This is a genomic window from Pseudomonas sp. AK181 (genome assembly GCF_051122975.1).
GTDB classification, from domain to species: domain Bacteria; phylum Pseudomonadota; class Gammaproteobacteria; order Pseudomonadales; family Pseudomonadaceae; genus Aquipseudomonas; species Aquipseudomonas lactis.
Map to the genome: position 1 here is coordinate 6,005,366 of NZ_CP146348.1, position 461,373 is coordinate 6,466,738.

369 protein-coding genes, 5 tRNA genes, 4 rRNA genes and 8 pseudogenes (2 of these 386 only partly in view) are annotated in these 461,373 nt (G+C 59.9%); 183 read left to right on the top strand and 203 right to left on the bottom strand.

Annotated elements, in window-relative coordinates; genetic code table 11:
• The 4 genes from V8689_RS27410 to glnE form a co-directional block, all read right to left on the bottom strand.
• Positions 1-421 carry the beginning of a glycosyltransferase family 4 protein gene (locus V8689_RS27410; protein ID WP_044270872.1) on the bottom strand. It extends 704 nt beyond the left edge of the window, so only the first 421 of its 1,125 coding nucleotides appear in the window; the start codon lies at positions 419-421; the stop codon falls past the left edge of the window.
• Positions 421-1,482, bottom strand: a complete 1,062-nt coding sequence (gene waaC, locus V8689_RS27415) for a lipopolysaccharide heptosyltransferase I (RefSeq protein WP_056782723.1) — start codon at positions 1,480-1,482, stop codon at positions 421-423. The genes V8689_RS27410 and waaC overlap by 1 nt, the downstream gene beginning before the upstream one ends.
• 1 nt (position 1,483) lies before the next feature.
• Positions 1,484-2,518, bottom strand: coding sequence for a lipopolysaccharide heptosyltransferase II (waaF, locus tag V8689_RS27420; protein ID WP_056782722.1), 1,035 nt, complete (start codon positions 2,516-2,518; stop codon positions 1,484-1,486).
• A 221-nt stretch (positions 2,519-2,739) separates the two neighbouring features.
• Positions 2,740-5,679: a bifunctional [glutamate--ammonia ligase]-adenylyl-L-tyrosine phosphorylase/[glutamate--ammonia-ligase] adenylyltransferase gene (gene glnE / locus V8689_RS27425; protein ID WP_056782721.1), complete on the bottom strand. Its 2,940-nt coding sequence runs from the start codon at positions 5,677-5,679 to the stop codon at positions 2,740-2,742.
• Positions 5,680-6,062: 383 nt separating this feature from the next.
• Here glnE and aceE point away from each other — a divergent pair, with 383 nt between their 5' ends.
• The 4 genes from aceE (at position 6,063) to msrA (ending at position 14,175) form a co-directional block, all read left to right on the top strand.
• On the top strand, positions 6,063-8,708 hold the full coding sequence (aceE, locus tag V8689_RS27430; RefSeq protein ID WP_003187985.1) for a pyruvate dehydrogenase (acetyl-transferring), homodimeric type: 2,646 nt from the start codon (positions 6,063-6,065) through the stop codon (positions 8,706-8,708).
• A gap of 11 nt (positions 8,709-8,719) precedes the next feature.
• Positions 8,720-10,366: a dihydrolipoyllysine-residue acetyltransferase gene (aceF, locus tag V8689_RS27435; protein WP_056782720.1), complete on the top strand. Its 1,647-nt coding sequence runs from the start codon at positions 8,720-8,722 to the stop codon at positions 10,364-10,366.
• A 395-nt stretch (positions 10,367-10,761) separates the two neighbouring features.
• Positions 10,762-13,455, top strand: coding sequence for a putative bifunctional diguanylate cyclase/phosphodiesterase (locus tag V8689_RS27440; RefSeq protein WP_434520656.1), 2,694 nt, complete (start codon positions 10,762-10,764; stop codon positions 13,453-13,455).
• Positions 13,456-13,527: 72 nt separating this feature from the next.
• Positions 13,528-14,175, top strand: a complete 648-nt coding sequence (gene msrA, locus V8689_RS27445) for a peptide-methionine (S)-S-oxide reductase MsrA (protein ID WP_014716620.1) — start codon at positions 13,528-13,530, stop codon at positions 14,173-14,175.
• A gap of 127 nt (positions 14,176-14,302) precedes the next feature.
• Here the strand turns inward: msrA and V8689_RS27450 are convergent, their stop codons facing one another.
• The 3 genes from V8689_RS27450 to V8689_RS27460 all read right to left on the bottom strand — a co-directional run bounded on the left by V8689_RS27450 (position 14,303) and on the right by V8689_RS27460 (position 17,982).
• Positions 14,303-15,139, bottom strand: coding sequence for a 23S rRNA (adenine(2030)-N(6))-methyltransferase RlmJ (locus V8689_RS27450; RefSeq protein ID WP_032893901.1), 837 nt, complete (start codon positions 15,137-15,139; stop codon positions 14,303-14,305).
• Positions 15,140-15,235: 96 nt separating this feature from the next.
• Positions 15,236-15,961 (bottom strand): DUF4123 domain-containing protein, encoded by a 726-nt coding sequence (locus V8689_RS27455; protein ID WP_056782718.1) that lies wholly within the window; start codon positions 15,959-15,961, stop codon positions 15,236-15,238.
• A complete protein-coding gene (locus V8689_RS27460; RefSeq protein WP_056782717.1) occupies positions 15,961-17,982 on the bottom strand; it encodes a type VI secretion system tip protein VgrG in 2,022 nt (673 codons plus the stop codon). Before V8689_RS27460 ends, V8689_RS27455 begins: the two co-directional genes overlap by 1 nt.
• A 347-nt stretch (positions 17,983-18,329) precedes the next feature.
• Here V8689_RS27460 and V8689_RS27465 point away from each other — a divergent pair, with 347 nt between their 5' ends.
• Entirely contained in the window at positions 18,330-19,277 is a 948-nt protein-coding gene (locus V8689_RS27465) for a hypothetical protein (RefSeq protein WP_056782888.1), read from the top strand.
• 440 nt (positions 19,278-19,717) lie between these two features.
• Here V8689_RS27465 and putP read toward each other — a convergent pair whose 3' ends face one another.
• A complete protein-coding gene (putP, locus tag V8689_RS27470) occupies positions 19,718-21,202 on the bottom strand; it encodes a sodium/proline symporter PutP (RefSeq protein WP_014716616.1) in 1,485 nt (494 codons plus the stop codon).
• Between the two features lie 461 nt (positions 21,203-21,663).
• On the opposite strand from putP, the gene putA reads away from it, so the two are divergent.
• A complete protein-coding gene (putA, locus tag V8689_RS27475) occupies positions 21,664-25,617 on the top strand; it encodes a trifunctional transcriptional regulator/proline dehydrogenase/L-glutamate gamma-semialdehyde dehydrogenase (RefSeq protein ID WP_032893907.1) in 3,954 nt (1,317 codons plus the stop codon).
• 331 nt (positions 25,618-25,948) lie between these two features.
• On the top strand, positions 25,949-27,751 hold the full coding sequence (locus tag V8689_RS27480; RefSeq protein WP_056782715.1) for an acyl-CoA dehydrogenase: 1,803 nt from the start codon (positions 25,949-25,951) through the stop codon (positions 27,749-27,751).
• Between the two features lie 3 nt (positions 27,752-27,754).
• Here the strand turns inward: V8689_RS27480 and V8689_RS27485 are convergent, their stop codons facing one another.
• Together V8689_RS27485 and V8689_RS27490 are read right to left on the bottom strand one after the other, a co-directional pair.
• Positions 27,755-28,048, bottom strand: coding sequence for a cell division protein ZapA (locus V8689_RS27485; protein ID WP_003187971.1), 294 nt, complete (start codon positions 28,046-28,048; stop codon positions 27,755-27,757).
• The gene (locus V8689_RS27490; RefSeq protein WP_044270846.1) at positions 28,045-28,275 is read right to left on the bottom strand and encodes a hypothetical protein; all 231 of its coding nucleotides are present in this window, start codon (positions 28,273-28,275) and stop codon (positions 28,045-28,047) included. The genes V8689_RS27485 and V8689_RS27490 overlap by 4 nt, the downstream gene beginning before the upstream one ends.
• Positions 28,276-28,618: 343 nt before the next feature.
• Here V8689_RS27490 and V8689_RS27495 point away from each other — a divergent pair.
• The 6 genes and pseudogenes from V8689_RS27495 to trxC form a co-directional block, all read left to right on the top strand.
• Positions 28,619-29,275: pseudogene (locus V8689_RS27495) on the top strand (MCP four helix bundle domain-containing protein); the annotation flags it as partial.
• 303 nt (positions 29,276-29,578) lie between these two features.
• Positions 29,579-30,178, top strand: a pseudogene (locus V8689_RS27500) (methyl-accepting chemotaxis protein); the annotation flags it as partial.
• 346 nt (positions 30,179-30,524) lie between these two features.
• Positions 30,525-32,267, top strand: a complete 1,743-nt coding sequence (locus V8689_RS27505; protein WP_003187967.1) for a potassium/proton antiporter — start codon at positions 30,525-30,527, stop codon at positions 32,265-32,267.
• Positions 32,268-32,316: 49 nt separating this feature from the next.
• Positions 32,317-35,700, top strand: coding sequence for a mechanosensitive channel MscK (gene mscK, locus V8689_RS27510; protein WP_282389262.1), 3,384 nt, complete (start codon positions 32,317-32,319; stop codon positions 35,698-35,700).
• Positions 35,701-35,748: 48 nt separating this feature from the next.
• Positions 35,749-37,212, top strand: a complete 1,464-nt coding sequence (gene selO / locus V8689_RS27515) for a protein adenylyltransferase SelO (protein WP_056782712.1) — start codon at positions 35,749-35,751, stop codon at positions 37,210-37,212.
• A 36-nt stretch (positions 37,213-37,248) separates the two neighbouring features.
• The gene (gene trxC / locus V8689_RS27520; RefSeq protein WP_056782711.1) at positions 37,249-37,683 is read left to right on the top strand and encodes a thioredoxin TrxC; all 435 of its coding nucleotides are present in this window, start codon (positions 37,249-37,251) and stop codon (positions 37,681-37,683) included.
• Between the two features lie 130 nt (positions 37,684-37,813).
• Here trxC and V8689_RS27525 read toward each other — a convergent pair whose 3' ends face one another.
• Together V8689_RS27525 and V8689_RS27530 are read right to left on the bottom strand one after the other, a co-directional pair.
• Entirely contained in the window at positions 37,814-38,029 is a 216-nt protein-coding gene (locus tag V8689_RS27525) for a DUF6124 family protein (protein WP_047712416.1), read from the bottom strand.
• 386 nt (positions 38,030-38,415) lie between these two features.
• Positions 38,416-39,186 carry a ParA family protein gene (locus V8689_RS27530; RefSeq protein WP_034125599.1) on the bottom strand — a complete coding sequence of 257 codons (771 nt, stop codon included), beginning with the start codon at positions 39,184-39,186 and terminating at the stop codon, positions 38,416-38,418.
• A gap of 337 nt (positions 39,187-39,523) precedes the next feature.
• Here V8689_RS27530 and V8689_RS27535 point away from each other — a divergent pair, with 337 nt between their 5' ends.
• The 20 genes and pseudogenes from V8689_RS27535 (at position 39,524) to V8689_RS27630 (ending at position 56,991) form a co-directional block, all read left to right on the top strand.
• Positions 39,524-40,243 carry a beta-ketoacyl synthase chain length factor gene (locus tag V8689_RS27535; RefSeq protein ID WP_056782710.1) on the top strand — a complete coding sequence of 240 codons (720 nt, stop codon included), beginning with the start codon at positions 39,524-39,526 and terminating at the stop codon, positions 40,241-40,243.
• Positions 40,219-41,031: a lysophospholipid acyltransferase family protein gene (locus tag V8689_RS27540; protein WP_056782709.1), complete on the top strand. Its 813-nt coding sequence runs from the start codon at positions 40,219-40,221 to the stop codon at positions 41,029-41,031. The genes V8689_RS27535 and V8689_RS27540 overlap by 25 nt, the downstream gene beginning before the upstream one ends.
• On the top strand, positions 41,009-41,278 hold the full coding sequence (locus tag V8689_RS27545; RefSeq protein WP_010563239.1) for a phosphopantetheine-binding protein: 270 nt from the start codon (positions 41,009-41,011) through the stop codon (positions 41,276-41,278). The genes V8689_RS27540 and V8689_RS27545 overlap by 23 nt, the downstream gene beginning before the upstream one ends.
• Positions 41,279-41,287: 9 nt before the next feature.
• Positions 41,288-41,542 carry an acyl carrier protein gene (locus V8689_RS27550; RefSeq protein ID WP_003187949.1) on the top strand — a complete coding sequence of 85 codons (255 nt, stop codon included), beginning with the start codon at positions 41,288-41,290 and terminating at the stop codon, positions 41,540-41,542.
• Complete coding sequence (locus V8689_RS27555) at positions 41,539-42,084, top strand: membrane protein (protein ID WP_003187947.1); 546 nt, start codon at positions 41,539-41,541, stop codon at positions 42,082-42,084. Before V8689_RS27550 ends, V8689_RS27555 begins: the two co-directional genes overlap by 4 nt.
• Positions 42,081-43,751 carry an ApeI family dehydratase gene (locus V8689_RS27560; protein ID WP_056782708.1) on the top strand — a complete coding sequence of 557 codons (1,671 nt, stop codon included), beginning with the start codon at positions 42,081-42,083 and terminating at the stop codon, positions 43,749-43,751. The genes V8689_RS27555 and V8689_RS27560 overlap by 4 nt, the downstream gene beginning before the upstream one ends.
• A gap of 149 nt (positions 43,752-43,900) precedes the next feature.
• Positions 43,901-44,635, top strand: coding sequence for a glycosyltransferase family 2 protein (locus V8689_RS27565; protein ID WP_019818323.1), 735 nt, complete (start codon positions 43,901-43,903; stop codon positions 44,633-44,635).
• Complete coding sequence (locus V8689_RS27570) at positions 44,632-45,567, top strand: glycosyl transferase (protein ID WP_056782707.1); 936 nt, start codon at positions 44,632-44,634, stop codon at positions 45,565-45,567. Before V8689_RS27565 ends, V8689_RS27570 begins: the two co-directional genes overlap by 4 nt.
• Positions 45,551-47,092 carry an HAL/PAL/TAL family ammonia-lyase gene (locus V8689_RS27575; protein ID WP_056782706.1) on the top strand — a complete coding sequence of 514 codons (1,542 nt, stop codon included), beginning with the start codon at positions 45,551-45,553 and terminating at the stop codon, positions 47,090-47,092. Before V8689_RS27570 ends, V8689_RS27575 begins: the two co-directional genes overlap by 17 nt.
• The gene (locus tag V8689_RS27580) at positions 47,085-47,510 is read left to right on the top strand and encodes an acyl-CoA thioesterase (protein ID WP_434520657.1); all 426 of its coding nucleotides are present in this window, start codon (positions 47,085-47,087) and stop codon (positions 47,508-47,510) included. The genes V8689_RS27575 and V8689_RS27580 overlap by 8 nt, the downstream gene beginning before the upstream one ends.
• Positions 47,507-48,190 (top strand): outer membrane lipoprotein carrier protein LolA, encoded by a 684-nt coding sequence (locus V8689_RS27585; protein ID WP_056782704.1) that lies wholly within the window; start codon positions 47,507-47,509, stop codon positions 48,188-48,190. Before V8689_RS27580 ends, V8689_RS27585 begins: the two co-directional genes overlap by 4 nt.
• Positions 48,162-50,491: pseudogene (locus tag V8689_RS27590) on the top strand (MMPL family transporter). Before V8689_RS27585 ends, V8689_RS27590 begins: the two are co-directional and overlap by 29 nt.
• A gap of 33 nt (positions 50,492-50,524) precedes the next feature.
• Positions 50,525-51,772 carry an NAD(P)/FAD-dependent oxidoreductase gene (locus V8689_RS27595; protein WP_082587700.1) on the top strand — a complete coding sequence of 416 codons (1,248 nt, stop codon included), beginning with the start codon at positions 50,525-50,527 and terminating at the stop codon, positions 51,770-51,772.
• Positions 51,769-52,518: a class I SAM-dependent methyltransferase gene (locus tag V8689_RS27600; protein WP_056782701.1), complete on the top strand. Its 750-nt coding sequence runs from the start codon at positions 51,769-51,771 to the stop codon at positions 52,516-52,518. Before V8689_RS27595 ends, V8689_RS27600 begins: the two co-directional genes overlap by 4 nt.
• The gene (locus V8689_RS27605; RefSeq protein ID WP_056782700.1) at positions 52,515-52,997 is read left to right on the top strand and encodes a hypothetical protein; all 483 of its coding nucleotides are present in this window, start codon (positions 52,515-52,517) and stop codon (positions 52,995-52,997) included. The genes V8689_RS27600 and V8689_RS27605 overlap by 4 nt, the downstream gene beginning before the upstream one ends.
• The gene (locus V8689_RS27610; protein WP_434520658.1) at positions 52,994-54,160 is read left to right on the top strand and encodes a beta-ketoacyl-[acyl-carrier-protein] synthase family protein; all 1,167 of its coding nucleotides are present in this window, start codon (positions 52,994-52,996) and stop codon (positions 54,158-54,160) included. The genes V8689_RS27605 and V8689_RS27610 overlap by 4 nt, the downstream gene beginning before the upstream one ends.
• The gene (locus tag V8689_RS27615) at positions 54,157-54,618 is read left to right on the top strand and encodes a hotdog family protein (protein WP_003187930.1); all 462 of its coding nucleotides are present in this window, start codon (positions 54,157-54,159) and stop codon (positions 54,616-54,618) included. Before V8689_RS27610 ends, V8689_RS27615 begins: the two co-directional genes overlap by 4 nt.
• The gene (gene fabG, locus V8689_RS27620) at positions 54,615-55,343 is read left to right on the top strand and encodes a 3-oxoacyl-ACP reductase FabG (protein ID WP_032893932.1); all 729 of its coding nucleotides are present in this window, start codon (positions 54,615-54,617) and stop codon (positions 55,341-55,343) included. The genes V8689_RS27615 and fabG overlap by 4 nt, the downstream gene beginning before the upstream one ends.
• Positions 55,343-56,569, top strand: a complete 1,227-nt coding sequence (locus V8689_RS27625) for a beta-ketoacyl-ACP synthase (protein ID WP_014716588.1) — start codon at positions 55,343-55,345, stop codon at positions 56,567-56,569. Before fabG ends, V8689_RS27625 begins: the two co-directional genes overlap by 1 nt.
• 26 nt (positions 56,570-56,595) lie before the next feature.
• Positions 56,596-56,991, top strand: coding sequence for a hypothetical protein (locus V8689_RS27630; protein ID WP_056782698.1), 396 nt, complete (start codon positions 56,596-56,598; stop codon positions 56,989-56,991).
• A gap of 202 nt (positions 56,992-57,193) precedes the next feature.
• Here the strand turns inward: V8689_RS27630 and V8689_RS27635 are convergent, their stop codons facing one another.
• Complete coding sequence (locus tag V8689_RS27635) at positions 57,194-57,580, bottom strand: type II toxin-antitoxin system PemK/MazF family toxin (protein WP_032893936.1); 387 nt, start codon at positions 57,578-57,580, stop codon at positions 57,194-57,196.
• 87 nt (positions 57,581-57,667) lie between these two features.
• Positions 57,668-58,561, bottom strand: coding sequence for a LysR family transcriptional regulator (locus V8689_RS27640; protein ID WP_056782697.1), 894 nt, complete (start codon positions 58,559-58,561; stop codon positions 57,668-57,670).
• A 181-nt stretch (positions 58,562-58,742) separates the two neighbouring features.
• Here V8689_RS27640 and V8689_RS27645 point away from each other — a divergent pair, with 181 nt between their 5' ends.
• Positions 58,743-59,960, top strand: coding sequence for an MFS transporter (locus tag V8689_RS27645; protein WP_397388870.1), 1,218 nt, complete (start codon positions 58,743-58,745; stop codon positions 59,958-59,960).
• Positions 59,961-60,428: 468 nt separating this feature from the next.
• Here V8689_RS27645 and hemE read toward each other — a convergent pair whose 3' ends face one another.
• The 10 genes and pseudogenes from hemE to pilM form a co-directional block, all read right to left on the bottom strand.
• Positions 60,429-61,496 (bottom strand): uroporphyrinogen decarboxylase, encoded by a 1,068-nt coding sequence (gene hemE / locus V8689_RS27650; protein ID WP_032893941.1) that lies wholly within the window; start codon positions 61,494-61,496, stop codon positions 60,429-60,431.
• 223 nt (positions 61,497-61,719) lie between these two features.
• Positions 61,720-63,138 carry an FAD-dependent oxidoreductase gene (locus V8689_RS27655; protein WP_056782696.1) on the bottom strand — a complete coding sequence of 473 codons (1,419 nt, stop codon included), beginning with the start codon at positions 63,136-63,138 and terminating at the stop codon, positions 61,720-61,722.
• A 32-nt stretch (positions 63,139-63,170) separates the two neighbouring features.
• The gene (gene gltB / locus V8689_RS27660) at positions 63,171-67,616 is read right to left on the bottom strand and encodes a glutamate synthase large subunit (protein ID WP_047712401.1); all 4,446 of its coding nucleotides are present in this window, start codon (positions 67,614-67,616) and stop codon (positions 63,171-63,173) included.
• Between the two features lie 352 nt (positions 67,617-67,968).
• Entirely contained in the window at positions 67,969-69,546 is a 1,578-nt protein-coding gene (locus tag V8689_RS27665) for an SPOR domain-containing protein (RefSeq protein WP_044270731.1), read from the bottom strand.
• Between the two features lie 9 nt (positions 69,547-69,555).
• A complete protein-coding gene (gene aroB, locus V8689_RS27670) occupies positions 69,556-70,656 on the bottom strand; it encodes a 3-dehydroquinate synthase (RefSeq protein WP_056782695.1) in 1,101 nt (366 codons plus the stop codon).
• Between the two features lie 126 nt (positions 70,657-70,782).
• Positions 70,783-71,301, bottom strand: a complete 519-nt coding sequence (gene aroK, locus V8689_RS27675) for a shikimate kinase AroK (RefSeq protein WP_003187914.1) — start codon at positions 71,299-71,301, stop codon at positions 70,783-70,785.
• Between the two features lie 4 nt (positions 71,302-71,305).
• Positions 71,306-72,562, bottom strand: a pseudogene (locus V8689_RS27680) (type IV pilus secretin PilQ); the annotation flags it as partial.
• Positions 72,563-72,700: 138 nt separating this feature from the next.
• Positions 72,701-73,672: a pilus assembly protein PilP gene (locus V8689_RS27685; protein ID WP_056782693.1), complete on the bottom strand. Its 972-nt coding sequence runs from the start codon at positions 73,670-73,672 to the stop codon at positions 72,701-72,703.
• On the bottom strand, positions 73,669-74,220 hold the full coding sequence (locus V8689_RS27690; protein WP_056782692.1) for a PilN domain-containing protein: 552 nt from the start codon (positions 74,218-74,220) through the stop codon (positions 73,669-73,671). The genes V8689_RS27685 and V8689_RS27690 overlap by 4 nt, the downstream gene beginning before the upstream one ends.
• Complete coding sequence (pilM, locus tag V8689_RS27695; protein ID WP_056782691.1) at positions 74,217-74,873, bottom strand: type IV pilus assembly protein PilM; 657 nt, start codon at positions 74,871-74,873, stop codon at positions 74,217-74,219. The genes V8689_RS27690 and pilM overlap by 4 nt, the downstream gene beginning before the upstream one ends.
• A 233-nt stretch (positions 74,874-75,106) precedes the next feature.
• Between pilM and V8689_RS27700 the strand changes: the two genes are divergently transcribed.
• Positions 75,107-77,569 carry a penicillin-binding protein 1A gene (locus V8689_RS27700; protein WP_397388140.1) on the top strand — a complete coding sequence of 821 codons (2,463 nt, stop codon included), beginning with the start codon at positions 75,107-75,109 and terminating at the stop codon, positions 77,567-77,569.
• 181 nt (positions 77,570-77,750) lie between these two features.
• Here V8689_RS27700 and V8689_RS27705 read toward each other — a convergent pair whose 3' ends face one another.
• The 3 genes from V8689_RS27705 to rpmE all read right to left on the bottom strand — a co-directional run bounded on the left by V8689_RS27705 (position 77,751) and on the right by rpmE (position 80,253).
• A complete protein-coding gene (locus V8689_RS27705) occupies positions 77,751-79,019 on the bottom strand; it encodes a malic enzyme-like NAD(P)-binding protein (RefSeq protein ID WP_003187906.1) in 1,269 nt (422 codons plus the stop codon).
• Between the two features lie 182 nt (positions 79,020-79,201).
• Positions 79,202-80,008, bottom strand: a complete 807-nt coding sequence (locus tag V8689_RS27710; protein ID WP_056782689.1) for a thermonuclease family protein — start codon at positions 80,006-80,008, stop codon at positions 79,202-79,204.
• A 14-nt stretch (positions 80,009-80,022) separates the two neighbouring features.
• Entirely contained in the window at positions 80,023-80,253 is a 231-nt protein-coding gene (rpmE, locus tag V8689_RS27715; protein ID WP_003187904.1) for a 50S ribosomal protein L31, read from the bottom strand.
• Positions 80,254-80,676: 423 nt separating this feature from the next.
• Here rpmE and V8689_RS27720 point away from each other — a divergent pair, with 423 nt between their 5' ends.
• Positions 80,677-82,896 (top strand): primosomal protein N', encoded by a 2,220-nt coding sequence (locus V8689_RS27720; RefSeq protein WP_056782688.1) that lies wholly within the window; start codon positions 80,677-80,679, stop codon positions 82,894-82,896.
• A gap of 54 nt (positions 82,897-82,950) precedes the next feature.
• Here the strand turns inward: V8689_RS27720 and V8689_RS27725 are convergent, their stop codons facing one another.
• Positions 82,951-83,148, bottom strand: coding sequence for a hypothetical protein (locus tag V8689_RS27725; protein ID WP_125969396.1), 198 nt, complete (start codon positions 83,146-83,148; stop codon positions 82,951-82,953).
• On the opposite strand from V8689_RS27725, the gene argS reads away from it, so the two are divergent.
• The 9 genes from argS (at position 83,119) to V8689_RS27770 (ending at position 93,591) form a co-directional block, all read left to right on the top strand.
• Positions 83,119-84,855: an arginine--tRNA ligase gene (gene argS / locus V8689_RS27730; protein WP_056782687.1), complete on the top strand. Its 1,737-nt coding sequence runs from the start codon at positions 83,119-83,121 to the stop codon at positions 84,853-84,855. The two genes, V8689_RS27725 and argS, sit on opposite strands and share 30 nt — an antisense overlap.
• 1 nt (position 84,856) lies before the next feature.
• The gene (locus tag V8689_RS27735; protein ID WP_003187899.1) at positions 84,857-85,558 is read left to right on the top strand and encodes an SPOR domain-containing protein; all 702 of its coding nucleotides are present in this window, start codon (positions 84,857-84,859) and stop codon (positions 85,556-85,558) included.
• A gap of 226 nt (positions 85,559-85,784) precedes the next feature.
• On the top strand, positions 85,785-86,315 hold the full coding sequence (gene hslV / locus V8689_RS27740) for an ATP-dependent protease subunit HslV (RefSeq protein WP_003171209.1): 531 nt from the start codon (positions 85,785-85,787) through the stop codon (positions 86,313-86,315).
• Between the two features lie 37 nt (positions 86,316-86,352).
• Complete coding sequence (gene hslU, locus V8689_RS27745; RefSeq protein WP_003187898.1) at positions 86,353-87,690, top strand: ATP-dependent protease ATPase subunit HslU; 1,338 nt, start codon at positions 86,353-86,355, stop codon at positions 87,688-87,690.
• Positions 87,691-87,850: 160 nt separating this feature from the next.
• Positions 87,851-88,228, top strand: coding sequence for a gamma-butyrobetaine hydroxylase-like domain-containing protein (locus V8689_RS27750; RefSeq protein WP_034125568.1), 378 nt, complete (start codon positions 87,851-87,853; stop codon positions 88,226-88,228).
• A gap of 249 nt (positions 88,229-88,477) precedes the next feature.
• Positions 88,478-90,157, top strand: a complete 1,680-nt coding sequence (phaC, locus tag V8689_RS27755) for a class II poly(R)-hydroxyalkanoic acid synthase (protein WP_056782686.1) — start codon at positions 88,478-88,480, stop codon at positions 90,155-90,157.
• Between the two features lie 166 nt (positions 90,158-90,323).
• A complete protein-coding gene (gene phaZ / locus V8689_RS27760) occupies positions 90,324-91,169 on the top strand; it encodes a poly(3-hydroxyalkanoate) depolymerase (RefSeq protein ID WP_056782685.1) in 846 nt (281 codons plus the stop codon).
• Positions 91,170-91,259: 90 nt separating this feature from the next.
• Positions 91,260-92,942 carry a class II poly(R)-hydroxyalkanoic acid synthase gene (gene phaC / locus V8689_RS27765; protein ID WP_056782684.1) on the top strand — a complete coding sequence of 561 codons (1,683 nt, stop codon included), beginning with the start codon at positions 91,260-91,262 and terminating at the stop codon, positions 92,940-92,942.
• 28 nt (positions 92,943-92,970) lie between these two features.
• Positions 92,971-93,591 (top strand): TetR/AcrR family transcriptional regulator, encoded by a 621-nt coding sequence (locus V8689_RS27770; protein WP_056782683.1) that lies wholly within the window; start codon positions 92,971-92,973, stop codon positions 93,589-93,591.
• Positions 93,592-93,778: 187 nt separating this feature from the next.
• On the opposite strand, the gene V8689_RS27775 is transcribed toward V8689_RS27770, so the two are convergent.
• From V8689_RS27775 to V8689_RS27785, 3 genes are all read right to left on the bottom strand, one after another.
• Entirely contained in the window at positions 93,779-94,714 is a 936-nt protein-coding gene (locus V8689_RS27775) for a phasin family protein (RefSeq protein ID WP_056782682.1), read from the bottom strand.
• A gap of 12 nt (positions 94,715-94,726) precedes the next feature.
• A complete protein-coding gene (locus V8689_RS27780) occupies positions 94,727-95,149 on the bottom strand; it encodes a phasin family protein (RefSeq protein WP_056782681.1) in 423 nt (140 codons plus the stop codon).
• A 104-nt stretch (positions 95,150-95,253) separates the two neighbouring features.
• Entirely contained in the window at positions 95,254-95,529 is a 276-nt protein-coding gene (locus V8689_RS27785; protein WP_056782680.1) for a polyhydroxyalkanoic acid system family protein, read from the bottom strand.
• Positions 95,530-95,674: 145 nt separating this feature from the next.
• On the opposite strand from V8689_RS27785, the gene ubiE reads away from it, so the two are divergent.
• The 12 genes and pseudogenes from ubiE (at position 95,675) to V8689_RS27845 (ending at position 105,810) form a co-directional block, all read left to right on the top strand.
• Positions 95,675-96,445, top strand: a complete 771-nt coding sequence (gene ubiE, locus V8689_RS27790; RefSeq protein ID WP_003171186.1) for a bifunctional demethylmenaquinone methyltransferase/2-methoxy-6-polyprenyl-1,4-benzoquinol methylase UbiE — start codon at positions 95,675-95,677, stop codon at positions 96,443-96,445.
• Positions 96,445-97,068, top strand: coding sequence for a ubiquinone biosynthesis accessory factor UbiJ (locus V8689_RS27795; protein WP_019820017.1), 624 nt, complete (start codon positions 96,445-96,447; stop codon positions 97,066-97,068). The genes ubiE and V8689_RS27795 overlap by 1 nt, the downstream gene beginning before the upstream one ends.
• Complete coding sequence (ubiB, locus tag V8689_RS27800) at positions 97,065-98,669, top strand: ubiquinone biosynthesis regulatory protein kinase UbiB (RefSeq protein ID WP_003187885.1); 1,605 nt, start codon at positions 97,065-97,067, stop codon at positions 98,667-98,669. The genes V8689_RS27795 and ubiB overlap by 4 nt, the downstream gene beginning before the upstream one ends.
• Positions 98,670-98,710: 41 nt before the next feature.
• Positions 98,711-99,103, top strand: coding sequence for a phosphoribosyl-AMP cyclohydrolase (hisI, locus tag V8689_RS27805; RefSeq protein WP_003187884.1), 393 nt, complete (start codon positions 98,711-98,713; stop codon positions 99,101-99,103).
• A gap of 2 nt (positions 99,104-99,105) precedes the next feature.
• The gene (locus V8689_RS27810; RefSeq protein ID WP_003187881.1) at positions 99,106-99,438 is read left to right on the top strand and encodes a phosphoribosyl-ATP diphosphatase; all 333 of its coding nucleotides are present in this window, start codon (positions 99,106-99,108) and stop codon (positions 99,436-99,438) included.
• Positions 99,439-99,464: 26 nt separating this feature from the next.
• Positions 99,465-99,743 (top strand): twin-arginine translocase TatA/TatE family subunit, encoded by a 279-nt coding sequence (locus tag V8689_RS27815; protein ID WP_056782679.1) that lies wholly within the window; start codon positions 99,465-99,467, stop codon positions 99,741-99,743.
• A gap of 10 nt (positions 99,744-99,753) precedes the next feature.
• Entirely contained in the window at positions 99,754-100,161 is a 408-nt protein-coding gene (gene tatB / locus V8689_RS27820; RefSeq protein WP_003187876.1) for a Sec-independent protein translocase protein TatB, read from the top strand.
• Positions 100,158-100,949 carry a twin-arginine translocase subunit TatC gene (gene tatC, locus V8689_RS27825; RefSeq protein ID WP_034125559.1) on the top strand — a complete coding sequence of 264 codons (792 nt, stop codon included), beginning with the start codon at positions 100,158-100,160 and terminating at the stop codon, positions 100,947-100,949. Before tatB ends, tatC begins: the two co-directional genes overlap by 4 nt.
• Positions 100,946-101,653, top strand: a complete 708-nt coding sequence (locus V8689_RS27830) for a 16S rRNA (uracil(1498)-N(3))-methyltransferase (RefSeq protein ID WP_056782678.1) — start codon at positions 100,946-100,948, stop codon at positions 101,651-101,653. The genes tatC and V8689_RS27830 overlap by 4 nt, the downstream gene beginning before the upstream one ends.
• Before the next feature lie 197 nt (positions 101,654-101,850).
• Positions 101,851-102,861, top strand: a pseudogene (locus V8689_RS27835) (methyl-accepting chemotaxis protein); the annotation flags it as partial.
• A 201-nt stretch (positions 102,862-103,062) separates the two neighbouring features.
• The gene (locus tag V8689_RS27840) at positions 103,063-103,767 is read left to right on the top strand and encodes a methyl-accepting chemotaxis protein (protein WP_371861811.1); all 705 of its coding nucleotides are present in this window, start codon (positions 103,063-103,065) and stop codon (positions 103,765-103,767) included.
• A 135-nt stretch (positions 103,768-103,902) separates the two neighbouring features.
• Positions 103,903-105,810 (top strand): methyl-accepting chemotaxis protein, encoded by a 1,908-nt coding sequence (locus V8689_RS27845; RefSeq protein ID WP_056782676.1) that lies wholly within the window; start codon positions 103,903-103,905, stop codon positions 105,808-105,810.
• Positions 105,811-105,923: 113 nt separating this feature from the next.
• Here the strand turns inward: V8689_RS27845 and V8689_RS27850 are convergent, their stop codons facing one another.
• The 21 genes and pseudogenes from V8689_RS27850 to hutC all read right to left on the bottom strand — a co-directional run bounded on the left by V8689_RS27850 (position 105,924) and on the right by hutC (position 130,618).
• Positions 105,924-106,658: an amino acid ABC transporter ATP-binding protein gene (locus tag V8689_RS27850; protein ID WP_056782675.1), complete on the bottom strand. Its 735-nt coding sequence runs from the start codon at positions 106,656-106,658 to the stop codon at positions 105,924-105,926.
• Positions 106,651-107,610, bottom strand: coding sequence for an amino acid ABC transporter permease (locus tag V8689_RS27855; protein WP_034134699.1), 960 nt, complete (start codon positions 107,608-107,610; stop codon positions 106,651-106,653). The genes V8689_RS27850 and V8689_RS27855 overlap by 8 nt, the downstream gene beginning before the upstream one ends.
• A gap of 130 nt (positions 107,611-107,740) precedes the next feature.
• Positions 107,741-108,538, bottom strand: a complete 798-nt coding sequence (locus V8689_RS27860) for a transporter substrate-binding domain-containing protein (protein WP_032893985.1) — start codon at positions 108,536-108,538, stop codon at positions 107,741-107,743.
• Positions 108,539-108,757: 219 nt separating this feature from the next.
• Positions 108,758-109,558, bottom strand: a complete 801-nt coding sequence (locus V8689_RS27865; RefSeq protein ID WP_056782674.1) for a transporter substrate-binding domain-containing protein — start codon at positions 109,556-109,558, stop codon at positions 108,758-108,760.
• A gap of 179 nt (positions 109,559-109,737) precedes the next feature.
• A pseudogene (mdoH, locus tag V8689_RS27870) lies at positions 109,738-112,316 on the bottom strand (glucans biosynthesis glucosyltransferase MdoH); the annotation flags it as partial.
• Positions 112,309-114,045, bottom strand: coding sequence for a glucan biosynthesis protein G (locus V8689_RS27875; RefSeq protein ID WP_032897635.1), 1,737 nt, complete (start codon positions 114,043-114,045; stop codon positions 112,309-112,311). The pseudogene mdoH and the gene V8689_RS27875, both read right to left, overlap by 8 nt.
• A gap of 267 nt (positions 114,046-114,312) precedes the next feature.
• A complete protein-coding gene (dtd, locus tag V8689_RS27880) occupies positions 114,313-114,750 on the bottom strand; it encodes a D-aminoacyl-tRNA deacylase (protein ID WP_003187854.1) in 438 nt (145 codons plus the stop codon).
• Positions 114,747-115,718: a prolyl aminopeptidase gene (gene pip / locus V8689_RS27885; RefSeq protein WP_014716544.1), complete on the bottom strand. Its 972-nt coding sequence runs from the start codon at positions 115,716-115,718 to the stop codon at positions 114,747-114,749. The genes dtd and pip overlap by 4 nt, the downstream gene beginning before the upstream one ends.
• A gap of 103 nt (positions 115,719-115,821) precedes the next feature.
• Positions 115,822-115,941: pseudogene (locus V8689_RS27890) on the bottom strand (alpha/beta hydrolase); the annotation flags it as partial.
• A 146-nt stretch (positions 115,942-116,087) separates the two neighbouring features.
• Entirely contained in the window at positions 116,088-116,888 is an 801-nt protein-coding gene (hutG, locus tag V8689_RS27895) for an N-formylglutamate deformylase (RefSeq protein WP_056782671.1), read from the bottom strand.
• Positions 116,889-116,900: 12 nt separating this feature from the next.
• The gene (gene hutI / locus V8689_RS27900; protein WP_056782670.1) at positions 116,901-118,106 is read right to left on the bottom strand and encodes an imidazolonepropionase; all 1,206 of its coding nucleotides are present in this window, start codon (positions 118,104-118,106) and stop codon (positions 116,901-116,903) included.
• A gap of 15 nt (positions 118,107-118,121) precedes the next feature.
• Entirely contained in the window at positions 118,122-119,531 is a 1,410-nt protein-coding gene (locus V8689_RS27905) for an amino acid permease (protein WP_014716540.1), read from the bottom strand.
• 164 nt (positions 119,532-119,695) lie between these two features.
• Positions 119,696-121,234 carry a histidine ammonia-lyase gene (hutH, locus tag V8689_RS27910; RefSeq protein WP_156408301.1) on the bottom strand — a complete coding sequence of 513 codons (1,539 nt, stop codon included), beginning with the start codon at positions 121,232-121,234 and terminating at the stop codon, positions 119,696-119,698.
• Positions 121,235-121,260: 26 nt separating this feature from the next.
• Positions 121,261-122,769: a histidine ammonia-lyase gene (gene hutH / locus V8689_RS27915; RefSeq protein WP_056782669.1), complete on the bottom strand. Its 1,509-nt coding sequence runs from the start codon at positions 122,767-122,769 to the stop codon at positions 121,261-121,263.
• 148 nt (positions 122,770-122,917) lie between these two features.
• Complete coding sequence (locus V8689_RS27920) at positions 122,918-123,742, bottom strand: quaternary amine ABC transporter ATP-binding protein (protein ID WP_003187840.1); 825 nt, start codon at positions 123,740-123,742, stop codon at positions 122,918-122,920.
• The gene (locus V8689_RS27925; RefSeq protein WP_003187838.1) at positions 123,739-124,590 is read right to left on the bottom strand and encodes an ABC transporter permease; all 852 of its coding nucleotides are present in this window, start codon (positions 124,588-124,590) and stop codon (positions 123,739-123,741) included. The genes V8689_RS27920 and V8689_RS27925 overlap by 4 nt, the downstream gene beginning before the upstream one ends.
• A gap of 71 nt (positions 124,591-124,661) precedes the next feature.
• Positions 124,662-125,627, bottom strand: coding sequence for an ABC transporter substrate-binding protein (locus tag V8689_RS27930; RefSeq protein WP_056782668.1), 966 nt, complete (start codon positions 125,625-125,627; stop codon positions 124,662-124,664).
• A 69-nt stretch (positions 125,628-125,696) separates the two neighbouring features.
• Positions 125,697-127,142 (bottom strand): purine-cytosine permease family protein, encoded by a 1,446-nt coding sequence (locus tag V8689_RS27935; RefSeq protein WP_056782667.1) that lies wholly within the window; start codon positions 127,140-127,142, stop codon positions 125,697-125,699.
• Between the two features lie 148 nt (positions 127,143-127,290).
• Entirely contained in the window at positions 127,291-128,961 is a 1,671-nt protein-coding gene (hutU, locus tag V8689_RS27940) for a urocanate hydratase (RefSeq protein ID WP_014716533.1), read from the bottom strand.
• A gap of 389 nt (positions 128,962-129,350) precedes the next feature.
• Positions 129,351-129,911 carry a HutD/Ves family protein gene (locus tag V8689_RS27945; protein ID WP_056782666.1) on the bottom strand — a complete coding sequence of 187 codons (561 nt, stop codon included), beginning with the start codon at positions 129,909-129,911 and terminating at the stop codon, positions 129,351-129,353.
• Positions 129,908-130,618 (bottom strand): histidine utilization repressor, encoded by a 711-nt coding sequence (gene hutC / locus V8689_RS27950; protein ID WP_224796965.1) that lies wholly within the window; start codon positions 130,616-130,618, stop codon positions 129,908-129,910. The genes V8689_RS27945 and hutC overlap by 4 nt, the downstream gene beginning before the upstream one ends.
• A 147-nt stretch (positions 130,619-130,765) precedes the next feature.
• Here hutC and V8689_RS27955 point away from each other — a divergent pair, with 147 nt between their 5' ends.
• Complete coding sequence (locus V8689_RS27955; protein ID WP_056782665.1) at positions 130,766-132,130, top strand: formimidoylglutamate deiminase; 1,365 nt, start codon at positions 130,766-130,768, stop codon at positions 132,128-132,130.
• A 126-nt stretch (positions 132,131-132,256) separates the two neighbouring features.
• Here V8689_RS27955 and V8689_RS27960 read toward each other — a convergent pair whose 3' ends face one another.
• The 4 genes from V8689_RS27960 to V8689_RS27975 all read right to left on the bottom strand — a co-directional run bounded on the left by V8689_RS27960 (position 132,257) and on the right by V8689_RS27975 (position 136,978).
• The gene (locus V8689_RS27960) at positions 132,257-132,826 is read right to left on the bottom strand and encodes a lipocalin family protein (RefSeq protein WP_014716529.1); all 570 of its coding nucleotides are present in this window, start codon (positions 132,824-132,826) and stop codon (positions 132,257-132,259) included.
• Between the two features lie 30 nt (positions 132,827-132,856).
• Complete coding sequence (locus V8689_RS27965; RefSeq protein ID WP_003187823.1) at positions 132,857-133,111, bottom strand: hypothetical protein; 255 nt, start codon at positions 133,109-133,111, stop codon at positions 132,857-132,859.
• A gap of 176 nt (positions 133,112-133,287) precedes the next feature.
• Positions 133,288-134,298, bottom strand: a complete 1,011-nt coding sequence (locus V8689_RS27970) for a class 1 fructose-bisphosphatase (RefSeq protein WP_003187818.1) — start codon at positions 134,296-134,298, stop codon at positions 133,288-133,290.
• 229 nt (positions 134,299-134,527) lie between these two features.
• On the bottom strand, positions 134,528-136,978 hold the full coding sequence (locus V8689_RS27975; protein WP_056782664.1) for a glycogen/starch/alpha-glucan phosphorylase: 2,451 nt from the start codon (positions 136,976-136,978) through the stop codon (positions 134,528-134,530).
• Positions 136,979-137,215: 237 nt separating this feature from the next.
• Between V8689_RS27975 and V8689_RS27980 the strand changes: the two genes are divergently transcribed.
• Positions 137,216-137,650 carry a YkgJ family cysteine cluster protein gene (locus tag V8689_RS27980; protein ID WP_003187815.1) on the top strand — a complete coding sequence of 145 codons (435 nt, stop codon included), beginning with the start codon at positions 137,216-137,218 and terminating at the stop codon, positions 137,648-137,650.
• Positions 137,651-137,826: 176 nt separating this feature from the next.
• Here V8689_RS27980 and typA read toward each other — a convergent pair whose 3' ends face one another.
• Positions 137,827-139,647 (bottom strand): translational GTPase TypA, encoded by a 1,821-nt coding sequence (gene typA / locus V8689_RS27985; protein ID WP_003187814.1) that lies wholly within the window; start codon positions 139,645-139,647, stop codon positions 137,827-137,829.
• 139 nt (positions 139,648-139,786) lie between these two features.
• Positions 139,787-141,241: a tRNA uracil 4-sulfurtransferase ThiI gene (gene thiI, locus V8689_RS27990; RefSeq protein WP_056782663.1), complete on the bottom strand. Its 1,455-nt coding sequence runs from the start codon at positions 141,239-141,241 to the stop codon at positions 139,787-139,789.
• 336 nt (positions 141,242-141,577) lie between these two features.
• Here thiI and glnA point away from each other — a divergent pair, with 336 nt between their 5' ends.
• From glnA to ntrC, 4 genes are all read left to right on the top strand, one after another.
• Positions 141,578-142,984: a type I glutamate--ammonia ligase gene (gene glnA, locus V8689_RS27995; protein ID WP_003187811.1), complete on the top strand. Its 1,407-nt coding sequence runs from the start codon at positions 141,578-141,580 to the stop codon at positions 142,982-142,984.
• 204 nt (positions 142,985-143,188) lie between these two features.
• Positions 143,189-143,731 carry a chorismate mutase gene (locus tag V8689_RS28000; protein WP_056782662.1) on the top strand — a complete coding sequence of 181 codons (543 nt, stop codon included), beginning with the start codon at positions 143,189-143,191 and terminating at the stop codon, positions 143,729-143,731.
• 363 nt (positions 143,732-144,094) lie between these two features.
• Complete coding sequence (gene glnL / locus V8689_RS28005; RefSeq protein WP_014716523.1) at positions 144,095-145,180, top strand: nitrogen regulation protein NR(II); 1,086 nt, start codon at positions 144,095-144,097, stop codon at positions 145,178-145,180.
• Positions 145,177-146,613, top strand: coding sequence for a nitrogen regulation protein NR(I) (ntrC, locus tag V8689_RS28010; protein WP_003187806.1), 1,437 nt, complete (start codon positions 145,177-145,179; stop codon positions 146,611-146,613). The genes glnL and ntrC overlap by 4 nt, the downstream gene beginning before the upstream one ends.
• A gap of 452 nt (positions 146,614-147,065) precedes the next feature.
• On the opposite strand, the gene V8689_RS28015 is transcribed toward ntrC, so the two are convergent.
• Positions 147,066-147,506 (bottom strand): hypothetical protein, encoded by a 441-nt coding sequence (locus V8689_RS28015; protein ID WP_056782661.1) that lies wholly within the window; start codon positions 147,504-147,506, stop codon positions 147,066-147,068.
• On the opposite strand from V8689_RS28015, the gene V8689_RS28020 reads away from it, so the two are divergent.
• A complete protein-coding gene (locus tag V8689_RS28020; RefSeq protein ID WP_003171120.1) occupies positions 147,505-147,960 on the top strand; it encodes a tRNA (cytidine(34)-2'-O)-methyltransferase in 456 nt (151 codons plus the stop codon). The two genes, V8689_RS28015 and V8689_RS28020, sit on opposite strands and share 2 nt — an antisense overlap.
• A 159-nt stretch (positions 147,961-148,119) precedes the next feature.
• Here the strand turns inward: V8689_RS28020 and secB are convergent, their stop codons facing one another.
• From secB to V8689_RS28035, 3 genes are read right to left on the bottom strand one after another with little or no spacing between them, the layout of a single operon-like run.
• Positions 148,120-148,599: a protein-export chaperone SecB gene (gene secB, locus V8689_RS28025; protein ID WP_032894017.1), complete on the bottom strand. Its 480-nt coding sequence runs from the start codon at positions 148,597-148,599 to the stop codon at positions 148,120-148,122.
• 34 nt (positions 148,600-148,633) lie between these two features.
• A complete protein-coding gene (gene grxC, locus V8689_RS28030) occupies positions 148,634-148,888 on the bottom strand; it encodes a glutaredoxin 3 (protein ID WP_003171118.1) in 255 nt (84 codons plus the stop codon).
• Between the two features lies 1 nt (position 148,889).
• Entirely contained in the window at positions 148,890-149,303 is a 414-nt protein-coding gene (locus V8689_RS28035) for a rhodanese-like domain-containing protein (protein ID WP_032894019.1), read from the bottom strand.
• Between the two features lie 151 nt (positions 149,304-149,454).
• Between V8689_RS28035 and gpmI the strand changes: the two genes are divergently transcribed.
• The 4 genes from gpmI (at position 149,455) to V8689_RS28055 (ending at position 154,655) form a co-directional block, all read left to right on the top strand.
• Complete coding sequence (gene gpmI, locus V8689_RS28040; RefSeq protein ID WP_056782660.1) at positions 149,455-150,981, top strand: 2,3-bisphosphoglycerate-independent phosphoglycerate mutase; 1,527 nt, start codon at positions 149,455-149,457, stop codon at positions 150,979-150,981.
• 258 nt (positions 150,982-151,239) lie between these two features.
• A complete protein-coding gene (locus tag V8689_RS28045; RefSeq protein WP_056782659.1) occupies positions 151,240-152,535 on the top strand; it encodes a murein hydrolase activator EnvC family protein in 1,296 nt (431 codons plus the stop codon).
• 30 nt (positions 152,536-152,565) lie between these two features.
• Positions 152,566-153,879 (top strand): S41 family peptidase, encoded by a 1,314-nt coding sequence (locus V8689_RS28050; protein ID WP_003187790.1) that lies wholly within the window; start codon positions 152,566-152,568, stop codon positions 153,877-153,879.
• 2 nt (positions 153,880-153,881) lie between these two features.
• Positions 153,882-154,655 carry a divergent polysaccharide deacetylase family protein gene (locus V8689_RS28055; RefSeq protein ID WP_056782658.1) on the top strand — a complete coding sequence of 258 codons (774 nt, stop codon included), beginning with the start codon at positions 153,882-153,884 and terminating at the stop codon, positions 154,653-154,655.
• Positions 154,656-154,792: 137 nt separating this feature from the next.
• On the opposite strand, the gene V8689_RS28060 is transcribed toward V8689_RS28055, so the two are convergent.
• The 7 genes from V8689_RS28060 to V8689_RS28090 all read right to left on the bottom strand — a co-directional run bounded on the left by V8689_RS28060 (position 154,793) and on the right by V8689_RS28090 (position 160,619).
• Positions 154,793-155,548, bottom strand: coding sequence for a substrate-binding periplasmic protein (locus tag V8689_RS28060; RefSeq protein WP_056782657.1), 756 nt, complete (start codon positions 155,546-155,548; stop codon positions 154,793-154,795).
• A gap of 66 nt (positions 155,549-155,614) precedes the next feature.
• Positions 155,615-156,385, bottom strand: coding sequence for an imidazole glycerol phosphate synthase subunit HisF (gene hisF, locus V8689_RS28065; RefSeq protein ID WP_003187786.1), 771 nt, complete (start codon positions 156,383-156,385; stop codon positions 155,615-155,617).
• A 9-nt stretch (positions 156,386-156,394) separates the two neighbouring features.
• Positions 156,395-157,132: a 1-(5-phosphoribosyl)-5-[(5-phosphoribosylamino)methylideneamino]imidazole-4-carboxamide isomerase gene (gene hisA, locus V8689_RS28070; protein WP_032894030.1), complete on the bottom strand. Its 738-nt coding sequence runs from the start codon at positions 157,130-157,132 to the stop codon at positions 156,395-156,397.
• A 39-nt stretch (positions 157,133-157,171) separates the two neighbouring features.
• Positions 157,172-157,429: a DUF2164 domain-containing protein gene (locus V8689_RS28075; protein WP_032900357.1), complete on the bottom strand. Its 258-nt coding sequence runs from the start codon at positions 157,427-157,429 to the stop codon at positions 157,172-157,174.
• On the bottom strand, positions 157,430-158,068 hold the full coding sequence (gene hisH, locus V8689_RS28080; RefSeq protein WP_054897551.1) for an imidazole glycerol phosphate synthase subunit HisH: 639 nt from the start codon (positions 158,066-158,068) through the stop codon (positions 157,430-157,432).
• On the bottom strand, positions 158,068-158,664 hold the full coding sequence (hisB, locus tag V8689_RS28085; RefSeq protein ID WP_003187781.1) for an imidazoleglycerol-phosphate dehydratase HisB: 597 nt from the start codon (positions 158,662-158,664) through the stop codon (positions 158,068-158,070). Before hisB ends, hisH begins: the two co-directional genes overlap by 1 nt.
• Before the next feature lie 293 nt (positions 158,665-158,957).
• Positions 158,958-160,619: an OFA family MFS transporter gene (locus tag V8689_RS28090; protein ID WP_434520659.1), complete on the bottom strand. Its 1,662-nt coding sequence runs from the start codon at positions 160,617-160,619 to the stop codon at positions 158,958-158,960.
• A 325-nt stretch (positions 160,620-160,944) separates the two neighbouring features.
• On the opposite strand from V8689_RS28090, the gene V8689_RS28095 reads away from it, so the two are divergent.
• The 4 genes from V8689_RS28095 to V8689_RS28110 all read left to right on the top strand — a co-directional run bounded on the left by V8689_RS28095 (position 160,945) and on the right by V8689_RS28110 (position 164,673).
• The gene (locus V8689_RS28095; protein ID WP_056782656.1) at positions 160,945-163,161 is read left to right on the top strand and encodes an AsmA family protein; all 2,217 of its coding nucleotides are present in this window, start codon (positions 160,945-160,947) and stop codon (positions 163,159-163,161) included.
• Positions 163,158-164,225, top strand: coding sequence for an A/G-specific adenine glycosylase (gene mutY, locus V8689_RS28100; RefSeq protein WP_056782655.1), 1,068 nt, complete (start codon positions 163,158-163,160; stop codon positions 164,223-164,225). The genes V8689_RS28095 and mutY overlap by 4 nt, the downstream gene beginning before the upstream one ends.
• The gene (locus tag V8689_RS28105) at positions 164,222-164,494 is read left to right on the top strand and encodes an oxidative damage protection protein (RefSeq protein WP_056782654.1); all 273 of its coding nucleotides are present in this window, start codon (positions 164,222-164,224) and stop codon (positions 164,492-164,494) included. Before mutY ends, V8689_RS28105 begins: the two co-directional genes overlap by 4 nt.
• Positions 164,495-164,597: 103 nt before the next feature.
• Positions 164,598-164,673: transfer RNA gene (locus V8689_RS28110), tRNA-Phe, on the top strand.
• A 128-nt stretch (positions 164,674-164,801) separates the two neighbouring features.
• Here the strand turns inward: V8689_RS28110 and V8689_RS28115 are convergent.
• From V8689_RS28115 to V8689_RS28130, 4 genes are read right to left on the bottom strand one after another with little or no spacing between them, the layout of a single operon-like run.
• Positions 164,802-166,529, bottom strand: a complete 1,728-nt coding sequence (locus V8689_RS28115; protein WP_056782653.1) for an FAD/NAD(P)-binding protein — start codon at positions 166,527-166,529, stop codon at positions 164,802-164,804.
• Between the two features lie 56 nt (positions 166,530-166,585).
• Complete coding sequence (locus V8689_RS28120; RefSeq protein WP_082587697.1) at positions 166,586-168,244, bottom strand: acyl CoA:acetate/3-ketoacid CoA transferase; 1,659 nt, start codon at positions 168,242-168,244, stop codon at positions 166,586-166,588.
• Complete coding sequence (locus V8689_RS28125) at positions 168,241-168,624, bottom strand: cupin domain-containing protein (RefSeq protein ID WP_056782652.1); 384 nt, start codon at positions 168,622-168,624, stop codon at positions 168,241-168,243. The genes V8689_RS28120 and V8689_RS28125 overlap by 4 nt, the downstream gene beginning before the upstream one ends.
• A 58-nt stretch (positions 168,625-168,682) precedes the next feature.
• A complete protein-coding gene (locus tag V8689_RS28130; RefSeq protein ID WP_032894039.1) occupies positions 168,683-169,579 on the bottom strand; it encodes a DMT family transporter in 897 nt (298 codons plus the stop codon).
• A 101-nt stretch (positions 169,580-169,680) separates the two neighbouring features.
• Here V8689_RS28130 and V8689_RS28135 point away from each other — a divergent pair, with 101 nt between their 5' ends.
• On the top strand, positions 169,681-170,619 hold the full coding sequence (locus V8689_RS28135) for a LysR family transcriptional regulator (protein ID WP_056782651.1): 939 nt from the start codon (positions 169,681-169,683) through the stop codon (positions 170,617-170,619).
• A gap of 163 nt (positions 170,620-170,782) precedes the next feature.
• Complete coding sequence (locus V8689_RS28140) at positions 170,783-171,454, top strand: hypothetical protein (protein WP_056782650.1); 672 nt, start codon at positions 170,783-170,785, stop codon at positions 171,452-171,454.
• A 36-nt stretch (positions 171,455-171,490) separates the two neighbouring features.
• Here the strand turns inward: V8689_RS28140 and V8689_RS28145 are convergent, their stop codons facing one another.
• Complete coding sequence (locus tag V8689_RS28145) at positions 171,491-173,098, bottom strand: ArnT family glycosyltransferase (protein WP_056782649.1); 1,608 nt, start codon at positions 173,096-173,098, stop codon at positions 171,491-171,493.
• Positions 173,099-173,185: 87 nt separating this feature from the next.
• The gene (locus V8689_RS28150; protein WP_056782648.1) at positions 173,186-174,151 is read right to left on the bottom strand and encodes an arsenic resistance protein; all 966 of its coding nucleotides are present in this window, start codon (positions 174,149-174,151) and stop codon (positions 173,186-173,188) included.
• Between the two features lie 158 nt (positions 174,152-174,309).
• On the opposite strand from V8689_RS28150, the gene V8689_RS28155 reads away from it, so the two are divergent.
• Positions 174,310-174,723, top strand: a complete 414-nt coding sequence (locus tag V8689_RS28155; RefSeq protein WP_047712362.1) for a hypothetical protein — start codon at positions 174,310-174,312, stop codon at positions 174,721-174,723.
• Positions 174,724-174,859: 136 nt separating this feature from the next.
• Here the strand turns inward: V8689_RS28155 and gabP are convergent, their stop codons facing one another.
• Positions 174,860-176,251, bottom strand: coding sequence for a GABA permease (gene gabP, locus V8689_RS28160; RefSeq protein WP_003187762.1), 1,392 nt, complete (start codon positions 176,249-176,251; stop codon positions 174,860-174,862).
• 555 nt (positions 176,252-176,806) lie between these two features.
• Between gabP and V8689_RS28165 the strand changes: the two genes are divergently transcribed.
• From V8689_RS28165 to V8689_RS28235, 15 genes are all read left to right on the top strand, one after another.
• On the top strand, positions 176,807-177,580 hold the full coding sequence (locus tag V8689_RS28165) for an ABC transporter ATP-binding protein (protein ID WP_010213906.1): 774 nt from the start codon (positions 176,807-176,809) through the stop codon (positions 177,578-177,580).
• 13 nt (positions 177,581-177,593) lie between these two features.
• Positions 177,594-178,346: an ABC transporter substrate-binding protein gene (locus tag V8689_RS28170; protein WP_003187758.1), complete on the top strand. Its 753-nt coding sequence runs from the start codon at positions 177,594-177,596 to the stop codon at positions 178,344-178,346.
• A 75-nt stretch (positions 178,347-178,421) separates the two neighbouring features.
• On the top strand, positions 178,422-179,117 hold the full coding sequence (locus tag V8689_RS28175) for an ABC transporter permease (RefSeq protein ID WP_005783890.1): 696 nt from the start codon (positions 178,422-178,424) through the stop codon (positions 179,115-179,117).
• Positions 179,118-179,155: 38 nt separating this feature from the next.
• Positions 179,156-179,845 (top strand): ABC transporter permease, encoded by a 690-nt coding sequence (locus V8689_RS28180; RefSeq protein WP_056782880.1) that lies wholly within the window; start codon positions 179,156-179,158, stop codon positions 179,843-179,845.
• Complete coding sequence (locus V8689_RS28185) at positions 179,826-181,013, top strand: methyltransferase (RefSeq protein ID WP_056782647.1); 1,188 nt, start codon at positions 179,826-179,828, stop codon at positions 181,011-181,013. Before V8689_RS28180 ends, V8689_RS28185 begins: the two co-directional genes overlap by 20 nt.
• A gap of 489 nt (positions 181,014-181,502) precedes the next feature.
• Positions 181,503-181,578: transfer RNA gene (locus V8689_RS28190), tRNA-Thr, on the top strand.
• A 365-nt stretch (positions 181,579-181,943) separates the two neighbouring features.
• Positions 181,944-182,864: a LysR family transcriptional regulator gene (locus V8689_RS28195; protein ID WP_150073137.1), complete on the top strand. Its 921-nt coding sequence runs from the start codon at positions 181,944-181,946 to the stop codon at positions 182,862-182,864.
• Between the two features lie 286 nt (positions 182,865-183,150).
• Positions 183,151-184,176: a nucleoid-structuring protein H-NS gene (locus V8689_RS28200; protein WP_056782646.1), complete on the top strand. Its 1,026-nt coding sequence runs from the start codon at positions 183,151-183,153 to the stop codon at positions 184,174-184,176.
• Positions 184,173-185,363: an isocitrate/isopropylmalate dehydrogenase family protein gene (locus V8689_RS28205; RefSeq protein ID WP_056782645.1), complete on the top strand. Its 1,191-nt coding sequence runs from the start codon at positions 184,173-184,175 to the stop codon at positions 185,361-185,363. Before V8689_RS28200 ends, V8689_RS28205 begins: the two co-directional genes overlap by 4 nt.
• The gene (locus V8689_RS28210; RefSeq protein WP_003187741.1) at positions 185,347-186,060 is read left to right on the top strand and encodes an RraA family protein; all 714 of its coding nucleotides are present in this window, start codon (positions 185,347-185,349) and stop codon (positions 186,058-186,060) included. The genes V8689_RS28205 and V8689_RS28210 overlap by 17 nt, the downstream gene beginning before the upstream one ends.
• On the top strand, positions 186,057-186,620 hold the full coding sequence (locus tag V8689_RS28215) for a flavin reductase family protein (RefSeq protein WP_003187740.1): 564 nt from the start codon (positions 186,057-186,059) through the stop codon (positions 186,618-186,620). The genes V8689_RS28210 and V8689_RS28215 overlap by 4 nt, the downstream gene beginning before the upstream one ends.
• A 30-nt stretch (positions 186,621-186,650) precedes the next feature.
• Positions 186,651-187,013 (top strand): hypothetical protein, encoded by a 363-nt coding sequence (locus tag V8689_RS28220; RefSeq protein WP_003187739.1) that lies wholly within the window; start codon positions 186,651-186,653, stop codon positions 187,011-187,013.
• Between the two features lie 73 nt (positions 187,014-187,086).
• A complete protein-coding gene (locus tag V8689_RS28225) occupies positions 187,087-188,058 on the top strand; it encodes an NAD(P)H-dependent flavin oxidoreductase (protein ID WP_003187738.1) in 972 nt (323 codons plus the stop codon).
• Positions 188,059-188,126: 68 nt separating this feature from the next.
• On the top strand, positions 188,127-188,900 hold the full coding sequence (locus V8689_RS28230) for a hypothetical protein (protein ID WP_056782644.1): 774 nt from the start codon (positions 188,127-188,129) through the stop codon (positions 188,898-188,900).
• Entirely contained in the window at positions 188,897-189,766 is an 870-nt protein-coding gene (locus V8689_RS28235) for a DUF6282 family protein (protein WP_044270579.1), read from the top strand. The genes V8689_RS28230 and V8689_RS28235 overlap by 4 nt, the downstream gene beginning before the upstream one ends.
• A gap of 43 nt (positions 189,767-189,809) precedes the next feature.
• On the opposite strand, the gene V8689_RS28240 is transcribed toward V8689_RS28235, so the two are convergent.
• Genes V8689_RS28240 through V8689_RS28255 form a run of 4 tightly spaced genes read right to left on the bottom strand, consistent with a single transcriptional unit; the run spans position 189,810 to position 194,791 of the window.
• Entirely contained in the window at positions 189,810-191,000 is a 1,191-nt protein-coding gene (locus tag V8689_RS28240) for an LLM class flavin-dependent oxidoreductase (protein ID WP_150073135.1), read from the bottom strand.
• Between the two features lie 17 nt (positions 191,001-191,017).
• On the bottom strand, positions 191,018-192,256 hold the full coding sequence (locus V8689_RS28245; RefSeq protein ID WP_223816912.1) for an MFS transporter: 1,239 nt from the start codon (positions 192,254-192,256) through the stop codon (positions 191,018-191,020).
• Positions 192,249-193,223 carry an LLM class oxidoreductase gene (locus tag V8689_RS28250; RefSeq protein ID WP_223816911.1) on the bottom strand — a complete coding sequence of 325 codons (975 nt, stop codon included), beginning with the start codon at positions 193,221-193,223 and terminating at the stop codon, positions 192,249-192,251. Before V8689_RS28250 ends, V8689_RS28245 begins: the two co-directional genes overlap by 8 nt.
• Positions 193,224-193,231: 8 nt before the next feature.
• A complete protein-coding gene (locus V8689_RS28255; protein ID WP_056782641.1) occupies positions 193,232-194,791 on the bottom strand; it encodes an MFS transporter in 1,560 nt (519 codons plus the stop codon).
• A gap of 159 nt (positions 194,792-194,950) precedes the next feature.
• Here V8689_RS28255 and V8689_RS28260 point away from each other — a divergent pair, with 159 nt between their 5' ends.
• Positions 194,951-195,850, top strand: a complete 900-nt coding sequence (locus tag V8689_RS28260; RefSeq protein WP_003187729.1) for a LysR substrate-binding domain-containing protein — start codon at positions 194,951-194,953, stop codon at positions 195,848-195,850.
• A 114-nt stretch (positions 195,851-195,964) separates the two neighbouring features.
• On the opposite strand, the gene V8689_RS28265 is transcribed toward V8689_RS28260, so the two are convergent.
• Entirely contained in the window at positions 195,965-197,281 is a 1,317-nt protein-coding gene (locus V8689_RS28265; RefSeq protein WP_014716498.1) for an OprD family porin, read from the bottom strand.
• Between the two features lie 408 nt (positions 197,282-197,689).
• Between V8689_RS28265 and V8689_RS28270 the strand changes: the two genes are divergently transcribed.
• A complete protein-coding gene (locus V8689_RS28270) occupies positions 197,690-199,765 on the top strand; it encodes a TonB-dependent receptor (protein WP_056782640.1) in 2,076 nt (691 codons plus the stop codon).
• Between the two features lie 132 nt (positions 199,766-199,897).
• On the opposite strand, the gene V8689_RS28275 is transcribed toward V8689_RS28270, so the two are convergent.
• The 3 genes from V8689_RS28275 to V8689_RS28285 all read right to left on the bottom strand — a co-directional run bounded on the left by V8689_RS28275 (position 199,898) and on the right by V8689_RS28285 (position 204,486).
• Positions 199,898-200,113, bottom strand: coding sequence for a hypothetical protein (locus tag V8689_RS28275; RefSeq protein ID WP_056782639.1), 216 nt, complete (start codon positions 200,111-200,113; stop codon positions 199,898-199,900).
• 235 nt (positions 200,114-200,348) lie between these two features.
• Complete coding sequence (gene aguA / locus V8689_RS28280) at positions 200,349-201,455, bottom strand: agmatine deiminase (protein ID WP_056782638.1); 1,107 nt, start codon at positions 201,453-201,455, stop codon at positions 200,349-200,351.
• Between the two features lie 121 nt (positions 201,456-201,576).
• Positions 201,577-204,486 (bottom strand): aminotransferase, encoded by a 2,910-nt coding sequence (locus V8689_RS28285; protein WP_056782637.1) that lies wholly within the window; start codon positions 204,484-204,486, stop codon positions 201,577-201,579.
• A 153-nt stretch (positions 204,487-204,639) separates the two neighbouring features.
• Between V8689_RS28285 and rfbB the strand changes: the two genes are divergently transcribed.
• From rfbB to V8689_RS28320, 7 genes are read left to right on the top strand one after another with little or no spacing between them, the layout of a single operon-like run.
• Positions 204,640-205,722 (top strand): dTDP-glucose 4,6-dehydratase, encoded by a 1,083-nt coding sequence (gene rfbB / locus V8689_RS28290; RefSeq protein WP_056782636.1) that lies wholly within the window; start codon positions 204,640-204,642, stop codon positions 205,720-205,722.
• Positions 205,719-206,594, top strand: coding sequence for a glucose-1-phosphate thymidylyltransferase RfbA (gene rfbA, locus V8689_RS28295; protein WP_056782635.1), 876 nt, complete (start codon positions 205,719-205,721; stop codon positions 206,592-206,594). The genes rfbB and rfbA overlap by 4 nt, the downstream gene beginning before the upstream one ends.
• Positions 206,591-207,136, top strand: a complete 546-nt coding sequence (gene rfbC, locus V8689_RS28300) for a dTDP-4-dehydrorhamnose 3,5-epimerase (RefSeq protein ID WP_056782634.1) — start codon at positions 206,591-206,593, stop codon at positions 207,134-207,136. The genes rfbA and rfbC overlap by 4 nt, the downstream gene beginning before the upstream one ends.
• Complete coding sequence (gene rfbD, locus V8689_RS28305) at positions 207,133-208,002, top strand: dTDP-4-dehydrorhamnose reductase (protein WP_056782633.1); 870 nt, start codon at positions 207,133-207,135, stop codon at positions 208,000-208,002. The genes rfbC and rfbD overlap by 4 nt, the downstream gene beginning before the upstream one ends.
• Positions 208,003-208,036: 34 nt before the next feature.
• Positions 208,037-209,845 (top strand): sensor histidine kinase, encoded by a 1,809-nt coding sequence (locus tag V8689_RS28310; protein ID WP_056782632.1) that lies wholly within the window; start codon positions 208,037-208,039, stop codon positions 209,843-209,845.
• Complete coding sequence (locus V8689_RS28315; protein WP_056782631.1) at positions 209,842-211,224, top strand: sigma-54-dependent transcriptional regulator; 1,383 nt, start codon at positions 209,842-209,844, stop codon at positions 211,222-211,224. Before V8689_RS28310 ends, V8689_RS28315 begins: the two co-directional genes overlap by 4 nt.
• A 26-nt stretch (positions 211,225-211,250) precedes the next feature.
• Positions 211,251-211,706, top strand: a complete 456-nt coding sequence (locus V8689_RS28320) for a thioesterase domain-containing protein (protein ID WP_056782630.1) — start codon at positions 211,251-211,253, stop codon at positions 211,704-211,706.
• 126 nt (positions 211,707-211,832) lie between these two features.
• Here the strand turns inward: V8689_RS28320 and cysQ are convergent, their stop codons facing one another.
• A complete protein-coding gene (gene cysQ, locus V8689_RS28325) occupies positions 211,833-212,669 on the bottom strand; it encodes a 3'(2'),5'-bisphosphate nucleotidase CysQ (RefSeq protein WP_056782629.1) in 837 nt (278 codons plus the stop codon).
• A complete protein-coding gene (gene nudE, locus V8689_RS28330) occupies positions 212,666-213,232 on the bottom strand; it encodes an ADP compounds hydrolase NudE (protein WP_056782628.1) in 567 nt (188 codons plus the stop codon). The genes cysQ and nudE overlap by 4 nt, the downstream gene beginning before the upstream one ends.
• A gap of 87 nt (positions 213,233-213,319) precedes the next feature.
• Here nudE and yrfG point away from each other — a divergent pair, with 87 nt between their 5' ends.
• Positions 213,320-213,985 (top strand): GMP/IMP nucleotidase, encoded by a 666-nt coding sequence (gene yrfG / locus V8689_RS28335; protein WP_056782627.1) that lies wholly within the window; start codon positions 213,320-213,322, stop codon positions 213,983-213,985.
• A 127-nt stretch (positions 213,986-214,112) separates the two neighbouring features.
• Here the strand turns inward: yrfG and lysM are convergent, their stop codons facing one another.
• Positions 214,113-214,553, bottom strand: coding sequence for a peptidoglycan-binding protein LysM (gene lysM, locus V8689_RS28340; RefSeq protein WP_056782626.1), 441 nt, complete (start codon positions 214,551-214,553; stop codon positions 214,113-214,115).
• A gap of 242 nt (positions 214,554-214,795) precedes the next feature.
• Between lysM and fdhD the strand changes: the two genes are divergently transcribed.
• The 3 genes and pseudogenes from fdhD (at position 214,796) to V8689_RS28355 (ending at position 218,802) form a co-directional block, all read left to right on the top strand.
• Positions 214,796-215,635 (top strand): formate dehydrogenase accessory sulfurtransferase FdhD, encoded by an 840-nt coding sequence (gene fdhD / locus V8689_RS28345; protein WP_056782625.1) that lies wholly within the window; start codon positions 214,796-214,798, stop codon positions 215,633-215,635.
• A complete protein-coding gene (locus tag V8689_RS28350) occupies positions 215,632-217,980 on the top strand; it encodes an FdhF/YdeP family oxidoreductase (RefSeq protein ID WP_056782624.1) in 2,349 nt (782 codons plus the stop codon). Before fdhD ends, V8689_RS28350 begins: the two co-directional genes overlap by 4 nt.
• A gap of 349 nt (positions 217,981-218,329) precedes the next feature.
• A pseudogene (locus V8689_RS28355) lies at positions 218,330-218,802 on the top strand (glycine zipper domain-containing protein).
• Positions 218,803-218,948: 146 nt separating this feature from the next.
• On the opposite strand, the gene V8689_RS28360 reads toward V8689_RS28355, so the two are convergent.
• From V8689_RS28360 to V8689_RS28370, 3 genes are all read right to left on the bottom strand, one after another.
• Positions 218,949-219,380: an acyl-CoA thioesterase gene (locus V8689_RS28360; protein ID WP_032894109.1), complete on the bottom strand. Its 432-nt coding sequence runs from the start codon at positions 219,378-219,380 to the stop codon at positions 218,949-218,951.
• 12 nt (positions 219,381-219,392) lie between these two features.
• Entirely contained in the window at positions 219,393-221,330 is a 1,938-nt protein-coding gene (locus V8689_RS28365; protein ID WP_056782623.1) for a RecQ family ATP-dependent DNA helicase, read from the bottom strand.
• 226 nt (positions 221,331-221,556) lie between these two features.
• Positions 221,557-222,732 carry a tetratricopeptide repeat protein gene (locus V8689_RS28370; protein ID WP_056782622.1) on the bottom strand — a complete coding sequence of 392 codons (1,176 nt, stop codon included), beginning with the start codon at positions 222,730-222,732 and terminating at the stop codon, positions 221,557-221,559.
• Positions 222,733-222,907: 175 nt separating this feature from the next.
• On the opposite strand from V8689_RS28370, the gene V8689_RS28375 reads away from it, so the two are divergent.
• The 6 genes from V8689_RS28375 to V8689_RS28400 all read left to right on the top strand — a co-directional run bounded on the left by V8689_RS28375 (position 222,908) and on the right by V8689_RS28400 (position 227,388).
• Positions 222,908-223,078, top strand: coding sequence for a YhfG family protein (locus V8689_RS28375; protein WP_150073543.1), 171 nt, complete (start codon positions 222,908-222,910; stop codon positions 223,076-223,078).
• Complete coding sequence (locus tag V8689_RS28380; RefSeq protein ID WP_056782621.1) at positions 223,078-223,677, top strand: putative adenosine monophosphate-protein transferase Fic; 600 nt, start codon at positions 223,078-223,080, stop codon at positions 223,675-223,677. The genes V8689_RS28375 and V8689_RS28380 overlap by 1 nt, the downstream gene beginning before the upstream one ends.
• A gap of 170 nt (positions 223,678-223,847) precedes the next feature.
• Positions 223,848-224,171, top strand: coding sequence for a hypothetical protein (locus V8689_RS28385; protein WP_056782620.1), 324 nt, complete (start codon positions 223,848-223,850; stop codon positions 224,169-224,171).
• Between the two features lie 785 nt (positions 224,172-224,956).
• Entirely contained in the window at positions 224,957-225,313 is a 357-nt protein-coding gene (locus V8689_RS28390) for a DUF1493 family protein (protein ID WP_282390263.1), read from the top strand.
• A 695-nt stretch (positions 225,314-226,008) separates the two neighbouring features.
• Positions 226,009-226,365, top strand: coding sequence for a DUF1493 family protein (locus V8689_RS28395; RefSeq protein ID WP_056782619.1), 357 nt, complete (start codon positions 226,009-226,011; stop codon positions 226,363-226,365).
• A gap of 159 nt (positions 226,366-226,524) precedes the next feature.
• Positions 226,525-227,388, top strand: coding sequence for a DMT family transporter (locus V8689_RS28400; protein WP_223816939.1), 864 nt, complete (start codon positions 226,525-226,527; stop codon positions 227,386-227,388).
• Between the two features lie 59 nt (positions 227,389-227,447).
• On the opposite strand, the gene V8689_RS28405 is transcribed toward V8689_RS28400, so the two are convergent.
• Together V8689_RS28405 and hslO are read right to left on the bottom strand one after the other, a co-directional pair.
• Positions 227,448-228,989 (bottom strand): phosphoenolpyruvate carboxykinase, encoded by a 1,542-nt coding sequence (locus tag V8689_RS28405; protein ID WP_056782617.1) that lies wholly within the window; start codon positions 228,987-228,989, stop codon positions 227,448-227,450.
• Positions 228,990-229,168: 179 nt separating this feature from the next.
• On the bottom strand, positions 229,169-230,071 hold the full coding sequence (gene hslO, locus V8689_RS28410; protein WP_003187686.1) for an Hsp33 family molecular chaperone HslO: 903 nt from the start codon (positions 230,069-230,071) through the stop codon (positions 229,169-229,171).
• Between the two features lie 124 nt (positions 230,072-230,195).
• On the opposite strand from hslO, the gene V8689_RS28415 reads away from it, so the two are divergent.
• Positions 230,196-230,999: a phosphatase PAP2 family protein gene (locus V8689_RS28415; RefSeq protein WP_056782616.1), complete on the top strand. Its 804-nt coding sequence runs from the start codon at positions 230,196-230,198 to the stop codon at positions 230,997-230,999.
• A 213-nt stretch (positions 231,000-231,212) separates the two neighbouring features.
• Here V8689_RS28415 and V8689_RS28420 read toward each other — a convergent pair whose 3' ends face one another.
• A complete protein-coding gene (locus V8689_RS28420) occupies positions 231,213-231,620 on the bottom strand; it encodes an RNA-binding S4 domain-containing protein (protein ID WP_056782615.1) in 408 nt (135 codons plus the stop codon).
• A gap of 116 nt (positions 231,621-231,736) precedes the next feature.
• Between V8689_RS28420 and V8689_RS28425 the strand changes: the two genes are divergently transcribed.
• From V8689_RS28425 to rimK, 3 genes are all read left to right on the top strand, one after another.
• Positions 231,737-232,516 carry an EAL domain-containing protein gene (locus V8689_RS28425; RefSeq protein WP_056782614.1) on the top strand — a complete coding sequence of 260 codons (780 nt, stop codon included), beginning with the start codon at positions 231,737-231,739 and terminating at the stop codon, positions 232,514-232,516.
• 79 nt (positions 232,517-232,595) lie between these two features.
• Complete coding sequence (locus V8689_RS28430) at positions 232,596-233,012, top strand: ATP-dependent zinc protease family protein (protein ID WP_229999889.1); 417 nt, start codon at positions 232,596-232,598, stop codon at positions 233,010-233,012.
• Entirely contained in the window at positions 233,009-233,914 is a 906-nt protein-coding gene (rimK, locus tag V8689_RS28435; RefSeq protein WP_003187674.1) for a 30S ribosomal protein S6--L-glutamate ligase, read from the top strand. Before V8689_RS28430 ends, rimK begins: the two co-directional genes overlap by 4 nt.
• A 606-nt stretch (positions 233,915-234,520) precedes the next feature.
• Here the strand turns inward: rimK and V8689_RS28440 are convergent.
• On the bottom strand, positions 234,521-235,834 hold the full coding sequence (locus V8689_RS28440) for an ATP-binding protein (RefSeq protein WP_003187671.1): 1,314 nt from the start codon (positions 235,832-235,834) through the stop codon (positions 234,521-234,523).
• 117 nt (positions 235,835-235,951) lie between these two features.
• On the bottom strand, positions 235,952-236,692 hold the full coding sequence (gene ompR / locus V8689_RS28445) for an osmolarity response regulator transcription factor OmpR (RefSeq protein ID WP_003187669.1): 741 nt from the start codon (positions 236,690-236,692) through the stop codon (positions 235,952-235,954).
• Between the two features lie 356 nt (positions 236,693-237,048).
• Between ompR and V8689_RS28450 the strand changes: the two genes are divergently transcribed.
• The 7 genes from V8689_RS28450 to tauD all read left to right on the top strand — a co-directional run bounded on the left by V8689_RS28450 (position 237,049) and on the right by tauD (position 245,222).
• Positions 237,049-239,373 (top strand): Tex family protein, encoded by a 2,325-nt coding sequence (locus V8689_RS28450; protein ID WP_056782613.1) that lies wholly within the window; start codon positions 237,049-237,051, stop codon positions 239,371-239,373.
• Entirely contained in the window at positions 239,373-239,756 is a 384-nt protein-coding gene (locus tag V8689_RS28455; protein WP_056782612.1) for a PaaI family thioesterase, read from the top strand. Before V8689_RS28450 ends, V8689_RS28455 begins: the two co-directional genes overlap by 1 nt.
• A gap of 214 nt (positions 239,757-239,970) precedes the next feature.
• Positions 239,971-241,554, top strand: a complete 1,584-nt coding sequence (gene gshA / locus V8689_RS28460) for a glutamate--cysteine ligase (RefSeq protein ID WP_056782611.1) — start codon at positions 239,971-239,973, stop codon at positions 241,552-241,554.
• A 209-nt stretch (positions 241,555-241,763) separates the two neighbouring features.
• Positions 241,764-242,741 (top strand): taurine ABC transporter substrate-binding protein, encoded by a 978-nt coding sequence (gene tauA / locus V8689_RS28465; RefSeq protein WP_056782610.1) that lies wholly within the window; start codon positions 241,764-241,766, stop codon positions 242,739-242,741.
• 17 nt (positions 242,742-242,758) lie between these two features.
• A complete protein-coding gene (tauB, locus tag V8689_RS28470) occupies positions 242,759-243,538 on the top strand; it encodes a taurine ABC transporter ATP-binding subunit (RefSeq protein ID WP_032894125.1) in 780 nt (259 codons plus the stop codon).
• The gene (gene tauC, locus V8689_RS28475; protein ID WP_056782609.1) at positions 243,535-244,371 is read left to right on the top strand and encodes a taurine ABC transporter permease TauC; all 837 of its coding nucleotides are present in this window, start codon (positions 243,535-243,537) and stop codon (positions 244,369-244,371) included. Before tauB ends, tauC begins: the two co-directional genes overlap by 4 nt.
• A gap of 14 nt (positions 244,372-244,385) precedes the next feature.
• Positions 244,386-245,222, top strand: coding sequence for a taurine dioxygenase (gene tauD, locus V8689_RS28480; RefSeq protein ID WP_056782608.1), 837 nt, complete (start codon positions 244,386-244,388; stop codon positions 245,220-245,222).
• Positions 245,223-245,362: 140 nt separating this feature from the next.
• On the opposite strand, the gene mgrA is transcribed toward tauD, so the two are convergent.
• The 3 genes from mgrA to epsC all read right to left on the bottom strand — a co-directional run bounded on the left by mgrA (position 245,363) and on the right by epsC (position 249,815).
• Positions 245,363-246,400 (bottom strand): L-glyceraldehyde 3-phosphate reductase, encoded by a 1,038-nt coding sequence (mgrA, locus tag V8689_RS28485; RefSeq protein ID WP_032894128.1) that lies wholly within the window; start codon positions 246,398-246,400, stop codon positions 245,363-245,365.
• A gap of 127 nt (positions 246,401-246,527) precedes the next feature.
• A complete protein-coding gene (betT, locus tag V8689_RS28490; RefSeq protein ID WP_177342983.1) occupies positions 246,528-248,489 on the bottom strand; it encodes a choline transporter BetT in 1,962 nt (653 codons plus the stop codon).
• Positions 248,490-248,888: 399 nt separating this feature from the next.
• Positions 248,889-249,815: a serine O-acetyltransferase EpsC gene (gene epsC, locus V8689_RS28495; protein WP_056782606.1), complete on the bottom strand. Its 927-nt coding sequence runs from the start codon at positions 249,813-249,815 to the stop codon at positions 248,889-248,891.
• 166 nt (positions 249,816-249,981) lie between these two features.
• On the opposite strand from epsC, the gene V8689_RS28500 reads away from it, so the two are divergent.
• The 11 genes from V8689_RS28500 to V8689_RS28550 all read left to right on the top strand — a co-directional run bounded on the left by V8689_RS28500 (position 249,982) and on the right by V8689_RS28550 (position 261,360).
• The gene (locus V8689_RS28500; protein ID WP_056782605.1) at positions 249,982-250,977 is read left to right on the top strand and encodes a D-cysteine desulfhydrase; all 996 of its coding nucleotides are present in this window, start codon (positions 249,982-249,984) and stop codon (positions 250,975-250,977) included.
• A gap of 272 nt (positions 250,978-251,249) precedes the next feature.
• Positions 251,250-252,044, top strand: a complete 795-nt coding sequence (tcyJ, locus tag V8689_RS28505; RefSeq protein ID WP_014716462.1) for a cystine ABC transporter substrate-binding protein — start codon at positions 251,250-251,252, stop codon at positions 252,042-252,044.
• Positions 252,044-252,709 (top strand): cystine ABC transporter permease, encoded by a 666-nt coding sequence (tcyL, locus tag V8689_RS28510; RefSeq protein WP_003187646.1) that lies wholly within the window; start codon positions 252,044-252,046, stop codon positions 252,707-252,709. Before tcyJ ends, tcyL begins: the two co-directional genes overlap by 1 nt.
• Before the next feature lie 3 nt (positions 252,710-252,712).
• Positions 252,713-253,459, top strand: coding sequence for an L-cystine ABC transporter ATP-binding protein TcyN (gene tcyN, locus V8689_RS28515; RefSeq protein WP_056782604.1), 747 nt, complete (start codon positions 252,713-252,715; stop codon positions 253,457-253,459).
• Between the two features lie 394 nt (positions 253,460-253,853).
• Positions 253,854-254,642, top strand: coding sequence for a hypothetical protein (locus tag V8689_RS28520; RefSeq protein ID WP_434520660.1), 789 nt, complete (start codon positions 253,854-253,856; stop codon positions 254,640-254,642).
• Between the two features lie 185 nt (positions 254,643-254,827).
• The gene (locus V8689_RS28525) at positions 254,828-256,069 is read left to right on the top strand and encodes an SfnB family sulfur acquisition oxidoreductase (RefSeq protein WP_056782602.1); all 1,242 of its coding nucleotides are present in this window, start codon (positions 254,828-254,830) and stop codon (positions 256,067-256,069) included.
• A gap of 39 nt (positions 256,070-256,108) precedes the next feature.
• Positions 256,109-257,302, top strand: a complete 1,194-nt coding sequence (locus tag V8689_RS28530) for an SfnB family sulfur acquisition oxidoreductase (RefSeq protein WP_056782601.1) — start codon at positions 256,109-256,111, stop codon at positions 257,300-257,302.
• Complete coding sequence (locus tag V8689_RS28535) at positions 257,302-258,660, top strand: LLM class flavin-dependent oxidoreductase (RefSeq protein ID WP_056782600.1); 1,359 nt, start codon at positions 257,302-257,304, stop codon at positions 258,658-258,660. Before V8689_RS28530 ends, V8689_RS28535 begins: the two co-directional genes overlap by 1 nt.
• Positions 258,661-258,798: 138 nt before the next feature.
• On the top strand, positions 258,799-259,614 hold the full coding sequence (locus tag V8689_RS28540) for a MetQ/NlpA family ABC transporter substrate-binding protein (RefSeq protein ID WP_056782599.1): 816 nt from the start codon (positions 258,799-258,801) through the stop codon (positions 259,612-259,614).
• A complete protein-coding gene (locus V8689_RS28545; RefSeq protein ID WP_056782598.1) occupies positions 259,611-260,726 on the top strand; it encodes a methionine ABC transporter ATP-binding protein in 1,116 nt (371 codons plus the stop codon). Before V8689_RS28540 ends, V8689_RS28545 begins: the two co-directional genes overlap by 4 nt.
• Complete coding sequence (locus tag V8689_RS28550; protein ID WP_003187635.1) at positions 260,716-261,360, top strand: methionine ABC transporter permease; 645 nt, start codon at positions 260,716-260,718, stop codon at positions 261,358-261,360. Before V8689_RS28545 ends, V8689_RS28550 begins: the two co-directional genes overlap by 11 nt.
• Positions 261,361-261,362: 2 nt before the next feature.
• Here the strand turns inward: V8689_RS28550 and V8689_RS28555 are convergent, their stop codons facing one another.
• Positions 261,363-262,466, bottom strand: a complete 1,104-nt coding sequence (locus V8689_RS28555) for a hypothetical protein (protein ID WP_056782597.1) — start codon at positions 262,464-262,466, stop codon at positions 261,363-261,365.
• A 176-nt stretch (positions 262,467-262,642) separates the two neighbouring features.
• On the opposite strand from V8689_RS28555, the gene V8689_RS28560 reads away from it, so the two are divergent.
• Complete coding sequence (locus V8689_RS28560; protein ID WP_056782596.1) at positions 262,643-263,269, top strand: class I SAM-dependent methyltransferase; 627 nt, start codon at positions 262,643-262,645, stop codon at positions 263,267-263,269.
• 109 nt (positions 263,270-263,378) lie between these two features.
• Here V8689_RS28560 and V8689_RS28565 read toward each other — a convergent pair whose 3' ends face one another.
• The 4 genes from V8689_RS28565 to V8689_RS28580 all read right to left on the bottom strand — a co-directional run bounded on the left by V8689_RS28565 (position 263,379) and on the right by V8689_RS28580 (position 270,998).
• Complete coding sequence (locus tag V8689_RS28565; protein ID WP_056782595.1) at positions 263,379-265,568, bottom strand: glycoside hydrolase; 2,190 nt, start codon at positions 265,566-265,568, stop codon at positions 263,379-263,381.
• A 218-nt stretch (positions 265,569-265,786) separates the two neighbouring features.
• A complete protein-coding gene (locus tag V8689_RS28570) occupies positions 265,787-268,852 on the bottom strand; it encodes an efflux RND transporter permease subunit (RefSeq protein ID WP_032894148.1) in 3,066 nt (1,021 codons plus the stop codon).
• A complete protein-coding gene (locus tag V8689_RS28575) occupies positions 268,849-269,919 on the bottom strand; it encodes an efflux RND transporter periplasmic adaptor subunit (RefSeq protein ID WP_056782594.1) in 1,071 nt (356 codons plus the stop codon). The genes V8689_RS28570 and V8689_RS28575 overlap by 4 nt, the downstream gene beginning before the upstream one ends.
• Positions 269,916-270,998: an efflux RND transporter periplasmic adaptor subunit gene (locus V8689_RS28580; protein ID WP_034125475.1), complete on the bottom strand. Its 1,083-nt coding sequence runs from the start codon at positions 270,996-270,998 to the stop codon at positions 269,916-269,918. The genes V8689_RS28575 and V8689_RS28580 overlap by 4 nt, the downstream gene beginning before the upstream one ends.
• A gap of 121 nt (positions 270,999-271,119) precedes the next feature.
• Between V8689_RS28580 and V8689_RS28585 the strand changes: the two genes are divergently transcribed.
• Entirely contained in the window at positions 271,120-272,283 is a 1,164-nt protein-coding gene (locus V8689_RS28585; protein ID WP_056782593.1) for an AAA family ATPase, read from the top strand.
• A 112-nt stretch (positions 272,284-272,395) separates the two neighbouring features.
• Here V8689_RS28585 and V8689_RS28590 read toward each other — a convergent pair whose 3' ends face one another.
• The 12 genes from V8689_RS28590 to V8689_RS28645 all read right to left on the bottom strand — a co-directional run bounded on the left by V8689_RS28590 (position 272,396) and on the right by V8689_RS28645 (position 284,494).
• Positions 272,396-273,244, bottom strand: a complete 849-nt coding sequence (locus tag V8689_RS28590; RefSeq protein ID WP_003187618.1) for a transporter substrate-binding domain-containing protein — start codon at positions 273,242-273,244, stop codon at positions 272,396-272,398.
• Positions 273,241-274,017: an amino acid ABC transporter ATP-binding protein gene (locus V8689_RS28595; protein ID WP_056782592.1), complete on the bottom strand. Its 777-nt coding sequence runs from the start codon at positions 274,015-274,017 to the stop codon at positions 273,241-273,243. Before V8689_RS28595 ends, V8689_RS28590 begins: the two co-directional genes overlap by 4 nt.
• Positions 274,014-274,673: an amino acid ABC transporter permease gene (locus V8689_RS28600; RefSeq protein ID WP_056782591.1), complete on the bottom strand. Its 660-nt coding sequence runs from the start codon at positions 274,671-274,673 to the stop codon at positions 274,014-274,016. The genes V8689_RS28595 and V8689_RS28600 overlap by 4 nt, the downstream gene beginning before the upstream one ends.
• Positions 274,654-275,319, bottom strand: coding sequence for an amino acid ABC transporter permease (locus V8689_RS28605; RefSeq protein WP_003187615.1), 666 nt, complete (start codon positions 275,317-275,319; stop codon positions 274,654-274,656). Before V8689_RS28605 ends, V8689_RS28600 begins: the two co-directional genes overlap by 20 nt.
• A 337-nt stretch (positions 275,320-275,656) precedes the next feature.
• Positions 275,657-276,439 (bottom strand): MetQ/NlpA family ABC transporter substrate-binding protein, encoded by a 783-nt coding sequence (locus V8689_RS28610; RefSeq protein WP_032894159.1) that lies wholly within the window; start codon positions 276,437-276,439, stop codon positions 275,657-275,659.
• Positions 276,440-276,545: 106 nt separating this feature from the next.
• The gene (locus tag V8689_RS28615; protein ID WP_056782590.1) at positions 276,546-277,472 is read right to left on the bottom strand and encodes a sigma 54-interacting transcriptional regulator; all 927 of its coding nucleotides are present in this window, start codon (positions 277,470-277,472) and stop codon (positions 276,546-276,548) included.
• Positions 277,473-277,520: 48 nt separating this feature from the next.
• A complete protein-coding gene (locus tag V8689_RS28620; protein ID WP_434520661.1) occupies positions 277,521-278,102 on the bottom strand; it encodes an alpha/beta hydrolase in 582 nt (193 codons plus the stop codon).
• 240 nt (positions 278,103-278,342) lie between these two features.
• Positions 278,343-281,270, bottom strand: a complete 2,928-nt coding sequence (locus V8689_RS28625) for a glycosyltransferase family 32 protein (RefSeq protein WP_434520662.1) — start codon at positions 281,268-281,270, stop codon at positions 278,343-278,345.
• Between the two features lie 185 nt (positions 281,271-281,455).
• Positions 281,456-281,857 carry an ExbD/TolR family protein gene (locus V8689_RS28630; RefSeq protein WP_003187607.1) on the bottom strand — a complete coding sequence of 134 codons (402 nt, stop codon included), beginning with the start codon at positions 281,855-281,857 and terminating at the stop codon, positions 281,456-281,458.
• Positions 281,858-282,580, bottom strand: a complete 723-nt coding sequence (locus V8689_RS28635) for a MotA/TolQ/ExbB proton channel family protein (RefSeq protein WP_150073379.1) — start codon at positions 282,578-282,580, stop codon at positions 281,858-281,860.
• Positions 282,581-282,605: 25 nt separating this feature from the next.
• Positions 282,606-283,409 (bottom strand): energy transducer TonB, encoded by an 804-nt coding sequence (locus V8689_RS28640; RefSeq protein ID WP_056782587.1) that lies wholly within the window; start codon positions 283,407-283,409, stop codon positions 282,606-282,608.
• A 233-nt stretch (positions 283,410-283,642) separates the two neighbouring features.
• Positions 283,643-284,494, bottom strand: a complete 852-nt coding sequence (locus tag V8689_RS28645) for a LysR family transcriptional regulator (protein ID WP_056782872.1) — start codon at positions 284,492-284,494, stop codon at positions 283,643-283,645.
• A gap of 110 nt (positions 284,495-284,604) precedes the next feature.
• Between V8689_RS28645 and V8689_RS28650 the strand changes: the two genes are divergently transcribed.
• On the top strand, positions 284,605-285,804 hold the full coding sequence (locus tag V8689_RS28650) for a CynX/NimT family MFS transporter (protein ID WP_056782586.1): 1,200 nt from the start codon (positions 284,605-284,607) through the stop codon (positions 285,802-285,804).
• Here V8689_RS28650 and V8689_RS28655 read toward each other — a convergent pair.
• The gene (locus tag V8689_RS28655; protein ID WP_397388750.1) at positions 285,775-288,060 is read right to left on the bottom strand and encodes a TonB-dependent receptor; all 2,286 of its coding nucleotides are present in this window, start codon (positions 288,058-288,060) and stop codon (positions 285,775-285,777) included. The two genes, V8689_RS28650 and V8689_RS28655, sit on opposite strands and share 30 nt — an antisense overlap.
• A 185-nt stretch (positions 288,061-288,245) precedes the next feature.
• Here V8689_RS28655 and V8689_RS28660 point away from each other — a divergent pair, with 185 nt between their 5' ends.
• The 4 genes from V8689_RS28660 to V8689_RS28675 all read left to right on the top strand — a co-directional run bounded on the left by V8689_RS28660 (position 288,246) and on the right by V8689_RS28675 (position 292,396).
• Positions 288,246-289,190: a LysR family transcriptional regulator gene (locus tag V8689_RS28660; protein ID WP_056782584.1), complete on the top strand. Its 945-nt coding sequence runs from the start codon at positions 288,246-288,248 to the stop codon at positions 289,188-289,190.
• A gap of 100 nt (positions 289,191-289,290) precedes the next feature.
• A complete protein-coding gene (locus V8689_RS28665) occupies positions 289,291-289,752 on the top strand; it encodes an HIT family protein (RefSeq protein WP_056782583.1) in 462 nt (153 codons plus the stop codon).
• Between the two features lie 400 nt (positions 289,753-290,152).
• The gene (locus tag V8689_RS28670; RefSeq protein WP_434520663.1) at positions 290,153-290,674 is read left to right on the top strand and encodes a right-handed parallel beta-helix repeat-containing protein; all 522 of its coding nucleotides are present in this window, start codon (positions 290,153-290,155) and stop codon (positions 290,672-290,674) included.
• A gap of 114 nt (positions 290,675-290,788) precedes the next feature.
• On the top strand, positions 290,789-292,396 hold the full coding sequence (locus V8689_RS28675; RefSeq protein WP_056782581.1) for an alkaline phosphatase family protein: 1,608 nt from the start codon (positions 290,789-290,791) through the stop codon (positions 292,394-292,396).
• 124 nt (positions 292,397-292,520) lie between these two features.
• Here the strand turns inward: V8689_RS28675 and V8689_RS28680 are convergent, their stop codons facing one another.
• Positions 292,521-293,426, bottom strand: coding sequence for a TauD/TfdA dioxygenase family protein (locus tag V8689_RS28680; RefSeq protein ID WP_056782580.1), 906 nt, complete (start codon positions 293,424-293,426; stop codon positions 292,521-292,523).
• A gap of 184 nt (positions 293,427-293,610) precedes the next feature.
• On the opposite strand from V8689_RS28680, the gene V8689_RS28685 reads away from it, so the two are divergent.
• Positions 293,611-294,531, top strand: a complete 921-nt coding sequence (locus V8689_RS28685) for a LysR family transcriptional regulator (RefSeq protein WP_434520664.1) — start codon at positions 293,611-293,613, stop codon at positions 294,529-294,531.
• Positions 294,532-294,635: 104 nt separating this feature from the next.
• Here V8689_RS28685 and V8689_RS28690 read toward each other — a convergent pair whose 3' ends face one another.
• Entirely contained in the window at positions 294,636-295,637 is a 1,002-nt protein-coding gene (locus V8689_RS28690) for an ABC transporter substrate-binding protein (protein WP_056782578.1), read from the bottom strand.
• A gap of 279 nt (positions 295,638-295,916) precedes the next feature.
• On the opposite strand from V8689_RS28690, the gene V8689_RS28695 reads away from it, so the two are divergent.
• The 3 genes from V8689_RS28695 (at position 295,917) to V8689_RS28705 (ending at position 298,780) form a co-directional block, all read left to right on the top strand.
• A complete protein-coding gene (locus tag V8689_RS28695) occupies positions 295,917-297,515 on the top strand; it encodes an ABC transporter permease (protein ID WP_056782577.1) in 1,599 nt (532 codons plus the stop codon).
• Positions 297,512-298,327, top strand: coding sequence for an ABC transporter ATP-binding protein (locus V8689_RS28700; RefSeq protein WP_056782576.1), 816 nt, complete (start codon positions 297,512-297,514; stop codon positions 298,325-298,327). Before V8689_RS28695 ends, V8689_RS28700 begins: the two co-directional genes overlap by 4 nt.
• A 138-nt stretch (positions 298,328-298,465) precedes the next feature.
• Positions 298,466-298,780, top strand: coding sequence for a hypothetical protein (locus V8689_RS28705; protein ID WP_056782575.1), 315 nt, complete (start codon positions 298,466-298,468; stop codon positions 298,778-298,780).
• A 3-nt stretch (positions 298,781-298,783) separates the two neighbouring features.
• Here V8689_RS28705 and V8689_RS28710 read toward each other — a convergent pair whose 3' ends face one another.
• A complete protein-coding gene (locus tag V8689_RS28710) occupies positions 298,784-299,857 on the bottom strand; it encodes a fatty acid desaturase (RefSeq protein ID WP_056782574.1) in 1,074 nt (357 codons plus the stop codon).
• A 101-nt stretch (positions 299,858-299,958) separates the two neighbouring features.
• Between V8689_RS28710 and V8689_RS28715 the strand changes: the two genes are divergently transcribed.
• From V8689_RS28715 to uraH, 3 genes are all read left to right on the top strand, one after another.
• Positions 299,959-300,963 (top strand): AraC family transcriptional regulator, encoded by a 1,005-nt coding sequence (locus V8689_RS28715; protein WP_056782573.1) that lies wholly within the window; start codon positions 299,959-299,961, stop codon positions 300,961-300,963.
• A gap of 715 nt (positions 300,964-301,678) precedes the next feature.
• Positions 301,679-302,152: a GlcG/HbpS family heme-binding protein gene (locus V8689_RS28720; RefSeq protein WP_056782572.1), complete on the top strand. Its 474-nt coding sequence runs from the start codon at positions 301,679-301,681 to the stop codon at positions 302,150-302,152.
• Between the two features lie 27 nt (positions 302,153-302,179).
• Positions 302,180-302,590 carry a hydroxyisourate hydrolase gene (gene uraH / locus V8689_RS28725; RefSeq protein ID WP_056782571.1) on the top strand — a complete coding sequence of 137 codons (411 nt, stop codon included), beginning with the start codon at positions 302,180-302,182 and terminating at the stop codon, positions 302,588-302,590.
• Here uraH and V8689_RS28730 read toward each other — a convergent pair.
• Positions 302,585-303,271, bottom strand: coding sequence for a Crp/Fnr family transcriptional regulator (locus tag V8689_RS28730; RefSeq protein WP_056782570.1), 687 nt, complete (start codon positions 303,269-303,271; stop codon positions 302,585-302,587). The two genes, uraH and V8689_RS28730, sit on opposite strands and share 6 nt — an antisense overlap.
• Before the next feature lie 83 nt (positions 303,272-303,354).
• Here V8689_RS28730 and V8689_RS28735 point away from each other — a divergent pair, with 83 nt between their 5' ends.
• A complete protein-coding gene (locus V8689_RS28735; protein ID WP_056782569.1) occupies positions 303,355-303,879 on the top strand; it encodes a DUF962 domain-containing protein in 525 nt (174 codons plus the stop codon).
• Positions 303,880-304,006: 127 nt separating this feature from the next.
• On the opposite strand, the gene V8689_RS28740 is transcribed toward V8689_RS28735, so the two are convergent.
• From V8689_RS28740 to dibA, 6 genes are all read right to left on the bottom strand, one after another.
• Complete coding sequence (locus tag V8689_RS28740) at positions 304,007-304,987, bottom strand: sulfate/molybdate ABC transporter ATP-binding protein (RefSeq protein ID WP_056782568.1); 981 nt, start codon at positions 304,985-304,987, stop codon at positions 304,007-304,009.
• Positions 304,988-304,990: 3 nt separating this feature from the next.
• Positions 304,991-305,863: a sulfate ABC transporter permease subunit CysW gene (gene cysW / locus V8689_RS28745; RefSeq protein WP_003187565.1), complete on the bottom strand. Its 873-nt coding sequence runs from the start codon at positions 305,861-305,863 to the stop codon at positions 304,991-304,993.
• Positions 305,864-305,876: 13 nt separating this feature from the next.
• Positions 305,877-306,695, bottom strand: a complete 819-nt coding sequence (cysT, locus tag V8689_RS28750; protein ID WP_032894195.1) for a sulfate ABC transporter permease subunit CysT — start codon at positions 306,693-306,695, stop codon at positions 305,877-305,879.
• Positions 306,696-306,873: 178 nt separating this feature from the next.
• On the bottom strand, positions 306,874-307,884 hold the full coding sequence (locus V8689_RS28755; protein WP_003187562.1) for a sulfate ABC transporter substrate-binding protein: 1,011 nt from the start codon (positions 307,882-307,884) through the stop codon (positions 306,874-306,876).
• Between the two features lie 148 nt (positions 307,885-308,032).
• Positions 308,033-308,215, bottom strand: a complete 183-nt coding sequence (gene oscA, locus V8689_RS28760; protein ID WP_010565387.1) for a sulfur starvation response protein OscA — start codon at positions 308,213-308,215, stop codon at positions 308,033-308,035.
• 296 nt (positions 308,216-308,511) lie between these two features.
• Positions 308,512-310,428 (bottom strand): phosphodiesterase DibA, encoded by a 1,917-nt coding sequence (gene dibA, locus V8689_RS28765; RefSeq protein ID WP_056782567.1) that lies wholly within the window; start codon positions 310,426-310,428, stop codon positions 308,512-308,514.
• 166 nt (positions 310,429-310,594) lie between these two features.
• On the opposite strand from dibA, the gene desA reads away from it, so the two are divergent.
• Together desA and V8689_RS28775 are read left to right on the top strand one after the other, a co-directional pair.
• Positions 310,595-311,779 (top strand): delta-9 fatty acid desaturase DesA, encoded by a 1,185-nt coding sequence (desA, locus tag V8689_RS28770; RefSeq protein WP_056782566.1) that lies wholly within the window; start codon positions 310,595-310,597, stop codon positions 311,777-311,779.
• Positions 311,780-311,966: 187 nt separating this feature from the next.
• Positions 311,967-312,968, top strand: coding sequence for a GGDEF domain-containing protein (locus V8689_RS28775; protein WP_032894198.1), 1,002 nt, complete (start codon positions 311,967-311,969; stop codon positions 312,966-312,968).
• A 127-nt stretch (positions 312,969-313,095) separates the two neighbouring features.
• Here V8689_RS28775 and V8689_RS28780 read toward each other — a convergent pair whose 3' ends face one another.
• The 11 genes from V8689_RS28780 to V8689_RS28830 form a co-directional block, all read right to left on the bottom strand.
• Positions 313,096-314,298: an HDOD domain-containing protein gene (locus V8689_RS28780; protein ID WP_044271329.1), complete on the bottom strand. Its 1,203-nt coding sequence runs from the start codon at positions 314,296-314,298 to the stop codon at positions 313,096-313,098.
• A gap of 215 nt (positions 314,299-314,513) precedes the next feature.
• Positions 314,514-315,791, bottom strand: coding sequence for a 4-aminobutyrate--2-oxoglutarate transaminase (gabT, locus tag V8689_RS28785; RefSeq protein ID WP_434520665.1), 1,278 nt, complete (start codon positions 315,789-315,791; stop codon positions 314,514-314,516).
• A gap of 177 nt (positions 315,792-315,968) precedes the next feature.
• Entirely contained in the window at positions 315,969-317,411 is a 1,443-nt protein-coding gene (gene gabD / locus V8689_RS28790) for an NADP-dependent succinate-semialdehyde dehydrogenase (RefSeq protein ID WP_056782564.1), read from the bottom strand.
• Positions 317,412-317,831: 420 nt separating this feature from the next.
• Positions 317,832-318,146, bottom strand: coding sequence for a RebB family R body protein (locus V8689_RS28795; protein WP_003187551.1), 315 nt, complete (start codon positions 318,144-318,146; stop codon positions 317,832-317,834).
• A 50-nt stretch (positions 318,147-318,196) separates the two neighbouring features.
• Complete coding sequence (locus V8689_RS28800; RefSeq protein ID WP_003187550.1) at positions 318,197-318,511, bottom strand: RebB family R body protein; 315 nt, start codon at positions 318,509-318,511, stop codon at positions 318,197-318,199.
• Between the two features lie 79 nt (positions 318,512-318,590).
• Positions 318,591-318,902 (bottom strand): hypothetical protein, encoded by a 312-nt coding sequence (locus V8689_RS28805; protein ID WP_056782563.1) that lies wholly within the window; start codon positions 318,900-318,902, stop codon positions 318,591-318,593.
• Positions 318,903-318,942: 40 nt separating this feature from the next.
• Entirely contained in the window at positions 318,943-319,569 is a 627-nt protein-coding gene (locus V8689_RS28810) for a hypothetical protein (protein WP_003187547.1), read from the bottom strand.
• Positions 319,570-319,651: 82 nt separating this feature from the next.
• A complete protein-coding gene (locus V8689_RS28815) occupies positions 319,652-320,224 on the bottom strand; it encodes a hypothetical protein (protein ID WP_056782562.1) in 573 nt (190 codons plus the stop codon).
• Between the two features lie 18 nt (positions 320,225-320,242).
• The gene (locus V8689_RS28820) at positions 320,243-320,470 is read right to left on the bottom strand and encodes a RebB family R body protein (RefSeq protein ID WP_003187543.1); all 228 of its coding nucleotides are present in this window, start codon (positions 320,468-320,470) and stop codon (positions 320,243-320,245) included.
• A 103-nt stretch (positions 320,471-320,573) separates the two neighbouring features.
• Entirely contained in the window at positions 320,574-321,116 is a 543-nt protein-coding gene (locus V8689_RS28825; RefSeq protein ID WP_177342979.1) for an RNA polymerase sigma factor, read from the bottom strand.
• A gap of 87 nt (positions 321,117-321,203) precedes the next feature.
• The gene (locus V8689_RS28830; protein WP_056782560.1) at positions 321,204-321,920 is read right to left on the bottom strand and encodes a Crp/Fnr family transcriptional regulator; all 717 of its coding nucleotides are present in this window, start codon (positions 321,918-321,920) and stop codon (positions 321,204-321,206) included.
• A 195-nt stretch (positions 321,921-322,115) separates the two neighbouring features.
• Here V8689_RS28830 and V8689_RS28835 point away from each other — a divergent pair.
• A tRNA-Arg gene (locus V8689_RS28835) sits at positions 322,116-322,192 on the top strand.
• Positions 322,193-322,457: 265 nt separating this feature from the next.
• Complete coding sequence (locus V8689_RS28840; RefSeq protein WP_056782559.1) at positions 322,458-323,837, top strand: HEPN domain-containing protein; 1,380 nt, start codon at positions 322,458-322,460, stop codon at positions 323,835-323,837.
• Positions 323,838-323,886: 49 nt separating this feature from the next.
• Here V8689_RS28840 and V8689_RS28845 read toward each other — a convergent pair whose 3' ends face one another.
• Both V8689_RS28845 and V8689_RS28850 read right to left on the bottom strand, forming a co-directional pair.
• Positions 323,887-325,371, bottom strand: coding sequence for a hypothetical protein (locus V8689_RS28845; RefSeq protein WP_056782558.1), 1,485 nt, complete (start codon positions 325,369-325,371; stop codon positions 323,887-323,889).
• 52 nt (positions 325,372-325,423) lie between these two features.
• Positions 325,424-326,065, bottom strand: a complete 642-nt coding sequence (locus tag V8689_RS28850; RefSeq protein WP_056782557.1) for a GIY-YIG nuclease family protein — start codon at positions 326,063-326,065, stop codon at positions 325,424-325,426.
• 423 nt (positions 326,066-326,488) lie between these two features.
• On the opposite strand from V8689_RS28850, the gene V8689_RS28855 reads away from it, so the two are divergent.
• Entirely contained in the window at positions 326,489-326,782 is a 294-nt protein-coding gene (locus V8689_RS28855) for a DUF3077 domain-containing protein (protein ID WP_056782556.1), read from the top strand.
• Between the two features lie 228 nt (positions 326,783-327,010).
• Entirely contained in the window at positions 327,011-327,763 is a 753-nt protein-coding gene (locus tag V8689_RS28860; protein ID WP_056782555.1) for a hypothetical protein, read from the top strand.
• A gap of 235 nt (positions 327,764-327,998) precedes the next feature.
• Here V8689_RS28860 and V8689_RS28865 read toward each other — a convergent pair whose 3' ends face one another.
• Positions 327,999-328,898, bottom strand: a complete 900-nt coding sequence (locus tag V8689_RS28865; protein WP_056782554.1) for a LysR family transcriptional regulator — start codon at positions 328,896-328,898, stop codon at positions 327,999-328,001.
• Positions 328,899-329,014: 116 nt separating this feature from the next.
• Here V8689_RS28865 and V8689_RS28870 point away from each other — a divergent pair, with 116 nt between their 5' ends.
• Positions 329,015-330,046, top strand: a complete 1,032-nt coding sequence (locus tag V8689_RS28870; protein ID WP_056782553.1) for an SDR family oxidoreductase — start codon at positions 329,015-329,017, stop codon at positions 330,044-330,046.
• Between the two features lie 49 nt (positions 330,047-330,095).
• Here V8689_RS28870 and V8689_RS28875 read toward each other — a convergent pair whose 3' ends face one another.
• The 7 genes from V8689_RS28875 to V8689_RS28905 all read right to left on the bottom strand — a co-directional run bounded on the left by V8689_RS28875 (position 330,096) and on the right by V8689_RS28905 (position 336,041).
• Entirely contained in the window at positions 330,096-330,683 is a 588-nt protein-coding gene (locus tag V8689_RS28875) for a hypothetical protein (protein ID WP_056782552.1), read from the bottom strand.
• Positions 330,680-331,252 (bottom strand): RNA polymerase sigma factor, encoded by a 573-nt coding sequence (locus V8689_RS28880; protein ID WP_056782551.1) that lies wholly within the window; start codon positions 331,250-331,252, stop codon positions 330,680-330,682. The genes V8689_RS28875 and V8689_RS28880 overlap by 4 nt, the downstream gene beginning before the upstream one ends.
• Before the next feature lie 194 nt (positions 331,253-331,446).
• Positions 331,447-333,069, bottom strand: coding sequence for a vWA domain-containing protein (locus V8689_RS28885; protein ID WP_056782550.1), 1,623 nt, complete (start codon positions 333,067-333,069; stop codon positions 331,447-331,449).
• 200 nt (positions 333,070-333,269) lie between these two features.
• Positions 333,270-333,920, bottom strand: a complete 651-nt coding sequence (locus V8689_RS28890) for a DUF799 domain-containing protein (protein ID WP_056782549.1) — start codon at positions 333,918-333,920, stop codon at positions 333,270-333,272.
• A complete protein-coding gene (locus V8689_RS28895; RefSeq protein WP_032894211.1) occupies positions 333,917-334,279 on the bottom strand; it encodes a DUF4810 domain-containing protein in 363 nt (120 codons plus the stop codon). The genes V8689_RS28890 and V8689_RS28895 overlap by 4 nt, the downstream gene beginning before the upstream one ends.
• A 29-nt stretch (positions 334,280-334,308) precedes the next feature.
• Positions 334,309-334,989 carry a CsgG/HfaB family protein gene (locus V8689_RS28900; RefSeq protein ID WP_005783620.1) on the bottom strand — a complete coding sequence of 227 codons (681 nt, stop codon included), beginning with the start codon at positions 334,987-334,989 and terminating at the stop codon, positions 334,309-334,311.
• A 359-nt stretch (positions 334,990-335,348) separates the two neighbouring features.
• Positions 335,349-336,041, bottom strand: a complete 693-nt coding sequence (locus V8689_RS28905; protein WP_056782548.1) for a hypothetical protein — start codon at positions 336,039-336,041, stop codon at positions 335,349-335,351.
• A gap of 255 nt (positions 336,042-336,296) precedes the next feature.
• Here V8689_RS28905 and V8689_RS28910 point away from each other — a divergent pair, with 255 nt between their 5' ends.
• The gene (locus tag V8689_RS28910; protein ID WP_005783616.1) at positions 336,297-336,554 is read left to right on the top strand and encodes a hypothetical protein; all 258 of its coding nucleotides are present in this window, start codon (positions 336,297-336,299) and stop codon (positions 336,552-336,554) included.
• Between the two features lie 106 nt (positions 336,555-336,660).
• Here the strand turns inward: V8689_RS28910 and V8689_RS28915 are convergent, their stop codons facing one another.
• From V8689_RS28915 to V8689_RS29045, 27 genes are all read right to left on the bottom strand, one after another.
• Positions 336,661-337,062 (bottom strand): hypothetical protein, encoded by a 402-nt coding sequence (locus V8689_RS28915; RefSeq protein WP_223816901.1) that lies wholly within the window; start codon positions 337,060-337,062, stop codon positions 336,661-336,663.
• A 483-nt stretch (positions 337,063-337,545) separates the two neighbouring features.
• Positions 337,546-337,938, bottom strand: coding sequence for an SMI1/KNR4 family protein (locus V8689_RS28920; RefSeq protein WP_124411307.1), 393 nt, complete (start codon positions 337,936-337,938; stop codon positions 337,546-337,548).
• 372 nt (positions 337,939-338,310) lie between these two features.
• On the bottom strand, positions 338,311-338,712 hold the full coding sequence (locus tag V8689_RS28925; protein WP_054896839.1) for a DUF6911 family protein: 402 nt from the start codon (positions 338,710-338,712) through the stop codon (positions 338,311-338,313).
• Positions 338,709-339,341: a cytidine deaminase-like fold-containing protein gene (locus tag V8689_RS28930; protein ID WP_082587692.1), complete on the bottom strand. Its 633-nt coding sequence runs from the start codon at positions 339,339-339,341 to the stop codon at positions 338,709-338,711. Before V8689_RS28930 ends, V8689_RS28925 begins: the two co-directional genes overlap by 4 nt.
• 1,084 nt (positions 339,342-340,425) lie before the next feature.
• A complete protein-coding gene (locus tag V8689_RS28935; RefSeq protein ID WP_056782546.1) occupies positions 340,426-341,091 on the bottom strand; it encodes a hypothetical protein in 666 nt (221 codons plus the stop codon).
• 132 nt (positions 341,092-341,223) lie between these two features.
• Entirely contained in the window at positions 341,224-341,580 is a 357-nt protein-coding gene (locus tag V8689_RS28940) for a hypothetical protein (protein ID WP_003187492.1), read from the bottom strand.
• Positions 341,577-341,960 carry a cysteine peptidase family C39 domain-containing protein gene (locus V8689_RS28945; protein WP_236710105.1) on the bottom strand — a complete coding sequence of 128 codons (384 nt, stop codon included), beginning with the start codon at positions 341,958-341,960 and terminating at the stop codon, positions 341,577-341,579. Before V8689_RS28945 ends, V8689_RS28940 begins: the two co-directional genes overlap by 4 nt.
• A 186-nt stretch (positions 341,961-342,146) precedes the next feature.
• Positions 342,147-342,476: a hypothetical protein gene (locus tag V8689_RS28950; protein ID WP_056782545.1), complete on the bottom strand. Its 330-nt coding sequence runs from the start codon at positions 342,474-342,476 to the stop codon at positions 342,147-342,149.
• Positions 342,477-342,587: 111 nt separating this feature from the next.
• Positions 342,588-343,283 (bottom strand): hypothetical protein, encoded by a 696-nt coding sequence (locus V8689_RS28955; protein ID WP_056782544.1) that lies wholly within the window; start codon positions 343,281-343,283, stop codon positions 342,588-342,590.
• A gap of 166 nt (positions 343,284-343,449) precedes the next feature.
• Entirely contained in the window at positions 343,450-344,046 is a 597-nt protein-coding gene (locus V8689_RS28960; RefSeq protein ID WP_034134582.1) for a hypothetical protein, read from the bottom strand.
• Positions 344,043-352,301, bottom strand: coding sequence for a DUF637 domain-containing protein (locus tag V8689_RS28965; protein ID WP_236710104.1), 8,259 nt, complete (start codon positions 352,299-352,301; stop codon positions 344,043-344,045). Before V8689_RS28965 ends, V8689_RS28960 begins: the two co-directional genes overlap by 4 nt.
• Positions 352,302-352,331: 30 nt before the next feature.
• On the bottom strand, positions 352,332-354,053 hold the full coding sequence (locus V8689_RS28970) for a ShlB/FhaC/HecB family hemolysin secretion/activation protein (RefSeq protein WP_056782543.1): 1,722 nt from the start codon (positions 354,051-354,053) through the stop codon (positions 352,332-352,334).
• A 472-nt stretch (positions 354,054-354,525) separates the two neighbouring features.
• Positions 354,526-355,002 carry a poly-beta-1,6-N-acetyl-D-glucosamine biosynthesis protein PgaD gene (gene pgaD / locus V8689_RS28975; RefSeq protein WP_003187480.1) on the bottom strand — a complete coding sequence of 159 codons (477 nt, stop codon included), beginning with the start codon at positions 355,000-355,002 and terminating at the stop codon, positions 354,526-354,528.
• Between the two features lie 2 nt (positions 355,003-355,004).
• The gene (pgaC, locus tag V8689_RS28980) at positions 355,005-356,345 is read right to left on the bottom strand and encodes a poly-beta-1,6-N-acetyl-D-glucosamine synthase (protein ID WP_014716391.1); all 1,341 of its coding nucleotides are present in this window, start codon (positions 356,343-356,345) and stop codon (positions 355,005-355,007) included.
• Positions 356,346-356,347: 2 nt separating this feature from the next.
• A complete protein-coding gene (gene pgaB / locus V8689_RS28985) occupies positions 356,348-358,345 on the bottom strand; it encodes a poly-beta-1,6-N-acetyl-D-glucosamine N-deacetylase PgaB (RefSeq protein ID WP_047712293.1) in 1,998 nt (665 codons plus the stop codon).
• A 12-nt stretch (positions 358,346-358,357) separates the two neighbouring features.
• Positions 358,358-360,838 (bottom strand): poly-beta-1,6 N-acetyl-D-glucosamine export porin PgaA, encoded by a 2,481-nt coding sequence (gene pgaA, locus V8689_RS28990; protein ID WP_056782542.1) that lies wholly within the window; start codon positions 360,836-360,838, stop codon positions 358,358-358,360.
• Between the two features lie 336 nt (positions 360,839-361,174).
• Positions 361,175-362,671 (bottom strand): YdgA family protein, encoded by a 1,497-nt coding sequence (locus tag V8689_RS28995; RefSeq protein ID WP_056782541.1) that lies wholly within the window; start codon positions 362,669-362,671, stop codon positions 361,175-361,177.
• Positions 362,672-362,923: 252 nt separating this feature from the next.
• Entirely contained in the window at positions 362,924-363,556 is a 633-nt protein-coding gene (locus V8689_RS29000; protein WP_019819550.1) for a hypothetical protein, read from the bottom strand.
• Between the two features lie 81 nt (positions 363,557-363,637).
• Positions 363,638-365,080: an efflux transporter outer membrane subunit gene (locus V8689_RS29005; protein WP_056782540.1), complete on the bottom strand. Its 1,443-nt coding sequence runs from the start codon at positions 365,078-365,080 to the stop codon at positions 363,638-363,640.
• Positions 365,077-365,967, bottom strand: a complete 891-nt coding sequence (locus tag V8689_RS29010; protein ID WP_032894228.1) for an efflux RND transporter periplasmic adaptor subunit — start codon at positions 365,965-365,967, stop codon at positions 365,077-365,079. Before V8689_RS29010 ends, V8689_RS29005 begins: the two co-directional genes overlap by 4 nt.
• On the bottom strand, positions 365,964-366,173 hold the full coding sequence (locus V8689_RS29015; RefSeq protein ID WP_003187469.1) for a DUF1656 domain-containing protein: 210 nt from the start codon (positions 366,171-366,173) through the stop codon (positions 365,964-365,966). Before V8689_RS29015 ends, V8689_RS29010 begins: the two co-directional genes overlap by 4 nt.
• Positions 366,170-368,248: an FUSC family protein gene (locus tag V8689_RS29020; protein ID WP_056782539.1), complete on the bottom strand. Its 2,079-nt coding sequence runs from the start codon at positions 368,246-368,248 to the stop codon at positions 366,170-366,172. The genes V8689_RS29015 and V8689_RS29020 overlap by 4 nt, the downstream gene beginning before the upstream one ends.
• Complete coding sequence (locus tag V8689_RS29025; protein ID WP_003187465.1) at positions 368,245-368,664, bottom strand: MarR family winged helix-turn-helix transcriptional regulator; 420 nt, start codon at positions 368,662-368,664, stop codon at positions 368,245-368,247. The genes V8689_RS29020 and V8689_RS29025 overlap by 4 nt, the downstream gene beginning before the upstream one ends.
• 296 nt (positions 368,665-368,960) lie before the next feature.
• Complete coding sequence (locus V8689_RS29030) at positions 368,961-369,377, bottom strand: hypothetical protein (RefSeq protein ID WP_056782538.1); 417 nt, start codon at positions 369,375-369,377, stop codon at positions 368,961-368,963.
• Positions 369,374-370,195: a hypothetical protein gene (locus V8689_RS29035; RefSeq protein ID WP_150073294.1), complete on the bottom strand. Its 822-nt coding sequence runs from the start codon at positions 370,193-370,195 to the stop codon at positions 369,374-369,376. Before V8689_RS29035 ends, V8689_RS29030 begins: the two co-directional genes overlap by 4 nt.
• Positions 370,196-370,255: 60 nt before the next feature.
• Positions 370,256-370,501, bottom strand: a complete 246-nt coding sequence (locus V8689_RS29040; RefSeq protein ID WP_056782536.1) for a DUF2789 domain-containing protein — start codon at positions 370,499-370,501, stop codon at positions 370,256-370,258.
• A gap of 33 nt (positions 370,502-370,534) precedes the next feature.
• On the bottom strand, positions 370,535-372,115 hold the full coding sequence (locus tag V8689_RS29045) for a glycosyltransferase family 39 protein (RefSeq protein ID WP_056782535.1): 1,581 nt from the start codon (positions 372,113-372,115) through the stop codon (positions 370,535-370,537).
• Between the two features lie 193 nt (positions 372,116-372,308).
• Here V8689_RS29045 and V8689_RS29050 point away from each other — a divergent pair, with 193 nt between their 5' ends.
• Together V8689_RS29050 and V8689_RS29055 are read left to right on the top strand one after the other, a co-directional pair.
• Complete coding sequence (locus V8689_RS29050; protein ID WP_056782534.1) at positions 372,309-374,471, top strand: hypothetical protein; 2,163 nt, start codon at positions 372,309-372,311, stop codon at positions 374,469-374,471.
• Positions 374,468-375,172: a DUF3142 domain-containing protein gene (locus V8689_RS29055; RefSeq protein ID WP_056782533.1), complete on the top strand. Its 705-nt coding sequence runs from the start codon at positions 374,468-374,470 to the stop codon at positions 375,170-375,172. Before V8689_RS29050 ends, V8689_RS29055 begins: the two co-directional genes overlap by 4 nt.
• 132 nt (positions 375,173-375,304) lie before the next feature.
• On the opposite strand, the gene V8689_RS29060 is transcribed toward V8689_RS29055, so the two are convergent.
• The 11 genes from V8689_RS29060 to V8689_RS29110 all read right to left on the bottom strand — a co-directional run bounded on the left by V8689_RS29060 (position 375,305) and on the right by V8689_RS29110 (position 390,658).
• Complete coding sequence (locus V8689_RS29060) at positions 375,305-377,758, bottom strand: TonB-dependent siderophore receptor (RefSeq protein ID WP_056782532.1); 2,454 nt, start codon at positions 377,756-377,758, stop codon at positions 375,305-375,307.
• Between the two features lie 92 nt (positions 377,759-377,850).
• The gene (locus V8689_RS29065) at positions 377,851-378,801 is read right to left on the bottom strand and encodes a FecR domain-containing protein (RefSeq protein WP_056782531.1); all 951 of its coding nucleotides are present in this window, start codon (positions 378,799-378,801) and stop codon (positions 377,851-377,853) included.
• Complete coding sequence (locus tag V8689_RS29070) at positions 378,798-379,307, bottom strand: sigma-70 family RNA polymerase sigma factor (RefSeq protein ID WP_003187450.1); 510 nt, start codon at positions 379,305-379,307, stop codon at positions 378,798-378,800. Before V8689_RS29070 ends, V8689_RS29065 begins: the two co-directional genes overlap by 4 nt.
• 74 nt (positions 379,308-379,381) lie before the next feature.
• Positions 379,382-380,827, bottom strand: coding sequence for an efflux transporter outer membrane subunit (locus V8689_RS29075; RefSeq protein WP_056782530.1), 1,446 nt, complete (start codon positions 380,825-380,827; stop codon positions 379,382-379,384).
• Complete coding sequence (locus V8689_RS29080; RefSeq protein ID WP_014716373.1) at positions 380,824-381,882, bottom strand: HlyD family secretion protein; 1,059 nt, start codon at positions 381,880-381,882, stop codon at positions 380,824-380,826. Before V8689_RS29080 ends, V8689_RS29075 begins: the two co-directional genes overlap by 4 nt.
• 15 nt (positions 381,883-381,897) lie before the next feature.
• The gene (locus V8689_RS29085; protein WP_056782529.1) at positions 381,898-383,433 is read right to left on the bottom strand and encodes an MFS transporter; all 1,536 of its coding nucleotides are present in this window, start codon (positions 383,431-383,433) and stop codon (positions 381,898-381,900) included.
• 248 nt (positions 383,434-383,681) lie between these two features.
• Entirely contained in the window at positions 383,682-384,602 is a 921-nt protein-coding gene (locus tag V8689_RS29090; protein WP_056782528.1) for a LysR family transcriptional regulator, read from the bottom strand.
• Between the two features lie 60 nt (positions 384,603-384,662).
• Complete coding sequence (locus tag V8689_RS29095; RefSeq protein ID WP_236710103.1) at positions 384,663-385,544, bottom strand: TauD/TfdA dioxygenase family protein; 882 nt, start codon at positions 385,542-385,544, stop codon at positions 384,663-384,665.
• Positions 385,545-385,750: 206 nt separating this feature from the next.
• Complete coding sequence (locus tag V8689_RS29100) at positions 385,751-387,115, bottom strand: HlyD family type I secretion periplasmic adaptor subunit (protein WP_032894247.1); 1,365 nt, start codon at positions 387,113-387,115, stop codon at positions 385,751-385,753.
• Entirely contained in the window at positions 387,105-389,261 is a 2,157-nt protein-coding gene (locus V8689_RS29105) for a type I secretion system permease/ATPase (protein WP_056782867.1), read from the bottom strand. The genes V8689_RS29100 and V8689_RS29105 overlap by 11 nt, the downstream gene beginning before the upstream one ends.
• Before the next feature lie 41 nt (positions 389,262-389,302).
• On the bottom strand, positions 389,303-390,658 hold the full coding sequence (locus V8689_RS29110; protein ID WP_032894249.1) for a TolC family outer membrane protein: 1,356 nt from the start codon (positions 390,656-390,658) through the stop codon (positions 389,303-389,305).
• Positions 390,659-390,994: 336 nt separating this feature from the next.
• Here V8689_RS29110 and V8689_RS29115 point away from each other — a divergent pair, with 336 nt between their 5' ends.
• Both V8689_RS29115 and V8689_RS29120 read left to right on the top strand, forming a co-directional pair.
• Positions 390,995-410,908, top strand: a complete 19,914-nt coding sequence (locus tag V8689_RS29115) for a retention module-containing protein (RefSeq protein ID WP_434520666.1) — start codon at positions 390,995-390,997, stop codon at positions 410,906-410,908.
• A 151-nt stretch (positions 410,909-411,059) separates the two neighbouring features.
• Positions 411,060-411,398, top strand: a complete 339-nt coding sequence (locus tag V8689_RS29120) for a hypothetical protein (RefSeq protein WP_014716366.1) — start codon at positions 411,060-411,062, stop codon at positions 411,396-411,398.
• 124 nt (positions 411,399-411,522) lie between these two features.
• Here V8689_RS29120 and lapD read toward each other — a convergent pair whose 3' ends face one another.
• The gene (gene lapD, locus V8689_RS29125; protein ID WP_056789472.1) at positions 411,523-413,469 is read right to left on the bottom strand and encodes a cyclic di-GMP receptor LapD; all 1,947 of its coding nucleotides are present in this window, start codon (positions 413,467-413,469) and stop codon (positions 411,523-411,525) included.
• Positions 413,470-413,483: 14 nt separating this feature from the next.
• Positions 413,484-414,107 carry a cysteine protease LapG gene (gene lapG / locus V8689_RS29130; protein WP_019819857.1) on the bottom strand — a complete coding sequence of 208 codons (624 nt, stop codon included), beginning with the start codon at positions 414,105-414,107 and terminating at the stop codon, positions 413,484-413,486.
• Positions 414,108-414,426: 319 nt separating this feature from the next.
• Between lapG and V8689_RS29135 the strand changes: the two genes are divergently transcribed.
• From V8689_RS29135 to V8689_RS29150, 4 genes are all read left to right on the top strand, one after another.
• On the top strand, positions 414,427-415,134 hold the full coding sequence (locus V8689_RS29135; RefSeq protein ID WP_056789475.1) for a GntR family transcriptional regulator: 708 nt from the start codon (positions 414,427-414,429) through the stop codon (positions 415,132-415,134).
• A gap of 381 nt (positions 415,135-415,515) precedes the next feature.
• A complete protein-coding gene (locus tag V8689_RS29140) occupies positions 415,516-416,274 on the top strand; it encodes a DUF3050 domain-containing protein (RefSeq protein ID WP_056789476.1) in 759 nt (252 codons plus the stop codon).
• Complete coding sequence (locus V8689_RS29145) at positions 416,271-417,218, top strand: diiron oxygenase (protein ID WP_056789479.1); 948 nt, start codon at positions 416,271-416,273, stop codon at positions 417,216-417,218. Before V8689_RS29140 ends, V8689_RS29145 begins: the two co-directional genes overlap by 4 nt.
• Positions 417,215-420,592: an amino acid adenylation domain-containing protein gene (locus V8689_RS29150; RefSeq protein ID WP_056789482.1), complete on the top strand. Its 3,378-nt coding sequence runs from the start codon at positions 417,215-417,217 to the stop codon at positions 420,590-420,592. The genes V8689_RS29145 and V8689_RS29150 overlap by 4 nt, the downstream gene beginning before the upstream one ends.
• Positions 420,593-420,655: 63 nt before the next feature.
• On the opposite strand, the gene V8689_RS29155 is transcribed toward V8689_RS29150, so the two are convergent.
• The 9 genes from V8689_RS29155 to V8689_RS29195 form a co-directional block, all read right to left on the bottom strand.
• Complete coding sequence (locus V8689_RS29155; RefSeq protein WP_056789486.1) at positions 420,656-422,536, bottom strand: methyl-accepting chemotaxis protein; 1,881 nt, start codon at positions 422,534-422,536, stop codon at positions 420,656-420,658.
• 274 nt (positions 422,537-422,810) lie between these two features.
• Positions 422,811-422,926 (bottom strand): 5S ribosomal RNA (rrf, locus tag V8689_RS29160).
• A gap of 109 nt (positions 422,927-423,035) precedes the next feature.
• Positions 423,036-423,151: ribosomal RNA gene (rrf, locus tag V8689_RS29165) — 5S ribosomal RNA — on the bottom strand.
• A gap of 158 nt (positions 423,152-423,309) precedes the next feature.
• Positions 423,310-426,201, bottom strand: a 23S ribosomal RNA gene (locus V8689_RS29170).
• A gap of 247 nt (positions 426,202-426,448) precedes the next feature.
• Positions 426,449-426,524: transfer RNA gene (locus V8689_RS29175), tRNA-Ala, on the bottom strand.
• A 30-nt stretch (positions 426,525-426,554) separates the two neighbouring features.
• Positions 426,555-426,631 (bottom strand) — tRNA-Ile (locus tag V8689_RS29180).
• A gap of 82 nt (positions 426,632-426,713) precedes the next feature.
• Positions 426,714-428,250, bottom strand: a 16S ribosomal RNA gene (locus V8689_RS29185).
• Together the 16S, 23S and 5S rRNA genes with 2 tRNA genes alongside form the textbook arrangement of a ribosomal RNA operon.
• A 565-nt stretch (positions 428,251-428,815) precedes the next feature.
• Positions 428,816-430,036: a CaiB/BaiF CoA transferase family protein gene (locus V8689_RS29190; RefSeq protein ID WP_056790570.1), complete on the bottom strand. Its 1,221-nt coding sequence runs from the start codon at positions 430,034-430,036 to the stop codon at positions 428,816-428,818.
• Positions 430,037-430,049: 13 nt separating this feature from the next.
• Positions 430,050-431,231: an acyl-CoA dehydrogenase gene (locus V8689_RS29195; RefSeq protein ID WP_056790573.1), complete on the bottom strand. Its 1,182-nt coding sequence runs from the start codon at positions 431,229-431,231 to the stop codon at positions 430,050-430,052.
• Between the two features lie 157 nt (positions 431,232-431,388).
• Between V8689_RS29195 and V8689_RS29200 the strand changes: the two genes are divergently transcribed.
• The 19 genes from V8689_RS29200 to V8689_RS29290 all read left to right on the top strand — a co-directional run bounded on the left by V8689_RS29200 (position 431,389) and on the right by V8689_RS29290 (position 451,843).
• Positions 431,389-432,288 carry a LysR family transcriptional regulator gene (locus V8689_RS29200; protein WP_056790575.1) on the top strand — a complete coding sequence of 300 codons (900 nt, stop codon included), beginning with the start codon at positions 431,389-431,391 and terminating at the stop codon, positions 432,286-432,288.
• Between the two features lie 452 nt (positions 432,289-432,740).
• Positions 432,741-433,862 carry a Re/Si-specific NAD(P)(+) transhydrogenase subunit alpha gene (locus tag V8689_RS29205; RefSeq protein ID WP_056790578.1) on the top strand — a complete coding sequence of 374 codons (1,122 nt, stop codon included), beginning with the start codon at positions 432,741-432,743 and terminating at the stop codon, positions 433,860-433,862.
• A 15-nt stretch (positions 433,863-433,877) separates the two neighbouring features.
• Positions 433,878-434,198, top strand: a complete 321-nt coding sequence (locus V8689_RS29210) for an NAD(P) transhydrogenase subunit alpha (protein WP_003187417.1) — start codon at positions 433,878-433,880, stop codon at positions 434,196-434,198.
• Entirely contained in the window at positions 434,198-435,634 is a 1,437-nt protein-coding gene (locus V8689_RS29215; protein ID WP_021491387.1) for an NAD(P)(+) transhydrogenase (Re/Si-specific) subunit beta, read from the top strand. Before V8689_RS29210 ends, V8689_RS29215 begins: the two co-directional genes overlap by 1 nt.
• Before the next feature lie 235 nt (positions 435,635-435,869).
• Positions 435,870-437,363: an acetyl-CoA hydrolase/transferase family protein gene (locus V8689_RS29220; protein ID WP_003187414.1), complete on the top strand. Its 1,494-nt coding sequence runs from the start codon at positions 435,870-435,872 to the stop codon at positions 437,361-437,363.
• Positions 437,364-437,681: 318 nt separating this feature from the next.
• The gene (locus V8689_RS29225; RefSeq protein WP_003187413.1) at positions 437,682-437,897 is read left to right on the top strand and encodes a DUF1127 domain-containing protein; all 216 of its coding nucleotides are present in this window, start codon (positions 437,682-437,684) and stop codon (positions 437,895-437,897) included.
• 330 nt (positions 437,898-438,227) lie between these two features.
• On the top strand, positions 438,228-438,548 hold the full coding sequence (locus tag V8689_RS29230) for a DUF2388 domain-containing protein (protein ID WP_056790582.1): 321 nt from the start codon (positions 438,228-438,230) through the stop codon (positions 438,546-438,548).
• A gap of 106 nt (positions 438,549-438,654) precedes the next feature.
• A complete protein-coding gene (locus V8689_RS29235) occupies positions 438,655-438,963 on the top strand; it encodes a DUF2388 domain-containing protein (protein WP_056790585.1) in 309 nt (102 codons plus the stop codon).
• A gap of 39 nt (positions 438,964-439,002) precedes the next feature.
• Positions 439,003-439,323 carry a DUF2388 domain-containing protein gene (locus V8689_RS29240; RefSeq protein WP_056790589.1) on the top strand — a complete coding sequence of 107 codons (321 nt, stop codon included), beginning with the start codon at positions 439,003-439,005 and terminating at the stop codon, positions 439,321-439,323.
• Positions 439,320-441,281: a DUF4105 domain-containing protein gene (locus tag V8689_RS29245; RefSeq protein ID WP_434520667.1), complete on the top strand. Its 1,962-nt coding sequence runs from the start codon at positions 439,320-439,322 to the stop codon at positions 441,279-441,281. Before V8689_RS29240 ends, V8689_RS29245 begins: the two co-directional genes overlap by 4 nt.
• A 396-nt stretch (positions 441,282-441,677) precedes the next feature.
• Positions 441,678-442,985 carry a CitMHS family transporter gene (locus tag V8689_RS29250; RefSeq protein ID WP_003187405.1) on the top strand — a complete coding sequence of 436 codons (1,308 nt, stop codon included), beginning with the start codon at positions 441,678-441,680 and terminating at the stop codon, positions 442,983-442,985.
• Positions 442,986-443,052: 67 nt separating this feature from the next.
• Positions 443,053-443,820: a TerC family protein gene (locus V8689_RS29255; protein ID WP_003187403.1), complete on the top strand. Its 768-nt coding sequence runs from the start codon at positions 443,053-443,055 to the stop codon at positions 443,818-443,820.
• 272 nt (positions 443,821-444,092) lie between these two features.
• Positions 444,093-445,751 (top strand): Na/Pi cotransporter family protein, encoded by a 1,659-nt coding sequence (locus V8689_RS29260; protein ID WP_003187402.1) that lies wholly within the window; start codon positions 444,093-444,095, stop codon positions 445,749-445,751.
• 58 nt (positions 445,752-445,809) lie between these two features.
• Complete coding sequence (locus tag V8689_RS29265) at positions 445,810-447,192, top strand: M16 family metallopeptidase (protein ID WP_056790595.1); 1,383 nt, start codon at positions 445,810-445,812, stop codon at positions 447,190-447,192.
• A gap of 68 nt (positions 447,193-447,260) precedes the next feature.
• Positions 447,261-448,292 carry a DUF5924 family protein gene (locus V8689_RS29270; protein ID WP_056790598.1) on the top strand — a complete coding sequence of 344 codons (1,032 nt, stop codon included), beginning with the start codon at positions 447,261-447,263 and terminating at the stop codon, positions 448,290-448,292.
• A gap of 54 nt (positions 448,293-448,346) precedes the next feature.
• Positions 448,347-449,495, top strand: a complete 1,149-nt coding sequence (locus tag V8689_RS29275; protein WP_034129245.1) for an ABC transporter permease — start codon at positions 448,347-448,349, stop codon at positions 449,493-449,495.
• The gene (locus tag V8689_RS29280) at positions 449,492-450,295 is read left to right on the top strand and encodes an ABC transporter ATP-binding protein (RefSeq protein WP_056790599.1); all 804 of its coding nucleotides are present in this window, start codon (positions 449,492-449,494) and stop codon (positions 450,293-450,295) included. The genes V8689_RS29275 and V8689_RS29280 overlap by 4 nt, the downstream gene beginning before the upstream one ends.
• Before the next feature lies 1 nt (position 450,296).
• Positions 450,297-451,235, top strand: coding sequence for an MlaD family protein (locus V8689_RS29285; protein ID WP_056790601.1), 939 nt, complete (start codon positions 450,297-450,299; stop codon positions 451,233-451,235).
• A complete protein-coding gene (locus tag V8689_RS29290; RefSeq protein WP_056790603.1) occupies positions 451,232-451,843 on the top strand; it encodes an ABC-type transport auxiliary lipoprotein family protein in 612 nt (203 codons plus the stop codon). The genes V8689_RS29285 and V8689_RS29290 overlap by 4 nt, the downstream gene beginning before the upstream one ends.
• Before the next feature lie 92 nt (positions 451,844-451,935).
• Here the strand turns inward: V8689_RS29290 and V8689_RS29295 are convergent, their stop codons facing one another.
• The 5 genes from V8689_RS29295 to V8689_RS29315 all read right to left on the bottom strand — a co-directional run bounded on the left by V8689_RS29295 (position 451,936) and on the right by V8689_RS29315 (position 456,303).
• The gene (locus V8689_RS29295) at positions 451,936-453,165 is read right to left on the bottom strand and encodes a nucleoside recognition domain-containing protein (RefSeq protein WP_056790605.1); all 1,230 of its coding nucleotides are present in this window, start codon (positions 453,163-453,165) and stop codon (positions 451,936-451,938) included.
• Positions 453,166-453,262: 97 nt separating this feature from the next.
• Positions 453,263-454,594: a glutamate/aspartate:proton symporter GltP gene (gene gltP, locus V8689_RS29300; RefSeq protein WP_003187390.1), complete on the bottom strand. Its 1,332-nt coding sequence runs from the start codon at positions 454,592-454,594 to the stop codon at positions 453,263-453,265.
• Positions 454,595-455,306: 712 nt separating this feature from the next.
• The gene (locus tag V8689_RS29305; protein ID WP_056790608.1) at positions 455,307-455,774 is read right to left on the bottom strand and encodes an inhibitor of vertebrate lysozyme family protein; all 468 of its coding nucleotides are present in this window, start codon (positions 455,772-455,774) and stop codon (positions 455,307-455,309) included.
• A 2-nt stretch (positions 455,775-455,776) separates the two neighbouring features.
• A complete protein-coding gene (locus V8689_RS29310) occupies positions 455,777-455,941 on the bottom strand; it encodes a DUF1328 domain-containing protein (RefSeq protein ID WP_003187386.1) in 165 nt (54 codons plus the stop codon).
• 77 nt (positions 455,942-456,018) lie between these two features.
• A complete protein-coding gene (locus V8689_RS29315; protein WP_056790616.1) occupies positions 456,019-456,303 on the bottom strand; it encodes a hypothetical protein in 285 nt (94 codons plus the stop codon).
• Between the two features lie 389 nt (positions 456,304-456,692).
• Between V8689_RS29315 and algB the strand changes: the two genes are divergently transcribed.
• Both algB and V8689_RS29325 read left to right on the top strand, forming a co-directional pair.
• Positions 456,693-458,039, top strand: a complete 1,347-nt coding sequence (gene algB / locus V8689_RS29320; protein WP_003187383.1) for a sigma-54-dependent response regulator transcription factor AlgB — start codon at positions 456,693-456,695, stop codon at positions 458,037-458,039.
• 10 nt (positions 458,040-458,049) lie between these two features.
• Positions 458,050-459,837 carry a KinB sensor domain-containing domain gene (locus tag V8689_RS29325; protein WP_056790620.1) on the top strand — a complete coding sequence of 596 codons (1,788 nt, stop codon included), beginning with the start codon at positions 458,050-458,052 and terminating at the stop codon, positions 459,835-459,837.
• A gap of 113 nt (positions 459,838-459,950) precedes the next feature.
• Here V8689_RS29325 and V8689_RS29330 read toward each other — a convergent pair whose 3' ends face one another.
• Together V8689_RS29330 and V8689_RS29335 are read right to left on the bottom strand one after the other, a co-directional pair.
• On the bottom strand, positions 459,951-460,727 hold the full coding sequence (locus tag V8689_RS29330) for an N-acetylmuramoyl-L-alanine amidase (RefSeq protein ID WP_434520668.1): 777 nt from the start codon (positions 460,725-460,727) through the stop codon (positions 459,951-459,953).
• Between the two features lie 89 nt (positions 460,728-460,816).
• Positions 460,817-461,373 carry the 3' end of a GGDEF domain-containing protein gene (locus V8689_RS29335; protein ID WP_056790623.1) on the bottom strand. The gene runs 1,489 nt beyond the window's last position, so the window shows 557 of its 2,046 coding nt (coding positions 1,490-2,046); the start codon falls outside the window, past its right edge — the gene reads right to left on this strand; it ends in the stop codon at positions 460,817-460,819.

Sequence of the window (461,373 nt, forward strand, 5' to 3'; positions counted from 1 at the left end):
TGATCTGCGTCTTGGCGTTCTTATCGAACACGGCACGCTCGTATTCGGCAAAGTGCTTGTAACGCCCGAACCAACGATACATCGGGTTGCGCAGGGTCTGGGCCTTGTCCTCGAACACACCGTCGGCGGCAAAGTACAGGTCCAGCCCCGGCATCTTGTTGAACCCCACCACACGGTCCACCGGGCGCTTGGCCAGGTCGGCCTGGATCCAGGCGTAGAGCTTTTCGTTGCGGCGGTGGTTGACCAAGGCCTTGACCGGCGCCACCAACACCTCAAAGCCTGGCGGGATATCGCCTTCCCAGATCAGGGTGTACACCCGAATCTTGTGGCCGCGCTGCTGGCATTCCAGGGCGATGCGCATGAAGTCGCGCTGCAGGCCACCGAAAGGAAAGTACTTGTACAGAACAAAAGCCAGTTGCATCAGTGCTGCTCCTCGGCCAGTAACAACGTGCTCAGCCGGCTTGCGACACGCTCAGGATTCAAGCGCGTGAAGCACAGGGGCGACTCGCGCGCGATGTCGAACCGCCGCAGGTCGTCGGCAGTGGGTTGATAAGTGCACTGTTTTTGCAGGCAAGGCGCACACGGCCAGTCGCTGGCCAAGTGGATCTGGCCTTTGCCGTAGGCGCCGGTGAGGCCTGGGTTGGTGGGGCCGAACAGGGAAATGGTCGGCACGTCCAGCGCCGCCGCCAAGTGGCCGAGGCCGGTGTCGACGGCCACGCAGGCACGGGCGCTCGCCAATATACGGGCCACGCCCGCCAGGTTGAGCTTGGGCAACACTTCGGCGTTGGGCAGGCCCAGGGCCAGGCGTTCGGCCCGCGCCTTTTCGGCGGCGTTGCCCCACGGCAGCTTTACATCCACGCCCAGACGGCCCATGCGTTCGGCCAGCTCGCGCCAATAGGCTTCGGGCCAGTGCTTGGTGTCCCAGGTGGTGCCGTGCAGCAGCAATACGAACGGTTTTTTCGGCGGCAGGCCGAGCAGCTTTTCAACGCTCAGGCCGTAGTCGCCCAGGCGTTGGGGCAGGTCGTAGCCCAGCGCCACGGCGAACAGCTGGCGCAAGCGCTCCACCGCATGCTGCCCACGGGCCACGGCCAGGCGCCGGGAATAAAAGCGCGCAGCCAGAGGTTCTCGCGCAGAGTCTTTGTCGAAGCCGGCGATGGGCGCCCGCACATAGCGGGTCAGCCAGGCGCTTTTGAGCAAGCCCTGGGCATCGATCACCAGGTCATATTTGGTCGACTGCACCGCCTGCTTGAAGCGCCGCCATTCGCCGCTCCTGACGGTTTGCCAGAGGTTCTTGCGCCAGCGGCGAATCGCCACCGGGATGACCTTGTCGACCGCCGGGTGCCAAGTGGGGATTTCGGCAAAGCCTTCTTCCACCACCCAGTCGAACCGAATGCCGGGAATCGCCCGCGCTGCGTCGGTGAGCGCCGGCAAGGCATGGATCACGTCGCCCAGGGATGAGGTCTTGATTACCAGAACCCGCAACTCAATGAACCTCGACCACGTCGCCCTGCAAACGCTGCAAGGCATCGGTGACCGGCTGGGGCAGCAACTGGCGCAGGCAGTTGTAGTGGCCGAAACGGCAGGTACGCTCAAAGCACGGGCTGCAATCCAGGCCCAGGCGCACCACTTCGACCTTGTCGGCCAACGGCGGAGTGAAGCCTGGGGAGGTCGAACCGTACACGGCCACCAGCGGACGGTTCAGCGCCGCCGCCACATGCATCAGGCCGGAGTCGTTGGACACCACCGAGTCGGCGCACGACAACAGGTCGATGGCCTCGGCCAGGGACGTGTCGCCACTGAGGTTAACCGCCTCTTCACGCAGGCCGGGAATCAGGCGCTGGCGAATGTCCTCACCCACCGAATGATCGTTCTTGGAACCGAACAGCCACACTTGCCAGCCTTCACGGATCTTCGTCTCGGCAACTTTGGCGTAATGCTCCGACGGCCAGCGCTTGGACTCGCCAAACTCGGCGCCCGGGCACAAGGCCAATACGGGCCGGTCCAGGGCGAGGCCAAACTTGGCCAGCGCCGCGTCGCGGGTCACCGGGTCGATCTGCAAGCTGGGGCGCGGGTACGGCTTGGGCAGTTCAGCGCCCGGCTCGTAGGCCAAAGCCATAAAGCGTTCGATCATCAACGGGTAGCGGGCTTTATCCAGGGTGCGTACGTCATTGAGCAGCACATAGCGGAACTCGCCGCGCCAGCCGGTGCGCTTGGGGATACCGGCAAAATACGGCACCAGCGCCGACTTCAGCGAGTTAGGCAGCATGATCGCCTGGTCGTACTGGCCGGTCATGGATTTGCCGATGCGTCGGCGGGTCGCCAGTTCCAGGGCGCCGTGGCCGAGCGGGAAGCTCAAGGCCTTGCGCACCTCTGGCATACGCTCAAGGATCGGCCGGCTCCACTCAGGGGCGAGCACGTCGATCTGGCAGTCTGGATAGCGCAGACGCAGGCACTGAAACAGTGTCTGTGCCATCACCATGTCACCGACCCAACTGGGCCCAACGATCAGAATATTCATGTAGTTTCCACAAACGATGCGGGGAGGCCTATGCCTCCCCGCCTCGATAATGACTGTAGATCGCGGTGCGCCAGGGAGCATCTTTATGTGGGAGCTGGCTTGCCTGCGATTGCATCACCTCGGTATCACTGATAAACCGAGGCGCCTGCATCGCGGGCAAGCCCGGCTCCCACATTAATCCGCATCCCATATAAAAATTGGCGTCGCCAATCAGTCGAGTTTCAGTTTAAGCCCAGCGCTTGCCAGATTCGCATCACCTGTCGCCGCTCATCGGCGAACTGGTCCCCGGCGACCGTGCCGGCCTCGTTCTGCAAAGCCTGGCGATGCGCGGCTGAGCGGTAGGCCTTGTACACCTCACGCAGCAAATGGGCATCGGCGGCGGGCATCAGCCCGACCTGCTCCAGGCCCTCCAGAATGCGGATATTGTCGGTGTAGCGCAGCAACGATGGATGTTGCGCAGACCACGCCAAAGCCGCGTATTGCACCATAAATTCAATATCGACGATACCTCCGGCGTCCTGCTTGAGGTCGAACAGCGCCGTGGCCTCGAAGGCATTGGCGCCCCTGCCGGCCGTCGTGGCCTTGGTGCCCAGGTTGTCACGCATCTTGGCACGCATCTCGCTGACCTCCTGGCGCAGCCTCTCCAAGTCCCGTTCACGCCCCAACACGTTAGCCCGTACCTGCTCGAACGCCTGGCCCACATCCTGGCTGCCCACCAGCACCCGTGCGCGGATCAGGGCCTGATGTTCCCAGGTCCAGGCTTCATTTTGTTGATAGCGGTCAAACGCGCCCAAGGAACTCACCAACAAGCCGGATGCGCCGGAAGGTCGCAGGCGCATGTCCACTTCATACAGCTGGCCGGAGTTGGTCTGGGTGGTCAGCAGGTGAATGATGCGCTGGCCCAGGCGTGTAAAGAATTGCGCGCCATCGATCGGCTTGGCACCGTCCGTTTCGGCCTGGGGGTCGCCGTCATGGATAAACACCAGGTCCAGGTCCGAACCATGCCCCAGTTCGATGCCGCCGACTTTCCCATAACCGACAATGATGAACCCAGGATCGCACAGGGTGCCGTCCAGGCGCTGCGGCGAGCCGTGACGAGCAACCGTCTGGCGCCAGGCCAGGGCCAGCACTTGTTCAAGAATGGCTTCGGCCAGCCAGGTGAGGTAGTCGCTGACCTTCATCAACGGCAGGCTGCCGGCGATTTCCGAGGCGGCTACCCGCAAGCGGTGCGCCAGTTTGAAATGGCGCAAGGCTTCCATCTGTTGCTCAAGGTCATCTTCGGGAATACGCGTGAGGCGCTCGCGCAACTCCGCAGCCAGTTCCGGCGCCAGCGGCGGCTTGAACAGGCGGCCTTCGTTGAGCAATTCATCCAGCAACAGCGGGAAACGGGTGATCTGCTCGGCGATCCACGGGCTGGCTGCGCACAAGGTCAACAGGCGACGCAGGGCGTCGGGGTTCTCGGTCAGCAGCACCAGGTAGGCCGAACGTCGGGCCACGGCCTCCACCAGCGGCAACACACGCTCCAGCACCAGGTCCGGGTTGGCATGCTCGACGGCCTGGGCCAGTAGGCGCGGGATAAACGCATCCAGGCGCTCACGCCCCAGGCGCTGCATGGCGCGCAACTGCGGGCTGGCGCGCAGGCTGGCCAAGGCCTTGAGGGCCTTGGGGGCATCGGTGAAACCGCCTTCACTCAATTGGCGACACGCGGCGTCGTCGTCCTGGGATTCCTCCCACAGCGGCAACCATTCACCACCGACCACCAATTCGCTTTCTTCGCCCTCCTCTTCATCAGGGTCGGCAATCACTTGGCGAAAGTGCCAGTCCACACGGCCACGCCAGTACATCAGGCGCTCGTGGAACGCCGCCCAGTCAGTAAAGCCCAACATAAAGGCAATGCGCGCCTGGTCTTCGGGGCTGTCCGGCAGCATTTGCGTCTGGCGGTCGGCAATCGCCTGGATCGCATGTTCGGTGTAACGCAAAAACTCGTAACCGCTGCGCAGCTCGCTGATCACCGCCGCGGGCAAATAACCCTGGCCTTCCAGGGTGCCCAGCACGTTCAACAGCGGGCGTTGCTGCAGGCTGAGGTCGCGGCCGCCATGGATCAACTGGAAGGCCTGGGCGATAAATTCCACCTCACGAATGCCGCCCGCACCCAGCTTGATATTGTCGGCCATGCCCTTGCGCCGCACTTCCTGCTGGATCAGTTGCTTCATGGTGCGCAGCGCTTCGATGGCCGAGAAGTCCAGATAACGGCGATAGACAAACGGGCGCAGCATGTCGAGCAGTTGCGCGCCAGCCACCTGGTCGCCGGCCACCACCCGTGCCTTGATCATGGCGTAGCGCTCCCAGTCCCGGCCCTGGTCCTGGTAGTACTGCTCCAGCGCGTTGAAGCTGAGCACCAGGGCGCCGGCCGAACCGTAGGGACGCAGGCGCATGTCGACGCGGAAGACAAAACCGTCGACGGTCATCGGGTCCAGGGCCTTGATCAGCTTTTGACCCAGGCGAATAAAGAACTCCTGATTATCCAGGGCACGCTTCACGCCCACCGTTTCACCACCTTCGGGGTAGGCGAAGATCAGGTCGATATCGGACGACAGGTTCAGCTCCACCGCACCGAGCTTGCCCATGCCAAGGATGACCATGTGCTGCGCCTCGCCGCTGCGTGCGCCGGTCGGCGTGCCGAATTGGGCGCAGTGGCGCTGGTACAGCCATTGATAGGCCTGGTCGATGCAGGCGTCGGCCATGTCGGACAAATCGCGACAGGTTTGCACCAGGTCGGCCTGGCGCGTGAGGTCGCGCCAGATGATGCGCACCTGCTGGCGCGTGCGCTGGCGGCGCAGCACGCGGCCCAGCTCGTCTTCTGTTTCGGCCTGTTGCACGGCACCGGCTATCTGGCTGCACAGCTCGCCGGGCGCAAACCCGCGGTCCAGCTCGCCCCAGGCCGCTAGCTCCAGCAACATCAAAGGGTCACGAACACTCTGTTCAATGACAAAATCACTGGCGGCGCATACGCGGGCAAAGTCGGCCCACCGTTGCGGCGTCCACGCAGAAAGGCCATGATCGTCATCCAGCGCGGCCACCGCGTCACGAAATGACTGCTCGGCCCGGTTGGCGTAAGGCAACAGAATGGCCGGCAGTTCGGCCAGCGTTGGAAGGCTCATGGTCTATCCTTGATCGGCGTGTAAATGGCGTGTAGTTGTGAAGGCAAGAGCCATGCTCGGTGAAGGACTGTCGAACAAAGGTTAGAAATAGCTGAAATTAAATTAATCGTGGCAGGCAACATCAAAGTTTCACCTTTTCTTGTTCGCAATAGACCAACAATAACGATTATGCTCACCAGCAAGACCGAGCCATACGCTCAGTCTTGTGTAGTTTTACTACTCGTATATACATTCGAAAGGCTGAAATGGCCGACGATTTGTAGTAAAACTACAGGACGCCGAAGCAACCTTCGGCCATCCAAGAATTTATGTCGTCTGCCCACAAGGCCAGTCGCAAACTTCAGGCAACCGATTCTGGTAGCCTTTCCGCCCTGGAGCAAGCCATGCAAGACCTCGATCCCGTCGAAACCCAGGAATGGCTGGACGCCCTGGAATCGGTTCTCGACAAAGAAGGCGAAGACCGTGCTCACTACCTGATGACCCGTATGGGCGAACTCGCGACCCGCAGCGGCTCGCAACTGCCTTACGCCATCACTACGCCATATCGCAACACCATCCCCGTTACCCACGAAGCACGCATGCCTGGCGACCTGTTCATGGAACGCCGCATTCGCTCGCTGGTACGTTGGAACGCCATGGCGATGGTAATGCGCACGAACTTGAAAGATTCGGACCTGGGCGGTCACATCTCCAGCTTCGCTTCCAGCGCAACCCTGTATGACATCGGCTTCAACTACTTCTTCCAGGCCCCGACCGACGAACACGGCGGCGACCTGATCTACTTCCAGGGCCACACCTCGCCAGGCGTCTACGCCCGTGCGTTCATGGAAGGTCGCATCAGCGAAGAACAAATGAACAACTTCCGCCAGGAAGTCGACGGTCAGGGCCTGTCGTCCTACCCGCACCCTTGGCTGATGCCTGATTTCTGGCAGTTCCCGACCGTTTCCATGGGTCTGGGCCCGATCCAGGCGATCTACCAGGCACGCTTCATGAAGTACCTGGAAGCCCGTGGCTTCATCCCCGAAGGCAAGCAGAAAGTCTGGTGCTTCCTGGGCGACGGCGAGTGCGACGAGCCGGAATCCCTGGGCGCCATCTCCCTGGCCGGCCGCGAGAAGCTCGACAACCTGATCTTCGTCATCAACTGCAACCTGCAGCGCCTCGACGGCCCGGTTCGCGGCAACGGCAAGATCATCCAGGAACTCGAAGGCGTGTTCCGCGGTGCTCAGTGGAACGTGACCAAAGTCATCTGGGGCCGCTTCTGGGACCCACTGCTGGCCAAGGACGTCGACGGTATCCTGCAACGTCGCATGGACGAAGTCATCGACGGCGAGTACCAGAACTACAAAGCCAAAGACGGCGCGTTCGTTCGCGAGCACTTCTTCAACACGCCTGAACTCAAGGCGATGGTTGCCGACCTGTCCGACGACGAGATCTGGAAGCTCAACCGTGGCGGCCACGACCCGTACAAGGTCTACGCGGCGTACCACGAAGCGGTCAACCACAAAGAACAACCCACCGTCATCCTGGCCAAGACCATCAAGGGTTATGGCACCGGTGCCGGCGAAGCGAAGAACACCGCGCACAACACCAAGAAAGTCGATGTCGACAGCCTGAAGTTGTTCCGCGACCGCTTCGACATTCCGGTCAAGGACGAAGAGCTGGAGAACCTGCCGTTCTTCAAGCCGGAGCCAAACAGCGCCGAAGCCCGCTACCTGAGCGAGCGTCGCAGCGCACTGGGCGGTTTCGTGCCACAGCGCCGCGCCAACAGCTTCAGCGTACCGACGCCAGACCTGAGCACCCTCAAGGCTATCCTTGACGGCTCGGGCGACCGTGAAATCTCCACCACCATGGCCTTCGTGCGTATTCTGGCGCAGCTGGTCAAGGACAAGGACATCGGCCCACGCATCGTTCCGATCATCCCGGACGAAGCCCGTACCTTCGGTATGGAAGGCATGTTCCGTCAGTTGGGCATCTACTCCTCCGTCGGCCAGCTCTACGAGCCAGTCGATAAAGACCAGGTGATGTTCTACAAGGAAGACAAGAAGGGCCAGATCCTCGAAGAAGGCATCAACGAAGCGGGCGCCATGAGCTCCTTCATCGCTGCCGGTACTTCGTACTCCAGCCACAACCAGCCAATGCTGCCGTTCTACATCTTCTACTCGATGTTCGGCTTCCAGCGTATCGGCGACCTGGCCTGGGCCGCTGGCGACAGCCGCACCCGTGGTTTCCTGATCGGCGGTACCGCCGGCCGTACCACGCTGAACGGCGAAGGCCTGCAACACGAAGACGGTCACAGCCACATCCTGGCTGCCACCATCCCGAACTGCCGCACCTTTGATCCAACCTACGGCTATGAGCTGGCGGTGATCATCCAGGACGGCATGAAGAAAATGACCGAAGAGCAGCAGGACGTTTTCTACTACATCACCGTGATGAACGAGTCCTACCAGCAGCCAGCCATGCCGGCCGGTGTGGAAGAAGGCATCATCAAGGGCATGTACCTGCTCGAAGAAGACACCAAGGAAGCGGCGCACCACGTACAGCTGATGGGCTCCGGCACCATCCTGCGCGAAGTGCGTGAAGCGGCGAAGATCCTGCGTGACGAGTTCAACGTCGGTGCCGACGTGTGGAGCGTGACCAGCTTCAACGAACTGCGCCGTGACGGCCTGGCCGTGGAGCGCAGCAACCGCCTGCACCCTGGTCAGAAGCCAGCCAAGAGCTACGTCGAAGAGTGCCTGGCCGGCCGTAAGGGTCCAGTCATTGCCTCTACCGACTACATGAAACTGTTTGCTGAACAAATTCGCCAGTGGGTCCCGTCCAAGGAATTCAAAGTCCTGGGCACCGATGGTTTCGGCCGCAGTGACAGCCGCAAGAAGCTGCGTCACTTCTTCGAAGTCGACCGTCACTTCGTGGTGTTGGCAGCCCTGGAAGCCTTGGCTGACCGTGGTGAGATCGAACCTAAGGTGGTGGCTGACGCTATCGTCAAGTTCGGGATCAACCCGGAAAAACGCAACCCACTGGACTGCTGAGGAGATTTTTTGTGAGCGAACTCATTCGCGTACCTGACATCGGCAGCGGTGAAGGTGAAGTAATCGAGCTGTTTGTGAAGGTCGGCGACACCGTCGAAGCCGACCAGAGCATCCTGACCCTGGAGTCGGACAAGGCGAGCATGGAAATCCCTGCTCCCAAGGCCGGCGTGGTCAAGAGCCTGAAAGTGAAGCTGGGCGACCGCCTGAAAGAAGGCGACGAACTGCTGGAACTGGAAATCGAAGGTGCTGCTGATGCAGCCCCTGCGGCCGCGGCTCCGGCCGCCGCTGCGCCTGCACCTGCTGCTGAAAAACCTGCCGCTGCCGAGGCTGCTCCAGCCCCGGCCGCTGCACCTGCCGCCGCGACCGTCCAGGACATTCACGTCCCGGACATCGGCTCGTCGGGCAAGGCCAAGATCATCGAGCTGCTGGTCAAGGTCGGCGATACCGTCGAAGCCGACCAGTCGCTGATCACCCTGGAGTCCGACAAGGCCTCCATGGAGATCCCATCGCCGGCTGCCGGCGTGGTGGAAAGCATTGCGGTCAAGCTGGAAGACGAAGTCGGCACCGGTGACTTCATCCTCAAGCTCAAAGTACAAGGCGCTGCGCCAGCCGCCGCACCAGCACCGGCTGCTGCTCCGGCGGCCAAGGCTGAAGCGGCACCTGCCGCTGCTGCCCCTGCGCCGGCCGCAAAAGCCGAAGCTGCGCCAGCCCCTGCGGCGGCTGCACCTGCGCCAAGCGGTGCCAAGGTTCATGCCGGCCCAGCCGTGCGTCAGCTGGCCCGTGAATTCGGCGTCGAGCTGAGCGCTGTTGCAGCCAGCGGCCCTCACGGCCGTGTGCTGAAGGAAGACGTGCAGGTTTACGTCAAAGCCATGATGCAAAAAGCCAAGGAAGCTCCGGCTGCCGGCGGCGCTACCGGTGGTTCGGGCATTCCGCCGATCCGTACCGTGGATTTCAGCCGTTTCGGCGAAATCGAAGAAGTGCCGATGACCCGCCTGATGCAAATCGGCGCGGCAGGCCTGCACGCCAGCTGGCTGAACATCCCGCACGTGACCCAATTCGACCAGGCCGATATCACCGACCTGGAAGCGTTCCGCGTTGCGCAGAAAGCCGTGGCCGAGAAGGCCGGCGTGAAGCTGACCGTGCTGCCACTGCTGCTCAAGGCCTGTGCACACCTGCTCAAGGAACTGCCGGACTTCAACAGCTCGCTGGCGCCAAGCGGCAAGGCGATCATTCGCAAGAAGTACGTGAACATCGGCTTTGCGGTCGACACCCCGGATGGCCTGCTGGTACCGGTCATCAAGAACGTCGACCAGAAGAGCCTGCTGCAACTGGCTGGCGAAGCGGCTGCGCTGGCTGCCAAGGCCCGCGACAAGAAGCTCACCCCGGACGACATGCAGGGCGCCTGCTTCACCATCTCCAGCCTCGGCCACATTGGCGGCACTGGCTTCACGCCAATCGTCAACGCGCCGGAAGTGGCGATCCTGGGTGTGTCCAAGGCCACCATCCAGCCTGTGTGGGACGGTAAAGCGTTCCAACCCAAGCTGATGCTGCCACTGTCGCTGTCCTACGATCACCGCGTGATCAACGGCGCCGCGGCTGCGCGCTTCACCCAGCGCCTGAGCCAGCTGCTGAACGACATCCGCACCATCCTGCTGTAAGTCGCAGGGCCTTCCTGTTACCGGGAAGGCCCTTGCCACACCGATTTCCGAGCGCCACGCTCGTACCTCAACCCCGCCACTTGGCGGGGCTTTTTTTTTGCCTGTTTTTTGTAGGAGCGAGCTCGCTCGCGAAGATCGTCAACGATAACGCAGGTATTCTGGATAAAGGCGGTGCCTTGGCGTTTTTCGCGAGCAAGCTCGCTCCTACACAAGACAGGCGTGAGCCACCGATCACCCCAATTACAGAAATCACCCGCGCGGCCGATAACAGGCTTATAGCACTTAGCCTTCATCCTCTCTTGTCACTGCGTGCTGCATGATGCAACCTTGCCGCAGTCGACAGTCAAGAGGGCGTGAGCCCAGCGCAGTGCGCATTTTCCCAAGCGAGTTTCCCCATGAAAAGCCAACCCGATGTCGCCCGTATGGCGGCCGAGGTAGTGACGCAATTACCGGTGCCTTCGCGCCTCGGTATGCTGCGTTTCGAGCGGCTTAATGAGGCAAGCTGGGCCCTGCTCTACCTCGACCCCAATTGCGAGCGCCAGTTTGGCCTGCCAGCGGTTGAACTCTGCGCCTTGATCGGCACGCCCTACGCCAGCCTGATGGAACCCCAGGCGCGCTACCAGTTGCACGATGCGATCCAGCAACAACTGGCCCACAGCCCTCATTATCTGGTGCGCTACACCCTGCACACCCATGACGGCCCGCTAAGCGTTTTGGAAATGGGCGAAGCCTACAAACAACATAACCGCCACCTGGTGCGCGGCTACCTGATGGTGGTCGAGGGGCTGTTCAGCGAGACCAGCACGCCCGCCCCGACCGTCGACCTGGAAAACCAGAACAGCCGCCTGCAAATCGCCCTGGAGCTCAACCAGCGAGCGCAGCAGGAACAGTTGCAGCACCTGGAGCGAGTACGTGCCCAGCAGGAGTTGATCCTGCTGCTGGCGCGCCAACGCTACACCACGCCCAACTCCCTGCAAGAAGCCGCTGAACTGATCACGCGCAGCGCCTGCGACATCTACCAGATCGACTGCGCCAGCATCTGGAACCTCGAAGGCCATCACCTGGTACCGATCTCCGCCTATCACCGCGCCGATCAACAACACCATCTGCCTGAAGCCATCGACGCCAGTGGCTTCCCGGATTACCTGGAAGCCCTGCATTCGAGCCGCGCCATCGATGCCACCCACGCCCTGCGCGACCCACGCACCCGGGAAATGGCCGAAAGCCTGCGCGCCAAGGATATCCACGCGATGCTCGACGCCAGCATCCGCGTCGACGGCCAGGTCGTCGGCGTGCTGTGCCTGGAGCAAGGCGGCAGCCCGCGCGCCTGGCAGTCCGATGAGATCGCGTTTGCCGGCGAGCTGGCAGACCAGTTCGCCCAGGTCATCAACAACCACAACCGCCGCACCGCCACCAGCGCCCTGCACCTGTTCCAGCGCGCCGTGGAGCAAAGCGCCAACGCGTTTTTGCTGGTCAATTGCGATGGCGTGGTGGAGTACGTCAACCCCAGCTTCACCGCGATCACCCAGTACAGCGCCGAAGAAGTCCACGGCCATCGCCTGGCCCAACTGCCGGCCCTGGAAAACCTCAGCGAATTGCTGTTCGACGCGCCCTCGGCCCTGGCCAAAAGCAACAGCTGGCAAGGTGAGTTCAAGAGCCGTCGCAAGAACCTGGAGCCCTACTGGGGCCAGCTGTCGATTTCCAAGGTGTATGGCGACAACCGCGAGCTGACCCACTACATCGGCATCTACGAAGACATCACCCAGACCAAGCTGGCGCAACAGCGCATCGAACGCTTGGCCTACACCGATAACTTGACCAACCTGGGCAATCGCCCGGCGTTCATTCGCAACCTCGACGAACGCTTTGCCCGCGACAGCGACAGCCCGATCAGCCTGCTGTTGGTGGACATCGACAACTTCAAGCGCATCAACGACAGCCTCGGCCATCAGACTGGCGACAAGCTGCTGATCAGCCTGGCGCGCCGCCTGCGCAACAGCTTGAGCAGCGGCGGCAGCCTGGCACGCTTTGCCAGTAACGAATTCGCGGTGCTGCTGGACGATGCCGACCTTGAGTCCGGCCAGCAGGTGGCCAGCCAGTTGCTGACCACCCTCGACAAGCCGATGTTCGTCGACAACCAGTTGATCAGCGTCACCGGCTCCGTGGGCCTGGCCTGCGCGCCGCTGCATGGTCGCGACCCACAGACCCTGATGCGCAACGCCGGCCTGGCCCTGCACAAGGCCAAGGCCAACGGTAAACACCAGGTGCAGGTGTTTACCGAAGCCCTGAACGCCGAGGCCAGCTACAAGCTGTTCGTGGAAAACAACCTGCGCCGTGCCCTGACCCAGAACGAGCTGGACGTGTTCTACCAGCCCAAGCTGTGCCTGCGCAGCGGTCGCCTGCTGGGCATGGAAGCACTGTTGCGCTGGAATCACCCGGAAAAAGGCATGATCCGCCCCGACCAGTTCATCAGCGTGGCTGAAGAAACCGGGCTAATCATTCCCATCGGCAAATGGATCGCACGCCAGGCTTGCCGCATGAGCCGGCAATTGACGGCCGCAGGCCTGGGCAACTTGCAGGTGGCCATCAACCTGTCGCCCAAGCAATTCTCCGACCCGGACCTGGTGGCCTCGATTGCCACCATCCTCAAGGAGGAACAGCTGCCGGCCAACCTGCTGGAACTGGAGCTCACCGAAGGCTTGCTGCTGGAAGCCACCGAAGATACGCGCCTGCAACTGGACCAGCTCAAGAGCTTTGGCCTGACCCTGGCGATGGACGACTTCGGCACCGGTTATTCGTCGCTGAGCTACTTGAAAAAATTCCCCATCGACATCATTAAGATTGATCGCAGCTTTATCCACGAAATCCCGGACAACCAGGACGACATGGAAATCACCTCGGCGGTGATCGCCATGGCCCACAACCTCAAGCTCAAGGTGGTGGCCGAAGGCATCGAGACCGCCGAGCAGTTGGCGTTCCTGCGCCGGCACCGTTGCGACGTGGGCCAGGGCTATCTGTTCGACCGCCCGATCCCGGGTGCCGAGCTGATGCAGAAGCTTAAACGCTACCCGCGCGGGCCAATCGCCTGACAGCGCTGTAACACTCGGGCACACTGGCTGTCTGACAATTTACTGTTACTCAACCTGACGAGAGGACTGATCATGGTCTTGCGCTCGGAAATTCTGGTGAACAAAAACGTGCTGCCTACTCAAGAACAAGCTCTGCCTGGCCGTGAAACCCCGATGAAGTTGCCCGAAACGCACTTCGTCAACGGCAACCCACTGCTGGGCCCGTTCCTGGATGACGTCGGCTTTGCAATCTTCGGCCTGGGCTGTTTCTGGGGCGCGGAACGCAAGTTCTGGCAGCGCGACGGCGTGGTCAGCACCGTGGTCGGTTACGCCGGCGGCTTTACGCCCAACCCGACTTATGAAGAAGTCTGCTCGGGCCTCACCGGCCATAGCGAAGTGGTGCTGGTGGTGTATGACCAGGCCAAGGTGAAATACGAAGACCTGCTGAAGATGTTCTGGGAACTGCACAACCCGACCCAGGGCATGCGCCAAGGCAACGACATCGGCAGCCAATACCGTTCGGTGATCTACGCCACCACGCCTGAGCAACTGGCGGCGGCCAAGGCCAGTGCCGAGGCGTATCAGCAAGAGCTGAGCAAGGCCGGCCTGGGTGAGATCACCACGGAAATCGAAGAGGCCCCGACGGTTTACTTCGCCGAGGCGTATCACCAGCAGTACCTGGCGAAGAATCCCCAGGGTTACTGCGGGATCGGCGGCACTGGCGTGACCTGCCCGATCTAAGCCTAGTGCCATGATCGTTCCCACGCTCCGCGTGGGAATGCCGCCCTGGGCGCTCCGCGCCCGCTTTTAACATCGTAACGCGGAGCGTCACAGGCTGCTTTCCCACGCGGAGCGCGGGAACGATCGGTTATTCGGCGATAAGCCAATCCATCTGCCAGCCACCCTGGGTCTGGCCCAGCTGCTTGGACAACCACGGCAACAACTCCCGCAGCTCCTCTTCCAAACCCCACGGCGGGTTGGCAATCGCCAGGCCCGAGCCAGTGAGGGTATTGGGCGTGTCCAGCGGATGCACCAGCAACTCCACACGCAGCAGCTTCGGCGCGCCAGTGCCGGCCAGGTCCTGGTAGAAACGGCGCAACATGCGCTGGTCTTTCACCGGGTACCAGATCGCCGCCACCGTCTGGCGCATACGGCTGACGGCTTCCTTGAGGGATGCCGCGCAACGCTGCATTTCGTCGAGTTTTTCAAACGGCGGGTCGATCAGCATCAGCGCGCGCTTTTCCGGCACCGGCAGCAAGGCCCGTGGCACATGCCAGCCTTCGCCCAAGTGCACTTTGACGCGGCGATCACCCTTCATGTTGTCCTTGAGCAGCACGCCATCTTCCGGGTGCTTCTCATTGAGCAGCACGCGGTCCTGGGGCCGCGTGAGGCGACGCGCCAGTTCCGGTGAGCCGGGGTAGTAGCGCAACTGGCCATCCGGGTTCATCTCGTGCAGCACGCGCATGTAGTCGGCGGTGAGCGGCGGCAGATCGCTTGCGCCCCACAGGCGGGCGATGCCTTCCAGGTACTCACCAGTGCGGTTGGCCTGGTCGCCCTGCAGGTCGTACAAGCCAATGCCGGCGTGAGTGTCGAGGTAGGCGAACGGCTGTTCCTTGCGCGACATCAGGGCGATGAGGCGGGTCAAGGTCAGGTGTTTGAAGACATCGGCATGGTTGCCGGCGTGAAAGGCGTGACGATAATTCATGGTTGCTCCTGCGCAGGGGGCGAAGTTTACCTTCTACCGACGCAAAGGTGCAGGGCCGCACGGCAGGCGGCGCAGATGTCACATGATCGCCAGGGCTTAGCTTAGTTGCGAGGCAAGGTAATCAGCCAATGCGCCATGGCTGATTTGCGGCCTGCGTGCGAAGTAGGCGACCTTGTGCTGCAAGGTGGCTGGCGTAAACGCGGTGTAGAGGTCAGGACGCTGCTCCTGGAGCCATTGCAGCAGGTTGTCGACCAGCACCTGCGGTGAATGCTGGGCCATAGGCGTCAGCAACGATGCCGGTACCTGCCACCAGGGGCTGGCTGGGGCCGCCGTGACGGATTTGGGCGCCACCGACAGCGGCTGGCCGTTGACCAGATAGCGCTGGAACACCGGCAACACGCGCGCCGCCTCGTCGCCTAATGACTGCAACATCGGCAAAAGGTGCGCGCCGTCCCAGAAACGCAAAAACACCGGCTGGCTTTGCGGCAGGTACACCTGGGTCAAGCCCTGCAAATGCGCGATCACCACCTCCAGCGGGCTGGATGAGACCGCCAGCCAGCCCCAATCCGTCGCTTGGGTGGTGGCTATCCAATCGAGAAAGGCACTGCCCGGTTCAACGATGCCCACGTAGGGCATGACCTCATCCCAGTCGGCGTAGGCCGTGCCCGCCCAGATCGGTCGTGGCATCTTTGCCGCGACCGTGGCTTGCCAGGCGGCGAACGGCTTGGCGTCGCTGGCATTGCCCAGCACGGCGTACAGCTGTTCATCTGGCTGCAAAGGGTATTGCGCCAGCCAGGCACTGGGCGTCAAGGGTGCAGGCATCAGGACGCACTCCGCACATGGGCGCCGATGTCACACTGGCCGTTTTTGCAGCGCTCGCATTCTTCACAGAACGGCGCGCTGCGTTTGAGGCTGACCACTTGCGCACGGCTTAACGGCGCAGGCACCACCGCCAATAAAGTCTCGTTCAATCCAGGCATCAACGGCGCCGGTGTCGGGGCAGGCGCGCTGCCGAGCTGAATCGGCACGCTGCTGAATATCCCACCCGCCGATAACGTGATCGACTGCCCGCCCGCCTGGATCGTCACGCTGGCACCCGCATCAATGATGATGCTTTGCCCGGCGCCCAGCGCAATGGTCTGCCCGGCCCGCATATGCTGCGAACCGCCGACCACCACATGGTCATCCTGCTTGAGTTCCGTCAAACGGTTGCCGTGGGTGATGCGCTGCTCCTGGCCCTGCAACTCATGGCGCGACTCGCCGCCCACCTGCACGCGACGCTCGTTATCGACCTGTACCTGTTGGTCATGCAGCACATGCTGGGTCCAGTCCCGCTGGGCGCGCAGGTAGATCTCTTCGGCGCCCTTGCGGTCCTCGATACGCAGTTCGTTATAGCCTCCACCGCCCGGGCTGCTCTGGCTACGCCAGAGACTGCGGGTCTTGTCCGCTGGCAGGTCGAGGGGCACTGGCGTGGCGGCGTTGGGCAGGCACCCCACCACCAGCGGCATGTCCATGTCGCCATTGACGAACCCCACCAGCACTTCCATGCCCACCCGGGGGATCAGCACCACACCATAACGGTCATGGGCCCAGCCACTGGCTACCCGCAGCCAGCAACTGGAATGGTCGTTGTGCTCGCCGGAACGATCCCAGGCCAGTTGCACCTTGACCCGGCCGTATTCGTCACAGTGGATTTCACTGTCGACCGGGCCGGTGACCACCGCGCTTTGATACCCCGATACCGTTGGGCGCGGCTGCTCCGGCAAAGGCGGACGAAACACCGCATCCCATGGCGCGGCGACAAATGCGTTGCGATAGCCCTGGCGCAGTTCCCCTCCGTCCTCCTCGGTGACCGCCTCCTCCAGCACCTGGGGCTGCTTGCCTTCATGGCGCACCTGCGTCACCAGCCACAAGTCATTCCAGTCCTCGCGGGGGTGCTCACGCAACTGCAAAAACCGGCCACTGGCCAACGCCGGCTCATCGCCCTGGCCGTGGGCACTGCGATAGTCGCTGCGGTGCCGCTCCAGGCCACGCTGGGCGAGATATTTGCCATGGGTGCGGTCGGAAAAGTTACCGGGGTAGTGCTGCGCTTCAAGCTTGGGCAATGACTCGTCGACAGCCGTGCCCTCCAGCTCGACATGGGGTTTTCGAAAGTCGTAATCGCGCAGGTTCAGCGCCGTGGTCCGGGTCGCCAATTGCAAGGTGAAGCGCTTGATCGCGGGGGTATCGGCCACCATTCCCGAACCTGGCCGGTAAGGCGTGGGCTGATCCATCTGGGCAAACACCGTCTGGTCATCGCCAAACACCAGCAGGTGCCCGTCGGGGGAATGCTGGAAGTGATAGTGAATCCCCAACTCGGCACACAGGCGCTGAATGAACGCCAGGTCGCTCTCGCCGAACTGCACGCAATATTCACGCTCCGGGTAATCACCGCTCAACCGGAACTCGAAGCGATCACTGTGAATCCCCTGCCCAGCCAACACCTGAGCAACAATCTGCGGCACCGTCTTATGCTGAAAAATGCGCTGGTGGCTGCTGTGCGCCAGGTACGCCAGATGCGGCGCAAGACTGAGCTGGTAACGCGTCAGGCGCCGGCCCGAGTCGCCCTGAGCAACCCGATACACCAGACCATGAACGCCATGCCCCTGCTCATCGAAGCCCAAGTACACCTGGCGATGCAGCAAGCCCTCCAGGTCGATATCCGGCTGCTCGCAGACCAGCTCAAGTTCAAACCGATAAGGCTGGCTGATGGCCTCGGTGCCATCGAACGCGAACACCTTGAAGTCACTGGGCGCCCCATCCAGGGCCAGGGTAAATGCAGGTTGGTTGGCAGGAGCGAACATCCGGTGTTTCTCTGCGAAGGGTGGGCGGCCGATTCTGCACCAGCTTACGGCCGGCCTGGGCTCATACCGGGTAAATCAGTAAGGTCCTACCGCCGTCTTCATTTGGTGGGGGTAGCCGCGTGCTGAAGCACCATTGCGGTAAAAAAAGCACACGTCTGACAGAATATTACGGCAGCCCAGTAGCCTGTTTCCCAAACGTAAAAACACCACCCCGAAAAGCCCCTTCATAACCACGACACCCTCTCATCACCTGTTTAAATTGCGCAGCCATGTTCATTCAAAAGGAATGTTTTCATGGCAGGCAATCGCCACTCTTCGAGCCGATCACAATTGCTGGGGAATCTGTAATGTCCCAGCCCTATGCGTTTATCAATGACCAGCAACAGACCTCTGTGGAACTCAAGGCCACATTACGCTTAGGAAAACACGCCGAAGCCAAGTTCGACGCGCTCAACGCGCACATTCGCAATGTGGTGGTGCTACCGGGGCAACTCGTCATTATCGGCGACGACACCACCGCAGCCTGTACCCTGGAAGAGTCACGCTTGATGCGAGCCGCCTGGGATATTCGCCACAGCGTGATGGCCGAAGGCGGGGATGCCTTTGCACTGCACAACTATGATTTGCTGCAAAAGCTGCTGGGGTATACCTCACTGGGTATAGGCACGGCAGGTGATGCCTGGAGCAAGCATTTGCAAGACATTGCAAAAACCCTGGAAGAAATTGATGCCCTGCATAAACAGTCACTACGCCGGGGCGGTGGTGCCGCCAGAGAGGAGTTTCTCGCACGACGCCGAACACTGTTTGCAAGGCTTGACGCTCAACTGCGCGGTTTTGCGCGTTATGGCACGGGGCTGCGCAATGACGGCTCGATCAAGAAAATGCTAGGTGTCTCGACCAGAAGCTATTTGCATACGGGGGAGATAAGCCGGTATCAAGAGACCATCGCACGGGTTTCGAAGACGGCGAAGCTGCTTAAAAACGGGACGCCGTTGGGGATAGCATTGAGTACGACGGTGACGGCGCTGGAGATAAAAGAGGCGTGTTCGACCGGGAGAGAGGAGCAGTGCAGGAAAGCCAGATATGTAGAGCTGGGAAAACTGAGCGCAGGCGTTAGTGGAGGGTTAGCAGGGGGTTTTGGCGGGACAGCACTGTGTATTTTTTTATTGGCTCCTAGTACTGGCCCAGGGGCTCTAGCCTGTATGTTAGTTGCGGGGGGCCTCGGCGGCGCAGCAGGAGGGCATTTTGGCGGCGCGGCTGGCGAAAAGGTAGGTGAGTTTTTGTATGAGTATTGAAGCGTTCATAAATTGGCCTCCAATCATATTGGTCGCCATTAGCTCAATATCTGCAGCAATCATCTCAAACATACTCATGTTCTTTTTGTGCTACCGAAAACTTGAGACCATGGAAGCGCTCCTGGACAGATGTCGCCTGGTCGCCGTCCACAGCAGTTACTTGAGAAGTTCACCCAGGGAAAGGATAGCGAGGCTTTGCGCAGTATATTGCGTCATTGCGCTACCTCGATTTAATGCTTGGCGAGGCGTCGCTGACTTGGAGCAGGCGCAGGCCTTTCCACGTCAAACCAAGCTTCTGCTTCATCTAACGTTCCTTCTCTGCACGCTTGGCTTGTCAGGGATGGTCGCCATCTCCTTTATTGATCCACTAAAGTAAAAAGGCCCGCGATCATAGTACGCGGGCCTTTTGTTCATCCTCTAAGCGCTCAGCGCCCAGCGAATTACTTGTTCAAGTTGTAATCTTTTTCCGCAGCATCAAAACGCTCGACCATCCCCACCGTCGGTGCGCCCATCTTGCTCACGAAGTAGATCGCCAAGCTGGCGAAGATGAAGCCTGGGATGATTTCGTACAGGCCCAGCAATTCGAAGTGTTTCCAAACGATCACGGTGATTGCGCCGACCAGGATGCCGGCCAGTGCGCCGTTGCGGGTCATGTGTTTCCAGATTACCGAGATCAGTACCACAGGGCCGAAGGCTGCACCGAAACCGGCCCAGGCGTAGCTGACCAGGCCCAGTACGCGGTTTTCCGGGTTGGCGGCCATGGCGATGGCGATCAAGGCCACGACCAGCACCATCAGGCGACCGACCCATACCAGTTCACGCTGGGACGCGCCCTTGCGCAGGAAAGCCTTGTAGAAGTCTTCGGTCAGGGCGCTGGAGCACACCAGCAGTTGGCAGCTCAGGGTGCTCATCACCGCCGCCAGAATGGCCGACAGCAACACACCGGCAACCCATGGGTTGAACAGGATCTTGGCCAGTTCGATAAACACACGCTCCGGGTTTTCAGTCACCGGGCCTGCCACTTCCGGGTGCGCCGAGAAGTAAGCGATACCGAAGAAGCCCACTGCCACGGTGCCGCCCAGGCACAGGATCATCCAGGTCATGGAAATACGACGCGCCTTGGCGATCGACTTCACCGAGTCCGCCGCCATGAAACGCGCGAGGATGTGCGGTTGGCCGAAGTAGCCCAGGCCCCAGCCCATCAGCGAAATAACGCCGATGAAGGTGGTGTTTTTCAGCATGTCGAAGCTGGTCGGGTCCTTGGCTTCAATGGCCAGGAAGGTGGTGTCTACGCCGCCGGTGGCCAGCAGCACGATGATCGGCGTGAGGATCAGCGCGAAGATCATCAGCGTGGCTTGTACGGTATCGGTCCAGCTGACGGCCAGGAAACCACCGATGAAGGTGTAGGCAATGGTCGCTGCAGCACCGGCCCACAGCGCAGTCTCGTAGGACATGCCGAAGGTGCTTTCGAACAGGCGGGCGCCGGCAACGATGCCGGAGGCGCAGTAGATGGTGAAGAACACCAGGATCACCACGGCGGAGATGATCCGCAGCAGGCCGCTCTTATCTTCGAAGCGGCTGGAGAAGTAATCCGGCAGGGTCAGGGCGTCGCCGTTGTGTTCGGTCTGCACCCGCAGGCGGCCGGCCACGAACAACCAGTTGAGGTAAGCACCGACGATCAGGCCGATGGCAATCCAGCTTTCCGACAGACCCGACATGTAGATCGCGCCCGGCAAGCCCATCAACAGCCAGCCGCTCATGTCGGAAGCACCGGCGGACAGAGCTGTCACCACGCTACCGAGGCTGCGACCGCCCAGGATGTAATCGGAAAGGTTGTTGGTGGAGCGATAGGCCATCAGGCCGATCAGCACCATTGCTGCGATGTAGATCACGAACGTGATCAGGGTTGGATTACTAACGCTCATAGGAGTGACGCCCTGGCTTTGTTTTTATGTAGCGACGGTCATTGGGACGGCCACCCGTGGATAACCGGATAGACGAACCTGCATGCCGCGCATTTATGACTGGCGTTTCCCCAGGAAAGCCGCCAGCCGATGAACCCACCCACAGGGTTGGTTGCACCTTGGTGCGCGAATGCTATTCAACAAAGCAAATAAGGTGCAACCAGTTTCTGCCGATTAAGTTGCACCCAAGTATGTTTTAGGACAAACGCGCTTTTTTTGCTCCTTTTCGGAGCAAGAACAGCCGATCTCAGAAGCAAATGCACCAGCGCGGAGCGGATTCCGTCGTGTGTTTATTTTTTTCCGATCAAGCGTCGAACATTTAACCAACAAAAGGGTTGCACCCGGTTGCACCTCGGGATGGGCAAAGCTAATCTTGCCGCCAGCAGATGCCACTCGGTAGTGGCACCCATGAGGATAAAAAAATGGCAACGACCACCCTTGGGGTCAAACTCGACGACCCGACCCGCGAACGCCTGAAGGCCGCCGCGACCTCCATTGATCGCACGCCGCACTGGCTGATCAAGCAGGCGATTTTCAATTACCTGGAGAAACTCGAGGGTGGTGCAACCCTGTCCGAGCTCAATGGCTTGAGCAGCAAGGAGGCCGATGATGCTGGCGAGGTCCAGGCCGACCACGCCCACCAGTGCTTCCTTGAGTTCGCCGAGAGCATCCTGCCGCAATCGGTATTGCGTGCCGCGATCACCGCCGCGTACCGCCGCCCCGAGCCGGAAGTGGTGCCGATGCTGATCGAACAGGCGCGCCTGCCGGCACCGATGGCCGAAGCCACCAACAAGCTGGCCGCGAGCATTGCCGAAAAACTGCGCAATCAGAAGAGTGCCGGCGGCCGTGCCGGTATTGTTCAGGGCCTGTTGCAAGAATTCTCCCTGTCGTCCCAGGAAGGCGTGGCGCTGATGTGCCTGGCCGAAGCGCTGCTGCGCATCCCGGACAAAGGCACCCGCGATGCGCTGATCCGCGACAAGATCAGCACCGGCAACTGGCAGCCGCACCTGGGCAACAGCCCATCGCTGTTCGTCAACGCCGCCACCTGGGGCCTGCTGCTGACTGGCAAGCTGGTGTCGACCCACAACGAAGCAGGCCTGACCTCATCCCTGAGCCGCATCATCGGCAAGAGCGGCGAGCCGATGATCCGCAAGGGTGTCGACATGGCCATGCGCCTGATGGGCGAGCAGTTCGTTACCGGCGAAACCATCGCCGAAGCCCTGGCCAATGCGAGCAAGTTCGAAGCCAAGGGCTTCCGCTATTCCTACGACATGCTCGGTGAAGCCGCCCTCACCGAACACGACGCCCAGAAGTACCTGGCCTCGTACGAACAAGCCATTCACTCCATCGGCAAAGCTTCCCATGGCCGTGGGATCTATGAAGGCCCGGGCATCTCCATCAAGCTCTCCGCCCTGCACCCGCGCTACAGCCGTGCGCAGTACGAGCGTGTGATGGATGAGCTGTACCCGCGCCTGCTGTCGCTGACCTTGCTGGCCAAGCAGTACGACATCGGCCTGAACATCGACGCCGAAGAAGCCGACCGCCTGGAGCTGTCCCTGGATCTGCTCGAGCGCCTGTGCTTCGAGCCGCAACTGACCGGCTGGAACGGTATCGGTTTTGTGATCCAGGCGTACCAGAAGCGCTGCCCGTATGTAATTGACTACGTCATCGACCTGGCCCGCCGCAGCCGCCATCGCCTGATGATCCGCCTGGTGAAAGGCGCGTACTGGGACAGCGAAATCAAGCGCGCCCAGGTCGAAGGCCTGGAAGGCTACCCGGTGTACACCCGCAAGGTGTACACCGACGTTTCCTACATTGCCTGCGCACGCAAACTGCTGTCGGTGCCGGAAGTCATCTACCCGCAGTTCGCCACGCACAACGCCCACACCCTGTCGGCTATCTACCACATCGCCGGTCAGAACTATTACCCCGGCCAGTATGAGTTCCAGTGCCTGCACGGCATGGGTGAGCCACTGTACGAACAGGTTGTAGGCAAGGTTTCCGAAGGCAAGCTGAACCGTCCGTGCCGTGTTTACGCTCCGGTGGGTACCCACGAAACACTGCTGGCCTATCTGGTACGCCGCCTGCTGGAAAACGGCGCCAACACCTCGTTCGTCAACCGTATCGCTGACCAGTCCATCTCGATCCAGGAATTGGTAGCCGACCCGGTGGCCAGCATCGAGCAAATGGCAACCCAGGAAGGCGGTTTCGGCCTGCCGCACCCGCGCATTCCGTTGCCGCGCGACCTGTACGGCAGCGACCGCGCCAACTCGGCCGGTATCGACCTGGCCAACGAACATCGCCTCGCCTCGCTGTCCTGCGCCCTGCTGGCCACCGCTCACAACAACTGGAAGGCCGCACCGATGCTCGGTTGCGCCGCCAGCAATGAAGCGGCCCAACCGGTGCTGAACCCGTCCGACCTGCGTGACGTGGTCGGCCAGGTACAGGAAGCCACCGTCGAAGACGTCGACAACGCCATCCAGTGCGCCATCAGCGCCGCGCCGATCTGGCAGGCCACCCCGCCCGCCGAACGCGCTGCCATCCTGGAGCGCGCCGCCGACCTGATGGAAGGCGAGATCCAGCCGCTGATGGGCCTGCTGGCCCGTGAAGCCGGCAAGACCTTCGCCAACGCCATCGCCGAAGTGCGTGAAGCCGTGGACTTCCTGCGTTACTACGCGGTACAGGCGCGCAACGACTTCACCAACGACGCCCACCGCCCATTGGGCCCAGTGGTGTGCATCAGCCCGTGGAACTTCCCGCTCGCCATCTTCAGTGGCCAAGTAGCTGCTGCACTGGCTGCCGGTAACCCGGTGCTGGCCAAGCCTGCCGAGCAGACGCCGCTGGTGGCTGCCCAGGCCGTACGTATCCTGCTTGAAGCCGGTATTCCGGAAGGCGTGCTGCAACTGCTGCCAGGCCAGGGCGAAAGCGTCGGTGCCCGCCTGGTGGGTGATGATCGCGTCAAAGGCGTGATGTTCACCGGTTCCACCGAGGTGGCGCGCCTGCTACAACGCAATGTCGCCGGTCGCCTGGATGCCCAGGGTCGCCCGATTCCGCTGATCGCCGAAACCGGTGGCCAGAACGCGATGATCGTGGACTCCTCGGCCCTGACCGAACAAGTCGTGATCGACGTCGTCTCGTCGGCCTTCGACAGCGCCGGTCAACGTTGCTCGGCCCTGCGCGTGCTGTGCCTGCAGGAAGATTCGGCAGACCGTGTAGTCGAAATGCTCAAGGGCGCCATGGCTGAATGCCGCCTGGGTAACCCGGAACGCCTGTCGGTGGACATCGGCCCGGTGATCGATGCCGAAGCCAAGGCTGGTATCGAGAAACATATCCAGGCCATGCGCGACAAAGGCCGCAATGTTTACCAAGTGGCGATTGCCGACGGTGAAGAGATCAAGCGCGGCACCTTCGTGATGCCAACCCTGATCGAGCTGGAAAGCTTCGACGAACTGCAACGCGAGATCTTCGGCCCGGTACTGCACGTAGTGCGCTACAAGCGCAAAGAGATCGACCAGCTCATCGGCCAGATCAACGCTTCCGGCTACGGCCTGACTCTGGGCGTGCACACCCGCATCGACGAGACCATCGCCAAGGTGATCGACAACGTCAACGCCGGTAACGTCTACGTCAACCGCAACATTGTGGGTGCCGTGGTCGGCGTGCAACCGTTCGGCGGCGAAGGCCTGTCGGGTACTGGCCCGAAAGCCGGTGGCCCGCTGTACCTGTACCGTTTGCTGTCGACTCGTCCTACCGATGCGATCGAGCAATCCTTCGTACGCGGCGACAAGTTGGCCGCGCCGGACGTGCGCCTGCGTGATGCCATGAGCCAATCGCTGACCGCCCTGAAAACCTGGGCCGACGGCAATAAGTTCAGTGAACTGAGCGCCCTGTGCACGCAGTTCGCCGCCCAATCGCAAAGCGGTATCACCCGCCAACTGGCCGGCCCGACCGGCGAGCGCAACAGCTACGCCATCCTGCCGCGCGAGCACGTGCTGTGCCTGGCCGAAGTGGAAGGCGACCTGCTGACCCAACTGGCGGCGGTATTGGCCGTCGGTGGTTCGGCGGTATGGCCGGAAACCGAGCTGACCAAGGCCTTGTTCCCACGCCTGCCGAAAGAGATTCAGGCGAAGATCAAGCGCGTGGCCGACTGGACCAAGGACGACGTGGTGTTTGACGCCGTGCTGCATCACGGTGATTCCGACCAACTGCGTGCGGTGTGCCAGCAAGTGGCGCAGCGCGGTGGGGCGATTGTTGGGGTGCATGGCATGTCGCAAGGCGAAACGGCGATTGCGCTGGAGCGTCTGGTGATCGAGCGTGCGTTGAGCGTAAACACCGCTGCAGCGGGTGGTAACGCCAGCCTGATGACCATCGGCTAGTGACCACTGATCGTTCCCAAGCTCCGCGTGGGAATGCAGCTCAAGGACGCTCTGCGTCCAGAAGCGTGACGCGGAGCGTCAAAAGAGGCGTTCCCACGCAGAGCGTGGGAACGATCTCGAAAGTGTGAGAGCGGGCTTGCTCGCGAATGCGGAGTGTCAGTTTTAGATGTACTGACTGATCTACCGCATTCGCGAGCAAGCCCGCTCCTACATTGACCGCGTTCGCAACGCCCTTATCTCGTTCTGCCCCTGTATCACTTAAATCAATCTTGCTATCCACCCTCCATTCGCGCACTTAGACTCAGGCCAATTCCTTCAAAGGTACGCCGCCATGTCCGAGACGCTGCTCAGTTCCCGCAATCTGGCTTTCGAGCTGTATGAAGTCCTCGATGCCGAGGGCCTGACCCAGCGCGAGCGGTTTGCCGAGCACAACCGCGAAACCTTCGATGCCGCAATCAGCACGGCCCGCACCATCGCAGAAAAATACTTCGCCCCGCACAACCGCAAGAACGACGAAAACGAACCTCGCTATGAGAACGGCCAGGCGATCCTGATTCCAGAGGTCAAGCCGGCGGTGGACGCCTTCCTTGAAGCCGGCTTCCTCAACGCAGCACGCAGTTTTGAAGCAGGCGGTATGCAGCTGCCGACGCTATTGTCCCAGGCCTGCTTCGCGCACTTCCAATCGGCCAACGCCGCGTCGACGTCCTACCCGTTCCTGACCATGGGCGCCGCCAACCTCATTGAGAGCTTCGGCACTGAGGAGCAGAAACAGCGCTTCCTGCAGCCGATGATCGACGGGCGCTTCTTTGGCACCATGGCCCTGACCGAGCCCCATGCCGGTTCGTCCTTGTCGGATATTCGTACCCGTGCAGAACCAGCGGCTGACGGCAGTTATCGGCTCAAGGGCAACAAGATCTTTATCTCCGGTGGCGACCACTCGCTGTCGGAAAACATCGTGCACATGGTGCTGGCCAAATTGCCGGACGCTCCCGCAGGCGTGAAGGGCATTTCGCTGTTTATCGTGCCCAAGTTTCTGGTCAACGATGACGGCAGCCTCGGCGCTCGCAACGATGTGCTGCTGGCGGGGCTGTTCCATAAAATGGGCTGGCGCGGCACCACGTCCACGGCGCTTAACTTCGGCGATAACGGCAACTGCGTCGGCTACTTGGTGGGCAAGCCGCACCAGGGGTTGAGCTGCATGTTCCAGATGATGAACGAGGCACGCATCGGCGTGGGCATGGGTGCGGTGATGCTCGGTTACGCCGGCTACCTTTACTCCCTGAACTACGCCCGCGAACGGCCCCAGGGGCGCCTGCCCGATAGCAAAGACCCAAGCACCGCACCGGTGGCGATCATCCAGCACGCCGACATCAAGCGCATGCTGCTGACCCAAAAAGCTTATGTGGAAGGCGCCTTTGACCTCGGCCTCTACGCGGCGCGGCTATTCGATGACACCACCACCCTGGCCACCGACACCGAGCGCAAGCACGCCCACGAACTGCTCGACCTGCTCACCCCCATCGTCAAATCCTGGCCGTCGGAGTTCTGCCTCAAGGCCAACGAACTGGCGATCCAGATTCTCGGCGGCCACGGCTACACCCGCGAATACCCGGTGGAGCAGTACTACCGCGACAACCGCCTGAACCCCATCCATGAGGGCACCCACGGCATCCAGTCCCTGGACCTGCTCGGGCGCAAATTGGCGCAGAACGGCGGTGCCGGCCTGAAACAGTTGATTCGCTTGATCGCCGAGACCGGGGCCCGTGCGCAAAAGCACGCCTCACTCACGGCACTGCGAGAGCCCCTGGAGCAACTGGTAAACCGGCTGCAAAGCGTCACGATTGGCCTACTCACCGATCTTGCCCAAGGCAAGGTCAACAGCAGCCTGGCGAACTCGGCGCTGTACTTGAAAGTGTTCGGGCACACGGTGATTGGCTGGCGCTGGCTGGAACAGGCGATCCGCGCCGAAGAAGGGCTGGCCAAGGGTGACGCGGCCGATGCGGCCTTCTACAAAGGCAAGCTCCAGGCTGCCCGGTACTTCCTGACCTGGGAAGTACCGAGCTGCCATCATGAACTGGCGATTCTGGAGGCACGCGACGATACGTGCCTGGGCATGCAAGACGAATGGTTCTAGCCCTCAGGGCTGACCGATCACCTTGGAGATCACATCGACCGTGGCGCTGACTTGCTCTTGGTAACGGTCGAGTTCCTGCTGGTGCGCCTGTTGCATTTCAATCTGCTCGGCGCACAGGTTCAGCGCGGCCAATACCAATAGCTTGTCACCGATCAGGGTCGGGTACTTTTTCTTGGTAACAGCCAGGGAGGCCTTGAGCATGGTCACGGCATGCATCAGGGTCTGATCTTCGCCGGCCGGTGCCTTGATCGAGTAATCCTCTCCGAGAATCGAAACGACCTTTATGCCCTCACTCATGCGCTGACAGGCCCTGCACTCACACGCTCAACCAGCGCCTGGATGCGGGCGGCGGTGGCGCCGTGCTTTTCTTCCTGTTCCATCAGGTTCAGTTGCAGGCTTTCGTTTTCGTCCTTGGCGCGAGCCAGCTCGGCCTTGAGGGATTCGTTGCTGCCCAGCAGTTCTTGATTCTGCTGTACGAGGTCGCTGACCAGTTGTTCCAATTGGCTGAGGGATGCTTCTAACATTTTGATTTCTCGGGCGTTTAAAAAGGGCGGTGACGATAAAGAAAATTCACCTCGGATGCCAGGGTTATCCCTGGCCGCGCAGCCCGATGTTGCAAGGCCGGGCCGCACTTTCGAGCCTTAGTGACTGCATTTACCCGATCTGGTTCCTGAACTCACCCAACCCCTGGTCCGATGCGACAAAAGCGCGCGCCCCCTTAAGACTTTAGTCGCAGGGCCGATAAGGCGGGCACACCTCGTCTCATGGCCGCATGGATAGCGCCTCCCCCAGGACTCCAGCATGTCTCTTCGTAATATGAATATCGCCCCGAGAGCCTTCCTCGGCTTCGCGTTTATTGGCGCTTTGATGTTGTTGCTCGGTGTGTTCGCCCTGAACCAGATGAGCAAAATTCGTGCAGCCACCGAAGACATCACCTCGGCCAGCGTGCCCAGCATTCGCGCCCTGGATGAATTCACCCAACTGACCCTGCGCCTGCGCGTGCTGTCGTACCGCTTGCTGACCAACCGCGAGCCGGACGTACAACAAAAGACCTTGGAAGCCTTTGAACTGCGCAATCAGCAGATTCGTACAGCCCAAGGCATCTATGAAAAACTGATCTCCAGCACCGAAGAGCGCAACGCCTACAACGAGTACGTGCGCTTGTTGGGCCAGTACCGTCAGATTGAAGAGCGCATGAAGAGCTTGTCTCGCGCCAACCAGGTCAACGAGCTGCGCACCCTGCTCAACACCGAGTTGCTGGAAAACTCCGAGCAGGTCAACGCCGTGTTGACCCGCTTGTTGGACATCAATAACAACGACGCCAACGCCACCAACCAGCGCGCCAAAGACCAATACGACATGGCCTTTGACCTGGTGGTAGGCCTGCTGGTGGTTGCCACGGCGCTGACCTTGCTGTTCGCCTGGTTGCTGACCCGCAGCATCACCCTGCCCATCGCCCAGGCGCTGGAAGCCGCCGAAGAAGTGGCCGAAGGCAACCTGACGCGCCCGATCACCGTGGACGGCAACGACGAAGCCGGGCGCCTGCTCGCGGCCATGGCCAAGATGCAGCACAAACTGCGCGACACCCTGCAACGTATCGCCGGCTCCGCCACCCAGCTGGCGTCCGCCGCTGAAGAGCTCAATGCGGTGACCGACGAAAGCGCCCGTGGCCTGACCCAGCAGAACAACGAAATCGAACAGGCCGCCACGGCCGTCAACGAGATGACCAGCGCGGTGGAAGAAGTCGCACGCAATGCGGTGAGCACCTCCGAAGCCTCGCGCAACGCCACCACGTCTGCCGGTGACGGCCGCGACCTGGTGCAGGAAACCGTCAGCGCCATCGAACGCATGAGTACCGATGTGCAGGCCACCGCGTCCCTGATTGGCGACCTGGCCAATGAGTCGCGGGATATCGGCAAAGTGCTGGACGTGATCCGTGGCCTGGCCGACCAGACCAACCTGCTGGCCCTGAACGCGGCGATCGAAGCCGCCCGAGCTGGGGAAGCCGGGCGTGGTTTCGCCGTGGTGGCTGATGAAGTGCGCGCGTTGGCCCATCGCACCCAGCAGTCCACCAGCGAAATCGAGCGCATGATCGGCAGCATCCAGACAGGCACCGAACACGCGGTGGACTCGATGCGCAACAGCACCGAGCGCGCCGAATCGACACTCAACATCGCCCGCGGCGCGGGCCTATCGCTGGACACCATCAACACGGCAATTGTGGAGATCAACGAGCGCAACCTGGTGATCGCCAGCGCGGCGGAAGAACAGGCCCAGGTGGCACGGGAAGTGGACCGCAACCTGGTGAACATCCGTGACCTGTCGGTGCAATCGGCCACCGGTGCCAGCCAGACCAGTGCGGCGAGCGGTGAGTTGTCGCGGTTGGCGGTGGACTTGAATGGAATGGTCGGAAGATTCCGCCTCTAACCCTAAAACCCGCCCCACCCTTGTAGGAGCGAGCTTGCTCGCGAAAAAACGCCAACGATAACGCGCGCTACCGGAATGAACGTGGCGCCTGGGAGTTTTTCGCGAGCAAGCTCGCTCCTACAGAGGCAAGCCCTCTGCCACACCTGATCATTCCCACGCTCCGCGTGGGAATGCAGCCCAGGACGCTCCGCGTCCCGAACCGTAACGCAGAGCGTCACAAGAGGCATTCCACGCAGAGCGTGGGAACGATCTTTTGACAGCGCAGCAATTCAACAGGTTAGAATCCCTGGCACGCAGACTGCATGGTCAGTTTGCGTCCTGCCTTCCCCTGCCTGGAGTACTGCCTTTGAATGCGACGACCATCAACAGCCTGTTCTTGATCGGCGCGTTGCTGGTGACCGCGAGCATTCTGGTTAGTTCGCTTTCGTCACGCCTGGGTATCCCCATTCTGGTGATTATCCTGGCCGTGGGCATGACCGCCGGGGTCGATGGCGGCGGCATCATTTTCGATAACTACCCCACCGCCTATCTGGTGGGCAACCTCGCCCTCGCCGTGATCCTGCTCGACGGCGGTTTGCGCACCCGGGTGGCGAGTTTCCGTGTGGCGCTGTGGCCGGCCTTGTCTCTGGCCACGGTGGGGGTGTTGATTACCACCGGCCTCACGGGCATGGCCGCGGCCTGGCTGTTTAACCTCAACATCATCCAAGGCTTGCTGATCGGCGCCATCGTCGGCTCCACGGACGCCGCGGCGGTGTTCTCGCTGCTGGGCGGCAAGGGTCTCAACGAGCGGGTCAGCGCCAGCCTGGAAATCGAATCCGGCAGCAACGACCCGATGGCGGTGTTCCTCACCGTCACCTTGATCGACATGCTCGCCAGCGGCCAGACCGGCCTGCACTGGAGCCTGCTCACGCACCTGATCCGCGAATTCGGCATCGGCGGCCTGGTAGGCCTGGGCGGCGGCTGGCTGATGCTGCAACTGGTCAACCGCATCAACCTGGCCAACGGCCTGTATCCGATCCTGGTGATCGCCGGTGGCCTGTTCGTATTCGCCCTGACCAACGCCTTGCACGGCAGCGGCTTCCTCGCCGTGTACCTGTGCGGGCTGGTGATCGGCAACCGCCCGGTGCGCAGCCGCCATGGCATTTTGCATATGCTCGACGGCATGGCCTGGCTGGCGCAGATCGGGATGTTCTTGGTGCTGGGCCTGCTGGTCACGCCCCATGACCTGCTACCCATCGCCGTGCCCGCCCTGGGCCTGGCGCTGTGGATGATCCTGTTCGCACGGCCACTGTCGGTGATGGTAGGCCTGCTGCCATTCAAGGCGTTCCACGGGCGCGAAAAGGCCTTTATCGCCTGGGTCGGCCTGCGCGGCGCGGTACCGATCATCCTCGCGGTGTTCCCGCTGATGGCCGGCCTGCCCCATGCACAGCTGTACTTCAACCTGGCGTTCTTTATCGTGCTGGTCTCGCTGTTGGTGCAGGGCACCAGCCTGCCGTGGGTGGCCAAGCTGCTCAAAGTCACCGTACCGCCAGACCCGGCGCCGATCTCCCGAGCGGCACTGGAAGTGCACGTTACCAGCGAGTGGGAGTTGTTCGTCTACCGCCTGGGCGCAGAAAAATGGTGCATCGGCGCGGCCCTGCGCGAGCTGAAAATGCCCGAAGGCACGCGCATCGCGGCGCTGTTTCGTGGCCAGCAACTGCTCCATCCGTCGGGTAGTACGGTGCTGGAAGTCGGCGATTTGCTCTGTGTGATCGGCCACGAACACAACCTGCCGGCCCTGGGCAAACTGTTCAGCCAGGCGCCGCAACGGGGCCTCGATTTGCGCTTCTTCGGCGACTTCGTACTCGAAGGCGACGCCCAGCTGGGCGCGGTTTCCGCCTTGTACGGGCTCAAGCTTGAGGGTATCGACCCGGACATGCCATTGAGCCGCTTCATTACCCAAAAGGTTGGCGGTGCACCGGTAGTCGGCGACCAGGTGGAATGGAACAACACCATCTGGACCGTCGCCGTCATGGACGGGAACAAGATTGGCAAAGTCGGCGTCAGATTCCCCGAAGGAAGTCGCCCGGGCCCCGGACTCTTCCTCTAAACTGCGGGACAACGACGCCCCGATTCTTCACTCTGCAAGACCGGTCTCTATGCCAACCCTGCGTACTTTTCTCGCCACTGCCCTGCTGGGCCTGACCCTTTGTGCTGGCAGCGTATACGCCGCCGACCCGCCCAGCGCCGAAGCCGTCCAGCAAAGCCTGGATAAACTGCCCGACCGCAAGCTGCCTGACGCCGACATGAAGGCGCTGCAGGCGACCCTGCAACAAACCCTGACCTACTTGGGCAATCAGCAGGATTACGAGCAGCGCCTGGCCGACCTCAAGCGCCAGCTGGAAGAGGCCCCGCGCCAGACCAATGAGAACCAGCGTGAGCTGGCGCGCCTGAAGGCCACCAAAATCATCCCGGTGGCCCAACGCTACGCCAGCCTGCCGGTGCCGCAGCTTGAGCAATTGCTGGTGCAACGCAGCACCCAGCAAGGCGACCTGCAAAAAGAGCTGGCCGACGCCAACAGCCTGACCATCGCCGCCCAGACCCGCCCCGAGCGTGCCCAGACCGAAATCAGCAGCAGCCAGACGCGCATCCAGCAAATCAACGCGACGCTCAAGCTCGGCAAAGACAACGGCAAGCCCCTCAGCAGCGATCAGCGCAACCAGCTCAACGCCGAACTGGCGGCCCTGAATGCCTTGATTCCCCTGCGCCGCCAGGAATTGGCCGGCAACAGCCAGTTGCAAGACCTGGGCAACAGCCAGCATGACCTGATCCAGGAAAAAACCGCGCGCCTGGAACAAGAAATCCAAGACTTGCAAACCCTGATCAACCAGAAACGCCTGGCCCAGTCCCAGCAGACGGTGACCCAACAGTCCATCGAAGCGCAGAAAGCCGGCGGCAGCAGCATCCTGGCCAAGGAAAGCGCAGACAACCTCAAGCTGTCCGACTACCTGCTCAAAAGCACCGACCGCCTCAACGACCTGACCCAGAAAAACCTGCAAACCAAGCAGCAACTGGACACCGTCACCCAAAGCGACTCGGCCCTGGACGAGCAGATCAACGTGCTCAAGGGCAGCCTGCTGCTGTCCAAGATCCTCTATAAACAAAAGCAGGCCCTGCCGCGCCTCACCGTGGACAAAGACCTGGCCGACGACATCGCCAACATTCGCCTGTACCAGTTCGAGGTCAACCAACAGCGTGAGCTGATCACCTCCCCCAGCGCCTATGTAGACAACCTGCTGGCCAACCAGCCGCCAGATGAAGTCACCCCGCAACTGCGCCGCACCCTGCTGGAAGTGGCGATCACCCGCAGCGACCTGCTGGAACGCCTGAGCCGCGAACTGAGCGCACTGCTCAACGAATCCATCACCCTGCAACTGAACCAGAAACAACTGCTCAGCACCGCCAGCACCCTGCGCGCCACGCTCGACGAGCAAATGTTCTGGATCCCCAGCAACAAGCCGCTGGACACCGAATGGCTGGAAACCGTACCGGCGCACTTGAGCAAACAGGTCACCACCCTGCCCTGGGCGTCCAGCGTCAGCGAGTTGTATGACGGCCTGACCCAACGCCCGCTGCTGTTCCTGCCGTTGCTGCTGCTGATCGGCGCGCTGTTGTGGCGGCGCAATGCGCTGTATGTGCGCCTGAAAAAGGTTCACCAGGACATCGGCCACTTCAAGCGCGACAGCCAGTGGCATACGCCGCAGGCCATCCTGATCAACATCCTTTTGGCAATGCCCGTGGCCCTGGGCCTGGCGCTGTGTGGCTATGCGTTGCAGATCGACGCCCGCGGGCAAAACGCCAACCTGGGTGCGGCCTTGTTGCAGATCGCCCAGGCCTGGCTGGTGTTCTACACCGCCTACCGCATCCTCGCGCCGGGCGGCGTGGCGGAGCTGCACTTTCGCTGGGAAAGGCCCCAGGTCGAATTCCTGCAAGGCTGGATACGCAAGCTTGGCCTGGTGGTACTGGCGTTGGTGGCCGTGGTCGCGATTGCCGAACATCAACCGGCGGCGCTGGCTGACGACGTACTGGGCATCGCCGTGGTACTGACCTGCTACGGGCTGATGGCCTGGCTGCTGGGCCGCCTGCTGCTGAACAGCCCAACCCACGAAAAAGCCTCACTGTTTCGCAAAGCGATCGGCGTGGTGTTCACCGCCCTGCCCATCGCGCTGTTTATTGCCGTGTGCTTTGGCTATTACTACACCGCGCTGAAACTCAGTGACCGGCTGATCAACACCCTGTACCTGCTGATGTTCTGGCTGGTGATCGAAGCCACCTTCGTGCGCGGCCTGGGTGTTGCCGCACGGCGCCTGGCCTATGCCCGCGCCCTGGCCAAACGCCAGGCCGCCAAGGAAGCCGGTGACGGCGAAGCGGTGATCGAAGAGCCGACCCTGGACATCGAGCAGGTCAACGAACAGTCCATGCGCCTGATCCGCCTGGCCCTGCTCGGCGGCTTTATCGCGGCGCTGTACTGGGTGTGGTCGGACCTGATCTCGGTGTTTTCGTACCTGGATAACGTCACCCTGTACGAATACACCAGCGGCACGGGCACGAATATCAGCATGGTGCCGATCAGCATCGGCGACCTGCTGGGCGCGTCGATCATCATCGGCATCACCTTCGCCCTGGCGCGCAACCTGCCCGGCCTGCTGGAAGTCCTGGTGCTGTCCAAGCTCGACCTGGCCCAAGGCAGCGCCTACGCCACCACCACTTTGCTGTCTTACATCATTGCCGGCGTGGGCTTTGTCACCACGCTCTCCACCCTGGGCGTGAGCTGGGACAAACTGCAATGGCTGGTCGCCGCGCTGTCGGTGGGCCTGGGTTTCGGCATGCAGGAGATCTTCGCCAACTTCATCTCCGGCATCATGATTTTGTTCGAACGCCCGGTGCGCATTGGCGACACCATCACCATCGGCAACCTGTCGGGTACGGTGAGCAAGATCCGCATTCGCGCCACCACCATCACCGACTTCGACAACAAGGACATCATCGTCCCCAACAAGACCTTCATCACCGGGCAACTGATCAACTGGTCGCTGACCGACACCATCACCCGCGTCACCCTGAAACTGGGCGTGGACTACGGCTCCGATCTGGACCTGGTGAAGGAATTGCTCCTCAAGGCGGCGCGAGAAAACCCACGGGTACTCAAAGAGCCGGAACCCCACGTGTACTTCCTCAACTTCGGCGAAAGCACCCTCGACCACGAACTGCGTATGCATGTTCGCGACCTGGGCGACCGCAACCCGGTGCTGGACGAGGTCAACCGCTACATCAATCGTGAGTTCAAGAAACAGCACATCAACATCTCGTTCCGGCAGATGGAGATCTACCTGAAGAATCTTCACGGCCAGGAATACAAATTGGTGCCGGCCGAAGACGAGCGCAAGACCATTGCCGAGCCCCTCGACAAGCCCGACGCCCCCGAGCCACCTGCTGGCAAAGTGGTGGATGCGCCGGAGCCGCCACCCAGCAAACTCGACTAAACGCCCTATCCCCAGCAGAATGCTCGGACATTCTGCTGGAGATGGCCGGTGAAAGCCCTCGACGAACTGACCTTCGACAACCGCTTCGCACGCCTGGGCGACGCATTCTCGACCCACGTATTGCCCGAGCCCCTCGACGAGCCGCGTTTGGTCGTCGCGAGCAAAGCGGCCATGGCCCTGCTTGACCTCGACCCGGCCGTGGCCCAAACGCCGGTATTTGCCGAGCTGTTCGGTGGCCATAAGCTGTGGGCCGAGGCAGAACCACGGGCGATGGTGTATTCCGGGCATCAATTCGGCGGCTATACCCCGCAGTTGGGCGATGGCCGCGGGTTACTGCTGGGCGAGGTCTATAACGAAGCCGGCGAGCATTGGGATTTGCACCTCAAGGGCGCCGGGATGACGCCTTACTCGCGCATGGGCGACGGCCGGGCGGTGTTGCGCTCTTCGATTCGTGAATTCCTCGCCTCCGAAGCCCTGCATGCGCTGGGCATCCCCACCAGCCGCGCCCTGTGCGTGATCGGCTCCAGCACGCCGGTATGGCGGGAGAAACAGGAACGCGGCGCCATGGTTTTGCGCCTGGCCCACAGCCACATCCGCTTCGGGCACTTCGAATATTTCTATTACACCAAAAAACCCGAGCAGCAGGCCGAGCTCGCCGAGCACGTGCTGAACCTGCACTACCCCGAGTGCCGCGAGCAACCCGAGCCCTACCTGGCGATGTTCCGCGAAATCGTCGAGCGCAACGCCGAAATGATCGCCAAGTGGCAGGCCTATGGCTTTTGCCACGGCGTGATGAACACCGACAACATGTCGATCCTGGGCATTACCTTCGACTTCGGGCCCTTCGCGTTTCTCGATGATTTTGACGCGCACTTCATCTGCAACCATTCCGACCATGAAGGCCGCTACTCCTTCAGCAACCAGGTGCCTATCGGGCAGTGGAACCTCAGCGCCTTGGCCCAAGCGCTCACGCCGTTCATCAGCGTTGACGCACTCAAAGAAGCCCTCGGCCTGTACCTGCCGCTGTACCAGGCGCACTACCTGGACCTGATGCGCCGCCGCCTGGGACTGACCACCGCCGAAGACGACGACCAGCAGTTGGTGGAGCGCTTGCTCAAGCTGATGCAGAACAGCGGCGTGGACTACACACTGTTCTTCCGACGCCTGGGCGATGAATCCGCGGCGCTGGCCGTGACGCGTTTACGTGACGACTTTGTGGACATCGCCGGGTTCGACGCCTGGGCCGAGCAGTACAAGGCACGCGCTGCGCGGGATGGGGATTACACCCAGGAACAGCGCCGTGAGCGCATGCACGCGGTCAACCCGCTCTACATCCTGCGCAACTACCTGGCCCAAAACGCCATCGCCGCCGCTGAATCAGGCGACTACAGCGAAGTGCGGCGGCTGCATGAAGTGCTGACCAGGCCGTTTGAGGAACAAGCGGGGATGGAGCAGTACGCGCAACGGCCGCCGGATTGGGGTAAGCATTTGGAGATTAGTTGTTCGTCATAAGCCCTGAAACCCATAGCCGCCCCCAAGGAGCCCCCGATGTCCGAACCTCTTGTCATCCCCTGCCCACATTGCAACGGCCTCAACCGCATCCCCGGCGAACGCCTGGGTGACGCGCCCAAGTGTGGGCGTTGCAAGCAGCCGGTGTTGCTGAGCAAACCCTTTGATTTGAAACAGGGCGACTATGCCAGCCAGATCAAGGGCGACCTGCCGCTCTTGGTAGATGTGTGGGCCGACTGGTGCGGACCGTGCAAGTCGTTTGCGCCGGTATTCGAACAGGCCGCCGGGCAGTTGGAAGGCAAGTGCCGGCTGGCGAAGTTGGACAGTGAGGCTAACCAGCAGCTGTCGGCGCAGTTGGGGATTCGCTCGATTCCCAGTTTGATCCTGTTCAAGAACGGCCGCGAAGTAGCGCGCCAGAGTGGGGCATTCCCGTTGCCGCAGTTGATGAGTTGGTTGCGTAGCCAGGGGGTGTAAACATCCCCCGCCATCAACTCGGTCAATGTGGGAGCTGGCTTGCCTGCGATGCAGGCGACTCGGTCTGCCTGGTACACCGATGTGATGCCATCGCAGGCAAGCCAGCTCCCACATTGAATGCATTTGAGCTTCAGGTCAGCGGGGCTTCGCGGTCCATCATCTGGCTGACCAGCATGACGCCCAATTCGCTTAACTGATGGATGGCCAGCGCTACGTCGCGGTGTTCGCCGGTGAGGTCGTTGGACAGGTTGAGCAGCAAGGTGCGCACCGAGGAGAAGGTTTCGTAGCTGTTGAGCACGAGGGTTTCGGTGGGGAGGTTGGGTGAAACGGTATAGAGGTTAGCCATGGATCGTCTCCGGGTTGAGGAGCCGCAACCAGCCCGCTACTAAACGGAGGGTGGCAGCTGTACGCAGGTTAGTAGACCGGGGAGACGCAACCGGCGCGCTCGAAAGCGCCCTCCGTACAGCCACCATCGAATTCAGGAAGATCCTGATCGACGATTTGCCGTACGTCTCACCACGGGCTACTAAACCCGATCACTGAACATTCAGCGACCGGCAAACCTTAGAGACGCCCATCCAGACGCACAAGCCGGCGGATTCTGGCGTAGCTGTAGGCAAGGTTACAAGGCACAAGCCCAATTGCCAGACCCGTCCTACAGACCCTGTGGGACAAATCCAACTCACCTGCCGTAATGCAATCCAAACTGTGGGAGCTGGCTTGCCTGTGGAATCAGGCGTTTTCCAGCAGGTTGTGCAGGTCCACGAACTGCTGCGTCAGCTTATGCCGTGGGTCCAGATGAATCAGCGGCTTGCTCTCCTGGTGCGACTCGCGCATACGCACGGAGCTGGCCAGGTACACCGGCAGTACCGGCAGCCCTTCGGCAATCAACTCATCGAGAATCTGTTGCGGCAGGCTCGCCCGGGCCTGGAACTGGTTGACCACAATGCCTTCCACTTCTAGGCCTTCGTTATGGTCGTCCTTCAATTCTTCGATCTCGGCCAGCAAGCCATACAAAGCCTGGCGCGAGAAGCTGTCGCAATCGAAGGGGATCAGTACGCGATCGGCGGCAATCAACGCCGAAACCGCATAAAAATTCAGCGCTGGTGGCGTATCCAGGTAAATCCGGTCGTAATCCTCACTCAATTCATCCAACAGCTTTCGCAGCTTGTTGATCTTGTGCTTGGCCTCAAGCTTGGGCTGCAGGTCGGCCAGTTCCGGGGTGGCGGTGATCACGTGCAGGTTGTCGAAGGGGGTTTCGTAGATATCCACCCGGTTTTTCTTCGAAAACGGCCCCGTAGACAGGGTTTGCTTGAAAAAATCCGCGATCCCCATAGGGATGTCGTCACCCGTCAGCCCGGTGAGGTACTGAGTGGAGTTGGCCTGTGCATCGAGGTCCACCAACAGGGTTCGGTAACCTTCGCTGGCGCTGACCGCCGCCAGGTTGCAGGCGATGCTGGACTTGCCCACACCGCCTTTTTGATTGAACACCACGCGCCGCATGGAAAAACCTCCGTGTATCAATGAATGCCCGAGTGTAGAGCGCAAAAGCGCCCATTAGCTACCTCGTTCATCCATGCGCGGCTGCATAAGTACACATCCCCCGCATCTGGCTCACAAATGAATAAGAAAGGTCCGTCAACCCGACTCGGCTCCTGATCACCGACAATCGGTAAACCCTGCCTCTTGATTTGTGATCAATAGTGAACAAATTTTTACCAATATTTGCTAGAAGCCAACGGCACCGGGATAATGCGCGCCATTCGGCCATTGCTCCCTGTCCCGGAATCCGGGGCCATTGGCCGCACATGGAAGCCCGCAGGGGCGGGATAACTTCTCAGTGATCAACTTCAACATCGCCCAATGGCGCGCCTGGGCTCCTGGCCTTGAGAGTGCGGACGACTGGCACGCCTGGTGCCGGGACCCGGTGTTGCTGCCTGCCAGCGAAGCGTCCCCCGATGTGTCATTTTTGCCAGCTATGCAGCGCCGCCGCCTGAGCCGGCTGGCGCGCATGGCGTTCAGCGTCGGCTGGCCGCTGGCCGAGGGCCTTGATGACCTGCCGCTGGTGTTCATTTCCCGCCACGGCGAAACCCCGCGCACCCTGGACATCCTCAGCGACCTGGCCAACGAGCAGCCGCTGTCACCCACTCAGTTCAGCCTGTCGGTGCATAACGCGGTGATCGGCCTGTGGTCGATCCTGCGCAATGAAACCAGCGAGATGACCGCCCTCGCCGCCGCCGGCGATGGCCTCGAACACGGCCTGCTCGAAGCCGCCGCGTTGCTCAACGAAGGCGCCCCCGCCGTGTTGCTGGTGATCACCGAAGAACAGCCGCCCCAAGCCTATGCCAGCTGGATTACAGATGTGCCCTTCCCTTATGCCCTCGGCCTGTTGCTGACGCCGGGCGACGAGTGGCAACTGGAACTCACCACCGGCACTGTCCAACTCACTCAAACCCAGTGGCCCCACGCCCTGAACCTGCTGCGCACCCTGCTGACCGAACAGGGCGCCTGCCAACATGCCTGGAAGAACCGAGTATGGAACTGGCAACGCAAGCCCTGACCCACAAGCCACGGCAGGCCTATTACTGGCGCCTGTTCGCCACGGCCCTCAGCTTTTGCCTGTTTGGCATCGGCGGGCTGTGCCTGCGTTTGCTGGTGTTTCCGCTGCTCAGTTGCCTGCCTGGCGATGCCAACCAGCACCAACGGCGCGCACGCCACACCATCAGTTGCCTGTTCTGGTTTTTCATTCGCTTGATGAAGGGCCTGGGCATTCTCACCTACAGCGTCGAGGGTGCCGAAAAGCTTGGCCGCCCTGGCCAGATGATCGTCGCCAACCACCCGTCGCTGATCGACGTGGTGTTCCTGATCGGCCTGATGCGCCAGACCAACTGCGTGGTCAAGCAGAGCCTGTTCCAGAACCCGTTCACCCGCAGCCCGGTGCGCGATGCCGGCTACATCAGCAACGACGGCAGCGCCGACATGCTCGATGCCGCAGCCGACGCCCTGCGCGCCGGCCAAACGCTGATCATCTTTCCCGAAGGCACCCGCACCACGCCCGGCGCGGCGCCGGCCTTTCATCGCGGCGGCGCGGCCATTGCCCTGCGCGGTGCGACCGTCATCACCCCGGTGGTGATCAAGGTCAGCCCCACCACCTTGACCAAGGCCGAACCCTGGTATCGCATCCCCCACCGTCGATTTCACTTCAGTTTGCGCGTGGGCGCCGATATAGAGCCACAAGCGTTTGCCGCCGTCGGGCCCGCGCCCCAGGCTTCACGCAAGCTCAACGATCACCTGCATCACTATTTCATTAAGGAGCTCGCCGAAGATGAGCGACCAACACCGCCTTGAGCACGACATAAAGACGCTGATCATCGAGGCCCTGGGCCTGGAAGACATCAGCGCCGACGATATTGGCAGCGACCAGACCCTGTTTGGCGAAGGCCTGGGCCTGGATTCGGTCGATGCGTTGGAATTGGGCCTGGCGATCCAGAAAAAATACGGTATCAAGATCGATGCCGACGCCAAGGACACCCGCAATCACTTCACCAACGTGGCCAGCCTTGCGGCGTTCGTCACAGCCCGACAGGCAGCTTGAGACCGTACCATGCAAACTCGTGACGATATCTTCAACACCCTGCGCGACGCCTTGGTGGAACTGTTTGAACTGCCCCCGGAACGCGTCACCCTGGACGCCAACCTGTACCAGGACCTGGAAATCGACAGCATCGACGCGGTGGACCTGATCGACCACATCAAGCGCCAGACCGGCAAGAAGATCGCCGCCGAAGAGTTCAAGGCGGTACGCACCGTGAACGACGTGGTAGAGGCGGTGTACCGTCTGGTCCAGCCCGCCGCATGAGCCGGCTGATCGGCCTTGGCCTGTTATTGGCGGGGCTGCTGTACCCCTTCGCGGTGTATTACGGCACCGAGCACTTTGCCCCCTGGCAGTTTGGCTTATTGCTGGGCAGCCTGTGGCTGTTGCGCGCGCTCACCGCTGCGCAGCGGCCGGGCAGCCGATGGATGGCGGTGGTGGTGATCGTGTTTTGCCTGGCGCTGGCCTGGTTCGATAACCCGCAGTGGCTGCGCTGGTACCCGAGCCTGGTCAGCGGGTTCATGCTGGCGTTGTTCGGCCTGAGCCTGAAATACGGCCCGCCGATGGTCGAGCGCCTGGCGCGCATGACCGACCCGCACCTGCCGCCCCACGCGGTGGTGTATACCCGCCGGGTCACCCTGGTGTGGAGTGTGTTTTTTCTCTGTAATGGCCTGCTCGCCGCCGCGCTCACCCTTTGGGCGCCGCTGAGCTGGTGGACGTTGTACAACGGCCTGATCGCCTACGGGTTGATGGGCCTGTTGTTTGCCGTGGAATGGCTGGTACGACAAAGGGTTCGAGGCCGCGTATGAAAGGGTTGAAACTTGAGCACTTGCTGCTTGAGCCACTGCAGGATCGCGGGGTAACCACCGAGCCCGCCATGAATCACGCGCAACTGTGCGAGCGCTCCCTGAGCCTCGCCGCAGGCTTGCAGGCCCGGGGTATCCGGCGCCTGGCCGTGCACCTGGAAGACGCCGGGCTGCTGGCGATTGCGCTGCTGGGCGCCTGGCGGGCCGGTGCGAGCGTGCTGCTGCCCGCCGACCTGCAACCCCAGACGCAACAACGCTGGGCCGCTGCCGTGGATGCCTGGCTGGTCGACGCCAGCGACCTGGACGCGCTGTATCAAGCGCCCTTGAGCGCCGCCGCTCTCGACCTGGACAACTGCCAACTGAGCCTGTGTACCTCCGGCTCCAGCGGCGAGCCCAAGCGCATCGACAAGTCCCTGCGCCAGTTGGCCAATGAAGTAGAGGCCCTGGAAGCGCTGTGGGGCGATGATCTCAAAGGCGCCTGCATCATCGGCAGCGTCGCCACCCAGCACATCTACGGCTTGCTGTTTCGCGTGTTGTGGCCGCTGTGCGCCGGTCGCACCTTTGTGCGCAAGCAACTGGCGTTCCCCGAAGACATGCAGCGCGCCAGCCGTGAGCACTCACAATTTGCCTGGGTGGCCAGCCCGGCGCTGCTCAAGCGCATGGGCGACAACCTCGACTGGCCGGCACTGAGCCAGGTGGCACGGGTATTCTCCTCCGGTGGCGCGCTGCCGGTTGATGCGGCCGGCAGCCTCTACGACCGCTTGCAGCAATGGCCCACAGAAATTCTCGGCAGCTCGGAAACCGGCGGCATCGCCTGGCGCCAGGGCGCGCAACCCTGGCAGCCGTTTGCCGATGTGCAATTGAGCCAGGATGCCGAAGGAGCACTGCGCATCGCCTCGCCATACCTGCCCGCAGGGCATATCGAACAAACCGCCGACGCCGCACGCATCCATGCCGATGGCCGGTTTGAACTGCTGGGCCGCCTGGACCGTATCGTCAAGCTGGAAGAAAAACGCATTTCCCTGCCGATGTTGGAGCAAGCGCTGATCGCCCATGACTGGGTGGCCGACACCCGCCTGGGCGTGGTGCAGGAAAACCGCGCCTCCCTGGGCGCCGTGGTGGTGCTCAGCGACGCAGGGCTGCATGCCCTGCGCAACCAGGGGCGCCGCGCGCTCACCCAAACCCTGCGCCAGCACCTGAGCCAACATTGCGAAGCCCTGGCCTTGCCGCGCCGCTGGCGTGTGCTGCGCCAATTGCCGCTGAACAGCCAGGGCAAGCTGCCCCAGGCCGATATCGAAGCCTTGTTGCTGGCGCCGCGCCCCAAAAGCCCGGAGGTGTTGGCGCAAGTCGAAACCGAAGGTGAATGGACCTTGCAACTAAGCATTCCACCAGACCTGGCCTATTTCAGCGGGCACTTCCCGGCCACCCCGATTTTGCCGGGGGTGGTACAGGTGGAATGGGCGTTCAACCTGGGCCAACAACTGCTTGACCTGCCAACCCGGTTCGCCGGCATGGAAGTGCTCAAGTTCCAGCAACTGGTGCGCCCCGGCGATCAGATCGAACTGCACCTGCGCTTTGATCGGGAGCGTAGCAAGCTGTACTTCGCCTATCGCAATGGGGTTGCGGCGTGCTCAAGCGGCCGGATAGTGCTGGAGGCCGCGCATGCATAGGCCGGGTGAGCACTTCGTGCTCAATCGCGGGCAAGCCCGCTCCCACACTGGATCAGTGTCGGCCAAAAATCTTGCGTGCACAGCAAGTCCAATGTGGGAGCTGGCTTGCCTGCGATGCAGGCGGCCCGGTGTATCAGGTGCCCCCCATCATGCATAACCCCTGCGCTTTAATCCCGGTGTACAACCACGAAGCCGCCGTGCCAGCCGTGGTCCACAGTGTGCTGAAAAGCGGCCTGCCCTGCCTCTTGGTCGACGATGGCAGCAGCGCCGCCTGCGCAGCAGTGCTGGCGCACCTGGCGACGTTGGACAACGTCACCCTGCTGACCCTGCCCAGCAACCAGGGCAAGGGCGGTGCCGTGATGGCCGGTTTCCGCGAGGCAGCACGCCTGGGCTACACCCACGCCCTGCAAGTGGACGCCGACGGCCAGCACGACCTGCGCGAAGTCGAGACCTTTATCCACACCTCGCGCCAGCACCCCGACGCCGTCATCTGCGGCTACCCCGAATACGACGACAGCGTGCCCAAGGGTCGCCTGTACGCACGTTACCTGACCCACGTGTGGGTGTGGATCAACACCCTGTCGCTTGAGATTCGCGACTCGATGTGCGGCTTTCGCGTGTACCCGCTGGCGCCGACCCTGGCGCTGATGGACTCGGCCTACATCGGCACCCACATGGATTTCGACTCGGACATCCTGGTGCGCCTGGCCTGGCGCAACCAGCCCATGCGCTGGCTGCCCACCCAGGTGCACTACCCCGCCGATGGCCTGTCGCACTTTCGCTTGTTGCGCGACAACCTGCGCATCAGCGCCATGCACACGCGGTTGTTCTTCGGCATGCTGGTGCGCGCGCCGATGATCCTGTGGCGACGGTGGCAAGCATGAACGACAGCACCAAGCATTGGGCCGACCGCGAGGAACGCGGCAGCTTCTGGCTGATGAAATTCACGGCGGTCGCGGTCAAAGTCCTCGGCCGTCGCCTGTTGAGTCCGTTGCTCTACAGCATCGTGTTTTACTTCTTCCTGTTCGGCCGCACCGCACGCCACAGCGCCTGGCAATACCAGCAGCGCCTGGCGCAGTGGAGCGGGCGCGATGACTTGCTGCCGAGCCACCGCACCGTCTTTGCCCAGTTCATGGCCTTTGCCGATTCACTGCTAGACAAGCTCGACGTGTGGAACGGCAAGCTGCGCCTGGAGCAAATCGAGATCAACGACCCGGCGCAGTTGCGCGGCCAACTGCGTGGCGAGCGTGGGCAGATGCTGGTGGGCGCGCACCTGGGCAACCTGGAAGTGTGCCGCGCCCTGGCGGAGATTGGTGAACAGGTCACCATGAATGTACTGGTGCACACCAAGCACGCCGAGCGTTTCAACCGCCTGCTGGGCGAGGCCGGCGCGACCCATTTGCGCCTGATCCAGGTCAGCGAACTGGACCCGGCCACCATGCTGCTGCTCAGCCAGCGCCTGGACGACGGCGAGTGGCTGGCGATTGCCGGCGACCGCATCCCGCTGCACGGCGGGCGCACGGTGCGCGTGGACTTCCTCGGCCATACGGCGGCATTCCCCCAAGGCCCATGGCTGCTGGCAGGGTTGCTCAAGTGCCCGGTCAATCTGCTGATGTGCCTCAAGCACCAGGGTCGCTATCGCCTGACTATCGAGCCCTTTGCCGATTTGATCGAATGGAAGCGCAGCACCCGCGAGCAGGTCATCGCCCTGTGGACCGCCCGCTACGCCGCACGCCTGGGCCAGTTCTGCCTGCAAGCGCCCCAACAATGGTTCAACTTTTACCCTTTCTGGAAGACCGATGACCACGCCTCTTGAGCCCATCACCTTTGGTGAACGCCCCCTGCGCATCGAAGACGTGCTGGCCCTGGCCAACCGCCAGGTGCCCACTCGCCTGCAAGACGATGCCGCGTACCGCCAGCGCATCGCCAAGGGCGCGCAGTTCCTCGACTCGCTGCTGGACAAGGAAGGCGTTATCTACGGCGTGACCACCGGCTACGGCGACTCCTGCGTAGTGGCGGTGCCGCTGGAGCACGTCGAAGCGTTGCCGCGTCACCTGTACACCTTTCACGGTTGCGGCCTGGGCAAATTGCTTGATGCCCAGGCTACTCGCGCCGTACTGGCGGCGCGTTTGCAGTCGCTGTGCCATGGCGTGTCCGGGGTGCGTGTGGAACTGCTGGAACGCCTGCACGCCTTCCTCGAAAACGATGTGCTGCCACTGATCCCGGAAGAAGGCTCGGTGGGCGCCAGCGGTGATCTGACGCCGCTGTCTTATGTGGCTGCGACCTTGTCCGGCGAACGTGAAGTGCTGTTCCGTGGCGAACGCCGCCAGGCCGCCGACGTGCACCGCGAGCTGGGCTGGGAGCCGCTGGTATTGCGGCCCAAGGAAGCCCTGGCACTGATGAACGGCACCGCCGTGATGACTGGCCTCGCCTGCCTGGCTTTTGCCCGCGCCGACTACCTGTTGCAACTGGCCACGCGCATCACCGCCCTCAATGTGGTGGCGCTGCAAGGCAACCCGGAACACTTCGACGAGCGCCTGTTCGCTGCCAAACCGCACCCAGGGCAGATGCAAGTGGCCGCGTGGCTGCGCAAGGACCTGGCCATCGACGCGCCCACCGCCCCCCTGCATCGCCTGCAAGACCGCTATTCGCTGCGCTGCGCGCCCCATGTGCTCGGCGTATTGGCAGACAGCCTGAACTGGCTGCGCTCGTTCATCGAGATCGAACTGAACAGCGCCAACGACAACCCGATCATTGATGCCGAAGAAGAACGTGTGCTGCATGGCGGGCACTTCTACGGCGGGCATATCGCCTTCGCCATGGACAGCCTCAAGACCCTGGTCGCCAACGTGGCCGACCTGCTCGACCGCCAACTCGCACTGCTGGTGGACGTGCGCTACAACCATGGCCTGCCGAGCAACCTCTCGGGCGCCCCGGCTGACCGCGCGATGATCAACCACGGCTTCAAGGCCGTGCAGATCGGCACTAGCGCCTGGACCGCCGAAGCGCTGAAAAACACCATGCCGGCCAGCGTGTTCTCGCGCTCCACCGAGTGCCACAACCAGGACAAAGTGAGCATGGGCACCATCGCCGCCCGCGATGCGATCCGCGTGCTGGAGCTGACCGAACAGGTCGCCGCCGCGACCCTGCTCGCCGCCAACCAAGGCGTGTGGCTGCGCGCCCAGGCCGAGGATGCCCGTCCACTGCCACCAGCACTGGCCGCGATGCATGCAGAGCTGGCCCGGGACTTTGCGCCGGTCATCGAAGACCGCGCCCTGGAAGGCGAACTGCGCCTGTGCCTGCAACGCATCGCAGCGCAACACTGGAGGCTGCATGCGTAGCCCCGGCGTGTTGCACAGCGACACTGAAATCCTCGTACCGTTTTTCGACATCGACACCATGAACGTGGTGTGGCACGGGCATTACGTGAAGTACCTGGAAGTGGCGCGCTGCGCGTTGCTGGACAAGATCGGCCATAACTACACGGCGATGCTGGAAGCCGGCTACGCGTGGCCGGTGATCGACATGCAGCTACGCTATCTGCGCGGCGCGACCTTCGGCCAGACCATCAACGTGCGCGCCAGCCTGGTGGAATGGGAGAACCGTTTGAAGGTGAACTACCTGATTACCGACCGGGCCAGCGGCGAGCGCTTGACCCGCGCCAGCACCGTGCAAGTGGCGGTGGAAATCGCCAGCCGCGAAATGCAGCTGGCCTCGCCCAAAGTCTTCACCGACGCCGTCGAAAGGGCCCTGAAATGAAATCCCCTGTAGGAGCGAGCTTGCTCGCGAAGATCGCCAACGATAACGCGGGGTACCTGACAGCCCGTGGCGCCCTCAGGTTTTTCGCGAGCAAGCTCGCTCCTACAGTGGCGGCGTTGTTGCTGAGCTTCAGCGCCTACGCCTTCGACCTGCAACAGTTGAGCGATCAGCTTGCCAAACCCTCCGTGATCCACGGCCACTTCTCCCAGGAAAAACACCTGCGTGCCCTGCCCCAGCCGTTGGTGAGCAAAGGCACCTTCGTGCTCGCCAAGGATCACGGCCTGCTGTGGCTGTTGAAAACCCCGCTGCAACAGGACTACCGCATCACCTCCCAAGGCATTGCCCGTCGCGATGCCAATGGCTGGCAGTTGCTGCCAAACAAGAGTGCCGGCGCCGAACAGAATCGTTTGTTCCTGGCGGTACTGCAGGGCGACAGCAGTGGCCTGCAGCGTGACTTCGACCTGCAACTGCAAGGCGAGGCCCAACAGTGGAAGCTGACCCTGACCCCGCGTTCGCTGCTGCTCAAGCAAGTGTTCACCCAGATCAACATCGACGGCGGCGCGCTGGTGCACAGCATTGAACTGCTGGAAACCCAAGGCGACAGCACGCTGCTGCGCATGCAGGACAGCACCGCCGACCAGCCCCTGAGCGATGCGGAGCAACACGACTTTGCCCAGTGAGCGCCTGCTGCCGCGCCTGTTCCTGACCCTGCTGGTGGCCGTGCTGGCCCTGGCCGGCTGGCAGTGGCGTGATGGCGCGCCGTTGTCGGCCAACCTGATGGAGCTGGTGCCCGGCAGCACGCCGGACGCCCTGGAGCTGCAAGCCGAACAGCGCATGCAAGAGCCGCTCAACCGCGAAATGCGGTGCTGGTGGGGCATGCCGACCGCCAGCAAGCGGTAGCCGTGGCGCAGCAACTGGGTGAGCGCTGGCAGGCCAGTGGCCTGTTTGAAAAGGTGCAGTGGAACCTGCAAGCCGATTTGCCAGCGTTACGCGAACAACTGCTGCGTGGGCGTTTGTCGATGCTCTCGGCCAAGGACCGCGAACAACTGATCCAACAGCCGGACGCGTTCATCCAGCAACGCGTGCAATCGCTATTCGACCCCTTCACCGGCTTCAGCCTGGTGCCCAGCCAGGACGATTGGCTCGGCCTCACCGGGCGCATCCAGAACAGCCAACCGCAACACGGCGCCGTGCAAATGGACATCGGCAGCGGCGCCTTGATCGCCGATGCCGACGGCAAGAGCTGGGTGCTGCTGCGGGCGCGCACTACCGGCAACGCCTTCGACATGAAGTTGCCGCTGCAAGTGGCGGACTTGCTAAAGGCCAGCCGCGAGCAAGCCGGCGCACACGGCGCACAACTGCTCGCCGCCAGCGGCTTGCTCTACGCGGCCAACGGGCAACAGCAGGCCACGCGGGAAATGACCTGGGTCGGCGGCGGCGCCACCCTGGGCATCCTGTTGTTGCTGCTGCTGGCGTTCCGACGCTGGCGGGTGTTGCTGGCGTTCGTGCCGGTGCTGGTGGGCATGCTGTTTGGCGCCGTGGCGTGCGTGGCGTTGTTTGGGCATATGCATGTGATGACCCTGGTGCTGGGTTCCAGCCTGATCGGCGTGGCAGTGGATTACCCGCTGCATTACCTGTCCAAAAGCTGGAGCCTGCAGCCGTGGCGCAGTTGGCCGGCATTGCGCCTGACCCTGCCGGGGCTGAGCCTGAGCCTGGCCACCAGCGCTATCGGTTACCTGGCGCTGGCCTGGACGCCGTTCCCGGCGCTGACCCAAATTGCGGTGTTCTCCGCCGCCGGCCTGGTCGGTGCCTATTTGTGCGCCGTGTGCCTGTTGCCCGCGCTGCTCAAGGGCGTGGAACTGCGCCCGGCGCAATGGCCGCTGCGTATTGCACAAGGCCTTTGGCAGCTGCGTACGGCCCTGCTCAAACGTGTGCCCAGTTCGGTACTGCTGGTGTGGGTGCTGCTGTTCTGCGCGGCGGGCCTGTGGCAACTGAACACTAAAAACGATATCCGCCAATGGATCGGTGCGCCGCCGCAGTTGCTGCAGGAAGCCCAGGCCGTGGCGCGCATCACCGGGTTCCAGCCCACCAGCCAGTTTTTCCTGGTGCGGGCGAGCAATCAGCAGCAGTTGCTGGAGCGCCAGGCCGCCCTGGGTAAACGCTTGGACCAGTTGGTGCAGATGGACAAGCTCCAGGGCTACCTGGCGCTCAATCAACTGGTCAACCTCCCCGACGAGCAACAGCAACTGCGCGAGGCGCTGAACAACCTGGCGCCACACTGGCAACCGCTACTGGACCTCGGCGTGCCCCTCAGCGCCCTGCAAGCCGAAGTGGCGCAGTTGCAAGCGTTGCCTACCGCAGACATCGACGCCGCCTTGCAAGGCCCGCTGGCCGAGCCCTGGCGCACGCTGTGGCTCGGCCCGGTGGACGGCGGCGTGGCGGCCATGGTCAGCCTGCAAGGCTTGAACAACCCGGCGTTGCTGCGGGTGCAGGCGCTGGACTTGCCCGGCGTGCAGTTGGTGGATCGCCTGGGTGACTTGAACCGGGTGTTTGCCGACACGCAGATCAGCGCTGCCGAATTGAAGTTGCTGTCGTGCGTGCTGATCGTGCTATTGCTGATTGCACCCTTCGGCTTTGGCGGCGCCCTGCGTATCGTCGCCCTGCCGCTGCTGGCCGCGCTGTGCAGCCTGGCCAGCCTCGGTTGGCTGGGCCAGCCGTTGACCTTGTTCAGCCTGTTTGGCCTGTTGCTGGTCACGGCCATCAGCGTCGACTATGCGATTTTGATGCGCGAGCAGATCGGCGGCCCCGCCGTCAGCCTGTTGGGAACACTGCTGGCGGCGCTGACGACCTGGTTGTCGTTCGGCCTGCTGGCGGTCTCCAGTACACCGGCCGTGAGCAATTTCGGCTTGTCGGTCAGCCTGGGCCTGGCGTTCAGCTTTATGCTGGCGCCCTGGGCCGGCAGGCAGAAACACGCCTTATGAATGTGATTAGCGCCCATGCGGCAAGGAGCCCTCGTGCCCACAGTTGAAATGGAACGTCGCCAGGTGGTGGTGATCGGTGCCGGGCCTTCCGGTGCCATCGCGGCCGCGCTGTTAAAGCGCAAAGGGCATGATGTATTGATCATCGAGCGCGAGCATTTCCCGCGCTTCTCGATTGGCGAAAGCCTGCTGTCGCACTGCATCGACTTTATCGAAGAAGCCGGCATGCTCGACGCTGTGCAAGCGGCAGGCTTCCAGGTCAAAACCGGCGCGGCCTTCGCCTGGGGCGAGCGCTACAGTGCCTTTGATTTCAGCGACACCTTCAGCAACGGCAAGCCCACCACCTTCCAGGTGCAGCGCGGCGAGTTCGACAAGTTGCTGGCCGACCAGGCCGCGTTGCAAGGCGTGGAAATCCGCTACGGCCAAACCATCGTCGGCGTGGATTTCTCTGCCGAGAGCCGGTATCTGCATGTGCGCCGCGAGAATGGCAGCGAGTACCACCTCAAGGCCAGGTTCGTGCTCGATGCCAGCGGCTACGGCCGTGTGTTGCCACGCCTGCTGGACCTGGAAGCACCGTCGAATTTCCCGCAGCGCCAGGCCGTATTCACCCACGTCGAAGACCGTATCGAACACCCAGGCTTTGACCGCAGCAAAATCCTGGTGACCACTCACCCGACCCAGCGCGACATCTGGTTCTGGACCATCCCGTTCAGTAACGGTCGTTGCTCGGTGGGCGTGGTCGCGGCCAAGGAGCATTTCGAGGCCACGGGCAGCAACCTCGACGCCTGCCTGCGTGGCTTTATCGAGCAAACCCCAAGCCTGTCCGGCGTGCTGCAAAATGCCGTCTGGGACACCCCCGCGCGCACCATCGGCGGCTACTCGGCCAACGTCAAAACCCTGCACGGCCCAGGCTTTGCGCTGTTGGGCAATGCGGCGGAGTTCCTCGACCCGGTGTTCTCCTCCGGCGTGACCATTGCCATGCGTTCAGCGAGCATGGCCGCAGGGGTGCTGCACCGCCAATTGAGCGGCGAAACGGTGGACTGGCAAACCGAGTTTGCCGAACCGCTCAAGCGCGGTGTCGATACCTTCCGTTGCTACGTCGAGGGCTGGTATGCGGGCACGTTCCAGGACGTGATTTTCCATCCTGGCAGCTCCGCGGAGATTCGCCGCATGATCAGCTCGATCCTGGCCGGTTACGCCTGGGATGAACGCAACCCGTTTGTCAGCGAGCCCAAGCGGCGCTTGCGGATGCTGTCTGAAATTTGTGCGAGTGAGCCGGTATGAGCAGCCCAGGCGTTGAAAAAAATTACCTGAGCCAAAACTACGTCGAAGAAACCAAGTTCGGCTTCTGGTTCCTGCGCAGCCATACCTGGCAGCATCACGTGTTGCGCGTGGCGATCAATGACCTGCGCAGCCTGTTCAGCGAGCCGCTGCCGGTGGCGCCGGTGTTGTTGGATGCCGGTTGCGGCCAGGGCAAATCCTTCCAGTTGCTGCATCAGGTGTTCGCGCCTTCGCGCCTGATCGGCCTGGATGCCGACCCCCACAGCTTGGCACTGAGCCGCGAAGAAGCTGCGCGCCTGGGGCTGGACGTCGAGCTGATCGGCAGCGACTGCGCGACCCTCAACGTGCCGGATGCCAGTGTGGATATCCTGTTCTGCCACCAGACCTTCCATCATCTGGTGGAGCAACATCGCGCACTCAAGGAGTTCTATCGGGTGCTCAAGCCGGGCGGCTATTTGCTGTTTGCCGAATCCACCGAAGCCTACATCGACACCTGGGTGATTCGCTGGCTGTTCCGCCACCCGATGCATGTGCAAAAGAGCGCCGAAGAGTACTTGGAGATGCTGCGCGAGCAGGGCTTTGAATTCGACTCGCAGAATGTCTCGTACCCCTATCTGTGGTGGAGCCGTTCCAGTGACTTCGGCCTGCTGGAACGTTGGGGCCTGCGCAAGGCGCCGCCGGTGGGCCAGCGCGAGGAAACCCTGGTCAACTGCGTAGCGCGTAAACCTGTGGAGAATGCGGCCCCATGATGCGCCTGCTGTTGATAAGTTGCCTGTTGCTGCTCGGCGCCTGCGCCAGCCAGGCACCGCTGCCGGAGAAAATGCCGGCCCTGGCCTTGCCGATGCAATTGCATGTGCAGCGCCTGGCGGACGGCCAGAGCCAGGACTGGCTGCTGGTGATCCAGCGCGAAGGCCAAGCGCTTCGCTGGTCGATGATGGACCCGCTGGGCATTCCCCTGGCCCGGCAAAAACTGCTCGATGGGCAGTGGCAGGCAGACGGCTTGCTGCCGCCCAACCCCCAGGCGCGCACGCTGTTTGCCGCGCTGCTGTTTGCCCTGACCGCCCCCGGTGACGTACCGGCGTTGTATCCCACTGCCCAGGCGATGGACCTGACACGCACGCTGCCGGGCCATTGGCAGATCGTCTATCAGTCTTCCGAGGTGTTCAGCGTGAACATGGCCGACCCGCCGTTGAGTTACCGCATCACCCCGCTGGGTGTGAGCCGATGACCACCTACCTCAATGCCCTTGGCATAATCTGCGCCCTGGGCCGTGGCCAGGCGCAAGTCAGCCGCAACCTGTTTGCCGGCGACTGCTCGGGCATGCGCGCCGAAAGCGGCTGGGTGCCGGAGCGCGCAGTGCCGGTGGCCGCCGTACACGGTGAACTGGCGAGTCTGCCTGCGGAGCTGGCCGAGCAAAGCAGCCGCAATAACCAGTTGCTGCTGGAAGCGGCGTTGCAGATTGAAGATCAGATCCGTGAGGCGATTCAAATCTACGGTCCTGATCGGGTCGGGGTTGTACTCGGCACCAGCACCTCGGGTATCGACGAAGCCAGCCGTGGCATTGCCCATTACCTGCAAAACACGCAGTTCCCCGCTGGCTACGACTACCAGCAACAGGAACTCAGCGCCCCGGCCAACTTCCTCGCCGACTGGCTGAACGTGAGCGGCCCGGCCTATGTGATTTCCACCGCCTGCACCTCCAGCGCCCGAGCGTTGATGAGCGCCCAGCGCCTGTTGGACCTGGGGGTGTGCGATGCGGTGATCTGCGGCGGCGTGGACAGCCTGTGCAAACTTACCCTGAATGGGTTTACCGCGCTGGAAGCGGTGTCTGCCGAGCGCTGTAATCCGTTCTCGGTGAACCGCAACGGCATCAATATCGGTGAAGCGGCGGTGCTGTTCCTGATGAGCCGCGCGCCCGCGCCCATCGCCTTGCTGGGCAGCGGCGCCAGTTGCGACGCACACCATATCTCCGCGCCCGAGCCCAGCGGCAAGGGCGCGTTGCTGGCCATGCGCAAGGCCCTGGCCAGTGCAAAACTTTCGCCCGAGCAGATCGGCTACCTGAACCTGCACGGCACCGCGACCCAACACAACGACGCCATGGAAAGCCTGGCGGTCGCCAGCCTGTTTCCCGGCGGCGTCGCTTGCTCATCGACCAAGCCCATGACCGGCCACACCCTCGGCGCGGCCGGGGCCCTGGAAGCCGCGTTCTGCTGGCTGAGCCTGACCCATCGCCTGCTGCCACCCCACGTATGGGACGGCCACCCCGACCCGGCGCTGCCCGCGCTGCAATGGGTACGCAGTGGCGACAGCTTGAAAAAACCCTGCCTGATGAGCAACTCGTTTGCCTTCGGCGGTAACAATGTCAGCCTGATAATCGCAGAGGCCCCATGATCGATTGGCCACTTGCCGAACTGCTGCCCCATGCGGGCGACATGATCCTGATCGACCAGGTGCTGTCGTTCGATGAAGAGCAGATTCACACCCGCGTCACCGTCAAGCCCGGCGGCCTGTTCAACCGCGCCGACGGCAGCCTGCCGGCCTGGGTCGGCATCGAGCTGATGGCGCAAAGCGTCGCCGCCTATGCCGGTTGCCATGCACGCCAGCAAGGCAAGGCCGTGGAGCTGGGTTTCCTGTTGGGCACGCGTAAGTTCGAGTGCAACGTGGAGCACTTTGCGGCCGGCGCCGAACTGAACATCCACGGCCTGCGCTCCCTGGAAGACGACAACGGCATGGGTGTGTTCGAATGCCACCTCACCGGCGACGGCATCCAGGCCAGCGCGCGCTTGAACGTATTTCGACCGCCCCAGGCGGCCAACTATTTAGCTGAATCGAAGGACGAAACGCCATGACTGAATCCGTACTGGTCACCGGCTCCAGCCGTGGCATCGGCCGCGCCATTGCCCTGCGCCTGGCCCAGGCCGGCCATGACATCGTGCTGCATTGCCGCAGCGGCCGTGCCGAAGCCGACGCGGTACAGCTCGAGGTCCAAGCCCTGGGGCGCAAGGCGCGGGTGCTGCAATTCGACGTGGCGGATCGCGCTGCGTGCAAAGAGATTCTTGAGGCCGATGTGGAGCAACATGGCGCCTATTACGGCGTGGTGCTCAATGCCGGCCTGACCCGCGACGGCGCCTTTCCTGCCCTGTCGGAAGACGATTGGGATGTGGTGATGCGCACCAACCTGGATGGTTTCTACAACGTGCTGCACCCGGTGATGATGCCGATGATTCGGCGTCGCGCCGCCGGGCGTATCGTGTGCATCACCTCGGTGTCCGGGCTGATCGGCAACCGCGGCCAGGTCAACTACAGCGCGTCCAAAGCCGGCTTGATCGGCGCAGCCAAGGCGCTGGCCATCGAGCTGGGCAAGCGCAAGATCACCGTCAACTGCGTGGCGCCGGGCCTGATCGACACCGCGATGCTGGATGAAAACGTGCCGGTAGAAGAACTGATGAAAATGATCCCGGCCCAACGCATGGGCACGCCGGAAGAAGTCGCTGGCGCAGTGAACTTCCTGATGTCCGCCGAAGCCGGCTATATCACGCGCCAGGTGCTGGCCGTGAACGGGGGCCTGTGCTGATGAAGCGCGTTGTCGTCACCGGCATGGCCGGCGTGACCTCCCTGGGCAGCGACTGGGACACCATCGCCGCGAACTTTCGCGCCAACCGCAGCGGCATCCGGCGCATGGACGAGTGGGACCGTTTCACCGAGCTGAACACGCGCCTGGCTGGCCCTATCGACGATTTCGTCGTGCCCGCGCACTGGACGCGCAAGCAACTGCGCAGCATGGGCCGCGTCTCGCGCCTGGCCGTGTGGGCGGCGGAGCAGGCCTTGCGGGACGCCGGCCTGCTGGGTGACGAGTCGATCAAGGACGGGCGCATGGGCGTGGCCTGTGGCTCGTCCACCGGCAGCACCGATGAGATCAAGGCGTTCGGCAATATGCTGCTCAACTCGGTGGCCGAGGGGCTCAATGCCAACTCCTATGTGCGCATGATGCCCCACACCACGGCGGCGAATATCAGCATCTTCTTTGGCCTCACGGGCCGGCTGATTCCCACCTCCAGCGCCTGCACCAGCGGCAGCCAGGGCATTGGCTACGCCTATGAGGCGATCAAGTTCGGGCGCCTGCCGTTGATGCTCGCAGGCGGCGCAGAAGAACTGTGCCCCACCGAAGCCATGGTGTTCGATGCGCTGTACGCCACCAGCCTGAAAAACGATGCGCCGCAAACCAGCCCGCGCCCCTACGACAGCGGCCGCGATGGCCTGGTGATCGGTGAAGGTGGCGGCATGTTGGTGCTGGAAGAATTGGAGCACGCGTTGGCGCGGGGCGCGCATATTCACGCCGAACTGGTTGGCTTCGGCAGCAATGCCGACGGCCAGCACACCACCCGCCCGGAACAGAAAACCATGCGCCGCGCCATGGAGCTGGCCCTGGAAGACGCAGGTCTTGAACCGTCCGCCATCGGCTACGTGAACGGCCACGGCACGGCTACCGATCAGGGCGACATCGCCGAAACCCTGGCCACCAGCAGCCTGTTTGGCAGCCGCATGCCGATCAGTTCGCAGAAGAGTTTCCTGGGGCACACCCTGGGTGCGTGCGGGGCGTTGGAGTCGTGGTTCAGCATCGAGATGATGAACCGCGACCAGTACGTGCACACCTTCAACCTGGACGCGGTCGACCCGCAATGCGGCGAGCTGGACTACCTGCAGGGTGGCTTTCGCCAGATGCACAACGACTACGTGATGAACAACAACTTTGCCTTCGGCGGCGTCAACACCTCGTTGATCTTCCGCCGCTGGGCCTGACTTTTTAATCGACTGGAGAAAACGGAATGTCTTCCCTGCTACGCGCTACCCTGATCACCCTGGCCCTGCTGACCACGGCTGGCTGCACCAGCAAACCCGTGCTCAACACCCAGCACGAATTGCCGGCCACCAGCCAGGTCAGCGAAGAAAAAATGAAACAGGTGATCGTCGCCGCCCTGCAAAAACGCGAGTGGACGGTACAACGCCTGAGCCCGCAACTGGTGCAGGCCGAGATCACCGTACGCGGCCAGTTCTACGCCGCCATCGACATCCGCTACACCCGCAACAGCTACGCCATCACCTACCGCGACAGCCGCGACCTGGGCTACAAGGACGGCAAGATCCATCGCAACTACAACCGTTGGGTGAGCATGCTGGATCGGGATATTCTGGCGGGGTTGCGCTCGGCCGGAATACAGTAAGGCCAGAAACGACAAAGGGCGCCTTTCGGCGCCCTCTTCACAAACAGGTTGGCTTGTCATCGCCGCTTCCTGCCTGGCTCTGCGATGGCTGGTTACCCAGGATCCTCAGAGTCTCACAAGCCCCTTTCGGGAACTCGGGCAGTATGCCTGAAAACGGATTACCTGCAATCAGTGGCAAAACGCCGCCCATTCGTATCCCGCTTTATCGCAACCCAAGCGCACTGCGCACCGCCGCTTTTATCGCCGAAAACTGGTCATGGGTAAGTTCGGCGATTTTGTAAGTTCGTTTGCCATGACGATCTTTACTTTTGATTCGGTCTAATCGGCCCAAACTGACTGTCGCGACAATATCGCATTTAGCCCAGCAGATCGGGTTCGCTCCGTGAAGGTGGCTATCAAGCTGCAAATGATGCTCCAACACCTGCTGTGGAGCAGTAGTACTCAGGGGTACCACCGTTACGAGCAGCTTATTGGTTCGGTGTTTGCGTATCACAATAACGGGCCGAATCTTGATAATTTCCGGAACCTCATAGCCACGAAAATCACAAATCAACACGCTGCCCTCCTTGGGCTGATAGAGAAGTGCCATCCATATCCACTCGCCTGAAAAAAGCGATTTTGCGCAAATTTCTGGCAAATAACTAAGCTGGTTGCGTTACCTGATATGTGACCCGGCCTACACCGACGCCCTACGCGTCAACAACTCCACAAACCCCTTCGCCATCGGTGTTTGCGCGCCCTTGCGCTGCACCAGCCACACCGCCGTCACTGCCTGCGGGTCGAGCAAGGTGCGATAGACCACGCCATCGATGCGGATGCGCTGGTAAGACGCCGGCAGCACCGATACCCCCAACCCCGCCGCCACCAGGCCGATGATGGTCATCGCTTCCCCCGCTTCCTGGGCAAAGTGCGGGCTGAACCCGGCGTCGCGGGCCAGGTTGAGCAATTGCGCGTACAGGCCGCTGCCGTAACTGCGCGGGAAGAACACGAAAGGCTCCTCGGCCAATTGCTCCAGATGCAAGCCGCGCTCGCTGCCTTGGGCCAACGGGTGGCCGGCGCTCAGTACCGCGACCAATGGCTCGCGCATCAACTCGATCACGTTCAGTGAGTCGGGCAAGGGCAAAGGCCGCATCAGCCCCACCTGAATCGACTCATCCACCAGCGACTCGGCCACTTGGGTGCTGCTCATTTCTTGCAGGTTCAGATGCACCGCCGGGAATGCCTGGCGGAAGGCAAAGATCGCCTGGGGAATGCTGGCGTTGAACGGCGCAGACGAGGTGAAGCCGATCTTCAACTCACCCAGCTCGCCCAACTGCGCACGCCGCGCCACATCTGCCGCCTTGTCGACCTGGGCCAGCACCAGCCTGGCCTCTTGCAAGAACAAGCGCCCTGCCTCGCTCAGCTCGACCCGACGATTGGTACGCTCGAACAAGCGTGCGCCCAGCTCGTGTTCCAGCGCCTGGATCTGCTGGCTCAGGGGTGGCTGCGAGATGCCCAGCACCTGCGCGGCGCGGCCGAAGTGCAGTTCTTCGGCAACGGCGATGAAGTAGCGCAAATGGCGAAATTCCATACAAGCCTCATTAGGTCGTAAAAGCTATCAAACAGGTCGAACAATATATTGGAAAGAATCATTAGCCAGCTATATTCTTTTTTGCATTGTCAGTCCTGGCAGACTTTCCTCCCCGAGGTCCCCCGTGAATCCTGCTGTTGCTCCACTTGCCCAACACACCCCGCCCTCAGCCCTCGATGAGGTGGTGGCGCAGCTCAACGACGCGTACATCGAAAAAGGCACGCCGATGTTCATGCGCACCGTGCTAGCGCTGTTCTCCGGTGGCTTTGCTACTTTTGCCTTGTTGTATTGCGTGCAGCCGATGATGCCGGCGCTGTCCCACGAGTTTTCCATCAATGCCGCGCAAAGCAGCCTGATTCTTTCCGTTGCGACGGCAATGCTCGCCTGCGGCCTGCTGATCACCGGGCCGATCTCCGACAGGCTGGGGCGCAAGCCGGTGATGGTTGCTGCGTTGTTCTGTGCGGCGCTGGCCACCATCGCCAGCGGCTTGATGCCGAGCTGGGAAGGCATTCTGTTGATGCGTGCGCTGGTGGGCCTGTCCCTGAGTGGCCTGGCCGCCGTGGCCATGACCTACCTCAGCGAAGAGATCCACCCGCAGCACATCGGCCTGGCCATGGGCCTGTACATCGGCGGCAACGCGATTGGCGGCATGAGCGGGCGCCTGATCATCGGCGTGTTGATCGACTTCGTCAGCTGGCACACTGCAATGCTGATCATCGGCGCCCTGGCGTTGATCGCGGCCACGGTGTTCTGGAAGATCCTCCCCGAATCGCGCAACTTCCGCGCCAGCAGCCTCAAGCCGCGCAGCCTGGTGGACGGCTTCGTCATGCACTTCAAAGACGCCGGCCTACCGTGGCTGTTTCTCGAAGCCTTCCTGCTGATGGGCGCCTTCGTGACGATGTTCAACTACATCGGCTATCGCCTGCTGGCCTCACCCTATGAGCTGAGCCAGGCGGTGGTTGGCCTGTTGTCAGTGGTGTACCTGTCGGGCATCTACAGCTCGGCCAAGATCGGCTCCCTGGCCGACCGCCTCGGCCGCCGCCGAGTGCTGTGGGGCACCATCGTGCTGATGCTCGCCGGCATGGCCCTGACGCTGTTCACCCCGCTGTGGTTGGTGGTGCCAGGCATGCTGGTTTTCACCTTCGGGTTCTTCGGCGCCCACTCGGTCGCCAGCAGCTGGATCGGCCGCCGCGCAGTGAAAGCCAAGGGGCAGGCGTCTTCGCTGTATCTGTTCTGCTACTACGTGGGGTCGAGTATTGCCGGGACGGCAGGTGGGTTCTTCTGGCACTTTGCCGGGTGGAACGGGATTGGCGGGTTTATCGTCGCGCTGCTGATTGGGGCGTTGCTGGTGGCGTTGAAGCTGGCGAAGTTGCCGCCGCTCGGGAATATGCAGACCTGACGCAACTTGCTTTATGTGGGAGCTGGCTTGCCTGCGATAGCGGCCTGACAGTCAACACATCTGGATTGTGTACATATCCATTCCTGCGGTAACGGCTACTTAGGGTTCCGCCCTGACGGCGGCTCACTTTTGAAAAGCGCAAAAGTAAGCAAAACGCTCTTGCCCCACCACTCGGCACCTCGCTTAGGCTCGGTGTGCCCGAACACAGGCTTGAATTCGTGGGCCGCCGCCACGCGCCATCCATGGCGCGGGGCGGCTAACCCGGCGTCCTGCCGGGTTACCCACGAATTCAAGCCTGCGTTCGGCCAGCGTGGTTTAACGGGGCGCCTAAGATCAAAAGCAGATCAAGAGCAAGATCAAGAGCGACTCGCTTCGCATCGGGTTACCGTCTGCTGTTACAACCCAAAAAGTTGTGTAGATACCTATGGCTATCGCAGGCAAGCCAGCTCCCACATTTTGTTTTGCGTTTTATTCGTGGTACTGCGCCGACAGTTCGTGCACTGCGCGCAGGAACGCACCGGCATGCTCCGGGTTCACTTCCGGGGTGATGCCATGGCCGAGGTTGAACACGTGCCCGGTGCCCTTGCCATAGCTGGCCAGGATGCGACCTACCTCGGTACGGATCGCTTCTGGCTTGGCGTACAGCACGGTCGGATCCATATTGCCCTGCAAGGCAACCTGGTTACCGACGCGACGGCGCGCTTCACCGAGGTCGCAGGTCCAGTCCAGGCCCAATGCATCGGCGCCCGCGTCTGCGATGCTTTCCAGCCACAGGCCACCGCCCTTGGTGAACATGATCACCGGCACCTTGCGGCCTTCGTGTTCACGGATCAGGCCGCTGACGATCTTGCGCATGTAGGCCAGGGAGAATTCCTGGTACGCCGCCGCCGACAGGTTGCCGCCCCAGGTGTCGAAAATCTGTACCGCTTGGGCACCCGCCATGATCTGGCCGTTGAGGTAGGACGTGACAGACTGCGCCAGCTTGTCCAGCAACAGGTGCATGGCCTGCGGGTTGTCGTAGAGCATGGCTTTGGTCTTGCGGAAGTCTTTCGACGAGCCGCCTTCGACCATGTAGGTGGCCAGGGTCCATGGGCTGCCGGAGAAGCCGATCAGCGGCACGCGGCCGTTGAGCTCGCGGCGGATGGTGCTCACAGCATCCATCACGTAGCCCAGGTCTTTGTGTGGATCAGGGATCGGCAGGGCTTCGATATCGGCCAGGGTGCTGACGACTTTCTTGAAGCGCGGGCCTTCGCCGGTTTCGAAGTACAGGCCTTGGCCCATGGCGTCGGGGATGGTGAGGATATCGGAGAAGAGGATGGCCGCATCCAGTTGTGGGTAGCGGTCCAGCGGCTGCATCGTGACTTCGCAGGCGAACTCCGGATTCATGCACAGGCTCATGAAATCGCCGGCGTTGGCGCGACTGGCGCGGTATTCCGGCAGGTAGCGACCGGCTTGACGCATCATCCACACCGGGGTGACGTCTACGGGTTGCTTGAGCAGGGCACGAAGGAAACGGTCGTTCTTGAGGGCAGTCATGTCGGCATCCGCAAAAAAAGTGCGGGCATTTTCTCAGAGCGCGACGCAAAAGGCACGGAATGCACGGTGCCTTTTGTCTATCGGGTCAATTTGTCGCGGTAATGCCGCCACAGGATCGTTCCCACGCTCCGCGTGGTAACGCCTGCGGTGACGCTCCGCGTCATGCCGTTCGGGACGCGGAGCGTCCCTGGTTGCATTCCCACGCAGAGCGTGGGAACGATCATCAGACTTGGAGGTAGTCCAGGATACCTTCGGCGGCGTTACGGCCTTCGAAGATCGCGGTTACTACCAGGTCAGACCCGCGCACCATGTCGCCACCGGCGAAGATCTTCGGGTTGCTGGTCTGGTGCTTGTACTGGCCTTGTTCCGGGGCTACAACGCGGCCCTGGCTGTCGGTCTGGATTTCGAACTGCTCGAACCACGGCGCCGGGCTTGGGCGGAAGCCGAAGGCGATGACCACGGCGTCGGCCGGGATGATCTCTTCGGAACCCGGGATCGGCTCGGGGCTGCGACGCCCACGGGCATCCGGTTCGCCAAGGCGGGTTTCGACCACCTTCACACCTTCCACGCGGTCTTCACCGACAATGGCAATCGGCTGGCGGTTGTAGAGGAATTTCACGCCCTCTTCCTTGGCGTTCTTCACCTCTTTGCGCGAGCCGGGCATGTTGGCTTCGTCACGGCGATAAGCGCAGGTCACCGACTTGGCGCCCTGGCGGATCGAGGTGCGGTTGCAGTCCATCGCGGTGTCGCCACCGCCCAGCACCACGACCTTCTTGCCTTTCATGTCGACGAAATCTTCCGGCGACTTTTCAAAGCCCAGGTTGCGGTTGACGTTGGCGATCAGGAAGTCGAGCGCGTCATATACTCCGGGCAAGTCCTCACCGGCAAAGCCGCCCTTCATGTAGGTGTAGGTGCCCATGCCCATGAACACCGCATCGTATTCGGCGAGCAGTTGCTCCATGGTGATGTCTTTGCCGACTTCGGTATTGAGGCGGAACTCGATACCCATGCCGGTGAACACTTCACGACGGTGGCTCAGTACGGTTTTTTCCAGCTTGAACTCGGGGATACCGAAGGTCAGCAGGCCACCGATTTCCGGGTTCTTGTCGAACACCACCGGGGTCACGCCGCCACGCACCAACACGTCGGCACACCCAAGGCCTGCCGGGCCCGCGCCGATGATCGCGACGCGCTTGCCGGTCGGCTTAACCTTGGACATGTCCGGGCGCCAGCCCATGGCGAACGCGGTGTCGGTAATGTACTTCTCCACCGAACCGATGGTTACCGCGCCAAAACCGTCGTTGAGGGTGCAGGCCCCTTCACACAAACGGTCTTGCGGGCACACCCGGCCGCAGACTTCCGGCAGGGTGTTGGTCTGGTGCGACAGCTCGGCGGCGGCGAGGATGTTGCCCTCGGCCACCAGTTTGAGCCAGTTGGGAATGAAGTTGTGCACCGGGCACTTCCATTCGCAATACGGGTTACCGCACCCCAGGCAGCGGTGGGCCTGGTCGGCCGAGTGCTGGGGTTTGAAGGGCTCGTAGATCTCCACGAACTCTTTCTTGCGTTGACGCAACAGTTTCTTCTTCGGATCTTTGCGCCCGACATCGATGAACTGGAAGTCGTTATTCAGACGTTCAGCCATGTTAAAACCTCATCAAACTGTTCAGGCGCATATCACTGCGGGTTGGCACGGATGCTGGAAAGCAACGACTTCAGGTTGGCAGCCTTGGGCTTGACCAGCCAGAAACGGCGCAGGTAATCATCGAGGTTTTCGGCGAGGTTACGACCCCATTCGCTGCCAGTTTCCTCGACGTACTCGTCCAGCACGTGCTGCAAGTGGTTCCGGTAGGATTCCATGGCTTCGCCGCTGATGCGCTGGATCTCGACCAACTCGTGGTTGACCTTGTCGACGAAGGTGTTGTCCTGGTCGAGCACGTAGGCGAAACCGCCGGTCATGCCCGAACCGAAGTTGTAACCGGTCTTGCCCAGTACCGCGACAAAGCCTCCGGTCATGTACTCGCAGCAGTGATCGCCAGTGCCTTCCACCACGGTGTGGGCACCGGAGTTACGCACGGCGAAACGCTCACCGGCAGTACCCGCGGCAAACAGCTTGCCACCGGTGGCGCCGTACAGGCAGGTGTTGCCGATGATGGCGCTGTCCTGGGTCTTGTACACGCTGCCAGCCGGCGGAACGATGACCAGCTTGCCGCCGGTCATGCCCTTGCCCACGTAGTCGTTGGCGTCGCCTTCCAGGTACATGTGCAGGCCACCGGCGTTCCACACGCCGAAGCTCTGGCCCGCAGTGCCCTTGAAGCGGAAGGTGATCGGCGCTTTCGCCATGCCCTGGTTGCCGTGCTTGCGCGCGATTTCGCCGGAGATGCGTGCGCCGATGGAACGGTCGCAGTTGCAGATATCCAGGGCGAATTCGCCACCGCTGGCGTCGTTGATCGAGGAGCCGGCCATTTCGACCATCTTCTCGGCCAGCAGGCCTTTGTCGAACGGTGGGTTGCGGTCCACCTGGCAGAATTGTGGCTTGTCTGCCGGAATGTGATCGCTGCCCAACAGCGGCGTGAGGTCCAGATGTTGTTGCTTGGCAGTCTGGCCTTCGAGGATGTCCAACAGGTCGGTGCGACCGATCAGCTCTTCCAGCGAGCGCACGCCCAGCTTGGCCAGCCACTCACGGGTCTCTTCGGCGACGTAGGTGAAGAAATTCACCACCATGTCGACGGTGCCGATGTAGTGATCCTTGCGCAGTTTTTCGTTCTGAGTCGCCACGCCGGTGGCGCAGTTGTTCAGGTGGCAGATGCGCAGGTATTTGCAGCCCAGGGCGATCATGGGCGCAGTGCCGAAGCCGAAGCTTTCGGCGCCGAGGATTGCGGCCTTGATCACGTCGAGGCCGGTTTTCAGGCCGCCGTCGGTCTGTACCCGCACCTTGCCGCGCAGGTCGTTGCCGCGCAGAGTCTGGTGGGTTTCGGCCAGGCCGAGCTCCCACGGTGCGCCAGCGTACTTGATCGAGGTCAGCGGCGAAGCGCCGGTGCCGCCATCGTAGCCGGAGATGGTGATCAGGTCGGCGTAGGCCTTGGCCACACCGGCGGCGATGGTGCCGACGCCGGCTTCCGCCACCAGTTTCACCGAGACCAGAGCCTGCGGGTTGACTTGTTTGAGGTCGAAGATCAGCTGCGACAAGTCTTCAATCGAGTAGATGTCGTGGTGCGGCGGTGGCGAAATCAGGGTCACGCCCGGTACGGCGTAACGCAACTTGGCGATCAGGCCGTTGACCTTGCCGCCTGGCAGTTGCCCACCCTCACCCGGCTTGGCGCCTTGGGCAACCTTGATCTGCAGCACTTCGGCGTTGACCAGGTACTCCGGGGTCACACCGAAACGGCCGGTGGCCACTTGCTTGATCTTCGAGCTTTTGAGCGTGCCGTAGCGCGCAGGGTCTTCGCCGCCTTCGCCGGAGTTGGAACGCGCACCTAGGCGGTTCATGGCTTCGGCCAGGGCCTCGTGAGCTTCCGGCGACAAGGCGCCCAGGGAAATACCGGCGGAGTCAAAGCGCTTGAGGATCGACTCCAGCGGCTCGACCTGGCTGATGTCCATCGGCGTGTCCAGGGTCTTCACCTTGAACAGGTCACGGATCATCGACACCGGGCGGTTATCCACCAGGCTCGTGTATTCCTTGAACTTGGCGTAGTCGCCCTGCTGCACAGCGGCTTGCAGGGTGTTGACCACGTCCGGGTTGTAGGCGTGGTATTCGCCACCGTGCACGAACTTGAGCAGGCCACCTTGCTGGATCGGCTTGCGCGCGCTCCAGGCCTCCAAGGCCAGGGCTTTCTGCTCGGCTTCGATGTCGACGAAACGCGCACCCTTGATGCGGCTTGGCACGCCACGGAAGCTCAGCTCGCAGACTTCTTCGGACAGGCCGATGGCTTCGAACAACTGAGCACCACGGTACGAGGTGACGGTGGAGATGCCCATCTTCGACAGGATCTTCAGCAGGCCCTTGGTGATGCCCTTGCGGTAGTTCTTGAAGACCTCGTAGAGGTCGCCCAGCACTTCACCGGTACGGATCAGGTCACCCAGCACTTCGTACGCGAGGAACGGGTACACCGCCGAAGCGCCGAAACCGATCAGTACCGCAAAGTGATGCGGGTCGCGGGCGGTGGCGGTTTCCACGAGGATGTTGGAGTCGCAGCGCAGGCCTTTTTCGGTCAAGCGGTGGTGCACCGCGCCGGTCGCCAGGGACGCGTGGATCGGCAACTTGCCAGGCGCGATGTGGCGGTCGGTCAGTACGATCTGGGTACGACCGGCACGCACAGCTTCTTCAGCCTGGTCAGCAACGTTACGCACCGCGGCTTCAAGGCCCAGGCTCTCGTCGTAGTTCAGGTCGATGATCTGGCGGTCGAAGCCCGGACGCTCCAGGGTCATCAGCGAACGCCATTTGGCCGGGGAAATGACCGGCGAGCTGAGGATCACGCGGGAGGCATGCTCAGGCGATTCCTGGAAGATGTTGCGCTCGGCACCGAGGCACACTTCCAGGGACATCACGATGGCTTCACGCAGCGGGTCGATCGGCGGGTTGGTCACCTGGGCGAACTGCTGGCGGAAATAGTCGTACGGCGTGCGCACGCGCTGGGACAGCACGGCCATTGGCGTGTCGTCGCCCATGGAGCCGACGGCCTCGTAGCCTTGCTCACCGAGCGGGCGCAGCACCTGGTCACGCTCCTCGAACGTGACCTGGTACATCTTCATGTATTGCTTGAGCTGGTCGACATCGTAGAAAGCCGAACCGTGGTCGTTGTCTTCCATGGTCGCCTGGATGCGCAGGGCGTTCTTGCGCAGCCATTGCTTGTACGGGTGACGGGACTTCAAACGGTTGTCGATGGCGTCGGTGTCGAGGATCTGCCCGGTTTCGGTGTCCACGGCCAGGATCTGGCCAGGGCCGACACGGCCTTTGGCGATCACGTCTTCTGGCTTGTAGTCCCACACGCCGATTTCCGAGGCGAGGGTGATGAAACCGTTGGTGGTGGTCACCCAACGCGCCGGGCGCAGGCCGTTACGGTCGAGCAGGCACACCGCGTAGCGGCCGTCGGTCATCACCACGCCAGCCGGGCCGTCCCACGGCTCCATGTGCATCGAGTTGTACTCGTAGAACGCACGCAGGTCCGGGTCCATGGTCTCAACGTTCTGCCACGCAGGCGGAATGATCATGCGCACGCCACGGAACAGGTCGATGCCGCCGGTAACCATCAGCTCGAGCATGTTGTCCATGCTGGAGGAGTCGGAACCCACGCGATTGACCAGCGGGCCGAGCTCCTCGAGGTCCATCAAATCGTTGGCGAACTTGGTGCGCCGGGCCTGGGCCCAGTTGCGGTTGCCGGTGATGGTGTTGATCTCGCCGTTGTGGGCGAGGAAGCGGAATGGCTGGGCCAGCGGCCATTTCGGCAGGGTGTTGGTGGAGAAGCGCTGGTGGAACACGCAGATCGCGGTTTGCAGGCGCTCATCGCTCAGGTCTGGATAGAAGGCGGTGAGGTCCGCCGGCATCATCAGGCCTTTATAAATGATGGTCTTGTGGGAAAAGCTGCAGATGTAGTGGTCGGTGTCGGCGGCGTTGAGCACCGACGAACGACGACGGGACGTGAACAGCTTGATCGCCATGTCCTGGTCGCTCAGGCCATCGCCTGCGATGAACACTTGTTCGATCTGCGGCAGGCGCTCCAGGGCCAGGCGGCCGAGCACGCTGGTGTCGATGGGCACTTTGCGCCAGCCGACGATGTGCAGGCCGGCGGCGGCGATCTCGCGGTTCATGTTCTCGCGAGCGGCTTCGGCTTTTACCGGATCCTGGTTGAAAAACACCATGCCCACGGCGTACTGCTTGGGCAGTTCGACCGCAAATTGCTCTTGGGCGACAGCGCGCAGGAACTGGTCGGGCTTTTGAATCAGCAAGCCACAGCCGTCACCGGTCTTGCCGTCGGCGTTGATCCCACCGCGGTGGGTCATGCAGGTCAGGGCCTCGATGGCCGTTTGCAAAAGGGTATGACTGGGTTCGCCCTGCATGTGGGCTATCAGGCCGAAACCGCAGTTATCCTTGAATTCATCGGGTTGGTACAGACCTGCTTTCATAGACACTTTCTCACCAGGCTGCCTCTTTTACCGAGGCAAATTTCTTTTCAATTCAACCGGTTACCTTCCACGCCGAACGTACGCCGGCTTAGCGGGGGCAAAAGGGAGGTCATTGTACACACCGACACAGACGCTCACAAATTTAGCGACGAAATGTCGCAAATCTATGTCGCATTTATGAAAGGTTTAAAGCGATATGCTGTGCTAGTCAAAACTTTTTTAATTCTGACCGCTACGACTCAAAAGCTACTGTGACGCAGACACCACAAAGCGCGCGGTCTCGGGAGACTGCACGCACTTGCGGATTTTTTTGAGGTGCCGGGAGGGCGGCCTGGGTAAGGCCGCCGGATCTTCAGCGAGTTGCTGCCAGTTCTTGTTGAACGCTGGCAACAGTGCGAGGCCAAGGTTTACCAGCCTGAACCTTCGCTGGCAAGGCTTTGATGGCAGAATCGGCTGCGGCGCGGCTTGGGAAGCTGCCGTAGGTGATCACGTAGAGAGGCTTGCCGTTGAGCACTTTCTTGAAATAACGGTACTGGCCGCCCTGCTCTTTGACGAACGCCTGGGCGTTGGCTTCGGAGCTGGTGCCGAGGATCTGTACCACAAAGTTGCCGGTAGGCTGGCTGCTGTACCAGCTGCTGCCAGCAGCGCCGGCCTTGGCAACGGTGGCGGCTGGTTTTTCCGCTGGCTTGGCGGCTGGCGCTGGTTTGGCGGCCGGCGCAGGCGCGACAGGCTTGGCCACCGGAGCAGGCTTGGCGGTGGCGACGGTCGGCGCCGGCGTCGGGGCAGGCTTGGCGACCGGAGCAACCGGCGTCGCTGGCACACCAGCCGGTACGCCCGCAGGTGGCGCGGTGGTGGTCACGGTCGGCGGCGTAGCGCTGGAGCCTTCCACCGGCACACCGTCGTCGCCTTCGGAGATGCCACCGGCTTCTTCGGCCAGAGGGCCGCGCATCACAGGTTGGCCGACCATCGGCAGGTTGGTCGGTTGGCCGGAGTTGGCAAATTCGACGTTTGGCGTGGGCTTGCCCAGTGGCAACTGCGCCTGTTCGGTTGGCGCGCCGGTGGTTGTCGGTGCTTTGTTGCGGCCCGGGATCAACCAGGCGGCGGCAACAGCGACCACGACAACGGCGGAAATAGCCAATACGTGCTTCTTAGGCATAGTGAACCCCATCTTTGGACGCTTGACCGCAGAGCGGCTGGCAATCATGGCTTCGATCATGGCATCGCGGGCAACCTGGTTGATGTTTCCAGGCCAGCCATCGGAGCTTTCGTGAATATCAGAGATCTGCGCAGCGGTGAAAAGTTCGATACCTGCCCCGGCGCCTTCAAGGCGTTGTGCCAGGTATTCGCGGGTTTCTTCCTCTTCGTACGGCTGCAACTCGATGACGTGGAACAGCTCCTGTTCACCACTGATCTGCTCCAGATCGGCGATCAGCGACGACTCACCGAACAGGAACACATGCGGGCGACCTTCCGGGGTACCCGCCGCCAGCGCCAGCAGGGCTTCCAGGGCGGACTCGTCGAGCTGCTCGGCGTCGTCTACCAGCAGGTAGACTTCCTGGCCGGTCAGGCCCAACTGCACCACTTGCTTGAGAATCGCGTTCGGCTCGGCGTTGGAGACGTCCAACGCTTGCGCTACCTGGCGCAGTACGCCGGCCGCATCACCGGCACCGCGGGCCGATACCACCACGCTCTGCACCGACTGTTTGTTGGTGCTGGCCACCAGCGCCTGGCGCAGCAAGGTCTTGCCGCTGCCCAGAGGGCCGGTGACCACCAGCAGCAACTGGCTGTAGCGCGCGAGGTGATGCAACTGCCCAAGCACCGGCTTGCGCTGGGCGGGGAAGAATTTGAAACCCGGCACCCGTGGAGCAAAGGGGTCGTGGCTCAAGTGGTAATGGCCGAGGAACGCCTCGTCGGCATGCAAACTAGTCATCGGGTCTTATTAACCTTTGAGCTGGGCCAGGGCGCGGTAATCCGCTCCCAGCGTGGCCTGTAGAATCTCTTTTGGATAATCGTCGGTCACCACGGCTTCGCCCATGTGGCGCAGCAGTACCAGTCGAAGTCGACCGTCGATCACTTTCTTGTCTATCGCCATATGTTCAAGGAAATCCGCCTCGGTCATCTCTTCAGGCGGAACAACCGGCAAACCGGCACGTTGGAACAGGCGGATACCGCGATCACGCTCTTGGGCGCTGATCCAGCCCAGGCGCTGCGACATCTCCAATGCCATCACGGTGCCAGCCGCTACGGCTTCCCCATGCAACCACACACCATAGCCCATGTGCGTTTCGATCGCATGGCCGAAGGTGTGGCCCAGGTTCAGCGTGGCCCGCACGCCGGACTCACGCTCGTCGGCGTTGACCACCAGCGCCTTGGCCGCGCAAGAGCGGGAAATCGCTTCGGTGAGCGCCACCTGGTCGAGGCCGCGCAAGGCGTCCATGTGCTCTTCCAGCCAGGTCAGGAACGGCTCATCGCAGATCAGCCCGTACTTGATGACTTCCGCCAGGCCCGCCGACAGCTCGCGCGGTGGCAGGGTGTTGAGGGTAGCGGTGTCGATCAGCACAGCCTGAGGCTGGTAGAACGCGCCGACCATGTTCTTGCCCAGCGGGTGGTTGATACCGGTCTTGCCGCCCACCGACGAGTCGACCTGGGACAGCAAGGTGGTCGGCACCTGGATAAAATCCACGCCGCGCTGGTAGCAGGCCGCAGCAAAACCGGCCATATCGCCAATCACACCGCCGCCCAGGGCGACCACGGTGGTTCGACGGTCATGGCGCGCGGTCAGCAGGCCATCAAAGATCAGTTGCAGGGTTTCCCAGTTTTTGTGGGCTTCGCCGTCAGGCAACACCACGGAGATCACCGAGTACGCCGCCAGGCTGCGGCTCAAACGCTCAAGATACAGCGGCGCGACCGTTTCGTTGGAGATGATCGCCACCTGCCGGCCGGCAATATGCGGCGCAAGCAGTTCGGGCTGGTCCAACAGACCTGCGCCAATGTGGATCGGGTAGCTGCGCTCGCCTAGATCGACCTTAAGTGTCTGCATGTGTCCCCGCGTTGAAGATGGAGTGACGACCGGCACTGTCGATATCTCGACACCGCCTGGTGGCTCTACGCCATACCTTACAAGGTGATGGCGCGCCGCCGAGAATAGCGCATTTCGGGCCAGGCTTTAACGGGGTGGCAACCGTTGCAGGCGCTCAAGGATGTCGAGTACGACCATTCGAGGTGGCCGCTCATCGGTTTCTACCACCAGATCGGCGATTTCCCGATATAGCGGATCGCGCAGCGCCAGCAGGTCCCGAAGAGTTTTGGCCGGGTCGGCAGTGCGTAGCAACGGGCGATTGCGATCACGGGCGGTACGGCCCACCTGCTGTTCGACCGATGCGTGCAAATACACCACGCGACCACCCGCATGCAGCGCCCGACGGTTTTCATCGCGCATGACGGCGCCACCGCCGGTTGCCAATACCACGCCATCGCAGCCGCACAGCTCGGCAATCATCGCCTGCTCGCGGTCACGAAAGCCCAGCTCGCCTTCTTTATCGAAGATCCATGGGATATTGGCACCCGTGCGCAATTCAATTTCCTTGTCGGAATCTTTGAACGGCAGGCGCAGCTCTTTGGCCAGCAAACGGCCGATGGTGCTTTTTCCAGCCCCCATCGGCCCTACAAGAATCAAATTTCGCACAGAATCAACGACTCACAGCAATCGCCTGGTTATTCATGATACGCGGAGTCAGGAATACCAGCAGCTCGGATTTTTTCTCCGCCAGCACATCGCGCCGGAAAAGGCGGCCAAGATACGGCACATCGCCCAAAAATGGCACTTTATCTACCACTTTGCTTTGGGTGTTGGAGAAAACCCCGCCAATGACGATGGTCTCGCCATCCCTGACCAGAACCTTGGCGTTGACCTCGTTTTTCTTGATCGGCGGCACATCATTGAGGCGGTTCAGGTAATCGGGCTCATCCTTGGTGACCTTGACCGCCATGATCACATGGTCGTCGGGGGTGATTTGCGGCGTGACCTCCAGCGACAGCGAAGCCTCTTTGAACGACACCGAGGTGGCGCCCTGGGAGGTGGATTCCTGGTAAGGAATCTCGGTGCCCTTGAGGATGCGTGCGGTCTCTTTGTCGGAGGTGACGACCTTGGGTTGCGAGACGATTTCACCGTTGCCGGTTTTTTCCATGGCGGTCAGTTCAAGGTCAAGCAACAGGTTGTCGGTGATGTAGGCGATCCCCAGGCCGGAGGTTCCGGCCAGCGACCCCAAGTCGACAAAGGGTGAACTGGGCGGGTTTTGCGGCGGCTCGGCGCCGTCTGCCTGCGGCTTGGCAATACCGCCAACACCGCCGCCGCCACGGGTGAGCCGCCCACCCCAGCGCACACCCAGGCTTTTATCGTAGTCGACATTGGCCTCCACAATCCGCGCCTCGATCATGACCTGGCGTACCGGGATATCCAGTTGCGCCACGATGCGCCGCAGCTCTTCGAGCCGTTCGCCGGTCTGGTAGGCGATGATGTTGTTGGTGCGATCATCCACCGCCACCGAACCGCGCTCATCGGTGGCGCCCTCAAAGCCGGTCACCGACTGAAACAACTTGGCCAGGTCGGCGGCCTTGGCGTAATTGACCTGCAGCAGCTCCCGCCGCAAGGGCGCGAGCTCAGCCATTTGCTTGCGCGACTCCAGCATCAACAGCTCCCGAGCAGCCAACTCATCGGCGGGCGCCACCAGCAACACGCCTGCCATGACTCGCTTGTCCAAGCCCTTGGTTTGCAGCACCAGGTCCAGCGCCTGGTCCCAGGGTACATCCTTGAGCCGCAGAGTGATCGAGCCCTGTACCTCATCGCTGGTCACCAGGTTGAGCCCGGCAACATCGGCGATTTGCTGCAATACCGCGCGCAGGTCGATGTCCTGGAAGTTCAGAGTCAGTTTGGCGCCTGTATAGCTGACCGACGAGGCACTGTCGGGCGGCGGAAGTTGGATCAGCTCCAGGCGATTGGGCACAGCAGCAGCCATCGGTGCCGTGAACGCTATCCATAGCGCCACACCGAAGGACGAGAAGGTCCTTTTCATTGTTTGATTCCGTTATGAGTTGACGTTCAGCACAAGGGTTCGCGGGCGTTGCAACCAAGCGCCCTGTCCATCGGGAAACAGCTCGACCAGCTCGACAGCCGCATCTTGGATGGCCGTGACCTGGCCATGATCCGGCCCCAGGTAATCACCCACCGCCAGTCGATACACCCTGGCTCCAGCGCGCAGCAAGGCGAAAGCCTGCATACCCCTGGACAGCGTGCCGACCATTTCGAACTGTTCCAGGCGCATACCCTCCAACAGCCCCCGTGGCCGAGTGAAATCCGGTGCTAGGGCCGGGCGGCCCGGCAGGTGGGCTGCCTGCAAGGCAGGCGGCTTGAACGGGTCGCGCAAGGACGACGGCTCGTAGACAAATAACGGCCCTGGGTCGAGTACCTGACGGGCGTTGCCGTTTTGCAGGGTGCCGCGATAGGTCTTGGCGAGCATGTTCAGACGCAGCAACGCGCCCTGATGCCCAAGCGCAACGTCTTGCACGGTGACTACCCGAGGCAACCCACCCAAGGCACTGACAAACGTCGCCAGATCGTGGTAAGCCCCGGAGGCGCTTATCTGCATGGGTTGTTCGATATAAAGCTGCCGAGGTATTTCATCCAGCACACTGATGCCTTCAACCCACACCCCATGGGCAGCCGCCAGCCGGGCGAGGTCTTCCAGCACGGCAGGCACCTCGGACTCGCCGGGCAATTGCCCGAGGAGACTGGCCACCTGCTCTTCCATGCTCCGCACCTGCTGGCTGCGCAGCTCAAGGCTGGCGGCCAACCCGGTCTTCTCTGTGAGTTGCTGCTGCAGCGTCTGCTCCCGCGCCTCAAGCCCGTGCAATCGCTCCCGCTGCGGCCCCCCATGCGAAACTTCACCTATCGCCAGCACCAGGCCGGCCAGCGCACAGCCAAGCAGCACCTTGCCCGGCAGGGACCATTTAGCAGCGTTGTCAGAGAGCGTGGAAAAATCGAGCCTGGGCAGGCTCATGGTTGCGCCTCGCTGGATTCCCCCTGGCGCACCATCAGCTGGAATTCACTTTCACCGCGCGCACCTTCGGCCTGCACGCGCTGCAGACGGGTCGAACTGGAGCCCTGGGCTGGCTTGAGCTGCTGCATCAAACGGGCGATATCCTGGTTGCTTTCAGCTGTGCCGCGAATGCTGATGGTGTCGCCGTTTGCAACCACCTCATGCAAATGGACACCTTCGGGCACCGCACGAGCCAATTGCTCAAACAATCGTGCCCCGGAAGAGCGGGCATCGTGCAGGTCCTGGACCACCTTCATGCGTTCAGCCAGTTGCTGGCTTCGCTCCTGAAGATCGTCGATAGTCTTGATGCGCGAGTCCTGGGTGGCGATGTGCTCCTCCAGGCGGCTGTTGCGGCTGACCTGCCGGTCTATCGCCTGGTCGATCACTTGATCAGCCAACCACAATGCCGCGAGCGCCACGCAGGCAAACGCCAGCAATAGCACCAACAGGTATTTGCGCCTTCGCTCCGCCAGCGCCTGGCGCCAAGGCAAAAGATTGATTCGTGTCATCCAGCGAAACTCCTCAGGGCCAGCCCGCAAGCTACTCCCATCCCTTGGGCATCCAAGGCCCATTGTGCACCATCGACTCTATGACCCGGCGTGAAGCTGGCAAAATCCTGAAGGCAAGCGCGCTGCAATGCAAACCCTTCTACATCGACCACTCGCGGCACCAGCCCCGCCATGGCCAAAACCGCCTCGCGCGCTTCGACCTGCTCGCGCAGGCACGCCGCCAGCATCACCTCTACCCATTGCGGGCCTTGAGCCGATGGCCCTTGAACCTGAAAGTCGATGGCCACTTCATCCAGTGGATAAGGGATGAACTGGTCGGCTTCCATCTGGATCTTCCAGGCCATTTCCTCATCACTGAGGCCGGCGTCCATCTCGATCAGCCGGGTAATTACCGACGGGCCTGCAACCGCCACGGCGGCGTATCGGGCCGAGGTCCCCAAGATCGACAGCGCCTGTTGCAGCACCCGCACCACGGTTTCAAGGTCCAGCAGGGTGCCATCGACCACCGCGTGGGGTGGCAGCACTTGCGTGACGTAGCCCTGGACGCTGAAACCGCCGGATGAACGGCCCAGTTCGATCAGCTTGATACCGCTGTCATTGATATCGACCCCCAACACCGGGTCGACTTTTCGCCTGAAAAATCCCTTTCCCATAAAACTCCCCAAAACTTTCCCTGTCATACCGGCTGTCATCTCACCTGATTGCTGCCAGGCACCTTGCATTCGGTCGGCTTGTTCAAGGCTCGCGAATGACGCCCCAAGCCGAAAAATGCTTTAATGCCCAGCGTTTTTTCCCGCTTTTTATCTGCTGCCCGGGTCGATCCATCGTTTGCCATGCATGCCCCGACGCGTAACTCTTTCTTTTCTCTGGAAATCCAAAAGCCTTGATTCGTCTGCTGAAGTTTTTCGGGTACTCCATTGTCGCCATCGTCTGCGGGCTGCTGCTCGTGTTCAGCGGGGCCTACCTCTACCTTAGTCCGGGTTTGCCCTCCGTAGAGGCCCTCAGAAGTATCCAGTTGCAGATTCCTTTGCGGGTCTACAGCAGCGATGACAAGTTGATCGCGGAGTTCGGCGAAATGCGCCGCACACCGATCCGTTTTGCCGACATTCCCCCCAATTTCATCAGCGCGTTGCTGTCCGCCGAAGACGATAATTTCGCCAACCACTACGGCGTAGACCCCAGCAGCCTGGTGCGTGCAGCCACGCAGTTGGTAAAAAGCGGACACATTCAATCGGGCGGCAGCACCATCACCATGCAGGTGGCGAAGAACTTCTTCCTTACCAGCGAGCGCAGCTTTTCCCGCAAGGCCACTGAAATCCTCCTGGCGCTGCAGATCGAACGCCAGCTGACCAAGGATGAAATCCTCGAGCTGTACGTCAACAAGATCTACCTGGGCAACCGCGCTTACGGCATCGAGGCCGCGTCCCAGGTCTACTACGGCAAGTCAATTCGTGACGCCAGCCTGGCGCAAATGGCAATGATTGCTGGCCTGCCCAAGGCGCCGTCGCGCTTCAACCCGCTGGCCAACCCGGCGCGCAGTAAAGAACGCCGCGACTGGATCCTGGGGCGCATGTACAAGCTGGGCAAGATCGACCAGGCCGCTTATGAAAGCGCGGTGGCCGAGCCATTGAACGCCAGCTATCACGTGCCAACACCGGAAGTGAATGCACCCTATATCGCCGAAATGGCCCGCGCCGAGATGGTGGGCCGTTATGGCAGCGAGGCCTACACCGAGGGTTTCCGCGTCACCACGACGGTGCCGAGCAACTTGCAGGAAATCGCCAACCATTCGGTACATGAAGGCCTGATCACTTACGACCAGCGTCACGGCTACCGCGGCCCCGAGTCGCGCCTGCCGGGCAAGACCCTGAGTGCCTGGACCACCGAATTGGGCAAACAGCGTTCGATCAGCGGCCTGGACCCGGCCATCGTTACCCAGGTATCGAAAGACGGCATCCAAGTGCTGACCCGCTCGGGCGAAGCCCATGTAGCCTGGGACAGCATGAAGTGGGCGCGTCCGTTCCTGAACACCAACAGCATGGGCCCGATGCCCAAGCAGCCTTCCGACGTGGCCCAGGTGGGCGATTTGATCCGCGTGCAACGCCAGAAGGATGACAGCCTCAAATTCAGCCAGGTGCCGCTCGCCCAGGGCGCGCTGGTGTCCCTGGACCCGCAGAACGGTGCGATCCGCGCGCTGGTCGGCGGTTTTGCCTTCGAGCAGAGCAACTACAACCGCGCTACCCAGGCCAAGCGCCAGCCGGGCTCCAGCTTCAAGCCGTTCGTCTACAGTGCCGCGCTGGACAACGGCTACACCGCCGCCAGCCTGGTCAACGACGCGCCAATCGTGTTTGTCGATGAATACCTGGACAAGGTGTGGCGCCCGAAGAACGACACCAACACTTTCCTTGGCCCGATCCGTATCCGCGAGGCGCTGTACAAGTCGCGCAACCTGGTATCGATTCGCCTGTTGCAGGCGATGGGCGTAGGCAAGACCATCGACTACATGACGCGCTTTGGCTTTGCCAAGTCGGACCTGCCGCCGAACCTGTCCCTGGCCCTGGGTACCGCGACCCTCACGCCGATGGAAATCGCCACCGGCTGGAGCACCTTTGCCAACGGCGGCTACAAGATCGCGCCGTACCTGATCGACAAGATCGAAAGCCGCAATGGCGACACCCTGTTCACTGCCAACCCGCCACGGGTACCCGGCGACGTGGTCAATGGCGTGGCCGCCACCGACGGGCTCGCAGCACCGAGCAACGGCGGTATCACCATCGAGCCGACGCCAGGCACGCCAGCGGCCACGAACGCCGACGCACCCGCTGAACCGCAAGCGCCAGCGGTTGCCGAGCGCATCGTGGATGGCCGTACCACCTATATCCTCAACAGCATCCTGCAAGACGTGATCAAGAAGGGTACCGGCCGCCGTGCACTGGCCCTGGGCCGTGCGGATATCGCCGGCAAGACCGGTACCACCAACGAATCCAAGGACGCCTGGTTCTCCGGCTACAACGGCGACTACGTGACCACCGTGTGGACCGGCTATGACCAGCCGGAAAGCCTGGGCCGCCGCGAATTCGGCGGCACCGTCGCCCTACCGATCTGGATGAGCTACATGGGCGCAGCGCTCAAGGACAAGCCGCTGCACACCCAGCCGGAACCGGAAGGCATCCTTAGCCTGCGCATCGACCCCATCAGTGGCCGCGCAGCTTCGCCGAGCACGCCAAATGCGTACTTCGAGCTGTTCAAGAGCGAAGACACGCCGCCGTCGGTCAACGAACTGGGTAATGGCGCAGTGCCGGGCAGCCCGCTGCCAGCGGATGAAGGCGCACCGATCGACCTGTTCTAACGGGTTTGATCGTTCCCACGCTCCGCGTGGGAATGCATCTTGTGACGCTCTGCGTCACGACCTTAAACGCAGACGCGGAGCGTCCAGGGCGGCATTCCCACGCAGAGCGTGGGAACGATCAGCCACAAAAAAGCCCCGACTCATTCGAGCCGGGGCTTTTTTGTGGGTGCGCTACAACAGCTTAGCCGTTGAACACATCATCCACGCTTTGCAGCGGGTAGTTCTTCGGATACGGCAGGGTGGCCACACCGGTCTCGATAGCGGCCTTGGCCACGGCATCGGAGATCAGGGTGATCAGGCGCTTGTCCATTGGCTTTGGAATGATGTACTCACGGCCGAATTCCAGCTTGGCGCCACCGTAGGCGTCGCACACGTCCTGAGGTACCGGCAGCTTGGCCAGTTCACGCAGGGCGTTGGCAGCGGCCACTTTCATTTCTTCGTTGATGCGCTTGGCGCGAACGTCCAGGGCACCACGGAAGATGAACGGGAAGCCCAATACGTTGTTGACCTGGTTCGGGTAGTCCGAACGGCCGGTGGCCATGATCACGTCGCTGCGAGTGGCGTGGGCCAGCTCAGGAGCGATTTCCGGATCCGGGTTGGAGCAGGCGAACACGATAGGGTTCGGCGCCATGGATTTGAGGCCTTCAGCGCTCAGCAGGTTCGGGCCGGACAGGCCAACGAACACGTCGGCACCGTCGAGGGCGTCAGCCAGGGTGCGCTTGGAGGACGGGTGGGCGAACATCGCCTTGTACTGGTTCAGGTCGGTACGCTCGGACTGGATCACGCCCTTGCTGTCGACCATGTAGATGTTTTCCAGCTTGGCGCCCATGCTGATGATCAGCTTCATGCAGGAAATGGCTGCGGCACCGGCGCCCAGGCAGACGATTTTCGCCTCGCCCAGGGTTTTGCCAGCGATTTCCAGGGCGTTGATCATGCCGGCTGCGGTAACGATCGCGGTGCCGTGCTGGTCATCGTGGAATACCGGAATGTCGCACTGCTCGATCAGAGCCTTTTCGATCTCGAAGCACTCAGGTGCCTTGATGTCTTCCAGGTTGATGCCACCGAATGTGATGGAAATGCGCTTGACGGTGTCGATGAACGCCTGCGGGCTTTCGGAGTCGACTTCGATGTCGAACACGTCGATGCCGGCAAAGCGCTTGAACAGCACGCCCTTACCTTCCATGACTGGCTTGGAAGCCAATGGGCCGAGGTTACCCAGGCCCAGAATCGCGGTGCCATCGGAAATCACTGCAACCAGGTTGCCTTTGCCGGTGTACTTGTACGCCAGCTCGGGGTCACGGGCGATTTCACGTACGGGTTCGGCAACACCAGGGCTGTAAGCCAGCGACAGGTCGCGGGCAGTGGCAGTGGCTTTGGTGAGCTCTACACTCAACTTTCCTGGACGAGGATTGGCATGGTATTCGAGAGCGGCAGTTTTCAAATCAGACATATCGGCATTCCGCTTTTACTGTTGGTCGACGGACCGCCGAGGATACGCGTGTCGTAAAGTCCCTACAAGACTGGGCAGTCACAGGTGTCAAGGGCCCTGGGCTACGACTTTTGGCCAAGAGCCACGGGATACAAGGGCTCAACTGTTCACAATCGAAATAAAAAATGTCTACAATTTTTTATTCAAAGCGTCGATTTCAACATGCCGGGGTCGGTTATTGGCAATAGCCAGCGTGCTTGGCCTTTTTTCAGGCCGCCACGGCGGGAACGATCCTGCACCCAGCCACGCGCCTCCAGGGTACGGCCTTGCAGACCATTGAGCGTGGCCGTATCGAATTGGCTGATCAGCTCGGGCGCAATGCGTAATACCAGTGAACCCTGCAGTTCAATCCAGATTCCGCCGCGATTGCGCTCGATCTTGCTGACCCGACCAGCCACCAGGGCAAACCCGGAGCGCTTGAGATTGGCCACGCTTTGCACCGGCGATTGGCGCCACAGGCCGAGCCGTGCCTGGCGGGCGCTGTTTTCGGCGGCCTGCTGGCAGGCAACCAGGTCCACATTCGGCGCCACGCCCACTTGGTACCCCAGGCCCTCGGCCAGCAGTTGCGCCTCCAGATTCTCGCCATTGGCGCCGTAGAGGTGAGCCAGGGTGCGCCCATAATGGTCTTTGCCTTCGCGCCCCGGCACCAGGCCGACGCGCCCATCACTGGCCTTGACCAGCGCCTGCAGGCGCTGGCGTGCGGCGACGGCGAATGGCTCGTCAGGGCGGCCCTTCTTGCCGGTTTCCGGCGCGTTGAGGCCGATCATGCGTACGCTGCGACCATCCTTGAGCCGCACCGTGTCGCCATCCACCACACGCTGCACCTCGACCCGGGCGATGGCCACCGGGGCGGGGCAGAATACTTGGGCCTGAGCGGTCGCCAGCCAAATCCCAGGCACAAAAAAGGCGCCCACAAGGGACGCCTTTTTCAACAGCGGGTAAAAGCCCATAAGGCTCTTGAACCTTACTCTGCTGGAGTAGCAGGCTTCTTGCCGAAAGCACCAAAGCGATCTGCGAAGCGCTGTACGCGGCCGCCGGTGTCCAGAGTTTTCTGCTTACCGGTGTAGAACGGGTGGCACTCGTTGCATACGTCAGTACCCAGTGGCTTGCACAGGTTCGAACGAGTTTCGAACTTGTTGCCGCAGCTGCAGGTAACTACGATGGTTTCGTACGCTGGATGGATATCGGCTTTCATGGCACTTCCTCAGGCTAGCGTGCCGCCACTCGACACTATTGTCGAATACCGCACGTAATTAGGCCGCGGATTCTACCAGACCTTTTTAATCGCGCAAGCGGCGGTACTGGCCGAGAACTTCCTTTCATCAGATATTCCTGACACACCGCCATCAATGTGGGAGCCAGGCTTGCCCCAATGCCAGTCAGTCAAGGGCTTTTTGTAGGAGCGAGCTTGCTCGCGAAAAACTCACAGGCGCCGCGTTGATTCAGGAAGCACACGTTATCGTTGACGTTTTTCGCGAGCAAGCTCGCTCCTACGGTAGGCGATTGGGGCAAGCCAGCTCCCACAACATCCGGTTCCAGTACTGGAGACGTGACACCCCCGGTCTGCTAGGCTCGCGCCCCTGCGCCACCGCTTGCCTATATAGATGAGACTCCTCGCGTGCCCGACGCCATTTTGCGCCTAGCCCTGCCCTCGCCCCTGCGCCGCCTGTTCGATTACCGGGCCCCGCCCGGCGTGTCGCGTGCGCAGTTGCAACCGGGCATGCGTGTGCGCGTGCCATTCGGGCGCCGGGAAATGATCGGTATTCTGGTGGAAGTCGCCGACCACAGCGAAGTGCCTGCCGAAAAGCTCAAGCCGGCAATTGCCCTGCTCGACGCCACGCCGCCGCTGCCGCCCGCACTGTTCAAGCTGTGCCTGTGGACCGCGCAGTATTACCAACACAGCCTGGGCGATACCTTGAGCTGGGCGCTGCCTGTGCTGCTGCGCCAGGGCGAACTGGCCGAAGCGCGCCAGGAGCGTTTCTGGTCGATGGTGCCAGGCGCGCGCCTTGACGACCCGCGCATCGCCCGCGCCCCGCGCCAGCGTGAGGCACTGGCCACCTTGGCGCAGCATCCCCATGGGGTAGCTCATCAGCTATTAAGCAAGCTGATGCTGAGCAAAGACAGCCTCGACCTGCTGCTGGCCAAGGGCCTGGTGCAGGTAGAAATCCGCAAGCACGCCCCGGACCCGCGCCACGAACACTGGCTGGCCCAACCGGAGTTGCCGCTGAACCCCGAGCAACGCGCCGCGTATGAGGCGATTCGCGCCGGTTTCGACAGTTTTCACGCGTTCCTGTTGGCCGGCGTCACCGGCAGCGGCAAGACCGAAGTCTATTTGCAACTGATCCGCGAGACCCTGCAGGCCGGCAAGCAGGCACTGGTGCTGATTCCGGAGATCAACCTGGGCCCGCAGACCGTGGCGCGTTTCGAGCAACGCTTCAATGCCCGTATCGCTCTGGTGCACTCGGCGGTCAATGACCGTGAACGCCTGGAGTCGTGGCTGGCAGCGCGAGACGGCGAGGCCGACATTATTATCGGCACGCGCTCGGCGCTGTTCACGCCGATGAAAAACCCCGGGCTGATCATCGTCGACGAGGAGCACGACGGCTCCTATAAACAGCAGGAAGGTTTGCGCTACCACGCCCGCGACCTGGCGCTGGTGCGCGCGCGCCAGGAAGACATCCCGATTGTGCTGGGCTCGGCCACGCCCTCCCTGGAAAGCCTGCATAACGCCTACACCGGCCGTTACGGGCTGCTGCGCCTGAACGAGCGCGCCGGTGGCGCCAAACAACCGCGCTTCCTGCGCCTGGACGTGAAAAGCCGCCCACTGGACAGCGGGATTTCCGGCCCGATGCAGCAGGCGATCGGCCAGACCCTCGCCGCCGGCCAGCAAGTATTGGTGTTTCTCAACCGCCGCGGCTTTGCTCCCACGCTGCTGTGCCATGACTGCGGCTGGATGTCCGGCTGCGAGCGCTGCGATGCGCGCATGACCGTGCACCAGCGCCACGGCGAGTTGCGCTGCCATCACTGCGGCCATGTGGAACGGGTACCGCGCCATTGCCCGCAGTGCGGCAAGGTGGACCTGCGGCCCGTGGGCGCCGGCACCGAGCGCGCCGAAGAACGCTTGGGCATTCTGTTCCCGGATTACCCGGTGCTGCGGGTCGACCGCGACAGCACGTCGCGCAAAGACGCCATGAACCAACTGTTCGCCACCATCCACAAGGGCCAGCCCTGCATCCTGGTGGGCACGCAAATGCTTGCCAAAGGGCATCACTTCCCACGGGTGACCCTGGTGTCGATCCTGGATGCCGATGGCGGGCTGTTCTCCGGCGATTTTCGCGCCAGCGAACGCATGGCGCAGTTGATCGTGCAGGTGGCGGGGCGCGCCGGGCGGGCCGAAGAGCCAGGCCGGGTGATTATCCAGACACACCTGGCCGACCACCCGCTGCTGATTCAACTGACGGAACAAGGCTACTTTGCCTTCGCCGAACAGGCCTTGAGCGAACGCCGCGCCGCCGGCCTGCCGCCCTTTGCGCACCTGGCGCTGCTGCGTGCCGAAGCCCACAAACCCGGGCAGGCCGAAGGCTTTCTTGATGAAGCCTGCAGCGCCGCCGAGCGTTTATTGGGCGAACTGGCCCTCCGTGGCATCGAATTACTCGGCCCGGTGCCAGCGCCCATGGAGCGACGCGCCGGGCGTTATCGGGCTCAGCTACTCTTGCAGGCAACCTCCCGCGCGCCGCTGCATCGGCTATTAAGTCGCTGGATGCTTGAGCTGGAGCAACTGCCCAGCGGCCGGCAGGTGCGATGGTCGTTGGATGTAGACCCGGTAGATTTGTATTGATCCACCCACCACTGTAGGAGCGAGCTTGCTCGCGAAAAACTCAAGAACACCGCGTTAAATCAGGAAGCCCGCGTTATCGTTAACGATTTTCGCGAGCAAGCTCGCTCCTACAAAATGCTCCACAGGTCCGGAACGGTTGGCAAGCCCGCCCTCGCCACGGATAATGCCCAGTTTTTCCACCTGCGCATCGCGCGCCGCCGCTTGCGGTCGAAAGAGAACACCATGAAAGACACCATTCGCCAGCTGATCCAACAAGCCCTCACCCAACTCGTCAACGAAGGTGTGTTGCCTGAAGGCCTGTCGCCGGCGATCCAGGTGGAGAACACCCGCGACAAGACCCACGGCGACTTCGCCAGCAACATCGCGATGATGCTGTCTAAGCCTGCCGGCATGAAACCGCGCGACCTGGCCGAAAAAATCATCGCCGCCCTGCCGGCTGACGCCAGTGTCACCAAGGCCGAAATTGCCGGCCCAGGCTTTATCAACTTCTTCCAGAACACCCAGGCCCTGGCGTCACGCCTGGATGCCGCCCTGGCCGATGCCCGCATCGGTGCACGCAAGGCCGGCGACAGCCAGCGCGTGGTCATTGACCTGTCGGCGCCGAACCTGGCCAAGGAAATGCACGTGGGCCACTTGCGCTCCACCATCATTGGCGACGGCGTGGCACGGGTGCTGGAATTTCTCGGCGACACCGTGATCCGCCAGAACCACGTGGGCGACTGGGGTACCCAGTTCGGCATGCTGATGGCCTACCTGCAGGAAAACCCGATCACCAGCAACGAGCTGGCCGACCTGGAAAACTTCTACCGCGCCGCCAAAAAGCGTTTCGACGAGTCTGAAGAGTTCGCCGACCGCGCCCGTGGCCTGGTGGTCAAGCTGCAGGCCGGCGACGAAGAGTGCCTGGCGCTGTGGAACCGCTTCCGTGAAATCTCCCTGTCTCACTGCCAGGAAATCTACGAGCTGCTCAACGTGAAACTGACCATGGCCGACGTGATGGGCGAAAGCGCCTATAACGACGACCTGATCAACGTGGTCAACGACCTCAAGGCCAAGGGCCTGCTGGTCGAGAGCAACGGCGCCCAGTGCGTGTTCCTCGAAGAATTCAAGACCGCCGACGGCGAGCCGCTGCCGGTGATCATCGTCAAGGCCGATGGCGGCTACCTCTACGCCACCACTGACCTTGCCGCCGTGCGCTACCGCAGTGGCGTGCTCAAGGCTGACCGTGCGCTGTACTTCGTCGACCAGCGCCAGGCCCTGCACTTCCAGCAGGTGTTCGAAGTAGCGCGTCGCGCCGGTTTCGTCACCCACCCGATGCACATGGAGCACATGGGCTTTGGCACCATGAACGGCGCCGATGGCCGCCCGTTCAAGACCCGTGACGGCGGCACCGTGAAGCTGATCGACCTGCTGACCGAAGCCCAGGAACGTGCCTACAACCTGGTGAAGGAAAAGAACCCAGAACTGGCCGAGGCCGACCTGCGCAACATCGCCCGCGTGGTGGGCATTGGCGCGGTGAAATACGCCGACCTGTCCAAGCACCGCACCAGCGACTACAGCTTCAACTTCGACCTGATGCTCAACTTCGAAGGCAATACCGCGCCGTACCTGCTGTACGCCTACACCCGCGTGGCCGGGGTATTCCGCAAACTGGGCAAGGACTTCAGCGAAGTCGAAGGCCAGATCGTGCTGGACGCCGCCCATGAACAGGAACTGGCGGCCAAGCTCGCGCAATTTGGCGAAGTGCTCAACAGCGTTGGCGAAAAAGGCACGCCGCACATCCTGTGCACCTATTTGTACGAAGTGGCCGGCCTGTTCTCCAGCTTCTACGAGAACTGCCCGATCCTGACCGCCGACGACGAAGCCCAGAAACAAAGTCGCCTGCGCCTTGCCGCCTTGGCTGGACGCACCCTCAAGCAAGGCCTGGAACTCTTGGGCCTGGAAACTCTGGAGCGTATGTAAGTTGGCCGCCAAGAAAAAACCTGCACCCAAGCGCGGCGCGAGCCGCTACCAGGCCCCGGCGAAGCAACCGATTCCGGGTTGGCTGTGGATGGCCATCGGCCTTACGGTCGGCGCATTTATCGTGTTTCTGATGAAGCTGGAGCCCGGCCAGGGCGATGACGTCAAGCGCGTCAAACAGGAGCAGCAAAAGGCCACGAAAATCGCCGAAGCCAACAAGACCGCGCCGAGCCCGACTGCACCGGTAAAGCCCAAGTACGACTTCTACACGCTGCTGCCAGAATCGGAAGTGATCGTGCCGCCTGACGCCGTGCCGGAAAAAACCCTGCCGACGCCACAAGTGCCGACCACGCCGGTAACCCCAGCGGAAGCGGCGAAAATCGACACCGCCCGCGCCCAGGCCGCGCTGGCCGGCATCACGCCGCCGCCAGCACCGCCCGTGGCAGCCACCAAGGCTGCGCCGGTGACCAAGTTCTTCCTGCAAGCGGGTTCGTTCCCGAAACAGGCGGATGCGGACCGTGTACGCGCACAGATCATTCTGTTGGGCCAGTCGGTATCGGTTGAGTCTGGCACGGTGAAGGACGCAACTTGGTATCGCGTGTTGGTGGGGCCGTTCAGCAACCGCGAACAGCTGACCGTGGCGCAAAAGCAATTGGCCGGCGCAGGTTTTAGCAACCTGTTGTTACAACAACGCCAGAGCCGCTGACGCATACCCACTGATCGTTCCCACGCTCCGCGTGGGAACGTGCCCCTTGACGCTTTGCGTCACAGAGCAGGCGCAGAGCGCCCAAGGCGGCATTACCACGCGGAGCGTGGGAACGATCATAAACACCACTCGTCCGCCCTGTCTTCCTACGGTTGAAATCCCCCTCGCCACCCCCATATGAGTTTCCATCAGGGCATTTTCGCCCCGCTGCGTGGAGACTCTCCCCTTGACCACCATCGTTTCAGTACGTCGCCACGGCAAAGTTGTCATGGGCGGCGACGGCCAGGTTTCCCTGGGCAACACCGTGATGAAAGGCAACGCCAAGAAAGTGCGACGCCTGTACCACGGCCAGGTGCTTGCCGGCTTCGCAGGCGCAACCGCCGACGCCTTTACCCTGTTCGAGCGTTTCGAAGGCCAGCTTGAGAAACACCAGGGCCACCTGGTGCGTGCCGCTGTGGAACTCGCCAAAGAATGGCGCACCGACCGCTCCCTCAGCCGCCTGGAGGCCATGCTCGCGGTTGCGAACAAAGACGCTTCCCTGATCATCACCGGCAACGGCGACGTGGTTGAACCCGAGCATGGCCTGATCGCCATGGGTTCCGGCGGCGGCTACGCCCAGGCTGCGGCCAGCGCGCTGTTGAAGAAAACCGACCTGTCGGCCCGTGAAATCGTCGAGACCGCCCTGGGTATCGCTGGCGATATCTGCGTGTTCACCAACCACAACCAGACCATTGAGGAGCAGGACCTCGCCGAATAAGCCCTGGGCTTATTCAGGCTTGAGGCCGCCAAACACTATGTCCATGACTCCCCGCGAAATCGTCCATGAACTCAACCGCCATATCATCGGCCAGGACGATGCCAAGCGCGCCGTTGCCATTGCGCTGCGTAACCGCTGGCGCCGGATGCAACTGCCGGAAGAACTGCGCGTTGAAGTAACGCCCAAGAACATCCTGATGATCGGCCCTACAGGCGTGGGTAAAACCGAGATCGCCCGGCGCCTGGCCAAACTGGCCAATGCACCATTCATCAAGGTCGAAGCGACCAAGTTCACCGAAGTCGGCTATGTGGGCCGTGATGTCGAGTCGATCATTCGTGACCTGGCTGACGCCGCCCTGAAGATGCTGCGCGAACAGGAAGTGACCAAAGTCAGCCACCGCGCCGAAGACGCCGCTGAAGAGCGCATCCTCGACGCCCTGCTGCCACCGGCACGCATGGGCTTCAATGAAGACGCCGCACCCGCGACCGATTCCAACACCCGCCAGCTGTTCCGCAAGCGCCTGCGCGAAGGCCAGCTGGATGACAAGGAAATCGAGATTGAAGTGGCTGAAGTGTCCGGCGTGGACATTTCTGCGCCGCCTGGCATGGAAGAAATGACCAGCCAGTTGCAGAACCTGTTCGCCAACATGGGCAAGGGCAAGAAGAAAAGCCGCAAGCTCAAAGTGAAAGAAGCGCTCAAGCTGGTGCGCGACGAAGAAGCCGGGCGCCTGGTCAATGAGGAAGAACTCAAGGCCAAGGCCCTGGAAGCGGTCGAGCAGCATGGCATCGTGTTTATCGATGAGATCGACAAAGTGGCCAAGCGCGGCAACTCCGGCGGCGTGGATGTGTCCCGCGAAGGCGTGCAGCGCGATTTGCTGCCGCTGATCGAGGGCTGCACGGTCAACACCAAGCTGGGCATGGTCAAGACTGACCACATCCTGTTTATCGCCTCCGGTGCCTTCCACCTGAGCAAGCCAAGCGACCTGGTGCCCGAGCTGCAAGGCCGTTTGCCGATTCGGGTGGAGCTCAAGGCGCTGACGCCGGGCGACTTCGAGCGCATCCTCAGCGAGCCGCATGCCTCGCTCACCGAGCAGTACCGCGAGCTGTTGAAAACCGAAGGGCTGGGTATCGAATTCCAGGCAGACGGTATCAAGCGCCTGGCGGAGATCGCCTGGCAGGTCAACGAGAAGACCGAGAACATCGGTGCCCGTCGCCTGCATACCTTGCTTGAGCGCCTGCTGGAGGAAGTGTCTTTCAGCGCCGGCGACATGGCCGGTGCGCAGAATGGCGAAGCGATCAAGATCGATGCTGATTACGTCAACAGCCACCTGGGCGAATTGGCGCAGAACGAAGACTTGTCTCGTTATATCCTGTAAGCCTCACTCGATGTGAGAGTGGCTTGTGTGGGAGCTGGCTTGCCTGCGATAGCATCACCTCAGTGTTCCTGAAACACCGAGGTGATGCTATCGCGGGCAAGCCCGGCTCCCACATTGGTCCCTCTCACATTTTGAGCCGGTTCCTACAGGGTTATCTCCAATGTCGAAATTTCCTACCGCAGTAAACCTGCATAAAACCTCCAACACCCTCGGCCTGACCTACGGGCCGGACGAAACCTACCAGTTGCCCGCCGAATTCCTGCGGGTGCACTCGCCTTCCGCCGAGGTCCAGGGCCACGGCAAACCCATCCTGCAATTCGGCAAGCTCAACGTCCGGTTGATCAAGCTGGAACCCGCCGGCCAGTACGCACTGAAATTGACCTTCGACGATGGTCATGACAGCGGACTGTTCACCTGGGACTACCTCTACCAACTGGCCGTACGTCAGGACGCTTTGTGGGCCGACTACCTGGCTGAGCTCAAAGCCGCTGGAAAAACCCGCGATCCGAGTGAGTCGGTCGTGCGGCTGATGCTCTAGCCCAAGGGTCTTGCTGTTTAGAGCGCATTTTCTAATTTCATCTGCTTGAATGCCCTGTCGCGTGGCCAACGATTGGCCCGCTTGCGAAAAAAAATAAACTCGGGTAACCAATGGAGCTGGCAAGTTCCCTGCATTTGACGATGCGGTATCAACGGTCACCCGAGTCGCAGTACCAGGCTGGTGTCGTGTATCGAAATTGGGTGCGCAGCAATCGCCGGTACTCGTCTTTCGGACAATGGAGCGTCGTAGATGAGTAACAAGAATAACGATGACTTGAAACGCCAGGCCTCGGAAAACACCCTGGGGTTGAACCCGATCATCGCGTTACGCAAAAAGGACTTATTGGCCTCGGCCAAGATGGTGCTGACCCAAGCCATCAAGCAACCGTTGCACAGCGTCAAGCACGTCGCCCACTTTGGCGTTGAATTGAAGAATGTGATGTTCGGCAAATCCGCCCTGGTGCCCGAGGGCGACGACCGTCGCTTCAACGACCCGGCCTGGAGCCAGAACCCGCTCTACAAACGTTATTTGCAGACTTACCTGGCGTGGCGCAAGGAACTTCACGACTGGATCGACGACAGCAACCTGTCGGCACAAGACATCAGCCGGGGCCACTTCGTGATCAACCTGATGACCGAAGCCATGGCCCCCACCAACAGCGCGGCCAACCCGGCGGCGGTCAAACGCTTCTTTGAAACCGGCGGCAAAAGCCTGCTCGACGGCCTGTCCCACCTGGCCAAAGACATGGTGCATAACGGCGGTATGCCCAGCCAGGTCAACATGGGCGCCTTTGAAGTCGGCAAGACCCTGGGCACCAGCGAAGGCGCGGTGGTGTTTCGCAACGATGTACTGGAGCTGATCCAGTACAAGCCCATCACCGAACAGGTACACGAACGCCCGCTGCTGGTGGTGCCGCCGCAGATCAACAAATTCTACGTCTTCGACCTGTGCCCGGATAAAAGCCTGGCGCGCTTCTGCCTGCGCAATGGCCAGCAGACCTTTATCGTCAGTTGGCGCAACCCCACCAAGGCCCAGCGCGAATGGGGGCTGTCCACCTATATCGAGGCGCTGAAGGAAGCGGTGGATGTGGTCACGGCGATTACCGGCAGCAAAGACGTGAATATGCTCGGCGCCTGCTCCGGCGGCATCACCTGCACGGCGCTGTTGGGCCACTACGCGGCGCTGGGGCAGAAGAAGGTCAACGCCCTGACCCTGCTGGTGAGCGTGCTGGATACCACCCTGGACACCCAGGTGGCGCTGTTTGTGGATGAGCAGACCCTGGAGGCGGCCAAGCGCCATTCCTACCAGGCCGGCGTGCTGGAAGGCCGCGACATGGCCAAGGTCTTTGCCTGGATGCGCCCCAACGACCTGATCTGGAACTATTGGGTCAACAACTACCTGCTGGGCAACGAGCCGCCAGTGTTCGACATCCTGTTCTGGAACAACGACACCACACGCTTGCCGGCGGCGTTCCATGGCGACCTGATCGAACTGTTCAAGAACAACCCACTGGTACGCCCCAACGCCCTCGAAGTGTGCGGCACGCCTATCGACCTCAAGCAGGTCACCGCCGATATCTATTCCCTGGCCGGCACCAACGACCACATCACGCCGTGGCAGTCCTGCTACAAGTCAGCACAGTTGTTCGGCGGCAAGGTCGAGTTCGTGCTGTCCAGCAGCGGGCATATCCAGAGCATCCTCAACCCGCCGGGCAACCCCAAGGCGCGCTACCAGACCAGCGAAGGCCTGGCCGGCAGTGCGCTGGAGTGGCAGGAGAATGCGACCAAGCACACTGACTCGTGGTGGCTGCATTGGCAGGTGTGGCAGGCGGAGCGGGCGGGAAAACTGAAAAAAGCCCCGACGATATTAGGCAATAAAACCTATGCCGCCGCCGAAGCGGCACCGGGTACCTATGTACATGAACGCTAGGCACTTTTTGTAATTGAAATGAGATCAAATGTGGGAGCTGGCTTGCCTGCGATAGCGATGGGCCTGCTAACTAATCGCTGACTGACAGAATGCAATCGCAGGCAAGCCAGCTCCCACACTGACCGAGTTCCTACAGACGAATAGCACCATTTCACAGGGCTTGAGCATGCCGCAACCGTTCATCTTCCGTACCATCGACCTGGATGGCCAAACCATCCGCACGGCGGTGCGTCCGGGCAAGCCGCACTTGACGCCCCTGCTGATCTTCAACGGCATCGGCGCCAACCTTGAGCTGGTGTTTCCGTTCGTCCAGGCCCTGGACCCGGACCTGGAAGTGATCGCCTTCGACGTGCCCGGCGTGGGCGGCTCTTCGACGCCGAACCGGCCCTACCGCTTCCCCGGCCTGGCCAAGCTCACCGCGCGCATGCTCGATTACCTGGACTACGGCCAAGTGAACGCAGTGGGCGTGTCCTGGGGCGGAGCGCTGGCCCAGCAGTTCGCCTATGACTACCCCGAGCGCTGCAAGAAATTGATCCTGGCAGCCACCGCGGCCGGTGCCTTCATGGTGCCGGGCAAACCGAAAGTCTTGTGGCTGATGGCAAGCCCCAGGCGTTATATCCAGCCGTCCCACGTGGTGCGCATTGCACCGATGATTTATGGCGGTTCGTTCCGCCGAGATTCCAAACTGGCCGCCGAGCACGCCAGCAAGGTGCGCTCGGCCGGCAAGCTGGGCTACTACTGGCAGCTGTTCGCCGGGCTGGGCTGGACCAGCATTCATTGGCTGCACAAGATACGCCAGCCCACCCTGGTGCTGGCCGGCGACGATGACCCGCTGATCCCGCTGGTCAACATGCGCATGCTCGCCTGGCGCATCCCCAATGCACAGTTGCACATCATCGATGACGGCCACCTGTTCCTGATCACCCGGGCCGAAGCCGTGGCGCCGATCATCATGAAGTTTCTGGAGGAGGAGCGCCTGCGCGCCGTGATACATCCGCGACCGACGGTGTGAAGGAACACACCACCGCGCAACTTGCCAGGAACCGACTATGGTTCTGGATTGGCGTGCCTGCTTGATGTCTTGACGAAGGAGTGTTGGCTCATGCGAGAAAGACCCGTGACGAACCCGGCGCCCACCCCCGCTACGTTCATCAACGCACAAAATGCGATCACCGGCCTGCGTGGCCGGGACTTGCTGTCGACCCTGCGTACCGTCGCCGCGCACGGCCTGCGCAACCCGGTGCACACCGCCCGCCATGCCCTGGCCCTGGGCGGCCAGCTGGGCCGCGTGCTGCTGGGTGAGACCGTGCACGAACCCAACCCCAGGGACCATCGCTTCAGCGACCCCACCTGGAAGCTCAACCCGCTGTACCGGCGCAGCTTGCAAGCCTACCTGAGCTGGCAAAAACAGACACGGCAGTGGATCGATGACAGCGCCCTCAGTGACGATGATCGCGCCCGCGCGCAGTTCGCCTTCGCCCTGCTCAACGATGCCGTGTCCCCTTCCAACACCCTGCTCAACCCGCTGGCGATCAAGGAGCTGCTGAACTCCGGCGGCAATAGCGTGGTGCGCGGCGTAAGTAATTTGTTCGAAGACCTGCTGCACAACAACGGTTTGCCGCGCCAGGTCAGCAAGCACGCCTTTGAAGTGGGCAAAACCGTGGCGACCACGCCCGGTTCGGTGGTGTTTCGCAATGAGCTGCTGGAGCTGATCCAATACAAGCCCATGAGCGAAAAACAGTACGCCAAGCCACTGCTGGTGGTGCCGCCGCAAATCAACAAGTACTACATTTTCGACTTGAGCCCGGCCAACAGCTTTGTGCAATACGCGCTCAAAAACGGCCTGCAGACCTTTATGGTCAGCTGGCGCAACCCGGACGTGCGGCATCGCGAATGGGGCCTGTCCACCTACGTGGCGGCGCTGGAAGAAGCGCTCAACGTGTGCCGGGCCATCACCGGCGCCCGCGAGGTCAACCTGATGGGCGCCTGCGCCGGTGGCCTGACCATCGCCGCGCTGCAAGGCCACCTGCAAGCCAAGCGCCAGTTGCGGCGCATCTCCAGCGCCAGTTACCTGGTAAGCCTGCTGGACAGCCAGATCGACAGCCCCGCAACTTTGTTCGCCGATGAGCAAACCCTGGAAGCCGCCAAGCGCCGCTCCTACCAGCAAGGCGTGCTGGACGGTCGCGACATGGCCAAGGTGTTTGCCTGGATGCGCCCCAACGACCTGATCTGGAACTACTGGATCAACAATTACCTGCTGGGCAAGGAACCGCCGGCATTCGACATTCTGTACTGGAACAACGACAACACGCGCCTGCCCGCGGCCTTGCACGGCGACTTGCTGGACTTCTTCAAACACAACCCCCTGAGCCACCCTGGCGGCCTGGAGGTATGCGGCACGCCCATCGACTTGCGCAAGGTCACGGTGGACAGCTTCAGCGTGGCCGGCATCAACGACCACATCACCCCGTGGGACGCGGTGTACCGCTCCACGCAACTGCTGGGTGGCGAGCGGCGCTTTGTGCTGTCCAACAGCGGGCATATCCAGAGCATCCTCAACCCACCGGGCAACCCCAAGGCCAACTACGTCGAGAACCCCAAGCTGAGCAGCGACCCACGGGCTTGGTATTACGACGCCCAGCACGTCGAAGGCAGTTGGTGGCCGCAGTGGCTGGAGTGGGTGCAAAAACGCTCCGGTGTACAACGCGAAACCCTCACCGCCCTGGGCAACCAGAATTACCCACCGATGGAAGCGGCGCCGGGCACTTACGTGCGGGTGCGCTGAGCTCAGCGATCAACTTTAAGAAGACTGGATGAAGACCCGCGACCGTATCCTTGAATGTGCCTTGCAGTTGTTCAACCAAAAGGGCGAACCGAACGTGTCGACCATGGAGGTGGCCAATGAAATGGGGATCAGCCCCGGCAACCTCTACTACCACTTCCACGGCAAGGAGCCGTTGGTGCTCGGGCTGTTCGAGCGTTTTCAATCTGAGCTGGCGCCGCTGCTGGACCCTCCCGCCGATGCGCAACTGGAGGCCGAGGATTACTGGCTGTTCCTGCACCTGATTGTGGAGCGCATGGCCCACTACCGGTTCCTGTTCCAGGACCTGTCGAACCTGGCCGGGCGCTTGCCTAAGCTGGCCAAGGGGATCCGTCACTTGCTCACGGCGCTCAAGCGCACATTGGCGTCATTGCTCGCGCGGTTGAAGGCGGCTGGGCAACTGGTCAGTGATACCCAGGCGTTGGGGCAACTGGTGGAGCAGATCACCCTGACTTTGCTGTTTTCGTTGGATTATCAGCGGATTCTGGACCGTGAAGGTGAGGTGCGGGTGGTGGTGTACCAGATCATGATGCTGGTGGCGCCGCATCTGCTGCCAACGGCGCGGCAGGCGACCGAGAAGTTTGCCTTGAAGTACCTGGATGACGCCGATTAAACATGTAGGAGCGAGCTTGCTCGCGAAAAACGTCAACGATAACGGGGGTTTCCTGAATAAACGCGGCGTCTTTGAGTTTTTCGCGAGCAAGCTCGCTCCTACAAAATTGGGGCATGCGGCGTTTTTCAGGCTTGCATAAAAAACGCCCGATCTTCGCAGACCGGGCGTTTTTTGCGTCCCGTAGAAATCAGGACTGACTGGATGGCGTCGGGGTGGCCGGCGCTGGAGTCGGGGTAGCAGCCGCATGCGTCGGTGCGGACACCGAATTGGCGGTAGAAGCGGCCGGCGCTGGCGCCGTGGCTGGCTTGGCCGCCGCGGCGGGCTTCGCTGCTGCCGGTTTTTTCGCTACCGCAGGCTTTTTGGCCGCGGCAGGCTTGGCCGCTGGTTTCGCAGCGGCAGGCTTGGCTGCAGGTTTAGCGGCAGCGGTTTTAGCCGCAGGTTTGGCAGCCGGTTTAGCTGCAGGTTTGGCGGCGGCTTTAGCGGCCACTGGCTTAGCGGCAGGCTTGGTAGCCGGTTTGGCGGCAGCGGTTTTAGCCGCTGGCTTGGCCGCAGGTTTTGCAGCAGCTTTGGCTGGCGCTTTTGCAGCAGGTTTTGCAGCCGGCTTGGCGGCGGCTTTAACCAGAGGCTTGGCGGCAGTTTTGGCGGCGGGTTTTGCGGCGGCGGTTTTAGCGGCTGGTTTGGCCGCCGGTTTTGCTGCAGGCTTGGCTGCGGCGGTCTTGGCGGGAGCCGCTTTGGCGCCGGTGAGTTTTTCGATTTGCTTGGTCAAGGTATCGACCTTGCTGTGCAGCGCTTTCAACTCAGCCTTGCTCGGTACGCCCAGTCGCGAAATAGCACTGTTGAGGCGTTTGTCGAAAGTCTCTTCCAACTTGCCCCAGGTATCCGAAATGCTCGACTTGGCGGAACCCGCGCTCGCCTTGGCAGCGTCGACTTTTTTACCAACCGTGCTCTTGGTCAACTTCTCGGCCTTCTCGCCGTCTTTAACCAGGGTCTCGAAGAGTTTGCTGCCGTCACTGTCGATCTTCGAGTACACGCCTAAACCAGCGAGCCAGATTTTGCGGGAATATTCTTCAACTTTCCCGACCCACGAGCTGCCTTCTTTCTGAGTAGTCTTTTTAACAGCCATCCCGATGTCTCCTTAGTGTTTACGCGCGACACGTTCGAGCAATGCCGTCAGCTCTTCGAGCTTAGCAGAGAGTGTCTCCACGTCATGTTTAGACGCAATGCCGATCCGATTCAAGGCACTGGCGACACGAGTATCAAAAGCTTTTTCAACCTTATCCAGTTGAACTTCAACCAGGCCTTTGACGCCGGAGACGTTACTCTTTACTTGGTCAATCTGACTGTTGGCGGCATCAAGTTGTTCAACTACAACTTTTTTACCTTTACTTTCAATACGTTGACCGCTTCTAACGAGTTCCTTGAAGTACTCGCCGCCCTCGCTGCCGACCTTGGCATAGGCACCAAGACCCGCCAGCCAGATCTTGCGGGCATAGCTTTTAACCTCACTCAGAGGGGTGGTCTGAACGTCGATTTTTTTCTTCAAAATAACTTTGGCCATGGTGCACCTCACACAGAATTGGGTGGCGGACGGCCCGCAAGAGTTGAGGGCTTGGGCACAAAGTAGGGTTTAAAATTAGAATCGGCACCCTAAGCACAGACGTATCAGGCCAGGGCCTTATCCAGGGCTTTTTCGATTTCGGACTTGATCGTGCCACTCATGGCCGACATCAACAGGCCAAGTTTCACATCAATGCGCAGCGAATCCTCGGCCACCAACACCGTGCCGTTAACCCCGGCGCGCTTGAGTTTGAGGGTGTCGCCAGCCCACGAAGACTCCACCCCATATTTATCCTCGAGTTTGCGCGCCAATTGCTCAGCCTTGGCCCGCGCCTGTTCTTTTCCCAGGGTATGTTCACGCTCAACGGTAATATGGGCCATTGCAATGACTCCTCTTTATAACGACTCAGAACACCCGCCATGCGGCAAAAGGTCTCGATGAGCGCCTATCTTACCTGCAGCCTTGCCAAGACAAAGCAAGCCTTGGGGATTATCATGTCCCGCATTCTCTTTTGGTGACAGCGATATGACTGATCAGCGCAAAGGCAGCGATGCCGAACCCACCACTCACTTCGGCTTCAAGAACGTCCCGGAAAGCCAAAAGGCGGAAAAAGTCGCTGAGGTGTTCCACTCCGTGGCAGCCAAGTACGACCTGATGAACGACGTGCTTTCCGGCGGCATGCACCGCCTGTGGAAGCGCTTCACCATCGAATTGTCGGGCGTACGCACCGGCAACCGGGTACTGGACATCGCCGGTGGCACCGGTGACTTGGCGGCCAAGTTCTCCAAGCTGGTTGGCCCGACCGGCCAGGTGGTATTGGCCGATATCAACGGCTCGATGCTCAAGGTTGGCCGCGACCGCCTGCTCGACAAAGGCGTGGCCGGCAATATCGAATTCGTCCAGGCCGACGCTGAAAAGCTGCCGTTCCCCGACAACCATTTCGACTGCGTGACCATCGCCTTCGGCCTGCGTAACGTGACCCACAAGGAAGACGCGATCCGCTCGATGCTGCGCGTGCTCAAGCCGGGTGGCCGCCTGCTGGTGCTGGAGTTCTCCAAGCCGACCAACGCGCTGATGTCCAAGGTCTACGACACGTACTCCTTCGCCTTCATGCCGCTGATGGGCAAGTTGATCACCAACGATGCCGAGAGCTACCGCTACCTGGCCGAGTCGATCCGCATGCACCCGGACCAGGAAACCCTGAAGTCCATGATGGTGGAGGCCGGTTTCGACCGCGTGACCTACCACAACATGACGTCCGGCATCGTCGCCCTGCACCGCGGCATCAAGCCCTGATGCTGCTGCAAGGTCTTCTCGCCAGCGTCGAGCACGGCCTCAACCGTGTACTGCGCCTGGACAGCACGGCCCTGGCGCGGCTTGCGCACCTGACCGGCAAAGTCATCGCCGTCGATTGCCGCAGCCCCGCCTTGCAGCTGTTTATCCTGCCCAGCGATGAAGGCCTGCTGCTCGCCACCCAATGGGCCGCTGAAGCCGATTGCACCTTGCGTGCGCCGGCCTCCAGCCTGTTGCACCTGGCGCTGAGCCGCAACAAGACTGCCATCCTCCACAGCCCCGAGGTGGAGCTGGAAGGCGACAGCGCGGTGCTGATGGACCTGGCCGCCGTGCTGCAAGACCTGGAGCTGGACTGGGAATACGAACTGTCGCGCTGGATAGGCCCCGTCGCCACCCAGTTGATCAGCGGGCACCTGCGCAGCCGCTCGCGCTGGTACCAGCAAGGGTTCGCCAGCCTCAACCAGAACCTTGCCGAATACCTGAGCGAAGAATCGCGCACCCTGGTCGGGCAACGGGAAGCGCAAGCGCGCTTTCGCGAGCTCGACAAGGCCAAAATCGACCTGGAACGCCTCGAGGCCCGCTTCGAGCGCTTGAGCCGTTCCCTTGATCCAAGCGATAACGCATGAAGCTGCTCGCCGTCCGCCGTTTGTTTCGTATCCAGCGCGTCGTAATCCGCTACCGTCTCGATGACCTGCTGTTTGCCCTGCCCTTACCGTGGTTCCTGCTGGCGGTGCGTTATGTGCTGCCATGGCGCTGGTTCCCGCGCAAGCCGTCGCCGTTGAGCCGTGGCGCCAGCCTGCGCCTGGCGTTGCAGGACTTGGGGCCTATCTTCATCAAGTTCGGGCAGATCCTCTCCACCCGCCGCGACCTGTTGCCCGAAGACATTGCCGACGAGCTGATGCTGCTGCAAGACCGCGTGCCGCCGTTCGATTCGCAGCAGTCGATGGCGCTGATCGAAGAACAGCTGGGCCAGAAGATCAGCGAGGTGTTCAGCCGCTTCGACGTCGAGCCCCTGGCTTCGGCGTCTGTTGCGCAAGTACACGCCGCACAGCTCAAGACCGGCGAAGAAGTGGTGGTGAAAGTCATTCGCCCGGGCCTCAAGCCGATCATCGGCCAGGACCTGGCGTGGCTGTTTGTCCTTGCCCGCGCGGCCGAACGCTTCTCTGCCGATGCGCGCCTGCTGCACCCGGTGGACGTGGTCGCCGACTACGAAAAAACCATCTACGACGAACTCGACCTGCTGCGCGAAGCGGCTAACGCCAGCCAATTGCGACGCAACTTCGAAGGCTCGCAACTGCTGTACGTGCCGCAGGTGTATTGGGACTGGTGCCGGCCAAAAGTGCTGGTGATGGAGCGCATCTACGGCGTGCAGGTCACCGACCTTGCGACCCTGGCCGACCAGCGCACCGACATGAAGATGCTGGCCGAGCGCGGTGTGGAGATTTTCTTCACCCAGGTGTTCCGCGACAGTTTCTTCCACGCCGACATGCACCCGGGCAACATCTTCGTCAGCACCGTCAACCCGTGGAGCCCGCAGTACATCGCCATCGACTGCGGCATCGTCGGCAGCCTCACCCCCGAAGACCAGGATTACCTGGCGCGCAACCTGTTTGCCTTCTTCAAGCGCGACTACCGTCGTGTGGCGCAGTTGCACATCGATTCGGGTTGGGTGCCGGCGGAAACCAAGCTCAACGAATTCGAAGCGGCGATCCGCACGGTGTGTGAGCCGATCTTCGAAAAACCGTTAAAAGATATTTCCTTCGGCCAGGTGCTGATGCGCCTGTTCCAGACCGCGCGGCGCTTCAATATGGAAGTGCAGCCGCAACTGGTGCTGTTGCAAAAGACCCTGCTGAACATCGAAGGCCTGGGCCGCCAGCTGTACCCGGACCTCGATTTGTGGAACACCGCGCAACCCTTCCTGGAACGCTGGATGCGCGAGCGCATGAGCCCCAAAACCATGCTGGGCAACCTGCACAGCCAGTTCGAACAGCTGCCGCACCTGGCCAACATGACCCGCGACCTGCTGGAGCGTATGTCCCAGCCCCACGCCAAGGACCCTGAGCCACCGTGGCGCAAGCGCAAGGACGATTGGTTCCTGCGCCTGCTCGGCGCCGCGCACCTGGTGGGCGGGGTGATGCTGGCGATTGGTGGGCCATTGAACCAACTGGGCCACTGGCCAGCCGGCATCATGGTCGCCGTGGGTGTTTATCTGATCGTGCGTCGATAGCCAATCCGGTTATACACTGTCGCAAATTGCCGGAGCCGAACATGAAAGACTGGCTGGATGAGATCAAATGGGACAGTGACGGCCTGGTGCCGGCCATTGCCCAGGACTACAAGACCGGGCGCGTGCTGATGATGGCCTGGATGAACCGCGAGGCCCTGAGCCTCACCGCCGCCGAGCAGCGCGCCATCTACTGGTCACGTTCGCGTGGCAAACTGTGGCGCAAGGGCGAAGAATCCGGGCACGTGCAGACCCTGCATGAGCTGCGCCTGGACTGCGATGCCGACGTGGTGATCCTCAAGGTCGAGCAGATCGGCGGCATCGCCTGCCACACTGGCCGCCACAGTTGCTTCTATCGCGTGTTCGAGAATGGCGAATGGAAGGTTGTGGAGCCGGTGCTCAAAGACCCGCACGCTATCTACCCAGCAGGACACTGAACATGAGCGATACCCTGAACCGTGTGGCCCAGGTGCTGGAAGACCGCAAAGGCGCGGACGCCGACAGCTCCTACGTCGCCAGCCTGTACCACAAGGGCCTGAACAAGATTCTGGAAAAACTCGGCGAAGAATCCGTCGAGACCATCATTGCGGCCAAGGACGCGCAAATCAGCGGTGATTACAGCGATGTAATCTATGAGACCGCAGACTTGTGGTTCCATAGCCTGGTGATGCTCGCCCAACTGGGGCAGCACCCACAGGCCGTGCTGGATGAACTGGACCGTCGCTTCGGCTTGTCCGGGCACGCCGAGAAGGCCTCGCGCCCGTCCGCCTGAATAACTAAGACTTGAGGATTTGAAGCATGGGCATTTTTGACTGGAAACACTGGATCGTCATTCTGGTGGTGGTGGTATTGGTGTTCGGTACCAAGAAACTCAAGAACCTGGGCACCGATGTGGGCGAGTCGATCAAGGGCTTTCGCAAAGCCATGAACGATGATGAAAAGCCAGCCGAACCAAGCGTCAACCCGGTGCCACCGGCCCAGCCTGTTCACCCGCAGGCCACCCAGCCGATCACCGAGCGCCGTACCTTCGACGTGCAGGCTGAAAAGGTCCAAGAGCCGACCCGCAAAGACTCGTGAGCACTGACTAATGTTTGGTATCAGCTTCTCTGAACTGCTGCTCGTCGGCCTGGTGGCCCTGCTGGTACTGGGGCCGGAACGCCTGCCCGGTGCCGCGCGCACCGCTGGCTTGTGGATCGGGCGCCTCAAGCGCAGTTTCAACGCGATCAAACAGGAAGTTGAACGGGAAATCGGTGCCGACGAAATCCGCCGGCAATTGCACAACGAACATATCCTCTCGTTGGAGCAGGAAGCCCGCAAGATTCTTTCCCCGGTGCAAGAGCCGGCCAAGCCGGTAACGCCGGTGGCCGAGCACAGCATCGCGCCAGCCCCTGTGGCCGACGCCGCACCGGCTGCGCCCGCCCCCACAACGCCTGCGCCGACGCCCGTTGCGTCGCCCGCGCCCCATGACCCTACATTGCCGCCGCGAGCCCCATGAGCGCTGATAAACCGGAAAACGACCAGCACATGCCGCTGGTCTCGCACCTCACCGAGTTGCGTACCCGCCTGCTGCGTTGCGTGGCGGCGATCTTCATCATCTTTGCCGGGCTGTTCGCCTTTACCCAGCAGATCTACACCTTCGTCTCGACGCCGCTGCGCCAGTACCTGCCGGCCGGCGCGACGATGATTGCCACCGATGTGTCGTCGCCGTTCCTGACGCCCTTGAAGCTGACCATGATGGTCTCGCTGTTCCTGGCGATCCCGGTGATCCTGCACCAGATCTGGGGCTTTATCGCGCCGGGCCTGTACAAGCACGAGAAGCGCATCGCCGTGCCATTGCTGGTGTCGAGCATCCTGCTGTTCTACACCGGCATGGCCTTCGCCTACTTCCTGGTGTTCCCGCTGATCTTCAAGTTCTTCGCCGCTGCCACCCCGGCTGGCGTGGAAATGATGACCGATATCACCAGCTACCTCGATTTCGTGATGACGCTGTTCTTCGCCTTTGGCGTGGCGTTCGAAATCCCGGTGGCGGTGGTGTTGCTGGTGTGGATCGGCGTGGTCGACGTCAAGTACCTGAAGAAGATCCGCCCGTACGTGATCATCGGCTGCTTCGTGGTCGGCATGATCCTCACACCGCCGGACATCTTCTCCCAGACCTTGTTGGCGGTGCCGATGTGGATGCTGTTCGAAGTGGGCATCCTGTTCAGCGGCTTGATCAGCAAGCGTGGCGAACACCCGGATGACGCGCCTGCCGACGACGACCAGCCGCCAGCGACCCAGCCGTGAACCTGCTGCTGCTCGAAGAGGCCGACTTTATCGCGGCCGACCGCGTAGTGCTGCGTGATCGGCGCCTGGTGCATATGCAGGAGGTTCACCGCGCCGCCGTCGGTGACACCCTGCGCGTGGGCCGCATTGGCGGGCTGATGGGAAATGCCCAACTGCTGCGCCTGGAAGCCGCTGAAGCCGAACTGCAAGTGAGTTTCGACCAACCGCCGCCGAGCAAACTGCCCCTGACCTTGCTGCTGGCCCTGCCCCGCCCGAAGATGCTGCGCCGGGTGCTGCAAACAGTGGCGGCCATGGGCGTGCCCAAGGTGGTACTGGTCAACAGCTACCGCGTGGAAAAAAGCTTCTGGCAAACCCCGTTCCTGGAGCCTGAAGCGGTGCGCGAGCAACTGATCCTCGGCCTGGAGCAGGCACGGGACACGGTGCTGCCCGAGATCATTATCGAGAAACGCTTCAAGCCGTTTGTGGAAGACCGGCTGCCGGCCATGGCGGCTGGCACCCTGGGCCTGATCGGCCATCCGGGCGATTACCCGGCCTGCCCCCGAGCCCTGGAAGAACCGGTGACGCTGGCGATCGGCCCGGAAGGCGGCTGGATTCCCTATGAAGTGGACCTGCTGGCCAAGGCCGGTTTGCAGCCGGTGCAGTTGGGTGCACGCATCCTGCGCGTCGAAACCGCCGTAACCGCCCTGCTTGCCCGCCTGTTCTAACCCCCCGACTGATCGTTCCCACGCTCTGCGTGGGAACGCCGCTCAGGACGCTCTGCGTCCGCCCTTGTGACGCAGAGCGTCACGCCCTTCGTTCCCACGCAGAGCGTGGGAACGATCATGTGCATAGCTACAGAATCCCGCCCCCGTGCCGATAGCCTGTGAATAAGTCCAAGCCTTGTTACAGGGGAGTTCGCAGCATGTATCGTTGGTTAGCCGAGAAACTGGGGAATGTAAGCGTCAACCGCAAGCTGAGCGTGGGCTTTGGCCTGGTGTTGCTCCTGACGCTGTTGATCACCTTTACCGGCTGGACCGGCCTGGGGGACGTGATCAGTCGCGGTGACAAGCTGGGCTTCATTTCCAGCCTCAATGGCCTGACCAAAGACCTGCGCCTGGCACGCCTGGACTTCGACATGCGCCGTGGCGAGCAAGGCACGGACAAGGTCGACGGCCTGCTCGCCCACCTCGACAGCGGCCTGAAGACCGCGTCCGATCTGATCGAACAACCTGACGATAAAGCCCTGGTCGAGCAACAGCAGGAAGCCCTGAACCAATACAAAAAGGCCTTCGCCGCCATGGTCCAGGCGGGCCTCAAGCGTGAGGGTGCGCGCAGCAAGCTCGGCGACACGGCCGACAATGCCGTCGCCAAGATCAACGAAATCGAAAAAGCCCTGCTGCAAGGTGACAGCGTCGCCCAGTTCAACAGCGTGGTCGAGCAGAGCAAACTGATCCAGCAATCGCGCTTCCAGGTACGCGGCTACACCTACAGCGGCAAGGTCGAAGCCGAGCAACCGGCCCTGGATGCCATCGACAACGCCCTGAAGAAAATCACCGAGCTGCAAGGCCAGTTGCCTGCGCAATACCAGGCCAACCTGCAAGAAGCCGGGGCATCACTGCAAGCCTACCGCGCCGCCGTCAGCCAGTATCGCGATTCCCAGGTCGCCAGCGCCGCAGCGCTAAAAACCATGATCGCCCAAGGCGACATCCTGCTGGGCCACAGTGAAAAACTCACCGTCTCCCAGACCGCCGTGCGTGACGCAGATGCCGCGCAGGCCAAATACCTGTTGCTGCTTGCCACCGTGCTGGCGCTGATCGTCGGCATCTTCGCGGCCTGGGCCATTACCCGCCAGATCGTTATCCCGCTGAACCAGACCCTCAAAGTCGCCGAACGCGTGGCCTCCGGCGACCTGAGCCACAACCTGGAATCGGGCCGCCAGGACGAACTGGGCCAATTGCAGCGTGCCATGCAAAGCATGACCGTAGGCCTGCGCGAGTTGATCGGCGGGATCAGCGACGGGGTCACCCAGATCGCCAGCGCTGCCGAGCAGTTGTCGGCCGTGACCGAACAAACCAGCGCCGGGGTCAACAGCCAGAAGGTCGAGACCGACCAGGTGGCCACCGCCATGAACGAAATGGCGGCCACCGTGCAGGAAGTGGCGCGCAACGCCGAAGAGGCCTCGGAAGCCGCCGTGGCCGCCGACCAGCAAGCCCGTGAAGGCGACCAGGTGGTGGGTGAAGCAATCGCCCAAATCGAGCGCCTGGCCACCGAAGTGGGTAATTCCACGGTGGCCATGGGTGAACTCAAGCGCGAAAGCGACAAGATCGGCAGCGTACTCGACGTGATCAAATCCGTGGCCCAGCAAACCAACCTGTTGGCCCTTAACGCCGCCATCGAGGCCGCGCGTGCCGGTGAAGCCGGGCGCGGCTTTGCCGTAGTGGCCGATGAGGTGCGCAGCCTGGCCCAGCGCACGCAGAAGTCCACTGAAGAGATCGAAGAGCTGATCGTCGGCCTGCAAAGTGGTACCCAGCAGGTGGCAACCATCATGGACAACAGCCGCGGGCTGACCGAAAGCAGTGTTGAGCTGACGCGCCGGGCCGGCCACGCGCTGGGCAATATCACCCGTACCGTCTCGACCATCCAGGCGATGAACTCGCAGATCGCCACCGCCGCCGAGCAGCAAAGCGCCGTGGCTGAAGAGATCAACCGCAGCGTGTTGAATGTGCGCGATATCTCCGAGCAAACCTCGTCGGCCAGCGAAGAAACCGCGTCCTCCAGCGCCGAACTGGCGCGCCTGGGGATCTACCTGCAGACCCTGGTCGGGCGCTTCCGAGTCTGAATTACCCTACGCGGCGGCTTACCAAAGCCGCCGCATCTTGTGAAATTTCCTACGCAGTTATCAGCCCTCCACGGGCCCGAATCGAATTAGCGTTTCAGGTGTCGCCAAACGCTTTTTCTGATTCGGAGGTTCACCATGTTTCCTCGGCTGACCCGCGTGCTGGTCAATGCCAGCGTCCGCCTCAAGCTCGCCCTGGGTTTTGGCCAAGTGCTGATCCTCAGTTTCCTGATCGCCGCCACCGGCTGGCAAGCCTTGAACGCCGTGCTTTACCGATCCAACAGCCTGACGACCCTGGGGCAACTGGCGGTCGACGCCGAGGCCATGCGCGCCGACCGTATCGTGTACCGCACCCTGACAGACAGCGATAGCCTGGGCAGAATGGCCGCGAAAATCGAGCGGATCGACCAGCACCTGGCCGACCTTTCAAACCGCCTGAAAGACCCGGCAGACCTGCAGCGACTTGAAGAGGCCAAGAGCCTTGCAAGCCACTTCAAGGCGGCACTGGCACAACTTCCGCCCTTGATAGAACAGCGCGAGCGCATCCGACCGGCGCTGAAAAAAATCGCCCTGCAAGCCAGCGATACCCTCGCCCAATTTGCCAGTGACCTGCCTGACCAGAACGACGAAAAGGCCCTTGATGCCATCGAGCAACTGCGCCAGGCCATGGAGCTGGCCGAAGATCGCGCCCAGAGCCCAGCCTGGGCCGCGCAATCGCTGGCGATGTATGCAGAGGCCATCGGCAAGGCGCTTGACGCTCTGGAGATCGCGCAGCTGGCCGTCACAGCACTGCCGGTGGATTCAGCACTGCTCAAGACCGACCTGGCCGCCTACCGCGAGCAGTTGATCAAGCTCAAGGAAGCCCAGCTCAACGTGGAGACCGTGCAAAACCGCTTCGAACAGCAACTCAATGACCTACGCGAAAACAGCACCCAGTTGAGCCAGAGCCAGAACACCAAGCGCAACAGCGAGGCAGACCACACCCGTACATTGCTGATCAGCGTGACAGTGGCCGCCCTGGCACTGGGTGCGCTGGCCGCCTGGTGGATCGCCCGGCAGATTGCGGTGCCACTGCGGGAGATCCTTGGCGCCGCCCACCGCGTTGCCGAGGGCGACCTCAGCCATGACATGGCGGTCGACCGTCGTGACGAACTCGGCCAGTTGCAGCAAAGCATCGGGCAAATGACCCGCAGCCTGCGTAGCCTGATCAGCAGTATCGGTGACAGCGCCCGGCAGATCGCCGGAGCGGCCACGCAGTTATCCACGGTCACCGAGCAGACCCGCAGCGGGCTTAATGAACAGAAAGACGAAACCGACCAGGTGGCGACGGCCATGAATGAAATGCTCGCCACCGCCCAGGAAGTAGCGCGCCACGCCGAACGCGCCTCGGTGGCAGCCAATGAAGCCGACCAGCAGGCCGGCGCTGGTGAGCAGGTGGTCACCCAGGCCGTGGAGCAGATTGGCAACCTGGCCAGTGAAATGGCGCTGTCGGGCCGTGCGATGCTCGCGCTGCAACAGGAAAGCCAGAAGATCGCCAGTGTGCTGGACGTGATCAAGTCCGTGTCTCAGCAGACCAACCTGCTGGCCCTGAACGCCGCCATTGAAGCGGCGCGTGCGGGCACTGCCGGCCAAGGCTTTGCGGTGGTCGCCGATGAAGTGCGCAGCCTGGCCCAACGCACTCAGGAATCGGCCGAGGAGATCGAAGGGCTGATCCTCGGCCTGCACAATGGCACTCAGCAGGTGGCAGACATCATGGACAGCAGCCGCAACCTGACCGACAACAGCGTCGCCCTGACCCGCGACGCCGGCGACGCCCTGAGCGCGATTGCCCGCACGGTGTCGATCATCCAGGAAATGAACCCGCAGATCGCCGCCGCAGCGGAACAGCAAAGCGCTGTGGCCGAGGAGATCAACCGCAGTGTGTTAAAGGTGCGGGACGTGTCGGAACAAACCGCCGCCGCCAGCGAGGAAACGGCGGCCGCGAGTGTTCAGTTGACAAGGTTGAGTCTGGACTTGCAGACGCTGGTCGACAAATTCAAGCTCTGAAACACCACCACTGTAGGAGCGAGCTTGCTCGCGAAAAACCCAAGGCCGCTGCGTTCATTCAGGGTGCGCTGCGTTATCGTTGAAGGTTTTCGCGAGCAAGCTCGCTCCTACAGTCATAGGACCTGGCGCAGGAAGGCTTGGGCGCGGGGGTCTTTTGGCGCATTGAAGAACTCGGCCGGGGCGGCGTCTTCCAGCAATTTGCCGTGGTCGAAAAACAACACCCGGTCTGCCACTTCCCGGGCAAAGCCCATCTCGTGGGTGACGCACACCATGGTCATGCCTTCCATGGCCAGGGTCTTCATCACGTCCAGCACTTCGCCGACCATTTCCGGGTCGAGGGCCGAGGTGGGCTCGTCAAACAGCATCACCTTGGGCTCCATCGCCAGGGCCCGGGCAATGGCGACGCGCTGCTGCTGGCCGCCAGACAGGCGCGATGGAAACTCGTGGGCCTTCTGCGCGATACCGACCTTTTCCAGCAGCGCCAGGGCCTTGGCCTCGCGCTCTGGCTTGCCGCGCTTGCGCACGACCTTTTGCGCCAGGCACAGGTTTTCCAGCACGGTCATGTGGGGGAACAGGTTGAAGTGCTGGAACACCATGCCGACTTCACGGCGGTAGGCATTCACGTCGGTCTTGGGGTCGGCCAGTTGCAGGCCGTCGATGCTCACCGAACCTGAGTCGAACTCCTCCAAGCCGTTAAGGCAGCGCAGGAAGGTGGACTTGCCGGAGCCCGAGGGGCCGATCACCACCAGCACCTCGCCCTTGGCCACTTGGGTGGTGACGTGATCCACCGCGCGCACCACCTGCCCACGGGTATCGAAGACTTTTACCAGATCGCGCACTTCAATCACTTTGGGCGAGCCTCCGCTCAAGCCGGCTGGCCATCTTCGACAGCGGCAGGTTGATCAGCAGGTACAAGCCCGCCACACAGAACAGGATTTCAAACGGCGAGAACGAGGTGGTGATCACCTCGCGGCCGCTCTTGAGCAACTCGGTAATCGCGATCACCGACACCAGTGAGGTGTCCTTGACCAGGCTGATAAATTGCCCGGCCAGGGGCGGCAGCACGCGCTTGAACGCCTGCGGCAGTACCACGTGGCGCATCGACTGGCTGGCGCTCAAGCCCAGGGAACGCGCCGCTTCGTCCTGGCCACGGGTGATGGACTGCACGCCGGCGCGCACGATTTCTGCTACGTAGGCACCGGTGAACAACGACAGCGCGGCAATCCCGGCGAACTCCCGGGACAGGTTGAGCACCGTGCCGATAAAGAAATAGAAAATGAAGATCTGCACCAGCAACGGCGTACCGCGCACCAGCTCGACGTAGATCGTCGACAGGTCGCGCAAGGTAGGGTTTTTTGACAGCCGGCACAGCCCGGTCGCCAAGCCAATCGCCAAGCCCAGGATGCCGGACACCACCGACAGCCACAATGTGGTCCACAAGCCCCACATCAACGGCCCCAGTGCCCATTGCCGAGTCACGCCGACCACGTCGCCTTCAGCTACATCGTCACCGCGCGCCACTTGCAGGCTGTTATCGGCGACTGTGAGCTTTTGCTCCACTCCGGCGTCGTTGCGCAGGGTGACTTCGGCCGTATCGCCGTTGCGCACCAACTCGACCACGGTGGAAATATCCGCGGCGCGCTGGGAAGTTTCGGCTTGATAAGCGAAGTACTGCGGGACGCGGTTCCAGCGCCATTCGTAGGACATCAACGAGGTGGCGTAATACAAGGCACCCGCCAGGCCGACCAGCACGACCACCGTGAGCAGGTGCCAGGGCCATTGGGCTTTTTTCTGTTTCATTTCACTTTCCGCATAGGTGTCGCCTGATAGGCCGCCATCGGGGGCAAGCCCGCGCCCACAGGTTGATGTGTGAATACAGTCAAATGTGGGAGCTGGCTTGCCTGCGATACAGGCAACTCGGTGTCAGGCCTTATTCCATGTCCTTGAGCCACTCGGAGCTCTTGAACCACTTGTCATGGATGCGATCGTAGGTGCCGTCGTTACGGATCTGGTGCAGGAAGTTGTTGATGAAGTTGATGCTGTCGTAATCGCCTTTCTTCAAACCGAACGCCAGGGGCTCAAAGGTGAAGGGCTCGTCCAGGAACACCAGCTTGCCGTTACCGACTTTCTTTTCGGCCACCACGTTGTACGGTGCGTCGTAGACGAACGCGTCAGCCTTGCCGTTGACCACGTCGAGCACACCTTCCTGCTCGTTGTCGTAGCCGTGGTACTTGGCTTTGGAGATCAACTTCTTGGCCACCATCTCACCGGTGGTGCCGAGCTTGGAGGTCAGGCGGTATTTCTCGTCGTTCAGGTCTTTGTAGGACTTGATGGTGCCTTCCAGTTCCTTGCGGATCAGCAGCGTCTGGCCGACCACGATGAAGGGTTCGCTGAAGTTCAGGCGCAGGTTGCGTTCCTGGGTCAGGGTCATGCCGCTGCCAATCATGTCGAACTTGCCGGTCAGAAAGGCCGGGATGATGCCGTCGTAGCCGGTGGACACCAGCTCCAGCTTGACGCCCATGGACTTGGCCATGGCCTTGAGGATATCAACTTCAAAACCGATGATTTCACCACGTTTGTCGGTCATTTCGAACGGCATGTAGGTGGGGTCCATGCCGACTTTCAACGTGCCGCGCTTGACCGCCTCATCAATGGCGCCGGCCTGTGCCACGGTGGCAGCGACCAGCGCGGTGACGCCAAGCATCAGCATCGAAAGATACTTTTTCATCATCAAGACCCCTGAACGATTCTTATAAGGTGGGCGCACGAGAGGGCTGCGCCATTTCGGGGAGCGATCCTAACCCACTCGTTGTCCGCCACAAAGGTTTCACCGGTAAATGTTATCGGTGTGTGTCGGAAAACACTGACAGCGGCGCGCAGAAGCGCAGGCGCAGACGCTTCAGCGCGGCCTCCCGATCAGGGGTTGATGTGTAAGCAGTTATGACGATCAGTCGATCTCGGCGATCCAGGCCGTGTCCCTTAACCACTTGTCATGCAGGCGATCGTAGGTGCCGTCCTGGGCGATCTGATTGAGAAAGTGGTTGATCCAATTGAGGCTGTCGTAATCACCTTTTTTCAGGCCAAACGCCAAGGGCTCAAAGGTGAAGGGTTGCTCCAGTGCCAACAAGGCACTGTTCTGTGGCCGACTCATCGCGATCAGGTTGTAGGGCGCATCATGGATAAAAGCATCGGCCTTGCCTTCCACCACCTGCCGCACGCCCTCTTCCGGGTCAGCCACACTGCTGAGCCGAGCGGATACGAGAAAGCGCTGCGCAGCGGCTTCGCCGGTGGTGCCTTGGGTGGTAACGACGCGGTAACTGGCGTCGTCCAGCTCTTCAATACTGGACACCTTCGCGCCCAGGCGCGGATGCAGCAACACTGTCTGGCCCACTACGATAAACGAGTCACTGAAGTTGAGCTTGAGGTTGCGCTCCTGGGTGACCGTCATGCCGCTGCCAATCAGATCAAACTTGTTTGCTGTCAGCCCTGGCAGCAACTCCGTGTAGGGCACCGCCACCAACTCAAGCTCTACACCCAGCGCGCGACTCATGGCGTGGAGCAAGTCAATTTCAAAGCCGACGATGCGCCCCTGCTTATCGAGCATTTCGAACGGCACGTTATTGGGGGTGGTGCCGACTTTAAGTACGCCACGGCGCACAGCGTTGTCCAGCGCGCCCGCGTAAAGCAGGCCTGCGTGTCCCCCCAGGAAAAAGCCCATCAGCAATGCCAAACAATACCTTTTGATCATGAATGCCCCCGTGGCGAGTCCAATGTGGGGGGCGATCCTAACCCAGCCGCAGGCACGGCAATACGCTTCGAACAAAGGTCTTTTGTTTCGAAATAACAAGGAGTTAGGAATAAAAAGGAAGGGGCTAAAAACGCTGTAGGACCAACGTTTGAAACACCCCCGAAGTGAGCCTTCGGGGGTGCCTGAATCAGGCCGGTTGGGCCTGGGGCGACTGTGGTTGCAGGGGCAGCAATGGCGCGTGCGGATCAGCCTTGATCGAGGCACGCCAAGCGCCGAGCCACTCGGCATGACCTTCGCTCCACACCTGCTCATGCAGGCGAGCCAAGGCCACCGGGTCGCTGAGCAGCGCCAAACGTTCGCTGTTGTTGAGGCCGGCCGGGCCGACTTTCAACGCGTGGCGAACACGCTCCATGCGCAGGTACTCGATGGGCTCGGCCTCACGGTGCCGCGAGGTCGCCAAGGCGCAGGCCAGGGCGTTCTGCTGCGGGTCGACCACCGAACGCACAAAGCCGTCATTGAGGGCGTGCCAACGGTTTTCGTGGGTGTACTTCTCGGTCGACAGCAGGGCTTGCGGCGGGTTGTATTCCTCAGGGATCAGGAACAGGCTCTCATCGCGAGACTTGAGGCCCAGCTTGACCCGGCTGGAAATCACCGACACCGGGATCGACAGCATCAGCGAACCGACGATCGGCACCAGCCACCACAGGAAGCTTGGGTTCAGCCACACCACCAGCAGCGCCCACAAAAAGCCCAGCACGGTTTGCGGACCGTGGCGCTTGACCGCCTCGCTCCACGGTGTGGAGTCGTCGTCACGTTGCGGCGAGTTCCAGGTAGCGGCCCAGCCGAGGAACGCGGCGAGCACGAAACGGGTGTGGAAAATCATCCGCACCGGCGCCAGCAGCATGGAGAACAACATCTCCAGCAGCATCGACAGGGTCACCTTGAACTTGCCACCGAACTCTTTGGCGCCCTTGGCCCAGATCAGGATGATGCTCAGCAGTTTAGGCAGGAACAACAGCACGATGGTGGTGGAGAACAGCGCCACCGCCTTGTCCGGATGCCATTGCGGCCACAGCGGGTACAACTGGCGCGGAGCCATGAAGTACTGCGGTTCCATCAGCGTGTTCACCGCCAGCAAGGCCGTGGACAGCACCAGGAAGAAGAACCACAACGGCGCCGACAGGTAGGACATCACGCCGGTCAGGAACACCGCACGGTGTACCGGGTGCATGCCTTTAACCAGGAACAGGCGGAAGTTCATCAGGTTGCCGTGGCACCAGCGACGGTCACGCTTGAGTTCATCCAGCAGGTTCGGCGGCAGTTCTTCGTAGCTGCCCGGCAGGTCGTAGGCAATCCACACGCCCCAGCCGGCACGGCGCATCAGCGCGGCTTCAACGAAGTCGTGGGAAAGAATCGCACCGGCAAACGCGCCCTTACCTGGCAACGGCGCCAGGGCGCAGTGCTCGATAAACGGCTTCATACGGATAATGGCGTTGTGGCCCCAGTAGTGGGATTCACCCAACTGCCAGAAGTGCAGGCCGGCAGTAAACAGCGGGCCGTACACGCGAGTGGCGAACTGCTGCATGCGCGCATACAGGGTGTCCATGCCCGAGGCACGCGGCGCGGTCTGGATAATCCCCGCATCCGGCGTGGCTTCCATCAGGCGCACCAGGCTGGTCAGGCACTCGCCGCTCATCACGCTGTCGGCGTCGAGAACGACCATGTACTTGTAGTCACCGCCCCAACGACGGCAGAAGTCGTCGAGGTTGCCGCTCTTGCGCTTAACGCGACGGCGACGACGGCGATAGAAGATCTTGCCGAAACCACCGGCTTCGCGGCAGACGTCGAGCCAGGCTTGCTGTTCGGCGATGCAGATGTCGGCGTCGTTACTGTCGCTGAGCACGAAGAAATCGAAGCGATCCAGGTCACCAGTGGCGGCCACCGATTCAAACGTTGCACGCAAACCGGCGAATACACGCGGCACGTCTTCGTTGCAGATCGGCATCACCAGGGCGGTACGCGCATCCTTCGGAATCGGCTCGTCACCGGCACTTTTACCGGAGATGCGGTATTTATCGTGACCAGTCAGCAGTTCCAGGAAGCCCATGAGCGCGGTCCAGAAACCGGCCGACACCCAGCAGAACAGAATCCCGAACATGATCAGGATGCTGGTTTGCAGCGCGTAAGGCAGTACCTGGGTAGCGGTTTGCAGCAGGGTCTGGTTGCGAATTTCGTCGAAGTCCACCAGCGACCAGCCCTGGTACGGCATGATGCCTTTCATGTACCAGCCGGCCACGATGGTCTGGCCCAGCATCAGCACCAACAGGATGTAACGGCGGATCGAGCCCACGGTACGCCAGCGCGCAGCCGGCAGTACCCGCTCGTCTTTCGGTGGCTTGGGCGGGTTGGTGCGACCGGTCATCCGGCGCCAACCGCGCACCAGGATGTTGGTGCGCCAAGGCTCGGGCACCACTTTGGTCCGACGAATCGGTGGCGTGGCCTTCAGGCACACGCGACCGCTGGCATCGAGCGCCAGCATTTCGGCGTCTTGCAGCTCTTCGGCGCTGTTGAGGGTCAAGCGGCGGCCAACCGACGCTTGGGCAGCGTCGGTCGGTGCGTCGAAGGTCTTGGACGACAAGCGCTCGTGCAACTCGCTGAAGGACGTGCAGCCCGCCAGCTCGGCGCGCTGCTCAGCCGTCATGGGTAGATGCGCCAGGTACTCGGACAGAGTCTCTGGCTTGACTTGAGAATTACTCATCGGCAGGCAACTGATAGCTCCAGGTTTCGGTCAGGACTTGCTCGGTCTTGATCGGCTCCGGTGTGGCTGGGGCAGCCTCAGGCTGTTTGGCTTCCTTGTCCTTGGCGTCTTTCTTGGCCTGTTTCTCATGCTGCTTGGCCACGACTTTGTCGGCCTTGAGCACATGGTTGGAAACCGACTCAGGCTCAGGCTGCACGATATCCTGCACCAGCGCCGCACGCATTTCGGTCGGCTTGCTTGCGTCCTTGATCTTCATACGCAGGGTCAGGCGCCAGCCTTTGGTGTGTTCGTTGTAACGCACGCTGTTTTCAACCAGTTCGGCGTTATCGCCCACGCTCACCTGGCTACGTACCGGAGCGTCCGGCAGCAGTTTCTTCAGGGACGGTCCCTCGAAGTCCACCAGGTAGGCCACGCTGCCATCGGGCTGACGGATCAGGTTGGATTGCTTCACGTCACCGGTGGAGCGCAGGGTCTGCTTGACCCAGGCACTGTCCGGCGAATGGAAGGCCGCGTCGTCCAATGTCCAGTGCAGGCGATAGGCTACGTCCAGCGGCTTGCCGACTTCCGGCAGTTCGGCCGGGCTCCAGAAGGCCACGATGTTGTCGTTGGTCTCATCGGCGGTCGGGATTTCGACCAGGTCGACGGAGCCTTTGCCCCAGTCGCCTTCAGGTTCGATCCAGGCGCTTGGGCGCTTGTCGTAGTTGTCGTCCAGGTCTTCGTAGTGGCTGAAGTTGCGACCACGTTGCAGCAGGCCGAACCCACGCGGGTTCTCGACGCTGAAGTTGCTGACCGACAGGTGTTTAGGGTTGTTCAGCGGGCGCCAGATCCACTCGCCATTGCCGGCGTGGATCGACAGGCCGCTGGAATCGTGGAGCTCGCGACGGTAGTTGAGGACCTTGGACGGCTGGTTGGCGCCGAACAGGAACATCGAGGTCAACGGCGCAACGCCCAGCTTGCTGACCTTGTCACGCAGGAACATCTGGGATTTGACGTCCACCACGGTGTCGGTGCCAGGGCGCAGGATCAGGCGATAAGCGCCAGTGGCGCGTGGCGAATCCAGCAGCGCAAAGATCACCAGGTGCTTGTCACCCGGCTTTGGACGCTCGATCCAGAACTCGGTGAACCGTGGGAATTCTTCGCCAGACGGCAATGCGGTGTCGATCGCCATGCCACGGGCAGACAGGCCATACACCTGGTCTTTACCCACGACGCGGAAATAGCTGGCGCCGAGCATGGTCATGATTTCGTCTTGCTTGTCGGCCTTGTTGATCGGGAAAAGCACGCGGAAACCGGCGTAACCCAGCTGTTCGGTAGCTTTAGGATCAAATTTCACGTCGCCGAAATCGAAACGTGTCGGGTCGTACTTGATTTCATGCACGCTGTCGGCGGTGACTTCGTTGATTTTCACCGGGGTGTCGAAATGCATCCCCTGGTGATAGAAGGACAGCTTGAACGGGGTGTTCTGATCGGCCCACTCGGCTTTTTCATTGCGGAAACGAATTTTCTGGTAATCAGCGAATTTCATTTCGCGGAATTCGTTCGGCAAATTGCTGCGCGGAGCTTCGTATTTCTGCCCGGCCAGCTCTTTTGCCTTGGCCGACACATCATCCAGACTGAACGCCCACAGTTGACCCGCGCCGAACAGGCAAAACAGGGCGGAGCCCGTCACCAGTGCGTTTCGTAACCGTTTGGCAGACAATTTTGGTGCATTACAGGGACTAACAATCACGAGCAACCCTCGCCGAAAACAGATCAAAAAACCAACTGCCAGCTATCTATATGCCAGGTTGGCGAGCAATGTTCCGACTCCTCTAGGGCGAAATGATTCCCCATGCGGTTGTCGGACAAGGCTCTACCTAAGTCAAAAATGGACCAAACAACGCTGATCCCCGTAGCGCGCGATTATCTAGTAGCCCGCGAGACAACGCATCAGGGGCAGCGAAGTATTTGTAGCGAAACCCTGCGTTTTTAGGCATTAACGTCGTTTTTCATACATTCATGTCTGTAAGAGGAAGGTCACAGGGCCATCATTGACCAAGTGCACCTGCATATCCGCGCCAAAACGCCCTGACGCCACCTTGCCATGCAATTGTTGCGCTTGTAACAACAAGTGATCAAAAAGCGCCGCTCCCAGGGCCGGTGGAGCCGCCGTGGAGAAGCTGGGCCGCAGCCCGCTTTTGGTATCCGCCGCCAGGGTGAACTGCGACACCAGCAGCAAACCGCCGCCGATATCCTTGAGGGACAGGTTCATCTTGCCCTCCTCGTCACTGAACACCCGGTAGTTAAGCAGCTTGTGCAACAGTTTGTCGGCGCTTTCGGGCGTATCTGAAGGCTCGACGGCGACCAGCACCAGCAAACCCTGGTCGATTGAGCCGACCACCTCACCCGCGACCTCGACCCGGGCGCCACGCACCCGCTGCAACAGGCCCTTCATGCTTCTTCAGGCGGCAGGTCGAGCAAGCGCCGGGCCATTTCGCCGGTCGCGCGTACCAGCGCGTCAGTGATGCCCGGCTCGGATGCCGCATGCCCGGCTTCACGGATCACCTGCAACTCGCTGTTGGGCCAGGCCTGATGCAGTTCCCAGGCGTTATCCAGCGTGCAGATCATATCGTAGCGGCCATGGATGATGACGCCGGGCAGATGGGCGATCTTGTGCATATCGCGAATCAGCTGGTTGGGTTCCAGGAAGGAGTTGTTGGTGAAGTAATGGCATTCGATACGTGCGATGGACAAGGCGCGCTGCGGCTCGGAAAACCGCTCCACATGCTGTGGGCTCGGGCACAGGCCCAGCATGCGGCCTTCCCAGCCCGACCAGGCTTTGGCCGCGTGCATCTGGGCGATCTGGTCATTGCCGGTCAGGCGCTTGTGATAAGCGGCGATCATGTCGTGGCGCTCCTCCACCGGGATCGGGGCCACGTAGTCCTGCCAGTAATCCGGGAACAGGCGGCTCGCGCCCTCCTGGTAGAACCAGCGAATATCCTGGGGGCGGGCGAGGAAGATGCCGCGCACGATCAGGCCGAGCACACGCTCGGGATGGGTTTGCGCGTAGGCCAGGGCCAGGGTCGAGCCCCAGGAGCCGCCGAACAGCACCCACTTGTCGATGCCCAGGTGCTCGCGGATGCGTTCAAGGTCGGCGACCAGATCCCAGGTGGTGTTGTTCTCCAGGCTGGCCCGTGGCGTGGAGCGGCCGCAGCCACGCTGGTCGAAGGTGACAATATGGTAGAGGTTCGGGTCGAAATAGCAGCGGCTCTGGGCGTCGCAACCGGAGCCGGGGCCGCCATGGATGAACACGACAGGCAAGCCTTCGGGGGAGCCACTTTCATCGACATACAGGGTGTGGGTGTCATCGACAGCCAGATCGTGCCGGGCGTAGGGTTTGATCTGCGGGTACCAAGTCTGCATTGCGTGCTCCGTAGGGTGTCGGGTTCATCCCTGGGGGGACGTCTATTATTTTGCCGTCTGGCATCATAAACCCGAATTGTGCAATGAGCATGTCCTTGAGCACTTAGACCTGTGTCAGCAGTTGGCGCCTCAGATAACCGAGCAGATAGTCATACAGCCGATCCACCTCCGGCACCTGGCCGCGTGCCCGCAAACAACCGTGGACCAGCCCTTTGCCGGGATGGCGGTGTGTCAGTTGATAAAAGTGTTGCTGAACCACCGTTATCGCAGGCAAGCCAGCTCCCACATTTCGAGCGCATTCTCATGATAGAGCGCGGTCAAGTGTGGGAGCGGGCTTGCTCGCAAAAGCTATTGCAGCAGCACCAACCATTACCGGTAGTGCTTCTGCCCCCAAGCCAACAGCCCTTCCAGCAACTGCCTCAACACCACCTGCGTCGGCTCGGCCAGATCAGGGCGATAACGGAACGGCTCGAACTCCTCCATATAGGTGCTCTGGCACAACTCCAGTTGCACCGCGTGGATATCCTGCGCCGGGTTGCCGTAGTGACGGGTGATATGGCCGCCCTTGAAGCGCCCATTCAGCACATGGGTGTATTGCGGATGCTGGGCGCAGATGGCTTCCAGCTGGCTGGCCAGCTGCGGGTCGCACGCAGCGCCGTTGAAGGTACCCAAATTGAAGTCCGGCAATTTGCCGTCAAACAGGTGCGGGATCAACGAGCGGATCGAGTGCGCGTCGAACAGCAGCGCGTAGCCGAATTCGGCCTTGAGGCGCGCCAGTTCTTCTTGCAGTTGGCGATGGTACGGCCCCCAGATTTTTTGCAGGTAGCTGGCCCGCTCTTCGTCGGAGGGCGTTTGCCCTTCACGGAACAACGGCACGCCGTCGAACAGCGTCTCGGGGTACAGGCCGGTCGTAGCGCCGGCATACAGCGGCGTGTTGTCGGAAGGCCGGTTGAGGTCGATGACAAACCGCGAGTACTGCGCAGCCAGGGTGCTGGCGCCCAGTTCTTCGGCAAAGTCATACAACAGGGGGATATGCCAGTCGGTGTCCGGCAGGCTTTGCGCCTCGGGGATCAACCCGGCCTCGACCGCAGGGGTGAGGCGCAGGCCGGCGTGGGGCATGCTGATCAGCAGCGGTACGCGGCCTTGTTTGAATGTCAGAACCTTATCCACAACAGCATCCTCTCAAACAGTGACGTCGACGCCGTGGCGCACGACGCGTTTATCCAGTTCGCCACCCAGCCAGTAGGCCAGGTCGGCGGGGCGGTCGATCTGCCAGGCGACAAAGTCCGCGACTTTGCCCACTTCCAGGGAGCCATGGGTATCGCCCAAGCCCAATGCGGTGGCCGCGTGTTGCGTGGCGCCGGCCAGGGCTTCTTCCGGGGTCATGCGAAACAGGGTGCAGGCCATGTTCAGCATCAGCCGCACCGACAACGCCGGTGAAGTACCGGGGTTGAGGTCGCTGGCGATGGCAATCTTCACGCCGTGTTTGCGCAGGGCGTCCATGGGCGGCAACTGGGTTTCACGCAGGAAGTAGAACGCGCCCGGCAATAGCACGGCGACGGTACCGGCCGCAGCCATGGCGATAGCGTCTTCTTCGGTCATGAATTCCAGGTGATCGGCCGACAGCGCATGGTAGCGCGCCGCCAGGCTGGAACCGTGCAGCGATGAGAGCTGCTCGGCGTGCAGCTTCACCGGCAGGCCAAGTTGCTGGGCGACCTTGAATACCCGCTCAACCTGCTCGGGGGAAAACGCCAGGTATTCACAGAAGGCATCGACCGCATCCACCAAGCCCTCGGCGGCCAGAGCCGGCAGCATCTGGCTGCAGATGTGCTCGATGTAATCGTCGGCGCGGTCCTTGTACTCCGGCGGCAACGCGTGGGCGGCCAGGCACGTGGCGCGCACGCTGACCGGCAGCGCGTCACCCAGGCGCCGGGCCACGCGCAGCATCTTGCGTTCGTTAGCCAGGTCCAGGCCGTAGCCGGACTTGATTTCCACGGTAGTCACGCCGTCACGCAAAAGGCTGCGCAGACGCTTTTCAGCGCTCAGAAACAATTCATCTTCCGTTGCTGCACGCGTGGCACGCACCGTGCTGGCAATGCCGCCGCCCTTGGCCGCGATCTCGGCGTAGCTGACGCCTTCGAGGCGTTGCTCGAATTCGCCGCTGCGATTGCCACCAAACACCGTATGGGTGTGGCAATCGATCAGCCCCGGGGTAACCCACGCGCCTTGCAGGTCATGCACCTGGGCGTAATCCGCCGTCGGCGCCTGGCTGCGGGGGCCGACCCACTCGATGAGCGAGCCGGCAGTCACCATGGCGGCATCCTCGATGATCGAGTATTTGCCATTGGCCATGGTTGCGACGTGGCAGTGTTGCCAAAGCGTTTTCATCAACGCCTCCCTAAGTTATCGATGAGACAAAACCGGGTCGTAATCGACCTTGGCCGTTTGCCCGGCGGCGGGCTTGACCCACAGCCAGTAGGCGATGATCAGCAGCACGATCCACACGGCGCCCACCATCAACGCCGCCTGGGTGTCGGGGAAGTAACCGAGTACACCAAACACAAACAGCATGAACACAATGGCCGCTGCCGGCGCATAGGGCCAGAACGGCACCGGGAATTTCAGTTCGGCGACCTGCGCCTTGGTCATCGAGCGGCGCATGGCGACCTGGGTAAACAGGATCATCAGCCAGACCCACACGGTGGCGAAGGTGGCAATCGAAGCGATCAGCAGGAACACGTTTTCCGGGATCAGGTAGTTGAGCACCACACCGCCGAGCAAGGCGGCGCCCATGACCACCACGGTCATCCACGGCACGCCTTGTTTGGACAATTGCGCGAAGCCCTTGGGCGCCTGCCCTTGTTGAGCCAGGCCGTACATCATGCGGCCGGCGCCAAAGATGTCGCTGTTGATCGCCGACACCGCCGCCGAGATCACCACGATATTGAGGATAGTCGCCGCCGAGCCAATCCCCAGGTTGCTGAAGATCTGCACGAACGGGCTGCCCTGGCTGCCGATCTGCGGCCACGGGTAGATCGCCATCAACACGAACAGGGTCAGCACGTAGAACAGCAGGATACGCAGCGGCACCGCGTTGATCGCCTTGGGGATCACGCGCTGCGGGTCCTTGGCTTCACCGGCGGTGATGCCGATGATTTCGATGCCGCCAAAGGCGAACATCACCACCGCAAACGAGGCAATCAACCCGCCGATGCCGTTAGGCATGAAGCCGCCGTGGGCCCACAGGTTGCTCAGGCCACTGGCCTGGGTTTCGCCTGCCGAGTGGATGCCGAACAGCATGATGCCAAAACCGCCGAGGATCATCGCCACAATGGCGCCGACCTTGAGCAGCGACAGCCAGAACTCCATCTCGCCAAAGACTTTGACGTTGCACAGGTTCAGGCCGCCGATCAAAAACACGATGCCCAGCACCCAGACCCAACGGGCCACTTCGGGAAACCAGAAGCCCATGTAGATGCCGAACGCGGTAACGTCGGCAAGGCAGACGATGATCATTTCAAAGGCGTAGGTCCAGCCGAGGATAAACCCGGCCATCGGGCCCAGGTAGGTGCTGGCGTAGTGGCCGAAGGAGCCGGACACCGGGTTGTGCACGGCCATCTCACCGAGGGCGCGCATCACCATGAAGACGGCGGCGCCGCCGATCAGGTAGGCCAGCAGCACGGCCGGGCCGGCCATCTGGATGGCGGAGGCAGAGCCATAGAACAGCCCGGTACCGATCGCGGAACCCAGGGCCATAAAGCGAATATGTCGGGCGTTGAGCCCGCGTTTCAAACCTTTTTCTGGCTGGTGCATTTCTCGTCCCTAATTATTCTTATGAGGAGAAGATCGTTCCCACGCTCGGCGTGGGAACTCCGACCTGGACGCTCCGCGTCCGCTTTTAGAGCGGTGACGCAGAGCGTCACAGGATGCATTCCCACGCGGAGCGTGGGAATGATCAGGCACAGACCGAGTCGCGGTCAGAGGCTTGGCAGCAACTTGGCCGGCACCAGCTCATTCAGGCAGCGGCTGGCGAGCAGTTCGCTGGCGGCGTTGATGTCCGGGGCGAAGAAACGGTCCTTGTCATAGAACGCCACTTTGCCGCGCAGGATGCCACGGGCTTTTTCCAGCTTGGGCGAGGTCTTCAGGCCGTCGCGCAGGTCCAGGCCCTGGCACGCCGCGAGCCATTCCACCGCGAGGATGCCCCGGGTGTTCTCGGCCATTTCCCACAAACGCTTGCCCGCAGCCGGGGCCATGGACACGTGGTCTTCCTGGTTGGCCGAGGTCGGCAAGCTGTCGACGCTATGGGGATGGGCCAGCGCCTTGTTCTCGCTGGCGAGTGCTGCGGCAGTCACCTGGGCAATCATGAAACCGGAGTTCACCCCGCCATTGCCCACCAGAAACGGCGGCAGTTGCGACATGTGCTTGTCCATCATCAGCGAGATCCGGCGCTCGCTCAGGGAGCCGATTTCGGCAATGGCCAGCGCCATGTTGTCGGCAGCCATGGCCACCGGTTCGGCGTGGAAGTTGCCACCGGAAATCACGTCGCCTTCGACGGCAAAGACCAGTGGGTTATCCGACACTGCATTGGCTTCTACCACCAGCACTTCGGCGGCCTGGCGCAATTGAGTCAGGCAGGCGCCCATGACCTGCGGCTGGCAACGCAAGGAATACGGGTCTTGTACCTTGTCGCAGTTCTGGTGCGATTGGGACACCTGGCTGCTCTCACCGAGCAGGTCGCGATAGGCCGCTGCCGAGTCGATCTGACCACGTTGGCCACGCGCCGCATGAATACGCGCATCGAACGGCGAGCGCGAACCCAGTACCGCTTCCACAGTGAGGCCGCCGCACGCGAGGGCACCGGCGAACAGGTCTTCGCCTTCGAACAGGCCACGCAGGGCATAGGCCGTGGACACCTGGGTACCGTTGAGCAGGGCCAGGCCTTCTTTGGCTGCCAGGGTCAGCGGCGTGAGGCCGGCGACTTTCAGCGCTTCGGTAGCCTCCAGCCATTCGCCCTTGTAACGCGCCTTACCTTCACCAAGCAGTACCAGAGACATATGCGCCAACGGCGCCAGGTCACCGGAGGCGCCGACCGAACCTTTAAGGGGAATGTGCGGGTACACCTCGGCATTGATCAGCGCGATCAGCGCGTCGATCACCTGGCGACGAATCCCGGAGAAGCCACGGCTCAGGCTGTTGACCTTGAGCACCATGACCAGTCGCACCAGCGCATCGCTGATCGGCTCACCGACGCCAGCAGCATGGGAGAGCACCAGGGAGCGCTGGAGGTTTTCCAGGTCTTCGCTGGCGATGCGGGTCGAGGCCAACAGGCCGAAACCGGTGTTGATGCCATAGGCGGTGCGGTTCTCGGCGAGAATCTGCTCCACGCAGGCAACGCTGGCTTCGATCTGGGCCGAGGCGCTGTCATCCAGGCTGAGGGCTACTGGCTGCTGGTAGATGGCACGCAGTTGTGCGAGGCTCAGTTGGCCTGGAATCAGGTTTAGCGCAGTCACATTCATTCTCCTTGTGAATTGTTCTTAGGTGTTCAGTGCAAATTCGGTAATGCAGTGTCTTTAAGCAGCTGGGCAGCGGCGGCTATATCCGGCGCCAGCCAGCGGTCCTGCTCATAGGCGGGGACCACTTCGCGCAGCAAACGCCAGGCGCGATCAGTACCGGCGCCGAAGCGCTGGTCCTTGAGAAACTCGAAAGCCTGGGCCGCCAGCAGGTACTCGATGGCAAGTATCTGGGTGACGTTGGCCAGCACCTGGTGCAGCTTGAGCGCGGCGTTGGTGCCCATGCTCAAGTGGTCTTCCTGCAGGCCCGAGGTGACGAAGTTGTCGAGCACGGCAGGTTGCGCCAACTGGCGGTTCTGCCCACACAAGGACGCGGCGACGTACTGCACGATCATCATCCCGGAGTTGACGCCCGGGTTGCTCACCAGAAAGGCTGGCAGGCCGCTGACATGCGGGTTGACCAGGCGGTCCAGGCGGCGCTCGGCCACCGAGCCGATCTCGGCCATGGCGATGGCGAGCATATCGGCCGCCATCGCGACGGACTGCCCGTGGGGGTTGGCCTGGGACACCACGCGGTAATTGTCTGGCGTGCCCAGCACCAGCGGGTTGTCGGTGGCGCTGTTGAGTTCGGTCTCGATCTGGCGTGTGGCGTGTTCCACCTGGTCGCGGGCCGCGCCGTGAATCTGCGGGATCGAGCGAATGCTCAAGGCGTCCTGGGTGCGAATACCTTTACTGCTGGCAATCACCTCACTGCCGTCGAGCAGGGCACGCAGGTTGATACCTACATGCTGCATGCCCAGGTGCGGCTTGAGGGCAATGATTTCTTCGTCGAAGGCGTCGATCTGGCCGCGCTGGGCTTCGAAACTCATGGCACCGATCACGTCGGCCCATTGCAGCAAATGATGCGCATCGGCCAGGGCCAGGCAGCTCAGGCCGGTCATGCAAGGCGTGCCATTGACCAGACACAGGCCGTCCTTGGCGCCGAGTACCACGGGCTGCAAACCTTCTTCGCTGAGGGCTTGTTGCGCCGGGACGATACGGCCGCGGTAGCTCACATTGCCGACGCCCAGCAGGGCCACGCCGATATGGGCCATGTGGGTCAGGTACCCCACCGAGCCTTGGGACGGCACTTGCGGGGTGATGCCATGGTTGAGCAGCGCCAGCAGCGCGTGCACCACCTGCGGATGCAGGCCGGACTTGCCGTGGCTGTAGTTGATGACCGCCGCGCAGATGATCGCGCGGGTTTGCTCATCGCTGAGCACCGGGCCGACGCCGCAGGCGTGGCTCAGCAGCGTGTTGCGCGACAGTTGGCTCAGTTGCTCGGTCTTGAGCGAGACGTTGCACAGTGCGCCCAGGCCGGTGTTCACGCCATAGGCGCGCTCGCCGCTGGTAACGATGCGCTGCACGATGGCTTGGGCATTGTCGATGCGCGCCCAGGCGTGGCCGGAGAGTTCGAGTATGGCGCCGTGACGGGCAACGGCGGTGACGTCCTGCCAGCGCATTGGGGTGTCGGCGATGATGATTGTTGTTGCCTGGGACATCGTTGACCTCTTCATAATCTCTACAGCATCTTGATCGTTCCCACGCTCTGCGTGGGTACGCCGTCTGGGACGCTCTGCGTCCCCCCAAGTGACGCGGAGCGTCACGGAATGCGTTCCCACGCGGAGCGTGGGAACGATCAAGCCCGGATCAGACCACCGCCGCCCGCCGCTGAACAAAGCGGTCCACATACTCATCCGCCGGCGAGTGCAGAATCTCTCGCGGGGTGCCGACCTGGATCAGCTTGCCGTCCTTGAGGATCGCAATGCGGTTGCCGATGCGCACGGCCTCGTCGAGGTCGTGGGTGATGAACACGATGGTCTTGTGCAGGGTCTTTTGCAGCTCCAGCAACTGGTCTTGCATCTCGGCGCGGATCAACGGGTCGAGGGCGCTGAAGGCTTCGTCCATCAGGATGATGTCGGTGTCAGCCGCCAAGGCGCGAGCCAGGCCCACGCGCTGGCGCATGCCGCCGGACAGCTGGTGCGGGTATTTGTTTTCGTAGCCCTTGAGGCCCACGGTTTCGATCCAGTGCAACGCACGTTCGGCGCAAACCTGCTTGGTCTCGCCACGCACTTTGAGGCCGTAGGCAACGTTGTCGAGCACGCTCTTGTGCGGCAGCAGGCCGAAGCTCTGGAACACCATGCTGATCTTGTGCCGACGGAATTGGCGCAGGGCTTCCATGTCCAGTTGCAGGATGTCTTCGCCGTCCACCAGGATCGCGCCGCTGGTGGGGTCGATCAGGCGATTGAAGTGGCGCACCAGGGTGGATTTACCCGAACCCGACAAGCCCATGATCACAAAGATCTCACCGGTGCCGATGCTCAGGGACAGGTCATTCACACCGACCACGCAACCGGTCTCGGCCAGTACCTGGTCTTTGGTCTTGCCCTGGCCGACCATGGCCAGCGCATCCTGGGCGCGCGCGCCGAAAATCTTGAAGACGTTTTTGACTTCGATTTTGCTGACAGTCGTCATTTGCTCGCCTCATGCCGTGGGCGGCCATAAGCCTGGGTAATGCGGTCGATGACCACTGCAAGAATCACGATCGCCAGCCCGGCTTCAAGGCCGCGGCCGACGTTGAGGGTCTGGATGCCGACGAGCACGTCTTCACCCAAGCCACGGGCACCGATCATCGAGGCGATCACCACCATCGACAGCGCCATCATGGTGGTCTGGTTGATACCGGCCATGATGCTTGGCAGCGCCAGCGGCAATTGCACGCCGAACAGTTGCTGCCAGCGGTTGGCACCGAAAGCGTTGATGGCTTCCATGACTTCGCCATCGACCTGGCGAATACCCAGGTCGGTGAGGCGAATCAGCGGCGGCGCGGCGTAGATCACCGTGGCGAAAATCGCCGGGACCTTGCCCAGGCCGAACAGCATCAGCACCGGGATCAGGTACACGAAGCTGGGCATGGTTTGCATGATGTCCAACAGCGGCATCAGCACCGAACGCAAGCGATTACTGCGCGCCGACAAGATGCCCAGGGGGATGCCGATCAACACCGAGATCACCGTGGCCACCATCATCAATGCCAGGGTTTGCATCAGCTTGTCCCACAGGCCAACCGCGCCCACCAGGAACAGCAAGCCGACAATCACCGCCGTGGTCACCACCTTGCGTGTGGCGTGCCAGGCGATGCCCCCGACGATGGCCAGCATCAGCCACCAGGGCGCTGCGCGCAGCAGGCCTTCCAGGTTGACGATGGCCCACAGCAGCGTATCGGAGATGTGCCGGAACACATCGCCGTAGTTGGTGACCAGTGCGTCCACCCAACCGTTGACCCAGTCGGCGATGGAAAAGGTAAAGCTCTCAGGAAACATATCGTGCTCTCGATCCAGTGGGTTGTGGCCAGCCGCCCGGCCACCCTTGAGGGTAGCCGTGCACCCTTGACCTACAAGGCCGCGTCGATTTTCTTGGCTGCGTCTTCGCTCACCCAGGCGTGCCAGACTTCAGGATGTTCCTTGAGGAATATTTTCGCCAGTTTCGGCGACTCGATCCGCTCCTTGGCCATGCGGCCCAGGTTCTGGTTCAGCAGGTCGATGGGCAGGTTGACCTTTTCCAGCACGGCCACCAGTTCCGGGGCTTGCTCATGGAAGGTCTTGGACAGGCCGACTTTGATGCTCACGGTTTTATCCACGCCGGGCTTTTCTTCCAGCTTGACCAGGTCGACCTGGCCCATCAGCGGCGTCGGTGACCAGTAGTAGAACAGGATCGGCTCGCCACGCTTGTAGCTCGACAGCACCGCTGCATCCAGCGCCGGGCCGGTGCCCGGGCGGAAGTTGGTGTAGCTGCTTTCCAGGCCGTAGCTCTTGAGCATTTCGCTGTTGTCCAGCTCGCAGGTCCAGCCGGCCGGGCAGTTGTAGAAGCGGCCCTTGGACGGCTCTTCCTGGTCCTTGAACACCGAGGCGTATTTGGCCAGGTCGGCGATGCTTTTCAGGCCCGGCGCCTTGGGTTCGAGTTTGCGCTTGGCGTCGCCTTCGATCACATAGCGCGGCACGTACCAGCCTTCGACCGCGCCGACCACCGGAGCTCCGACGCCGACGACTTTGCCGGCCTTCTCGGCCTTGTTCCAGACCTCGCTGCGGCCTACCCACTCCTCGGCGAACACTTGGATGTCGTTGCTGCCCAGGGCGTTTTCCATGGTGATGGAATTGCCCGGCAGGCTGTCGGTTTTACAGTCGTAGCCTTTTTCCAGCACGGTTTGCAGGATGTCGGTGAGCAACATGCCGCTTTCCCAATTCAGGCCGGCGAATTTCACCGGCTTGCCGGATTCACACCAGCCGGCCGCCTGGGCGCCGGCGCTTGCCAGCACGCCAGCGGCGAACAAAGTAGCCAGCAAGGTCTTATTCATAGTCATTGTTGTGACGCTCCCAATCATGAAATGGATTACGGCAGTCAGTAGGCGTCCTGCCCTGTCCACGTCCCATCAGGCTTGTGCAGCCAGCCCGTTTGTTGTGGGTGAAGCGCCCTGCTCTTTTGGCAGGATCAGGTGATCGGGTACCGTGCCGTGCCATTTTTTTGCACACACGTAATACAGGGCCGCCGGCAGTACCAGGCCGATGATCCAGGAGATATCCACATCCCCCAGCGCGGCCACCAGGGGGCCGGTGTAGAACTTGGTGGAGATGAACGGCAACTGCACCAGCACGCCGAATACGTAGACGCTGATGCCCAGCAGGTTCCAGCGGCCGTAGCGACCGTTCGGGTCGGCCAGCGCCGGCACGTCATAACGCTCGCGGGTGATGCAGTAGTAATCCACCAGGTTGATCGCGCTCCAGGGCGTAAAGAACGCCAGCAGGAACAAGATGAACGACTTGAATGCACCGAGGAACGAATGCTGGCCGAGCAACGCGATCAGCGTGGCCGTGCCGACGATCATCAGCACGAACACCAGACGCTGCAGACGCGTAACCTCCAGGCGCCCACGAAAGCCGCTGATGATAGTGGCGATGCACATGAAGCTGCCGTAGGAATTGAGCGTCGAGATGGTGACCTTGCCGAACGCGATGCTGAAGTACAGCAACGCAGCGGTGGCCCCCGTGCCGCTCAAGCCCACGATGTACGCCACCTCGTGGCCGGCAAACTGCCCGTTGGACATGGCCGCGGCAAACACGCCGAGAACCATCGCCACTTGGGCCCCGATGACCGAACCTGCGCCAGCCGCGAGGAAGGTTTTCACCGATGACGTGCGGCTCGGCAGGTAACGCGAGTAGTCCGCCACATAAGGGCCGAAGGCGATCTGCCAGGAGGCCGCGAGTGACACGGCCAGCAGGAAACTGCTCCAGCTGAAGTGGCGGATTTGCAGGAGTGCGCCAACGTCGGTCTGGCTCATCAGGCGGCTGAACAGGTACACAAAGGCAACCACGCCAATCAGGCTGGCAACCCGGCCGATGAAGTGAATCACGCGGTAACCCAGCACCGTAACCAGTACGATGACACTGGCGAAGATCAGGATGCCGACGCTATCGCTGACCCCGAACAACTGGCCCAGCGCCTGGCCCGACAGCACGGTACCGGTGGCGGTGAAGCCCAGGTACATCAAGCACACCAGCACGATCGGAATGGCCGCGCCGTACACGCCGAACTGCACCCGGCTGGAAATCATCTGCGGCAGGCCAAGCTTGGGCCCTTGCGCCGCATGCAGCGCCATGACGCCACCGCCGATCAATTGACCGATGAGCAAGCCGATCAACGACCAGAACACATCACCGCCCAGCACCACGGCCAACGCCCCAGTGACAATCGCAGTGATCTGCAGGTTGGCACCCATCCACAGGGTGAATTGACTGAATAGACGACCATGTCTTTCCGCTTCCGGGATGTAGTCGATCGAACGTTTCTCGATCAACGGGGTGGTGTCGTTTGCAGCCATGTTGTTCAACCTCTAATGGATTGTTTTGTATGCATCTTGCTCTTTTGTGGGAGCTGGCTTGCCTGCGATAGCATCACCTCGGTCTTACTGTCAGACCGCGTCGTCTGCATCGCAGGCAAGCCAGCTCCCACAGGCTCTACGCCAGCCGTTACTTGATCATCGGCAGGTTCAGGCCCTGCTCCTTGGCGCAGTCGATAGCGATCTGGTAACCCGCATCGGCATGGCGCATCACCCCGGTCGCCGGGTCGTTGTGCAGCACGCGGGCAATCCGCTCGGCCGCTTCGTCAGTACCGTCGCAGACAATCACCATCCCCGAGTGCTGGGAGAAGCCCATGCCCACGCCACCACCGTGGTGCAGCGAGACCCAGGTGGCGCCGCTCGCGGTGTTGAGCAAGGCGTTGAGCAATGGCCAGTCGGACACAGCGTCGGAGCCGTCCTGCATGGCTTCGGTTTCGCGGTTCGGGCTGGCGACCGAGCCGGAGTCCAGGTGGTCACGGCCGATCACGACCGGCGCGGACAGCTCGCCGCTGCGCACCATTTCGTTGAACGCCAGGCCCAACTTGGCGCGCTGGCCCAGGCCGACCCAGCAGATACGCGCCGGCAGGCCCTGGAAGCTGATGCGCTCGCGAGCCATGTCCAGCCAGTTGTGCAGGTGGGCGTCGTCCGGGATCAGTTCTTTGACTTTGGCGTCGGTCTTGTAGATGTCCTGCGGGTCGCCGGACAGCGCCGCCCAGCGGAACGGGCCGATGCCACGGCAGAACAGCGGGCGGATGTAGGCCGGCACAAAACCTGGGAAGTCGAACGCGTTTTCCACGCCTTCTTCCTGAGCCATCTGGCGGATGTTGTTGCCGTAGTCGAAGGTCGGGATGCCTTGCTTCTGGAATTCGAGCATGGCTTTGACGTGTACGGCCATCGACTGCTTGGCGGCCTTGATCACGGCGGCCGGCTCGGTCTTGGCGCGAGCGCGGTATTCGTCCCAGGTCCAGCCGGCCGGCAGGTAACCGTTGAGTGGGTCGTGGGCGCTGGTTTGGTCGGTGACCATGTCCGGGCGCACGCCACGCTTGACCAGTTCTGGCAGGATCTCTGCGGCGTTGCCCAGCAACGCGATGGAGATAGCCTTGCCTTCCTTGGTGTATTTGGCGATGCGCGCCAGGGCGTCGTCGAGGTCGGTGGCTTGCTCGTCGACGTAGCGGCTGTTCAGGCGGAAGTCGATGCTGACTTGTTGGCACTCGATGTTCAGCGAGCACGCGCCGGCCAGGGTCGCGGCCAATGGCTGCGCGCCGCCCATGCCGCCGAGGCCGGCGGTGAGCACCCAACGACCGGTCAGGTCGCTGTTGTAGTGCTGGCGGCCGGCTTCGACGAAGGTTTCGTAGGTGCCTTGAACGATGCCTTGGCTGCCGATGTAGATCCAACTGCCGGCGGTCATCTGGCCGTACATGGCCAGGCCCTTGGCATCCAGTTCATTGAAATGCTCCCAACTGGCCCAGTGCGGCACCAGGTTGGAGTTGGCAATCAGCACGCGCGGGGCGTTGCTGTGGGTCTTGAACACGCCGACCGGCTTACCGGATTGCACCAGCAGGGTTTCGTCGTCGTTCAGATTGGTGAGGCTCTCGACGATCTGGTCGTAGCACTCCCAGTTGCGCGCCGCACGGCCGATACCGCCGTACACCACCAGTTCCTTGGGGTTCTCGGCCACTTGCGGGTCGAGGTTGTTCATCAGCATGCGCAGCGGCGCTTCGGTCAGCCAGCTTTTGGCGGTGAGCTTGTTACCGCGGGCGGCGCGGATTTCGACGTCACGGTATTTTGTAGGCTTGGTCACAGCTAGGACTCCTCGGCGATCGATGCGCGGACATGGATGGTGCGAGGTCTTACGCACACATCTTTACTTGTATGTACAAGCATATGCAATCGAGCGGCCAACTTTTGAAATGAGCCCTGCAGATTTTTTTCGCAGCTGCGCGCAAGCCTTGATAATCAAGGCCTAGAGGGTTGATGAAATTTCTTACGGAGATGTTTTATGGCAAAGGGGATTTGTCACGACAGCGCGGCTTTGCGTCACGCTGGGGCGTTCGGTAACAAATTGGTGCGCGGTCTTGGGAACAGCGCACAAACAAATGTGGGAGCTGGCTTGCCTGCGATAGCGGTGTGTCAGTCAGCACATCCTAGGCTGATACACCGCTATCGCAGGCAAGCCAGCTCCCACAGTTTTTAACCGCGTGCAGTCAGTTCGATGATGCAGCAGCGGCCAGTGACGCAGATATCCAGCAGGCCCGTGTTACCGTCCACTTGCAGGCAATCATGGTGACCAAGCTTCTCGCCCAGCACCTTCACTTCATCCGCCACGCTGAACACCAGCACCGTCTGCGCGGTGCTGAAAAACTGCTGCACGCCATCCACCCACTGCAAGCGTGCATGGTAACGCTGTGGCGAGTAGATCAGGTTGAAGTCGCGAATCGGCCCGGTGATCAAACGGCATGACACCTGGCTTTCGCCCTTGAACGCGAACGGCTGCAGCGGTAACAACCCACGTTGCTCCTCACCGTCTACGGTCAGCACCATGCCGGCGCCCTTGATTACCGTGATTACGCGTTGATAGCCCGCGAAGGTGGAGAAACCACCCGACTCGGCGATGTCGGCAATCGACAGACGCCAGCCAAAACCGTCCAGGCCGGTGCCCGCATCACGGGAGATTTCTTCAGTGCTGCCGCCGCCGTTTTTCCACGGCATGCGTACGTAGTTGGTGGCGCGCCAGACGTTGATCTCACTCATTTACTGAAGCGTCCTTCGAGGCTGTGACGGGAACCGGGGTGGATCAACCGCGCCGCCGTCACCGGCTGGCGACCCGACCAGGTGCGCCGACGAATCAACAGGCAAGGCTCGCTCGGCTCGATCTGCAACAACTTACACTCGGCGGCATCGGCGAGGATGGCTTCGACCACATGCTCACCCTCAGTCAACGGCGCCACCTGGTTCAAATAGGCATAGGGGGTTTGCTGGGTGAAGTCTTGCTGCAGGTATTCCGGCGCAACCAGGGCGTTGACGAAACGGTCTTCGATTTGCACGGGAATGTCGTTCTCGTAATGCACGATCAACGAGTGGAACACCCGCCCGCCTTCGCGCATTTCCAAGGCAACGGCGCGCTCGGAACCGGCGGCCTCTTCGCCCAGGGTGATCACCTGGCAAGTGTGTCGATGCCCGCGGGAGGCGATTTCATCGGCGATGTTGTGCACTTCAAACAGGGCCGATTGGCTTTTAGGCTCAGCCACGAACGTACCGACGCCTTGCATGCGCACCAGCAAACCTTCGGCGGTCAGCTCGCGCAGGGCGCGGTTGATGGTCATGCGGCTAAAGCCCAACTGGCTGACCAGTTCGCTTTCCGACGGCACACGGTAATGGGGCGGCCAGTTGCCGTTGAGGATCTGCTGGCTGATCATCTGTTTGACGCGGGCATACAAGGGCGCCGGACTTTCGTCCATGTGGGCAGCCAGCGAAGAGTTGGCGGGCGGAGTCGGCACAGGGAATCCTTGCGGGGGAAAAAGATGCATAGATTGCCGGAGTTTACCGAGCAGGCAAACGTCTGTATATGTATATACAAATAAACACACGACCGGGGTGCCTTGATCATGTCCGCTTTCTTTGCCGAACGCGCACTGCTGCCTAATGGATGGGCCAATGATGTACGTCTTGAAGTCAGCGCCGATGGCCTGCTGACAAAGGTTGAGCCCAATGCCAGCGCAGAAGGCGCCGAACGGCTCAGGGGCCCGGTGTTGGCGGGCATGCCGAACCTGCACTCCCATGCCTTCCAGCGCGCCATGGCAGGCTTGGCCGAAGTGGCCGGCAACCCCAATGACAGTTTCTGGACCTGGCGCGATTTGATGTACCGCATGGTCGGCAAGATCAACCCCGAGCAGTTACAGGTCATCGCGCGCCAGCTGTATATCGAAATGCTCAAGGCCGGCTACACCTCAGTGGCCGAGTTTCATTACGTGCATCACGATCTCAGCGGCCAGCCCTACGCCGACCGTACGGAACTGTCCCGCCAGATCAGCCAGGCGGCCGCCGGCAGCGGGATCGGCCTGACCTTGCTGCCGGTGCTCTACACCCACGCAGGCTTTGGTGGCCAGGCGCCAAATGAAGGCCAGCGACGGTTTATCAACAGCACTGAACACTACCTGGACCTGCAAGCCCGCTTGCAGCCCATTCTGGCGGCACAACCAGCGCAGCAACTGGGCCTGTGCTTCCATTCCCTGCGCGCCGTAACCCCCGAACAAATCCATACCGTGCTGGCCGCCAGTGACAAGGCCTGCCCGGTGCACATCCACATCGCTGAACAAAAAAAAGAAGTCGACGACTGCCTGGCCTGGAGCGGCAAGCGCCCGTTGCAGTGGCTGTATGACAATGTCGAGGTGGATGAGCGCTGGTGCCTGGTGCATGCCACCCACGCCGATGCCGATGAAGTCACCCGCATGGCCAACAGCCGAGCGATTGCCGGTTTGTGCCTGACCACCGAAGCCAACCTGGGCGATGGGATATTCCCGGCGGTGGATTTTCTCGCCCAAGGTGGGCGCATGGGCATCGGTTCCGACAGCCATGTGTCATTGAGCGTGGTGGAAGAATTGCGGTGGCTGGAATACGGCCAGCGCCTGCGTGATCAGCGGCGTAATCGGCTGTACCGCAGTGATCAACCGATGGTGGGTCGCACGCTGTTCGATGCTGCGCTGGACGGTGGCGCACAAGCGCTGGGCCAGCCGATTGGTCGGCTGCAAGTGGGCAAGCGTGCGGATTGGATTGTGCTGGACGGTAGCGATCCGTACCTGGCGACGGCCAGTGAGGATGGGATTCTCAACCGCTGGCTATTTGCCGGTGGTGATCGGCAAGTGCGCGATGTACTGGTCAATGGCAAGTGGGTGGTGCGAGACGGGCATCATGCTGGCGGAGAAGACAGCCGCCAGGCATTCACCCAGGTCCTGAAGGACTTGCTGCACTAACGGCCAATCCATAACAACTGTGGGAGCTGGCTTGCCTGCGATACAGACAACTCGGTGCATCAGTTACACCGGGTTGATGCTATCGCAGGCAAGCCAGCTCCCACATTGGATTGAGGGTACTCAGGACTACTGAGAGGACTTTGCCATCTGCTTGTCCGACGTACGCCAGATCAGTCGCGTGGTGTCATACCCTTGCTGTCGCGCCCTGCTCAGAAGATCTTCGCGGGTATCGGCACTCACCGTCGGCGTGCGCGACAGGATCCACATATAGCGCCGGCTCGGGCTGCCGACGATGGCGGTCTTGTAGTCATCGCTGACGTACAACACCCAGTAGTCGCCCTTGGCAACGCCCGGCAACAGTGACGTAAACCAGTTATTGAATTCCACCCACAGCTTGTCGGTCTTGCCTGGCACCTGCGGCGTCGCCGTGCCTTTGGCCTCTTGCCACTTCCACTCAGGCGTCAGGCAGCGGTTGAACACCGACATGTCACCATCAGGCAGCAAGGTATAGCGGGCTTCAGATTGCGCACAGTTGCGCTGGAAGTACATCGGCAACCGGGCCAACTCATACCAGGTGCCCTGGTAACGCTTGAGGTTGACGTTGCTCGCAGTCTTGGGTTGCAGATCATCGCCAGAATGGCTGGCACAGCCCGCCAAAAACAGGCTGGCGCAAAGGAACAAAACAAAACGCATCATTCTTCTTCTCCCGCAGGCTCGCGCCCCGGTTTACTTCAGGCCTTGCCCGGAAAACATCAGAACTTTGTCACCGGCGTACTGCACGCTGATAAAGCTGTTTTTATCGCCCCAGGTGCAGCTGGACATGCCCAGTGCGCCGGAACAATCGGTTGGCTTGCCCAGCAACGACTCCACCTCGGCCTTGGCCATGCCGGCTGAGAGCTTTTGGTAGTTTTCTTGGGTGACCTTGCTGCAAGCGGCTAAGAGCACGCAAAAAGCCAGCAGGGCGAGACGGCGTATAGACATGGAAAAGCTCCTGGAGAGACAAAGCAGCTGGGGTATCTGCCAGAAGCTTAGAAGGGAAAAGAGGTGTCTGGTTCCCGGCAAGCAAAAACAAAAAAGCCCCAAAAACGCTGAAACGTTTCGGGGCCTCTTTAACGGTGATCCACCTCACAACACAGCGGCTCACCGCTCGTTACGGCTTACTTCTTGTGATAGGCCGTCACGCGCTCAACTTCTTCCTTCGAACCCAGGAACACCGCCACACGCTGGTGCAGGCCTTCAGGCTGAATGTCGAGGATGCGCTGGTGGCCGTCGGTGGACGCACCGCCTGCCTGTTCAACCAGGAACGACATCGGGTTGGCTTCGTACATCAGGCGCAGTTTGCCTGGCTTGGAAGGCTCGCGGCTGTCGCGTGGGTACATGAACAGGCCACCACGGGTCAGGATGCGGTGCACGTCGGCAACCATCGCGGCTACCCAGCGCATGTTGAAGTTCTTCTTCAACGGGCCTTCTTCGCCTTCCATCAGCTCGTTGACGTAGCGCTTGACCGGTTCTTCCCAGTGGCGCTGGTTGGACATGTTGATGGCAAATTCCTGGGTAGAAGCAGGAATCGAAATGTCTTCGTGGGTGAGTACGAAGCTGCCCATTTCACGGTCCAGGGTGAAGCCTTTAACGCCATCGCCCAGGGTCAGCACCAGCATGGTCTGTGGGCCGTAGATCGCGTAACCGGCAGCCACTTGCTCAGTGCCTGGCTGCAGGAAGGCCTTTTCGTTCAGGGCTTCGTTCTGGCTCAGGTATTCGTTGGGGCAACGCAGTACCGAGAAGATAGTGCCGACCGGTGCGTTGATGTCGATGTTGGACGAACCGTCCAGTGGGTCGAATACCAGCAGGTATGCGCCCTTCGGGTATTTGCCTGGGATCTGGTAGGCATTGTCCATTTCTTCGGACGCCATGCCGGCCAGGTGGCCGCCCCATTCGTTGGCTTCGAGCAGAATTTCGTTGGACAGCACGTCCAGTTTCTTCTGCACTTCGCCCTGCACGTTTTCAGTGCCCATGCTGCCCAGGACACCGCCCAGTGCGCCTTTGGAAACGGCGTGGCTGATTTCCTTGCAAGCACGCGCCACCACTTCGATAAGGAAGCGCAGATCGGCAGGCGTGTTGTTGCTGCGGGTCTGCTCGATCAAATAGCGACTCAAGGTAACGCGGGACATGGAAGGCTCCGGAGAATGGGGGGCTAAAAACCCGCGCAGTTTAGCGCGAGTCGGGGCTGATTTCCTCTAATCAGAGGATTTAACGCCAATAGAGTTCACGACCCGGCGCCACAACCCTCTGTAGGAGCGAGCTTGCTCGCGAAAAACTCACACGCGCCGCGTTCATTCAGCAAGCACGCGTTATCGTTGACGTTCTTCGCGAGCAAGCTCGCTCCTACAGGGGCATCAGTTAGTCGAGGGCTTTCCAGATCTCGGTGGCGTACTCGCGGATGGTGCGGTCCGAGCTGAACCAGCCCATGCGCGCCGTGTTGAGCACCGCCGAGCGCCACCAGGCCTTGGAGTCATGCCAATGCGCTTCGACCCGCGCCTGGGCGTCCCAGTAGGCGTCAAAGTCGGCACACACCAGGAAGCGGTCGTAGTCGATCAGCCCATCGATCAGGCCCACATAGCGCCCCGGGTCATCCGGCGAAAACACCCCGCCACGGATGGCTTGCAGTACGTCGCTCAAACGATGGGACGCGGCGATGTCCGGCCCGGCGCTGAACTCGCCGGCATGCTTGCGAGCTTCCACCTGCTGAGCACTGAGACCGAAGATAAACATGTGCTCGGCGCCGACACGCTCGTGCATTTCCACGTTGGCGCCGTCCATGGTGCCGATGGTCAGCGCACCGTTGAGGCCGAACTTCATGTTGCTGGTGCCAGACGCTTCAAAGCCGGCGGTGGAAATCTGCTCCGACAAATCCGCTGCCGGAATGATGCTTTCCGCCAGGCTGACGTTGTAGTTGGGCAGGAACACCACCTTGAGCAGACCACGCACAGTCGGGTCGTTGTTGACGGTGCGGGCGATGTCGTTGGTCAGCTTGATGATCAACTTGGCCTGGTGGTAGCTGGCTGCCGCCTTGCCGGCAAAGATCTTCACCCGAGGCACCCAGTCGATGCCCGGCTCGGCACGGATCGCCTGGTACAGCGCCACGGTGTGCAGCAGGTTGAGCAGTTGGCGCTTGTATTCGTGGATGCGCTTGACCTGCACATCGAACATCGCCGCCGGGTTGATCGCGATGCCCAGGCGCTCATGGATGATCTGCGCCAGGGCGCGCTTGCTGTGCAGGCGCTGCTCAGCAAATGCTTTGCGAAAGGCCGGTTTCTCGGCAAAGGGTTCCAACTCGATCAGGCGCTGTTCGGGCTGGTCGAGAATATCCGGGCCCAGCGCTTCCACCAGCATATCGGTCAGCTTGGGGTTGGCCTGGTACAGCCAGCGGCGGAAGGTAATGCCGTTGGTTTTGTTGTTGATGCGTTCGGGGTAGAGCTTGTGCAGTTCGGAGAACACCGTGCTGCGCATCAACTGGGTATGCAAACCGGACACGCCGTTGACGCTATGGGAGCCCAGGAACGCCAGATTGCCCATGCGCACGCGGCGGCCGTTGTCTTCTTCGATCAGCGACACAGCGCGCAAAACATCAAAGTCGTGGATGCCCTTGGCACGCAGCGAGTCAATGTGCTGGGCGTTGATCAGGTAGATGATCTGCATGTGCCGCGGCAGCATGCGTTCCATCAAACCGACAGGCCAGGTTTCCAGCGCTTCGGGCAGCAGGGTGTGGTTGGTGTACGAAAGGGTCTCGACGGTGACATCCCACGCGGCTTCCCAGGGAATGTCATGCAGGTCGACCAACTGACGCATCAACTCGGCCACGGCGATGGACGGGTGGGTGTCGTTGAGCTGGATGGCGGCGTGTTCGCCCAGGCTCAATACCGACCCGTGCATGTTCTTGTGGCGGCGCAGCAAATCTTGCAGGGACGCGGAAACGAAGAAATATTCCTGGCGCAGGCGCAGTTCCTGCCCTGCTTCGGTGCTGTCGGCCGGGTAAAGCACGCGGGAGATGCTTTCGGCGCGGGCCACTTCAGCGACGGCGCCCAAATGGTCACCGGCGTTGAAGCGCTCCAGGTGCAGGTCTTCTACGGCCCGTGCACGCCAGAGGCGCAGGGTGTTGACGCTGGCGCCGCGCCAGCCGACGACCGGCGTGTCATAGGCCACGGCGCGCACGGTTTCGTTGGGAGACCATACCTGGATCATCTTGCCGGAGGCGTCCGCCACGGTTTCGACGCTGCCGCCAAAGCCAATCGGGTAAATCACTTCGGCGCGTTCGAATTCCCAAGGGTTACCGAAATCCAGCCAGCGCTCGGTCTGTTCCTGCTGCCAACCGTCGACAATCGCTTGGCGGAACAAGCCGTGTTCATAACGAATGCCATAGCCGTGGCCAGCAATGCCGAGGGTCGACATGCTTTCCATAAAGCACGCCGCCAGACGGCCCAGGCCACCATTGCCGAGCGCCGCGTCGGGCTCCAGCAGGCGGATGCGCTCCAGATCCACGCCCAGCTCCGACAGCGCTTCACGAGCGATCTCCAGCACACCCAGGTTGCTCAGGCTGTCATAGAGCAGACGGCCGATGAGAAATTCCAGGGACAGGTAATAAACGCGCTTCTGGCCTTTGCGATAAATACGCCGCGTGTGGTCCATCCAGTGATCGACCATCTGGTCGCGGGCGGCCAGGGCAATGGCTTCGAACCAGTCATGGTCGAAGGCGTGATCCGGGTCCTTGCCCACCGCGTAGGTGAGTTTGGTCAAGACAGCATCGCGGAATGCGGCTACCTCTGCTTCTCGTGCAAGCGGTTCCTGAGACATCGGTGCGACCTCGGGCGAGATTGAAGGAGTTGCTAGAGCCTAGTCGGTCTGACAGACGGTAGACGCGCTGGTTCGGCAGTTTTTTAACTCATTGGCCTGTGGCTGAATTTGATGCAGGGGTCGTGCCCGATCAGGCCCTGGCCAAACCTTTGAGCTGAAACCTGCAAAATATTGTTCAAAAAACCACCAATCCCGGTATGATCGCGCGCCCGGATAACGCCCCACCTTGGAACCTTGATGAAGCCTCAACTGATCGCCGCCGCGGAACTCGACCGTCTAGAGACCTGGCAGAAATACTCCGCCCATATGTGCGGCGGCTGCGTGTCCAGCTGCTGCACGCTGCCGGTGGAGGTGAAGATCAAGGACCTGATCCGCATTGGCATCGTCGATGAGTTCGAGCGCGGCGATCCGCCGAAGAACATCGCCAAGCGTTTGCAGAAAGAAGGCATCGTCGAGCGCTACAACAACAAGTCCGAAATTTTCACCCTGCAGCGCATGAGCAACAACGACTGCCTGTACCTGGATCGTAAGACGCGCTTTTGCACTATTTATGACAAGCGCCCGGATACCTGCCGCAACCACCCGAAAATCGGGCCGCGGCCGGGGTATTGCGCGTACAAGCCCAAGGAAGTGGTGCGCGAGACCAACTTCAAGACCCTCGACAAGTTCTGATCAGATCGTTCCCACGCTCTGCGTGGGAATGCAGCCATGGACGCTCTGCGTCCGCTTAAAAGCAGGACGCGGAGCGTCCCAAGCGGCATTCCCACGCGGAGCGTGGGAATGATCAGGCATAAAAAAACGCCCCCGGCCTTTCGACCGGGGGCGTTTTTCATTCAGCCTGAGTTAACTCAGTTCTTGGCTTTCTTGGCAGCGCGGGTACGCTCGCCTTCGTCCAGGATCTTCTTACGCAGGCGGATCGACTTAGGCGTGACTTCACACAGCTCGTCGTCCTGGATGAATTCCAGGGCCTGTTCCAGGGTGAAGCGAACAGGTGGAACCAGAGCGATGGTTTCGTCTTTGCCCGAAGCACGCATGTTGTCGAGCTTCTTGCCTTTGGTTGGGTTGACGCCCATGTCGTTGTCACGGCTGTTCAGACCAACGATCTGGCCGTTGTAGATCTCTTGACCGTGTTCAACGAACAGCTTGCCACGCGCCTGGAGAGTTTCCAGGGAGTAGGTCAGCGCCTTGCCGGTTTCTACCGATACCAGAACACCGTTCTGACGGCCGGACATGTCGCCGGACTTCATGGTGTCGTAGCGATCGAAGATCGAGGTCAGGATGCCAGCACCGTTGGTCAGGGTCAGGAACTGGTTACGGAAACCGATCAGACCACGAGCAGGGATGTTGTATTCCAGACGTACACGGCCCTTGCCATCCGGCACCATGTTGGTCAGGTCGCCCTTACGCAGGCCCATCTCTTCCATGACCTTGCCCTGGGATTCTTCAGGGGTGTCGATGGTGACGTTTTCGAACGGTTCCTGCTTCACGCCGTCAACCTGACGGATGATCACTTCCGGACGACCAACACCCATTTCGAAGCCTTCGCGACGCATGGTTTCGATCAGTACCGAGAGGTGCAGCTCACCACGGCCGGAGACCTTGAACTTGTCAGCCGAGTCGCCTTCTTCAACGCGCAGAGCAACGTTGTACAGCAGCTCTTTGTCCAGACGCTCCTTGATGTTACGGGAGGTCACGAACTTGCCTTCTTTACCGCAGAAAGGCGAGTCGTTTACCTGGAAGGTCATGGAAACGGTTGGTTCGTCAACGGTCAGAGGCTTCATCGCCTCGACGTTGTCCGGCTGGCACAGGGTGTCGGAGATGAACAGCGAGTCCATACCGCTCACGCAGACGATGTCGCCAGCGAAAGCTTCTTCAACGTCTACACGGTGCAGGCCGTGGTGACCCATCAGCTTCAGGATACGACCGTTACGCTTCTTGCCGTCAGCGCCGATAGCGACAACCGGGGTGTTCGGCTTGACGCTACCACGAGCGATACGGCCAACGCCGATAACACCCAGGAAGCTGTTGTAGTCCAGTGCCGAGATTTGCATCTGGAACGGGCCTTCACGGTCAACTTTCGGTGCTGGTACGTTGTCGACGATCGACTGGTACAGCGGAGTCATGTCTTCAGCCATGTCGGTGTGGTCAAGACCAGCAATACCGTTCAGGGCCGAGGCGTAGATGACTTGGAAGTCCAGCTGTTCTTCGGTAGCACCCAGGTTGTCGAACAGGTCGAAGATCTGGTCCAGAACCCAGTCCGGACGCGCGCCTGGACGGTCAACCTTGTTGATGCACACGATCGGACGCAGGCCGGCTTCGAAAGCCTTCTTGGTCACGAAACGGGTTTGCGGCATAGGGCCGTCTTGAGCGTCAACCAGCAGCAGAACGGAGTCAACCATCGACATTACGCGTTCTACTTCGCCGCCGAAGTCGGCGTGGCCCGGGGTATCCACGATGTTGATGTGGTAGCCGTTCCAGTTGATAGCGGTGTTTTTTGCCAGGATGGTAATACCGCGCTCTTTTTCCTGGTCGTTGGAGTCCATCACGCGCTCGTCGTTGAGCTCGTTGCGCTCCAGGGTGCCGGATTGACGCAGGAGTTTGTCTACCAGGGTGGTTTTACCATGGTCAACGTGAGCAATGATGGCGATGTTACGTAGATTTTCGATCACTTGTGTATCTCGATCAGAGGATTCGGTGTGCTGACAGGTCGTGGCAGCGATTAACAGTAGAGTCAGGCCTTGCCGTTACAGCTTGACGGCAGAGTCGGGGGGCCGGTGACGCAGGCCACAGGCAAACAGCCCCGGGCTCTTAGCTCGGTCGATAAACGCGCACATTGGCATGCCCCTCACTGAGCAAATGGTGGGCATGCAGGCGACTCATCACGCCTTTGTCGCAATACAACAGGTACTGACGGCTGTTATCCAGTTCCTTGAAACGCGCGTTCAGTGCGTAGAACGGCAGCGTTTGCACGTCGATGCCAGCGATTTCCAGCGGCTCGTCTTCAGCGGCATCCGGGTGACGGATGTCGATGACGATCTGGCCGGCCAGGGCTTCGCTGACTTCTTCGATCTGCACATCCTGGCCCAATTCGTCGATCACCCGATCGATTGGCACCAGCTTGGCGTTCTCGAGCGCACGCTCCAGAACCGCCATGTCGAATTCTTTCTCTTCATGCTCCACGCGGTGACGCTTGGCGTGGGTCTTGGGGTTCACCGAAATGACCCCGCAGTACTCAGGCATATGCTTGGCAAAGTCGGCGGTGCCGATTTGCTCTGCCAGGTCGATGATGTCCTGCTTGTGGCTGGCGATCAGCGGGCGCAGCACCAGCTTCTCGGTCACGCAGTCAATGATCGACAGGTTCGGCAGCGTCTGGCTGGAAACCTGGGAGATCGCTTCGCCGGTCACCAGGGCGTCGATCTGCAATTGATCGGCGATTCGGGACGCAGCGCGCAACATCATACGCTTCAATACTACGCCCATATGACTGTTATCGACTTTGCCGAGAATTTCGCCCAGCACTTCCTCGAACGGTACGCTTACAAATAGCACGCGTTGGGAGCTGCCGTATTTCTTCCAGATAAAGTGCGCGACTTCCATCACGCCCAATTCGTGTGCACGCCCGCCCAGGTTAAAGAAGCAGAAATGGCTCATCAGGCCGCGGCGCATGATCTGGTAGGCCGCCACCGTGGAATCGAAACCGCCGGACATCAATACCAGGGTCTGTTCCAGTGCGCCCAGCGGGTAGCCGCCGATGCTGTTGTGCTGGCTGTGGATCACAAACAACCGTTGGTCGCGAATTTCCATGCGCACTTCAATTTGTGGCGCTTTGAGGGAAATTCCAGCGGCACCGCACTCGCGACGCAGCTTGCTGCCGACGTATTTTTCGACGTCCATGGAGCTGAACGGGTGCTTGCCGGCACGCTTGCAACGCACCGAAAAAATCTTGCCTTCAAGCGCACTGCCGTAGTGCTGCTTGCACTTTTCGGTGATGTCGTCGAAGTCGCCCAGTGGGTACTCATCCACCTGCAGGAAATGCGCGATGCCCGGCATGCAGCTCAGGCGCTCGGTCATGTCCTTCAAGGCTTTGGCGTCGGTAATGCGGGTTTCCAGCTCGAGGTTGTCCCACACGCCGTTCACCACCACAGCCGGGTCCAGGTCACGGAGCACGGCACGGATGTTCTTGGCCAACTGACGGATGAAACGCGTCCGTACCGGTCGGCTTTTGATGGTGATCTCGGGGAAGACTTTAACGATTAATTTCATGGAAACAGCGCGCGCCGGGCCTGCTGAAAAAGGGGGGCGCGGATTATAGCGGAAATCGCTCAAGGTTTAACCAGTTAATATGCATTGCCTACGCAATGCACCAAAACGGGTCATTTACCCAAATAAACGCTACATTGCAGTGCGCGATTTATGCCGTTTTTGCCGATTGCACCTTTATAGGGGCCATTTTGAGGCAAAACGGCCATGTTGGCGCACTGGCATGCAATTTGCTCTCTTGTGAGGCAGGTTGCCTTGGCGGAGTATCCGCGCCGGCATCACCCAAATTCTAAGGGCTAAACTCCACTACCCCAAGCCCGAAGCCACCCGGAGGACACCATGTCGAAGTCGGTTCAACTCATCAAAGATCATGACGTTAAATGGATTGATCTGCGCTTCACGGACACAAAAGGCACTCAGCACCACGTGACCATGCCGGCTCGCGATGCGCTGGAAGATGACTTCTTCGAAGTCGGCAAGATGTTCGACGGTTCCTCCATCGCCGGCTGGAAAGGCATCGAAGCCTCCGACATGATCCTGCTGCCAGACGACAGCACCGCCGTACTCGACCCGTTCACCGAAGAGCCAACCCTGATCCTGGTGTGCGACATCATCGAGCCTTCGACCATGCAAGGCTATGACCGCGACCCACGCGCCATCGCCCACCGTGCCGAGGAATACCTGAAGTCCACCGGTATCGGCGACACCGCATTCTTCGGCCCTGAGCCAGAGTTCTTCATCTTCGACTCGGTGAAGTTCAAATCCGACATCTCCGGCTCCATGTTCAAGATTTTCTCCGAGCAAGGCTCGTGGATGTCCGACCAGGACGTGGAAGGCGGCAACAAAGGCCACCGTCCAGGCGTGAAAGGCGGCTACTTCCCAGTACCACCGTTCGACTTCGACCATGAAATCCGTACCTCCATGTGCAACGCACTGGAAGAAATGGGCCAGACCGTTGAAGTTCACCACCACGAAGTGGCGACTGCCGGCCAGAACGAAATCGGTGTGAAATTCAACACGCTGGTGAAGAAGGCTGACGAAGTTCAAACCCTGAAATACTGCGTGCACAACGTTGCCGATGCCTATGGCCGCACCGCTACCTTCATGCCTAAGCCGCTGTACGGCGATAACGGCTCGGGCATGCACGTTCACGTATCGATTTCCAAAGACGGCAAGAACACCTTCGCTGGCGAAGGCTATGCCGGCCTGTCCGACACCGCCCTGTACTTCATCGGCGGCATCATCAAGCATGGCAAGGCCCTGAACGGCTTCACCAACCCGTCGACCAACTCCTACAAGCGTCTGGTCCCAGGTTTTGAAGCGCCGGTGATGCTGGCCTACTCGGCACGCAACCGCTCCGCGTCGATCCGTATTCCTTACGTCAACAGCCCTAAAGGCCGTCGTATCGAAGCGCGTTTCCCGGACCCGGCTGCCAACCCTTACCTGGCCTTCGCCGCCCTGATGATGGCCGGCCTGGACGGTATCCAGAACAAGATCCACCCTGGCGACGCCGCCGACAAAAACTTGTACGACCTGCCGCCTGAAGAGGCCAAAGAGATCCCACAAGTGTGCGGCAGCCTGAAAGAAGCCCTGGAAGAGCTGGACAAGGGCCGTGCGTTCCTGACCAAAGGCGGCGTTTTCAGCGACGACTTCATCGACGCTTACATCGCCCTGAAAAGCGAAGAAGAAATCAAAGTACGCACCTTCGTACACCCACTGGAATACGAGCTGTACTACAGCTGCTGATCCGGTAGCGCTGCTTAAGGTAGCGTGATGAAAAAGACCTCCTTCGGGAGGTCTTTTTTTTGCCTGGGCGTTACGCTACGCCAGCTCTGCAAACCCAATCAAAGTGTGGGAGCTGGCTTGCCTGCGATAGCGCACTGCCGGCCACCTGCTGTATCACTGACACACCGCCATCGCGGGCAAGCCCGCTCCCACAGGAGATCACCTTTGAGATATCGACTTGTATTTGCCCTGCTGTTCATCAGTGCCAGTGCCAGTGCGAGCGCTGCGCCGCCTACGCTCGAACCCTTGCTCAACAGTATCGCCGAACGCCTGGAGATTGCCGACCAGGTAGCACTGAGCAAATGGGACAGCCACAAGCCCGTGGAGGACAAGAAGCGTGAACAAGAGGTGATCGCCAGCGTTACTGCCCAGGCGCCGAGCTACAAGCTGGACCCGGCCGCTGCCGAGCAGTTTTTCGCCGCACAGATCGAAGCCAATAAACTGGTGCAATACACCCACCTGTCCGATTGGCAGTTCCAGGGCAAAGCGCCCGACGACCCGCGCCCGGACTTGGTCCGGCAGATCCGCCCGCGATTGGACGAGCTGCAAAAAAGGCTGCTGCAGCAGTTGGCCGACTTCACGCCCCTGCGCACCGACCCCAAATGCCCCCAATGGCTGGCCGAGGCCGTGCATGAACCGCTGAACGATCCGCTGCGCCAACTGGCGATGATCCGCGCCACCGCCGAGCTTTGCATCTATAAAGGTTAAAAGGACTGCAAATACAATTAAAAATGTGGGAGCTGGCTTGCCTGCGATAACGGTGTTGAATGCACCACAGCTATCGCAGGCAAGCCAGCTCCCACACTGACCACGATTCGCCGCTAATCTTCACTAGCTGAACAACCTTCACAAAATCGCACTATATTGGTGCGCTAGCCTGCACCCTTCCCAATTGCCCAGCCCATTTTGGTTCGAAACTTCCCGTTAAGGCTGGCAGAACGCCACAGTTTCGCGCCTAAACCCCTTATTTCAGGGCATTAGCGCTTCTTTTCGGAGCCTTGGTTTGGTTTTTGCATTTTCCTTGTATCAGCGTGTGCCTCAAGCCCGCGCCTTGCTCCAAAAGAGGTCCCGATGACCATCAGCGATGCACTGCACCGTTTGTTACTCGACAACCTGACCACCGCGACCATCCTGCTCAATGCCGACCTGCGCCTTGAGTACATGAACCCGGCGGCGGAGATGCTCCTGGCCATCAGCGGCCAGCGCAGCCATGGGCAGTTCATCAGCGAATTGTTCACCGAGTCGGCCGAAGCCTTGAGCTCGTTGCGCCAGGCCGTGGAGCAGGCACACCCGTTCACCAAGCGCGAAGCGATGCTCACCGCGCTCACCGGGCAAACGTTGACCGTCGACTACGCCGTGACCCCGATCCTGAGCAATGGCGCCACCCTGCTGCTGCTCGAAGTCCACCCTCGCGACCGCCTGCTGCGCATCACCAAGGAGGAAGCGCAGCTGTCCAAGCAAGAAACCAGCAAGATGCTGGTGCGCGGCCTCGCCCATGAGATCAAGAACCCCCTGGGCGGCATTCGCGGCGCGGCACAGTTGTTGTCCCGCGAGCTGCCGGACGAGCACCTCAAGGACTACACCAACGTCATCATCGAAGAAGCCGACCGCCTGCGTAACCTGGTGGACCGCATGCTGGGCTCCAACAAGCTGCCATCCCTGGCGATGACCAACGTGCATGAGGTACTGGAGCGCGTCTGCCAACTGGTCGAGGCCGAAAGCCAGGGCTGCATCACCCTGGTGCGCGACTACGACCCAAGCATTCCCGACGTGTTGATCGACCGCGAGCAGATGATACAGGCGGTGCTGAACATCGTGCGTAACGCCATGCAGGCCATCAGCAGCCAGAACGAGCTGCGCCTGGGCCGCATCAGCCTGCGCACCCGCGCCCTGCGCCAGTTCACCATTGGCCATGTGCGTCATCGCCTGGTGACCAAGGTCGAGATCATCGACAACGGCCCCGGCATACCTGCGGAGCTGCAGGAAACCATTTTCTTTCCCATGGTCAGCGGCCGCCCGGACGGTACCGGGCTGGGCCTGGCCATTACCCAGAACATCATCAGCCAGCATCAGGGCCTGATCGAATGTGAGAGCCACCCCGGCCACACCACGTTCTCGATCTTCCTGCCATTGGAACAAGGAGCCCCCACGACATGAGCCGTAGTGAAACTGTCTGGATCGTCGACGACGACCGTTCTATCCGCTGGGTCCTCGAAAAAGCCTTGCAACAAGAAGGCATGACCACCCAGAGCTTCGACAGCGCCGATGGGGTGATGAGCCGCCTGGCACGCCAGCAGCCGGACGTGATCATTTCCGACATTCGCATGCCTGGGGCCAGTGGCCTGGACTTGCTGGCGCGCATTCGCGAGCAGCACCCGCGCTTGCCGGTGATCATCATGACCGCCCACTCGGACCTGGACAGCGCTGTCGCGTCTTATCAGGGCGGCGCCTTTGAATACCTGCCCAAGCCATTCGACGTGGATGAGGCGGTGGCGCTGGTCAAGCGCGCCAACCAGCACGCCCAGGAACAACAGAACCAGGAAGCCCCGCCAACCCTGACCCGCACCCCGGAAATCATCGGGGAAGCGCCGGCGATGCAGGAAGTGTTTCGCGCCATCGGGCGCTTGAGCCACTCCAACATCACCGTGCTGATCAACGGCGAATCCGGGACCGGTAAAGAGCTGGTGGCCCATGCCCTGCACCGCCACAGCCCACGGGCGGCCTCGCCGTTTATCGCGCTGAACATGGCGGCGATTCCCAAGGATTTGATGGAATCAGAGCTGTTCGGCCATGAAAAAGGCGCGTTCACCGGGGCAGCCAACCTGCGTCGCGGACGCTTTGAACAGGCGGACGGCGGCACGCTGTTCCTCGATGAGATCGGCGACATGCCGGCCGATACCCAGACTCGCTTGCTGCGCGTGCTGGCTGACGGCGAGTTCTACCGTGTGGGCGGGCATACGCCGGTCAAGGTGGATGTGCGCATCATCGCGGCCACCCACCAGAACCTGGAAACCCTGGTGCATGCGGGTAAATTCCGTGAGGACTTGTTCCACCGCCTCAACGTGATCCGCATCCACATCCCGCGCATGTCGGACCGTCGCGAAGACATCCCCACCCTCGCCCGCCACTTCCTCAGCCGCGCCGCCCTGGAGCTGGCCGTGGAGCCCAAGCTGCTCAAAAGCGAGACCGAGGAATACCTCAAGAACCTGCCGTGGCCCGGCAACGTGCGCCAGCTGGAGAACACCTGCCGCTGGATCACCGTGATGGCGTCCGGGCGCGAAGTGCACATCAGCGACCTGCCGCCGGAGCTGCTGAGCCTGCCGCAGGACTCGGCCCCCGTGACCAACTGGGAACAGGCGCTGCGCCAATGGGCCGACCAGGCTTTGGCACGCGGCCAGTCGAACCTGCTGGACAGCGCCGTGCCGGCGTTCGAGCGGATCATGATCGAGACTGCGTTGAAACACACTGCCGGCCGCCGCCGCGATGCGGCCGTGCTGCTGGGTTGGGGTCGCAATACCCTGACCCGCAAGATCAAGGAACTGGGAATGAAGGTAGATGGTGGGGATGATGATGAGGGTGATGAGGCCTGAACCCCAGCTCTAAGATCCACTGAAGATTAAATGTGGGAGCCGGGCTTGCCCGCGATGGCGGAGTGTCAGTCACCTAATCTAGGGCTGACACACCGCCATCGCAGGCAAGCCAGCTCCCACATCTGTTTTGTGCAATGCCTGCAGACTGTGCACCGCTTCAATGCACGATGAACCGGCATTGAGCACAGACCAGAAAACTCGCAGATCGCTTTTGCTACAAATTTCTTAGCAGTAGAAACAACCAAAGCCCCGTATTCCGGGGCTTTGCGCTTTTTGGCATTTTTTTCAAGCCGCAATTGCAAGTTTTGGCACGCCCCCTGCAATAACCCCAGTACTACCCAGTTTCGGGGACCTTGGTACAGGCAGGCCGAGAATCCCCTCTTTAACACCGAAGCCTCAGGCTTCACCCCGTTTTGGGAGCCCTGGTACAGGCAGGCCGGGAACTCCCTCTTTTATTGCTCGTGGAGATGGATCTCCAGCCGCCAGCGGCCATCGACCTCTGCACCGATCCACTCCCCACGCAACGGCCGGGCCGCTACCAGGTTCAGCAGCAAGCCAGCATCGGTCTTGCGTATGCGCCAATTCACATCCTTGTCATTGACCTTGAACTGCCCGTTGGCAGCCTTGCCCTGAGCGTCAAACAGCAACGCCACGGTGCCGTCGATATGCTCGCCGTGCAGCTTGGGTTCGTTGTTGAACCACACCACCAAACCATCCGCCGCAGGTTCTACCTGTTGCAGCTCAAGCGGTTCGGGGGTGGTCAAGCGGCCGATCATCAAGCCAATCATCAGGCCGACAATCGCCAATGAGCCCAACACCCTCGGCAATAGCTTCGGTCTCGGGTCGTCTTCGGGGGTAGAATGCAGCGCATCTTTGCCTTCGGAGCCGTGCATGTTTCACGTCATCCTTTTTCAACCAGAAATTCCGCCGAATACCGGCAACGTTATCAGGCTGTGCGCCAACAGTGGCTGCCACCTGCATTTGATCGAGCCTTTAGGCTTTGACATGGACGACAAGCGCCTGCGCCGTGCCGGGCTGGACTACCACGAGTACGCCACCCTCAAGCGCCATGCCGACCTCGCCAGCTGCCTGGAGAGCCTGGGCCACCCACGCCTGTTCGCATTCACCACCAAGGGCTCGCGGCCGTTTCATGATGCCAGCTTTGCCGAGGGCGACGCGTTCCTGTTCGGCCCGGAGAGCCGCGGCCTGCCGGCCGAGGTGCTTGACGCATTGCCCGATGGCCATCGCCTGCGCCTGCCGATGCGTGAAGGCTGCCGCAGCCTGAACCTGTCCAACACCGTGGCCGTCGCCGTCTACGAAGGCTGGCGCCAACTCGGCTTTAAATAACACCGCATAACAAATGTGGGAGCGGGCTTGTGTGGGAGCCGGGCTTGCCCGCGATGCAGGCACCTCGGTGTGTCAGTCACACCGCAGTGATGCTATCGCAGGCAAGCCAGCTCCCACACAAGCCCGCTCCCACATTTTAGAACGGCATCGCTCAGCAAATTACTGAACGGTTGGCGCGCCTTCTTGTTGCATGCGCTGCAGCTCTTGGGCGTACAGGGCATCGAAGTTCACCGGCGCCAGCATCAGTGCCGGGAACGAGCCACGGGTAACCAGGCTGTCCAGGGTCTCACGGGCATACGGGAACAGGATGTTCGGGCAGAACGCGCCCAAAGTGTGGCTCATGGACGCTTCGTCCAGGCCCTGGATCAGGAAGATACCGGCCTGTTGCACTTCAGCGATGAAAGCGACTTCTTCGCCATTCTTGACGGTGACCGACAGGGTCAGCACCACTTCGTGGAAGTCACCTTCCAGGGATTTCTGACGAGTGTTCAGGTCCAGCGCAACGCTTGGGGTCCATTCCTGACGGAAGATGGCCGGGCTTTTTGGCGCTTCGAACGACAGGTCACGCACATAGATCCGCTGCAGCGAGAACTGTGGGCCTTGAGCTTCTGCTGCTTCGGTGTTCTGTTGATCAGTCATCGCAGATCCTTCTTTATCTTGGGTTCTTAAGGGTTTAGGCGGACAGCAGCGCATCAAGTTTACCGGCGCGCTCCAGGGCAAACAGGTCGTCGCAACCACCGATGTGCCGGGTGCCGATCCAGATCTGCGGGACCGACGTGCGGCCGGCTTTCTGGGCCATTTCGGCGCGCACCTGGGGCTTGCCATCGACCTTGATCTCTTCGAAGGCAACGCCCTTTTTCTCAAGCAAGGCCTTGGCCCGCATGCAGTAAGGGCACCAATCGCTGGAATACACGACAACCTGGCTCATATCACTTCACCAACGGCAGGTTATCGCCACGCCAGCTGCTGATACCACCGGACAGCTTGGCGGCGGTGAAGCCGGTCTTGAGCATCTCGCGGGCGTGGGTGCCGGAGTGCTGGCCCTGGGCATCGACCAGGATGATGGTCTTGGCCTTGTGCTTTTCCAGTTCGCCCAGGCGCGCCATCAGCTTGTCCTGGGGAATGTTCAGGGCGCCAACGATATGGCCGGCGGCATAATCCTTGGCCGGGCGAATATCGACGACGACGGCCTCATCCTTGTTGACCAGCGCGGTCAGCTCCGACGTGCTCAGGCTGCGACCACCGCGGCTCAGTTCATGAGCGATCAGCAGCGCCAGCAGGATGACGAAGGCGCCCACAAGCAGGTAGTGGGCAGTGGCAAATGCAATCAGGTGATCAACCATCAAGGAGGTTCCAGGGCGTTAAAATGGCGGTAAGTATACACAGCCACCAGGGGGGGCCAACCCCCGTAAAGCGGTGACGTGGTTGGAACTTCGCTTTAAACTGCCACTCCCTTTTCAATTGTCTTCCTTTATTAGCGCCGCGAGAGGATCTATGACTACCACGCCTAAACCTTTGGTCCTGATAATTCTCGATGGCTTCGGACACAGTGAAAGCCACCACGACAACGCGGTTTACTCGGCCAACAAGCCGGTACTGGACCGTCTGACCGCCACCGTGCCCAACGGTCTGATCTCAGGTTCCGGTATGGACGTGGGCCTGCCGGACGGCCAGATGGGCAACTCGGAAGTCGGCCACATGAACCTCGGCGCCGGACGAGTGGTGTACCAGGACTTCACCCGTGTCACCAAAGCGATCCGCGATGGCGAGTTCTTCGAGAACCCGACCATCTGCGCGGCAGTCGATAAAGCCGTTGCCGCCGGCAAGGCCGTGCACTTCATGGGCCTGTTGTCGGACGGCGGTGTACACAGCCACCAGGATCACCTGGTCGCCATGGCCGAACTGGCGTTCAAGCGCGGCGCTGACAAGATCTACCTGCACGCCTTCCTCGACGGCCGCGACACGCCGCCCAAAAGCGCGCAATCCTCCATCGAACTGCTGGACACCACCTTCGCCGCCCTGGGCAAGGGCCGCATCGCCAGCCTGGTGGGCCGTTACTTCGCCATGGACCGCGACAACCGTTGGGACCGTGTCTCCCAGGCCTACAACCTGATCGTCGACGGCCAGGCCGAATTCAACGCGGCCACCGCCCAGGAAGGCCTGGAAGCGGCCTACGCCCGTGGCGAGAGCGATGAGTTCGTCAAGGCCACCACCATCGGCGAGCCGGTGAAGGTCGAAGACGGCGACGCCGTCGTGTTCATGAACTTCCGCGCCGACCGTGCCCGTGAGCTGAGCCACGTATTCGTCGATGAAGGCTTCAAGGACTTCGAGCGCGCACGCCAGCCGAAGGTCGAGTTCGTCATGCTCACCCAATATGCCGCCAACATCCCGGCCCCGTCGGCTTTTGCGCCGGGCAGCCTGGAGAACGTGCTGGGCGACTACCTGGCCAAGAACGGCAAGACCCAGCTGCGCATCGCCGAGACCGAGAAATACGCCCACGTGACGTTCTTCTTCTCCGGTGGCCGCGAAGAGCCGTTCCCTGGCGAAGAGCGCATCCTGATCCCGTCGCCAAAAGTCGCGACCTACGACCTGCAGCCGGAAATGAGCGCGCCGGAAGTCACCGACAAGATCGTCGATGCCATTGAGCATCAGCGTTATGACGTGATCGTGGTCAACTACGCCAACGGCGACATGGTTGGTCATAGCGGCAACCTGGAAGCGGCGGTCAAGGCGGTTGAATGCCTGGACCTGTGCGTTGGCCGCATCGTCGACGCGCTGGATAAAGTCGGCGGCGAAGCGCTGATCACCGCCGACCACGGCAACTGCGAGCAGATGTCCGACGAATCCACCGGCCAGGCGCACACCGCCCACACCACCGAGCCGGTCCCGTTCATCTATGTCGGCAAACGTGACCTGAAAGTACGTGAAGGTGGCGTGCTGGCGGATGTGGCGCCGACCATGCTGAAACTGATGGGGCTGGAGCAGCCGAAGGAGATGACCGGCACCTCGATCCTGGTCTGACACCTTCATCACTGCAAAACCCTGTGGGAGCGGGCTTGCCCGCGATAGCGGCTAATCAGTCGACATCTATGTCGCTGACCCACCGCAATCGCGGGCAAGCCCGCTCCCACATTGGTTTTGGGGTGTTTGGTAGATGTCTTTTCGCCATACCATCGCCACTCGGCGCCTAACTTGCCCGCCAGCCCCAATTGGGCGTTTTTTTTGCAGCGCTTGGCGGGCATACTAGGCCGTCCTTTTCCCCTGGTGTCGCCCGCCTCTATGCTTCGCGCCTTGATAACCCTTGCTCTTGTCTGCCTGCTCCAACCGGCGTTTGCCGATGAGCGTGCACAAACCCAACAACAGTTGGACGCTACGCGTCAGGACATTACCGAGCTGAAAAAGCTGCTCGGCAAGCTCCAGGAAGAAAAATCCGGGGTGCAGAAAGACCTGCGCGGCACGGAAACCGAGATGGGCAAGCTGGAGAAGCAGGTCCAGGAGCTGCAAAAAGAACTAAAGAAGAGCGAGTCGGAACTGGAGCGACTCGACGCTGAGAAAAAAAAACTCCAGAGCGCACGCGTTGAACAGCAACGCCTGATCGCGATCCAGGCCCGTGCCGCGTACCAGAGCGGCCGCCAGGAGTACCTAAAGCTGCTGCTCAACCAGCAGAACCCGGAAAAATTCGCCCGTACCCTCACCTATTACGATTACCTGAGCCAGGCCCGCCTGGCGCAATTGAAGGGGTTCAACGAAACCCTGCGCCAATTGGCCAATGTCGAACAGGAAATCGTCGATCAGCAATCGCAGTTGCTCGATCAGAAAACTGCCCTGGACACCCAGCGCGACCAGCTCGATAAAGTACGCAAGGAACGCCAGCAGGCCCTGGCCAAGCTCAACAGCGACGTCCAAGCCCGCGACGCCAAGTTGCAGGCCCGTGAGCAAGATCAGGCCGACCTGGCCAAAGTACTCAAGACCATCGAAGAAACCCTGGCCCGCCAGGCACGCGAGGCCGAAGAAGCGCGGCAGAAAGCGCTGATAGCCCAGCAAGAAGCCGAAAAAAAGCGTCAGCGTGAGGCCGAACTGGCTGCCACCACCGACGCACCGGCCCCGCGCAAACCGGCGCGTGCAGCCCCTGGCCCGCTGGTTTCCAGCAGTGGCGAGTCGTTCGGCGGCCCTTTTGCTTCAGCGCGCGGCAAACTTCCATGGCCGGTTGATGGTCGATTACTGGCACGCTTTGGGGAAACCCGTGGCGATGACACCCGCGCCAAGTGGGATGGCGTGATGATCAGCGCCTCTGCCGGCAGCCAGGTCCACGCCGTGCATGGTGGGCGCGTGGTGTTTGCCGATTGGTTGCGGGGCGCCGGCTTGCTGGTGATTCTTGACCACGGTAATGGCTATTTGAGCCTTTACGGCCACAATCAGACATTACTCAAGTCGGCAGGTGATGTTGTAAAAGCCGGTGAATCCATTTCCACTGTCGGTAACAGTGGTGGCCAGGACACCCCGGCGCTGTACTTCGCTATTCGTCAGCAGGGCCGCCCGAGCGACCCTGCACAATGGTGCCGGTCCCAAGGATAGGGTCGCATCTACATTAGGAGTTCGTTCGACATGCTGCATTTGTCCCGCCTCACTTCGCTGGCCCTGACGATCGCCCTGGTGATCGGCGCGCCTCTGGCTTTTGCCGACCAGGCCGCACCGGCTGCACCCGCCACGGCTGCGACGACCAAGGCGCCGTTGCCGCTGGACGAGCTGCGCACCTTTGCCGAGGTCATGGACCGGATCAAGGCAGCTTATGTCGAACCTGTAGACGACAAGGCCCTGCTGGAAAATGCCATCAAGGGCATGCTCAGCAACCTCGACCCGCACTCCGCCTACCTGGGCCCGGAAGATTTCGCCGAGCTGCAGGAAAGCACCAGCGGTGAGTTCGGCGGCCTGGGCATCGAAGTGGGCTCCGAAGACGGCCAGATCAAAGTGGTCTCGCCTATCGACGACACCCCGGCGTCCAAGGCCGGTATCCAGGCCGGCGACCTGATCGTGAAGATCAATGGCCAGCCGACCCGTGGCCAGACCATGACCGAAGCCGTCGACAAGATGCGCGGCAAGCTCGGCCAGAAGATCACCCTGACCCTGGTACGCGACGGCGGCAACCCGTTTGACGTGACCCTGGCGCGCGCGACCATCACGGTCAAGAGCGTGAAGAGCCAACTGCTGGAGTCGGGCTACGGCTATATCCGTATCACCCAGTTCCAGGTCAAGACCGGCGACGAAGTGGCCAAGGCCCTGGCCAAGCTACGCAAAGACAACGGCAAGAAGCTCAACGGCATCGTGCTTGACCTGCGCAACAACCCAGGCGGCGTGTTGCAGTCGGCGGTCGAGGTGGTCGACCACTTCGTCACCAAGGGCTTGATCGTCTACACCAAGGGCCGTATCGCCAACTCCGAGCTGCGCTTCTCGGCCACCGGCAACGACCTCAGCGAGAACGTGCCACTGGCGGTCTTGATCAACGGCGGCAGCGCCTCGGCCTCGGAAATCGTCGCGGGCGCCCTGCAAGACCTCAAGCGCGGTGTGCTGATGGGCACCACCAGCTTCGGCAAAGGCTCGGTGCAGACCGTATTGCCGCTGAACAACGAGCGTGCGCTGAAGATCACCACCGCGCTGTATTACACGCCCAACGGCCGCTCGATCCAGGCCCAGGGCATCGTGCCGGACATCGAAGTACGCCGCGCCAAGATCACCAACGAGATCGATGGCGAATACTACAAAGAGGCCGATCTGCAAGGTCACTTGGGCAATGGCAACGGCGGCGCCGACCAGCCAACCGGCAGCCGCGCCAAGGCCAAGCCGATGCCCCAGGACGATGACTACCAACTGGCCCAGGCACTCAGCCTGCTCAAGGGCTTGAGCATCACCCGCAGCCGTTGATCATGCGCCTTGCCCTGATCATCGCTGTGCTGTGCAGCCTGGCAGGGGTCGCTCAAGCGGCCCCTGCCGGCGAACCGCACAAAGCCTACCTCACACTGATCATCGACGACCTGGGGCAAAACCTGCCTCGGGATCGCCGCGTGCTCGCGCTACCCGGCCCGGTGACCGCCGCCATCATGCCGGACACGCCCCACGCCGCCGAATTCGCCCGTGAAGCCCACAAGGCCGGCAAGATCGTGATCCTGCACATGCCCATGGACCCGGCCACCGGCCCCTTCGCCTGGCACCCGGAGCTGTCCATCGAAGAACTGGGCAAGCGCCTGAATGCCGCGTTCGATGCCGTGCCCTACACGGCAGGTATCAACAACCACATGGGCAGCCGCATGACCGCACAACCGGTGGCGATGGCCTGGCTGATGAGTGAGTTGCAACGGCGCCACAAGTTCTTCGTCGACAGCCGCACTAGCGCGCAGACCGTCGCCGCCGCCGAAGCGCAGAAGATCGGTTTGGCCCATGTGTCGCGGGATGTTTTTCTCGATGACGAACGCACCGAAGCGGCGATTACCACGCAGTTGCAAACCGCGATCAAGCTGGCGCACAAGCAGGGCTCGGCGGTGATGATCGGGCATCCTTACCCACAGACGCTGGCGGTGCTGGAGCGCGAATTGCCCAAGCTCAAGGCACAGGGCGTGGAGTGGATCGATATCAAGTTGATGATCAGCGTGCGCAGTAACCGGGCGATGGCCGGGCATGGCAAGAACGGTATTTACCGTTAAAGGAAGATTACAAAGATCCACTGTGGGAGCGGGCTTGCCCGCGATGGCGGAGTGTCAGTCACGCAGATCTTGGCTGACCCATTGCTATCGCGGGCAAGCCCGCTCCCACATTTTTGATCGCGTTTATCCTGCCAATCTCAGAGGTAACGCGCCATGATTTCGTCTATACGACCACTCTTGCGTAACTCATCCAGCGCAGCCTGAAGCCTGGCCACCACCTCATCCGGCACGTCCTTGTTCAGCGCCAGGTAAAGCTGCGCACTGTTGAAGCGCAATACGGTCTTGAGCCCGTTTACCCCCACCTGCCGCGCCAGGTAGCGCCCAGCAGGATCGCCAGTGGCCCACAGGTCGATCTGGCCCTCCAAGAGCTTTTGCGCATTGTCCTGGTCACGCAAGGCAACAATCGGCTTGAGCCCCTGCTTGTCCAGGCTTTCGGCAATGGCGTCGCCTTTGTAGGCACCAATCTTGTAGCGGCGTGCCTGCTCAAGGTTTTCCAGTTGGATCTTGCTGTCGGCCTTGGCCAATAGCACCCAATCGTCCGGGCCGATGGGGCCGACCCATTTGAACAAGGCTTCACGGTCTGGCAACCGCGCCATCACAAACACGCCGTAACCCGGCTTTTCCAGGGCGAGTTTGTAGATTCGCTCCCAAGGGAAACGCAGGGTCAGGTTGTAGGAAATGCCGGCACGTTTGAAGGTTTCGCGCATGATGTCTACGGCGATGCCTTCGATGTTCTCGTCCCTGGCGAAGTTCTTGCCGTTTTTCGCCATGTTGTAGGGCGGGAAATTTTCCGTCAGCAGCACCAGGGAGGCGTCAGACGGTTGTTCGGCGTGTGCCGTAGCCACCATGAGCATGGAGGAACTGGCGAGGGCGAGCAGCAGGTGTTTGAACATGAAGGCTACCGGAATCCATGGCAAGCGCAGAGAGTGCCGCGAGCCTGCCATGGTGTCCAGCAGCGTTTAGCGCACGACGATACCACGCGCCGCCATGTAGGCCTTGGCCTCGGGAACGGTGTATTCGCCAAAGTGGAAAATACTTGCTGCCAGCACTGCGCTGGCGTGGCCTTCCAGTACACCATCGGCCAGGTGTTGCAGGTTGCCCACCCCACCCGATGCGATCACCGGAATGCCCAGGGCATCGCTGATGGCGCGGGTGACGCCCAGGTCGAAGCCGTTTTTCATGCCGTCCTGGTCCATGCTGGTCAGCAGGATCTCACCGGCGCCCAGGCCTTCCATCTTCATCGCCCACTCCACCGCGTCCAGCCCGGTAGGTTTGCGCCCGCCGTGGGTGAAGATCTCCCAGCGCGGGGTTTCGCCCGGGCCGGACACCTTCTTGGCGTCGATAGCCACCACGATGCATTGCGAGCCGAAGTGCTGCGCGGCTTCGCCGACAAACTCGGGGTTGAACACCGCGGCGGTGTTGATCGAGACCTTGTCTGCACCGGCATTGAGCAGGTTGCGGATGTCTTGCACGGTGCGCACGCCACCCCCCACGGTCAGTGGGATAAACACCTGGCTGGCCATGCGCTCGACGGTATGCAACGTAGTATCGCGGCCATCGACGCTGGCGGTGATGTCGAGAAAGGTAATCTCGTCGGCACCTTGCTCATCGTAGCGACGGGCGATTTCCACCGGGTCGCCGGCGTCACGGATGTTCTCGAACTTGACGCCCTTGACCACGCGACCGTTGTCGACGTCCAGGCAAGGGATGATGCGTTTGGCCAGCGCCATGGTCAGTCCTCAGCCGTTGTAGGCATCGCAGTAAGCCTGGGCTTCGGCGACGTCCAAGGTACCTTCGTAAATCGCACGGCCAGTGATGGCACCAATAATGCCGGGGGCCTTGGCGTCCAGCAGCGACTTGATGTCACCCAGGTTGTGAATGCCGCCGGAAGCGATCACCGGAATCTTGGTGGCCGCTGCCAGGGCTGCGGTGAAGGGTACGTTGCAGCCCTGCATCATGCCGTCTTTGGCGATGTCGGTATAAACAATGGCAGACACGCCGTCGGCTTCGAACTGCTTGGCCAGGTCGATCACCTGCACGGTGCTGATTTCAGCCCAGCCGTCGGTAGCGACGAAGCCATCTTTGGCATCCAGGCCTACGATCACTTTGCCCGGGAAAGCGCGGCAGGCTTCGGCGACGAAGGCTGGGTCTTTCACGGCCTTGGTGCCGATGATCACGTAGCTCACGCCCGCCTTGACGTAGTGCTCGATGGTTTCCAGGGAACGGATACCGCCGCCGATCTGGATCGGCAGGGTCGGGTAGCGCTTGGCGATGGCAGTAACCACCTCGCCATTGACCGGCTGGCCTTCGAAGGCGCCGTTCAGGTCCACCAGATGCAGACGACGGCAGCCCCCTTCTACCCATTTGGCAGCCATGCTCACCGGGTCATCGGAGAACACGGTGGAATCTTCCATGCGGCCTTGGCGCAGGCGGACACAAGCGCCGTCCTTGAGATCGATAGCGGGGATAATCAGCATCTGGCAAACCTTATTCGATATTCAGCAATGCTTGGGAAATCAGGGTTTCTCAAGCGACCACAAGTCGCTTTCGATGCTTTCGAACCTTTCTTTAAGGAGCGTCTGCGTGTCGAAAATCGCCCTGTTGTAATAATGCGGCGCCACTTCGGTGGTGAACAGCTCAAGAATCTCGGCGACCTCGAACGAGCCCAGCTTGAGCTCGAAACGGTCCTCCATGAATCGCTTGATCTTGTCGGTAGCCTCACGCTCCTGCTCGGGCGCGAGGTTCAAGATCGGCTGCTTCGGTTTCCTGGCCATTTACCAGCGACCATCCCACGCGGCGAAGTTCTGCAGCAATTGCAGGCCATGGGTATGGCTCTTCTCCGGGTGAAACTGCACGGCAAAGCGCGAGCCATCGGCCAGCGCGGCGGCAAAATCGACGCCGTAATGCCCGCCACCCACCACCTGACGCGGGTTACCGGCGGCGATGTAGTAGCTGTGCACGAAGTAGAAACGCGCCATGTCCGGGATGTCGTGCCACAGTGGGTGGTCGACGGTGCGGCGCACTTCGTTCCAGCCCATGTGTGGGACTTTGAGGTGCTCGCCGTCCTCATGCAGGTCTTTGCCGAAGAACTTCACCTGGCCCGGAAACAGGCCGATGCAGTCGACACCGCCGTTCTCTTCACTGCTGTCGAGCAAGGCTTGCATGCCCACGCAGATGCCGAGGAACGGGCGGTCCTGGCTTACCTCGCGCACCAGGCTGTCAAAGCCCAGGCGGCGGATCTCGGCCATGCAATCGCGAATCGCGCCTACACCGGGGAACACCACGCGGTCGGCTTCGCGAATCACGTTGGCATCGCTGGTGATCAGCACCTTGCCGGCACCTACATGCTCAAGGGCCTTGGCCACCGAGTGCAGGTTACCCATGCCGTAGTCGATAACCGCGACCGTCTGCATTACAGAACGCCCTTGGTCGACGGCATTTGCCCGCCCATGCGCTCATCGACTTCCACAGCCATGCGCAGTGCGCGGCCGAAAGCCTTGAACACGGTTTCGATCTGGTGGTGGGTGTTGGTGCCGCGCAGGTTATCGATGTGCAGGCTGACCAGTGCGTGGTTGACGAAACCCTGGAAGAATTCCTGGAACAGGTCGACGTCAAAGCCACGGCCCACATTCGCGCGGGTGTAAGGCACGTGCATCTGCAAGCCCGGGCGACCGGAGAAGTCGATGACCACACGGGACAGCGCTTCATCCAACGGGACATAGGCATGGCCGTAGCGACGGATGCCTTTTTTGTCGCCGATGGCCTTGGCAAACGCCTGGCCGAGGGTGATACCCACGTCTTCCACCATGTGGTGGTCGTCGATGTGCAGGTCGCCTTTGCCGACGATATCCAGGTCGATCAGCCCGTGACGGGCGATCTGGTCCAGCATGTGCTCAAGAAAAGGTACACCGATATCGAATCGGGCCTTTCCGGTGCCATCCAGGTTGATCGAGGCTTTGATCTGGGTTTCCAGAGTGTCGCGCTCGACAGATGCCTTACGTTCGGCCATCACCAGCTCCGCAAAATCATTGGGCGAAAAAGGCAGCCATTATAGGGGCGCGGGCGCTAAACAGAAACAACGAAGGGGATAAGACTGACGAGTTGGAGCGAGGAATGTCGGGGATAGACATGTGCATACATGTGAGCAAGGGTTTATGTGAGAGCTGGCTTGTGTGGGAGCTGGCTTGCCTGCGATGCAGACACCTCGGTGTATCAGTTACACCGTAGTGATGCTATCGCAGGCAAGCCAGCTCCCACACAAGCCCGGCTCCTACAGGAACCGGGCCCACTCTTACTGCGGTGTCAGTGGAACAGTACTGCAGTCTTCTGCAGGGTCACCCACACACCCCACGCCAACGGAATACCCACCACCAGCCACGCGGCAATCGCCAGCGGCTTGCTGGCGGCGGAGGCTTTCCACTCCAGCACGGTGGTGGCATCGGCACCTTTGTCATGGCCCAGCGCCTGTTCGGCGGCAAGTTCTGCATCAGTCATGAAGTATTTATCGGCCACCGGGCGCACCAGCAGGTTGCAGATAAAGCCCAGCACCAGCAGGCCGGCGAGGATGTACAAGGTGATGTCGTAGGCCGCAGCGCGTTCAACGCCGATGCTCAACTGGTATTCACGCAGGTAGTTCACCAGCACCGGGCCCAACACGCCCGCAGCAGCCCAGGCGGTCAACAGGCGACCGTGGATCGCGCCAACCATCTGGGTACCGAACAGGTCGGCCAGGTAGGCCGGGACCGTGGCAAAACCACCGCCGTACATCGACAGGATGATGCAGAACGCGGCCACGAACAGCGCCACGTTACCCAGGTGCCCCAGGTTCGGGATCAGTGCGTACAGGGCAAAGCCCAGGGCGAAGAACACGAAGTAGGTGTTTTTACGCCCCAGGTAGTCAGAGAACGAGGCCCAGAAGAACCGGCCACCGATGTTGAACAAGCTCAACAGACCAGTAAAGCCAGCGGCGATGGCCGCAATGGATGCCAACTGGCCCGCATCCAATTGACCAAATGGCACATCGACACCCAACAGCTTGCCGCCAAACACTTCCTGCAGCAGCGGCGAAGCCATGCCCAGGATGCCGATACCGGCCGACACGTTCAGGCACAGCACCAGCCATACCAGACGGAACTGCGGGGTTTTCCACGCAACATTCACATGCACATGGCGGTGAGTGATCATCGCATTGCTGGCTTTCTTCGCTGGCGCGGTCCAGCCTTCAGGCTTCCAGCCGGTTGGCGGAACGCGGTACAGCAGTGCACCACCGATCATGAACACGAAGTAAATCGCCGCCATGACCACAAAGCTCTGCCATACACCGACGCTGGTCGGTGAAGAGAAATGGCCCATCAGCGCTGCGGCCAAAGGTGCGCCCACCATCGCGCCGCCGCCAAAGCCCATGATCGCCATGCCGGTGGCCATGCCGCGCTTGTCCGGGAACCACTTGATCAAGGTCGAAACGGGCGAGATATAGCCCAGGCCCAGGCCAATGCTGCCAATGACCCCGGAGCCGATCCACATCAGCCAGATCTGGTGGGTATAGATACCCAGGGCCGAGATCAGCAGGCCACCACACCAGCACAGCGCCGAGACAACCCCGGCCTTACGCGGCCCGGCGTGTTCCAGCCAGCCGCCCCAGATCGCTGCGGAGCAGCCCAGGAAGATGAAGAACAGGGTGTAGATCCAACCCAGCATGGAGATGGGCCAGTCGCATTGAGACGAGAAGACTTGAGCGATAAAGCCCATGTCCGGTGCGCAAGCCACTGGCGCGGTGATGCCCAGCGCCTTGGATAACGGCAGCCAGAACACCGAGAAGCCATAGGCCATGCCGATGCACAGGTGGATGGCCAAGGCGGCCGGTGGAACCAGCCAGCGGTTGAAGCCCGGCTTGGCGATGATGCGCTCCTTGGACAGGAACGCAGGCTGTGCGGCGTCAGTGCCGGCCACAGTGCTAGTGCTCATTGGTGTTTCCCCCAGTTATTGGTATGCGTCCGTCAGGCGCTCTCTCCCTCGGCCTTGCACGCAAAGCGTGGCCGTTTTGTTGAGTGGAACTTCCCTTTAGGCGCGACCTTAAGTCGCAGAAGGCGGACGAACGTGCAGAGATTAGCACCAGTGGATGTGAGAAAAATCAGATTGCCACTACCTTTTTGGATTATCTGTATTTTCTTGACGTCAAAATCCTATTTCCGCGCCCATGGATACAATGTAACGATCCGTGAACTGACGCGGGCCGTCGAGCGTTATACTCTGCGGCTAAATTTTGAAATCGACATACAAGGACTCGCCCATGAAAGCGTTCGGCAAAATCCTGGGTCTGGTACTTCTCGGGCTGTTGCTGATCATTGTGGCGCTCGGCTTTGCCCTGACCCACCTTTTCGATCCCAACGACTACAAAGAAGAAATTCGCCAGATAGCCCGCGACAAGGCCCACATCGAGCTGACGCTCAATGGCGATATCGGCTGGAGCCTGTTCCCCTGGCTGGGCCTGGAACTGCACGAGGCCAGCGTCGCGACCCTGACCGCGCCCACGCAACCCTTTGCCGACTTGCAGATGCTCGGCTTGTCGGTACGCGTACTGCCACTGCTGCGCCGCGAAGTGCAGATGAGCGATGTGCGTGTCGAAGGCCTGAACCTGCGCCTGAACCGCGACAAGCAGGGCCACGGCAACTGGGAAGACATCGGCAAGAACCTGCCCGACGAAACCACAGGTACCCCCGCTCCCGCGCCGGTCGAGCCCGTGGCGGAAACCAAACCAGAAAAGCCACCGCAGCCGATCCGCCTGGATATCGACAGCCTGACCATCAACAACGCCCGCGTCGAATACACCGATGAACAGACCGGCAAGCAGCTGAGTGCCGAAAGCATCCAGCTGAGTGCCGGTGCCATCCACGAAGGCGCCAGCATCCCGCTGAAACTCACGGCCTTCCTGGGCAGTAACCAGCCGCTGATGCGGGTCAAGACTGAGCTGAACGGCAACTTGCGCATCCAGCGTGCGCTCAAGCGTTACCAGTTCGAAGACATGCGTTTTAGTGGCGAGGCCACTGGTGAGCCGTTGCAAGGCAAGACGGTGAGCTTCTCCACCCAAGGCCAATTGCTGGTGGACCTGGCGGCCAACGTCGCCGAGTGGACCAACCTGAAACTGGCGGCCAACCAGTTGCGCGCGTTGGGCGAACTGAAGGCCAATGACCTGGACAAGACCCCGCAGATCAGCGGCGCGCTGTCGGTCGCCCAGTTTGACCTAGCCAAGTTTCTTGAGAGCGTCGGTCATCCGCTGCCTGCCATGGCCCCCGGCAGCCTGAGCAAGGTCGAGCTGGTGAGCCGCCTCAAGGGCACGCCCACCAGCGTCGCCCTGGAAGACCTGAACCTTAAGCTCGATGGCAGCACCTTCACCGGCCGTGTCGCCGTGGATGATTTCGCCAAGCAGTCCCTGCGTGTGCAGCTCAAGGGCGATACTTTCAATGCCGACAATTACCTGCCGGCCAAATCCGAAGCCGCCAAAGGTGCAACCGCCGCACGCCAGGCCGAAGTACAGAGCAGCGAAGCGGGCGCCATGGCCGCAGGCGGCAACACGCCATTGCCGGAGGCGCCGACCAAAGGCGCCTGGAGCAACGACAAACTGCTGCCGCTGACCCGCCTGCGCAGCCTGGACGTGAATGCAGACCTGGCTTTTGGCGAGCTGACCCTGAGCCAACTGCCCATTCAGAACGCGGTGCTCAAAGCATCCGGCATTGACGGTCAACTCAAGCTCGACACCCTCAGCGGCGGTCTCTACAACGGCACGTTCCAGGCCAACGGCACACTCGACGTACGCCAGGACACGCCCGTGCTGGCCCTGCAAAGCCACATCAAGCAGGTGCCTGTTGAACGCATCCTGCAGGCCCAAGGGAAAACCCCGCCGGTCAAAGGCCAGCTCACCCTCGACAGCAACCTCAGCGGCCGCGGCAACAGCCAGAAAGCCCTGATCGACAGCCTCAACGGTACCGCCAACCTCGTGATCAACAACGGCGTGTTGCTCAATGCCAACATCGAGCAGCAACTGTGTACCGGCATCGCCCTGCTCAACCGCAAGACCCTGAGCACCACGCCAGGCGGCAAGGACACACCCTTCCAGGAACTGCGCGGCAACCTCACGTTCCGTAACGGCGTGGCCAGCAACCCCGACCTGAAAGTGCGCATCCCGGGCCTGACGCTCAACGGCAACGGTGATGTGGACTTGCGCGTGCTGGGCATGGACTACCGCGTGGGCATCATCGTCGAAGGCGACAAGCGCGATGTGCCGGACCCGGCCTGCCAGGTCGGCGCCAACTTCCAGGGCATTGAGGTACCGCTGCGCTGCCGTGGCCCGCTGGAGCTGGGCGCCAAGGCCTGCCGCCTGGACAAGGACGGCCTGGGCCAGGTCGCTCTCAAGGCGGCCGGCAATCGCCTTAACGAGAAGCTGGAAGAGAAACTCGACAAGGTTAACCCCAAGCTCAAAGACGCTTTGAAAGGCCTGTTCAACCGATGAGAAACGAGCAGTTTTCACAAGCGGTGCTGGACTGGTACGACCGCCATGGCCGCCACGACCTGCCCTGGCAACAGGGCATCACGCCTTACCGGGTGTGGGTGTCGGAGATCATGCTGCAACAGACCCAGGTCAGCACCGTGCTCAACTACTTCGACCGGTTCATGGCCTCCCTGCCGACGGTCGAAGCCCTGGCCGCCGCGCCGGAAGATGAAGTGCTGCACCTGTGGACGGGCCTGGGCTACTACACCCGGGCGCGCAACCTGCAAAAGACCGCGAAGATCGTGGTGGCCGAATACGGCGGCGAATTCCCCCGCGACGTGGAAAAACTCACCGAACTGCCGGGTATCGGCCTGTCCACCGCTGGCGCGATTGCGAGCCTGAGCATGGGCCTGCGTGCACCGATCCTCGACGGCAACGTCAAACGCGTGCTGGCGCGCTTTACTGCACAAGAGGGCTACCCTGGCGAACCCAAGGTGGCTAAGCAGCTGTGGGCCACCGCAGAGCGCTTCACGCCCTTTGAGCGCGTCAACGCCTACACCCAGGCCATGATGGACATGGGCGCCACCCTGTGCACCCGCAGCAAACCCAGCTGCCTGCTGTGCCCGCTGGAAAAAGGCTGCGAAGCCCACATGCTGGGCCTGGAAACCCGCTACCCGATCCCCAAGCCGCGCAAGACCATCCCACAAAAGCGCACGCTGATGCCGATGCTGGCCAATGCCGAGGGCGCCATCCTGCTTTACCGTCGCCCGTCGACGGGCTTGTGGGGCGGCTTGTGGAGCTTGCCGGAGCTGGACGACCTGCAAGACCTGGATCACCTCGCCAACCAGCACGCGCTGGCGCTGGGCAAGCATCAGGAACTGCCCGGGCTGGTCCACACCTTCAGCCATTTTCAGTTGGCCATCGAACCCTGGCTGGTCCAGGTCGAGGAAACCGCCCATCACGTGGCCGAGGCCGACTGGCTCTGGTATAACCTCGCCACCCCGCCGCGCCTGGGCCTTGCCGCCCCGGTGAAAAAACTGCTCAAGCGCGCGGCCGACGTATTGAACGCAGGAGTTTTGTCATGACCCGCACCGTTATATGCCGCAAGTACAAAGAAGAACTGCCAGCCCTGGAACGCCCTCCGTACCCAGGTGCCAAGGGCCAGGACATCTACGACCACGTCTCCGCCAAAGCCTGGGGCGACTGGTTGAAACACCAGACCCTGCTGATCAACGAAAAGCGCCTGAACATGATGAATGCCGAAGACCGTAAATACCTGGCCGGCGAAATGGACAAGTTCTTTTCCGGCGAGGAATACGCCAAGGCCGACGGCTACGTTCCACCTGCTCAATAATTGATCAAAAACCGGGGTCTGCACGTAAGCGACGGTAATAATTAAATATTTTTTGAAAACTTGCTTGACGCCCCCCTGAAAAACCCGTTTAATGCGCCCCGTTGCCCAGATAGCTCAGTCGGTAGAGCAGGGGATTGAAAATCCCCGTGTCGGCGGTTCGATTCCGTCTCTGGGCACCAAAATACCGAGAAACCCCAAGGAACCCGTTCCTTGGGGTTTTTTATTGCCTGCGATTTAACAGGCTTCAGGTACCGAAGCCAAAACGACCTGCGTGGGCCTGTTTTAAATGGCCAGACTCAGAGCGCTCTCAGACCAGCTGCGTCGTCGGCGACGCCAATTCCCCTCGCACGGGTGCCCCAAGCACGTTTGCGTTCCCCTGAGCAGCCTTCAGGCCATAGCGTCTACTCTGCCTGGTGCTCTCCGAAGCAGAAGCCGTGCGACCTCTTCGAGCGACAGACCGACGACGAGGTGCTCGCGCCGCAGGCAACGCCGCGTGAGAAATGCTGCCTGACAATACGCTGAGCGCATCTTCAACCTGACGCCGCGCCAACCTGACGTTGACGTCCATCGCATTCGTCCAGAAATACGTGCCAGCGGCCAGGCTGCCAAGTACCGAGACATGAGGCCAGGCCTCACCAGCTGCACCCACCAACCTTCCGGTCTCGAAGTCCAGCTCAAAGCCGCCGAACTCATTGGGCTTGGCCAACTTGCGCCGGAGCAAATTCACCACGAGCGGCACGTCAGACTGTTCCACCTGAACGGAGTACCCGGTGGCGTTGATGACATATTCACTCTCGATGACGCTACGAAATGCATTGCGACGGTCGTCAATGCGCGTCTCGAATACCTTTGAAGCCTCGTTGTAAGTGACTTGGCTGACGCCGCCGAGTACCAGTATGCGGTCAGCCTTCAGCAACGCCTGCAACTTATGGGCATTTTTGACCGGCACCGAGACTCGGTAAGAAGACCAGAGACTGCCGAATGTCGTCTGGAATACCTGCTTGTCGTCGCGAGACAGGCGATGCCAGACATAATCGATAATGGAGTTGGTCGAGTAAATGACCGACTGCCACAGACGCTCGGCATTGTCTGCCTGCATGATCTCGGACGTTATGTAGTCCAGCACACCAGCGCCCGAATTCATGATGTGCTTCAAGTCCAGGGCGTCACCGGTAACCTCCTCGATCTCCCGCAGCAACATCGTAAAGACGTCATGCAGCTTGAGCTGGCCCCCATTTGCATCACAGAAGTTATCGATGTGGGCCCGGGTCAGATGAGTCAGTGTATGAGGCCGATTAAAGGTACCGCGCACACTGGGCAGACGGCCGGTGCGCGATGCCATGACAATTTTCCCCTGGTGCCCGGCTTCTGTCAGTGAGAGCACAGTGTCAATGGCCGACAGCCCGGTCCCTAGCACACACACCGAAGCGTTGGCCGGTATGTTGCGCACCATGTCCCGGGTTGGGTATGGGGTGCGCACGAAGCCAGCCACGTCATTGAGCTGAGTAAACCGCGTGGAGGGTAGGTTTCCCATGCTGAGGACAACCCGATCCGCGACGTAGGCCACGCCGCTCTCGGTATCAATGCAAGGGCGCTGGTCAGACAGTGAGATCAAGTCTGTGACCGTTGACGTCACTGCGGTGACCTTAATGCCATGGGCGCGGGCCAAGGCCATCGTCTGCTCATACTGATGCGCCAGGTATCTGCCAAACAGGCTGCGCGGCAGGAAGGCGTGATCGTCGATGACTGTTTGTGGAAAATCTACCGCCTGATCTGCGCCATGCTGTTCCAGCCAGCGAATAAAATGCCGCTTGTCGCCTGCTACCGCAGACATGGCGTCGGCTCGCGTGTTGAGCAAGTTGCACTCAAAGTCGGCCTGGTACGCATAACCCGGCCCAGGTGTTTTCTGTGACTCAAAGATCAGCACATCCAAATGATGACCCAGCCCCTGACGGACAGCTTCATCAATGAGTTGCGTAAAATATGCGACGCCGACAGAACCACCGCCCACTATGGCAATTGTTATTTTTTTCATGGTGTTTTCCAAAACGCGTAGTGCGAAGAATGAAGAGCCATCACTGAAATGATGAGTTAGTCACGCGAACGCCAGTACTTGTCCGTGACAGAGAGCGGCTGATGGAGAAAAATCGACGCAGGCATCAACTCCACGTGGTCAGCCACGATGATATCGGCCGTACTGCGAGCGAGAATATCGCGCTCGATGTCGATACCCGGCGCAACTTCCTTGAGTATCAAGCGGCCGTCCTTCAATACGAGCACAGCCCGTTCGGTGATGAACAGAATCGGGCAGTTGCGTGATTGCGCATGGGCGGCATTGAAGCTCATGTGCTCAACGGCTTGAATAAACTTGGTGATATCCCCTTCACGCTCAATGATTAATTGCCCGGCTTCAAACCCCAGCTCCAAACCACCGGCCGTGAAGGTTCCACAAAACACCACGCGCTTGGCGCTTTGCGAAATGTTGATAAAACCACCGACGCCGTTGAGCCGCCCGCCGAATCGACTGATGTTGACGTTGCCACGGCTGTCGGCCTGACCAAACCCGAGGAAGGCCAGATCGATACCGCCACCGTCATAGAAGTCGAACTGGCTGGCTTGATCGAGGATCGCTTGAGGGTTGCTCGAAGCGCCGAATGACAGCCCGCGCGCAGGCGTGCCACCGATAACCCCTGACTCGACCGTAAGCACATGGGCGGAGCAGCGCTCCTCGCTCGCCACCCTTGCAATGAACTCTGGGGTGCCAATACCCAGGTTAACGATCGGTGCGTTGTACCGGGCTATTTCATACAGGGCTCGGCGCGCGACGATTTTTTTGGCGCACAGCGGTAACGGCGTGACTGCGATATCGGAGCGTGACCGCCCGGTATAGGTGTTGTTTCTGACCTCACCGTAGGTTTGCCAATGCGTGTCTGGTGTGGATAGAACCAGATAATCGACAAAGATCCCGGGTATGCGGATGGTCTGAGGATCGAGCGAGTTGCGATCGACCAATTCCATCACTTGCACAATGACGATACCGCCGCAATTGTGAACGGCCTGCGCCTGGGCGAGGCTGTCCTGAAAGTTGGCTTCGTCCTCCATGCTGATATTGCCGTCGACATCTGCTCGGCTTCCGCGCAAAAAGGCGACATTGATGGGCATCGACGGATAGAAAAGTTCTTCACGCCCCCCAACGTTTACTACTGAGATCAGCTCTTCAGTCGTAGCCGGGCCGACTTTGCCCCCCTCCTGCCTGGGGTCGATAAAGGTGTGCAAGCCAATCCCTGAGAGCACTCCACTTTTGCCCCCGGCGATTGAGCGGAACAGGTGGCTTATTACGCCCTGAGGCCAGTTGTGCGCTTGGATTTCACCACGCAGTGCCATCTGGCCTATCGACGGGGCAAGCGCCCAGTAACCTCCGATCACCTTTTTCAGCAGGCCTTTGACAGCCAGTTGATTAAGCCCACGGCTGGCCTTGTCACCCTGGCCGGCCGCAAAAACCAGGGTCAGGTCTGATGGCTGTGCAGTAGCGGCAAAACGCGCCGCCAGTGCTTCGGTGAGCAAGTCTGGATGCCCGCAACTGCCGAACCCCCCAGTGGTGATGGTGCAGTTATCGGGTACCAGGGCCGCCGCCTGGCTGGCGGTAATGACGCGCTTAGGCTCCATCACATAATCACTGCCGAACGAGGCCGCTGCGAGCGCCGCCGGGGGAGCCTGGACGCTGAAGCCGCTATTGAGAGCGCCCATCATGGCTGCGCCTGCGCCAGGGAAACGGTCTGCACGGGCTTTTCCCACACTACCAGGAAGGTGCAGCCTTCATCGCTCCACAGCGCGTGCTCGCTATCAGGCGGGCAGACTTCAAGCGTGCCTGCTGGGTGCGCCCCGGCATCGTTATGCAGCACGCCATCGAGCACAAAAATCAGTTCGTAGCCCGGATGAAGGTGGCGCTGCGTACGGGCACCCGGCTGATAACGTACCAGGGCAGCCGACGGGCCATCCACTTCCGGCCCTTGGTACAAATGCACGATATCGGTCTTGGTTCGGCCATTGGCGGTATAAGGCACCCACGGCAAGGCTTCTTTGCTACGCACTGCGTTGAGTACATCTTTAAGGATTTGTCCGGTATGCATGATACTTCCTTGTTCGCTGGATAAAGAGGCGTTAGATAGGGGTGGTTAAACGTTGAGCTCACTTCTTGACATGGGTGCACGCATAAACAGCCAGTGCGGTAATCGCAAAACCTACAGCGTTAATTGCACTGAACGATTCACCGAGGAATACAAAGCCCATTAAGGCGGTTACTGCGGGAATAAGATGGAACAGCCCTGCTACTTTGCTCGCCTCACCTTTGCGCATGAGAATGTAGAGGATGCTGATAGCACCAATAGAGTTGACCAGTGACAACCAACCGGACGCGAAGATCATCGTTGGGGTCCACTGAACCGCGAGGTTTTCAAAGTGGTCGGCGAGAAAGAACATCACGAAAGAGGCCGTGGCCAACTGGATAAAACCGCCCGTGCGCAAGTCCATGCCGGTGCAGTATTTTTTCTGATACAGGCTGCCGGCCGTGATGCCAACCAGTGCCAGCACTACGCACAAGTAACCTGTCAGGCTCGCCGTTGCACTTACACCGAGCTGTTCATAGACCACCAGGGCCACACCGAACAATCCGCCCACCAAGCCGAGCCACTCAACACGACTGACTTTTTCGTTAAGAAACCGAGTGGCGCCCAACGCGGTAAACACCGGCATCGTGCCGACAATCAGCGCGGCCACAGCAGCCGACACGCCCAGATCCAGCCCCATGTACAAGCCAGCAAACTGAAGCGCCTGGATCAGGATACCCACCACCACCAGATGGCCGAACTGAGCGCGGCTTTTCGGCCACGGTGCTTTAGTCGCAAGCGCCACGCCCAGCAGGATCAGCGCCGCACTGGCAAAGCGAATGAAGATCAGGGTGTAGGGCCCCACAAAGGGGAGTGCCACTTTGCCAACGACATAACCGGAACTCCACATGACGATGAAGAGCAAAGGCAGTAGAGTGGCGGGCAGGGCAATATTGAAACTTCTGGTCAGGGCTTTCATGAATCCTCCAAGGTTTAACCGCTAGAGAATTCAAAGTATTTAACCCACCCGCTGCGCACAATACGGCCAAAAAGAACAAGCCTGTGTCCTCTGGAGAAACAATGGAATCTTTCTCAGATAATATTTCGGATGTCTTTGTTTTCGTTAAAGTTGTCGAACTGAAAAGTTTCTCCAAAGCGGCCCGTTTCTTCGGTTCGACCACCTCAACCGTCAGCAAACAAATGCGCAGGCTTGAGGAAACGCTCGGGGCCAAGTTGTTAAACCGCACCACGCGAAGCCTGGCGCTCACAGAAGCGGGAGAACTTGCCTATCAGCACGGTGTTCGGATTACCGAGGAAACCGGCGCATTACTCAACTCAGTAGAAAGCTTGCAATCGGCGCCCCGGGGCCACTTGCGGGTCACCACATCGGTTGCCTTTGGCAATCTCCACTTGAGCAACCTGGTTGGGCAATTCCTCAACGCCTACCCCGACATCAGCGTCACGCTCTCTTTGAGCGACCGCTATGTGGATATTGTCGAAGAGGGGTTCGATATTGCGATACGCCTGACCAGTACGCCCGTTGACAGTTTTATAGCGCGACGCTTAGCCAAACTCGATTACGTACTATGCGCAACACCCGGTTATTTAAGCAGCCACTCCCCCATCGCCACGCTCGGTGATTTGGCCGCACATAACTGCTTGATCAATGGCCTGGCGCGGGAAGCATCCTGGCGTTTTATTCGCGATGGCGAAGTGACCGAAGTGCGCGTATCAGGGCGTTTCAGCGTCAACAGCAGTGAGTCGGTGAGGCAGGCCGTGATGGAAGGTGTGGGCATAGGCTTGCTGCCCACGTTCTCCATCGCCGACGATTTGCGCAAGGGCAGCCTCAGCGTGATTTTGCCCAAGTACATTGCAGAGGGTACGTTCGGCGACAGCATTCATGCGATTTTCTTGCCGAGCAAATTTGCCGTGCCCAAGTTGCGGGTCTTTGTGGACTTCCTGATCGAGAAATTCGAAGACGGTGGTGGATGGCTGCCAGCCCCGCAGAAGGCTGAATAACCACGGGTGCCATGACGACCAGGACCGCTGCCCTGTATCCTTAGTGGCCTAGTGCCTGCGATTGGCAGAGGAAAGCCATCAGGCTTTTATCCCCCGTACTGGTTATTTTTCTCTAGGTTCAATCGTTCAGCCTTTACCCAATTCTCAGTTGTAAGGTTTTTTCATGACCCGCTTCTTGCTTTGCACCCTATTAATACTGACCGCCCTGCTCAGTGGGTGTGCCACGCAGTTGGACGTAGCAATCAACGCAACGCCTGATCCCGACTACCACTTTGACCGCCAGGCAACCGTGTTAGTGACTTCCACGGGCGGCAGCGATGAAAACTCACTCAATGCCCGCTACTACCTGCGCGACATGGTTCGCGCCATGCAAGACCAGGGCTTTGGCAATGTCTTCACCGACACCACACTGCCCAAGAACCACGCGCCGATTAAAATGACCGTCACCCTGGATGTCGACAGCAAGCAGGTGACGTATCGCTACACCGCTACCGAATACGGGCAAGTTGCAAAAAGCACCACCACCCAATGCAAAAAGAACAAGAAAAAGACCGACCAACTGACCTGCACCAGCACTCCAAACACCTCCTACGGCCCGGTAGGGACCTCGGAGCGCACCGGCTACACCACGCTCACCACCTTCCGGGTCACCGCTCGCGATGAAGCGAGCAGGCGTGCGGTCTACCTGCTACGGGCGTCGTCCTATAACGACGATTGCCAAGCCGCCAAAGTCGAAGCCTTTCTGGTACAGCAGGGTTTGCAGAACCTGAATTTCCAGGACCGTGTGCAGCGCAACTATACGGTCACGATGCCTGAAAGCTTCCGTTGCAAATAATCATCTGCTCGACAGGCCCTTCGCTAAAGGGCCTCCTTACTTGAGCAAAAACACCATCAACGGGTTGTCATTCAAGCGCCCCTGATAGCTCGGAGCCAAGTGCTCCACCGGCGAGCCCTTCAACAGCGAAGTCTCCTTGCGCGACACAATCACCCAGGAAGGCCGGGGCAGCGCCGCCAGCTTCTCAAGCTCGTGACGCCCGACAAACAGCGGCTGTTCATCGTGATCCAGGTTCATCATGTAGCGCACCGCCCAGGTATCCCGCGCCAGGTCGACAAACACCAAAGGGCCCGGCTGCGCCTGGCGCAGCGCCTCCACCTGGCTGACAAACCGCCGGGTGTCGAATTGCAGGTCCTTGGCCGGCTCTATCACCGTCACCAGCAACAGCCATTGCGCCGCCAGGGCGATCAGGCTGATCCACACCAACCGCCATGCTCGCCGCCAGGCCATCAACGCCGCAACTTGCAGCACCACCAACGCGCCGATCATCAACGGCAAGGAAATGTCCGGCCAGTAGCCCTGCTTGTGCCAGGCGTATCGACACACAAACACCACAACCACGCACAACGCCGGCAGCGCCGCGACGAGCCACTCGTAGCCATGGCGCACGCGCACCAGCCAGCCTTGCGCATGCAGCAGCCCATAGGCAGCGACAGCCGCAAACATCGGCACCATCGGCAAAATGTAATAAGCGCGCTTGAAGTGCGGTACCGATAGGCCGAGCAGAATGATCAAGCCGCAGCCCCCAAAGCGCACCAGTAATTGCAGGTGCTCATTGGCCCAGCGCTCGGGCCAGCGATGGCGCAACGCGAACAGGGTCGCGAACGCCAGCGGTACTACCGGGAAGTAACGGTACAAGCTCAGTTGAAAATAGAAGTAGAACGGCTCTCCCGACTCATCCAGACGCCCACCGACTTGCATCTTGAAGACTTCATCGGCAAAGGCATCGCCGCCACTGAGCCGCGCAAGCTTCATCAGTAGCCACCAGCATGCGGCGAGCAATACCAAGCCAATAACGCCGTGGATCAGCACCTGCCGGACGCGCTCCCCCGGCTTGCCCAACGCCCAATACACACACACCACCGCGCAGACTTCAATCAACCCCAGCGGCCCACGTATGGCGAAACCCAGGATGAACAGCGGGAACACCGCCAGTTGCCTCAGCCGTGACCCGAGGCGTTCGCCGGTGTGCAGCAGGTAGAAACTGCCCACGCATAACAACGCGACCATTTGGTCCAGGCACACCGAGCGCGACTTTTCGAGCAACTGGGCGGTGAGCAGAGTCAGTAACACCGTCAGCAGCGCCCAGGCACGGCTGTAGGGCGCCAGCAGGCGGAACATCAACGCGATCACCCCCGCCGATGCGAGCGCCGTGGGCAGCACATTCGCCAAGTGGTTCGGCGCCTCAAACAAGCGGGCGAAGACATAACTGAAGAAGGTCGCGGTGCCGGGGTAATCCGCGTAGGGCTGGCCGTAGGTGGTGGGGAAAAGGCTCGCGCCATGGCGATACATTTCCTGCAGGAACAGCGCCCAACGCCCGTCAAAACCCTGGGGCTGCTGATCCCAGATGCCCACAGTGAATAACAACAGAGCGACCAGGAAAATACCCAGTGACTCCAGGCGAAAACGGTTGCAGTGATCCATCGGGTGACCTGTCAGGTGGGAAGCGCTGGCGTATGGTGCCGAACGCGCCCCTGAATGGCGCCTGAACAGACCTGAACATTCACGCGGTTACCGACTGGTGGGCCACACCACTGCCGGGATCAGGCGAACGTAGAGCAATTCGGCAACCAACTCGATCAGGGTTTGCAGGATCACCACCGTTGCGGCCAAGCCGCGCACGTCTTCCGGTAAGGCCAGTGCCAATGGCAAAACCACCAGCGAATTACGGGTCGACGCACTGAACGTCACCGCCCGCGCTGTCGACGCTGGCAGTGCGAACAGCCGCGCAGCCACAATGCCCATCAACGGCGCCAGTAATACAAAGGTCACGTAGACCGGAATGACTGGCAGCAACACATTGATATCCCGCACCACTGCCGTGATGTGCGAAGCCAGCACTACAAACAACACCAACGCCATCGCTGGCACAGGCATCCACGCCCAGGCACTGTTCCAACGACCCATTGCGCTCGAACGCCGCGCAAGCGCGCTGGTCAGGACCGCCAGGAGCATCGGTATCACAATCAGCCCCACGAAGGCCTCGACAAACGGCCCCACCGCTACCACCACGCTGGATTGCTCGCCCAACATCAGCCCCAGGTAGACCGGCAACAACAGCAGTTGCAGCAACAGCAGCAGCGGTGTTGCCGCCAGCATCGACCGCGAATCGCCCTTGCCGATATGGGTAAACACCACCACATAATCGATACAGGGCGTCAGCAACACCAGCAAAGCGCCCACCAGCAACGCCGGGCGCTCAACCAGGCCGCGGGTCAACCCCCACACCAGCAAGGGCACCAGGATGAAATTGGCCAACAGCAAGGCCGCCAGGAAGCGCTTGTTGCCCAAGCCTTGGCGCAGTTCCAGAAAGGGAATTTGCAGAAACATCGCGTACATCAGCACAGCAATGGCAGGTGTTACCCAAAGGCTGAGGCCATGCGCTGATAAGGGCCAGAGCAGGCCGAACGTGACGGCCACAAAGACGGCAACGAAGTAGATCGGGACCTGATGGTGTTCCAGGGTGTCGCGGGTCATGGGCGGGCTCTGGTGGATCAATAGACTGTCAGCCTAAGTACCCACGCAGATAAGGTCGAGCATTACAGCAGTCATTGCCGGCCGAGAAACCCTTGGGATTTACCCCAACCTGCGCTTCAATACACCCTCTAGACCCAAACCCCAAGGACGTCGAGCCCATGGCCTCGCCAAACAAGCAGCAAAAACGCGCCCATCGGGCAAAAGCCAAGGCCAAGCAAAACCGCACCCAGCGCGCCGTGGCGCCCAAGCCAGATGCTTTCGCGGGCGACGACAGCCGCATCGACCTTGAGTCGGTGGATTTGACTGAGCTGTTCGTCGAAATGCGTACCGCCGGCGAGATCAGCCAGCAGGCCCTGTGTGCGGTGTTCCTGGCGCACCCGTTGCTGGCGTTGGTGCTGGAGCAGGAAGGCGAAGAGGAAGCGACCGACTTTATCCTGGCGGCGCTGATCGAGTATCGGCAGTGGGCGACGGACAGCGATGACGAAGCCGCGGCGTTAGCGTGGATCGAATCGCCGCAGTTCCAGGCCGATTACGTAGCGGCTTCCCAGGCCCTGGCCAACGCCCCCGACTGACACAAAACAAAAATGTGGGAGCGGGCTTGCCCGCGATGGCGGTGTGTCAGGCGACGAATACATCGACTGGCAGTCCGTCATCGCGGGCAAGCCCGGCTCCCACATTGTTTTGTGGCGCTCTACTCACCGTATCTCGTCAGTTAAGCGCCGCAGCCCCCACTCTTTGAGCCTTGCGACGGCTCGCCACCACCAACCCCGCCAATACCACCAGCAAGCTCAGAACCCCGGTGGCGATGATCTCGACCCGGTGCGCTTCCTGGAACAGCATGATGGTCAAGGTACCGACGATAAACACCATTACCGCGTACGTCAGGCCTGGGAACAGCCACATTTTGAAGACGATCTTCTCACCCGCCGCCGTACGCTTCTGGCGCATGCGCAGTTGCGATACGGCAATCACCAGATACACCAACAACGCGATGGCGCCGGAGCTGGCCAGCAGGAATTCGAACACCGCCGCCGGGGCGACGTAGTTGGCGAATACCGCCAGGAACGCAGCACCGGTAGACAGCAACACCGCCCAGTAAGGCGTGCCGCTCTTGTTGGTACGCTTGGCCACGGCCGGTGCGTCACCGCGACGGCCCAGGGAAAACAGCATGCGCGACGCGGTGTACAGCGCCGAGTTGAGGCAGCTGGTTACGGCAACCAGCACTACCAGGTCGACAATCAGCTTGGCGTTCGGAATGCCCATGCGCTCCAGCACGGTCTGGTAGGAACCTACGGCCGCCAGAGTCGGATCGTTCCAAGGCACCAGGGACACCACGATGAAGATCGACAACAGGTAGAACAAACCAATCCGCCAGATCACCGAATTGGTGGCCTTGGTGATTTGCTGGCCTGGGTTTTTCGATTCGGCTGCGGCGATGGTGACAATCTCGGTGCCCATGAACGAGAACATGGTGGTCAGGATCGCCGCCAATACCGCGCCCATGCCGTTGGGCATGAACCCTTGGGTGTCGAACAGGTGCGAAACACCGCTGACCTGGCTGGTGGGCAAGAAGCCGAAGATCGCGGCCAGGCCGAGGATCACAAAGCCGACGATCGCCACGACCTTGATCAATGCAAACCAGAACTCGAACTCACCGTAGTTCTTCACGCTGAACAGGTTGGTGGCGGTGAGCAGCAAGGTAATCACCAGGGTGAACACCCAGATCGCTACGTCGGGGAACCAGGCGTGCAGGATGGTCGCCGCCGCGTTGGCTTCCAGCGGAATCACCAGCACCCAGAACCACCAGTAGAGCCAGCCAATGGTGAAACCGGCCCAGTGGCCGATGGCCCGGTCGGCATAGGTAGAGAACGAACCGGTATCCGGTGACGCAACGGCCATCTCGGCCAGCATGCGCATCACCAAGACCACCAGCGTACCGGCGGCCGCATAGGCCAACAGTACAGCCGGGCCGGCAGCAGCGATCGCATGGCCGGAGCCGACAAACAAACCGGCGCCGATGACACCGGCAATCGACAGCATGGTGACGTGACGCGGTTTGAGCCCCTGTTCGAGGTCATTGGAGCTTTGCGTACTACTCATTGACACACCTTTGCGAGGAATTGCGAAAACGGTTCGCCCGGCTTGCAGCCTTTCTCGTGAAAAGAATCCAACAGGGCGTTCTTTATTTTTTACGCAAGATTTGCGCCAAAATATTTCAGAACCACAGTGGGCGGGGGCTGTAGGACAATTCGCTATCTATCGCAAGTCATTGAGAACAATGGCATTCCGCTATAGCGTTACCGTGCGACTCACATTCACGGCATCTCGACGCACCAAAAACACACACAAAAAGTACGTGACGCCCCATAAGCGGGCTGATATGGACCGTTTGCCCGGTTAACCCTTCCAACACCCGGCCAAAGCTGGCACCATCGCGCCCTTTTTTACGCGAAGCCTGTGGATCTTTCCGGGTCAAACGTCTGTAGGTTGTTGATGGCGCGACACACTGCTGCGCCGATGCGACACCCTGCCGCAGACCATCGGTTAACCGTCCGCAGCGCTGTTGGCTGTCATCCAAACGCTATGCTAGCTTGGCGCCTCGCCAGGAAGGCGGCCCAACAGCGAAGATCGCAACGAACACAATGAGGACCGCACATGGCCGAGGCCACGCCCGCGCTTGAAATCCGCAACTTGCATAAACGCTATGGTGAGCTTGAGGTACTCAAAGGTATCTCGCTGACCGCTCGCGACGGCGATGTGATCTCGATCCTGGGTTCCTCCGGTTCCGGCAAGTCCACCTTCCTGCGCTGCATCAACCTGCTGGAGAACCCGCACCAGGGCCAGATCCTGGTGGCCGGCGAAGAACTCAAGCTCAAGGCCGCGAAAAACGGCGAACTGATGGCTGCCGACGGCAAGCAGATCAACCGCCTGCGCAGCGAAATCGGGTTTGTGTTTCAAAACTTTAACCTGTGGCCGCACATGAGCATCCTCGACAACATCATCGAGGCTCCTCGGCGTGTGCTCGGCCAGAGCAAGGCCGAAGCCATAGAAGTGGCCGAGGCCCTGCTGGCCAAGGTCGGTATCGCCGACAAGCGCCACGCCTACCCTGCCCAGCTCTCTGGCGGCCAACAACAACGTGCGGCGATTGCGCGTACCTTGGCGATGCAGCCTAAAGTCATTCTGTTCGACGAGCCGACATCGGCGCTTGACCCGGAAATGGTCCAGGAAGTACTTAATGTGATCCGCGCACTGGCCGAAGAAGGCCGCACCATGCTGCTGGTCACCCACGAAATGGGCTTTGCTCGTCAGGTGTCCAGCGAAGTGGTGTTTTTGCACCAGGGCCTGGTCGAGGAGCAAGGATCGCCACAGCAGGTATTTGAAAACCCGCTTTCGGCGCGCTGCAAACAATTCATGTCCAGCAACCGCTAACGGAGCAACATGCATGCAGAACTATAAAAAATTCCTTCTGGCCGCGGCCGTCTCGATGGCGTTCAGCGCCACAGCCATGGCAGAAACCTTGAAAATGGGGATCGAAGCGGCCTACCCGCCATTCAACAATAAAGACGCCAGCGGCAACGTTGTCGGCTTCGACAAAGACATCGGCGACGCCCTGTGCGCCAAGATGAAAGTCGAGAAGTGCGAAGTGTATGTGTCCGACTGGGACGGCATCATCCCGGCCCTGAACGCCAAGAAATTCGACTTCCTGGTGTCCTCGCTGTCGATCACCGACGAACGCAAGCAGGCAGTGGACTTCACCGACCCGTACTACTCCAACAAGCTGCAGTTCATTGCGCCCAAAGCCACTGCGGACTTCAAGACCGACGCCGCCTACCTCAAAGGCAAGGTGATCGGTGCACAGCGCGCAACGCTGGCCGGTACCTACCTGGAAGACAAGCTGCCGGACACCGAAGCCAAGCTCTACGACACCCAGGAAAACGCCTACCTCGACCTGACCTCCGGTCGCCTCGACGGCATCCTGGCCGACAAGTACGTGCAGTACGAATGGCTCAAGAGCAAAGACGGTTCGGCCTATGAATTCAAAGGCGACCCCGTTGTAGAAAGCGACAAGATCGGTATCGCCGTACGCAAAGGCGACCCGCTGCGCGAGCGCCTGAACAAAGCCCTGGCAGAGATCAAGGCAGACGGCACCTACAAGAAGATCAACGACAAGTACTTCCCGTTCAGCATCGAATGATCTGAACGGCCTGCCCGGCGCGCTCCTGGTGAGCGCGCCGGCTCTTAGCAATGCCTGCCGCGATATGAAAACACCATGAATTTCGATCTCTACGGATTCGGCCCGGCCCTCGCCGCCGGCGCGCTGATGACCGTCAAACTGGCACTCACGGCCCTGTGCCTGGGGCTGGTGCTCGGCCTTGCCGGCGCCTTGGCCAAGACTTCGCCGTACAAGCCACTGCAATGGCTGGGCGGTGCGTATTCGACCATCGTGCGCGGTATTCCCGAGCTGCTGTGGGTGCTGCTGATTTACTTCGGCACCGTCAACCTGATGCGTGCCCTCGGTGAGTTTTTCGGCAACCCCGACCTGTCGCTGAGTGCCTTTGCCGCTGGCGTCATCGCCCTGGGCCTGTGCTTCGGCGCCTACGCCACCGAAGTGTTCCGCGGCGCGATCCTCGCCATCCCCAAGGGCCATCGCGAAGCCGGTGTGGCGTTGGGGCTGTCGAAGTTTCGGATTTTCACCCGGTTGATCATGCCGCAGATGTGGCGCATCGCCCTGCCGGGCCTGGGCAACCTGTTCATGATCCTGATGAAAGACACCGCGCTGGTGTCGGTGATCGGCCTGGAAGAAATCATGCGCCACGCGCAGATCGGCGTGACCGTGACCAAGCAACCCTTCACCTTCTTCATGGTCGCCGCATTCATGTACCTGGGCCTGACCGTACTGGCGATGACCAGCATGCACTTCCTGGAAAAACGCGCCGCCCGCGGCTTTGCAAGGAGCACCCAATGAGCGGCGACTACAGCTGGCTATCGCACTTTGACCTGGGCCTGAACTGGGCCGTGATCATCAAGTGGCTGCCGAAGTTGGCCCAGGGCGCAACACTGACCCTGGAGCTGGTGGCAATCGCCGTGATCGCTGGCCTGCTGCTGGCGATCCCACTGGGCATCGCCCGCTCTTCGCGCCGCTGGTACGTGAGCGCCCTGCCCTATGCCTACATTTTCTTCTTCCGTGGCACACCACTGCTGGTGCAGTTGTTTTTGGTGTATTACGGCCTGGCGCAGTTCGATGCCGTGCGCAACAGCTTCATGTGGCCGTACCTGCGCGACCCGTTCTGGTGCGCCACCGCCACTATGACCCTGCACACCGCCGCCTACATTGCCGAGATCCTGCGCGGAGCGATCCAGGCCATCCCACAGGGAGAAATCGAAGCGGCGCGCGCCCTGGGCATGTCCAAGCCCAAGACGCTGTTCTACATCATCCTGCCCCGCGCCTCGCGCATCGGCCTGCCGGCCTACAGCAACGAAGTGATCCTGATGCTCAAGGCCAGCGCCCTGGCCAGTACCGTGACCCTGCTGGAACTGACCGGCATGGCGCGCACCATCATTGCCCGCACCTACCTGCCGGTCGAGATTTTCTTCGCCGCCGGGCTGTTCTACCTGCTGATGGCCTACGTGCTGGTGCGCGGCTTCAAACTGCTGGAAAAATGGCTGCGCGTCGATGCGTGCCAAGGACGTTGAGGCACGCTTCCAGGAGCTGGATGCATTCCTGACTGAACACCAAGGGCTGTGGCGACCACGGCCCTTTACCCAGTTGCAGTTGCCCTGGGAAACCGTGCACCCCGCGTTATCCCAATGGCTGCGCCAGCGTTCGCTGGCCGAGGCCGAAGCCAGTCACAACCAACCTCACCACCTGCCCGCACCCGCACCTTTTCCACAACTGGCCGCTGACGCGCTGCGCCTCGGCACTGTGGATAAGTTGCCCACACACACCCTTGAACCCGCTCGCCATCGCCTGAATGTCGACGTGCCCGGGCGCAAATGGCAACAGATCGAAGCCTTCGGCGCCGCGCTGAGCTTTACCCAAACGCCTGCCCACTGGCTGGACTGGTGCGCCGGCAAAGGCCACCTCGGCCGGCGCCTGCTGCAATCCGGCCAACAGCTGACCTGCCTGGAATACGACCCCGCCCTGATCGCCTCCGGCCAAGCCTTGAGCGATCGCCACGGCCTGCCCGCAACCCATCACCTGCAAGACGTAATGGCAGATGTGGCGATCCAACCCGAACACACCCCCGTCGCCCTGCACGCCTGCGGCGACCTGCATGTGCGCCTGCTGCAACTGGCCAGCGCCGCCGGCTGCAAACAACTGGCATTGGCGCCCTGCTGCTACAACCGCATCACCGCCGACCGCTATCAAGCCCTCTCCGCCGCCGGGCGCGCCTCCCTGCTACAGCTGTCGATTGATGACCTCGGCCTGCCCCTGAGCGAAACCGTCACCGCCGGCAACCGCGTACGCCAACAACGAGACACCTCCATGGCCCGCCGCCTGGGCTTTGACCAACTGCAACGCCAACTGCGTGGCTGCGACGACTACCTGCCAACACCCTCCCTGCCCGCCAGTTGGCTGGACAAACCCTTTGCCGACTATTGCCAGGAATTGGCAAGCCTCAAAGGCTTATCCACAGGCGAACAGGATTGGCCGGCACTTGAGGCCCACGGCTGGCAGCGCCTGGCCGAGGTGCGCAACCTGGAACTCGTGAGAGGCTTGTTTCGACGCCCATTGGAACTGTGGTTGGTGCTGGATCGGGCCCTGTTTATGGTGGACCAGGGCTACAACATCGAGGTCGGCAGCTTCTGCGAATCGTCGTTGACTCCTCGCAACTTGATGGTGCTGGCCGAGCGCCAATAAAGGGCAAAAAATCCTACACACGCCCTGTGGATAACTCTGTTGATGAATTCTTTACAGAGGCCGTAGATACCGGCCCTTCACGCCAAAAGCCAATCTGGTCATTTTTTGTTCACAAAATAAAGTGCACACAAAACAGGCAGTTGCAGCGTGTTGAGAACTGCTGCACAAAATGGCTGTTTCGTGACAGCTGTTACCAACCGATTGTGCATAAGCATCCGACGCCAGGCGCATAACGGGCGCCTTATGGGGGTTGTTTTGGCGTGTTCGGCAGCGGGTATCAGGTTACGAGGGAGGTCTGCCCAAGCGATGCTTGAACCTATCGGCGTTCGTCTGCTGCCTGGAGCTGGGCCCGAACTATGCAAGTCCTTTTCAACCTGTGAAGACACGGGGAAAACGCCCTAATCGCGAGAAACTTCCGATTTTGCAAAAATAGTCAGAATTCAGGGGTTTACAGAACCTTTCCAATCGCTATAATCGTCGCCCTAACACGCCGGTATAGCTCAGTTGGTAGAGCAACTGACTTGTAATCAGTAGGTCCCGGGTTCGACTCCTGGTGCCGGCACCATATCTCGAAGCCCCGCAATGCGGGGCTTTGTGGTTTCTGCGGTTTGGAAATTAAGCACTACACTTCAGCGCACCCCGATGACGCGATAACCTCCTATCGCCGCTCCACATCTGCCAATTGCATCGCCCTCTCCCTACCAAAAAAACACAACGCGAGTCACCAAAATATCGGACAGTTTTGTCCTTTGTGATCTGACATTTGCGACGCACATAGGCCCTGCGCAAACACATAACATCGATGCGATTCAGTTTCCACATTGGATCCAAATAGGACTTATCCAGCATTGAGCCTGACTGGATAATTACTACGCCGTCGGTTGTGCCCGACATTTTTTTACCGTTGCTATTGATATAAGGAAATATTAAATGAATATAGCATCCAGGAATAGAATCGCGTCGAATGCAGAGCCAGCTATATCCTGTCAAACAGCACATTTAAACTGGGAAGACCTTCGTTACTTCGTGGCGTTCTCCCAAGTGAACTCCTTGAGTGGAGCGGCGCGTGTCTTGGGCGTCGAGCATGCTACCGTGTCTCGACGTATTGCGGCGCTTGAAAAATCACTCAGCGTAAAATTAGTTGATCGTAGAAAGCGCCTGTACGAACTTACAACGGTCGGGCGCAAACTCGCAGACCTGGGAAAACAGATCGAGACTCAAACGGAGGCGATTGAACGCCTGGCTGTCGCAGCCGCGCAAACCCAGCAAGTTGTCGAGGTGACGGTCAGCGCCCCGCCTTCCGTTACCTCCGAGAAACTGATCCCCAGCCTGGGACGTTTCCGGTCAACGCATCCGAACATAGTTTTGCGTCTTCTAGGCGATAGCCAGTATTCATCTCTGTCCAAGTGCCAGACACATCTGTGCATTCGCTTCGCCAAGCCTCGCCAAATTGGAATTGTCGCGCGGCGGATAGGTTCAGCCTCCTTTTCATTCTATGGCGCCAAGACCTATCTCCAAGACCGCTCCCCCGAGCAATATGAGTTCATCGGCTACGAAGCCGAAGCCATGACACTTCCTCAAAATGACTGGCTAAAAAAAATTGTCGGGGATCGTCCATGCGTCCTCAAAGCGAAAACGGTCGAGTTGCAGGTCCGGGCAGCCGAGGCCGGCGTGGGCATTGCGCTGCTGCCCAGCTTCGCAGTGCAACATAGCTCACAGCTTTGCCGGCTTGAGCTTGCAGACCCGTTGATGGTGGACGTCTGGCTAGGGGTGCACGAAGACTTCCGTGCGATCCCCTCAATCCAGGCCGCCATGAATTACGTTGAGGCCTGCTTCTACGACAACGATTAAAGGTAACAAGCTGATCAAGCGCCCTGTGTCAGTCGGCATTGATCCAGTATGGGAAAAAATTCACAGGCACCGGTGATTAACGCACGTTTACAAAATTACACGTATTGACGAGGATCAATACCGAACACCTCAACAGGTGTTTGCAAGACCGAACTGCAATGAGTTTCGGCTGGCTCTATATACCCAGCGAAGGTCAACCCCTACAAAAAATATAAAGGGGGATTAACTACCTTCGGTCAAATGTGTGCCCACCTCTTAACTGCCATCAACCGCAGGAGAAATTATCATGGGGAAAGTAAAAGTTGTGGACGTCACGCTGCGTGACGGAGGATATCGCAATAATTTCAACTTCACGGACGAACAGGCCCTGGTAATAACATCAAGCTTGGCAGAGGCCGGGATTAATGTATGTGAGGTTGGTTATTGCAGGGGGTCGTTCGCGCCCAAAGTTGAGCACGGACTGACGAGCAATATAAATGCTGATTTTATTGAGCGCGTTCGCCAGGCTGGCGCTGGCCGAATCGAGCTTGCGGTGATGGTCCACCCTAAAAACGTGGGTAACGAGGATTTCGCCATGCTCAAGGAGCAGGGCATCTCGATGATCCGAGTCTGCTTACGCCGAGAGCAGTTGACCGAAGGGCTTGCCACGCTTTCACTCGCTCGCGATTACGGTTTCAGCGTTAGTGCAAATGTCACCCATGTGACGGCACAAACGCTCAGTGCCGTCATTGACACCTCGGTGCGCGCTGAGGGCGCTGGCGCAGACATCATCTGTTTCGCAGACTCTAATGGGCACATGCTCCCAAGCGATGTTGATCGACTGATCAGTCGTCTCTCCAACCGACTGGCAGTGCCATTGGGTTTCCACGCCCATAACAATCTTTCAATGGCTCTGGCTAACGCAGCCGCTGCCATCGAATCGGGCGCCGAGTACATCGACACGTCCATCTGTGGGATGGGAAAAGGCGCCGGCAACTTGCACTTGAGCATGCTCGTCGCCTATCTCGAGCGCATTGGCACTAATCATGGATTTGACCTCGTCAAGGTTCTTGAACTTTCGAATCTGACCGCGGCGTCTATCCCATTCAACAACATCCCAAGCCCTCTGCTGGACATCATTATGGGGGCGTACAACTTCCCATTCGACAGTACAAAACGCATGCGAGAAACCGTCGAGCGCTTTCAACTGACGTCCGAGTATCGTGCTCTTGAAATCATGCATCAACAGGATCAGGTCGCACGCCTTGCACCCAGAGCCATCGCGAATGTTTACGGTCGCGACACCATGACCGCACAGGAGATAGCTGGATGAGCGACTACCTCAAACGCAAGCGTATTTGTGTGCTTCCCGGTGACGGTATTGGCATCGAAGTCATGGAGGCCGCACTGCCAGTCCTTAAGGCCTTGAACCTGCCGTTCGATCTCGAGTTCGGGGACATCGGTTGGGAATGCTGGAAGCGGGAGGGCAATACCGTTCCGGATGAGACCTGGGAAAAGATCAATCAGTGCGACGCCACCTTGTTAGGCGCCATCACTAGCAAACCCCTTGCCGAAACAGAAGCAGAGCTGCCCCCTCATCTTCAGGGGCAGAACCGCCGCTATGTAAGCCCGGTGATCCAGCTAAGGCAAAACCTGGATCTTTACGCAAACGTGCGGCCGGTCACTGACATCACGGGCGAAAATCGATTCCGTTTTGTCGTCATCCGGGAAAACACTGAAGGGCTGTACGCCGGTCTGGATTATGGACGGATACCTGATCAATTCCTGCCCTTGCTGCAAGAGCGGGAAGCATTGGGCGCGCCATGGCGTCGTGAAGGGCAGGAGGACGCGACCATTTCCGTGCGCCTGCAAACGCGCAGCGGGCTTGAGCGCATCTTTGAGTACGCATTTGACTATGCGTCCCGGCATGGATTCGACCGGGTCACCTTCGTAGACAAACCCATGGTACTTCGTCACAGCAGCGCTTTCACTCGAGGTGTATTTGAAAGTGTCGCCCAGGGATACCCCGGCATTGAGGGCGTAATCGAGAACGTGGACGCAGTAGCGCTTTGGATGGTGCAACGCCCGGAGCGTTTCTCCGTTGTAGTGGCTGAGAATATGTTCGGCGATATCCTTTCTGATCTCGGCGCCGGCGTCATGGGTGGCCTGGGTTTCGCCCCGAGTGGGAACTTCGGAAAGCTGGGCGCATATTTCGAGCCGGTTCACGGCAGCGCTCCGGCCCATGCAGGGCTCAACAAAGCCAATCCCAGCGCGATGTTCATGACCATCGCTCTGATGCTCGAGCATCTGGGTTATCCGCAGGAAGCACAATACGTGACGGCGGCGGTCAGCCGGGTGGCGCGTTCAAGCGTGCGCACCTATGACATGGGCGGTTCGCACTCCACCGCGCAGGTTGGCGAAGCCATTATTGGCGAATGCGTTTCCATGGCCGCGCTGAACTGGGCGCAACCTTGCGTTTCAACCTCACCCCAAGGAGCAACACATGCCCAAGCTCTTTGAATCGGTCCAACTCTCTCAAGCATTGCTGGACGAATGCGAACAATTGGATACCGCGTCACTGTCCGATGCCCTGGACAGCCTTGGCGTTTCTGGCGGCCTTCTGGGCATCACCACCCAAGTTCCTGGTAGTCGCTGCGTGGGCATTGCTTTTACCGTGCAGTATGAGCCGGTCGGAGATTCTCATGGGTTCAAAAATGCGGCCAATTATATTGATCAGGTCCCGCCTGGAGCCGTGATCGTCAGCTCCAATGCGGGGCGCCAAGACTGCACGGTCTGGGGCGATATCATGACGCACTTCGCCGTGGCCCGAGGCATAAAAGGCACTGTAATTGATGGAGTGGCCAGGGATATCGATACCGTCGTCAAGCTGGGGTATCCCCTGTTCAGCCGCGGACGGTTCATGCAGTCCGCAAAAAACCGGACTCAGCTCAAAGCGGTGCAGGTCTCGCTTGAGATCGGTGGCGTCACCGTCAATCCTGGAGACCTGCTGGTCTGCGATGGCAGCGGCTGCCTTGTCATTGCGCAGCATATAGCGGCCGAAGTTATTCGCCGTGCGCGTGCCGTAGAACACACCGAACGCCAGATTATCGGAGCGATAACCGCGGGGGCCTCATTAGAGGAGGCTCGCAAGACCTACCGCTACGACCAGCCTTGGTTGGGTGCTGCTCAGAAGGTAGAAGCGGAGTTAGCCCAATGAGCCTTTCGCATGAGCTGTCCGCCAGCGCCAGGGTCTTGAGCGCGCCGTTGAAACCGCACTGCTTCACAGACAAGGGTTCAGTCACTCAAGAGTTCAAGAAAGCGATGCGTCGCCTGACCTCCACGGTCACTCTTATTGCGACTGAACATGAGGGCGCACCTTTTGGGATGGCTGCAACCGCCGTAACGTCGGTGTGTACAGACCCTTCCTCCATCCTTGTCTGCATCAATCACGGGGCAAGCATGTACAGGCCTCTGATTGGTCATGGAAGGTTTTCGGTGAACTTGCTTCGGGTTGGCCAAGAAGACTTGGTGAAGGTTTTTGGTGGCGCAGTCACCGGCCCTGCCCGGTTCGAGACAGCCGACTGGCAACACTCCAACGGCCTACCGTATCTGCCCAGTGCCCAGGCTTCTCTTTTCTGCACCGTTGCCCAACGCATGAGCCATGGAACCCACGAAATAATCATCGGGCACGTCGACGACCTTGTCGTGGCGCAAGACATCACTCCACTGCTCTGGCAGGACGGGAAACCCACAGGTTCGATACCCGTAATGCCTTGAACACTCGTTTTTCACTATTGGAAGATAATCATGAAAATGGAATTGTTTGATCCTCAATCTGTTTCGGATGACACCGCGATTTATCTCGTGAATGTGGTGCATGTTGAAGAAGGCGCGCAGGACCTCGCAGTGGAAATACTGGAGGACACGGTCAACTATGTTGCGCGAACGTACAGTGCCTTTCAGTGGAGCCGTTTGATGAAGAGCACAGACGGCAAGACGGTCATCAACCAGGCTCAGTGGAGCGATCGTGGGCAGTTCGAATCGCTTTTCATCGACGAAGAGTTTTTATCACGTTATTCGCGCTTGAAAGAAACCGGTACCTGGGAATATCACTTGTACACCGTCGCCACCTACATCACCCCTGCCACCGCCCGCGAAACTGTCGGCTAACTGCAATCGCATGCGCAGCGCTTGGCGCTGCGCAATACCCAAGCCTATTCAATATTCGATCAAGGAAGAAGTTATGGCCGCAATCCGTTCAGCATTGACAACCTTCTTGGGCATCCAGCACCCACTGGTCCTCGCACCGATGGGAGGTGCATCAGGAGGACACCTGGCAGCCGCCGTTTCAAACGCAGGGGGGCTAGGCCTGGTCGGAGCAAGCTACGGAGATCCTGACTGGATGGTTCAACAGTTGTCGCTCATGCAGGATTTGAACAAACCCTGGGGCGTCGGGCTGGTCATGTTCACGGTGGCGAAGCGTTTCGAGCTACTGCATTTGGCACTGGAGTTCGGCCCGCAGGTTGTAGCGCTGTCCTTTGGTGACGCTCGTCCATTTATCGAGCCCATTCATCAAGCGAACGCCAAAGTCATCGTGCAAGTACATGACGTTGACCAGGCGTTATACGCTCTCGACGCCGGCGCCGATGCATTGATCGTGCAGGGTGCAGAAGCTGGGGGGCACAGCTTGCGCAGATCCTCCATGCCTTTGTTCCCGGCAGTTCGCGATGCCGTGGGCGAGAGCGTAATCCTGATCGGAACAGGTGGGATAGCTGATGGCCGAGGAATGGCCGCCGCCATGGCTCTCGGAATGGACGGGGTAATGATGGGGACGCGATTCCTGGCCTGCGACGAAGCGCTTCCCTCTGAGCGTGTGAAAAACAGGCTGCTCCACGCCGTCGCAAGCGACACCGTCAGAACTCGCATCTTTGATGATGTGCGCGGAATATCTTGGCCCGCAGAGTACAGCGGTCGGGCGATCGCGAACCAGTTTTCCGAGTCGTGGGTTGGTAACGAGCAGGCGTTCTCGCTGGCCCTTGATGAGTTGCGGCCCCAGTACGAACGGGCACTGGCAACAGACGACGTAGGGACTAAAGCGATCTGGGCAGGCGAGGTGGCCGATCTGATCAAGGACGTACAGCCGGCACGCTCGATAGTCGAGGCCACCCTCAAGGGCTATGCCGATACTGTCGCCAAGCTTGGACGCACCCTCTAAACGGACTCACGGGGCACAACCGGCCTGCTTGTAAAAGTAGGCTTTGTTATTTCTGCAGGAGCGAAACAATGAACCAGGACGTGCAATTCAAAGTGTATGGGCAAGGAAAACAGTGCGTTTTTGTACTTTCACCCGTCATGCCCACATGGGACGAGGGCGCCTTTATCGCGCCGCTGACAGGCCATTTTCTCAGCGCAGGCTATCGGGTAGTGGTGTTTGATTCGCTCTCGCTACCCGTTGCCTGCGGTGAGACGCTGAACACTTTCAGTGAGCGCTGGGCTGAGTTGCTGCAACCCTGGGGCATACCCGACGTGCTTGTCGGTGTCGCCTTGGGCGGCGCGCTGGCGCTGGAACTGGTGCGTACCTCCTCGCTTGCGTCAACGGCGGCTCTGTTGCTGCTCTCTTCCCCAGCCAAAGCCGACGCTATATTGGATGCCAGGCTTGGAAGAATGGCGGAACTTGCCCGGCTTGGCCACGTTGAAGAGGCCAAGCGCCTGCTGGATGCACTCGTCCTACCCGAAGGCAAACACCCCCAGCAAAGTCCAGAAACCCAAAACAGTGTTCATCTTGAAATACAGGGGCAGCGCCTCTCAGGTGGTTTTGGGTTGTTAGCCGGTATCGATCTCAGTCACAGTCTGCTGGCATACCAAGGAAGGGTTCTGAGCGTTTTTGGCGAGCGCTCCCAACTTGTCAGCCAACCGCACGTGGTACGCACCTCTGGAACCCACCAACACACACTGTGCATAAGAGCGGGAGGCATGCGGCCGTTGGCTGACGATCTCGATTCGGTTGTGAACGCTATCGACACTTTTCTTATACCTCGCTCGGAACACGCGGCATGAACGCGCTCAAAGACACCAGCCATTCCCCGAACTTTATCGACCTGCACTACCACGCGAACCCGGACGCGTTCGTTCGCCGCCACGGCGCAATAGATGCCGGAAAACTGTACGCAGCGGCCAACGGCCGGGTGGTATTGAAAAACCACTTGGGCTGCACTGCCGCACAGGCCTGGGAAGCGCGCTCACAGGGTTTCCCTGTCAGTGGTTCCTTGGTTTTGAATGAGATTGCAGGCGGTGTGGACTTCAGGGTAGTGGAGCGAAGCCTTTGTATGCGCGGCGACGAACCGGGACGCTTCATTGTGCACTTCCCGACGGTGACAGGACGAAAGCACACCAGTACCCTCGCGCGAAATGTCAGCCATCCATTGTTGGTAAGTAAACCCATCAAGCCTCTGCGCGTCACAACAGACGCCGGGCGCTTGACGCCCCAGGCCCTGGACATACTCAAGATGGCGTGTGATTACCCCCTGGTCATTTCTACCGGCCACGCTGACGCTCGCGAGGTACGTGCTCTGGTAGATGAATCGGTTCGATTGGGCGTACCGCGCCTGATGCTCAACCAGCCGGCCAATCCATTGACTGATTTGAAGGCTGCCGAGCTTTTGGAGATCGCCACGGCTCCTAACGTATTCATTGAGCAGACCGCACTCACCTATCTTTTAGGCTATCAACAAGAAGACGACTTTCGCGAGGTGCTATCGACCGTCCCCAATGTTGTCTACAGCTCAGATTTGGGCCAAACGAGCCAGATGGACGTCAACGACTGGCTCGAACAAAGCCAGAGGTGGTTTGATACGTTTGAGCTGGATAACGCTCGCCGCGTGCAAGTGACCCTTGCCAATCCGCAGAAAATGTTGGAGCTCTAAATGGGAGTTGGGCCCCCAGGTGCATTCGCCTGGGGGCCAGCGATCACACCATTTCCACAGCTTCGCGCGCCTCGTTGAGCACGGGCGATGCATCACTGAGGAACGGCTCGCGCAAACCTGCCGCTTCCATGAGCGGTTGAACGCCCGATACGAAGTCCTTGATGCCTTGGTGGTAGTCCAACCAGGTGAGCGCAATGCCATCAATGCCCCAGTCTGAATATTTCTTGAAGAGCTCTACAATCTGTTCTGGCGTGCCCACTAACGGTACGCCGGCAAAACCGGCCTTGAAGTGGAAACGGAACCGAACCGCATCCTCGGGAGTGAAAATCCCGGTCTGAATGCCCAACTCGGTCGTGATGATGTCGCATCCTTCATCGTCGCCCATTTGGTTGGCGTAATAATCCAGGTACGCCTCGGCTTCTTTCTGAGTGTCTTTTTGAACAACGTAGCCATAGCACCAGATCTTGAGGTCTCTGCCGAACTCATTTTTGGCCAGGTCCTTGTAGGACGCGATCTGTTCACGCACCGCCGTTTCGCCATCCAAGTGCTTGATGATCAAGAACGCCGCATCACAATGTTCTGCACAAAACCTTTTTCCACGTGGGGAGCCGCCAGCGTTGATGAGGTAGGGCTTGTTGAGTGGCTGTGGCTGGGAGATCGCGTCGCAGATCGTGAAGTACTCACCTTTGAAATCAAAAGGCGTCTGCTGCTGCCAGGCGTTCTGCGCGATGTGCAACCATTCCTCAGCGTAGTCATATCGCTTGTCGTGTTCCATCATGTGACCGCTGAACATCCTCATCTCAGCGCCGTACCAGCCACACAAAATATTCAGGCCAAATCGTCCGCCGCTGATGTGGTCAATCGTAACCGCCTGTTTGGCGGCAAACAGAGGGTGCACAGTGGGTAAGTGCGAGGTGGTGAACACTGCGATCTGATCGGTCAATGCGGCAATGCCCGCCGCCCAAGTGTAAGTTTCGTAACACACACCACCGGTGTTGTTGGCACCACCAAAGCCTTTCCAACGGCCTACCGGAATGAACGCTTCAAACCCTGCCCGGTCCGCGTCTTTTGCAATTTCCAGATTGCCCGCCCAGTCATCCCCGCGAATCCGCTCGGGCGCATTCGTCACAGTACAGCCGCCCTCGGTGTTCGTAGAAAATACCCCTAGTTGCATCTTGTTACGACTGACACGCATTGGATTAGGTTTTACAGGGGTGGACTTTGTCGTGCGCATGATGACCTCCCAGGTCGTCAGTAGTGGTGAACTTCTTGCTTATTTCTCGCAACAAACCAGGCGGCGAGCAGGGCACAGCTAGCGAGCAGACCCGCCAGCGTATAAGCGCCGAAGGCCAAGTCAGTTCGATCGATCAGGAAACCTGTTGCTACAGGCAGCAGACCTGCAGGGACATAGCCCCCCATATTGAGCAATGCGTTAGCCTGCGCTCGCTTGTTGTCCGATATCCTTAACGCGATTAACGTCAAACCTCCCAACTGCCCCAGCCCCTGACCCGCACCCGCTAGCAAGGCGGCGATAATCAGGACGACGGGAGAGGAAATCGCTATCGCAGTGCAGATACCCAGCATCGAGAAGAAGGTCGCAGTGGCGCTGAAATAGAAGATATGTTCCACAGTGCGTCGGCGCAGCGCCATCTGGACGACGAAAGCCGAGATGAACATTAGAAACGCAGTGGCTCCTGCCATCAGCGGCGTCTTGATGTTAAGCAGACTTGCCAATAGCGATGGCCCTAACGACAAGACAAATGAGGTCGCTGTAATACCAGGACCGAACAGCGCGATCCCTAACAGTATGTGAAGGCGATGATGTCGCTCGACCGAAGGGAACCTCCATTTTGCATGGCCTCTTGGCAGGGCCTTATTGGCTTCGTCTGGCATCGTCCAGGCGATCAGGAAAGCGAGTGCAAGTATCCCAAGCTCCAAGGTAAACACCTTTTCGATCGGCTGACTTGCAAACGTGGCAAAGCTGCCAGCCAGCAAGGGCCCGAGACCTGCTCCCAGCACCATTGACATCGAGGCCACTAACGAAGCTAACCTTCGCCGCGTTAGACCTCCTTGATCCACCACACTTGCCATCCCCGCCGAGACAATGATCCCTACGGCAATACCTGTAAGCAGCCTTGCGAACAGCAAACTCTCCACCGATTCGGCGGACTTGAATAACCATGCAGCCGACATCGCGCAGACCAGGCCAGGCAGCAGTACCACCCTGCGACCGTAGCGGTCAGAGACTTGCCCGGCAACCAGCAAACTGAGCAATAGCCCCAGGATATAGGCCGCGAATATTAACGTGAGGGTCGAAGATGCAAACCCGAGTTGCCCCTGCCACACGACATAGAGCGGGGTCGCGGTATTGGACAGAATAAACACCGACACCACCATCCAACCCGCCAGCCACATACGTAGCGGACTGCGTGGGACAACCATGCCTTGATTCAACAAGTCCTGAGCTGACGGCGCGTTTTGTTCAGACAAGGTTTGCTCCCTGGGCTGGAAAATGCGGCAGCACATATTCTGCTAGCTCCTGTAAGACATCTTTGGCAGGGCGACGTAACGGCTTCAGGTTCAAGGCGACATGTGAAACACCTTGCGCTTGTTGTCGCTCCCACAAATCAATAAGCGCATTGCGTCCGGTGCTTATGCCTCGCCCCACCTTCAACGGAGCGTCGGGATTTTCTTCCAGATTGAAGAATGTCGCATAACCATATGGCTTGAACGTTCCTGGCGCAGAACAAGACCGCCACTGCTCAATCAAATTGGGCAGGCTGCCAAAGTCACTCTGGTGCCAGAGCCATCCATCCATATTCGACGCCAACCACTTCATGTCTTGACCACAACGGCCAACGGCAAGCATCGGCATTGCCGTAGACCAGGGCTTTGGAAGCAAATCCAGGGTGCCGTCGAGCCTGCCATAGTGGCAAAACTCGTACGTGGGAAACGCCTGTTGGGTCGCTATACGCAGGACTTCGCAACCCTCCCTGAAACGCTCCGCACGATTGTCGAACGCCCGGCTGAACGCTGGGTATTCGCTGGGCCGATCACCCGTTGAGAGCCCGAGGAGAAAGCGCCCCTGCAGTAACACATCAAGGGTCGCGGCTTGCTTGGCAACCATCAAGGGATCGCGCAACGTCAACACCACGCCGGCAGTGCCGATGCAGATACGTTGAGTAACCACGCCTAAGTGAGCGGCGTACACCAGCGGATCGAACATCTGCCCCGCGTCCCCGAACTCAGGGTCCAGCAAGGGCACGTCGCGCAGCCATATCGCGGAGAAACCCGCGATGTCGGCTTGGCGCGCCAGATCGACATGATCTTGCATGGTCGGTGCCATGCGATCGGGATACCCTTCCAGCGGCGCGATCAGCCCAAACGTAAGATGGCCAGGCGCAAACACACGTGAAAACGCAGGGTGAGTTCGATTGGAATCGTCGCTCGTTTGCATCTGGCCAATCATTCGCCGTCACCCAAGATCACCGGGCGGACTGCTTCGGCCGGTTGATGATCATGCGCGCTGACTCGACCCAGTGTTGCGTACACGGCAATGGCCGTCAGCACGCTACCAGCCCCAAGGATGAACAGCAGGTGCCGAAACCCTTTCGCATACTCGAAGCGCAACAGCTCCGACTGCCCTGGCAGCTGATTACCTGCGCTGTGCAGATCGCCGAGCGCTGCCCGACTGGAGGCTCCCATAATCTGATCCACAGCAAAATGGGTAGCGGCGTCGAACAGCCCCCATTGAATGAACGTCGCCAGCAACGCACCGGCGATGGCGATCGCTATTCCGTCGGCGGACACACGAACAGCGTTGAAAATGCCAGTCGCCATTCCCGCACGTTCTTTCTCCACCACGCTGACGGCCATCCCATCCATCAACCCCCAAGGCAGGCCAATGCCGATACCGATCAGCGCCATGGGCATCACTGCATTGCTGGCACCACTTTCGAGCACAACACCCAGCCAGAACAGCCCGGCAGCCACCAACACCAGCCCGACTGCCGAGAGCATCCCTGAGGTGTAGTGACGCGCGAGCTGGGCCGCTAGAAACGGTACAAACAACAACGGTGCAGCCAACGCAATCATCATTTTTCCGGTTTGCAGGGCACTGAGCCCATCGACCCCGATAAATCGCGCCGGCAGCATGATAATGAGCACGACAAAAAAGAACGCCGGGCTGGCTGCAAGAATCTGCACGCCCACGAATTTGGCTTGTTTGAACAATGAAAGGTCGAGCATCGGGCTACTGACACGACGCTCAATGGCCACGAAGATCATGAACAGAACGATCGCGCCAGCGACACAGCCCAACACGATGGGACTGGCCCAACCATCCTCTGGCGCGAGAAGGACGCCATAGGTAAACAACGTCAATGCGGCCGTAAAGCTCAGAGCTCCCGGCCAATCCATGCCGTTGTTAGCCGGATCTTTAGAGTCCGTCGCACTCACGCACACGAGCACGAAGCCCGCGATGCCTATCAATGCAGTAGCATGGAACGTCCACTTCCAACCAGCCGAGTCGACTAATACTCCCGCGGCCAGCGGGCCGAAGGCTAGCCCAATGCCGAACGTCGTACCGAGCAGACTGAATACTTTGGTGCGCTCTGCGCCGTGGAACACCTGGGCCAATGACGACATGGCGCCAGCGAACGCCGCTGCTCCGCCCAATCCCTGCACAAGGCGCAGGATGTCGATCTGCAAAACAGTCGAAGAAAAGGGAATAGCGACGGTAGACAACACGAAGATGACCAGGCCAATCAACCATACCCGCTTGCGTCCATAGATATCCGTCAGGCTCCCCGCCGCCATCATGGCGCTGCCATAAGTAAGGATATAAGCGTTGACCACCCAACTGAGCTCTACAGCAGATCCACCCATGGCAGCACTGATGGAAGAGAGCACTACGGCTGGCCCGGTAAAGCAAAGCGGAATGAGTACGCCTGTGAGGCAAGCTGCGAAAAGCTGCAGCCACTTCAATAACGGGGGAGCCGTCTGAGCGCTGTGTGTTGAGTTCATCTGAATGGTTCCTTCATTGATATGCGCAGGTGTCGGTCCTTCGCGCACAGTTGTCTGCGGTGATCGGCCCATCCAAAGGTTAGGGCTTGCGTCTCCAAACAAAAACAGGCCTATAATCCGAACATATCGGACTCTGGTGTCCGCAGTGAGGGCCATCCGTTGGAGTCGCTTGGCAGCATTTCATTATTTGTATTGGTGGCTGAGACTCGAAGCTTTACCCAGGCAGGGAAACGATTGGGCATCTCTTCGTCGGGCGTCGGTAAAAGTATTGGTCGGCTGGAGGACAGGCTCGGGGTACGTCTTTTCCAGCGCAACACGCGAAGCATCGCCCTGACGCTGGAAGGCTCACTGTTTCTTGAACGCTGTCGACGAATACTTTCAGAGCTTGAAGCTGCAGAAATGGAGCTGAGCAACGCACGTGAAAAACCGAGGGGCAAATTGCGAATCAGCCTGCCTCTCGTCAGCGGCCTCGTCATGCCGGCAATCATTCAGTTCATGCGCACCTACCCGGAAATAGAACTCGACATCGACTTTTCTGATCGCATGGTCGACGTTATCGAGGAAGGTTTTGACGCCGTGTTACGCACAGGCGAGCCCACTGACTCGCGGCTGATCTCTAAACGGCTGGGAGGCTTCCAGTTGCAGATTGTGGCGTCTGCTGCCTATCTCGCAGCGTATGGAGTACCCAAACGCCCAGCGGATCTGGCCATGCATTCATGCCTGCTGCACAAGTTTCCTTCGACGGGAAAAGTAGAACCTTGGCCTCTACGCGTTGCGGCTGGAGAGCCGGATTTCGAGCTGCCTCAAACAATGGTGTGCAACACGACTGAAGTGATTGTCGATGTGGCTCGTTCAGGTTTGGGCGTTGCCTGCCTGCCTGATTTCATGACGACCCAATCCATCAAGAACGGCGAATTGGTGCAAGTGCTGACGGACTATACGGTTCATACCGGAGTCTTTCGGCTTGTATGGCCTTCCAGCAAACACCTTTCACTGAGGCTGCGAGTCTTCATAGACTTTATGCACAGTCAGCTATTTAACAGCGCCTTGAACGAATAATAAGCGGGTGGCGTATGTGCACCTCCAAGTCACCCGCTTAGCCGGCGCGCAATAAAAAACCCCGAACCAGTCGGGGTTTTTTATTGCCTGGCATCAGGCACGACATTCGATCAATTAGAAAACGTTGATCGGGTAATCGGCGAACAGACGGATTTCGTTACCGCCTACGTTGTACTCGCTGGCGTTATTGGAAACGCGCAACCACGAGGCGCGGGCACGCAGGCTCAGGTCTTTGGCTGGGCCGCTCTGTACCACGTACTTGAACTGGTTCCAGATTTCACGCTCGGTACCATCGCCACGGTTGGTGCCGTCGTCGATGTTGGTACCGCGCACGTAGGCAATGTTGTAGGTCAGGCCCGGTACGCCGAAGGTGGCGAAGTCGATGCCGTAACCTGCTTGCCAGGAGCGCTCGTCCTTGCCGTTGAAGTCGGACCAGTAGGAGTTGGCCAGCAAGATGGTATTGCCGCCGTCGCCGATGCCGCCAGCGTTGCGGTAGCCGCCGTACAGGTAGCCAGTGTCACCGGTGCTGCGCTGGTGAGCGATGGTGAAGCTGTGCGGGCCAACGGCCCAGGTAGCGCCCAGGCTCCAGATTTTGTTGTCGCGAGCGTCAGCGTCTTTTTGGTTTTCCAAGGCGAAGCTGCGATCCAGCTTGGTCTTGTAGCCATTGAAGTCAAACGTCAGCGACTGCTGCTGCGGCAAGGCCAGCACGTAGTTGACGTTGACGTATTGCTTCTTCAACACGTCCTGCATGTCGGAGGCATACAGCGCGGCCGATAGGCTTTCAGTGAATTTGTAGCTACCACCGATATAGTCGATGCTTTTCAGGCGGCCGCTGTCGGTGCCTTCCATGCTCTTGCGCGCTTCTTTGGTGAAATGACCCGCGTCCAGTTGCAGACCGGCGATCTCTTTAGAGACGATCGAAGTACCGGTGTAGGTTTCCGACAACAGGCGAGAGTTGTCGTACTGCAGCACAGGCACAGCCGGGAACTGATCACCGTACTTGAGTACCGTGTTGGAAACGCGGAACTTCACGGCAGCGCCGCCTTTGGCCAGGTCGTGTGGTGCCGAGCCTGGGTTTGGCTTGCCGTTGTCATCAAGAGTGCCGTTGCCCTGCTTGAAGAAGTCGATACCGCCGGCGCCAGCGCGACCTTTACCACCGTCCAGGCGGATAGCGTATTGACCAATCACATCCACACCCACACCGACGGTGCCTTGGGTGAAGCCGGACTCGAACTTGCCGATGAAGCCTTGGCCCCATTCAGCTTTGTCCTGCTTGCCGTTTTTGTAGTCACGGCTGATGTAGGCGTTACGTGCTGCGATGTTCAGGTGGCTGTCTTCAACGAAACCCTTGGATTGCTCCTGGTCGTTTGCCATTGCTGTCGATGCGCTCAAAATCCCCAGAGCGATCAGACTCATCCGTTGCTTCAACATTTTCTTATATTCCTTATTACGGGTTGAGTACGCGCTGTGACACCAGGCTCCTATTGCTTTTTCTGGTGTCGACTTTGCCGGCAAAAAGAAGGCCCGCGGACGACTGAACTGCCGCGGGCCTTTTTTTATTGGATTAGTCATGGTGGTTAGCCACAGGCGTTGGGCGCAATCCTATGCGGGCGTTGAACTATGTGTCAATTTCGTGAATCGTCTGTATTTAGGCGATATTCGTCTAAGCGGCTAGGTGAAGCGCGGGAATGAAAGCCTGAAAAGCGCCTTGAATCCCCCTCGAAACACATTAAGTAACAAATCCAACAGGGTAGGCATTAGGGAATAGATAACACGCGCAAATGCAAAGCATTACCATTCGCGCACAATTTTCCTGCCATATCATTTGGATACACTCCCATGCCTGCCCCTCGCCTGACGCCCCTCTCCCTTGGGCTCTCTGTTCTGCTGTCTGCCGGTTTTGCCGGTGCGGCCACGGTCTTGCCCGAAACCTCGATCAGTGTGGAAGCAGATGAAGACGACCCCCGGGTCAAGGAAACCAGCACCGCCACACGCACCGCGACGGCCGTTCGCTATGTGCCCCAGGCGATCGACTCAGTCAAAACCGAAAGCCTGCGTTCCTATGGCACCAACGACCTGGGCCAGGCCTTGAGCGGTATCCCCAACGTCAGCAGCGGCGCCGATACACGCTTTGACAGCCTGCGCATACGCGGCTTCGACGCCAGCAATGACTTCTATCTGGACGGTATTCGCGACGATAGCCAGTACGTGCGCGACCTGCATAACATCGAGCGTATCGAAGTGCTCAAGGGGCCGGCCGCCGTGCTTTACGGGCGAGGCGGCCAGGGCGGGATCGTCAACCGGGTGAGCAAAATGCCCACCCCAGGGCAAAAGTCCAGCATCGAAGCCCAAGGCGGCAGCAACGATTTGCGCAGCCTGTATGCCGACCTGAGTACCGACCCCACCGATAACATCAGCCTGCGCCTGAACATGGGCAACCAGGACAACAACAGCTTTCGCGATGGCGTCAGCGGCAACCGCCAGTTGTTCGCGCCGTCGATGAGCTGGCAGCTCACTCCAGAGCTGAACTGGCTGGTGCAATACGAATACAGCCGCTACAACCGCACACCTGACCGTGGCATTCCGGGCGTCAACGGGCGCCCGGCGGATGTGAGCCGCAGCACCACTTACTTTGATCACGGCGATTACATCGACGACAAGTCCCAGTCCCTGCGTTCCAAACTCGCCTACGAGCTCAACGCCGACTGGCAACTGCGCCACACCCTCGGCGTGTTCAAGCTCGACAGTGATTTCGACAATACCTACCAGACCGGCTATGACCCGAAAACCAACACCGTCACCCGCCAACACTGGCAGCAGGACCTGACCACCCGCAACGTGTTCAACAACCTGGAGCTGGAAGGCGGTTTCGACACCTTTGGCCTGGAACACCGCCTGCTCACCGGTATTGAGCTGGGCAGCCAGCGCCGCGATCCGAAGCTGTACTCCGCTCGGGATGGCAGATCAGTGCCGAGCCTGGACCTCAACCAGCCCAATCGTCGCCTGAGCCACACCGGGAGCATGCGACTGTCGAGTAACAACCACACTGAAGTTGAAAGCCGCGCCCTGTATGTGCAGGACCAACTGCGCCTGAACGACCAGTGGCAACTACAGGGCGGGCTGCGTTACGACCGTTTCGAAGTGGACACCACCAACAAGCTGCTCGACATCCAACAGAATGTGAAAAGCCACAGCACCAGCCCGCGCGTCGGCCTGGTGTGGACGCCCCTGGAGCACCACTCGTTCTACGCCTCGTGGAGCAAGACCTTCTCACCCGCCGGCGGCGGCTTGATCGGCATCACGCCGAACGCCACCGGCAATGCCAACGACCTGAGCCCGGAGCTGACCAAGCAAAAGGAAATCGGCGTGAAGAGTGACTGGTTCGACGAGCGCCTGAGCACCACCCTGGCCGTGTACGAACTGGAACTCTACAACCGCCGCACCAGCGACCCGCTGGACCGCACCATTACCCTGCTCACCGGCGAGCAACGCTCACGCGGCGTGGAGCTGACCGCCACCGGCAAGATCGTCGACAACTGGTATGTGCGCGGCGGTGTGGGCCTGCAGGACGCCAAGGTCGAGAAGGACAACAATGGCTTTGAGGGCAAACGTATCAGCGACGTGGCCAAGCGCAACGCCAGCCTGTTCATCACCTGGAAACCGCAGATGGGCTGGTACGCGGAAACCGGTTTGACCCTGGTGGGTGATCGATATGCGGACAACCTCAACACCGCCGTGTTGCCGGGTTATGGCCGCTGGGACGCGCTGGCCGGGTTCCGTCAAAAAGAATGGGACGTGCGGGCGGCACTGAACAATATCGCCGATAAAAACTACTACGCCTCGGCGACCAGTGCGGCGCAGATTCAACCGGGTGAGCCGCGAAGCCTGGTGGTTACCGGTACCTACAGCTTCTAACGCCCGTTAGGCGTAAATCACTGCGTAGGAGCGAGCTTGCTCGCGAAAAACGTCAACGATAACGCGTGTTTCCTGACTCAACGCGGCGCCTAGAAGTTTTTCGCGAGCAAGCTCGCTCCTACAAAGGGCGGCTTAACTACACATCAGATCACACAGAGCCTGCACCTCATCCTCCGTGAACAACCCCACCGGGTAGCGCTCACTCATCACGCTACGCAGGTCAGGCGCTTGCCTGACCTGTCGCGAGCCGTTTGCCTTCAACCAAAGCGCCAGCGCATGGATGGCCTCTTCGTCGACCCGCAAAGGGTGGAACGTACGCGTGTTCATCAGGTGGACATCGGCATTCATTTCAGCGCTCTCTCCTGCTGCGTGAGCGGCTAACTTACTCAAGGTTTGTGACAGAACTGCGCGGTCATCCCCCTTGGGCCACTGTAACCACAGCGATACAAGAGCTATGCCAATGTGCCCTGCTCATTGGCATACAGGCATGAAAAAGCCCGCGACCGGGCTGGGTCGCGGGCTTGCGGGGAGCACTGCAATGGCGCAGTGCTCGTACGCCATCAAGGCGCTGTTACAACTGCACTCACTTTCGCTGCGGGGCTGGCTGCTGTTGGGTCAGGCAATGGATATTGCCCCCACCCAGTAACAGTTCGCGGCCCGGCACCATCACCACTTCATGCTGTGGGAAGAGGTTCTGCAGGATTTGCTTGGCCTGGTCGTCCAGCGGGTCATCGAAACTCGGCGCGATGATGCCGCCGTTGACGATCAGGAAGTTGACGTAGGAACCGGCCAACCGCACGGTCGGATTACGCTCCTGGCTGCCGTCAACCAGGTCTACGCCGGCGCATTCCTCCTCAGTGGCATACAGCGGACCCGGGATCGGCATTTTATGCACGATGAACGAGCGGCCCTGAGCGTCGGTGCTGCTTTGCAGCACATCCAAGGCTGCGTGGCAGCGTGGGTAGTTCGGGTCTTGCGGGTCATCGGTCCAGGCCAACAGCACTTCGCCCGGGCGCACGTAACAGCAGAAGTTATCCACATGGCCGTCGGTTTCGTCGTTGAACAGACCATCCGGCAACCAGATGATCTTATCCACCGCCAGGTTATCGCTGAGCACCGCCTCAATGGCCGCACGATCAAGGTGCGGGTTGCGGTTGCGGTTCAACAGGCACTCTTCGGTGGTGATCAGGGTGCCTTCGCCGTCGACATGGATCGAACCACCTTCAAGCACGAAGCCTTCAGTGCGGTAACGCGGCGCGCGCTCCATCTCGAGGATCTTGCCTCCCACCTGGGAATCGCGGTTCCACGGCGAATACAGGCCGCCGTCAAAACCACCCCAGGCGTTGAAGTCCCAGTTCACACCCCGTACTTCACCACTGCCGTTGATCACGAAAGTGGGGCCGGTATCGCGAACCCAGGCGTCGTCATTGGACATTTCCACCAGGCGGATATTGGGTACGTCCAGGCGGGCACGGGCGTTTTCATACTGGCCGGCGGAAACCGCGACAGTCACCGGCTCAAAACGCGCGATGGCCTTGGCCACCGCCACATGGGCCGCCTGCGCAGGCTTGCCGCCCAGGCGCCAGTTGTCAGGGCGCTCGGGCCAGATCATCCAGGTTTGGGTCTGGGGCGCCCATTCGGCAGGCATGTGAAAGCCATCGGCGCGGGGTGTGCTGTGCAAGGTGGTCATGGCGATCAGGGCTCCGAATGGGGTGAAGGGCGACTTTATAATGGATAAAAATCGGCTTTAATAGCCTAAAAACATGATAGATGCTTGGCATTGCAAAAAATAGCCGATAACAATCGACAAATTACAGTTGCTCATCCAGCACCTTCGACAGCATGTCCACGAAGAAATCCACGCTGCGCCGGGAAGTGACCATCGGCGGCTTGATCTTGAGGATATTCAGGTAATCACCGGTAGGCTGCATGAAAATCCCCAACTCACGCAGGCGATCACACAACAAGGCAGTTTCTGCCGTCGCAGGTTCGAGGGTATGGCGATCTCGCACCAGTTCAAGGCCCAGATAGAATCCCGAACCGTGTACAGCACCGACGAGTGGATGGCGGTCGATCAATTCCTCCAGCCGTGCCTTGAAATGCCCGCCTACCACTTGGGCGTTTTCCCACAGCTTTTCCTCTTCCATCACGTCCAGCACTGCCATGCCGATCCGGCAGCTGACCGGGCTGCCTCCCGATGACGAGAAGAAGTAACCCTCGGCCTCCAGCGCCTCGGCAATTTCTCGGCGGGTGATCACTGCGCCCAATGGCTGGCCGTTGCCCATGCCTTTGGCCATGGTGATGATGTCGGGCACCACACCCTGCTGTTCAAACCCCCAGAAGAAATGCCCCATGCGGCCGTAACCCACCTGCACTTCGTCGGCGATGCACACGCCACCCTGGGCACGGACCAAGCCATACACCTGTTTTAGGTAACCCGGTGGCAGGGAGATGCCACCGGCATTGCCGTACACCGGCTCACAGATAAATCCGGCCAATTGACGCTGGCTCGCGGCGATTTTCGCCAGGTTATGCTCCACGCTTCGTACATAGTCCGGCGCGCTGTCCGGCCCGCGGAACTCACCGCGGTAGGTATTGGGCGCCGTCACGGGGTGTACCCAATCCGGGCGGCTGCTCAAGGCCTGGGGGTTATCGGCAATCGACGTGGACACGGCATCCGCCGCCACCGACCAGCCGTGATAGGCCTCCAGCACGCTGAGCATGTCGCGCCCGCCGCTGTAGGCCCAGGCCAGGCGAATCGCCAGGTCATTGGCCTCGGTGCCGCTGTTGACCAGGAACACCCGGTCCATGCCCTCCGGCGCCAACGCTAGCAGGCGCTCGGAGAACTCGGCAATCGCCGCGTAGTGAAACCGCGAGTTGGTGTTGAGCAACGACCACTGCCGCGCTGCCACTTCAGCCATGCGCGGGTGGCCATGGCCCAGCACGGCCACGTTGTTGAGCATGTCGAGGTAGGATCGGCCCTGCATATCGATCAGATGGTTACGCCAGCCACGCTCGATACGCGGCGGGTCGGCGTAGTAGTGCTTCTGGGAGCGGGCAAAGCTGGCATCACGCCGGGCCAGCAGGGCCTCTGGGTCCAGTTCCGGCTCAGCATCACAGGCCAGGCCTAACAGCGCCGCGGGTGACGGGCACAACGCCTGCCACGCCAACGCCCGGGAAGGTGTGCAAAACAGCGGTGGCTCAAGGTCGGTGCGGCACAACTGCACGGTCAACGGCGCATGAACCTCGCCCAGCACCTGCCCTTTGACCAACGTTGCGCCCGGTTTGAGTGATGTTCGCACGCTCCACAGGCGCAGGCTCAGCCCACTGCTATGCAAACACAGTAAGCCGTCGGTGCCTTCGCGCAGCGTTCCCGCAAAGGGCGCCTCCAAAACCGTGCCGTGGGGCAGATGCAACTCGACATGCAGGGGGAAGGTCTCGGGCTCCACCGCACTGTCGGGACGGGTGCGCGACAAGCGGTATTGCCCATAACGACTGGCCGCCAGCCCATGCACCGTCGCTGCTTCATCCAGCAAACGCCGATCTATGCCGGGAGTCTCCCAATTGCCAGCCTCGAAATGCGGGCTGAGTACGCCCAGGTCGATCAGGGCAAACGCGCGACCCACCAAACCTGGCAATAAAGGCGCGAAGTCTTGGATGGCGACGGGCGGTAATGTTTCGCCGACGCTGCGCAGAATCGCCGCTTGCATGAGTTCAAAGGACACCGACGTGGCGATATCGAAAATTTCCCACTCGTGCTCGGCGTTTTTCTTCAGATAAGCGTTATCCGGGTCCAGGCGTTGCTGCTGCTCACTGCTGAGCACCAACACCGCCGCGCGAGCGACGATCAACGGCCACAGCACCTCTAACTCTTCGCGCTGCAAGGGCGTGACCGCGTGAAAGGCCTGGATCGCCGGCAACAGGGCAAACGGATCACCGTCGGCATGGTGCAACAGCGACGCGCAGGTCACCGACAGGTCGGTAATTCGCCAGGTGCGCGCCAGATCACCAAAATCGATCACGCCTTGAATACGCCAGTGCCGCTGGGTATCACGCTGCCACACCACGTTGTCATCGGTGATGTCCATGTGCACCGCTTGCCAGGGCAAGCGTGCCGCCAACGGCTGCACATGTGCCTCGACCTCCCTGGCCACCTGCTCCAATGCGGCACGCTGCGGCAGATCGGGCAAGGTCGCCAGCAAGTGACTGATCAATGCCTGGGCGTGGCGCGGGTCCCATTGCAGGGTGCGCTCCAGGCCAGGGTGTTCGAAACCTGCCAGCGCGTGGCTCATCTGCCCGCACAGCTCACCAAAGCCTTCGATCACGGCGCGGCTCAGGTGGGGCAAATGCGTCAGGGGCTGACCGTCGATGTAGTCCAACAGCCGCAGGTGCAGGGTTTGGCCGTCGACGTTGACCGTCAGCAGCTCCTCGCCCTCCACGGTCTGGATGACCTTGGGCACACGCAGGCCGGCATGCGCGCCCAGGCTGTTGAGGGCCGCGTGCTGGGCCTGGAGCTCAACCGCGGCGTAGTCACCCCGGCAGATCTTCAGAACGAAGCGGCCCCGCGTGCTGTCAATTCTGTAGTTGAGGTCTTGTTGACTGCCCAATGAGCGTAATTTGCCCGTCAATCCATAGTGCCGATCGAGCAGGTGTGCTGCCTGCTCGGGGGTGACTTGTGGGCAAGGCAAGCTGGCACGGTGGGTCAACGTGGCTAACGACATTGTGACGACCTTTGTTTTTTCAGGCGTCTATATCGCCATTGTTCAGGGGCACAAGGCAACCCCCTAGTAATACAGCGCTTGCACCACCTGGCTCGCACCACTCAAGCTATGATTCATCCGCATAATGTCTATCTAAGGAAAGGGCCCTCCGATATGCGCATTCTAGTTACTGGCGGCGCTGGCTTTATCGGCTCAGCCCTGATCCGCCACCTGATCCAACACACCGAGCACGAGGTGCTCAACCTGGATAAGCTGACTTACGCCGGCAACCTTGAGTCGCTGGCCAGCATCGCGTCCAACAGCCGCTATGAGTTCGTCCAGGCCGATATCATCGACCAGGCTACCGTCAGCGCCGTACTCGCACGCTTCGAACCTGATGCGATCATGCACTTGGCGGCCGAGTCCCACGTGGACCGCTCCATAGACGGTCCGTCGGATTTTATCCAGACCAACATCGTGGGCACCTACAGCCTGCTGGAAGCCACGCGCGCCTATTGGCAGAAGCTGGCAGAGCCGGCAAAAAGTGCATTCCATTTCCACCACATCTCCACGGACGAGGTGTATGGCGACCTGCACGGCGTGGACGATCTCTTCACCGAGACCACGCCGTACGCACCGAGCTCGCCGTATTCCGCGAGCAAGGCAGCGTCCGACCATCTGGTACGCGCCTGGCAGCGCACCTATGGTCTGCCGGTGCTGCTGACCAACTGCTCTAACAATTACGGGCCGTTCCACTTCCCCGAAAAATTGATCCCGCTGGTGATTCTCAACGCCCTGGCGGGCAAACCACTGCCGGTGTATGGCGATGGTCTGCAGGTGCGTGACTGGCTGTTCGTCGAGGATCACGCCCGTGCGCTGCTCAAAGTGGTGACTACTGGGGTTGTAGGCGAGACCTACAACATCGGCGGCCACAACGAACAGAAAAACATCGACGTGGTACGTGGCATTTGCGCCCTGCTGGAAGAACTGGCGCCGCAACGCCCAGCCGGCGTGGAGAAATTCACCGACCTGATCACCTTCGTCAAGGATCGCCCAGGCCACGACCAACGCTACGCCATCGACGCCAGCAAGATCGAACGCGAACTGGGCTGGGTCCCGGAAGAAACCTTCGAGACCGGCCTGCGCAAAACCGTGCAGTGGTACCTCGATAACCTGGAATGGTGCCGCAGGGTCCAGGACGGCAGTTATCAAGGTGAACGACTGGGCAATACTGACGTGAAGGATTTGATCGCATGATGAAGGGAATTGTATTGGCTGGCGGCTCCGGTACTCGCCTACACCCCATTACGTTGGGAGTGTCCAAACAGTTGTTGCCGGTGTATGACAAGCCGATGATCTACTACCCGATATCCGTGCTGATGCTCGCAGGCATCAAGGACATTCTGGTGATTTCCACTCCGGTAGACTTACCGCAGTACCGAAACTTGCTGGGAGATGGCAGCCAGTTTGGCGTGCGTTTCACGTATGCCGAACAGCCTTCCCCGGACGGGCTGGCTCAAGCATTTATCATTGGCGAAGAGTTCATCGGTGATGACGCGGTGTGCCTGATTCTGGGGGACAACATCTTCCACGGCCAGCATTTTGGCGATCAGTTACGCACCGCCGCCGAGCGCTCCTCGGGCGCTACCGTTTTCGGCTATTGGGTGAAAGACCCGGAGCGCTTCGGGGTGATTGATTTCGATAAAGAGGGTCGCGCCCTTTCCATCGAAGAAAAACCGGCAAAGCCCAAGTCACCGTATGCTGTGACCGGCCTGTACTTCTACGACAATGACGTGATCAAGATCGCCAAGGCGGTCAAGCCTTCGCCACGCGGCGAGCTGGAGATCACCGACGTCAACAATGCCTACCTCCAACGCGGCGATCTGCACGTTGAACGCTTCGGCCGTGGTTTCGCCTGGCTCGATACCGGCACCCATGACAGCCTGTTGGAAGCCTCGACCTACGTTCAGACCATCGAGCACCGCCAGGGCTTGAAAGTGGCCTGCCTGGAAGAGATCGCCTACGAAAATGGCTGGATCAATCGTGATTATCTGCTGGAGCGTGCCAAGTACTTTGGCAAGACCGGTTACGGCCAATACCTCTACTCGCTCGCCGGAGAGACCCAGTGAATGTAGTTGAAACCACATTACCCGGTGTACTGATTCTCGAGCCGAAGGTATTCGGTGACGAACGCGGTTTTTTCTACGAAAGCTTCAATGCCCGCGCCTTTGAAGTGGCCACCGGGCTCAAGCGTGACTTCGTGCAGGATAATCACTCCCGCTCGCAAAAAGGCGTGTTGCGGGGCCTGCACTATCAGCTTGAACACACTCAAGGCAAGCTGGTGCGTGTCACCTACGGTGAAGTGTTGGACGTAGCGGTCGACATCCGTCGCAGCTCGCCCAACTTTGGCCAGTGGGTGGGTGTACGCCTGTCGGCACAGAACCATCGCCAACTGTGGGTGCCGGAAGGCTTCGCCCATGGTTTCGTGGTGTTGAGTGAGTACGCAGAATTCCTGTACAAAACCACCGACTACTACCAGCCAAGCGCCGAGCGCAGCATTCTCTGGAATGACCCGACGCTGGCTATCGACTGGGAACTGGCCGAACCGCCACAACTCTCCGCCAAGGACCAGGTCGGTAAACTGCTGATGGAAGCTGATCTGTTCCCATGAAAATCCTCATCACCGGCCAACACGGCCAAGTCTCCCAGGAGCTGCAACAGCGGCTCCAGGGCCTGGGCGAACTTATCGTCCTGGGCAGCAAGCAACTTGACCTGGCAGATGCAGACCTCATCCGCCAGCAAGTGCGCGCCCATCGCCCTGGGCTGATCATCAACGCGGCGGCCCACACCGCCGTCGATCTGGCCGAGAGCGAACCGGACGCTGCGTTCGCCATCAATGCCATCGCCCCCAGCATTCTCGCCGAGGAAGCCAAGGCGCTGGGTATCCCGCTGATCCATTACTCGACCGACTACGTGTTCGACGGCAGCAAACCTGCCCCGTACACCGAAAGCGACACGCCGAACCCATTGGGTGTCTACGGTCAGAGCAAGCTGGCGGGTGAGCAGGCGATTGCGGCTGTAGGTGGCCAGTACCTGATCTTGCGCACCAGTTGGGTCTACTCGAGCCATGGCACGAATTTCCTGCTGACCATGCAGCGCCTGCTGCAGGAAAAACCGCAGATGCGCATCGTGGCCGACCAGATCGGTGCGCCGACCTGGGCCGGTACCATCGCCAACAGCACCCGTGTGCTGATCGAGCAGTGGCAGGCCGGTAAGGCTGGGGATTGGGGTGTTTACCACCTCACTGCCCAGGGTGAAACCTCGTGGTTCGGTTTTGCCGAGGCGATTGGCGAGCAACTGCGCGCCGAGGGCAAGGCCTGCGCCGAGCTGGAGCCGATCCCTTCCAGCGCCTACCCGACCCCCGCCCAGCGCCCGCTGAACTCGCGCCTGGACTGCACGCGCCTGCAACAACAATGGCACGTCAGCCAGCCACAGTGGCAAGACGCATTGCACGAGTGTCTTGCACAGCAGCACTAGGCATAATGCGCCTGTACCCACAGGCGCGACTTCCATGACCCCACCCCTTGCACGAAGACCCCGCTGGCGCAGCCTCGCCCTGCTGGCTCTGTGCCTGGCGCCGCTGTTGTGGCCGCTGGAGCATCTGGCCGAGCGCTATTACCGCAGCGAACTGGCCGGGCAAAACCGCCAGACCCTCGACCTCTACGTCGCCAACTTGCTGGGCACCCTGCATCGCTACGAAATACTGCCGCAAATCCTCGGTGACTTGCCGGCGCTGCGCACCGCATTGGACGCTCCCCACGTCAGCACCCACCTGGTCAGTGCCAACCAATTGCTCAAGGACGTCGCCGCCCAGGCCGGGGTAGAGGTGATGTATTTGATGGACACCACCGGCAAGACCCTCGCCGCGTCCAACTGGGACAAACAAGACAGCTTTGTCGGGCGCAATTTCTCCTTCCGTCCGTATTTCAGCGAGGCCATGGCCGGGCGCCTGGGGCGCTTCTTCGGCCTGGGCACCACCTCGGCCAAGCGCGGCTACTTCTTCGCTGCCGCGGTACGTGACGGCGACACCATCATCGGCGTGCTGGTGGTGAAGGTCGACCTGGACCACACCGAAAGCCTCTGGGGCAATACCCCGGAACAACTGTTGGTCACCGACCATAACGGCGTGGTGATCCTCACCTCGCGACCGCAATGGCGATTCCGCGCCACTCGGCCACTGACCGCCGAAGAACGCGAGGCCATCGTTGCCATCCAGCCCTACCCTACCCGCGACCCGCAGCCGCTGAGCCTCAGCAGCAGCGCTTGGCTGCGCCAATCCACGGCCATCGCCGAGACCGGCTGGAACGTGGAAATCCTCGCGCCGCGCTCGCTGATCAACCGTCCGGTGCGCACGGTCGTCGCCGTGGGCGGCGCCACATTGTTGGTGCTGATGCTGTTGCTGGGGTTGCTGATGCAGCGCCGCCGGCACTACCTGGAACGCATCGCCTTCGAAGCCAAAGCCCGCCGCGAGCTGGAAATGCGCGTGGCCGAGCGCACCAGCGACCTGGAGGGCCTGAACCGGCGCCTTAAACAGGAAGTGCTGGAGCGCGAGCACGCCCAGCAAGAACTGGTGCGCGCCCAGGACGACTTGGTCCAGGCCGGTAAACTCTCGGCGCTGGGCACCATGTCGGCGAGTATCAGCCATGAACTCAATCAGCCACTGGCGGCGATTCGCAGCTATGCCGAAAACGCCGAGATTTTGCTCGACCATGAGCGCACCAATGATGCCCGTGGCAACCTCAAGCTGATCAGCGAATTGACCGGGCGCATGGCCTCGATCATCGCCCACTTGCGCGCCTTCGCCCGCCGTGACCGTCACGCGCCGGAGAGCGTGGCTTTGCAACCGGCACTCGACGACGCCCTGGCATTGCTGGCCAAGCGTCGGCGTTCGATGGAGGTGGAGTTGATCCGCGACCTGCCCGAGGCGACCTTGTGGGTGCAGGCCGGTGAAACCCGCCTACGCCAAGTGCTGGGTAACTTGCTGGCCAATGCCCTGGATGCCCTCACCGAAAAAGGCCCGCCACGCAGACTCTGGCTGAGTGCCGAAACCACGCCCCAAGGCGTCAACTTGTATATTCGCGACAACGGCCCGGGCTTTTGCATGGAAGCCCTGGGCCGCGCCAGTGAGCCGTTCTACACCACCAAGACGCGCACCCAAGGCCTGGGGCTAGGGCTGGCGATCTGCGACACCCTGATGCGCGCCTTTGGCGGCGAACTGTTGTTCGCCAACCACAAGGAAGGCGGCGCGCTGTTAACCTTGAAATTGCGTGCCGGCTCGCCGGGCGTCAGTCTGCAACCGTCCGAGGACCGCAGTGTATGAGTATCGACAACTCGATTCAGGTGGTCTTGATCGACGACGATCCACACCTGCGTCAGGCCCTGTGCCAGACCCTGGACCTGGCCGGCCTGAAAGTCCTGCCCCTGGGCGAAGCCACCGGGCTCACCGCACGCCTGTCCCGCGACTGGCCGGGCGTGGTGGTCAGCGACATCCGCATGCCCGGCATGGACGGCCTGGAACTGCTAGCTGAATTGCACGGCCAGGACCCCGACCTGCCGGTGCTGCTGATCACCGGCCACGGCGATGTACCGTTGGCGGTGCAGGCCATGCGTGCCGGTGCCTATGACTTCCTGGAAAAACCCTTCGCCAGTGACGCGCTGCTCGACAGCGTGCGCCGTGCCCTGGCCCTGCGCCGGCTGGTACTGGACAACCGCAGCCTGCGCCTGGCCCTCAGCGACCGCCAGCAACTGAGCACGCGCCTGGTAGGGCACTCGCCACAGATGTTGCGCCTGCGCGAGCAAATCGGTGCACTGGCCGCAACCAAGGCCGATGTGTTGATCCTCGGCGAAACCGGGGCGGGCAAGGAAGTCGTCGCCCGCGCCCTGCACGACCTCTCAAGCCGACGCAGCGGCCCGTTTGTAGCGATCAACGCCGGGGCACTGGCGGAATCGGTGGTGGAAAGCGAACTGTTCGGCCATGAACCCGGCGCGTTTACCGGCGCGCAAAAGCGCCGCATCGGCAAGTTCGAGTTTGCCAATGGCGGCACGCTGTTTCTGGATGAAATTGAAAGCATGAGCCTGGATGTGCAGGTCAAGTTGCTGCGCCTTTTACAGGAGCGCGTAGTGGAACGCCTGGGTGGCAATCAGCTGATCCCGCTGGATATCCGCATTATCGCCGCCACCAAGGAAGACCTGCGCCAGGCCGCTGACCAGGGCCGTTTCCGTGCCGACTTGTATTACCGCCTCAATGTGGCGCCGCTGCGCATCCCACCGCTACGTGAACGGGGTGAAGATGCGCTGATGCTGTTCCAGCACTTCGCCGACGAGGCCAGCAGCCGTCACGGCCTGCCCTTGCACGAACTGCAACCGGGCCAGCGCGCGCTATTGCTGCGCCACAGCTGGCCGGGCAATGTACGGGAACTGCAAAACGCCGCGGAGCGTTTCGCCCTCGGCCTGGAATTGGCCCTGGATAACGCCCAGGACCATCCTGCCGGGGTGCTGACCTCCACACCCGGAGGCCTGAGCGAGCAAGTCGAACAGTTCGAAAAAAGCCTGATCGCCGCCGAACTGACCCGCCCCCACAGCTCCGTGCGCAGCCTCGCCGAAGCCTTGGGCGTGCCGCGCAAAACCTTGCATGACAAACTGCGAAAACACGGCCTGAACTTCGCCGACAGTGCCAGCCAGAGCGCCGACGACGAATGACATCGTCCACCCACAAAGAGGCCGCCATGAGCCGCGACAGCCGTTACCTGGAATCCATCCTTCACCGTGACATCCCACTCACCCGGGAAATGGGCCTCAGGGTGCTCGACTGGCAACACGACCAACTGCAACTGCACCTGCCCTTGCAGGCCAATATCAACCACAAGAGCACCATGTTTGGCGGCAGCCTCTACTGCGGCGCGGTGCTGGCGGGCTGGGGTTGGCTGCACCTGAAACTGCGTGAAGCCGGGATTGAAGACGGGCACATCGTGATTCAGGAAGGGCAGATCAGCTACCCGCTGCCGGTGACCCAGGACGCGACAGCCATTTGCGCGGCGCCGCAGGAGAAGGTGTGGAAGCGCTTTGTGGCGACCTATCAGCGCTATGGGCGGGCGCGGTTGGCGCTACAGACGTGGATAGTGAATGAAGGCAGCAAAGAGCACGCCGTAATCTTTACCGGTCAATACGTGCTGCACCGCTAGCAGCCATGACACAAACAAATGTGGGAGCGGGCTTGCCCGCGATAGCGGTGGATCAGCCAATACCTGTATGACTGACACTCCGCCATCGCGGGCAAGCCCGCTCCCACATTTTGCTCTGCAGTGGCCTTAAGATCTGGCCAGGGTCAACAGCCGCTCACGCCACGCGGCCTTGGCCGGCAACGCCAGAAAGAACGGGTTCAGCAACGATTCCCGCGCCGGGTAGCTGAACGGCTTGCCATTCAACTCCAGCACTTCACCCCCCGCCCCTTCCAATACACCCTGGGCCGCTGCGGTATCCCACTGCGACGTCGGCGCCAGGCGCGGATAACAATCGGCACTGCCCTCGGCCAACAAACAAAACTTCAACGAGCTGCCGATATTCGCCAGCTTCAACTCACCCAAACCCTCGCTCAAACCGTCCAACAGGCGCTCCTGCTCAGGGCTGGTATGACGACGGCTGGCCACCACGGTAAAGGCCTCGCCCGCCGCCCTGGTCTGGCGTACTTGAATCTGCTTGGGCGCCGCATTGACGTCCGAACGCCAAGCCCCCAGGCCCGCGCCGCCGAAGTAGCAACGGCCAGTGGTCGGTATCGACACCACGCCGAACACCACGCGGCCCTGTTCGATCAAGGCAATATTGACGGTGAATTCTTCACTGCCAGAAATGAATTCCTTGGTGCCATCCAAAGGGTCCACCAACCACCAGCGCTGCCAACCGGCACGCACACTCTGATCGATATCGGCGTCCTCTTCAGACAGCACTGGAATGCTTGGGTCCAGCGCGGTGAGGCCTGCGAGAATCAGATGGTGGGCAGCCAGGTCGGCAGCCGTCACGGGTGAATCGTCCGCCTTGGAGGTCACAGCTACGTCGGCACGCCAGTACGGCAGGATAACTTCACCGGCCTGGCGCGCCAGCTCAATGACCGGAGCGATAAAGGGGTGGCCTAAAAACAGTTCGCTCATGCGTTGAACGCTCCACGCTGGGTCAACAGGTCTCTGACCAGATACAGCGCCGCCAGGGCGCGACCTTCGCTGAATTGCTCGTTTTGCGCCAACGCCGCCAGCTCACGCAGGTTGACTCGGTCTACCCGCATCGGCTCGGGCTCATCACCTTCAAGGCGCTCTTCATAAAGATCGGTAGCCAGCACCACCTGGATTTTCTGGCTCATATAACCAGGCGACAATGACAGCTCAGTGATGTGCTCCAACTGCCGTGCGCCATAGCCGGCCTCTTCCTTGAGTTCGCGGTCTGCCGCTGCCAGCACGTCTTCGCCGGGCTCGATCAAGCCTTTGGGTAATGACAATTCATATTCGTCAGTGCCGCCGCAGTATTCTTCCACCAGCAATGCATGATCTTCATCGATCATCGCTACAATCATCACGGCGCCGTAGCCCGTGCCACGCCCGACAAGACGCTCGTAGGTGCGCTCAACGCCATTGGAAAAGCGCAATTGCACTTCCTCCACGCGGAACAAACGGCTACTGGCGACTATTTCGCGGGCGAGGACAGTGGGTTTCTGGCGCATAAACGGCTCCTTGGCGTGATCGGGTTACTATACCGTGGCTTTTCCGATTGTCTGTGTCGGATATCTTTACTTACATGAGACTCCACCATGCCCTCTCTGCCCTGGCACGCCATCGATACCGTCCTGCTGGACATGGACGGCACCCTGCTCGACCTGCATTACGACAACCACTTCTGGATGGAACACCTGCCCCAGCGCTACGCCGAGCTGCACGGTGTGAGCCAGGCCATGGCCAAGATGGAGTTGCAACCGTTGTTTGAGCGTAACGCCGGACAGTTGCAATGGTATTGCCTGGATTTCTGGAGCACTGAACTCAAGATCCCGGTGCGCGAACTCAAGCTGGAAACCGCCCACCTGATTGCCCTGCGCCCGGATGCCGATACGTTCCTGGCGGCGATCAAACAGGCCGGCAAGCGCGTGATCATGATCACCAACGCTCATCGGGATTCGCTGTCATTGAAGTTGGAACGCATTGAACTGGCGCCGTATTTCGAGCGATTGATCAGCTCTCACGACTACGGTTTTCCCAAGGAAAACCCGCAATTCTGGCAAGCCTTGCAAGCGGATATCCAGTTTGACCCGGCCCGTAGCCTGTTTATAGATGACACTTTGCCGATCCTGCGCAGTGCCCGGAATTTCGGTGTAGGGCATTTACTGGCCGTGAAAGAGCCTGATAGCAAGAAAGGACCAAAGGACACTGCAGAATTTGCAGCCGTCGGGGATTATCGAGAACTCATTGCCGGGCTTATGTAGGAGCGAGCTTGCTCGCGAAAAACGTCAACGATAACGCGTGCTTCCTGGATAAACGCGGTGCCTGTGAGTTTTTCGCGAGCAAGCTCGCTCCTACAAAAGGGCGAGCTTCCTCATTTTATCCTGCGTATTACTCAGGGATGCGCAGTGTCTGGCCTGGGTAGATCTTGTCCGGGTGCGACAACAGCGGCTTGTTAGCCTCGAAGATCTTGTTGTACTTATTCGCGTCGCCATAAACCGTTTTAGAGATTGCGCTCAGAGTGTCGCCGCTTTTCACTACAACAAAGCGCGAAGCCACAACCACTGGACCGGATACTGTGATCTGGTCATCCACACTTGCCACGCCGGCAATGTTGCCCAGCGCCAACAGGATTTTTTCTTTCTCTTCCTGCGTGGCCACTTCACCGGTCACCGTGACCTTGTCGCCATCCACCGTGGTTTGCACGTTTGGATTACCCAGGCCCACCTTGCTCACATGCTCCTTCAACTGCTCACTGGCGTTCGCATTACCCGGCGTCAACAGGTCGATCAACTTCTCGCCGGCTTCCTTTACAAAGCTTAATAGACTCATGGTGCGCTCTCCTTGGGGTTTATTTATCAGATGCCCAAGACTAGACCAGTCCTGCCGACTTGGGTTCCAGACTGGCTAAAGACTCAAAAGTATCCCAATCACCCCTGCCTGGAATAAGCCCGACGAAAACACCGGTGAACCTTGATCGACGCCCTCTATCAATAGATCAATACTGGCGATTAGACGTGACCCTTTGTCGCGCCTAGTCTAAACACTGATCAATCCGCCGGTGGTACTGCCCCATGAACGCCAAGCGCCCTCACTGCGCGGCGCCCGCTCTTGAATCGACCGCGCCCGTCGCCAGCCAGAGCTATCACTATTGCAATCTTGAACACACAGAAGTGGCCAGCACTGCGCTGGCCGAAGAAGTGGCGTTGGCGATTGCCTATAACGAAATCAGCCAGGCGGTGATGCTGGTGACGCCTACGGACCTGGAAGACTTCATTGTAGGTTTCAGCCTGGGCAGCGGCATTATCACCGACGTTAACGACATTTATGACCTGAAAATCAGCGGTTCAGGCGCAGCCCAGTACGCCCAGGTACAGGTATCCAGCCGTGCATTCTGGAACCTCAAGCAGCAACGCCGCCAATTGGCAGGCACCAGCGGCTGTGGCCTGTGTGGCGTGGAAGCGGTAGAGCAAGCATTGCCCGACCTCCAGGTACTGCCCGGCGCGCCCTTACCACCGGCGCAGTGGCTCGATGGCCTGCGCCAACGTATCAGCGCATTCCAACCCCTGGGCCAACACAGCGGTGCCGTGCATGCGGCAGTGTTTATGAATAGCCAGGGCGAATTGCTGATGGGTCGCGAAGACATCGGTCGGCATAACGCCCTGGATAAGTTGATTGGCGCGTTGATCCGCCAAAAGATTCCGACCGACGGCGGCCTGGCGATTGTTACCAGCCGCTGCAGCCTCGAATTGATTCAGAAAGTCTTGCGCGCGGGCATCCAGACCCTGGTCAGCCTGTCGTCGCCCACCGGCCTGGCCCTGCAATGGGCGCGCCGGCACAACCTCAACCTCATCCACCTGCCGCAAAAAAGCGCGCCACGGGTCTATAGCCCTGCGATGGAGCACCAGCCATGAGCCTTCACCACCAAGCCGACCAGACCCCAACCCCACGCTACAAGCCCTACAAAGGCCCAGCCGGTGGCTGGGGCGCCCTGATCAGCGTGGCGCAAGCCTGGCTGACCAGCGACAACGCCCTGAAAAACCTGCGCATGATGCTCAAGACCAACCAGAACGGCGGCTTCGACTGCCCGGGCTGCGCCTGGGGCGACTCGCCGGAAAGCGGCATGGTCAAGTTCTGCGAAAACGGCGCCAAGGCAGTCAACTGGGAAGCCACCAAGCGCCGCGTCGATGCTGCCTTCTTCGCCAAACACAGCGTCACGGCGTTACTGGAACAAAGCGACTATTGGCTGGAATACCAGGGCCGCCTGACCGAGCCGATGCGCTATGACGCCCAGACCGATCGCTACACGCCCATCAGTTGGGAAGCCGCCTTCGACCTGGTCGGCAAGCACCTCAACGCATTGCCCAGCCCGAACATGGCCGAGTTCTACACCTCGGGCCGCGCCAGCAACGAAGCCGCCTACCTGTACCAGTTGTTTGTACGTGCCTATGGCACCAACAACTTCCCGGACTGCTCGAACATGTGCCACGAAGCCAGCGGCGTAGCCCTGGCACAGAGCGTGGGCGTGGGCAAAGGCACCGTGACCTTTGATGACTTCGAGCATGCCGATGCCATTTTCGTCTGGGGCCAGAACCCCGGCACCAACCACCCACGCATGCTTGAACCGCTGCGCGAAGCAGTGAAGCGCGGCGCCCAGGTGGTGTGTATCAACCCACTCAAAGAGCGTGGCCTGGAGCGCTTCCAGCACCCGCAGCATCCGCTGGAAATGCTCACCAACGGTGACAAGCCGACCAACACCGCCTACTTCCGCCCGGCGCTGGGTGGCGACATGGCCATTCTGCGCGGCATGGCCAAATTCCTGCTGCTGTGGGAGCGCCAAGCCCTGGCCGAAGGCAAGGAAGCGGTGTTCGACCACGACTTCCTCAATGCACACACTGCCAACGTCCTGGAATACCTGGGCCAGATCGACGACACCTCCTGGGAGGAAATCGTCGAGCAGTCCGGCCTGACCCTGGTAGAGATCGAGCAAGCGGCGCGCATGTACGCCAAAGGCAAGAATGTGATCATGTGCTGGGCAATGGGGATCACCCAGCACCGCCACTCGGTGCCGACCATCCAGGAAATCGCCAACCTGATGCTGCTGCGCGGCAATATTGGCCGCCCAGGCGCCGGGCTGTGCCCGGTTCGTGGCCACAGTAACGTGCAGGGCGACCGCACCATGGGCATCAACGAACGCCCACCGGTGGCGTTTCTGGACGCGCTGGAGCGTCGTTTTCAGTTCCAGGTACCGCGAGACAATGGCCATAACGTGGTGGAAGCGATTCACGCCATGCTTGAAGGCCGCTCCAAAGTCTTTATCGGCCTGGGCGGCAACTTCGCCCAAGCCACGCCAGACAGCACGCGCACCTTCGAAGCGCTGCGCAATTGCGACCTGACCGTGCAGATCAGCACCAAGCTCAACCGCAGCCACCTGATGCACGGTAAAGATGCGTTGATCCTGCCGTGCCTGGGCCGCACCGACATCGACATCCAGGCCGACGGCCCGCAAGCGGTGACGGTGGAAGACTCGTTCAGCATGGTCCACGGTTCCAACGGCCAACTGCAACCGCTGTCGAAACTGATGAAGTCCGAGCCGGCGATCCTGGCAGGCATTGCTGCCGCCACTCTGGGCAGCACGCCCGTGGATTGGAACTGGCTGGTGGCTGACTACGGGCGCATCCGCGACCTGATCGCCGACACCATCCCAGGCTTCAAGGACTTCAACGAGAAGATCAAACATCCAGGTGGCTTCTACCTGGGCAACTCCGCCGGCGCACGCCGCTGGAACACACCGTCGGGCCGCGCCAACTTCCGCCCGAACATCTTGCCCAAAGACCTGATCCACGAACGCACCCACGCCACGGGTCGAGTGCCGGACCTGATCATGCAGTCGATGCGCTCCCATGATCAGTACAACACCACCATCTATGGCCTGGACGACCGTTATCGCGGGGTCAAAGGCCAGCGTGACGTGCTGTTCGTCAACGAAGCCGACATCATCCGCCTGGGCTTCAAGCCGGGGCAGAAGGCAGACATCGTGTCGCTGTGGGAGGACGGTCGTGAGCGCCGCGTGAAGGGCTTTACGCTGCTGGCATTTGATATTCCGGCGGGGCAGGCGGCGGCTTACTACCCGGAAGTGAACCCGTTGGTGCCATTGGAAAGCACTGGCGACGGTAGCCATACACCAACTTCTAAGTTTGTTGCGATTCGCTTGGAGGCGGCGAGTGACAGCGGGTTGATCATGGCGCGCTCGGCCTGAGTTGATCCGAGATGTGTGTTGCTTGAACTGCCGCTTTCGCGGGCAAGCCCGCTCCCACACTGGGATGGGTTCACCATTGAGACTGTGTGAACCGATCTAATGTGGGAGCGGGCTTGCCCGGGAAGAGGCCAGCACAAGCACCGCACATTCTGCAGCCACAAAAAAAGGCCGCTTTTGCATAAAAGCGGCCCTTCAGAAGTAACTAAAGACCTGCAAAAACGACTTAAGTTCCCCATATAAAACAGTAACTTAGCAAATTGTATACAACCTCTGCCGCCGGTCGGATTTCGATTGTCAGCGGCTCGATACAACCTCAGGATCGCGCCGTCATCCCCTGAGGTTTCCCTGAATGAAGTTCTCCTCGATTCTCTTGTTGTCCCTTGGCCTGGTCAGTGGCGCAGCCATGGCAGGCGGCACCACCGAAGCCGGTGTAGGCGGCGCATTGGGTGGGGTTCTAGGTTCCGTTGTCGGCCAGCAGCTGGGCGGCAACACCGGTTCGACCATCGGCGCGGCGCTGGCGGTAGCGCGGTCGGCGCAGACAAGCGTAGCCGTGGCGAAGCCGCCATCGGTGGCGCACTGGGCGCAGCCGGCGGCAACGTCTTGGGTCGCAGCGTTGGCGGCAGTACCGGTGCATTGGTCGGCTCAGCAGCCGGCGGTGGCGCGGGCGGCGCGCTGGGCAACTACATGGGTAACGAAAGTGATCGCGACAGCCGCCATTACCGTGATCGCGACCGTGACGACCGTCGCTACTACCGCGATGGCCACCCAGGCCGCGGCCATGCCTATGGGCATCGCAAGAACAAGCATCGTTATCGCGACTGATCAATACGTGCTCTGACGAGCACATCCAGTGTGGGAGCCGGGCTTGCCCGCGATAGCAGTGAATCAGGTTTAGAAGTATTGCCTGATACTGCGCCATCGCGGGCAAGCCCGGCTCCCACATTTGGTATGGGTTGCTTGTAGGTGCCTCAAACCACCAAGCGCTGCATCGCCTCGCGCAACATCCCCGGAATCGGCACTGGCTGGTTTGACGCTCGGTCCACAAACACATGGACAAAGCGCCCCGCCGCACACGCCTCCTGCTCACCCGCCTTGAATACCGCCAGTTCATACTGCACCGAGCTATTGCCCAGCTTGCCTACCCGCAGGCCGATTTCAATGCGCTCAGGGAAAGCAATCGAGGCGAAGTAATCGCAGGCCGAACTCACCACAAACCCCACCACCTCACCGTCATGAATATCCAGCCCGCCCTGTTCGATCAGGTAGGTATTAACGGCTGTGTCGAAGAAGCTGTAGTAGGTGACGTTATTCACATGGCCGTAGGCATCGTTGTCGTGCCAACGCGTGGTGATTGGCTGGAAGTGGCGGTAATCGTCGCGCACAGGCGTTGAGTCAGGCATCGGCAAGTCTCGTCAAAGTTGATCCAATTGAGCATGGGCCCAGTCGCGCACCTCGGCGTAGGGATAGTCTTCCAGCGCAGCAAAACCCGGAATGCCCCGCGCCTTCAACTTGGTAAACAACGGTACGCTGATACCGCCAAGAAAACGCGTCAAACGCTCCGCATTCGGCAAATCCCCCGTGTACTCATGATGCCTGTGGATAAAATCACCGCACAGTCCCATGAAGTTTTTATCCACAAGCGACGGCAGGCTCGGCGGCGCCGGCAGATGGGCAACCTGGCCGTGGCACACCGAACAATGCCCGCAACGCTGGGGCGCATTTTCATCACCAAAGTAGCGCGCCAGGCGTTGCCCCAGGCAGTGCTCGGTGGCGAACAGGTCGAGCATGGCGTGTATCCGCGCGACCTCCGTCACCTCATGCTGCTTGAAGCCTGTGTATAACTCGGCGCTTAGCGCCTGCGGGTCAAAATCGGTGTCGAGCAAACTGTAGACCTCAGTCATCTGCTTGCTTTCGAGTTCGATCAGGCCCTGCTCCTGAAAATAATCCAGCGCCTTCACCACCCGGCTACGTTCGGCATTGTGCTGTTGATAAAGCGCATCGAAATCCACCGTCGCCCAGGTTTTAGCGCGCTTGCATACCTGGATGATCGCCGCGACAAACTGCTGCCGTTCGCCAGAAAAGCGCGCCAGTAGGGCCTCGGGCTCGATCAGGTATTTGAAACGGTATTCCGCATAAAACGCATAGCGCGGTGCGATCACGCCCTTGAGCTCCAATTGCACCAGGAGCGTCTTGAGCGGCAGCTCGCGAATATTGCTGTGGTCCGACAGCGACCTGAGCAGGAACTCCCACTGCCCTTCGCTGCGCGCCGCCTGCAACTCCTCCAGTACACGACGAATGCCTTCCTGCTCCGGCGTGTCACCGTACACGAAGTTTTCCAGCACATTGAGGCTGTCGCGGTTGGCCAACACCAGGCAATCCGATGGCTGCCCGTCACGCCCGGCGCGGCCGATCTCCTGGCTGTAGTTCTCGATGGACTTGGGCAAGTCGAAGTGCACGACATTGCGGATGTCACTCTTGTCGATGCCCATGCCAAACGCGATGGTTGCCACAATGCAATTGGAACGCCCGCCCATGAAACGCTGCTGGATGCCTTCGCGCTTTTCGTGGGGCAACCCCGCGTGATAAGCCTCGGCCTGAATACCGTGGCGGTTCAGATGCTCGGCAATCTGCTCGGCGGTTTTCTGCAAGGTGACGTAGACGATACTCGGCTGGTTGGCCCGCGCTTTCATCCACTCCACCAGCCTGCGGCGTTTGTCGTGGCCGCTGACCGGTTCCACCAGCAGGTTGAGGTTGGAGCGATAGAAGCCCGTGGTCACCACATCCTCGGCAGCAATGGCGAACTTGGCCTGCATGTCGGCGATCACCTTGGGCGTGGCCGTGGCCGTCAGCAACAGCGCCTGGGGGATGTTGAACTGGCGCTGGTAGTCCGGCAGCTTCAAATAATCCGGACGGAAGTTGTGGCCCCATTCGGAAATACAGTGCGCCTCGTCCACCACCAGCAACGAGATCTGCACGCTGTTCAGGAAATTACGGAAACGCTCGTTCTTCAAACGCTCCACGGAAATCATCAGGATCTTGAGCTCGCCCGATCGCGCACGGGCCATGACATCATTGGCTTCATCACGGCTCTGGGCCGAATCGATACTGCCCGCCGAAATGCCATGGCGCTGCAGGAAACCCAACTGGTCCTGCATCAATGCCAGCAACGGCGACACCACCAGCGTCAGGTGCGGCAGCAACACGGCCGACAGCTGGTAACACAAGGATTTGCCCGACCCCGTAGGGAAAATGGCGGCGGCAGAACGCCCAGCCAGCACGGCGCTGACCGTCTCTTCCTGGCCCAAGCGAAAGTGTGGGTAACCAAAGACCTGCTGGAGGGTGTCGTGCATAAGGCTGTCACTCCATTGACCGCTGAACGTGGCTTAAAAACGTAGCCCAGTAAGTTCGGCGAATCGAGAAAGGTCGCAAGGAAAAAAGAGACAGGATGATACACAGGGGGAGGGATGGCCTAGGGCCGAAGTGGGAGGTTTCTGAGAACGTAACAGGAAGCAGTAGATTAAAAATGTGGGAGCTGGCGAGCCCTCCCCCACATTTCACAACCGAGCTACAGCTGAATCAACGGTTCTGCACGCGCTCAATTGCCGTGTCATACACCGGGTTGGCCTTTTGCTCTTTGGCCAACTGGTAATGACGCAACGCATCCGGGAACTGGCCGGCCGCTTCATAGATGCGTGCAATGTTGTAGTAAGCACCGGCACGCACGGTCGCGGCATTGGTACCGTTGGCCAGGGCGATAGCCTTGCGGTTGGCCCAGATCGACTCCGCAGTATTGCCGGCTTTCTGATACGCCAGGCCCAGGTTGCCGTAAGCCTTGCCGAAGCCATTATCCAGCTCGATGGCTTGACGGAAGAAGTCGATGGCCTGGTCCAGGTTACCGGCCTGGTAGGCCGCTTCGCCCTTGAGGTTCAGCTTTTTCGCATCGGCCTGTACCGACGAGCTCACCGTCACGGCGGTGACGGCCACGCTGTCATCCAGCAACGGCTTGACCTCGTTGAGCACATCTTCGGCGCCGACTCTCACGCCGGTGAAGGCGTTGATGTCCTGGAAGTCGCCACTGCCGGTCATGCGGAACACGGTCCACAGGTTGCCGGTGCGGTTCTGCGGCACATAGTAGGTGCGTACCAGGGATTGCCCCATGTACACGAACACCTTGGCCTCACTGTTGGACAACTCGCTGGAGGTGGGAGAGCCGCTGTTGGAATAGTCGTGCACGGCATAGACGTAGCTTTCGCCGTAGTGCTTTTTCTGCAGGGTGATGGTTTCCGGGCCATAGCTGTCGGTGTCATCCACGTCCAGTTCGGCGTCGGTGCCCTTTTTATTGTTGAAGAAGATGTTGTTGCCGGGGAAGATCATATGGGAGTCGAGGTCGCGCGGAGCCTTGCCCCAGGTCAACACCACACGCAGGCCGTCGAGGTTTTCCATCACCGGGCTGATGGCATAGGTCATGCCTTTGCACGGGCACTTCACCACCAGGTTGGAATAGCCAGGCTTCTTGATGATCAGCAGGTTGCTGGCATCGTCAGCCGCCTCACTGGTCAGCGTGACCTGGCCTTGCGCGTTGGTACGGCCCACCACGTTCTGTGCGCCGTTACGTTGCAGCAACACTTCGGCATCGGCGATTTTCTGGTCCTTGACCACCGCACTCAGCACCTCAATCGGCAACTGCTCGGCCTGGACAGAAAACGCCACCGCACACAAAGACATCGCCGAGGCGACACGAAGCAAACCCATGCTTAACTCCCTTTAAGTAGTGGGCGGAATCGCCCTACAAGATTTTGCGGTGAAACATACGCTGAAATGAGCTCGCTGGCAGATTTTTTATACAGATTGTGACGGGGTTTTTATCCCGCCTACCGAGCTACGCATTGCGCTACAATCAAGCCTTGCTTTCCAAGAGGACGCAGCGATGAGCGAACTGACGTTTGAGCAAAAACAGGATCACTATCACAAGATCCGCCGTTCCAATTACCTGGCCAGCCTGCGCCTGGAAGGGTTCGATACCCAACCGACCGACGTCGACAAACCCCTGCCGACACGCGAAGCCGTTCTTGCCAAGTACCGCAACACCTCACACTGATGCTCGACAAATACGGGGTGGGCCAGGCCCCGTACTGCTATCCCGGTAGCAGCATCCTGCGCAACCGCCTCGATTTGCTCGATGAAGCACGCCTGCACCAGGCCGAGCGGGAACTATCCGAAATCGCCGTAGGCAACCTTCCACTCTTTCCGCCGCCCTACGACCTTGATCGTCTGCAACACATTCACCGCATCCTGTTCGGTGACATTTATGACTGGGCCGGCGAACTGCGCAGCGTCAACATCCAGAAAGGCGACACGCTGTTTTGCACCCCAGAGCGTATTCCACCAGAGGCGGCGAAAATCGTCCGGCATATGCAAGACGCCAATTGGTATGTTGGTGCGACTCAGGCTGACCTTGTGCGTCAAATCGCTGAAGCTTATGGCGACCTGAATGTCATTCATCCCTTCCGCGAGGGAAATGGCCGGGCGCAGCGGATCCTGTTTGAACAGATCATCGTGAATGCGGGGTTTTCGGTGAATTGGTGGCTGGTAAAACATGCGGCCTGGATACCCGCGAATATTGATGCGGTGGCGTGTGACTATCGGGGATTGGAAGCGATTTTTGAGCGGTGTATCAGCAAGCCTCTCAGTGTCTGATCGAACCGCGAACGATTAAACCATCTGTTTATTGCCCGAGAACAAACTCACTTCTAAGGTTGGGCTCGTCGCTGCCAATTCAGCGATCGGGCTTGGTCACCCGAAAAACAGCAGAGACAACGTGCCAGCTCTTCTGGCGTATTTCTTTGAATCTGTATTGGAACACTGTGATGACAAAGCCGAACCTTCCCACCAATCGCTATCGTCAGTTACGCACTAACTTCACCGACACCCACCCTCTTCTCATAGACACCGACGCCAAAGCCGAAGACATCCAATCCGCCGCCCACCAGCGTATCCGCGCCGCCAGCGACTTACTGGAAACCTTCTCCTGCGTGACCTTCGAACACGCCGACCCCAAAGACATATCCCACATCATCAATGCGCTGTACCTGCTCGTTCAGGACGGCTGTGATTTGCTGGAAGCTACGCAACACGTACAACTGCAACCAGAGACCGACCAGCCACCACACAGCAATCCGCTACACAGCTAAACCTGTGGGAGCTGGCTTGCCTGCGATGGCGGCGTATCAGGCTATATTCCCAAACCTGAAACACCGCCATCGCGGGCAAGCCCTAATACCCGTAGGAGCGAGCTTGCTCGCGAAAAACTCACAGGCACCGCGTTTATCCAGGAAGGACGCGTTACCGTTGACGTTTTTCGCGAGCAAGCTCGCTCCTACAAAAAGCCGGCGCCAACATTTGCTCGGTTCTGCCGGCAGAATCGGTATCAAGTCATAAATGCAGGAAGGCATTGTAAGAAACCAAAAAACGGCACGTCGTCCGTTTCCCAAACTGCTTCAAATACCCGTTCAACCCTCTATTCCAGTTACGCGTAGCCGACTGAAAATAACCTCGAGAACGCTATCAGCGATTTGATTTATAGCAGGATCCGCAACTTTCACAGCGCAGACATCGTCATTGGCCTGGATGCTCAGGTCAGCGGTGGCATAGGCCCGCAGCGCTCAAGCGTCTCAATGCATGTGTACTCCAGATGAATTTTAGTCAATGGCTTTACCTACAAACAGCGCTATTATTCGCTCTCCATCTGCTGCTGTATTACCAAATCACTGACTGCACGTTAAGAACGCGCTTCGCCGTTACCTTCATCGTAACGGGACTGCTTCTGTTGTTCTGGCTACCCTACATCGCCATTGTCCTGAACATTCAACTTCTTCCCCTGGCCTTGTTTTTGATAGGCTTGGCTCTCTTCATCACGCGAAACAAATACCGCCTGCAACGTAAAAGGCCCCCTCACCCACTCCTACGCACCCCCACCATGAACCTGGCCCCCAACCTCCCCGAAGACCCTGTCATCCAGCAACTCCTGCAATTGCTGCATGAAGAAATCGGTCTGCCGAAACACAAGACCATTAGCCTGCAAACCTCGCTCAACTTCGATCTTGCTTGCGATGGCGTTGAGGCCAAGCAATTCATGGAGGCGCTCGAACAGGATTTCCGGGTCGACCTAAGCGACTACGACGCTTATCGTTACTTTCAGCCACCGATGTTCGACGTGTTCCTGAAGCGTCGCGCCAAGGGCCGTGGTGACAAGATCCCGTTGACCATCGGCATGCTCTACCTGGCGATCAAGACTCACAGCTGGGACACGCAAACGCTGGAAAACCTGAGCTGACTCCAATGAAGATTTTTTTGTAGGAGCGAGCTTGCTCGCGAAAAACTCACAGGCGCCGCGTTTATTCAGGAAGCACGCGTTATCGTTGACGTTTTTCGCGAGCAAGCTCGCTCCTACAAAAAGCCGGCGCCCACATTTGCTCGGTTCTGCCAGCAGAATCGGTATCAAGTCATAAAATGCAGGAAGGCATTGTAAGAAACCAAAAAACGGCGCGTCGTCCGTTTCCCAAACTGCTTCAAACAGTGTCTCGCCCCTCTACAGAAAAGCCCTTTGCCTGGACGAAACTAGCCCCTTCTCCCAACGCTCTCGGCATAATTTGTGAACATAGAAAGGACTCAACACATCAGCCACTATGGCATCACCTTCACGATGATTCGCCTTGGTACTGGCAAACCGGGATTGCCAGGGTGGCTGGTGCTATGAATGAATACATTCAGTGGATCAATTTGCTGCTCTTCTTAATACTGGCCGCTTTCATTGATAGAACAATAAGGTTGCCCCTACTCAGAAAATGGCTCGGGCTCTGCCTATTGATAACCGGTCCAACACTTCTGTTGTATGCCACGTCCTGGATCATAGGGGCACAGCTTGAAAGTCTGCCGATAGTCGCCTTTGTGACAGGCATCGGGTTGCTGAGCACCTCGAATATCTATAGCAGGGTAAAAAACACTCACCCTTTGATGATTGCAACCACCATGAACCTTTCTCCCAACTTCCCCGAAGACCCTGTCATGCAGCAACTTATGCAATTGCTACATGAAGAAATCGACTTGCCAAAACACAAGACCATTGGCCTGCACACGACGCTGAACTTCGACCTGGGTTGCGATGGCGCTGACGCCAAGCAATTCATGGAGGCGCTGGAACAGGATTTCGGGGTCGACCTGGGTGACTACGACGCTTATCGTTACTTCCAGCCGCCGGTGTTCGACGTGTTCCTGAAACGTCGCGCCAAAGGCCGTGGCGACAAGGTCCCGCTGACCATCGGCATGCTCTACCTGGCGATCAAGAACCATAGCTGGGACACGCAAACGCTGGAAAACCTGAGCTGACCTGAGCAACACTGAGCACAAAATGTGGGAGCGGGCTTGCTCGCGAATGCGGCGTGTCAGCCAATATTTACGTTACAGATACATTGCATTCGCGAGCAAGCCCGCTCCCACATTGGGACTGCGCTAAGCTGGCGATCGGTATACAAACAAGGACCTTACATGGACGTAACAATGGGCCTGCTGGCCGCCCTGCTCTGGGGTGGCACGGACTTTCTGGTGGGCCTCAACGCCCGCGCCGTTGGCGTTAAACGCGCGGTGTATTTCGGCCAAGCCCTCGGTTTTTTGATCATGACCCTTCTGCTGGTCATTTTCCCGGCATTCCTTTTCAAATCCCTTGATGCGCCTTTCAGCGTCTGGCTTTTGGGTATGGCCGCCGCCCTGCTGACAGTGTCCGGCGCCCTTGCGCTGTCCAAAGCCTTTGCCTTGGGCAAAGCGGCCATCGTCGCGCCGCTGGTGACGTCCTATGGAGTGGTAACCACCCTGCTCTCCTGGGCCAGCGGTGAGCACATCAGCCCGATACAACTGGGCTGCATCGCCCTGTGCGTAATCGGCGTTGTGCTGTCCAGCATTCACAAGGACAACGGTACGCCCCACAACAACCCGCGCCTGTCGATTGCCTACGCCATGTTCGCCGCAGCCTTGTATGGCACCAGTTTCTGGCTGCAAGGCCGCTACACACTGCCGGCGCTGGGGCCGATCAGCATGTTGTGGCTCGGCTACCTGGTGGGCCTGTGCGTGCTGGTGGTGATGGTGCTGAAGATCAAGGATGGCTTGAAGATCCCGCCGCTGAAAAACTGCGCGACGTTGACCGGGGCGAGCGTGATGAACCTCGGCGGGTTTTCGGCGTTTTCGTGGGGCGCGATGGCCGGCTCGGTGTCGGTGGTGACGGTGATCAGTACGCTGTCGGGAGGGATTGCGGCGATTTTGGGGTTTGTGTTCTTCAAGGAACGATTGTCAGCGGTGCAGGTGGCCGGCGTCGTGCTGGTACTGGTCGGTGCAGTGGTACTGCACATCGCCGACTAATCGTTCGCGCATAAAAAAGCCGCCTACTTAAGAGGCGGCTTTTTTACAACCAGCGAATCTTACAACTTAGGACCCGCCGCCTTGATCGCATCGCTGACTTCAAACTTCTTGAAGTTTTCGATGAACAGGCCAGCCAGCGCCTTCGCGGCTTCGTCGTAGGCAGCCTTGTCAGCCCAGGTGTTGCGTGGGTTCAACAGGCCGGTTTCAACGCCCGGTACGGCCAATGGCACGTCGAGGTTGATGGTGTTCAGGTGTTCGGTTTGCGCACCGATCAACGCACCGCTCTGGATCGCTGCAATCACGCCGCGAGTGGTCGGGATGTTGAAGCGTTTACCAACGCCGTAGCCGCCGCCGGTCCAGCCGGTGTTGACCAGGTAGACCTTGGAGCCGAAACCACGGATGCGCTTGATCAGAAGCTCTGCGTATTCGCCAGCCGGGCGTGGGAAGAACGGCGCGCCGAAGCAGGTGGAGAACGTCGACTTGATGCCGCTGCCCGAACCCATTTCGGTCGAACCCACCAGAGCGGTGTAGCCGGACAGGAAGTGGTAGGCCGCTTGTTCTTCGCTGAGGATCGACACTGGCGGCAGTACGCCGGTCAGGTCGCAGGTCAGGAAGATCACTGCGTTTGGCTCGCCGCCCAGGTTCTTTTCGGAACGCTTGGCAACGTGCTCCAGCGGGTAGGCGGCACGGCTGTTCTGGGTCAGGCTGACGTCGGCGTAGTCGGCGTGCTTGGCCTCGTCGATCACGACGTTTTCCAGCACCGCGCCATGCTTGATGGCTTTCCAGATAACCGGCTCGTTCTTCTCGGACAGGTCGATGCACTTGGCATAGCAACCGCCTTCGATGTTGAACACCACGCCTTCGCCCCAGCCGTGCTCGTCGTCACCGATCAGGTAACGGCTTTCGTCGGCCGACAGGGTGGTCTTGCCAGTGCCGGACAGGCCGAAGAACAGGGTCACGTCGCCTGCTTCGCCGATGTTGGCGGCGCAGTGCATTGGCAGAACGTCGGCAGCCGGCAGCAGGAAGTTCTGCACCGAGAACATGGCTTTTTTCATTTCACCGGCGTAACGCATGCCGGCAATCAGTACTTTTTTCTGGGCGAAGTTGAGGATCACGCAACCGTCGGAGTTGGTGCCGTCACGCTCAGGCACGCACTCGAAGTTGGCCACGTTGAGCACTTGCCACTCTTCACGACCGGCCGGGTTGTACTGGGCCGGATTGATGAACAGGCAACGACCGAACAGGTTCTGCCAGGCAGTCTGGGTGGTCATTTTCACGGCCAGGTAGTGGTCTTCTGCAGCCCCTACGTGAACATGGGAAACGAAATGCTCTTGCGCGTTGTTGAAGGCCTCGACGCGAGCCCACAGGGCATCGAACTTGTCGGCCGGGAACTTGCGGTTGATCGGGCCCCAGGCAATGGCGTCCTGGGTGGAAGGCTCTTCAACGATGAAACGGTCAACCGGCGAACGACCGGTGCGGTGACCGGTTTCTACGACCAGCGCGCCAGTATCGGCAAGCACGCCTTCACCGCGCTGCAGGGCTTCTTTGACCAGATCGTCAACACTCAGATCGGTGTATACGGCGTTATTGGCTTGCGTCATGAGGTTCCCCGTCGGCCTATGGCCGAGTGCTCCAAACGTTTTGTAGTAGAAAGTTGCGCACTACTACCGCGAAAAAAGTGGGCCGGATTATGCCAGAAAAGCCCAAAAAGAGTAGGGCCCTCCCGTCAGAACACCTCTAATCCGGCGTTTGTCAGGTGATTTACCTGTGCTTAAACGTTTTAGTGGCGGGTGTCGGAAGGGGTGTCGCTGCCTGCGCCAGCGAACAATTGCGCTACATCAGCCGCATCGAACAGGTAGCGCTGGTTGCAGAACTGGCAGTCGATCTCGATATGGCCGCCATGTTCCACCACCAGGTTTTGCGCATCTTCCAGGCCCAGGCTGACCAGCGCGTTGCCGGAACGCTCGCGCGAGCAACTGCAATTGAAGCGCAGGCCTTGTGCGTCGAACAGGCGTACAGCCTCTTCGTGGTAGAGGCGGTGCAGGATGGTTTCGTTGTCCAGGCCCAGCAGTTCTTCGGCCTTCAAGGTGTCGGCCAGGGCGATGATATGCCGCCAGCTTTCGGCACGGTCATCCTCATCCTTGATGCGATCGGCCGGCAGTTGTTGCACCAGCAAACCGCGAGCGCGCTTGCCGTCGGCGTTAAGCCAGAACTTGGTGCCCACTTGCTGGGACATGACGAAGTAGTTGGTGAAGCATTCCGACAGGGTTTGGCCGTCGAGGTCGACAATACCCTGGTAGCGCTGGCCTTCGGTCGGGTCGACAGTCAGGGCCAGGACGCCGTTGGGCATCAGGTCGGCCAGGGTAGCGTCCGCAGCAATCTGCTCAGCGTCATAACGAGCCAGGCCACGGATCTCGCGCTCGCTGGAGCACTCGATCATCAACATGGGCACCGGCCCTTCGGAACGCGCCTGCAAAATCAGCAAACCGTCGAACTTCATGGTGCCCACCAGCAGCGCCGCGGCGGCCATCAACTCGCCGAGCAATTGCGCGACTGGCTCCGGATAGGCGTGTTTGGCAAGGACTTCGGCATAGCTGAGCTCCAACGAAACCATCTCGCCGCGGGCATCGCTCTCATCGAAGATGAAGCGTTGGGTGAAGTCGGTATCCGGTAGATCAGTCATAGGTCTGGGTATCTGAAGTGATGACAAAATGATTACAAGGTTTATAAAATTAAACGCTTTAGCACCATCTTGGTGCGACTTCTCCTGAATTCAAGGAGCACAATAGAGCGATGAGGGACAGTTTATGAACAATCCGGGTTTGTTCCAAGCCAACTGGAACCTCCGGCGATGGGCTCTTTGCAATCTACTCGCTATGGGGCTGCTGTGTTTTTGGCTGTGGCCCACGGGCCAGATGCTCTGTGTGATTTTCGACGAGTGGCTGTTTCACCTGCTCAATGGCCCATTGGCCACGAACTCGACCTGGTTGCATGTATGGGCCGTGGCGAGCCTGCGGCCGTTTGATGCAGTGGTCGGCGTGATTTTGCTGGCGCTGCTGATTCGCGGCGACTGGGTGTTCAAGGCCGTGCAGGTGCGCCAGGCGTTTTTTGGCTTCCTCGGCATCCTGCTGCTGTTGCTGTTTATCCGCATGCTGTTCTCCAAACTCGCGGCGCACATGGACTGGCAGCACAGTAGCCCGTCGATGGTCATCAGCGGCGCGATTCAAATGAGCGACTTTTTCCCAGGGCTGGAGAAAACCTGGGAGCTGAAGGACCGCTCGAGCCAGAGCTTCCCCGGCGACCATGCTTCGGTGCTGTTGATCTGGGCGATGTTCATGAGCGTGTTCGCCCGGCGCATCGGCCAGGTGCTGGTGATCTGGGGCCTGGCGCTGCTGTTCATGATGCCGCGGCTGGTCGCCGGCGCGCACTGGGGCCAGGATGATTACATCGGCGGCGTGCTGCTGGCGCTGTTGGCGTTGGGGTGGGGGTATTACACGCCGTTTGCGGCGAAGGTATCGGGCGCTTTGTTGCGCATGACGGCGCCGCTTTTCGGGCTACTGAGCAAGTTGCCCGTTATTGGGCGGTTGAGTGTCATGCGCACAACGCCGTAACCCCCTGGGCTAAAAGTGGGTTTGCCCTAATGCCAGTCAGTTAAGCGGGCATCCCCTTCTGTAGGAGCGAGCTTGCTCGCGAAAAACTTACAGGCGCCGCGTTCATTCAGCAAACACGCGTTATCGTTGACGTTTTTCGCGAGCAAGCTCGCTCCTACAAAAAAGCTGGCCTGCTCCCACATTTGATCGAGTTTGCATAGGCGATTCGTGCAATCAATCGTCATTGCCGCTGCCGCGAAACTTGAACAGATCGCGGCGTTGCTTCTTGCTCGGCTTACCATCGGTGGTCAAGCCTGAAGCCCCCGCCTTGCGCATGGCCGCAGCGTTCTCACGCTTGGCAATGCTGGCTTCGGTTTCCGCATACAGCGCCTGCGCTTCAGGCGCGCCGCGGCGTACGATGGAAAGTGCCTGCACCACGATGGTTTTTTCATCAAAACCTGTACGAATCTGAAACTCGTCACCGACGCGCGGCTCCTTGCCCGGCTTGCAGCGCTCGCCGCGATGATGCACCTTGCCGCTCTCTATAGCCGCCTTGGCCAGGGCGCGGGTCTTGTAGAACCGGGCTGCCCACAACCACTTGTCCAACCGGACCTTCTCTTGCTCTTCCTGCTTTTGAGCCACTTGAATTCCTCGCTCTGAAAAATGTCGCAACTTTACCGTTGAAACCCTTCGACGCATAAACCCCCAGGCTCACCTAAGATACGCCAGGTAGCACCCTGTTTTCGCGAGGATACGCCGTGACCGACTTTCCCGTTTCACTCACCTCGCCCAACCAGCGGTGCGTGGGCTGCCAGCAAAGCGAGCCGCTGGGGTTCGATTTTGCGTTTGCCTACCAGCCTATCGTAGATCTGCGTGACCATTCGATATTCGCCCACGAAGCCTTGGTGCGCGGTACCCAGGGAGAGGGCGCGCTGTCGGTGCTGGCTCAGGTCAACGAAACCAATCGCTACCGCTTCGACCAGCGCTGCCGGACCAAAGCCATCGCCGGTGCCGCTGCCTTGGGCATGCAGACTCACCTTTCCATCAACTTCATGCCCAATGCCGTATATCGCCCGGAGCTGTGTATCCGCAGCACGCTGGAGGCCGCCCGGGCGCACAATTTCCCGCTGGGCCGGCTGATTTTCGAGACCCTGGAAAGCGAGCACGTAGATAACTATCGCCATTTGACGAATATTCTGCGTGAATACCGCGAATTCGGCTTCAAGACCGCCATCGACGACTTCGGTGCGGGCTATTCGGGGCTGAACCTGCTGGCCGATTTCCAACCTGATTTGATCAAGCTCGACATGGCGCTGATTCGCGATGTCGACCAGGATCGTGTCCGTCAGGTGATCGTCCGGGGGATTGTCACAATCTGTGAGCAGTTGGGGGTTACTGTCATCGCCGAGGGCATCGAAAGTGCCGGCGAGCGCGACTTCCTATCCGACTGCGGAATATTTCTGATGCAGGGTTTCTGGTTCGCCAAGCCTGCATTCAAAGCGTTGGCTGAGGTATCTCCTCAAGCCTGGGCAAATTGACCGGTTAACCCTATTGAAGACATTTGACCATTTGACCGTTGTAGGTCTGCGTGAGTGGGTGGCACTTCCCGACTTGGGAGTGGCGGGCCTGCGCGCGAAGATCGACACCGGCGCCAGCACCTCAAGCCTGCACGCCACCGATATCGAGCCCTTTGAGCGCGACGGTGAAAAGTGGGTGCGATTTACCGCGCACCTGGGCAGCGTGGTGCAATTGCGTCACCGGCGCTGTGAAGCGCCCCTGGTGACGATGAAAACCATCAAGAGCTCCAACGGCCATGCACAGGTGCGCTATGTGATCAGCACCACCCTGGCCCTGGGTGATCGGGTATGGCGGGTGGAGTTCACCCTCGCCTGTCGCAAAGCCATGCGTTACCGCCTGCTGCTGGGCTCCAAGGCGCTGATTGACGGCCAATTGGTGGTCAATCCGGGCCTCAAGTACGTTCAAGACAAGCCGGTGTTCCCGGTCTCCACTATTTCTGCCCCAGGTGCTGCATGAAGATTGCTGTGCTGTCGCGAAACCCGCGTCTGTATTCCACCCGCCGCCTGGTCGAGGCCGGCACTGAACGTGGCCATGAAATGGTGGTAATCGACACGTTGCGTGCCTACATGAACATCGCCAGCCACAAGCCGCAGATCCACTACCGGGGCAAGCCCCTGGAAGGCTTTGATGCGGTGATCCCGCGTATCGGCGCTTCGGTGACGTTCTATGGCTGCGCGGTATTGCGCCAGTTTGAAATGATGGGGGTGTTTCCGCTGAATGAATCCGTGGCCATTGCGCGCTCGCGGGACAAGCTGCGTTCCCTGCAACTGCTGTCGCGCCGGGGCATCGGCCTGCCAGTCACCGGTTTTGCCCACTCCCCGGATGACATTCCCGACCTGATCGAGATGGTCAACGGCGCACCGCTGGTGATCAAGGTGCTCGAAGGCACCCAGGGCATCGGCGTGGTGCTGTGTGAAACAGCAACGGCAGCGGAGTCGGTGATTGAGGCGTTCATGGGCCTCAAGCAGAACATCATGGTGCAGGAATACATCAAGGAAGCTGGCGGCGCGGACATTCGCTGCTTCGTGGTGGGCGACAAGGTGATTGCGGCCATGAAGCGCCAGGCCAAGCCCGGTGAGTTCCGCTCCAACCTGCACCGTGGCGGAAGCGCCAGCCTGATCAAAATCACCCCTGAAGAACGCATGACCGCGCTGCGTGCGGCCAAGGTGATGGGGCTGAGCGTGGCGGGCGTGGACATCCTGCGCTCCAATCATGGCCCGCTGGTGATGGAAGTGAACTCATCGCCAGGCCTGGAAGGGATCGAAACCACCACCGGTAAGGATGTGGCGGGGATCATCATTCAGCATCTGGAGAAGAATGGCGGACCGAATATGACTCGGACCAAGGGCAAGGGCTGAATACCCACACCTACCACCCGCCACAAACCACTGTGGGAGCTGGCTTGCCTGCGATAGCGGCCTGCCAGCCGGCGGCTATCTACCTGGCGCCCCTCGGTCCCAATGTGGGAGCGGGCTTGCTCGCGAAGGCGGCCTGACAATCAACACAGTTATACCGAGTACATATCCATTCCTGCGGTAACGGCCACCTAGGGTTCCGCTCTGACAGCGGCTCACTTTTGAAAAGCGCAAAAGTAAGCAAAACGCTCTTGCCCCACCACTCGGCACCTCGCCTAGGCTCGGTGTGCCCGTAATCCGACATTGATTTGGGGGGCCGCCGCCACGCGCCATCCATGGCGCGGGGCGGCTAAACCGGCATCCCTGCCGGTTTACCCCCCAAATCAATGTCGAATTCCGGCCAGCGTGGTTTAACGGGGCGCCTAAGATCAAAAGCAGATTAAGATCAAGAGCGACTCGCTTCGCATCGTAGTTACCGTCGGCTGCTACAACGTACAAAATTGTGTAGATACCTATGCTGCGATAGCGGTAGCTCAGTCAACAACGATGTTGAATGTACCGCCCTCTTCGCAGGCAAGCCAGCCCCCACATTTGCATTCATATAGCTTATTAGACAGCGTCTCTAGGCAGCATCAACCCCAGCGGCAGCCGCACCCGCGCCTCCAACCCGCCGCCTTCGCGGTTGCGCAACTCAACATTGCCGCCATGCATCGACGCAATCCGCCGCACAATCGCCAACCCCAACCCGGTGCCCTTGCCACCTCGGGCTCGGTCACCACGGGTGAAGGGGTTGAAGATACCTTCCAGTTCCGCCGGATCGATTCCTGTGCCACGGTCCATCACACTCAGCACCACGTAAGGGGCGGCACTGTCGCCGGAGACGTACGCGGCCACTTCCACATCGGAACCGGCATGGTGCAAGGCGTTGCCAATCAAGTTGTTCAGCAGGCGCTTCATCGACACCCGGCGTAAGGCGAACGGCTGGATCGGCTCCAGGCGCGTGCGCACCTGCTCACCATTCTGGTTATAGGGCGCAACCACCTCACGCACGAGGTCGGTGAGGTCGACCTCTTCGACTACTTCATCCCGCCCGTCACGGATGAACGCCAGGAACTGGTCCAGGATGGCGTCCATGTCTTCGATGTCGCGCACCATGTCATCGGTGAGGTCGGTATGGTCACCCATCAACTCCAGGGACAACCGCAATCGCGTCAGCGGCGTGCGCAAGTCATGGGACACCCCCGCCAGCATCAACTCGCGCTCGCGCCCAGCTTGTTCGACGTCTTCCGCCATTTGGTTGAACGCGCCGTACACCTCGGTCATCTCACTGGGCGTGTCGCTGACCGGCAGGCGCACACTGCGGCCCTGGCCCAGTTGGCGAGCGGCAAACACCAGGCGTTTGAGGGGTTGGTTGAGCTGGCGGACGAAAATCCACGCAGACGCCGTTGAGAGCAAGCCAATGGCCAGGAACCAACCCAACACGTTCCAGATTTTTTGCCCCCGCAGCGGGTGCGGATAAAGCGGAACTTTGATCCACGCATCCCCCAGGCTGGGCGCTCGCACCCACAGCGCAGGCGAAACATGCATACGCAGGCGCACCTCGGTGTCGGCACCCAATTCGGCCTGCATCTGGCGCTGGTAAATTTCGCTGTAAGGCCAATGTTGTTCGCCTTCAGGCACACCGGCGCCGTCCACCCGAGTCAGGGTCGATGCCTTGGCTACCTTTTCGCGGTTCTCAGGGTCTACCGCCCAATAACCACGCAACGTCAGGGCGACGCCATGGCTGTACTGCCGGTCTACCAGCACGTCTTCGTTCATCAGCAGATAAACCAGCGTGAGCGCCTTGGAAAACAGAACGACAATAAGCACCAGCCAGAGGGTGCGGGAGAAGAAACTTTGTGGGAACCACAGCGGGGTTTTCATAGATGAAAGCTGCACACCTTGCAGGAACGAGCGGTGCTCGCAGAATTGCAGACGCCGGGCATCCCGTCGACCTTCATGGGGTCAAACGCCAGGATACCCGCCCCTGCAAATCATCGGTCACTTGGTTGCGGTGCCATCCGGCACAAACACATAACCCACACCCCACACGGTCTGGATATACCGCGGCTTGGACGGGTCTGGCTCGATCATCCGGCGCAGTCGGGAAATCTGCACATCAATGGAGCGCTCCAGGGCGTCCCATTCCCGGCCACGGGCCAGGTTCATCAGCTTGTCACGGGTCAGCGGCTGGCGAGCGTTCATCACCAAGGCCTTGAGCACTGCGAATTCACCGGTGGTGAGCATGTGCACTTCTTCACCGCGCTTGAGCTCACGGGTAGCCAGCGACAGTTCGTAGTCGCCAAAGGTGACGCTTTCGTCTTCGCTGCCCGGTGCGCCCGGTACCGCCGGTGCCTGGCGACGCAACACGGCCTTGACCCGCGCCATCAGCTCATCGGGGTTGAACGGTTTGGCCAGGTAGTCATCAGCACCCAGTTCCAGGCCTTTGATACGGCTCAGTTCATCGCCCTTGGCGGTGAGCATGATGATCGGGATCTGGTTGTTCGCACCGCGCAGGCGCTTGCACGCGGTGAGGCCGTCTTCGCCGGGCAGCATCAGGTCGAGTACGACCAGATTGAAGACTTCACGCCCTAACAGGCGATCCATCTGCTCGGTGTTCGGCACCGCGCGGGCACGATAGCCCTTGGAGTTGAAAAAACGCTCCAGCAGGCTGCTCAGCCCCGGATCGTCATCAACGATGAGAATTTTTTCGCCTTCAGCAGTTTGTGCGGTGCTGCTCATTGGATGCTCCTCTTATCTCGGCGCGCATTATGGCGTAGCTGCCGTTATACGCACCGTGTGCATTGTTAGCAGATTTTTCATCTACTGCCAGCGAACCCGCGCCCTACAACCTGCGGCGCAGTAGCCCCCAAGGGCAGAACGCTGGTTATAATGCGGCGCCTGCGTGCGGGGCAACGTCAGATCGTTACCGTTTGCTGCCGGGCTTTTTTTACCCGCTTGTCGTGAATTTTTCGATTTCGAGGGTCAATAGCCAGCCTCTTGACCCAGGCAGCGGCGCCAGTCGGGCCGCTCAACCAGCCTCGCCGTGCCTTGTTTAACGGGCCGGCGCGCTGATTTTAAGAATTTCAGGTGGTTTTATGGACAGCATCAACAGCCGCATCGCCGAGGAACTCGGCGTACGCCCACAACAGGTCGAAGCGGCCGTCGCTCTACTGGATGAAGGCTCCACGGTGCCTTTCATCGCCCGTTACCGAAAAGAAGTGACCGGCAGCCTCGACGACACCCAACTGCGGCACCTGGAAGAGCGCCTGCGCTACCTGCGAGAACTCGACGAGCGGCGTATCAGCATCCTCGCCAGCATCGAGGAACAGGGCAAGTTGACCCCGCAACTGGAACGCGACATCAAGCTCGCCGACACCAAGACCCGCCTCGAAGACCTTTACCTGCCGTACAAACAGAAACGTCGTACAAAGGGCCAGATCGCCCTGGAAGCCGGCCTGGGTGATTTGGCCGATGGCCTGTTCAACGACCCGTCGCTGACGCCAGAAACCGAAGCCGCACGCTTTATCGATGCTGAAAAAGGCGTCGCCGACGTCAAGGCCGCCCTCGAAGGCGCCAAGTACATCCTGATGGAGCGCTTCGCCGAAAACGCCAGCCTCCTGGAAAAACTGCGTACCTACCTCAAGCAAGAAGCCATCCTCAGCGCCCGCGTCATCGCCGGCAAAGAGGAAGAAGGCGCCAAGTTCCGCGACTACTTCGAACACGACGAGCCGCTCAAAAGCATGCCGTCCCACCGCGCCCTGGCGATTTTCCGCGGCCGCAACGAAGGCATTCTCAGCTCCGCGTTGAAGGTCGGTGACGAGCTGCCGGGCACCATGCACCCGTGCGAAGGCATGATCGGTCAACAATTCGGCATCCAGAACCAGAACCGCCCGGCAGACAAGTGGCTTGGCGAAGTGGTGCGCTGGACCTGGAAGGTCAAGCTCTACACCCACCTGGAAACCGACCTGCTCGGCGAGTTGCGCGACGGCGCCGAAACCGAGGCGATCAACGTGTTCGCCCACAACCTGCACGACCTGCTGTTGGCCGCACCGGCCGGCCCGCGTGCCACCCTGGGCCTCGACCCGGGCCTGCGCACCGGTTGCAAAGTCGCGGTGGTCGATGCTACCGGCAAGCTGCTGGACCACGCCACCGTGTACCCGCACGTTCCGCACAACAAGTGGGACCAGACTCTGGCGATCCTGGCCGCCCTGTGCGCCAAGCACGCGGTGGACCTGATCGCCATCGGCAACGGCACTGCCAGCCGCGAAACCGACAAGCTGGCCGCCGAGCTGATCAAAAAATACCCAGCCATGAAGATGACCAAGGTCATGGTCTCCGAAGCAGGCGCTTCGGTGTACTCGGCGTCGGAGTTGGCCTCCAAGGAATTCCCGGACCTCGACGTGTCGATCCGTGGCGCGGTGTCCATCGCCCGTCGCCTGCAAGACCCGCTGGCCGAACTGGTGAAGATCGACCCTAAATCCATCGGCGTCGGCCAGTACCAGCACGACGTGTCGCAGCTCAAACTGGCACGCGGGCTGGATGCTGTGGTGGAAGACTGCGTAAACGCCGTGGGCGTGGATGTGAACACCGCGTCCGTGGCCCTGCTGGCGCGGATCTCCGGCCTCAACGCCACCCTGGCGCAGAACATCGTCAGTCACCGCGACGAAAACGGCGCGTTCAAAACCCGCGCCGCGCTGAAAAAAGTCGCACGCCTGGGCGAAAAAACCTTTGAACAGGCTGCTGGTTTCCTACGCGTAATGAACGGCGACAACCCGCTGGACGCCTCTGCGGTTCACCCGGAAGCCTACCCATTGGTGCAACGCATTGCCGCCGAGACCGACCGCGATATCCGTTCGTTGATCGGTGATGCCGCGTTCCTCAAGCGTCTGGATCCGAAGAAGTACACCGACGAAACCTTCGGTGTGCCGACCATCACCGATATCCTGCAAGAGCTGGAGAAACCGGGTCGCGACCCGCGCCCCGAGTTCAAGACCGCCGAGTTCCAGGACGGCGTCGAAGACCTCAAGGACCTGCAACCGGGCATGATCCTCGAAGGCGTGGTAACCAACGTGACCAACTTCGGCGCATTCGTGGATATCGGCGTGCATCAGGACGGTTTGGTGCATATCTCCGCGCTTTCGGAGAAGTTCATCAAGGACCCACGTGAAGCGGTGAAAGCCGGTGACGTGGTCAAGGTCAAGGTCATGGAAGTCGACATCCCGCGTAAACGCGTGGGCCTGTCGATGCGCATGAGCGACACCCCCGGCGAGAAAATCGACGGTGCCCGTGGCGCTCGCCCAGGTTCGGCGCCGCGCCAGTCGCAGAACAACGCGCCGCGCAAGGAAACCACAGCCGCCGCGCCAAGCAACAACGCCATGGCGTCGCTGTTTGCCAACGCTAAACAGCTGAAGAAGCGCTGATGGAGATGCCGGCCGGTTTGACCCAGAGCGCCTTCAGCGAACTGATCGGCTGCCGCCTGCAACGCCTGGAAGAGGGCGTTGCCGAGGTGGCCCTGACCCTGGAGCCGCACCTGCGCAACCGCGCAGGCAAGCTCCATGGCGGGGCGATTTTCAGCCTGGTGGACATCACCATGGGCCTGGCCTGTTCCAGCGCCCATGGTTTTGACCAGCAGAGCGCTACCATCGAATGCAAGATCAACTATATCCGCGCTGTAGAAGACGGTGATGTGCTCTGCACCAGCCGGGTGATCCACGCCGGTCGCCGCACCCTGGTGGTCGAGGCCGAGGTGTACCAAGGCGAAAGACTTGTCGCAAAAGCGCAGGGCACGTTCGCTGTCCTATAGCTCCCCACCCCCGATTTGAGTTAATTTCGGCGCTGCGATAACAGCGTCGGAATTTTCTCGCTGCGCTGTAGCCCAATTCATGGAGTGAAGTCGGCAAATTCAGAGCGGGTCAAATCGACTCAAAACCAGGCGATCACGCCAGTTTCAACTTCACCCTTGTAGACCGTCCTGCCCACCCCCATATTGGGGCGACTGACGCGTGAAGGAATCCAACTTGAGCGAACTTCTCAACCGCCGCCTGGCCCTGCTCGGCAAGCGCGAACACCTCTCCCTGCTAGAGCAATGCTTGCACGGCATCGAGCGCGAATGCCTGCGTGTCACCAACGAAGGTCGCCTGGCGCAAACGCCGCACCCCGAAGCCTTGGGCGCCGCGCTGACCAATGAACAGATCACCACCGACTACTCGGAATCGCTGCTGGAGTTCATCACCCCAGCCCTGCCGAACCCGGCCGATACTCTGAGCAACCTGGACAAGATCCATCGCTTTGCCTACTCCAAGCTGGGCAGCGAATACCTGTGGAGCCCCTCGATGCCGTGCCCTTTGCCGGCCGAGGAAGATATTCCGATTGCCTACTACGGCACCTCCAATATCGGTCAGCTCAAGTACGTGTACCGCAAGGGCTTGGCCCTGCGTTACGGCAAGACCATGCAGTGCATTGCAGGCATCCACTACAACTTTTCCCTGCCGGAACAGCTGTGGCCGTTGCTCAAGGAAACAGAAGGATTTGTCGGCACCGACCGTGACTATCAGTCCACGGCCTACATCGCGCTGATCCGTAATTTCCGGCGCTACAGCTGGCTGTTGATGTACCTGTTCGGTGCCTCGCCCGCCCTGGACGCCGGCTTTCTGCGCGGGCGCTCGCATCAGCTTGAAGTCCTCGACGCCGACACCCTGTACCTGCCCTACGCCACCAGCCTGCGCATGAGCGACCTGGGTTACCAGAGCAACGCGCAGGCCGGCCTGACGCCGTGCTACAACGACTTGGCCAGCTACACCGACAGCCTGCGCGAAGCGGTGGCAACGCCCTACGCGCCGTACGTTGAAGTCGGCACGCACAAGGATGGCGAGTGGGTTCAGCTCAATACCAACATCCTGCAGATCGAAAACGAGTACTACTCCAACATCCGCCCCAAGCGTGTGACCTACACCGGCGAGCGGCCGATCCAGGCGCTGATGGCCCGTGGTATTCAGTACATCGAAGTGCGCTGCCTGGACATCAACCCGTTCCTGCCGATGGGTATCGACCTGCCGGAATCACGTTTCCTCGACGCGTTCCTGCTGTACTGCGCACTGAACGACAGCCCGCTGTTCGCCAACAACGAGTGCGGCAACGCCACCTCCAACTTCCTCAGCGTGGTCAAGGAAGGCCGCCGTCCGGGCCTGCAATTGCAGCGTGACGGCCAGCCGGTGGACATGAAGGAATGGGCCGCCGAGTTGCTGGAGAAGATTGCCCCGCTGGCCGCCCTGCTCGATCAGAGCCACGGCATCACCGAACACAGCGAGGCACTGGACGCCCAGTTGGCCAAGGTCAAGGACCCGTCCCTGACACCGTCGGCCCAGGTGTTGGCAGCCATGGCGGAGCGCAAGGAAAGTTTTGCGCAGTTCTCCCTGCATCAAAGCGAAGTGCATGCTGAATACTTTCGCAAAGAGCCTTTGGCGGCTGACGAACAAGCGCGCTTTGAAGAACTGGCCCGTGCGTCGCTGGCGCAACAGGCGGAGCTGGAGCAGAACGAAGTGGGCGATTTCGACGTGTTTGTCGGCTCGTACCAGGCAAGCATCCTCGCCATCAGCAACTAAGTAGCACCCTGTAGGAGCGAGCTTGCTCGCGAAGAACCCACGGAAACCGCGTTCATCCAGACTGAACGCGTCACCGTTAACGTTTTTCGCGAGCAAGCTCGCTCCTACAAGTTTTAAGCTAATTCGAAAAAGTTATTTATTTTCGAATTCTTAGATCATTTAGTCTCCTCTCACGCCGACCCTCGGCCGCCTGATTGAGGAGCTTCCCCTTGAAACTGCTGACCCCTCTGCGCCTGTTGGCCGCATTGTCCCTGGCCGGTGCCAGCCTGTTTGCCCAGGCGGCGGATGTGACCATTGCGTACCAGACCACCGTGGACCCGGCGAAAGTCGCCCAAGCCGACGGCGCCTATGAGAAAGCCACTAACGCCAAGATTGATTGGCGCAAATTCGACAATGGCGCCGACATCATCGCCGCCATCGCGTCCGGCGACGTACAGATCGGCTACCTCGGTTCCAGCCCGCTGACCGCCGCAATCACCCGCAAAGTCCCGGTGCAAACCTTCCTCGTCGCCACCCAGATCGGCGGCGCCGAAGCCCTGGTGGCGCGTGACGGTTCGGGCATCAACAGCCCGCAAGACCTGATAGGCAAAAAGATCGCCGTGCCCTTCGTTTCTACCGGCCACTACAGCCTGCTCGCCGCGCTGAAACACTGGAACATCGACCCGGCCAAAGTCACCATCCTCAACCTCGCCCCGCCGGCCATCATCGCCGCTTGGAAGCGCGGTGATATCGACGCCACCTATGTGTGGGACCCAGCTCTGGGCGTGGCCAAGGAAACCGGCAAGGTGCTGATCACCTCCGGGGAGCTGGCCAAGTTCGGCGCGCCGACGTTCGATGCCTGGATCGTGCGCAAGGATTTCGCCGAGAAGCACCCGGAGATTGTCACCGCTTTCGCCAAGGTCACTCTTGATGCCTACGCCGCCTACCGCAAAGACCCACAAGCCTGGCTCGCCGATGCCGGTAACGTCGACAAGCTGGTGAAACTCTCCGGCGCCAAGGCCAGCGACATCCCGTTGCTGCTGCAAGGCAACGTTTATCCGTTGGCCGCTGACCAAGTCACCCTGCTGGGCGCGCCGACCACCAAGGCCGTCACCGACACCGCTGCGTTCCTCAAGGAACAGGGCAAGGTCGATGCCGTGCTGCCCGACTACGCCCCTTACGTCAGCGCCCAGTTCATTACCCACTGACCCAGGAGTTCACTGCGATGGCCTTGCTACAACTGGAGCGCATCAGCGCACAGTACCCAGGCGCCCCGGAACCGGTACTGTCCGATATTTCATTGGAGCTTGGGCCCCAGCAATTGCTGGTTGCCCTGGGCCCCTCCGGCAGTGGCAAGACTTCGCTGTTGAACCTGATTGCCGGTTTCGTCGAACCGTCTGCCGGGCGCATCACCCTCGATGGCGTGCCGGTCAAAGGCCCCAGCGCCGAACGCGGCGTGGTGTTCCAGGACGACGCGCTGCTGCCCTGGCAGGACGTGTTGGCCAATGTGGCGTTCGGCCTGGAACTGGCCGGCGTACCCAAGGCGCAGCGCGACGTGCGCGCCCGTGAAATGCTCGCACTGGTGGACCTGGCCGGTTTCGACAGCCGCCGCATCTGGCAACTCTCCGGTGGCCAGAAGCAACGCGTCGGCCTGGCGCGTGCGTTGGCGGCCGACCCGCGCGTATTGCTGATGGACGAACCCTTCGGCGCCCTGGATGCCTTCACCCGTGAACAGATGCAGGAGTTGCTGCTGCAAGTGTGGCGGCGCACGGCCAAGCCGGTGTTCCTGATTACCCACGACATCGAAGAGGCGGTGTTTCTCGCCACCGACCTGATCTTGCTCGCGCCCAACCCCGGCCAGATCGTTGAACGGTTGCCGCTGGACTTCGGCCAACGCTATGCCGCCGGTGAATCGGCCCGCGCCATCAAATCCGACCCGCGCTTTATCGAAACCCGCGAACACGTGCTGGGCAAAGTGTTCTCCCAACGACAGGTGTACGCATGAGCAGCTACGAACTTCCCGCCACGGCCACCCCGCCTGCGACGCATGCCGTGATCCCGCTGCGCCGTCGCCTGAGCACGCGCTGGATCAGCCTGCTCACCCTGGTGGCCTTGCTCGCCCTCTGGTGGGCCGTCACCGCCACCGGATTGATCGAGCCCCTGTTCTTGCCGCCACCGTCGGCCGTGTTGCAAAAAGGCTGGCTGCTGGCAACCACCGGTTATATGGATTCCACCTTGTGGCAGCACCTGGGCGCGAGCCTCAGCCGCATCGGCCTGGGCCTGGGCTTTGCAGTACTGACCGCCGTGCCGGTGGGGATCGCTATCGGTGCCAACCGTATCGCCCGTGGCATTCTCGATCCGCTGATCGAGTTCTACCGGCCAATTCCGCCCCTGGCCTATCTGCCGTTGATCGTGATCTGGTGCGGCATTGGCGAGCTGTCCAAGGTGCTGCTGATTTACCTCGCGATTTTCGCGCCGATTGCCATCGCCACCGCCACGGGCGTGCGCACCGTCGACCCGGCCAAATTGCGCGCGGCGCAGTCATTGGGCGCGACCCGCGCGCAACTGATTCGCCATGTGATCCTGCCCAGCGCCCTGCCCGATATCCTCACCGGTGTGCGCATCGGCCTGGGCGTGGGCTGGTCGACCCTGGTGGCGGCCGAGTTAATTGCCGCCACCAGCGGCCTGGGCTTCATGGTGCAGTCGGCGGCGCAATTCCTGGTCACCGATGTGGTGGTGCTGGGGATCCTGGTGATCGCCCTGATCGCCTTCGCCATGGAAATGGGCCTGCGCGCCCTGCAGCGTAAATTAGTGCCCTGGCATGGCCAGGCACACTGAGTGAAGAACCCACAATGAGCAGCCTGACCGTTACCCCATTAAGCACCGCCCTGGGCGCCCAGATCAGCGGCGTCGATATCACCCAGCCGCTGAACCCCGAACAGCGCGACGCCATTGAACAGGCGTTGCTCGACTATTCGGTGTTGTTCTTCCGTGACCAGCCGATCACGCCCCAGCAACAGGCACGGTTCGCGGCAAACTTTGGCGACCTGCACATCCACCCTATCTACCCCAACGTGCCGGAACAACCCGAAGTGCTGATCCTCGACACCGCCGTCACCGATGTGCGGGATAACGCGGTGTGGCATACCGACGTGACCTTCCTGCCCACACCGGCCCTGGGCGCGGTGCTCAGCGCCAAACTGTTGCCAGCGTTCGGCGGCGATACCTTGTGGGCCAGCGGGATTGCGGCGTATGAGGCGTTGTCCGAGCCGTTGAAGCGCTTGCTCGATGGGCTCACCGCTACACACGACTTCACCAAATCTTTCCCGCTGGAGCGCTTTGGCAACACCGCCGAGGACCTTGTGCGCTGGGAAGCAACCCGCAAGAAAAACCCGCCGCTATCGCACCCAGTCGTGCGCACGCATCCGGTAAGTGGGCGTAAATCGCTGTTCGTCAGCGACGGTTTCACCACGCGAATCAATGAGCTGGAACCGGCCGAAAGCGAGGCGATTCTCAAGCTGCTGTTCGCCCACGCCACCCGCCCGGAATTCACCATCCGCTGGCGCTGGCAGGAGAATGATGTGGCGTTCTGGGATAACCGCGTTACCCAGCATTACGCCGTGGATGACTACCGGCCGCAGCGGCGGGTGATGCACCGGGCGACGATTCTTGGGGATGTGCCGTTCTAACGCGTGGCGACAGATCGTTCCCACGCTCTGCGTGGGAATGGCTCCTGTGATGCTCTGCGTCACGACTTTAAAGCGGACGCCGAGCGTCCGGGGCTGCGTTCCCACGCAGAGCGTGGGAACGATCACCCAGTAGTGGCAGGTTATTCAGCGGTGGACGGCTTTTCCCACAAATTGATCCCACCTTCCTGCGCAAACCGATCAATCTCCGCCAGCTCTTCTGCACTGAAGCTCAAATTCTTCAACGCCCCGACGTTCTCGATAATCTGCTCCGGCCGGCTTGCGCCGATCAGCGCACTGGTTACCCGTGGGTCACGTAATGTCCACGCCAGCGCCAACTGGGCCAGGCTCTGGCCACGGCGCTTGGCGATTTCATTCAGGCCGCGTACATGGGCGATGTTGGCTTCGGACAGGTGCTGGGCCTGCAACGAGCCACCACCCGGACGGTTCACCCGCGCATCGGCCGGTACGCCGTTGAGGTATTTATCGGTCAACAAACCCTGGGCCAGCGGCGTGAAGGCGATCACCCCGGCGCCGAGTTCTTCGGTGGTGTCCAGCAGGTCTTTTTCTACCCAACGGTTGAGCAGGTTATAGGCCGGCTGGTGGATCAACAGCGGCACTTTCCATTCGCTGAGCAAAGCTGCTATTTCGCGGGTTTTTACCCCGGAGTAAGACGAGATACCGATGTACAACGCCTTGCCTTGCTGCACGGCGGTGGCCAGGGCGCTGGCGGTCTCTTCCAGGGGTGTGTCGGGGTCGAAGCGGTGGGAGTAGAAGATATCCACATAGTCGACGCCCAGACGTTGCAGGCTCTGGTCCAGGCTGGCCAACACGTATTTACGCGAACCACCACCCTGGCCGTAAGGGCCTGGCCACATGTCCCAACCGGCTTTGCTGGAGATGATCAGTTCGTCGCGATAGTGCTTGAAGTCTTCGCGCAGCAACCGGCCGAAATTGATCTCGGCGCTGCCGTAGGGCGGGCCGTAGTTGTTGGCCAGGTCGAAGTGGTTGATGCCCAGGTCGAACGCCGTGCGCAGCAAGGCGCGCTGGGTGTCGATCGGGGTGCTGTCGCCAAAGTTGTGCCACAACCCCAGGGACAGTGCTGGCAGCACTAATCCGCTGCGGCCTACGCGGCGATAAGGAATAGATTCATAGCGGTTTTCGGCAGCAATGTACGTCATCGAATCCTCTCTTGATCTAGGGCAAATAAGGCCCGGGAATAGGCATATTCCCGGGCCTTCTAAGCAGCTGAATCGCTTAAGGCTGCCTCTTCCTTTTACAGCAAAGACCTACTTGAGAGGAACGCTATCAGCGCACCAAATGCAGGAATTGCAGATGGCGCTCGTACTGGTCGAGGATGTCATTGATGATCTGCTCCTTGGTGTAGCCCACCAGATCATAGTCCTGGCTGCCCTCACTCAAGTGCACTTCGGCCCGATAGTAGCGGCGGTTGTTGATCTCTTTCTTGCCGATGCCGCCCAGGGCGAACGACGGTGTGAAGTAGCCACGCATCTGCACCTGGTAGATGAACGGGCGTTCTTCGCCATGGCCGATTTCGAGGCTGACGCTGTCGTTGGACGGGTCCGGCTGGGTCACTACCGTAAGGCCCTTCTCGACAAACACTGCGGTCACTTCTTCAATCGCCGGGCGCACCGTGGTGTCGAGGAAACGGTACACCTCATCGCGGGATGGGAAATGCACCGCCTGGCTCAAACGCTGGCGCCAGCCGCCTCGGCCTTTGCGCGAAGCGGAGATCGGCGCCAGGGAATGCAACTGCGCGATCTGCTTTTGCGACTCCAGGTAGAACGCCTTATGCAGCCCCCACATCATCAGCAGCAGAATCAGCGAGAACGGCAGCGAGGTCAGTACCACCGCAGACTTGAGCGAGTCGATACTGCCGGCGAACAGCAACGCACTGGTGACCAGGGCGGTCATCGCACCCCAGAACACACGCAGCCACTTCGGCCCGTCTTCGTCAGCGTTGCCGCCTTTGGACGAGAGCGTGGAGAGCACTACAGTGCCGGAGTCCGCCGAGGTCACGAAGAACACAAAGCTGATGAACACCGTGACCGCGATCACGGTCTTGCTCCATGGGTAGGTTTCCAGCAGCAGGTAGAGGCTCATCGATGGGTCATCGATCGCCGACTGGCCCAGTGCGGCCATGCCATGGTTGAGCACCTGGTCGATGGCGCTGTTACCGAAGATCGACATCCACGCCAGGGTGAAGCCCAGCGGAATCAGCAGCACGCCAAACACGAATTCACGGATGGTGCGGCCACGGGAAATACGCGCGATAAACAGGCCCACGAACGGCGACCATGCGATCCACCAGGCCCAGTAGAACACCGTCCAGCCGCCCAGCCAGTCGCTCGGCTCGTTGTAGGCGTACACATCAAAACTCTTGGTGGGCAACGCCCCCAGATAGTCACCGATGTTCTGGATCAAGGTGTTGAGCAGGTGCTGGGTAGGCCCGGCGAACAACACGAACAGCAGCAGCGCACAGGCCAGCAGCATGTTGATGTCGGACATCACCCGCACGCCCTTGTCGACGCCGGCCACGGCCACGATGATCGCCGCGCCCATCATCAGGGTGATCAGGCCCACCTGGATCCACTGGGTGTGGGCAATGCCAAACAGGTAGTCCAGGCCAGAATTGAGGTGCAGCACGCCAAAGCCCATGTCGGCGCCCAGGCCGAACACCGTGGCAATGATGCCGAAGCCATCCACGGCGTAACCGATAGGGCCATTGATGCGCTTGCCGATCAGCGGGTACAGCGCCGAGCGCAACGCCAGCGGCAGGTTATGCCGGTAGGCGAAATACGCCAGGGCCATGCCGACAAACGCGAACACGCCCCAGCCATGCAGGCCCCAATGCAGGAACAGCACCTGCATGGCCTGCCGCGCCGCATCGGCGTTCATTGCTTCGCCCTGGGGCGGCTGCACCAAGTGCGTCAGCGGCTCCGAGACGCAAAAGAAAAACAACGTGATGCTGATCCCGGCGGCGAACAACATGCCGGCCCAGGACAGGTAACTGAATTCGGGCTCGTCGTGGTCGGCACCGAGTTTTATCTTGCCGTAGCCCGATAACGCGGTGACCACCACGAAGACCAGATACAGCGTCATCGCCAGCATGTAATACCAGCCGACCGTGTTGGCCGCCCAGTTTTGCGCCGCCAGCAGCCAGGCACCGGCCTGTTGCGGGATAGCGATGACCGTGATGCCAAACAGCAGGATGACGGTGGCGGCAAAGTAGAAAACGGGCGCATTCATGCGCACCAGGCCGCTGGATGAGGTAGACGATGCACTCATGAACGATGCACCTCAAGGTTGCGGGATATGGCTGTAAAAAACGGACTCAGCAAAGGTAAGCCTCCTGTTGTGAGCGGGCAGCGAACCACCGGTTTAACTTGAACGAACGTTCAAGTTAAACATGAATAGGCGGTCTTGGACTAATCGCAGGGCTGAGTGGTAGGTGTTTCCTACACTAGCTCAGGGATTGGTATGACGGATGAAGGAGGCAAATCGTTCAGCGACCCCACGTTGAAATACATACGAAATGTGGGAGCTGGCTTGCCTGCGATAGCGGTGGGTCAGCCACCCATCTGTTAACTGATACACCGCTATCGCAGGCAAGCCAGCTCCCACACTGGTCGGCGGTTGGCTCAGGTATTACTTCTGCGCCCCATCATCATGCTGCAAGTTCGCCTGGGTGATATTCGCCCCGGCCGGCACGCTGCGGGTCAGCCACACATTGCCGCCGATGGTCGAACCCTGGCCAATGGTGATCCGCCCCAGGATCGTCGCCCCGGCGTAGATCACCACATCATTCTCAACGATGGGGTGACGCGGATGGCCTTTCTGCAATTGCCCATCTTCATCCGCCGGAAAGCGTTTGGCCCCCAGCGTCACGGCCTGGTAGATGCGCACCCGCTCGCCAATGATCGCCGTCTCGCCAATCACCACGCCCGTGCCGTGGTCGATAAAGAAGCTCGGGCCGATCTGCGCGCCGGGGTGGATATCAATGCCGGTGGCCGAGTGGGCGATTTCTGCACTGATCCGCGCCAACAGCGGCAGGCCGGCGCGGTACAGGTGGTGGGCTAGGCGATGGTGGATCACCGCCAGGATGCCCGGGTAGCACAGCAGCACTTCATCCACACTGCGTGCGGCCGGGTCGCCGTGGTAGGCCGCCAGTACGTCGGTGTCCAGCAGGCTGCGCAAGGATGGCAACGCCAGGGCGAAACCCTGGATCAGGCGAATGGCCTGGGCGTTGACTTCACTGTCATCTTCACCGCTCTGGCGTGCGGCATAGCGCAGCTCCAGGCGCGCCTGGGCGAGCAAGGCGTTGAGCGCGACGTCGAGGGTATGGCCCACATAGAAGTCTTCGCTTTCTTCGCGCAGGTCCGCCGGGCCCAGGCGCATCGGAAACAGCGCACCGCACAACGCCTCAAGAATCTGCGCCACCGCCTCGCGGGACGGCAATTCGCGGCCACCGTGCTCGCCACTCAAGCGCCCGTTGCGCGTTCGCCACTGGTCGCGGGCGCCGCGCAGTTGGCTGACGATGGTCTGCAATTGCCAATGACTGGAACGCTCACTCACGGTATTCACTCCTGACGAAATGGCCATCACTTTACGGTATGCACCTGGGCAGCTCTTAAGAACCAATGGTGTGAGCCTAAGAACCTTTCGTCATAAGCGATTGACGGTTGCCCGATGAAAAGTGCCTGCCTATAGTCCCCCCATCACTCAGCCACCGTGCGTAACCATGATCAAACAACAGCTCGACCGTTTTGACCGCCTGGATCTACTGGGCAATGCCACCGCCCTGGAAAAACTCGAGCGGCTGTCGGCCTGGCTGGGCAGGGACATCTACGTCAAACGCGATGACACCACGCCGCTGGCCATGGGCGGCAATAAGCTGCGCAAACTTGAATACCTGGCTGCCGATGCCATCGCCCAGGGCGCCGATACCTTGGTCACCGCCGGCGCGATCCAGTCCAACCATGTGCGCCAGACCGCCGCGCTGGCTGCCAAGCTCGGCCTGGGCTGTGTGGCACTGCTGGAAAACCCTACCGGCACTGAAGACCCCAACTACCTGGGCAACGGCAATCGCCTGCTGCTGGAGCTGTTCGACGCCAAAGTGGAACTGGTGGAAAACCTCGACAACGTCGACGACCAACTCAACGCCCTCGCCGACCGCCTGCGCAGTAACGGCAAGAAGCCGTACCTGGTGCCTATCGGCGGCTCCAACGCCCTCGGCGCATTGGGTTACGTGCGCGCCGGGCTGGAGTTGGCCGCGCAGATTGAAGACAGCGGCATTGAATTCGCCGCCGTGGTGCTCGCCTCTGGCAGCGCCGGCACCCACAGCGGCCTGGCCCTGGCCTTGAGCGAAGCACTGCCGCAGTTGCCAGTGATCGGCATCACGGTGTCGCGCACCGAGCAAGCGCAATTGCCCAAGGTGCAGGGCCTGGCCGAACGCACCGCCGAGTTGCTCGGTGTGGCTATTCCCGACGCCTTCAAGGTCACCCTGTGGGACGAGTATTTCGGGCCGCGGTATGGCGAGCCAAACGCTGGCACCCTCTCGGCGATCAAACTTTTGGCCAGCCAGGAAGGTCTGTTGCTGGACCCGGTGTATACCGGCAAGGCCATGGCCGGTTTGCTCGACGGCATCGGGCGCCAGCGCTTTGAAGAGGGGCCGATTATTTTCCTGCATACCGGTGGCGCGCCGGCATTGTTTGCCTATGACTCGGTTTTCAGCTGATTGAATACGGTCAATGTGGGAGCTGGCTTGCCTGCGATTGCGGTGTATCAGTGCCAAGTTTCTGGCTGACCCAGCGCAATCGCAGGCAAGCCAGCTCCCACATGAGATTTATATATTCCCCAAAAGAATATGAAATTATATTTTTATTATTTTCAAGACTTAAAAACCCACCTTATCATCGCGCCGAAGGCGAAGACGCGCTTCGCACTTTAGGGCAGGATACGACTACCGCGTCACCTGCTTCGCTCACCATAAAAACACAGGGGCTCTCCATGACTATTTCTGCATTTCGTCGCACGCTGTTGGTTGGCACTTTGGGCCTGGCGCTTGGCGCTGGCTGGCTGGGCCAGGCGGTTGCCGGCGAGCAGTTGAACACCATCAAGAAGGCCGGCGAGATCAAGATCGGCCTGGAAGGCACCTACCCGCCGTTCAGCTTCGTCGATGAAAGCGGCAAGCTCAGCGGTTTCGAAGTGGAACTGTCCGAGGCGCTGGCCAAGGAGCTGGGCGTCAAGGTCAAGCTGCAAGCCACACCTTGGGACGGCATCCTCGCCGCGCTGGAATCCAAGCGCCTGGACGCCGTGGTCAACCAAGTGACCATCTCCGAAGAGCGCAAGAAAAAGTACGATTTCTCCAAGCCTTACACCGTGTCCGGCATCCAGGCGCTGGTGCTGAAAAAGAACGTCGACTCGATCAAGAAAGCCGACGACCTGGCCGGCAAGAAAGTCGGTGTAGGCCTGGGCACCAACTACGAACAATGGCTCAAGGACAACCAACCCAAAGCCATTATCAAGACCTACAACGACGACCCGACCAAGTTCCAGGACCTGCGCATCGGCCGCATCGACGCCATTCTGATCGACCGCCTGGCCGCCCTGGAATACGCCAAGAAAGCCCCCGACACCGCCGCTGCCGGCGACGCTTTTTCCCGTCAGGAATCCGGTATCGCCCTGCGCAAAGGCGAGCCTGAATTGCTCGACGCGGTGAACAAGGCTCTGGACAAACTGCGCGCCGACGGCACCTTGAAGACGCTGTCCGAGAAGTACTTCAACGCTGACGTCACGCAATAATGGAAGCAGGTTTCCAACTCGCGCTGGACTCCGCGCCCTTTCTGCTCAAGGGCGCGTACTACACGGTAATCCTCAGCCTGGGCGGGATGTTTTTCGGCCTGCTGCTGGGCTTCGGCCTGGCCTTGATGCGCCTGTCGCGCTTCAAGCTCTTGAGCTGGACGGCTCGGGTCTACGTATCGTTTTTCCGCGGCACGCCGTTGCTGGTGCAGCTGTTTCTGATCTACTACGGCTTGCCGCAAGTGGGCATCGAGCTGGACCCGATCCCAGCCGCCATGATCGGCTTTTCGCTGAACATGGCTGCCTATGCCTGTGAAATCCTGCGGGCCGCCATCGCCTCCATCGAGCGTGGCCAGTGGGAAGCCGCTGCCAGTATCGGTATGACCCGTGCGCAGACGTTGCGCCGGGCCATCCTGCCCCAGGCGATGCGCACGGCGTTGCCACCTTTGGGCAACAGCTTTATTTCATTGGTCAAGGACACGGCGCTGGCCGCCACCATCCAGGTGCCCGAGCTGTTCCGCCAGGCCCAACTGGTATCGGCACGTACCTTCGAAATCTTCACCATGTATCTGTCCGCAGCCCTGATCTACTGGATCCTGGCGAGCATCCTGGCGCATCTGCAAAATCGTCTGGAAGACCGGGTCAACCGGCATGACCTGGAGTCTTGAAGCATGATCGTGGTTGAAAAACTGACCAAACAATTCAACGGTCAGGTGGTGCTCAACGGCATCGACCTGGAGGTCAAGGAAGGCGAAGTAGTCGCCATCATCGGCCCCAGCGGTTCGGGCAAGACCACCTTCCTGCGCTGCCTGAACTTCCTCGAAGAACCCACCAGCGGTCGTATCAAGGTGGGTGACATCGAGATCGACAGCAGCAAGCCGCTCAACCAGCAACAAGGCCTGGTGCGTCGCCTGCGCCAGCATGTGGGCTTTGTGTTCCAGAACTTCAACCTGTTCCCCCACCGCACCGCGCTGGAAAACGTCATCGAAGGCCCCATCGTGGTCAAGAAGATGCCACGGGAAGCAGCGGCCGAACTGGGGCGCACGCTGTTGGCCAGGGTTGGCCTGGCGGGCAAGGAAGCGTCCTACCCAAGGCGGTTGTCCGGCGGCCAGCAACAGCGTGTGGCGATTGCCCGCGCCTTGGCCATGGAGCCGGAGGTGATCCTGTTTGACGAACCCACCTCGGCCCTCGACCCGGAACTGGTGGGCGAAGTCTTGGCGACCATTCGCAGCCTGGCCGAAGAAAACCGCACCATGGTCATCGTCACCCACGAGATGAGCTTTGCCCGTGATGTGGCCAACCGGGTGATCTTTTTCGACAAGGGCGTGATCGTCGAACAAGGCGAAGCCAAGGCGCTGTTTGCCAACCCCAGGGAAGAACGCACCAAGCAGTTCCTGAGCAAATTCCTCGCCCACTGACATAACTCAAAACGGCGTGCTCTTGTGGCGAGGGAGCTTGCTCCCGCCGGAGTGCGAAGCGCTCCCAAAAATAGTGGGGCCGCTTCGCAGCCCGACGGGAGCAAGCTCCCTCGCCACAAAAAGCAGCTCCTACAAGAAACCCTCATACCACCTGGTAAAAGCCCCCCTCGCAAGCGCCTTAAAATCCCCCTCCCCGTCAGACCCTTCTGAATCTCGCCAAACCCGTCGTTTAGCCCTTTGCCTCCATTGACGCTCCTCGGCCAACCCTCTTATCTAGCGCCTTGAGGATTGGATCCTATCCCGGCTACTGACTGAATCGTGTCTTTCGACCCCCTTACGCCTGTGCGTCGAGGTTTCGGAACGATTGCTGCTGGCTGCATCAAGGAGATTACTTATGACACACACTCAAACCCCGGCCACGCTCCGTGCCCCAAAGCTGCCCCAGGCTATTGGAAACGGCATCAGCGCCCTGGCGTCCGCCCATTTGCAGGTCGATATCTCGCCCTACCCGAGCATGGAAGAAGGCGACCTGATCGAACTGTTCTGGAACAACTGCTTTGCCGCCTCACGCAAGGTGACGGCATGCAAGATCGGCACGTGCACGCACCTGTGCGTGCCGGAAAGCTTTGTGCAGGACGGACCGGCACGCGTTCACTACCAGGTCTTGCAGATCGGCCATGGCCCGATGCGCTCGGCGGTGACCCTGGTGCGGGTCAAGACCAGCTACCCCGGCGGTCAGCCTTTGCCGCACCTGAACCCTGAAGGCGGCGACGAAAACCAGAACCTGGCGCCCGTGAACCTGCCCGAGACGATCCGCCGCCATGGCGTCAACAGCAGCCAGGTAAGGCGCGGCATTCCGCTGACCATCGAGCCTTACCTGAACATGAGCACGGGCGATGCCATCACCTTGCGCTGGGGCGATGTACGCCTGGACCTGCCCCGCATCCAGGCCCAGGGCGTCGGCCTGGCGGTGCAGGTGTGGGTGCCGCCCCAGGTGATTATCGAAGCCGGCGACGACTGCCGGCTGGAGGTCACCTACTGCATTCTCGACCGCGTGGGTAACAACTCCCGCTGGGCGCCCGCCCGTACGCTGCGCATCGCCGCCTGCACACCGCCCTGCCCAGCCTCGTCCACGCCAGGCTATCAACCGCGTCGCTTCGGCTCACCCTGTGAACCGGGGTGACAGCCCTTCTATGCATATTCCTAAAAGTTAGTTTATTTAAATAATTAACACGCTTAGGGTATATGCACCGGACCACCGGACATTCCTGATTTTTCTGTTTATTTCATTGAATGCGAGGTCGGTATGGTCAGAATTACCCCGGTGCACAACGCCAGGGCATTAAGTGCAGCCAAGGAGCGGCGCTGATGTCTAACTTGGCACTAACATCCCCCCAGAGTGATCTGGACGTAGCCCCTCTGCTGTTGCCCGCCACGGTGCTGCGCAACGACGCCCAGGCGCTGAGCGCCGCCCACGAGCTGGCCCAGGCTGCGCGCGCGCAGGCCGCCCAGCGCGACCAGCAACGCAAACTGCCCTGGGCGCAGCTCGAACAGTTCACCCGCAGCGGCTTGGGCAGTATTTCCATTCCCCGTGAATACGGCGGGCCCCAGGTGTCGTTTGTGACCCTGGCCGAAGTCTTCGCAATCATCAGCGCGGCCGACCCAGCCCTCGGGCAGATCCCGCAAAACCATTTCGGCATCCTGCATGTGTTGCAGGGCACCGCCACCGAGCGCCAGAAAAAGCAGCTGTTCCAGAGCGTGCTCGACGGCTGGCGCATCGGCAACGGCGGCCCCGAACGCGGCACCAAAAACACCCTGGAGCTCAAGGCGCGCCTCACGGCCGAAGGCGACGGGTTCGTGGTCAGCGGGCAGAAGTTCTACTCTACTGGCGCCCTGTTTGCCCACTGGGTGGCAATCAAGGCCCTGAACGATGACGGCAAGCAGGTCATGGCCTTTGTGCGTCGCGGCAGCGAAGGGCTGCGCATCGTTGATGACTGGTCCGGCTTCGGCCAACGCACCACCGCCAGCGGCACCGTCTTGCTTGACCGCGTGGCCGTGGAGCCAGACCTGGTCATCGACAATTGGCGCCTGGGCGAAACCCCGAATATTCAGGGGGCCGTGTCGCAACTGATCCAGGCCGCCATCGACGCCGGCATCGCCCGGGGCGCCCTCGACGATGCCATTGCCTTCGTGCGTGAACGTTCGCGCCCGTGGATCGACGCCAAGGTCGAGCGAGCCAGCGACGACCTGTATGTGATCGCCGATATCGGTAAGTTGAAGATCGAACTGCACGCCGCCGAAGCCCTGCTGCGCAAGGCGGGCCAGGTGCTGGACCAGGTCAGCGCCGCGCCGATTACCGCGCAGTCCGCCGCCCACGCCTCGATTGCCGTGGCCGAGGCCAAGGTGCTGACCACCGAAGTGGCGCTGCAGGTCACCGAGAAGCTCTTCGAACTGGCGGGCAGCCGCGCCACCCTGGCCGAATTCAACCTTGACCGTCACTGGCGCAACGCCCGCGTGCACACCCTGCACGACCCGGTGCGCTGGAAGTACCACGCCATCGGCGCCTATCGACTCAACGGCACCTTGCCGGCTCGTCATTCCTGGATTTAACCAACCAGAACACTTTTCCACGAGCTTCTGGAGAAACTCATGACCCTTTCTCACCCCGTCGCGGTCATCACCAACGACGAACAAGCGCTTATCGTCGCCAGCGACCTTGCTGAAGACCTGCGCCGCGACAGCGCTCAACGCGACCGCGAACGCCGCCTGCCATTGCCCGAGCTGGACGTGTTCTCCCGCTCTGGCCTGTGGGGCATCAGCGTGCCCAAGGCCTACGGCGGCGCGGGCGTGTCCAACGTCACCCTGGCCAAGGTCATCGCACTGATCGCCCAGGCCGATGGCTCGTTGGGCCAGATTCCGCAAAACCATTTCTATGCCCTCGAAGTACTGCGGGTGAACGGTAGCCCCGAACAGCAGCAACGCCTGTACGCCGAAGTACTGGCCGGCCAACGCTTTGGCAACGCCTTGGCGGAACTGGGCACCAAGACCGCCCACGACCGCATCACCAGCCTCAGCCGCGACGGCGATGGTTTTCGCATCAGCGGGCGCAAGTTCTACTCCACGGGAGCGATCTACGCCCAGCGCATCCCCACCTCAGTGGTGGATGCAAACGGCGTGCAGCAACTGGCCTTCGTGCCACGTGACGGCGCGGGCCTGACGGTGATCGACGACTGGAGCGGCTTCGGCCAGCGCACCACCGGCAGCGGCTCGGTGGTGTTCGACAACGTGTGGGTCGCAGCGCAAGACGTGGTGCCGTTCCAGAGCGCCTTCGAACGCCCGACCACCGTTGGCCCGCTGGCGCAGATCCTCCATGCGGCCATCGACACCGGCATCGCCCGTGCGGCCTTTGAGGACGCCTTGCATTTTGTGCGCACCAAGACCCGCCCGTGGATCGACGCCGGCAACGACAAGGCCACCGAAGACCCGTTGACACTCAAGAGCTTCGGCCAATTGAGCAGCCGCCTGCACGCCGCCGAAGCCTTGCTGGAGCGCGCAGGTGAATTCCTCGACCGCGCCCAGGCCGACAGCAATGCCCAGACCGTCGCCGCAGCCTCCATCGCCGTTGCCGAAGTACGCGCCCTGAGCACCGAAATCTCCCTGGCGGCCGGCAGCACCCTGTTCGAACTGGCTGGCAGCCAGGCGACCCTGGCCGAACACGGCCTGGACCGCCACTGGCGCAACGCCCGGGTGCACACCCTGCACGACCCGGTGCGCTGGAAATACCATGCGGTTGGCAACTACTACCTCAACGATGAAAACCCGCCGCTGCGGGGGACCATCTGATGAGCAAAAAAAAGATCCTGCTCAATGCCTTCAACATGAACTGCATCGGGCATATCAACCACGGTTTGTGGACCCACCCACGGGACACGTCGACCCACTACAACACCCTCGAATACTGGACTGAACTGGCGCAAATCCTGGAGCGCGGGCTGTTCGACGGTTTGTTCATCGCCGATATCGTCGGCGTGTATGACGTGTACCAGGACTCCATCGACGTGCCGCTCAAGGAGTCGATCCAGTTACCGGTCAACGACCCGCTGCTGCTGGTGTCGGCGATGGCCGCTGTCACCCAGCACTTGGGCTTCGGCCTTACCGCCAACCTCACCTACGAGCCGCCATACCTGTTCGCCCGGCGCATGTCGACGCTGGATCACCTGACCCGCGGCCGGGTGGGTTGGAACATTGTCACCGGCTACCTCGACAGCGCCGCCAAGGCCATGGGCCTCACCGAACAGGTCGAGCATGACCGGCGCTACGACCAGGCCGATGAATACCTGCAGGTGTTGTACAAGCTCTGGGAAGGCAGCTGGGAAGACGACGCGGTGCGCAACGATCGCCAGGCGCGGGTGTATGCGCAACCGGGCAAGGTGCACAAGGTTGCGCACCACGGCGAGTTCTATCAGGTGGAGGGTTATCACCTGTGCGAGCCTTCGCCGCAGCGCACGCCGGTGCTGTTCCAGGCCGGCAGTTCCGAGCGTGGCTTGCTGTTCGCCGGGCAGCATGCCGAGTGCGTGTTTATCAGCGGGCAGAACAAACCCGCGACCAAGCGCCAGGTGGACAAGGTGCGCGCCAGCGCGGTGGAGGCTGGGCGCAACTCGGATGACATCAAGGTGTTCATGGGCCTCAACGTGATCGTGGGCGCCACCGAAGCGCTGGCGTGGGCCAAGCACGCCGAGTACCTGAGCTACGCCAGCGCGGAAGCCGGCGTGGCGCATTTCTCGGCCTCGACCGGGATTGATTTTGCCCAATACGGGCTGGACGAACCGATCCAGTACGTCAAGAGCAACGCGATCCAGTCCGCCACCCAGAACCTGCAGAACAACGACTGGACCCGGCGCAAATTGCTCGACCAGCACGCCCTGGGCGGGCGCTATATCACCCTGGTGGGCTCGCCTGAACAGGTGGCCGATGAGCTGGAATCCTGGATCAGCGAAACGGGGCTGGATGGTTTCAACCTGACGCGCATTGTGACGCCGGAGAGCTATGTGGATTTCATTGAGCTGGTGATACCGGAGCTACAACGACGGGGCTCGTACAAGACGGAATATGCGCAGGGAACGCTGCGGGAAAAAGTCTTCCACGACACGGCCCGCTTACCCAAGCAACACACCGGCTCTACCTACCGCCACATTGTTTGATCGTTCCCACGCTCCGCGTGGGAATGCCTCCTGGACGCTCTGCGTTCGCTTTTGGGACGCGGAGCGTCCCTGGCTGCATTACCACGCGGAGCGTGGGAACGATCTCGCTACCTAAGACCTTATGACTGGAAAACCACTATGAAAAAGACATGCTTAAACAACCCAGTCAAAGCACTGGCCCTGGCCCTTGGCTTATTCAGCTCGGCGGTATTTGCCGCCGACGCTCCGCTGAAAATCGGCACCACCGCGGCGTTTGCCATTCCGCTGGAAGCCGCCGTAGAAGAAGCCGGCAAGCAGGGCCTGAAGGTCGAACTGGTAGAGTTCACCGACTGGATCGCGCCCAACGTCAGCCTCGCCGCCGGCGATATCGACGTGAACTACTTTCAGCACATCCCCTTCCTGGAAAACGCCAAGGCCGCCGCCGGGTTTGACCTGGTGCCGTACGCGCCAGGCATCATCAACAACGTCGGGCTGTATTCGAAAAAGTACAAGAGCTTCAACGAGCTGCCCGAAGGTGCCAGCGTGGCGATTGCCAACGACCCGATCAACAGCGGTCGCGGCCTGCAACTGCTGGCCAAGGCCGGGCTGATCACCCTCAAGCCGGGCGTGGGCTACAAGGCCACCGAAGAAGACATCATCGCCAACCCGAAAAACATCAAGATCCTGCAAGTGGAAGCCGTGCAACTGGTGCGCGCGTATGACGACGCCGATCTGGTGCAGGGCTACCCCGCGTATATCCGCCTGTCCAAGACCTTCGATGCCGAGTCGGCGCTGTTGTTCGACGGCCTCGACCACCCGGAATACGTGATTCAGTTCGTGATCCAGCCCAAGAGCAAAACCGACCCACGGGTGATCAAGTTCGTCGATATCTACCAGCACTCGCCAGTGGTGCGCGCTGCCCTGGACAAGTCCCTGGGCAAGCTCTACCAGGTCGGCTGGGAAGCTAAACCATGAGTGCCGCCAACGCCAGCTTACGCGACCTGGAACACGCGCCCAGCCACGCCGAACAGACTGAACTGCACCCGGACTTGAACCGCGCCCATGTGCGGTTCATCAACCTGGGCAAAACCTATGACGGCACGGTGCATGCGCTGCAAGGCATTGACCTGGCGATCCAGCGCGGCGAAGTGTTCGGCATCATTGGCCGCAGCGGCGCCGGCAAGTCATCGCTGATTCGCACCATCAACCGCCTGGAACAACCCAGCAGCGGGCGGGTACTGATCGACCAGGTGGACATCAGCGGGTTCGATGAAGACCACCTGGTGGCGCTGCGCCGACGCATCGGCATGATCTTCCAGCACTTCAACCTGATGTCGGCCAAGACCGTGTGGCAGAACGTCGAGTTGCCGCTCAAGGTCGCCGGTGTGCCCCAGGCGCAACGGGCGCGAAAGGTGCATCAACTGCTGGAGCTGGTAGGCCTGCAAGACAAACACAAGGCGTACCCGGCGCAACTGTCTGGCGGGCAAAAACAACGCGTCGGCATCGCCCGCGCGCTGGTGCACGACCCCGAGATTCTGCTGTGTGACGAAGCCACCTCGGCCCTCGACCCGGAAACCACCCAGTCGATCCTCGGCCTGCTGCGCGAAATCAACCAGCGCCTGGGCCTGACCATCGTGCTGATCACCCATGAGATGGCGGTGATCCGCGACATCTGCGACCGCGTGGTGGTATTGGAACACGGGCGTATCGTCGAGCAAGGCCCGGTATGGCGGGTGTTTGGCGATCCGCAACATGAGGTCAGCAAGACCCTGCTCGCCCCCCTGCAACACGGCTTGCCGCCAGAGTTGAAAAGCCGCCTGCAACCCACGCCCGCCTCGGCCGACGCCGCGCTGGTGCTGCGCTTGCAGTTCACCGGCAGCGACACCCTGGAGCCAGACCTGGCGGCGCTGTTCAGCGCCCTCGGTGGCCGCGTGCGCTTGCTGCAGGGCGGCGTGGAACGCATCCAGGGGCATGCCTTGGGGCAACTGCTGCTGGCAGTGAATGCATCGCCGCACAACGGCGAAGAACTGCGCAAACGTGCGGCCAATTGGGCACAACAGGTGGAGGTGCTGGGCTATGTGGTTTGATCGTTTAGTGCAGGGCGCCATCGACACCTTGTTGATGGTGGGAGTGTCGTCGCTGATCGCGCTGCTGGTGGGCATTCCGCTGGCGGTCTTCCTGGTCACCAGTGACAAGGGCGGCATCTACCAGGCACCGGCCCTTAACCGCGTGCTGGGAGCGTTCGTGAATCTGTTCCGCTCTATTCCGTTCCTGATCCTGATGGTGGCGCTGATCCCGTTCACGCGCCTGATCGTCGGCACCACCTATGGCGTCTGGGCGGCAGTGGTACCGCTGACCATCGCCGCCACGCCGTTCTTTGCGCGCATCGCCGAAGTGAGCCTGCGCGAGGTCGACCATGGCCTGATCGAAGCCGCGCAGGCCATGGGTTGCCGCCGCTGGCACATCATCTGGCACGTGCTGTTGCCCGAGGCGCTGCCCGGCATCGTCGGCGGCTTCACCATCACCCTGGTGACCATGATCAACTCATCGGCCATGGCCGGGGCGATTGGTGCCGGTGGCCTGGGCGATATTGCCTACCGCTACGGCTACCAGCGCTTCGATACACAGATCATGCTCACGGTGATCGTGCTGCTGGTGGTGCTGGTGGCGGTGATCCAACTAAGCGGGGACCGGTTGGCGCGGGTATTGAACAAGCGCTGACGTCACGGGCACTCATCCAGCTGGGCAACGCTGGCGCGGGGCACAAAGGTGATGGTTTTTTCCTTGGCCTGCCAGGGCCGCACGATGTAGCTGCCATCCGAGTCGGCCATCACCCGCAGTTTCACGCTGCGCTTGGGGTTGTCGGCGTCTACCAGCACGCCGGGAACCTTGGCCTCTGCCGCCCAGGTCATCAACGTACAGACGCGCCCTCCCGAAGCGGAGCCTTGCAGCGGCAGGCCGCCCAACTTCGCCCCGCTCGCCGGGATCAGCCCGAGTAAAACGATGAGGGCAAAGGCCACCAATGAGGCGAACGCCACCGGGTTTTTCTGAACGCGCATGCGCACCACCAGGCAGGCGGCGCTCCCCTGGATCAGAAACAGCACAGCCATTTCGGCGGCCATGAACGGCGCAAAGAACACGGCGCTGTCGGAGTACTCGCTGAAGGCGCGGGAGACCGGCACCGTCACCATCAGAATGACCACCATTTGAATAGCCCCGGCGCCAGCACTGGCCAGCCAGAACTCGCCGGACAACTCACGCAGGGCAACATGGGCGGGCCGGGCGCGAATGATGATGCCGACATAGGCCACCACCGACGCCATGATCGCCACGATCCAACTGAGCGTCAGCAACAGCCCACTTTCGGCGTTCACGGACAGGTATACGGCGGACATCCAGAACACAAACATCACCAACAGGCTGGCCGCCCAATGCCCCAGTAACCGTCGGTGCTGGGCCGTCTCTTGCGGCGACTGCGGGCTGAGATTGAGTTGATCACTCAGGCGCACACCGGTGCCGTTCAGACGCGTGAACAAGATGAACGTGGGCACCAGGATCGACGCGCCCATCATGCCGATCACAAATACCAACATGGCGAACATCGCCGGCAATGCGGTAAACGCCGACGCCGACAAGATACTCAGCGGCACCTTTTCCATCTGGATGTACTGGTACAGGTACAGGCCTGCCACCGAGAGAATCCCCACCGTAAGCGGCCAGGCACGCTCATTGAGCCACAACAGCCCATTGCTCAATCTCGTGGCGTATTGGTCGACCTTATTCGGCGCGGTGTCGTTGCCAACGGGTGAACGTTTTTCCTCTTCCATGGATGTATAACCCTCTGCAAATGAGGGCCGAATCTTACCCATAATTTCCCGTGGCGGTCTGTCGGATGCGCACACTGCGAACGCCATGAAGCGCCCTACAGCGGATACACGGTTTTCAACTCAAGAGTGGGCCGGGGTATAGTCCCGCTACCTCAGCCGCAGCCGTGCGCCATGCCATGAAACTTGCTCCCGACGACCTCAACCAGATCACCGCCACCACCCTGGGCCATTACAACAAGGTGGCCGAAGACTTCCGTGAAGGCACCCGCGATCACGATGTGAGCCAGAACATCGACGCGCTGCTGCGGCATATCCAGGGCACGCCGCCGTTTACCGTGCTGGATTTCGGCTGCGGGCCAGGGCGGGATTTGCAGACGTTTACGCGCATGGGGCATATCGCCGTGGGCCTGGATGGCTCCGAGCGTTTTGCGCAGATGGCCCGCGAAGACAGCGGCTGTGAAGTGTTGCAGCAGGACTTTCTCAAGCTGGACCTGCCCGCTGCGCGCTTTGGCGGGGTGTTTGCCAATGCGGTGCTGTTTCATATTCCCAAGCAGGAACTGCCGCGCGTGCTCAAAGAGCTGCACGGAGCGTTGAAACCTGGAGGCGTGCTGTTCAGCTCCAACCCTCGGGGCGAGAACCAAGAGGGCTGGAATGGGCCGCGGTATGGGTCTTATCACGACCTGCAGGCGTGGCAGGCCTTGCTGACCGAGGCCGGGTTTGAAGAGCTGGAGCATTACTACCGGCCTGCCGGGTTGCCGCGGGAACAGCAGCCTTGGTTGGCGAGTGTGTGGCGTAAAGTTTAGTGCTGCATCGCCTGTTCCGGCCTCATCGCAGGCAAGCCAGCTCCCACCTTTGGAATGCATTTCACTGTGGGAGCCGGGCTTGCCCGCGATGGCGCCTTAACGGGCAGCGCTATTTCACCTGATACACCACCGCCTTCTTACCCTCCACCAGCACCGTCACACTGCGCCCGGCATACCCCTCTTTCTCCACCGTCGAGAAATTCGCCACCAGCCGCGTCCCATCAGCAAAGGTGGTTTGCTGCACCTGCTTGTCTGCGCTCAGCCAGCGAAAATCAGTCATCGCCTGGGTCGCCAAGCGCTGGTGCAACGGCCGGAAAAAACCGTCCTGGCGCTGAATAATCGGCAGCCGCGCCTTGAGCGTCGCCGCACTGAGGTGGTACAGCGGCGGCACGTTGTAGAGCAGTTGGGTCAGTTCATTGTCGCCCTGCACATTGCTCAGTTTGAGGCTGTCGAACAGCCAATGATGGGTGGTGATCACCGAGCCATGGAACACCGCCTGGTATAACGGCAGGCGCATCGTCGGCTCGAAATACACCGTGCGAAACGGCTCCTTCAACGGCACTGATTTGAAGAACACCGCCGGTTGCTCTGTTGGGTACCAGTTGCCGACGAAGTACGGCGACTGCGGGTCCTGGGTCATCTCGCGGTCGCCCCAACCGATCACTGGGGTCTGCATGCCGTGGGCGAACAGGATGCCCTGGGCGGTGATCGCGTTGCCGTCTTCGGAGCCGGTGACCAACTTAGGCACGGTGTTGATCCAGCGGGAGGCGTCGATATTGCCTTCGGCGTTTTGTGCCTGGGTCATGCTGGCGTTGCTGCGGTAGCTGTCGAACAGCATGCTGGTGGCGTAGGCATCGAGAAACCAGGCATTGAAACCAGCCTTGGCTTGTACCGCCTTCACCCGCGCCTCCAGCAGCGGCCGCACGCAACGTGGGTCGGTGTAGTGACCGGACTTCTGGAAACCGGTTTTCAGCTTGCCGTCTTTCAGCACGATCGCGCAGTCGCGATAGGCCTTGGCGCCCAGGTGGGCAGTGGTCCAATCAGGGTTTTCCGTGGCGGACAGGGCCGTTTCATAGGAGTCGTAAGGCGCCATCAGAAAACCGGCTTCCACCCCGGCGCGGATCGCCTCGGGATGCCAGAGGCCACCCTCCCAACCTTCGCCCAAGGTCAGCAGCAGACGCTCAAGCCCGGCGTCGCGCAGGGTTTGAATGGTGCTACTGCCCCAGGTTTGCGGGCTGTCACTCAAGGCCCCCGCAAAGTCGACGGCCAGTTCACTGCGCAGCTCACCATAGCGGGCGGCAAGGCGGGTCATGTCTGGATCTTGCACTTGCCAGGCCTGCCGGGCCTTGGTGTTGATCGCCGCGTTGAGGCCGCGCAGCAGCACGGTTTGCTCATAGCGATTCAATGCAGTGGGCTTCGCCAGCAGCTGTGCGCTCTCTTTGTCCATCAGCGTCTTGAGTTCATGGCTGCGCAGCCGTTTGATCAGTGTTGGCCAATCACGTACATCGCCCAAAGCCAGCAGGCCGTTGTCCCAGAGGTATACATGGCTGGCGCCCAGCAGTTTCTGGGCTTCGGGCGTTTGCCGCAGTTTGTCCGCCAACGGTTCATAGCGGCCCTGCTCCACCAGCCACTGGCGGTAGCGCTTGGCACCAGCCAACGGGTCGGCATCGCCCAGGTACAGGCGCAGCGTCATCGGCGCGTCGGGCGCCAGCGGGGTGAACTCATGGGACGCCGAGAGGGCCAGGCCGTTGCCGTCGGCTTGCCATTGCAGGCGGTTGTTGTAGGGGTTGGTCAATAGCCAGTTCAAGGTGAAGCCAGCGTGATCCACGCCCCACAGCGGCAGGCTAAGGTCCTGGGTGGTATTGAGCTCACCCCGCTCCAGCAGAAACGCCTTCCAGATGGCATTGCCGGCAGGCACGTAATGCCCCTCGGCCAAAGGCCAGATCAACCCTCGCCCCATGGCCTCGGCAGGCTGGCGCAGCAGGGCCAGTTCACCGGGCTCGCGGGCGTTGATGGTCAGGGCCAGGTCGCGCTGTTGCAGGCGGGCGCTCAGGCGATAGGCGCCGTTGTCCCATTGCCAAGTGGCCTGGTCGGGGGTGTTTTGCAAATGGCTGACGGCATGCGCAGCCACACCGCTGGAGGCCTGCACCGAGGCTTGGCCAGCGGGTGTCACACGCAGCGCCAGAGTGGCGGGGTCGAGTTCGACGCGCCATAAGGCGTTTTCCAGTACGGTGGCGGCGAAGGCAGGCGGAGCAAGGAGCAACGCGCAAAACAGCAAGGTTAGACGCAGGCACTGCATGAGGATCGACCTGGGTTTGGAATGAGGACCAGAGGGTACAACATGCAAGGGTCAGCCAGGGCGACATGGGGATTTTTCAGAAGCTTCACACAGCCTCAGTCAGTTAAGGCTCTTTTGTAGGAGCGAGCTTGCTCGCGAAAAACTCACAGGCGCCGCGTTTACTCAGGAAGCACGCGTTATCGTTGACGTTTTTCGCGAGCAAGCTCGCTCCTACAGAATTAATCCTGTTGTGGCTGATGCTCCTGTTTCGGCTCGCGGATTTTGTACCAGGCCACATACAGCGCCGGTAGAAACAGCAACGTCAGCAACGTCGCAATGATGATCCCACCAATCATCGCGTAAGCCATCGGCCCCCAGAATACTTCTCGCGCAATCGGGATCATGCCCAGGCTCGCCGCCGCAGCAGTCAGCAGGATCGGCCGGCGCCGGTGCTCGGTGGCTTCCACCACCGCATCCCACGGCGTGTAGCCGGCCTCTTCGTACTCGTGGATCTGTGTGACCAGAATCACCGAGTTGCGGATGATGATGCCAATCAGCGCCAGGATCCCCAGGATCGCCACAAAGCCCATGGGCGTTCCCGTGGGGATCAACGCCAGCACCACGCCGATCAGCCCCAGTGGCGCGACGCTCGCCACCAGGAACATCTTCTGCACGCTGTGCAACTGGATCATCAGGAAGGTGGCCATCAGGAACAGCATCAACGGCACCACCTTGGCGATAGGCCCCTGGGCCTTGCCGCTCTCCTCCACGGTACCGCCGGTGGCGACTTTGTAGCCCACCGGCAAGCCTTCGCTGAATTTCTCGATGGTCGGCGCCAACTGCTTGACCAGGTCGGTCGGCTGCATTTCATCGCGCACGGCGGCCTTGATCGTGATGGTCGGCTTGCGGTCGCGACGCCACACCAGCGGCTGCTCCAGCTCGTAACGCACGGTGGCGAACGCCAGCAGTGGAATCGAGGTGCCGTTGGGCGTGACGATCTGCAGGTTCTGCAAGGTTTCCGGGGTGCCCCGCTCGGCATCTTCGGCGCGGCCGACCACGTTGATCAGGTAGATATCGTCGTGCACCTGAGTCACTGCGGCGCCGCTGACCACGCTGTTCATCAACTGCGCCACGTCTTCCGACGACAGCCCCAGTTGCCGCGCCTTGTCCTGGGCGATGTCCACCCGCAGCACTTTGCCCGGCTCGTTCCAGTCGTAGATGATCTCGCCCAGGTGGGTGTTCTGGTCGAGCAAGGTCGCCAGTTCAATGGCGTGCTTGCGCACCTGGTCGATGTCTTTGCCAGACACGCGGTACTGGATCGGCCGCCCGACCGGCGGGCCCATTTCCAGCGGCTGCACGTAGCTGCCGATGCCGACAAAATCGTCGCGCAGGCGCTGTTGCAGGCGGGCGATCAGGGCACCACGCTCTTCCAGGCCCTTGCTCACAATCACTAACTGCGCGTAGTAGGGGTTTTCCAACTGCTGGTCCAGCGGCAGGTAGAAACGAATCGCGCCCTGACCGATATAGGTACTCCAACGGGCGATGTCCGGATCGTCCTTGATGATCGCTTCAAGGCGATCAACGGCCTTGCGCGTCTCGTTGATCGAGGCGTTTTGCGGCAGGTTCAGGTCGACGAGGATTTCCGGGCGGTCCGACGACGGGAAGAACTGGTTCTGCACAAACTGCATGGAGAACACCGAGGCCACGAACAGCGCCACGGTGATGCCAATCGCCCACCAGCGATTGCGCATGGCCCACAGCATGCCGCCATTGAAGGCACGGCCAATGCGCCCCGGCTCGGCGTTGTGCGGTTTCACATTGGCGCTGAGGATATGCACGCCGATCACCGGCGCAAACAGCACCGCCACCACCCACGACACCAGCATCGCCACGGCAATCACCGCGAACAAGGTAAAGGTGTACTCGCCCGCCGAACTGGCGTTGAGGCCAATCGGCACGAAGCCGGCCACGGTCACCAGCGTGCCGGTGAGCATCGGGAACGCCGTGGAGGTATAGGCGTAAGTCGCCGCCTGTTCCTTGGTTTCGCCTTTTTCCAGGCGCGTGATCATCATCTCCACGGTGATCATCGCGTCATCCACCAACAGGCCGAGTGCGATGATCAACGCGCCCAGCGACACGCGCTGCATGGTGATGCCGCTGTATTCCATGAACACAAATACCAGCGCCAGCACCAACGGGATCGAGCACGCCACCACCAACCCGGCGCGCATGCCGAGGCTGATAAAGCTCACCACCAGCACGATGATCACCGCCTCGAACAGTGCGCTGGTGAAGCCGCCGACGGCCTCCTCCACCACTTCGGCCTGGTCGGAGACCTTGTGCACGCCAACGCCCACCGGCAGGTCGGCGGTCAGCTCGTCCATGCGCCCGTGCAGCGCCTTGCCGAACGACTGGATATTGCCGCCCTTCTGCATGGCGATGGCCAAACCAATCGCCGGTTTGCCGTTGAAGCGGAACATCGGCCGCGCCGGGTCCACATAACCACGGCTGATGTCGGCAATATCCGCCAGCCGGTAGAAACGGTCATTGAGGCGCAGGTTGACGTTGGCCAGGTCTTTCTCGGAGGCGAACTGCCCGGAGGTGCGCACGGAGATGCGTTCCGGCCCAGCCTCGATCACCCCGGCCGGCGTTACCGCATTCTGCGATTGCAGGCTTTGCACGACCTGGCGCTGATCAATCCCCAGGGCCGCGAGTTTGCGCGTGGAGAAATTCAGGTAGATCACTTCGTCCTGCTGGCCGATCATTTCGACCTTGCCCAGCCCCGGTACCGAACGGATTTCGGCGCGCACCTGCTCCACGTAATCACGCAGCTGACGCATCGACAGGCCATCGCCGGTAAAGGCATACACCGAGCCGAACACGTCACCGAATTCATCGTTGAACGACGGCCCCTGCAAACCCTGGGGGAAGGTGCCGCGGATGTCGTCGATCTTCTTGCGAACCTGGTACCAGATTTCCGGAATGGCCTTGGCGCTGGTGGTGTCCTTGAGGAACACGAACACCGTGGACTCGCCGGGCCGGGTGTAGCTCTTCACGTAGTCGAGGGAGTCGAGTTCCTCGAGTTTTTTCTCGATGCGGTCGGTGACCTGCTTGAGGGTTTCTTCCTGGGTCGCGCCCGGCCAGCGGGTCTGGATCACCATGGTCTTGATGGTGAACGAGGGGTCTTCTTCACGGCCCAGGTTCATGTACGAGAACACGCCCATCAGCAGCGCGACGAACATCAGGTACCAGACGAAGGACTGATGCTTGAGGGCCCAGTCGGATAAGTTGAAGCTCCCTTTCATCGCGGGCTGTCCTCGTCGATTTTGACTTTTTGCCCGGGTTTCAGGCTGTTCACGCCGGCGGTGACAATGCGCTCGCCGGGTTTGACGCTGCCATTGAGCAAGGCGCTGTGGGCATCACGGCTGATGACCGTGACCTCGCGGGGTTGTACGGTCTGGCTCTGGGTGTCGAGCAGCCAGATACGGGTCTTGCCGTCGACTTCCTGCAAGGCGCTCAGGGGCAGCTCGATGCGCGGGGCGATGGCAGTGCTCAGGGTCACGCTGATGGCGGTGCCCAGGCGGAACGCGGCTGGGGTTTCGGCCAGGCTCAGGCGTGCACGACGGGTGCGCGTGGCGCTTTGGGCCTGGGGTTCAATCTCGCGCACCACGGCGGTGGTATGCACGCTCGGGTCCAGTTGGCCGGCGACCAGGAACACCACATCGGCAGGCAAGCGTTCAGCCAGGCCGGCGGGCAGGTCGATCACCGCTTCCTTGATGTCCGGACGGGCCAGGGTCACCACCTGCTGGCCGGCGCTGACCACCTGGCCGGCCTCGGCCTTCCAGGCGGTGACGATGCCCGCATGGTCGGTGCGCAGTTCGGCGTAGTTGAGCTGGTCCTTGGCCTGGTTGACCGAAGCACGGGCCTGGTCGAGGGTCGCCTGGGTGGTTTTCAAGTCGGTCTGGGCCACATCCAATTGGGCCTGTGCGCCGACGCCACGGTTGAACAACTCCTGTTGCCGCCGAGCGTTGGCCTGGGCGTTGATGAACTGCGCCTGTACCCGCGCCAGGTCGCCCTGGGCGGCGCGCAATTGGTTCTGCTGGTCGGTGGGGTCAAGCACGGCGAGCAACGCGCCCTTCTCCACTTCGGCACCGACATCCACCGCACGGCGAGCGATGCGGCCGGGCACACGGAAACCCAGGTTGCTTTCGTAACGGGCCTGGATGGTACCGGCGAAACGACCGAGGTTTTCCTGGTCTTCGGCCTTCACTTGCATGGACAGCACCGGGCGTATGGGTTCGGGCGGCGCCTCTTCCTTGGAGCAGGCCATCAGCAACAGGCTGGCGGCGACAATCAGCGTCAGGTGCTTCATGGCTGCGCTCCGGGTTGGGCGATCTCGACGACCATGCCGGGGTGCAACAATTGCCCACCGGCTATCACCACTTTTTCACCGCCTTTGAGCCCTTCGCCGATGATCACTTTGCCGGTGAGGTAGCGCGCCACAGTGACCTTGTGCAACTGCGCCTTGCCCTCGCCGTCCACCAGCCATACGGCTGGCTCGTTGAGGTCTTTGGTCAGGGCCGACCAAGGCAACTCGATGCTCGCCTTGGCCGGGCCATTGGCGGTGGCACTCACCACCGAGCCCAGCTCCATGCCCTTGGGCAGGCTTTGCAGGGCGATCTTCACTTGGACGGTGCCGGTATTGGCGGCCACGGCGGGCGTGACTTCGCGCACTTTGCCCACGGCCTTGATGCTCGGGTTGTCCAGCAGGCTCACCGTAATCGGCGCGTCGGGCGGCGGCTCCACCAGCAAGGACTCATACACGTTGAACACGGCGTCACGTTCGCCATCGCGGGCCAGGCTGAAGATCGGCACGGTGGCTTGTACCACCTGGCCGACTTCAGCCTGGCGCGCCGTAATAATCCCCGGGGCATCGGCAATCAGCGAGGTGTAGCCCAATTGCTCGCGGGCATTGGCCAACTGCGCCTGGGCAGCGGCCAGGGCACTTTGACTGCTGCGCAGCGCGGCCTGGGCGGCGTCATATTCGCTGCGGCTGGTATAGCCTTTGGGCAAGAGTTTTTCCTGGCGCACAAAGGCGGCGGCGGTCTGCTTGACCCGCGCCTGTTCGGCCACGACCTGGGCCTGGGCCGAATCGACGTTGGTCTGCAAATCCTTGGGGTCGAGCTTGGCCAGGACTTGCCTGGCGGTGACGCGGTCGCCCACGTCGACCATGCGCTGGATGATCTTGCCGCCCACGCGAAAGGACAGATCGGTTTGCACCCGCGCCTGGATATCACCGGTCAGCGTGACCGCCGCGGCGAAATCCGCCGACTGCACGGTTTGCACGAACACCCGCGAATGCTGTTTGGGCTCGGCTTTGTCTTGGCCGCAGCCGCTGAGCAGCGCCAGGAGGCCAAGGCTGAAAATAAATGTCGAAGTGCGACCGCCCATGCAGGCTCCTTTTGCGTGATGCCGACGTGCAAGTGTGTATGCGACTGTGAGCTTAGATCAGGGTTCCTTATCTGCATGGAGGATCCCATACTCCAATGGTTCCCATGCTGACTAAATACATATGCTTAAAACCCTCGCGGTGGCCAATTACCGCTCGATCAACAAATTGGTGGTGCCCCTGGACCGGCTGAACCTGGTGACCGGGCCCAATGGCAGCGGCAAGTCCAACTTGTATCGCGCTCTGCGCCTGTTGGCCGAAACCGCCCAGGGCGGGGTGATCAATGCGCTGGCCCGTGAAGGCGGGTTGGATTCCACCTTCTGGGCCGGACCAGAAAACATCAGCCGGCGCATGCGCAATGGCGAAGTACCGGTGGAGGCCGTGGTCGCCCAAGGCGTCAAACGCTTGCGCCTGGGCTTTGCCGGGGAGGACTTCAGCTACGCCATCTCCCTGGGCATGCCCATCCCGGTTCCCGGCAGCGAGTTCAAACTGGACCCGGAAATTAAAAAGGAATGTATCTGGGCCGGCCCCCTCTACCGCCCGGCCAGCCTGTTGGTGCAGCGTTCGGGGCCGATGGTGCGGGCGCGGGACGGGCGCGCCTGGGACGTACTGGCCCAGCACACGCCCAACTATCACAGCCTGTTCGATCAGGTGGGCAGCCTGCGCGGTTCGCCGGAAGTGTTGCTGCTGCGCGAAAGCATTCGTGGCTGGCGCTTTTATGATCACTTTCGCAGCGATGTGGATGCACCGGTACGCCAGCCGCAATTAGGCACGCGCACCCCGGTGCTGCATCACGACGGTCGGGATTTGGCGGCCGCGTTACAGACGATTCGCGAAGTGGGCGATGTCGAGGCGTTGCAGCACGCGGTCAGTGATGCCTTCCCCGGTGCACGGTTGCATATCGAACCCTTGCAGGGCGGACGCTTTGCCATTGAGTTCTATCAGGAAGGCTTGCTGCGCCCATTGTCGGCGGCGGAGCTGTCGGACGGCACCCTGCGCTACCTGCTGCTGATCGCCGCGCTGCTGACCCCACGGCCACCGACCATGATGGTGCTGAACGAGCCGGAGACCAGCCTGCACCCGGACCTGTTGCCGGCACTGGCGCGCTTGATTATCCAGGCGTCGAAACAGTGCCAGGTGTGGGTGGTGAGCCATGCCAGCCGGTTGATTGCGGCGTTGCAGCAGGATGAGGGGTGTAACTCGATTGTGTTGGAGAAGGTGATGGGGGAAACGCGGATTGTGGGGCAAGGGATGCTGGATGCGCCGGCCTGGCACTGGCCGGAGTAGGAGCGAGCTTGCTCGCGAAAAACGTCAACGATAACGCAGCGCTATCTGGTAGCCCGCGTTGCCTGTGCGTTCTTCGCGAGCAAGCTCGCTCCTACAAGGACGGGGTGATCAATCAGCCCTGCCACTTACCGCCTTCAACAATCACACTCTCAGGCTTGGTGTCGTCGCTCAGCTCTTTACGCACATATTGGTCATAAAGCTTGAGCAGAAACTTCTCCTCGCCCAACTTCGCCAACTCCGCATTCACCCAGTCGCGCAGCTCGGTATTGCCCTTCTTCACCGCCGGAGCAATCGGTGCTTCATCACCGAGCTTCTCTTCCAGCACGCGGTAGCCTGGGTTCTGCTTGGCCCAGCTGAACAACACCAAATTATCCTGCGCATATGCATCACCACGGCCAGCCGACAGCGCTTGCAGCGACTCGGAGTTCTTCTCGAACTTGAGCAGCTTCCAGTCCGGGTGGTTCTTGGTCAGCCAGATGTCGGCGGTGGTGCCGGTGGTGACGATGGTCGTGCGAGTTGCCAGGTCATCCAGGCTTTTGACGGCGCTGTCATTCGGCACCAAGGCCTGCACCGCGACTTTCAGGTTGGGATTGGTGAAGTCCACCGCTTCCTTGCGTTCAGGCGTCACGGTCATGTTGGCGAGGATCAGGTCGACCTTGTCGCTTTGCAGGAAGGGAATGCGGCTGGCCGGTTCCACGGCGACAAATTCCACCTTGTTTTCGTCGCCCAACAGGTCTTTGGCGAATTGCCGGCCAATGTCAGTATCGAAGCCGACATAACGACCGGCTTCGTCCACAAAACCGAACGGCGGCTTGTCGGTAAACACGCCGACAATCAGCTTGTCCCGCGCTTTGATTTTGTCGATGTAGCTCACAGCCGCGGGTTTTACCGGCTCTTCGGCCTTTTTATCGCAGCCGGCCAGCAAGGCGACGGCAAACAGTGGCAGCAGTAACTTTTTCATATCAGCTCCAGTTCCTTGATCTTTTTGGGCAGTGTTGAAACAAAGGAGAACTTCTCCAGGAACTGCTGCGCGCGTGCGGTTTGCGGGTTCGTAAAGAATGCCTCGGGGGTGTTGTGTTCGAGGATGCGACCGGCCTCCATGAACACCACGCGGTCGGCGACGGCGCGGGCGAAGGCCATTTCGTGGGTAACGATCAGCAAGGTCATGCCATCGCGGGCCAGGCCCTGGATCACTTCCAGCACTTCCTTGACCATCTCCGGGTCGAGGGCCGCGGTGACTTCGTCAAACAGCATGACCTGGGGGTTCATGCACAACGAGCGCACGATAGCGATGCGTTGTTGCTGGCCGCCGGAAAGCTGGCGCGGGAAGGCGTCGCGCTTGTCGGCCAGGCCCACGCGTTCCAGCAAGTTCTCCGCCTGCTCACGGGCCTCGCGGGGGTCACGTTTTTGCACTTTGAGCGGGCCGAGCAGGATGTTGTCGAGCACGCTCATGTGCGGGAACAGGTGGTAGCTCTGGAACACCATGCCGATGTCCTGGCGTACCTGGCGCCAGTCGGTGGTTTTATCCAACAGCTCAAGGCCTGCAAACCGCAGACTGCCGCTGTGGGCCACTTCCAACCCGTTCAAACAACGCAGCAAGGTGCTTTTGCCACAGCCGCTAGGGCCGAGGATCACCACCACTTCGCCGCGTTGCACGCTCAGGTCGATACCCTTGAGCACCTGCGCCTCGCCGAAGAATTTGTTGAAACCCTGGAACTCGATCAATGCGCTCATGCTTGGGCCCAGCGCCGTTCCAGCACCTTGGAGGCGGCCGACAACGGGTAGCAGATAAGGAAGAAAAACAGGAACAGCGCACCGTAGATCAATACCGACTCGTAGGTGCGCTCTATGATTTGCTGGCCGACCTTGATCACATCCACCACACCGATCAGCACCGCCAGGGAACTGGTCTTGATGATGCGCGTGTACACGTTGATGGTCGGCGGCGTCATGCGTTTGAGGGCCTGGGGCAGCAGTACATAGCCGTACAACTGTGGGCCGGACAGGCCAATCGACAGGCCCGCTTCGCGTTGGCCACGGGGCAACGAATGCAGCGCGCCACGCACCACTTCGCCCACCTCGCTGGCGCCCCACAACGACAGCACCAGCACCGCGCACCAGAAACTCGGAATGCTCAGGCCGAAGAAAATCGGCAGGCCAAAAAACAACAGGTACAACCACACCAGCACCGGAATGGCGCGGAACAGTTCCAGGTAGACCCGCAGCACGCCGTTGAGCGCCTTGTTATTCAAGGTGCGCAGCACGCCGTAGAGCACGCCGCCCACCGTACTGAAGGCGATGCTCAAAAACGAAATCGACAGGGTTTGCGCAGCGCCCTTGCCCAGTTGCGGCAACGACACCCAGAGCAACTCAAGACCCGAACTGGCCATGCTGGAGCCTCCTTTCCAGGCGGCTGAGCAACAGCGACAACGGCAGGAACAACAGCACGCAAATCAGCGTCAGCACGGCGAGCATTTCGTAGGTCTTGTAGTAGAGGGCGATGTAGCTCTTGGTGGTGTAGAGAATCTCCGGCACCGCCACCGCGGACACCACGGTGGTTTCCTTGAGCAGGAAAATGAAATTGGCGAACAACGCCGGCAGGCTGAGGATACCGGCCTGGGGCAGAATCACATGGCGCAGCAGTTGCCAATCGGACAGGCCAATGGACTTGCCCGACTCGATCTGCGCCAGCGGCACCGCTTCCACACCGGCACGCAGCACTTCGGTGAGGTAAGCGCCGCCCAGAAAGGTCATGGTGATAATCGCCGCCCAGAACCCGGAAATATTGAAACCCAGGGCCGGCAGCGCGAAGTAGACGAAGAACAGTTGGATCAACAGCGGCGTATTACGCGCCAGCTCCACATAGAGCGCCACCAGGCGCGACAGGTACGGCGTGCGAAACACCAGCAGCGCAGCGTTGATCAGCGCCACCAGCAAGGACGTGGCAATGGCGATCAGGCCGACTTGCAGCGTCACACCCACGGCCTTGAGAAACGCCGGCAGGGTACTGAGGATAAAAGCGAAATCGAAGGTCATGTGCAGTCCATATCGCCGCATGGGTAATGCCGCGAGCGCAGTCCGTGCCGACGTGGATAACGTCAGCTAGCGCGAACTTTAAAGGTATAAAAAGCAAATTTTAAATACCAAAATAGCATATTGATATCACTCAAAAACCTAACTGCTGCGGCAATTCAATCGTTCCCACGCTCTGCGTGGGAATGCAGCCCAGGACGCTCTGCGTCCGCTGTAAAGTCGTGACGCAGAGCGTCTCAGGAGACGTTCCCACGCGGAGCGTGGGAACGAGCACAGACAAAAAAACGCCGACGCTGTAGTAGCCGTCGGCGTTGAAACCTTGAAGGGGTTTTGGCTTACATCAGAACGCTGGCACCACCGCGCCGTTGTACTTCTTCTCGATGAAAGCTTTGACTTCCGGACTGGTCAGGGCCTTGGCCAACTTCTGGATAGCGTCGCTGTCCTTGTTGTCCGGCCGCGCCACCAGGAAGTTTACGTACGGCGACTTGGCGTCTTCGATGATCAACGCGTCCTTGGCCGGGTTCAAGCCAGCCTCCAGGGCGTAGTTGGTGTTGATCAGATCGAGGTCAACCTGGTCCAGCACCCGTGGCAACAGGGCCGACTCCAGCTCTTTGAACTTCAGGTTCTTGGGGTTGCTGGCGATGTCTTTCGGCGTGGCCAAGGCGTTGGTCGGGTCTTTAAGGGTGATCACACCGGCCTTTTGCAGCAGCAACAGGGCGCGGCCGCTGTTGGAGCCTTCGTTCGGGATAGCCACGGTGGCGCCGTCTTTCAGATCTTCGATTTTCTTGATCTTTTTCGAGTAGCCACCGAAGGGTTCAACGTGCACGCCCACCACGGTAACCAGATTGGTACCTTTACCCTTGTTGAAGTTTTCCAGGTACGGCAGGGTCTGGAAATAGTTGGCGTCCAGACGTTTCTCAGCAACTTGCACGTTCGGCTGTACGTAGTCAGTAAAGACCTTGATCTGCAGGTCCACACCTTCCTTGGCCAGGGTCGGCTTGATCAGCTCGAGGATTTCGGCGTGCGGGATCGGCGTAGCAGCCACCACCAGTTTCTCGTTGGCCTGGGCGAAGCCGGCAGTCAGGGCAGCCGCCAGAGCGGTAAACAACAGAACCTTTTTCATGCAATGTCCTTCTAACGACCGTTTTTATGTGAGGTGCCAGCGAAGTGCTATCGCGGCGTGGGAAGGACAATACCTAGATTTTTTATTCCCGAACAATATCTTTTATTCACGTTGATATTCCATTTTGCTCATACAGGAATTTACGCACCGATTCCTTCTCGGCTGGGCTGGCGCTGGCAAAAATTCGTCGCACTTGCTCCAGCGGCGAACCCGCCACCGGCAAGTTCAAATGCTCGGGCAAGATTTCATCGCCGCTGCTCACCAGCAAGGCAAAGTGAATGACGTTTTCCAGTTCTCGCGTATTGCCCGGCCAAGTGTGTTGTTCCAGCACCTGCTGGGCGGCGTCGCTGATCAGCGGCACCGGCAGGTCCAGGCGCTGGCTGTAGATGCCGAGGAAATATTCGGCCAGGGACAAGATATCCCCCACCCGCTCGCGCAGCGCCGGCAGGTCCAGCCGGCCTTCGCTCAAGTAATGGAACAGACGCTCGTGAAACTTGCCGACGGCCACGGCTTGGGCCAGGTCGATGCTGGTGGCGGCCACCAGGCGCACATCCACCGGGCTCGGCTGGTGGGCACCGACACGCGTGACTTCGTGGTTTTCCAGGGCCGCGAGCAACTTCACCTGGATCGGCAGCGGCAAGTCGCCAATCTCATCCAGGTACAAGGTGCCGCCGTTGGCCGAGCCGAACCATCCCGCCCGGCTGCTCGCCGCACCACTGTGGCTACCGGCGGCATAGCCGAACAACTCGGCATCGGCATAGGTGGGGCTGATGGCGCCACAGTTGACCGAGACAAACAGGCCAGTACGGTCACTGCCACGGTGGATGTGCCGCGCCAGCAATTCTTTACCGCTGCCGGTTTCACCGCGAATCAAGACGGGTAAGGCGCGCGGCGCAAGGCTTTCCAACTCTTCACGCAGTTGGCGTGAACGTGGGTCGACGAACACCAGCGCCTTGGCGCGGATGCTTAACGGGCTTTTTTCGGCATCGGGAAAGGTCAGCAGCGGCTGGCCGAAGGTTTCATGCAGACTCATGGCAGGCTCCCGCCCCAATCCACTCAGGGACGGGGCGTTGAAAAAATATTAGGCGCTGCGCCGGGCGTGATGCTCGAGGCGATGTTGCAGACGGTAGAGGTAAGCAAAACCTTGCTCCCACCGCCGGTGGCCGGACTTCACATTGATATGCCCGGCGCCCGACAGGATGCCGGCTTCGGCGCCCCACTGACGCGCCAGTTCCAGAGCCCTGGGGGTGCTCACGGCACTGTCGTTGTCGGAGCTGACCACCTGGGTGGGGAATGGCAACAAATCGATGGGAATCGGTGCGAAGTTACGCAGGGCGGGCGCACACGCAGGGCGCTCGACATCCGCAGGGGCTACCAGCAATGCGCCGCGCACCTGCCGCAAGAACTGCACGGGAGCGGTAGCGGCCCAGTGGGCCACCGTGATGCAACCCAGACTGTGGGCGATCAGGATGACCGGCGTGCTATCGGCAGCGATGGCCTCGGCCAGCGAGGCCACCCAGTCCTCACGACGCGGCGTCAGCCAATCGGCTTGCTCCACCCGCGCGCTGTTGGGCAAGCTGTTCTGCCAATGGGTTTGCCAATGATCTTCTGGCGATCCTTGCCAGCCCGGCACGATCAGATAACGAATCCACTCGCTGTGCATGGGTGTGCCCTCCTGCAGCGTTTAACGTTGCTGACCAGTATAGAGGCCGCTCAACAACCAAATAAGGAATAAAAAGGAATTTATTAATAACTATATGGAATTTACATTTCGAAACCTGCGAGCACCCAACCATCGCCCCCTTCGACACCACGGTGCCAGGGGGGCGATAGCTGCCGCGCAGACTGTCAGCAGGTTGGATTCACGCAAGCCACTGCGAGTGACTCGCCACGCTTTGCCGACTCAACGCGAATGATGCATGGAGTGCTCTGCGCCGATGGAGACGCCAAATTTATGGTTCATTGCCATATAAAAGTCGCGCACTTTCATGTAGCTCTTTGCATAATCGTCAGGGAATAAAAGACGCGCATTCAGTAGTTCTGTAATTTCATCAACGAGCGGAAAAAATCCATATTTTTCTCGCTCCAACACATCACCAAACATTCTCGGCCCGGTAACCTCGAATATCTTCGTTTCATACGCCTTATAAGCCTGCTGTTCTGCGGCGGTTGCCCCCTCCTTTAGGAACGGTCGATGACTGGTAAACCAAGATTCGTTGGCTTTATACCGCTGATACGACTCCTCCAAAATCTTATCGAATAACGGATTATCCGGGTGACTTGCAAAATTGCTGGTGTTAAACCCTGCAAAGTCCGTCGGTTCATAAGTCACCGGCGAGTTCATCAAAATATCATTGGGCGTGGCTTTCAGCGTGACCTCTCCCACGTTAAATTCCAATGTATCGTCCGTATCCAGGTAAATGCCACCGTACTTCTTCATCAAGGCCACGCGCATCACGTCCGATGACGCAGATAAATTTTGCCCTTGCCCTGAACGAAAATACTGATACATCTCCCCATACTTTCCAGCATTCAGCTCTTGAAAGGCTTCATCTTCCTTCAAGTTATGCACTTCAAGCCCACCGACTTTGTGATCCAGCGCCGCCTTTATTTTCTGGAACGCATCCGCATCATTGGCATCCACATGAACGATTGACTTGTAACCAGGACTTTTTCTGGAATTTTCCATGATATTTTCCAGCAAGTGCTCTGGCATTTCATTACCGGCCCAAAAATAATGGATCACCTTGGGCACTTCGGTCGCACCCGACGGCAGCGACGGCAACCGCGGTAGCTTGAGGGTCTTATTTATGATGGAAGCCGGGGAGTTTTTGCTTCCGGCAACCGCTTCGGCCTTTGAACCCGCTTGCCATTTTCCTCGACCGTCACGCCAATAAAACAGGTCATTAACTTGACCATTTTCTCTAAGCCCACGCCAAAGGCCGGCCTGTATGTCATAGGTGACTTTCGTGCCGTATTGCCCCACATGAACCATGTAGTCTTTGGAGAACATTTGATGGACACCGTCCATGGGAACCGTGAATTCATCAAGGATCGCCGGCGTCGAAACGGGACTCATCGGGTACCCAATATGCCCGTTCACATGTCGAGGCGGGTTGAAGAACGGGCGGCCTTGCTCATTCACTTGAGCGGGCGCCTGGGCGGCGGCATCTACCTCCGTTGCCAGGCCACCGCCGGCCATCCGCCCGGTCACTTTCGCAAGCGGCGCCGGTGCATGTGTAGCCAACGGCGGTACAGCGTTCAACACCCCAAAAACGATACGGTCAGACGCTGTCGCTTTACCTTTGACGGCATCGTCAATGCCGATACCCGCCTGGGTGGCCCCGGCAGCCAGGAAGAAAACATCCAGGGCTATTGCTACCTCCGGCATCACCAATGCCAGCGGCGTCATGAACATGGCGACCTTCGTGGCTTCTTCAACAATCTGCAGGGCCTTGTTCTTGTTGTAGTCACCGTCACTGACAATCGCATTTTCAGCATCCGAATACGACCGCGCCTTTTGTCGAACCTTGATGGCTTCAAAAGGGTCGTTGCTTATCGGATCAATCGAAACGTAGCGCTCCGGCACCCAGCCGTTGAGCGTGCCAAGGATAGAACTCCCGGCCGCCTGATGATCAGACCAAGTGCCCATCCCCACCAAGGTTTGACGTACACCGTCTGAAAAAATCCTTTCGCCCTGGTCCGCCAGCGAAAAGTGCGACAACAAGGATTCGCGCTTTGCCGGATCACTGGCTTGCTTAGCCAGCCAATTGCTTATTTGTTGCGGGTTATCGAAACGATGTATTGGCGAGGAGTTGCCTGGGATGTAAAGCAATGTCAGCTGGGTTTTCCGGTCGGTCACGCACATCAAGTCGGTCGACTGAAACCCATTGATGCTCAGCAAGCCGATGTCCAGGTCCGGGTCCTTCACGGCAGCCTCTTTAAAGTCCTGGACCGTCAGCTCGGACCAATCCTTTTGCGCCACAGGCCCCAACGCACGCTGGGCCAGTGCCGTCTCGGCAGGGCCAAGGGTCCCTTCCAGGCGCTGCAGATTGATGGCTTTGACAAAGGAGATTTTACTCAATGCCGCATAAGAGTCGGTGTGTTTGTCCCAAAACCCATCAAGGGTTTTTTTATACATGCTGGTCCGGTCTGTATCCCAGACTAGTGACTTGAAGCCATCCACCGGTATGGAAACGCGAGTGTCGGCATTATACGGAGCATCACCCGGCGCACTGGGTTCACGATAAATACCTTGGCGACTGTTTGCTTCCTGCACCCAGCCGTCAATCTTGTTGTACACATACACCACCGGCGAGAAGTACTTAGCAATTTTTACAAACCAGTTCTCATTATCTTCAATCGTTACATCTTGCCTGTTTTTCAATGCCGCTTGTGTCAGGGTGATTTTTTCCACTACTTCCTTTTCATCTTCACTGTCACTTTTAAATGTCACCAAATAGGTCTTATCGGGGTCAATATCCACGCCCCACTGCTGTTTTATCTTTTCAGACAAAATACTGGAAATTTCTTTTTCGGGCGTTACAAAGTCGGAGGAATGCTTACTGATGTAAGATTCCAAACCCGCATTCTTCTTCAATGTCGAACTGCCGTTGCTTGCGCCTCCTGGCGCAGGCTTTGCTTCAGCACCCTGCAATACACTATTTTTTCTCTTATAATCAGCTGGCGTGGGCAAGATACAGGCCGATGGATGACCCGGCGTTCGGTAGTTTGAAGATGCCATTACGGGAGGCTTTTCTTCAGGCTTTTCAACCTTTACAGGCGGATTAACGAACGTACTCACCACTTGAACAGGAAACCGTATAGACATTCAATTACTCCATTAATTAAATCACTCCATGCGCCAACCAGCATAAGCATGCCACCGAAAATTGCACGCTCGCAAACATGTAAATTCTTTACCTATGCAACATCTGTAAATAGGTAGTCCTCAAATAAAAAAAGGCCGCACCCTGCCAAGGAAAGCGGCCCAAAAACTGTCGAGACTTTTTGAAACTAACGTGCGGTGATCACCGACAACTTGGTAATGCCTGCACGCTCGATCGACGCCATGGCACGCGCCACTTCGCCATAATTCACCCCATCGTCAGCCTGCAGTTGCACCCGCACATCGGGGTCCTTGGCCTTGGCCGCCTGCAGGTTGAATTCCAGCAGGTCCGGCTGGATGGCGTCCTTGTTGATAAACACTTTGCCTGCGCCGTCGATGCTCACTACCAGCGGGTCTTTCTGCTCAACCGGCGCCACGGCCTGGGTCTTGGGCAAGTTGATCGGGATGGAGTTGGTCAACAGCGGCGCGGTGACGATGAACACCACCAGCAGCACCAGCATCACGTCCACCAGCGGCGTGACGTTGATCTCGCTCAGCACCTCATCGCTGTCTTGCGTGGAGAAGGCCATTCAGGACGCCTCCTTTACTTTCTGCGGGCTGCCGGCGCTGGCCTTGGCCAACGTCGGGTGCAGCAGCACGCGGAACGCGTTTTTCTGCGCCAGGCTGTAGAAGTCGTGGGCAAAGTCATCCAGGTCTGCCGCCGTCAGCTTCAGGCGACGCAGGAAATAGTTGTAGACCAGCACCGCAGGCACCGCGACGGCGATCCCCACGCCGGTCGCGACCAACGCCGCCCCGATCGGGCCTGCCACGGTTTCCAGGCTGGCGGACCCGGCGGCGCTGATCCCCTTCAGCGCTTCCATGATGCCCCACACGGTGCCAAACAGGCCGATAAACGGCGAGGTGCTGCCGATGCTGGCGACCACGGCCAGGCCGGTTTCCAGGGAGCGACGCTCACGCACGATCTGCTGGCGCAGGGCACGTTCGAGGCGATCTTGATGGTTGATTGCCTGGCTCAAATCCGCAGCATGGGTGGCGTCTCCCACTTGGATCGCCGCGTAACCGGCCTGGGCCACACGGGCGGCGGCGCCGGGCTGGGTTTCGGCAAGTTCTGCGGCGGCATCGAGGCTCGATGCCGCCCAGAACTGTTTGTGAAACTTGCGATCCTGAGCCTTGAGACGCCCGAACTGCACGCCCTTGAGCAAGGCCAGGCCCCAGGTAGCGACCGAAAAGGCCACCAGCAGCCAGATCACCGCGCTTTCGATGGATTCAAGTGGAGATGCCAATGCCATGATGTTTTCCCTCTGCGCCGCTGAATAATTAATGAATCTTGAAATCGATGGGCACGCTGACCCAGCCGTTCTGGGCCACATCACCCTGCTTGGCCGGCACGAAACTCCAGCGCTTCACTGCCGCCAATGCCGCGTCATCCAATTGCTGGCGACCGCTGCTTTTTTGCACCTGGATCTCCCCCGGCTTGCCGCTGGCCAGCACCTGCACCCGCAGCAACACCGTGCCTTCCCAACCGCGACGCTGAGCCAGTGACGGGTACTCCGGCGCCGGGTTCTTCAGGTACGCGGCGTTGGCCGACGCGGGTGTCACCGGCGCGGGCGCCACGGGCACTGGCGCAGCGGCTGGCGCTGGCGTCGGTGGTGTTGGCACTGGCGGCGGCTCGACCGCTTTGGGTACAGGCTTGGGCGCAGGTTTAGGCGCGGGCTTGGGTTTTGGCACCGGTTTGGGCGGCGCCGGCTTGGTGGCCAACTCATCCACCACTGGCGGCGGTGGTGGCTCGACCACGGGCGGCGGTGCTGGCGGTGGCGGCTCAACCACAGGCGGTGCCGGCTGGGAAAATTCGATGGTCATCGGCGGAATTTCCGGCGGCACAATCGGCAGCACCGGCGTGGGCTTCTGACTTACCCAATAGATCACCGCGCCATGCAAGGCCAACACCAGCAGCCCCAGCAAAATCCCTTCACGGCGGCTGGAGAAACGCTTCGGAGTCTTTTGCAAACGCAATTGCCCCAACGGCGCGCGATGCGGCCGGCCAAGGTCGACCAACTCACCACTCGGTGCCTGGCGCCACTGCGCCTCGGGTGCACTGGCGGCGGTCTGGACATTGCCCATTGATTCACTCCCTGCGGTTCTGAAAACCGACGGGCCTGTATGCAGGGCCGTCTAGGGCTGAATCATCGGGGCCAGACACTTATCTCTTAAAGTAATCTTTAAAGTTATACATAGATCAAAATTGAATAATAAGGACGACCACACGGCGCCAGCCCGCGTCCGCCGTGGCCTTGCGCCCAGCCGCGGTTTTTCAATGCTTTGAAGGCATGCAAAATATTCGGCAAAGGTATCGATCAGTGCGGGTTTCCCGCGCATAAAGCGAGCAATTCACTCAGCAATGTCTGCCCCGCCGCGCCCAGGCCAGGGCGGCCATACAGCGCCAACCGCACGCCATGCACGACGGGCAGCCCACTGTCGGCGCCGAGTATGCGATGGCCCGGTTGCAACACTCGCTCCGGCAATAAACTGATGCCCAACCCCGCCGCCACCGCCGAACACACACTGGCCAGGCTGGCACTGCAATAGCCGATGCGCCAACGCCAACCGGCACGCTCAAGATGGTGGAGCATGTCATTGCGATACAGGCCGCCTACCGGAAAGGCCACCAGCGGCAGTGGGTCACGGCCCAGCGCCGGCGTGCTGAGGCTGTCGACCCAATACAAGGGCTCGGGCCACGACGCTACACAGTCGTCGCTGTCGCCCATTTGCTTGACCAGCAACACGTCAAACTCACCGCCCCGATACTGACGCTGCAATTCGGGGCCCAGCCCGCTGGTGACTTCCAGTCGAACCCGTGGATAAGCCACGACGAACGCCGAGAGCAAAGGCATCAGGCGCTCGGCGGCAAAATCCTCCGGCACGCCAAGGCGCAGTACGCCGTCGCTTTGCTGGTTGATCAGCACATCGGCGGCTTCTTCATGCAGGGCCAGAATGCGCCGCGCATAGGCGAGCAGACGTTCGCCCTCGGTGGTGGGCACCACACGGCGCTGGTGGCGATCGAGTAACTGGCACGTCACCGCGTCTTCCAGGCGGCGGATCTGCTGGCTGACGGTAGACTGGGTCAAATGCAGGCGCTCGGCGGCGCGGGTGAAATTGCCGCAGTCCACCACGGCGACAAAGCTGCGCAACAACACGGGATCGAACACACTCATCACCATTGCGTTTGCCACTGGTTGGCATGGTTATATTTAATTTCAGCATACCTTGGCGCCTCGCCATACTCATCCCCCCTTTGCCCACGCGGACCCTGCCTACCATGACGCTGAACACGACACTCGCCGGACGACTTGCCGGCTGGGGCCTGCTGGTGGTGCTCGGCCTGAACCTGCGCCCCATCCTCAGCTCCATCAGCCCCTTGCTCGGTGAGATTCGCCAGGCCACCGGCTTGAGCTTTCAGAGCAGTGCCTTGCTCACCAGCCTGCCGGTGATCTGCATGGGGTTGGTGGCACTGGTGGGTGTGCGCGTGGAGGCTCGCTTGGGCGAACGGCGTGGCATCGCCCTGGGCTTGTTGATGATTCTGCTGGCGTGCCTGGCGCGCTGGCTGATGGGCCAGGCCTCGGCGCTGCTGGTCACTGCGCTGCTCGGCGGTGCAGGCGTGGCGCTGATCCAGGCGTTGGTGCCGGCGATGATCAAGCGCGAGTTTCATCACCGTGTGCCGGTGGCGATGGGGGTGTACTCGGCGTCGCTGATGGCCGGCGGTGGGCTGGCGGCGCTGCTCAGCCCAGTGGTGGCCACGCATTTCGAGCAATGGCAGGCGGGCTTGGGTGTATGGCTCTTGCCGGCGCTGGGGGCACTGCTGCTGTGGGCCTGGCTGCCGCTGGGGGCGGCGCGAAACCCACAGCGGGCACCTGCGTTCAAAGGGTTACGCAACCGGCGCGCCTGGCTGCTGGCGCTGTATTTCGGCCTGGTGAACTGCGGCTACATGAGCATGGTGGCGTGGCTGCCGGCCTACTATCAGCAACTGGGCTGGGGCGTGCTGCCCAGCGGTTCATTGCTGGCGTTCATGACGATTTTTCAGGTGACTGCCGCCCTGCTGATGCCAGTGCTGGCGCAACGCGGTATCGACCGTCGCCCATTACTCAGCATCAGCCTGTTGGCGCAAACCATTGGCTACCTGGGCCTGATCATTGCGCCGCAGGAATATCCTCACCTGTGGGTGGCCTTGTGCGGCTTCGGCCTGGGCGCCTGTTTCGCCCTGAGCCTGCTGCTGACCCTCGACCACCATCGCGACCCTCGCCAAGCCGGGCAACTGGCGGCGTTCGTGCAAGGCGTGGGCTTTTTGATCAATGCGATTTCACCATGGCTGACCGGCTGGCTGCGCGAGCTTACCGGCCACTTTGTCAGTGCCTGGGTGGTGCTGACGGTGACAGCGGTAGCGATGCTGCTGGTGACGCGGGTGTTCAGCCCGGCCACCTATCGCACCGACCTAGAAGTCGTAGCGCCCAGTCACGCCTAAGGTCCGCGGCGTGCCCAGCAAGCCCTCGTAACCGCCATTACCGCCGGTCCAAAGGGTGGTGTAGTAGGTTTTGTCGAAGGCGTTTTTCAGCCACAGCGACACATCCCACTGCCCTTGGTCATAGTCGCCGCGCAAACCGGTAGACAGGTTGACCACCGCATACGCCGGGATCTGCCCGTAGTCGGAATCTTCCACCGTGCCCACCGCCTTGGAACGGAACGCGTAGCTGGCGGTGATGTAAGGTTCGAAGCCGTTCGCCAGGTTCCATTTGTACTCGCCGTTGGCGTTGGCGATCCACTTGGAGGCGCCCACTACCTGATGGCCGCTCAAGTCGCAGGACGCCGGCGCACCGGGACGCAGGCTGGTTTCCGGCGGGCATGGCGCGTCCTTGTAAGACAGGTACGTCACGTCATTGAAGGAGCCATTGATGTTCAGGGTCAGGCCCTTGATCGGCACCAGGGTGCTTTCCACTTCCACACCCCGCGAGCGCACCGAGCCGGCGTTGGTCAGGTACTGCACGCGGTTGTCCTGGTCGTAGGCGTTGGTCTGGTAGCCGTTGACCTGGGTCCAGAACAGGTTGGCATTGAGCTGCAGGCGGCGGTCCCACAACGTGCTCTTGAAGCCCAGCTCGGCGTTATTGGCACGCTCGGTGCCGATCAGCAACGAGTCGGCCCCGGCTGTGGGCGCAGACCCCACCGCCAGGTTCACACCGCCGGACTTCTCGCCATGGGACAGCGTCGCGTAGCCCAGCAGGTTTTCGCTGAAGTGATAACTGAGGTTGAGCAGCCCCGACGGCGTGGCGCTGTATTGCGACAGGTCGCCCGAGTCATAGGCCCCGGTACGCCCACGCCGCGCCGTGGCGGCAGCCCCGCTGACCGCCGCGCCACCGACTGGCGCATTGCGCGTGACCCAGGCGCTTTTCTCTTCGTAGGTGCCGCGCACCCCGGCGGTGAAATCTAGGCGCTCGGTCAGGTGCCAGGTGCCTTGGGCGAACAGCGCAAAGCTGTCGGTGCGGATATGCCCGTTGCCCACACTGCTCACGTTGCTCAACGCACCGGCAGGCGTGCCGTTCCAAATATCGGCCTTGGGCCCGTAGTAAGCGAAGGATTTGTTATCCAGGTCAGAGCCGAAGTAATAGGCACCGAGCACATAATCGAAGAAACCACCGCTGGGCGACGCCAGGCGGAATTCCTGGGACCACTGCTTATCTTCCACCGAAACCCCGGCGTTATACGACGCTGGTACGTTGAGGCCATCATCGTTGCGCGGGGTGAAATTCCACCAGCGGTAAGAGCTCACCGAGGTCAGGGTGAAGTCGCTGGGCAACGTCCAGTTGGCTTCCAGCGACGTACCGCCCTGGAACACCGTGACGTGCTGGTCGTTGTCCAGGTTGACCTTGCGATGGGTGCCGTCCACCAGGGTGGCGCCTGCCGCGTTGGCGCGGGATTGATACAGGTTGGTACCGTTGATGGTCGGCCCGGTGCTGTACAGCACGCGGGTGCCGGCGCTGGAGTCTTCTTCGTTGTAGTCGCCGATCCAGCGCAGGTTGAAGGCTTCGTTGGGCTTGTACAGCAGTTGCCCGCGAAAGCCCTGGCGTGAACCGCCGTTCAGATCATGGCCGTCGTGTTCATTCTTGATGTCGCCGTCGCTGCGTGTGCGATAGGCCGAGAAACGCCCTGCCAGGTCATCGGTCAGGGGTCCGGAAATCGTGCCCTTGGTCTGGAAATAACCGTCCTCGCCCAGGGAGGTTTCGATGCTGCGCTCCGGAGTAAAACTCGGCGCGCGGGTGCTGATATTGATCACGCCAGCGGTGGTGTTCTTGCCGAACAACGTGCCCTGGGGACCGCGCAAAACCTCAAGCTGCTCGATATCCATCAGGTCGAACACCGCCATGCCCGGGCGACCCAGGTAGACGTTGTCGATATACAGCCCCACGCTGCCTTCCAGGCCATCGCTGGCCGGGTTGTTGCCCAGGCCGCGGATCGACACGCTGGACTGACGTGCATGCATGTAGGCGACGTTGACGCTGGGCACCAGTTGCTGCAAATCCTGGATGCGGTACACCCGCTGGGTTTCCAGGGCCTGGCCGCCGACCACGCTCATGGGTGTCGGCACGGCCTGGGCACTTTCGGTCCGCCGCCGGGCAGTCACCGTGACAGTTTCCAGTTGGCCACTGGCACTTTCGCCCTTGCCGGCAGGCGCGGGGGTTTCAGCGGCCTGGGCCGGCGACCAACTGGTACTGCCGGCCACTAACATAGCCAGGGGCAAGGACTTGAACAGACTCATAAGCGGCTCCAGAACCCTGGAATACTCGTCGCCTTATATTCCTAAAGGTTATTTATTTATGTTTTTACGAACATTTACTGCATAAGAGATAGCCTTTATAAGGAGTCGACGTAATGCATAGCCAATGCATTTCCCGGATATTTTTGATGTGAAAAATGCATATCGACTTGCGCCAGCTTCGCCACTTCATCGCCCTCGCCGAACAGCGCAGTTTCGTCGCGGCCGCCGCAGCGGTGAACCTGTCGCAGTCGGCGTTCAGCCGCAGCATCCAGGCCCTGGAACACAGTGCCGGCTGCCAACTGGTGGACCGTGGCCGCAAAGACCTGGCGCCCACCAAGCAAGGCCAGGTGCTGCTCGAACATGCACGGCGCCTGGTCAGCGGCGCCCAGCAATTGGCCAACGAAATCAGCCAGTTCAACGGCCTGGAAGCCGGTGAACTGCGCTTCGGTTGCGGCCCCGCGCCGGCAGCTGGGTTAGTCCCACGTGCCATCGGCAGTTTTATCGGGCGCTACCCCAAGGCCCGTGTGCAGTTCCAGGTGGACGACTGGCAAAGCCTGAGCAAGCGCCTGCTCAGCGAAGAGTTCGAATTCTTCGTCGCCGATACCCGCCACTTCGAAGCCAACCCCGACTACCACACCCACCGCCTGCGCCCGCGCCGTTGGCACTTCTGCTGCCGCGCCGGCCACCCCTTGGCCGCGCGCAACAGCATCAGTGCCGCCGAGCTGATGAGCTACCCGCTGGCCGTGACCATCCGCCCACCGAACCTGCGCAAAGTCATCGTCGACCTTAGCGGCCGGCCGGATTACCAGCCCAATGTGGAATGCGAAAACGGCTACAGCCTCATGGGCGTGGTACTGCGCTCGGACGCCATCGGTATCGTCAGCGCCAACAGCGACGTGCTGCACATGGCGCGGGGTGAATTGGTGTGTTTGCAGATTGAGGGGTTGGACGAAAACCTGGAGGAGAGGTACACCCGCTACGGGATCGTCAGCCGCGCGGGGTATCGGTTGCCGCCGTTGGCGCAGGCGATGATTGAGCAGATCAAGGAGATTGATGAGAGAGACGAGGATGCTTATGCGCTGGAAAATATTGCGGTCTGACTAAGCGGCGGCCCGTCACCTCCGTGAGTCATCATTAGATAACAAAGATCACCTACAAGAGGGTCTATAACCTTTTGACCCGCACGAGGAAGCACGTTTGATGGACTGTATCTTTTGCAGCATTGCCCGCGGCACTGCTCCCGCCCATCTCCTATGGGAAGACCAGACCCACATGGCTTTTCTCTCCATATTTCCCAACACCCCGGGGTTCAGTGTCGTCATCCCCAAAACCCATCACGGCAGCTATGCGTTTGCCGAACCGGACACCGTGCTGTGCGACTTGGTCATCGCGGCCAAGAAGACGGCGACGCTTTTGGACAAAGCGCTAAAGGGTGTCGCCAGAACGGGCATGATTTTGGAGGGTTATGGCGTCGACCATCTGCACGCCAAATTATTCCCGATGCACGGGACCGGGGAAGATAGCGCCTTCAAGAAAATCAGCTCGACCCAGGACAAATATTTTGAGCGCTATGAAGGCTATGTCTCCTCCCATGACGCTGCCAGGGCAGACGATACAGCGCTGGCAGAACTGGCCGCTCACATCAGGTCCTTCGCCGAGTAAGCCAAAGGTAACCACGATGCGAAGCGAGCCGCTCTTGATCTTGATCTGCTTGTGATCTTGATCTTAGGCGCCCCGTTAAACCACGCTGGCCGGAATTCGACAGGGATTTGGGGGGTAAACCGGCAGGGATGCCGGTTTAGCCGCCCCGCGCCATGGATGGCGCGTGGCGGCGGCCCCCCAAATCACTGGCGGATTACGGGCACACCGAGCCCAAGCGAGGTGCCGAGTGGTGGGGCAAGAGCCCTTTGGTTACTTTGGGGCTCTTTTCCAAAGTGACCCGCCGTCAGGCGGAACCCTAAGTGGCCGTTACCTAAATAACGGATAGGTACTCGGCCTGATCCAACATCCCGGTCGGCTGTCAGGCCGCCTTCGCGAGCAAGCCCGCTCCCACAGGTTGATCGTGGGGTGTCAGGTAGATGAGTGTCGGCTGGCTGGCCGCCATCGCAGGCAAGCCAGCTCCCACAATTTGATCGCGGAGTGTCAGGTAGATGAGTGTCGGCTGGCGGGCCGCCATCGCAGGCAAGCCAGCTCCCACAATTTGATCGTGGGGTGTCAGGTAGATGAGTGTCGGCTGGCTGGCCGCCATCGCAGGCAAGCCAGCTCCCACAATTTGATCGTGGGGTGTCAGGTAGATGAGTGTCGGCTGGCTGGCCGCCATCGCAGGCAAGCCAGCTCCCACAATTTGATCGCGGAGTGTCAGGTAGATGAGTGTCGGCTGGCGGGCCGCCATCGCAGGCAAGCCAGCTCCCACAATTTGACCGTGGGGTGTCAGGTAGATGAGTGTCGGCTGGCTGGCCGCCATCGCAGGCAAGCCAGCTCCCACAATTTGACCGTGGGGCTTCAGGTAGATGGGCGTCGGCTGGCAGGCCGGCTTCCCCATTTGAAATGCATTCCCCTGTGGGAGCTGGCTTGCCTGCGATGACGCCAGCAGCCACACCCATGCACTCCCTGCATAAAATCCAGACCTCAAATGCACTTGCCAGCCCCCCCTGCGAACGGCGAAAAAACGCTTCTGTCCTCCGTCCGGTAAATCTCCATGTCTGAACCAAAACCCGTGCGCAACGTGCTCTACATCATGTGCGACCAACTGCGCCGCGACTACCTGTCGTGCTACGGCCACGCCCATCTGCACACGCCGAATATCGACCGCCTGGCCACCGCCGGCGTGCGTTTCAGCCGTGCCTATACACAAGGCACCATCTGCGGCCCATCGCGCATGTCGGCCTACACCGGGCGCTATGTCAGCAGCCATCAGGTGGCCTGGAACGCAGTGCCGCTGCCCCTGGAAGAACTGACCATCGGCGACTACCTGCGCCCCCACGGCATCCGCACCGCCCTGGTGGGCAAGACCCACGCCACGCCCAACCTTGAGGCCTTGCAGCGCCTGCAGATCGACCCCGACAGTGCCCAGGCCGAGCCGCTCAATGAGGTCGGCTTCGACGCGTATCTGCGCCACGACGGCATCTACCCCGACAGCCCGCTGTTTGACGATAAGCGCGAGTCCGCGCCCTACACCCAATACTTGCGCGATCACGGCTACAGCGGCCGCAACCCCTGGCATGAATGGGCCAACGCCGCCGAAGGTGAAAACGGCGAGGTGCTCAGCGGCTGGCACATGCGCAACGCCGGCAAACCCGCACGGGTGGCCGAAGAGCATTCGGAGACCGTCTACACCACCGACCGCGCCATCGACTTTATCGACGAGCAAGGTGAACAGCCGTGGTGCCTGCACCTCTCATATATCAAGCCGCACTGGCCCTACATCGCGCCGGCGCCTTATCACGCGCTGTACGGTACCGAGCATGTACAGGCACCGATTCAACCTGCACACACCAGCGATCACCCGGTGTACCGGGCATTCCGCCAACACCAGGAGAGCGTAAATTTTTCCCGCGACGAGGTGCGGCTCACGGTGATCCCCACCTACATGGGGCTGATCAAACAGATCGACGATCAACTCGGGCGGCTGTTTGATTTTCTGCAAGGCACTGGCCGCTGGGACGACACGCTGATCGTGTTTACCAGCGACCACGGCGACTTCCTCGGCGATCATTTCCTCGGTGAAAAAGAATTCTTGCTGGAGCCTGCGGTGGGTATTCCGTTGATCGTGCGCGACCCGCGTGCCAGCGCCGATGTCAGCCGCGGCACCGTGGACGAGCGTCTGGTGGAAACCATCGACGCCCTGCCCACCTTCCTCGACGCCTTGGGCTTGCCCGCCGCCGACCATCGCCTGGAAGGCCGCTCATTGATTCCATTGCTGCAGGGCGAGCAACCCACCTGGCGCCGCTATGCCATTGCCGAATACGACTACGCCTTCCAGGCCCCCGCTCGCGAGCGCCTGGAACAGCCCATCGACCGTTGCCGCATGACCATGGTGCGCAGCGAGCGTTGGAAGTACCTGGCGTACGACGGCTTTCGCCCGCAGCTGTTCGACCTGGAAAACGACCCGCAGGAACTGCACGACCTGGGCAGCGATCCGGCCTATGCCGAAGTGCGCGAGACGCACCTGGGTTATCTGTTCGACTGGCTGCGCGGGTTGAAGCGGCGCACCACCATCAGCCACACGGAAGTTGAAGTGCGCGGGCAATGGTTTCGTTATGGTGAGCCAGAGGCAGAGAAAGTGGTGAAAATCGGGGTCTGGTAAACACCACAACCCAAATGTGGGAGCGGGCTTGCTCGCGAATGCGCAGTGTCAGTCGACGTATGTATCAACTGACCCACTGCATTCGCGAGCAAGCCCGCTCCCACATTTTTTAACCTCACCTGGCTTAAAGACCTTTAGTGGTTTTGCTTGATTGCCCCTGCACCCCCACCGGTACATCGCCCTTGAGCGTGACCCGCCGAACGATGCGCTCCTGGGTGCCGTAGTCGTCCACCGCGTAATGCTGGGTGGCACGGTTATCCCAGATCGCCACGTCACCGGTGTTCCAGCGCCAGCGCACGGTGTTTTCCAGGCGGGTGACGTGGCCTTGCAGCAGGTTGAACAACTGCGCCGACTCCGCCTGGGAGTAGCCTTTCAGGCGTTTGACGAAGTGCCCCAGCAGCAGGGTTTTCTCACCGCTGACCGGGTGCACACGTACCACCGGGTGTTCGGTTTCGTACACCGTGGAGGTGAACACTTTGCGGTACTCCTCCAGCTTCTCCACCGCCACATCCGGCTTGCGGGCGGCATAGTCGTATTCGTTGCTGTGCACCGCCCACAGCTGGTCAGCCAATGCGCGCAGCTCCACGCTGAGGTCGTTGTAGGCAGCGGCGGTGTTGGCCCATACGGTGTCGCCACCAGAAGCAGGCGCCAGCACCGAACGCAGGATCGAGGCCTTTGGGTACGCATCGACGAAAGTCACGTCGGTGTGCCAGGAGTTGGCGCGCTGGCCACGGGTGCCATCCAACTCCATCAGGAACCGCGTGCCGTCCCGCACCGGCACCGTGGGGTGGGCGATCGGCTCGCCGAGCAGGTGAGCGAAGGCTTCCTGGCTCTGGTCATCGAGATGGGTTTGTTCGCGGAAGAAGATCACCTTGTACTGCACCAGCGCCTGCTGGATGGCCTCGACGGTGGCGGCATCCAGCTCACCGGACAGTTTGATGCCACGGATCTCGGCACCGATCCGCCCGGCTACCGGGTGAATATCGAGTGCGTGGGCGATGGGTTGAACGGCTAATGCGGCGTTGCTCATTGTGATGACCCTCATGTGCCTGCGAAACGGTGGGGGGACGCTTCCAGCAACGCTCTATCCATATGCAATTTAGGTCTAGCAAATGAATGAATGCTTCGTTGACGGAATAAGAGCTTGCATTTAAAACCTCAGCTTGCCGGGTCGCAAATGCCTTCGACCTATTTTTAAAATGCCGGGAAAGCATATGGATCTTCGCCAACTGCGCTACTTCATCGCCCTCAACGAACACCGCAGTTTCGTGCGCGCCGCGGACGCCATGGGCATCACCCAACCGGCGTTCAGCCGCAGCATCCAGGGGCTGGAACAGGAGTTCGGTTGCGTGTTGGTAGACCGTGGCCACAAGGACTTGCGCCCCACGCCGGAAGGCCAGGTGGCGTTGCAGCACGCCCTGAGCCTGGTGCATGGCGCAGCGCTGCTGAGCAGTGAAGTGACGCGCATGACCAAGCTCGACGCCGGCGACCTGCGCTTTGGCTGCGGCCCGGCGCCAGCGGTGAAACTGGTGCCGGATGCGGTGGCGCGGTTTATCAACGCCCACCCGAAAATCCGCACCACGTTTCAGGTGGATAACTGGGAAACCCTCAGCCGCCGCCTGAGCCGTGAAGAGATCGAATTCTTTATCGCCGACATTCGTCAGTTCGAGGCCGACCCGAATTTCCAGACCCGCGCACTCACCCCCAAACGCGGGGTGTTTTTCTGCCGCCCTGGGCACCCCTTGCTGGCCAAGGACAGCCTGTCCACCAACGATATGTTCGACTACCCGCTGGCGGCGCCGCTGATCTCCCAAGGCATTCGCAAACTGTTGGCGAACCTGAGTGGGCGTATGGATTTTTCACCGAGCATCCAGACCGAGCACTTCCCGGCGCTGGTGAGCATCGTGCTGCAAACCAATGCCATCGGTGTCGGCACGGAGGAAGCCTTTGCCGAGGAGATTGCCAGGGGGGCTCTGGTGCTGCTGCACTGGCGCAACTTGCCGCAGCACATGGAGACAATGAGTGCGCGCTGCGGGATTGTCAGCCGCACGGGGTCGCGGTTGTCGCCGGCGGCGAAGGCGATGATCGAGACCTTGGTGGAGGTGGATAGTCAGCCGGTAAGTGTGGCGGTTTGAAGGGCCTCATCGCAGGCAAGCCAGCTCCCACACTAGAATGTGTTCACCGTTCAAATGTGGGAGCTGGCTTGCCTGCGATAGCGATAGCCCAGGCACCGACAAGCTCAGAGCCCCGCCGCCACCAACCCCGGCGCCACCCAATCACTCACCTGAAACGACTTGCGAATCAACTTCTCCCTGGACGCCAAGTCCACCGCTTCCTGCAATTTGCCAAGGAACACCGGGTCCAGTGTGGAGGGGAAGACTTCGCTGAGTTTCTGGTCTTTCAAATCATTGGTGAGGATCACCGGCGGGTAACTGGCCAGCCCGGACACCAGCGCGATGTAGGCCTGTTTGTTGTTGTCATCGGTCAACCACTGCACCGCTTGCTGCTGGGCCTTGAGCAACGTGGCCACGGCGTCTGGGTGTTCATCGACAAATTTGGCGCTGCCCACCAGCACGGCCTGGATGCTGCCGGCATCGCCCAGGTCCTTGGTGGTCAACGGTATCTCTGCCAAGCCTTTGGCCTGCAACGCCGTCAGCGTGGAACCGCCCCAGGTGGCATCAATTTGCTTGGCGGCCAGGGCGGCAGCGGCCGCATTGAAGTCCAGGTTGATCACCTTCAGGTCCTTCTCACTTAAACCCTGGCTGGCCAATGCGCTGTCGAACGACAACTGGCTGGCCGTGCCACGGAACACCGCCACGCGCTTGCCCTTGAGGTCTTGCAGGGTCTTGATGCCCGAGCCCGGCACCACGCCGAGGTAGTGTTTCACTCCCCGTGCAGAAGCGCTGAGCAGCCGCGTATCCAAGCCATTGGAGCGGCCGATGATCGCCGCCAGGTCGCCCAGATAGGCGAGGTCTACCTGGCCGTTGGCGAAGGCTTCGTTGATCACAGGGCCGGCGCCCTTGAAGTAATTCCACTGGATCTTGATGCCTTGGTCGGCAAAGGCTTTTTCAAAGATCTGCTGTTCACGCAACACGTCGGTGATGCCACCGCCACTGTGCTGGCTGCCGGCACTGAGGTCGGGCACCGCGATGCGGATTTCCTTGAGGTCGGCGGCATGCACCAACCCGGCCAGGGCGGTGCCGGCGAACAGGCTGATCAGACGTTTGAAGGGCAGTTTCATAAGCGCAGCTCCTGGTGGGCGACGGTCGCCTGGGGAGCAAAAAGTAGGCACAGACTAAACAAAACTTTAAATACTATAAATTCACAATTTAATAGCTTTTAGGACTATGCAAGCTAACCCGCAGCCTCCAGAGGGATATGCACAAACAGCATCGAAAATATTCTTCGAATGCATTGGATGCGTGGCGGCGTGAGGCTTTAAATGACTTTTCTTAGCTCGAAATCATCTTGATCACGCTTTTGTAAGATCGAAATCACATAACGCATTCGGAGGTCTTCCATGGCCCGGATTTCACTGCTGAGCCTGCCGCTGGCGGCGCCGTCCAAAGGCATCGCGCCGCGCTGGCCGCAACTGGGCCAGCGGGTGTTGCCGTGGCTGCTGCCGCTCACGCTGTTTGCCCTATGGTGGCTGGCCAGCCGCAATCATTGGATGAGCGAGCAGATTCTGCCCACTCCCGCCCTGGTGTGGAGCAGCGCGGTGGAGTTGGCCGGTGGCGAGTTATGGAGCCATCTGGCGATCAGCTTGCAGCGCTTGTTCTGGGGCTTGCTGGCCGGTATCAGTGCCGGCGCGATACTGGGTGCGTTCCTGGGCTTCAGTGCGCGTGCCGAGCGTTTGGTATTCCCGACGTTCAGCGCACTGGCGCAAGTGCCGACGCTGGCCTGGATCCCGCTGTTCATGGTGTTTTTCGGTATTGGCGAAACCCTCAAGCTGGTGGTGCTGGTCAAGGCCATCGTGGTGCCCGTGACCCTGCATACCCTGGTGGGCGTGCGCGATGCCCAGCCCAACCTGCGCGAAGCCGCCCGGGTGCTGCGCCTGCCTGGCCACGTGTTGATCCGCCGCCTGGTCCTGCCCGCCGCACTGCCGGCGTTCATGGCCGGCGTGCGTCTGGCCCTGGGGGCCGGCTGGACTTCCTTGCTGGCCGTGGAGTTGCTGGCCTCCAGCGAAGGCATCGGCTACCTGATGGTGTGGGCGCGCCAGTTGTTCATGCTTGATATCGTCTTCGTGTGCATCGTGGTCATTGGCGTGCTGGGTGTGGTGATGGACCGCGGCATCGGCTGGCTGGATCGCAAGTGGGTGCACTGGCCGCACCCCGCCACCGCGCAGATCCGCCGCGGGCCACGCTATGAAGGCTGGCAACGCCTGCAGCCCTGGTTGTTACCCTTGCTGTTGTTGGCGCTGTGGCAGGCCGCGACGCAACAGGGCTGGGTAGACCCGAACATTTTGGTCAGCCCGTGGGCCGTGCTGCAGACCACCCTGGCCGGCGCGCTGGATGGCAGCCTCACCACCGCCCTAGGCAAAAGCCTGGGCCGAGCCATGGGCGGCTTGCTGCTCGGCGGCAGCCTGGGTTTTGCCTTGGGCTTATGGCTGGGGTTGTCGCGGCGCAGTGAGCGACTGTTCGGCCCAACCTTGTCCGCGCTGCGTCAGATTGCGATTTTCGCCTGGGTGCCGCTGTTGACCGCCTGGTTCGGCCTGGGTGAGTTGGCCAAGTGGGTGTTTATCGCCCTCGCCGCCTTCTTCCCGTTGTTTATCGCCACCCAGCGCAGCGTGCTCAACCTGTCGCCCCAGCTGCGCGAAGCCGCGCAGGTGTTGCGCCTGAACCTCTGGCAACGCCTGCGCCGCCTGGTACTGCCGGGCGCCGCGTCGGGGATTTTCGCCGGCCTGCGCCTGAGCCTGATCTACGCGTGGATGGGCACTCTCGGCGCCGAATATTTCATGCCCTCCAATGGCGGCATCGGCAGCCTGATGATCGGTGCCCAACAGCTGCTGCGCATGGACCTGATCATGAGCGGCATGCTGCTGGTCGGCCTCACCGGCGCCACCCTCAACCTGCTCGGCCAACGCCTCGAAACCCGCGCCACTCGCTGGAGACACGCATGAACGCACCGATTGTCAGCTTCAACCATGTGGGCAAGTCCTTCGACGTCGATGGCTTCGAACTGGAAGCCATCCGCGAATTCAACCTGGAGGTGGCCGAAGGGGAATTCGTCGCGATTGTCGGCGCCAGCGGTTGCGGCAAGTCCACCCTGCTGCGCCTTTTGGTGGGGCTCGATACGCAGTTTCGCGGCGAGATCCGCGTGGATGGCAATGCCGTCAGCGGCATCGGCGGCGAACGCGGCATTGTGTTCCAGGAGCACCGCCTGTTCCCGTGGCTGACCGTGGCGCAAAACATCGGCCTGGGCCTGGTCAACGAGCCGCTGAGCGAGGCCGAGCGCACGCGGCGCATCAACGATTTTATCGAGCTGGTGGGCCTCACCGACTTCACCCGCGCCTACCCACACCAACTCTCCGGCGGCATGGCGCAACGGGTGGCGATTGCCCGCGGCCTGGTGGCCAGCCCGCGCATCCTGTTGCTGGACGAACCCTTCGGCGCCCTCGACGCGCTGACCCGCCAGCAGATGCAGGATGAACTGTTGGCCATTCGCGCCCGCGCCAGGATCACCACGGTGCTGGTGACCCATGATGTGGAAGAGGCGATTGTCCTCGCCGACCGCGTGGTGGTGATGGAGCCCAGGCCCGGGCGCATCAAGCAAGTGGTGAACATCGCCCTGCCCCATCCGCGCCAGCGCAGCAGCTTTGAATTCCACCAACTGCGCGAAGAACTGCTGCACGAACTGATCAGCGATGACCACTACCAACCGCCCGTGCGTGAACAGATTCGCGATTTGCCCCTGGCGTTTATTGCCTGCTAGGAAAACGATCGCCTCAGGCCCAAGCGACATCCCCACTTACAACCCCAGCGTTGCGATAACCGAGGCAGGCGTCTTAGATGCGGGCTCGCTGTATCTACCCAAAATCTTTCAATCGCCTTTTACTCAGGAAGAGTACGCATGACTGTAGCCTCCCATTTCATGGCCTGTATGGCCCTATCCCTGCTGCCGATGGCTGCGCAGGCCGCGGCTGACATCGCCCCGGTTGAACATCCGCTGATCGAAGTGGTGAACAAGACCAAGACCCCACTGGATATTATTCAGGGGCAATGGATAACCGTCGTCCTGCCGGGAGAAAGCCAGCAGGTCGAGGACTCCAAGACCCGTCCGCTGACGATTGCCACTAAAACACGCGAAGCGGCCATCAGATTTGTAACGCTTTCGTACGCCAAAGGCTGCAAGGCTCAGACCTGCCTGCTGATTACCGGAGAGTAAACCTCACACCGGCGCAGCCTGATTGACTTGCGACTGCGCCTGTTCTTCTCGCTCATATCGATTGGCCCGCGTAAACGTACCCAAATCATTGAAGCGCACCCCCATCTCAGCCATCACCTTATGCGCCACTTTGGTGGTCATCTGGCGGATGTAGAACGGTTCTTTCACCACAAAGTGATGGATGCCGTGGGTGCTGCCGAAATTGAAGCAGAACGCCTGCATCGGCCACAGCCACCACGGGTTCAGCACTTGGGTTTGCTGGATCACATTGCCCAGCTCCACATCACCGTAGTAGTGCATGTTGGAGCTGACAAAGTGCAGGCAGAAGGTGCGCAACACGTTCGGGCCGATGATCACCACCGCAGCGATATCGATCACCTGCATCACCTGCAAGGTAGCGGCTGACCACTGAATGGGCGCGCCCATTAGGCTGGCAATGCCATTGGCGGCATGAAAGCCCAGGAAGACGTACCACGCGCCCCAATGCAGCAAGGCCAACGGTGCGTACACCAGCAGCACGCGCTTGAGGATGCTGACCCTGTGCGGCCAGGTCTTGGCGCGCAACAGGCGGATCAAGGCCGATATCATGTTGTCCCCCACCATCAGCAACCTCGCGATGCCCCAGGGTTCGCCATTGGTGATCGCGCGCTCTTCCATGTCGGCTTCTGTGCCCGAGACCTTGTGATGGTTGAGGTGCAGGTGCCGGCGTATCCATGGGTTGATGGTGCTTGGCCGCGCCAGCCAAACCAGGCCCATCATCAGGTTGTGGGGCACGCGTTGCTTGCGAAAGTACATGCTGTGGATCAGGTCGTGTTCCAACTCATGGGTGAGCGAGGCGAAAAAGGCATTGAGCAGCAGGCACACCCACCAGGCCATATAACCGCTGATATAGAGCGCTGCCGAGCCGAGCATGCCCAGCAGGGCAAAGGCCAGGATGCCCGCGCCCAGCGCGTCCTGATGCAACAACCAGGGGTGCCGCTGGCGCAAGCGCACGCCTTCGGCCATCACCACCTCGCGGATATGCGCCGAACGCTGTTGTGCGTTCAACGGCTGGGGGCTTGCAGAAGTACCGTCCATGCTTCCATTCTCTTGTGAAGTGATGCCTGAATCCTGCACCTAACCCTAGCGCAGGACGCTAGCCGCGCACGCCAATCTGTTGACCACAAGCGCCAATTGCCATGACCGAACCCACTTCCCTCGCCAGCTGGACCCGTGCCCTGCGCAAGCAGCTCGACGCCCTGGGCCTCGACAGCGCCGCGCTGTGCGCCGAAGCCGGGCTGGACCCGCAGCAGATGGACGACCCCAACGCCCGCTACCGGTTGTCGGCCACCACGCGCTTATGGGCGCTGGCGGTACAGGCCAGTGGCGACCCGGCGATTGGGTTGCGGGTGTCGCGGTTTGTCAGCCCCACCACCTTCCATGCACTGGGTTACGCCTTGGTAGCCAGCGGCAGCTTGCGCGAGGTGTTCGAGCGCATCGTGCGCTATCACCAGGTGGTCAGTGATGCCCTGGACCTCGAACTGAGCCGCCACGGCGACGTCTACCGTTTTCGCCTGCTCCAACCCCCAGGCAGCCCCGCGCCTGCGCCGGAAGCGATCGATGCCTTTGCGGCGATCTACGTACGCACCTGCCGCAACCGCCTGGGGCGCGACTATGCGCCATTGGCCGTTTACCTGCGGCGCACGGAACCCGCCGACCCCAAGCCGTGGCATACGGTATTTCGCTCGCCAGTATTCTTTGCCGCCGACGAAGACCGCCTGGAATTCGCCGCCAACGACTTCGACAGCCACCTGGACGACGCCAACCCGGAGCTGGCCGAACACAACGAAACCGTGCTCAAGCGCACCCTCGCCCAACTGCAACCGCTGACCTGGGAACGCAAGGTACGCGCCGCCATCGAGGCGCAATTGCCAGACGGCGAGCCAAGCGCCGAACGCATCGCCCAAGCGCTGCACTTGAGCCTGCGCAGCTTGCAGCGGCATCTGGCCGATGAAGGGTGTCGGTTTGACGCCCTGCTCAATGAATGCCGGCAAAACCTGGCGTTATTGCACCTGCGTGACCCGCACTGCTCATTGGCCGAGATCAGCCATTTGCTGGGGTTTGCCGACACCAGCAGTTTCAACCGCGCGTTCAAGCGCTGGACGGGGATGACGCCGGGGCAGTTTCGCGACGGGTTGCAGTAGCAAGGGCCTCATCGCAGGCAAGCCAGCTCCCACAGGGGAATGGGTTCACATCCTGTGGGAGCTGGCTTGCCTGCGATGAGCATAGATATCTACACAACTTCGTGGGCTGTAGCAGCAGACGGTAACCACGATGCGAAGCGAGCCGCTCTTGATCTGCTTTTGATCTTGATCTCAGGCGCCCCGTTAAACCACGCTGGCCGAACGCAGGCTTGAATTCGTGGGTAACCCGGCAGGACGCCGGGTTAGCCGCCCCGCGCCATGGATGGCGCGTGGCGGCGGCCCACGGATTCAAGCCTGTGTTCGGGCACACCGAGCCTAAGCGAGGTGCCGAGTGGTGGGGCAAGAGCCTTTTGCTTACTTTTGGGCTCTTTTCAAAAGTGAGCCGCCGTCAGGGCGGAACCCTAAGTGGCCGTGACCGCAGCAATGGATATGCACACAATCCAACTGTGTTGACTACCAGGCCGTCTTCGCGAGCAAGTCCGCTCCCACAGTTGGATTGTGGGGTGCCTGGTAGATAGGCGTCAGCTGAAAGGTCGCCATCGCAGGCAAGCCAGCTCCCACAGGGGAATGCGTTCACATGTGTGAGCTTGCCTGCGATAAGGCCGGTACAACCACCACACATCCCTGAGTTTGATTACAAACCTGTCATCCAATTGTGCGGCTTTTGTCCGCATCCACTGGTTACCGTGACGGCCTGCTTTCTGGAGCCCTCACTATGTACCGCACTGCCTTGTTCCTGAGCCTCGCCGTGGCCACCGCCGCCCAGGCGGCGCCACAATTGCCACGCCACGCCGAGCTGGATTTGCACACCGCTCGCCAACTGGCCGACGCCAGCCTGGCCCACTGCACCGCAGCGCTGACCATCCTCGACCGCGGTGGCAACCTGTTGCTGGGCCTGCGCGCTGACGGTGTCGGCCCGCACAACAGCCTCGCCAGCCAACGCAAGGCGTACACGGCGCTGTCGACAAAAACCCCGACCCGGCTGTTTGCCGAACGGGCGCGCAATAACCCCGAGGCCGCCAACCTCAACAGCTTGCCCGAGCTGCTGTTGCTCGGCGGCGGCGTGCCGCTGTTTGCCGACGCCGAACTGGTCGGTGCCCTAGGTATCGCCGGTGCCGGTGGCGCCGCGCAGGATGAAGCCTGCGCCGTACAGGCCGCCGAGCAACTGGGCTTGAAAATCACTCCTTGATTCCACTTCCCTCAAAAGGACTTCGCGATGAAAACCTTGAGCATGACCCTCGCCGCACTGAGCCTGAGCGGCCTGTGCAACCTGGCCCTGGCCGACGCCAACCCCCTGAGCGTGCACGTACTCAACCTGGAAAATGGCCTGCCAAGCGCCGGTGTCAATGTCACCCTTGAACAGCACGTGGGCGATAAATGGCAGTCGCTGTCTGAAGGTGTGACCAACCAGCAAGGCCGCATCGCCGAGCTGTTCCCGGCCAACCGCAGCCTGCAGCCGGGCGAGTACCGCGTGGTGTTCAAGACCGGCGACTACTACAAGAAGGCTAACCGCGAGACGTTCTTCCCCGAGGTACCGGTGATATTCCAGGTCAAGCAGGCCGACCAGCACTACCACATCCCGCTGCTGCTCAGCCCTTACGGCTTCTCCACCTATCGCGGTTCATAGGCCCGCGGCCAGCTGCAGCCGGTTGAGGTCGCGTATCTCGATGGCGCCGTAACTCAAGCCGATAATGCCCTGTTGCTCCAGCGCCTTGAGCAGACTGTTGATGGTCTGGCGCGACAGGCCCAGCATTGCCGCCAGATCCTCCTGGGGCAGTTGCAGCACGCGGCGCGCCTGCTCCACTTCGCCGTAGCCTTGGGCAATCATCAGCAACCGATGGGCCAGCCGCTCTGAGGCGGGCATCAGGCTTATCTGTTCGATATTGATCAACGACAGTCGCAGTTTATGGCTCATCAACAAAGCCATCTCCCGCCAGAACAGCGGATGCTGTTCGAGAATGCCGAGCATCGCCGCCTGCGGCACCTGCAACAGCCTACAAGCGCCCGTCGCCAGGGCATCGTGGGTACGCGGCAGGTTGTCGAATAGGCAGATCTCGCCGAACCAGTAGGGCGTTTCCACCAGGCTCAACACCGCTTCCTTGCCTTGGGCACTGACCGCGCTGATGCGCACCGTACCTTCCAGCACCGCATACACACCGCACGGCGGGTCACCGCGCTTGAACAGGTACTGCCCCGCCGTCAGCACACGCAACCGCGCCGCCGCCAGCAGGCTACGCTGCAAGTCAGGCGGCAAATGGCTGAACCACTGACCGCGAGCCAATTGCGCGTGCCATATCCCTGTGTCCATGCGAACTCCGAAGATTGTCGCCCAGTTGACAGTTAGGTACAGGCTGACAGGGCATGATCAAACATTCTACAGGAGGAACAACAATGAAAAGCCTCGTCGACCACCTCAGTCAATACGCCGCGTACCACCGCGACCCACGCAACATCGCCAGCCACTTCATCGGTATTCCGTTGATCGTGGTGGCGGTGGCCGTGCTGCTGTCGCGCCCGGAATGGTCGGTGGGCGGGCTGTGGCTATCACCTGCGGTGCTGCTGGCGTTGTTTTCGGCGTGGTTTTACCTGCGCCTGGAACTGGCCCTGGGCGTGTTGATGACGGTGCTGATGGGTTTGTCGGTGTGGGCTGGGCATGGGCTGGCGGCGCAAAGCACGGCGGTGTGGCTGAGCAGCGGCGTGGGCATGTTTGTGGTGGGCTGGGTGATTCAGTTCGTCGGGCACTACTACGAAGGCAGGAAGCCTGCGTTTGTGGACGATGTGTCGGGGCTGATCGTGGGGCCGTTGTTTGTGGTGGCGGAGTTGGCGTTTTTGCTGGGGTTGCGGCATGAGCTCAAGCGGCAGATTGAACAGCGTTCGGGGCCGGTGGCGGTACGCGGGAAAAACGCCACGGTCTAACAGGTACTGAAGATCCAATGTGGGAGCCGGGCTTGCCCGCGATGGCGGTGGATCAATTGGCATAACTGTCGACTGACACACCGCCATCGCGGGCAAGCCCGGCTCCCACAAGGGTTTTGCAGTGCTATTAGGCTTTTTGCCAGACCTTGGGTTTGAAGAACAGGGTCTCGCCCCGCGCCAATCCGGTTAGGCTGTCATGGTCTTTCACCACTTCGGCCTCGATCAATTCACTCTGGCCTTCAACCTTCAAGGTCACGCGAGTGGTCGCACCCAGCGGCCGAATATCCCGCACCTGCGCCGCATGATGATCCTCCAGCTCATGGCGCGACAACGACACTTCGTGAGGGCGGAACAGCAGGTGCTTGTCTTCGCCCAAATGCAGGCGGTTGGAGTCACCCAGGAAGTGATAAACGAAGTCGCTGGCCGGGTTTTCGTAGACGTCGCCCGGTGAACCGATCTGCTCGATCACGCCCTTGTTCATCACCACGATACGGTCGGCGACTTCCATGGCCTCTTCCTGGTCGTGGGTCACGAACACGGAGGTCAGGTTGATGTCTTCGTGCAGGCGCGCCAGCCAACGGCGCAGTTCTTTACGCACCTTGGCGTCGAGGGCGCCGAAGGGTTCGTCGAGCAGCAATACCTTGGGCTCCACCGCCAGGGCGCGGGCCAGGGCGATACGCTGGCGCTGGCCGCCGGAAAGTTGTTCCGGGTAACGGTCGGACAACCAATCCAGCTGCACCATGTTCAGCAGCTCGTGAACCTTGCTCGCGATCTGGCTTTCGCTGGGGCGTTGGTTTTTCGGCTTCATGCGCAGGCCGAAGGCGACGTTGTCGAACACGGTCATGTGGCGAAACAGCGCGTAGTGCTGGAACACAAAGCCCACGTTGCGATCACGCACATCGTGGCCGGAGACGTCTTCGCCATGGAACACGATGCTGCCGGCATCCGGGGTTTCCAGGCCGGCGATGATGCGCAGCAAGGTGGTCTTGCCGCAGCCGGACGGGCCCAGCAACGCCACCAGCTCGCCACTCTGGATATCCAGGTTGATGCTGTCCAGGGCCTTGAAGGCGTTGAAGTTCTTGCTGACATTACGGACTTCGATCGACATGACTTATTCCTCACCCGCGCTGTTGCGCAGGCGGTTGATTCGGTTCTCGCTCCACTGCTTGAGCAGCAGGATGAAGAGCGCCAGGATCAGCAACAGGCTGGCCACCGCAAACGCGGCAACGTGGTTGTATTCGTTATAGAGAATCTCGACATGCAGCGGCAGCGTGTTGGTGACGCCGCGAATGTGGCCGGACACCACCGACACCGCGCCGAACTCACCCATGGCCCGTGCCGTACACAGCACCACGCCATAGATCAGGCCCCACTTGATGTTCGGCACGGTGACATGCCAGAACATCTGCCAGCCATTGGCGCCCAGCAGGCGTGCGGCTTCTTCTTCCTGGGTGCCCTGCTCCTGCATCAGCGGGATCAGCTCACGGGCCACGAACGGCACGGTGACGAAGATGGTCGCCAGCACGATGCCCGGCAGGGCGAACACGATCTGGATGTCATGGTCTTGCAGCCACGGCCCGAAGAAGCCCTGGGCGCCGAACATCAACACGTACACCAGGCCGGCGATCACCGGCGAGACCGAGAACGGCAGGTCGATCAGCGTGACCAAAATGCTCTTGCCACGGAACGAGTACTTGCTCACGCACCAGGCGGCGCTGACGCCGAATACCAGGTTGAGCGGCACCGAAATCAGCACGGCGATCACCGTGAGTTTCAGCGCCGACAGCGCGTCCGGTTCAAGGATTGCGGTGAAGAACGTGCCGAGGCCGTTCTTCAAGCCCTGGGACACTACCACCAGCAACGGCAGCAGCAGGAACAGCACGAACACCAGCCAGCCAAGGCCGATGAGGATGCGTCGCGAGGTCGCGCTGCCACGGCGGGCGGCGTTGGCCGAGGACGCGGCGGAAATAGACGATTGGGACATGTTCCGCGCCTCCTTATGGACGTTCGATGCGCCGCTGCAACAAGTTGATCAGCAGCAGCAAGACAAAGGACACCACCAGCATCAGCACACCAATGGAGGTGGCGCCGCGGTAGTCGTATTGGTCGAGCTTGACCATGATCAGCAAGGGCAGGATTTCGGTCTTCATCGGCATGTTGCCGGCGATGAAGATCACCGAACCGTACTCACCCACGCCTCGGGCAAACGCCAGGGCGAAGCCGGTCAGCCAGGCGGGCAACAATGCCGGCACGAGGATGTAGCGGAACACTTGCAACGGCTTGGCGCCGAGGCAGGCGGCGGCCTCTTCGATTTCCCGGGGGATATCGGCCAGTACCGGCTGCACCGTGCGCACCACGAAGGGCAACGTGACGAACGTCAGCGCCAGGGTGATACCCAGGGGGGTGTAGGCGATCTTGAAACCCAGGTCGGTGGCAAACTGGCCAACCAGGCCGTTGGGTGCGTACAGCGCGGTCAGCGCAATACCGGCGACGGCAGTGGGCAGGGCGAACGGCAGGTCGATCATCGCATCAATGACCTTGCGCCCGGGGAAGGTGTAGCGCACCAGCACCCAGGCCAGCAGCGTGCCGATCACACCGTTGATCAGCGCGGCGTACAGCGCGGTGCTGAAGCTCAGCTTCAAGGCCGCCAATACGCGAGGCGCGGAAATGATGTTCCAGAACTGATCCCAGGTGAGTTGAGCGGCGTGTACAAACATCGCCGCCAGGGGGATGAGTACGATCAGGCTGAGGTACACCACGGTGTAGCCCAGCGTCAGCCCGAAGCCGGGTATGACGGGGGAGATACGACGCGACATAAGAGTCCTTGGTTAGCGGAACGGATATGCAAAACCCGCAAGTGAATGCGGGCTCTCCTGACCACTGTAGGAGCGAGCTTGCTCGCGAAGATCGTCAACGATAACGCGGGCAGTCTGTTTGCACGCGGTGCCTTGAAGTTTTTCGCGAGCAAGCTCGCTCCTACAGTGATCGGTGTAGTTATTGCGCCGTGTAGATCTGGTCGAACACGCCACCGTCATTGAAGAATTTCGGTTGGGCAGTTTTCCAGCCGCCAAAGTCTTTGTCGATAGTCACCAGGTCCAGTTTCGGGAACTGCTGGGCGTATTTGGCGGCGACTTTTTCATCCCGTGGACGGTAGAAATTCTTCGCCGCAATCTCCTGGCCCGCCGGGCTGTACAGGTGGTTGAGGTACGCGGTGGCGATCTCGGTGTTGCCCTTTTTCTCGGCGTTCTTGTCCACCACCGCCACAGGCGGTTCCGCCAGGATCGACAGGGACGGCACGACGATGTCGAACTTGTCGGCGCCGCCGTCTTCCTTCAAGGCCAGGAACGCCTCGTTTTCCCACGCCAGCAGCACGTCACCCTGGCCGTTGTTGACGAAGGTAATGGTAGAACCGCGCGCGCCGGTGTCCAGTATCGGCACGTGCTTGAACAGCTCTTTGACGTATTCCTGGGCCTTGGCTTCGCTGCCGCCGGCCTTGAGGCCGTAGGCCCAGGCGGCGAGGAAGTTCCAGCGCGCACCGCCGGAGGTTTTCGGGTTGGGCGTGATCACCGACACGTCTTTCTTGATCAGGTCGCCCCAGTCCTTGATGCCCTTGGGGTTGCCCTTGCGCACCAGGAACACAATGGTGGAGGTGTACGGCGTGCTGGCGTCCGGCAGGCGGGTCTGCCAGTTCTCTGGCAGGGTCTTGCCCAGCTTGGCGATTTCGTCGATGTCACCGGCCAGGGCCAGGGTGACGACGTCGGCGCGCAGCCCATCGATCACCGCCCGGCCTTGTTTGCCCGAGCCACCGTGGGACTGCTGGATCTTGACGTTGTCGCCGGGGTGGGACTGCTTCCAGAAGCTGGTGAACTCAGCGTTGTAGTCCTGATACAGCTCACGAGTGGGGTCGTACGAAACGTTGAGCAACTCGTAGTCCTTGGCAACGGCGGAACCGGCAAACACGGCACTGGCCAATGCGGCCAAGGCATAACGGCGAATCGACGACATAGAAGCTCCTGAAATTCTTGTATGTAGGCGCAACCCTGTAGGAGCGAGCTTGCTCGCGAAAAACCCAGGAGCACCGCGTTAAACCTGATGCGCTGCGTTATCGTTGGCGTTTTTCGCGAGCAAGCTCGCTCCTACTGGTGATGTGTTCTTAGGCGGGTTTGTTACCCGGGTTCTGCAGACGGAATTTTTCCTTGCGTTCGATCTGTACCACTTGGGCGTTGTGCACGGTGATTTCCACCGCGCCAAACCGCAGGTCGCGCAAGGCGCTCTGGATTTCACGCAAAATGGCTGCTTCGTCCTGGCCGTCAACGCTACGTAGAGATGCGCTCATGGTCTCGCTCCTTAAATGAGTAGTGCCTGGCAGTGGCGGCACTGCTTGCGGCGTGAGGGCGATAGTAGATAAGCGCGGATATTCTTAAAAATACTATTTAAGAATGTTTATATAACCAGAAAGAATTTTCTGATAGGGCATGGGCTTGCAAGGGTTTCGCCAGAAAAAACACTCACACACAGGCGCCGCAGAACCCCTGTGGGAGCTGGCTTGCCTGCGAAAGCGGTGGTGCAGTTACAGATACAGTGACTGACACACCGCTTTCGCAGGCAAGCCCGGCTCCCACATTGACCGAGTCAGTCCTGGCGGATCAGAGGTGCTCGGGTCCAGTCGATTTCATCAGCCGGCATCGGCCGTCCAAACCAATACCCCTGGCCCATGTCGCATTCCTGATCCAGCAGGAACCGCGCCTGTTCCACCTGCTCGATCCCTTCGGCGTGCACCTGCATGCCCATGCTTTTGGCCAAGGCGATCACCACGCGCACAATCGCCGCGTCGTCTTCGTCCCACGGCAAGCCCGCCACAAAGCCCTGGTCGATCTTGAGCTTCTGCACCGGCAGGCGTTTGAGGCGCAGCAACGAGGAATAGCCGGTGCCAAAGTCGTCGATGGCCAGGCGCAGGCCCAGTTCGCGCAGGCGGTGCAGTTGCTCCAGCGCGACTTCCGGGTCGTCCATCACCGCGCTCTCGGTGACTTCCAGCTCCAGGAAGGCCGGATCCAGCCCAGTGGCGTGCAGCACTTGGGCGACTTGCTCATACAGCTCGCGCCGGGCAAACAAGCGGCTGGAGACATTGATGGCGATAAAGCTCAGCGGCGCGCCGTCGGCCAGCCATTGGCACATCTGGCGGCAGGCCTGGTCCATCACCCACGCATCGATGTCGGCAATCAGCCCGGTGCGCTCGGCGATGGGGATGAACTCGCCCGGGGGCACCAGGCCGCGTTCCGGGTGCTGCCAGCGCACCAGTGCTTCAACGCCGACCAAACGGCTATCGTGCAGGTCGTGCACCGGCTGGTAATACACGCGCAGCTCATGTTGGTCGAGGGCGCGGCGCAGCTCGCCGGCGATTTCCACTCGGTGTTGGGCGTGGGCGGTCAGCTCTTCGGTATACAACGCGTAGCCTTCGCGCCCGGCGCTCTTGGCCTTGAACAAGGCGGAATCGGCGTTGCGCAGCAGTTGCTCGGCGCTCAGGGCGTCACTGGGGAACAGGCTGATACCGATACTGGCGCTGATAAACAGCTGGTTGCCGTCAAAAATGAACGGATCCTTCATGGCGTTGAGCATGCGCTGCGCCAAGGCCGCCGCTTGCACCACCTGCGGGCAACTTTCGGCCAGCACGGCAAACTCGTCGCCCCCCAGGCGCGCCAGGGTCACCCCCGGCCCAAACAGGCCGCTGAGGCGTTCGGCCACCAACTTGAGCAATTGATCGCCGACGTTATGGCCCAGGCTGTCGTTGATGATCTTGAAGTGGTCCAGGTCCATCAACAGCAGGGCGCAGCCACGCTTATGCACCTGCGCAGAGGCCAGGGCCTGCTCGGCGCGATCGGTGAACAGCAGGCGGTTGGGCAGGTCGGTGAGCGGGTCGTGATGGGCCAGGTGCGCCAATTCGTGCTCGGAGTTTTTCATGGCGCTGATGTCCGAAAACACCGCCACGTAGTGGCTGACCTGGCCCTGGTCATCATGAATCACGCGGATGGTTTGCCACTGGGGGTAAACCTCGCCGCTTTTACGTCGGTTCCAGATTTCGCCGCTCCACTCGCCGGTGCTTTCCAGGGCCTGGAACATTTGCTGATAGAAATGCGCTGAGTGGCGCCCGGACTTGAACAGGCTTGGCCGTTGGCCCATGACGTCTTCGCACTGGTAGCCGGTGATCTCCATAAACGCCCGGTTGACGTGCACGATCAGCCCCTGGGTATCGGTGACCAGCACCCCTTCGCGGGTGCAATCGAACACCGCAGCGGCCTGCCGCAGGCGCTCGCGGTTCTCTTTCAGGGGTTGTTGCAACGCGTGGGCACGGGCAAAACGCCGGCCTATCCAGTAAATGAGCAACGCGCTGAGGCTGACCCACACATAACCGCGTGCCTGCAGCCAGCGCCCCAGCTCCAAAGGTTCATCGATAAAGTTGATTAATAGGTAATTGCTGAGCTGGAGCCAAACGATAGACACCAGCAGGTATACCAACCCCGCACGTAGGGCACCTCGGTATGAAAACAGCATATGCTTAGTAATCCTTACTAAATAACCAGAATCGCCCTACAAAGAATCCGGATTATAGAGTAGGAAACACTTTGTAAGTCTTATCTGAAACGGTGACTGGTTTTATCTGCAAAGGAAGTGATAATGCGGGTGCTGTTTTTTACTTTATCTGAGGGCCATACAGCCTATGTGGTACAACGGTTTTCTTGATCTGTCCGCCTGGCAACTGGTGGCAATCACGCTGTTGATGACCCACGTGACCATTATTGGGGTCACTGTCTATCTGCACCGTTATTCGGCCCATCGCTCGCTCGAGCTCAATGCCGGCCTGAAACACTTCTTCCGCTTCTGGCTGTGGCTGACCACGGCGCAGAACACCCGCGAGTGGACCGCCATCCACCGCAAACACCACGCCAAATGCGAAACCGTCGATGACCCGCACAGCCCGGTGATCAAGGGCCTGTCCACCGTGCTGCGCAAAGGTGCCGAGCTGTACCGCGCAGAGGCGGAAAACCCCGAGACGCTGCGCATCTACGGCAAAAACTGCCCGGACGACTGGATCGAACGCAATCTCTACACGCGCTACCCGCTGTTAGGCGTGGCGCTGATGGGCGTGATCGACCTGCTGCTGTTCGGCACCATCGGTATCACCATCTGGGCGATCCAGATGATGTGGATCCCGTTCTGGGCCGCCGGCGTGATCAATGGCCTGGGGCATGCCGTGGGCTATCGCAACTTCGAATGCCGTGACGCCGCCACCAACCTGGTGCCGTGGGGCATCATCGTCGGCGGCGAAGAGCTGCACAATAACCACCACACCTACCCCAACTCCGCCAAGCTGTCGGTGAAGAAGTGGGAGTTCGACCTGGGTTGGGCCTGGATCAAAGTGTTCAGCTTTCTGCGCCTGGCCAAGGTGCAGCGTGTAGCGCCCATCGCCCACCGCGTCGAAGGCAAGGGTAGCCTGGACATGGACACCGCCATGGCGATCCTCAACAACCGCTTCCAGATCATGGCCCAATACCGCAAGTTGGTGATTGGCCCGTTGGTCAAGCAGGAGCTGGAGAAAGTCGATCATTCGGTGCGCCACCAGTTCCATCGTGCCAAGCGCCTGTTGTCGCGGGAAACCAGCTTGTTGGAAGACCGCCACCACTTGCGCATCCAGAGCATGCTGGAACACAGCCATGCCCTGACCGTGATCTACGAAAAGCGCCTGGCGCTGCAGCAGATCTGGCTCAAGACCAGTTCCAACGGCCACGATATGCTGGCCGCGATCAAGGAATGGGTGCATGAAGCCGAGGCCAGCGGCATCCAATCCCTGCGCGATTTTGCCCACCAGTTGAAGACTTACTCGCTGCGTCCTACAGCGGCGTAAGGGCACCGTGGGAGGGCTTGCCCTCCCACGCACTGGCTTTTTGGCGCCATTTTCCGGGCACCGTCAATCCACGCCGTTCACGGAACTTCACCGCAATTCCCCTCTCTCAAAGAACACTTCGCCATCATGGTGACCCCTTGTAGTGACCGCTTTTGCACCTGCGGCGCGCCCAGAGAGAGTTGTACCGATGGTTCACGAAAAGCCCAGCCTGCCCGATGTGCCCACCGCAGAGCCGCCGCGCCCGGCCGCGGCGGCGACCCTGTTGGCGCTTATGCATGCTCAAGGTGAAGTCGAGCGGCTGAGTGAGCGTGAGCAACTGCTCAGCTCCCTGCTGGTCAGCGTGAACGCCGTGCTGTGGGCCATCGATTGGGAAACACGCCGCGTGTTGTATGTGAGCCCGGCCTACGAGCGCCTGTTTGGCCGCTCTGCCGGCCTGCTGCTGGCCGACCACCGTGAATGGCGCAACAGCGTCCACCCCGAAGACCTCGACTACGCCGAACACAGCCTGGCTCGTGTGCTGGAACAGGGCGCCGTGGAGGACCGCGAGTACCGCATCATCACCGCTGACGGGCAGATTCGCTGGTTGAGCGACAAGTGCTACATCAACCAGCAGGTGGTACCCGGTGAAGCGCTGATCGTGGTGGGCATCGCCGAAGACATCACCGAAAAGAAGCAACTTGAGCTGGAACTGCATCGCCTCGCCACCACCGACGTACTGACCCAAAGCAGCAACCGCCGACACTTCTTCGAACTCGCCAACCAAGCCTTCGACAACGCCTGCGCGCAGGGCACCCCGCTGGCGTTCCTGTTGCTGGACATCGATGATTTCAAAGACATCAACGACACCTACGGCCACTTGGAGGGCGACCAGGTGCTGCGGCGCATCGCCGAGAGCGGTCGCGGGGTATTGCGCCGTGGCGACCTGTTCGGGCGCGTTGGTGGCGAAGAGTTTGCCGCTGTGCTGCCGGGTTGCCCACCGGAGATGGCCCTGCAGGTGGCCGAACGGTTGGGCAAGGAAATCCAGGCGTTGGTATTTAGCTACGAGGGGCACGAATTCAATGTGACCGTCAGCCAGGGCCTGGCCGGCCTGCGCGAAGACGACTCCACCCTCGACAGCCTGTTTGCGCGAGCGGATGCGGCGATGTACGAGGCCAAGCGCCAGGGCAAGAACCGCGTTATCGCCGGTTAACACATCCTTTTGTAGGAGCGAGCTTGCTCGCGAAAAACTCACAGGCGCCGCGTTTATTCAGGAAGCCCGTGTCATCGTTGACGTTTTTCGCGAGCAAGCTCGCTCCTACAGGTGTTCGGGGGGTGTTTCAGGTTTTGCGCACTCGGGTGAGTTCCGGCAGGCCTACCTTGAGCAGCCGCGCGGTCTTGCTGCCGGCCAGTTCTTCGAGCCCTTCGTGCTCGGTCAGCCGCGCCATTTGCACCGCCAGGTTCACCACCAGGGCTTCGCGCGAATACACCCCGCCTTCAAGTGAATAAATCCCCGCGATCAACTGTCGCAACTCCAGCGGCAAGCGCCAACGTGTGCGCAATGCCGAACCGTAGGCGGCGCCAAAGGCGTCGAGGGATTCGCCGATGGTTTGGTCATCCAGGGCACCGCCGCCCTGGCGCCAGTCTTCCAGGCAGCGCAACAAGGCCAGGTCGCCCAAGCGGTGCAGAATGCACGCGCTGTAACAACGCTCGTGATCGAGCTCCAGCATGCGCGCCAGGCGCCGGGCGTAGTCGGCGCTGTCTTGGGACAATTGCCAGTGACGTTCGGCGTAGGCCACCAGCCCAGGGTCACCCAACACCACATTGTGCTTGAGCGCCAGGCCCAGGATGAGGTTCATGCTTTGGCCGGGCACCAACTTATGCAAGGCTTCTGGCAGGGTCTGCACCGGCGTGCCGTGGTAGCCGGCGCTGTTGGCGGCGGCGATCAGTACGGCGGTGATTTGCGGGTCGCTGTGCACCTGGTCTTCCAACTGCTTGAGGTCCAGGCCTTCGGGCCCCAGGCTGCGTTGCACGGCGGCTTTCACATCCACGCGCAGTGGCGCCCCATCGCAAACCTCGCGGCGCCGCTCCAGGAAGGCGGGCAAGGTCATGCCCGGCGCCAGCGGTGGGATCTCGCAGTACACGCTTTCGCCTTCGTTGAGCAGCAGGTCTTGCAGGCGCTGAGTCAGGCTTTCCATGTTCAATGGGCGGGTGAGGTAAGCGGTGGGTGCCAGGGGCAAGGCTTCGCGCACGCTGGCGCTGTCATTGCGACTGCTCAGCAAGATAAACGGCAGCGAACGGCGCTTCTGGCGCACGCTGCGCAGCAAGCTCAGGCCATCCACGCCCGGCAGCTCCCAATCGGCCAGGATCAGGTCGTAGGTTTTTTCGCCCAACAGCGTGGCGGCGTGCTGCCCATCGGCGCACACATCCAGCCGTGCGTCACAGCGCACATTCAACAGCACTTGCTTGAGCAGGTCCCGCGACCAAGGGTCTGCTTCAGCGATCAACACTCGGGGTACAGCGGGTAAATCAACAGCAGTCATCCAGCACGCTCCATCGGCAATGCTTGCACCTTAGACAATGCAGGCGCGTGCGTACAATGAAGCAGGCACAAAAAAACCGCCGAAGCGGTTTTTTTGCTTTGTCTTTTTGTAGGAGCGAGCTTGCTCGCGAAGGTCGTTAACGAAAACGCGGGCACTCATTGAAACGCGGTGCCTGGGGGTTTTTCGCGAGCAAGCTCGCTCCTACAGGGGGCGTGTCAGAGTTCGGAGAAGCACTCTTCGATGATCGCCAAGCCCTTGTCCAACTGCTCGTCCGGCGAGGTCAGGGGCACCAGTACGCGCAATACGTTGCCGTAGGTACCGCAGGACAGCAGGATCAGGCCCTTGTCACGCGCCTTGGCCACCACGGAAGCCACGGCGGCAGCGTTTGGCTTGTGGGTGTCGCCGTCTTCGAACAGCTCGACCGCGATCATCGCGCCCAGGGCACGCACTTCGCCGATTACCGGGTACTTGGCCTGGATGGCCTTGAGGCCAGTCACCAGGCGCTCGCCCACGGCCTTGCAGCGGTCCAGCAGGTGCTCTTCTTCGAACACTTCCATCACGGCCAGGGCCGCGGCGCAGGCGATCGGGCTACCGGCATAAGTGCCGCCCAGGCCGCCTGGGGCGATGGCGTCCATGTATTCGGCCTTGCCGCACACACCGGCCAGCGGGAAGCCGCCCGCGATGGATTTGGCGAAGGTGGTCAGGTCGGCGGCGACGCCCATCTGTTCCATGGCGAAGAAGGTACCGGCACGGCCGGCACCGGTTTGCACTTCGTCGGCGATCAGCAGGATGCCGTGCTTGTCGCACAGTTCGCGCAAGCGCTTCATGAAGGCTTTTGGCGCGACGTAGAAACCGCCCTCGCCCTGCACCGGCTCGATGATGATGGCAGCGATATCACGCGGCTCGGCATCGTTTTTGAAGATACGTTCGATGCTGGCGATGGAGTCGTCGACGCTCACACCGTGCAGTTCGTTGGGGTACAGCGCACGGAACACGCCGCCCGGCATCAGGCCCATGCCGGCCGAGTAAGGCACCACCTTACCGGTGAGGCCCAGGGTCATCATGGTGCGGCCGTGGTAAGCGCCGGTGAAGGCGATCACACCGGCACGGCCCGTGGCGGCGCGGGCGATTTTCACGGCATTTTCTACCGCTTCGGAACCGGTGGTGACCAGCAGGGTTTTCTTGGCGAAATCACCCGGCACCTTGGCGGCGACTTTCTCGCACACTTCTACGTAGGGCTCGTAGGCCAATACCTGGAAGCAGGTGTGGGTCAGCTTGTTAAGTTGCTCAGTCACGGCCGCGATGATTTTGGGGTGCACGTGGCCGGTGTTCAGCACGGCGATACCGCCGGCGAAGTCGATGAACTCGCGACCTTCAACGTCGGTCACGGTGGCGTTCTTCGCGGATTCGGCGAAGATCGGGTGAATCTGGCCAACACCGCGCGGTACAGCGGCTTCGCGGCGTTTCATCAGGGATGCGTTGGTCTTGCTCATAAAGTCCTCATTCGCCGCTCATCGGGCGGCGTGGCTCAAGGATAGGTGGCGGGGAGGCAACTACGGCAGCATGCGATGATCGACTGCCACAGCTTTCCCGGCCACTGCGAATAACCATGTGAAACACGCAAAGGGGCAGCGCTCTCGTGCCCTCTGCGTTTGCTGCAATCGCGTGCCTTAGATGCCCAGGCAGAGGTATTTGATTTCCAGGTAGTCCTCGATCCCGTACTTGGACCCTTCACGGCCCAGGCCCGAGGCCTTGATGCCGCCGAACGGCGCCACTTCGTTGGAGATCAACCCGGTGTTGACGCCGACCATACCGTATTCCAGGGCCTCGGCCACACGGAACACACGGCCCAGGTCGCGGGCATAGAAGTAGGAGGCCAGGCCGAACTCGGTGTCGTTGGACATGGCGATCACTTCGGCTTCGTCTTTGAAGCGGAACAGCGGCGCCAGCGGGCCGAAGGTTTCTTCCTTGGCGACGGCGGCGTTTTTCGGCACGTCGACCAGGATAGTCGGTTCGAAGAAGTTGCCTTCCATCACCTTGCCACCGGCCAACAGCTTGGCGCCTTTGCTCAGGGCATCAGCGATATGTTCCTGCACCTTGGCCACGGCTTTTTCGTCGATCAGCGGGCCGGTGGTGGTGCCGTCTTCCAGGCCATTACCGATCTTCAGTTTGGTCACCGCCACCTTGAGCTTTTCAGCGAAGGCGTCGTACACCGATTCCTGAATGTACAGGCGGTTGGCGCAGACGCAGGTCTGGCCGTTGTTGCGGTACTTGGAGATGATCGCGCCTTCGACGGCCTTATCCAGGTCGGCGTCGTCGAACACGATGAACGGTGCGTTACCGCCCAGCTCCAGGGAGACTTTCTTGATGTCCTTGGCGCATTCGGCCATCAGCTGGCGACCAATTTCGGTCGAGCCGGTGAAGGACAATTTACGCACGATCGGGTTGCTGGTCAGCTCGCCGCCGATGTCGCCAGCGCTGCCGGTGACCACACTGAGCACGCCTTTGGGGATACCGGCACGGTGCGCCAGCTCAACCAGGGCCAGGGCCGAGAACGGGGTTTGCGAGGCTGGCTTGATCACCATGGTGCAACCGGCGGCCAGGGCCGGGCCGGCTTTGCGGGTGATCATCGCGGCGGGGAAGTTCCACGGGGTGATGGCAGCGGTCACGCCGATAGGCTGCTTGATCACGATCAGGCGCTTGTCGGGCTGGTGGCCGGGGATCACGTCGCCATAGATGCGCTTGGCTTCTTCGGCGAACCACTCGATAAAGGAGGCGGCGTAGACGATTTCGCCCTTGGCTTCGGCCAGCGGCTTGCCTTGTTCGAGGGTCATCAGGCGGCCGAGGTCGTCCTGGTTTTCGATCAGCAGTTCGAACCAGCGGCGCAGCTTGTTGGCGCGCTCCTTGGCGGTGAGTGCGCGCCAGGCTGGCAGGGCCTTGTCGGCGGCTTCGATGGCGCGGCGGGTTTCCGCGGCGCCCATCTTCGGCACGGTGCCGAGAATCTCGCCCGTGGCCGGGTTGTTGACCTTGATGGTTTGACCATTGTCCGCGTCGACCCAAGCGCCATCAATGAAGGCTTGCTGGCGGAACAACTGGGTGTCTTTAAGCTGCATGTCGGCTTTCCTTAACAGCACCGCGCGCACGCGGAGCGAATTAGAGTTGTTGAAAGGCGCCTTGTGGGCAATGTCTTTGTAGGAGCGAGCTTGCTGGCGAAAAATTCAAAGGCGCCGCGTAAAACCAGAAACGCGACGTCATCGTTAACGATTTTCGCGAGCAAGCTCGCTTCTACATGGCATCAGCCTGGGGCTGCCGTCAGGGAAATCAGTCCAGCACGCCAGGATAAGTGAAAAGCGCACGGGAGACAGAGCGTTTGAAATCTCAAACGAATCCTAGGATCAATGGGGGTACAGGGCAATAGTCTGTTCGAAAAAAAGAACGAATATGGCGCATCGGGCTCATCTTTCTGATCAAACGCACACACGGCAACAGCCCCGGAGCCTTGTGGGCGCCGGGGCTATTGGGGACCTTGCAGCTTAAGGTTGGAACGACTTGAGCACGGCCAGCAGGCTGGTCAAGTTGTCGGCCACGCCGCCCTGGGCGACTTTTTCGGTGGCGGCGGCGCCAGCGGTGGTGTCGACACTGTAGATCTGCATCACGCCTTGGTTGGTGGCGGCTTGGGCCAGGGTGTTTTGTTGCTGTTGAGCCGAGACCGAGTTCTGGAACAGGATCGCCGTGGCCTGGCCCATGGATTGGTAGATGGTGCTCATGGCCATCGCGGGTGATTCGGCAACCACCTTGACGTTGGTCTGGGTGACGGCATCGGTGATTTGCGGGCTGACTGTACTCATGGTTGAAACTCCTGGGTTGAGAAACAACAACATCCGTTATTGCTCAGTGCTTAAGGCTGGAACGACTTGAGCACGGTCAACAGGCTGGTGAGGTTATCCGACACGCCGCCCTGGGCGACTTTCTCGGTGGCCGCCGCACCTGCGGTGGTATCGACGCTGTAGATCTGCATCACGCCCTGGTTGGTGGCCGCCTGGGCCAGGGTGTTTTGCTGCTGCTGGGCCGACACCGCGTTCTGGAACAGAATCGCCGTGGCCTGCGCCATGGATTGATAGATAGTGCTCATCGCCATCGCAGGCGATTCGGCCACCACTTTGACGTTGGTCTGGGTGACCGCGTCGGTAATTTGCTCGTTGACTAATGGCATGATCAATTTCCTTATTTAGTACACGGTGCATTCCGTGTTCATCAATGAACGTTGCGAAACAGGCGCTGTGAAACCGGGTTTAGGGTTTCGCTGCGGGACCCAACGCCGCTTCAATCTGGGCGATCAACCCTTGGATAAGTGCCTGCACTTCCTTGCGTTGCGCATCCTGGTCGGGAGCTGCGCCGTCCAACACCTGGCGCAGGGCTGCTTCACGTTGCTGGGCAGCGGTCTTGAGCGCTTGTTCGTTGGCCTTCGATTGCTCAAGCACCTGGGTGGCGCGCTTGAGGGTTTCGTCGACGATGGCCTGGGGCGTTCCGGCGAATACCTGCGGGTTGCGCAGCATTGCTTCGAGCCGCTGGCGGTCATCGGTGGACAGAACCGAGGGTTGCATATCGACCTCCTTGGGAGATGCCTTGGCCGCGACACGCCCGCTAAAGCCGCACCTCAACGTTGTCCTGCCAGAAACCTGCAAAGTAAAAGTGTGGCGAGGAATCACAGAAGGTCGCCAACTCCGCAGGCGTGATGGCGCTGGGCTGGTTGGGAAAAATGGCAGGCGGAGGCGGTAGCAGGTTGGCCTCGTTGTAGAGGTTGCCGACTTCATAGCAGTTGGCCGCGAACTGCGAACAAAAGGACCCGCTGCCAATGTCGATAGACTCGTTGATCCGCGTCACCAGGCTGGTATCGGAAGTCCAGCGCCGAAAGGCTGAGATCATCGCGTTCCACACGCTGTAACGGCCCCGGATATCACCGCCGATTTTGTCGAAGTAGAACTGCTTGGCAGCCACCGTCGCCGCCTCGCCCAGCTCGGTATCCACGCAGGAAAACACCATCGCCGAGCGCGGCGGCTTTTCCAGGCTCAGGTCGGTCAGGGCCAGGCCACTGCCGACACTTTCGATCACCATGGTGTCGCTTACCGCAATCGCCGGGTGAACCACATTCAGGTAGGTCGTGTCCTGCGAGAACACCTTGGCCTTGACCAGTTGACCGGCTTTGATAAACGCCCGCGTTGCGCTGTCGTCATCTTGTTTGACAGAAAAAATAATATCTCCAGGCTGCATGATGTCGCTCCTCACTCAAGAAAAGTTGCTTTCAAGTTGCTGTTGCACCGCCCCAGCAGAACGCTGGAGCGCTGTGCTCGGTTCAAGCCACTGGCGCGGCCCGGTTGGCCAGGGTGCTCGCGTACTTGGCGATGCTCTGGTCGATCTTGTCGATCGCCACGCTGGCGGCTTCGGCTTCCATCGCACCGGCAGCGGCAGCCACGGCGGCAGCGGCGCCCACCAGCAGGTCGGTGGCCAAGGCGCCCAGGGCATCTTCGGCAGCGGCTGGCAGGTTGTCCTTGACGATGTTCTCGGTCATTTGCTGGAGCAGCACGGCCTGGGCCGCCAGGGCGATCTTGCTGACCCCATCGAAGTACCCCGCCGCCGCTTGCGCCACCAGCCCAGCCGCCTGGCTGATCATCATGTCGGCCGGCACCGCGATCTGCGCCGGCGCATAGGCAAAGTTCTGCGAATTGGTGAACTGCACCGCCTGCACAATCTGGCTATTGAGCGCCGCCGTGCTGTCGGATGACGGCGCGCTCACCTGATTGAGCAAATGCTCGTTCATGCGCGCCATGATCGAGCGCGAGGCCGGGGCCGCGGGCGCCGGCGCAGGTGGATCGGCGGCGGGCGTTGCTTGGGCGGCGGCGGGTTTCTTTCTGCTGAACCACGACATAATCCAACTCCCGAGGGCTCAGCCCTTCTCGCCAATCTGCATGATCAGCGCCACGGCCTTGGAGATCACCGCGTTGGAAATCTGGTTCATCGCCTGCTGGCTGTTGACCGCGTTCTGCAACGACAAGCCCGCCGCGCTGCTGGCCACCTGGTACAGCGACGCGATGGCCTGGGCCGGCGCCTCGGCCACCACCTTGACGTTGGTTTGAGTGACCGCGTCGGTGATCTGGCTGTTGACCTCTGTCATACATCTCTCCTTGATGGCATTCACCCAGGTTTGGGTGTGGATAGCGGCGGCGTGCTGCGCTCATACCACTAGAACGCCCCACGCCAACATGTGTGAATCACCTTCAGCGCAACGCATCGCGCAGCAGTTGCACACGCTTGCGCACCAGCGGCAGCTTCACGTGCAGCTCGGCGGCGATTTGCGGGTAAGGCAGGTCGTCGACAAAACGCATCTCGAACAAACGCTGCTGCAACAGCGGTAACCGCGCGACGTGCGCCTCGAGCTGCTCCAGGCGCTCATAACATTCCACCCGCTCCAGCACCGAGGCGCAGGGCGCGGCGAGCGCGGCCAAGTGATCGTGTTCAAGATCCACCGAATCATCGAACAGCCGCCCCTCGCGCTTGCTGCGCCGCAAGCTGTCGAGAAACACATGGTCGAGCACCAGAAACAGAAACCCCTGAGGGTCACGAATGCGCTCCGGCGAGCGCCGAAAAAACAACAGGGCCTTGATCGCCGTGGCCGCCAACCACTCCTGGCCCTGATCCAGATTGCCCTTGGCCCGCCGCAACGCCCGGCGCCTGAGCTCGCCGTGCACAGCGCGCCAACTCGCTTCGAACAAACGGTCATCGGCGGCCCATTGATCCTTGAACTGAACAGTCATCCCCATCGCCAGCACTCCTGTGCATCCTTGATGAAGGGCCAGTCTGCGAGGGCTCGACGGGGGCACGCTGTTACCTGGGGAACACCGCCACAACTAATTCAGCGCAAAAGCCTTGCGCCGCAAATGCTCGACATCGTTGATCACCATGCGCTCCAGATCGCCGCTGATCACCCCACTGCGCCGCCACACTTGCAGTTGCACATTCAGCTTGGGCCGGCTGGTATTCAGCATCGACGCCAACACCCCTTGGCTTGCGGGCAACGACACACTGGGCAAGGCCAACGCCAGGTCGATCTCGCCCAGGTTCGCCAATAAAAACCGCGCCAACCGCGACTCCAGCCGATGCAGGCACACCAACTCCAGCAACTCGATGGCGTGCAGCAAACGCAGCATCATCAACATCAACAAACGCCGCAGAAACGCCGGCTCCTCAAACAGCACAGCAAAATGCCGGCTGCCCAACTGCAACAACCGTGTGGGCCCGCTGGCAAAGGTAGAAGACTCGCGCCCATGATCCTTGATCAACGCCGTCTCCCCCACCACCTGCCCCGCCCCGGTACTGCCGATAATCTGCTCGCGCCCATCCGGCCCATGCACCACCGAATAAATCCGCCCCTCCACCACCAACGCAATGAATTCGAGGGTGTCATCCTTGAAATACAACAGCTCACGATCATCCAGCGTGCGCTCCACCATATGGGTGGCCACGTAGCGCAAGAGATGCTCCGGCATACCTCGAAACAAATCGGAGCGAGCCAGCAGGGTTTGTCTGAGCGGGAGATCGAGCATCACGGTTCCTTTGGAATGCATGCGTTCACCTGAGGAATTGCGGCGTGGAAGCGGTGTAAAGCCACAAGAGCAAAGCAAACAAAGGGACGTGCGGCGCGGGGAGTTGTGAATGAGGGTGGCGATTAGCCATTTTTTGTCGGAAATGGACGACAGGGGGCGGGGCAAATGCCGGAATGGACGCATCAGGTCGACATGGGTATGATGTCGCCCGCACAAGCATCCGTAGCTCAGCTGGATAGAGTACTGCCCTCCGAAGGCAGGGGTCGTGGGTTCGAATCCCGCCGGGTGCACCAGATATGAAATGAAAAAGCCTCAGGTCGAGAGATCTGGGGCTTTTTTGTTTTTTGGGTTGGGGGGTGGTGTTGGGAGGGAGTTGAGCGGGGTTTTGGTTTGGGCTGTCTGGGATTGCCGCCCCCTTTTTCGCCGTGAAAATAAATCTGGCCCTCTTTTTCCTCTTTTTCCTTGTACCCCTAAGTAAGCTGTATCTCATTCTCCTCGCTAGACAAATCGCGACAAATACCGGCAGAGTGCCACTGCTTTGACAAAGGGAAATTGGAAATGTACTTAGCTGCTGACGTAGTGAAAAACGGGTTCTTTTTCAGCCCTGATAACGTTAATAAACGATATCCAGGAATACTAACCGTCTCAAATGGTGGGCGGATATCGCTTGAAATTACAACGGATGAAGACGCGTTTACGACCTTCGATGAGATGGTTATCGGTCGCTTAATTGGTCAGGTCGAGGGTGGATACTTAACACTGGAGGGGTGCGAGTACAGAAATATGAGCTTTTCGTTTCCAGGCACAACTTCGAAGTCGCTAATAGCTGCGCAACTCGCATTTGTCGGTGCAGGCTTATCCGGGCCTACGAAATTTAGATCATTACAATTTTGCGTAGACAATCTCAGCGAATGGCTTGGAAAGTCGGCTTTTAAAATTGCAATTGGCAACTCCACTGAAGATTGGAGCCTTACTTTACAGAGGCCTGAACCCGTCGAATACGAGCTATTCGATGGAACTAAACTTATCATCGGCATGAATGTCAGAGTTCCAGGAGGAACAAAATATCCAAATATGGAGCTTTACCAGCAGGCATATATCCAAGTTACTCCCGTTGAGTCTCAAAACTTTGACTTTTTTCAATCGATTTCACATCGAATCACTCGCTTTCTATCTTTCGTGATCGGCCAACCTGTAGCAATTCATTCTCTAAAAGCGAAGGTAGATGATCCAGAAGTAGACGAGATACATCAGTGGCTGGATATTTACTTCCAAAGCTTAAATAACTCCGCCCAAAAACCTCTCAAATCAAACGAAATGCTCTTAAACTTTTCAAATATCTCGTCACGCCTCGGTAATCTACTGTCTCTGTGGCTAAAGGAATATGATAACTTGAGCCCAGCCCTCCACCATTATTTCTCGGTTCAAGACGATAGCCACGCATATATCGATAGTAAGTTCCTATCAATGGCCCAAGCACTTGAAGCCTTTCATCGTAGAACATCTGACACAAGAAAATGGTCAAAAAAAGACTACAAAGAAAAAATAACATCAATTTTGAAAACATGTCCGATAGAAGAGCGCGAATGGCTAAAGCAGAAGCTTAACTACGGATATGAACTTTCTTTTGGCGAAAGATTACATTTATTAATTGATGACATAGCGGAAGTTTTTGGAGGATCCAAAAATGCGGATGCTATCGTTCAGGGCACTGTGAGAACTAGAAATTATCAAGCTCACTATGATCCTCAAGGAGCAAGAAAAGCAATCAAAGGAGTGCGTCTTGTGTCACTGATTTTTCGTCTTCGGGTCTTGTTCGCATTAAGATTGCTCATTCGCCTTGGACTAACCTCGCAGGAAGCAATAAAGTTGACCAAAGTCCCTCCGCTCGCACTCCTTCTAAGAAACGCCAATTTCATCGAGCAAAATAACGAGTAGCCCCTAAATGGGTCTAGCCTAAACGGGGCCTGACCCATTCCACTCCGGGTTAACTCCACTCCACCATTTTTTTTGCATCCTGCATCCAATGTGTATCATTGAACGATATTTCTGCTCCGTGGCATGTAAACAACAATTGATTTCCAGGCAATACATAGTCAGCGTTTAGAGAACGGTTAAAAAATCTCGTGGTCTCCGCCAATTCAATTACTCCGTCAGGATGCGAGGATGGCTGTATAGCATGGCAAAAAATGCAGGCGACGTCCTTTTCACCAAACTCGTACGACTCTACAAGCTCAAATATTTTTCTATCTCTGACGAACTCAATGTTCGGTCCATGTAGAGTCTCGTACGCAATATGAATAACCGTCCTACCATCTGCAGGCGCCTGCTCAACAGCCTTGTCTAACAAGGTCCTAACGTCTCTCGCTTTCTTATCAATTGATATCTCTGCCGTGCATTCCCATCTCGCACAAAAAACAGCACGAATAATCTCAACAAATCGATTAAGCGCTGAGTCCCCCTTCGGCATGGCTCTAAATTTGGCATCCATTGCCAGCGTGTACGAGGCATGAGCCTGCCACCGGGGATCAATAAGTGCATTTATCTGAGCAGATGGAAATTTCACTGCATGCTTCGAAAAGTGCTCCCACATTTTTGGGTAGTTTATTGGACGAAGAAAAATATCGCACTCAGGAGTATTTATATAACGAACTTTATTCTCAAGTGTCGATCGAAAAAGTTTCGCTACTAAGCCAGGCTCCTGCAAATGGACTTCTGACTTAAAATTCACATCCACAAGAACTGGCACCCCGCATTTAATCATTTCTGGCAGCAATGTATTCCACTGCACTAACCAAGCACTTCGCTCAGCCTCCGAGTAGTCCGTGACTTTCTGAAAACGCTTACACTCAACAAATAAAATCTCGCCGCCTCTAACAACTTTTAAATCAGGAGTCTTCTTACCCCCCTTAATCTCTGGAATAAACTCTACCTGCCAGCCTTGCTCAGCGTAAGCAATAGCAACAATAAGTTCAAACAAAACAGAGTCCGCATTATTATCCTTGCTATACAGCATGTTTTTCACACGCACTTCAACGCCTGCAATATTTTTTACAAGCTCTAAAGACGCTCCAATCTTCATAAAAAAAGGCTTGATGCGCGCCCATTGCGCCTCATCATAACCAAACCCACTTTCAGAACAAACTTCAGCTAAATAAATATACCAGTCGATCCATTTATCAAAAAAGGCCATACGATTATTGTATTCCATCGAATCTTTTGTATTAGATTCAACTATTGATCTTGTGACCCCTAAAAAATATCTCTCGACTTTGGACTTTCTTCGCCCCCAAACCTCTTCCGACATAAAAGACTTAAAATATCCTACCGCAGATTTAATACTTATTACCACAGGATCTTTATGCATATCACTAATTCCAGCGTAAAAGCTACGTAGCTGCTGCTCGCGTTCACGCTTAAACTTTTCTTTCTCACGCTTGAGCTTGATCGCTTTTTTACTTATTTTCGCCATAAAGTACTCCCAGCCATTCAAAGTACGAACTACCAACCCGAGCCAACACTATCTATACCTGTTCAATTTTTTGATGAACAGCAATCAGTTCAGATATGTGTTCCAGGCATCGAGCTGTAAAAAACTCCCGCGCCTGGTTAATTCGATATTTATCAAATAAACAATGTAAAGCTTTTTCAAGTTTAGAGTAGTTTGTGGTTTCAAGCTGGGAGATTACTCGAAAACGAAACGGAACCCCGGTTGTGTAAAGCTGGGCAATCCGTCTCTCCACAGGCCCGGTGGTGATTCCTATTTTGATAATTTCAACACCTTCGGACGTAAATAGATTCGTTCCTAATACGTACAAGGTGCCGACGTCTTCAGCCAACTTCTCCAGGTCTTCACCTTCGATAAAGTCTGGCTCATTTAGCTCCTGAGGCTCGGCACCTGTCTCTAATGACATTAGATGTGGTTTCTGCGACTTATCCGCGAAAATATCGCTCGCACTGCGGCATGCGATATAAATCCTGGCCAGTAAGGCGTGGTCAAGATCCTTGTAATTCCCGCTCTCTACATTGCGTACATGCGACTCGGTTCCGTAAAAGCTCGAGTATTGCGCCTTCACAATCGACCTGATCTCTTGCGGTGTGAGCCCGGCTGGATGCTTCCGAAGGATTTCACGTACCACATCGGTAAAGCTGAGGTTGGGCTGCATCAACGTTCCTTGTTTTCGAGCCAACTGAAGAAGGCATTCTATTTTGCCATCACGCGATTCAGAAGGATCCTACCTGCTTTGCGAGTTGCAGCACATAGGTCGTCGCGTTAATCTCCTTCGCGTCGCTGCTCATCAGCGACCGGGCCTGGAAACCCGTCACCGAGACGCACGTAGCGTCGTCAAACAATCAGCAGGCGCTTTTTTTATGCCTGCCGTTTGTGCTTCATGGCGGCCGTGTGCGGGAGACATTCGTGTCTGCCGAGTAGTCTCTGTCTCGGTTTCCAGCCTGCGCACGGCTGCCACCCATCGCCTGGAAACGATGTGTGGCCGTCTCAGTTGGTCATCAGAGAGGTTTCACACCATGCTTGATTACCGTAGTGCCGTCCGTATCAATACCGCCCCCATGTACGTGGGAGGTCAGTAATGAGTACCCCACCCGCAGAAGCCAAAACGATCGGCGCTCAGACTTTCGCAGATTGTGGCGAGGAAAAAAGCCATCTGAAATTGTTTCGAGTCAACGCCGGGGTTCCTATTCTGGAAGCCCTTGAACACGCAGCACACGTTCTCTACTACGCAAAAATGCTCTCGCTTGAAGCCGCCATGGATCCCAAGGCGGAGAAGTTCGCGTTTGCCTCGCACTACCTGTGTGAAATGGGCAAAGCGATCGTCGATGACCTGCTCCTGGCCATGCAGCCTGGTGGGCCGCACCCGCAGTAAGTAGTTCGCGCCCGGTGCAGTGCATCGGGCGCCTGAAACACTGAGGGTAAATAAACCCACTCCATGCATCCGTCGATACGTTCTCGCCCCCATACGTCGGTCCCGCTCTTAAATAGATCGATCCCCCTGCGGTTAGAATGCTCCAAGGCCCCCAGCGACATATCAGACCTACCCTCTCACCAGATTCGGGGGTATTTTCTCCGGTCACCCACTGGAGTAGGAAACACCATGTTCTGGCGCAGAGACAAACCGCTGAGGGTAGAGCTGCTTACACCCATCCACGTCACTGCTTCCTCAGCCCCTGCACATCACGAGACGTTAGATGACCCAGCTGCCAGGGAAGCCAAAACCAATACAGACCTGGCTTTCAAACTGATTACATTTGGAGCGCTAGCATCGCAGGCCGCGCTGGTGATCTACGGGTACTCGCTCCTATCCGGCAGATTTCAGCAGTTCGGTATCGACCAGAACGAGCTATCACTGAGCACACCAACACTGCTGCTGCATGGGTACACCAGTCTATTCTCTGGTGCATTGGGCGCTGCGGAACGATGGCCCATCGTAGGACCCGGCCTCCTGGCTTTCGCATTTGTGGCGATTGCTGCGCTCTTTGTTGCGGTTATAACGAGAAGGCCCAAGGCCAACGTAGTGATTGGACTTGCAGCATGGATAGGGATTGCCATGTTTATGGCGTTCTTCGCTCCTGGCGCAGGAGTTCAACAAGGTAGGGGGGCGGGGCTTGCAGATTTTAAAAGGTATACCCAGTTAGAAACTCCCGGGGACCTCGAAGCTGTGGATACCGTGGTAACCGACAAGGGCGAGCGCCTGGTAGGCCATTTGATCCTGGCGGACAGCAAAAGTACGTTTCTACTCGTGGGCAGGACCCTATTTAAGCTTGATGGTACGACTGGCCGCGTAATCCGTGAGACGGAGCTGAAACAACGTCCTCCTGAGATGGAAAAGCTCCCACCAAAGGCGTAAATCCAAGCGCAGCAGAAAGGGCCATGTATGCCCACGTGTATGCCTAACCGACAGACAACCTACGAGACCCAGTAAATACGGCAGCCTAACCGCCCAGTTCAAACGACGCCGGGGCACAAGATATGAAATGAAAAAGCCTCAGGTCGGGTGATCTGGGGCTTTTTATGGGCGAGTTACACGCGCGACTCGATAGTGCTAAAAGCGGCGGAGCCTCCACATCCCGATGGGTTGGGCCTTACGCAGAACTCGATGAATTCCTGAAATGCTGCTTATCCAGGCTAGAAATTTCATCCCGCAACACCCCCTCCAACACCCCAAAAAACCCCTGAATATGCCCCTGCTTCAACGCCTGCGGCCGCGTCACCAAATAAACCTCCATCGCCGGCAGTTCTATCTCCACGAAAACCTCACTCAACCCCATCGCCAAAATACGCGGCAACACCGCCACCCCCATCCCCCGCCTCACCGATTCAAGCTGCACCGCAAACGAACTCACCCTGATCGGCGCACGGTCCAGCCCCGCAGCTTTCGCGGCGCGCATTTGCGGTAGCAGGTCCAGCGGTGGCAGCAAGGCGATACTGGCGGCAGTGGCTGGCGTTAGCGCAGGAAACCGTTGCAGGTATTCGGCGGTTGCGAAGACCCCGTACGCGAGTTCGCCGAGCCCTCGGTAGATCAGGGAAGGTTCGCCCAGGTGTGCGGTGCGTATGGCGATGTCAGCCACACCTCGTACGATTTTGTGGAAGTCGGTGGTGACCTGCAGTTCTACGGAGCAGCCTGGGTGCTGCGCTGTGAAGCGGCTGGCGGCTTCGAGCACGCTGGCAGAAAAGCCTTCGCCGGCGCTCACCAGCACGGTGCCGCTGAGGGTTGCGGGCGTGCCGTCGGCGGGGGCCTGGCGGCGTAGGCCGGATTCGGCTGCCAGGGCGACGTCTACCAGGGCTTGGCCTCGGGAGGTGAGCCGGCAGCCTTCCACGCCGCGTTCCACCAGTGGTTCGCCCAGGGCGGTTTCCAGTTGGGTGAGGCGGCGGGAGACGGTAGAGGCCGCGATACCGAGTAATTGGCCTGCCTGTAAAAAGCTGCCGCGCCGTGAGACTGCCAGCAGCAGTCGAAGATCGTCCCAATTTGCCTGCAATGCCATATCTCCGCGCTTCCCTGGTGTGCAGATGTGCAAAGCCATTATGCCGCAGGCGCTGTTTTTACGGCGCGGGCTGACCGGTATATCTACTGGCCTTCTCAACAAATGGAATGGCCTGTATGAACACGAACCCCAATCGCTTGCGCAGCACCTTTGTGACCGGTGCCACCGGTTTGCTGGGCAATAACCTGGTACGGGAGCTGGTCGCACGGGGTTATGCGGTGAAGGCGCTGGTGCGCTCAGCGGCCAAGGGCGCGCAGCAGTTCGGCGATGTGCCGGGTGTGGAGTTGGTGGTGGGAGATATGGCGGATGTGGATGCCTTCGCGGCGGCGTTGCAAGGCTGCGATACGGTGTTTCACTGCGCGGCGTTTTTTCGGGATAACTACAAGGGCGGTAGCCATTGGGAGGCACTGGAAAAGATCAATGTCGTCGGTACGCGGGCCCTGCTGCAACAGTCGTATGACGCCGGTGTGCGACGGTTTGTGCATACCTCGTCGATTGCCGTGCTCGACGGTGCCCCCGGTACGCCGATCGACGAGACGTGCCTGCGGGCCGAAGCCGATGCGGATGACTACTACCGCAGCAAGATCCTGGCTGAGCGGGAGGTGTTGAGGTTTCTTGAAAGCCATCCGCAGATGCACGCCTGCATGGTCTTGCCCGGTTGGATGTGGGGGCCGGGTGACCGTGGGCCGACGTCTTCGGGGCAGTTGGTGAGGGACGTTATCAACGGCAAGTTGCCGGGGCTGATTCCGGGCACCTTTTCTCTGGTCGATGCCCGCGATGTGGCCTGGGCGCACATTGCTGCCGCCCAGAGCGGGCGAAGGGGCGAACGCTACCTCGCGGCCGGTCGCAACTTGACCATGCGCCAGCTGATGCCGGTGCTGGGGCGTATTGCTGGGGTCAAGGTGCCCTCCCGCCAACTGCCGCTGCCCCCGCTGTACCTGTTGGCAGCGGTGCAAGAGGCCTACGCGTACCTGACTGGCAAGCCTATCTTGCTGAGCATGGCGACGTTGCGGCTGTTGATACGCGAGGAGCACCGTACCCGCTTTGACCATCGCAAAAGTGAAGAGGAACTGGGGCTGAGTTTTCGCGGGTTGGAGCAGACCCTAGCGGACACGGTGGGCTGGTACCGAGCCTACGGCGGGTTGTAATAAAAAGCCCCAGGTCGACAGGCCTGGGGCTTTTTTCGTGGCGGCAGATTTAACGCGTTTGCAGTGCTTCTAACCGTGCCGGCAAATCCTCCTGCGGGAAGCGTTGGTACAGCGCCAGCAGTTTCTCGTCCGCCGCCTTGGTTTCCCCCGCTCGACGCAGGTTCACAATCTCTTGCAGGCCTTCTTCTAACGTAGGCAGCGCCCGTTTGCTGAGTTTTGCCGCTGGCTGATCCGCCACTGCGCTTTCGGCTTGAGCTGGCGCACTTTCAACTCGGGGCGCTATCGCCATCCGGGCCATGGGTGCAGGTGCGGAAAATGCCTGTGGCGCTGGGTGGGCGGCTTCTTCGTGGTGCAGCGCAGAGAATGTCGCAGTGGAGATTTGGGGCTGCGGCACGGGGGAGCGCATGACCACGCCGATCATCAGCGCCAACCCGGCGACGGTGGCAAATGCCATTTGCCAGCGCGGGCGTTGGCAGGCTTGCAGCCAGCGTTGCCACAAGCTGGGTTGCGGCTGCGGGGCTTCGCGGCGGGCAGCGTTGAGGATGAAGGCGTCGAGGGACGCGGGCGGTTCGCTCGTGCTGTGTTGACGAAAGTGCTGGAGCATCTCGTCGTCTGGGGTGTGTCGGGAGTCGTTCATGCGAGTATCTCCTCGGCCAGCAGGCGGCGCAGTTTCTGCTGGGCGTAACGCAGGCGGCTTTTTACGGTTTCCAGCGGGGCGCCGGTGAGGGTGGCGATTTGCGGCACTTCGAGCTCGCCGTGCAGGCGCAGCAGGAAGACTTCGCGCTGGTCTGCGGGCAGGTCTTGCAGGGCGGCGTCGAGGCGGGCCTGGTCGCGGCTCAGGCTCAGCTGTTGTTCGGGGCCGGCGCTGTGGTCGGGCTGGGCGTGCAGCTGTTCATCGTAGCTGTCATGCAGGGGGTTGTGGATGCCGTGCTTGCGCCAGTGGTCGATCAGGCGGTTGCGGGCGATCTGGAACAACCAGGTACGAAAACTCGCCCGGCCTTGTGGCTGGGTGGTGCTGCGGATGAGGCTGAGCCAGGTGTCCTGGTAGATTTCTTCGGCCAGTTCGGCTTTGTTGCACAGGGACACGAGGAAGCGGTACAGGCCCTGGCGATGGCGCGTGTACAAGGCTTCGAAGGCGGCAGCGTCACCGGTTCGGTAGCGGGCCAGCAGCGATTCGTCGCTGGGTGAGTCATCTGGAACGGCCATATAGTGGGCGAACTCCTTTTGGTCAGCCGAAACAGGATTACTGTAGGAGCGAGCTTGCTCGCGAAGATCGTCAACGATAACGCGTGCTTGCTGGATAAACGCGGTGCCTGTGAGTTTTTCGCGAGCAAGCTCGCTCCTACAAAAAGCTTTAGCAGCAAGCCACCTCCCACATTTGATTTCGGTTGTGAGCGAGATCAGGGTTTGAGGCTTTGGGCCAACTCCACCAGTTGCACGAATTCGTTGCGCAGGCCGAAGGGGTCATCGCCGCGGGCCGAGCGCGCCAGTTTGGCGGTGTCTTGCAAACTCATGGTGCCAGTGTAGCGGCCATCGCCCTTGAGCTGTTGGGCGAAGGCGGCGACGGCAGACGAGAAGCGCAGGTCGTCGCTGGCCGGGGTGGCCTGATTGGCGATGGGGCGTTCGATCAACTGGCTGTTACCGCCCGCCGCGGGCTTGTAGCGCACCCGTAGCATCGCCAGCTCATCGGATTTGCCTTCGGCCGTCGGCGCATTGGCATATCGCAAAGGCTCCAACCAGCCCTTCTCGCCCTTGGGCACGATTTCATACAGCGCGGTCACCGTATGCCCTGCGCCAATCTCGCCGGCATCAACCTTGTCGTTGTTGAAATCCTCACGCTTCAGGGCGCGGTTTTCATAGCCCAGCAGGCGGTATTCGCTGACCTGGGCCGGGTTGAATTCCACCTGCAGTTTCACATCCCGCGCCACCACGGCCAGGGTGGAACTGAGTTGCTCCACCAGCACTTTGCGCGCTTCGCGCAGGTTGTCGATGTAGGCGTAGTTACCGTCGCCCGCGTCGGCCAGTTGCTCCATCAGGTGTTCGTTGTAGTTGTCCACGCCAAAGCCGAGGGTGGTCAGCGATACGCCGCTTTTGCGCTGGGCCACGGCCATTTGCTTGAGGCTGTCGAAGTCGCTGATGCCCACGTTGAAGTCGCCGTCGGTGGCCAGCAGGATGCGGTTGATGCCCTGGTCGATAAAGCCTTCGCGGGCCATCTGGTAGGCCAGTTCGATGCCGGACGCGCCCGCCGTGGAGCCGCCGGCGGTAAGTTGGTCGATGGCGTTGCGGATCTTGGCTTTGTCATGCCCGGAGGTGGGCTTGAGCACCACGCGGGATTCACCGGCGTAGACCACCAGTGACACGCGGTCCTGATCACGCAGTTGATCCACCAGTAATTTCAGCGTGCTTTTGACCAGCGGCAAGCCTTCGCGGCGGTCCATGGAGCCGGATACGTCCACCAGGAACACCAGGTTGGCGGGCGCCAGTTCGGCCACGGTTTTATCGGAGGCCTTGATGCCAATGCGCAGCAGTTTTGTGCGCGGGTTCCATGGCGTGGCGGCCACTTCGGTGGTGACGCCAAAGGGTGAGCCGTCGGTGGGCAGTGCGTAGTCATAGGGAAAGTAATTGACCATTTCCTCCAACCGCACCGCGCCTTCGGGCGGCAGGCGGCCTTGGTTGAGAAAGCGCCGTACGTTGGCGTAGCTGCCCGTGTCGACATCCACGCTGAAGGTGGAGACCGGGGTTTCGGCGACGCGGTGCACGGGGTTGTCGGGCAGGTTGGCGTATTGCTCGCGAGGTTCGCTGCGGTCATTCATCATCGCCATTTCACGCACCCTCATGGGTGCCGGCATGGCCATGCGTTTGGCCATCGCGCCCTCAACCGGCGCGCTGTGCAACTCGGCGATGGGCTGTGCCGGTTTGGCCACCTCGGGAGAGGAAGACAGCCCACACCCGGCCAACGCTACCAGTAGGGTAACAGTGAAGCCTTGGGCAGCGGGACGCAGGCAGAGCAGAGGGCGGGACATGGGCTGAACCTCGTGAATGAATAGTCCGTTCACAAGGTCAGACGCGAGGAAGGTTGGGTTCGGGTTAAACCTTGGAAATTCATCCCGATCAATGTGGGAGCTGGCTTGCCTGCGATAGCGGTGTGTCAGGCAGCCTTTCCAGCACTGGCCCACCGCTATCGCAGGCAAGCCAGCTCCCACAGTTGAATGGCGGTGTTCTCTTAGTCCGTGCCGTATTTCGGGTTACGCGGGCCGTACAAGATGCCGGTGCGTTGCCCTGCCGACAGCAAGCGCGCACTGGTGATACCCGCAATCGGGTGCGCCGCATCGGTGGAGCTGTTGATCACTTGCTTGACCGCCGCCGTGATCAGCATGCCCACCAGGCCGCCACCGTTGTTGTTGCCCTCCTCGCTCGACGCCCGCGCAGAACCGGTCCACAAGGTGGTGCCGGTGCGCAGGTCCACCAGTTTGGCCGAGGCCGTCACCGAGGTGTCGCTGGAGATCAGCATGTACTGGGTGCCGTACTCGCTGATGGTGATGTACAGCGCCGCGTCCGCGCAAAAGATGTCATGCAGCTTGGCCGGTTGTACGGCCTGGATATCGTTGGCAGTGGTGAGGCCGTTCTGGCGGAAGGTTTCGTCCACCAGGGCAATCGGCAACACGTAGTAGCCGGCTTCGGCCAGCGGGTAGGTGACTTGCGACACCAGGCTGTAGGACGCCTGCACTTCCGGCGATTCATTGATCGGCGGCAGTACCAGGATCGACTTGGGCCGCGCCTGTTTGTACGCCGAATAATCAACGGTCTTGGGTGCGGCGCAACCGCCGAGCAACGCCAGGGCCAGCAAGGCGCCGGTGAGTTTTAACAGGCTCATTTGGTGGCGACTCCGGCTTTGGCGTTTTTCAACAGAAAGTCCATGTACGCAGCAGACTCAGGGAACAGCGCCTTCTCGGTGCGAAACTCCTGCACCATCTGGTCATCCTTGCCCATGTTCATGTACAGCATGCCCAGGTGCGCGTGGTAACCCGGCGGCGCCTTGCGGCCACTGGCGTTGATCTTCTGCAGATCGCGCTCCAGTGCTTCCACCTGTGCTTCCTTGGGCTCGCCCTTGAAGTACTCGTAAACCTGCGGCTGGTAGCTCTCCCATTGATACAGGGGCTGGGGCGCCGTCTGGCACCCAGCTACCGTTGCGACTGCTGCCAGCATCAGCGCCAATTTCACTGCCTTGCTCATCCGTGTACTGCTCCTTGTGGTGTGGCTGATCAGTTACGCGGGTTCCAGGCGCCGGCGTTGATGCCGTCGACCAGGCGGTTGATCGCTTCGCGCATGGCCAGGTCCAGCACCTTGCCGTTGAGCGTGGAGTCATAGCTGGCGGTGCCGCCGAAGCCGATCACTTCACGGTTGGACAGCGCGTACTCACCGGCGCCCTGGGTGGAATACACCACTTCGGAGGTGTTGATGTTGACGATATTCAACGCGACTTTGGCGTAGGCCACTTGGGTCTTGCCACGGCCGAGAATGCCGAACAACTGGCGGTCGCCGGTTTCTTTGCGGCCGAACTCGGTCACATCGCCAGTCACCACATAGTCAGCGCCCTTGAGCTTCTGCACGGTGCCTTTGATTTTGGCTTCCTGGGAGATCTCGCCCATGTTGTCGCGGTCCAGCACGCTGAAGCGGTTGGTCTGCTGCAAGTGGGTGATGAGGATGGTCTTGGCCTGGCCGCCGAGACGGTCAACGCCATCGGAGAAGATGCCGCGCATGTAGCTGGAGCGGTTATCGAACTTGCCCACGGCAATCGGCACACGCACGCCGGAATAGGCCACGTGGGCGCTGGCGACTTGCTCCACCGGCATCGCGCGGTTGCTCTCGGTGGCGCAACCGGCCACGGTCAACAGCGCCGCGGCGGTGAGGCCCGACAGCAGGATTTTGGACAGTGTCTTCACAGGGTGCTCCTTGGGTGAGGAAATCAGCGTTGCTGGGTTTTCCAAGGAGAAAGGCAGCCTGAAAACGCACTGGCCTGAATTCTTCCCTGAAAGACTGTGATACAACGGCTGCGGCATTTTACGGGGTTGAGAGCGGTTCTCAAGTTGTTTCGGCCATATGACTGCCGACCGCAATACTCAAAGCAACGAAGATCCAATGTGGGAGCTGGCTTGCCTGCGAAAGCGGTAGTGCAGCAACAGATGCAGCGACTGACACACCGCCTTCGCGGGCAAGCCCGCTCCCACAGGGGAACTGCGCTTAACCCTGACTGGCATTAGGCCAAGCCCGCCCACCAACAGCCGCCAGCCTTCGCACAGCCCTACTTGAGCTCCTTCACCAGGTACTGCGCAGAAATCTGCGTAATCCCGGTCAACGCCCGGCGCAAAGCTTCAGGGTCCGTGCGGTAGGTTAACGGTGTATAGCCATAAACGTTCTGACCATTAAACGGCGTCACCGCTTCAAAGGTGCGCCAGACCATCTCATCGCCCCGATCCATCTGCGCTAACACGTTAAGGGTCGGATAAATCACACTGCTGAAACCCTGGGTCAGGCGAAAGCCCCACTCGGACACGGTCAGCTGAATCTGCGCATCGGCGGGCTCATCGTCGCCGACCACCTTGAGCGTCGAAGTCTTACCCAACTCATCGACAAAGCCCTGCTTGAGCAACACGCCAACATCGAGTTTTTCCGCCTCCATTACCGTCAGAATAGCCACCGGCGTCGGCATCTCGGCCAATTGCCCAAGCTTCATGCCGCCGGCAAACCCGGCGCCACTCAACGCCGCAGTACCCAGCTTGGACGCCCCGCTGGCCATGCCAACACCCGCGCCAACCCCGGCACCCAGGGCCGCGCCCCAGGCCTGTTCGCGGCCGAAGTACACCATGTTCTTTTCCCACTTCACGGGCAGGACTTTGACGGTCTTTATCTGCGCGCGGTTTTCGGGAGTGAGGGGGTGGCTGACGCAGCCGCCGAGGATGAGGGTGGCGAAGAGAATGAGGAGGAGATTTTTCACATTGGTCCTTTAATGTTTGGGGTGAGGCTTCGGATTTGCGTATTCGTAGTGCGTTTGTTCGTGGGCAGTATGTCGGCAATGGATAGCAAGATGTTAGCGGCTGCGGGCACGCTTCGAAGCAGCGGCATTTTGATGCCTTGCGCGGGCTTGGCGGTGCGGCTTATAGTCCGGCCGTCGCTCAAAAAGCGACCGGGTTTGGCGACCCGAAGAACGAGCCCTCAATAATCAATAGAGAGCTTAATGATGAATCGATACATCCCCCTCACCGGCCACGACTGCACCGTCCCAGCCCTGATCATCGACACCCAGGCACCTCTCGACGTCCTTCACGACGCCGCCGTGCACCGTATTCGGGCCGTCACCCAACTGCTGGAAAACCTGGCCTTCCGCGAACAACTCAGCAGCGATGCCGTAGTGCTTTCAGACTTCGCCCACTTGCTGGCCATTCCGCTGCGCGATGGGTGTGATTTGCTGGATGTCATCAGTCGCAGGCTTAATGCCGATCCGTCCTGAGTGAAAACCGGGCGGCCTTTGTGTCGCCCGCTTTGGCCTCGTGCGGGGAGGGTAAAGGCTAAATAAACCTGCCCTTTCGCACTGCTCCGCCTTGATGACCAAGCGTTTACAAAGAACCTTCACAATTCTTTTTGTTAAATTCAAATCGGCCAATTTCTTTTACATTTTTGCTACCAAAAACATAAACGTAAGTTCCGCCCAGCGAAAAAATGGATTGTTTTTCAAAATTTTCGGGATCACAAAAAGTATTTACAACTGCTGATTTGGTAGCTTCCAAGTCAAAACTAGAAACATCAAAATCATAATTCAATAAAGAATAATAAACCGTTATAGTATGACTATTAGTCGCCTCCATACGAACAAGCTCTGTATTTTCGTCAACCTTCCAATTACGCGCGTGCGTTCGCGCGGTGACGATTATCAAGTCACTAAGGAAGGTTGGTTTGCTAGGCTCAGGCGTTTCTTCTGTTGCTTGTTTTATCAAGACCGCCGCAATACCAACAAACAACAGTGCAAAACCTCAGCGCCAAAATCCTTTTTTTGATTTCTCTGTCATTATGTCTAGCTTCCTTCTACCGTTAGTTGGATTTTCTACTACCCTGTGGAATTAAATAAATCTGTGCCACTTTCTCAGCCCCTTTTTAATTTTGAGCTTTGTCAATCCATAGTCCTAAGCTCCGAGATCAAACCCAAGAACTCAGATTCAGTCAGCTCAAACTCCTCCCCTTCTTCCATTGCCATCAATAAGAGAAGTATTCGATCCATCGGAGGAGTAAACTCTAATCCATGACACTGATAAATTTCAAACGCAAATTTAGAAATTCTACACACGTCGAACCCTGTGGAAAATTTTTTCTCAAGATCACTAGCAAGATCATTTGGCGCGTACATTCTTCCCGACCTTTGAATAAAGGGAGAATAAAGGGGGCAGATTTATTCAATATGCCTTTAAACTCTAACTTGAATAAATCTGTTCCCTTTTCTCCCAGAGCTACCCCAACAAACTATAAACAAACAAAGAAAATGTTTCACACAACTTCTTAACACTCATATCTGCAGCGTCTATTTCCACTACAGCCCATTCATCATTTTTATCAAAACCGACGCAGCGTCCCTGCATATCATCGCCAAAAATCATAACACCTTCGAATTGCACCGCAGCCTCATCATCAAAAATATCACTTGCTTCTAGGAAGCCGTTATAAAGCATGAATCCGGTTGTTTCAATCTCCCCACTTCCGAACTCCTGCAAAAACTCTAAGTAATCATCAGGTGCATTTTTCTGCCCTAACCTTATTGCATTAATACTGACATCATCTACAGCAGCCAAGCCATCAAGTAAATGCTCTTCTTTTTTACTCTTCAAAAAAGTTTTAATGTCCATCTTTACCCCCTACTTTTTATAACAAAAGGGACTAACAAAAGGACTAACAAAAGGGGACAGATTTATTTAATATGCTTTTCAACTCTAATTTAAATAAATCTGTCCCCTTTCTCGCATAAATAAATCTGTCCCCTTTCTCGCGCTCAATTATCTGAAGCAAGCGGATACCGGCTCAATATCCAAGCTGCCGCCTGATCAGAAGTCATTTTCGCCAACTCTTTACAGAGTGATATCAATCTTGAATCCATACCAAACTATTTCCTTGGATTAAATGTGAATAAAGGGGACAGATTTATTTAATAGGGCTTTACCGCCATCTCGAATTAAAATAAATCTGTCCCCCTTTACTCTTTTATTACATTCCTATTATTTCTATGCACTCAAGACGAACGAACTCACATCACCAAAATTCAAAAACTCTTGAAAACAAGAAGTAACGACACCTATATCTCTAGTTATGAAACTCGCCGGGTAATAGTCGCCCAAAATCTCAACTGAGCTTGTCCCCATCGACGTATTATTAAGAGTACGCACGACGTGCTCACCATCTTCAAGGTATTGATTTAGCATCAAAAGATAATTTCCAGAATCAGCGTAAAGATTGATTTCATACGGTCCATATTCAGGCGTCGGTGAAATAGACAACGAAGCGACACCGTCAAATTTTCTATACTTGCTTATAATGGACTTCACATCTTCCAGGGACGGTTGGCGAACAAGAGGGATTTGCAATCTACCGTGTTCAGGATTAAGTGTATACCCTCCAATTATCATCTATTTTTCTCCTTAATGGACTTCATGCCTGACTCCCAGTAATAGTTTTTCGGAAGTCCCGTTTTATCATCTATAGCTTTCACGGTGAGCGATTTCAACTCAGCTTTTTCTGCGGCAGCAGCAATGTCACCTTTGCAGAAACCGCATACATCTTTTCCTGCGACCGTCATGGACATGTCCGCCCCCGCAGTTTTACCAGAGCTATATGCTTGCTGAATCACACCTATTTCTGCGTGGGCATCTTTCATATTTCCGTTTGGATAAAGCTTGCCAGGATTCGTAGCAGCTTTATCTGCAATCCTATCCGTGATCAACGAAGGTATTTTCGGGTCTGCCTCGTTGAGCGGACGAGAGGTCTGATTGACGTCTTGGAAGGTTTGTCCACCTACCTTTCCCTCTGCGGCTACTTTCGGAGCCGCGCCCTTAGCCGCCCCTTCTATAACATTCCTCTCTGCCAGTGCAGCGGTTTCGGAATCCGTAAACATGCTTGTTGCGTTTGCATTCTTAGACGCAGCGCCTTTGGCTGCTCCTAACTCTGCTCCTTCAACGACTCGCCCAGCAACCTTACCCGCACCTCCCAACCCACCGCCAAACATCATGCCAACCATTTCGGCATGATCACCCTTCATGGTTTGCTGGACCGCGAGGCGCGTGTCGTCCTGATTCTTATCTTGAACAAAAGGGGACAGATTTATTTAACATGCTCTTCAACTCTAATTTAATAAATCTGTCCCTTTCCTCTTCCTTTTCTCTCTCGCCCCCTTTTCTCTCTTTTCTTTTCCCTTAAAACAACAGTTAAAAGACATAACATCCTTTTACGTTAGAAGTTTCGTATCTCCATGACTTTATTAGCCGATCCGCAGAGACAAAAACAGAATATCGGCAATCTCTAATCCAAGTTATGTAATACCGCCTGCCTCCGCCTTCATCAACAACCTTATCAAAGGTCTTATTTTTATTTACAGGCGACCAATATGAGTCGCCACATCCTCGAGTGCAGTCTTTGTAAAGGTGGGAATCGAAATGAGTACCTACCCATAGATTCATTCCATTTTCCCAATCGGAATGGGAAGGTGCGCAGCCAGCCAAGGCCGACAATAATACTACCAAAAGCCATTTATTAATTTTCACGCTTTTTCTCCGACTCAATTGCTGGGCGGTACTCATCGTACAGTGCTCCATAATTTACAAGCAGAGCAGGCGGCATGCTGCCCAAATTTTCCGAACAAAAGGGGACGAACAAAAGGGGACAGATTTATTTAATACGCTTACCCCAGTACAAATTTAAATAAATATGTCCCCTTTCCTTGCAAAAACACGCAAAATTGCGAATAAGACAAATATATACTTTCTCTAAACCTAGCCATTAGTCCACCACCTTAATTCCGACCTTCTCACCATCACGAATGAAAAGGGGACAGTCTATTTAATAACTGGCATTTAGGGACAAGATCAGCAATTGTGCGATTATGTTGCATGTTCTTGCGCTATTTCTGGCTATCCCGCTGAGGGACGGGTGTGATCTGTTGGGTATTATTGGACGGAAATTAAACGCGAAGATCTAAAGCAAAATATTGGCAGTTAACTCATAACTGCCCGGCCGACTTATAAGAAACCATTTTGTTAAAGAACCACCAAAACAGAACCTTTACACCAACTCAACCAAGCCCAATCAAAACTGTAATATATCAACCAATTTGACCAGACAAAAAATCAAACCACCAAGCTCTTTAGTCGATCACCCGCACTGAGTAGTTCGTCGGCAGAAAGCGGGGTATAACTAATTACAACCAAAACCCCCTCTTCAAACTCACACACTTCTTCTACATAACCATTCAACGAATCAACAAGTTCACGCGGCCCTTTTCCGAAGGCGCGAAAACACAATTCCTTATCGAAATAATTCGCCGCATTTATACGAAAAACGCCATCCCTACCGTTAACGTCTTTTTTTGTAGCATCACAAGCTTCCAACACTAAAGGCCAATCGCTCCTCGTAACATTCCAATCATGTAAAGCTGAGCGATAGGAGCCAAACGCCTTTATATAAACAGGAAAAACAATCTTCAACAAATATGAATAGTCGACTTTGGAGCCTGTAAATTCAATAAATAGCGTATCATCAAACTGCGCATCATCCTGGAGATACTTCTGATCTCGCAGAGCATATGAAATTCGACCTTTAACGCCGACTGGAAGTAGCTTATCCAATGACACCGAGGTCACCAACTCGCTTCCAATAGGGGGGACTTCAAAGGCATCGTTCAAATTCCACGGAACGCCCAAATCGCCTATAGCTCTCAAAAAATCTTTATGCCTCTCTTCGATAGAATCTGAAACACTAGGTCTATGTCGAAATTCGAGTTTATATGTGGTCATCACCGTGCCACCCTTACAGAAATATTTCTGATATTTGGCTCATTAAGCATATCTATTAACAAAAGGAGGGCGATATATTTAGTGCGCCTTCAAACTTTAATTTAAATAAATCTGCCCCCTTTCCTTTTCAACTTATTCATCATCCCAAAACTGCCCCGGCGGCGCATAGTTGCCATCTTCCAAGATGCTGCACCATCCAAAAAGCCTATAAAACATTTCAAGATCCAATATTTGGTAGATATCAATATCAACTTTTTTTAACGACACCCGACCGTGTGCATAGTGAGAGTATTGCCCACCTACTCCACCTATCGCTCTTTTTTCAAGTTCTGCACGATCCCACTCCAGAACGGTTCCTGCAGCTTCTGGCAAAGGGTCCAAAAATTCAATTTCAAACTCCGTTGCAATTTTGCAAATGCAAGGAATCAGCCTTTGCTCGAGCAGGCTGTGGGTTAACAAATTCTCGGGAAACTTAATGCTTAATTTCATTTCAGAGCATCCTTTGGAACAACAACATAACCTGAAAAATTCTTTTCAAAAGTAGTCGCGGGGCTAAAATACTGCTTACCATGAGGATCACGAATTGCTACGACAGAAATGCCATTTCTGGTCGTAATGCCGTCGACCACAACAAAATGGGAAAATCCGGTACCCGCTGCTTTATCCACCACTTGGACAATAACAGGCGTTCCGTTTGCTGTGTATCTTGCCAAATCAGCAACGTTACGGCTTGCATAAACTGCCGTGTTGACGCCCTCAGACTTCATCAAATTCGCAACGTCCTGAGGGAAAATCCCGTCTTTTCCGGGTGGAAGCTTTTCAATCAGATTTCCTATGTCTACTTTATGTCCCATGGTATCCAAAACCATGCCACATGAGTTGTGACCACATGTAGGTACGGGCCCTTGATTCACAACTAAACGATCACCGCTTCGAACAAAAGGGGACAGATTTATTTAATGCGCCTTTAAACTCTAATTTAAATAAATCTGCCACCTTTCTATTCTTTTCCATTAAGGCAAACCCTTTACTTACACACCATCTAATGCTGACATTCAACACGGAATAAACAGCTCAGCCTTAGAGAAATTTTTTTTGTCTAGGCATGCCTCTGACAAGACGCTCAACCCTTCAGAAAAGACTTGAAAGAAAATATTTTCAATATTTTTTTCATCATCAAAAATTATTAACATTTTAAACCGCGAACCCGCGTACTCTTTAATACCTGAGTACTCTTTTACAAAATCAAGCTCCAACGTTCTGGCGAAATACGCTTCTAGATCTCTAGAAATACGCTCAGAGCTTTCAAACTCCCAGCCATCTTCACCTAAGGTCTTATTTGCACCAACAGGTATAACAAAAGCAGCTTGATATTTGTTACTCATAACATCATTCCCAAATATTACCTGTAGAAAAAGGGGACAGATTTATTTAACAGGCTTTTCAAGCCTCATTCAAATAAATCTGTACCCTTTTCTCCCTACGCCTTATAGCACCTATTGTTTCAAATCAGCTATTAGTTTAGCTATCACTAACTCGAAAGCATTCTGCAAAGCGCTACGGAGAGCCTCAGGGTTTGTTGAGTACTCTTGAGGTGTATACGCCTGGACATTTCCCTCACTGAACGCTGTGACAGTTTCGAAATTTCTCCAAACTACTGCGTCGCCGAGCTTCATGGTCGCTACAATGCCCACTGTGGGATAAAGCTCTGCACTGTAGTTTTTTAAGGCAAAGCCCCATTCTGACACGACGAATTCTATATGCGCATCGGCCCGGCTGTCCTCCGAAACAACTTTGAATAAATACTCAGCACTTATCCGCGCTTCCAGCTGCTGCTTAAACAACTTCCCTGGATCTATTTTGTTGCGCTGCAAATTCAACAAAATTGCCTGCCGTGGACTTAAAACTCCACCATCAGCTACTTTCGCGCCCGCTACCACACCCACGCCAGCCATAGCACTGGTAGCGACTTTGGAAGAATCCGATGCCATTCCCACAGCCGCTCCGGCACCGGCACCTAAGCCGGCCCCCCAGGCTTGATCCATACTCGTGTACTTGAACTGCTGCTCCGAAAACGAGGCAGGCAAAATAGTGACAGTCGTGATTTTATGGCGGTTTTCAATGCTCAGGTCTTGTGTTACGCAGCCAACCAGCAGAAATAAAGTGCAAAAAACTACGAAAATTTTTTTCATATATAACACTCTTGAAAGTTAGGCGAACTTGAAAACTAAACCCAAAAGGCTTACCCCCTAAGCAAACGCAACTTCGCCAATCAAATCTTAACGCCCACCTTAGTTATAGCACGACGAAAGGCCATTTTTGTGTCAGATTCACGAATAAATCGCCTCAACACCACGACTAAACATAGCGAAACTTCCAGAGATCACCGCTCTTCATCCAATATCTCTCAGCATCTGGTATTAAAAAACTAAAATCTGAACACTTGGATGTCCAATCAGAATATGAGAGTTCCTCGTGGAATCGGTCTTGATCCATATGCATATATATTTTTCTATCAAAATTAATATAGAATACGGGCAACCTAGACGCTACACGGCCAACAAGACCGAATATATCCGCACTCAAACTCGCGCCTGACAAAAAGTAGCCTTCCACCTCTTTCAACAACCGGGGTAAACTACAGTCGTCATCCAGCTCAAAAATTTTTGAAAGGTCTTCACCCGTCAACACACCTTCACTAACACTATTTAGATACTGCGAAAAATTATCGGCTGTTAGCTTTAAAATTCCACCACGGAACACCCTACACGCTTCTTCATACTGCGCCTGGGTTATATGCCCTTTATCCAAATATGCGCGATAGTCTTTTTCCGCATCCAATGAAAAGTTATACTTATAATCCAAAACCCAATAACACTTAGCACCACTTACAAAAAAACAGATACTTTTCTCACCAGACCATAAATCATCAAGCACTTCTTTATTTAAATTCAATTCCCGAACTCCTTTAAAAATTCTTCATGAGAGTAAACGCGGGCGTTGCTTGAGTGCTTTTCAAGCAATGATTCCCACACCTTAGGAAGTTCCAGCGCTGTCCCAGGCTTGGTCGGATCTACAATTTTAGGCGCTGACGGGTCTCGGTTGACTCCTGGAATCGGACGTTGAGGAACTGCGTTAGCCATAATTTCACTATGGAGTTTAGCATCGACATCAAATACAACCACAGTGCCATCCGGACGTTTGTTTGTTAAGTAGTAGTTAGCGTGAGCGGCGTCCCCCACGCTGACACAGAGCTGACCAGTGCAACCGGGATTGATACTAATACTCCCATCAGCATTTGCCGTGAGGCGATTCTGGCTAGTTGCGGCTCCGGCGCCCCCGCCTTCGACTCTGAAATACTGCTCTGTTTTAGGCGTTTCCACCGTTGACGGAGCTTTAGGATAAACACCGAATCCATCCGCGTCTGCTGAGATGCCAGCCCCTTTATCGCCGACACCCGCCGTCGCTTTACCCACCGGAACCTTATTCAACCAGCTCTCGGTAACCAACGCATTACCCAGGTTGACGAGCATCGCAGCCCTTTCCGATGCATCCAGCGCTTTACCTGCTGCTCTTTCAAGCCAGGTAGTTTTTTTCATCCACTCGTTTAGGTGCGTTTCCTCAGCAGGGGTAAGCCATTTTTCTTGTACATACTTGGCGAAGATAATTTCATCGTCAGTCGCATAGGTCGCGCCCCATGGGTCTACACCTTGAGCGGGAGAAGCAGGCTTTTCAGGATTCCCAACAAGCATCCCGTACATGTCGTAAGACACCGTGTGCTTGAACGTATCCAGAAGTTTTTGCGCAACGGGATCATCCATCTTGATCGTTGCAGACCTGATGCTTTCTGCACATTCGCGGGATTCACAGGCACTGATTGCTGCGGAGCGCGATGCTGAAAGTTCCTCATACTTTTTAATAATGCCGCGGATTTTTCCGTCAGAGCACTCTGTGCTGGCTCGACAACCATCCAACTCATTCAGCAGTTTTTCGGCTGTTGGATGATCAAGGCTGTTGAAAGACGTCGCTTGCTGAGCAATCCATCCAGCAACGGCTTGATCCTTGTCAGAACCGCCCGTCGCGGCACTAACCGTCACACCTATCAGTTGTGAGGTCATTGCTAACAGCTGATCGTGCATCGGCCCATCAAAAATCGAGTCGCCCAGGGCCGTGACGAACGCTTCGTTGGCTCCGGCGGCTAGAGCGCCAGACTTGAAGCTGCCGCCCGCTGCCTCTGCGAGCAAACCACCAACAATGGCATGGGCACCGACCTTCGCAGGAACTCCCGTGAACTCTAACTGGGTACCCAATTTGTTATAGACAGAAGCACTCAGCACGCTGGCTATCGAGCTGATACCCGCTTGAGTAAGGGTTTCACTCAAACTACCGCCATTGAGTGCGGTGTTAGTGACCGCACCGAAACCTTGTTGCGCCAAGGTGTAGCCCGCAAATTTTGTGAAACCCTCCATCTCTCCCAAATTGAAGCCATGGGTAGCAGAACCGGCTTCCTCGGGCGATACCGAATAGGCTTTGTCGAGCACACCTGCAGCAAAACCAGCAGCGATTCCTGATGCGAGATAACCCTTGAGGCTATCGCTTGAGGTAACGTCCTTGAATGTATCGCTCAAGTTACCTTTGTTATTGATTCCGCTGACGACACTCTGAGTAATCATCGCCGTGTAGCTGGCAGATGCAGCGGCACCAGCAGCAGTACCTATGGTCGCTGCGGTAGTCGCACTCAACCCCGCCGCCGTTGCTGCGCTTGTTGCACCTGCGCTGGCAGATGCACCGGCCGCCGCAGCCGCTCCGCTACCGGCCGTCAAGACCGTCACAACAATGATCACGACAAGCATCGCACCAGTGCCCATGCCGGAGTGGCTGTACTTGAAGGAGTCATGCGTTTCCTTCACAAGCCGCCAATCGACATCGCCCCGCTTTTCAGCATCTTTAAGCCACGCAAGCTGTGGGTCTGCCTTCACCATGGTGTCGATGGTTTGGCTGATGGTGTTCTGATTAATTTGCTTTACATCAATGTGCAGGCCATTGACCGCTTTAACGACCAAATCACCTTGGGAAATTAATGCCGTCTGACGCAGGGTTTCATCTGTGTTGCCCTTCCCCTTGGAGCTGTTCCACGCTAAGTCACTTTTGCTTTTCTCATGACTTTCCTGATGCAGGTCTTTAACCGCCTCGAACGTTACTGCCCCTCCGCTGATCAACGAGAGGTCCTTGCCACTCTCAAGCTTGGCCCGCTGATACAACTGATCACCGCCACTGACCAGCGACAGATCACCACCAGTCTTGATCTCAGTCCCCACATTCGTGACGCGGGTCGCCTCATCGCGCTTGGTCTTCTTCGCGCCCCAGCCCCCCTTCTCCTTCATGTCGTAAAGGCTGTAAGTGCTGTTCTGCGCCGCCAGCAGGTTCAACTTATCCCCGCTATACAGATAAGCCTCATTCCCCGCACTGATCCTGCTCGCCACGATCGTGGTATCACGCCCAGCCTGGCTGACAAAATCCCCACCCGCCGTCAGTACGCTCGCCACTTGGGTGGTCTGGTCGTCCGAGGTCTTGATGCGTTTTTTGCCGTCCTTTTCCTTCCCCTCGACGTTGTGCATGTCGCTGACCGAGGCGACGTTGAGATCGCGGCCGGCGGCGATGGTGAGGTCTTTGCCGGCGGTGGCATTGCTGCCAATGATGTTGACGTCTTGCCCGGCCTGCATGTTGAGGTTGCCGCCTGCCGTGACGCTGGCGGCGAGGTTTTTGACGTCGGTGGTGATGGTGGATTTCTCGCCGCCGTCGCGGGTCTCGTGTTTGACGCTGGTGTCGCTGGCGGCGATGAGGTTGAGGTCGCGGCCGGCGGTGAGGTTGGCGTCGTTGCCCGCTACCAGCTCGCCTCGGTTGGTGAGGTCGCGCCCGGCGTCGATGGCGAGGTTTTCGCGGGCGACGATGGTGCCCGCGCTGGTGTCGGTGAGGGTGCGCATACCAGCACCGTCACGTACCTGGATGGCGGTGGTTTCGTTGGTGATGTCGCCTTTGAGGGCCGTGAGGCTGACTTGTTTGCCGCGGATTTCGCCGGCCATGGCGTTGCGGATGCTGTCTTGGGCCAGCAGGTTGAGGTTGTTGCCGGCTTCGATCAGACCGCCGGTGTAGATGCTGCCGCTGCTGATGGCGGAGAGGTTGTTGCTGGCGCGCAGGGTGCCAACGTTGATCAGGTCGCCGCCGGTGACTAGGTTGAGGTCGCGGCCTTGGATGAGGCTGTTGCCGCGCACGTTGCGCGAGTCGGCCTGGGCCAGGTACAGCACTGGTACGAGGACGGTCTGGCCGTCGATGACGCGGTTTTCCATCCACACGATGTCGTGGGTCAGGGCGCCGACTTGCTGGTCGGTGAGGGCCACGCCCAGGCTCAGGCGCAGGGCGTCTTTGCTGGCGAGGCCGTTGTCCATCAGGTAGCGGAACTGGTCGGCGTCGCTGTACAGGCCGCCGGCGAGGAAGCGTTGGCCGGTTTGCGCGAGGACGGCGTCGCGGATCAGGCGGGTTTCGTACTGGCCGTCACCGAGGCGGCGCCAGGCGTTGTCGGCGGTGAAGCCGAGTTTGCCGAGCATGTAGTCGGAGCTGAAGAAGCCCGACACCGAGGTGAATTCGGGGTTGGTCTCGATCAGGTAGTGGCTGGTAGGGTCGGCGTTTTTGACGAACAGGCCGTACTCGCCCTTGGGCAGTTGGAAGGTGGGCGAGCTGGTAGGGTCGACCGGGGCAAACGCGGTGCCGGTGTAGTCCACGGGCACGAAGCCGCCGCCTGGGGCCACGCCCACTACGGGCAAGACGCTGCCGGGCGCCTGGGCGCTTGGGTCGTTGGCGTGTTTGCTCAGGTTGATGTTGATGCCGCCGACGGGGATGCCGGTCTGGTCGTCGCCGAGGGTGCCGGTCAACTGGGCCAGGGTGTTGTTGTGCAGCGTGCCGTTTTGCAGGGTGCGGGCAACGTTGAGGTTGACCGTGCCGCCCGCTTGCAGGGTGGCGTCGTAGCCAGGGCCGCTGTTGTTGGTCCAGGTGGTAACGTCACTTGCGTAGGCGAACGGCAGGCTATTGGGTGAGCGGCTTTTGAGTTCTTCGAAGCGCGCCTTATCAAAATTCCCAGCCGCCGTGGCCGCATTGAACGCGGGCACGTCGACATAGCGCATGCGTTCAAACAAATCGTCGGGAACGTGCCCTGGCGTGCTGATGACCAGCTTGCGCTGGCCCGTGCGCGTGGCGGCGCCCTGGTTGAGCAGGTCACCGGCGGTGATGCTCAGGTCGCCATTGGCGGCCATCAGGCTGTAGCGGTTCTGCACCGTGTCGCCTTGCAGCAGCATGTTTTTGCCCGCCACCAGGCGTGCCGCTGCCGAGTCCTTGGTCGCTGCCTCAAGGTACGTTTCGTAGATGGTGATCTCGCCACGTTCCCAGCTGTCGCTCTCGTCGCAGTGCTGGCCACAGACCCAATACAGGCTGCCAGTGGTCAGCGTTTGCCCGAGTTCGAATGCGTCTTTGGCGTTTTCGATAAAGCCTGCATTGATGCCGATCGAGCCTTCACTTTCCACGGTGCCGGAGCGGTTGCTGAACAGCACGGCACGCCCGCCATCGCGAGCGGCGAAGCTCAGGTTGCCTTTGCTGTAGACATCGCCATAGCTGTTGCTGAAGCCATTGCTGCGCAAGGTCATGTCGCCGCCGCTGAACAGCAGCGTGTCGGCGGCATTGGTGATGCCGTTGACTGCGGTGAGGTTCACTGCGCCCTGGGCACCGAGGGTGCCGCGGTTGTTGATTTGTGCGGCGGCGATGTCCAGTTGCTGGCGGGCGGTGAGGAAACCGAGGTTGTCCAGGGTGCCGCCCAGGGTCAGGCGCGCATTGGTGGCGGCCAGGCGGCCGCCGTTCTGGCTGAGGTTGTTGGCGGCGACGGTGAGTGTTTGCAGGGCCGAGACGCGGCCGCTGTTGGTGATATCGCCGGTGGTGATGCTGATGTCACCGTCGCTGAGCAGTTCGCCGCCGTTGTCCAGGCTGGCCACGTTGAGGATCAAGCCCTTGGCGCTGGCCATGCGGTCGCCGGCCTTGAGGGCCAGCCCTTGGTCGCTCTTGTAGGTGAGTACGTCGTTGAGTTGCACGCGGCCCAGGCCGTCGACTTTACCGAATGCCCAGTCGGCGCTGCCCATGCCCTGGATATTGCCCTGGCTGCCTGCGAGGCTGGCGGTGTTGAGGTGGAACAGGCCGGTGCCGGCGTGTTGCAGCATGCCGTTCTGGTTGTTGAGGCTGGCGGCGTCAAGGCTGAAGGCCTGGCTGCCGAATTCGAGGGTGCCGTTCTGGTTGTTCAGCGCGCCGCTGAGGTTGAGTTTGCTGCCGGCGCCGCCCAATGCACGCAGTTGGCCGTTGGCGCTGTTATCCAGGTTGCCGCCGGTAAGGGTCAGGCCTTGGTTGGCTTCGATCAGGCCGCCCTGGTTGGTGAGCGTGTCGCGTGAGGTCAGGTTGAGCTGGTTGCCGCTGATCTGGCCGCCCGCGCTGTTGTCGAGGGTGGCGCCGCTGACGGTCACTTGTTCTTTGCCGAACAGCTTGCCGCCACGGTTGGCCAGGGCTTCTACGGTGAGTTGCAGGTTGTCGACCAGGCTGGCCATCAGGCCGCCGCTGGCGTTGTCGACGCTGTTGGCGGTGACGCTCAGGCTGTCGCCCTGCACGGTGCCGCCTTGGTTATCCAGGCGGGTGGTGTTCAGTTCGGTGAGGGCGCCGCCGCTGAGGATCAGGCCCTTGCGGTTGCTCACATCCTGGCCGCTGTAGCTCAGGCCTTCGGCGCCGGCCAGCAGTTGGCCGTTGTCGTTGTTCAGGTGCTGCGCGGCGATGTCCAGGCGCTTGCCGCGCAGGGTGCCGCCGTCGTTGTTGAGAGTGGTGAGCTGCTTGACCAGCACGCTGCGTTCGCCCGCGTCGATCTGGCCGCCGACGTTGGTGAGCAGGTCGCTGACCTTGAGCACTACGTCGCCGCCATCGCTGACCAGCGCGCCTTTGTGGCTGTTGGTGAAGGTTTGCGCGGTGACGTCGACGGTCTGGCCTAGCAGGATGCCGGCGCTGTTGTCCAGGCGCTCGCCTTGCAGTTGCAGCAGGCCCTCGCTCTGGATACGGCCCTGGGCGTTGAGCAACTGGCCCGGGCCTTTGAGCAGCAGGCTTACGCCCTGGGCGCCACCGGCCAGCAGGCCGGCGTTGCGGTTGTCCAGGCCCGAGGCGCGCACGTCGAGGTGGTCGCCCAACACGCGCCCGGCGCGGTTGTCGATGTCGCCGCCGGCCACGTCGAGCAGCAGTTGCTTGCCGACGATGGTGCCGCCCTGGTTATCCAGGCTGGCGGCGTGTAGTTCGATATCGCCCTGCCCGGCCTGCAAGCGGCCCTGGGCGTTGTTGAGTTGTTGTGCGGCGGTGAGGGTGAGCTTGCCGGTGTCGGCGCTCAGTACGCCGCCTGCGTTGCTGCTGAGGGTGCCGGCCTTAACGTTCAGATCGGTGCTGGCCTGGGCGAAACCCTGATTGTTATTGAAGGTGTTGGTAACGGCGAGGTTGAGCGCGCCACCGTCCGCCTGGATCAAGCCCTTGAGGCTGTTGTCGAGGTTGCTGGCAGTGACGGTCGCGGTCTTGGCCACCAGTACGCCGTTCTGGTTGTTCAGGTTACCGGCGTTGACGGTCAGGTCGTTGACGATGACTTGCCCGCCGCTGTTGTTCAGGTCGGCGCTGGTGAGCACCAGGCTGCCGCCGGCCATTTCGATACGGCCCTGGCGGTTGTCCAGGGAGGCGCTGTTGAGCGTGGCAGCCTGGCCTTCGCCAAAGCGGATCAGGCCGCCTAGGTTGACGATGGCCGGCGAGTTGATCGCCAGGCTCTGCTCACCAAACAGGCGCGCAGTGGCGCCCTGGTTAGTGAGTTTGGCGCTGCTGACCTCGACGGCCTTGGCCTGGATGATCGCGCCCTGGTTGGTCAGCGCTTGCGCGGCGGTAATCGCCAGGGCACGGCTGGCCAACAGGTTGCCGCTGGTGGTGACGGTTTGCGCGTTTACCACCAGATCGCCCGTGGTGTTGCGGCTGTTGTCGGCGGCGACGCCGGCTTCGATGATGCCCGGGTTGTTCACGCTGGCCGCGTTGATCTCGATGCGCTGGCCGGCGGCGATGCTCTTGCGGTTGACCAAGGCCTGGGCGCTGGTGACCTGCACGTTGCCGTTGGCGTAGACCTTGTCGGTGAGGTCGACGTTTTGCGCGGTGACTTTGACGTTACCGGTGGCCGCCGCCTGCGCCATGCTCAGGCGCCCGTTGGCGTCGAGCTGAATATCGCCACCACTGGCGGCCAGGGTGCCGTCGAGCTTCACGCCCACACCGGCTTCGGTGCCCACCAGTTTGATCGCGCCGGCATACATGCCGCCCAGGGCCGAGGAGTCAATTGCCAGCTCGGGTTTGGCGCTGCCGTCATCGGCACGGGCGGTGGTTTTCAGGCTTTGTGCGTCGACATCGTTGCGCCCGGCGATCACGTTGAGTTCGCGGGCGTTGATTTGTGCGTTGATCTTGGCCGAGCGGGTGATGATGTCGAAACGTTCGACGTTGCTGGCGTTCAAGCCTTCGCCGTCGATGGTCACGGCGCCGCCATCCACTTCATAGCGCTGCAACTGGCCGCTGGCGTCGAGTACCGGTTTGCCGGTGGTAAGGGTGACGTTGGGGGTGTTGATAAAGCCGCAACCGCTGCACGTCACGCCGTACGGGTTGGCGACGATGACCTTGGCCGACTGCCCCGCCACTTCGGTGTAGCCGCGCAACTGGCTGGGGCTGCCGCCGTTGACTTCGTTGAGGATGACGTTCGCCGCGCCGCCCTTGAGGTTGGGGTTGCCGACAATGATCCCGCCCAGTTGGGTGTTGACCATGGCGCCGTTGCCATTGTTGAGGATCACGCCGTTGGGGCCGACGTTGTAGTCCTTGAACTGGTTATGGGACAGCCCCGCGCCATTGGGGGTGGCGATGTTGACCACCGGTACGCCATTGCCCGCCGCGCCCACGGTGGTGCCCGGCGCACTGACCACAATGCCTTCGGCCTGGGCCAGCAGCGGCTGCCAGAACAACGCATTGGCGAGGATCAACGCCAGCCCACGCTTGGGCAGGCCGAAGAACGCGTCCCGGCGCTTCAGGGCGGCAGAAGGTTGGCGGGCCAGGAAGGCGAATTGGCGAACATCCATTGTCAGGCTCTCATGCAGCGGGGCGTTGAATTACAGGAAGAAATCCATGCGAAAGTAGATCGGCGCTTCGCGCTCGGTCACCACACCGGGTCTTTCTAACGAATGGGCAAAGGTCACGCTGGTGCTGACGTGTTTGCCACGGGCGAACAGCTCCAGGGAGTTGCTGGACACCCGGCCATGAACGTTGTCGTTGTAGCGGTCGTTGCGGATCACGCCCTGGTCGTAGCCGACACTGGCGCCGTACTCGGCGAAGGCCGGGCGCATCCAGTCCATGGTCACCGGGCGCGCCCAGCGCACTTCGTTGCGCCAGTAGCCGCCGCTGTCGCCGGTGAGCAATTGGTCCTTGAAGCCGCGCACCGAGGCCGAGCCGCCGAGGCTCATGCGCTGCGGCGAAAACAGCGGGTCTTCGCTGCGTTGGCCGGTGGCCAAACTGCTGAAGCTGAACGACTCGCCCCACAGGCTGAACGGTTGCAGGTAGCTGACCGTGGCGGTGTATTTGCGGTAGCGCGCGTTCGGCTGGCGACGGCCTGCTGGGTCACGCTCGTCTTGGGCCTGGGCGTCGAGCAGGCCGATGCCGCTTTGCATGCCCAGGTCCAGGTTGACGAAGGCACTGCCGATGCGCCGACCGTGGTTGACGCCCAGTTGCAGTTCGCTGAGGCGGTTGCTGCTGGGCGCGGTGCGCACGTCGAGGATGTAGTTGTTGGTGCGCAGGTGCGCCAGGCCGACGTTGACCGAGGTCTTGCTGACGTCGTCGCGGTGGATCACCCGCTCGGCGCGCAGTTGGTGGTTCTGGTTGTCGCCGTCCTGCTTGTATTTGAAGCCGTCGGTCACGCCGTACGTGCGGTAGTCGCTTTCGCTGTAGGTGTAGCTGAAGTTCCACCAGCCCCAGGGCACGTTGTAGTAGAGCATGGTGTTTTTCGAGGTTTTCTGGTGGTCACTGATGGCGTCGTGGCCGCCGCGCAGCATCAGTTGGTCGCCCAGGCCCAGTGGGCTGTCCCACTCCAGGCCCGCGCCCCATTGCTGTTCGCCAGTGCTTTTCTGCCCGTCGTTATTGCGCGACAGGCTGGCGCGCCAGGGCTTTTGCGCGGTGTTCTTGACCACCACGTCGCTGCCGCCGATTTGCTTGCCGGGGGTGAGTTCCATCTGCGCCTGTTTGGACGGCAGGCGGTTGAGCTGGTCCACCAGTTGCTCGATTTCGCGCAGGTTCAGCGCTTCGCCGACTTTGCCGGGAAAGGCCATGGCCAGTTCGCGCTCGGTCACCGTGCTGCCTTCGGCGCTGCGCAGGGCTTCGAGCTTGCCTTCCACCACCAACACTTGCAGATGGCCGGTGGAGAGGTCTTGCTGCGGCAGGTAGGCACGGCTGGTGACGCGACCTTTGCCCAAGTAGTAGTCGGTGATGACCTTGAGCAACTCGTTAAGCTGGGACACGCCCAGGCACTGGCCGATGTAGGGCTTGAGCAAACGCTCGCGGTCGGTCGCCGGCAGGCTGTCGGCGCCTTTGAGTTCGATGGTTTTGATCGGGAAGCAACGGGTGTCAGCCGGGGTTGCCGGGGCTTGGGGCTTGTCTGCTTTGCCGGGCAGGTCCTGGAGTTCCTGCAGGCGCCGCTGTTGCTCTTCAAGCAAGCGGTTCTGCCGGTCGCGGATCAAGTCCTGATCGCCAGGCGTGGGGGCGGCGGATGCACTGTTCAGGCCCATGCAAGTGAGCAGGAAAGTGCAGAGCAGTAACCGGGTCCATGGCAATAACAAAGACATGTTCGATCCATCGAAAATCAAGGGCCGCGAAACTAACATCGAACTTCCAGCTCGCCTAGAAACGGGCGAAGTGGGGCCATTCGACTGATTAGTTTTCTAACCTGTTGATTATTAATAATAATTTTTCATCAAAAGAGTTTAAGTCGGGCACTTGCAGTGATTATTCCGACAAGCGGCAACTGTTTTGATGGCGATTCGACGAATGACTTTCCGACTGCCATTACTTAGCCATCAGGTGTTCGTCGAGTTAGGTTAGTACCGGAGAAGGGGGAAAAGTTCGCGGGGGTTTTGTGAATTGGATCCCATTTATCGGAATTCCAGTAAACGTGTTGAACTACTGCCATCGATGGGCTGATGGCCTTTCCCTCTGTAGGAGCGAGCTTGCTCGCGAAAAACGTCAACGATAACGCGTACTTCTTAAAAAACGCGGCGCCTACGGGTTTCTCGCGAGCAAGCTCGCTCCTACAAAGGTTTAGCCAATGCCCTTGTCTTTGTCGGGCACCAGGGTCAGGCCGGGGCGTTCGACGTCGCGGGAGACGTGGGATTTCACTTCTTCGACGCCGCCTTCTTCGTCGTTGTGGATGACCAGCACGCCGGGGCGGCGCAGTTGTTCGAGGTCGCCATCGCCCAAGTTGAAACTTTCACTCAGGTGCTGGTCGCTCAGTGCATTGGCCTCGGCGCGGCGCTGGGCGAATTTGCGTCCGCGATGCTGCTGATAGCGCGCCCAACTGATCAGGATCACCGCATTGAACAGCGCGATCCACAGGTAAACCTGCAAGGTGTTGAGCGCAGCAAAGATCGGCGCCTCGATGCGTGGGCCACCGTGGGTTTCAAGCATGGCGCTGATGCCTCGCGCCAGCAACCAAATCAACCCACCCCAGGCCAGCAGGGTCAGCAGCACATCGACGATCCACATCAGTGTGTTTTGGCGAGTTCTGACCAGTTTCATAGTCACGCCTCCTCTTGTGCAGGTTTGATACCGCGGTCCGGGCTGACCCAGCGTGCGCGTTTCTGATGCTGGTTGAACAACACCTTGGGAAAGCTGACCAGAGTAGTGAGCAGGCTCACCAGCCAGAACACCATCGGGTACCACACGGTCCAGAACAGGGTTTTCCACAGGTCTTTTTCGTAGCGCCGGTCGATCAGGATGCTCACCGCAAACTGCAGCAGGCATACCATCGCCAGCACCAGGCCGGTAAACGCGGGCGGCACCAACGAGCTCACGGTGATCGCCGCCGGCAGCGTGACGAATTTACCCACGGCCCAGAAGATCACCGACAGCAGGAAGGTGAAGGCCCAACCGGTGGACAGGCAGTATTCGAACAACAGCGGCCACAGGTAGCGGTGGCGCCATTGCCAGATGCCACGGATGTTCTTGAACAGCACTTCGGCGCCGCCCTGGGCCCAACGCAGGCGTTGTTTCCACAGGCCGCCGACGGTTTCGGGCATGAGGATCCAGCACAGCGCGCGCGGCTCGTAGAAGATTGCCCAGTGATCGAGCTGCAGCTTCCAACTGACATCGATGTCCTCGGTGATCATGTCGGTGCTCCAGTAGTCGATGCGGTCCAGGGCCTTCTTGCGAAACGCCACCACCACACCCGAGACCGTGAAGATCCGGCCAAACACCCGCTGGGTACGCTTGATCAAACCGATGATCGAGGAGAACTCGCCCACCTGCACCCGGCCGATCAGGGTCGAGCGGGTACGAATGCGCGGGTTGCCGGTCACGGCGCCCAGGCGTGGGTTGTCGAGCATCGGCGCCACCATATAGGCCGCCGCGTTTTTATCCAGCAAAGCATCGCCGTCGATGCACACCAGGTATTCACTGCGGGCGGCCACGGCGCCCATGCGCAGGGCCACGGCCTTGCCCTGGTTCTGCGCCAGGTGCAGCACGCGCAGGCGCGGGTGTTGCAACGCCAGGGCGTCGAGTACTGCGGCGGTGTTGTCGCTGGAGCCGTCGTTGACCGCGATCACTTCGATGTTCGGGTACACCTGGCCGAGGGCCGCATCAATGGTGTCGGCGACGTTATCGCCCTCGTTGTAGCAAGGGATGATGATCGAGATCAGCGGCTCGCCGGCCAGGGTCGGCGCCGGCGTGTCTTCTTCCCACGGCCAGTGGCGTTCCCAGTGCAGCCAGAAGTACAGGCCACCGGCGATCCACAGCGCCGACATGAACAACGGGTAGAAGAACACGAAGTCCATCAAAAACTGCCCGGTCACCAGGAAGATCAGGCCCAGGGGCAAGCCCAGTACCAGTGCCAACACGAATAGAGCCAGGATTCTGTCAACCATGATCAAGGGTTCCATTGGTTGGAGAGGGCCGGACGGATGGTCTTCAAGTCCGGGGAGTTTTCCAGGAAGTTGTCCGGGTAGTAGCCGAAACTGGTGACGCCCTGGCGTTTGAGTACACCCATCCACTCTGCCAATTGCTCAGCGCTGATATCCGGCGCGGCCTGGGTGCGCCAGTCTTTGGCTTGCAATTCGAAGATGGTTTTTTCCATCGCGCCGGGGCGCGTCTTGACCGTGGCGATGAGTTTTTCCAGCCAGGCGTTGGAGGTCTTCACTTCCTGGCCTTCCATCAACGGCATGGCCATCGGCGCGGTCCAGTCGTAGGCCTGGAGGAAGTCATCGAGGTTCTGCGCGAACCAGGTTTCGCTGCCAGGGTTGAGCATGGGCTCGGCGAAGATATTGCGCGCCGTCAGCACCTGCGGGCCACGGATGGCGCGGACCTTGGCGGTGAGCTCATGGGTGAAGTCGATCAGGTAGCGGCTTTTGAAGCGGGTCCAGCGCTGCATCACGGCCGGGTCGGCACGCAGGGCGGCGATGCTGTCCGGCAAACCTTGGGCCGCGTAGGCCTTGAGCGCGGCGGGGCTGGCGTCTTCGAAGTCGTTGAACACCGCATCATCGTGGTAGAGGATGCCGTCAATCGGCCCTACACGCGCCAGGTCTTGGTAGATCTCACCGATGATCTGCCGCACCTTGGGATCAAACGGCGACAGGCGTTTGTATTGATCCGGGTCGGGGCCGACCTGGCCGGTTTTCGGGTCCCAGCGGGTGACACGCGGCAGCTTGGGGTCCAAGGCAAAACTCAGCACCGGCATCCAGGCGTACACACTGGCATGGGCGCGGGTGTGCAACTGCCAGGCGACCCGGTTGAACAGGTCGGCCCGCATCGGCAGGTGGCGGTTGGGGAAGTACAGCGAATGCACCAGGCCGTCACCCTTGGGGTCGGCAAAGGCTTGCAGGAAGACGGTGCCGGCGCCCATGTCCACCACGCGCTGAACCAACACGTCGAGGTTGCGCGCCTGTTGGGCCGGGTCGGGGTCGTATACGTTGTCCAGGTCTACGTGCAGCACGCGCATCGGCGCCTTGGCCTGCACGGCCACCATGCTGTTGGCAAAATGCTCGCCGTCCGGGTCGGAGGCCACCAGAAAGCGTGGGCTGTTCATCAGGTTGCCGAGGTCGTCGAGCCCATCCTCCAGGGTCAGCGCCATCTCGTAGCCGTGCTCACCGACCACCGCCAACGAGGTGCCATCGGCCGCCCCATACGGCCACACCCAAACACGCGGCGCCTTGCCGGTGACGGTACGGATTTTGTTCGAAATCGCCGCGACGTCAGCCCGCATGCGCGCCTGGAACTGCGCTTCGCTTTCGTAGCCGTTGGTCTTGGGGTCAAAGCTTCGCGTGGTGGCGGCGGGTTCCAGGTTGCCCTGGGGGTTGGCCAGGATGCCCTTGTGATTGGCATCGGTGTGGGCGGCAATTTCCACCAGGCCCGACTGGGACACTTCGCGAATCTGCTGCCACGTCAGGAATTCTCCCCGTGGTCGTGGTGTACCGGCAAAGTCCACCGGTTGGTTCAGCGGCGTGTCGATCCAGGAGCCCACCGGGGCCAACAGAGCCGGCCAGTGATAAGCACGCAGAATCGGCATCACGCGGGTGTAGAAGCTGGAGTAACCGTCATCGAAGCTGAGCATCACCGCCTTGGGTGGCAATGCCGGGCCGCCGCGCCTGGCCGCCAGAATCTGATCGACGCTGACCGCCTGGTAGCCATTCTCCCGCAGCCACGCCAACTGCTCGATCAAACGCTCGGTGCGCACCGCCACCACGGCTTGATCGGGGTCGCGATCTTCCACGTCGTGATAGGCAATGCCCAAAAAGTGGTTCTTCGGCCACGGCGCTTCGTTGGGCGCTATCGGCCGTTCGGCGGGTGGGGTGTAGGGCGCGGGTTGTTGGGCGCAGGCGGCGGCCAGCATTACACCCAGGACCAACAAGCAACGGCTGAGGACGGTCATGGTCAGGCTCTTTTAGAAACGGTAAGTGAGGTCGACGAGCAGGCGCAGATCGCGTTCGCGATCACCGTCATAAGGTCGGCTGATCAGGCTGAGGTTGGCGCCCATTTCCAGTACGTCATTCCAGCGATAGCGTTGGCCGTAGCCAATCAAGCCGATACCGCCGGTGGAATAGTCACGCTGGCTGTAGGTACCCGCGCCGATTTGGAACTGCTGACTCCACTGGGTTTCGTAGCGGTGATAGAGCACGTGATTGACGTTGATCATGGGCAACACCGTGAAGTCCGACTTCGGGTTGAAGTACACGGTGTCTTCCTTGCTGTTGCGGCTGGCGCCCACTTCCAGGCCCAGGTCCACTTGCACATGGGGCGAGCTGTAGAGGCCTTCGCGGCCGGTGAGCAAGGCTTCGAAGCGGTCGTTGCCATCGCTGAAATGGGACGGGCTGAGGGTCAGCTTCCACTCGCGGCTTTCGTTGGCGCGCCAGCGGATAAAACCGCTGCCGCCGTTGGCTGTGACGCCGTCATTCAAGGCTCGCAACGGGGTGGTGCTGAGCAAATAGCCGAGGCTGCCGCCGTATTGCCAGTGGTCGTTGATGTCGCGGGCAATCGACACGCTGGCGCCTTGCTTGGAACCATCGCCATAGGAGTGGTTGGACACTTCGGCTTCGATGGTCATGTCACGGGTGCGACGCTCCACGCCCACGCGCTGCCAGCGATGTTGGCCGGTGCCTTCCTGGAAGTCGGCGGTGGCATAGCCGGCGCCCGCAAACAGGCGCCAGTCTTCGTCGATGGGCGGCGTGTAGATCACGCTTTCGATGCCCCAGTCTCGGCTGCCGGAGACGGCACCGGCGTCGTTGTTATTGCCGCCACCGTAGCTTTTGCCGGTGTAGGCCTCGACACGCAACTCGGCCATGTCGTGCACATCGCGCAGGCGGCTCAGGCGCTGCACCTGACGGTTGTCCGGGTTGCGGGCGAGCACGTCGTCGGTGAGCGTGTCCATCTGCCTCCATTCCTGCAAGTCCATGGCGGTATAGGCTTGGGAGACTTCCAGGCCGATGTCGCGGGGGGCCTGGGTTTCGGTTTCCTTGAGCGTGCCTTCGGCGCGGCGCGGCCAGTCACGGGCGCGGTACATGTCGGCCTGCGCCAGGCGCAGGCCCACGTTGCCCGGGGCCTTGGCCACCAGCGCCTCCAGGCTGGCCTCGCTGCCAGGCAGGTCACCGCCATAGGTCCCGGCCTGGGCGGATAATTGTTGGGCGTCCATCCAGTTGTCATTGGGGTTACCAATGGGCAAGCCCTTGAGTTCAACGCGGGGGTTTTGCTCCTTGGCCAGGTTGTTGGCGACCTGGCGAGCCTCGTCGACCTTGTCGCTTTCCAACAAGGCGTAGAACAGCGCCGTGCTGTCATCGACCCGATAGCTGGCGTCGGTGTCGGGGGCGGTGAGTACTTGGCGGTACAGCGGCTCGGCCTTTTCCGGCTGACGCTGTTCCAGGTAAGAGCCGGCAACCCAACGCAACGCGTAGGTGGGCAGTTGCACGCCTTCGCTGGTGAGGGTCTGGTAATCGCGGATCACCTCGGCATGCCGTGCTCGCGCCTTGAGCGCGCCCAGGCGGTCGATGCGCCAGCGAACGACATCGTCCTTGGCTGTGGCGTCGGGGGCCCAGCGGCTGATCAGTTTGTCGTAGTCCTGCAGAGCACGGTCAGCAATGACGTAGCGTTCCTTTTCGCTGCGCGTGGCGAACTCGGCCATGCGCACACGTTCGGCGGCAAGGTCGCCTTCCAGGCGACGCTGGGTAACCGCATCCACCAGACCAGGGCGCTTGGCCGACAGACGCAGTGCTGGCTCCGGCAGCCGCGCCTTTTGCAGGGCGACGATGTATTCGCGGGCCACTTCGGGCTTGTCACCGGCGCGGACAAAGGCTTGGTCGAATTCGAACAGCGCGTCGTAGTTCAGGCCAGCGCGTGTCAGCGCATACCCCAGGGCCATGCGGCGGTTGGGGTCATTGGGTTGCGCCGCCACCAGCGTACGCAGGCGTTGCACCGCCTCGTTGGCTTTGCCGCCATCGGCCTGGGTGAGGGCCTGGCCCAGTTGCAGGTCGACGTTATTGGGCTCACGCAGCAACGCCTGGCGATAGACCGCTTCGGCCTGAGCCCACTGCTTTTGATTGCGATACGTGCGCGCCACCGTGGCGAGTGCCTGGGTGGTGAGGTTGCGATGCTTGCCTTGCGCCTCGTACACCTTGAGCACTTCAGCGTCTTGCCCGGCCCAGCCGGCGATCACCAGGTGGTCACTGACCTGGCCTGGGGTCTGGCGTTCGGCGGAGAGTTGGCGCAGTTGGGTCAGCGCCGGCGTGAAGTGGCCGTTGCGGGCCTGGATGATCAGGGCGTCGTAGGCTGGGTCGGCAAACGCAAGGCCTGGAACCAGCAATTGGCTGCACAGGGCGGCCCCGATAAGCAGACGCAACCGGCCGGAGGCACTGTAGGGGTGGTTTCGCAGCATATCGTGAGCTTCCTTACACACGGAAAGCCTTAACGATAGGTGATCCTGAGCGAAACGCATCAGGGTGTCGGCGTCTCGTGACCCGACCTAGCTTTCCTGGATGCACTATCACCGAGCGCGGTTCAGAAAAGCTCAAATCAAAACATTTATTCAGAATTGTGCGAGTGCGGTGTTTTGCCCCTCACAAAAAACAAATGTGGGAGCAAGATTTGGGTGGGAGCCGGGCTTGCCCGCGATGCAGGCACCTCGGTTATTCAGCCAGACCGAGGCGATGCTATCGCAGGCAAGCCAGCTCCCACACAAGCCAGCTCCCACATTTTTTACTGCATTTCAGGTTTATTGGGCGCCGCTGACCGCACCGACTTTGGACATCACAAAGCTGAGGAACTGCTCAACGGTCATCTTCTGGCCGTTGAAGGTCACTTCGTTGTTGGCGTAGTGCAGCTTGGAAACTACATCGGTGCCCACCAGGGTCGCCAGTTGGGTGCCAACCGCCATGCTGCTGACCATCTCGGCCGCCATCTGCGATTGCTGTTCGATGGCTTGCGGGTCAGTCACGCCGCCCACCTGGGCTTGCAGGGCCGCCACGTCGCTGATCATCGGCTTGGACAGGGTGAGGTTGGCATCCAGCAGCGAGACCATTTGCTTGCCCAGTTCAACCGGCGGCAGTTCCATGGACGTTGGCTTGGTCAGGTCCACCACTAGGTTGAACTTGCTTTCGCCACGGGTGGTTTTGAGCGACAGGTTTTCCACGGCCAGTTGTGGCTTGGCGGCCAGCACCTGGTTGACGTTGGCTTCGGCCAGGGCTTGCTCGGCTTCGGTCATTTGCAGCTCCGGCACCGGTTGACCGGCAGCGGCAGCGGCTTGCACCGGTTGCATCTTGTCTTGGTAGAGCTTGGTCAGCACCAGCATCGCCGGGATGTCGACGTTCTTCATGCTCACGGCCATGGCGGCCGAACCGACTGCTTTGCCCTGGTAGCCGATCTCGTCGATCTTGTAGTCGACGCGGCCAGCCAGGTTGTTGTCCTTGGTCTCGCTGGAGTCTTTCTGCTCGAAACCCTTGAGGGTCAGCACGGCTTTCTGCGGGCCGAAGGTGACCTTGGTGTCGGTCAGTTCCACGGTGTTCTGGCCGGTGTAGAAACCGAAGGTGGTTTTTTCCAGGTTGCTGGCCACGGTCAAGCCGGCCAGTTCTGCTTCGAACGGTGCGCCTTCGGCGTCCACTGCGGCAACTTTGAGGCTGTTCATGAAGCCTTCGGCCTTGACCTTCTGGCCTTCGGCGCTGCTGTCGAAGTTGAGGTTGGCGCCGGAGAAGCTCACCGAGGAGGTGGCCTCTTTGAATTCCAGGGGCAGCAATTCGATGTTGCCGCTGACCGAACGGCTATAGCCGATATTCGCCACGCCTTTGAGCGGCGACACGTCTTTGCTGGCGGCAAACCATTTTTCGGTGGTGGGGTTCTTTTCCAGTTCGTAGTGACTGGTGGCCATGACCGGCAACCACTTGAGGGTCACCAGGCGCGAGAACGGCAGCGGGCCGTGTTCGATATGGTCGACGAACAGCAATTCCGGGTTCGGGTTGTCTTCGCCGAACACGCTGCCTTGGCCCTTGAGGCGATAGTGCGCGGTGCTGCTGAACACGCCACGGTCCAGGGACACCAGCTCCAGGGTCACGCTGCCATCGACGCCGGCCATGGAGGTCTGCAGTTCTTTATTGGCGCTCTGGATAGCGGTTTGCAGGACCGGCTCCAGTTGTTTACCGGTGTACCAGGCACCGCCCGCACTGACGGCGCCGACGGCGACAACAAAACCCAAGAAAACAACGGCTGGCTTATTCATGAAGTGACCTGATCAAATCCTGTGAGAAGTGGGCTGTCTTCCTTGAACCCTATAGGGGTTCCTGTAGGAGCGAGCTTGCTGGCGAAGACCGCATGGGCACCGCGTTCATTCAGAATGCACGCGTTATCGTCGGCGTCTTTCGCGAGCAAGCTCGCTCCTACAGTCGTGGCCCGAGAGGCCAAAGGCTGGGGAAGATTAGCACTGGCGGGCGTAAACGGCCCAGCCTTTCAGAGGGATCAGTTCAGCAGGAGTTCAGGAGTACTCTTGTTCGACTTCATCCAGTTGGTGATCAAAACTCTTCAAGCGTGCGGTCCAGGTGTACACCAACACCTCGAACTCGCGGTGTATCACGGCATTGCCGGGGGTGTCGGCCTTGGGGTCGCAAAAATCCAGCTGGTAGCGCTCGCGGGCCATTTGCGTGGCCACGTCGGACAATTCCCGCGCGTTATCCAGCCAATGCCTACCGTCGGCAACCTGTCGGTCCAGCAGCACGCATTGTTTTTTCAGGACTTCGAGGCTTTTTTCCAGCGGCGTGCCGGTGAGGTCGCCCATGACTTCCTGGAACGTGCGCCCCGGCTGCCAGTAACTGCCCCAGAAATAGCGGTCGAATACGGTTTCGACGCGGCGCAGGGCAACCTTGGTGTCCCAGATCGCCACGCGGGTCTTGCCCTGTTCGAGGAGTTTTTTCTTCACCCGCTGGTTTTGATACGACGCCCAGGCCACCACGCCGATGGACAAGGTGCCGATCACCAGGCAGGCGCTGTCGAGGAACACCATGGCCTTGTCGAGTTGATGGGCGAGCATGACGCCGTAAAAATACGCGGCCGATAACAACACCAGTGCAAAGAGCACGCACCAGAAAGCGGGAGCATAAGGGTTTTTCATTCTTGGAATCCCCATGAGCAAACGCGAGCTTTGTCGGGCGAGGCGTCAGCGGGCCTCACCCAAGAAAGCATAGCAATCACCTCACGGTTTGCCGGGTTTTTGCCCTTGCGTTCGTCCGCTTTCCCAACCGCCGCCCAGGGCCAGGAACAGGTCGATCTGGCTCATGGCAACCTGGGTGTTGGCGGCCGCCAGTTGCGCACGCATGTCGGTGTAGGTGCGGGTGGCTTGCAGGTCGGCCAGGAAGGATTCGCGGCCGGCCTGGAAGAAGCGGTGGGTCTGGCCTGCCGCTTCTCGGGCCGACTGTTCGGCGTCGGCCAGGGCGTCGCGGCGCTGCAACACGGCGGTGTATTGGGCCAGGCCGGTCTGGGTTTCGCGGATGGCGTTGAGCACCACGCCGTCGAAGTGGGCCAGGGCGCCCTGAGTTGCCGCTTCGGCTTCATGCACCCGGGCGCGGGCGCCGTTGGTCGGTACGGTCCAGCTGATCATCGGGCCAAAGCCCCAGCGGTTGGTGGCAGGCGTGCCGAGGTTTTCCAGCAAGCCGACGGTGCCGACCGTGGCGCCGATGCTGATGTCCGGGTACAACGCGCCGGTCGCTACGCCGATGCGTGCGGTGGCGGCGGCCAGTTGGCGTTCGGCCTGGCGCACGTCCGGGCGGCGCTTGAGCAGCGTGGCGCCGTCGCCCACCGGCAGCAGTTGGGCGATATGCGGCAGCTCGGCGCAGGTGCCGGTGCCGGCGGGCAGTTGGTCGACCGGTTTGGCCAGCAACATCGACAGCCGGAACAGCGCCGCCTGACGCGAAGCTTCATAGCGCGGGATGTCGGCGCGCAGGGATTTGTATTGGGTTTGCGAGCGCGTCACCTGGGTCTCATCGCCACGCCCTGCATCGCGCAAGCGCTGGGTCAGTTTGGTGCTCTGGGCTTGCAGGTCGAGGGACTCGTTGGCAATCGCCAGTTCTTCGTTGGCCGCGCACACCTGGGTATAGGAACGCACCACATCAGCCACCAGCGTAATGCGGGCGATATCCGCTGCAGCCTGGGTGGCGTCAGCGCTGGCCTGGACGCTTTCGATGCCACGCTGCAGGGTGCCGAACAGGTCGAATTGATAAGACGTCGTAATGCCAACGCTACCGATATTGCCGACCGGGACCTTGTCCGGCAGCAAGAAGGCCTCGCCAGACTCTTGCAAACGCTGGGCCTCGGCCTTGACGCCGGCACTCCAGCCGCCAGCGGATTCGGCCTGCTGTACCTGATAACGCGAGCGCTGCAGGTTGGCGGCGGCCACGCGCAGGTCGGTGTTGGAGGCCATGGCCTGGCGCACCAGCTCGTCCAGGCGCGGGTCTTGGTAGAGCTTCCACCAATCGGCCGGCACCGGTGCCGAGACGACGTTGCTGCCCTCGCCCATGATCGGCCCTTGCAGGTCGCCACGGTTGACGGCGGCCTGTTCCGGCAGTTTGTAATCGGGCCCCACCACTTGGCAGGCCGACAGCAACAACCCCAGGGAAGCGGTTGCCAGAAGCCGCTTCATGGTTTGTCCCCGTCTTTAACCTTGTCGTCGATGATCGACACCGTCGCGGTGCGCCCGGCGATCATGCGAAAGTCCGCCGGCACGTCATCAAAGGCGATACGCACCGGGATCCGCTGGGCCAGGCGCACCCAGCTGAACGCCGGGTTGACGTTGGGCAGCAGGTTGGAGCCGCTGCTGCGGTCGCGGTCTTCGATACCGGCGACGATGCTCTGCACGTGGCCATGCAGGCGCGCGTTGTCGCCGATCACACGGATGTCCACGCCCATGCCGACGTGGATGCCGTCGAGCTTGGTCTCTTCGAAGTAACCGTCGATGTGGAAAGAATTGCTGTCCACCACCGACAGCACCGGGCGCCCGGCGGTGACGAATTCCTGGGTACGCGGTGCGCGGTCGTTGACGTAGCCGTCCACGGGGCTGCGGATCACCGAGCGGTCGAGGTTGAGTTGGGCGGAGTCCACCGTCACTTGCGCTTCGGCCAGGGCTGATTGGGCGCGGGCGACGCGGGACTGGCTTTCTTCCAATTGCTCGCTGGGCACCAGGTTGCCCAGGCCACGGTTACGCTTGTACTCACGCTGGGCCTGGGCCAGGGTTTCCTGGCGGTCGGCCACGGCGGCCTGGGCTTGGCGCAGGGCCAGCTTGAAGCGGTCCTGGTCAACGGCGAAGAGCACCTGGCCCTTGGTCACCAACTGGTTGTCGCGCACGTCCACGCGCTGGATCAGCCCGGAGACGTCCGGGGCGATCTGCACGATGTCGGCACGGATGTGGCCGTCACGGGTCCAGGGCGCAAACATGTAGTACATGACCATGCGCCACACAACGACGACCGCGAAACTCACGACCAACAACGTCAGGACGACACGGCCGATAGTCAAAAAAGGTTTTTTCATGTCATCAGATATCGACTGAGTGAGTCCACTGCGCCCAGCAACAGCGCGTAGAGCCCCACATTGAACAATGCCCGGTGCCAGACCAGGCGATAGAAGTGCATGCGCGTCAACAACCCGTGCACCACCAGAAACAACACATAAGTAATGCCCATCAGCACCAGCAGCGTGGGCAGGAACACCCCGCTGATATCCAGGTCACCGATCATAAAGGCGCTCCATCAGGTAACGGCGCTTGCATCTCTGTACCGCCAATGAACTCCACACCGGGCAACAGCGCCAGGCGCAGGCCGGCCAAGGCGTGCAGCAGATGCAGGCGGGTGTCGTCTTCGTCTTGCAGGCCCTGGCCGTTGAGGGCGCGGCGCGTGCGGTCCAGGGTCATCAGCAGACCGCTGGGCGCCGGCAAGCGTTCACCCGCCTTGAGGCAGGCCTTGAAATAACCGCCCACGCCTTCCACCACCTGGTTGAGCAACACCCGTGGCACACCGAGGATACGTGGCGAGTAGGCCAGCAGGTCGAGCAGGTTCAGCGCCACGCGCAGGTCGCGCAGGGCGATGCCGGTGTCCTGCCCGGTGAGGGCCAGGCGCGGCAGGTGTTGCATCAGGCGGTCGAGCATTTGTGCGGCCATGTGCCGGTGCTCGGCCAGGGTGGCGGGCTCGGTGAGGCTGACGATGTCGCGCCAGCTGAAACGGGTGAGGCGCTTGGCTGCCAGCTCTGCCCCGAAGGGCCGGGCGATCAACGTCCACACGAACGCGAACAGCAGGCCCACGGGACCGGCCAGGTTGACGTTGGCGAAGTTGAGAAAGTCCGCGTCATAGGCGCCCTGGATGCTGATGAAGGACGACGTATTGACCAACGTCAGCAACATGCCCAGGTAAAAGCGTGGCTGCACGGTGAGGGTGCCGATGCAGATAAACGGCACGGCAAAGGCCAGCACCAGCATGGGGAAGTCATGCAGGTTGGGCAGCACCAGAAACAGATACAGGCTGGCGAACAGCACCGACATGGCGGTCCAGAAAAAGAACCGGTAGATCTGCGGCGCCGGGTCGTCCATCGAGGCGAAAAAGCTGCACGCCACGGCGGCGAGGATGACGGCGCTGCCACCGTCGGTCCAGCCCAGCAGAATCCACAATACCGAGGCGACGATGATCGCGGTGACGGTGGAAAACGCCGAGTAGAACATCAGCCCACGGTCGAGGAACGGCGTGAGCCGGCCCAGGCGCCAGTGGCGGTAGACGGCGCGCCAGGTGTCCTGGCTTTCGCATTGGATGGCGGCTTGCAGGCTGCGGCAGTCTTGCCACAAATCGACCCATTCGCCCAGGCGGTACAGGGCGTTGGAGAACAGCAAGGTGTGGCGGTCATCCAGCGCTTCGCCTTGGGGTTGGGCGGCGTCGATCTTGTCACGCAGCACGCGCCAGCGATCCAGGGGCGCTTGTTCGGTGGTGCTTTGCAGCCAGGCATTGGCCTCTTCCAACAGCGGCGTGAGCTGATCGAGAAACTCCGGCGCACGGTGCTCGATGGCGTACACCGCATCATCCAATGCGTCGATCACTGGCAACAGGTGAATCATGCGCCCACGCAGTTCCTTGGTGTTGCGCACCGTCTGCGGGCGCGCGCCTTCGTGGGGCAGTTGGCCGATCATCAACTCAAGGGTATTGAAGGTGGCGACCATGCCGCCGCGCAGGTTGCTGACTTCTTCGGGGTCGACCTTGCGGCTCAGAAAGCGCTGGCTATAGACCTGCGCGTCGCTGAACCACTTGGCCACCGAGCCATCGAACACCGGCATCAGGCGCCGAGGCCAGAACATCGCGCCCACCACCGCCGCGACCGCAATGCCGAGGAAGATTTCTTCGGTACGCGCCTCCGCCACATCCCAGACCGCCAAGGGGTTATCCACCACCGGCAGGGCAATCAGCGGCAAGGTGTAGCCGGCCAGCATCAGGGCGTAGTTATTCGCGGTGCGCAGGTGCATGGACAAGAACAGCAAGGTGCCGGTCCACAGCGCAATCACCACCACCAGAATGTAGGGTGACTGCACGAACATCGGCACAAACAGCACCGCCGCCGCCGCGCCCATCAAGGTGCCGATGGCGCGGTACAGGGCTTTGGAACTGGTAGGGCCGACAAACGGGCTGGAGACGATATACACCGTGGCCATCGCCCAGTACGGACGTGGCATTTGCATGAGCATGGCGATGTACAGCGCGATCATCGACGCAGCGAAGGTACGCACCCCGTAGAACCAGTCGCGGGCAGGCGGGAAACCGGTAAAAAATCCGTTCAAGACGACACAGCCTCAGCCGCTTCGAAGGCGCGCAATACACGCAGTGCGGCTTGCAGATCGTCGGGGGCGATATCGGCCAACACGTCCTTGCGCAGGCGCACCAGTTGCGCCTCCACCGCCTGCACCAACTCACGGCCACGCTCGGTGAGGCTCAGAGCCTTGGCGCGGCGGTCGTGGATGTCTTCGGTGCGGCAGACGTAACCGTCACCGCACAGCCGGTCGAGCAGGCGCACCAGTGATGGGCTTTCCATACCGGACGCCTGGGCTACTTTGACCTGGTGCACACCGTCGCCCAAGCGACCGATCATCAACAACGGCACGGCGCAGGCTTCGGAGATGCCATAGCTCACCAACGTGGTCTGGCAGATTTTGCGCCAATTACGGGCGCCCACCACCATGCTGCTGCTGAGGCTCATCTGGAGTTGTTCGAGGGATTGAGGCACTGGATAGTTCGCATACAGTTAGTTTGCTAACTATCAATATGGTGGAGGAAGGGTTCGCCGTCAAGTTTTGAAACAATTTCGCAGATGAGTGGTGGGATGTGGCTTGAGTAAAGCGGGTTTTAGGGTAGGCATCAGCAAATCGCTGATATTCGCCATACGACAAACAAAATGTGGGAGCTGGCTTGCCTGCGAAAGCGGTGGTTCAGTTGAATATTCAGTGACTGACACACCGCCTTCGCGGGCAAGCCCGCTCCCACATTAGGTCAGCGTCAGCATTTTTTGCTCCATCGCCACACGCTCCAGACTTTTAAAATCTCCGACGCACCGATCAATCCAGCCATTGCCAGGACGTTGTACTGCGGCAAAACTCGAGCGCCAATCAACAGGAGCGAAACGGAGGGGATAACGAGCACAAGTCGTAAGGGGGTTTGAAAAAAGACAAGCCACACGACTGATTTTTTCTGAAGAAAAAACATGGCGCAGGATGCAAAAATTGAGGCCTGTAAAACCAACGCCCCCACAAACATAACTATTTGCACATCACTGTGCGCTCGCAAAACATCTGAAGCGCTTATCACATCACTTAGATACGGAATTCTATTGTTTAAAAAACTATTGGACGCATACCAAATGAGATAAATCGTATCCATCGCTCCCCAAAACAGCCAAATTCTGCGACGGCTCATTTTGCACCCTCCTTTTTTTCATACGCCTCATCTGGTGTGACTGGCTGCCAGTGCCATGATTTCCCGCCAATCTGCCACTTGTCCTCGCCCTCCAGAAACCGTTGCGGAGTATGCCGAAGCTCGCCATATCGACGTATGGCAGAGTCGGCGATGCGGTGCTCTTCGAAATCATTCAGTGGTACCCATTGCTGGATAAGTGTTCTGGTCGTATTTGCTAAATCTTTACCGTCAGAACCAAATACTCGACCTTGGTCACCCATAGACCCTAAACGGTTGGCAGCTATAATTGCGGTGTTCTTCACTGCGTCATAGTCAATGCTGAAAAAAGCCCATTTTCCCGGCCCTACCTCCTCCTCGCTTTCAAACCGGCCAGAAGAGAATCCACTTGGAATACATCGCTGTGCATGCAAGTCATTCAAAGCCCCCGTCCGTTCTGAAACAAGCAACCACTCTCCGCTTTTAATCTTGTTAAGTATCTTTTTTCGTCCTTTCCAATTCACACATGAATTTAAACCTACATCACACTCTTTAATAAGCTCAGATAACCCAAGCAAGCCAGAAGTAAACGGAAGATGAAATTCAACAATTGACGTCGCAGAAAAAGGACTTATGAGTTCAATAGTCGAAGGATCAAAACTCTGTAGTTTTCCGCGCGGAATTAGCTTTTGCATGTCGCACCCACTCATCAATAGGAGATATCCCTTTGATAAGGAAAACCGTCTGCGGCGGCTATAGTCCATTTCCCCATGAAAAATAGGACGTTTCCCATATTTTTTCGTATCGCGGGCTTTCTCAGAAAAAATAATTTGCGCGGTCAAAACCAAATTTTTTTCAACCCTTACCAGATTTTTTCAAGTTAGAGCCTGGCAGCTATTTTTTTACACCCCTCGCCCACCCCGCAACATCAAGTTCAACTCATCCACCACCACCGCCCAATCCGCATCGTCGAGAATCTCCTCACGCAAAAATGCCTTCTGGCTATCCGTCCAAAAAAACGCGTCCGCCAGTTTCAACTCCGGCTTGAGCGGCGAATGAGAGGCGACAAATTGCTCGATACTGACCGGGTCATCCGCTAGGCCAAGCTGTTTGAACAAAGCCGGCAAGCTGTGCACTGGCGATTCCATGGAAGGCTCCTCATAAGTTAGGTTGAAGTGAGTCTAGCGGCAGCCTTCAGGTTGCGGCGCCGGTGCATTGCATAGCACGAACAACCGCGCCCTGGCGCCACCGCCGTCCTGGCGACTGAGTTCGTGCCAACTGTTGGGCAGCGGCGCGAATTCATCCGGGGCTTCGTTGCTGCTGATCAACCATACCCGCCGCGTTTGAGCAGGCAGTGCTGAGAGGCGGTCCAGATAGATGCGGCCACCGTCCTGGTCCACCAGTGTGCCGAAGCCATAAGCATTCGGGCGGGTCGCGGTGCCGTCGGGTTTGGGCGGTGTGAAGAGCTGCAGTTGGGCGTCGGTCTGGTCGTAATACACGTAGCTGAGGTACCACATCATGTCGCTGAGGACGATGCGGTCGCCTTCCTGATAGTTGCGATTGACGAACTCCACGGGCACGTTGAACTGGTCGTGTTCATCCACCTCGAAATTGTTCTTTAGCCCCAGCAGTTCTACGCCCACAAACAGCGCGAACAGCGCCACGCCCAGCCAGGACAAACGGGGCGGCAAACGGTCGATGGCAAGCGCCAGGACAATCGGCAGGCCCAACGCATACACCGTGAGATAGCGCTCGATAAACACCGGGGAGATAAAGGAAACGCCATAGACCAAAAGCAGCGGCAGCAAGCAAAACAGTGCCGGCAGGCGCGCTGCGGGGTTGCGCCAGGCCGCCAGTACAACCACCACGGCCAGCAGCAGGGGGAACAGCCAGAACAGCGGCGGCCACAGGCCGAGACCGTCATCCTGCAACAGAAACTGCCAGATCATCGACGGCAGGGACAGCAGGTTGACCGGCTCTTCCCAACCAATGTCGCCGCCGACTTTGAGCTGCTCGACGTGCTGCACCAAATCCAGCAGGCTGGGCAGCCAGGGCAGATACAACAACACTATCGCCACGTTGGCCGCCCACCAGGCAGGCCGGGTGATCAAGCGCTGACCTGGCGCCTGCAACCCCAGGTACGCCCAATGCACCAGCACGCACAGCGCGGTGAAGTAGTGGGTATAGAACCCGGCGCTCATCAACAGCACATACACAGCCCCATAACGCGTGCGTTCGGGCTGCCTCACCCAGTACACCAACGCCAACGTGGCGCCCAGTAGCCACACGCCGAGCAGCGAATACATTCGCACTTCCTGGCTGTAGCGTACCGCCGTGGGCAGTAGAGCCAGCAGGATCCCGGCCAGCACGGCTGCGCGTCGGGTGGACAGTTGCCGTGTCAGCCAGATGCCCAGGCCCACGACGGCCACGCCGGGGATAGCACTCAAACTGCGAATCGAGCCGATGCTGTCGCCGAACATCTCGATCCAACCGCGCAGCAGCAAGAAGTACAGCGGCGGGTGCACATCATGGGCCGCGTGAAACCACAGGTCGGCCAGGGCGTATTCGCTGAGCAACAGGCTTGAGCCTTCGTCGCCCCAGATCGCCGCCGAGGTGAGGTGGTAAAACCGCAGGGCCATGGCCAGCGCCAGGATCGGCACCCACCACAGGCGGCTGAGCCAGCCGGCACCTTCCCAGCTCAAGCGATGAAAGGCAGGCAATGCCCCGACTTTTTCGTGTTGCTCGACCACAGACCGACGCATATCGACTCCGCTACTACTGCCCTCTTGCAGGACAAACACTGCGCATGCGCAAACACCGCCACTCTAGGCCAAAAGGCCTGGCCTCGCCGCTGGAATCGGACAAATCAGCAATTTGTGTAGGCCTTCACCGAAGCGCTCGTCGGATCAGGCTATTATTGCCCCTTCTCCAAGGACTCAGGATCAAGGAAACGTTATGCGTATCGGTTTGCTGTCACCTCTGGCCCTGGCCCTGCTGGCCGGTTTTTCCCTACCGGCCCAGGCCAGTTCTGACGACTCGTGCTACCCCGACTGGCGGGTATCGCGTGACAGCTACGAGCCGTGCAGCAACCAACCGTTTCTCAGCCCTGGTAACGACAGCCGGGTGAACCTGCGCCTGTTGCTGGCCGACAAAAAAGCCGCGCCCCTGGCCCCCAATGCCTTGGGCGAAGACGATTTGGCCCAAGGGTTCGGCCCGGTGCCGTTTCCGGTGTATCGCCTGGTGCCGGTTCCGGCTGCGGATGAGGAGCCGGATAACAAGGCTGACGATTCACGCACAGCCGAACTCGACACCCTGCTCCAGCCCTTGGGTATCAAGCGCGACGAGTACAAGACTGCAGGCCAAGCCTTCCTGAATGGCGAAGGCAGCCGTTGCCGCAGCAATGACGATGACAGCGCCACGGCGTTTATCAGCCAGGTGATCAAAGCCCAGATGCCGCCCGCCGAGCGCGATGTGTTGGTCAAAGCACGCCTGCAATTACTGAGCACCTGTGACTGGAGCCGCCAAGTGGTGGACGCCCAGCTGACCCCGTCGGCCAATGCTCAGTTGTTTCGTACCTATTTGCAGGCCGCCGGCGACTTCTACAGCGGGCGCTTCGATTACGCCGAGCGCGGGTTCGCCGCCGCCGCCACCAGCGATGTGCCGTGGCTGAAGGAAACGGCGCTGTACATGACTGCGCGTACTTCACTGAATCAGGCCCAGGCCGAAGCCTTCGACGAATACGGCATGCCGCAACGCGAGCATGTGGATAAGTCGGCCTTGAGCGATGCCGAAGAAGGTTTTCTCAGTTACCTGAAACATTATCCACAGGGCGATTACGTCGCCTCCGCCCGTGGCCTGTTACGCCGTGTGCACTGGCTGGCGAACGACGACGCCAAGCTTGCCGAAGACTTCACCTGGCAATTTACCGAGGCCACCGACGCCCAGCGCAATGTGAGCGTGGACGAGCTGGTGGAAGAGGCCGACCTCAAGTTGCTGATGGTCGGCAACAAAGCCGCGAACAGCCCGATGCTGCAAGTGGTCAGCGACCTGATGGCGATGCGCGCCCACACCCCGCCGCTGTTGAGCCGCGAAGACCTGGATAAGCAAAAGGGTACCTTCGCCAGTGAGCCAGCGCTGTTTGACTTCCTGCAAGCCAGCTACGCCCTGTACGTCGAACACCAACCCGACGCGGCCTTGAAACACCTGCCGGCGGATGTACCGTCGAGCCTGGATTACTTCGCCTTTAGCCAACAGACCCTGCGCGCGCTGGCCCTGGAAGCCAAGCAGGACTGGAAGGCCGCCGAGGCCCTGTGGCTGCAACTGCTGCCGCTGGCCAAGCAGCCGCTGCAACGCGACCAACTGGAGCTGGCCCTGGCCATGAATTACGAGCGCAGCGGCCAATTGGCCAAAGTGTTCGCCGCCGACTCGCCGATCAGCGCCAAGCAAGTGCGCTACATCCTGCTGCGCAACGTCGCCGGCCCCGACCTGCTGCGCCAGCAGATCGCCGACGCCAGCGACCCGATTGAGCGCCAGAGTGCGCAATTCGTGTTGCTCTACAAAGACCTGCTGCGCGGCCAGTACGCCACCTTCGCCGATGACCTCAAGCAGGCCTCGCTCTCTGACGACAAACTCGGCACCAGCCTGGGCTACACCTATACCAGCGGCCAGACCTTGAAGCTGTTCCAGTGGAATGGCGACAAGGCCGAATCCGGCTACGCCTGCCCAAGCATCGCGCAAACCGCCGCGACCTTGCAGGACGAGGCCAAAAACCCGCACGCCTTGAACTGCTTCGGTGAGTTCATCCTGCGCAATGGCCTGGACGGCATGCCCCTGGAACAACCTCGCGCCGCCGGCAGCCTGGGCAGCACCGCCTCGGACTTCAAAGGTGAAACCTTCTCGCGCCTGGACGGCTACAAACAGGTGATCGCCAACGCCAAGGCGCCGAAAACCGACAAGGCCTATGCGTTGTTCCGCGCCATCAACTGCTACGCGCCGGCCGGCTACAACAGCTGCGGCGGCGAAGACGTGGCGCCGGCGGTGCGCAAAGCCTGGTTCCGCCAACTCAAGAGCGGTTTTGCCGATACCCAGTGGGGCAAATCGCTGCAGTACTACTGGTGAAGCCGCTGTGGCTAGGCTTGCTGTTGCTGGCAAGCCCGGCCTTTGGCGCCGTTAACGCGGGCGACTACGACGCCTTCTGGCTGTGGAGCGGGGTCACGCCCCAGCCGGTGATCAAGCAAGCAAAAACCCTGTACATCCTGCAAGGCCAGATCAACGCCACCCGCCGCGCGCCCCAGCGCGGCGTACAACTGATCGCCCAAGGCATGAGCGTGCCGCGCCTTACCCAAGGCCATGTCTGGGTGGTGTACCGCGCCCACACCCTGCGCTGGCCGGAACGGGTCTACACCCAGGTGCTGGGCCAGGTGCAACGCTGGCGTGACGCCGGCAACCCGGTGATCGGTATCCAGATCGACTTCGATGCCCGCACCCAATACCTGCACGAATACGCCGACTTCCTGCGCGACCTGCGCCGACGCCTGCCCGCCGACCTGCGCCTGAGCATCACCGGCCTGATGGACTGGAGCAGCAACGCCGACCCGACCGCCATCGCCCAGCTCAAGGGCGTGGTGGATGAAGTGGTGGTGCAGACCTATCAAGGGCGTCACAGCATCCCGGATTACGCGGCGTATTTGCCGCGGATGAATCGGCTGGGCGTGCCGTTCAAGATTGGTTTGATTCAGGGCGGGGAGTGGCAAGAGCCGGGGTATCTGCGGGGTAATGAGTGGTTTCGGGGGTATGTGGTGTTTTTGCAGAATCTTTGAAGTTTGCTAACACCTGTAGGAGCGAGCTTGCTCGCGAAAAACGTATAGACGACACCGGCAACCTGATAGCGCTGCGTTATCGTTCACGTCTTTCGCGAGCAAGCTCGCTCCTACAGTGGTTTCAGTGATTTGCTACCAATCGTACGTCAGGCTCGACACTACCGTGCGTCCTTCCCCGTAGTAGCAATCCAGATCACTGGTGCACTGCGAGACGTAGGTCTTGTTGCTGAGGTTCTGCACGTTCATCGCCAGCTTCACGCCCTTGAGCTTGAGCGGCGAGGCGCCCAGGTCGTAGCTCAGGCTTGCATCGTAGACGCTGTAGGACGGCACATTAAAAGCGCCTTCGTAGTCGTCGCCCAGGCTTTGGCGGGCATAACGCACGCCCAGGCCCGCGCCCAACCCTGCCAAGGGCGTGTCGCCGAGCACGGTGTAGTTGACCCACATCGAGGCGGTGAGTGGGGAGATGCCGGCCGGGTGGCGACCTTGGCGGCCATCGTTGTCCTTGGTGTATTTGACGTCATTGCGCGCAGCCGAGGCGACCACTTCCCATGCGTCGCTCACGACCGCCTTGGCTTCCAGCTCAACACCCCGCGAGCGCAGGGCGCCGCTTTGGGTGCTGAAGGTGGTGTCTACCGGGTTGGTGGTCAGCACGTTTTCCTGGTCCAGTTGGTACACAGAGGCCTGGATGAAGCTCTTCTGGCCCGGTGGCTGGAACTTCACGCCGACTTCGTACTGTTTGCCGGTGGAGGGTTCGAAGGGTTTTCGGTTCGCATCGGTGCCGGCCAGCGGCAGGAAGGATTCCGAATAGCTGACGAAGGGCGACACGCCGCTATCGAACAGGTACACCAGGCCCGCACGGCCGGTGAACGCCTGGTCTTTGCTGGCAAAGCGGGTGTCCTGTATCGGCTCCTTGTTCACCACATTCGCCCAGTCGTAGCGGCCACCGAGTACCAGCACCCATTTATCCAGCTTGATCTGGTCCTGCAGGTAAAGGCCGGTCTGGGTGATGGTGCGATCCCAGCGGTACGGCTGGCCGAAGTTCAGGGGCTGGCCGTACACCGGTTTGAACAGGTCGATGATCGGCGGGTTGCGGTCGTACAGGCCATGGAATTGCGAGTTGGAATGGTAGTAGTCCAGGCCAACGATGAAGGTGTGGGACAGCGCGCCTGTGTCGAATTCGGCCTGGGCGATGCTGTCCACGCCGAACACTTTGTTGGTCTGCGACCAGTCCACGCCGAAGCGTTGCAGGTAGCGCTGGTCCTGCACGCCGGTGTTTGGGTTGGCGACGAAACGGTAGCCATGCAGCGGCGCGGTGTAGCGGTCGTCGACCTCGGCGTAACGGGCGTTTTGCTTGAGGGTCCAGATGTCGTTGAGGCGATGGGAAACTTCGTAGCCCAGCACGTATTGCTCGCGGTTGTACTGGTTGACGCCCGGCTCGCCGATAAACACATCGCGCTTGATCTTGCCGTTGGGGTTGTCCCACAGCGTGCCGGACGCCGGCAGGCCTTGGGCTTCGGGCACGCCTTTGTCTTTCTGGTATTGGGCGAACAGGGTCAAACTGGTGTCGTCGTTGGGACGCCAGGTGAGGCTGGGGGCGATGAACTGGCGCTTGTTTTCGACGTAGTTGATTTCGTCTTGCGCGTCATTCGCCAGGCCGGTCAGGCGGTAGAGAAACTGCCCCTCCTCGTCCAGCGGGCCGCTCAGGTCGATGGCAGCGCTTTTGTGTTCGTAGGTGCCGGCTTCCAGCACCACTTGGTGTATCGGCGTTTCGCTGGGGCGCTTGCTGACCATATTGACGATGCCGCCCGGCTGGTTCTGGCCGTAAAGCACGGACGCCGGGCCTTTGAGCACTTCGATGCGCTCCAGGGAATACGGTTCGATCTGCAACGCGCCGCCTGTGCTGCCGCCGCCATAAGGCAGGTGCAGGCCGTCCAGGTACAGCGGCGTGGGCGAGAAGCCGCGTGACGTCGGCTCATCGAACAATTTGACTCGGTCGGCAAAACCACCAGCGCTCATGCCGGGGGTGTAGAGCAACGCCTGGGTGACACTCTGGGCGCCACGTGCCTTGATCTCGGCGGCGGTGATCACGTTGATGGTCTGGGGGATTTCCACCAGCGCCGAGTCGGTCTTGCTGCCCGAGGCGCTGCGCTTGGCGACAATACCGTCCACCGGGCCCCAGGCACTTTCCTGCTCCTGCCGGCCGCTGATCTGGGTCGCGCCCAACTGCAAGGCTCCGTCGCCGGAAAGGGCCTGCAACGACCAACCGCCCTGGGATTGCACCGCCGCCAAACCGCTGCCCGCCAACAAGCGCTGCAACCCCGAACCTACGCCGTAACGCCCTTTTAAGCCGGCGCTGCGCTTGCCGTCGGTGAGCGATGCGTCAACCGACAGCAAGATGCCTGAGGCACTGGCGAAACGGTTCAACGCCTGGTCGAGGCTGCCCGCGGGAATGTCATAGCTGCGCAGCGCTTCGGTGCTTTCTTCGGCTTGAACCATGCTCGGCAGTACCGGAGTCGTTGCCAGCAGGCCGGCAAACAGGCCACGACGCAGCGCGCGGGCCAAAGGTTGGATTGGGTGGTGCGACATGGCAGGACTCCCCGTGAGAACGCTTCTTGATTGGCTTTCAAGAGGTATCCCGAACGGGCCGCAGAAACCGACAAGCCCTGTACAAAGTATTTTCAGACCCGCGCCTTGATCGTTACCCAATAACGGGTCACCGCCTGCACGTGCACGGGCAATGAACGCTCCAAGGCGGCCAGGATTGCGTCGGTGTCGTTCAGCGGGAACACGCCGGTCAACAGCAGGTTCGACACCGCTTGATCGCAGCGCAACAGGCCCGGGCGGTAGCGACTCAGCTGCGCCACGAACTCACCCAACGGCTGGCGCTCGGCAACCAGACGGTGCTCGGTCCAACTGCTGGCATTGGCACTCACCGCTGGCAACGCGGTGCTTTGGCGTGCGTTGAACCACAGGCTGTCCCCTGCCTGCATATGCACCGGCGTGCCCTGCAACGGCGTGACCCGCAGCCGACCTTCGTACAAATCCACACGGCTGCCGTCGGGCAGTTCACGCACCGCAAAGCGCGTGCCCAACGCCTGCACATCACCGGCTGGCGTTTCGACGATCAACGGGCGCAAGGCGTCGTGGCCGCTGGTCAGCAAGACCTCGCCTCGGATCAGCCGAATACGCCGCTCCGTGGCACTGAAACGCAGGTCTACGGCGCTGTCACTGTTGAGGTCCAGTTGCGTGCCGTCGCTCAAGGTCATATGGCGAATTTCGCCCGTGGCGGTATGCAGCTCTGCAAAGGCCGCTTGCCAGGGTTCGCTGCGTTGCACCAGGTAGCCGCTGCCACCGGCCACCAGCAACAGGCCGAGCAGTTTGAGCGCGGCACGGCGCTGGGTGTCCGGGGTGTCGCGCAATACTGCGCGAGCGCTGTCGGCAGGTACGCCGCCCAGGGTGTGTTGCAGCTGCTGCAAGCGCTGCCAGGCGCGACGATGCTCCGGGTCAGCGGCCTGCCAGCGGGCAAACGCCTGGCGCTGCTCGCCCTTGAGCTCGCCGCCCCATTGCAGCATCAACCACTCGCTGGCTTGCTCGACAATCGCGGGGGCGATGGGCGCGTCGTGTTTCATTCTTCGTACACCACCTGGTAGCAGGCGACGATGGCCCGGGTCATGTACTTCTGCACCGAGCTGACGGTGACGCCGAGGCGCTCGGCGATTTGCGCATAGCTCAAGCCTTCGAACTGCGACAGCAAAAACGCACGGCGCACATTGTCGGGCATGCGGTCGAGCATGGCGTCGATCTGCATCAGGGTTTCGAGGATCAGGGCGCGGGTTTCCAGGGACGGCGACTCGGGCTCGGGCAGGTGCGCGATGCTTTCCAGGTACGCACGCTCGATGCGCAGGCGGCGCCATTGATCGATCACCAGGTTGCGGGCGATCTGCGCCAAGTAGCTGCGGCTTTCCTTGTCACCCGGGAAGCGCCCGGCCACCAGCAGGCGCAGGAAGGTGTCCTGCGCCACATCGGCGGCCTGTTCGCGGTCGCCCAGGCGCTTGCGCAACCAGCCTTGCAGCCAGCCGTGATGGTCGCGGTACAGGATGTGAAGCTGTTGCTGGCCGTCAGTCGCGCTGCCCATGAAAAGCTCAGAAGTGTTATTGAGAGCAATTATCATTACATCTTATTTGGCGACTGACAAAAACTCTTTGTTGCTCAGCGCCCAGCGGCCTGCAACGGATACACCGACTCCCACCCTCCTCCCAGCGCTTTGTACAGCCCGACCATGGCCAGCGACACGCCGGTAGAGCTCTCCACCCACTGTTCCTGAGTCGCCAACAATGCGCTCTGCACGGTAAGTACGTTGACGAAATCCGCCACGCCTTCGACGTATTGGTGTTGGGCGGTGGTCAGCGCGATCTGGTTCTGGCGCACGGCTTCCGCGAGGCTGTCGCGGCGCAGTTGGCTGGCGTTGTAGCGGGTCAGTTGGTCGTCGATTTCATGCCAGGCACGCAGCACGGTTTGCTGGTAGGCCAGGGCCGCTTCCTGTTGCTGGGCTTCCCGTAAATCCACCATGCCTTGCAGGCGTCCGCCGTTGAACAGCGGCAGGCTCAGCTGTGGGCCGAAGGCAAAGGCACGGGAACCCCAGGAGCCGAAATCCGAGAGCTGCATGGCTTGGGAGCCGAGGCTGCCGGACAGGGTGATGCGCGGGTAGAAGTCGCCCTTGGCCACGCCGATGCTGGCCGTGGCGGCGTGCAGGCGGGCTTCGGCCTGGCGGATGTCGGGCCGGCGCTCGGCGAGTTCCGATGGCAGGCCGATCGCGACCTGGCGCTGGGTTTGCGGCACAGGGGCGTCTTTGGACAACTGCGCATGCAGGGCCTGAGGCGGCTCGCCCATCAGCAGGCTCAGGGCGTTGATCAACTGGTCCTGGCGCTGCTGCAGATCCGGCAGGCGCGCTTCGATAGCCGCGACCTGGGCGGCGGCTTCGGCCACGTCCAAGTCGGTGGCCACGCCGTCGGCCAGGCGCAGTTGCGAGAGCTTGAGGCTGTGGCGAGCAACGTCGAGGTTTTGCTCGGTGACAGCGCGGGTGTTCTGGACGCCGCGCAGTTGGATGTAGTCCTGAGCAGTCTCGGCCAGCACCGATAACAACACGGCGCGACGGTCGTTTTCGGCGACTTCCAGCGTGGCGTCGGCTGCCTCGGTTTCACGCTTGACCCGGCCCCAGAAGTCCAACTCCCAGGCGGCCGAGAAGCCCATGTCCCATTGGTTGAAGGCCGAGCGGCCGTTCTCGCCGGAAGGGTCGTTCAAGCCTTTGCCGCTGTTGCGCTTGCGCTGGTAGGCGCCGCCGGCATCGACGTTGGGGTAGCGCTCGGCCGTTGTCACCTGGCGGATGGCGCGGCTTTGTTGCAGGCGGCTGCTGGCCAGTTTCAGGTCAAGGTTATCGCTGAGGGCGCGACGCGTAAGGGCCGAGAGCTGCTCATCGTGGAACACGTCCCACCAGCGTTCCTGCAACGGGTCGCTGACGGCGCGGCTGGCGGCTTGGCGGCCCTGGGGTTCGCTCCACTGGCCGACGCGCGGGGCATCGGGCCGTTGGAAATCCGGACCGACCGTGCAGGCGCTCAGGCTGATGAGGCTCAGGGTGAGCCAGGCGAGGTGTCTCATTGCTGGGCCACCTCACGCTGCTGCTCGACGGGCCGGGTATCGACGCTGGCTTCTACCGACATGCCCACGCGCAGGCGCTCGGTCAGTGGCTGGTTCGGCTCAAGCACGATCTTCACTGGAATACGCTGCACTACCTTGGTGAAGTTGCCAGTGGCGTTGTCGGGTTTGACCGAGGCGAAGGTCACCCCGGTGGCCGGCGCCAGGCTTTCCAGATGGCCTTTGAGCAGTTCGCCGTCAAGGCTGTCGACGCTGACTTGCACCGCTTGCCCCGCGTGCATATGCGACAGTTGGGTCTCTTGGAAATTGGCCACCACATAGGCTTCAGAAAGCGGCACCACCGCAAGGATCTTGCTACCCGGCGTCACGTAGGCGCCGACCCGCACCGCACGCTCACCGACCATGCCATCCACCGGTGCGACAATACGCGTGTAAGACAGCTGATAACTGGCCATTTCCAGCGCGGCCTGGGCGCGTTTGAGCCCACCTTCGGCGGCGTCACGTTGGGCGGTGAGGATCTCCACCTGCTTGCGTTCGGCGGCCAGCACGGCGGTGGATTTGGCCAGGCGCGCAGTGGCCTGGTCGATGCGCGTCTTGGCTTGCTGGGCGTTCTGCACGGTGCCCGCACCGACGCCGGCGAGGTGGTTGTAGCGGTTCAGTTCATGCTCGGCAAACGCCACTTCGGCGCGATCCGCTGCCACCGTAGCCTGGGCCTGGGCGATCACCGAGCTCTGGCGCTCCAGGGTCGCGCTGGCGTTTTTCAGCTGGGCCTGGGCGACCAGGGTGTCGGCATCGGCAGCCTGGGCGGCGGCGCGAAAATCGCGGTCGTCGATCAACGCCAGCAGTTGCCCGGCTTTGACACGCTGGTTGTCTTCTACCAGCACCTCCTTGATGAAGCCGGCAACGCGGGGAGCGACCAGGGTGAAATCAGCCGCGACGAAGGCGTCGTTGGTGGTCTGGTGCTTGCTGCCCAGTACGCCCGGCGCAACCAGGTAAACCAGCACACCGACGGCAAATACAGCAATAACGGAGACGGCAATTTTGTCTTTGCGTTTCATGGAAAGTCCTTGTGGTCAGGCCGGAGCGCGAGGCGGATAGATCCGCGTGGGCATCCAGAAAATCAGCAGGATCAACGCCACCGCGACACCGGCCATGACGACGTAAAGATCCGAAGAGGTCAGCACCACGGTCTGCTCGTGCAAGCGGTGGGCGAGGCCCGGCGCATCAGTGTCGGCCAGGGGCGAATTGCCCAGGCGGTCCACCAACATGGTTGAATGGAAATGCCCGCGCTGGGTGGTCAATGTATCCAGCACCGCAGTGGCGATCACAGCAGCCAGGCCCTTGACGGTGTTGAACCAGGCCGAGGCGAACGGCCCTTCGATGGGTTGAATACTGCCGGTGGACAGCATCAGCAGCGGCAACACGGCCATCGGCTGGCCGAAAATCTGCAGCAGGTACCAGCCATAAAAGTCGTCGCGAATCCACGCCGAAGTCAGGTGTGAACTGCCGAGGCAGCACAGCACCAACATACTCAGGCCAATGCCCAGCACCCAGCGGCAATCAACCCAGCGCAGGTTGCACAGCGCCGCCACCAGCGGCAGCGCGATCAGCTGCGGCAACGCCATCAGCAGCATCACCGGTGCGGTCTGCAGCGGCCGGTAGCCCTGGACCTGGGCGAGGAAACTGGACGGGATGATGATCACCGAGGTCAGCACCATCAGCACGCCAGCCAGTACGATCAGGGCAAACGCCAGGTTGCGCAGGCCGAGCATCTGCAAGTTGAAGAAGGGCAGCGGCTGCGACCATTCGTTGAGCATGAACAGCACCAGCAACAGCGTGCCGCCACTCAGCAGGAAGGTAATCAGGCCCGACTCGAACCAGTCCAGGCGATTGCCTTGCAACAGGCCGATCACCAGCATGCAAATCGCGGGGAAGCCCAACAGCAAACCACGCCAGTTGAACTGCTTGAAGCGCTCCAGGCGCAGCGGGTCTTGTGGCAAGCCGTAGGCCACGGCCGCCATGGCCAGCAGGCACGGCGCGACGATCTGCCAGAACGCCCACTGCCAGCCGACGTATTCGGTCCACAACGCCGCCAACGGTGTGCCCAGGCTGGGGCCGAAGGTGGCGGTGAGTGCGTAACCGGCCAACCCGTACAACTTGACGTTGGCCGGCAAAAAACGCAGCGCCACGGTCATCAGCATCGGCGGCAGTGCGCCACCGGCCAAGCCTTGCACCGTGCGCAGCAGCAACAGGCTTTCGTAGTTGGGTGCGAACGGGCAGAGGATGCCCAGCACGGTGAACAGGCCGATAGCGCACAGGGTGAATCGACGCAGGGAAAACGTCACCGAACACCACGGCGCGAAGGCCATGGCTGCCACGGACGTAGCGGTGTAGGCCGCGACCAGCCAGGTGCCTTCGTCAAAGCCGATGTACAGCGCACCGCGGATATCGGCGAGGGCGACCTTGGTGACCATCTCGTTGAGACCAGAGACCAGTACCGCCAGCAATACGCCGAGCAGCCCGATGATGATGCGCGGGCCGAACACGGGTGGGCTCAGCGACGTAGGTTTGGCTGCGGCCTGGACAGCGGGGGCAGCGAGGGACGTCATGAACAGGTAACTCGGAATGAGAAATACCCGAGCAGTTTAATCAGGCACTCTCATGACAAAAAGTTACTTGTTGGCAGGTTATAAGTGCGCCAGACGCAACTCATAATAGCTCAAGGCTCGAATTGTGGATGGGGCTTGCCCTCTGTAGGAGCGAGCTTGCTCGCGAAAAACCCATAGGCGCCGCGTTTATTCAGGAAGCACGCGTTATCGTTGACGTTTTTCGCGAGCAAGCTCGCTCCTACAGAGTTTCAGGTGGGCTGCGCTTCCAGCCAGGTGGCGTGGCAACTCGCGCGCATGGTTTCACGCAGCCATTTATGGGCTGGGTCTTTGTCGAAGCGTGGGTGCCAGGATTGCGCCAGGACCAGGGTTGGCAGTGAAATCGGCAAGGCGAACGCGCGCAGTGGCAGGTTCAGACGCTTGGCGCTCAGGAGGGCTTCCTTGGGCACCGGCAGCAGCAGGTCGGAATCGGGCAGCATGAACATCGCACCGTGAAAGCCTGGGGCGATCATGGCCACTCGGCGCTCCAGGCCTTGGGCATTCAACGCGGTATCGATGGGCCCGCGGGCGATGCCGCGCCGGGAGATGCTGATGTGGGAGTAGCTGGCAAAGCGTGCCGCCGTGATTTCTTCGTCGAACAGCGGGTGGTCTTGCCGCGCCAGGCCGACAAAGGTGGTGGAGAACAGGTTCTGCACCTTCACTTCCGGGCTGGCGGGCATGGTGTTGCTCACCCGCAAGTCCAACCGCCCTTCGCGCAGGGCTTCATCGTCGGTGTCGCCTTCGGGCACGAAGCGCAGCTCGCACAGCGGCGCCATGCGCTCCATGGTGTCGAACAGCCGCCCGCCATACACGCCGATGAAAAAGTCATTGGCGCGCACGCTGAAACGGCGGCGCAAGGTGCTCAAATCAACCTGGTCCGCCGAACGGAACAGCAACGCGGCCTGCTCCACCACGTTGCGCACCTGGCCTTGCAGCTCAAGCGCCTTGGGCGTCGGCACCAGGCCACGGCCGGCACGTACCAGGATCGGGTCACCGACCGCTTCGCGAATACGCGTGAGGGTGCGGCTCATGGCGGCCGGGCTGAGGTTCATCCGCCGTGCGGCGCCCACCACACTGCCCTCGTCGAGCAACGCGTCGAGGGCGACCAGCAGGTTCATGTCCGGTAGTTGCATGCCAAGCACTCGTGGTCCGTTGGGAGTGAACTGGGCGCAATCCTAGCAGGCTTTATCGGGTTAGAAAGGCGCATCCCCTTGAATGGTGGTACGGAACAATTTACGCCGCAGGTGGCTTGGGCAACCGGCGGCCAGGTGGATCAGCGAGCGGTTGTCCCAGAACACCAGATCGTGGGGCTGCCACTGGTGGCGGTAGATATTTTCCGGCAGCACGCTGTGGGCATAGAGTTGGCCCAGCAGGTCACGGCTTTCGTCATCGGGCAGGCCGACGATACGGGTGGTGAAACCCTCGCTGACGAACAGCGCTTTACGGCCGTTTTCCGGGTGGGTGCGCACAACGGGGTGCACCACTTCGGCAACCTGGGCGAGCTGTTCCGGGGTGAGGGTTGGGCGCCAGTTGCCTTCGAATTTGGTTTCGCTATAGCGCGCGGTGTAGGAGTGCGCGGCGCTGCGACCTTCGACGGCGTTGCGCAGGTGACCTGGCAGTTGCTCCCAGGCTTTGTGCATGTCGGCGAACAGGGTGTCGCCGCCTTCAAAGGGCAGTTCCTGAGCATGCAGCATCGAGCCCAGGCTGGGCAGTTCTTTGTATGACAGGTCCGAATGCCAGAACTTGCCCGCATCCCCCAGGCCGATGGATTGGCCGTTCTCGATGATGTTGGAGACGATCAGGATTTCGGGGTGGTTGGCCAACAGGAACTGTTTGAGCACATGGATCTGCAACACACCGAAACGGCGGCTGAAGGCGATCTGTTGTTCGGGGGTGATGCGTTGGTCGCGGAACACGATGACGTGGTGGTCCAGGTGCGCGCGGTGGATGCGGGCGAAGTCCTGGTCGTTGACTGGGCGGGATAAGTCCAGGCCGATGATCTGGGCGCCGACACTGCCGGGGAAGGGGTGGATGTCGAAGGTTTGGGGGGCGGTGGTGGCAGGCATTGGATTCATTCCCGGCGGACAGGGGAATGAATTTATAGACATAAGGATGGAAGCTTAAATACCGTTAGCGCATATGGATATGGCGTTTGGTTTGAGCTGTAGGATGATGCTGACGGCCTCATCGGGGGCAAGCCCCCTCCCACATTTTGATGTGTGAACACATTCAAATGTGGGAGCTGGCTTGCCTGCGATGAGGGCGGTACAGGCGCTGAAGATTAACGCTCGTGCAACGCCTCTGCCCGCGCCTTGATGATTGGCTTGAGCAGGTAGCTGAGGATGCTTTTCTTGCCGGTGATGATATCCACCGAAGCGACCATGCCGGGGATGATCAGCAGCGGCTTTTCATCGGTGCCCAGGTGGCTGCGGTCAGTGCGCAGGGTGATCATGTAGTAGGTGGTCTTCTTGTCTTCATCGGTGATGGTGTCGGCACCGATACGTTCGAGCTTGGCTTTCAGCCCGCCGTAGATGGTGTAGTCATACGCGGTGAACTTGACCACCGCTTCCTGCCCAGGGTGCAGGAAGGCGATGTCTTGCGGGCGGATCTTGGCTTCTACCAGCAAGGTGTCGTTCAGCGGCACGATTTCGACCATGTCGCTGCCCGGCTGGATTACACCGCCCACGGTGTTGACCAACAACTGCTTGACGATCCCGCGCACTGGCGAGGTGACCAGGGTGCGGCTGACCCGGTCTTCCAACGCGCGGCCGGTGGACTCGGCCTTGTTAAGCTCGGTGCGGGCCTCGTTGAGTTGGGTCAGGGCTTCGCTGCGGAATTTGCCGCGGGTTTCATCGATCTTGCGTTGCACTTCCTTGATCGCCGATTCCGCACGCGGGATCGCCAGGGTGGTGGCGTCCAACTGCCCACGGGTTTCCATTTCGGCGCGTTTGAGGCGCAGCACTTCTACCGGCGACACCGCGCCCTGGGCCACCAGCGGCTCGGACATGTTGATTTCCTGGCGTTGCAGGGACAACTGGCTGCGGTATTGGCCCTGCTTGGAGGTGAACTCGCGCAGTTCCTGTTGGCGCTGGACGAGTTGCTCCTGCAAGCCGCCGACTTCGTCTTTCAACTGCTGGCGGCGGCTTTCATACAAGGAGCGCTCGTTGGCGGCCTGGCTCGGCGCGGCCTTGAGCACGTCGTCGGGGATGTTCAGCGGGCGGTCATCCACCTGCGCGCTCAAACGCTCGACGCGCAGTTGCATGGCCAGGCGCAGGGCTTCGGTTTCACCGGCGTTGGAGACAAACCGCGTGTCGTCGAGACGAATCAACGGCGCGCCGGCCTCTACGATCTGGCCTTCCTTGACGTAAAGTTCGGCGACGATACCGCCTTCCAGGTTCTGGATTTTCTGCAATTTGGACGACGGAATCGCCTTGCCGTCGCCACGGGTCACTTCGTCGATCTGGGAGAAACCGGCCCACACCACCAGGAATATAAAGAACGCGATAATCGCCCAGATGGTCAGGCGGATCACCCGCGGCGCATCTTCAATCAGCGCCTTGTTGACCTCGGGCAGCGGCTGGCCCTGCAGCGAATCGGAGCCTTTGAAGTAGCGGCCGACCGCACTCTTGATGGAGTTAAGCAACACTGATCTGCCCCTTCTTCAACGCTTCCATGACCACGGCTTTGGGGCCGTCCGCGAGAATCTGCCCACGGTCGACCACCAGCAGGCGGTCGACCAGAGAGAGCAGTGAGGCTCGGTGCGTGACCAGCACCACGGTCTTGTTTTGCACCACGGCTTGCAGGCGTTGCTTCAAGCGTTCTTCACCGGTGTTGTCCATGGCGCTGGTGGGTTCGTCCAGCAGCAGCATGGGCGGGTTGAGCAGCAGCGCACGGGCCAGGGCGACGTTCTGGCGCTGGCCGCCGGACAGGTTCTGCCCACGCTCGCCGACTTGCAGTTCGTAGCCTTGGGGATGCAGACGGGCAAATTCGTGCACGCCGGCCAGTTCGGCGGCTTGCAGGACCATTTCATCCTCGACGTAACGCGCACCGCTGACCAGGTTGTCGCGCAGGGTGCCGGCCAGCAATTGAATATCCTGGGCGACATAGCCGATGTTGTGGCGCAGCTCGCTCACGTCGATCTGGCGCACGTCCACGCCGTCCACCAGCAAGGAGCCGGAGTCGGGTTGGTAAAGGCCGACGATCAGCTTGGCCAGGGAGCTTTTGCCCGAGCCGCTGCGGCCGATGATGCCGATTTTTTCCCCTGGTTTGATCACCAGGTTGATGTTTTTCAACGCCAGGTTCTGCTGGTTCGGGTAAGTGAAATTCAGGCCCCGGCACTCGATGGCGCCTTGCAGGGTGCGACGGCTCATGGGGCGCTCTTCGAAATTGCGCTCCTGGGGCAGCTCCATCATCTGGTCCACCGAGGTCATGGTGACCTTGGCTTGCTGGTAGCGCGTCAGCAGGCCCGACAGCGAGGCCAGCGGGCTCAAGGCACGGCCACTGAGCATGTAGCAGGCAATCAGGCCGCCCATGCTGAGGTTGCCATCGATGATCTGGTACACGCCGAACACGATCATGATTACGCCAGCCAGTTGCTGGATCAGCAGGGTCATGTTCATCGACAGGCCCGACAGCAACTTCACCCGCAGCTCAAGCCGGCTCAGGGTGCCGATGGTCTGTTCCCAACCATACTGACGCTCGCTCTCGGCGTTGTTGACCTTGACCGCATCGAGCCCGGCGAGGGTTTCGATCAGGCTCGACTGACGCTCGGCGGCTAGCGCCATGGTGCGCTCCATGGTCGCGACCAGGGGCTTCTGCAAGGCGTAGCCGATGCCCAGGGCCAGTGGGAATGCCAGCACCGGGATCCACACCAGGTGCCCGCCGAGGATGGCGATGACCAGGAAGATCAGCAGCGTAAACGGCAGGTCGATCAGGCTGGTGAGGGTCAAGGACGCGAGGAAGTCGCGCAGGCTTTGAAACTCGTGAATGTTCTGCGCGAAGCTGCCGACCCGCGCCGGGCGGTACTTCATGGACATGCCGACGATGCGCTCGAACAACGTGGCCGAGATGATCAGGTCGGTTTTTTTACCAGCCAGGTCCAGGCAAAGGCTGCGCAGGCTTTTGAGGATCAGGTCGAAGAGGTAAGCACCGCAGATGCCCACGGCCAGCACCCACAGGGTGGCGGTGGCCTGGTTCGGCACGACGCGGTCGTACACGTTCATCACGAACAGCGGCGCGGCCATGGCGATGATGTTGATCAGGAAGCTGGCGGCGATGGCGTCGGTGTAGAGCCAGCGCGAACGCATGAGGGTGTCACGGAACCACGAGCGCGCCCGTGGAATCAGGCTGCCGTGGTTGACGTCGAATTTGTGTTGCGGCTGTGCAAAGAAGACTTTGCCGATGTAGTCGTCGGCCAATGCTTCGCGCTTGATCAGCACTTCACCGCCGTCGCTTTCACTGAGCAGGATCCGCGCTTCATCTTCGCCCTGCCAGCCGACCAGCACGGTACTGCGACCGTCCTTGAGCAACAGCAGCGCCGGCAATGCAATGGTCGGGATCTGATCCAGCTTGCGTTGCAGCAGCCGGCCTTGCAGCCCGGCCCGCGCAGCGGCACGCGACAGCAACTCGGCACTCAACCGTTGCGAAGGCAGCGGCAGGCCGGTGGTGAGCATGGCCGCGCTGGCCGGTTTCTGATGCAAGGCGCAGAGCGCCAACAACCCGTCAAGTAACGGGTCATCGTGCAGTGCGCGTGGATCATGACTGAGATGAACTCGACTGACTTCAGGTTCCACGCGGCGCACTCTCGACTAACAGATGGGGCTATTGGGGTGGCTCAATTCATCCCAGGCAGTTGGACTTTAGGTTTCACGTCGTTCTGCACGACGGAGGCCATTGGTGCAACCACTCCCTGGCTCTTGAGCAATTCGCCCATGGTCGCCTTGATTCGGTACTGAGTAAATAACTGAATGTTCTTGATTTCTTCCAGGCGGCGGGAAGCAGTGAACAATTCATTCTCGCTGTCGAGCAAATCCAACAGAGTACGTTGACCAAGGCTGAACTGTTGCTGGTAGGACGTGCGTACGCGGGTGCTGTGATCCACGTACTGCTGGGCGACCGGCAATTGCGCGTTGGCGTTGTTCAGGGCGTTCCAAGCCAAGCCTAGCTCTTCATTGAGTTGGCGCAAGGCGTTGTTGCGGATGTCGAGTGCCTGGTTGGCCTGGTAGGACTTCGATTGCAGGTCGGCCTTGTTGCTGCCACCGGCGAACAGGTTGAAGCGCATGCGCACCATGGCTTCCCAGCCATTGCTGTGGTTGGGGTCACCGGAGACATTGTTGTCGGCGTTGGTGCCCAGTTCAGCGTCAAAGCGTGGGTAGAACGTGGATTTGGCGGCGTCGTACTGCTTCTCGGCGGCAGAGATATCCGACTCGGCCGAACGCAGCACCGGGCTGTTGTCGAGCATCTGGCGGCGCGCTTCGTTCAGGTCTGCCGGCAGCATGGCCATGAACGGGGCCGGACGCTCGAGTTCGTCGGGCATCTGGCCGACGGCGCTGAGGTAGTTGACCTGCGCGTCGGCCAGGTTGGTCTGCTCGGTGATCAAGTTGTTGCGGGCCTGGGCCAGGCGCGCTTCGGCCTGGTCCTGGTCGGCACCGTTGCCAACGCCACGCTGGGTGCGCAACTTGATCTGGTCGTAGATGCGCTCGTGGTTGCGCAGGTTGTCTTCGGCCAGGCGCACGAATTCACGGCGGGTCAATACTTCCAGGTAAACCTGGGCAACGGTCAGCGCGGTGCGCTCGGAAGTACCGAGCAAGGAGTAAGCGCGGGAATTAACGTTGGCTTGTTGACGCCCGACTTCGCTGGAGGTGGCGAAACCGTCAAAAATCATTTGCTGCAGGCGCAGGCTGGATTCGCCGCGGTTGAGCGTGTCCCAGTGATTGCCGCCTGGGTTGTTGGCGCGGGTGGTGGCGTTGTCGGTTCCTTGGCGGCCGTAACCGGCGTTCAGGTCGACACGCGGCAGGTAGCCACCTTGTGCGGCGCGCAATTGGTAATCGGCGGCGATGCGGCTGTTAACACCCGCCTGAATTTCCGGGTGTACGTCCAATGCCTGTTGCATGGCTTGGGGCAGTGTCTGGGCTTGTACGAAACTGGCGGCGAGAGCGAACGGTATTGCCTTGAACAGGTGCAGACGCATTTAAAAATTCCCCAAGACTTCTTGTCTCAAATCACAGCGATTGGCACCGCTGCGTCGGATAATGGCTACCGTAATGACCGTACGTCGGAAAGTTCAAAAAGCGGAACTGCTTCACACATGTAGGACGGTTCGCCGCATAAATATCAATGTGACATTACTAGGCCGATTGTTTAGGATGGCGACCATAAGGTCAATAGTTTGGCACAAACTAGATAGCTAAAAAATCCAGCCAAATATTTGACGTCAATGCATTTATAGACTACGCCCCCAGATTGGCAGCGCTAATAGCGTGCTGCGAAATGGATTTGTCGAAACGGATCGCCGGAGAAAATTTTAATGAGCAGTGTTGTTGCCATCGTCAAAAGCATTGTTGGTCAAGTTTTCGTAATTTCTCCGGAAGGTGCTCGCCGCGTTCTCGTTGAAGGTGATCGCTTGTTCGCGGGTGACCAGATCGACACCGGTATGTCGGGCGCCGTGAGCCTGGAGCTGGCCGACGGCCGCATCCTGGACCTGGGCCGTGACACCCAGTGGAGCGCCGATATGCCGGACTCCACCGCCGACCTGGCAGCGGCCAGCGAGCAAGCCGCGCCATCGGTGGCCGAGTTGCAACAAGCCATCGCCGCCGGCGCTGACCCGACCACCGACCTGGAAGCCACCGCAGCTGGCGCAAACGCTGCCGGTAACGGTGCCGCCGGGGGTGGCCATAGCTTCGTGGTGCTGGATGCGACCGCCGGCCGCGTCGATCCGACCATCGGTTTTCCAACCGGCACGCTTGGCCAAGGTACTTCGGCTCTCAACGCGCTGACCGGCGCCCCAGGCTCCGCTGACGCGGGCAACTTGGTGCTGCAGCCGTCGACCCTGTCCGTGAGCGCAACGCCCACCATCACCGAAGCCGGTGGTGTGCTGACCTACACCGCCACCGTGACCAGGCCCTCCACCAGCGACCTGACCGTCACCTTGTCCAATGGCGCGGTGATTACCATCCCGTCCGGCCAACTGACCGGTACGGTCAACGTTCCTCTGGCCCCTAACGACACCCCCTACAACGACCCGAGCCAGATCAGCGTGGGCGTTACCGGCACCAGCGGCGGCGGCAACCTGGTATTGACCATCGACCCTAACCCGGCCGTGACGCAGATCACCGACACCATCGACACCACCACGGTCACCTTGACCGCTGGCTCGACCGTAACCGAAGGCGGGCAGATCACTTACACCGCCACCCTGACCAACCCGGCGCAAACGCCGGTGAACGTCACTTTGAGCAATGGCTCGGTGATCACCATCAAGGCCGGTGAGTCGACGGGTAGCGTTGTGGTTGATACACCGGCTAACGATGTCTACAACAATGGCTCGACTGTCAGCACCACGATCACGGGCGCAACGGGCGGTAACTTCGAGAATCTGGTACCGAATACCACGCCTGCGGTCACCACCATTACCGATTCGATCGACACCACCACGGTCACTCTGACCGCAGGTTCGACCGTGACTGAAGGCGGCCAGATCACCTACACCGCCACCCTGACCAACCCGGCGCAGACGCCGGTGAACGTCACTTTGAGCAATGGCTCGGTGATCACCATCAAGGCCGGTGAGTCGACAGGCAGCGTTGTGGTTGATACACCGGCTAACGATGTCTACAACAATGGCTCGACCGTCAGCACCACGATCACCGGTACAACGGGCGGTAACTTCGAGAATCTGGTACCGAATACCACGCCTGCGGTCACCACCATTACCGATTCGATCGATACCACCACGGTCACTCTGACCGCAGGTTCGACCGTGACTGAAGGCGGCCAGATCACCTACACCGCCACCCTGACCAACCCGGCGCAGACGCCGGTGAACGTCACCTTGAGCAATGGCTCGGTGATCACCATCAAGGCCGGTGAGTCGGCGGGTAGCGTTGTCGTTGATACGCCGGCTAATGATGTCTACGTCAACGGCAGCACCGTCAGTACGACGATCACGAGCGCGACTGGCGGCAATTTCGAGAGCCTGGTGCCGAGCACCACGCCAGCGATTACCACCATTACCGATTCGATCGACACCACCACTGTGACGCTGACAGCGCCAACCGAGGCGAACGAAGGTGGTCAGGTTACGTATACCGCAACGCTTTCCAACAAAGCAGGCACTGATGTAACGCTGAAGTTGGATAACGGTTCGTCGATCACGATCAAGGCTGGCGACACTGTTGGCACCGTGACTGTGCCTGCGCCTACCGATGACGTGTTCATCGACAAGAGCACGCAGACCGTTCAGATCACTGAGACCTCTGGCGGCAACTTCGAGAAATTGGAAGTTGCAGGCAATGGCGCAACAACGACGATCAACGACACCCTCGACAAAGTTGATGTGGTGCTGACGGCGACCACTACCGTTGGTGAAGGCGGCAATATCGTCTACACCGCTAGCCTTGTGGATAAGAACGGCGCGCCGGTGACTAACATCACCAACCCGTTGACCGTCACTTTGGATAACGGTCAGACCATTACCATCGGTGTTAACCAATCCAGCGGCACCGTTACTACCGTGGCGCCAGACGATATTTATAAAGGCGATCAGACCGTCACTGCTGCTATCAAGGGTGTGACCGGCGGCGAGCACTTTGAAAATCTGGTTCCAGGTACTACGCCGGTTAACACCACCGTTACTGATACACCGGGTACCGATAACACTACTACCGTAACGCTGACGGCTCCGTCCGAGGCGAGCGAAGGTGGTCAGATCACTTACACCGCGACCTTGAGCAACAAGGCCGGTACTGACGTCACGTTGAAGCTGGATAACGGCTCTTCGATCACTATCAAGGCTGGCGACACCGTTGGCACTGTGACCGTGCCTGCGCCTACCGATGACGTGTTTATCGATAAGAGCACCCAGACGGTCAAGATCACTGAGACTACTGGCGGCAACTTCGAAAAACTCGAAGTCGCAGGCAGCGGCGCAACCACCACCATCAACGACACTATCGACAAGGTAGATGTGGTCCTGACGGCCACCACCACCGTTGGCGAAGGCGGCAACATCGTCTACACCGCTAGCCTTGTGGATAAGAACGGCGCGCCGGTGACTAACATCACCAACCCGTTGACCGTGACTTTGGATAACGGCCAGACCATCACCATCGGCGTAAACCAATCGAGCAGTAGCGTTTCGGTTCTGGCTCCTGATGATGTGTACAAGGGCGACCAGACCGTCACCACGGCTATCAAAGGCGTGACCGGCGGCGAGCACTTTGAAAATCTGGTTCCAGGTACTACACCGGTTAACACCACCGTTACTGATACACCGGGCACCGATAACACCACTACCGTAACGCTGACAGCTCCGACCGAAGCGAATGAGGGTGGCCAGATCACCTATACCGCGACCTTGAGCAACAAAGCCGGTACTGATGTAACGCTGAAGTTGGATAACGGCTCTTCGATCACCATCAAGGCTGGCGACACCGTCGGTACTGTGACCGTGCCTGCGCCTACCGATGACGTGTTCATCGATAAGAGCACTCAGACCGTCAAGATCACCGACGCTTCCGGCGGCAACTTCGAAAAACTGGAAGTTGCAGGCAACGGCGCAACCACCACGATCAACGACACCATCGACAAGGTTGATGTGGTGCTGACGGCGACCACTACCGTTGGTGAAGGCGGCAATATCGTCTACACCGCTAGCCTTGTGGATAAAAACGGTGCGCCGGTGACCAACATCACCAATCCGCTGACCGTCACCTTGGACAACGGCAAGACCATCACCATCGGTGTGAATCAGTCGAGTGGCTCTATCACCACCATCGCGCCGGATGATGTGTACAAAGGCGACCAGACCGTCACCACCGCCATCAAGGGTGTGACCGGCGGCGACCACTTTGAAAATCTGGTCCCTGGCACGACGGCGGTGAACACCACCGTTACGGATACCCCAGGCACCGATAACACAACCACGGTTACGCTGACTGCGCCAAGTGCCGTTAATGAAGGCGGTCAGATCACCTACACCGCGACCTTGAGCAATAAGGCCGGTACTGACGTCACGCTGAAGTTGGATAACGGCTCTTCGATCACCATCAAGGCCGGCGAGACCGTCGGCACCGTAACCGTGCCTGCACCTACCGATGACGTGTTTATCGATAAGAGCACGCAGACCGTTCAGATCACCGAGACCACTGGTGGCAACTTCGAAAAACTGGAAGTCGCAGGTAATGGCGCAACCACCACGATCAACGACACTATCGACAAGGTCGATGTTGTCCTGACCGCCACTACCACCGTCGGCGAAGGCGGCAATATCGTCTACACCGCCAGCCTTGTGGATAAAAACGGCGCATCGGTGACCAACATCACCAATCCGCTGACCGTCACCTTGGATAATGGCAAGACCATCACCATTGGTGTGAATCAGTCGAGTGGCTCTATCACCACCATCGCGCCGGATGATGTGTATAAGGGCGATCAAACTGTCACCACCGCTATCAAAGGCGTGACCGGCGGCGAACACTTCGAAAACCTGGTCCCAGGTACCGATAACGTCACCACAACTGTGACTGATACACCGGGCACCGATAACACCACTACCGTGACGCTGACGGCTCCAACCGAGGCGAGCGAGGGTGGTCAGATTACGTACACCGCGACCTTGAGCAACAAGGCCGGTACCGACGTCACCTTGAAGCTGGATAACGGCTCGTCGATCACCATCAAGGCTGGCGAGACCGTTGGCACCGTGACCGTCCCTGCGCCTACCGATGACGTGTTCATCGACAAGAGCACTCAGACCGTCAAGATTACTGATGCTTCCGGCGGCAACTTCGAAAAACTCGAAGTAGCAGGCAGCGGCGCCACCACCACGATCAACGACACCATCGACAAAGTGGATGTGGTCCTGACCGCCACTACCACCGTCGGCGAAGGCGGCAATATCGTCTACACCGCCAGCCTTGTGGATAAAAACGGCGCACCGGTGACCAACATCACCAATCCGTTGACCGTCACCTTGGATAATGGCAAGACCATCACCATTGGTGTGAATCAGTCGAGTGGCTCTATCACCACCATCGCGCCGGATGATGTGTATAAGGGCGATCAAACTGTCACCACCGCTATCAAAGGCGTGACCGGCGGCGAACACTTCGAAAACCTGGTCCCAGGTACCGATAACGTCACCACAACTGTGACTGATACACCGGGCACCGATAACACCACTACCGTGACGCTGACGGCTCCAACCGAGGCGAGCGAGGGTGGTCAGATTACGTACACCGCGACCTTGAGCAACAAGGCCGGTACCGACGTCACCTTGAAGCTGGATAACGGCTCGTCGATCACAATCAAGGCTGGCGAGACCGTTGGCACCGTGACCGTCCCTGCGCCTACCGATGACGTGTTCATCGATAAGAGCACGCAAACCGTTCAGATCACCGAGACCACTGGTGGCAACTTCGAAAAACTGGAAGTCGCAGGCAGCGGCGCGACCACTACGATCAATGACACCATCGATAAAGTCGATGTTGTCCTGACAGCCACCACCACCGTTGGCGAAGGCGGCAATATCGTTTACACCGCCAGCCTTGTGGATAAGAACGGTGCGCCGGTGACTAACATCACCAACCCGTTGACCGTCACCTTGGATAACGGCCAGACCATCACCATCGGCGTCAACCAGACTAGCGGTAGCGTTTCGGTTCTTGCTCCTGATGATGTCTATAAAGGCGATCAAACCGTCACCACCGCTATCAAGGGTGTGACCGGCGGCGAGCACTTTGAAAATCTGGTTCCAGGTACTACACCGGTTAACACCACCGTTACTGATACACCGGGTACCGATAACACCACTACCGTAACGCTGACAGCTCCGACCGAAGCGAATGAGGGTGGACAGATTACGTACACCGCCACGCTTTCCAACAAAGCGGGCACTGACGTAACGCTGAAACTCGACAACGGTTCAAGCATCACGATCAAGGCTGGCGACACTGTTGGCACTGTGACCGTACCTGCGCCTACCGATGACGTGTTCATCGATAAGAGCACGCAGACTGTCCAGATCACCGAGACCACTGGCGGCAACTTCGAAAAACTGGAAGTCGCAGGCAACGGCGCAACGACCACGATCAACGACACCATCGACAAGGTTGATGTGGTTTTGACTGCCACCAACACTGTTGGCGAAGGCGGCAACATCGTCTACACCGCTAGCCTTGTGGATAAAAACGGTGCGCCGGTGACTAACATCACTAATCCGCTGACCGTTACCTTGGACAACGGCAAGACCATCACTATCGGCGTAAATCAGTCGAGCGGCTCTATCACCACCATCGCGCCGGATGATGTGTACAAGGGCGATCAAACTGTCACCACCGCTATCAAAGGCGTGACCGGCGGCGAGCATTTCGAAAATCTGGTTCCAGGTACTACCCCGGTTAACACCACCGTTACTGATACACCGGGCACCGATAACACCACTACCGTGACGCTGACGGCTCCGACCGAGGCGAGCGAAGGTGGTCAGATCACCTACACCGCGACCTTGAGCAACAAGGCCGGTACTGACGTTACCTTGAAGCTGGATAACGGCTCGTCGATCACCATCAAGGCCGGCGACACTGTTGGCACTGTGACCGTGCCTGCGCCTACCGATGACGTGTTCATCGACAAAAGCACCCAGACCGTCCAGATCACTGAGACCACTGGCGGCAACTTCGAAAAACTGGAAGTTGCGGGCAACGGTGCGACCACCACGATCAACGACACCATCGACAAGGTGGATGTAGTTCTGACGGCCACTACCACCGTTGGCGAAGGCGGCAATATCGTCTACACCGCCAGCCTTGTGGATAAAAATGGCGCAGCGGTGACTAACATCACCAACCCGTTGACCGTGACTTTGGATAACGGCCAGACCATCACCATCGGCGTAAACCAATCGAACGGTAGCGTTTCGGTTCTTGCTCCTGATGACGTTTACAAGGGCGATCAGACCGTCACCACCGCCATCAAAGGCGTGACCGGCGGCGAGCATTTCGAGAACCTGGTGCCTGGTACTACCGCGGTGAACACCACCGTTACGGACACACCGAGCACCGATAACACCACCACCGTTACGCTGACAGCGCCGAGCGAGGCGAACGAAGGTGGGCAGATCACTTACACCGCGACCTTGAGCAACAAGGCCGGTACTGACGTCACCTTGAAGCTGGATAACGGCTCTTCGATCACGATCAAGGCTGGCGAGACCGTTGGCACTGTGACTGTCCCTGCGCCTAGCGATGACGTGTTCATCGACAAAAGCACCCAGACCGTCCAGATCACCGAGACCACTGGCGGCAACTTCGAAAAATTGGAAGTTGCGGGCAACGGCGCAACGACCACGATCAACGACACGATCGACAGGGTTGATGTGGTCCTGACGGCCACCACCACCGTCGGCGAAGGCGGCAATATCGTCTACACCGCTAGCCTTGTGGGTAAAAACGGTGCGCCGGTGACTAACATCACCAACCCGTTGACCGTCACCTTGGATAACGGCAAGACCATCACCATCGGTGTGAATCAGTCGAGCGGCTCTATCACCACCCTAGCGCCAGACGATGTGTACAAAGGCGATCAAACCGTTACCACCGCTATCAAAGGCGTGACCGGCGGTGACCACTTTGAAAACCTGGTGCCGGGTACTACGGCGGTGAACACCACTGTCACCGATACCCCCGGTACCGACAACACCACCACCGTGACTCTGACGGCGCCGTCCGAAGCAAACGAAGGTGGTCAGATCACTTACACCGCCACGCTTTCCAATAAAGCGGGCACGGATGTAACGCTGAAGCTGGATAACGGCTCGTCGATCACCATCAAGGCTGGCGAAACCGTCGGCACCGTAACCGTGCCCGCGCCTACCGATGACGTGTTCATCGATAAGAGCACCCAGACGGTCAAGATCACTGAGACTACTGGTGGCAACTTCGAAAAACTCGAAGTAGCAGGCAACGGCGCGACCACCACCATCAACGACACTATCGACAAGGTAGATGTGGTCCTGACGGCCACCACCACCGTTGGCGAAGGCGGCAACATCGTCTACACCGCCAGCCTTGTGGATAAAAACGGCGCGCCGGTGACCAACATCACCAACCCGCTGACCGTGACTCTGGATAACGGCCAAACCATCACCATTGGCGTAAACCAATCGAGCGCTAGCGTGTCGGTTCTTGCACCGGATGACGTCTACAAAGGTGATCAGACTGTCACTACCGCCATCCAAGGCGTGACCGGTGGCGAGCACTTTGAAAATCTGGTTCCAGGGACTGATAAAGTCACCACGACTGTGACTGACACACCGGGTACCGATAACACTACGACTGTCACGTTGACTGCGCCAAATGCCGTTAACGAAGGTGGTCAGATCACCTACACCGCGACCTTGAGCAACAAGGCCGGTACTGACGTCACCTTGAAGCTGGATAACGGCTCGTCGATCACCATCAAAGCGGGCGACACTGTTGGCACCGTGACCGTGCCAGCGCCTACCGATGATGTGTTCATCGATAAGAGCAGCCAGACGGTCAAGATCACCGAAACCGCTGGCGGCAACTTCGAAAAACTGGAAGTGGCAGGCGACGGCGCAACGACCACGATCAACGACACCATCGACAAGGTTGATGTGGTCCTGACGGCCACCACCACCGTTGGTGAAGGCGGCAACATCGTCTACACCGCCAGCCTTGTGGATAAGAACGGCGCGCCGGTGACCAACATCACCAACCCGCTGACCGTGACGTTGGACAATGGCAAGACCATCACCATCGGTGTGAATCAGTCGAGCGGCTCCATCACAACCGTAGCGCCGGATGATGTGTACAAGGGCGACCAGACCGTCACCACGGCTATCAAAGGCGTGACCGGCGGCGAGCATTTCGAGAACTTGGTCCCTGGCACTACGGCAGTGAATACCACTGTTACCGATAACCCAGGCACCGATAACACGACCACCGTAACGCTGACGGCTCCGGCCGAAGCAAACGAGGGTGGACAGATTACGTACACCGCCACGCTTTCCAACAAAGCTGGCACTGATGTAACGCTGAAGTTGGATAACGGTTCGTCGATCACGATCAAGGCTGGCGAAACCGTCGGCACCGTAACCGTGCCTGCGCCTACCGATGATGTGTTCATCGACAAGAGCACCCAGACCGTACAGATCACCGAAACCACTGGCGGCAACTTCGAAAAACTGGAAGTTGCAGGCAGCGGCGCGACCACCACCATCAACGACACCATCGACAAAGTCGATGTGGTTCTGACCGCCACTACCACCGTTGGAGAGGGCGGCAATATCGTCTACACCGCCAGCCTTGTGGATAAAAACGGCGCGCTGGTGACTAACATCACCAATCCGTTGACCGTCACCTTGGACAACGGCAAGACCATCACCATTGGTGTAAATCAGTCGAGCGGCTCCATCACTACCATCGCGCCGGATGATGTGTACAAAGGCGACCAGACCGTCACCACCGCCATCAAGGGTGTGACCGGCGGCGAGCACTTTGAAAATCTAGTGCCTGGTACTACGGCGGTGAACACCACCGTTACGGATACACCGGGCACCGACAACACCACTACTGTGACGCTGACAGCGCCCAACGCTGTTAACGAAGGTGGGCAGATTACGTACACCGCCACGCTCTCCAACAAAGCGGGCACTGACGTAACGCTGAAACTCGACAACGGTTCAAGCATCACCATCAAGGCTGGCGACACGGTTGGCACCGTAACCGTGCCTGCGCCTACCGATGACGTGTTTATCGATAAGAGCACCCAGACCGTCAAAATCACTGACGCTTCCGGCGGCAACTTCGAAAAACTCGAAGTCGCAGGCAGCGGCGCGACCACTACGATTAATGACACCATCGACAAAGTCGATGTGGTTCTGACCGCCACTACCACCGTTGGTGAAGGCGGCAACATCGTCTACACCGCCAGCCTTGTGGATAAAAACGGTGCGCCGGTGACTAACATCACCAACCCGTTGACCGTCACCTTGGATAACGGCCAGACCATCACCATCGGCGTAAACCAGACTAGCGGTAGTGTTTCGGTTCTTGCTCCTGATGATGTCTATAAAGGCGATCAAACCGTCACCACCGCTATCAAGGATGTGACCGGCGGCGAGCATTTCGAGAACCTAGTGCCTGGTACTACCCCGGTTAACACCACCGTTACTGATACACCGGGCACCGATAACACCACTACCGTAACGCTGACAGCTCCGACCGAAGCGAATGAGGGTGGCCAGATCACCTACACCGCGACCTTGAGCAACAAGGCCGGTACTGACGTCACCTTGAAGCTGGATAACGGCTCGTCGATCACTATCAAAGCTGGCGAGACCGTCGGTACTGTGACCGTGCCCGCTCCTACCGATGACGTGTTCATCGATAAGAGCACTCAGACCGTCAAGATCACCGACGCTTCCGGCGGCAACTTCGAAAAACTCGAAGTGGCAGGCAACGGCGCAACGACCACGATCAACGACACTATCGACAAAGTTGATGTGGTCCTGACCGCCACTACCACCGTCGGTGAAGGCGGCAACATCGTTTACACCGCCAGCCTTGTAGATAAGAACGGCGCACCGGTGACCAACATCACCAATCCGCTGACCGTGACCCTAGACAACGGCAAGACCATCACCATTGGCGTAAACCAATCGAGCGGTAGCGTTTCGGTTCTTGCTCCTGATGATGTTTACAAAGGCGACCAGACCGTCACTACTGCTATCAAAGGCGTAACCGGCGGCGAGCACTTTGAAAATCTGGTGCCGGGTACTACGGCGGTGAACACCACCGTTACGGATACCCCAGGCACCGATAACACAACCACGGTTACGCTGACTGCGCCAAGTGCCGTTAACGAAGGCGGCCAGATCACCTACACCGCGACCTTGAGCAACAAGGCCGGTACTGACGTCACCTTGAAGCTGGATAACGGCTCGTCGATCACTATCAAAGCTGGCGAGACCGTCGGTACTGTGACCGTGCCCGCTCCTACCGATGACGTGTTCATCGATAAGAGCACCCAGACCGTCAAGATTACGGACGCTTCCGGCGGCAACTTCGAAAAACTCGAAGTGGCAGGCAACGGCGCAACGACCACGATCAACGACACCATAGATAAAGTCGATGTAGTCCTGACCGCCACTACCACCGTTGGCGAAGGTGGCAATATCGTTTACACCGCCAGCCTTGTGGATAAAAACGGTGCGCCGGTGACTAACATCACCAACCCGTTGACCGTCACCTTGGATAACGGCAAGACCATCACTATCGGCGTAAATCAGTCGAGCGGCTCTATCACCACCCTCGCACCGGATGATGTGTACAAAGGTGATCAAACCGTCACTACCGCCATCAAAGGCGTGACCGGCGGCGAGCATTTCGAGAACCTGGTGCCGGGCACTACCGCGGTGAACACCACCGTTACGGACACCCCGGGTACCGATAACACCACCACCGTTACGCTGACAGCGCCAAGTGTCGTTAACGAAGGCGGCCAGATCACGTACACCGCGACCTTGAGCAACAAGGCCGGCACCGACGTGACGCTGAAACTCGACAACGGTTCAAGCATCACCATCAAAGCTGGCGAAACCGTCGGCACCGTGACCGTGCCTGCACCTACCGATGACGTGTTTATCGACAAGAGCACGCAGACGGTCAAGATCACCGACGCTTCCGGCGGCAACTTCGAAAAACTGGAAGTTGCAGGCAACGGTGCGACTACCACGATCAACGACACCATCGACAAGGTCGATGTGGTTCTGACCGCCACCACCACCGTTGGCGAAGGCGGCAACATCGTTTACACCGCCAGCCTTGTGGATAAAAACGGTGCGCCGGTGACTAACATCACCAATCCGCTGACCGTCACCCTCGATAACGGCAAGACCATCACCATTGGGGTGAATCAGTCGAGTGGCTCTATCACCACCATCGCGCCGGATGATGTGTACAAGGGCGACCAAACTGTCACCACCGCTATCAAAGGCGTAACCGGTGGCGAGCACTTTGAAAACCTGGTACCGGGCACTGCGGCGGTAAACACCACCGTCACAGATACCCCCGGCACTGACAACACCACGACGGTCACGCTAACCGCGCCTAGCGCAGTGAACGAAGGTGGTCAAATTACGTACACCGCCACACTTTCCAACAAAGCGGGCACTGACGTTACGTTGAAGTTGGACAACGGTTCTTCGATCACTATCAAAGCTGGCGATACCGTCGGCACTGTGACCGTGCCAGCGCCTACCGATGACGTCTTCATCGACAAGAGCACCCAAACCGTCAAGATCACCGACGCTTCCGGCGGCAACTTCGAAAAACTGGAAGTTGCAGGCAACGGTGCGACCACCACGATCAACGACACCATCGACAAGGTGGATGTAGTTCTGACCGCCACCAACACCGTTGGCGAAGGCGGCAACATCGTCTACACCGCTAGCCTTGTGGATAAAAACGGTGCGCCGGTGACTAACATCACCAATCCGTTGACCGTGACTTTGGACAACGGCAAGACCATAACCATCGGGGTAAATCAGTCGAGTGGCTCTATCACCACCATCGCGCCGGATGATGTGTACAAGGGCGATCAAACTGTCACTACCGCCATCAAAGGCGTAACCGGCGGCGAGCATTTCGAGAATCTGGTACCGGGCACTACGGCGGTGAACACCACCGTTACGGACACCCCGGGTACAGACAACACCACGACTGTGACACTGACTGCACCAAGTGCCGTTAATGAAGGTGGTCAGATCACCTACACGGCAACCTTGAGCAACAAGGCCGGTACTGACGTCACCTTGAAGCTGGATAACGGCTCGTCGATCACCATCAAGGCCGGCGACACTGTTGGCACCGTGACTGTGCCCGCGCCTACCGATGACGTGTTTATCGATAAGAGCACCCAGACCGTCAAGATTACTGAGACTACTGGCGGCAACTTCGAAAAACTGGAAGTTGCAGGCAACGGTGCGACCACCACGATCAACGACACCATCGACAAGGTCGATGTTGTTCTGACCGCCACTACCACCGTTGGCGAAGGCGGCAATATCGTTTACACCGCCAGCCTTGTGGATAAAAACGGCGCGCCGGTGACCAACATCACCAACCCGCTGACCGTCACCTTGGATAACGGCAAAACCATCACCATCGGTGTGAATCAGTCGAGCGGTAGCGTTTCGGTTCTTGCTCCTGATGACGTGTACAAGGGCGACCAAACTGTCACCACCGCTATCAAGGGTGTGACCGGTGGCGAGCACTTTGAAAATCTGGTGCCGGGTACTACGGCGGTGAACACCACTGTCACGGACACACCAGGTACCGACAACACCACTACTGTGACGCTGACAGCGCCTAACGCTGTTAACGAAGGTGGGCAGATTACGTACACCGCCACGCTCTCCAACAAAGCTGGCACTGATGTAACGCTGAAGTTGGATAACGGTTCGTCGATCACGATCAAGGCTGGCGAAACCGTCGGCACCGTAACCGTGCCCGCGCCGACCGATGACGTGTTCATCGATAAGAGCACTCAGACCGTCAAGATCACCGACGCTTCCGGCGGCAACTTCGAAAAACTGGAAGTTGCAGGCAATGGCGCAACGACCACGATCAACGACACCATCGACAAGGTCGATGTTGTTCTGACCGCCACTACCACCGTTGGCGAAGGCGGCAATATCGTTTACACCGCCAGCCTTGTGGATAAAAACGGCGCGCCGGTGACCAACATCACCAACCCGCTGACCGTCACCTTGGATAACGGCAAAACCATCACCATCGGTGTAAATCAGTCGAGCGGTAGCGTTTCGGTTCTTGCTCCTGATGACGTGTACAAGGGCGACCAAACTGTCACCACCGCTATCAAGGGTGTGACCGGTGGCGAGCACTTTGAAAATCTGGTGCCGGGTACTACGGCGGTGAACACCACTGTCACGGACACACCAGGTACCGACAACACCACTACTGTGACGCTGACAGCGCCTAACGCTGTTAACGAAGGTGGGCAGATTACGTACACCGCCACGCTCTCCAACAAAGCTGGCACTGATGTAACGCTGAAGTTGGATAACGGTTCGTCGATCACGATCAAGGCTGGCGAAACCGTCGGCACCGTAACCGTGCCCGCGCCTACCGATGACGTGTTCATCGACAAGAGCACTCAGACCGTCAAAATCACTGACACTTCCGGCGGCAACTTCGAAAAACTCGAAGTTGCAGGCAATGGCGCAACCACCACCATCAACGACACCATCGACAAAGTTGATGTAGTCCTGACCGCCACCACCACTGTTGGCGAAGGCGGCAACATCGTCTACACCGCCAGCCTTGTGGATAAAAACGGCACACCGGTGACCAACATCACCAACCCGTTGACCGTCACCTTGGACAATGGCAAAACCATCACCATCGGTGTGAGTCAGTCGAGCGGCTCCATCACTACCATTGCGCCGGATGATGTCTATAAGGGCGATCAAACCGTTACCACCGCCATCAAAGGCGTGACCGGCGGCGAGCATTTCGAGAACCTGGTGCCTGGCACTACGGCAGTGAACACCACTGTCACCGATACCCCCGGTACCGACAACACCACCACCGTGACGCTGACGGCTCCAGCCCAGGCAAACGAGGGTGGGCAGATTACATACACCGCAACGCTCTCCAACAAAGCTGGCACTGATGTAACGCTGAAGTTGGATAACGGTTCGTCGATCACCATCAAGGCTGGCGAAACTGTTGGCACCGTAACCGTGCCCGCGCCTACCGATGACGTGTTCATCGATAAGAGCACCCAGACCGTCAAAATCACTGACACTTCCGGCGGCAACTTCGAAAAACTCGAAGTTGCAGGCAATGGCGCAACCACCACCATCAAAGACACCATCGACAAAGTTGATGTAGTCCTGACCGCCACCACCACTGTTGGCGAAGGCGGCAACATCGTCTACACCGCCAGCCTTGTGGATAAAAACGGCACACCGGTGACCAACATCACCAACCCGTTGACCGTCACCTTGGACAATGGCAAAACCATCACCATCGGTGTGAATCAGTCGAGCGGCTCCATCACTACCATTGCGCCGGATGATGTCTATAAGGGCGATCAAACCGTTACCACCGCCATCAAAGGCGTGACTGGCGGCGAGCATTTCGAGAACCTGGTGCCTGGCACTACGGCAGTGAACACCACTGTCACCGATACCCCCGGTACCGACAACACCACCACCGTGACGCTGACGGCTCCAGCCCAGGCAAACGAGGGTGGGCAGATTACATACACCGCAACGCTCTCCAACAAAGCTGGCACTGATGTAACGCTGAAGTTGGATAACGGTTCGTCGATCACCATCAAGGCCGGCGAGACCGTCGGCACTGTGACCGTGCCCGCCCCTACCGATGACGTGTTCATCGATAAGAGCACCCAGACCGTCAAAATCACTGACACTTCCGGCGGCAACTTCGAAAAACTCGAAGTTGCAGGCAATGGCGCAACCACCACCATCAACGACACCATCGACAAGGTCGATGTAGTCCTGACCGCCACCACCACCGTCGGCGAAGGCGGCAACATCGTCTACACCGCCAGCCTTGTGGATAAAAACGGCACACCGGTGACCAACATCACCAACCCGCTGACCGTCACCTTGGACAACGGCAAAACCATCACCATCGGTGTGAATCAGTCGAGTGGCTCCATCACTACCATTGCGCCAAACGATGTCTACAAAGGCGACCAAACCGTCACCACCGCCATCAAAGGCGTGACCGGCGGCGAGCATTTCGAGAACCTGGTGCCGGGCACGACGGCGGTGAACACCACTGTCACCGACACGCCGGGCACCACCGATTTGACCACCCTCACCCTGACCGCCCCGACCGCGGTCAACGAAGGCGGCCAGATCACCTACACCGCCACCTTGAGCAACAAGGCCGGCAGCGACATGCTGGTCCAGCTCGACAACGGTTCGAGCATCACCATCAAGCAAGGTGAGACCGTAGGCACGGTGACCGTCCCGGCGCCTACCGATGACGTGTTCATCGACAAGAGCACCCAGACCGTCAAGATCACCGGCACCACCGGCGGCAATTTCGAGGGTGTGACCATCACTCCTGCGGGCGCCACGACCACCGTCAACGACACCATCGACGACGTAACCGTGGTGCTCAAGGCCACCGGCTCGGTCAGCGAAGGCGGGCAGATCGTCTACACCGCGTCCCTGGTCGACAAAAACGGCGCAGCCGTGAACAACGTGGGCTCCGACTTGGTGGTAAGGCTGGATAACGGCTCGACCATCACCATTGGCAGTGGCAAGTCCACCAGCTTCACGACGGCTACCGCACCGAACGATGCCTATGTCGGCGCCAATGATGTCAGCGCCAAGATCACCGGCGTGGTCAGCGGTGGCGACAAGTACGAGCATCTGATTGTTGACGGCAACCCTGCGGTCACCAAGGTTACGGATGTAGTGACGGACACCAAAATCAGCATCACGGGCGACGGTTCGGTCACTGAAGGTGGCACCGCCCACTACACCCTGACCTTGACCAACCCGCCGCAAACCGACGTGACCGTGACGCTCAAATACAGCGGCACCGCCACTGACGGTTCGGACTTCACCGGCGTGTACACCGTGAAGATCCCGGCAGGCTCCAGCAGCGTGCCGTTTGATATCCGCACGCTCGACGACAAGATCACCGAGCCTACGGAACAGATCGTTATCACCATCGACAAGGTCACCGGAGGCAACTTCGAGAACCTGGTGATCGACAAAGGCACCGTCACCACCAACATCCTCGACAACGATGCGCCGCCGGTGATCGACCTGGATGCCAACAACTCCAGCGGCGCCACGGGTGCCGATTACAAGACGACATTTACCGAGGGTACCGCCGGGCCGGGCGTGTCGATCGCCGACACGGATATCAAGATCACGGACCCAGACAGCACACTGCTGACGGGCGCGACGGTCACGCTGACCAACGCGCAGGCTGGTGATGCCCTGAACCTGGGCAATAGCGTGAATGGCATCAGCGTCAGCACCAACAACCAGACGGGCACTATTACCCTGACGTTGTCCGGCAGCGCGACGCTGGCTGACTACATGCAGCGTATCCAGAACATCACGTTCACCAACAACAGCCACGACCCAAGCACCACGCCGCGCACCATCACCGTGACGGTGACCGATGGCGGCAACTACTCCAACGTGGCCACCACCACCGTCAACGTGGTGGCGGTCAACGATGCGCCAGTGGCCACTGGCGGTGCCGTGACCGGTACGGAAGACACCGCGCTGGCCTTGACCTGGGCCAACTTCGGCGTGAGCGATGTGGACTCGCCACAAGCCAGCCTCGGGGTGAAAATCACCGAGCTGCCGGTGGCCGGCAAGCTGCAATACCTGGCGGCGGACGGCAGCACCTGGACCAACGTGACCAGCGGCCAGACCTTTACCAAGGCCCAGATCGACGGCGGCCAACTGCGCTTTACGCCGAACGCCAACGAGTCCGGCGCCGACGGTTATGGCGGCACCGGTGTGGGTAACAAGCAGGCGGATTACGCGCAGTTCAAGTTCCAGCCAACCGATGGCAAGGACCTGGGTACCAGCGCCACGGTGAAAGTCGATATCACCCCAGTGGCCGATGCACCGACCCTCAGCGTGGCCGACAACAGCGTCAACTCGACCGGCCTGGTCAAGCAAAGCTGGACCAGCATTTCGGGCCTGGGCAACAACGGTAACGGCGCCGCGCCGGCCGACCTGAAAAAAGCCATTGATAACGCTGGCACGCCAAATAGCACCGCGGTCATCACCAACGTCGAGTCCACCGAGAACGTTAACCCAGGCTCGGGTTCGAAGATCTCTGGCCTGATGTACATGGAAGCCGGCAAGAGCTACACCTTCAGCGGCGTGGCCGATGACAGCCTGGTGGTCAACGTTGGCGGCAAAGACGTCGCCAGCGGACAGTGGGGTGCCAGCAGCGGCAAATTCAGCGGCTCGTTCACGCCGACGACCAGCGGTTACTACAGCCTTGAGATCTACCAGGCCAACCAGGCCGGCCCTGGCAGCTTCGACGTCAACCTGTCGGTCAACGGCGGTGCGGTGCAGAACTTGAGCACCAGCAATGTACCGCTGTACACCGGCATCACCGACCTGACCAACGCCGGCGTAACCTTGTCCGACCTGCACGGCAGCAACGGCGACGGTTACTACGTGGGCTACAAGCTCAACGAAGGCCAGGAAAACGGCACCGTTAAACTGTCCAAGGTCACCACCGCGCTGACCGACACCGACGGCTCCGAAACTCTGAACGTGAAGATCAGCGGCATTCCGGCAGGCTCGGTGCTTACCGACGCGTCTGGGCACACCTTTACCGCGGGTAAAACCGTGGGCGAAGTGAATGTCACCGGCTGGGACCTGAACACCCTGACCATCAAGCCGCCGACCTACTACAGCGGCCAGTTCAACCTGACGGTCACCTCGACGTCCACCGAGAGCATCGGCGGGTCAGCGACCACCACCGCGCAATTGCCCGTCACGGTGCATCCGGCGACCTACAACCCGGTCACCGGGACGTCTGGCAGCGACACCATCAACGGTACCGATGGCAACGACATCGTCGTGGCCGACATCGGCGGGTTGAACGTGGTGCAGGGCAAGAACTACAACATCGCGTTCATGGTGGACAGCTCCGGCAGCATGAGTACCGACTCGCTCAACGCGGCAAAGGCCTCGCTGACGTCGGTGTTCAACTCGCTCAAGGACAGCCTGGGCGCCAACACCTCGGGCACGGTGAATATCTTCCTGGCAGACTTCGATACTCAGGTGAACAAGTCCGTCGCTATCAACCTCAATGACTCCAATGCACTGAATCAGCTCAAAGCCGTACTGGACTCAATGGCATCGGAAGGCGGCACCAACTACGAAGACGTGTTCAAGACCACGGCCAACTTCTTCAAGAGCGACCTGGCGACCCAAAATACCGGCGCGACCAACCTGACGTACTTCATCACCGACGGCAAGCCAACCTATTACCAGAGCGGCGAGCAGACGAACCCGACGCTGTATGCCAACGTCAAGTTCGACAGTATCGTGACGGCGACCAACTACACACCAGGTACAGCGTTCGGCAGTCAAATCGACAACACGCACTACTTCAGCATTAGCACTACGGGCGCCGCTCAATTGCAGACCTGGAACGGTTTGTGGTGGGTAGCCAGCAATCTGGGCACGGTCCGCGCCCAGGGCGACGGTACCTACGAGCTGTCTAACCGTGACGGCTTGGGTTACGACACCGACACGGCAACGGTGACCAACTCCAAAAACGCCTTTGCACTGCTGGGCGGGTTGTCGCAAGTGGAGGCCATCGGCATCAACGGCGCTGTCAGCCTTGAAGACCTCAAGCCGTACGACAGCGATAACAAACCGCAAACCAACATCGATCCGAAGGACCTGGCCAACGCCATCCTCGGCCACACCGAGGCGACGTTGCCGGGCGCAGACACCATCAACGGTGGCGACGGCAATGACATCCTGTTCGGCGACCTGGTGAGCTTCAGCGGGATCAATGGCGAGGGTTACAACGCACTGCAGGCCTTTGTCGCACAGAAGACTGGCGTGGCTGTCTCTGCGGTAACCGCTTCTAACGTTCACCAGTACGTCACCGAGCACTATGTGGACTTCGACGTCTCCGGCGCCAAAGATGCCGGCGACACACTGCTGGGCGGCGCTGGCGACGACATCCTGTTCGGCCAAGGCGGCAACGACACGCTCGATGGCGGCAAAGGCAATGACATCCTGCTGGGTGGCACGGGTAACGACACGTTGATTGGCGGCCAGGGCAACGACATCCTGATCGGTGGCTCGGGTGCCGACACCTTTGTGTGGAAGTCTGGCGACATCGGCAACGATGTGATCAAGGACTTCAAGGCCTCGGAAGGCGACCGCATTGATCTGCGTGATTTGTTGAAAGGTGAAACCGACAGCACCATCGACAACTACCTCAAGATCACCACGGTAGACGGCGTGTCGACCCTGCAAGTGAGCAGTGAAGGCAAGCTCAACGCCGCCGGTGGCCTGGCCAATGCCGATGTTACGATCAAGCTGGAAGGCAACGATTGGTCCCACACCAGCATCAACTCGCTGATCAGTGGTGCCGACCCAACCATCAAGATCGACCACACTTAAGACACGATTAATCGGCCGCCCTCCCAGGCGGCCGATTTTTTTGGCCTGCGGGTCGCTGGCTCTGGCGGACGGTGCATCGCATACTCACGCCCATACACGCAGCGTTGACCTATGCTGTTGAACGCCTGTGGCGCATTTTCGAGGGGTTGTTATGTTTTACGTGCAACGTGATGCACAGGGCGCGCTGGTTCGCGTAGAGGCTATCGCCTTTACCGAATCCACCGAAACCCTGCCGGCCGATCACCATGAGATCCAGGCTTGGTACGCCAACGAAGTAGTGGAAACCAGCCTGGCCCAGCTCAAGCAGAGCGACTTGGAGATGATCCGGGTGCTGGACGACTTGATCCAGGTGCTGACCCGCAAAGGGGTGATCAGCGTAACCGACCTGCCCCCGGCAGCCCAGGCCAAGTTGATGGACCGTAACCAGGCGCGGGAAGCGTTGGGTGGGTTGAGCCAGTTGATCGATGACGACGAGAAAGGATTGATTTAATCCAACCGCTCCTACCCCTGTAGGAGCGAGCTTGCTCGCGAAAAAACGGAAATCGCCACGGGGTGTCAGGCTTTACGCGTTATCGTTGGCGATGTTCGCGAGCAAGCTCACGCCTACAGGTAAATTATTTCCAAGGTGCGGGCTCGCCAAACAGTTGGCCCTGCACACCGAAAATCCCCATCTCACGGATCACCTTCAGTTCGCCCTCGGTCTCTACACGCTCGGCAATCAGTGGCAGGTCGATGCTATGGGCCGCGCGCTGGATTGCTTCGATAAACAGGCGCTTGTCACTTTCCTGGTCGATGGCGCGAATGTAGCTGCCGTCGATCTTCAGGTACGCCAGGCCCAGGCGCGCCAGGTTGCCGATCATGCTGAACCGCCCACCGAAACGTTGCAGGCTGAGAGAGAAGCCCAGCTCGTGCAGGCGCTGGGTCATCTGTTCCAGCACGTGCTGCTCAGGCAGTTGCTCTTCACCGATCTCCAGGGTGAGGCGCGGGCCCAGGTTGCTGTGCTGGCGTAGCAGGTCATAAATGCGGTTCAGAGCCTGGGTGTCCTGCAGGGTCGCGGCCGAGAGGTTCAACGCAAGGTTCTCGGTGTGGCTGCTCATCTGCTTTAACACCTGCTCCAGCATCAGGCGGTCCAGGCGGGCCGACCAACCGAAGCGCTCCAGCCACGGCAGGAAGCGCCCGGCCGGTATGGTGTGGCCGTCCTCGTCCTGCAAGCGCGACAGCACTTTGTAGTGCAAGACCAACTGTGGGTCCTGGCTGGCCACCACCGGCTGGAAATACAGCTGGAAGCGCTGCTGGGTCAGGGCCTGGTCCAACAAGGTATGCCAGGCATGGTGATCGTCACCGACGCTGGCGGCGGCGCTGCGGTCCAGGCACACCCAACTGGTGTCGCCCTGCGCTTGGGCCTGGGCCAGGGCCTGGTCGGCCAGGGTCAACAAGGCTTGGGGCGCATCGCCATGGCTGAACGGTGCCAGGCCGATGTAGGCGACCGGCGTAACGTCGCTGGCACCGGTCGCTTGCAGGCTGAGCAAAGTACTTTCCAGGTTCTGCGCCAGTTGCACCGCTTCTTCACGCATCAAACCCGGCGCCAGCACGGCGAACTCACCGCCACGAATACGGGTGACGAGGTTATGGGTTTCCGGGTACGGCTCGCACTGGCGCAGCAGTTGTTCGCCAACCGCTTGCAGCAACTGGTCGGTGCGCTGGCCGCCCAGGCGCTGGTTGAGGCCGGCCAGGTCCTTGACCCGCAGCAACAGCAGGTAGCCAGAGTTGGTCTCTTCCGGGTTACTGACGCGGGCGTTGAGCTGCATCTCGAAATAACGGCGGTTGGCGAGGCCGGTGAGGTTGTCCTGGTAGGATTCGGTGCGCAGTTTTTCGCTACGCTCAGCCTGCTCCTGGAACAGCGCCTTGAGCTTCTCCACCATCTGGTTCATGGCCTGTACCACGCGCCGCAGCTCTGGCGTGCGGGGCAGGTCCGGCAGGCTGAGGAACTCGCGGCGGGCAATGGCGTGGGATTGCTTGACCATATAGTCCAACGGCTTCAATTGCCGGCGCAGCAACAACCCACCGAGCACCACGCTGACCGCGCCGCACAGCAGCAACCAGCCCAGGCTGCCCAGGGCGCTTTGCCAGAGCTTGGCCAGGGCGAACATCGGATGGCTGACCACTTCGACCCGTGCGGCCTGTTCCCAGCCACGGCTGACCAACGCATCACCACCGGCCGGCTCCAGGCCGATCAGCTTGACGAACCAGTTGGGCACGCCGTTGTTGTCGGGAATACCGCTGCGCTCGACGATGGTTTTGTCGGTGGCCAGGTCCACGACGCGGATGCTGGCGTAGTAACCGCTGTCGAAGATTGAGCTGACCAGCAGCTCCACCATGGCCGGGTCGTCGATATTCGGGGTCAGCGACAACGCCAACGCCGTCGCGGCATCCTGGGCGTGGGAGCGCAGTTGGTTGACGTACTGGGTGCGCGAGCTTTCCAGGCTGACCATGAAGCTGCCGCTGAAGGCGACCACCAGGAACAGACAGATTGCGATCAATAGCTGTTTGAACAGAGACATCCGATCAGTTACTCCTAGTTGGCAGGCTCGGCAGGAAAGCCTTCCGCACGCATTTTTCTCAACACATCCTGCCAGCGCGACAGGCGTTTGGTATCACCGACTTTCTTGTTGCCCTTGGCACCGGGCAGGTACAGCCCCTCGGCGTTGAATGAGTACACCGGGACCAGATCGGTGCGACGGGTGGCCGGCAGGATCTCATCCATCAGGCTGTCGAGCACCAGTGGTACGGCGTCGGGGGTCGAGTAATAGGTCAGGACCATGTGCGCTCGATTCTGCCGCAGGGCCTTGACGTACGTAATGCGCAGTTTGTCGCTGGACACCCCCAGATGACGCAAACTGAAATACTTTGCGATGGCGTAGTCTTCGCAGTCACCGGCGCCTTTCCAGAGTGCTTCGACGGGTGTCTCCCAATAATCGACAACGTGCCAGAGATCGATGTCTTCCACGTAGGTCATTTGCTTGTTGAAGAACAAATTGACGACCTTGAGCTGGTCCTGCTCGCTGACCTGTTTTTCGCTCGCCAACAGCCGCTGCCAGGCGTCGATACGCTGCTGGCCTTGGCCCAACGGCCCGTAGACGGCGGTGGCCTTGCGGCTGATCTGCGAAAAATCCCAATCGGCACGTAGCCCGCCAAGCATCAGGCCAGCCAGTAAAATTGCTGATAAAAGCCAGCAAAGCAGTCGATAGGGAATAAAACTTACCGCCAAAGTGTTCAGTCCATGAAAGAGACGGAATTTCAAGGAATGGTGAAGCCTGGCCCTACAAAAAACAATGGCACAGTGCAATCATTCGCGGGAGCCGCGTTTTTATAACCGCCCCTTGTGAGAGACACAAAGTATGCTGTGTAAGCCCTTACAAACGGAAACTTTGGCTGTTTGACAAGCGCTTGGCCCATCTTTAGTGTTCTTTGGATCCAATTAGCCAAACTATTATTCAAAAAGGGAGGATAGCGCAACCGTGACGCAGAAGCCGAACCCGTTAAGCAGCATCAAAATCAGCGGGCCTATTCCCGCCCATCTTGCGCGCTCCGTTATTGAAGAAACCTTGCGTAATGCCATCCTCGATGGGCGATTGCCCTGTGGCACCGCCATGCGCCAGCAAGAACTGGCCAGCCTGTTCGGCGTCAGCCGCATGCCCGTGCGCGAAGCCTTGCGCCAGCTGGAGGCGCAATCCTTGCTGCATGTGGTGACTCACAAGGGTGCCGTCGTTGCCCCCTTGATCGAGGACAATTCGGCTGAGACCTATGCCTTGCGCATGCTGCTGGAGTCCGAGGCCCTGCGCCTGTCGATTCCGTTACTCACAGACGCGGACCTTGCTCAAGCCGAGGCCTGTATCAATGCACTGGAAAGCGAAAAAGACTACACCGAGATTGGTCGGCTCAATCGCCTGTTTCACATGGTGTTGTACGGCAAGGCGCCCAACCAGCGGCTACTCACTCTGGTCGAGCACGGGTTGAACGAGGAGGAGCGCTTCCTGCGCTTCAACCTTGAGGCGATGGGGCTGGGCGAGACTTCCCAGGAGGATCACCGCGAACTGCTGAGCCTGGTAGCGCAGAAGAAGGTCGAGGAGAGCATCCTGACGCTGCGTAACCACTTAATGCGAGGCATGGAGGTAATCGCCACCTACCTCAGGGGCCTTGAGAGCGCCGACAAAAAAGCTGTGTAGTCGGTTTTTTCGCTTGAGCCCTTAATACTTATGTGACGGAGCAACTTCCCTATCAGGATAGTTGCTCCGTCAGAAATATTAAAAAAATCAACTAAAGGACAATTAACGCCGACTTAGCGCACGGAAAAATCCCACCTACAACCTGGCAACTTACCGCACATATAAATACCCGCAAAGTCCTTTAATACATTTGTATACCAGTTCGTACATTCAATCAGCTTATTATCTTCGTCCAGCAAGCTCCGCTTTCACAAACCGCTGCGACCGCCTATTTAAAAGGCAGCGTCGTGCGCGTGGTCGCGACCAAGTTACTCTTACATCCACAACTATAATATTCCAACACTGCTTTTACAGCACTCGCAACAACTATAGGCGTCAACCATGCATCAATATTTACTTGAGCAAAAAAAACAAAAACTGTTCGGCCACCCGTTATTTATAGAAATAACCACTCTTGGCAAGTTACAACACTTTATGCAATACCATGTATTTGCTGTGTGGGACTTCATGAGCCTGACCAAACGCCTGCAACAGGACCTGACCTGCACGCAACTGCCCTGGCTCCCCTGCGCTGACCCGCACGCTGCCCGCCTGATCAATGAAATCGTATTGGCGGAAGAGTCGGACGAGCACCCGACACGGGGCTATTGCAGCCACTTCGAGCTGTATCTGGACGCCATGACGGAAGTAGGCGCCAGCACTGTCGCAATCACCCGCTTTATCGAGTTGCAAAGCCAGGGAGTGGAGGTAAGCGCAGCGTTGCAAATGATCGGTGCGCCCCAAGGCGTGGCCCGCTTCGTCGACAGCACCTTGCAAATCGCCTTGAGCGCCCCGACCCACTGTGTGGCGGCGGCGTTCCTGCATGGCCGCGAGAGTGTGATTCCGTCTATGTTCGAGAGGCTTTTGCATAGCCATGCTTTCATAGGTCGGCAGGCCCCTACGTTAGGTCACTACCTCAGCCGCCATATCGAAATGGACAGCGAAGATCACGGGCCTGCGGCGCATCAGTTACTACAGCGCCTGATCGAAGCAGACCCCAGCCGTCAGAGACAGGCCGATAACACCGCCCTGGGCGCCGTGGAGAGTCGTATAACCCTCTGGCACGACGTACTAGCCTCGATGCAAGAGGTACGCCCATGAACGCCGCCCACTACCAATCCTTTGCCGATGACTGGGAACGTCGCGCAACCATCCGCACACGCCCCCGACGGATGTTGGAAGACGACGACAAACTCATCTTCCCCCTGTGCCGCCAGCCTCTGGTGCTGAGTGCAACCTTTCTCAAGCACTGCCCACAATGGCGCGACTTCGTACTGGTGCAAAGCTTCTATAAATTCATCAATGACGTTGTGATTTTCGAAACCGAGATCGTCGACAAAACCGCGCGCAGCATCGCTAAAAATCGCTTCTCCCTGCCCTTCCCGCTCGCCTGCCGCTACGATGCGATGACGGTCGTTGTCGACGAGGATTACCACGCACTGGTCGCGCTGGATTTCCTGCAGCAAGCCGTGGAGATGACCGGCATCCAACCGCTTGATCTACCCGGGCAAATTGAATTGGGCCGCGCGCTGCCGGCAGCCCAGGCGCAGGTACCGGTATATTTGCACGATGCCGTTGAGTTGATCGGCGTCGCCATCGCTGAGAACACCGTCACCCATGACGTCGCAGCATTTTCCAAAGACGGCAGCGTCAAATCCTCTGTCCGTGGCCTGATGGCCGATCATCTGTTTGATGAAGGGCGGCATGCGCGGTTCTGGACACAGTTGGTGCGTCTCTACTGGCAGTCGGCAAGCCCGCCAGATCGCGACCACATTGCCCAAGCCCTGCCCGTGTTCCTGACGCACTACCTGACCAACGACCTACAAAAAGACTTCGATCTGCAACTGATCGAACACTTGGTCATCAGTGCCGACGCTCGCCTGGCACTGCGCGATGAAATCCAGGCGCTGGACTTTCCCATCACCCATCAACATCCACTGGTGGCCAATATCATGGGCTTTCTGCACCACAGCGGTGTCCTGCAAACCCCTAGCGTGGCACGAGCCCTGAGCGACTACCTGCCCGTATCGAGGAGGTTGGCATGAGGCGCTTGCAGATCGAGTGGCGTGGCGCCAGTAAAGCTCTGGAGGCGCTCAAGCAGGAGCTGGAGCAATATGGGCATGTGGCAGGAACGGGGTCTCTCGACCTGGTGATTGACGACGGGAGTCAGCCGCTGCCGCCCTCGCCCACCAGTGCGCCTTGGTTAAGCTTGCGCGTGGGTGTCGGCCCGCTCCGCGAACACGGGCTGCCCTTACTGCAGTTGCGCTGCTATGACCGCGAGCGGCGCCTGCTAGCTGTGCAGGACGTTGCCCAGGAGCCCAGCGGCAATGGGCAGCGGTTGCGCCAGCAGGCAACGGATGCATTGGTGGAGTGCGCTGCTTTGTTGGTCTGCGGTTTCTCAAGAGACCCCGCTTATTTCTCGGCAACGGCCACTGCTAACGCCTGGCCTGAACAGGGTCTGCAAGAGCTGGATGCCTTGGCTTTCATGCACCGGTTCAACCACACGGCGGCCCCAGCCTTACTGCACGCGGCCCGGACGCCCATGATCGAACGGCTGCAGGCCAGCCTTCATACCTTCGCGCATCGAACCGCGCTGAACATCGCCGGTCATGCGCTGACTTATCGGCAGCTCCGGCAACAAGCCATGGCAATCCAACAACGCCTGCTTCCCCTGCTGGAGGGTGTGGAGTCACCCCAAGTAGTCGGCGTATGCCTGGAGAAATCCGTCGAGTTGTACGCCAGCATTCTTGCGGTGCTTGGCTGTGGCGCCGTGTATTTGCCGTTGGTGCCGGACCACCCGCAGCAACGCCAGCACTGCATGCTGACCAGCCTCAAGGCCTGTGTACTGCTGGAGAATGGCCAGCACCCGCTGCGAGAGCGTTTCGTTTCACTGGATGTGAGCCAGGTCGCCGCGCACAGCGCCGACATGGCGCAACCGCTGATGCGCCATCGTCCCGGTGCCGACGAGCCCTGCGTGGCACTGTTCACCTCGGGTACGACGGGCCAGCCTAAGGGGGTACTGCTTAGCCAATACAACCTGGCGCATTTCACGGCCTGGCTCGTCAGTTGCCTGGCGTTGGATCAACACAGCCGCGTCCTGCAGTTTTCGTCGCTGGGCTTTGATTCGTCACTGATCGATATTTTCCCGGCCTTGATCGCCGGCGCCGAGTTGATTGTCCCCAATGCAGGCCAACGTCACGACGCTCAGCAACTGGTAGAGCTGATTCGCCAGCAACGCGTCACGCATGGGTTCGTGCCACCGGCGCTGCTTAGCATACTGCCGCTGGATCAGCCATTGGGCATGACCCATCTGCTGACCGGAGGTGATTTCTGCGAGCCCAGCGTGATTGAACAACTGGCCGGTCAATGCCACCTGCATAACCTTTATGGGCCGACCGAGACCACTGTGCTGGCGACCTATCGGGTATTCCAACGGGGCGATAGCCATCGCAATATCGGCCTCCCCATCGCCAACAGCCAGGTGCTGATCCTCGATGGGAACCTGCAGCCCGTGGATGAACAGGTAATGGGCGACTTGTACATTGTCGGCCCAGGCGTAAGCCTGGGTTATTCGAATACACCGTCCCTGGCCGACAATCCGTTCGTGGCACTGACACTGCCCAATGGGCAAGTGCTGCAGGCCTATCGCAGCGGCGACTTGGCGAAATGGACGCAAGAAGGCATCGAACTGGGCGGCCGTCGGGATGAGCAAGTCAAGATCCGCGGGTTTCGAGTTCAGCCTCGGGATATTGAACAGTGCTTGCGCGATAGTCGCTTGTTTCGACAAGTGGCGGTGGTGATCGATGCGGCACACAGAGTCATCGGGTTTGTCGCCCAGCCAGAACCTGGCGCTACGCTGGCAAGCCTTAAGGAATACGCTCAGCAATGGTTGCCCGTGCACATGCAGCCAAGCGCTTGGAGCGAGCTGGCAGGCATGCCCCGTTCGAACAACGGCAAGATTGATCGCAAAGCCTTACTGGCCATGCCAATAACTACACCCGTCGGGGTGAGCCGCTGCCGCGTTCAAGACCCTTTGCAGGCACAACTGGCGGACCTGTGGGGTGAACTGTTGGGATTACCCGCTGGCGACCTCTCGATCGATGAGAGTTTTTTCAACCTCGGTGGCCACTCCATCTTGTTGTCGACCCTGTTGCTACGCCTGCGCGAGCAGTTTGGTCGTAGCTTCTGCCTGAGCCCCTTTTTTGAGACGCCAACCATCCGCACATTGGCCGTACTCATGGATGGCGGCACGCTGCCGGATACACCGTCCAACCAGATGGAGCAAGATGCGACGCGAGCACTGGAGGTCGAGGTGCTGCCCGAGGCCCTTGCGGGAGATTCGCGCAAAGCCATCGTCACCGGGGCGAACAGCTTCGTCGGAGTGCATATCGTCCAGGCACTGCTGGCTGGCGGAGCGCAGGGCGTGGCGTGCCTGGTGCGTGAGTTACCCGGCCATTCGGCGGCGGCAAGGTTCGCCCAGGCATTGCGTGAATACCGCTTGGAAGATCTGGACCTGAGCCGAGTGCAGGTATACGCCGCTGATATTCGAAAACCGCGCCTGGGCTTGGCCGACGACGTGTACGAGCACCTGGCCCGCCATTACGGTGTGGTGGTGCATAACGCCGCGCAGGTCAATCATGTGATGGATTACGCCTCACTCGCCAAGGACAACGTCGAACCTCTGCTGGAGTGCCTTCGTCTTTGCGAGACCCACTGCAAGAAGGTCCTCAATTTCATCTCGACGCTGTCAGCCTGCAGCAGCGTGGACGTCGATGGCTACGTACTTGAAGCGCCTGCCCAGCGCACACTTCCGCTCTACGTGAAAAACGGCTACAACCTCTCCAAGTGGGTCGCCGAGCGGCTATTAGGACGAGCAGTCGAGCAAGGGGCCTGGGTTAATATTCATCGCCCGGGGAATATCAGCTTCAACAGCCAGAACGGTGTTTGTCAGCCACAGAAAAACCGCTTGCTGTTGATGCTCAAGGGGTCTCTGCAATTGGGGCTCGTCCCGCGACTGGACGCCAATTTCGATCTGATGCCGGTGGACTTCCTGGCGCGTTTCGTCGCCTTCCATAGCGCTCATTTTGACACTGAGCGAAACGTGTTCAACTTGCACAATCCGCAGCCCTTGAATTGGGATCAGTACCTCGATGCCTTCAGCGAGGCTGGGCACGTTTTTGACCGAGTAAGCGTTGAAGAGTGGCAACGAGCGTTGCGCAAAGTGAGCCGCGATAACGCCCTGTTCGGGGTGCTGGGCTTTTATCTGGACGGGCTGGGCGAAGACATCGGTGACACGTCGATGATCCGTTACGACAATGCCCGGTGGGGCTTGGAAAAAATGGGGATGTGCTATCCACCCAAGAGCCAGGCGCTGTTACGCAAGGGCTGCGACTATCTGAGCGCTATTGGCTTCCTCTGAATAGCACCCTGGACGCAGGGCCAAGCAGTCGGAGCGAGAGGCCTCGCTCCGATGCAGTCAGAATCAGATCTTGAAGCTATCGACCAATTGCTTCAATCGGCTGGCCTGCTGGGACAGCGCATCGCAGTCCTTGAGCGTCTCGTTGAGGTTGGCCACACCCTGCTGGTTCAAGAGGTTGATCTGGTTGATATCGACGTTGAGGGTTTCAACCACTGCGGTCTGTTCTTCAGTGGCGGCCGCGACGGATTGGTTCATGCCATCAATCTCAACGATACGTTGCGTCACGCTGACCAAGCGCTCACCTGCCTGGTTGGCGACTTCAACACTTTCTTCGCTGGAGGCCTGGCTGGCGTTCATGGTAGTCACGGCTTCACGCGAGCCCACTTGCAGCGAAGTGATCATCTTGTGGATTTCCTCTGCCGACTCCTGGGTACGGTGCGCCAAATTACGCACTTCATCCGCCACCACCGCAAAACCACGCCCGGCTTCGCCAGCACGGGCCGCTTCGATCGCCGCGTTGAGGGCGAGCAAGTTGGTTTGTTGGGAAATACCTTTGATCACATCCAGGATGTGCCCGATGTTGTCGGTACTGGCATTAAGGGTTTCGATCTGAGTGCAGGACAGGCTGATCTTCTGCGACAACTCGGACATCGCCTGGATAGTTTGCTCCACCACTTTACGACCATCGTCAGCTTGTTCGCTGGCACCACTGGCGTGCTGGGACGCATCCGCGGCGTTACGCGCGATTTCCTGGGTGGCAGCACCCAGTTCGTTGATGGCTGCAGCCACGCTGTTGGTACGCGCGCTCTGTTCGTCAGAACCGATGATCGACGCATTCGATGAAGCCATGACACGCTGGGACAAATCGTGCACCTGGCGCGTTGCCGAAGACACTTCGGAAATCGACGCGTGGATTCGCTCGACGAACTGGTTGAATGCGCTGCCGACCTCGCCGAACTCATCCTTGCTGGTCACGTCGAGGCGTCGGGTCAAATCACCTTCGCCTTGGGCAATGTCCTGCATGGCCACGCCCATGGTGGTCAGCGGGCGCAACAACACTTGAATCAACAGGCTCAGGAGCACCGCAATGGCCACAACGGCGATCAACATCGCAATCAAGGCCGAAGTACGGAATTTGCCCAGCGGGGCATAGGCTTTTTCTTTGTCGATCGACAGGCCTATGTACCAGTCAGCGCCTGGCAAGCCGCTGATAGGCGTGAAAGAGAGGATGCGATCCTGTCCTTTGAGTACGACGTCCTGATTGAGCTTCTCAATGCGCACGTTGGTGCCAGGGTAGATGTCCTTGAGGTTCTTCATCACCTGGTCCTGGTCTGGACTGACGATGACCTGGCCATCGCCGCTGACCAGAAACGCATGGCCAATGCCACCGAAGTCTACCGAGTTGATGATCTTCACCAGTGTCTGCAGGCTCAGGTCACCACCGACAACACCCAACAACTCGCCGTTCTTTTTCACAGGCATGGCAATTGTCACGATCTGACCGCCCACAGCCGCCATATAAGGCGGAGTAAGCATGGTTTTGTCCGCAAGTACTGCTTGCTTGTACCAAGGGCGCTGGCGAGGGTCGTAGTCGTCAGGCATCTTCGCGTCAGGGCGCTGGGTGAATACCCCGTTGGCTTGTCCCACATAGGTGAACTGGAAGTTGTTGGTAAACGCTGGTTGATCGACCAAACCAGGAAGATCGGCGGCGCTGCCCTGGTGGGCAACGTTTTGCGCCAGATTCTCGAGAACCAAGATGCGACCACTGAGCCAGTTCTGCACACTGCTGGCAGTGAGCTCGCCGGATTGCTGGATGGACGACGTCAGGTTTTGCCTGATGGTGCTGCGCTGTAGGTAGTCGTTGTAGAGCGTGAATAACGCGAAGGCTAAAACCACGACGCCTGACGCGGCCAACAGAATTTTATGACTGAACTTGAGATTCATTTCATCGACTTCTTTTGCCAAAGGGGGGTGAGCGTGCCGAGTGGAACATTCCATGTAACGGGATAGGCGGACTCTGCGGTCGCTCTATTTCGGTGCACGCATGGCTCGTCAGGCTTTCGGCCAAACTTCGATAAAACTTAGGAATTTGTGAGAAGCATCTTCTTTTAGCGTAGGAAACCGACAGGCGGTAAGTGTTGCGTAGATAGGCTGTGACGAGTCGCCCTAAACGACAAAACCCCTGTCTGCGTTAGCAGACAGGGGTTTCGGAATTCAATCTTGACGATGACCTACTCTCACATGGGGAAACCCCACACTACCATCGGCGATGCATCGTTTCACTGCTGAGTTCGGGATGGGATCAGGTGGTTCCAATGCTCTATGGTCGTCAAGAAATTCTGTGTACCAGACCGTTGCGTTGGCAACGTGCCGGTGAAATTCATGAGCTTCTACATAAACAAAACCCCTGTCTGCGTTAGCAAACAGGGGTTTTGGAATTTAATCTTGACGATGACCTACTCTCACATGGGGAAACCCCACACTACCATCGGCGATGCATCGTTTCACTGCTGAGTTCGGGATGGGATCAGGTGGTTCCAATGCTCTATGGTCGTCAAGAAATTCGGGTACTGAGTCGTGGCTAGTTGGCCTCGCTTCAGCAAATTGGGTATGTGATAGATCTCGGTGTTTTGTGAGCGTCGAACTTTCGGTTCATCTTCGTCTTCACACACCGCAATCTGATGCTCGTTAGAGTAGTCAAATTGCTTGGGTGTTATATGGTCAAGCCTCACGGGCAATTAGTATTGGTTAGCTCAACGCCTCACAGCGCTTACACACCCAACCTATCAACGTCGTAGTCTTCGACGGCCCTTCAGGGAACTCAAGGTTCCAGTGAGATCTCATCTTGAGGCTAGTTTCCCGCTTAGATGCTTTCAGCGGTTATCTATTCCGAACATAGCTACCCGGCAATGCCACTGGCGTGACAACCGGAACACCAGAGGTTCGTCCACTCCGGTCCTCTCGTACTAGGAGCAGCCCCTCTCAAATCTCAAACGTCCACGGCAGATAGGGACCGAACTGTCTCACGACGTTCTAAACCCAGCTCGCGTACCACTTTAAATGGCGAACAGCCATACCCTTGGGACCGGCTTCAGCCCCAGGATGTGATGAGCCGACATCGAGGTGCCAAACACCGCCGTCGATATGAACTCTTGGGCGGTATCAGCCTGTTATCCCCGGAGTACCTTTTATCCGTTGAGCGATGGCCCTTCCATACAGAACCACCGGATCACTAAGACCTACTTTCGTACCTGCTCGACGTGTCTGTCTCGCAGTCAAGCGCGCTTTTGCCTTTATACTCTACGACCGATTTCCGACCGGTCTGAGCGCACCTTCGTACTCCTCCGTTACTCTTTAGGAGGAGACCGCCCCAGTCAAACTACCCACCATACACTGTCCTCGATCCGGATAACGGACCTGAGTTAGAACCTCAAAGTTGCCAGGGTGGTATTTCAAGGATGGCTCCACGCAGACTGGCGTCCACGCTTCAAAGCCTCCCACCTATCCTACACAAGCAAATTCAAAGTCCAGTGCAAAGCTATAGTAAAGGTTCACGGGGTCTTTCCGTCTAGCCGCGGATACACTGCATCTTCACAGCGATTTCAATTTCACTGAGTCTCGGGTGGAGACAGCGCCGCCATCGTTACGCCATTCGTGCAGGTCGGAACTTACCCGACAAGGAATTTCGCTACCTTAGGACCGTTATAGTTACGGCCGCCGTTTACCGGGGCTTCGATCAAGAGCTTCGCGTTAGCTAACCCCATCAATTAACCTTCCGGCACCGGGCAGGCGTCACACCCTATACGTCCACTTTCGTGTTTGCAGAGTGCTGTGTTTTTAATAAACAGTCGCAGCGGCCTGGTATCTTCGACCGGCATGAGCTTACGGAGCAAGTCCTTCACCCTCACCGGCGCACCTTCTCCCGAAGTTACGGTGCCATTTTGCCTAGTTCCTTCACCCGAGTTCTCTCAAGCGCCTTGGTATTCTCTACCCAACCACCTGTGTCGGTTTGGGGTACGGTTCCTGGTTACCTGAAGCTTAGAAGCTTTTCTTGGAAGCATGGCATCAACCACTTCGTTAACTAAAAGTTAACTCGTCATCAGCTCTCGGCCTTAGAATCCCGGATTTACCTAAGATTCCAGCCTACCACCTTAAACTTGGACAACCAACGCCAAGCTGGCCTAGCCTTCTCCGTCCCTCCATCGCAATAACCAGAAGTACAGGAATATTAACCTGTTTTCCATCGACTACGCTTTTCAGCCTCGCCTTAGGGACCGACTAACCCTGCGTCGATTAACGTTGCGCAGGAAACCTTGGTCTTTCGGCGTGGGTGTTTTTCACACCCATTATCGTTACTCATGTCAGCATTCGCACTTCTGATACCTCCAGCAAGCTTCTCAACTCACCTTCACAGGCTTACAGAACGCTCCTCTACCGCATCACTTACGTGATACCCGTAGCTTCGGTGTATGGTTTGAGCCCCGTTACATCTTCCGCGCAGGCCGACTCGACTAGTGAGCTATTACGCTTTCTTTAAAGGGTGGCTGCTTCTAAGCCAACCTCCTAGCTGTCTAAGCCTTCCCACATCGTTTCCCACTTAACCATAACTTTGGGACCTTAGCTGACGGTCTGGGTTGTTTCCCTTTTCACGACGGACGTTAGCACCCGCCGTGTGTCTCCCATGCTCGGCACTTGTAGGTATTCGGAGTTTGCATCGGTTTGGTAAGTCGGGATGACCCCCTAGCCGAAACAGTGCTCTACCCCCTACAGTGATACATGAGGCGCTACCTAAATAGCTTTCGAGGAGAACCAGCTATCTCCGAGCTTGATTAGCCTTTCACTCCGATCCACAGGTCATCCGCTAACTTTTCAACGGTAGTCGGTTCGGTCCTCCAGTTAGTGTTACCCAACCTTCAACCTGCCCATGGATAGATCGCCCGGTTTCGGGTCTATTCCCAGCGACTAGACGCCCTATTAAGACTCGCTTTCGCTACGCCTCCCCTATTCGGTTAAGCTCGCCACTGAAAATAAGTCGCTGACCCATTATACAAAAGGTACGCAGTCACCCAACAAAGTGGGCTCCCACTGCTTGTACGCATACGGTTTCAGGATCTATTTCACTCCCCTCTCCGGGGTTCTTTTCGCCTTTCCCTCACGGTACTAGTTCACTATCGGTCAGTCAGTAGTATTTAGCCTTGGAGGATGGTCCCCCCATATTCAGACAAAGTTTCTCGTGCTCCGTCCTACTCGATTTCATGACTAAGAGATTTTCGCGTACAGGGCTATCACCCACTATGGCCGCACTTTCCAGAGCGTTCCGCTAATCTCAAAGCCACTTAAGGGCTAGTCCCCGTTCGCTCGCCACTACTAAGGGAATCTCGGTTGATTTCTTTTCCTCAGGGTACTTAGATGTTTCAGTTCCCCTGGTTCGCTTCTTGCACCTATGTATTCAGTACAAGATAACCATCTTATGATGGCTGGGTTCCCCCATTCAGACATCTCCGGATCAAAGTCTGTTTGCCGACTCCCCGAAGCTTTTCGCAGGCTACCACGTCTTTCATCGCCTCTGACTGCCAAGGCATCCACCGTATGCGCTTCTTCACTTGACCATATAACCCCAAGCAATCTGGTTATACTGTGAAGACGACATTCGCCGAAAATTCGAATTTCTCAGTTAAGAGAACTCACAAATTTTACCTTAGCCTGATCCGTTACCAGTGAAAGTAACGTTCAGTCTATCTTTCTATCACATACCCAAATTTTTAAAGAACGAACTAGTCAAAGACTAGAAATCAACATTCACCATCACAACAATGGAATGCTCATTTCTAAGCTTTATACAAACAGAAGCAGTAGTGGTGGAGCCAAACGGGATCGAACCGTTGACCTCCTGCGTGCAAGGCAGGCGCTCTCCCAGCTGAGCTATGGCCCCGTATTTCTACAGGCGTTTCCCACACAAAATTGGTGGGTCTGGGCAGATTCGAACTGCCGACCTCACCCTTATCAGGGGTGCGCTCTAACCAACTGAGCTACAGACCCAATTTCGGGCTGCTTCTTTTCGTCTTCTTCAATGAATCAAGCAATTCGTGTGGGAACTTATGGAGCAGCTGATGTCGTCGATTAAGGAGGTGATCCAGCCGCAGGTTCCCCTACGGCTACCTTGTTACGACTTCACCCCAGTCATGAATCACACCGTGGTAACCGTCCTCCCGAAGGTTAGACTAGCTACTTCTGGTGCAACCCACTCCCATGGTGTGACGGGCGGTGTGTACAAGGCCCGGGAACGTATTCACCGCGACATTCTGATTCGCGATTACTAGCGATTCCGACTTCACGCAGTCGAGTTGCAGACTGCGATCCGGACTACGATCGGTTTTATGGGATTAGCTCCACCTCGCGGCTTGGCAACCCTCTGTACCGACCATTGTAGCACGTGTGTAGCCCAGGCCGTAAGGGCCATGATGACTTGACGTCATCCCCACCTTCCTCCGGTTTGTCACCGGCAGTCTCCTTAGAGTGCCCACCATTACGTGCTGGTAACTAAGGACAAGGGTTGCGCTCGTTACGGGACTTAACCCAACATCTCACGACACGAGCTGACGACAGCCATGCAGCACCTGTCTCAATGTTCCCGAAGGCACCAATCTATCTCTAGAAAGTTCATTGGATGTCAAGGCCTGGTAAGGTTCTTCGCGTTGCTTCGAATTAAACCACATGCTCCACCGCTTGTGCGGGCCCCCGTCAATTCATTTGAGTTTTAACCTTGCGGCCGTACTCCCCAGGCGGTCAACTTAATGCGTTAGCTGCGCCACTAAAAGCTCAAGGCTTCCAACGGCTAGTTGACATCGTTTACGGCGTGGACTACCAGGGTATCTAATCCTGTTTGCTCCCCACGCTTTCGCACCTCAGTGTCAGTATTAGTCCAGGTGGTCGCCTTCGCCACTGGTGTTCCTTCCTATATCTACGCATTTCACCGCTACACAGGAAATTCCACCACCCTCTACCATACTCTAGTCAGTCAGTTTTGAATGCAGTTCCCAGGTTGAGCCCGGGGATTTCACATCCAACTTAACAAACCACCTACGCGCGCTTTACGCCCAGTAATTCCGATTAACGCTTGCACCCTCTGTATTACCGCGGCTGCTGGCACAGAGTTAGCCGGTGCTTATTCTGTCGGTAACGTCAAAATTGCAGAGTATTAATCTACAACCCTTCCTCCCAACTTAAAGTGCTTTACAATCCGAAGACCTTCTTCACACACGCGGCATGGCTGGATCAGGCTTTCGCCCATTGTCCAATATTCCCCACTGCTGCCTCCCGTAGGAGTCTGGACCGTGTCTCAGTTCCAGTGTGACTGATCATCCTCTCAGACCAGTTACGGATCGTCGCCTTGGTGAGCCATTACCTCACCAACTAGCTAATCCGACCTAGGCTCATCTGATAGCGCAAGGCCCGAAGGTCCCCTGCTTTCTCCCGTAGGACGTATGCGGTATTAGCGTCCGTTTCCGAACGTTATCCCCCACTACCAGGCAGATTCCTAGGCATTACTCACCCGTCCGCCGCTCTCAAGAGAAGCAAGCTTCTCTCTACCGCTCGACTTGCATGTGTTAGGCCTGCCGCCAGCGTTCAATCTGAGCCATGATCAAACTCTTCAGTTCAAACATCTTTGGGTTTTTAAGAAACCCTAAACTTGGCTCAGCAATCGTTGGTTACATCTTTGATTTCTCGCGGAGTAACTTGTGATGCTGATAATCTTGCTGACTATCAGTCTGACTCCACAAGCACCCACACGAATTGCTTGATTCAGTTGTTAAAGAGCGGTTGGTTAAGATCTTTCGTCTCAACCGAGGCGCGCATTCTACAGCAGCCTCATTTGCTGTCAAGTGGTTATTTTCAGAAGTTTTCGAAGAATTCTTCAACAACTTCAACCACTTGCGCTTGCGATCTCTCGTAAGCGGGAGGCGAATTCTACAGCGTTACACGCTGCTGTCAACACCTCTTTTTCAACTTCCTTTTGACTTCGATGAACTGAAGCAACTTGCTGTCGAGAACTGCGTAACTCTTTGTTTACCAAGGAGTTTTACGTTTCGACTGCGCCGGAAGTGGGGCGAATTATAGACAGTTATAATTCGCCGTCAACTCTTAATTTTGCTTTTCTATCAATAAGTTAGCTTCGGTTAAAAAACAGCCAGCATCCTCTGAGCGTCTATATAGAAGGGAAGTTCAAATAACGCCCGCCTCCTTCAATGCGGCCACATGAGCAGCTCCCAACCCCAGAACCCCCTGCAGCACCTCAAGCGTATGCTCCCCCAATAAAGGAGGCGCACTCCGATACTCCACAGGCGTCTTGGATAAGCGTATCGGGCTCGCAACCTGGGGCACCGTCCCCGCCAATGCGTGAGGCAGCTCAATCGCCAAACCACGCGCCTTGACCTGAGGATCGGAAAACACCTGCGCCAGATCATTGATCGGCCCACATGGCACGCCCACTTGCTCCAACTGCGACACCCACTCAGCGGTCGTCTTGAAGACCGTCGCCTGACGAATCAAAGGAATCAGCTCCGCACGATTAGCCACTCGCGCGCGATTGGTGGCGAAACGCACGTCATCCGCCCATTGTGGCTGACCGGCGACTTCAGCGAACTTACGGAATTGCCCGTCATTGCCTACGGTGAGGATGAAATCTCCATCGGCAGTGGGGAAATCCTGATAGGGCACAATATTAGGGTGAGCATTCCCCAGGCGCTTGGGCGGCGCCCCGGTTGTCAGGTAATTCATCGCCTGATTCGCCAGGCAAGCCACCTGCACATCCAGCAACGCCATGTCGATATGTTGCCCACCCCCATCGTGATCGCGGTGAGCTAACGCAGCCAGGATCGCCACGGTCGAATAAAGCCCGGTCAAGATGTCGGTCAAGGCTACGCCAACCTTTACCGGCCCGGCGCCTTCATCCCCTTCAGGCCGCCCGGTCAGGCTCATGAGCCCGCCCAAGCCCTGGATCATGAAATCGTAGCCGGCGCGCATCGCATAGGGGCCCGTCTGACCAAACCCGGTGATGGAGCAGTAAATCAGCTCCGGGTTAACCTCTTTGAGGGATTCATAGTCCAGCCCATAGGCCGCAAGGCCGCCCACCTTGAAGTTTTCGATCAGGATGTCCGACTTGGCAGCCAGATCGCGCACCAGTTTCTGGCCTTCCGGCCGCGTAAAGTCGATGGTCACCGACTCTTTATTACGGTTGGCCGACAGGTAATACGCCGCCTCACTGGTATTCTCGCCATCCGCATCCTTAAGGAAGGGCGGCCCCCAAGCGCGCGTGTCATCGCCGCTGCCCGGCCTTTCGACCTTGATCACCTCGGCCCCAAGGTCTGCAAGAATCTGCCCGGACCAAGGGCCCGCGAGTACTCGCGACAAATCCAGCACTCGCAGATGCGAAAGCGCGCCCATGCCCATGCTCCTATTAATAGAACGCTTGAAGACCGGTTTGCGCGCGCCCCAGGATCAAGGCATGCACGTCATGGGTCCCTTCATAAGTGTTGACCACTTCCAGGTTGACCAGATGGCGCGCCACTCCGAATTCGTCGGAGATGCCGTTGCCGCCCAGCATGTCCCGGGCCATGCGCGCGATATCCAATGACTTGCCACACGAGTTACGCTTCATGATCGAAGTAATCTCAACCGCCGCCGTCCCCTCATCCTTCATCCGACCCAGGCGCAGGCAACCTTGCAGGGCCAGGGTAATCTCGGTCTGCATGTCGGCCAGCTTCTTCTGGATCAACTGAGTGGCCGCCAATGGGCGACCAAACTGCTGGCGATCGAGTGTGTACTGGCGCGCGGTATGCCAGCAGAACTCAGCAGCCCCCAGCGCGCCCCAGGAAATCCCGTACCGTGCCGAGTTAAGGCAGGTGAAAGGACCTTTCAAGCCACGCACATCCGGGAAGATATTTTCTTCCGGCACAAATACGTTATCCATGACGATTTCACCGGTAATCGAGGCCCGCAGACCCACCTTGCCATGGATAGCGGGAGCGCTCAGGCCTTTCCAGCCTTTTTCCAGGACGAAGCCACGGATATCACCTGCATCGTCTTTGCCCCACACCACAAACACATCCGCAATCGGACTGTTGGTGATCCACATTTTGGCGCCGGTCAGGCTGTAGCCGCCATCCACTTTGCGTGCACGAGTAATCATCGCACCCGGATCGGAACCATGGTTGGGCTCGGTCAGCCCGAAGCAACCGATCCATTCGCCAGAGGCCAGTTTGGGCAGGTACTTCTGTTTTTGCGCCTCGGTACCGAACTCATTGATCGGCACCATGACCAGGGAGGACTGCACACTCATCATCGAGCGATAGCCGGAGTCGACACGCTCGACCTCACGCGCAATCAAACCGTAGCTCACGTAGTTCAAACCACTGCCACCGTACTGCTCAGGGATCATCGCCCCCAGCAAACCGGTCTCGCCCATCTCACGGAAAATAGCGGGGTCTGTCTTTTCATGACGAAAGGCGTCGAGCACACGAGGAGCCAGTTTGTCCTGAGCAAATTGCTCGGCGCTATCACGCACCATGCGCTCTTCTTCGGTGAGCTGTTGATCCAGCAGCAGTGGATCGATCCAGTTGAAGCTTGCCTTGCCAGCCATGAATAAGTCCTCGCGGAAAAAATCAGAAGTCGTGGAACCAGACTAGGCGCGGTCAGCGCAGAGGGCAAACGAGGTTTTTGCATAGGCTTGTGCTAATTTCTCACTTCGTAACACTCAAAAAGCCCAGAAATGCGCTTTATCTGTGAGGGCAACGTACATGCGCAGAAAAATCCCCAGTACCACCGCACTCATCAGCTTTGAGGCTGCAGCCCGCCACGAGAGCTTCACCAAGGCAGCATTGGAGCTTTCCATCACCCAAGGCGCGATTTGCCGACAGATAGCCAGCCTGGAGGAGTTTTTGAGTGTCGAGCTGTTTCGCCGCTCACGCCGTGGAGTGAAGCTGACGGAGGCGGGGCTGTCTTATAGCCGCAGGGTTGCAACGCAACTGGACGCCGTAGAGCGCGACACCTTGTCAGTGATGGGCCAGCAGGGCGCCAATGTGATCGAACTGGCGGTGGTACCTACCTTCGGCACGCAGTGGCTGATCCCACGCCTGAAGGATTTTCAACATCAGCACCCGGAAGTCACGGTAAACCTGACAAACCGTACGCGGCCCTTCCTGTTCGCCGACACCGAGTTCGATGCCGCCATCTACTTCGGGGATGCCGATTGGTCGGGCACGCAATCTCACAGGTTAATGGGCGAGAACCCAGTACCGGTGTGCAGCCCACGCTTACTCGGCGACCGCACGCATTTCACCCCTCAACAGATCGCCGAGCTGCCCCTGCTGCAGCAGACCACACGCCCCTACGCCTGGCGCCAATGGTTCAACGCCCAACAACTGAGCATCCCTCGCGACATGACAGGCCCTCGATACGAGCTATTCTCGATGCTGTCTCAAGCGGCCATGCATGACATGGGCATCGCCCTGATTCCTCCCTTCCTCATACAGCGGGAGCTGAAGGAGCAACAACTGGTAATCGCGAGCACCGAAGCACTGACCAGCGAAAAGGCTTATTACCTGATGATTCCTGACAAAAAGGTCGAATCCGCCTCTCTGCATGCATTCAGGGACTGGCTGCTCGACCAGTCAAAACGCTACACCCCATGTAAATGAAGGGCAAAGCTCAATTACTGACTTTGTAGTCAAATAAATTAAGATCCTACAGATGTACGTATATGTCGCATTTAAACAGACTGTACTTGTCAGCCAAAAATAAGGCTAAAAGCCATGTATCTCATGGCTCGTAGCGACTCTTACCGGCCAATGCACGACTATTCACACTGGCAATGGAAAAACAGACCGAAAACGCCTGAACGCCTTTAAAGACCTGTATTTAAAGAGGTTATTTCAGCTTGTTGCGACAATCAGTCACAGGGTGACTTGTAGTTAATTTTTCGTCACCCGTCATAATCCCTTGATGGCCGTAAAGTTCGCCTGCAAAATGCCGCGCCCCGCTGTCATTTCAGCGGGATCGTGCTGATCGGCCGCCCCAGCTGCGCCACTCGCGGTGCACTGGCCTTTTTACAAAAAGATCAAAAGCAAAAAGATCATGCAGGAGATTTGACGTGCACATTGGTGTTCCTCTCGAAACCCAGACCGGTGAAACGCGGGTGGCTGCCACCCCGGAAACCATCAAGAAGCTGATCGGCCAGGGCCATAAGGTCACTGTACAAAACGGCGCAGGCATCAATGCCAGCATCGTCGACAGTGCCTATGAAACGGCAGGCGCCACCATTGGCAGTGCCAACGACGCGTTTGGCGCCGAGCTGATTCTCAAAGTGGTTGCCCCCAGCGACAGCGAACTTGCGCTGATCAAAAGTGGCACCGTGTTGGTGGGCATGCTCAACCCGTTCAGCAACGAAACCATCGCCAAGCTCGCCGAGCGCGGCATCACCGCCTTCGCCCTGGAAGCCGCGCCGCGCACGTCACGCGCTCAAAGCCTTGATGTGCTGTCTTCGCAAGCCAACATCGCCGGTTACAAGGCCGTGTTGCTGGCCGCTCATCACTACCCGCGCTTCATGCCGATGCTGATGACCGCTGCCGGCACTGTAAAAGCCGCGCGCGTACTGATCCTCGGCGCCGGTGTGGCAGGCCTGCAAGCCATCGCTACGGCCAAGCGCCTGGGCGCGGTGATCGAAGCGTCCGACGTACGCCCGGCTGTAAAGGAGCAGATCGAATCTCTGGGCGCCAAGTTTGTCGACGTCCCCTACGAAACCGATGAAGAGCGTGAATGCGCCGTTGGTGTCGGCGGCTACGCGCGCCCGATGCCCAGCAGTTGGATGCAGCGCCAGGCCCTGGCCGTGCACGAACGCGCCAAACAGGCCGACATCGTCATCACCACCGCCCTGATCCCGGGCCGCAAGGCTCCGACCCTGCTCAGCGCCGATACCGTGGCGCAGATGAAACCCGGCTCGGTGGTCATCGACCTCGCTGCAGCCCAGGGTGGCAACTGCCCGCTGACCGTGGCCGATCAGGTAGTGGTGGAAAACGGCGTGATCATCTGCGGCCCGACTAACCTCGCGGGCGCTGTCGCCGCCGACGCCTCGGCCTTGTATGCGCGCAACCTGCTGGACTTCCTGAAGCTGGTCTTCACCAAGGAAGGGCAGTTTGAAATCAACCTCGAAGACGACATCGTCGCCGCGTGCCTGATGTGCCGCGACGGCCAAGTCATACGCAAAAACGCCTAAGCAGGGATTCAGACGATGGAAGAGCTTATCTCCCCCGGTATCTACAACCTGATCATCTTTGTGCTGGCGATTTATGTCGGTTATCACGTGGTCTGGAACGTAACACCCGCGCTGCACACGCCGCTGATGGCCGTGACCAACGCCATTTCCGCGATTGTTATCGTCGGCGCCATGCTCGCCGCCGCTCTCACCGTGACGCCACTGGGCAAGACCATGGGCACCCTGGCGGTCGCTCTGGCAGCAGTAAATGTCTTCGGTGGCTTCCTGGTCACCCGCAGAATGCTTGAGATGTTCAAGAAGAAAGCCCCGAAAGTAAAAGAAGAGGCGCCCAAGTAATGAGCATGAATCTCGTGACGACGCTCTACCTGATCGCGTCGATCTGTTTCATCCAGGCCCTCAAAGGCCTCTCGCACCCGACCACTTCGCGGCGCGGCAACTTGTTCGGCATGCTCGGCATGGCGCTGGCGGTACTCACCACCGTCGGCCTCATCTATAAGCTGGGGGCTGAACTGGCGACTGCCGGTATTGGCTACGTCATCGTTGGCCTGCTGGTTGGCGGCACCGCCGGCTCAATCATGGCCAAGCGTGTTGAAATGACCAAGATGCCTGAGCTGGTCGCGTTCATGCACAGCATGATCGGCCTGGCAGCGGTGTTCATCGCCATTGCCGCCGTGGTCGAACCGCAGTCCCTGGGCATCGTCAAGCACTTGGGCGATTCGATCCCGGCCGGTAACCGTCTGGAACTGTTCCTCGGTGCCGCCATCGGTGCAATCACCTTCTCCGGCTCGGTGATCGCGTTCGGCAAATTGTCGGGCAAGTACAAGTTCCGCCTGTTCCAGGGTGCACCGGTACAGTTCGGCGGCCAACACAAACTGAACCTGGTGCTCGGTCTCGCAACCCTGGGCCTGGGCCTGGCGTTCATGTTCACCGGCAACCTCACTGCGTTCGCGCTGATGCTGGCCTTGGCCTTTGTACTGGGTGTGCTGATCATCATCCCGATTGGCGGCGCCGACATGCCCGTGGTGGTGTCGATGCTCAACAGCTACTCCGGCTGGGCAGCGGCGGGCATTGGCTTCTCGCTGAACAACTCGATGCTGATCATCGCCGGCTCCCTGGTGGGCTCCAGCGGCGCGATCCTGTCGTACATCATGTGCAAGGCGATGAACCGTTCCTTCTTTAATGTGCTGCTGGGCGGTTTCGGCAATGCGCCGGATGCGGGTGCTGCGGCAGGCTCTAAAGAAGCACGCCCGGTGAAGTCCGGCTCCGCTGATGACGCCACCTTCCTGCTGACCAACGCCGACACCGTGATTATCGTCCCAGGCTACGGCCTTGCAGTGGCGCGGGCACAACACGCGCTCAAGGAACTGACCGAGAAGCTGACCCACCACGGCGTCACCGTAAAGTACGCGATCCACCCAGTGGCGGGCCGCATGCCGGGGCACATGAACGTATTGCTGGCCGAGGCCGAAGTGCCTTACGACCAGGTGTTCGAGATGGAAGACATCAACTCCGAGTTCGGCCAGGCCGACGTGGTGCTGGTGTTGGGCGCCAACGACGTGGTCAACCCGGCCGCCAAGAACGACCCGAACTCACCCATCGCCGGCATGCCGATCCTCGAGGCGTTCAAGGCCAAGACCATCATCGTCAACAAGCGCTCGATGGCCAGCGGCTATGCGGGCCTGGACAACGAGTTGTTCTATCTGGACAAGACCATGATGGTCTTCGGCGATGCCAAGAAAGTCATCGAAGACATGGTCAAGGCCGTCGAATAACACTGCGCCAGCGCAATACCCGAAACCCTGGCCTCACGTAGGCTGGGGTTTTTTATGGTTCCCACGCTCTGCGTGGGAACGCATCCCGGGATGCTCTGCGTCCCGCTTTGCACACACATGAAACCCGACCAAAGGCTCTAAATCGCGACCTGGCATTCGACCATGGTAGCGGGCCGAAACTTTTTGAAATCACTACACTGCCCACCTTGCTTTCCGTAGCCAGAGATAACAATTCATGTACCGTGATCGTATCCGCTTGCCTTCGTTGTTGAACAAGGTCATGAGCGCGGCAGACGCCGCTGCACTGATCGAGGACGGCATGACCGTCGGCATGAGCGGCTTCACCCGTGCCGGTGAAGCCAAGGCAGTCCCCCACGCCCTGGCCGAACGCGCCAAGACGTCGCCCCTCAAGATCACGTTGATGACCGGCGCCAGCCTGGGCAATGACCTGGACAAGCAGTTGACCGAAGCCGGCGTACTGTCACGACGCATGCCCTTTCAAGTCGACAGCACCCTGCGCAAGGCGATCAATGCCGGCGAGGTGATGTTTATCGACCAGCACCTGTCGGAAACCGTCGAGCAACTGCGCAACAATCAGCTCAAATTGCCAGACATCGCCGTGATCGAAGCCGTCGCGATCACTGAGCAGGGCCATATCGTGCCCACTACCTCCGTAGGCAACTCGGCCAGCTTCGCGATTTTTGCCAAACAGGTGATCGTCGAGATCAACCTGGCGCACAACCCGAACCTGGAAGGGCTGCACGACATCTACATCCCGACCTACCGGCCAACGCGCACACCGATTCCGCTGGTGAAAGTCGACGACCGTATTGGCAGCACCGCGATTCCTATTCCGCCCGAGAAAATCGTCGCCATCGTCATCACCAACCAGGCGGACTCCGCCTCCACGGTGACACCGCCTGACAGCGATACCCAAGGCATCGCCAACCACCTGATCAACTTCCTCAAGCAAGAAGTCGATGCGGGGCGCATGACCAACAAGCTCGGGCCGCTGCAAGCCGGCATCGGTAATATTGCCAACGCGGTGATGTGCGGGCTGATCGAGTCGCCGTTCGAAGACCTGACCATGTACTCGGAAGTGTTGCAAGATTCGACCTTCGACCTGATCGACGCCGGCAAGCTGAGCTTTGCCTCCGGCAGTTCGATTACCTTGTCGGAGCGACGCAATGCCGATGTGTTCGGCAACCTGGAGCACTACAAGGACAAATTGGTGCTGCGCCCGCAGGAAATTTCCAACCACCCTGAAGTGGTACGGCGCCTGGGCATCATCGGTATCAATACCGCGCTGGAGTTCGATATCTACGGCAACGTCAACTCCACCCACGTCTGCGGCACGCGGATGATGAACGGCATCGGCGGCTCCGGGGATTTCGCCCGCAATGCGCACCTGGCGATCTTCGTCACTAAGTCCATTGCCAAAGGCGGCGCAATTTCCAGCGTGGTACCGATGGTCAGCCATGTGGACCACACCGAACATGACGTGGACATTCTCGTCACCGAAGTAGGCCTTGCCGATCTGCGGGGCCTGGCGCCACGGGAGCGCGCTCGGGTCATCATCGATAACTGCGTGCACCCAGCGTATCGTGATGCGCTCAACACTTACTTCGATGCCGCCTGCGCCATCGGTGGGCATACCCCGCACATCTTGCGCGAAGCACTGAGTTGGCACATCAACCTGGAAGAAACCGGGCATATGCTCAAGGCTTGATGAATACAGATCCGGGCTGATGCAAATACAGTTTCATCAGCTCGGTGAACTCACCCGCACTTCTTGAAAAAACTGTACTGCTGTACTGGTCTTTTCCTACCGAAATATCCCACGCACCAACTCAAAAATGCCGTTTTCGCACCTTTTAAGTGCGCACAGGTACAGTTGCCCTAATTTCGTACCGTACAGCCTCTTTAAACAGTTAACTGGCCTCTCACAATACAGGTGAACTGTATCTAGAGAGTCTTGCCCCGGAAGAGGATCATTGGCATCAGTTAAACCACTACCTAATCCCGCCACAAGCGGAAGGATGTCATCATGGAACGTACACTCAGTTCCGAACTGTTCTTCGAAGAAAAAGCTGTAAACACCCAGGCTTCCCTGCCTTTGCGCGTTCTCGCCAACCTGATGTTGTGGCAGCGCCGCATCTCCAGCCGCCACCAGTTGGCTCGCCTGGATTCGCGTCTGCTGGCTGACGCCGGTATCAGCGAAGCTCAACGCTACGAAGAGCTGAGCAAGCCGTTCTGGCGCTAAGTGGCGCCCGCTGGCCCTGACCTGACGGGTCCACTGCCAGCAACCTGATTTGTCAAAGCAAAGCCCGCCCCGGGTAACCGGAGGCGGGCTTTGTTGTATCTGCGATAGCGCATTGGATTGGCTCGATACAAGCAAACAGATACAGTTTTAAATTACTAAAATATGACAGGTACAGTTTAATTACAGGCTTCCGAATAGCCCGGCACACGCCTAATATCCGTTCACCACGTGGCGAACCCTGTAGAGCGTGCGTCTGATGCTCGACAGTCCCAGTCCGTTTCATTGTGGCCGTTTCGCGCCACCTTATTATTCGTCTACAGGAGTTACCCCATGTCCCGTCTTCGCCTGCTGTGCACTGCCGCTGTGCTGACCCTGGCTGCCAATGCCAACGCGAGCAGCCTGATCATGACGACCGACTCAATCGTCGGCGCTTTGAAGGCAACCTCCGATGCCACGTCTGACGCCACCTCATCCCTGCGCGACAACAAGGTCGTACAAGCGGCCCGTGACGACGCCGCCAGCTTTGTCGCCAGCCAAGGCGCCATCCGTGGCGTGAAACTGGAAAGCGCTCTGGCCCAGATCCGCCAACAAGCGCCGCAGTTGAACACCGCTACCGATGCACAGCTGGCACAGGCCATCCTGGCTATCTGATCCACGGCAACCAGACGGGAGCGCCCGCCGCTCCCGCATGGCTCGACGCTGGCTCTCGCCCGGCGGTTGCGCTAGCCTTGGCGCTCGTTTTCAGTTGTCGAGTCCCATGGCTTTTTCATACCGTTTATTGTTTGTCCCTGTTCTGTTTTGCGCCTGCTGGTCACCCATGGCTTCAGCGTTGGATGTGTCCACCCAGAGCACTGTTGTCAGCGTGTATGCAACCAGCAAAGTGACCTCTGCGCCGTTCGACAATAAGTTGGTCCTGGCCGCTCGGGATGATGCTGCCGCTTTCATTGCCACTGACGGCCAATGGCGGGGCGCACGGCTGGAGTCCGCGCTGGACTATCTACGCCGTACCCAGCCAAAACTTCATGCAAGCGACCTTGAACTGGCGCAAGCAATTCTCGTCCAATAATCATCGTTGTATTTCTATCTTTGTCATTGGAGTCACCCCATGCGTAGCCCGCTGATCGTCGCCGCCCTCGGCCTGCTGTTTTTGGCCGATGTCGCCCAGGCGCAAACCTTGAAGGCCACCAGCAACATCGTCGTGCGTGCTTCGGCACGCACCATTGATTTCACCTCGGACACCACCACCTCCATCCGCGACTCCAAGATCGTGCGCGAAGCCCATGATGACGCCGCCAGTTTCGTCGCCACCCATGGCGAGATCCGTGGCGCCCAGCTGGAAGCCGCGTTCGATACCCTTCGCACCCGCGTGCCAGAAGCCCGTGATGCCAGCGACCAGACCCTCGCAGAAGCTATCCTCGCTCTGTGAGGCGCCTCAAAACCTGGCTCCTGGCCGGGGCCGTGCTGCTGTGCGCAAGTACGGCCCAGGCCGGCTTGCAACTGCGGCTCAAGACCGAAGGCTTGAGCCCGGCCGAACAGCAGGCCAGCCAGGCATTGCTCGATGAAGCGCTGCGCTCCTTGCCGCCGCGCTTTGTCGAGCAATTGGACCGACGTATTGATGTCGGCTGGACCGACAAGATGCCTGAAAACGCCTACGGCCAGGCATCCCTGGTGTCCGAGTTGGACCTCAACCAGAACCTGCTCGCCAGCCTGACTGACGGCAGCGCCGCCACCCAGAAAACCAATCGCCCCCACGGTACTGTGCGCCGGGAAATGCTCGCCACCGTGCTGCATGAACTGACCCACATCTACGACCGTGCGCGCCTGTGGTCCAAGGACGAGCGCACGCTGATCCAGCGCTGCAGCCGTCAGAACAACATCACCGGCTTGATCGGCTTGCCCGACCAGTGCCGTGGCCAGAACGACCGCCGCTTTACCCTCAGTGACGACCCGCGCCTGCTGGACCTTGCCGGCTGGCCACAATATGTGGGTCGGCGCGGCGAGCGTGAGCAGCACAACCATCAGGTGGTGCGCAGCCCGGACATCTACGAAACCACCAGCCCGCTGGAATTCGTCGCGGTCAACATGGAGTACTTCCTCCTGGACCCCAGCTACGCCTGTCGCCGCCCCGCGCTGTTCCGTTATTACAAGGACCACTTCGGCTGGGCGCCACCCGAACAAGACACCTGCGCCAGCACCTATCCCTTCCTGAACGCAGGCAACGATTTCGCCAAGACGCCCCTGGGCCAGATCGATCCGGAACGCGTGTATGAAATCGACTATCTGCTTGCCGAAGCCAACCAGAACCTAGTGAGCCGTTGGGGCCATAGCATGTTGCGCCTGGTGATTTGCGCACCGGGCCGCCCACGTGGCCCGGATTGTCGGCTGGATCTGGACCGGCACCTGGTCTTGTCTTACCGCGCCTTCGTCGGTGACGTTCAGCTGTCGAGCTGGGATGGCCTGGTGGGCAAATACCCGTCGCGGCTCTTCGTCCTGCCGCTGGCCCAAGTCATTGATGAATACACCAAGACCGAACTGCGCGGCTTGGCGTCGGTGCCGCTGAAGCTCAGCCGCCAGGAAATCAACGACACCGTCGAACATGCGGCTGAGATGCACTGGAGCTATGACGGCAACTACTTTTTTATATCCAACAATTGTGCGGTCGAAAACCTGAAACTGTTGCGCAGTGGCAGCGCCAATCCGCAATTGACCGGCCTGGACAACATCACCCCCAACGGTTTGCTGGAAGTGCTCAGCGCCCGCGGCCTGGCCGATACCAGCGTATTGAACGACAAGCGCGAAGCACTGCGGCTTGGGTATCACTTCGACTCGTTCCGCGAGCGTTACCAAGCCATGTTCGATGTGTTGCGCAAGCAACTGCCGATCAAGCAGACCCAGGTCGAAGACTGGTTGTCCCTGGATGCGCAAGCGCGTCGCCAATGGTTCAGCCAGGCCGACCTGCGTACCAGCGCCGCGCTGTTGCTGCTGGAGCAGGCCAGCTATCGCAAACAACTGATGCTCGCCCAGGATGAGGTCAAACAACGCTATCTCAATGCCCGCGAGCTGAAATACGGCGGAATGGAGAAAGCCAACAACACGCTGCAGCAAATTCTCGCGAACAGCGGCTTCCTGAGTCGCCCGGCCGAGTTGCTGGACAGTGGGGGTTATGGCCTGCCGCAACCTTCGGAAGCCAAGCTCCTGGAATCGGAGAGCGCCGAACGCCAGAAGCAGTTGCAGTCGTTGACCGGCGAGCTGGATAAGGAGGTGAGGGCGCTGCTCGATCCGTCTCGCGCCGCCGAGATTGCCGCCTGTGAAGCCAACCTCAAACAGGTGGGTGAGCATTTGCGGGCCTTGCACAAAGCCGCCGGCGGCCTCGAACTGCCCTGAACACCACTGTGTAAGCTAGCTTGCCCTTGTAGGAGCGAGCTTGCTCGCGAAAAACTCACAGGCGCCGCGTTTCTACAGGAAGCCCGCGTTATCGTTGACGTTTTTCGCGAGCAAGCTCGCTCCTACAAAATCAAGCCAGCCACATTTTGGGCTGCGCAAACCCGACGCCCTTCATCAGCTGTTTTCTCAGCGAAAGCTGGCTGAAAGCTTCCCCGTCTAGGATCGCCTCCACTGCCGGCAACAGACCGGCTGTTAACAACAACAATGGTGATTCCCGATGTCCGCTCGTACCCGCCTGTTCGCTCCAACTCCACCCGTACGCCTCGTGCCTTTCGTTCTGCGCTGACCGCCACTCGGTCCGCCATTCCCTAGCCGCGCTACGCCTGGAGTATTCCTATGCTGACTTTCCTTGGCTTTGCCATGGTCATCACGTTCATGTTCCTGATCATGACCAAGCGCCTGTCCGCGCTGATCGCCTTGATCATCGTGCCGATCCTGTTCGCGCTGTTCGGCGGTTTCGCACCGAAGATCGGCCCGATGATGCTCGAAGGCATCACCAAGCTTGCGCCGACCGGCGTGATGCTGATGTTCGCCATCCTCTATTTTGCCTTGATGATCGACTCCGGCCTGTTCGACCCGGCCGTGCGCAAGATCCTCAAGATGGTCAAGGGCGACCCGCTCAAGGTGTCGGTCGGCACTGCCGTGCTCGCGTTGGTGGTATCTCTGGACGGTGACGGTGCCACCACCTACATGATCTGCGTCGCGGCCATGCTGCCGCTGTACCAGCGCATCGGCATGAGCCCACGGATCATGGCCGGCCTGATCATTCTCGCCGGTGGGGTGATGAACATGACCCCCTGGGGCGGCCCGACGGCGCGCGCCGCCAGTGCGCTGCATGTAGACCCGTCGGACATCTTCGTACCGATGATCCCGGCCATGGCGGCTGGCGTGGTGGCGATCCTGGTGATTGCCTACATGTACGGCAAGCGCGAACGTGCGCGCCTGGGTGAATTGCACCTGCAAGGCGACGAGATCGACCACAGCGAAATCAGCGTGTCGCAATTTCCCGACGCCCGCCGCCCAAAACTGATCTGGTTCAACGGTGCCCTGACCCTGGCGTTGATGTGCACCTTGATTGCCGGCCTGTTGCCGCTGCCAGTGCTGTTCATGGTGGCGTTCAGTATCGCCATGATCGTCAACTACCCGTGCCTGCAGCAGCAGAAGGACCGCGTCGCGGCTCACGCCGGCAGCGTATTGGCGGTGGTGGGTTTGATCTTCGCCGCCGGTATCTTCACGGGCATCCTGTCGGGCACCGGCATGGTCGACGCCATGTCCAAGAGCCTGCTGGCGGTCATCCCCGAAGCCATGGGCCCTTACCTGGCGGTGATCACCGCGCTGGTGAGCATGCCGTTCACCTTCTTCATGTCCAACGATGCGTTCTACTACGGCGTACTGCCGGTACTGGCCGAAGCCGCCAGCCATTACGGCATCACCGCGGTGGAAATGGCGCGGGCGTCGATCGTCGGGCAACCCGTGCATTTGCTCAGCCCACTGGTACCCTCGACGTACTTGCTGGTTGCCCTGGCGGGTATCGAATTCGGCGATCACCAGCGCTTCACGCTCAAGTGGGCAGTGCTGGTGTGCCTGTGCATAATGTTCGCCGCATTGCTGATGGGGATTTTTCCGCTGTTCAGCACTCTATAATCGTACCGACTCACTCACCGCGCGGCGCTACAGCTTGCGCGGTTAACACTTGCTCAAAGGAATACACATGGAATGGCTGACCAATCCGGAAATCTGGATTGCCTTCTTCACCCTGACGGCCCTTGAGATCGTCCTGGGCATCGATAACATCATCATGATTTCGATCCTGGTCAGCCGCATGCCCAAGCATATGCAGGCACGCACTCGGATCTTCGGCCTGGCGTTGGCCATGGTTACGCGCATCCTGTTGCTGCTGTCGATCACCTGGGTCATGCAACTGACCGCCGACCTGTTCGTGGTGTTTGGCCAGGGCATCTCCGGTCGCGACCTGATCCTGTTCTTCGGTGGCCTGTTCCTGCTGTGGAAAAGCTCCCAGGAGATGTACCACGCCCTGGAAGGTGAAGATGAAACCCAGGACGAGCCCAAAGGCGCCGGTGGCAAGTTCATCTACACCATTATCCAGATCGCCATCATCGACATCGTGTTCTCCCTGGACTCGGTGATTACCGCCGTCGGCATGGTTTCCCACGTGCCGGTGATGGTTGCCGCCATCGTCGTTGCGGTATTGGTGATGATGCTGGCTGCCGGCACTATCAGCGAGTTCATCGACAAACACCCGTCGCTGAAAATGCTGGCGCTGTCGTTCCTGCTGGTAGTGGGTACCGTGCTGATCGCTGAATCTTTCGACGTACACGTGCCAAAAGGCTACGTCTACTTCGCCATGGCGTTCTCGCTGGCGGTGGAAGCGGTGAACATCAAGATGCGTACCGCCATCGCGAAAAAGAAGAAACAGCAGGACCCAGTGAAACTGCGCAAGGACATTCCGGGTCAGTAAATTTGACCCGCGAGTGATCGTTCCCACGCTCCGCGTGGGAATGCCCTCTCGGACGCTCCGCGTCCGCAAAGTGACGCAGAGCGTCACAGGATGCGTTCCCACGCAAAGCGTGGGGAACGATCTTCATGACAGTTTTGTTTCAATCCCAGGTTTAGCTATGCGATGCTGGCGCAGAGCCCATTCGCCAACTACAGCTTAGGTACAAGACGTAGAGCGGCACGCGGTAACTTTCCTTCGCTCCTTTTGGAGCGCACCCACACGGGGGGCCGAGCATGCTGACCTTGCTCAATCTGCTTTCCGCCGTGACCCTGCTTATCTGGGGCACGCATATCGTCCGAACCGGCATCCTGCGGGTCTACGGTTCCAATTTGCGCCAAGTCATCGGGCAGAACATGTCCAAGCGATGGCTGGCATTTGTCGCCGGTATCCTGGTGACGGCCATGGTGCAAAGCAGTAACGCCACCGCGATGCTGGTGACTTCGTTTGTCGGCCAAGGGCTGATGAGCCTCACGCCGGCCTTGGCCACCATGCTTGGCGCCGACGTCGGTACGGCCTTGATGGCGCGGGTGCTGACGTTCGATTTGTCCTGGCTGTCGCCGCTGCTGATCTTCCTCGGGGTGATTTTTTTCCTGTCGCGCAAACAAACGCGGGCAGGGCAGTTGGGCCGGGTCGGAATCGGCCTGGGCCTGATCATCCTCGCCCTGCAATTGATCGTCGAAGCGGCCGGGCCCATTACCCATGCCCAGGGCGTGAAAGTCATCTTCGCTTCGCTGACCGGCGATATCTTGCTGGACGCCCTGGTCGGCGCGCTGTTCGCCATGATTTCCTACTCCAGCCTTGCCGCAGTGTTGCTCACCGCCACCCTGGCCGGTGCCGGCGTGATCGGCTTGCACGTGGCCATCGGCCTGGTGATCGGCGCCAACATCGGCAGCGGGGTGCTGGCGTTTCTCAGTACCAGCATGCAAAACACTGCCGGTCGCCAAGTGGCCCTGGGCAGCCTGTTGTACAAATTGATCGGTCTGTTGCTGATCATTCCGGTGCTTGACCCGCTCGTGGGCTGGATGGACGGCCTGGACTACAGCGTTCAGGGCATGGTCATCACCTTCCACCTGCTCTACAACGTCAGCCGCTGCCTGATCCTGTTACCCACCATCGGGCCGATGGCCCGCCTGTGCGAATGGCTGCTGCCGGAACGCCCCGAAACCAATGGCAAAGCCAAGCCACGCCATCTGGACCTGGCCTCATTGAATACCCCAAGCCTGGCCCTGGCGAACGCCGCCCGCGAAACCCTGCGCCTGGGTGACTTGATCGACAATATGCTTACTTCGATGCAGGAAGTGCTGCGCGGCAACCAAACCGCCGTTACCCAAGAAATGCGCAGCCTGAGCGATGACGTCGAAGCGCTCTACAGCGCGATCAAACTCTACCTGGCGCAAATGCCTCGGGAAGACCTGAGTGAACAAGACAACCGCCGCTGGGCCGAGATCATCGAGCTGTCGATCAACTTGAAATTGGCGGGTGACCTGATCGAACGCATGCTGCGCAAGGTCCAGCAACAGAAGACCTCGCAGCGCCGGCAATTTTCCGAAGTGGGCCTGGAAGAACTCAGCGGCCTGCACAGCCAGTTGATCGCCAACCTGCGCCTGGGCCTGTCGGTGTTTCTCAGCGGCGACCCGGAAAGCGCCCGCCAATTACTGCGAGAAAAGCGCCGCTTCCGCGCCCAGGAACGCCGCCTGGCCCACGCCCATGTCAGCCGCCTGCAACGCAAGATCGTGCAGAGCCTGGAAACCAGTTCCCTGCACTTGGAGCTGATTGCCGACATGAAACGCTTGAACTCGTTGTTTTGCAGCAGTGCTTATGTAGTGTTGGAAACGTCCGACACCGGCGCGCTCTCTGCCGAAAGTATTGCCGACATCACCCATTCGCCCTGAACGTACGCCCGCGAGCGAAGTCAGTTAACAATGGACCTCATTCGCCAGGAAGCTTGTTATGCGTCGCCTGTTACTCGCCTGCCTGCTCTTGGGCTCGGCCCACACCTTTGCCTTTGACCGCCTGCAAGTCGAGGGCTACACCTTGCCCAACGGCCTGCAACTGCTGCTCAAACCGGGCACCGAGCGTGGGCACGTGGCTATTCGCCTGGTGGTTGGGGTGGGCCTGGACGACTTCGGTTGCGAAGAAAAAGAACTGCCGCACCTGTTCGAGCACTTGCTGTTCAGCGGCATTGATGGCGGCGGCGAAGGCGACCTCGAAGACCGTATGCAAGCCCTGGGCGGCGAGTGGAACGCCTATACCAGCAACGCCGACACTACCTTCGTGATCGAGGCGCCCGCGCAGAACCAACGCAAGGTGCTGGACCTGCTGCTGGCAATCCTCACGCGCACGCAACTGACCGACGCCCATATCAATGCCGCCAAACAGGTGGTGGAGCGGGAAGACGGCGGCCATTACTCACACTTGCAACGCCTGCTGGATCGCCAGGACCTCGGTCACAGCGCCAGCAACCAATTGGCCGTGGAGTTGGGCCTCAAGTGCGCCGAACGCGCCGAGGTCAGCCACCTCACCCGCGATCAGTTGGAGAAGCTGCGCAACGAATGGTACGCGCCGAACAACATGACCCTCATCGTCGTCGGCGATCTCGACAAACTGCTGCCTGCCTACCTTGAACGCACCTATGGTCAACTCGACCCGGTGGAGCCAAGCGAACATCGCCCGCTCCCCGAAATCCAGCACACCGCCGCCAGCCATCGCGACCTGATCCGCGGCTGGGTGGGCGATGGCGCCAAGCTGCACTGGCTGTTCCCCGAGCCTGTGCTGGACGACCAGCATGATGAAACCTACAACCTGCTCAAGGATTACCTCGACTGGGCGCTGTACCGGCAACTGCGCCTCAAGCACGGGTTGTCCTACGGCCCGTGGGTAGAACGCGAAGTGCTCGGCGGCGTTGGGTTCCTCAGCCTGAATGCCGACCTTGAGCGGGAAAACCTCCCTGAAGCCGAGCAGGTCTTGCAAGACCTCAAGGCCCAACTGCTCAAGGACGGCCTCGACCCGACAGTATTCAAGCGCCTGCAACAGGCCGCCATTGCCCGCCAAGCCTGGGCAGTACAGGGCAACAGCGCGCTGGCCGACTATTACTGGAGTGCTGCCGGCGACTACAGCAACGGGCGTTTCAGCGACCCGGTCAGACGCATCAAGGCCGTAAGCCTGGCGCAAACCAACCAGGCCATGCGCGAAGCGTTCCAGCAGCCTGGCTACTGGCGCATCGAAAAACCGCTGTTGAGTTATGACGCCTTGACCTGGATCGGCGCGGGCGTGCTGGGCCTGATCATCATCGGTTTGATCGGCCTAAGGCTTTATCGCAAACCTGTTGAGTAATGACGCACAGAATATCGGGCTAAGGCGTTATTCTGTCTGAGATTTTTCCCACAACCAGTGAACCGCCCATGCCGAACTTGCCGCCCCTCATCCAGCGCGTTATAGAACTGATCAAGCGCTACCCAGGGGTGATTGCACTCGGCGGTTTCATCTCGGGGGTGGGCAGCTTCATTCTGGTAGACCGCCAGCAGGGCATGGCCAGTTGGATCGCGGTGATCATGCTGGTGAGCTGGTTGTGGCTGATGCTGGAAAACAGCTTTACGCAACTGTTCACCAAGGTCTTCAATCGCGAGATCCCTGAACCGCTGCTGCGCTACGCCACCCAGATGATCCACCAGGAAAGTCTGTTTTTCGTGCTGCCCTTCTTTTTCGTCACCACCGCCTGGAACAGCGGCCAATCGCTGTTCACTGGCCTGTTGGGCGCGGCGGCGCTGGTGTCGATCATCGACCCGCTGTATTACAAATGGCTGGCGCCCAAGCGCTCGCTGTTCCTGGCCCTGCACACCCTGACCCTGTTCGCCGCGCTGCTGACCGCACTGCCGATCATCATGCACCTGACCACCGCCCAGAGTTACAAACTGGCGTTGGGTGTGGCGATGGCCCTGTCGATTCCAAGCCTGGCCGTCAGCCTGCCGCTGCGTAGCCTCAAGGGCTGGGCGATGCTGCTGGGGGTAACGGCCGCTATTGGCTGCGCCGGCTGGTTCCTGCGCAGTTGGGTACCACCCGCCACCCTGTGGATGACCGAAGTCGCCATCAGCACCCAACTGCAAGACCGCACGCCGGGCGACGACCTCAAGCAAGTCACCGCCGCCCAACTGCGCAGCGGTGGGCTGTATGCGTACACCGCGATCAATGCGCCACGCGGGCTGGATGAGCGGATCTACCATGTGTGGAAATTCAACGGCCAGGAAGTCGACCGCATTGCCCTGGACATCCATGGTGGGCGCAAGGAAGGCTATCGCGCCTGGACCCACAAGCAGAATTTTCCGGCTGACGCCGTAGGGCGCTGGCAGGTGCAGGTGCTCACCGAAGACGGGCAAGTCATCGGCGTTCTGCGCTTCAAGGTGATAGACACAGCACAAGCGGACAACCCAAAGTAAGCCGGATCGTGCTATTACGTAGCAATTGTGGATAGCCAAACAAGCTCGGAGCTTATGACCACTCGCACGACGGCCGGCGCGGCCCATCTTGATACGTCCAGTACCCCGCCTTCGCTACGGATTACCGGCGACTGGACGCTGGCCCACTACGCCCACCTGAAGAAGCTGTCGGCCACACTCGACGGCCAATACGACGCCGGCGCCCGCATTGACCTCAACGGCCTCGGTGCGCTGGATACGGCCGGCGCCTCGTTACTGGTGGAGTTGCTGGGCCCTGCGCGCATCGAACATTCTGCCGAACAGACCGATTGCACTCTGGCAGCCGCCGACCGTGCACTGCTCAAGACCGTCTACCGCTCCCTCAATGACTTTTGCGTACCGATCAAAGAGCCGGAAGAGGCCGCCGGCATTCAAGTGCTGGCCCGTATCGGTCGCGCAGTAGACACCGTCTGGCAAGACGCGATGAAGCTGCTGGGCTTTATCGGCCTGATCCTCGAAACCTTCGCCCGCGGCATCTGGCGGCCCAAGCGCTGGCGCCTGACGCCCATGGTCGCCCACATCGAACAGACGGGCCTGGATGCGGCGCCTATTGTCGCGCTGCTGACCTTTCTGGTGGGCGCCGTCGTGGCCTTCCTCGGCGCCACCGTGCTCAAGAGCTTCGGTGCGACGATCTTTACCGTGGACCTGGTGGCCTTCTCCTTCCTGCGTGAATTCGGCGTGTTGCTCACCGCAATCCTCATCGCCGGGCGTACCGCCAGTGCGTTCACCGCGCAAATCGGCTCAATGAAGGCCAACGAAGAAATCGACGCCATCCGCACCCTGGGTCTGGACCCCATGGAACTGTTGGTATTGCCCCGCGTGCTGGCGCTGCTGGTGGCGTTGCCGATGCTGACCTTCCTGGCGATGCTCTCGGGGATCGTCGGCGGTGGCGTGGTGTGTGCCGTGGCCCTGGATATTTCGCCGGCGATGTTTCTTTCGCTGCTGCAATCGGACATTGGGGTGCAGCACTTTCTGGTGGGCATGGTGAAGGCGCCGATCTTTGCCTTTTTGATCGCGGCCATTGGCTGCCTGGAAGGTTTTAAAGTCAGCGGCAGTGCCGAATCAGTCGGCGCGCATACCACGTCGAGCGTGGTGCAATCGATCTTTGTGGTGATCGTGCTGGATGCGGTCGCGGCGATGTTCTTCATGGAGATGGGCTGGTGAGTCGTCTACACCGTGCGCCCACAGAGGCGGTGATTGAAGTGCGTGGCCTGTGCAATCGCTTTGGCAGCCAAAGCGTGCACGAGAACCTCGACCTGGATTTGTACAAAGGCGAGATCCTGGCGGTGGTGGGGGGCTCTGGCAGCGGTAAATCCGTGTTGTTGCGCAGCATCGTTGGCCTGCGTCGCCCCAGTGAAGGCCAAGTACGGGTGTTCGGCAAAAACCTGCCGAGCCTGCCTGAACATGAACGCTCACTGGTAGAGCGCCGCTTTGGCGTGCTGTTCCAGAAGGGCGCGCTGTTTTCCTCGCTGACGGTGACCGAGAACGTGGCCCTACCATTGATCGAGCACGCCGGCCTCAGCCGCGCCGATGCCGAGCATTTGGCGGCGGTCAAGCTGGCCCTAGCCGGGTTGCCGCTGTCGGCGGCCGACAAATACCCGGCCTCGTTATCCGGTGGCATGATCAAGCGTGCGGCCCTGGCCCGCGCACTCGCCTTGGACCCGGACATCCTGTTCCTGGACGAACCCACCGCCGGTCTCGACCCGATTGGCGCGGCGCAATTCGACCAACTGATCCTTACCCTGCGCGATGCGCTGGGCTTGAGTGTGTTCCTGGTCACCCACGACCTCGACACGCTGTACACCATCACCGACCGTGTGGCGGTGCTGGCGCAGAAGAAAGTGCTGGTGGCCGACGCCATCGATGTCGTGTCGGAAACGAACGACGCCTGGATTCACGAATATTTCCACGGCCCCCGGGGCCGCGCGGCATTGGATGCCGCTCAATCGCTCAACGAGGTATGACATGGAAACCCGAGCCCATCATGTGATGATCGGACTGTTCAGCGTAATTGTGGTGGTCGGCGCGATGCTGTTTGGCCTGTGGCTGGCCAAATCCAGCGTCGATACCGCCTTCCAGGATTACGAAGTGATCTTCAACGAGGCGGTCAGCGGCCTGTCCCAGGGCAGTGCGGTGCAGTACAGCGGCATCAAGGTGGGCGATGTCATCAGCCTGCGTCTGGACCCCAAAGACCCACGCCGCGTCCTGGCTCGCATCCGCCTGGCCGGGCAAACGCCGATCAAGGAAGACACCCAGGCCAAACTGGCCCTGACCGGTATCACCGGCACCTCGATCATCCAGCTCAGTGGCGGCACCCCGCAGAGCCCGGAGCTCAAGGGCAAGGACGGTAACCTGCCGGAAATCATCGCATCGCCATCGCCTATCGCGCGTCTGCTCAATAACAGCAACGACCTGATGACCAGCGTCAACCTGCTGCTGCACAACGCCAACCACCTGTTCTCGCGGGAAAACGTCGAACGCCTGAGCAACACCCTGGACAACCTGCAACAAACCACCGGCGCCATTGCCGAACAACGCGGCGACATCAAGGTGGTGATGCAGCAATTGATGCAGGTGAGCAAACAGGCCGGCGCGGCGCTGGAGCAAACCACCGTATTGATGCGCAACGCCAATGGCTTGCTCAGCGAACAAGGCAAGCAAGCCTTCGGCAGCGCCGAGCAGGCGATGAAATCCCTGGAGCAAAGCACCGCCACCATCAATACCTTGCTGACCAATAACCAGGACTCGGTGAACAGCGGCATGCAGGGCCTCAACGAACTGGCGCCAGCCGTGCGCGAGTTGCGTGAAACCCTTGGCTCGCTGCGTGCCATCTCCCGCCGCCTGGAAGCCAACCCCAGTGGTTACTTGCTGGGCAGCGACAAGAACAAGGAGTTCACGCCATGAAGCGTGCTTACCACATGATCGTCCCTATGGCTCTGGCACTGGTCAGCGCGTGCTCGATCCTGCCCAAGCCGGACCCGTCGGACGTGTACCGGCTGGCGTCCGCTCAACCGACCATTCAAGGCACGCCGGTGAATTGGTCGCTGCGCGTGACCAAGCCGCAGACCAGCGAGTTTCTCGACAGCCCGCGCATCGCCGTGGTGCCAGATGGCAACTTGATCAGCAACTACGCGAACTCACGCTGGAGCGACCCGGCGCCGGTGCTGCTGCGTAATCGCCTGCTGGATGGCTTCCAGCGCGACGGGCGCGTGACATTGTTGAGCACTGACGAGACCAACCTGCAAGCCGACTATGAGCTGGGCGGGCAGTTGCAGGCGTTTCAGAGCGAGTATCGGGGCAAGGCGGTGGAGGTGGTGATTCGTCTCGACGCGCGATTGGTGCGTGGGCGTGATCAAAGAATCATCGCCAGCCGGCGGTTTGAAGTGAGGCAGCCGGTGAATGACGCCAAGGTGCCAGCGGTGGTGGCTGCTTTTGGCCAGGCCGGGGATCAGTTGAATAAGCAGGTGGTGGATTGGGTAGTGAGTCAGGGCAACACCGCTCTGAAACCTTGAAGGCCTCATCGCAGGCAAGCCAGCTCCCACATTTGACTGTGTTCACACATCAAACTGTGGGAGCTGGCTTGCCTGCGATAGCGATTGTGGCCTTAACCGAAGAACCAATAGCACACCGAAATAGCCGCCACTACGCCAGCAAACTCCGCGAACAACGCACACCCCACCGCATGTCGCGCCCGTTGGATGCCTACCGAGCCAAAGTACACCGCCAACACATAAAACGTGGTTTCCGTACTGCCCTGAATCGTCGCCGCCACCAACGCCGGGAAGCTGTCCACACCCTGGGTCTGCATGGTCTCGATCAGCATCGCCCGCGCGGCACTGCCGGAGAACGGCTTGACCATCGCGGTCGGCAGCGCGTCGACAAAGCGCGTATCCAGGCCCGTCCAGGCCACCACATGGCGAATCCCTTCCAGGCCGAACTCCAAGGCCCCGGAGGCACGCAACACGCCAACCGCGCACAGCATCGCCACCAGATACGGCAAGAGGTTCTTGGCCACGTCGAAGCCTTCCTTGGCGCCTTCCACAAAGGCCTCGTACACCTTGACCTTGCGCAACGCGCCGATCACCAGGAACAGCATGATCAGCCCAAACAGCGTGAGGTTGCCCAGGATCGACGACAAACCAGCCAGCGCCGTGGCGGACAGGGTCGCCAGTAGCGCCATGAAGCCCCCCAGCACCAACGCGCCGGGGATCAGATAGGCCAGCACCACCGGGTCCCACAGCCGCAGGCGCTGCATGACTGCCACCGACAGCAGGCCCACCAGCGTCGACGCACTGGTGGCCAGCAGGATCGGCAGGAACACCAGCGTCGGGTCCGCGGCGCCTTGCTGGGCGCGGTACATGAAGATAGTCACCGGCAACAGCGTCAGCGAGGACGCGTTGAGCACCAGAAACAGGATCTGAGCGTTGGTCGCCGTATTGGGAATGGGGTTGAGCTCTTGTAGCGCCTTCATGGCTTTCAGGCCGATGGGCGTGGCGGCGTTGTCCAGGCCCAGGCCGTTGGCGGCAAAGTTGAGGGTGATCAAACCGATCGCGGGGTGCCCGGCGGGCACCTCTGGCATCAGGCGGCGAAACAGCGGGCCGAGGGCCTTGGCCAGCCAATCGACGATCCCGGCTTTTTCGGCAATTCGCAGAAAGCCCAGCCATAACGTCAGGGTACCGAAGAGCAGCACCATGACTTCCACCGACAATTTGGCCATGGCGAAAATACTTTCGACCATCGCCGCGAAGATCAAGGCGTTACCGCCCACCAGCCATTGCGCCAGCGCTGACACCATTGCCACGACAAAGAAGCCAAGCCACAGGCCATTGAGCATCAGATAAGTCCCCCGAAAGATGGGGCGAATGATAACGGGGCTGGCAGAAACGACAAACCCCGGAATTCTCCGGGGTTTGTTTTCGATCAATCTGCAATCAGCTACGGGTGGCTTGTGCCGTAGGCAGGGCTTCCTTGCTGCGCCAGTGCGGCAGGGAATTCCAGTAGCGCTCGCCCTTGGCGTCGTCGTACATGCCTTCCCAACGAGAGATAACCAGTACGGCCAAGGCGTTGCCGATCACGTTCAGGGCGGTACGCGCCATGTCCATCACACGGTCGACACCGGCGATAAACGCCAAGCCTTCCAACGGGATGCCCACGCTGCCCAGCGTCGCCAGCAATACCACGAAGGACACGCCCGGCACGCCGGCGATACCTTTGGAGGTCACCATCAGGGTCAGTACCAGCATCAGTTGCTGGCCGATCGACAGGTCGATGCCATACAGCTGGGCAATGAAGATGGCCGCAATGCTCTGATACAGGGTCGAACCGTCGAGGTTGAACGAATAACCGGTCGGCACCACGAAGCTGCAGATCGCTTTCGGCGCGCCGTAGGCTTCCATCTTTTCGATCACACGCGGCAGCACGGTTTCGGAGCTGGCGGTGGAGTAAGCCAAGACCAACTCATCCTTGAAGATGCGGATCAGCTTGAGGATCGAGAAGCCGAACAGGCGTGCGATCAAACCCAGGACCGCGAAGGCGAAGAACAGGATCGCCACGTAAACCAGAATCACCAGCTTGGCCAGCGGCAGCAGCGAGGCGAAGCCGAAGTTGGCCACCGTCACCGCGATCAGCGCGAATACACCGATAGGCGCGTACTTCATGATCATGTGGGTGACTTTGAACATGCTCTCGGACACGCCCTGGAACATGGTCACCAGCGGCTCGCGCAGCTCAGGCTTGAGGCTCGACAGGCCCAGGCCGAACAGCACCGAGAAGAAGATGATCGGCAGCATCTCGCCACGGGCAACAGCGGCGAAGATATTCGAGGGGATCAGGTTGAGGATGGTCTCGATGAACGCATGTTCATGCTGCACTTCGGCAGCAGTCGCCTGGTACTTGGAGATATCGACGGTACCCAGAGTACTCATGTCGATGCCAGCGCCTGGGTGGAACAGGTTGGCGAGCAACAGGCCCACCACGATGGCGATGGTGGTGACGATTTCGAAGTAAAGAATGGTTTTGACGCCGATACGACCGAGCTTTTTCGCGTCGCCTACACCGGCAATACCGACGATCAGCGAAGAAATCACAATCGGGATCACGATCATCTTGATCAGGCGGATAAAGATATCGCCCGCCGGCTGCAACACATTGCTGATCCACCAGGCCTTTTCAGCACTGAAATGGTTGAGCACTGCACCGATTGCGATCCCCAGTACCAAACCGATGAGGATCTGCCAGGCGAGGCTTAGCTTTGCCTTCTTCATGTCATTACCCTTGCTTCAAGTGGACTTACGGCAAATGCGCCAGCTGCAACGCTCGAAAGCGAAAAAGTGTGTGCATCTGCCTCCATGGAAGGTCACCGCAGCGTGGCCGAAATGGCTTACTGGCAGGCGAAAAAAGGCGCAACTATTCCCATGCAAGGGAGCGACGTCTAATGCCGTAAACGCCTACCCTATGCCGAATCGGCATGGCTTTTTTTGAAAATATTTGTCCAAACGGTCAGTTCGTATCCGCCATTCGAGCGGGTGAATATGCCGTTAAGCAGCCAAATCAGGCTCGCGCAGAGATACTGGACGACTTGAATGGATAGGCAGAAATGTCTGAGAAATCCATCACCTAGCGCCAGAAAGATCCTATAGCGCAGATGAAAAATTCTCGATAGATGGTCACGCCGACATACCCGGTAATGGTTAGCCAGAGGCAAAAAGCAAAACTGCGGCTATGGGCGGCATGAAGTGCGGGCATGAGAGTCATAAGCCCGCCGCAAGTTCAGCAAGCTTGAGGTCTTGTGAACTTGCGTCGCAGCTTTTCGCCTGACCCGGCCCTTTCGCAGGCACTCCCTGTACCCGTAGGTCACGCCGATCCTGATCGATCAGAGCAACCCGGCCCCCTGGTCATGCATCGTTCAAGGAGCGATGCAAACAGAAAGAAGCACAAGGGCTTCTTTCTATGGACGCCGGCTCCGTCAGACGGAACCTAGTACCAATTCGGATCTTTCTTGAGCTGCTCCATCAGCAGCTTTTGCATACCCTCGTCCGGCTTACCGATAAAACGGTAATCGGCGTGCCGCGTCGGGGACTTGTCCGCCGGCAAACCGGCCGGGACTTCCACCAACATGGCGTAGGCATCTTCCTTGTCGAAGCTGAAAGCAACAATCAGGCGCTTGTTCAGGCAGGTGTCTGCAGTTTCGCAGAGCGGCCCGACCAAGTACTTGTCGCCATCTTCCTCAACGGCATTCATTTGCTCGGCCGTGCCCGACAGGTTCATCACCCATTCGGGCAGGCGCTCCTCTTTCTTCACCACGTCTTGCCAGGTTTCACGGTACTGCGCATCCGCACTGAGCAATTCGTTAGCCCGCGCCTGGCCGTCATTGGCAGCCAAGGCCAGGCCGCTGCCGCCCAACAGCAGGGCGGCAGCAAGGGCTTTAAAAGGCAGGTTGGCCATATTCAACCTCGGCCTTTGCGACCAAAGAAGAACGAAGCGATGAACATCACCAGGAAGACCACAAACAGGATCTTGGCGATGCCGGTGGCGGTGCCAGCGATACCACCGAAGCCCAGGACTGCAGCCACAATGGCGATGATCAGAAATGTGATTGCCCAACTCAACATGGTGATTCTCCTTATGCTTCTATAGGGGTAACAGCGGTAATGCCATGCAGCCGCTCAACACAAGCGACGTTTTTTGCCTAGAACACCCAACGGTCATGGGCCGGTAGTTCGTCCAGGGTGGAACCCTGATCTACCAGGCTCAATTGCGGGGCAGTCACATCGGCGCTGGCGCTGCCAATGGAACGGAAATGAGTCTGGGTCATGGCAGGACGTTCAAAGTGCGGGGCTGGCTGCGCGCGCTCTTGCCAATGCTGCAACTGATGGCCGGCGATCAACGTGACCATCAAGGCCAGGCTGGCAAACAGGCCCTGCTGCAGGCGCAGCGGCGATACACGCAATTGGCTGAGGCTTTGGCGAGTCATACTGCATTGCTCCCGCATTCTGATTATTCGTTCATGACGCTCTTGGGAGAGATATTGCAGAGTGCATGCCAGCTTTATTGCAAAATAAAACTCAATAAAATCAAAGAGTTATACTTGCTCGAAAGAATCATCGCCTAGCATCCTGCACGATGCCTGCGTGCAGGCCGTGCGAAATGCACGATGGCAAGTGGTCGGAACCAGACACCCAGCGCACACATCGAAGGATCGAAGGGCGAACGGGAGGGAAAATGCGCTCAGACGACGTCTGTAGGAAGGCGCGCAGATAGCTGCACGAAGAAGCCTTTTATGAATCAGAATAAACCATGCAACTTGCCCGATTATTCCGGGACTAAACACCATCACATTTATAGTTAAGGAGTGCGGGACAGATGGAATCAGCCAAGGAACTTCAAGGCCGCATTCTTTTAGTGGATGACGAATCTGCGATCCTGCGCACCTTCCGCTATTGCCTGGAAGACGAAGGCTATACCGTCGCCACCGCGAACAGTGCCGCCCAGGCCGACGCGCTGATGCAGCGTCAGGTGTTCGACCTTTGCTTCCTCGACCTGCGCCTGGGCGAGGACAATGGCCTGGACGTGCTGGCCCAGATGCGGGTACAGGCACCCTGGATGCGCGTGGTGATTGTGACCGCTCATTCGGCCGTGGATACCGCCGTGGACGCCATCCAGGCCGGCGCCGCCGACTACCTGGTCAAACCTTGCAGCCCAGACCAACTGCGCCTGGCCACCGCCAAGCAACTGGAAGTGCGTCAGCTCTCGGCGCGGCTGGAAGCGCTGGAAGGCGAAGTGCGCCAGCCTAAAGACGGCCTGGACTCCCATAGCCCGGCAATGATGGTGGTGTTGGAAACCGCGCGGCAGGTGGCCGGGACGGATGCCAACATCTTGATCCTCGGCGAGTCCGGTACCGGTAAAGGTGAGCTGGCCAGGGCGATACACGGCTGGAGCAAACGCTCGAAGAAGTCCTGCGTGACCATCAACTGCCCGTCTTTGACTGCCGAACTGATGGAAAGCGAACTGTTCGGCCACAGCCGCGGCGCGTTCACCGGCGCCAGCGAAAGCACCTTGGGCCGAGTGAACCAGGCGGACGGCGGTACGCTGTTTCTCGACGAGATCGGCGATTTCCCCCTCACGTTGCAACCCAAGTTACTACGGTTTATTCAAGATAAAGAGTATGAGCGGGTGGGCGACCCGGTCACCCGCCGCGCTGACGTGCGCATCCTTGCAGCCACCAACCTGAACCTGGAAGACATGGTGCGCGATGGCCGCTTCCGTGAAGACTTGCTCTACCGCCTGAATGTCATCACCTTGCACTTGCCGCCGCTGCGCGAACGCAGTGAAGACATCCTGACCCTGGCCGACCGCTTCCTCGCCCGCTTCGTCAAGGAATACGCACGCCCGGCACGCGGCTTCAGCGATAATGCCCGCGAAGCGCTACTCAACTATCGCTGGCCCGGCAATATCCGCGAACTGCGTAACGTGGTGGAACGCGCCAGCATTATCTGCCCTCAGGAGAAGGTGGAGATCAGCCACCTGGGGATGGCCGAGCAACCGGCCAACAATGCACCGCGTATCGGCGCGGCTTTGAGCCTGGATGAGCTGGAAAAAGCCCATATCGGCGCCGTACTTGCGACCAGCGACACCCTGGACCAAGCGGCCCGCACACTCGGCATCGATGCGTCGACGCTGTACCGCAAACGCAAGCAGTACAACCTTTGAACAGGACCTTATGAAGCTCGCGATGAAACTGCGCACCCGGTTATTCCTGAGCATCTCAGCGCTGATCACCGTGGCATTGCTGGGGTTGATCCTGGGCTTGGTCAGTGTCATGCAAATGGCCAAGACCCAGGAATCGCTGATCCGCAGTAACTTCATCACCCTGGACCTGGGGCTCAAGTTGCGTCAGAGCCTGGGCGACCAGTTGATCATGATGCTGGAGAAGCGTCCTGACCCGGACGCCCTGCAAGCCTCCAAGCAACATTATTTCGACTTGTTGGACCAAGGCATCGCCCATGAGCAGGTCGACGGCACAAACCATGGCTTCAGCCAGGCACGCTCCGATTACCAGAAGCTGCTGGAAGCGTTTGACCAATCCCAACAGGCTTCACCGCCCGCAGGCAGCAAAGAAAAGCTGACTGAAACCTTCAACATATTGCGCAACGGCCTGATCGCCGATCACAAGCGGGCGCTGGAAAATATCAGTACCAGCGAGCATAAATCCCGCGAGCGCGCGTTGTTGATTGCCGGCCTGCTCGGGCTGGTAGGGCTCGCGGTGCTGATCATCGGTTTCGTCACGGCCCATGGCATCGCCCGGCGTTTCGGCGGCCCCATCGAGGCCCTGGCCAAGGCCGCCGACAAGATCGGGCAGGGCGATTTTGAAGTCACCCTGCCGATCTCCTCCGCTGCGGAAATGAACCTGCTGACCCGCCGCTTCGGCATCATGGCCGAAGCGTTGCGCCAACATCAGGCCACTAACATCGATGAGCTGCTGGCCGGCCAACAGCGCCTGCAAGCGGTGCTCGACAGTATCGATGACGGCCTGTTAATGATTGATCGCCAAGGCTGCCTGGAGCACCTCAACCCTGTGGCGCAGCGCCAATTGGGCTGGGATGAGGAGCGGCTCGGCCAAGGCCTTGGCGAAGCCATGGGTCGCGCAGAAATGGATGAACAGCTGCAACTGGTGCTGCGCGGCGGCAACCTGGAGCGGGCCCCGGATGATCTGGAGGTGGAAGTCGAGGGCGAATTGCGCCTGCTGACCTACAGCCTGACCCCGGTCAGCCATACCCAGGGGCATATTCTCGGGGCCGTGATGGTGCTGCATGATGTGACTGAACAGCGCGCCTTCGAGCGGGTGCGCAGCGAGTTCGTGTTGCGCGCCTCCCATGAGCTGCGCACGCCGGTTACCGGCATGCACATGGCCTTCGGCTTGTTCCGTGAACGGGCCAAGTTCCCACCGGAGTCCCGCGAGGCGGACCTGCTGGATACCGTCAATGAAGAGATGCAGCGCCTGATGCAGTTGATCAACGACCTGCTCAACTTCTCGCGCTACCAGAACGGCCTGCAAAAACTCACCCTGGGCACGTGCGATGTCACCGACTTGCTGGAGCACGCACGGGCCCGATTTGCTGAGCTTGCGAACGCCCAGCACATTGAGTTGCTGGTGGAAGCCCAACCTGAGTTGCCACGGCTATATGCCGACCAGGTGCAACTGGAGCGGGTGCTCGACAACCTGCTGGGCAATGCCCTGCGCCACACCGCCGAAGGCGGGCAGATTCGTCTGCAGGCACGACGGCATGGCGAGCGGGTGATTATCAGCGTCGAAGATAACGGCGAAGGCATTGCCTACGGCCAGCAAGGGCGGATCTTCGAACCCTTTGTGCAGGTGGGCCGCAAGAAAGGTGGTGCGGGCCTGGGGTTGGCACTGTGCAAGGAGATCGTGCAATTGCACGGCGGCCGCATGGGCGTGTACTCACGGCCGGGGCAGGGTACGCAGTTCTATATGGCATTGCCTCTGTAGGAGCGAGCTTGCTCGCGAAAAACGTCAACGATAACGCTGTGCTGTCAGGCAGCCCGCGTCGTCTATGCGTTCTTCGCGAGCAAGCTCGCTCCTACATTATTATTTTTACACCATCAGCGGTGATTCAAGGCCCTCAGGATTGCGGCGCTTTCAGCATCCGGGGTGCCGTCAAACAATGAAGGGCGAAAGCGCATCTGGAACGCGGCGATGACGTGCCGCGTGGCCACATCCAGCTCACCGGTCTGCGGCGTCTGGTAGCCCAGGCGCGCCAGTTCTTCCTGGAACCAGGTAATGCTCGGCAACTGCGCGGCGTACTGCACCTGAAACCGGGCCACTGCCTGGGCATCCGGCCACACGGCCAGACCTTCTGCCGCCAAGCGCTTCCAAGGGAACAACGGGCCTGGGTCCAGCTTGCGCAGCGGGGCGATATCGCTGTGCCCGATGATGTTCTTGGGGTCGATGCCGTTACGCTTGCTGATGTCCTTGAGCAGCACGATCAGCGACTGCACCTGCGCTTCGGAATACGGGTACCACACACGCCCCGTCGGCGTATCGCTGAACCCTGGGTTGACGATCTCGATACCGATGGAGCTGGAATTGAGCCAGGTGCGCCCCATCCACTCGCTTTCCCCCGCGTGCCAGGCGCGCTGGCTTTCATCCACCAGCTTGTAGATGGTGCCGGAGGCGTCGTCGCCGATCAGGTAATGGCTGCTGACCTGGCCATGGGTCAACAGCGTCAGGGAACGCTCAAGATTGGTCGAGGTGTAATGCACCACAACGAACTGCACGCGGTTGTCGTGGTTAACCGAAGGATGGCTGGTGTTGAGGCGCGGGCCACTGGCGCAGCCGGCGAGCAGAAGAAACGCTAAAGCGATATACAAGGATTTCATGGCGAGAGGCAGTACACTGAAAGACGATAATGCAACAGTGTAACGTACGACTCACGGCCAGGCGGTCAAATTACAAAATGGAACATCTTTTATGCCGCCTGCACCTGATTACGCCCCGCGGCCTTCGCCCTGTAGAGCGCCTCGTCGGCACGCTTGAGCGCCAGGTCACTGCGCTCGCCGGGTTGAAACTGCGCCACGCCCATGGACACCGTGATCGTTACCGGCTCACCCTTGAAGTGGAACGGGCACGCGGCAATGGCCTCACGCAATACTTCACCTACGGCCAACGCATCCGCCAAGGCTGAGTCGGGCATTAGCAGCACAAACTCTTCGCCACCAAAACGTGCAATGAAGTCCGTCGGCCGCAGGCGTTTGCTCAGCACATTGGCGATGATCTTCAAGACTTTGTCCCCTGCCAGGTGACCGTAGCCGTCGTTGATGCGCTTGAAGTGGTCCAGGTCGAGCATGGCCAGCGACAGGCTGTTACCGCGCTGATGCCAGGCGTTGACTTCGTAATCGAGGCGTTCGCTCCAGGCCGCACGGTTGGGCAAGCCGGTGAGCGGATCGATCAAGGCCTTCTGGCGCTGCACCTCCAGGTGCTCGCGGTAGCCCTGGGCCTCCTGCTCCATATGGGCCACGCGTTCAG

What these genes read in the sequence shown, in the direction of transcription:
- V8689_RS28240 (WP_150073135.1), bottom strand. Translation starts at nt 191,000, where the DNA reads ATGCGCACGACAAAGTCCACCCCTGTAAAACCTAATCCAATGCGTGTC.
- V8689_RS28235 (WP_044270579.1), top strand. Translation starts at nt 188,897, where the DNA reads ATGAACGCGCTCAAAGACACCAGCCATTCCCCGAACTTTATCGACCTG.
- V8689_RS28865 (WP_056782554.1), bottom strand. Translation starts at nt 328,898, where the DNA reads ATGGCATTGCAGGCAAATTGGGACGATCTTCGACTGCTGCTGGCAGTC.
- V8689_RS27860 (WP_032893985.1), bottom strand. Translation starts at nt 108,538, where the DNA reads ATGAAAAAGTATCTTTCGATGCTGATGCTTGGCGTCACCGCGCTGGTC.
- gltB (WP_047712401.1), bottom strand. Translation starts at nt 67,616, where the DNA reads ATGAAAGCAGGTCTGTACCAACCCGATGAATTCAAGGATAACTGCGGT.
- V8689_RS28855 (WP_056782556.1), top strand. Translation starts at nt 326,489, where the DNA reads ATGAGTACCCCACCCGCAGAAGCCAAAACGATCGGCGCTCAGACTTTC.
- lysM (WP_056782626.1), bottom strand. Translation starts at nt 214,553, where the DNA reads ATGAGTCTATTAAGCTTTGTAAAGGAAGCCGGCGAGAAGTTGATCGAC.
- cysT (WP_032894195.1), bottom strand. Translation starts at nt 306,695, where the DNA reads ATGTCGCGTCGTATCTCCCCCGTCATACCCGGCTTCGGGCTGACGCTG.
- V8689_RS28385 (WP_056782620.1), top strand. Translation starts at nt 223,848, where the DNA reads ATGACAAAGCCGAACCTTCCCACCAATCGCTATCGTCAGTTACGCACT.
- gabT (WP_434520665.1), bottom strand. Translation starts at nt 315,791, where the DNA reads ATGAGCAAGACCAACGCATCCCTGATGAAACGCCGCGAAGCCGCTGTA.
- V8689_RS29250 (WP_003187405.1), top strand. Translation starts at nt 441,678, where the DNA reads ATGCTGACTTTCCTTGGCTTTGCCATGGTCATCACGTTCATGTTCCTG.
- V8689_RS28530 (WP_056782601.1), top strand. Translation starts at nt 256,109, where the DNA reads ATGACCCTTTCTCACCCCGTCGCGGTCATCACCAACGACGAACAAGCG.
- V8689_RS28390 (WP_282390263.1), top strand. Translation starts at nt 224,957, where the DNA reads ATGAACCTGGCCCCCAACCTCCCCGAAGACCCTGTCATCCAGCAACTC.
- V8689_RS29220 (WP_003187414.1), top strand. Translation starts at nt 435,870, where the DNA reads ATGTACCGTGATCGTATCCGCTTGCCTTCGTTGTTGAACAAGGTCATG.
- V8689_RS28945 (WP_236710105.1), bottom strand. Translation starts at nt 341,960, where the DNA reads ATGGTTTTGGATACCATGGGACATAAAGTAGACATAGGAAATCTGATT.
- V8689_RS28580 (WP_034125475.1), bottom strand. Translation starts at nt 270,998, where the DNA reads ATGGGCGGTCGCACTTCGACATTTATTTTCAGCCTTGGCCTCCTGGCG.
- V8689_RS29260 (WP_003187402.1), top strand. Translation starts at nt 444,093, where the DNA reads ATGCTGACCTTGCTCAATCTGCTTTCCGCCGTGACCCTGCTTATCTGG.
- tauD (WP_056782608.1), top strand. Translation starts at nt 244,386, where the DNA reads ATGAGCAGCCTGACCGTTACCCCATTAAGCACCGCCCTGGGCGCCCAG.
- V8689_RS29305 (WP_056790608.1), bottom strand. Translation starts at nt 455,774, where the DNA reads ATGGCCAACCTGCCTTTTAAAGCCCTTGCTGCCGCCCTGCTGTTGGGC.
- V8689_RS28120 (WP_082587697.1), bottom strand. Translation starts at nt 168,244, where the DNA reads ATGATGGGCGCTCTCAATAGCGGCTTCAGCGTCCAGGCTCCCCCGGCG.
- V8689_RS28230 (WP_056782644.1), top strand. Translation starts at nt 188,127, where the DNA reads ATGAACCAGGACGTGCAATTCAAAGTGTATGGGCAAGGAAAACAGTGC.
- nudE (WP_056782628.1), bottom strand. Translation starts at nt 213,232, where the DNA reads ATGCGCCAGAAACCCACTGTCCTCGCCCGCGAAATAGTCGCCAGTAGC.
- gabD (WP_056782564.1), bottom strand. Translation starts at nt 317,411, where the DNA reads ATGCAGCTTAAAGACACCCAGTTGTTCCGCCAGCAAGCCTTCATTGAT.
- V8689_RS28400 (WP_223816939.1), top strand. Translation starts at nt 226,525, where the DNA reads ATGGACGTAACAATGGGCCTGCTGGCCGCCCTGCTCTGGGGTGGCACG.
- V8689_RS29140 (WP_056789476.1), top strand. Translation starts at nt 415,516, where the DNA reads ATGCATCAATATTTACTTGAGCAAAAAAAACAAAAACTGTTCGGCCAC.
- V8689_RS28800 (WP_003187550.1), bottom strand. Translation starts at nt 318,511, where the DNA reads ATGCCATTAGTCAACGAGCAAATTACCGACGCGGTCACCCAGACCAAC.
- V8689_RS28155 (WP_047712362.1), top strand. Translation starts at nt 174,310, where the DNA reads ATGGCCTCGCCAAACAAGCAGCAAAAACGCGCCCATCGGGCAAAAGCC.
- V8689_RS27450 (WP_032893901.1), bottom strand. Translation starts at nt 15,139, where the DNA reads ATGAATTATCGTCACGCCTTTCACGCCGGCAACCATGCCGATGTCTTC.
- glnA (WP_003187811.1), top strand. Translation starts at nt 141,578, where the DNA reads ATGTCGAAGTCGGTTCAACTCATCAAAGATCATGACGTTAAATGGATT.
- V8689_RS28890 (WP_056782549.1), bottom strand. Translation starts at nt 333,920, where the DNA reads ATGAGCCTGTTAAAACTCACCGGCGCCTTGCTGGCCCTGGCGTTGCTC.
- V8689_RS28255 (WP_056782641.1), bottom strand. Translation starts at nt 194,791, where the DNA reads ATGAACTCAACACACAGCGCTCAGACGGCTCCCCCGTTATTGAAGTGG.
- V8689_RS28805 (WP_056782563.1), bottom strand. Translation starts at nt 318,902, where the DNA reads ATGCAACCCTCGGTTCTGTCCACCGATGACCGCCAGCGGCTCGAAGCA.
- V8689_RS29005 (WP_056782540.1), bottom strand. Translation starts at nt 365,080, where the DNA reads ATGAAGCGGCTTCTGGCAACCGCTTCCCTGGGGTTGTTGCTGTCGGCC.
- yrfG (WP_056782627.1), top strand. Translation starts at nt 213,320, where the DNA reads ATGCCCTCTCTGCCCTGGCACGCCATCGATACCGTCCTGCTGGACATG.
- V8689_RS29225 (WP_003187413.1), top strand. Translation starts at nt 437,682, where the DNA reads ATGGAACGTACACTCAGTTCCGAACTGTTCTTCGAAGAAAAAGCTGTA.
- desA (WP_056782566.1), top strand. Translation starts at nt 310,595, where the DNA reads ATGTGGTACAACGGTTTTCTTGATCTGTCCGCCTGGCAACTGGTGGCA.
- V8689_RS28095 (WP_056782656.1), top strand. Translation starts at nt 160,945, where the DNA reads ATGAAAGCGTTCGGCAAAATCCTGGGTCTGGTACTTCTCGGGCTGTTG.
- ompR (WP_003187669.1), bottom strand. Translation starts at nt 236,692, where the DNA reads ATGAGCAGCACCGCACAAACTGCTGAAGGCGAAAAAATTCTCATCGTT.
- V8689_RS28740 (WP_056782568.1), bottom strand. Translation starts at nt 304,987, where the DNA reads ATGTCGATCGAAGTCCGTAATGTCAGCAAGAACTTCAACGCCTTCAAG.
- V8689_RS28615 (WP_056782590.1), bottom strand. Translation starts at nt 277,472, where the DNA reads ATGAGTCTGCATGAAACCTTCGGCCAGCCGCTGCTGACCTTTCCCGAT.
- V8689_RS28150 (WP_056782648.1), bottom strand. Translation starts at nt 174,151, where the DNA reads ATGACCCGCGACACCCTGGAACACCATCAGGTCCCGATCTACTTCGTT.
- V8689_RS29190 (WP_056790570.1), bottom strand. Translation starts at nt 430,036, where the DNA reads ATGGGCGCGCTTTCGCATCTGCGAGTGCTGGATTTGTCGCGAGTACTC.
- hisI (WP_003187884.1), top strand. Translation starts at nt 98,711, where the DNA reads ATGAAAGACTGGCTGGATGAGATCAAATGGGACAGTGACGGCCTGGTG.
- secB (WP_032894017.1), bottom strand. Translation starts at nt 148,599, where the DNA reads ATGACTGATCAACAGAACACCGAAGCAGCAGAAGCTCAAGGCCCACAG.
- V8689_RS28880 (WP_056782551.1), bottom strand. Translation starts at nt 331,252, where the DNA reads ATGGCCGTTCCAGATGACTCACCCAGCGACGAATCGCTGCTGGCCCGC.
- V8689_RS29315 (WP_056790616.1), bottom strand. Translation starts at nt 456,303, where the DNA reads ATGACTCGCCAAAGCCTCAGCCAATTGCGTGTATCGCCGCTGCGCCTG.
- V8689_RS27605 (WP_056782700.1), top strand. Translation starts at nt 52,515, where the DNA reads ATGATGCGCCTGCTGTTGATAAGTTGCCTGTTGCTGCTCGGCGCCTGC.
- hisA (WP_032894030.1), bottom strand. Translation starts at nt 157,132, where the DNA reads ATGCTGATTATCCCCGCTATCGATCTCAAGGACGGCGCTTGTGTCCGC.
- V8689_RS29120 (WP_014716366.1), top strand. Translation starts at nt 411,060, where the DNA reads ATGTTTTACGTGCAACGTGATGCACAGGGCGCGCTGGTTCGCGTAGAG.
- V8689_RS28585 (WP_056782593.1), top strand. Translation starts at nt 271,120, where the DNA reads ATGCTTAAAACCCTCGCGGTGGCCAATTACCGCTCGATCAACAAATTG.
- V8689_RS28965 (WP_236710104.1), bottom strand. Translation starts at nt 352,301, where the DNA reads ATGGATGTTCGCCAATTCGCCTTCCTGGCCCGCCAACCTTCTGCCGCC.
- V8689_RS28675 (WP_056782581.1), top strand. Translation starts at nt 290,789, where the DNA reads ATGTCTGAACCAAAACCCGTGCGCAACGTGCTCTACATCATGTGCGAC.
- phaC (WP_056782686.1), top strand. Translation starts at nt 88,478, where the DNA reads ATGAGTAACAAGAATAACGATGACTTGAAACGCCAGGCCTCGGAAAAC.
- V8689_RS28815 (WP_056782562.1), bottom strand. Translation starts at nt 320,224, where the DNA reads ATGTCGTGGTTCAGCAGAAAGAAACCCGCCGCCGCCCAAGCAACGCCC.
- thiI (WP_056782663.1), bottom strand. Translation starts at nt 141,241, where the DNA reads ATGAAATTAATCGTTAAAGTCTTCCCCGAGATCACCATCAAAAGCCGA.
- V8689_RS28565 (WP_056782595.1), bottom strand. Translation starts at nt 265,568, where the DNA reads ATGCAGTGCCTGCGTCTAACCTTGCTGTTTTGCGCGTTGCTCCTTGCT.
- V8689_RS27710 (WP_056782689.1), bottom strand. Translation starts at nt 80,008, where the DNA reads ATGGGCTTTTACCCGCTGTTGAAAAAGGCGTCCCTTGTGGGCGCCTTT.
- V8689_RS28830 (WP_056782560.1), bottom strand. Translation starts at nt 321,920, where the DNA reads ATGCATTCCAAAGGAACCGTGATGCTCGATCTCCCGCTCAGACAAACC.
- V8689_RS28220 (WP_003187739.1), top strand. Translation starts at nt 186,651, where the DNA reads ATGAAAATGGAATTGTTTGATCCTCAATCTGTTTCGGATGACACCGCG.
- V8689_RS27465 (WP_056782888.1), top strand. Translation starts at nt 18,330, where the DNA reads ATGTCCCAGCCCTATGCGTTTATCAATGACCAGCAACAGACCTCTGTG.
- algB (WP_003187383.1), top strand. Translation starts at nt 456,693, where the DNA reads ATGGAATCAGCCAAGGAACTTCAAGGCCGCATTCTTTTAGTGGATGAC.
- V8689_RS27610 (WP_434520658.1), top strand. Translation starts at nt 52,994, where the DNA reads ATGACCACCTACCTCAATGCCCTTGGCATAATCTGCGCCCTGGGCCGT.
- V8689_RS27935 (WP_056782667.1), bottom strand. Translation starts at nt 127,142, where the DNA reads ATGGCTGCAAACGACACCACCCCGTTGATCGAGAAACGTTCGATCGAC.
- V8689_RS28555 (WP_056782597.1), bottom strand. Translation starts at nt 262,466, where the DNA reads ATGGAAGAGGAAAAACGTTCACCCGTTGGCAACGACACCGCGCCGAAT.
- cysQ (WP_056782629.1), bottom strand. Translation starts at nt 212,669, where the DNA reads ATGAGCGAACTGTTTTTAGGCCACCCCTTTATCGCTCCGGTCATTGAG.
- V8689_RS28660 (WP_056782584.1), top strand. Translation starts at nt 288,246, where the DNA reads ATGCATATCGACTTGCGCCAGCTTCGCCACTTCATCGCCCTCGCCGAA.
- V8689_RS28075 (WP_032900357.1), bottom strand. Translation starts at nt 157,429, where the DNA reads ATGGCCAGGAAACCGAAGCAGCCGATCTTGAACCTCGCGCCCGAGCAG.
- rfbA (WP_056782635.1), top strand. Translation starts at nt 205,719, where the DNA reads ATGATGAAGGGAATTGTATTGGCTGGCGGCTCCGGTACTCGCCTACAC.
- V8689_RS28655 (WP_397388750.1), bottom strand. Translation starts at nt 288,060, where the DNA reads ATGTTAGTGGCCGGCAGTACCAGTTGGTCGCCGGCCCAGGCCGCTGAA.
- aroB (WP_056782695.1), bottom strand. Translation starts at nt 70,656, where the DNA reads ATGCAGACACTTAAGGTCGATCTAGGCGAGCGCAGCTACCCGATCCAC.
- phaZ (WP_056782685.1), top strand. Translation starts at nt 90,324, where the DNA reads ATGCCGCAACCGTTCATCTTCCGTACCATCGACCTGGATGGCCAAACC.
- V8689_RS29060 (WP_056782532.1), bottom strand. Translation starts at nt 377,758, where the DNA reads ATGTCGCACCACCCAATCCAACCTTTGGCCCGCGCGCTGCGTCGTGGC.
- V8689_RS29235 (WP_056790585.1), top strand. Translation starts at nt 438,655, where the DNA reads ATGGCTTTTTCATACCGTTTATTGTTTGTCCCTGTTCTGTTTTGCGCC.
- hemE (WP_032893941.1), bottom strand. Translation starts at nt 61,496, where the DNA reads ATGACTGCCCTCAAGAACGACCGTTTCCTTCGTGCCCTGCTCAAGCAA.
- V8689_RS27455 (WP_056782718.1), bottom strand. Translation starts at nt 15,961, where the DNA reads ATGCCTGCACCCTTGACGCCCAGTGCCTGGCTGGCGCAATACCCTTTG.
- V8689_RS28265 (WP_014716498.1), bottom strand. Translation starts at nt 197,281, where the DNA reads ATGTTGAAGCAACGGATGAGTCTGATCGCTCTGGGGATTTTGAGCGCA.
- V8689_RS29330 (WP_434520668.1), bottom strand. Translation starts at nt 460,727, where the DNA reads ATGAAATCCTTGTATATCGCTTTAGCGTTTCTTCTGCTCGCCGGCTGC.
- V8689_RS28500 (WP_056782605.1), top strand. Translation starts at nt 249,982, where the DNA reads ATGATCAAACAACAGCTCGACCGTTTTGACCGCCTGGATCTACTGGGC.
- V8689_RS28755 (WP_003187562.1), bottom strand. Translation starts at nt 307,884, where the DNA reads ATGTCGTCGATTCGCCGTTATGCCTTGGCCGCATTGGCCAGTGCCGTG.
- hisF (WP_003187786.1), bottom strand. Translation starts at nt 156,385, where the DNA reads ATGGCGCTGGCCAAACGCATCATCCCTTGCCTGGACGTCGACAACGGT.
- tatC (WP_034125559.1), top strand. Translation starts at nt 100,158, where the DNA reads ATGAGCGCTGATAAACCGGAAAACGACCAGCACATGCCGCTGGTCTCG.
- V8689_RS27555 (WP_003187947.1), top strand. Translation starts at nt 41,539, where the DNA reads ATGAGCCGGCTGATCGGCCTTGGCCTGTTATTGGCGGGGCTGCTGTAC.
- V8689_RS28270 (WP_056782640.1), top strand. Translation starts at nt 197,690, where the DNA reads ATGCCTGCCCCTCGCCTGACGCCCCTCTCCCTTGGGCTCTCTGTTCTG.
- V8689_RS28630 (WP_003187607.1), bottom strand. Translation starts at nt 281,857, where the DNA reads ATGGCCTTCTCCACGCAAGACAGCGATGAGGTGCTGAGCGAGATCAAC.
- pgaC (WP_014716391.1), bottom strand. Translation starts at nt 356,345, where the DNA reads ATGGTTGACAGAATCCTGGCTCTATTCGTGTTGGCACTGGTACTGGGC.
- tcyL (WP_003187646.1), top strand. Translation starts at nt 252,044, where the DNA reads ATGGAAGCAGGTTTCCAACTCGCGCTGGACTCCGCGCCCTTTCTGCTC.
- V8689_RS27545 (WP_010563239.1), top strand. Translation starts at nt 41,009, where the DNA reads ATGAGCGACCAACACCGCCTTGAGCACGACATAAAGACGCTGATCATC.
- V8689_RS29015 (WP_003187469.1), bottom strand. Translation starts at nt 366,173, where the DNA reads ATGATCGGTGACCTGGATATCAGCGGGGTGTTCCTGCCCACGCTGCTG.
- V8689_RS28130 (WP_032894039.1), bottom strand. Translation starts at nt 169,579, where the DNA reads ATGAAAGCCCTGACCAGAAGTTTCAATATTGCCCTGCCCGCCACTCTA.
- V8689_RS29065 (WP_056782531.1), bottom strand. Translation starts at nt 378,801, where the DNA reads ATGAAACACGACGCGCCCATCGCCCCCGCGATTGTCGAGCAAGCCAGC.
- V8689_RS27855 (WP_034134699.1), bottom strand. Translation starts at nt 107,610, where the DNA reads ATGAAACAGAAAAAAGCCCAATGGCCCTGGCACCTGCTCACGGTGGTC.
- V8689_RS28680 (WP_056782580.1), bottom strand. Translation starts at nt 293,426, where the DNA reads ATGAGCAACGCCGCATTAGCCGTTCAACCCATCGCCCACGCACTCGAT.
- V8689_RS28775 (WP_032894198.1), top strand. Translation starts at nt 311,967, where the DNA reads ATGGTTCACGAAAAGCCCAGCCTGCCCGATGTGCCCACCGCAGAGCCG.
- V8689_RS28185 (WP_056782647.1), top strand. Translation starts at nt 179,826, where the DNA reads ATGCGTGCCAAGGACGTTGAGGCACGCTTCCAGGAGCTGGATGCATTC.
- grxC (WP_003171118.1), bottom strand. Translation starts at nt 148,888, where the DNA reads ATGAGCCAGGTTGTCGTGTATTCCAGCGATTGGTGCCCTTACTGCATG.
- V8689_RS28315 (WP_056782631.1), top strand. Translation starts at nt 209,842, where the DNA reads ATGAGTATCGACAACTCGATTCAGGTGGTCTTGATCGACGACGATCCA.
- V8689_RS28955 (WP_056782544.1), bottom strand. Translation starts at nt 343,283, where the DNA reads ATGAAAAAAATTTTCGTAGTTTTTTGCACTTTATTTCTGCTGGTTGGC.
- V8689_RS27565 (WP_019818323.1), top strand. Translation starts at nt 43,901, where the DNA reads ATGCATAACCCCTGCGCTTTAATCCCGGTGTACAACCACGAAGCCGCC.
- V8689_RS28665 (WP_056782583.1), top strand. Translation starts at nt 289,291, where the DNA reads ATGGACTGTATCTTTTGCAGCATTGCCCGCGGCACTGCTCCCGCCCAT.
- V8689_RS27840 (WP_371861811.1), top strand. Translation starts at nt 103,063, where the DNA reads ATGGCGGCCACCGTGCAGGAAGTGGCGCGCAACGCCGAAGAGGCCTCG.
- hutH (WP_156408301.1), bottom strand. Translation starts at nt 121,234, where the DNA reads ATGAATGTGACTGCGCTAAACCTGATTCCAGGCCAACTGAGCCTCGCA.
- V8689_RS27920 (WP_003187840.1), bottom strand. Translation starts at nt 123,742, where the DNA reads ATGACGACTGTCAGCAAAATCGAAGTCAAAAACGTCTTCAAGATTTTC.
- V8689_RS27525 (WP_047712416.1), bottom strand. Translation starts at nt 38,029, where the DNA reads ATGGCTAACCTCTATACCGTTTCACCCAACCTCCCCACCGAAACCCTC.
- V8689_RS27530 (WP_034125599.1), bottom strand. Translation starts at nt 39,186, where the DNA reads ATGCGGCGCGTGGTGTTCAATCAAAAAGGCGGTGTGGGCAAGTCCAGC.
- V8689_RS27655 (WP_056782696.1), bottom strand. Translation starts at nt 63,138, where the DNA reads ATGGCTGAACGTCTGAATAACGACTTCCAGTTCATCGATGTCGGGCGC.
- V8689_RS29050 (WP_056782534.1), top strand. Translation starts at nt 372,309, where the DNA reads ATGCGTATCGGTTTGCTGTCACCTCTGGCCCTGGCCCTGCTGGCCGGT.
- V8689_RS27960 (WP_014716529.1), bottom strand. Translation starts at nt 132,826, where the DNA reads ATGATGCGTTTTGTTTTGTTCCTTTGCGCCAGCCTGTTTTTGGCGGGC.
- V8689_RS28590 (WP_003187618.1), bottom strand. Translation starts at nt 273,244, where the DNA reads ATGAAAAAGTTACTGCTGCCACTGTTTGCCGTCGCCTTGCTGGCCGGC.
- ubiB (WP_003187885.1), top strand. Translation starts at nt 97,065, where the DNA reads ATGAAGCTGCTCGCCGTCCGCCGTTTGTTTCGTATCCAGCGCGTCGTA.
- V8689_RS28140 (WP_056782650.1), top strand. Translation starts at nt 170,783, where the DNA reads ATGACCCGCTTCTTGCTTTGCACCCTATTAATACTGACCGCCCTGCTC.
- V8689_RS28605 (WP_003187615.1), bottom strand. Translation starts at nt 275,319, where the DNA reads ATGACCTTCGATTTCGCTTTTATCCTCAGTACCCTGCCGGCGTTTCTC.
- betT (WP_177342983.1), bottom strand. Translation starts at nt 248,489, where the DNA reads ATGAATGCGCCCGTTTTCTACTTTGCCGCCACCGTCATCCTGCTGTTT.
- V8689_RS28545 (WP_056782598.1), top strand. Translation starts at nt 259,611, where the DNA reads ATGAGTGCCGCCAACGCCAGCTTACGCGACCTGGAACACGCGCCCAGC.
- V8689_RS28885 (WP_056782550.1), bottom strand. Translation starts at nt 333,069, where the DNA reads ATGTCCCGCCCTCTGCTCTGCCTGCGTCCCGCTGCCCAAGGCTTCACT.
- V8689_RS28520 (WP_434520660.1), top strand. Translation starts at nt 253,854, where the DNA reads ATGACACACACTCAAACCCCGGCCACGCTCCGTGCCCCAAAGCTGCCC.
- V8689_RS28405 (WP_056782617.1), bottom strand. Translation starts at nt 228,989, where the DNA reads ATGACGCAAGCCAATAACGCCGTATACACCGATCTGAGTGTTGACGAT.
- V8689_RS28625 (WP_434520662.1), bottom strand. Translation starts at nt 281,270, where the DNA reads ATGTCTATACGGTTTCCTGTTCAAGTGGTGAGTACGTTCGTTAATCCG.
- V8689_RS28450 (WP_056782613.1), top strand. Translation starts at nt 237,049, where the DNA reads ATGGACAGCATCAACAGCCGCATCGCCGAGGAACTCGGCGTACGCCCA.
- V8689_RS28935 (WP_056782546.1), bottom strand. Translation starts at nt 341,091, where the DNA reads ATGACCACATATAAACTCGAATTTCGACATAGACCTAGTGTTTCAGAT.
- gltP (WP_003187390.1), bottom strand. Translation starts at nt 454,594, where the DNA reads ATGAAGAAGGCAAAGCTAAGCCTCGCCTGGCAGATCCTCATCGGTTTG.
- V8689_RS27785 (WP_056782680.1), bottom strand. Translation starts at nt 95,529, where the DNA reads ATGGCCCATATTACCGTTGAGCGTGAACATACCCTGGGAAAAGAACAG.
- V8689_RS28195 (WP_150073137.1), top strand. Translation starts at nt 181,944, where the DNA reads ATGAATATAGCATCCAGGAATAGAATCGCGTCGAATGCAGAGCCAGCT.
- hutI (WP_056782670.1), bottom strand. Translation starts at nt 118,106, where the DNA reads ATGAAAACGCTTTGGCAACACTGCCACGTCGCAACCATGGCCAATGGC.
- V8689_RS27815 (WP_056782679.1), top strand. Translation starts at nt 99,465, where the DNA reads ATGGGCATTTTTGACTGGAAACACTGGATCGTCATTCTGGTGGTGGTG.
- V8689_RS27665 (WP_044270731.1), bottom strand. Translation starts at nt 69,546, where the DNA reads ATGACTAGTTTGCATGCCGACGAGGCGTTCCTCGGCCATTACCACTTG.
- lapD (WP_056789472.1), bottom strand. Translation starts at nt 413,469, where the DNA reads ATGTCTCTGTTCAAACAGCTATTGATCGCAATCTGTCTGTTCCTGGTG.
- V8689_RS28570 (WP_032894148.1), bottom strand. Translation starts at nt 268,852, where the DNA reads ATGAAAGGGAGCTTCAACTTATCCGACTGGGCCCTCAAGCATCAGTCC.
- V8689_RS28370 (WP_056782622.1), bottom strand. Translation starts at nt 222,732, where the DNA reads ATGGGTTTGCTTCGTGTCGCCTCGGCGATGTCTTTGTGTGCGGTGGCG.
- V8689_RS29285 (WP_056790601.1), top strand. Translation starts at nt 450,297, where the DNA reads ATGGAAACCCGAGCCCATCATGTGATGATCGGACTGTTCAGCGTAATT.
- V8689_RS28250 (WP_223816911.1), bottom strand. Translation starts at nt 193,223, where the DNA reads ATGCAAACGAGCGACGATTCCAATCGAACTCACCCTGCGTTTTCACGT.
- V8689_RS28610 (WP_032894159.1), bottom strand. Translation starts at nt 276,439, where the DNA reads ATGAAAAAGGTTCTGTTGTTTACCGCTCTGGCGGCTGCCCTGACTGCC.
- V8689_RS27585 (WP_056782704.1), top strand. Translation starts at nt 47,507, where the DNA reads ATGAAATCCCCTGTAGGAGCGAGCTTGCTCGCGAAGATCGCCAACGAT.
- fdhD (WP_056782625.1), top strand. Translation starts at nt 214,796, where the DNA reads ATGAACGCCAAGCGCCCTCACTGCGCGGCGCCCGCTCTTGAATCGACC.
- V8689_RS28115 (WP_056782653.1), bottom strand. Translation starts at nt 166,529, where the DNA reads ATGAAAAAAATAACAATTGCCATAGTGGGCGGTGGTTCTGTCGGCGTC.
- V8689_RS28165 (WP_010213906.1), top strand. Translation starts at nt 176,807, where the DNA reads ATGGCCGAGGCCACGCCCGCGCTTGAAATCCGCAACTTGCATAAACGC.
- V8689_RS27705 (WP_003187906.1), bottom strand. Translation starts at nt 79,019, where the DNA reads ATGTCTGATTTGAAAACTGCCGCTCTCGAATACCATGCCAATCCTCGT.
- V8689_RS28995 (WP_056782541.1), bottom strand. Translation starts at nt 362,671, where the DNA reads ATGAATAAGCCAGCCGTTGTTTTCTTGGGTTTTGTTGTCGCCGTCGGC.
- V8689_RS29255 (WP_003187403.1), top strand. Translation starts at nt 443,053, where the DNA reads ATGGAATGGCTGACCAATCCGGAAATCTGGATTGCCTTCTTCACCCTG.
- pgaA (WP_056782542.1), bottom strand. Translation starts at nt 360,838, where the DNA reads ATGCTGCGAAACCACCCCTACAGTGCCTCCGGCCGGTTGCGTCTGCTT.
- V8689_RS27460 (WP_056782717.1), bottom strand. Translation starts at nt 17,982, where the DNA reads ATGTTCGCTCCTGCCAACCAACCTGCATTTACCCTGGCCCTGGATGGG.
- V8689_RS28525 (WP_056782602.1), top strand. Translation starts at nt 254,828, where the DNA reads ATGTCTAACTTGGCACTAACATCCCCCCAGAGTGATCTGGACGTAGCC.
- mutY (WP_056782655.1), top strand. Translation starts at nt 163,158, where the DNA reads ATGAGAAACGAGCAGTTTTCACAAGCGGTGCTGGACTGGTACGACCGC.
- V8689_RS29095 (WP_236710103.1), bottom strand. Translation starts at nt 385,544, where the DNA reads ATGAATCCAATGCCTGCCACCACCGCCCCCCAAACCTTCGACATCCAC.
- V8689_RS27635 (WP_032893936.1), bottom strand. Translation starts at nt 57,580, where the DNA reads ATGGCACTTCTCTATCAGCCCAAGGAGGGCAGCGTGTTGATTTGTGAT.
- glnL (WP_014716523.1), top strand. Translation starts at nt 144,095, where the DNA reads ATGACCATCAGCGATGCACTGCACCGTTTGTTACTCGACAACCTGACC.
- V8689_RS28320 (WP_056782630.1), top strand. Translation starts at nt 211,251, where the DNA reads ATGAGCCGCGACAGCCGTTACCTGGAATCCATCCTTCACCGTGACATC.
- V8689_RS29080 (WP_014716373.1), bottom strand. Translation starts at nt 381,882, where the DNA reads ATGAAACGCAAAGACAAAATTGCCGTCTCCGTTATTGCTGTATTTGCC.
- V8689_RS28090 (WP_434520659.1), bottom strand. Translation starts at nt 160,619, where the DNA reads ATGAGCACTAGCACTGTGGCCGGCACTGACGCCGCACAGCCTGCGTTC.
- tauB (WP_032894125.1), top strand. Translation starts at nt 242,759, where the DNA reads ATGGCCTTGCTACAACTGGAGCGCATCAGCGCACAGTACCCAGGCGCC.
- V8689_RS29230 (WP_056790582.1), top strand. Translation starts at nt 438,228, where the DNA reads ATGTCCCGTCTTCGCCTGCTGTGCACTGCCGCTGTGCTGACCCTGGCT.
- V8689_RS29150 (WP_056789482.1), top strand. Translation starts at nt 417,215, where the DNA reads ATGAGGCGCTTGCAGATCGAGTGGCGTGGCGCCAGTAAAGCTCTGGAG.
- phaC (WP_056782684.1), top strand. Translation starts at nt 91,260, where the DNA reads ATGCGAGAAAGACCCGTGACGAACCCGGCGCCCACCCCCGCTACGTTC.
- hisB (WP_003187781.1), bottom strand. Translation starts at nt 158,664, where the DNA reads ATGGCCGAACGTAAGGCATCTGTCGAGCGCGACACTCTGGAAACCCAG.
- dibA (WP_056782567.1), bottom strand. Translation starts at nt 310,428, where the DNA reads ATGCTGTTTTCATACCGAGGTGCCCTACGTGCGGGGTTGGTATACCTG.
- V8689_RS29115 (WP_434520666.1), top strand. Translation starts at nt 390,995, where the DNA reads ATGAGCAGTGTTGTTGCCATCGTCAAAAGCATTGTTGGTCAAGTTTTC.
- V8689_RS28795 (WP_003187551.1), bottom strand. Translation starts at nt 318,146, where the DNA reads ATGAGTACAGTCAGCCCGCAAATCACCGATGCCGTCACCCAGACCAAC.
- V8689_RS29295 (WP_056790605.1), bottom strand. Translation starts at nt 453,165, where the DNA reads ATGCTCAATGGCCTGTGGCTTGGCTTCTTTGTCGTGGCAATGGTGTCA.
- V8689_RS27770 (WP_056782683.1), top strand. Translation starts at nt 92,971, where the DNA reads ATGAAGACCCGCGACCGTATCCTTGAATGTGCCTTGCAGTTGTTCAAC.
- V8689_RS28125 (WP_056782652.1), bottom strand. Translation starts at nt 168,624, where the DNA reads ATGCATACCGGACAAATCCTTAAAGATGTACTCAACGCAGTGCGTAGC.
- V8689_RS28105 (WP_056782654.1), top strand. Translation starts at nt 164,222, where the DNA reads ATGACCCGCACCGTTATATGCCGCAAGTACAAAGAAGAACTGCCAGCC.
- lapG (WP_019819857.1), bottom strand. Translation starts at nt 414,107, where the DNA reads ATGCTTGGCGGGCTACGTGCCGATTGGGATTTTTCGCAGATCAGCCGC.
- rpmE (WP_003187904.1), bottom strand. Translation starts at nt 80,253, where the DNA reads ATGAAAGCCGATATCCATCCAGCGTACGAAACCATCGTAGTTACCTGC.
- V8689_RS28310 (WP_056782632.1), top strand. Translation starts at nt 208,037, where the DNA reads ATGACCCCACCCCTTGCACGAAGACCCCGCTGGCGCAGCCTCGCCCTG.
- V8689_RS29155 (WP_056789486.1), bottom strand. Translation starts at nt 422,536, where the DNA reads ATGAATCTCAAGTTCAGTCATAAAATTCTGTTGGCCGCGTCAGGCGTC.
- V8689_RS28560 (WP_056782596.1), top strand. Translation starts at nt 262,643, where the DNA reads ATGAAACTTGCTCCCGACGACCTCAACCAGATCACCGCCACCACCCTG.
- V8689_RS27625 (WP_014716588.1), top strand. Translation starts at nt 55,343, where the DNA reads ATGAAGCGCGTTGTCGTCACCGGCATGGCCGGCGTGACCTCCCTGGGC.
- V8689_RS28350 (WP_056782624.1), top strand. Translation starts at nt 215,632, where the DNA reads ATGAGCCTTCACCACCAAGCCGACCAGACCCCAACCCCACGCTACAAG.
- V8689_RS28970 (WP_056782543.1), bottom strand. Translation starts at nt 354,053, where the DNA reads ATGTCTTTGTTATTGCCATGGACCCGGTTACTGCTCTGCACTTTCCTG.
- V8689_RS28215 (WP_003187740.1), top strand. Translation starts at nt 186,057, where the DNA reads ATGAGCCTTTCGCATGAGCTGTCCGCCAGCGCCAGGGTCTTGAGCGCG.
- rfbD (WP_056782633.1), top strand. Translation starts at nt 207,133, where the DNA reads ATGAAAATCCTCATCACCGGCCAACACGGCCAAGTCTCCCAGGAGCTG.
- V8689_RS28550 (WP_003187635.1), top strand. Translation starts at nt 260,716, where the DNA reads ATGTGGTTTGATCGTTTAGTGCAGGGCGCCATCGACACCTTGTTGATG.
- V8689_RS27775 (WP_056782682.1), bottom strand. Translation starts at nt 94,714, where the DNA reads ATGGCTGTTAAAAAGACTACTCAGAAAGAAGGCAGCTCGTGGGTCGGG.
- V8689_RS27685 (WP_056782693.1), bottom strand. Translation starts at nt 73,672, where the DNA reads ATGAGCCTGCCCAGGCTCGATTTTTCCACGCTCTCTGACAACGCTGCT.
- V8689_RS29270 (WP_056790598.1), top strand. Translation starts at nt 447,261, where the DNA reads ATGCCGAACTTGCCGCCCCTCATCCAGCGCGTTATAGAACTGATCAAG.
- V8689_RS28395 (WP_056782619.1), top strand. Translation starts at nt 226,009, where the DNA reads ATGAACCTTTCTCCCAACTTCCCCGAAGACCCTGTCATGCAGCAACTT.
- V8689_RS28170 (WP_003187758.1), top strand. Translation starts at nt 177,594, where the DNA reads ATGCAGAACTATAAAAAATTCCTTCTGGCCGCGGCCGTCTCGATGGCG.
- glnE (WP_056782721.1), bottom strand. Translation starts at nt 5,679, where the DNA reads ATGAGCCTTCCAACGCTGGCCGAACTGCCGGCCATTCTGTTGCCTTAC.
- V8689_RS29085 (WP_056782529.1), bottom strand. Translation starts at nt 383,433, where the DNA reads ATGACGTCCCTCGCTGCCCCCGCTGTCCAGGCCGCAGCCAAACCTACG.
- V8689_RS29110 (WP_032894249.1), bottom strand. Translation starts at nt 390,658, where the DNA reads ATGCGTCTGCACCTGTTCAAGGCAATACCGTTCGCTCTCGCCGCCAGT.
- V8689_RS28135 (WP_056782651.1), top strand. Translation starts at nt 169,681, where the DNA reads ATGGAATCTTTCTCAGATAATATTTCGGATGTCTTTGTTTTCGTTAAA.
- V8689_RS28825 (WP_177342979.1), bottom strand. Translation starts at nt 321,116, where the DNA reads ATGGGGATGACTGTTCAGTTCAAGGATCAATGGGCCGCCGATGACCGT.
- V8689_RS28780 (WP_044271329.1), bottom strand. Translation starts at nt 314,298, where the DNA reads ATGACTGCTGTTGATTTACCCGCTGTACCCCGAGTGTTGATCGCTGAA.
- pilM (WP_056782691.1), bottom strand. Translation starts at nt 74,873, where the DNA reads ATGGGAAAGGGATTTTTCAGGCGAAAAGTCGACCCGGTGTTGGGGGTC.
- V8689_RS27980 (WP_003187815.1), top strand. Translation starts at nt 137,216, where the DNA reads ATGAAGCCTCAACTGATCGCCGCCGCGGAACTCGACCGTCTAGAGACC.
- V8689_RS29040 (WP_056782536.1), bottom strand. Translation starts at nt 370,501, where the DNA reads ATGGAATCGCCAGTGCACAGCTTGCCGGCTTTGTTCAAACAGCTTGGC.
- V8689_RS29325 (WP_056790620.1), top strand. Translation starts at nt 458,050, where the DNA reads ATGAAGCTCGCGATGAAACTGCGCACCCGGTTATTCCTGAGCATCTCA.
- gpmI (WP_056782660.1), top strand. Translation starts at nt 149,455, where the DNA reads ATGACTACCACGCCTAAACCTTTGGTCCTGATAATTCTCGATGGCTTC.
- V8689_RS29215 (WP_021491387.1), top strand. Translation starts at nt 434,198, where the DNA reads ATGAGCATGAATCTCGTGACGACGCTCTACCTGATCGCGTCGATCTGT.
- V8689_RS28845 (WP_056782558.1), bottom strand. Translation starts at nt 325,371, where the DNA reads ATGGCGAAAATAAGTAAAAAAGCGATCAAGCTCAAGCGTGAGAAAGAA.
- V8689_RS28940 (WP_003187492.1), bottom strand. Translation starts at nt 341,580, where the DNA reads ATGAAATTAAGCATTAAGTTTCCCGAGAATTTGTTAACCCACAGCCTG.
- rimK (WP_003187674.1), top strand. Translation starts at nt 233,009, where the DNA reads ATGAAGATTGCTGTGCTGTCGCGAAACCCGCGTCTGTATTCCACCCGC.
- V8689_RS27440 (WP_434520656.1), top strand. Translation starts at nt 10,762, where the DNA reads ATGAAAAGCCAACCCGATGTCGCCCGTATGGCGGCCGAGGTAGTGACG.
- V8689_RS28050 (WP_003187790.1), top strand. Translation starts at nt 152,566, where the DNA reads ATGCTGCATTTGTCCCGCCTCACTTCGCTGGCCCTGACGATCGCCCTG.
- V8689_RS27560 (WP_056782708.1), top strand. Translation starts at nt 42,081, where the DNA reads ATGAAAGGGTTGAAACTTGAGCACTTGCTGCTTGAGCCACTGCAGGAT.
- V8689_RS27550 (WP_003187949.1), top strand. Translation starts at nt 41,288, where the DNA reads ATGCAAACTCGTGACGATATCTTCAACACCCTGCGCGACGCCTTGGTG.
- putA (WP_032893907.1), top strand. Translation starts at nt 21,664, where the DNA reads ATGGCAACGACCACCCTTGGGGTCAAACTCGACGACCCGACCCGCGAA.
- V8689_RS28540 (WP_056782599.1), top strand. Translation starts at nt 258,799, where the DNA reads ATGAAAAAGACATGCTTAAACAACCCAGTCAAAGCACTGGCCCTGGCC.
- V8689_RS29275 (WP_034129245.1), top strand. Translation starts at nt 448,347, where the DNA reads ATGACCACTCGCACGACGGCCGGCGCGGCCCATCTTGATACGTCCAGT.
- V8689_RS28875 (WP_056782552.1), bottom strand. Translation starts at nt 330,683, where the DNA reads ATGAACGACTCCCGACACACCCCAGACGACGAGATGCTCCAGCACTTT.
- V8689_RS27780 (WP_056782681.1), bottom strand. Translation starts at nt 95,149, where the DNA reads ATGGCCAAAGTTATTTTGAAGAAAAAAATCGACGTTCAGACCACCCCT.
- V8689_RS28870 (WP_056782553.1), top strand. Translation starts at nt 329,015, where the DNA reads ATGAACACGAACCCCAATCGCTTGCGCAGCACCTTTGTGACCGGTGCC.
- V8689_RS27945 (WP_056782666.1), bottom strand. Translation starts at nt 129,911, where the DNA reads ATGAGTGAGATCAACGTCTGGCGCGCCACCAACTACGTACGCATGCCG.
- V8689_RS29145 (WP_056789479.1), top strand. Translation starts at nt 416,271, where the DNA reads ATGAACGCCGCCCACTACCAATCCTTTGCCGATGACTGGGAACGTCGC.
- V8689_RS28810 (WP_003187547.1), bottom strand. Translation starts at nt 319,569, where the DNA reads ATGCAGCCTGGAGATATTATTTTTTCTGTCAAACAAGATGACGACAGC.
- V8689_RS29090 (WP_056782528.1), bottom strand. Translation starts at nt 384,602, where the DNA reads ATGCAACTACCGGACATGAACCTGCTGGTCGCCCTCGACGCGTTGCTC.
- V8689_RS28925 (WP_054896839.1), bottom strand. Translation starts at nt 338,712, where the DNA reads ATGATAATTGGAGGGTATACACTTAATCCTGAACACGGTAGATTGCAA.
- V8689_RS28820 (WP_003187543.1), bottom strand. Translation starts at nt 320,470, where the DNA reads ATGACAGAGGTCAACAGCCAGATCACCGACGCGGTCACTCAAACCAAC.
- V8689_RS27865 (WP_056782674.1), bottom strand. Translation starts at nt 109,558, where the DNA reads ATGATCAAAAGGTATTGTTTGGCATTGCTGATGGGCTTTTTCCTGGGG.
- hisH (WP_054897551.1), bottom strand. Translation starts at nt 158,068, where the DNA reads ATGCAGACGGTCGCGGTTATCGACTACGGCATGGGTAACCTGCACTCG.
- aceE (WP_003187985.1), top strand. Translation starts at nt 6,063, where the DNA reads ATGCAAGACCTCGATCCCGTCGAAACCCAGGAATGGCTGGACGCCCTG.
- V8689_RS28840 (WP_056782559.1), top strand. Translation starts at nt 322,458, where the DNA reads ATGTACTTAGCTGCTGACGTAGTGAAAAACGGGTTCTTTTTCAGCCCT.
- V8689_RS28415 (WP_056782616.1), top strand. Translation starts at nt 230,196, where the DNA reads ATGAACAATCCGGGTTTGTTCCAAGCCAACTGGAACCTCCGGCGATGG.
- V8689_RS27965 (WP_003187823.1), bottom strand. Translation starts at nt 133,111, where the DNA reads ATGTCTATACGCCGTCTCGCCCTGCTGGCTTTTTGCGTGCTCTTAGCC.
- gabP (WP_003187762.1), bottom strand. Translation starts at nt 176,251, where the DNA reads ATGAGTAGTACGCAAAGCTCCAATGACCTCGAACAGGGGCTCAAACCG.
- ntrC (WP_003187806.1), top strand. Translation starts at nt 145,177, where the DNA reads ATGAGCCGTAGTGAAACTGTCTGGATCGTCGACGACGACCGTTCTATC.
- V8689_RS29045 (WP_056782535.1), bottom strand. Translation starts at nt 372,115, where the DNA reads ATGCGTCGGTCTGTGGTCGAGCAACACGAAAAAGTCGGGGCATTGCCT.
- V8689_RS27690 (WP_056782692.1), bottom strand. Translation starts at nt 74,220, where the DNA reads ATGACACGAATCAATCTTTTGCCTTGGCGCCAGGCGCTGGCGGAGCGA.
- pip (WP_014716544.1), bottom strand. Translation starts at nt 115,718, where the DNA reads ATGCAGACTTGGTACCCGCAGATCAAACCCTACGCCCGGCACGATCTG.
- V8689_RS28920 (WP_124411307.1), bottom strand. Translation starts at nt 337,938, where the DNA reads ATGGACATTAAAACTTTTTTGAAGAGTAAAAAAGAAGAGCATTTACTT.
- V8689_RS28640 (WP_056782587.1), bottom strand. Translation starts at nt 283,409, where the DNA reads ATGGGCAATGTCCAGACCGCCGCCAGTGCACCCGAGGCGCAGTGGCGC.
- mgrA (WP_032894128.1), bottom strand. Translation starts at nt 246,400, where the DNA reads ATGACGTACATTGCTGCCGAAAACCGCTATGAATCTATTCCTTATCGC.
- V8689_RS28045 (WP_056782659.1), top strand. Translation starts at nt 151,240, where the DNA reads ATGCTTCGCGCCTTGATAACCCTTGCTCTTGTCTGCCTGCTCCAACCG.
- V8689_RS27600 (WP_056782701.1), top strand. Translation starts at nt 51,769, where the DNA reads ATGAGCAGCCCAGGCGTTGAAAAAAATTACCTGAGCCAAAACTACGTC.
- V8689_RS28145 (WP_056782649.1), bottom strand. Translation starts at nt 173,098, where the DNA reads ATGGATCACTGCAACCGTTTTCGCCTGGAGTCACTGGGTATTTTCCTG.
- V8689_RS28950 (WP_056782545.1), bottom strand. Translation starts at nt 342,476, where the DNA reads ATGAGTAACAAATATCAAGCTGCTTTTGTTATACCTGTTGGTGCAAAT.
- V8689_RS27750 (WP_034125568.1), top strand. Translation starts at nt 87,851, where the DNA reads ATGTCGAAATTTCCTACCGCAGTAAACCTGCATAAAACCTCCAACACC.
- V8689_RS29030 (WP_056782538.1), bottom strand. Translation starts at nt 369,377, where the DNA reads ATGAGCCGTCGCAGAATTTGGCTGTTTTGGGGAGCGATGGATACGATT.
- V8689_RS28650 (WP_056782586.1), top strand. Translation starts at nt 284,605, where the DNA reads ATGACGCTGAACACGACACTCGCCGGACGACTTGCCGGCTGGGGCCTG.
- msrA (WP_014716620.1), top strand. Translation starts at nt 13,528, where the DNA reads ATGGTCTTGCGCTCGGAAATTCTGGTGAACAAAAACGTGCTGCCTACT.
- V8689_RS28375 (WP_150073543.1), top strand. Translation starts at nt 222,908, where the DNA reads ATGAGCGAACTGACGTTTGAGCAAAAACAGGATCACTATCACAAGATC.
- V8689_RS28595 (WP_056782592.1), bottom strand. Translation starts at nt 274,017, where the DNA reads ATGAGCGCATTGATCGAGTTCCAGGGTTTCAACAAATTCTTCGGCGAG.
- dtd (WP_003187854.1), bottom strand. Translation starts at nt 114,750, where the DNA reads ATGAAGGGCCTGTTGCAGCGGGTGCGTGGCGCCCGGGTCGAGGTCGCG.
- V8689_RS28210 (WP_003187741.1), top strand. Translation starts at nt 185,347, where the DNA reads ATGCCCAAGCTCTTTGAATCGGTCCAACTCTCTCAAGCATTGCTGGAC.
- pgaB (WP_047712293.1), bottom strand. Translation starts at nt 358,345, where the DNA reads ATGACCGTCCTCAGCCGTTGCTTGTTGGTCCTGGGTGTAATGCTGGCC.
- V8689_RS28685 (WP_434520664.1), top strand. Translation starts at nt 293,611, where the DNA reads ATGGATCTTCGCCAACTGCGCTACTTCATCGCCCTCAACGAACACCGC.
- rfbB (WP_056782636.1), top strand. Translation starts at nt 204,640, where the DNA reads ATGCGCATTCTAGTTACTGGCGGCGCTGGCTTTATCGGCTCAGCCCTG.
- V8689_RS28365 (WP_056782623.1), bottom strand. Translation starts at nt 221,330, where the DNA reads ATGCACGACACCCTCCAGCAGGTCTTTGGTTACCCACACTTTCGCTTG.
- hslU (WP_003187898.1), top strand. Translation starts at nt 86,353, where the DNA reads ATGTCCATGACTCCCCGCGAAATCGTCCATGAACTCAACCGCCATATC.
- tatB (WP_003187876.1), top strand. Translation starts at nt 99,754, where the DNA reads ATGTTTGGTATCAGCTTCTCTGAACTGCTGCTCGTCGGCCTGGTGGCC.
- hutC (WP_224796965.1), bottom strand. Translation starts at nt 130,618, where the DNA reads ATGGACGAAAGTCCGGCGCCCTTGTATGCCCGCGTCAAACAGATGATC.
- V8689_RS27795 (WP_019820017.1), top strand. Translation starts at nt 96,445, where the DNA reads ATGCTGCTGCAAGGTCTTCTCGCCAGCGTCGAGCACGGCCTCAACCGT.
- cysW (WP_003187565.1), bottom strand. Translation starts at nt 305,863, where the DNA reads ATGTCCCAATCGTCTATTTCCGCCGCGTCCTCGGCCAACGCCGCCCGC.
- V8689_RS27485 (WP_003187971.1), bottom strand. Translation starts at nt 28,048, where the DNA reads ATGAGTGAGGGCATAAAGGTCGTTTCGATTCTCGGAGAGGATTACTCG.
- uraH (WP_056782571.1), top strand. Translation starts at nt 302,180, where the DNA reads ATGAAAACCTTGAGCATGACCCTCGCCGCACTGAGCCTGAGCGGCCTG.
- V8689_RS28535 (WP_056782600.1), top strand. Translation starts at nt 257,302, where the DNA reads ATGAGCAAAAAAAAGATCCTGCTCAATGCCTTCAACATGAACTGCATC.
- V8689_RS28285 (WP_056782637.1), bottom strand. Translation starts at nt 204,486, where the DNA reads ATGTCGTTAGCCACGTTGACCCACCGTGCCAGCTTGCCTTGCCCACAA.
- V8689_RS29310 (WP_003187386.1), bottom strand. Translation starts at nt 455,941, where the DNA reads ATGTTGAGTTGGGCAATCACATTTCTGATCATCGCCATTGTGGCTGCA.
- V8689_RS29200 (WP_056790575.1), top strand. Translation starts at nt 431,389, where the DNA reads ATGCGCAGAAAAATCCCCAGTACCACCGCACTCATCAGCTTTGAGGCT.
- V8689_RS29290 (WP_056790603.1), top strand. Translation starts at nt 451,232, where the DNA reads ATGAAGCGTGCTTACCACATGATCGTCCCTATGGCTCTGGCACTGGTC.
- V8689_RS27905 (WP_014716540.1), bottom strand. Translation starts at nt 119,531, where the DNA reads ATGCACCAGCCAGAAAAAGGTTTGAAACGCGGGCTCAACGCCCGACAT.
- V8689_RS27490 (WP_044270846.1), bottom strand. Translation starts at nt 28,275, where the DNA reads ATGTTAGAAGCATCCCTCAGCCAATTGGAACAACTGGTCAGCGACCTC.
- V8689_RS27630 (WP_056782698.1), top strand. Translation starts at nt 56,596, where the DNA reads ATGTCTTCCCTGCTACGCGCTACCCTGATCACCCTGGCCCTGCTGACC.
- V8689_RS28205 (WP_056782645.1), top strand. Translation starts at nt 184,173, where the DNA reads ATGAGCGACTACCTCAAACGCAAGCGTATTTGTGTGCTTCCCGGTGAC.
- hslO (WP_003187686.1), bottom strand. Translation starts at nt 230,071, where the DNA reads ATGACTGATCTACCGGATACCGACTTCACCCAACGCTTCATCTTCGAT.
- pgaD (WP_003187480.1), bottom strand. Translation starts at nt 355,002, where the DNA reads ATGAAACTGGTCAGAACTCGCCAAAACACACTGATGTGGATCGTCGAT.
- V8689_RS27615 (WP_003187930.1), top strand. Translation starts at nt 54,157, where the DNA reads ATGATCGATTGGCCACTTGCCGAACTGCTGCCCCATGCGGGCGACATG.
- hutH (WP_056782669.1), bottom strand. Translation starts at nt 122,769, where the DNA reads ATGTCCCAGGCAACAACAATCATCATCGCCGACACCCCAATGCGCTGG.
- V8689_RS29210 (WP_003187417.1), top strand. Translation starts at nt 433,878, where the DNA reads ATGGAAGAGCTTATCTCCCCCGGTATCTACAACCTGATCATCTTTGTG.
- V8689_RS27845 (WP_056782676.1), top strand. Translation starts at nt 103,903, where the DNA reads ATGTTTCCTCGGCTGACCCGCGTGCTGGTCAATGCCAGCGTCCGCCTC.
- V8689_RS27975 (WP_056782664.1), bottom strand. Translation starts at nt 136,978, where the DNA reads ATGTCTCAGGAACCGCTTGCACGAGAAGCAGAGGTAGCCGCATTCCGC.
- V8689_RS28060 (WP_056782657.1), bottom strand. Translation starts at nt 155,548, where the DNA reads ATGTTCAAACACCTGCTGCTCGCCCTCGCCAGTTCCTCCATGCTCATG.
- V8689_RS28020 (WP_003171120.1), top strand. Translation starts at nt 147,505, where the DNA reads ATGTTTCACGTCATCCTTTTTCAACCAGAAATTCCGCCGAATACCGGC.
- V8689_RS28850 (WP_056782557.1), bottom strand. Translation starts at nt 326,065, where the DNA reads ATGCAGCCCAACCTCAGCTTTACCGATGTGGTACGTGAAATCCTTCGG.
- V8689_RS28200 (WP_056782646.1), top strand. Translation starts at nt 183,151, where the DNA reads ATGGGGAAAGTAAAAGTTGTGGACGTCACGCTGCGTGACGGAGGATAT.
- ubiE (WP_003171186.1), top strand. Translation starts at nt 95,675, where the DNA reads ATGACTGATCAGCGCAAAGGCAGCGATGCCGAACCCACCACTCACTTC.
- tcyJ (WP_014716462.1), top strand. Translation starts at nt 251,250, where the DNA reads ATGACTATTTCTGCATTTCGTCGCACGCTGTTGGTTGGCACTTTGGGC.
- V8689_RS28380 (WP_056782621.1), top strand. Translation starts at nt 223,078, where the DNA reads ATGCTCGACAAATACGGGGTGGGCCAGGCCCCGTACTGCTATCCCGGT.
- V8689_RS28720 (WP_056782572.1), top strand. Translation starts at nt 301,679, where the DNA reads ATGTACCGCACTGCCTTGTTCCTGAGCCTCGCCGTGGCCACCGCCGCC.
- V8689_RS28700 (WP_056782576.1), top strand. Translation starts at nt 297,512, where the DNA reads ATGAACGCACCGATTGTCAGCTTCAACCATGTGGGCAAGTCCTTCGAC.
- V8689_RS28055 (WP_056782658.1), top strand. Translation starts at nt 153,882, where the DNA reads ATGCGCCTTGCCCTGATCATCGCTGTGCTGTGCAGCCTGGCAGGGGTC.
- trxC (WP_056782711.1), top strand. Translation starts at nt 37,249, where the DNA reads ATGTCCGAACCTCTTGTCATCCCCTGCCCACATTGCAACGGCCTCAAC.
- V8689_RS28715 (WP_056782573.1), top strand. Translation starts at nt 299,959, where the DNA reads ATGACCGAACCCACTTCCCTCGCCAGCTGGACCCGTGCCCTGCGCAAG.
- mscK (WP_282389262.1), top strand. Translation starts at nt 32,317, where the DNA reads ATGCCAACCCTGCGTACTTTTCTCGCCACTGCCCTGCTGGGCCTGACC.
- V8689_RS28015 (WP_056782661.1), bottom strand. Translation starts at nt 147,506, where the DNA reads ATGCACGGCTCCGAAGGCAAAGATGCGCTGCATTCTACCCCCGAAGAC.
- V8689_RS28930 (WP_082587692.1), bottom strand. Translation starts at nt 339,341, where the DNA reads ATGAAGGGTGATCATGCCGAAATGGTTGGCATGATGTTTGGCGGTGGG.
- V8689_RS27955 (WP_056782665.1), top strand. Translation starts at nt 130,766, where the DNA reads ATGTCCGCTTTCTTTGCCGAACGCGCACTGCTGCCTAATGGATGGGCC.
- V8689_RS28600 (WP_056782591.1), bottom strand. Translation starts at nt 274,673, where the DNA reads ATGGCCAGTTCGGGTCTTGAGTTGCTCTGGGTGTCGTTGCCGCAACTG.
- V8689_RS27540 (WP_056782709.1), top strand. Translation starts at nt 40,219, where the DNA reads ATGGAACTGGCAACGCAAGCCCTGACCCACAAGCCACGGCAGGCCTAT.
- V8689_RS28035 (WP_032894019.1), bottom strand. Translation starts at nt 149,303, where the DNA reads ATGGTTGATCACCTGATTGCATTTGCCACTGCCCACTACCTGCTTGTG.
- V8689_RS29075 (WP_056782530.1), bottom strand. Translation starts at nt 380,827, where the DNA reads ATGAGACACCTCGCCTGGCTCACCCTGAGCCTCATCAGCCTGAGCGCC.
- V8689_RS29240 (WP_056790589.1), top strand. Translation starts at nt 439,003, where the DNA reads ATGCGTAGCCCGCTGATCGTCGCCGCCCTCGGCCTGCTGTTTTTGGCC.
- tauC (WP_056782609.1), top strand. Translation starts at nt 243,535, where the DNA reads ATGAGCAGCTACGAACTTCCCGCCACGGCCACCCCGCCTGCGACGCAT.
- V8689_RS28360 (WP_032894109.1), bottom strand. Translation starts at nt 219,380, where the DNA reads ATGCCTGACTCAACGCCTGTGCGCGACGATTACCGCCACTTCCAGCCA.
- V8689_RS28575 (WP_056782594.1), bottom strand. Translation starts at nt 269,919, where the DNA reads ATGAAGCACCTGACGCTGATTGTCGCCGCCAGCCTGTTGCTGATGGCC.
- V8689_RS28860 (WP_056782555.1), top strand. Translation starts at nt 327,011, where the DNA reads ATGTTCTGGCGCAGAGACAAACCGCTGAGGGTAGAGCTGCTTACACCC.
- waaF (WP_056782722.1), bottom strand. Translation starts at nt 2,518, where the DNA reads ATGAATATTCTGATCGTTGGGCCCAGTTGGGTCGGTGACATGGTGATG.
- V8689_RS28705 (WP_056782575.1), top strand. Translation starts at nt 298,466, where the DNA reads ATGACTGTAGCCTCCCATTTCATGGCCTGTATGGCCCTATCCCTGCTG.
- V8689_RS28455 (WP_056782612.1), top strand. Translation starts at nt 239,373, where the DNA reads ATGGAGATGCCGGCCGGTTTGACCCAGAGCGCCTTCAGCGAACTGATC.
- argS (WP_056782687.1), top strand. Translation starts at nt 83,119, where the DNA reads ATGAAAGACACCATTCGCCAGCTGATCCAACAAGCCCTCACCCAACTC.
- V8689_RS27640 (WP_056782697.1), bottom strand. Translation starts at nt 58,561, where the DNA reads ATGGAATTTCGCCATTTGCGCTACTTCATCGCCGTTGCCGAAGAACTG.
- V8689_RS28620 (WP_434520661.1), bottom strand. Translation starts at nt 278,102, where the DNA reads ATGCACAGCGAGTGGATTCGTTATCTGATCGTGCCGGGCTGGCAAGGA.
- V8689_RS29000 (WP_019819550.1), bottom strand. Translation starts at nt 363,556, where the DNA reads ATGAAAAACCCTTATGCTCCCGCTTTCTGGTGCGTGCTCTTTGCACTG.
- V8689_RS27970 (WP_003187818.1), bottom strand. Translation starts at nt 134,298, where the DNA reads ATGTCCCGCGTTACCTTGAGTCGCTATTTGATCGAGCAGACCCGCAGC.
- V8689_RS27930 (WP_056782668.1), bottom strand. Translation starts at nt 125,627, where the DNA reads ATGACTATGAATAAGACCTTGCTGGCTACTTTGTTCGCCGCTGGCGTG.
- putP (WP_014716616.1), bottom strand. Translation starts at nt 21,202, where the DNA reads ATGAGCGTTAGTAATCCAACCCTGATCACGTTCGTGATCTACATCGCA.
- V8689_RS27575 (WP_056782706.1), top strand. Translation starts at nt 45,551, where the DNA reads ATGACCACGCCTCTTGAGCCCATCACCTTTGGTGAACGCCCCCTGCGC.
- oscA (WP_010565387.1), bottom strand. Translation starts at nt 308,215, where the DNA reads ATGAGCGCATCTCTACGTAGCGTTGACGGCCAGGACGAAGCAGCCATT.
- V8689_RS27570 (WP_056782707.1), top strand. Translation starts at nt 44,632, where the DNA reads ATGAACGACAGCACCAAGCATTGGGCCGACCGCGAGGAACGCGGCAGC.
- tcyN (WP_056782604.1), top strand. Translation starts at nt 252,713, where the DNA reads ATGATCGTGGTTGAAAAACTGACCAAACAATTCAACGGTCAGGTGGTG.
- V8689_RS29265 (WP_056790595.1), top strand. Translation starts at nt 445,810, where the DNA reads ATGCGTCGCCTGTTACTCGCCTGCCTGCTCTTGGGCTCGGCCCACACC.
- V8689_RS27925 (WP_003187838.1), bottom strand. Translation starts at nt 124,590, where the DNA reads ATGTTTCCTGAGAGCTTTACCTTTTCCATCGCCGACTGGGTCAACGGT.
- fabG (WP_032893932.1), top strand. Translation starts at nt 54,615, where the DNA reads ATGACTGAATCCGTACTGGTCACCGGCTCCAGCCGTGGCATCGGCCGC.
- aguA (WP_056782638.1), bottom strand. Translation starts at nt 201,455, where the DNA reads ATGACCACCTTGCACAGCACACCCCGCGCCGATGGCTTTCACATGCCT.
- V8689_RS27480 (WP_056782715.1), top strand. Translation starts at nt 25,949, where the DNA reads ATGTCCGAGACGCTGCTCAGTTCCCGCAATCTGGCTTTCGAGCTGTAT.
- V8689_RS28690 (WP_056782578.1), bottom strand. Translation starts at nt 295,637, where the DNA reads ATGAAACTGCCCTTCAAACGTCTGATCAGCCTGTTCGCCGGCACCGCC.
- V8689_RS27810 (WP_003187881.1), top strand. Translation starts at nt 99,106, where the DNA reads ATGAGCGATACCCTGAACCGTGTGGCCCAGGTGCTGGAAGACCGCAAA.
- V8689_RS29070 (WP_003187450.1), bottom strand. Translation starts at nt 379,307, where the DNA reads ATGGGCAGCGCGACTGACGGCCAGCAACAGCTTCACATCCTGTACCGC.
- V8689_RS29025 (WP_003187465.1), bottom strand. Translation starts at nt 368,664, where the DNA reads ATGAGCCTCAGCAGCAGCATGGTGGTGGGCGCCCGTAATTGGCGCAAA.
- V8689_RS29195 (WP_056790573.1), bottom strand. Translation starts at nt 431,231, where the DNA reads ATGGCTGGCAAGGCAAGCTTCAACTGGATCGATCCACTGCTGCTGGAT.
- V8689_RS28695 (WP_056782577.1), top strand. Translation starts at nt 295,917, where the DNA reads ATGGCCCGGATTTCACTGCTGAGCCTGCCGCTGGCGGCGCCGTCCAAA.
- V8689_RS28225 (WP_003187738.1), top strand. Translation starts at nt 187,087, where the DNA reads ATGGCCGCAATCCGTTCAGCATTGACAACCTTCTTGGGCATCCAGCAC.
- V8689_RS28730 (WP_056782570.1), bottom strand. Translation starts at nt 303,271, where the DNA reads ATGGACACAGGGATATGGCACGCGCAATTGGCTCGCGGTCAGTGGTTC.
- V8689_RS28175 (WP_005783890.1), top strand. Translation starts at nt 178,422, where the DNA reads ATGAATTTCGATCTCTACGGATTCGGCCCGGCCCTCGCCGCCGGCGCG.
- V8689_RS27580 (WP_434520657.1), top strand. Translation starts at nt 47,085, where the DNA reads ATGCGTAGCCCCGGCGTGTTGCACAGCGACACTGAAATCCTCGTACCG.
- V8689_RS28735 (WP_056782569.1), top strand. Translation starts at nt 303,355, where the DNA reads ATGAAAAGCCTCGTCGACCACCTCAGTCAATACGCCGCGTACCACCGC.
- V8689_RS28895 (WP_032894211.1), bottom strand. Translation starts at nt 334,279, where the DNA reads ATGAGCAAGGCAGTGAAATTGGCGCTGATGCTGGCAGCAGTCGCAACG.
- V8689_RS28710 (WP_056782574.1), bottom strand. Translation starts at nt 299,857, where the DNA reads ATGGACGGTACTTCTGCAAGCCCCCAGCCGTTGAACGCACAACAGCGT.
- V8689_RS28440 (WP_003187671.1), bottom strand. Translation starts at nt 235,834, where the DNA reads ATGAAAACCCCGCTGTGGTTCCCACAAAGTTTCTTCTCCCGCACCCTC.
- V8689_RS28275 (WP_056782639.1), bottom strand. Translation starts at nt 200,113, where the DNA reads ATGAATGCCGATGTCCACCTGATGAACACGCGTACGTTCCACCCTTTG.
- V8689_RS29010 (WP_032894228.1), bottom strand. Translation starts at nt 365,967, where the DNA reads ATGAAAAAACCTTTTTTGACTATCGGCCGTGTCGTCCTGACGTTGTTG.